Origin of the sequence: Flexivirga endophytica (assembly GCF_014640635.1) — a bacterium.
Lineage (GTDB): Bacteria > Actinomycetota > Actinomycetes > Actinomycetales > Dermatophilaceae > Flexivirga > Flexivirga endophytica.
In genome coordinates this window covers 286,293-740,423 of the sequence record NZ_BMHI01000002.1, presented here as the reverse complement: position 1 = coordinate 740,423, position 454,131 = coordinate 286,293, and the positions used below count along the sequence as shown (strand labels likewise).

Annotated in this window: 430 protein-coding genes, 6 tRNA genes, 1 other RNA gene and 1 riboswitch (1 of these 438 cut by a window edge); of the genes, 194 read left to right on the top strand and 243 right to left on the bottom strand. The window is 67.9% G+C overall.

Annotated elements, in window-relative coordinates:
• Positions 1 to 428: the 3' end of a non-homologous end-joining DNA ligase gene (gene ligD / locus IEX71_RS08510; RefSeq protein WP_188836512.1), read on the top strand. 484 nt of this gene lie to the left of the window's left edge; only the last 428 of its 912 coding nucleotides appear in the window; the start codon falls outside the window, past its left edge; the stop codon is at positions 426 to 428.
• Positions 429 to 517: 89 nt separating this feature from the next.
• Here the strand turns inward: ligD (IEX71_RS08510) and IEX71_RS08505 are convergent, their stop codons facing one another.
• From IEX71_RS08505 to IEX71_RS08480, 6 genes are all read right to left on the bottom strand, one after another.
• Positions 518 to 844 carry a histone-like nucleoid-structuring protein Lsr2 gene (locus IEX71_RS08505; protein ID WP_188836511.1) on the bottom strand — a complete coding sequence of 109 codons (327 nt, stop codon included), beginning with the start codon at positions 842 to 844 and terminating at the stop codon, positions 518 to 520.
• Between the two features lie 130 nt (positions 845 to 974).
• Positions 975 to 1,154, bottom strand: coding sequence for a hypothetical protein (locus tag IEX71_RS08500; RefSeq protein ID WP_229749578.1), 180 nt, complete (start codon positions 1,152 to 1,154; stop codon positions 975 to 977).
• An 81-nt stretch (positions 1,155 to 1,235) separates the two neighbouring features.
• Complete coding sequence (locus IEX71_RS08495; protein ID WP_229749577.1) at positions 1,236 to 1,742, bottom strand: methylated-DNA--[protein]-cysteine S-methyltransferase; 507 nt, start codon at positions 1,740 to 1,742, stop codon at positions 1,236 to 1,238.
• Entirely contained in the window at positions 1,739 to 3,256 is a 1,518-nt protein-coding gene (locus IEX71_RS08490; protein WP_188836510.1) for an AlkA N-terminal domain-containing protein, read from the bottom strand. The genes IEX71_RS08495 and IEX71_RS08490 overlap by 4 nt, the downstream gene beginning before the upstream one ends.
• Positions 3,257 to 3,357: 101 nt before the next feature.
• A complete protein-coding gene (gene panC / locus IEX71_RS08485) occupies positions 3,358 to 4,230 on the bottom strand; it encodes a pantoate--beta-alanine ligase (RefSeq protein ID WP_188836509.1) in 873 nt (290 codons plus the stop codon).
• Positions 4,227 to 5,117 (bottom strand): Rossmann-like and DUF2520 domain-containing protein, encoded by an 891-nt coding sequence (locus IEX71_RS08480; RefSeq protein WP_188836508.1) that lies wholly within the window; start codon positions 5,115 to 5,117, stop codon positions 4,227 to 4,229. Before IEX71_RS08480 ends, panC begins: the two co-directional genes overlap by 4 nt.
• A 98-nt stretch (positions 5,118 to 5,215) precedes the next feature.
• Here IEX71_RS08480 and IEX71_RS08475 point away from each other — a divergent pair, with 98 nt between their 5' ends.
• Entirely contained in the window at positions 5,216 to 6,166 is a 951-nt protein-coding gene (locus tag IEX71_RS08475) for an SAM-dependent methyltransferase (protein WP_229749576.1), read from the top strand.
• Positions 6,167 to 6,175: 9 nt separating this feature from the next.
• On the opposite strand, the gene IEX71_RS08470 is transcribed toward IEX71_RS08475, so the two are convergent.
• Entirely contained in the window at positions 6,176 to 7,024 is an 849-nt protein-coding gene (locus IEX71_RS08470; protein ID WP_188836507.1) for a DUF8017 domain-containing protein, read from the bottom strand.
• A 57-nt stretch (positions 7,025 to 7,081) separates the two neighbouring features.
• Between IEX71_RS08470 and IEX71_RS08465 the strand changes: the two genes are divergently transcribed.
• Positions 7,082 to 7,486 carry a hypothetical protein gene (locus tag IEX71_RS08465; RefSeq protein WP_188836506.1) on the top strand — a complete coding sequence of 135 codons (405 nt, stop codon included), beginning with the start codon at positions 7,082 to 7,084 and terminating at the stop codon, positions 7,484 to 7,486.
• Between the two features lie 56 nt (positions 7,487 to 7,542).
• On the opposite strand, the gene IEX71_RS08460 is transcribed toward IEX71_RS08465, so the two are convergent.
• Together IEX71_RS08460 and IEX71_RS08455 are read right to left on the bottom strand one after the other, a co-directional pair.
• The gene (locus tag IEX71_RS08460; RefSeq protein WP_188836505.1) at positions 7,543 to 8,595 is read right to left on the bottom strand and encodes a DUF8017 domain-containing protein; all 1,053 of its coding nucleotides are present in this window, start codon (positions 8,593 to 8,595) and stop codon (positions 7,543 to 7,545) included.
• Positions 8,592 to 9,164 carry a CGNR zinc finger domain-containing protein gene (locus IEX71_RS08455; RefSeq protein WP_188836504.1) on the bottom strand — a complete coding sequence of 191 codons (573 nt, stop codon included), beginning with the start codon at positions 9,162 to 9,164 and terminating at the stop codon, positions 8,592 to 8,594. Before IEX71_RS08455 ends, IEX71_RS08460 begins: the two co-directional genes overlap by 4 nt.
• Positions 9,165 to 9,265: 101 nt before the next feature.
• On the opposite strand from IEX71_RS08455, the gene IEX71_RS08450 reads away from it, so the two are divergent.
• Positions 9,266 to 10,243, top strand: coding sequence for an EamA family transporter (locus tag IEX71_RS08450; protein WP_188836503.1), 978 nt, complete (start codon positions 9,266 to 9,268; stop codon positions 10,241 to 10,243).
• 26 nt (positions 10,244 to 10,269) lie between these two features.
• A complete protein-coding gene (locus tag IEX71_RS08445) occupies positions 10,270 to 11,430 on the top strand; it encodes an NADH-quinone oxidoreductase subunit D (protein ID WP_188836502.1) in 1,161 nt (386 codons plus the stop codon).
• Between the two features lie 9 nt (positions 11,431 to 11,439).
• Here IEX71_RS08445 and IEX71_RS08440 read toward each other — a convergent pair whose 3' ends face one another.
• Positions 11,440 to 12,186: a sugar isomerase domain-containing protein gene (locus tag IEX71_RS08440; protein ID WP_188836501.1), complete on the bottom strand. Its 747-nt coding sequence runs from the start codon at positions 12,184 to 12,186 to the stop codon at positions 11,440 to 11,442.
• Between the two features lie 180 nt (positions 12,187 to 12,366).
• Here IEX71_RS08440 and IEX71_RS08435 point away from each other — a divergent pair, with 180 nt between their 5' ends.
• A complete protein-coding gene (locus IEX71_RS08435; protein ID WP_188836500.1) occupies positions 12,367 to 13,218 on the top strand; it encodes a DUF6801 domain-containing protein in 852 nt (283 codons plus the stop codon).
• Positions 13,219 to 13,248: 30 nt separating this feature from the next.
• On the opposite strand, the gene IEX71_RS08430 is transcribed toward IEX71_RS08435, so the two are convergent.
• Positions 13,249 to 14,838, bottom strand: coding sequence for a class I adenylate-forming enzyme family protein (locus tag IEX71_RS08430; protein ID WP_229749575.1), 1,590 nt, complete (start codon positions 14,836 to 14,838; stop codon positions 13,249 to 13,251).
• Positions 14,839 to 14,951: 113 nt separating this feature from the next.
• On the opposite strand from IEX71_RS08430, the gene IEX71_RS08425 reads away from it, so the two are divergent.
• From IEX71_RS08425 to IEX71_RS08390, 8 genes are all read left to right on the top strand, one after another.
• On the top strand, positions 14,952 to 15,596 hold the full coding sequence (locus IEX71_RS08425) for a TetR/AcrR family transcriptional regulator (RefSeq protein ID WP_229749574.1): 645 nt from the start codon (positions 14,952 to 14,954) through the stop codon (positions 15,594 to 15,596).
• Positions 15,593 to 16,399 carry a TIGR03084 family metal-binding protein gene (locus IEX71_RS08420; RefSeq protein WP_188836498.1) on the top strand — a complete coding sequence of 269 codons (807 nt, stop codon included), beginning with the start codon at positions 15,593 to 15,595 and terminating at the stop codon, positions 16,397 to 16,399. Before IEX71_RS08425 ends, IEX71_RS08420 begins: the two co-directional genes overlap by 4 nt.
• On the top strand, positions 16,396 to 18,156 hold the full coding sequence (locus tag IEX71_RS08415) for an acyclic terpene utilization AtuA family protein (protein WP_188836497.1): 1,761 nt from the start codon (positions 16,396 to 16,398) through the stop codon (positions 18,154 to 18,156). Before IEX71_RS08420 ends, IEX71_RS08415 begins: the two co-directional genes overlap by 4 nt.
• Positions 18,153 to 19,313 carry an acyl-CoA dehydrogenase family protein gene (locus IEX71_RS08410; protein ID WP_188836496.1) on the top strand — a complete coding sequence of 387 codons (1,161 nt, stop codon included), beginning with the start codon at positions 18,153 to 18,155 and terminating at the stop codon, positions 19,311 to 19,313. Before IEX71_RS08415 ends, IEX71_RS08410 begins: the two co-directional genes overlap by 4 nt.
• Positions 19,310 to 20,908 (top strand): acyl-CoA carboxylase subunit beta, encoded by a 1,599-nt coding sequence (locus IEX71_RS08405; protein ID WP_188836495.1) that lies wholly within the window; start codon positions 19,310 to 19,312, stop codon positions 20,906 to 20,908. The genes IEX71_RS08410 and IEX71_RS08405 overlap by 4 nt, the downstream gene beginning before the upstream one ends.
• Entirely contained in the window at positions 20,905 to 22,860 is a 1,956-nt protein-coding gene (locus tag IEX71_RS08400) for an acetyl/propionyl/methylcrotonyl-CoA carboxylase subunit alpha (RefSeq protein WP_229749573.1), read from the top strand. Before IEX71_RS08405 ends, IEX71_RS08400 begins: the two co-directional genes overlap by 4 nt.
• A 15-nt stretch (positions 22,861 to 22,875) precedes the next feature.
• Positions 22,876 to 24,054 (top strand): acyl-CoA dehydrogenase family protein, encoded by a 1,179-nt coding sequence (locus IEX71_RS08395; RefSeq protein ID WP_188836494.1) that lies wholly within the window; start codon positions 22,876 to 22,878, stop codon positions 24,052 to 24,054.
• A gap of 170 nt (positions 24,055 to 24,224) precedes the next feature.
• Positions 24,225 to 25,127: a DUF6801 domain-containing protein gene (locus IEX71_RS08390; RefSeq protein ID WP_188836493.1), complete on the top strand. Its 903-nt coding sequence runs from the start codon at positions 24,225 to 24,227 to the stop codon at positions 25,125 to 25,127.
• 81 nt (positions 25,128 to 25,208) lie between these two features.
• Here IEX71_RS08390 and IEX71_RS08385 read toward each other — a convergent pair whose 3' ends face one another.
• Positions 25,209 to 26,039, bottom strand: a complete 831-nt coding sequence (locus tag IEX71_RS08385) for a sigma-70 family RNA polymerase sigma factor (RefSeq protein WP_188836492.1) — start codon at positions 26,037 to 26,039, stop codon at positions 25,209 to 25,211.
• Positions 26,040 to 26,151: 112 nt separating this feature from the next.
• Here IEX71_RS08385 and IEX71_RS08380 point away from each other — a divergent pair, with 112 nt between their 5' ends.
• Positions 26,152 to 26,481, top strand: a complete 330-nt coding sequence (locus IEX71_RS08380; protein ID WP_188836491.1) for a VOC family protein — start codon at positions 26,152 to 26,154, stop codon at positions 26,479 to 26,481.
• Positions 26,482 to 26,653: 172 nt separating this feature from the next.
• On the opposite strand, the gene IEX71_RS08375 is transcribed toward IEX71_RS08380, so the two are convergent.
• The 11 genes from IEX71_RS08375 to dacB all read right to left on the bottom strand — a co-directional run bounded on the left by IEX71_RS08375 (position 26,654) and on the right by dacB (position 37,648).
• Complete coding sequence (locus IEX71_RS08375) at positions 26,654 to 27,664, bottom strand: GNAT family N-acetyltransferase (RefSeq protein WP_229749572.1); 1,011 nt, start codon at positions 27,662 to 27,664, stop codon at positions 26,654 to 26,656.
• Between the two features lie 27 nt (positions 27,665 to 27,691).
• Positions 27,692 to 28,177: a DUF3180 domain-containing protein gene (locus IEX71_RS08370; RefSeq protein ID WP_188836490.1), complete on the bottom strand. Its 486-nt coding sequence runs from the start codon at positions 28,175 to 28,177 to the stop codon at positions 27,692 to 27,694.
• Positions 28,174 to 29,067, bottom strand: a complete 894-nt coding sequence (folK, locus tag IEX71_RS08365) for a 2-amino-4-hydroxy-6-hydroxymethyldihydropteridine diphosphokinase (protein ID WP_188836489.1) — start codon at positions 29,065 to 29,067, stop codon at positions 28,174 to 28,176. Before folK ends, IEX71_RS08370 begins: the two co-directional genes overlap by 4 nt.
• Entirely contained in the window at positions 29,060 to 30,001 is a 942-nt protein-coding gene (gene folP, locus IEX71_RS08360) for a dihydropteroate synthase (RefSeq protein ID WP_229749571.1), read from the bottom strand. Before folP ends, folK begins: the two co-directional genes overlap by 8 nt.
• Positions 30,001 to 30,588 carry a GTP cyclohydrolase I FolE gene (gene folE / locus IEX71_RS08355; protein ID WP_188836488.1) on the bottom strand — a complete coding sequence of 196 codons (588 nt, stop codon included), beginning with the start codon at positions 30,586 to 30,588 and terminating at the stop codon, positions 30,001 to 30,003. The genes folP and folE overlap by 1 nt, the downstream gene beginning before the upstream one ends.
• On the bottom strand, positions 30,566 to 32,599 hold the full coding sequence (gene ftsH, locus IEX71_RS08350; RefSeq protein WP_188836610.1) for an ATP-dependent zinc metalloprotease FtsH: 2,034 nt from the start codon (positions 32,597 to 32,599) through the stop codon (positions 30,566 to 30,568). Before ftsH ends, folE begins: the two co-directional genes overlap by 23 nt.
• Before the next feature lie 184 nt (positions 32,600 to 32,783).
• Positions 32,784 to 33,335, bottom strand: coding sequence for a hypoxanthine phosphoribosyltransferase (gene hpt / locus IEX71_RS08345; RefSeq protein ID WP_188836487.1), 552 nt, complete (start codon positions 33,333 to 33,335; stop codon positions 32,784 to 32,786).
• 4 nt (positions 33,336 to 33,339) lie between these two features.
• Positions 33,340 to 34,332, bottom strand: coding sequence for a tRNA lysidine(34) synthetase TilS (tilS, locus tag IEX71_RS08340; protein WP_188836486.1), 993 nt, complete (start codon positions 34,330 to 34,332; stop codon positions 33,340 to 33,342).
• Between the two features lie 10 nt (positions 34,333 to 34,342).
• On the bottom strand, positions 34,343 to 35,386 hold the full coding sequence (locus IEX71_RS08335) for an Rv3626c family coenzyme F420 biosynthesis-associated protein (protein WP_188836485.1): 1,044 nt from the start codon (positions 35,384 to 35,386) through the stop codon (positions 34,343 to 34,345).
• A 15-nt stretch (positions 35,387 to 35,401) separates the two neighbouring features.
• Positions 35,402 to 36,148 carry a class I SAM-dependent methyltransferase gene (locus tag IEX71_RS08330; RefSeq protein ID WP_188836484.1) on the bottom strand — a complete coding sequence of 249 codons (747 nt, stop codon included), beginning with the start codon at positions 36,146 to 36,148 and terminating at the stop codon, positions 35,402 to 35,404.
• Between the two features lie 75 nt (positions 36,149 to 36,223).
• Positions 36,224 to 37,648 (bottom strand): D-alanyl-D-alanine carboxypeptidase/D-alanyl-D-alanine endopeptidase, encoded by a 1,425-nt coding sequence (dacB, locus tag IEX71_RS08325; protein ID WP_188836483.1) that lies wholly within the window; start codon positions 37,646 to 37,648, stop codon positions 36,224 to 36,226.
• 187 nt (positions 37,649 to 37,835) lie between these two features.
• On the opposite strand from dacB, the gene IEX71_RS08320 reads away from it, so the two are divergent.
• Complete coding sequence (locus IEX71_RS08320; RefSeq protein ID WP_188836482.1) at positions 37,836 to 38,360, top strand: inorganic diphosphatase; 525 nt, start codon at positions 37,836 to 37,838, stop codon at positions 38,358 to 38,360.
• A gap of 113 nt (positions 38,361 to 38,473) precedes the next feature.
• On the opposite strand, the gene IEX71_RS08315 is transcribed toward IEX71_RS08320, so the two are convergent.
• Together IEX71_RS08315 and IEX71_RS08310 are read right to left on the bottom strand one after the other, a co-directional pair.
• Positions 38,474 to 39,853 carry an MFS transporter gene (locus IEX71_RS08315; protein WP_188836481.1) on the bottom strand — a complete coding sequence of 460 codons (1,380 nt, stop codon included), beginning with the start codon at positions 39,851 to 39,853 and terminating at the stop codon, positions 38,474 to 38,476.
• Positions 39,850 to 40,473: a GntR family transcriptional regulator gene (locus tag IEX71_RS08310; RefSeq protein WP_188836480.1), complete on the bottom strand. Its 624-nt coding sequence runs from the start codon at positions 40,471 to 40,473 to the stop codon at positions 39,850 to 39,852. The genes IEX71_RS08315 and IEX71_RS08310 overlap by 4 nt, the downstream gene beginning before the upstream one ends.
• Before the next feature lie 108 nt (positions 40,474 to 40,581).
• Between IEX71_RS08310 and IEX71_RS08305 the strand changes: the two genes are divergently transcribed.
• Entirely contained in the window at positions 40,582 to 41,433 is an 852-nt protein-coding gene (locus IEX71_RS08305; RefSeq protein WP_188836479.1) for an alpha/beta fold hydrolase, read from the top strand.
• Positions 41,434 to 41,515: 82 nt separating this feature from the next.
• Positions 41,516 to 42,766: a hypothetical protein gene (locus tag IEX71_RS08300; RefSeq protein WP_188836478.1), complete on the top strand. Its 1,251-nt coding sequence runs from the start codon at positions 41,516 to 41,518 to the stop codon at positions 42,764 to 42,766.
• 12 nt (positions 42,767 to 42,778) lie between these two features.
• On the opposite strand, the gene IEX71_RS08295 is transcribed toward IEX71_RS08300, so the two are convergent.
• Genes IEX71_RS08295 through IEX71_RS08285 form a run of 3 tightly spaced genes read right to left on the bottom strand, consistent with a single transcriptional unit; the run spans position 42,779 to position 44,708 of the window.
• Complete coding sequence (locus tag IEX71_RS08295) at positions 42,779 to 43,888, bottom strand: serine hydrolase domain-containing protein (RefSeq protein WP_188836477.1); 1,110 nt, start codon at positions 43,886 to 43,888, stop codon at positions 42,779 to 42,781.
• On the bottom strand, positions 43,860 to 44,087 hold the full coding sequence (locus IEX71_RS08290; RefSeq protein WP_188836476.1) for a hypothetical protein: 228 nt from the start codon (positions 44,085 to 44,087) through the stop codon (positions 43,860 to 43,862). Before IEX71_RS08290 ends, IEX71_RS08295 begins: the two co-directional genes overlap by 29 nt.
• Positions 44,088 to 44,132: 45 nt before the next feature.
• Entirely contained in the window at positions 44,133 to 44,708 is a 576-nt protein-coding gene (locus IEX71_RS08285) for a hypothetical protein (protein ID WP_188836475.1), read from the bottom strand.
• A 60-nt stretch (positions 44,709 to 44,768) separates the two neighbouring features.
• Between IEX71_RS08285 and IEX71_RS08280 the strand changes: the two genes are divergently transcribed.
• Positions 44,769 to 45,383 (top strand): CGNR zinc finger domain-containing protein, encoded by a 615-nt coding sequence (locus tag IEX71_RS08280; protein ID WP_188836474.1) that lies wholly within the window; start codon positions 44,769 to 44,771, stop codon positions 45,381 to 45,383.
• Between the two features lie 108 nt (positions 45,384 to 45,491).
• Here IEX71_RS08280 and IEX71_RS08275 read toward each other — a convergent pair whose 3' ends face one another.
• The 3 genes from IEX71_RS08275 to IEX71_RS08265 form a co-directional block, all read right to left on the bottom strand.
• Entirely contained in the window at positions 45,492 to 45,920 is a 429-nt protein-coding gene (locus tag IEX71_RS08275) for a DUF6069 family protein (RefSeq protein ID WP_188836473.1), read from the bottom strand.
• A gap of 159 nt (positions 45,921 to 46,079) precedes the next feature.
• A complete protein-coding gene (locus tag IEX71_RS08270; protein ID WP_188836472.1) occupies positions 46,080 to 47,006 on the bottom strand; it encodes a pseudouridine-5'-phosphate glycosidase in 927 nt (308 codons plus the stop codon).
• Positions 47,003 to 47,911 (bottom strand): carbohydrate kinase family protein, encoded by a 909-nt coding sequence (locus IEX71_RS08265; protein ID WP_188836471.1) that lies wholly within the window; start codon positions 47,909 to 47,911, stop codon positions 47,003 to 47,005. Before IEX71_RS08265 ends, IEX71_RS08270 begins: the two co-directional genes overlap by 4 nt.
• A gap of 249 nt (positions 47,912 to 48,160) precedes the next feature.
• Between IEX71_RS08265 and IEX71_RS08260 the strand changes: the two genes are divergently transcribed.
• Complete coding sequence (locus IEX71_RS08260) at positions 48,161 to 50,503, top strand: bifunctional metallophosphatase/5'-nucleotidase (protein WP_188836470.1); 2,343 nt, start codon at positions 48,161 to 48,163, stop codon at positions 50,501 to 50,503.
• 60 nt (positions 50,504 to 50,563) lie between these two features.
• Here the strand turns inward: IEX71_RS08260 and IEX71_RS08255 are convergent, their stop codons facing one another.
• The 3 genes from IEX71_RS08255 to IEX71_RS08245 form a co-directional block, all read right to left on the bottom strand.
• Entirely contained in the window at positions 50,564 to 51,577 is a 1,014-nt protein-coding gene (locus IEX71_RS08255) for a PDR/VanB family oxidoreductase (RefSeq protein ID WP_188836469.1), read from the bottom strand.
• Positions 51,574 to 52,725, bottom strand: a complete 1,152-nt coding sequence (locus IEX71_RS08250) for an aromatic ring-hydroxylating dioxygenase subunit alpha (RefSeq protein WP_188836468.1) — start codon at positions 52,723 to 52,725, stop codon at positions 51,574 to 51,576. Before IEX71_RS08250 ends, IEX71_RS08255 begins: the two co-directional genes overlap by 4 nt.
• Positions 52,726 to 52,792: 67 nt before the next feature.
• Positions 52,793 to 53,521, bottom strand: coding sequence for an IclR family transcriptional regulator (locus tag IEX71_RS08245; RefSeq protein ID WP_188836467.1), 729 nt, complete (start codon positions 53,519 to 53,521; stop codon positions 52,793 to 52,795).
• Positions 53,522 to 53,639: 118 nt separating this feature from the next.
• Between IEX71_RS08245 and IEX71_RS08240 the strand changes: the two genes are divergently transcribed.
• Positions 53,640 to 54,362, top strand: a complete 723-nt coding sequence (locus IEX71_RS08240; protein ID WP_188836466.1) for a Type 1 glutamine amidotransferase-like domain-containing protein — start codon at positions 53,640 to 53,642, stop codon at positions 54,360 to 54,362.
• 46 nt (positions 54,363 to 54,408) lie between these two features.
• Here the strand turns inward: IEX71_RS08240 and IEX71_RS08235 are convergent, their stop codons facing one another.
• The 6 genes from IEX71_RS08235 to IEX71_RS08210 form a co-directional block, all read right to left on the bottom strand.
• Positions 54,409 to 55,419 (bottom strand): sugar phosphate isomerase/epimerase family protein, encoded by a 1,011-nt coding sequence (locus IEX71_RS08235; RefSeq protein ID WP_188836465.1) that lies wholly within the window; start codon positions 55,417 to 55,419, stop codon positions 54,409 to 54,411.
• 131 nt (positions 55,420 to 55,550) lie between these two features.
• Positions 55,551 to 56,669 carry a sugar phosphate isomerase/epimerase family protein gene (locus IEX71_RS08230; RefSeq protein ID WP_188836464.1) on the bottom strand — a complete coding sequence of 373 codons (1,119 nt, stop codon included), beginning with the start codon at positions 56,667 to 56,669 and terminating at the stop codon, positions 55,551 to 55,553.
• A gap of 94 nt (positions 56,670 to 56,763) precedes the next feature.
• Entirely contained in the window at positions 56,764 to 57,987 is a 1,224-nt protein-coding gene (locus tag IEX71_RS08225) for a Gfo/Idh/MocA family protein (protein ID WP_188836463.1), read from the bottom strand.
• Positions 57,988 to 58,066: 79 nt separating this feature from the next.
• A complete protein-coding gene (locus IEX71_RS08220; RefSeq protein WP_188836609.1) occupies positions 58,067 to 59,083 on the bottom strand; it encodes a substrate-binding domain-containing protein in 1,017 nt (338 codons plus the stop codon).
• Positions 59,084 to 59,238: 155 nt separating this feature from the next.
• Complete coding sequence (locus tag IEX71_RS08215; protein ID WP_188836462.1) at positions 59,239 to 60,294, bottom strand: ABC transporter permease; 1,056 nt, start codon at positions 60,292 to 60,294, stop codon at positions 59,239 to 59,241.
• 64 nt (positions 60,295 to 60,358) lie between these two features.
• Complete coding sequence (locus IEX71_RS08210; RefSeq protein ID WP_188836461.1) at positions 60,359 to 61,840, bottom strand: sugar ABC transporter ATP-binding protein; 1,482 nt, start codon at positions 61,838 to 61,840, stop codon at positions 60,359 to 60,361.
• Between the two features lie 152 nt (positions 61,841 to 61,992).
• On the opposite strand from IEX71_RS08210, the gene IEX71_RS08205 reads away from it, so the two are divergent.
• The 3 genes from IEX71_RS08205 to IEX71_RS08195 all read left to right on the top strand — a co-directional run bounded on the left by IEX71_RS08205 (position 61,993) and on the right by IEX71_RS08195 (position 64,204).
• On the top strand, positions 61,993 to 63,222 hold the full coding sequence (locus IEX71_RS08205; protein ID WP_188836460.1) for an ROK family transcriptional regulator: 1,230 nt from the start codon (positions 61,993 to 61,995) through the stop codon (positions 63,220 to 63,222).
• Positions 63,223 to 63,316: 94 nt separating this feature from the next.
• Positions 63,317 to 63,724, top strand: coding sequence for a YkvA family protein (locus IEX71_RS08200; protein WP_188836459.1), 408 nt, complete (start codon positions 63,317 to 63,319; stop codon positions 63,722 to 63,724).
• A 60-nt stretch (positions 63,725 to 63,784) separates the two neighbouring features.
• A complete protein-coding gene (locus IEX71_RS08195) occupies positions 63,785 to 64,204 on the top strand; it encodes a HEAT repeat domain-containing protein (protein WP_188836458.1) in 420 nt (139 codons plus the stop codon).
• Between the two features lie 22 nt (positions 64,205 to 64,226).
• On the opposite strand, the gene IEX71_RS08190 is transcribed toward IEX71_RS08195, so the two are convergent.
• Complete coding sequence (locus tag IEX71_RS08190; protein WP_188836457.1) at positions 64,227 to 64,643, bottom strand: VOC family protein; 417 nt, start codon at positions 64,641 to 64,643, stop codon at positions 64,227 to 64,229.
• Between the two features lie 113 nt (positions 64,644 to 64,756).
• On the opposite strand from IEX71_RS08190, the gene IEX71_RS08185 reads away from it, so the two are divergent.
• The 5 genes from IEX71_RS08185 (at position 64,757) to IEX71_RS08165 (ending at position 68,117) form a co-directional block, all read left to right on the top strand.
• Positions 64,757 to 65,152, top strand: coding sequence for a helix-turn-helix domain-containing protein (locus tag IEX71_RS08185; RefSeq protein WP_188836456.1), 396 nt, complete (start codon positions 64,757 to 64,759; stop codon positions 65,150 to 65,152).
• 74 nt (positions 65,153 to 65,226) lie between these two features.
• The gene (locus IEX71_RS08180; RefSeq protein WP_188836455.1) at positions 65,227 to 65,673 is read left to right on the top strand and encodes an OsmC family protein; all 447 of its coding nucleotides are present in this window, start codon (positions 65,227 to 65,229) and stop codon (positions 65,671 to 65,673) included.
• Positions 65,674 to 66,042, top strand: coding sequence for an amino acid-binding protein (locus IEX71_RS08175; RefSeq protein ID WP_188836454.1), 369 nt, complete (start codon positions 65,674 to 65,676; stop codon positions 66,040 to 66,042).
• 406 nt (positions 66,043 to 66,448) lie between these two features.
• Positions 66,449 to 66,658, top strand: a complete 210-nt coding sequence (locus IEX71_RS08170; protein WP_188836453.1) for a 4-oxalocrotonate tautomerase family protein — start codon at positions 66,449 to 66,451, stop codon at positions 66,656 to 66,658.
• Positions 66,659 to 66,944: 286 nt separating this feature from the next.
• On the top strand, positions 66,945 to 68,117 hold the full coding sequence (locus tag IEX71_RS08165) for a N(5)-(carboxyethyl)ornithine synthase (RefSeq protein WP_188836452.1): 1,173 nt from the start codon (positions 66,945 to 66,947) through the stop codon (positions 68,115 to 68,117).
• A 23-nt stretch (positions 68,118 to 68,140) separates the two neighbouring features.
• Here IEX71_RS08165 and IEX71_RS08160 read toward each other — a convergent pair whose 3' ends face one another.
• Complete coding sequence (locus IEX71_RS08160) at positions 68,141 to 69,094, bottom strand: zinc-binding dehydrogenase (RefSeq protein ID WP_188836451.1); 954 nt, start codon at positions 69,092 to 69,094, stop codon at positions 68,141 to 68,143.
• 80 nt (positions 69,095 to 69,174) lie between these two features.
• Between IEX71_RS08160 and IEX71_RS08155 the strand changes: the two genes are divergently transcribed.
• Positions 69,175 to 69,795, top strand: a complete 621-nt coding sequence (locus IEX71_RS08155) for a TetR/AcrR family transcriptional regulator (RefSeq protein WP_188836450.1) — start codon at positions 69,175 to 69,177, stop codon at positions 69,793 to 69,795.
• Positions 69,796 to 69,830: 35 nt separating this feature from the next.
• Here IEX71_RS08155 and IEX71_RS08150 read toward each other — a convergent pair.
• The 3 genes from IEX71_RS08150 to IEX71_RS08140 form a co-directional block, all read right to left on the bottom strand.
• Positions 69,831 to 69,903 (bottom strand) — tRNA-Thr (locus IEX71_RS08150).
• Positions 69,904 to 70,047: 144 nt separating this feature from the next.
• Positions 70,048 to 70,947, bottom strand: coding sequence for an alpha/beta hydrolase (locus IEX71_RS08145; protein WP_188836449.1), 900 nt, complete (start codon positions 70,945 to 70,947; stop codon positions 70,048 to 70,050).
• A 1-nt stretch (position 70,948) separates the two neighbouring features.
• Positions 70,949 to 72,523 carry an alpha/beta hydrolase gene (locus tag IEX71_RS08140; RefSeq protein WP_229749569.1) on the bottom strand — a complete coding sequence of 525 codons (1,575 nt, stop codon included), beginning with the start codon at positions 72,521 to 72,523 and terminating at the stop codon, positions 70,949 to 70,951.
• A 169-nt stretch (positions 72,524 to 72,692) separates the two neighbouring features.
• Here IEX71_RS08140 and IEX71_RS08135 point away from each other — a divergent pair, with 169 nt between their 5' ends.
• Both IEX71_RS08135 and IEX71_RS08130 read left to right on the top strand, forming a co-directional pair.
• Positions 72,693 to 73,541, top strand: a complete 849-nt coding sequence (locus IEX71_RS08135) for a hypothetical protein (protein WP_188836447.1) — start codon at positions 72,693 to 72,695, stop codon at positions 73,539 to 73,541.
• Between the two features lie 61 nt (positions 73,542 to 73,602).
• The gene (locus IEX71_RS08130; RefSeq protein WP_188836446.1) at positions 73,603 to 74,109 is read left to right on the top strand and encodes a GNAT family N-acetyltransferase; all 507 of its coding nucleotides are present in this window, start codon (positions 73,603 to 73,605) and stop codon (positions 74,107 to 74,109) included.
• 4 nt (positions 74,110 to 74,113) lie between these two features.
• On the opposite strand, the gene IEX71_RS08125 is transcribed toward IEX71_RS08130, so the two are convergent.
• Both IEX71_RS08125 and tmk read right to left on the bottom strand, forming a co-directional pair.
• Positions 74,114 to 75,274 carry a DNA polymerase III subunit delta' gene (locus IEX71_RS08125; protein WP_188836445.1) on the bottom strand — a complete coding sequence of 387 codons (1,161 nt, stop codon included), beginning with the start codon at positions 75,272 to 75,274 and terminating at the stop codon, positions 74,114 to 74,116.
• Positions 75,271 to 75,864, bottom strand: coding sequence for a dTMP kinase (tmk, locus tag IEX71_RS08120; protein WP_308420964.1), 594 nt, complete (start codon positions 75,862 to 75,864; stop codon positions 75,271 to 75,273). The genes IEX71_RS08125 and tmk overlap by 4 nt, the downstream gene beginning before the upstream one ends.
• Before the next feature lie 87 nt (positions 75,865 to 75,951).
• Between tmk and IEX71_RS08115 the strand changes: the two genes are divergently transcribed.
• Positions 75,952 to 77,307, top strand: coding sequence for a serine hydrolase domain-containing protein (locus IEX71_RS08115; protein ID WP_188836444.1), 1,356 nt, complete (start codon positions 75,952 to 75,954; stop codon positions 77,305 to 77,307).
• Positions 77,308 to 77,377: 70 nt separating this feature from the next.
• On the opposite strand, the gene IEX71_RS08110 is transcribed toward IEX71_RS08115, so the two are convergent.
• The 3 genes from IEX71_RS08110 to topA all read right to left on the bottom strand — a co-directional run bounded on the left by IEX71_RS08110 (position 77,378) and on the right by topA (position 82,072).
• Positions 77,378 to 78,091, bottom strand: a complete 714-nt coding sequence (locus tag IEX71_RS08110) for a hypothetical protein (RefSeq protein ID WP_188836443.1) — start codon at positions 78,089 to 78,091, stop codon at positions 77,378 to 77,380.
• Positions 78,092 to 78,355: 264 nt separating this feature from the next.
• Positions 78,356 to 79,081, bottom strand: a complete 726-nt coding sequence (locus IEX71_RS08105) for a hypothetical protein (protein WP_188836442.1) — start codon at positions 79,079 to 79,081, stop codon at positions 78,356 to 78,358.
• 126 nt (positions 79,082 to 79,207) lie between these two features.
• Entirely contained in the window at positions 79,208 to 82,072 is a 2,865-nt protein-coding gene (topA, locus tag IEX71_RS08100; RefSeq protein WP_188836441.1) for a type I DNA topoisomerase, read from the bottom strand.
• Between the two features lie 171 nt (positions 82,073 to 82,243).
• Between topA and IEX71_RS08095 the strand changes: the two genes are divergently transcribed.
• Positions 82,244 to 83,035 carry a dioxygenase family protein gene (locus IEX71_RS08095; RefSeq protein ID WP_188836440.1) on the top strand — a complete coding sequence of 264 codons (792 nt, stop codon included), beginning with the start codon at positions 82,244 to 82,246 and terminating at the stop codon, positions 83,033 to 83,035.
• Positions 83,036 to 83,140: 105 nt separating this feature from the next.
• Here the strand turns inward: IEX71_RS08095 and IEX71_RS08090 are convergent, their stop codons facing one another.
• The 4 genes from IEX71_RS08090 to IEX71_RS08075 form a co-directional block, all read right to left on the bottom strand.
• Entirely contained in the window at positions 83,141 to 84,079 is a 939-nt protein-coding gene (locus IEX71_RS08090; RefSeq protein WP_188836439.1) for an LLM class F420-dependent oxidoreductase, read from the bottom strand.
• Positions 84,080 to 84,108: 29 nt separating this feature from the next.
• The gene (locus IEX71_RS08085) at positions 84,109 to 84,507 is read right to left on the bottom strand and encodes a PaaI family thioesterase (RefSeq protein WP_188836438.1); all 399 of its coding nucleotides are present in this window, start codon (positions 84,505 to 84,507) and stop codon (positions 84,109 to 84,111) included.
• 5 nt (positions 84,508 to 84,512) lie between these two features.
• A complete protein-coding gene (locus IEX71_RS08080; protein WP_188836437.1) occupies positions 84,513 to 86,021 on the bottom strand; it encodes a DUF7059 domain-containing protein in 1,509 nt (502 codons plus the stop codon).
• 189 nt (positions 86,022 to 86,210) lie between these two features.
• Positions 86,211 to 86,579: an STAS domain-containing protein gene (locus IEX71_RS08075; protein WP_373284587.1), complete on the bottom strand. Its 369-nt coding sequence runs from the start codon at positions 86,577 to 86,579 to the stop codon at positions 86,211 to 86,213.
• Positions 86,580 to 86,743: 164 nt separating this feature from the next.
• Here IEX71_RS08075 and sftH point away from each other — a divergent pair, with 164 nt between their 5' ends.
• From sftH to IEX71_RS08060, 3 genes are all read left to right on the top strand, one after another.
• Positions 86,744 to 89,134, top strand: coding sequence for a DEAD/DEAH box helicase (gene sftH, locus IEX71_RS08070; protein WP_188836436.1), 2,391 nt, complete (start codon positions 86,744 to 86,746; stop codon positions 89,132 to 89,134).
• A 67-nt stretch (positions 89,135 to 89,201) separates the two neighbouring features.
• Entirely contained in the window at positions 89,202 to 89,996 is a 795-nt protein-coding gene (locus tag IEX71_RS08065; protein WP_188836435.1) for a GNAT family N-acetyltransferase, read from the top strand.
• Positions 89,997 to 90,191: 195 nt separating this feature from the next.
• Entirely contained in the window at positions 90,192 to 91,649 is a 1,458-nt protein-coding gene (locus IEX71_RS08060) for a hypothetical protein (RefSeq protein ID WP_188836434.1), read from the top strand.
• A gap of 62 nt (positions 91,650 to 91,711) precedes the next feature.
• Here the strand turns inward: IEX71_RS08060 and IEX71_RS08055 are convergent, their stop codons facing one another.
• The 13 genes from IEX71_RS08055 to IEX71_RS07995 form a co-directional block, all read right to left on the bottom strand.
• Positions 91,712 to 92,101, bottom strand: coding sequence for an Rv3654c family TadE-like protein (locus IEX71_RS08055; RefSeq protein WP_188836433.1), 390 nt, complete (start codon positions 92,099 to 92,101; stop codon positions 91,712 to 91,714).
• Positions 92,098 to 92,436 carry a TadE family type IV pilus minor pilin gene (locus tag IEX71_RS08050; protein ID WP_229749568.1) on the bottom strand — a complete coding sequence of 113 codons (339 nt, stop codon included), beginning with the start codon at positions 92,434 to 92,436 and terminating at the stop codon, positions 92,098 to 92,100. The genes IEX71_RS08055 and IEX71_RS08050 overlap by 4 nt, the downstream gene beginning before the upstream one ends.
• Before the next feature lie 77 nt (positions 92,437 to 92,513).
• Entirely contained in the window at positions 92,514 to 92,741 is a 228-nt protein-coding gene (locus tag IEX71_RS08045; RefSeq protein ID WP_188836431.1) for a DUF4244 domain-containing protein, read from the bottom strand.
• Between the two features lie 140 nt (positions 92,742 to 92,881).
• A complete protein-coding gene (locus IEX71_RS08040) occupies positions 92,882 to 93,457 on the bottom strand; it encodes a type II secretion system F family protein (RefSeq protein WP_188836430.1) in 576 nt (191 codons plus the stop codon).
• A complete protein-coding gene (locus IEX71_RS08035; RefSeq protein WP_188836429.1) occupies positions 93,454 to 94,149 on the bottom strand; it encodes a type II secretion system F family protein in 696 nt (231 codons plus the stop codon). Before IEX71_RS08035 ends, IEX71_RS08040 begins: the two co-directional genes overlap by 4 nt.
• Entirely contained in the window at positions 94,146 to 95,345 is a 1,200-nt protein-coding gene (locus IEX71_RS08030; protein ID WP_229749567.1) for a TadA family conjugal transfer-associated ATPase, read from the bottom strand. Before IEX71_RS08030 ends, IEX71_RS08035 begins: the two co-directional genes overlap by 4 nt.
• Positions 95,342 to 96,046 carry a CpaE-like family protein gene (locus IEX71_RS08025; RefSeq protein WP_188836428.1) on the bottom strand — a complete coding sequence of 235 codons (705 nt, stop codon included), beginning with the start codon at positions 96,044 to 96,046 and terminating at the stop codon, positions 95,342 to 95,344. Before IEX71_RS08025 ends, IEX71_RS08030 begins: the two co-directional genes overlap by 4 nt.
• 798 nt (positions 96,047 to 96,844) lie before the next feature.
• A complete protein-coding gene (locus IEX71_RS08020; protein WP_188836427.1) occupies positions 96,845 to 97,681 on the bottom strand; it encodes a Fic family protein in 837 nt (278 codons plus the stop codon).
• 146 nt (positions 97,682 to 97,827) lie between these two features.
• On the bottom strand, positions 97,828 to 98,310 hold the full coding sequence (locus tag IEX71_RS08015; protein ID WP_188836426.1) for an SRPBCC family protein: 483 nt from the start codon (positions 98,308 to 98,310) through the stop codon (positions 97,828 to 97,830).
• A complete protein-coding gene (locus IEX71_RS08010; protein WP_188836425.1) occupies positions 98,307 to 98,624 on the bottom strand; it encodes an ArsR/SmtB family transcription factor in 318 nt (105 codons plus the stop codon). Before IEX71_RS08010 ends, IEX71_RS08015 begins: the two co-directional genes overlap by 4 nt.
• 33 nt (positions 98,625 to 98,657) lie before the next feature.
• A complete protein-coding gene (locus IEX71_RS08005) occupies positions 98,658 to 99,266 on the bottom strand; it encodes a hypothetical protein (protein WP_188836424.1) in 609 nt (202 codons plus the stop codon).
• Positions 99,267 to 99,269: 3 nt separating this feature from the next.
• The gene (locus IEX71_RS08000; protein ID WP_229749566.1) at positions 99,270 to 99,581 is read right to left on the bottom strand and encodes a YrdB family protein; all 312 of its coding nucleotides are present in this window, start codon (positions 99,579 to 99,581) and stop codon (positions 99,270 to 99,272) included.
• A 59-nt stretch (positions 99,582 to 99,640) separates the two neighbouring features.
• The gene (locus IEX71_RS07995) at positions 99,641 to 100,078 is read right to left on the bottom strand and encodes a nitroreductase family deazaflavin-dependent oxidoreductase (protein ID WP_188836422.1); all 438 of its coding nucleotides are present in this window, start codon (positions 100,076 to 100,078) and stop codon (positions 99,641 to 99,643) included.
• 319 nt (positions 100,079 to 100,397) lie between these two features.
• Here IEX71_RS07995 and IEX71_RS07990 point away from each other — a divergent pair, with 319 nt between their 5' ends.
• From IEX71_RS07990 to IEX71_RS07980, 3 genes are all read left to right on the top strand, one after another.
• Positions 100,398 to 101,105 carry a TetR/AcrR family transcriptional regulator gene (locus IEX71_RS07990; RefSeq protein WP_229749565.1) on the top strand — a complete coding sequence of 236 codons (708 nt, stop codon included), beginning with the start codon at positions 100,398 to 100,400 and terminating at the stop codon, positions 101,103 to 101,105.
• 161 nt (positions 101,106 to 101,266) lie between these two features.
• Positions 101,267 to 102,562, top strand: coding sequence for a Na+/H+ antiporter NhaA (gene nhaA / locus IEX71_RS07985; RefSeq protein ID WP_188836420.1), 1,296 nt, complete (start codon positions 101,267 to 101,269; stop codon positions 102,560 to 102,562).
• Between the two features lie 136 nt (positions 102,563 to 102,698).
• Positions 102,699 to 103,100 (top strand): phage holin family protein, encoded by a 402-nt coding sequence (locus IEX71_RS07980; RefSeq protein ID WP_188836419.1) that lies wholly within the window; start codon positions 102,699 to 102,701, stop codon positions 103,098 to 103,100.
• A 120-nt stretch (positions 103,101 to 103,220) separates the two neighbouring features.
• Here the strand turns inward: IEX71_RS07980 and IEX71_RS07975 are convergent, their stop codons facing one another.
• The 3 genes from IEX71_RS07975 to IEX71_RS07965 are packed head-to-tail and all read right to left on the bottom strand — an operon-like array spanning position 103,221 to position 106,742.
• Positions 103,221 to 103,874, bottom strand: coding sequence for an NUDIX hydrolase (locus IEX71_RS07975; RefSeq protein WP_229749564.1), 654 nt, complete (start codon positions 103,872 to 103,874; stop codon positions 103,221 to 103,223).
• Positions 103,871 to 104,632 carry an endonuclease III gene (gene nth / locus IEX71_RS07970; protein WP_268235940.1) on the bottom strand — a complete coding sequence of 254 codons (762 nt, stop codon included), beginning with the start codon at positions 104,630 to 104,632 and terminating at the stop codon, positions 103,871 to 103,873. Before nth ends, IEX71_RS07975 begins: the two co-directional genes overlap by 4 nt.
• 37 nt (positions 104,633 to 104,669) lie before the next feature.
• Entirely contained in the window at positions 104,670 to 106,742 is a 2,073-nt protein-coding gene (locus IEX71_RS07965; RefSeq protein WP_188836418.1) for an acyltransferase family protein, read from the bottom strand.
• 204 nt (positions 106,743 to 106,946) lie between these two features.
• On the opposite strand from IEX71_RS07965, the gene IEX71_RS07960 reads away from it, so the two are divergent.
• A complete protein-coding gene (locus tag IEX71_RS07960) occupies positions 106,947 to 107,624 on the top strand; it encodes a Crp/Fnr family transcriptional regulator (protein WP_188836417.1) in 678 nt (225 codons plus the stop codon).
• A 161-nt stretch (positions 107,625 to 107,785) separates the two neighbouring features.
• Entirely contained in the window at positions 107,786 to 108,715 is a 930-nt protein-coding gene (locus tag IEX71_RS07955) for a PP2C family protein-serine/threonine phosphatase (RefSeq protein ID WP_188836416.1), read from the top strand.
• Positions 108,716 to 108,842: 127 nt separating this feature from the next.
• Here the strand turns inward: IEX71_RS07955 and IEX71_RS07950 are convergent, their stop codons facing one another.
• The gene (locus IEX71_RS07950; protein WP_229749563.1) at positions 108,843 to 109,631 is read right to left on the bottom strand and encodes an MBL fold metallo-hydrolase; all 789 of its coding nucleotides are present in this window, start codon (positions 109,629 to 109,631) and stop codon (positions 108,843 to 108,845) included.
• 199 nt (positions 109,632 to 109,830) lie between these two features.
• Here IEX71_RS07950 and IEX71_RS07945 point away from each other — a divergent pair, with 199 nt between their 5' ends.
• Entirely contained in the window at positions 109,831 to 110,679 is an 849-nt protein-coding gene (locus IEX71_RS07945) for a lysozyme (protein ID WP_229749562.1), read from the top strand.
• A gap of 260 nt (positions 110,680 to 110,939) precedes the next feature.
• Positions 110,940 to 111,767: a lysozyme gene (locus IEX71_RS07940; protein WP_188836415.1), complete on the top strand. Its 828-nt coding sequence runs from the start codon at positions 110,940 to 110,942 to the stop codon at positions 111,765 to 111,767.
• A 166-nt stretch (positions 111,768 to 111,933) separates the two neighbouring features.
• Here IEX71_RS07940 and IEX71_RS07935 read toward each other — a convergent pair whose 3' ends face one another.
• The 4 genes from IEX71_RS07935 to IEX71_RS07920 all read right to left on the bottom strand — a co-directional run bounded on the left by IEX71_RS07935 (position 111,934) and on the right by IEX71_RS07920 (position 114,770).
• Positions 111,934 to 112,773 (bottom strand): NUDIX hydrolase, encoded by an 840-nt coding sequence (locus tag IEX71_RS07935; RefSeq protein WP_188836414.1) that lies wholly within the window; start codon positions 112,771 to 112,773, stop codon positions 111,934 to 111,936.
• A gap of 11 nt (positions 112,774 to 112,784) precedes the next feature.
• Positions 112,785 to 113,246 (bottom strand): RidA family protein, encoded by a 462-nt coding sequence (locus IEX71_RS07930; RefSeq protein WP_188836413.1) that lies wholly within the window; start codon positions 113,244 to 113,246, stop codon positions 112,785 to 112,787.
• A gap of 3 nt (positions 113,247 to 113,249) precedes the next feature.
• The gene (gene sp36, locus IEX71_RS07925; protein WP_188836412.1) at positions 113,250 to 113,408 is read right to left on the bottom strand and encodes a Sp36 family protein; all 159 of its coding nucleotides are present in this window, start codon (positions 113,406 to 113,408) and stop codon (positions 113,250 to 113,252) included.
• Between the two features lie 78 nt (positions 113,409 to 113,486).
• On the bottom strand, positions 113,487 to 114,770 hold the full coding sequence (locus IEX71_RS07920) for an NAD(P)/FAD-dependent oxidoreductase (RefSeq protein ID WP_188836411.1): 1,284 nt from the start codon (positions 114,768 to 114,770) through the stop codon (positions 113,487 to 113,489).
• Between the two features lie 262 nt (positions 114,771 to 115,032).
• Between IEX71_RS07920 and IEX71_RS07915 the strand changes: the two genes are divergently transcribed.
• Complete coding sequence (locus tag IEX71_RS07915; protein WP_188836410.1) at positions 115,033 to 115,755, top strand: alpha/beta hydrolase family protein; 723 nt, start codon at positions 115,033 to 115,035, stop codon at positions 115,753 to 115,755.
• Here the strand turns inward: IEX71_RS07915 and IEX71_RS07910 are convergent.
• The 7 genes from IEX71_RS07910 to IEX71_RS07880 form a co-directional block, all read right to left on the bottom strand.
• Positions 115,691 to 116,851 (bottom strand): MFS transporter, encoded by a 1,161-nt coding sequence (locus tag IEX71_RS07910; RefSeq protein ID WP_229749598.1) that lies wholly within the window; start codon positions 116,849 to 116,851, stop codon positions 115,691 to 115,693. The two genes, IEX71_RS07915 and IEX71_RS07910, sit on opposite strands and share 65 nt — an antisense overlap.
• Before the next feature lie 80 nt (positions 116,852 to 116,931).
• A complete protein-coding gene (locus IEX71_RS07905) occupies positions 116,932 to 117,570 on the bottom strand; it encodes a DedA family protein (RefSeq protein WP_188836409.1) in 639 nt (212 codons plus the stop codon).
• Positions 117,567 to 118,400 (bottom strand): ABC transporter permease, encoded by an 834-nt coding sequence (locus IEX71_RS07900; protein WP_188836408.1) that lies wholly within the window; start codon positions 118,398 to 118,400, stop codon positions 117,567 to 117,569. Before IEX71_RS07900 ends, IEX71_RS07905 begins: the two co-directional genes overlap by 4 nt.
• Positions 118,400 to 119,239, bottom strand: coding sequence for an ABC transporter ATP-binding protein (locus IEX71_RS07895; protein WP_188836407.1), 840 nt, complete (start codon positions 119,237 to 119,239; stop codon positions 118,400 to 118,402). Before IEX71_RS07895 ends, IEX71_RS07900 begins: the two co-directional genes overlap by 1 nt.
• Entirely contained in the window at positions 119,236 to 120,045 is an 810-nt protein-coding gene (locus IEX71_RS07890; protein WP_188836406.1) for an alpha/beta hydrolase, read from the bottom strand. The genes IEX71_RS07895 and IEX71_RS07890 overlap by 4 nt, the downstream gene beginning before the upstream one ends.
• Before the next feature lie 73 nt (positions 120,046 to 120,118).
• Complete coding sequence (locus IEX71_RS07885; protein ID WP_188836405.1) at positions 120,119 to 120,790, bottom strand: response regulator; 672 nt, start codon at positions 120,788 to 120,790, stop codon at positions 120,119 to 120,121.
• On the bottom strand, positions 120,787 to 122,004 hold the full coding sequence (locus tag IEX71_RS07880; RefSeq protein ID WP_188836404.1) for a sensor histidine kinase: 1,218 nt from the start codon (positions 122,002 to 122,004) through the stop codon (positions 120,787 to 120,789). The genes IEX71_RS07885 and IEX71_RS07880 overlap by 4 nt, the downstream gene beginning before the upstream one ends.
• A 114-nt stretch (positions 122,005 to 122,118) precedes the next feature.
• Here IEX71_RS07880 and bagA point away from each other — a divergent pair, with 114 nt between their 5' ends.
• Positions 122,119 to 123,129, top strand: coding sequence for an ATPase BagA (bagA, locus tag IEX71_RS07875; protein WP_188836403.1), 1,011 nt, complete (start codon positions 122,119 to 122,121; stop codon positions 123,127 to 123,129).
• On the top strand, positions 123,126 to 124,295 hold the full coding sequence (gene bagB / locus IEX71_RS07870) for an ArsA family ATPase (RefSeq protein ID WP_188836402.1): 1,170 nt from the start codon (positions 123,126 to 123,128) through the stop codon (positions 124,293 to 124,295). Before bagA ends, bagB begins: the two co-directional genes overlap by 4 nt.
• Positions 124,296 to 124,340: 45 nt before the next feature.
• On the opposite strand, the gene IEX71_RS07865 is transcribed toward bagB, so the two are convergent.
• Positions 124,341 to 124,655, bottom strand: coding sequence for a WhiB family transcriptional regulator (locus tag IEX71_RS07865; RefSeq protein WP_188836401.1), 315 nt, complete (start codon positions 124,653 to 124,655; stop codon positions 124,341 to 124,343).
• Between the two features lie 219 nt (positions 124,656 to 124,874).
• Here IEX71_RS07865 and IEX71_RS07860 point away from each other — a divergent pair, with 219 nt between their 5' ends.
• Entirely contained in the window at positions 124,875 to 127,238 is a 2,364-nt protein-coding gene (locus tag IEX71_RS07860) for a transglycosylase domain-containing protein (RefSeq protein ID WP_188836400.1), read from the top strand.
• 153 nt (positions 127,239 to 127,391) lie between these two features.
• Here the strand turns inward: IEX71_RS07860 and IEX71_RS07855 are convergent, their stop codons facing one another.
• Complete coding sequence (locus IEX71_RS07855) at positions 127,392 to 127,844, bottom strand: GatB/YqeY domain-containing protein (protein ID WP_188836399.1); 453 nt, start codon at positions 127,842 to 127,844, stop codon at positions 127,392 to 127,394.
• 97 nt (positions 127,845 to 127,941) lie between these two features.
• Here IEX71_RS07855 and IEX71_RS07850 point away from each other — a divergent pair, with 97 nt between their 5' ends.
• The 3 genes from IEX71_RS07850 to IEX71_RS07840 all read left to right on the top strand — a co-directional run bounded on the left by IEX71_RS07850 (position 127,942) and on the right by IEX71_RS07840 (position 129,837).
• Positions 127,942 to 128,880 carry a metallophosphoesterase gene (locus tag IEX71_RS07850; protein WP_188836398.1) on the top strand — a complete coding sequence of 313 codons (939 nt, stop codon included), beginning with the start codon at positions 127,942 to 127,944 and terminating at the stop codon, positions 128,878 to 128,880.
• Positions 128,877 to 129,614, top strand: a complete 738-nt coding sequence (locus IEX71_RS07845) for a fructosamine kinase family protein (RefSeq protein ID WP_188836397.1) — start codon at positions 128,877 to 128,879, stop codon at positions 129,612 to 129,614. Before IEX71_RS07850 ends, IEX71_RS07845 begins: the two co-directional genes overlap by 4 nt.
• A 149-nt stretch (positions 129,615 to 129,763) precedes the next feature.
• Positions 129,764 to 129,837 (top strand) — tRNA-Pro (locus tag IEX71_RS07840).
• Positions 129,838 to 130,547: 710 nt separating this feature from the next.
• Here IEX71_RS07840 and IEX71_RS07835 read toward each other — a convergent pair.
• The gene (locus IEX71_RS07835; protein WP_188836396.1) at positions 130,548 to 130,748 is read right to left on the bottom strand and encodes a hypothetical protein; all 201 of its coding nucleotides are present in this window, start codon (positions 130,746 to 130,748) and stop codon (positions 130,548 to 130,550) included.
• Between the two features lie 266 nt (positions 130,749 to 131,014).
• Between IEX71_RS07835 and IEX71_RS07830 the strand changes: the two genes are divergently transcribed.
• The gene (locus IEX71_RS07830; protein WP_188836395.1) at positions 131,015 to 131,266 is read left to right on the top strand and encodes a helix-turn-helix domain-containing protein; all 252 of its coding nucleotides are present in this window, start codon (positions 131,015 to 131,017) and stop codon (positions 131,264 to 131,266) included.
• A gap of 220 nt (positions 131,267 to 131,486) precedes the next feature.
• Here the strand turns inward: IEX71_RS07830 and IEX71_RS07825 are convergent, their stop codons facing one another.
• On the bottom strand, positions 131,487 to 132,098 hold the full coding sequence (locus IEX71_RS07825; protein ID WP_188836394.1) for an immunity protein Imm33 domain-containing protein: 612 nt from the start codon (positions 132,096 to 132,098) through the stop codon (positions 131,487 to 131,489).
• Between the two features lie 1,313 nt (positions 132,099 to 133,411).
• On the opposite strand from IEX71_RS07825, the gene IEX71_RS07820 reads away from it, so the two are divergent.
• Positions 133,412 to 133,606: a helix-turn-helix domain-containing protein gene (locus IEX71_RS07820; protein WP_188836393.1), complete on the top strand. Its 195-nt coding sequence runs from the start codon at positions 133,412 to 133,414 to the stop codon at positions 133,604 to 133,606.
• Positions 133,607 to 133,674: 68 nt separating this feature from the next.
• On the opposite strand, the gene IEX71_RS07815 is transcribed toward IEX71_RS07820, so the two are convergent.
• Positions 133,675 to 134,352 (bottom strand): DUF8453 domain-containing protein, encoded by a 678-nt coding sequence (locus tag IEX71_RS07815; protein WP_188836392.1) that lies wholly within the window; start codon positions 134,350 to 134,352, stop codon positions 133,675 to 133,677.
• Between the two features lie 149 nt (positions 134,353 to 134,501).
• On the opposite strand from IEX71_RS07815, the gene IEX71_RS07810 reads away from it, so the two are divergent.
• From IEX71_RS07810 to IEX71_RS07770, 9 genes are all read left to right on the top strand, one after another.
• Complete coding sequence (locus tag IEX71_RS07810) at positions 134,502 to 137,267, top strand: type I restriction endonuclease subunit R (protein ID WP_188836391.1); 2,766 nt, start codon at positions 134,502 to 134,504, stop codon at positions 137,265 to 137,267.
• Positions 137,264 to 138,541, top strand: coding sequence for a restriction endonuclease subunit S (locus tag IEX71_RS07805; protein WP_188836390.1), 1,278 nt, complete (start codon positions 137,264 to 137,266; stop codon positions 138,539 to 138,541). Before IEX71_RS07810 ends, IEX71_RS07805 begins: the two co-directional genes overlap by 4 nt.
• Positions 138,534 to 139,295 carry a DUF3800 domain-containing protein gene (locus IEX71_RS07800; RefSeq protein ID WP_188836389.1) on the top strand — a complete coding sequence of 254 codons (762 nt, stop codon included), beginning with the start codon at positions 138,534 to 138,536 and terminating at the stop codon, positions 139,293 to 139,295. The genes IEX71_RS07805 and IEX71_RS07800 overlap by 8 nt, the downstream gene beginning before the upstream one ends.
• A gap of 210 nt (positions 139,296 to 139,505) precedes the next feature.
• Positions 139,506 to 140,171, top strand: coding sequence for a hypothetical protein (locus tag IEX71_RS07795; protein ID WP_188836388.1), 666 nt, complete (start codon positions 139,506 to 139,508; stop codon positions 140,169 to 140,171).
• Positions 140,172 to 140,361: 190 nt separating this feature from the next.
• The gene (locus IEX71_RS22490) at positions 140,362 to 140,553 is read left to right on the top strand and encodes a hypothetical protein (RefSeq protein WP_229749561.1); all 192 of its coding nucleotides are present in this window, start codon (positions 140,362 to 140,364) and stop codon (positions 140,551 to 140,553) included.
• A 102-nt stretch (positions 140,554 to 140,655) separates the two neighbouring features.
• Positions 140,656 to 141,507, top strand: coding sequence for a hypothetical protein (locus IEX71_RS07785; protein WP_188836386.1), 852 nt, complete (start codon positions 140,656 to 140,658; stop codon positions 141,505 to 141,507).
• Positions 141,500 to 141,931: a PIN domain-containing protein gene (locus IEX71_RS07780; protein ID WP_188836385.1), complete on the top strand. Its 432-nt coding sequence runs from the start codon at positions 141,500 to 141,502 to the stop codon at positions 141,929 to 141,931. The genes IEX71_RS07785 and IEX71_RS07780 overlap by 8 nt, the downstream gene beginning before the upstream one ends.
• Positions 141,924 to 143,402 carry a type I restriction-modification system subunit M gene (locus IEX71_RS07775; RefSeq protein ID WP_188836384.1) on the top strand — a complete coding sequence of 493 codons (1,479 nt, stop codon included), beginning with the start codon at positions 141,924 to 141,926 and terminating at the stop codon, positions 143,400 to 143,402. The genes IEX71_RS07780 and IEX71_RS07775 overlap by 8 nt, the downstream gene beginning before the upstream one ends.
• A gap of 245 nt (positions 143,403 to 143,647) precedes the next feature.
• Positions 143,648 to 143,881 carry a helix-turn-helix transcriptional regulator gene (locus IEX71_RS07770; RefSeq protein ID WP_188836383.1) on the top strand — a complete coding sequence of 78 codons (234 nt, stop codon included), beginning with the start codon at positions 143,648 to 143,650 and terminating at the stop codon, positions 143,879 to 143,881.
• 1 nt (position 143,882) lies between these two features.
• On the opposite strand, the gene IEX71_RS07765 is transcribed toward IEX71_RS07770, so the two are convergent.
• Positions 143,883 to 145,130 (bottom strand): IS256 family transposase, encoded by a 1,248-nt coding sequence (locus tag IEX71_RS07765; RefSeq protein ID WP_188836382.1) that lies wholly within the window; start codon positions 145,128 to 145,130, stop codon positions 143,883 to 143,885.
• A gap of 776 nt (positions 145,131 to 145,906) precedes the next feature.
• On the opposite strand from IEX71_RS07765, the gene IEX71_RS07760 reads away from it, so the two are divergent.
• Both IEX71_RS07760 and IEX71_RS07755 read left to right on the top strand, forming a co-directional pair.
• Positions 145,907 to 147,805, top strand: a complete 1,899-nt coding sequence (locus IEX71_RS07760) for an ATP-dependent nuclease (RefSeq protein WP_188836381.1) — start codon at positions 145,907 to 145,909, stop codon at positions 147,803 to 147,805.
• Positions 147,762 to 149,357, top strand: coding sequence for a UvrD-helicase domain-containing protein (locus IEX71_RS07755; protein ID WP_188836380.1), 1,596 nt, complete (start codon positions 147,762 to 147,764; stop codon positions 149,355 to 149,357). The genes IEX71_RS07760 and IEX71_RS07755 overlap by 44 nt, the downstream gene beginning before the upstream one ends.
• A gap of 2 nt (positions 149,358 to 149,359) precedes the next feature.
• On the opposite strand, the gene IEX71_RS07750 is transcribed toward IEX71_RS07755, so the two are convergent.
• The 3 genes from IEX71_RS07750 to IEX71_RS07740 all read right to left on the bottom strand — a co-directional run bounded on the left by IEX71_RS07750 (position 149,360) and on the right by IEX71_RS07740 (position 152,632).
• Positions 149,360 to 150,472: a tyrosine-type recombinase/integrase gene (locus IEX71_RS07750; protein WP_188836600.1), complete on the bottom strand. Its 1,113-nt coding sequence runs from the start codon at positions 150,470 to 150,472 to the stop codon at positions 149,360 to 149,362.
• 402 nt (positions 150,473 to 150,874) lie between these two features.
• On the bottom strand, positions 150,875 to 152,260 hold the full coding sequence (locus tag IEX71_RS07745; RefSeq protein ID WP_188836379.1) for an acetate and sugar kinases/Hsc70/actin family protein: 1,386 nt from the start codon (positions 152,258 to 152,260) through the stop codon (positions 150,875 to 150,877).
• Between the two features lie 69 nt (positions 152,261 to 152,329).
• Positions 152,330 to 152,632 (bottom strand): hypothetical protein, encoded by a 303-nt coding sequence (locus tag IEX71_RS07740; protein ID WP_188836378.1) that lies wholly within the window; start codon positions 152,630 to 152,632, stop codon positions 152,330 to 152,332.
• 973 nt (positions 152,633 to 153,605) lie between these two features.
• Here IEX71_RS07740 and IEX71_RS07735 point away from each other — a divergent pair.
• Entirely contained in the window at positions 153,606 to 154,109 is a 504-nt protein-coding gene (locus tag IEX71_RS07735) for an OsmC family protein (protein WP_188836377.1), read from the top strand.
• 3 nt (positions 154,110 to 154,112) lie between these two features.
• Here the strand turns inward: IEX71_RS07735 and IEX71_RS07730 are convergent, their stop codons facing one another.
• A complete protein-coding gene (locus IEX71_RS07730; RefSeq protein ID WP_229749559.1) occupies positions 154,113 to 154,538 on the bottom strand; it encodes a PNPOx family protein in 426 nt (141 codons plus the stop codon).
• A 76-nt stretch (positions 154,539 to 154,614) separates the two neighbouring features.
• Here IEX71_RS07730 and IEX71_RS07725 point away from each other — a divergent pair, with 76 nt between their 5' ends.
• Positions 154,615 to 155,214 carry a hemerythrin domain-containing protein gene (locus IEX71_RS07725; protein ID WP_188836376.1) on the top strand — a complete coding sequence of 200 codons (600 nt, stop codon included), beginning with the start codon at positions 154,615 to 154,617 and terminating at the stop codon, positions 155,212 to 155,214.
• Positions 155,211 to 155,921 carry a polyamine aminopropyltransferase gene (locus IEX71_RS07720; RefSeq protein ID WP_188836375.1) on the top strand — a complete coding sequence of 237 codons (711 nt, stop codon included), beginning with the start codon at positions 155,211 to 155,213 and terminating at the stop codon, positions 155,919 to 155,921. The genes IEX71_RS07725 and IEX71_RS07720 overlap by 4 nt, the downstream gene beginning before the upstream one ends.
• 22 nt (positions 155,922 to 155,943) lie before the next feature.
• On the opposite strand, the gene IEX71_RS07715 is transcribed toward IEX71_RS07720, so the two are convergent.
• The 4 genes from IEX71_RS07715 to IEX71_RS07700 all read right to left on the bottom strand — a co-directional run bounded on the left by IEX71_RS07715 (position 155,944) and on the right by IEX71_RS07700 (position 161,668).
• Positions 155,944 to 156,549: a TetR/AcrR family transcriptional regulator gene (locus IEX71_RS07715; protein WP_188836374.1), complete on the bottom strand. Its 606-nt coding sequence runs from the start codon at positions 156,547 to 156,549 to the stop codon at positions 155,944 to 155,946.
• 833 nt (positions 156,550 to 157,382) lie between these two features.
• Positions 157,383 to 158,981: a threonine/serine exporter family protein gene (locus tag IEX71_RS22485; protein WP_229749596.1), complete on the bottom strand. Its 1,599-nt coding sequence runs from the start codon at positions 158,979 to 158,981 to the stop codon at positions 157,383 to 157,385.
• 33 nt (positions 158,982 to 159,014) lie between these two features.
• Complete coding sequence (locus IEX71_RS07705) at positions 159,015 to 161,105, bottom strand: chloride channel protein (protein ID WP_188836373.1); 2,091 nt, start codon at positions 161,103 to 161,105, stop codon at positions 159,015 to 159,017.
• Positions 161,102 to 161,668, bottom strand: coding sequence for a MarR family transcriptional regulator (locus tag IEX71_RS07700; protein WP_188836372.1), 567 nt, complete (start codon positions 161,666 to 161,668; stop codon positions 161,102 to 161,104). The genes IEX71_RS07705 and IEX71_RS07700 overlap by 4 nt, the downstream gene beginning before the upstream one ends.
• Positions 161,669 to 161,897: 229 nt before the next feature.
• On the opposite strand from IEX71_RS07700, the gene IEX71_RS07695 reads away from it, so the two are divergent.
• The 3 genes from IEX71_RS07695 (at position 161,898) to IEX71_RS07685 (ending at position 163,611) form a co-directional block, all read left to right on the top strand.
• Positions 161,898 to 162,536: an SCO family protein gene (locus IEX71_RS07695; RefSeq protein ID WP_188836371.1), complete on the top strand. Its 639-nt coding sequence runs from the start codon at positions 161,898 to 161,900 to the stop codon at positions 162,534 to 162,536.
• Positions 162,537 to 162,770: 234 nt separating this feature from the next.
• Positions 162,771 to 163,175 carry a VOC family protein gene (locus IEX71_RS07690; protein WP_188836370.1) on the top strand — a complete coding sequence of 135 codons (405 nt, stop codon included), beginning with the start codon at positions 162,771 to 162,773 and terminating at the stop codon, positions 163,173 to 163,175.
• Between the two features lie 196 nt (positions 163,176 to 163,371).
• The gene (locus IEX71_RS07685; protein WP_188836369.1) at positions 163,372 to 163,611 is read left to right on the top strand and encodes a hypothetical protein; all 240 of its coding nucleotides are present in this window, start codon (positions 163,372 to 163,374) and stop codon (positions 163,609 to 163,611) included.
• An 18-nt stretch (positions 163,612 to 163,629) separates the two neighbouring features.
• Here IEX71_RS07685 and IEX71_RS07680 read toward each other — a convergent pair whose 3' ends face one another.
• Positions 163,630 to 165,078, bottom strand: coding sequence for an MFS transporter (locus IEX71_RS07680; protein ID WP_188836368.1), 1,449 nt, complete (start codon positions 165,076 to 165,078; stop codon positions 163,630 to 163,632).
• A 34-nt stretch (positions 165,079 to 165,112) separates the two neighbouring features.
• Positions 165,113 to 166,363, bottom strand: a complete 1,251-nt coding sequence (locus IEX71_RS07675) for a M20 metallopeptidase family protein (RefSeq protein ID WP_188836367.1) — start codon at positions 166,361 to 166,363, stop codon at positions 165,113 to 165,115.
• Between the two features lie 128 nt (positions 166,364 to 166,491).
• Here IEX71_RS07675 and IEX71_RS07670 point away from each other — a divergent pair, with 128 nt between their 5' ends.
• Positions 166,492 to 167,520: an Lrp/AsnC family transcriptional regulator gene (locus tag IEX71_RS07670; RefSeq protein WP_188836366.1), complete on the top strand. Its 1,029-nt coding sequence runs from the start codon at positions 166,492 to 166,494 to the stop codon at positions 167,518 to 167,520.
• 6 nt (positions 167,521 to 167,526) lie between these two features.
• Here IEX71_RS07670 and IEX71_RS07665 read toward each other — a convergent pair whose 3' ends face one another.
• Complete coding sequence (locus IEX71_RS07665) at positions 167,527 to 168,183, bottom strand: TetR/AcrR family transcriptional regulator (RefSeq protein ID WP_188836365.1); 657 nt, start codon at positions 168,181 to 168,183, stop codon at positions 167,527 to 167,529.
• Between the two features lie 123 nt (positions 168,184 to 168,306).
• On the opposite strand from IEX71_RS07665, the gene IEX71_RS07660 reads away from it, so the two are divergent.
• The 6 genes from IEX71_RS07660 (at position 168,307) to cuyB (ending at position 175,760) form a co-directional block, all read left to right on the top strand.
• The gene (locus tag IEX71_RS07660; protein ID WP_188836364.1) at positions 168,307 to 170,511 is read left to right on the top strand and encodes an MMPL family transporter; all 2,205 of its coding nucleotides are present in this window, start codon (positions 168,307 to 168,309) and stop codon (positions 170,509 to 170,511) included.
• A 116-nt stretch (positions 170,512 to 170,627) separates the two neighbouring features.
• The gene (locus tag IEX71_RS07655; protein ID WP_188836363.1) at positions 170,628 to 172,061 is read left to right on the top strand and encodes a DUF2786 domain-containing protein; all 1,434 of its coding nucleotides are present in this window, start codon (positions 170,628 to 170,630) and stop codon (positions 172,059 to 172,061) included.
• A gap of 116 nt (positions 172,062 to 172,177) precedes the next feature.
• Complete coding sequence (locus IEX71_RS07650) at positions 172,178 to 173,095, top strand: phospholipid scramblase-related protein (protein WP_188836362.1); 918 nt, start codon at positions 172,178 to 172,180, stop codon at positions 173,093 to 173,095.
• Between the two features lie 5 nt (positions 173,096 to 173,100).
• Complete coding sequence (locus IEX71_RS07645) at positions 173,101 to 173,829, top strand: type 1 glutamine amidotransferase (protein WP_188836361.1); 729 nt, start codon at positions 173,101 to 173,103, stop codon at positions 173,827 to 173,829.
• 148 nt (positions 173,830 to 173,977) lie between these two features.
• Positions 173,978 to 174,985 carry a D-cysteate sulfo-lyase gene (gene cuyA / locus IEX71_RS07640; RefSeq protein ID WP_188836360.1) on the top strand — a complete coding sequence of 336 codons (1,008 nt, stop codon included), beginning with the start codon at positions 173,978 to 173,980 and terminating at the stop codon, positions 174,983 to 174,985.
• On the top strand, positions 174,975 to 175,760 hold the full coding sequence (gene cuyB, locus IEX71_RS07635) for a cysteate racemase (RefSeq protein WP_229749558.1): 786 nt from the start codon (positions 174,975 to 174,977) through the stop codon (positions 175,758 to 175,760). The genes cuyA and cuyB overlap by 11 nt, the downstream gene beginning before the upstream one ends.
• Before the next feature lie 6 nt (positions 175,761 to 175,766).
• On the opposite strand, the gene IEX71_RS07630 is transcribed toward cuyB, so the two are convergent.
• The 7 genes from IEX71_RS07630 to IEX71_RS07600 form a co-directional block, all read right to left on the bottom strand.
• Positions 175,767 to 176,651: a LysR family transcriptional regulator gene (locus IEX71_RS07630; protein WP_188836359.1), complete on the bottom strand. Its 885-nt coding sequence runs from the start codon at positions 176,649 to 176,651 to the stop codon at positions 175,767 to 175,769.
• A gap of 84 nt (positions 176,652 to 176,735) precedes the next feature.
• Complete coding sequence (locus IEX71_RS07625; protein ID WP_188836358.1) at positions 176,736 to 177,578, bottom strand: M55 family metallopeptidase; 843 nt, start codon at positions 177,576 to 177,578, stop codon at positions 176,736 to 176,738.
• Positions 177,579 to 177,626: 48 nt separating this feature from the next.
• On the bottom strand, positions 177,627 to 178,634 hold the full coding sequence (locus tag IEX71_RS07620; protein WP_188836357.1) for an ABC transporter ATP-binding protein: 1,008 nt from the start codon (positions 178,632 to 178,634) through the stop codon (positions 177,627 to 177,629).
• Entirely contained in the window at positions 178,631 to 179,662 is a 1,032-nt protein-coding gene (locus IEX71_RS07615; RefSeq protein WP_229749557.1) for an ABC transporter ATP-binding protein, read from the bottom strand. The genes IEX71_RS07620 and IEX71_RS07615 overlap by 4 nt, the downstream gene beginning before the upstream one ends.
• A gap of 2 nt (positions 179,663 to 179,664) precedes the next feature.
• Positions 179,665 to 180,555: an ABC transporter permease gene (locus tag IEX71_RS07610; protein WP_188836355.1), complete on the bottom strand. Its 891-nt coding sequence runs from the start codon at positions 180,553 to 180,555 to the stop codon at positions 179,665 to 179,667.
• The gene (locus tag IEX71_RS07605) at positions 180,552 to 181,511 is read right to left on the bottom strand and encodes an ABC transporter permease (RefSeq protein ID WP_188836354.1); all 960 of its coding nucleotides are present in this window, start codon (positions 181,509 to 181,511) and stop codon (positions 180,552 to 180,554) included. Before IEX71_RS07605 ends, IEX71_RS07610 begins: the two co-directional genes overlap by 4 nt.
• Positions 181,512 to 181,548: 37 nt before the next feature.
• Positions 181,549 to 183,111, bottom strand: a complete 1,563-nt coding sequence (locus tag IEX71_RS07600) for an ABC transporter substrate-binding protein (protein WP_188836353.1) — start codon at positions 183,109 to 183,111, stop codon at positions 181,549 to 181,551.
• A 199-nt stretch (positions 183,112 to 183,310) separates the two neighbouring features.
• Here IEX71_RS07600 and IEX71_RS07595 point away from each other — a divergent pair, with 199 nt between their 5' ends.
• Entirely contained in the window at positions 183,311 to 184,045 is a 735-nt protein-coding gene (locus IEX71_RS07595; protein ID WP_188836352.1) for a helix-turn-helix transcriptional regulator, read from the top strand.
• Positions 184,042 to 185,220, top strand: a complete 1,179-nt coding sequence (locus IEX71_RS07590) for a MalY/PatB family protein (protein WP_229749556.1) — start codon at positions 184,042 to 184,044, stop codon at positions 185,218 to 185,220. The genes IEX71_RS07595 and IEX71_RS07590 overlap by 4 nt, the downstream gene beginning before the upstream one ends.
• Before the next feature lie 27 nt (positions 185,221 to 185,247).
• Here IEX71_RS07590 and IEX71_RS07585 read toward each other — a convergent pair whose 3' ends face one another.
• Positions 185,248 to 185,664, bottom strand: coding sequence for a hypothetical protein (locus IEX71_RS07585; RefSeq protein WP_188836351.1), 417 nt, complete (start codon positions 185,662 to 185,664; stop codon positions 185,248 to 185,250).
• A 110-nt stretch (positions 185,665 to 185,774) separates the two neighbouring features.
• On the opposite strand from IEX71_RS07585, the gene IEX71_RS07580 reads away from it, so the two are divergent.
• Complete coding sequence (locus tag IEX71_RS07580) at positions 185,775 to 186,638, top strand: transporter substrate-binding domain-containing protein (protein WP_188836350.1); 864 nt, start codon at positions 185,775 to 185,777, stop codon at positions 186,636 to 186,638.
• A gap of 18 nt (positions 186,639 to 186,656) precedes the next feature.
• Here IEX71_RS07580 and IEX71_RS07575 read toward each other — a convergent pair whose 3' ends face one another.
• Together IEX71_RS07575 and IEX71_RS07570 are read right to left on the bottom strand one after the other, a co-directional pair.
• Positions 186,657 to 187,490, bottom strand: coding sequence for a DUF899 family protein (locus IEX71_RS07575; RefSeq protein WP_188836349.1), 834 nt, complete (start codon positions 187,488 to 187,490; stop codon positions 186,657 to 186,659).
• The gene (locus IEX71_RS07570) at positions 187,487 to 188,164 is read right to left on the bottom strand and encodes a Sua5/YciO/YrdC/YwlC family protein (RefSeq protein ID WP_188836348.1); all 678 of its coding nucleotides are present in this window, start codon (positions 188,162 to 188,164) and stop codon (positions 187,487 to 187,489) included. Before IEX71_RS07570 ends, IEX71_RS07575 begins: the two co-directional genes overlap by 4 nt.
• 96 nt (positions 188,165 to 188,260) lie before the next feature.
• Between IEX71_RS07570 and IEX71_RS07565 the strand changes: the two genes are divergently transcribed.
• The 4 genes from IEX71_RS07565 (at position 188,261) to IEX71_RS07550 (ending at position 191,268) form a co-directional block, all read left to right on the top strand.
• Complete coding sequence (locus IEX71_RS07565; RefSeq protein ID WP_188836347.1) at positions 188,261 to 189,214, top strand: LysR family transcriptional regulator; 954 nt, start codon at positions 188,261 to 188,263, stop codon at positions 189,212 to 189,214.
• 63 nt (positions 189,215 to 189,277) lie between these two features.
• A complete protein-coding gene (locus IEX71_RS07560; RefSeq protein ID WP_188836346.1) occupies positions 189,278 to 189,850 on the top strand; it encodes a hypothetical protein in 573 nt (190 codons plus the stop codon).
• Between the two features lie 78 nt (positions 189,851 to 189,928).
• On the top strand, positions 189,929 to 190,735 hold the full coding sequence (locus tag IEX71_RS07555) for an ArsR/SmtB family transcription factor (protein WP_188836345.1): 807 nt from the start codon (positions 189,929 to 189,931) through the stop codon (positions 190,733 to 190,735).
• Positions 190,732 to 191,268, top strand: a complete 537-nt coding sequence (locus IEX71_RS07550; RefSeq protein ID WP_188836344.1) for a maleylpyruvate isomerase family mycothiol-dependent enzyme — start codon at positions 190,732 to 190,734, stop codon at positions 191,266 to 191,268. The genes IEX71_RS07555 and IEX71_RS07550 overlap by 4 nt, the downstream gene beginning before the upstream one ends.
• 28 nt (positions 191,269 to 191,296) lie before the next feature.
• On the opposite strand, the gene IEX71_RS07545 is transcribed toward IEX71_RS07550, so the two are convergent.
• A complete protein-coding gene (locus tag IEX71_RS07545) occupies positions 191,297 to 192,589 on the bottom strand; it encodes an ArsB/NhaD family transporter (protein ID WP_188836343.1) in 1,293 nt (430 codons plus the stop codon).
• A 73-nt stretch (positions 192,590 to 192,662) separates the two neighbouring features.
• On the bottom strand, positions 192,663 to 193,502 hold the full coding sequence (locus IEX71_RS22480) for a CBS domain-containing protein (protein WP_229749555.1): 840 nt from the start codon (positions 193,500 to 193,502) through the stop codon (positions 192,663 to 192,665).
• Positions 193,503 to 193,697: 195 nt separating this feature from the next.
• Here IEX71_RS22480 and IEX71_RS07535 point away from each other — a divergent pair, with 195 nt between their 5' ends.
• Together IEX71_RS07535 and IEX71_RS07530 are read left to right on the top strand one after the other, a co-directional pair.
• Positions 193,698 to 194,708 (top strand): sensor histidine kinase, encoded by a 1,011-nt coding sequence (locus IEX71_RS07535; protein WP_229749554.1) that lies wholly within the window; start codon positions 193,698 to 193,700, stop codon positions 194,706 to 194,708.
• The gene (locus IEX71_RS07530) at positions 194,705 to 195,370 is read left to right on the top strand and encodes a response regulator (protein ID WP_188836342.1); all 666 of its coding nucleotides are present in this window, start codon (positions 194,705 to 194,707) and stop codon (positions 195,368 to 195,370) included. The genes IEX71_RS07535 and IEX71_RS07530 overlap by 4 nt, the downstream gene beginning before the upstream one ends.
• A 37-nt stretch (positions 195,371 to 195,407) precedes the next feature.
• On the opposite strand, the gene IEX71_RS07525 is transcribed toward IEX71_RS07530, so the two are convergent.
• Entirely contained in the window at positions 195,408 to 197,246 is a 1,839-nt protein-coding gene (locus IEX71_RS07525; protein ID WP_188836341.1) for a chloride channel protein, read from the bottom strand.
• A gap of 108 nt (positions 197,247 to 197,354) precedes the next feature.
• Between IEX71_RS07525 and IEX71_RS07520 the strand changes: the two genes are divergently transcribed.
• From IEX71_RS07520 to IEX71_RS07500, 5 genes are all read left to right on the top strand, one after another.
• Positions 197,355 to 197,765 (top strand): MarR family winged helix-turn-helix transcriptional regulator, encoded by a 411-nt coding sequence (locus IEX71_RS07520; RefSeq protein WP_229749553.1) that lies wholly within the window; start codon positions 197,355 to 197,357, stop codon positions 197,763 to 197,765.
• Positions 197,766 to 197,863: 98 nt separating this feature from the next.
• Complete coding sequence (locus IEX71_RS07515) at positions 197,864 to 198,370, top strand: carboxymuconolactone decarboxylase family protein (protein ID WP_188836340.1); 507 nt, start codon at positions 197,864 to 197,866, stop codon at positions 198,368 to 198,370.
• Positions 198,367 to 198,723 (top strand): GNAT family N-acetyltransferase, encoded by a 357-nt coding sequence (locus IEX71_RS07510; RefSeq protein WP_188836339.1) that lies wholly within the window; start codon positions 198,367 to 198,369, stop codon positions 198,721 to 198,723. The genes IEX71_RS07515 and IEX71_RS07510 overlap by 4 nt, the downstream gene beginning before the upstream one ends.
• A gap of 175 nt (positions 198,724 to 198,898) precedes the next feature.
• Positions 198,899 to 199,813, top strand: coding sequence for a D-alanyl-D-alanine carboxypeptidase family protein (locus tag IEX71_RS07505; RefSeq protein WP_188836338.1), 915 nt, complete (start codon positions 198,899 to 198,901; stop codon positions 199,811 to 199,813).
• A 193-nt stretch (positions 199,814 to 200,006) separates the two neighbouring features.
• Positions 200,007 to 201,686 carry an HAD family acid phosphatase gene (locus tag IEX71_RS07500; protein ID WP_229749552.1) on the top strand — a complete coding sequence of 560 codons (1,680 nt, stop codon included), beginning with the start codon at positions 200,007 to 200,009 and terminating at the stop codon, positions 201,684 to 201,686.
• A 157-nt stretch (positions 201,687 to 201,843) separates the two neighbouring features.
• Here the strand turns inward: IEX71_RS07500 and IEX71_RS07495 are convergent, their stop codons facing one another.
• On the bottom strand, positions 201,844 to 202,521 hold the full coding sequence (locus IEX71_RS07495) for a DUF6891 domain-containing protein (RefSeq protein WP_188836337.1): 678 nt from the start codon (positions 202,519 to 202,521) through the stop codon (positions 201,844 to 201,846).
• 97 nt (positions 202,522 to 202,618) lie between these two features.
• On the opposite strand from IEX71_RS07495, the gene IEX71_RS07490 reads away from it, so the two are divergent.
• Positions 202,619 to 203,779: a calcium:cation antiporter gene (locus IEX71_RS07490; protein ID WP_229749551.1), complete on the top strand. Its 1,161-nt coding sequence runs from the start codon at positions 202,619 to 202,621 to the stop codon at positions 203,777 to 203,779.
• Positions 203,780 to 203,845: 66 nt separating this feature from the next.
• Here IEX71_RS07490 and IEX71_RS07485 read toward each other — a convergent pair whose 3' ends face one another.
• The 6 genes from IEX71_RS07485 to IEX71_RS07460 all read right to left on the bottom strand — a co-directional run bounded on the left by IEX71_RS07485 (position 203,846) and on the right by IEX71_RS07460 (position 211,065).
• A complete protein-coding gene (locus tag IEX71_RS07485; RefSeq protein WP_373284590.1) occupies positions 203,846 to 204,904 on the bottom strand; it encodes a magnesium and cobalt transport protein CorA in 1,059 nt (352 codons plus the stop codon).
• A 236-nt stretch (positions 204,905 to 205,140) separates the two neighbouring features.
• Entirely contained in the window at positions 205,141 to 206,553 is a 1,413-nt protein-coding gene (locus IEX71_RS07480) for a class II fumarate hydratase (RefSeq protein ID WP_188836336.1), read from the bottom strand.
• 91 nt (positions 206,554 to 206,644) lie between these two features.
• Entirely contained in the window at positions 206,645 to 209,023 is a 2,379-nt protein-coding gene (locus IEX71_RS07475; RefSeq protein ID WP_188836335.1) for a glycoside hydrolase family 65 protein, read from the bottom strand.
• Between the two features lie 4 nt (positions 209,024 to 209,027).
• Complete coding sequence (locus IEX71_RS07470) at positions 209,028 to 209,759, bottom strand: beta-phosphoglucomutase family hydrolase (protein ID WP_188836334.1); 732 nt, start codon at positions 209,757 to 209,759, stop codon at positions 209,028 to 209,030.
• 198 nt (positions 209,760 to 209,957) lie between these two features.
• Positions 209,958 to 210,782: a Clp protease N-terminal domain-containing protein gene (locus IEX71_RS07465; protein ID WP_229749550.1), complete on the bottom strand. Its 825-nt coding sequence runs from the start codon at positions 210,780 to 210,782 to the stop codon at positions 209,958 to 209,960.
• Positions 210,783 to 210,861: 79 nt separating this feature from the next.
• The gene (locus IEX71_RS07460; protein WP_188836332.1) at positions 210,862 to 211,065 is read right to left on the bottom strand and encodes a helix-turn-helix domain-containing protein; all 204 of its coding nucleotides are present in this window, start codon (positions 211,063 to 211,065) and stop codon (positions 210,862 to 210,864) included.
• 172 nt (positions 211,066 to 211,237) lie between these two features.
• Between IEX71_RS07460 and IEX71_RS07455 the strand changes: the two genes are divergently transcribed.
• Positions 211,238 to 212,368, top strand: coding sequence for a serine hydrolase domain-containing protein (locus IEX71_RS07455; RefSeq protein ID WP_188836331.1), 1,131 nt, complete (start codon positions 211,238 to 211,240; stop codon positions 212,366 to 212,368).
• A gap of 51 nt (positions 212,369 to 212,419) precedes the next feature.
• Positions 212,420 to 213,256 (top strand): aldo/keto reductase, encoded by an 837-nt coding sequence (locus IEX71_RS07450; RefSeq protein ID WP_188836330.1) that lies wholly within the window; start codon positions 212,420 to 212,422, stop codon positions 213,254 to 213,256.
• Positions 213,257 to 213,396: 140 nt separating this feature from the next.
• Here the strand turns inward: IEX71_RS07450 and IEX71_RS07445 are convergent, their stop codons facing one another.
• The 4 genes from IEX71_RS07445 to IEX71_RS07430 are packed head-to-tail and all read right to left on the bottom strand — an operon-like array spanning position 213,397 to position 217,932.
• A complete protein-coding gene (locus IEX71_RS07445) occupies positions 213,397 to 214,263 on the bottom strand; it encodes an ECF transporter S component (protein ID WP_188836329.1) in 867 nt (288 codons plus the stop codon).
• Positions 214,260 to 215,855 carry an ABC transporter ATP-binding protein gene (locus tag IEX71_RS07440; RefSeq protein WP_188836328.1) on the bottom strand — a complete coding sequence of 532 codons (1,596 nt, stop codon included), beginning with the start codon at positions 215,853 to 215,855 and terminating at the stop codon, positions 214,260 to 214,262. Before IEX71_RS07440 ends, IEX71_RS07445 begins: the two co-directional genes overlap by 4 nt.
• A complete protein-coding gene (locus IEX71_RS07435) occupies positions 215,852 to 216,943 on the bottom strand; it encodes a CbiQ family ECF transporter T component (RefSeq protein ID WP_229749549.1) in 1,092 nt (363 codons plus the stop codon). The genes IEX71_RS07440 and IEX71_RS07435 overlap by 4 nt, the downstream gene beginning before the upstream one ends.
• Positions 216,944 to 216,948: 5 nt before the next feature.
• Complete coding sequence (locus IEX71_RS07430; RefSeq protein WP_188836326.1) at positions 216,949 to 217,932, bottom strand: hypothetical protein; 984 nt, start codon at positions 217,930 to 217,932, stop codon at positions 216,949 to 216,951.
• Positions 217,933 to 218,019: 87 nt separating this feature from the next.
• A riboswitch (cobalamin riboswitch) is annotated at positions 218,020 to 218,150 on the bottom strand.
• Between the two features lie 76 nt (positions 218,151 to 218,226).
• Between IEX71_RS07430 and IEX71_RS07425 the strand changes: the two genes are divergently transcribed.
• The 3 genes from IEX71_RS07425 to IEX71_RS07415 all read left to right on the top strand — a co-directional run bounded on the left by IEX71_RS07425 (position 218,227) and on the right by IEX71_RS07415 (position 220,542).
• Positions 218,227 to 218,868, top strand: coding sequence for a nucleoside/nucleotide kinase family protein (locus tag IEX71_RS07425; RefSeq protein WP_188836325.1), 642 nt, complete (start codon positions 218,227 to 218,229; stop codon positions 218,866 to 218,868).
• A gap of 287 nt (positions 218,869 to 219,155) precedes the next feature.
• Positions 219,156 to 219,671 carry an RNA polymerase sigma factor gene (locus IEX71_RS07420; protein ID WP_188836324.1) on the top strand — a complete coding sequence of 172 codons (516 nt, stop codon included), beginning with the start codon at positions 219,156 to 219,158 and terminating at the stop codon, positions 219,669 to 219,671.
• Positions 219,658 to 220,542: a hypothetical protein gene (locus IEX71_RS07415; protein WP_188836323.1), complete on the top strand. Its 885-nt coding sequence runs from the start codon at positions 219,658 to 219,660 to the stop codon at positions 220,540 to 220,542. The genes IEX71_RS07420 and IEX71_RS07415 overlap by 14 nt, the downstream gene beginning before the upstream one ends.
• Positions 220,543 to 220,572: 30 nt before the next feature.
• On the opposite strand, the gene IEX71_RS07410 is transcribed toward IEX71_RS07415, so the two are convergent.
• The 3 genes from IEX71_RS07410 to IEX71_RS07400 all read right to left on the bottom strand — a co-directional run bounded on the left by IEX71_RS07410 (position 220,573) and on the right by IEX71_RS07400 (position 223,572).
• Positions 220,573 to 221,100: a GNAT family N-acetyltransferase gene (locus IEX71_RS07410; RefSeq protein WP_188836322.1), complete on the bottom strand. Its 528-nt coding sequence runs from the start codon at positions 221,098 to 221,100 to the stop codon at positions 220,573 to 220,575.
• Positions 221,101 to 221,389: 289 nt separating this feature from the next.
• Positions 221,390 to 221,863 carry a hypothetical protein gene (locus IEX71_RS07405; RefSeq protein ID WP_188836321.1) on the bottom strand — a complete coding sequence of 158 codons (474 nt, stop codon included), beginning with the start codon at positions 221,861 to 221,863 and terminating at the stop codon, positions 221,390 to 221,392.
• Positions 221,864 to 222,219: 356 nt separating this feature from the next.
• Complete coding sequence (locus IEX71_RS07400) at positions 222,220 to 223,572, bottom strand: HNH endonuclease signature motif containing protein (RefSeq protein WP_188836320.1); 1,353 nt, start codon at positions 223,570 to 223,572, stop codon at positions 222,220 to 222,222.
• Between the two features lie 329 nt (positions 223,573 to 223,901).
• On the opposite strand from IEX71_RS07400, the gene IEX71_RS07395 reads away from it, so the two are divergent.
• Complete coding sequence (locus IEX71_RS07395) at positions 223,902 to 224,423, top strand: GNAT family N-acetyltransferase (RefSeq protein WP_229749548.1); 522 nt, start codon at positions 223,902 to 223,904, stop codon at positions 224,421 to 224,423.
• A 17-nt stretch (positions 224,424 to 224,440) separates the two neighbouring features.
• Here the strand turns inward: IEX71_RS07395 and glpK (IEX71_RS07390) are convergent, their stop codons facing one another.
• Both glpK (IEX71_RS07390) and IEX71_RS07385 read right to left on the bottom strand, forming a co-directional pair.
• Positions 224,441 to 225,952: a glycerol kinase GlpK gene (glpK, locus tag IEX71_RS07390; RefSeq protein WP_188836319.1), complete on the bottom strand. Its 1,512-nt coding sequence runs from the start codon at positions 225,950 to 225,952 to the stop codon at positions 224,441 to 224,443.
• A 92-nt stretch (positions 225,953 to 226,044) separates the two neighbouring features.
• Positions 226,045 to 226,818 carry an IclR family transcriptional regulator gene (locus IEX71_RS07385; RefSeq protein ID WP_188836318.1) on the bottom strand — a complete coding sequence of 258 codons (774 nt, stop codon included), beginning with the start codon at positions 226,816 to 226,818 and terminating at the stop codon, positions 226,045 to 226,047.
• A 180-nt stretch (positions 226,819 to 226,998) separates the two neighbouring features.
• On the opposite strand from IEX71_RS07385, the gene IEX71_RS07380 reads away from it, so the two are divergent.
• The 3 genes from IEX71_RS07380 (at position 226,999) to IEX71_RS07370 (ending at position 231,421) form a co-directional block, all read left to right on the top strand.
• Positions 226,999 to 227,961: an MIP/aquaporin family protein gene (locus IEX71_RS07380; protein ID WP_188836317.1), complete on the top strand. Its 963-nt coding sequence runs from the start codon at positions 226,999 to 227,001 to the stop codon at positions 227,959 to 227,961.
• A 78-nt stretch (positions 227,962 to 228,039) separates the two neighbouring features.
• Positions 228,040 to 229,557, top strand: a complete 1,518-nt coding sequence (glpK, locus tag IEX71_RS07375) for a glycerol kinase GlpK (RefSeq protein ID WP_188836316.1) — start codon at positions 228,040 to 228,042, stop codon at positions 229,555 to 229,557.
• Between the two features lie 136 nt (positions 229,558 to 229,693).
• A complete protein-coding gene (locus tag IEX71_RS07370) occupies positions 229,694 to 231,421 on the top strand; it encodes a glycerol-3-phosphate dehydrogenase/oxidase (RefSeq protein WP_188836315.1) in 1,728 nt (575 codons plus the stop codon).
• Between the two features lie 133 nt (positions 231,422 to 231,554).
• On the opposite strand, the gene IEX71_RS07365 is transcribed toward IEX71_RS07370, so the two are convergent.
• Positions 231,555 to 232,697, bottom strand: coding sequence for a PQQ-dependent sugar dehydrogenase (locus tag IEX71_RS07365; protein WP_188836314.1), 1,143 nt, complete (start codon positions 232,695 to 232,697; stop codon positions 231,555 to 231,557).
• 150 nt (positions 232,698 to 232,847) lie between these two features.
• Between IEX71_RS07365 and IEX71_RS07360 the strand changes: the two genes are divergently transcribed.
• Genes IEX71_RS07360 through IEX71_RS07345 form a run of 4 tightly spaced genes read left to right on the top strand, consistent with a single transcriptional unit; the run spans position 232,848 to position 236,139 of the window.
• Positions 232,848 to 233,570 (top strand): response regulator transcription factor, encoded by a 723-nt coding sequence (locus IEX71_RS07360; RefSeq protein ID WP_308420959.1) that lies wholly within the window; start codon positions 232,848 to 232,850, stop codon positions 233,568 to 233,570.
• A 31-nt stretch (positions 233,571 to 233,601) separates the two neighbouring features.
• Positions 233,602 to 235,173: a sensor histidine kinase gene (locus tag IEX71_RS07355; RefSeq protein ID WP_229749547.1), complete on the top strand. Its 1,572-nt coding sequence runs from the start codon at positions 233,602 to 233,604 to the stop codon at positions 235,171 to 235,173.
• The gene (locus tag IEX71_RS07350) at positions 235,170 to 235,601 is read left to right on the top strand and encodes a GtrA family protein (protein WP_188836313.1); all 432 of its coding nucleotides are present in this window, start codon (positions 235,170 to 235,172) and stop codon (positions 235,599 to 235,601) included. The genes IEX71_RS07355 and IEX71_RS07350 overlap by 4 nt, the downstream gene beginning before the upstream one ends.
• 10 nt (positions 235,602 to 235,611) lie before the next feature.
• On the top strand, positions 235,612 to 236,139 hold the full coding sequence (locus IEX71_RS07345; protein WP_188836312.1) for a hypothetical protein: 528 nt from the start codon (positions 235,612 to 235,614) through the stop codon (positions 236,137 to 236,139).
• A 169-nt stretch (positions 236,140 to 236,308) separates the two neighbouring features.
• Here IEX71_RS07345 and IEX71_RS07340 read toward each other — a convergent pair.
• Positions 236,309 to 236,399 (bottom strand) — tRNA-Ser (locus IEX71_RS07340).
• Between the two features lie 205 nt (positions 236,400 to 236,604).
• Here IEX71_RS07340 and IEX71_RS07335 point away from each other — a divergent pair.
• Positions 236,605 to 238,245 carry an LCP family protein gene (locus IEX71_RS07335; protein WP_188836311.1) on the top strand — a complete coding sequence of 547 codons (1,641 nt, stop codon included), beginning with the start codon at positions 236,605 to 236,607 and terminating at the stop codon, positions 238,243 to 238,245.
• A 72-nt stretch (positions 238,246 to 238,317) separates the two neighbouring features.
• Positions 238,318 to 240,228 carry a penicillin-binding transpeptidase domain-containing protein gene (locus tag IEX71_RS07330; protein ID WP_188836310.1) on the top strand — a complete coding sequence of 637 codons (1,911 nt, stop codon included), beginning with the start codon at positions 238,318 to 238,320 and terminating at the stop codon, positions 240,226 to 240,228.
• Between the two features lie 462 nt (positions 240,229 to 240,690).
• Here the strand turns inward: IEX71_RS07330 and IEX71_RS07325 are convergent, their stop codons facing one another.
• Positions 240,691 to 240,894: a cold-shock protein gene (locus tag IEX71_RS07325; protein ID WP_123272091.1), complete on the bottom strand. Its 204-nt coding sequence runs from the start codon at positions 240,892 to 240,894 to the stop codon at positions 240,691 to 240,693.
• A 240-nt stretch (positions 240,895 to 241,134) separates the two neighbouring features.
• Positions 241,135 to 242,208 (bottom strand): hypothetical protein, encoded by a 1,074-nt coding sequence (locus IEX71_RS07320; RefSeq protein WP_188836309.1) that lies wholly within the window; start codon positions 242,206 to 242,208, stop codon positions 241,135 to 241,137.
• Between the two features lie 183 nt (positions 242,209 to 242,391).
• On the opposite strand from IEX71_RS07320, the gene IEX71_RS07315 reads away from it, so the two are divergent.
• Positions 242,392 to 242,799 carry a cupin domain-containing protein gene (locus IEX71_RS07315; RefSeq protein WP_188836308.1) on the top strand — a complete coding sequence of 136 codons (408 nt, stop codon included), beginning with the start codon at positions 242,392 to 242,394 and terminating at the stop codon, positions 242,797 to 242,799.
• Between the two features lie 8 nt (positions 242,800 to 242,807).
• Here the strand turns inward: IEX71_RS07315 and IEX71_RS07310 are convergent, their stop codons facing one another.
• The 6 genes from IEX71_RS07310 to IEX71_RS07285 form a co-directional block, all read right to left on the bottom strand.
• Complete coding sequence (locus IEX71_RS07310; protein ID WP_229749546.1) at positions 242,808 to 243,563, bottom strand: IclR family transcriptional regulator; 756 nt, start codon at positions 243,561 to 243,563, stop codon at positions 242,808 to 242,810.
• 50 nt (positions 243,564 to 243,613) lie between these two features.
• On the bottom strand, positions 243,614 to 244,099 hold the full coding sequence (locus IEX71_RS07305; protein WP_188836306.1) for a nucleoside deaminase: 486 nt from the start codon (positions 244,097 to 244,099) through the stop codon (positions 243,614 to 243,616).
• A 53-nt stretch (positions 244,100 to 244,152) separates the two neighbouring features.
• Positions 244,153 to 245,406: an aminopeptidase P family protein gene (locus tag IEX71_RS07300; RefSeq protein WP_188836305.1), complete on the bottom strand. Its 1,254-nt coding sequence runs from the start codon at positions 245,404 to 245,406 to the stop codon at positions 244,153 to 244,155.
• A 17-nt stretch (positions 245,407 to 245,423) separates the two neighbouring features.
• Entirely contained in the window at positions 245,424 to 246,371 is a 948-nt protein-coding gene (locus IEX71_RS07295; RefSeq protein ID WP_188836304.1) for a polysaccharide deacetylase family protein, read from the bottom strand.
• Positions 246,368 to 247,906 carry a purine-cytosine permease family protein gene (locus IEX71_RS07290; RefSeq protein ID WP_188836303.1) on the bottom strand — a complete coding sequence of 513 codons (1,539 nt, stop codon included), beginning with the start codon at positions 247,904 to 247,906 and terminating at the stop codon, positions 246,368 to 246,370. Before IEX71_RS07290 ends, IEX71_RS07295 begins: the two co-directional genes overlap by 4 nt.
• A 258-nt stretch (positions 247,907 to 248,164) precedes the next feature.
• On the bottom strand, positions 248,165 to 248,839 hold the full coding sequence (locus tag IEX71_RS07285) for a GntR family transcriptional regulator (RefSeq protein WP_229749545.1): 675 nt from the start codon (positions 248,837 to 248,839) through the stop codon (positions 248,165 to 248,167).
• Positions 248,840 to 248,983: 144 nt separating this feature from the next.
• On the opposite strand from IEX71_RS07285, the gene glyA reads away from it, so the two are divergent.
• Genes glyA through purU form a run of 7 tightly spaced genes read left to right on the top strand, consistent with a single transcriptional unit; the run spans position 248,984 to position 257,619 of the window.
• On the top strand, positions 248,984 to 250,264 hold the full coding sequence (glyA, locus tag IEX71_RS07280) for a serine hydroxymethyltransferase (RefSeq protein ID WP_188836585.1): 1,281 nt from the start codon (positions 248,984 to 248,986) through the stop codon (positions 250,262 to 250,264).
• A 2-nt stretch (positions 250,265 to 250,266) separates the two neighbouring features.
• Positions 250,267 to 251,505 (top strand): sarcosine oxidase subunit beta family protein, encoded by a 1,239-nt coding sequence (locus IEX71_RS07275; RefSeq protein ID WP_188836302.1) that lies wholly within the window; start codon positions 250,267 to 250,269, stop codon positions 251,503 to 251,505.
• A gap of 11 nt (positions 251,506 to 251,516) precedes the next feature.
• Positions 251,517 to 251,810, top strand: a complete 294-nt coding sequence (locus IEX71_RS07270; RefSeq protein ID WP_188836301.1) for a sarcosine oxidase subunit delta — start codon at positions 251,517 to 251,519, stop codon at positions 251,808 to 251,810.
• Positions 251,810 to 254,713: a 2Fe-2S iron-sulfur cluster-binding protein gene (locus tag IEX71_RS07265; protein WP_188836300.1), complete on the top strand. Its 2,904-nt coding sequence runs from the start codon at positions 251,810 to 251,812 to the stop codon at positions 254,711 to 254,713. Before IEX71_RS07270 ends, IEX71_RS07265 begins: the two co-directional genes overlap by 1 nt.
• Entirely contained in the window at positions 254,706 to 255,314 is a 609-nt protein-coding gene (locus IEX71_RS07260; RefSeq protein ID WP_188836299.1) for a sarcosine oxidase subunit gamma, read from the top strand. Before IEX71_RS07265 ends, IEX71_RS07260 begins: the two co-directional genes overlap by 8 nt.
• Positions 255,314 to 256,705 (top strand): L-serine ammonia-lyase, encoded by a 1,392-nt coding sequence (locus IEX71_RS07255; protein WP_188836298.1) that lies wholly within the window; start codon positions 255,314 to 255,316, stop codon positions 256,703 to 256,705. The genes IEX71_RS07260 and IEX71_RS07255 overlap by 1 nt, the downstream gene beginning before the upstream one ends.
• A 41-nt stretch (positions 256,706 to 256,746) precedes the next feature.
• On the top strand, positions 256,747 to 257,619 hold the full coding sequence (gene purU / locus IEX71_RS07250; RefSeq protein WP_188836297.1) for a formyltetrahydrofolate deformylase: 873 nt from the start codon (positions 256,747 to 256,749) through the stop codon (positions 257,617 to 257,619).
• Between the two features lie 4 nt (positions 257,620 to 257,623).
• Here the strand turns inward: purU and IEX71_RS07245 are convergent, their stop codons facing one another.
• The gene (locus IEX71_RS07245) at positions 257,624 to 259,339 is read right to left on the bottom strand and encodes an AMP-binding protein (RefSeq protein ID WP_188836296.1); all 1,716 of its coding nucleotides are present in this window, start codon (positions 259,337 to 259,339) and stop codon (positions 257,624 to 257,626) included.
• An 85-nt stretch (positions 259,340 to 259,424) separates the two neighbouring features.
• Here IEX71_RS07245 and IEX71_RS07240 point away from each other — a divergent pair, with 85 nt between their 5' ends.
• Positions 259,425 to 260,129: a helical backbone metal receptor gene (locus IEX71_RS07240; RefSeq protein WP_188836295.1), complete on the top strand. Its 705-nt coding sequence runs from the start codon at positions 259,425 to 259,427 to the stop codon at positions 260,127 to 260,129.
• A gap of 63 nt (positions 260,130 to 260,192) precedes the next feature.
• On the opposite strand, the gene IEX71_RS07235 is transcribed toward IEX71_RS07240, so the two are convergent.
• Positions 260,193 to 260,747 (bottom strand): Lrp/AsnC family transcriptional regulator, encoded by a 555-nt coding sequence (locus tag IEX71_RS07235; RefSeq protein WP_229749543.1) that lies wholly within the window; start codon positions 260,745 to 260,747, stop codon positions 260,193 to 260,195.
• A 38-nt stretch (positions 260,748 to 260,785) separates the two neighbouring features.
• Here IEX71_RS07235 and IEX71_RS07230 point away from each other — a divergent pair, with 38 nt between their 5' ends.
• A complete protein-coding gene (locus IEX71_RS07230) occupies positions 260,786 to 261,964 on the top strand; it encodes a trans-sulfuration enzyme family protein (protein ID WP_188836294.1) in 1,179 nt (392 codons plus the stop codon).
• 212 nt (positions 261,965 to 262,176) lie between these two features.
• Here the strand turns inward: IEX71_RS07230 and icmF are convergent, their stop codons facing one another.
• Together icmF and IEX71_RS07220 are read right to left on the bottom strand one after the other, a co-directional pair.
• Entirely contained in the window at positions 262,177 to 265,407 is a 3,231-nt protein-coding gene (gene icmF / locus IEX71_RS07225; protein ID WP_188836293.1) for a fused isobutyryl-CoA mutase/GTPase IcmF, read from the bottom strand.
• Positions 265,408 to 265,581: 174 nt separating this feature from the next.
• Entirely contained in the window at positions 265,582 to 266,076 is a 495-nt protein-coding gene (locus IEX71_RS07220; RefSeq protein ID WP_188836292.1) for a winged helix DNA-binding protein, read from the bottom strand.
• 47 nt (positions 266,077 to 266,123) lie between these two features.
• On the opposite strand from IEX71_RS07220, the gene IEX71_RS07215 reads away from it, so the two are divergent.
• Entirely contained in the window at positions 266,124 to 267,599 is a 1,476-nt protein-coding gene (locus IEX71_RS07215; protein ID WP_188836291.1) for an MFS transporter, read from the top strand.
• A 3-nt stretch (positions 267,600 to 267,602) separates the two neighbouring features.
• On the opposite strand, the gene selB is transcribed toward IEX71_RS07215, so the two are convergent.
• From selB to IEX71_RS07200, 3 genes are all read right to left on the bottom strand, one after another.
• The gene (selB, locus tag IEX71_RS07210) at positions 267,603 to 269,402 is read right to left on the bottom strand and encodes a selenocysteine-specific translation elongation factor (protein WP_188836290.1); all 1,800 of its coding nucleotides are present in this window, start codon (positions 269,400 to 269,402) and stop codon (positions 267,603 to 267,605) included.
• A 1-nt stretch (position 269,403) separates the two neighbouring features.
• On the bottom strand, positions 269,404 to 270,705 hold the full coding sequence (gene selA, locus IEX71_RS07205) for an L-seryl-tRNA(Sec) selenium transferase (protein WP_188836289.1): 1,302 nt from the start codon (positions 270,703 to 270,705) through the stop codon (positions 269,404 to 269,406).
• A gap of 31 nt (positions 270,706 to 270,736) precedes the next feature.
• Positions 270,737 to 270,832: transfer RNA gene (locus IEX71_RS07200), tRNA-Sec, on the bottom strand.
• Between the two features lie 38 nt (positions 270,833 to 270,870).
• Here IEX71_RS07200 and selD point away from each other — a divergent pair.
• Positions 270,871 to 271,860: a selenide, water dikinase SelD gene (gene selD / locus IEX71_RS07195; RefSeq protein WP_188836288.1), complete on the top strand. Its 990-nt coding sequence runs from the start codon at positions 270,871 to 270,873 to the stop codon at positions 271,858 to 271,860.
• A gap of 221 nt (positions 271,861 to 272,081) precedes the next feature.
• On the opposite strand, the gene nrfD is transcribed toward selD, so the two are convergent.
• The 7 genes from nrfD to IEX71_RS07155 all read right to left on the bottom strand — a co-directional run bounded on the left by nrfD (position 272,082) and on the right by IEX71_RS07155 (position 282,085).
• Complete coding sequence (nrfD, locus tag IEX71_RS07190; RefSeq protein ID WP_188836287.1) at positions 272,082 to 273,173, bottom strand: NrfD/PsrC family molybdoenzyme membrane anchor subunit; 1,092 nt, start codon at positions 273,171 to 273,173, stop codon at positions 272,082 to 272,084.
• Positions 273,170 to 274,231 (bottom strand): 4Fe-4S dicluster domain-containing protein, encoded by a 1,062-nt coding sequence (locus IEX71_RS07185; RefSeq protein WP_188836286.1) that lies wholly within the window; start codon positions 274,229 to 274,231, stop codon positions 273,170 to 273,172. Before IEX71_RS07185 ends, nrfD begins: the two co-directional genes overlap by 4 nt.
• On the bottom strand, positions 274,224 to 277,493 hold the full coding sequence (gene fdh / locus IEX71_RS07180; RefSeq protein WP_229749541.1) for a formate dehydrogenase: 3,270 nt from the start codon (positions 277,491 to 277,493) through the stop codon (positions 274,224 to 274,226). The genes IEX71_RS07185 and fdh overlap by 8 nt, the downstream gene beginning before the upstream one ends.
• A 64-nt stretch (positions 277,494 to 277,557) precedes the next feature.
• A complete protein-coding gene (locus IEX71_RS07170) occupies positions 277,558 to 278,925 on the bottom strand; it encodes a condensation domain-containing protein (RefSeq protein ID WP_188836284.1) in 1,368 nt (455 codons plus the stop codon).
• Between the two features lie 9 nt (positions 278,926 to 278,934).
• Positions 278,935 to 280,305 carry a hypothetical protein gene (locus IEX71_RS07165; protein WP_188836283.1) on the bottom strand — a complete coding sequence of 457 codons (1,371 nt, stop codon included), beginning with the start codon at positions 280,303 to 280,305 and terminating at the stop codon, positions 278,935 to 278,937.
• The gene (locus IEX71_RS07160) at positions 280,302 to 281,126 is read right to left on the bottom strand and encodes an ABC transporter permease (RefSeq protein WP_188836282.1); all 825 of its coding nucleotides are present in this window, start codon (positions 281,124 to 281,126) and stop codon (positions 280,302 to 280,304) included. Before IEX71_RS07160 ends, IEX71_RS07165 begins: the two co-directional genes overlap by 4 nt.
• Positions 281,123 to 282,085, bottom strand: coding sequence for an ATP-binding cassette domain-containing protein (locus IEX71_RS07155; RefSeq protein WP_229749540.1), 963 nt, complete (start codon positions 282,083 to 282,085; stop codon positions 281,123 to 281,125). Before IEX71_RS07155 ends, IEX71_RS07160 begins: the two co-directional genes overlap by 4 nt.
• Positions 282,086 to 282,210: 125 nt before the next feature.
• Between IEX71_RS07155 and IEX71_RS07150 the strand changes: the two genes are divergently transcribed.
• From IEX71_RS07150 to IEX71_RS07140, 3 genes are all read left to right on the top strand, one after another.
• Complete coding sequence (locus IEX71_RS07150) at positions 282,211 to 283,476, top strand: glycosyltransferase (protein ID WP_188836280.1); 1,266 nt, start codon at positions 282,211 to 282,213, stop codon at positions 283,474 to 283,476.
• A 103-nt stretch (positions 283,477 to 283,579) separates the two neighbouring features.
• Positions 283,580 to 284,962, top strand: a complete 1,383-nt coding sequence (locus tag IEX71_RS07145; RefSeq protein WP_188836279.1) for a condensation domain-containing protein — start codon at positions 283,580 to 283,582, stop codon at positions 284,960 to 284,962.
• The gene (locus IEX71_RS07140; RefSeq protein ID WP_188836278.1) at positions 284,962 to 286,302 is read left to right on the top strand and encodes a condensation domain-containing protein; all 1,341 of its coding nucleotides are present in this window, start codon (positions 284,962 to 284,964) and stop codon (positions 286,300 to 286,302) included. Before IEX71_RS07145 ends, IEX71_RS07140 begins: the two co-directional genes overlap by 1 nt.
• 16 nt (positions 286,303 to 286,318) lie before the next feature.
• Here IEX71_RS07140 and IEX71_RS07135 read toward each other — a convergent pair whose 3' ends face one another.
• The 3 genes from IEX71_RS07135 to IEX71_RS07125 form a co-directional block, all read right to left on the bottom strand.
• The gene (locus tag IEX71_RS07135) at positions 286,319 to 287,794 is read right to left on the bottom strand and encodes a condensation domain-containing protein (RefSeq protein ID WP_188836277.1); all 1,476 of its coding nucleotides are present in this window, start codon (positions 287,792 to 287,794) and stop codon (positions 286,319 to 286,321) included.
• A 67-nt stretch (positions 287,795 to 287,861) separates the two neighbouring features.
• Complete coding sequence (locus IEX71_RS07130; protein ID WP_188836276.1) at positions 287,862 to 288,635, bottom strand: LmeA family phospholipid-binding protein; 774 nt, start codon at positions 288,633 to 288,635, stop codon at positions 287,862 to 287,864.
• A gap of 77 nt (positions 288,636 to 288,712) precedes the next feature.
• Entirely contained in the window at positions 288,713 to 289,765 is a 1,053-nt protein-coding gene (locus IEX71_RS07125) for an LLM class flavin-dependent oxidoreductase (RefSeq protein ID WP_188836275.1), read from the bottom strand.
• Between the two features lie 116 nt (positions 289,766 to 289,881).
• On the opposite strand from IEX71_RS07125, the gene IEX71_RS07120 reads away from it, so the two are divergent.
• Both IEX71_RS07120 and IEX71_RS07115 read left to right on the top strand, forming a co-directional pair.
• On the top strand, positions 289,882 to 291,402 hold the full coding sequence (locus IEX71_RS07120) for a purine-cytosine permease family protein (protein ID WP_188836274.1): 1,521 nt from the start codon (positions 289,882 to 289,884) through the stop codon (positions 291,400 to 291,402).
• Between the two features lie 4 nt (positions 291,403 to 291,406).
• Entirely contained in the window at positions 291,407 to 291,952 is a 546-nt protein-coding gene (locus IEX71_RS07115) for a cysteine hydrolase family protein (protein ID WP_188836273.1), read from the top strand.
• 408 nt (positions 291,953 to 292,360) lie between these two features.
• On the opposite strand, the gene IEX71_RS07110 is transcribed toward IEX71_RS07115, so the two are convergent.
• The 9 genes from IEX71_RS07110 to IEX71_RS07070 all read right to left on the bottom strand — a co-directional run bounded on the left by IEX71_RS07110 (position 292,361) and on the right by IEX71_RS07070 (position 302,726).
• The gene (locus IEX71_RS07110; protein WP_188836272.1) at positions 292,361 to 292,627 is read right to left on the bottom strand and encodes a hypothetical protein; all 267 of its coding nucleotides are present in this window, start codon (positions 292,625 to 292,627) and stop codon (positions 292,361 to 292,363) included.
• Between the two features lie 167 nt (positions 292,628 to 292,794).
• On the bottom strand, positions 292,795 to 294,126 hold the full coding sequence (locus tag IEX71_RS07105) for an alpha-hydroxy-acid oxidizing protein (protein ID WP_229749539.1): 1,332 nt from the start codon (positions 294,124 to 294,126) through the stop codon (positions 292,795 to 292,797).
• Positions 294,127 to 295,656, bottom strand: a complete 1,530-nt coding sequence (locus IEX71_RS07100) for an AMP-binding protein (protein WP_188836271.1) — start codon at positions 295,654 to 295,656, stop codon at positions 294,127 to 294,129.
• A gap of 76 nt (positions 295,657 to 295,732) precedes the next feature.
• Positions 295,733 to 296,701, bottom strand: coding sequence for a DUF2332 family protein (locus IEX71_RS07095; protein WP_188836270.1), 969 nt, complete (start codon positions 296,699 to 296,701; stop codon positions 295,733 to 295,735).
• A gap of 112 nt (positions 296,702 to 296,813) precedes the next feature.
• Positions 296,814 to 297,593 carry an amino acid ABC transporter ATP-binding protein gene (locus IEX71_RS07090; protein ID WP_188836269.1) on the bottom strand — a complete coding sequence of 260 codons (780 nt, stop codon included), beginning with the start codon at positions 297,591 to 297,593 and terminating at the stop codon, positions 296,814 to 296,816.
• Positions 297,594 to 297,684: 91 nt separating this feature from the next.
• On the bottom strand, positions 297,685 to 299,148 hold the full coding sequence (locus IEX71_RS22725) for an ABC transporter substrate-binding protein/permease (protein ID WP_308420958.1): 1,464 nt from the start codon (positions 299,146 to 299,148) through the stop codon (positions 297,685 to 297,687).
• A 111-nt stretch (positions 299,149 to 299,259) separates the two neighbouring features.
• On the bottom strand, positions 299,260 to 300,321 hold the full coding sequence (locus IEX71_RS07080) for an aspartate-semialdehyde dehydrogenase (protein ID WP_188836268.1): 1,062 nt from the start codon (positions 300,319 to 300,321) through the stop codon (positions 299,260 to 299,262).
• Between the two features lie 78 nt (positions 300,322 to 300,399).
• Complete coding sequence (locus IEX71_RS07075) at positions 300,400 to 301,461, bottom strand: aspartate-semialdehyde dehydrogenase (protein WP_188836267.1); 1,062 nt, start codon at positions 301,459 to 301,461, stop codon at positions 300,400 to 300,402.
• Positions 301,458 to 302,726 carry an aspartate kinase gene (locus tag IEX71_RS07070; protein ID WP_188836266.1) on the bottom strand — a complete coding sequence of 423 codons (1,269 nt, stop codon included), beginning with the start codon at positions 302,724 to 302,726 and terminating at the stop codon, positions 301,458 to 301,460. The genes IEX71_RS07075 and IEX71_RS07070 overlap by 4 nt, the downstream gene beginning before the upstream one ends.
• 214 nt (positions 302,727 to 302,940) lie before the next feature.
• Here IEX71_RS07070 and IEX71_RS07065 point away from each other — a divergent pair, with 214 nt between their 5' ends.
• Positions 302,941 to 303,858: a phosphatase PAP2 family protein gene (locus tag IEX71_RS07065; protein WP_188836265.1), complete on the top strand. Its 918-nt coding sequence runs from the start codon at positions 302,941 to 302,943 to the stop codon at positions 303,856 to 303,858.
• Positions 303,859 to 303,983: 125 nt separating this feature from the next.
• Here the strand turns inward: IEX71_RS07065 and IEX71_RS07060 are convergent, their stop codons facing one another.
• The 3 genes from IEX71_RS07060 to IEX71_RS07050 form a co-directional block, all read right to left on the bottom strand.
• Positions 303,984 to 304,559, bottom strand: coding sequence for a DUF5063 domain-containing protein (locus tag IEX71_RS07060; RefSeq protein ID WP_188836264.1), 576 nt, complete (start codon positions 304,557 to 304,559; stop codon positions 303,984 to 303,986).
• A complete protein-coding gene (gene recR / locus IEX71_RS07055; protein ID WP_188836263.1) occupies positions 304,552 to 305,151 on the bottom strand; it encodes a recombination mediator RecR in 600 nt (199 codons plus the stop codon). Before recR ends, IEX71_RS07060 begins: the two co-directional genes overlap by 8 nt.
• A gap of 162 nt (positions 305,152 to 305,313) precedes the next feature.
• Positions 305,314 to 305,910: a hypothetical protein gene (locus IEX71_RS07050; RefSeq protein WP_188836262.1), complete on the bottom strand. Its 597-nt coding sequence runs from the start codon at positions 305,908 to 305,910 to the stop codon at positions 305,314 to 305,316.
• A 127-nt stretch (positions 305,911 to 306,037) separates the two neighbouring features.
• Here IEX71_RS07050 and IEX71_RS07045 point away from each other — a divergent pair, with 127 nt between their 5' ends.
• A complete protein-coding gene (locus tag IEX71_RS07045; RefSeq protein WP_188836261.1) occupies positions 306,038 to 306,691 on the top strand; it encodes a hypothetical protein in 654 nt (217 codons plus the stop codon).
• Between the two features lie 9 nt (positions 306,692 to 306,700).
• Here the strand turns inward: IEX71_RS07045 and IEX71_RS07040 are convergent, their stop codons facing one another.
• The 5 genes from IEX71_RS07040 to IEX71_RS07020 form a co-directional block, all read right to left on the bottom strand.
• Complete coding sequence (locus IEX71_RS07040) at positions 306,701 to 307,378, bottom strand: lysophospholipid acyltransferase family protein (protein WP_188836260.1); 678 nt, start codon at positions 307,376 to 307,378, stop codon at positions 306,701 to 306,703.
• A gap of 40 nt (positions 307,379 to 307,418) precedes the next feature.
• Positions 307,419 to 309,734, bottom strand: coding sequence for a DNA polymerase III subunit gamma and tau (locus IEX71_RS07035; RefSeq protein WP_188836259.1), 2,316 nt, complete (start codon positions 309,732 to 309,734; stop codon positions 307,419 to 307,421).
• 58 nt (positions 309,735 to 309,792) lie between these two features.
• Positions 309,793 to 310,467 (bottom strand): response regulator, encoded by a 675-nt coding sequence (locus IEX71_RS07030; RefSeq protein WP_229749538.1) that lies wholly within the window; start codon positions 310,465 to 310,467, stop codon positions 309,793 to 309,795.
• Positions 310,464 to 312,494: a sensor histidine kinase gene (locus tag IEX71_RS07025; protein WP_188836258.1), complete on the bottom strand. Its 2,031-nt coding sequence runs from the start codon at positions 312,492 to 312,494 to the stop codon at positions 310,464 to 310,466. Before IEX71_RS07025 ends, IEX71_RS07030 begins: the two co-directional genes overlap by 4 nt.
• Before the next feature lie 167 nt (positions 312,495 to 312,661).
• Positions 312,662 to 313,525, bottom strand: a complete 864-nt coding sequence (locus IEX71_RS07020) for a hypothetical protein (RefSeq protein WP_188836257.1) — start codon at positions 313,523 to 313,525, stop codon at positions 312,662 to 312,664.
• 238 nt (positions 313,526 to 313,763) lie between these two features.
• Here IEX71_RS07020 and IEX71_RS07015 point away from each other — a divergent pair, with 238 nt between their 5' ends.
• A complete protein-coding gene (locus IEX71_RS07015; protein WP_188836256.1) occupies positions 313,764 to 315,377 on the top strand; it encodes a glycosyltransferase family protein in 1,614 nt (537 codons plus the stop codon).
• A 204-nt stretch (positions 315,378 to 315,581) separates the two neighbouring features.
• Here the strand turns inward: IEX71_RS07015 and ffs are convergent.
• Positions 315,582 to 315,678, bottom strand: an RNA gene (gene ffs, locus IEX71_RS07010) — signal recognition particle sRNA small type.
• Positions 315,679 to 315,775: 97 nt separating this feature from the next.
• Between ffs and IEX71_RS07005 the strand changes: the two genes are divergently transcribed.
• From IEX71_RS07005 to IEX71_RS06985, 5 genes are all read left to right on the top strand, one after another.
• A tRNA-Ser gene (locus tag IEX71_RS07005) sits at positions 315,776 to 315,863 on the top strand.
• 183 nt (positions 315,864 to 316,046) lie between these two features.
• Positions 316,047 to 317,678: a purple acid phosphatase family protein gene (locus IEX71_RS07000; RefSeq protein ID WP_229749537.1), complete on the top strand. Its 1,632-nt coding sequence runs from the start codon at positions 316,047 to 316,049 to the stop codon at positions 317,676 to 317,678.
• Positions 317,679 to 317,777: 99 nt separating this feature from the next.
• Positions 317,778 to 318,164 (top strand): YciI family protein, encoded by a 387-nt coding sequence (locus IEX71_RS06995; protein WP_188836255.1) that lies wholly within the window; start codon positions 317,778 to 317,780, stop codon positions 318,162 to 318,164.
• Between the two features lie 18 nt (positions 318,165 to 318,182).
• Positions 318,183 to 319,415 carry an RNA polymerase sigma factor gene (locus IEX71_RS06990; protein ID WP_188836254.1) on the top strand — a complete coding sequence of 411 codons (1,233 nt, stop codon included), beginning with the start codon at positions 318,183 to 318,185 and terminating at the stop codon, positions 319,413 to 319,415.
• Between the two features lie 140 nt (positions 319,416 to 319,555).
• Positions 319,556 to 320,356 carry a LytR C-terminal domain-containing protein gene (locus IEX71_RS06985; RefSeq protein WP_188836253.1) on the top strand — a complete coding sequence of 267 codons (801 nt, stop codon included), beginning with the start codon at positions 319,556 to 319,558 and terminating at the stop codon, positions 320,354 to 320,356.
• A gap of 3 nt (positions 320,357 to 320,359) precedes the next feature.
• Here the strand turns inward: IEX71_RS06985 and IEX71_RS06980 are convergent, their stop codons facing one another.
• Positions 320,360 to 321,919 carry a helicase HerA-like domain-containing protein gene (locus IEX71_RS06980; protein WP_188836252.1) on the bottom strand — a complete coding sequence of 520 codons (1,560 nt, stop codon included), beginning with the start codon at positions 321,917 to 321,919 and terminating at the stop codon, positions 320,360 to 320,362.
• A 71-nt stretch (positions 321,920 to 321,990) separates the two neighbouring features.
• Between IEX71_RS06980 and IEX71_RS06975 the strand changes: the two genes are divergently transcribed.
• The 4 genes from IEX71_RS06975 to IEX71_RS06960 all read left to right on the top strand — a co-directional run bounded on the left by IEX71_RS06975 (position 321,991) and on the right by IEX71_RS06960 (position 323,671).
• Positions 321,991 to 322,284 (top strand): type II toxin-antitoxin system VapB family antitoxin, encoded by a 294-nt coding sequence (locus IEX71_RS06975; RefSeq protein WP_188836251.1) that lies wholly within the window; start codon positions 321,991 to 321,993, stop codon positions 322,282 to 322,284.
• The gene (locus IEX71_RS06970) at positions 322,281 to 322,808 is read left to right on the top strand and encodes a LytR C-terminal domain-containing protein (RefSeq protein WP_188836250.1); all 528 of its coding nucleotides are present in this window, start codon (positions 322,281 to 322,283) and stop codon (positions 322,806 to 322,808) included. Before IEX71_RS06975 ends, IEX71_RS06970 begins: the two co-directional genes overlap by 4 nt.
• A 54-nt stretch (positions 322,809 to 322,862) precedes the next feature.
• Positions 322,863 to 322,952, top strand: a tRNA-Ser gene (locus tag IEX71_RS06965).
• 350 nt (positions 322,953 to 323,302) lie between these two features.
• Positions 323,303 to 323,671, top strand: a complete 369-nt coding sequence (locus tag IEX71_RS06960; RefSeq protein ID WP_188836249.1) for a thiol-disulfide oxidoreductase DCC family protein — start codon at positions 323,303 to 323,305, stop codon at positions 323,669 to 323,671.
• A 44-nt stretch (positions 323,672 to 323,715) separates the two neighbouring features.
• On the opposite strand, the gene IEX71_RS06955 is transcribed toward IEX71_RS06960, so the two are convergent.
• The 3 genes from IEX71_RS06955 to IEX71_RS06945 form a co-directional block, all read right to left on the bottom strand.
• Positions 323,716 to 324,186, bottom strand: a complete 471-nt coding sequence (locus IEX71_RS06955) for a DUF4232 domain-containing protein (RefSeq protein WP_188836248.1) — start codon at positions 324,184 to 324,186, stop codon at positions 323,716 to 323,718.
• Positions 324,155 to 324,499 carry a hypothetical protein gene (locus tag IEX71_RS06950; protein ID WP_188836247.1) on the bottom strand — a complete coding sequence of 115 codons (345 nt, stop codon included), beginning with the start codon at positions 324,497 to 324,499 and terminating at the stop codon, positions 324,155 to 324,157. Before IEX71_RS06950 ends, IEX71_RS06955 begins: the two co-directional genes overlap by 32 nt.
• Before the next feature lie 72 nt (positions 324,500 to 324,571).
• The gene (locus tag IEX71_RS06945; protein ID WP_188836246.1) at positions 324,572 to 325,096 is read right to left on the bottom strand and encodes a mycothiol transferase; all 525 of its coding nucleotides are present in this window, start codon (positions 325,094 to 325,096) and stop codon (positions 324,572 to 324,574) included.
• Positions 325,097 to 325,225: 129 nt separating this feature from the next.
• On the opposite strand from IEX71_RS06945, the gene IEX71_RS06940 reads away from it, so the two are divergent.
• On the top strand, positions 325,226 to 326,224 hold the full coding sequence (locus tag IEX71_RS06940) for a family 43 glycosylhydrolase (RefSeq protein WP_188836245.1): 999 nt from the start codon (positions 325,226 to 325,228) through the stop codon (positions 326,222 to 326,224).
• 31 nt (positions 326,225 to 326,255) lie between these two features.
• Positions 326,256 to 327,071, top strand: coding sequence for a glycerophosphodiester phosphodiesterase (locus IEX71_RS06935; RefSeq protein WP_188836244.1), 816 nt, complete (start codon positions 326,256 to 326,258; stop codon positions 327,069 to 327,071).
• Between the two features lie 3 nt (positions 327,072 to 327,074).
• On the opposite strand, the gene IEX71_RS06930 is transcribed toward IEX71_RS06935, so the two are convergent.
• Positions 327,075 to 328,094 (bottom strand): SAM-dependent methyltransferase, encoded by a 1,020-nt coding sequence (locus IEX71_RS06930; RefSeq protein WP_229749536.1) that lies wholly within the window; start codon positions 328,092 to 328,094, stop codon positions 327,075 to 327,077.
• A 270-nt stretch (positions 328,095 to 328,364) separates the two neighbouring features.
• Here IEX71_RS06930 and IEX71_RS06925 point away from each other — a divergent pair, with 270 nt between their 5' ends.
• Positions 328,365 to 330,506, top strand: coding sequence for an MMPL family transporter (locus IEX71_RS06925; protein WP_188836243.1), 2,142 nt, complete (start codon positions 328,365 to 328,367; stop codon positions 330,504 to 330,506).
• 113 nt (positions 330,507 to 330,619) lie between these two features.
• On the opposite strand, the gene IEX71_RS06920 is transcribed toward IEX71_RS06925, so the two are convergent.
• Entirely contained in the window at positions 330,620 to 331,918 is a 1,299-nt protein-coding gene (locus IEX71_RS06920) for an MFS transporter (protein WP_229749535.1), read from the bottom strand.
• A 139-nt stretch (positions 331,919 to 332,057) separates the two neighbouring features.
• Between IEX71_RS06920 and IEX71_RS06915 the strand changes: the two genes are divergently transcribed.
• A complete protein-coding gene (locus IEX71_RS06915) occupies positions 332,058 to 333,494 on the top strand; it encodes a protein kinase domain-containing protein (RefSeq protein WP_188836242.1) in 1,437 nt (478 codons plus the stop codon).
• A 32-nt stretch (positions 333,495 to 333,526) separates the two neighbouring features.
• The gene (locus tag IEX71_RS06910) at positions 333,527 to 334,357 is read left to right on the top strand and encodes a thioesterase family protein (protein WP_188836241.1); all 831 of its coding nucleotides are present in this window, start codon (positions 333,527 to 333,529) and stop codon (positions 334,355 to 334,357) included.
• Here IEX71_RS06910 and IEX71_RS06905 read toward each other — a convergent pair.
• Positions 334,277 to 335,374: a phosphatase PAP2 family protein gene (locus IEX71_RS06905; RefSeq protein WP_188836240.1), complete on the bottom strand. Its 1,098-nt coding sequence runs from the start codon at positions 335,372 to 335,374 to the stop codon at positions 334,277 to 334,279. The two genes, IEX71_RS06910 and IEX71_RS06905, sit on opposite strands and share 81 nt — an antisense overlap.
• A gap of 214 nt (positions 335,375 to 335,588) precedes the next feature.
• Between IEX71_RS06905 and IEX71_RS06900 the strand changes: the two genes are divergently transcribed.
• Both IEX71_RS06900 and IEX71_RS06895 read left to right on the top strand, forming a co-directional pair.
• Positions 335,589 to 335,915 (top strand): DUF4235 domain-containing protein, encoded by a 327-nt coding sequence (locus IEX71_RS06900; RefSeq protein WP_188836239.1) that lies wholly within the window; start codon positions 335,589 to 335,591, stop codon positions 335,913 to 335,915.
• A 57-nt stretch (positions 335,916 to 335,972) separates the two neighbouring features.
• Complete coding sequence (locus tag IEX71_RS06895; protein WP_188836238.1) at positions 335,973 to 336,356, top strand: ankyrin repeat domain-containing protein; 384 nt, start codon at positions 335,973 to 335,975, stop codon at positions 336,354 to 336,356.
• A gap of 4 nt (positions 336,357 to 336,360) precedes the next feature.
• Here IEX71_RS06895 and IEX71_RS06890 read toward each other — a convergent pair whose 3' ends face one another.
• Positions 336,361 to 336,879, bottom strand: coding sequence for an Lrp/AsnC family transcriptional regulator (locus IEX71_RS06890; protein WP_188836237.1), 519 nt, complete (start codon positions 336,877 to 336,879; stop codon positions 336,361 to 336,363).
• A gap of 78 nt (positions 336,880 to 336,957) precedes the next feature.
• Here IEX71_RS06890 and IEX71_RS06885 point away from each other — a divergent pair, with 78 nt between their 5' ends.
• The 7 genes from IEX71_RS06885 (at position 336,958) to IEX71_RS06855 (ending at position 343,385) form a co-directional block, all read left to right on the top strand.
• Positions 336,958 to 338,073, top strand: coding sequence for a thiamine pyrophosphate-dependent enzyme (locus IEX71_RS06885; protein ID WP_229749534.1), 1,116 nt, complete (start codon positions 336,958 to 336,960; stop codon positions 338,071 to 338,073).
• Positions 338,070 to 339,083 carry an alpha-ketoacid dehydrogenase subunit beta gene (locus IEX71_RS06880; RefSeq protein ID WP_188836236.1) on the top strand — a complete coding sequence of 338 codons (1,014 nt, stop codon included), beginning with the start codon at positions 338,070 to 338,072 and terminating at the stop codon, positions 339,081 to 339,083. Before IEX71_RS06885 ends, IEX71_RS06880 begins: the two co-directional genes overlap by 4 nt.
• The gene (locus IEX71_RS06875; RefSeq protein WP_188836235.1) at positions 339,076 to 340,401 is read left to right on the top strand and encodes a dihydrolipoamide acetyltransferase family protein; all 1,326 of its coding nucleotides are present in this window, start codon (positions 339,076 to 339,078) and stop codon (positions 340,399 to 340,401) included. Before IEX71_RS06880 ends, IEX71_RS06875 begins: the two co-directional genes overlap by 8 nt.
• Positions 340,402 to 340,488: 87 nt before the next feature.
• The gene (locus IEX71_RS06870; protein ID WP_188836234.1) at positions 340,489 to 340,797 is read left to right on the top strand and encodes a DUF4333 domain-containing protein; all 309 of its coding nucleotides are present in this window, start codon (positions 340,489 to 340,491) and stop codon (positions 340,795 to 340,797) included.
• Positions 340,794 to 341,771 carry a magnesium transporter CorA family protein gene (locus tag IEX71_RS06865; RefSeq protein ID WP_188836233.1) on the top strand — a complete coding sequence of 326 codons (978 nt, stop codon included), beginning with the start codon at positions 340,794 to 340,796 and terminating at the stop codon, positions 341,769 to 341,771. Before IEX71_RS06870 ends, IEX71_RS06865 begins: the two co-directional genes overlap by 4 nt.
• 60 nt (positions 341,772 to 341,831) lie before the next feature.
• Entirely contained in the window at positions 341,832 to 342,575 is a 744-nt protein-coding gene (locus IEX71_RS06860; RefSeq protein ID WP_188836232.1) for a hypothetical protein, read from the top strand.
• Between the two features lie 66 nt (positions 342,576 to 342,641).
• Positions 342,642 to 343,385, top strand: a complete 744-nt coding sequence (locus IEX71_RS06855) for a hypothetical protein (RefSeq protein ID WP_188836231.1) — start codon at positions 342,642 to 342,644, stop codon at positions 343,383 to 343,385.
• A gap of 7 nt (positions 343,386 to 343,392) precedes the next feature.
• On the opposite strand, the gene hutI is transcribed toward IEX71_RS06855, so the two are convergent.
• The 6 genes from hutI to hutH form a co-directional block, all read right to left on the bottom strand.
• Positions 343,393 to 344,574, bottom strand: a complete 1,182-nt coding sequence (gene hutI / locus IEX71_RS06850; RefSeq protein WP_188836230.1) for an imidazolonepropionase — start codon at positions 344,572 to 344,574, stop codon at positions 343,393 to 343,395.
• A complete protein-coding gene (locus IEX71_RS06845; RefSeq protein WP_188836229.1) occupies positions 344,574 to 345,899 on the bottom strand; it encodes a formimidoylglutamate deiminase in 1,326 nt (441 codons plus the stop codon). The genes hutI and IEX71_RS06845 overlap by 1 nt, the downstream gene beginning before the upstream one ends.
• A 31-nt stretch (positions 345,900 to 345,930) precedes the next feature.
• Positions 345,931 to 347,112, bottom strand: a complete 1,182-nt coding sequence (locus IEX71_RS06840; protein ID WP_229749533.1) for an allantoate amidohydrolase — start codon at positions 347,110 to 347,112, stop codon at positions 345,931 to 345,933.
• Positions 347,113 to 347,204: 92 nt separating this feature from the next.
• A complete protein-coding gene (locus IEX71_RS06835; protein WP_229749593.1) occupies positions 347,205 to 348,629 on the bottom strand; it encodes a purine-cytosine permease family protein in 1,425 nt (474 codons plus the stop codon).
• Between the two features lie 5 nt (positions 348,630 to 348,634).
• On the bottom strand, positions 348,635 to 350,290 hold the full coding sequence (hutU, locus tag IEX71_RS06830) for a urocanate hydratase (protein WP_188836226.1): 1,656 nt from the start codon (positions 350,288 to 350,290) through the stop codon (positions 348,635 to 348,637).
• A 108-nt stretch (positions 350,291 to 350,398) separates the two neighbouring features.
• Positions 350,399 to 351,940: a histidine ammonia-lyase gene (hutH, locus tag IEX71_RS06825; protein WP_373284578.1), complete on the bottom strand. Its 1,542-nt coding sequence runs from the start codon at positions 351,938 to 351,940 to the stop codon at positions 350,399 to 350,401.
• Between the two features lie 81 nt (positions 351,941 to 352,021).
• On the opposite strand from hutH, the gene IEX71_RS06820 reads away from it, so the two are divergent.
• Positions 352,022 to 352,798 (top strand): IclR family transcriptional regulator, encoded by a 777-nt coding sequence (locus tag IEX71_RS06820; RefSeq protein ID WP_188836224.1) that lies wholly within the window; start codon positions 352,022 to 352,024, stop codon positions 352,796 to 352,798.
• Positions 352,799 to 352,811: 13 nt separating this feature from the next.
• Here IEX71_RS06820 and IEX71_RS06815 read toward each other — a convergent pair whose 3' ends face one another.
• Positions 352,812 to 353,921, bottom strand: a complete 1,110-nt coding sequence (locus tag IEX71_RS06815; RefSeq protein ID WP_229749532.1) for a flavin-containing monooxygenase — start codon at positions 353,919 to 353,921, stop codon at positions 352,812 to 352,814.
• 105 nt (positions 353,922 to 354,026) lie between these two features.
• Here IEX71_RS06815 and IEX71_RS06810 point away from each other — a divergent pair, with 105 nt between their 5' ends.
• The 4 genes from IEX71_RS06810 to IEX71_RS06795 all read left to right on the top strand — a co-directional run bounded on the left by IEX71_RS06810 (position 354,027) and on the right by IEX71_RS06795 (position 357,463).
• On the top strand, positions 354,027 to 354,668 hold the full coding sequence (locus IEX71_RS06810; protein ID WP_188836223.1) for a class I SAM-dependent methyltransferase: 642 nt from the start codon (positions 354,027 to 354,029) through the stop codon (positions 354,666 to 354,668).
• Positions 354,669 to 354,682: 14 nt separating this feature from the next.
• A complete protein-coding gene (locus IEX71_RS06805) occupies positions 354,683 to 355,651 on the top strand; it encodes an NAD(P)H-quinone oxidoreductase (protein ID WP_188836222.1) in 969 nt (322 codons plus the stop codon).
• Positions 355,652 to 355,718: 67 nt separating this feature from the next.
• Positions 355,719 to 356,285 carry a bacterial proteasome activator family protein gene (locus IEX71_RS06800; RefSeq protein WP_229749531.1) on the top strand — a complete coding sequence of 189 codons (567 nt, stop codon included), beginning with the start codon at positions 355,719 to 355,721 and terminating at the stop codon, positions 356,283 to 356,285.
• 80 nt (positions 356,286 to 356,365) lie between these two features.
• Complete coding sequence (locus IEX71_RS06795) at positions 356,366 to 357,463, top strand: glycosyltransferase 87 family protein (protein ID WP_188836221.1); 1,098 nt, start codon at positions 356,366 to 356,368, stop codon at positions 357,461 to 357,463.
• A gap of 14 nt (positions 357,464 to 357,477) precedes the next feature.
• On the opposite strand, the gene IEX71_RS06790 is transcribed toward IEX71_RS06795, so the two are convergent.
• Complete coding sequence (locus tag IEX71_RS06790) at positions 357,478 to 358,233, bottom strand: class I SAM-dependent methyltransferase (protein ID WP_188836220.1); 756 nt, start codon at positions 358,231 to 358,233, stop codon at positions 357,478 to 357,480.
• A gap of 224 nt (positions 358,234 to 358,457) precedes the next feature.
• Between IEX71_RS06790 and IEX71_RS06785 the strand changes: the two genes are divergently transcribed.
• Positions 358,458 to 358,607: a GPGG-motif small membrane protein gene (locus IEX71_RS06785; RefSeq protein WP_188836219.1), complete on the top strand. Its 150-nt coding sequence runs from the start codon at positions 358,458 to 358,460 to the stop codon at positions 358,605 to 358,607.
• Positions 358,608 to 358,729: 122 nt separating this feature from the next.
• Here the strand turns inward: IEX71_RS06785 and IEX71_RS06780 are convergent, their stop codons facing one another.
• Together IEX71_RS06780 and IEX71_RS06775 are read right to left on the bottom strand one after the other, a co-directional pair.
• Entirely contained in the window at positions 358,730 to 359,230 is a 501-nt protein-coding gene (locus tag IEX71_RS06780) for an NUDIX hydrolase (RefSeq protein WP_188836218.1), read from the bottom strand.
• Entirely contained in the window at positions 359,230 to 360,897 is a 1,668-nt protein-coding gene (locus IEX71_RS06775; RefSeq protein ID WP_188836217.1) for an FAD-binding dehydrogenase, read from the bottom strand. The genes IEX71_RS06780 and IEX71_RS06775 overlap by 1 nt, the downstream gene beginning before the upstream one ends.
• A 104-nt stretch (positions 360,898 to 361,001) precedes the next feature.
• Between IEX71_RS06775 and IEX71_RS06770 the strand changes: the two genes are divergently transcribed.
• Positions 361,002 to 361,871, top strand: coding sequence for a hypothetical protein (locus IEX71_RS06770; RefSeq protein WP_188836216.1), 870 nt, complete (start codon positions 361,002 to 361,004; stop codon positions 361,869 to 361,871).
• Here the strand turns inward: IEX71_RS06770 and IEX71_RS06765 are convergent.
• From IEX71_RS06765 to IEX71_RS06750, 4 genes are all read right to left on the bottom strand, one after another.
• Positions 361,858 to 362,469, bottom strand: coding sequence for a hypothetical protein (locus IEX71_RS06765; RefSeq protein WP_188836215.1), 612 nt, complete (start codon positions 362,467 to 362,469; stop codon positions 361,858 to 361,860). The genes IEX71_RS06770 and IEX71_RS06765 overlap by 14 nt on opposite strands.
• A gap of 120 nt (positions 362,470 to 362,589) precedes the next feature.
• On the bottom strand, positions 362,590 to 363,525 hold the full coding sequence (locus tag IEX71_RS06760) for an alpha/beta fold hydrolase (protein ID WP_188836214.1): 936 nt from the start codon (positions 363,523 to 363,525) through the stop codon (positions 362,590 to 362,592).
• Between the two features lie 71 nt (positions 363,526 to 363,596).
• Positions 363,597 to 364,001 carry a VOC family protein gene (locus IEX71_RS06755; protein WP_188836213.1) on the bottom strand — a complete coding sequence of 135 codons (405 nt, stop codon included), beginning with the start codon at positions 363,999 to 364,001 and terminating at the stop codon, positions 363,597 to 363,599.
• Between the two features lie 76 nt (positions 364,002 to 364,077).
• Entirely contained in the window at positions 364,078 to 365,349 is a 1,272-nt protein-coding gene (locus tag IEX71_RS06750) for a PucR family transcriptional regulator (protein WP_229749530.1), read from the bottom strand.
• A 95-nt stretch (positions 365,350 to 365,444) separates the two neighbouring features.
• Here IEX71_RS06750 and IEX71_RS06745 point away from each other — a divergent pair, with 95 nt between their 5' ends.
• The 3 genes from IEX71_RS06745 (at position 365,445) to IEX71_RS06735 (ending at position 368,135) form a co-directional block, all read left to right on the top strand.
• Positions 365,445 to 366,500: a ferredoxin reductase gene (locus IEX71_RS06745; RefSeq protein WP_188836212.1), complete on the top strand. Its 1,056-nt coding sequence runs from the start codon at positions 365,445 to 365,447 to the stop codon at positions 366,498 to 366,500.
• Positions 366,501 to 366,518: 18 nt separating this feature from the next.
• The gene (locus IEX71_RS06740) at positions 366,519 to 367,781 is read left to right on the top strand and encodes a fatty acid desaturase family protein (protein ID WP_373284576.1); all 1,263 of its coding nucleotides are present in this window, start codon (positions 366,519 to 366,521) and stop codon (positions 367,779 to 367,781) included.
• 81 nt (positions 367,782 to 367,862) lie between these two features.
• A complete protein-coding gene (locus IEX71_RS06735) occupies positions 367,863 to 368,135 on the top strand; it encodes a hypothetical protein (protein ID WP_188836211.1) in 273 nt (90 codons plus the stop codon).
• Positions 368,136 to 368,160: 25 nt separating this feature from the next.
• Here IEX71_RS06735 and IEX71_RS06730 read toward each other — a convergent pair whose 3' ends face one another.
• A complete protein-coding gene (locus IEX71_RS06730; RefSeq protein ID WP_188836210.1) occupies positions 368,161 to 368,580 on the bottom strand; it encodes a hypothetical protein in 420 nt (139 codons plus the stop codon).
• Between the two features lie 228 nt (positions 368,581 to 368,808).
• On the opposite strand from IEX71_RS06730, the gene IEX71_RS06725 reads away from it, so the two are divergent.
• Positions 368,809 to 369,552, top strand: a complete 744-nt coding sequence (locus IEX71_RS06725) for a histidine phosphatase family protein (RefSeq protein WP_188836209.1) — start codon at positions 368,809 to 368,811, stop codon at positions 369,550 to 369,552.
• 211 nt (positions 369,553 to 369,763) lie between these two features.
• Here IEX71_RS06725 and IEX71_RS06720 read toward each other — a convergent pair whose 3' ends face one another.
• Positions 369,764 to 371,557 (bottom strand): long-chain-acyl-CoA synthetase, encoded by a 1,794-nt coding sequence (locus IEX71_RS06720; RefSeq protein WP_188836208.1) that lies wholly within the window; start codon positions 371,555 to 371,557, stop codon positions 369,764 to 369,766.
• A gap of 211 nt (positions 371,558 to 371,768) precedes the next feature.
• On the opposite strand from IEX71_RS06720, the gene IEX71_RS06715 reads away from it, so the two are divergent.
• Positions 371,769 to 373,346 carry an ABC-F family ATP-binding cassette domain-containing protein gene (locus tag IEX71_RS06715; RefSeq protein ID WP_188836207.1) on the top strand — a complete coding sequence of 526 codons (1,578 nt, stop codon included), beginning with the start codon at positions 371,769 to 371,771 and terminating at the stop codon, positions 373,344 to 373,346.
• A 91-nt stretch (positions 373,347 to 373,437) separates the two neighbouring features.
• Here the strand turns inward: IEX71_RS06715 and IEX71_RS06710 are convergent, their stop codons facing one another.
• On the bottom strand, positions 373,438 to 373,713 hold the full coding sequence (locus tag IEX71_RS06710; protein WP_188836206.1) for a GlsB/YeaQ/YmgE family stress response membrane protein: 276 nt from the start codon (positions 373,711 to 373,713) through the stop codon (positions 373,438 to 373,440).
• Between the two features lie 150 nt (positions 373,714 to 373,863).
• On the opposite strand from IEX71_RS06710, the gene IEX71_RS06705 reads away from it, so the two are divergent.
• The 3 genes from IEX71_RS06705 to ligD (IEX71_RS06695) all read left to right on the top strand — a co-directional run bounded on the left by IEX71_RS06705 (position 373,864) and on the right by ligD (IEX71_RS06695) (position 376,223).
• Positions 373,864 to 374,574, top strand: a complete 711-nt coding sequence (locus tag IEX71_RS06705) for a LuxR C-terminal-related transcriptional regulator (RefSeq protein ID WP_188836205.1) — start codon at positions 373,864 to 373,866, stop codon at positions 374,572 to 374,574.
• 50 nt (positions 374,575 to 374,624) lie between these two features.
• The gene (locus IEX71_RS06700; RefSeq protein WP_188836204.1) at positions 374,625 to 375,146 is read left to right on the top strand and encodes a gamma carbonic anhydrase family protein; all 522 of its coding nucleotides are present in this window, start codon (positions 374,625 to 374,627) and stop codon (positions 375,144 to 375,146) included.
• 105 nt (positions 375,147 to 375,251) lie between these two features.
• Complete coding sequence (gene ligD / locus IEX71_RS06695; RefSeq protein WP_188836203.1) at positions 375,252 to 376,223, top strand: non-homologous end-joining DNA ligase; 972 nt, start codon at positions 375,252 to 375,254, stop codon at positions 376,221 to 376,223.
• Between the two features lie 58 nt (positions 376,224 to 376,281).
• Here the strand turns inward: ligD (IEX71_RS06695) and IEX71_RS06690 are convergent, their stop codons facing one another.
• Both IEX71_RS06690 and IEX71_RS06685 read right to left on the bottom strand, forming a co-directional pair.
• Positions 376,282 to 377,166 carry a dolichyl-phosphate beta-glucosyltransferase gene (locus IEX71_RS06690; protein WP_188836202.1) on the bottom strand — a complete coding sequence of 295 codons (885 nt, stop codon included), beginning with the start codon at positions 377,164 to 377,166 and terminating at the stop codon, positions 376,282 to 376,284.
• 14 nt (positions 377,167 to 377,180) lie between these two features.
• Entirely contained in the window at positions 377,181 to 379,238 is a 2,058-nt protein-coding gene (locus IEX71_RS06685; protein ID WP_188836201.1) for an ArnT family glycosyltransferase, read from the bottom strand.
• Positions 379,239 to 379,421: 183 nt separating this feature from the next.
• Here IEX71_RS06685 and IEX71_RS06680 point away from each other — a divergent pair, with 183 nt between their 5' ends.
• A complete protein-coding gene (locus IEX71_RS06680; protein ID WP_188836200.1) occupies positions 379,422 to 379,778 on the top strand; it encodes a hypothetical protein in 357 nt (118 codons plus the stop codon).
• Here IEX71_RS06680 and IEX71_RS06675 read toward each other — a convergent pair whose 3' ends face one another.
• Positions 379,779 to 380,345, bottom strand: a complete 567-nt coding sequence (locus IEX71_RS06675) for a TetR/AcrR family transcriptional regulator (RefSeq protein WP_188836199.1) — start codon at positions 380,343 to 380,345, stop codon at positions 379,779 to 379,781.
• A gap of 114 nt (positions 380,346 to 380,459) precedes the next feature.
• On the opposite strand from IEX71_RS06675, the gene IEX71_RS06670 reads away from it, so the two are divergent.
• Entirely contained in the window at positions 380,460 to 381,356 is an 897-nt protein-coding gene (locus IEX71_RS06670; RefSeq protein WP_188836198.1) for an SDR family oxidoreductase, read from the top strand.
• Positions 381,357 to 381,361: 5 nt separating this feature from the next.
• On the opposite strand, the gene IEX71_RS06665 is transcribed toward IEX71_RS06670, so the two are convergent.
• The 3 genes from IEX71_RS06665 to IEX71_RS06655 are packed head-to-tail and all read right to left on the bottom strand — an operon-like array spanning position 381,362 to position 386,196.
• Positions 381,362 to 382,024 carry an NAD(P)H-binding protein gene (locus IEX71_RS06665; RefSeq protein WP_188836571.1) on the bottom strand — a complete coding sequence of 221 codons (663 nt, stop codon included), beginning with the start codon at positions 382,022 to 382,024 and terminating at the stop codon, positions 381,362 to 381,364.
• Between the two features lie 8 nt (positions 382,025 to 382,032).
• On the bottom strand, positions 382,033 to 382,920 hold the full coding sequence (locus tag IEX71_RS06660) for an SDR family NAD(P)-dependent oxidoreductase (protein ID WP_188836197.1): 888 nt from the start codon (positions 382,918 to 382,920) through the stop codon (positions 382,033 to 382,035).
• Positions 382,921 to 382,959: 39 nt separating this feature from the next.
• The gene (locus tag IEX71_RS06655; protein ID WP_188836196.1) at positions 382,960 to 386,196 is read right to left on the bottom strand and encodes a DEAD/DEAH box helicase; all 3,237 of its coding nucleotides are present in this window, start codon (positions 386,194 to 386,196) and stop codon (positions 382,960 to 382,962) included.
• 248 nt (positions 386,197 to 386,444) lie between these two features.
• On the opposite strand from IEX71_RS06655, the gene IEX71_RS06650 reads away from it, so the two are divergent.
• The gene (locus IEX71_RS06650; RefSeq protein WP_188836195.1) at positions 386,445 to 386,924 is read left to right on the top strand and encodes a hypothetical protein; all 480 of its coding nucleotides are present in this window, start codon (positions 386,445 to 386,447) and stop codon (positions 386,922 to 386,924) included.
• 340 nt (positions 386,925 to 387,264) lie between these two features.
• Here IEX71_RS06650 and IEX71_RS06645 read toward each other — a convergent pair whose 3' ends face one another.
• Complete coding sequence (locus IEX71_RS06645; protein WP_188836194.1) at positions 387,265 to 389,304, bottom strand: NAD(+) synthase; 2,040 nt, start codon at positions 389,302 to 389,304, stop codon at positions 387,265 to 387,267.
• 90 nt (positions 389,305 to 389,394) lie between these two features.
• Between IEX71_RS06645 and IEX71_RS06640 the strand changes: the two genes are divergently transcribed.
• Both IEX71_RS06640 and IEX71_RS06635 read left to right on the top strand, forming a co-directional pair.
• A complete protein-coding gene (locus IEX71_RS06640) occupies positions 389,395 to 390,585 on the top strand; it encodes an MFS transporter (RefSeq protein WP_188836193.1) in 1,191 nt (396 codons plus the stop codon).
• 10 nt (positions 390,586 to 390,595) lie between these two features.
• On the top strand, positions 390,596 to 391,414 hold the full coding sequence (locus tag IEX71_RS06635) for an alpha/beta fold hydrolase (protein ID WP_188836192.1): 819 nt from the start codon (positions 390,596 to 390,598) through the stop codon (positions 391,412 to 391,414).
• 106 nt (positions 391,415 to 391,520) lie between these two features.
• Here the strand turns inward: IEX71_RS06635 and IEX71_RS06630 are convergent, their stop codons facing one another.
• From IEX71_RS06630 to IEX71_RS06615, 4 genes are all read right to left on the bottom strand, one after another.
• Positions 391,521 to 392,663, bottom strand: coding sequence for an NAD(P)/FAD-dependent oxidoreductase (locus IEX71_RS06630; protein WP_188836191.1), 1,143 nt, complete (start codon positions 392,661 to 392,663; stop codon positions 391,521 to 391,523).
• Positions 392,664 to 392,818: 155 nt separating this feature from the next.
• Positions 392,819 to 393,610 (bottom strand): crotonase/enoyl-CoA hydratase family protein, encoded by a 792-nt coding sequence (locus tag IEX71_RS06625; RefSeq protein ID WP_188836190.1) that lies wholly within the window; start codon positions 393,608 to 393,610, stop codon positions 392,819 to 392,821.
• Between the two features lie 21 nt (positions 393,611 to 393,631).
• Positions 393,632 to 394,852, bottom strand: a complete 1,221-nt coding sequence (locus IEX71_RS06620) for a low temperature requirement protein A (protein WP_188836189.1) — start codon at positions 394,850 to 394,852, stop codon at positions 393,632 to 393,634.
• Positions 394,853 to 394,925: 73 nt separating this feature from the next.
• On the bottom strand, positions 394,926 to 395,384 hold the full coding sequence (locus IEX71_RS06615; protein ID WP_188836188.1) for a cysteine dioxygenase: 459 nt from the start codon (positions 395,382 to 395,384) through the stop codon (positions 394,926 to 394,928).
• Between the two features lie 356 nt (positions 395,385 to 395,740).
• On the opposite strand from IEX71_RS06615, the gene trxA reads away from it, so the two are divergent.
• Complete coding sequence (gene trxA, locus IEX71_RS06610; protein WP_188836187.1) at positions 395,741 to 396,157, top strand: thioredoxin; 417 nt, start codon at positions 395,741 to 395,743, stop codon at positions 396,155 to 396,157.
• A gap of 92 nt (positions 396,158 to 396,249) precedes the next feature.
• Here the strand turns inward: trxA and IEX71_RS06605 are convergent, their stop codons facing one another.
• Entirely contained in the window at positions 396,250 to 396,735 is a 486-nt protein-coding gene (locus tag IEX71_RS06605; protein ID WP_229749529.1) for a DUF2599 domain-containing protein, read from the bottom strand.
• 88 nt (positions 396,736 to 396,823) lie between these two features.
• Complete coding sequence (locus IEX71_RS06600) at positions 396,824 to 398,893, bottom strand: M4 family metallopeptidase (RefSeq protein ID WP_229749528.1); 2,070 nt, start codon at positions 398,891 to 398,893, stop codon at positions 396,824 to 396,826.
• A gap of 354 nt (positions 398,894 to 399,247) precedes the next feature.
• Here IEX71_RS06600 and IEX71_RS06595 point away from each other — a divergent pair, with 354 nt between their 5' ends.
• A complete protein-coding gene (locus IEX71_RS06595) occupies positions 399,248 to 400,258 on the top strand; it encodes a PaaX family transcriptional regulator (protein WP_188836186.1) in 1,011 nt (336 codons plus the stop codon).
• 17 nt (positions 400,259 to 400,275) lie between these two features.
• Here the strand turns inward: IEX71_RS06595 and IEX71_RS06590 are convergent, their stop codons facing one another.
• Genes IEX71_RS06590 through IEX71_RS06545 form a run of 10 tightly spaced genes read right to left on the bottom strand, consistent with a single transcriptional unit; the run spans position 400,276 to position 412,783 of the window.
• On the bottom strand, positions 400,276 to 401,511 hold the full coding sequence (locus IEX71_RS06590) for a 2-hydroxyacyl-CoA dehydratase family protein (protein ID WP_188836185.1): 1,236 nt from the start codon (positions 401,509 to 401,511) through the stop codon (positions 400,276 to 400,278).
• Positions 401,508 to 402,593: a 2-hydroxyacyl-CoA dehydratase family protein gene (locus tag IEX71_RS06585; RefSeq protein ID WP_188836184.1), complete on the bottom strand. Its 1,086-nt coding sequence runs from the start codon at positions 402,591 to 402,593 to the stop codon at positions 401,508 to 401,510. Before IEX71_RS06585 ends, IEX71_RS06590 begins: the two co-directional genes overlap by 4 nt.
• Positions 402,590 to 403,831 (bottom strand): CaiB/BaiF CoA transferase family protein, encoded by a 1,242-nt coding sequence (locus IEX71_RS06580; protein ID WP_188836183.1) that lies wholly within the window; start codon positions 403,829 to 403,831, stop codon positions 402,590 to 402,592. Before IEX71_RS06580 ends, IEX71_RS06585 begins: the two co-directional genes overlap by 4 nt.
• Positions 403,828 to 404,958 carry a CapA family protein gene (locus tag IEX71_RS06575; RefSeq protein ID WP_229749592.1) on the bottom strand — a complete coding sequence of 377 codons (1,131 nt, stop codon included), beginning with the start codon at positions 404,956 to 404,958 and terminating at the stop codon, positions 403,828 to 403,830. Before IEX71_RS06575 ends, IEX71_RS06580 begins: the two co-directional genes overlap by 4 nt.
• Entirely contained in the window at positions 404,958 to 405,800 is an 843-nt protein-coding gene (locus IEX71_RS06570) for an alpha/beta fold hydrolase (protein ID WP_229749591.1), read from the bottom strand. The genes IEX71_RS06575 and IEX71_RS06570 overlap by 1 nt, the downstream gene beginning before the upstream one ends.
• A gap of 1 nt (position 405,801) precedes the next feature.
• Positions 405,802 to 407,256 (bottom strand): alpha/beta hydrolase domain-containing protein, encoded by a 1,455-nt coding sequence (locus tag IEX71_RS06565; protein WP_188836180.1) that lies wholly within the window; start codon positions 407,254 to 407,256, stop codon positions 405,802 to 405,804.
• Positions 407,253 to 408,287 (bottom strand): oligopeptide/dipeptide ABC transporter ATP-binding protein, encoded by a 1,035-nt coding sequence (locus IEX71_RS06560; protein ID WP_188836179.1) that lies wholly within the window; start codon positions 408,285 to 408,287, stop codon positions 407,253 to 407,255. The genes IEX71_RS06565 and IEX71_RS06560 overlap by 4 nt, the downstream gene beginning before the upstream one ends.
• Complete coding sequence (locus IEX71_RS06555) at positions 408,284 to 410,218, bottom strand: dipeptide/oligopeptide/nickel ABC transporter permease/ATP-binding protein (protein ID WP_188836178.1); 1,935 nt, start codon at positions 410,216 to 410,218, stop codon at positions 408,284 to 408,286. Before IEX71_RS06555 ends, IEX71_RS06560 begins: the two co-directional genes overlap by 4 nt.
• The gene (locus tag IEX71_RS06550) at positions 410,215 to 411,156 is read right to left on the bottom strand and encodes an ABC transporter permease (RefSeq protein WP_188836177.1); all 942 of its coding nucleotides are present in this window, start codon (positions 411,154 to 411,156) and stop codon (positions 410,215 to 410,217) included. The genes IEX71_RS06555 and IEX71_RS06550 overlap by 4 nt, the downstream gene beginning before the upstream one ends.
• A gap of 37 nt (positions 411,157 to 411,193) precedes the next feature.
• Positions 411,194 to 412,783, bottom strand: coding sequence for an ABC transporter substrate-binding protein (locus IEX71_RS06545; RefSeq protein ID WP_188836176.1), 1,590 nt, complete (start codon positions 412,781 to 412,783; stop codon positions 411,194 to 411,196).
• Positions 412,784 to 412,987: 204 nt separating this feature from the next.
• On the opposite strand from IEX71_RS06545, the gene IEX71_RS06540 reads away from it, so the two are divergent.
• Positions 412,988 to 413,902 carry a PaaX family transcriptional regulator gene (locus tag IEX71_RS06540; RefSeq protein ID WP_188836175.1) on the top strand — a complete coding sequence of 305 codons (915 nt, stop codon included), beginning with the start codon at positions 412,988 to 412,990 and terminating at the stop codon, positions 413,900 to 413,902.
• A 32-nt stretch (positions 413,903 to 413,934) separates the two neighbouring features.
• On the opposite strand, the gene IEX71_RS06535 is transcribed toward IEX71_RS06540, so the two are convergent.
• From IEX71_RS06535 to IEX71_RS06495, 9 genes are all read right to left on the bottom strand, one after another.
• Positions 413,935 to 414,552 carry a class I SAM-dependent methyltransferase gene (locus IEX71_RS06535; protein ID WP_229749527.1) on the bottom strand — a complete coding sequence of 206 codons (618 nt, stop codon included), beginning with the start codon at positions 414,550 to 414,552 and terminating at the stop codon, positions 413,935 to 413,937.
• Positions 414,552 to 415,652, bottom strand: a complete 1,101-nt coding sequence (locus IEX71_RS06530) for a prenyltransferase/squalene oxidase repeat-containing protein (RefSeq protein WP_188836174.1) — start codon at positions 415,650 to 415,652, stop codon at positions 414,552 to 414,554. The genes IEX71_RS06535 and IEX71_RS06530 overlap by 1 nt, the downstream gene beginning before the upstream one ends.
• Positions 415,652 to 416,377, bottom strand: a complete 726-nt coding sequence (locus tag IEX71_RS06525; protein ID WP_188836173.1) for a class I SAM-dependent methyltransferase — start codon at positions 416,375 to 416,377, stop codon at positions 415,652 to 415,654. Before IEX71_RS06525 ends, IEX71_RS06530 begins: the two co-directional genes overlap by 1 nt.
• A complete protein-coding gene (locus IEX71_RS06520) occupies positions 416,374 to 417,654 on the bottom strand; it encodes a glycosyltransferase family 4 protein (RefSeq protein WP_188836172.1) in 1,281 nt (426 codons plus the stop codon). The genes IEX71_RS06525 and IEX71_RS06520 overlap by 4 nt, the downstream gene beginning before the upstream one ends.
• Entirely contained in the window at positions 417,651 to 419,159 is a 1,509-nt protein-coding gene (locus IEX71_RS06515; protein WP_308420956.1) for a flavin-containing monooxygenase, read from the bottom strand. Before IEX71_RS06515 ends, IEX71_RS06520 begins: the two co-directional genes overlap by 4 nt.
• Before the next feature lie 120 nt (positions 419,160 to 419,279).
• Complete coding sequence (locus tag IEX71_RS06510; protein ID WP_188836171.1) at positions 419,280 to 419,936, bottom strand: LutC/YkgG family protein; 657 nt, start codon at positions 419,934 to 419,936, stop codon at positions 419,280 to 419,282.
• The gene (locus tag IEX71_RS06505) at positions 419,933 to 421,489 is read right to left on the bottom strand and encodes a lactate utilization protein B (protein WP_188836170.1); all 1,557 of its coding nucleotides are present in this window, start codon (positions 421,487 to 421,489) and stop codon (positions 419,933 to 419,935) included. Before IEX71_RS06505 ends, IEX71_RS06510 begins: the two co-directional genes overlap by 4 nt.
• On the bottom strand, positions 421,486 to 422,238 hold the full coding sequence (locus IEX71_RS06500; protein ID WP_268235930.1) for a (Fe-S)-binding protein: 753 nt from the start codon (positions 422,236 to 422,238) through the stop codon (positions 421,486 to 421,488). Before IEX71_RS06500 ends, IEX71_RS06505 begins: the two co-directional genes overlap by 4 nt.
• Positions 422,235 to 423,953, bottom strand: coding sequence for an L-lactate permease (locus IEX71_RS06495; RefSeq protein ID WP_188836169.1), 1,719 nt, complete (start codon positions 423,951 to 423,953; stop codon positions 422,235 to 422,237). Before IEX71_RS06495 ends, IEX71_RS06500 begins: the two co-directional genes overlap by 4 nt.
• A gap of 127 nt (positions 423,954 to 424,080) precedes the next feature.
• Between IEX71_RS06495 and IEX71_RS06490 the strand changes: the two genes are divergently transcribed.
• Both IEX71_RS06490 and IEX71_RS06485 read left to right on the top strand, forming a co-directional pair.
• Complete coding sequence (locus IEX71_RS06490; protein ID WP_229749526.1) at positions 424,081 to 424,809, top strand: FadR/GntR family transcriptional regulator; 729 nt, start codon at positions 424,081 to 424,083, stop codon at positions 424,807 to 424,809.
• Between the two features lie 54 nt (positions 424,810 to 424,863).
• Complete coding sequence (locus IEX71_RS06485) at positions 424,864 to 426,021, top strand: geranylgeranyl reductase family protein (protein ID WP_188836168.1); 1,158 nt, start codon at positions 424,864 to 424,866, stop codon at positions 426,019 to 426,021.
• A 1-nt stretch (position 426,022) separates the two neighbouring features.
• Here the strand turns inward: IEX71_RS06485 and IEX71_RS06480 are convergent, their stop codons facing one another.
• On the bottom strand, positions 426,023 to 426,550 hold the full coding sequence (locus IEX71_RS06480) for a DUF4190 domain-containing protein (RefSeq protein ID WP_188836167.1): 528 nt from the start codon (positions 426,548 to 426,550) through the stop codon (positions 426,023 to 426,025).
• 150 nt (positions 426,551 to 426,700) lie between these two features.
• Between IEX71_RS06480 and IEX71_RS06475 the strand changes: the two genes are divergently transcribed.
• Positions 426,701 to 427,405 (top strand): class I SAM-dependent methyltransferase, encoded by a 705-nt coding sequence (locus IEX71_RS06475; RefSeq protein ID WP_188836166.1) that lies wholly within the window; start codon positions 426,701 to 426,703, stop codon positions 427,403 to 427,405.
• Here IEX71_RS06475 and IEX71_RS06470 read toward each other — a convergent pair.
• Positions 427,402 to 428,793 (bottom strand): glucose-6-phosphate dehydrogenase, encoded by a 1,392-nt coding sequence (locus IEX71_RS06470; protein WP_188836165.1) that lies wholly within the window; start codon positions 428,791 to 428,793, stop codon positions 427,402 to 427,404. The genes IEX71_RS06475 and IEX71_RS06470 overlap by 4 nt on opposite strands.
• Before the next feature lie 235 nt (positions 428,794 to 429,028).
• On the opposite strand from IEX71_RS06470, the gene IEX71_RS06465 reads away from it, so the two are divergent.
• Positions 429,029 to 429,418: a rhodanese-like domain-containing protein gene (locus IEX71_RS06465; RefSeq protein ID WP_229749525.1), complete on the top strand. Its 390-nt coding sequence runs from the start codon at positions 429,029 to 429,031 to the stop codon at positions 429,416 to 429,418.
• Here IEX71_RS06465 and IEX71_RS06460 read toward each other — a convergent pair.
• From IEX71_RS06460 to IEX71_RS06440, 5 genes are all read right to left on the bottom strand, one after another.
• On the bottom strand, positions 429,408 to 429,893 hold the full coding sequence (locus IEX71_RS06460) for an OsmC family protein (protein ID WP_188836164.1): 486 nt from the start codon (positions 429,891 to 429,893) through the stop codon (positions 429,408 to 429,410). The genes IEX71_RS06465 and IEX71_RS06460 overlap by 11 nt on opposite strands.
• A gap of 318 nt (positions 429,894 to 430,211) precedes the next feature.
• Positions 430,212 to 431,606: a tryptophan-rich sensory protein gene (locus tag IEX71_RS06455; RefSeq protein ID WP_188836163.1), complete on the bottom strand. Its 1,395-nt coding sequence runs from the start codon at positions 431,604 to 431,606 to the stop codon at positions 430,212 to 430,214.
• Between the two features lie 3 nt (positions 431,607 to 431,609).
• Positions 431,610 to 432,344 carry a CPBP family intramembrane glutamic endopeptidase gene (locus IEX71_RS06450; protein WP_188836162.1) on the bottom strand — a complete coding sequence of 245 codons (735 nt, stop codon included), beginning with the start codon at positions 432,342 to 432,344 and terminating at the stop codon, positions 431,610 to 431,612.
• Between the two features lie 79 nt (positions 432,345 to 432,423).
• A complete protein-coding gene (locus tag IEX71_RS06445) occupies positions 432,424 to 432,861 on the bottom strand; it encodes an SRPBCC family protein (protein WP_188836161.1) in 438 nt (145 codons plus the stop codon).
• A 37-nt stretch (positions 432,862 to 432,898) separates the two neighbouring features.
• Positions 432,899 to 433,792 (bottom strand): MerR family transcriptional regulator, encoded by an 894-nt coding sequence (locus IEX71_RS06440; RefSeq protein ID WP_188836160.1) that lies wholly within the window; start codon positions 433,790 to 433,792, stop codon positions 432,899 to 432,901.
• A 223-nt stretch (positions 433,793 to 434,015) separates the two neighbouring features.
• Here IEX71_RS06440 and IEX71_RS06435 point away from each other — a divergent pair, with 223 nt between their 5' ends.
• The 13 genes from IEX71_RS06435 to IEX71_RS06380 all read left to right on the top strand — a co-directional run bounded on the left by IEX71_RS06435 (position 434,016) and on the right by IEX71_RS06380 (position 444,466).
• Positions 434,016 to 434,231, top strand: coding sequence for a hypothetical protein (locus IEX71_RS06435; RefSeq protein ID WP_188836159.1), 216 nt, complete (start codon positions 434,016 to 434,018; stop codon positions 434,229 to 434,231).
• Positions 434,231 to 435,655 carry a cryptochrome/photolyase family protein gene (locus IEX71_RS06430; RefSeq protein WP_188836158.1) on the top strand — a complete coding sequence of 475 codons (1,425 nt, stop codon included), beginning with the start codon at positions 434,231 to 434,233 and terminating at the stop codon, positions 435,653 to 435,655. Before IEX71_RS06435 ends, IEX71_RS06430 begins: the two co-directional genes overlap by 1 nt.
• Positions 435,652 to 435,951: a hypothetical protein gene (locus tag IEX71_RS06425; protein WP_188836157.1), complete on the top strand. Its 300-nt coding sequence runs from the start codon at positions 435,652 to 435,654 to the stop codon at positions 435,949 to 435,951. The genes IEX71_RS06430 and IEX71_RS06425 overlap by 4 nt, the downstream gene beginning before the upstream one ends.
• Positions 435,948 to 436,391: a pyridoxamine 5'-phosphate oxidase family protein gene (locus IEX71_RS06420; RefSeq protein ID WP_188836156.1), complete on the top strand. Its 444-nt coding sequence runs from the start codon at positions 435,948 to 435,950 to the stop codon at positions 436,389 to 436,391. The genes IEX71_RS06425 and IEX71_RS06420 overlap by 4 nt, the downstream gene beginning before the upstream one ends.
• Positions 436,391 to 436,855, top strand: a complete 465-nt coding sequence (locus tag IEX71_RS06415) for a hypothetical protein (RefSeq protein WP_188836155.1) — start codon at positions 436,391 to 436,393, stop codon at positions 436,853 to 436,855. The genes IEX71_RS06420 and IEX71_RS06415 overlap by 1 nt, the downstream gene beginning before the upstream one ends.
• Positions 436,856 to 436,892: 37 nt before the next feature.
• On the top strand, positions 436,893 to 437,987 hold the full coding sequence (locus IEX71_RS06410) for a polyprenyl synthetase family protein (protein WP_188836154.1): 1,095 nt from the start codon (positions 436,893 to 436,895) through the stop codon (positions 437,985 to 437,987).
• 25 nt (positions 437,988 to 438,012) lie between these two features.
• The gene (locus tag IEX71_RS22465; protein ID WP_229749524.1) at positions 438,013 to 438,933 is read left to right on the top strand and encodes a phytoene/squalene synthase family protein; all 921 of its coding nucleotides are present in this window, start codon (positions 438,013 to 438,015) and stop codon (positions 438,931 to 438,933) included.
• The gene (gene crtI, locus IEX71_RS06405) at positions 438,930 to 440,588 is read left to right on the top strand and encodes a phytoene desaturase family protein (RefSeq protein ID WP_229749523.1); all 1,659 of its coding nucleotides are present in this window, start codon (positions 438,930 to 438,932) and stop codon (positions 440,586 to 440,588) included. The genes IEX71_RS22465 and crtI overlap by 4 nt, the downstream gene beginning before the upstream one ends.
• Positions 440,585 to 440,941: a lycopene cyclase domain-containing protein gene (locus IEX71_RS06400; RefSeq protein ID WP_229749522.1), complete on the top strand. Its 357-nt coding sequence runs from the start codon at positions 440,585 to 440,587 to the stop codon at positions 440,939 to 440,941. The genes crtI and IEX71_RS06400 overlap by 4 nt, the downstream gene beginning before the upstream one ends.
• On the top strand, positions 440,938 to 441,279 hold the full coding sequence (locus IEX71_RS06395; protein WP_188836152.1) for a lycopene cyclase domain-containing protein: 342 nt from the start codon (positions 440,938 to 440,940) through the stop codon (positions 441,277 to 441,279). The genes IEX71_RS06400 and IEX71_RS06395 overlap by 4 nt, the downstream gene beginning before the upstream one ends.
• Positions 441,276 to 442,637, top strand: a complete 1,362-nt coding sequence (locus IEX71_RS06390) for a cytochrome P450 (RefSeq protein ID WP_188836151.1) — start codon at positions 441,276 to 441,278, stop codon at positions 442,635 to 442,637. The genes IEX71_RS06395 and IEX71_RS06390 overlap by 4 nt, the downstream gene beginning before the upstream one ends.
• Positions 442,604 to 443,764, top strand: coding sequence for a glycosyltransferase family 2 protein (locus IEX71_RS06385; RefSeq protein ID WP_188836150.1), 1,161 nt, complete (start codon positions 442,604 to 442,606; stop codon positions 443,762 to 443,764). Before IEX71_RS06390 ends, IEX71_RS06385 begins: the two co-directional genes overlap by 34 nt.
• A gap of 174 nt (positions 443,765 to 443,938) precedes the next feature.
• A complete protein-coding gene (locus tag IEX71_RS06380) occupies positions 443,939 to 444,466 on the top strand; it encodes a glycosyl-4,4'-diaponeurosporenoate acyltransferase CrtO family protein (protein ID WP_188836149.1) in 528 nt (175 codons plus the stop codon).
• A gap of 32 nt (positions 444,467 to 444,498) precedes the next feature.
• Here IEX71_RS06380 and IEX71_RS06375 read toward each other — a convergent pair whose 3' ends face one another.
• Complete coding sequence (locus tag IEX71_RS06375; RefSeq protein WP_188836148.1) at positions 444,499 to 446,616, bottom strand: MMPL family transporter; 2,118 nt, start codon at positions 446,614 to 446,616, stop codon at positions 444,499 to 444,501.
• Positions 446,617 to 446,795: 179 nt separating this feature from the next.
• Between IEX71_RS06375 and IEX71_RS06370 the strand changes: the two genes are divergently transcribed.
• Positions 446,796 to 447,776 (top strand): ArsR/SmtB family transcription factor, encoded by a 981-nt coding sequence (locus tag IEX71_RS06370; protein ID WP_188836147.1) that lies wholly within the window; start codon positions 446,796 to 446,798, stop codon positions 447,774 to 447,776.
• A gap of 9 nt (positions 447,777 to 447,785) precedes the next feature.
• Here IEX71_RS06370 and IEX71_RS06365 read toward each other — a convergent pair whose 3' ends face one another.
• From IEX71_RS06365 to IEX71_RS06355, 3 genes are all read right to left on the bottom strand, one after another.
• Complete coding sequence (locus IEX71_RS06365) at positions 447,786 to 448,604, bottom strand: alpha/beta fold hydrolase (RefSeq protein ID WP_188836146.1); 819 nt, start codon at positions 448,602 to 448,604, stop codon at positions 447,786 to 447,788.
• 165 nt (positions 448,605 to 448,769) lie between these two features.
• Complete coding sequence (locus IEX71_RS06360) at positions 448,770 to 449,291, bottom strand: 8-oxo-dGTP diphosphatase (protein ID WP_188836145.1); 522 nt, start codon at positions 449,289 to 449,291, stop codon at positions 448,770 to 448,772.
• Positions 449,292 to 449,364: 73 nt separating this feature from the next.
• On the bottom strand, positions 449,365 to 450,108 hold the full coding sequence (locus tag IEX71_RS06355) for a hypothetical protein (RefSeq protein ID WP_188836144.1): 744 nt from the start codon (positions 450,106 to 450,108) through the stop codon (positions 449,365 to 449,367).
• Between the two features lie 153 nt (positions 450,109 to 450,261).
• Between IEX71_RS06355 and IEX71_RS06350 the strand changes: the two genes are divergently transcribed.
• On the top strand, positions 450,262 to 451,284 hold the full coding sequence (locus IEX71_RS06350; protein ID WP_188836562.1) for an ATP-dependent 6-phosphofructokinase: 1,023 nt from the start codon (positions 450,262 to 450,264) through the stop codon (positions 451,282 to 451,284).
• A gap of 37 nt (positions 451,285 to 451,321) precedes the next feature.
• Here IEX71_RS06350 and IEX71_RS06345 read toward each other — a convergent pair whose 3' ends face one another.
• Positions 451,322 to 451,906, bottom strand: a complete 585-nt coding sequence (locus IEX71_RS06345) for a TetR/AcrR family transcriptional regulator (protein WP_188836143.1) — start codon at positions 451,904 to 451,906, stop codon at positions 451,322 to 451,324.
• A 145-nt stretch (positions 451,907 to 452,051) separates the two neighbouring features.
• Between IEX71_RS06345 and IEX71_RS06340 the strand changes: the two genes are divergently transcribed.
• Entirely contained in the window at positions 452,052 to 452,465 is a 414-nt protein-coding gene (locus IEX71_RS06340; RefSeq protein ID WP_188836142.1) for a VOC family protein, read from the top strand.
• 132 nt (positions 452,466 to 452,597) lie between these two features.
• Entirely contained in the window at positions 452,598 to 453,035 is a 438-nt protein-coding gene (locus IEX71_RS06335; protein WP_188836141.1) for a YdeI/OmpD-associated family protein, read from the top strand.
• 478 nt (positions 453,036 to 453,513) lie between these two features.
• Here the strand turns inward: IEX71_RS06335 and IEX71_RS06330 are convergent, their stop codons facing one another.
• On the bottom strand, positions 453,514 to 453,975 hold the full coding sequence (locus IEX71_RS06330; protein ID WP_188836140.1) for a DinB family protein: 462 nt from the start codon (positions 453,973 to 453,975) through the stop codon (positions 453,514 to 453,516).
• Between the last annotated feature and the right edge of the window lie 156 nt (positions 453,976 to 454,131).

Here is a 454,131-nt window from a genome sequence, read left to right as displayed (position 1 = left end):
GTGACCGGCTGGCCGACATCGGGCTCGACCGCTGCGTGCCGGTCACGTCCGGCAGCAAGGGCATGCAGGTGTATGCCGCTCTGGACGGCAGCCAGACCAGCGATGCGGTGCGGGACGGGGCACGCGAACTGGCGCAACAGCTGACCCGGGAACACCCCGACCTGGTCGTGTGGAAGATGACGAAGTCCAAGCGTCCCGGAAAAGTGCTGCTGGATTGGTCGCAGAACACCGCTGCGAAGACGACGATCGCGCCCTATTCATTGCGCGGAAAGGATCGACCGACGGCGGCCGCTCCGCGCACCTGGGAGGAGATCGAACGTGGCGCACAGGATGCCGACAGCTTGCGGCAATTACTGTTGGACGAAGTGGTGGAAAGGCTGCAGAAGCAGGGCGACTTGTTCGGCGACGGACTCACCCATTCGGACTAGAGGTCAGCGGTCCGCAAGTCACAGTGGACAAGAAACGCCGTTCGGCGTGCGAAAGAACACGCGCCGAATGGCGTCAATGTGACTGCAGGTCAGGCGTTGGCCCGCGCGTAGGCCTCCTGGACCTCAGCCGAAACGCGACCACGGTCGCTCACCTTGAAGCCGTTTTTCCGGCCCCACTCGCGAACCTTGTTGAGGTCGGTGCGGCCGGCGGAGCGGGTCGGTGCGACACCGCGACCACGGCCACGAACCGGCCGGGCGTGGCCGGTCCACTTGGCGAAGTCGTCCCGCAACTGAGCAGCATTCGCTGCGGATAGGTCGATCTCGTAGGACTTGCCGTCAAGTGCGAAATTGACGGTCTCGCTCGCCTCGGACCCGTCCAGGTCGTCCTCGAGCAGAATCTGTACACGCTGCGCCATCGCGATTTTCTCCTAGCAGGGGATATCGAAAAGATCGAATGAAACGCTAACACAATGCGCAACGTGTGAGTCGCATTAAATTCGGCGACATCTTTTGCGGCCGGCGATGCTTTCGCGGGGCCGCCCCGGGTCACTTCTGCTGATCGGAGGATTTCGGTGCAGCGGCGCCGGCAGCAGCAGCTTCGTCGCGTTCCCACTGGGCGTGCGCAATTCGCTCGCGTCGATCGGCTTCCATCATGTGCTTGAGGATCACATAGAGCAGATAGAGCAACCCGATCGACGGGATCAGGGTCGCGATGTATGGCCACACGCCGTCAATGGTACGGCTACGAGCTGGGTGCTCTCACCCCCGCTTCGACGCCCGCAATGAAGCGGTCTTCGTCCGGTCGTCTCAGAACAGGACGCCGTCCGGCGTCCCGGATTCGTGCGCGAGCAACCAACGCTTGCGTTCGATACCTCCGCCGTACCCGGTCATGCTGCCGTTGGCTCCGATCACCCGATGGCACGGAATCACGATCGAGATCGGATTGCGGCCGTTCGCCAGCCCGACCGCGCGGCTGGCCGTCGGGCTGCCGATGTGCTGCGCGAGCTCGCCGTAACTCCACGTGCGGCCGAACGGTATGTCGCACAGGGCCCGCCATACGCGCTGCTGGAATTCGGTGCCCTTCGGATGCAGCGGTAGGTCGAACTCCGTGCGGTCGCCGGCGAAATACTCGGTCAGCTGTCGGGCCGCTTCGTCGAGCAATGGGTCGCTGTCCACGCGTTCGCCGTAGGTCTCCGGGTCGGGTGCATGCAGATGGATCTCCATGTAGACGGCGATGATGTCCCCGCCTTCGGCGATGACGGTGATCGGGCCGATCGGGGTGGGGTCCACGATCATATGCCGCTTGTCGCTCATCCGGCGCTCCTCGTCTGCTCGTGGGTGGCCTGCTCAGGAAGCTGGTTGATCTCGTGCGGAACGCTGCCCCAGAGATGTTGTACGGCGTAGGCGCGCCACGGCCGCCAGGGCGCGGCGGTGTCCAGTTGGGCCCGACCGGCGTCGGGCAGGCCGAGCGCGGACATCGCCTGACGCACCCCCAGGTCGGTGGCGAGGAACGCGTCGGGGTCGCCCAGAGCTCGCATCGCGACGCCCTCCACGGTCCACGGACCGATACCGGGCAGCGCGAGCAACTCCTGCCGGGTGCGCGCCCAGTCCGCGCTGGTCGAGACGTCGATCCGTCCTTCTGCCAGTGCGGTTGCCAACGCCCGCAAGGTGTTTCGCCGGCTCTGCGGCATCGCCAGAGTCTCGTCGGCAGCGGTTGCGATCGCTACGGCGTCGGGGAACGTCGCCGTCAGACCGCCGTCCGGGTCGTCGATCGGTTCGCCATACGCCTCGACGAGCCGGGCGGCGTGCGTGCGTGCGGCCCGCGTGGAGATCTGCTGGCCGATGACCAGTCGGAGTGCGAACTCGACCCCGTCGACCGTGCGCGGAACGCGGCGGCCGGGAGCGGCTGCCACCAACGGCGCCAGCACCTCGTCGGTCGCGAGGTGCGCGTCGATCGCTTCCGGGTCGGCGTCCAGATCCAGCAGCCAGCGGCTGCGGCTGATCGCGACGGGTAGGTCGGTGAGGTCGCGCAGCCAGACACGTGCCGCGACGAACCCGTCGTCCGGCCGGAGGGCGATCACCGCCGGCCCGTGCGGGAGTTGCATGGTGCGCCGGTAGGCACCGTCGCGCCACTCCTCCACACCCGGGACAGCGGTGGCGACCAGATGCCCGAAGAGGTTGCCCACCTCCAGCGGGCGGCGGAAGGGCAGCCGCAGTTGCAGGTGATGCCAGGCTGCACCGGTTGGGCTCGCTCCACCCGCGAGAACCTTTGTCCTGGAACGTAACTCGCGCGGTGCCATCGCGAAGACAGCGCGCACCGTGTCGTTGAAGGATCGGATGCTGCCGAAACCAGAAGCGTGCGCGACCTGGGTCAGCGGCAGGTTCGTCGTCTCGATGAGCACCCGAGCGGTCTGTGCCCGCTGTGCCCGGGCCAGCGCGAGCGGGGAGGCTCCCAGCTCGGCTCGGACCTGCCGCTCGACCTGGCGGGTGCTGTAGCCCAGTCGCCGGCTCAGCCCGTCGACGCCTTCCCTGTCGACGACGCCGTCGGCGATGAGGCGCATGGCGCGTGCCACGAGGTCCGCGCGGACGTTCCACTCGGGTGAGCCGGGGCTGGCATCGGGCCGGCACCGCTTACATGCACGGAATCCGCTCGCCTGCGCGGCGGCGGCGCTCGGATAGAACGTGATGTTGCGTGCCTTGGGCGGCGTCGCCGGACAACTCGGCCGGCAGTAGATACCTGTCGTGCGCACACCCGTGACGAACCACCCGTCGAACCGGGCATCACGAGACCGCACGGCCGTCATACAGGTCTGCGGGTCGGTGAGCATGCCTTCAGTCTGCTCCCGAGCACCGACAATGACTAGCAGGAATGCGACACGTCGGTTTCCTGCCACTGCGCATCCGGGATGCTGCCCTGACAGCCGTCCGCTCAGTCGGCGGTCGGCCCGATCTCCAGGGGTTGGTTGTCGATCAGCCGGGTGGTGCCGACCTTCGCCGCGACCGCCAGGAGCGCCGGGCCGCGATACCACTCGGGCACCTGCTCCAGGGTCTCCGGATGCACCAGCACCAGGTAGTCGACCTGCGCGAGCGGCTCCCGGACCAGGACGTCGCGGGCAGCACGGCGTACGGCGGCGGGCCCGTTGATCACCTGGTCGGCCCCTGCCCGCAGTGCCCGCGAAAGGCTCAGTGCCACTTCACGATCCGAGGGACTCAAGTAGGTGTTGCGGCTGCTCAGCGCGAGCCCGTCGGCTTCACGGACGGTAGGCACCGCGATCACTTCCACCGGGAAGTCCAGGTCGCGCGCCATCCGCCGGATCAGCAACAACTGCTGGGCATCCTTCTGCCCGTAGAATGCGAAGTCGGGCCGTACGAGGTGCATCAGCTTGGCCACGACGGTGAGGACCCCGTCGAAGTGGCCCGGGCGCGAGGCACCTTCGAGGACCTCGCCCAGTTTGCCGGCCGAGACCCGGACACCGGGTTCGCCGCCCGGATAGACGACATCCGGCGTCGGCGCGAAGACCACGGAGACACCTTCGCGCGCGCAGAGTCGCAGATCGTCCTCCAGCGTCTGCGGATAGCGCGACAGGTCCTCCCCTGCCGCGAACTGCAACGGGTTGAGGAAGATCGTCACGATGACGTGATCCGCGGACTTCTTTGCCGTGCGGACGAGTTCGGCGTGTCCCTCGTGCAACGCACCCATGGTCATCACGGTGGCGACCGTGCCCTGCAACGACTTCCGCGCCGGGAGCAGGTCTTCTCGGGTGTGGGCGACCACCGGTTGCGAGGTCGTTGGGGTGGTCATTTCTCCTCTTTCGTGGTGAGCAGATCGAGCAGCGGCTGCACGGATTCGGCGGGCAACGCACGTCGTGCTGCCGCGCGTTCAGTGGTGGCCGATGCGAGCGCCCGGTAGGCACGCCGGATGTCCGCCGGTTGCCTCTCCAGCGCCTCGAGGTGTGCCGCGACCGTGCCGACGTCACCCCGCACCACGGGACCGGTCAGTGCCCGGTCGCCCCGCTGCAGGGTGTTCTCCAGCGCCGCTTCCAGCAGCGGACGAAGCAGCCGCGCGGAGTCGTCGATGCCGATGCTGCGCAGCAACTGGCCGGACTGCGCGACGATGGTCGTCAGGTGGTTCGCGGCGTGCGAGAGCGCTGCGTGGTAGGTCGCCCTGTCCTCGTCGGCCAGCCGGAACGGTTCGCCTCCGAGATCGAGGGCGAGGGCGTCCGCGAGCAGGTCGGCTCCCATCGAGGCCGTCACTGCGATCGGCGTGCCGACGATGCGATCGACGTCGCTCGGTGTCCCGGTGAAGGTCATCACCGGGTGCAGCACGACCGCGTCGCCGCCTGCGTCGACGACGGGTTGCAGGACGTCCAGCCCCCGGAATCCGCTGGTGTGCACCGCCAGTCGGCCGCCGGCCCAGGCATCGTGCGCGGCCAGTCCCGTGACCAACGGACCGATGGCGTCGTCCGGCACGGTCAACAGGACCACGTCGGAGGCAGCCACGACATCCGGGACGTCGCGGACGGGGACACCGGGAAGCAAGGTCGCCGCACGGTCGCGCGAAGCATCACTGACCGCACTCACCGCCACCACCTCGTGCCCGGCGGCGCGCAGCGCTGCTCCGAGCACGGACCCCACCCGGCCGGCGCCGACGACGCCCACCCGCAAGGTGGGGCGTTCGAGCCCGGTCATCGCGAACCACACCGCTGTTTCACCCGGACGACGCTAGCCGAACCGCTCCGACCGCGTCGCGCACGGTCCATCCGGTCGCGGTGATTAGGCTGCGACGCGTGGCATGGCAATCGTGGCGGTCGGCATGGCAGGACGCCCTCTACCGCTCCGACGGCTTCTACCGGCAGGAGCCGGGACCGGCCGGGCACTTCGCCACCTCCGCACAAGGCATCCCCGGCGGCGGGCGCCTGTTGGCCAGGGCCCTCGTCATACTCGCAGAACGGGCGCGGTGCACTCGGCTGGTCGACGTCGGGGCCGGACGCGGTGAGCTCCTCCTCGAAATCGCCTACGCCGCACCCGAATTGGAGTTGACAGGCGTCGACGTCGTCGATCGCCCGGCCGATCTGCCCGGGACGGTCGACTGGCTGATCTCTCCCGGCGGTGCCGAGTTTCCCGACGAGTTGCGCGACCTGCAGGAGACCTTGGTCATCGCACACGAATGGCTCGACGTCGTGCCGTGCACGGTCGCGCAGCACGACGGCACCGTATGGCGAACCGTCGAAGTTGACCCCTCGGGCGCCGAGCGTCTCGCCGCCCCGCTGGATGACACGGAAATGCAGTGGTTGCAAGTCAATTGGCCGCCCAACGCCGGCGACGGCGATCGCGTCGAGATCGGCACGACGCGCGACTCGGCGTGCCGGGACCTGCGCGCCCGTCTCGACAGCGGCCTGTTCGTGATCGTCGACTACGGCCACCTCGCGGCGGACCGTCCGCCATACGGCACGCTCACCGGATACCGCGACGGCGTCCAGTGCCCACCGCTACCCGACGGCTCCACCGACATCACCGCGCACGTGGCCATGGACACGCTCGGGGTGGACGAATTAGTGCGCCAACGCGAGCTTTTCGACCGACTCGGGCTACGGCCCGGAGCGCCCGCCATTGACCTGGCGAGGGAGGACCCACCGGCATACCTCCGGGCGCTGGCGGAGCGCGGCAGCTATGGGCAGCTCACCGCGTCCGGCGGCCTCGGCGACTTCTGGTGGGCGATCAGCGCAGTCGATGGTTGACGCGCGGCGTCAGTTGCTCGGCCGGAAGGTCGAGATGATCTCGTCCAACGTCTTCGTCGGCAGCTCCTTGGAACCATCGACGGACCGGACGGACACCAGCTGGTAGGACTTGCCGCCGGAGGAGAACGTCACCGTCCGGATCTCGATGTCCTTGTCCTTGTCGCAGCCGTTCGCCTCACCGATCGCGGTGGTGATCGTGTATTGCAGCGCGGGGATGGTGCCCTGGTTCACCTTGACCGACTTGGGTTCGGACAGCTTGCCCTGTTTGGCCTTCGAGCCGTCCTTCTTGGTCGCGATCACATCGGCGAAGCGCTGCGCGACGTCCGGACCGGCGTCCGAGGGGTCGCGCTTGCCGACATTGACCAGACCGAGCCAGGCGGACTCGTCATCCTTGTCGGACGAGCAGTAGCCCACCCCGAACTGCGCCGGCGCCTTGGCGACAACGCGTTCTTTGCCGGACGGGTCGGCATAACCGAAGAGCGTGTCACTGCTGAGGAGCTTCCAGTCGGCGGTCTTCGGCACGTCGAACACGCCGCGACCATCCGTCGCCTGCTGCGCCTGCCAACCGTCCTTCAACGCTCGCGCACCCTCGGCGAGGGTCGGGTTGACCCACGTCGTCGCCTTCACCGGCGGCAGCGCGCTGGTGGAACTCGGGCCTCCCGCCTCGGTCGGGGAGTCGTCACCGCGGGTGACCGCGAAGATCGCCACGGCTGCCACGATCAGCACGAGCGCAGCGGCCAACCCGATCAGGACCTTGCCGCGACCGCCTCCGTCGCCGCCCTGCTTCGACGGGATCTGGACGCCCTCGCCCGACGCCGCGGAGAACCGGTCGTAGTAGGAGCTCTGCGGGTTGTTCATCGTCGGGCCGACATTGGGTCCGGTCTGTCCCGTCGACCACGACGGCGGCTGTGCGTCGTGACCGCCGCCGGCCCACGGTGGTTGGCCACCGCTCGCCCACGGCTGTTGTCCGCCGCCCCACTGCTGCTGGCCGCCGGTGTCAGCGCCCTGACCCGGTTGGTTCTGCCCGCCGGTGTTGCCGCCCGGCTGACCCTGACCGCCCGGTTGGTTCTGTCCCCCGGGTTGGTTCTGTGCCCCGGGCTGACCCTGACCGCCGGGTTGACCCTGTCCGCCCGTCCACGGCCCAGCGGCATCGTGCTGCGGCCGGCCTCCGGGGTGACCCGGGAGTCGCTGGCCGCCGGACTGCCCCGCCAACGGCTGACCTCCGGTCCACTGACCGCCCTGCTGCGGCGGCTGTCCCTGGCCGTCCTGGGGGTCCGGCTGTTGCGGCCACTGGCCATTCCCTTGATCACTCACGGCTGAAAGGCTACCTATCGCGTAGTTGGGTCGTCATTCGCCGGCACCGTCTGGCGGGCGGCTCAGTTGTCCGGTCGGAACGTCGAGATGATCTCGTCCACCCGACTGGTCGGCAGGGTGTCCGCTACCCCGAGCAACCGCACCACCACCAGTTGGTAGGCGCGTTCCGGCGTCTTGAAGTTGACGGTCCTGACCTCGTACTTCTTGCCCTTGTTGCAACTGTTCGGGTCACCGGCCTGCGCGGTCGTCGTGTACTGCACTGCGGGGATGGTGCCCTGGTCGACCTTGACCTTCTTGGCGGCCGACACCTTGCCGGGCTTGACGTCCTTGCCACCCTTCAGCGAGGTCCCGATGCCCTTGGCGAGCTTCTGCGCCTCCGACGCCCCCACCTGCTCCGGGTCGGACTTCTTGATGTCGCGCACCCCCACCCAGGCGGCCGGCTCCTCCTTGTCGGCCTTGCAGAATCCGACCTTGTACTGCGAGATCCCTCCGGCCGCGGTGATGATCTCGTTCTCTTTCTTGCCGGGGTAGTAGATGACGTAGCTGTTGGACTCGACCTTCCAGTCCTTCTCCTTCGGCACGTCATACTGACCGCCGAGTTTGACCGAACTCTGCGTCTGCCAGCCGTCCTTGACCGGCCGGGCGCCGACGCCGAGTGTCGGGTTGACCCAGGTCGTGGCCTTCACCGGTTGCAGCGCTTGGGTAGAGCTGGAGCCGGTCGCCTGCTTCGGTGAATCGTCGCCGCGTGTGAACGCGAAGATCGCCACCGCGGCGACGATGAGCACCAGCGCCGCAGCCAGTCCGATCAGGACCTTGCCACGACCGCCGCCGCTGCCACCACTGCGTTGTGGCCCGGTGATGCCCTCGCCGGACGCTGCCGAGAAGCGGTCGTAGTAGGAGCTCTGCGGGTTGTTCATCGTCGGGCCGACGTTGGGCCCGGTCTCCTGCGTCGACGGTTGGCCCGTCGACCATGACGGCGGTTGCGCGTCCTGTCCGGCGGTCGCCCACGGCTGCTGACGTCCGCTCCAGCGCTGTTGCCCGGCCCACTGGTCGCCGGTCTGCCCCTGCCGATCGCCGGCGCCCTCAGGCGGCCGTCCGTCCCCTTGGTCGCTCACGGCTGCAGGGTACCGTCCGACGGCACGGAAGCGCCCGATGTGAGACGGGCGCGGTATGCCGCGACATTGAGCCGGTTACCGCAGCCCGAGTCGCAATAGCGCTTGGATCTGTTGCGGGACAGGTCGATCAGCAGACCGTCACAGTCGGGGGCGGCGCAGTGTCGCAACCGGCTCAGCTCGCCGGCACGCACCAGGTCGACCATCGCCATCGCGACCTCCACCACCCAGCGCGACGCCAGCGGAGCGTCTGTCGGAGTGGCGTGCAGATGCCAGTCCCAGTCGCCGTGTCTCACCAGCTGCGGCAGCGCCGACTCCCGGCGCAGCAAGGTATTGACGCGGTCCACCACGAGCGACTCGTCGTCGGTCCACAACGCACGGATCTCCGGCCGAATCGCGCGGACGGCGGCCCGCTCGACGGCGTCTCCGACGACCGGCCCGCTCCACTCCCAGCTGTGCACGAAGCTCAGGTATGACGCCCGCTCCAGCAACGGGTCCGGGTCGTCGAGCTCGGTGTTGACCAGCGCTGCGCCGTCGGTCAGCGCCACTTCCGTGTCATGAGCAAAAAGCATGTTGACTCCTGTCTGCGGCACACCATACGATCGGCTGGTTGTCATGGGCAACTTGTCCTTTTGCTCATTACGTCTCTTTCGACCCGTTCAGGAGCACCACTGTGACCACCGACGCGCTGACGGCACGAGGCGTTCCCGTCGACCTGGAGGCCCCGGTCGACGTCCGACGCGTCGGCCCGGGCGTCGGCACCGTCGGTCTGGCGCTCGTGTCGGCCGCGGCGTTCAGCACTTCAGGCAGTTTCGCGACCGCCCTGTTGAAGGCCGGGTGGTCCCCCGGCGCCGCCGTGACGGCGCGCATCGGCCTGGCTGCGGCAGTGCTCATGCCGCCGACCGTCTGGTCGTTGTGGGGCAAATGGCACATCGTCCGCCACAAGATCCTGCCCATCCTGATCTACGGCCTCACCGGCATCGCGGGCTGTCAGCTGGCCTTCTTCTACGCCGTGCAGCATCTGTCGGTCGGTGTCGCGCTGATGCTCGAATACCTCTCACCGGTGCTGCTCGTCCTCGGCTTCTGGGCCTGGAACCGTCGGCGTCCCGCGACCCCGACGATCATCGGGACGGTGGTCTGCATCGGCGGCCTCGCCCTGGTGCTCAACGTCTTCGGCGACGCCCACCTCTCGCTGACCGGCGTGCTGTGGGGCCTCGGCGCCGCGCTCGGTTCGGCCGGCTACTTCGTCATCGCCGGCCGCGCCGACGACGACCTGCCCCCACTGGCGTTGTCCGGCGTCGGTATGGCGGTCGGCGCCGTCTTCCTCGGCGTGCTCGGCGTGATCGGCGTGCTGCCGATGCAGGCGACGACCGACGAGACCACGTTCGCCGGGCGACAGCTGCCCTTCTGGGTGCCGCTGGTGGCCCTGGCCGTCATCGCGACGGCGTTCGCCTACCTGACCGGCGTCGTCGCCGCCCGTGGCCTGGGGCAGACCGTCGCGTCGTTCGTCGCACTGTCCGAGGTGATGTTCTCGGTCTTCTTCGCGTGGCTGTTCCTGGGGCAGATGCCTCTCGTCATACAACTGCTGGGTGGTTTGCTGATCGTCGGGGGCGTGGTCCTGGTGCGACTCGGCGAGCTGCGACGCCTCTGAGCGACGGCTTTGGCAGACTGGCACGCATGCCAGAACGCGAGCTCACCGTCGGAGTCGGCGCCGGAGGTCTCGCGACCGCCGACATGGTGCTCAACATCGGCCCGCAACACCCGGCGACGCATGGCGTGCTCCGGCTGCGAATCACCCTTGACGGAGAGCGCATCAAGTCGGCCGAGCCGATCGTCGGCTACATGCACCGCGGTGCGGAGAAGCTCTTCGAGGTGCGGGACTACCGGCAGATCATGGTGCTGGCCAACCGGCACGACTGGCTGTCCGCCTTCAGCAACGAGATCGGCGTGGCGCTGATCGCCGAGCGAATGCTCGGCATGGACGTGCCCGAGCGCGCGACCTGGACCCGCACGCTGCTGGCCGAGCTCAACCGGGTGCTCAACCACCTGATGTTCCTGGGTTCCTACCCGCTCGAGCTCGGTGCGATCACGCCGATCTTCTACTCCTTCCGCGAGCGCGAGGAGCTGCAGGCGGTCATGGAGGAGATCTCCGGCGGGCGGATGCACTACATGTTCGGCCGGGTCGGTGGCCTGCGGGACGACCTGCCGGTCGGCTGGCTCGGTCGGGTCAGCGAGGCGATCGCCGCCGTACGACGCCGCATGCCTGACCTGGAGAGCCTGCTGATCGGCAACGAGATCCTGCACGCGCGCACCCGTGGCGTCGGCGTGATCGACGCGAAAACCGTTGCGGCATACGGACTCTCGGGTCCGATCGCCCGGGCGTCCGGCGTCGACCTCGACCTGCGCCGCGATCAGCCCTACCTCAACTACGCCGAGCTGTTCGCTCCCGGCGGGCCCGGTCGCGTGGTCACCCGCACCGAGGGTGACTCGCTGGCCCGCCTGGAGGTGCTTCTCGAGCAGGTGCACGTCTCGCTCGACATCGCGCAGGCCTGTGTCGACCGGCTCGGGTCCCTGCCCGCCGGACCGGTCAACGTGAAGCTTCCCAAGGTGCTCAAGGTGCCCGAGGGCACCGACTATCTCGCGACCGAGAACCCCCTCGGCTTCAACGGCTACTACCTGGTGTCCCGTGGCGAGAAGACTCCGTGGCGGCTGAAGCTGCGGTCGGCGTCGTTCAACAACATTCAGGTGCTCAGCGAGCTGCTGCCCGGCAACCTGCTCGCCGACATGGTCGCGATCCTGGGCTCGATGTTCTTCGTCGTGGGCGACATCGACAAGTAGTCGGGGCCCTCACGACCCACGGATGAGGCGGTCGCCATAGACGTCCTCGAGCTTCTGGTTGCGCTCGTGACCGCCGGGGACGTTGGCGGAGATGTAGACCGGCGGCTCGCCGCCCTCGGCCAGCTTCTCGATGGTGCCGATGGTGAGCAACTGCGCGATGAACGCGGCCGTCAGTGACGAGACCGCGCCGCAGCCGTTGCCGGCGACCTCCATCGTCGAATCACCGTATGGCGCAAGGTTGTCGATCACCACGTCGGCGATCTCGGAGAGGCGTTTTCCGCTCGGGTGCTTCGGCTCGACGGCGGCAGTGTGCTCCAGGCTCGTCACGGCGATGACCGGGTAGCCGTGCTCCTTCGCTTGCAGGGCGAACCCGACGATGGAGCCGTTGACCCCGGAGTTCGACGCGATGACGATGACATCCTTCGGCTGTGCCGGCACGAGCGCCCACAGCTTCTCGGCGATCTGCGGATCACGCTCGAGCAGGCTGCTGCCGAGCAGCGAGCGATCCTCGCCGCCACGCAGGACGAGGTCCCGCAGCGCGATCTTGTTCGTGGGGATCAGACCGCCGGCCCGCCCGGCGACCTCCATCGCGAAAGCCTCGGAGTGACCGGTGCCGAAGACGTGCACGATCCCGCCGGCCGCAATCGAGTCGGCGAGCAGGGCGATCGCCGGGTCCAGTCCGCCGCCTTCCGCGAGCGCCGCGATGCGCTCCAGCCGTGTGGTGGTCTCTCCCAGGAAGGTGGCGGCGTGGCTCATCGAGTGGCTCCAGAAAGTGGTGTCGACAATGCCCCGGACGGGACCTTGTGATCGTACGGCGGGAGGACGGCCGCGCAGCCGCCCGGTCGGGATTCGCCGATCCGGTTGCAGCACCTCCCCAAACGGGTCAAGGTGGTCCCTGACCCGCGCGCGCGGGTCGCCAGCCAGCGAGGAGTCACGATGAGCGGATCGACCGGCCACGGGCAGGCAACACGCAGACGGATCGCAGCTCCTCGGGTGCTGACCACGTGCGGTGCACTGGGCGTGGCAGCCGGCTTGTCGATCGCGGGTGTCGCTCTCACCAGCAGCCCCGCACACGCCGCGACCACTACCAAACTTGCCTACAACTGTAAGGCTCCGGCGATCAACCTGACGTTCACCGACGCATGGTCGGTCACCGTCCAGACCGATTACCCCGCGAGCGTTTCGACCGGCGACGCACTGCACACGTCATACCTCAACGCACAGGTGACCGCGGGCGACGACGCCGCGACACAGTTCCGCGCGATCGGAGTGGGCTCCTGGTCCGGCTCGGTCAAACTCTCGTATGCCGTCGCCGGCGCGGTCGCCACGCCCGGCGACCGGTCGAGCACGCTGACCGTCGACACCACGACGCTGCCGGCGACAGGCCCGATCACCACTGATGCCAACGGAACTGCGGCTGACGAGAAGGCTGCGGCCACGGCCGGCACGGCGACGGTCACCGCAGGCAGCCTCACGGCGACGCTGACCACGGACTCCGGTGTGCCGGTCGAGCTGGACTGCGCGCTCGCCGACGGCCAGGACGCCACGATCGCCGGCGTCGCCGTGACCGGCGCATCGGCGAGCTCGAGCACCAGCCCGACGAGCACTCCCACGAGCACACCGACCGGCACCGCGACCTCGCCGACCACGGGACCCCCGATCATCACCGACGGTGATTCCTCGGGCGGCAATGCCACCGGCGCGCTCATCGGCGCCGGAATCGCGGCTGCGGGCGTGACGTTGTTCGGTGTCGGCTCGGCCCGCCGATTGCGCACCAAGCGCAGCTGAGCGGCGGCTGAGCCGACCTGACCGGCCGCCTCAGCCGCGCAGTTCGACCTTGCGGATCTTCCCCGTCGCGGTCTTCGGGAGCGCATCCACGAGCTCGATCGTCTTGGGCACCTTGAAGCCGGCGAGGTGTTCGCGGCAGTGGGCGCGCAGCTCATCGCGCGTGGCCGTCGTGTCCGCACCGAGCACCACGTATGCCGTCACGGCCTCACCCCACCGTTCGTCAGGGCGGCCCACCACCGCGCACTCGGCAACAGCCTCGTGCGCCAACAGGATTCGCTCGACCTCGACCGAAGAGACGTTCTCCCCGCCCGTCTTCACCATGTCCTTGCTGCGGTCGGTGAACCACACGACCCCGTCCTCGTCGAGGTAGCCGATGTCGCCACCGTGGAACCAGCCGCCGGCCAGCGACTCGGCGTTGGCTTCCGGGTTGTGCCAGTAGCCGTCCATGAGTTGCGGTGTGCGGTAGACGATCTCGCCCTCCTGACCACGCTCCAACAGTCTCGCGTCGGGTCCCATCACCTGCACCTCGGTGGTGGCGACGGCGGGACCCCAGGAGTCGTCCTTCGTGCCCTGATGGCCGACCCACTGCATCTGTGACGCCGGGGTCGTCTCGGTCTGCCCCGAGCCGAGGATGAACGCAGCCTGAGGGAACCTGGCCCGCAGCGCGGCCAGCAGGTCCGCGGGCATCGGCGCCATCGCGTAACAGCCGGACACCAGGCGGCCGGTGTCCGCCTGACCCAGCGCCGGCTGCTGCAGCAGCGCTCCCCACATGGCCGGCAGCATCGTCAGGTGCGTCACCGGGTGGTCGACGAAGTTCTGGGCGACCGCGGCCGGGTCGAAACCGCGGTGCAGGAGCACCGTCATACCTGTCACCAACGAGGACAACAGGATCGCGTCGAGCGCCGTGACGTGGAACATCGGCAGCACGAGCGGCATGACCGACTCATCGACGTCCGCGCGCAGCCCGAAGGCGAGCGCGGAGGACAGTGCTCCGAGTTGCACTGCGACGTGACTGGTCAGCACACCCTTGGGCGCCGAGGTCGTCCCCGACGTATAGAGGCAGTGCAGCACGTCGCGGTCCTCGACGATCACCTCGAGCCGTGAATCATCTACTGCGATCAGGCTCTCCCACGGCGCGGCGGGGACGTCGCCGACGGTCGCGGGGGCGGCGCCGACGACGCGAACGTCCCGGACGCCGGTGCCGCGCACCGCGGCCTCCGCCAGTGCCAGCAGCGGCTGCTCGGTCACCAGGACGGAGGCCCCGCTGTCGTCGAGCTGAAAGGTGAGCTCGGCCGGCATCAGGGCGACGTTGAGCGGCACGACGATGGCACCGAGCTTCGCGCAACCGAAGAAGGTGACGACGAACTCCCAGCGGTTCTGCAGAGCGAGGGCGACCCGGTCGCCGCGCTGCACCCCGAGGTCACGCAATCCACGGCCCACCGCGTTGGCCAGCGACTCCAGCTCGCGGTAGCTGATGCGGGTCGGTCCGTCGATCAGCGCCATCCGATCCCCGTAGACGACCGCATTGCGCGACGACTGATCGCCGACGCAGACCCGATGGGTGAGGTTGGCCGTGAGTTCATCGACCCCGGACAGATCGGCACGCATGGGCTCGGTCATCGTCTCGCCTTCCGATCGACGTGCGGTGCGACCCATCGTGCCGCGTGGCGTCACCGAAAACAAGATACAAACAGCCTTGACTGTTTGTATGTCGATCGGAGATGCTGACGCTCGTGACCACCGCTCCACAACGGACTCCGCAACGGACTCCGCAACCCGAACGCACCCGGGCGATGCGCACGCGGCTGATGCAGGCGACCATCGACTGCCTGATCGAGCGCGGCTGGGCCGGCACGACGACGACGCTGGTGTCCGAGGTCGCCGGAGTCTCTCGCGGCGCGCAGCTGCACCACTTCCACACCAAGCACGAGCTGGTCGTGGCATCGCTGGAGCACCTCAGCGAGCAGATGACGGCCGAGCTGCAACGCCGCCACGACCAGGCGACGCGCGGCAAACAGCGCAGCACCCGCAGCGTGCTGACCATGCTGGCCGACTACTACACCTCGGACCTGTTCGTCGCGTCCCTCGAGCTGTGGGTGGCAGCGCGCACCGATGAGCCGCTGCGCGAGATCGTCCGACCGATGGAACGCCGCTGGGGTCGCGAGGAGCACGAGCTGGCGGTCGCGATGCTCGCTGCCGACGACTCGGACCGCCCGACACGCGCGCTGGTGCAGGCCACTTTGGACATGCTGCGCGGTTTCGGCCTGGCCAACACCCTCAGCGACGACACCCGCAGGCGTAACGCCATCCTCGCCGAGTGGTCCACCATCTTCGACGCCACGGCACGGCGCACCACCACGATCGGACGGTCCCGATGAACCTGGAAACGCTGCTGACCGACCTGGCGGCGGAGTCAGCGAGCCTCCGGTCGATGGTCGGCACGGCCGGCCCCGACGCACTGCTTCTGTCGACCCCCGCGACCGGATGGACGGTCGCACACCAGCTCGCCCATCTCACCTGGACCGACGAGATGTCCACCAGCGCCATCGCTTCCGTGGTCCCGTCCGTCGAAGGTCCGTATGACTGGGACCAGGTCCTGACCGACGCAGTGGCAGCCCCCTCGAGTTTCGTCGACGACGGCGCGGCCGCGCTGGCGGCTGCCGAGCCGACCGAGCTGATCACCCGGTGGGACAGCGGTCGCGCAGCGCTCCTGGCAGCCTTGCGAGCGACCCCTTCGGACGTGCGCATCCCGTGGTATGGACCTTCGATGAAGGCCACCTCGATGGTCACCGCCCGCATCATGGAGACGTGGGCGCACGGTCTGGACGTCGCCGCCGCCCTGGGGGTCGAACCCACGCGCACCGACCGGATCAGGCACGTGTGTCACATCGGGGTCGCCACCCGCAGTTTCGTGTATGCCGGCCGCGGTCTGCCGACACCCGACGAGCCGGTCCGGGTCACGTTGACCGCGCCCAGTGGTGCGACGTGGAGCTGGGGCGAAGAGGGCGCCATACACGAAATCAGCGGTGCCGCCTGGGAATTCGCCCAAGTCGCGGTGCGCCGGCTGCACCCTGACGACACGTCGCTGGTGGCCACACCAGGTCCGGCCCGGGAGTGGCTGAACATCATCCAGGCGTTCGCCGGGCCACCCGGCGCCGACCCGAAGCCCCGGCGCTCATGAGCGCGGTACGCATCGCAAACGCGTCCGGCTTCTACGGTGACCGGCTGGCGGCGATGCGCGAGCAACTCGTCGGCGGCGACGTCGACTACGTCACCGGCGACTACCTTGCCGAGCTCACCATGCTGATCCTCGGGCGTGACCAGCTGAAGGACCCGTCGCTCGGCTACGCCAAGACGTTCCTGCGGCAGCTGCAGGACTGTCTCGGCCTCGCCGTCGAACGCGGCGTCCGGATCGTCAGCAACGCCGGGGGGCTGAACCCCGCCGGCCTGGCCGCTCGGATCGAGCAACTCGCACAGGACGTCGGCCTCCAGGTGTCCGTCGCCTACGTCGACGGCGACGACCTACGTTCTGTTGCAACAGAGTTCGGCTTCGGGAACGCACTCACTGCGAACGCCTATCTCGGTGCGTTCGGGATCGCCGAGGCGCTACGCCGCGAGGCCGACATCGTCGTCACCGGCCGTGTGACCGACGCATCGCTCACGGTGGGTCCGGCGATCGCAGCGCACGGCTGGGGCCGTGACGACCTCGACGAATTGGCTGGCGCGCTCGTCGCCGGCCATGTCATCGAGTGCGGGGCGCAGGCGACCGGTGGCAACTTCAGCGGCTTCGACGAGCTGGTCCCCGGCGTCCGTGCCGGGTTCCCGATCGCCGAGGTCGCCGCTGACGGCAGCAGCGTCATCACCAAGCACCCGGGCACCGGGGGTGCGGTCACCGTCGACACCGTCACCGCGCAGCTCGTCTACGAGATCGGCTCACCGGCATACCTCAACCCGGACGTGGTCGCCCGCCTCGACACGGCCCGGATCAGCCCGGTCGACGAAGACCGGGTGCGGATCGATGGCGTCCGTGGCGGCGCCCCGCCGCCCACCACGAAGGTGTGTCTCAATCACCTTGGTGGCTATCGCAACTCGGCCGACTTCGTGCTGACCGGCCTCGATATCGAGCGCAAGGCCGAGCTGCTGCGCAAGCAGCTGACGGCCGCGCTGTCCTCGGACCCACCGCAGGCCGTCACCTGGCGACTGGACCAGGTGGCGTCCCAGGACCCCCAGACGCAATGGGCGGCCACGTCGCTGCTGCGCTGCCACGTACGCGATGAACGCGAGGCACCGGTCGGCCGGGCGTTCAGCAGCGCGGCGGTCGAGCTCGCGCTGGCGTCATACCCGGGCTTCACCACGACCGCACCTCCGTCCCGTGCGACGCCGTTCGGGATCTACCGGGCGGCGTATGCCGAGCAGAGCCGGGTGCCGCACCGCGTGCACATCGACGGCGACACGGTCGACATTCCGGCGCCCCCCCGGACAGCGCCGGCCGGACCTCCTGCTCCGGCAATGACTCCTGCGACCATCGACGGCCCGACGCGGAGGGCCCCGCTCGGTTCGGTCGCCTACGCACGTAGCGGCGACAAGGGCGGCGACGCGAACGTCGGCGTGTGGATCCCGGCCGAGCACCCAGCGCGGGATCGCGCCTTCGCCTGGGTAGTAGGACTGCTGACTCCCGCCCGGCTGCGTGAATTGCTGCCCGAGACAGCGGATCTCGACATCGAGGTATGGCCGCTGCCGAACCTGTACGCCGTCAATGTCGTCACCCACGGGTTGCTCGGCGACGGCGTCGCGGCGTCCACCCGGTTCGATCCGCAGGCGAAGGCACTGGGCGAGTGGCTACGCGCGCGAGTGGTCGACATACCCGAGGAACTCCTCGCACCCCACGAAGTTCTCCGCTCCTCCGTCGCTCCGATACTTCGCGAGGACCCCGCATGACCGACCGGTGGAACACCCCCGAACGCAAGGACCTGCGCTGCGCGGTCATCGAGTTCACCCGCCGCGAGCTGGCGCCCCAGCTTTCGGAGTGGGAGGACGCGGGCTCGGTGCCGCGCGGGATGCACCGGCGGATGGCGGACGCGGGCTACCTCGGGATCGGCTTCGACCCCGCTGTCGGTGGTGCCGGCGGCGACCTCGTCGACAGCTCGATCGTGACCGAATCCGTCATCGCCGCAGGCGGATCCAGCGGTCTCGTCGCAACTCTGTTCACGCACGGCATAGCGTTGCCACACATCATCGCCGCGGGCGAACCGGCGCTGATCGACCGCTACGTCCGGCCGACACTCGCCGGCGAACTCATCGGCTCGCTGGCGGTCACCGAGCCGGCAGGTGGCTCCGACGTCGCCGCTGTGACGACCCGGGCGATCAGGGACGACGGCCACTACCTGCTGACCGGCTCGAAGATGTTCATCACCAGCGCCACCCGTGCCGACTTCATCACCACCCTGGTGCGCACCGGCGGCGACGGCCACGACGGGCTGAGCCTGCTGGTCGTCGACCGCGACTCCCCCGGCTTCGAGGTGTCCCGTCCGTTGCGGAAGATGGGCTGGCAGTGCTCCGACACCGCTGAGCTGTCGTTCGACAGGACGCCGGTCCCGGTCGGCAATCTGGTTGGCGCCGAGGGTGACGGATTCGTCGCTGTGATGCAGCAATTCGTGCACGAGCGACTCAACCTCGCCGTGCACGGCTACGCCGTCGCCGACCGCGCGCTGACACTCGCCGCGGACTACGCCCGAGATCGCTCCACCTTCGGGCGACCGCTCATCGACCGGCAACTCATCCGACACAAGCTGGTCACCATGCACCGGCGGGTCGCCGAGACGCGCGCCTTCACCCGATCGGTGATCGAACGCGTGGCGGACGGCGACGAGGCCATCGCCGACGCATGCCTCGCGAAGAACTCCGCCGTCGCGGCGTGCTCCTACGTCGTGGACGAAGCCGTGCAGATCTTCGGTGGCGCCGGCTACTTGCGCGAGTCGGAGGTTGAGCGGCACTACCGCGACGCGCGCATCCTCGGCATCGGCGGCGGGACCACGGAGATCCTCGACGACCTCGCCGCACGGCTGCTCGGCTACACGACAGGAGGCATCAAGTGACAACACTCAGAACCGCACTCGACGCGAGTTCCCCGCCATACCAGGACAATCGCGCAGCGATGCTGGCACGAGTCGACGACCTGGCCGACGAGCAGGCCAAGGCCTTGGCCGGCGGCGGGGAGAAGTATGTCGAGCGCCACCACAGACGTGGCAAGCTCCTCGCCCGCGAACGCATCGAATTACTCATCGACCAGGACAGCGCCTTCCTCGAGCTCTCGACACTCGCCGGCTGGGGCACCGACTTCCCGGTCGGCGCCAACCTGGTCACCGGGATCGGCGTGATCGAGGGCACCGAGTGCATGATCGTCGCGAACGATCCGACCAGCCGTGGTGGCGCCTCGAATCCGTCCTCGTTGAAGAAGAGCGCACGCGCCGCACAGATCGCGGCGGAGAACCACCTCCCGACGGTCAATCTGGTCGAGTCCGGCGGCGCGGACCTGCCGACCCAGAAGGAGATCTTCATCCCCGGCGGTGGCGGCTTCCGGAACCTCACCCGGGCGAGCGCCGGCCGGCGGCCGACGATCTCGCTGGTCTTCGGCAACTCGACCGCCGGCGGCGCCTACATCCCCGGCATGAGCGACTACACCGTCATGGTCCGCGGCGGTGCCAAGGTCTTCCTCGCCGGCCCCCCACTGGTGAAGATGGCCACCGGCGAGGAGTCAGACGACGAGACCCTCGGCGGCGCCGAGATGCACGCGCGCACCTCGGGATTGGCTGACTACCTCGCCGAGGATGAGCACGACGCCATCCGCCTCGGGCGCTCGATCGTGCGACGACTCGGCCACCGGAAGCAGGGACTCACTCCCCCGTCCACCTACGCCGACCCGTTGTATGACGCCGAGGAGCTCCTCGGCCTGGTGCCCACCGACCCGAAGGCGCCGTTCGACCCGAGGGAAGTGATCGGCCGGATCGTGGACGGCTCGGACTTCGACGAGTTCAAACCGCTCTACGGGTCGAGTCTGGTCACCGGGTGGGCCCAGTTGCACGGAAACCCGATCGGCATTCTGGCCAACGCACAGGGCGTCCTCTTCAGCGAGGAAGCACAGAAGGCCGCGCAGTTCATCCAGCTCGCCAACCAGATCGACACTCCACTGCTCTTCCTGCACAACACGACCGGCTACATGGTCGGCGCGGAGTACGAGCAGCGCGGCATCATCAAACACGGGGCGCAGATGATCAACGCGGTGTCAAACTCGACGGTGCCGCACCTCAGCGTGGTCATCGGATCGTCATACGGTGCAGGCAATTACGGCATGAGCGGGCGCGCATACGATCCACGCTTCATGTTCAGCTGGGTCAACGCCCGCTCCGCTGTCATGGGCGCCGCGCAGCTGGCCGGCGTGATCTCGATCGTCTCGCGAGCGTCCGCCGAGAAGAAGGGCGTGCCCTTCGACGAAGCGGCCGACGAGCAGATGCGGGAGCTGGTGGAAGCCCAGATCGACGCCGAGTCAACGGCATACGCGATCTCCGGGATGCTGTATGACGACGGCGTGATCGACCCACGGGACACCCGCACGGTGCTCGGCATCTGCCTGTCGGTGATCAACAATCTCCCGATCCGCGGAGCAGAGGGTTACGGAGTGTTTCGACTGTGACCGCCTCCACGACCATCAGGCGCCTGCTCGTCGCCAACCGCGGCGAGATCGCCCGGCGCATCTTCCGGACGTGTCGGACGCTCGGCATCGAAACCGTTGCGGTCCATTCGGATCCGGACACCGACGGGTTGCACGTGCGCGACGCCGACTTCGCCGTGCGGCTACCCGGAGCGGCAGCGTCGGAGACCTACCTGCAGGTCGACGCCATCGTCGCGGCCGCCACACAGAGCGGGTGCGATGCGGTCCACCCGGGCTACGGGTTCCTGTCCGAGAACGCCGACTTCGCGGCGGCTGTGATCGCAGCCGGCCTCACCTGGGTCGGCCCACGCCCGGAGACGATCGCCGCGATGGGATCGAAGATGGAAGCCAAGGCGATCATGCGATCCGCCGGAGTGCCGACACTCGACGTGGATCCCAACTCGGCCGACGCGGACGCCTTTCCGTTGCTGGTCAAGGCATCCGCCGGTGGCGGCGGGCGCGGGATGCGGGTCGTCCGATCGGCCGACCGACTCGAGACGGAGCTCGCCGCCGCGCGCGCCGAAGCGCACTCGACGTTCGGGGACGAGACCGTCTTCGTCGAGCCCTACCTACCCACCGCCCGACACGTGGAGGTTCAGGTCGTCGCGGACCAGCACGGCACCTGCTGGATCGTCGGCGACCGGGACTGCTCGATCCAGCGACGGCACCAGAAGGTGGTCGAAGAAGCCCCCGCGCCCCACCTGACCGACGCCGTGCGCGATCGACTACACGACGCAGCACGGTCGGCGGTCCGGGCGGTCGACTACGTCGGCGCCGGCACCGTCGAGTTCCTGGTGCACGGCGACGATGTCTTCTTCCTCGAGATGAACACCAGATTGCAGGTCGAGCACCCTGTCACCGAGTGCGTGACCGGTGTCGACCTGGTCGCGGAGCAGTTGCTGGTCGCGGAGGGCCACCCTCTCGCGGAGCGTGACTTCACACCACACGGCCACTCCGTCGAGGTGCGCCTGTATGCCGAGGACCCCGCACGAGACTGGGCGCCACAGGACGGCGAGATCGCCGAATTCAGCTTTAAGGCAACGTATTTCGATCGCCCGACCAACTTCGGGGTCCGGGTGGACTCCGCCGTGGGAGCAGGCTCCACGGTCGGCATCCACTACGACCCGATGCTCGCCAAGATCATCGCCTGGGCTCCCGACCGGACCAGCGCATGCCGCATGCTGGCCGACGCCCTCCGCCGTTGCCGCATCCACGGGATCGCCACCAATGCGCGGCTGCTGCGGGCCATCCTGCGAGATCCCGACTTCCTGGCCGCCAGGATGCACACCTCGCTGCTCGACGAGCGGCTCGCGGGCTGGCTGCAGTCCGGCCGGCCCGACCTGACCGGGGCGGCCGGTGCCGCGGCACTGGCGGACGCAGCCGCCGCATCGTCCGAAGGCGTTGTGCAGCAAAGGATCCCGACTGCGTGGCGCAATGCGCCATCCGCGGATCGCACACGGCGATATCGCGCCGGATCCGAGGAGATCGAGGTCGGCTATCGGTCCGTCCGCGGCAGGCTGCAGCTGGCCGCCGGCGAGCTCGAGACGATCCGCGTCACGCCGGACGAGGTGCTCCTCCGGTCCGGCAATGTCACGTCGAGCTACCGGGTGTCACGCCGCGGCACAACGACTTTCGTGGACGGCCCGGACGGCGGCACCGACCTGGAGCAGGTGCCCCGCTTCACCGCACCGGAGTCGGATGTCGCCGGGTCCCTGCTCGCGCCGATGCCGGGCGTGGTGACGGCTGTCGACGTCGACACCGGCGCCGTAGTGAGCGCCGGCCAGCAACTCTTGGTCCTGGAGGCGATGAAGATGCAGCACACGATCACCGCACCCGCCGATGGCGTCGTCGGCTCGCTCTCCGTCGCCGTCGGCGACCAGGTCGCTGCAGGCACCGTGCTGGCAGTGATCGACGAATCATCCTCCGAACACTGAACATTGGAGTAGCACATGCCCGACAAGGAGATCGCCTTCACCGAGTCGCCGGAGCGGCAGGCACTACGCACGTCGGTCGCAGCGTTCGCGGAGAAGTACGGCGAGGACTACTGGCTGCAGTGTGCCCACGACGGGCGCAAGACCGATGAGCTGTGGGCCGACGCCGGCCGGCAGGGTTATCTGGGCGTCGCCATACCCGAGGAGTACGGCGGTGGCGGCGGCGGCATCGGCGACCTCGCCGCCGTTGCCGAGGAGCTACAGGCCGCCGGCTGTCCGCTGCTGCTGATGGTCGTCTCACCGGCCATCTGCGGGTCGATCATCGCGCAGTTCGGCACCACCGAGCAGAAGGATCGCTGGCTCCCGGGCTTCGCGGACGGCACGCGCAAGATGGGCTTCGCGATCACCGAGGCGGATGCCGGCTCCAACTCGCACAACATCAGGACCACCGCGGTCCGGGACGAGTCCTCCGGTGAGTGGATCCTCAAGGGTGGCAAGGTCTTCATCTCCGGTGTCGACGAGGTTTCCGATGTCCTGGTCGTCGCTCGCACGGCGCACAACAAGACCGGCAAGCTGCGGCCGGCATTGTTCGTCATACCGACCGATTCCCAAGGCTTCAGCTTCACCAAGATCGACATCGGGATCGTCGGCCCGGAGAAGCAGTTCGTCGTGCACCTCGATGACGTACGGCTCCCCGAGGACGCACTGGTCGGCGAAGCGGACGCCGGCATCGAGCAACTCTTCGCCGGACTGAATCCCGAGCGGATCATGGCTGCCTCGTCAGCCACCGGTATGGCGCGCTGCGCCATCGCCAAGGCGGTGGCCTACACCAAGCAACGCGAGGTCTGGGGCGCGCCGATCGCGACCCACCAGGCGGTGTCGCACCCACTCGCACAGTCGTATGTCGAGACCGAGCTCGCCCGGCTGATGACACAGCGTGCGGCCGCACTCTACGAGGCCGGGGAGCTCATGCTGGCCGGCGAGGCGGCGAACATGGCGAAGTACGCCGCGGGAGAGGCTGCCTGCAACGCCGTCGACCGTGCGGTCCAGGCGCACGGTGGCAACGGGCTCGCCGAGGAGTACGGCCTCGTGCACCTGATCGGCAATTCGCGGCTGACCCGCATCGCTCCGGTGAGCCGGGAGATGGCGCTCAATTTCGTCGCGCAATTCGGTCTCGGCCTACCGAAGTCCTACTGACACCGCCCAAGCACGGGCGCGCCATACACCCGTCCAAAACAAGTTGGTCGATCCTGCGGAAAAGCTGGGTGAGCCGCGTCACGTGCGGTTATTCTGACGATGCTTACCTGCCAGTAAGTTAGCGCGCCCGGGGTCAATGTTGTCCCGAGGCTCACCCACACGGAGGACACATGGCACGCATCAAGCGCCCCGGAACGTCCCGGCGCACCCTCGCCGGCCTCGGCACCGTCGGCATCGTTGCCGGCACCATCGCTTTCACCGCCGGAGTCGGCGCGTCCGACGCAAGCGCGGCGACCATCAGCCTGAAGTACGACTGCACCGCGAGCGCGTTCGGCGCTTCCCTGCCGCAGGGCGAATGGACGGCGGCCGTCACCGTCGACCTGCCGCAGTCAGCGAACGTCGGCGACAAGATCCCGGCTCCGGCCGTCACTGCGAAGGTCACGACGTCGACCACGGCCGGAGACACGATGCGTTCGCTGCAGGTGACCAAGATCAACGGCACCAGCGATGCTGCCTACACCTTCGGCAGCCAGCAGGCGACGTCCAAGCTGACCATCGGTGACACCCCGATCCCCACGAGCGGCGCGATCACCACCACCGCGTCCGGCTCCGGCGAAGCGGCCACCGCGCCGAGCACCCCGCAGGACGTCAAGGTCAACATCGGTGACTTCACCGGCACCCTGAACGCCTACACCGCAAGCAGCGGCGACTCACCGGCGCTAACCCTGGGCCTGACGTGCACGTTGGTCAAGGGCCAGAACACCCAGATCGGTGTCGTCCACGTCGTCGACCCGAACGCTCCGACCAGCGAGCCGACCAGCCCGACCTCGACCCCGACGGACACGGGTACGCCGACGTCGACTCCCACCGACACGGGCACCAGCACCGCGACATCCACCGGCACCGCGACCGGCACTGACACCGGCACGACCACCGGTCCGCCGATCATCACCGACGGCGGTTCGACCGATGGTGGCGTCAACGGTGGTGTCGTCGGCGGAGCAGCCGTCGCCGCCATGGGCGTCGGAGCGCTCGGCGTCGGCCTGCGTCGCCGCCTCAGCAGCCGTCACTGAGTCCAGCTCACGCACGACGAAAGGTGCCGTCTCCCCTCTGGGAGGCGGCACCTTTCGTATGGCGCAACGGGCCCGCGCCGGTCAGCGCTTCCGGACCGTCGCCAGCACCTGCGGGTCCGCGCGGAGATCGACACGGTGGACCAGCCCGTCCTCGATGACGAAGTCGAACGCGACCTTGTAGTCGCCGCGGTGCAGCCAGGCGAGCCCGGGACGTTCGCCGATGAAGACGGGAAACGCCGTCTTCACCCCGCCATTGAGCAACTGCGAGACCTGTGCGCGGCCGACCAATCGTGGTGTGCCCATCGCCACGGCAGCCGAATCGGCACCTGCCATGACGACGTCCGGTGCGAGCAGCCCGAGCAACGTGTCGAGGTCGCCGCCCTTGGCGGCGTGCAGAAAGGCGTCCACGACCGCGGTGTAATCGGGTCGTTCGGGCCGCGCCTCGTCGCGATCGTGGTCCGCGAGTTTGTTGCGTGCCCGGGACGCCAGCTTGCGCGCAGCCACCGGGGAGGTCCCGAGGATGGTGGCGACGGTCGGGAAGTCGACCGCGAAACTGTCGTGCAGCACGAACGCCACGCGTTCGGACGGGGACAGCCGGTCGAGTACGACGGTCAGTGCGCTGCCCACTGAGTCGGCGAGCACGACATCGTCCGCCGGGTCGGGGGACGTCTCGTCGAGATCGAGATCCTCCTCCGGCTCCGGGAGCTTGCTGCGCAGCCGATCCAGGCACAACCGCGTCGTCACCGTCGTCAACCAGCCCGGCAGGTTGTCGATCCGAGCATCGTTGCGCGCCAATCGGAGCCACGCGTTCTGTACGGCGTCCTCGGCCTCCGCATGATCGCCCAACAGGCGCTCGGCCATCCGAGCCAGCCGCGGACGCTCCGCCTCGAAGGCGGCGGTCTGGTCATCCATCCGGCAAGTTCATCACACCCGGTGGGCCCACCGGTCACACTTTTGGCGGGTCGCTCGTCATACGGGTGAGCGCAACAAGCGCAGCCACCACGAACCCGCAAGGAGCAACTCCATGGGCAACTTCCACATCGTCCTGCTGCCGACCAACGACCTCGCGGCCTCCCGCGAGCTGTACACCAAGCTGCTCGGCAGCCAGCCGACGGCGGACTCGGACTACTACGTCGGTTTCGAGGTGGACGGTCAGCACATCGGGCTGGTCCCCGGCGCCGCGACCGTCATGCCGCAGCTGCAGGTCGACGACATGGACTCGGCGACCCGACTGATCACCGAAGCCGGCGGCACTGTCGTCGACGCCCCGAAGGAGGTCGGTGGCGGCCGCCGGGTCGCCGTCGTCCGGGACGCGTCCGGTGCGCAATTCGGCCTCACCCACGACGCGGCCTGACCGCAACCTCACCGACCGGACAGGATATGCATCGACAGGACAGGCAATTCGCGGCCCGAACGCCCGAATTGCCTGTCCTGTCGGCGTGTCTCCTGTCCTCTCGGCATAAGGGGACAGGCCGAGCGCGCGAGCCGTTGCCCCGACCGTGTCGCGAGGAGTCGAGCAAGAAGACTCAGTGCAGGTCGCGGTGCCAGCTCTGCGTCTTGTATGACGTCGCCCAGCCCATCGAGGTGTAGAGCCCGTCCGCACCGGTCGGTGAGTCGGCATCCACTTCCAGCCCGACCCGATTGCAGCCGGTGTCCAACGCGTCCCTGATCACGGTGCGTAGCAGGGCCTTGGCGACTCCCCTGCCGCGCGACCGTCGGTGCACGCCGATGTAGTCGATGTAGCTGCCCGGTGCGCCGCTGCTGTCCGGGGGCAGCACGGTGCCCACCACGGCGCCGCCGGGCAGCCACCGGCCGTCGCTCTCGACCTCGGCCAACCACCAGTGGTTCCAACGGTGTCCGGGGTCCTCGCGCAACCGCTGCACGAACTCCGGGAAGCTCTCCCGGTAGGAGTTGAAGTGGTCCGCGAAGGACTCCTCCAGGACCAGGTGCACCGCCTGCAGGTCCGCGGCGACCGGCGTGCCGTCGTCGTGCAGCCCGATCCGACGCACCGCCACGCCCTCGCGCGGCACCGGCAGGTCGGCATCCGCTGCTGTCACCGGCCGGCTCATCTGCAGCCAGGTGCGTGCAAGTCCGAATCCGGCCTCGCTGAGCCAGCGCTGCTGGCGACGGTCCTCGGCATACGCACCCGAGTCGAGCTGCGTCACCTTCAGGCCACGCACCCGCATCATCGTGCGGGCCTCGGCGCTCGCCCAGTCGAAGAGGCTCGCGGCCAGGTCGTCGGGCGCCTCCGGCCGGACTGCGACCTCGACGACGGTGCGACCGGCTGCCCGGTCATGCACCACCGTCCACGCGACGGCCGCGCCGTCGGCGTCCCGCACCAACGTCTGCCGCCGCGTCCACGAGCCCACTCCGGCGACATTGGAGGCGACCATGTCGGGGTCGACCGAACTGCTGCCGTGTGCGGCGGCTTGGTGTGCCGCGAGCAACTCGATGATCTCGGGGACGTCCGGCACGTCGGGCACGCTCGCGACGAAGCCGCCGGGGACGTCGGGCATGGGCAGGATCGGTTCACTCACGGCATACAGTCAAGCGCACCGGCTCATTCAGGCTCGTAGGCTCCCGCCCTCGGGCGGGTCGTCGTCCTGGTCCTTCGGGATCCGACACCAGCTCTGCACCACGAGTCCGACGACCACCGCACCGATCGAGGCCACGCACAGCACGATGGCCTGGATCATCCGGCTGAGCGCGCTGCTGGCGTCGAGCCGACCGAGCTCGATCAGTGCGAACGCCCCGAACCACCCGGCGAAGATCGCCCCCGCCAGCACCGCGGCTTGAGCCGCCACCAGCGCCCGGCGCGCCTTCTGCGGCGACGGCGGGCGTACAGAGGTCCCCTGCAGGTAGGAACGCACCTCCCAGCCGGCCGCGAGGACCGCGATCGACAACAGCACCATCGTGACCAGCAGGAACCACGACATGTGCGGCAACCCGTGTCCGTGCGCCGTGGTCCAGCGCAGCACGCCGTAACAGAGCAGGAGTATGACGACACCGACCCCCGCCGCATGCCGCCAGGTGATGCCCGAATCCGTCATTGCGGAGCCCACTGCGGGCCGACGTGTATGCCGGAGGTGTCCGCCGCACGCAGCAGCTCCGCGACGGGCACGACCTTGCGTCCGACGCGCAGGCGGGCCTGCGGGTCCGCCGCCAGCCACGGAGCGAGCACGAACGCGCGCGCGTGTGCGCGCGGGTGCGGCAGCGTCAGCTTGCCACTGTCGAAGCGCAGGTCGGTGTCGGCAGCGGGGTCACCGACCTGGATCAGGTCGAGGTCCAACGTGCGTGCGCCCCAACGGATCTCGCGCGTCCGGCCACGGCCGGCCTCGATCTCGTGTAGACGGTCCAACAACGTCCAGGGCGACAGCCGGGTGCTGCCGACCGCGACGGCGTTGAGGTAGTCGGGTTGCTCCGGACCGCCGACCGGGTCGGTCTCGAAGAGCCCACTCACCTCGATCAGGTCCAGCCCCTCCACACGACCCAGGGCACGTATGGCGGAGGCGAGCGTCGCCACGCGGTCACCGAGGTTGGCACCCAGCGCGATCACCACCGGCCGGTGCTGCTCGCGTCGGATCGTCACGGCCGGGCCGGTGAGCCCGATGGACGAGAAGTCCACTCCCGCAGGCGCATCCGGCTTGTGCACGGTCACCTCGACCGCCTCGGCCGCAGGGCGCGCGAGCACCGAGGCGGCGATCTGCTCGGCCAGCGACTCGATCAGGTCGACCGGCGGCTGCAGCAGGATCCGCTCGGCGTCCTGCGCGACGTCGGCGTAGCTGATCGTCTGCTCCAGGTCATCGGTCGATCCGGCGAGCGACAGGTCGCACTCGATCGTGATGTCGACGAAGAACCGTTGCGGCTCGCGCTTCTCGTGCGCGAGGACGCCGTGTGGCGTCGTCACCGCGAGCTGGGTCAGGGTTATGCGGTCAGTCATCATGCACCCACGAGACGCCGGAACGTGGACTCGGGGTCCCCGCGAAGTATCGGGGGTGCGAAGCGGCGGAGAACTTCGTGGGGTGAGCCTTCCTGATGTGTGACACGACGTCGCACGCAGCGAACGTCGAGCGCACGTCGTGCACCCGGATTGCCCAGACATCGGCCTGCGCCAGCACCACCGACACCGCAGCTGTCGCGAAGTCGCGTTGCTCGGCCGGCACCGGACCGCCCGTGCGGCTCCCGACCCGCGCCAGGAAGGACTTGCGCGAGGCGCCGACCAGCACCGGCAGCTGCATCTGCTGGAACGCCGAAAGGTGTTGCAACAGAACCCAGTTCTGCTCGCCGGTCTTGGCGAAGCCGAGGCCGGGGTCGATGACGATCTGCTCTCGCGAGACGCCTGCATCGAGCGCCGCGCCGACCTGGTCGGCCAGCTCCCGGCAGACATCGGCGGTGACGTCGTCGTAGACGGCACGGGTCTGCATGTCGTGACTGTGCCCGCGCCAGTGCATCACCACGAAGCCGGCACCGGTCCGCGCCGCGACGGAGGTCATCTCGGGGTCGGCCAGCCCGCCGCTCACGTCGTTGATGATCCGCGCGCCGGACTGCACCGCCGCCTCCGCCACCGACGCTCGCATGGTGTCCACGGAGATCCAGACGCCGGCGTCAGCCAGCCCCTCGACGACGGGTATGACCCGACCGAGTTCCTCGGGCACCGTGGGCCGCTGCGCACCCGGACGGGTCGACTCGCCACCGATGTCGATGATGTCCGCGCCCTGCGCGATCAACTCGTGCCCGTGTGCGACGGCGGCTCCGGCATCGAAGTAGCGTCCGCCGTCGGAGAAGGAGTCGGGGGTCACGTTGACGACCCCCATGACCAGTGGTCGGTCGGCGGGACGCTGCGGCAACACGGAAGTCAGTGCAGCCGCGGCCATCAGCGCCGGCTCTGCGCGTTGATCAGACTCATCGCCTCGGCCCGCGTGGCGGCATTGGTCAGCTGCCCACGCACGGCAGAGGTGATCGTCATGGCTCCGGGTTTGCGCACGCCTCGCATCGACATACACAGATGCTCGCACTCGACGACGACCAGCACACCCTGGGCGTGCAGGTGATCGATGAGGGCGTCGGCGATCTCGGTGGTCAGTCGCTCCTGCACCTGCGGGCGCTTGGCGAAGACGTCGACCAGCCGGGCGATCTTGGACAGTCCCGTGACCCGACCGTCGGCTGCCGGGATGTAGCCCACATGCGCGACGCCGTGGAACGGCACCAGGTGGTGCTCGCAGGTCGAATAGACCTCGATGTCGCGGACGATGACCAGCTCGGAGTGATCTACGGCGAAGGTGCGGTTGAGCGCATCCTTCGGTGACAGCCACATCCCCGAGAACGTCTCGGCGTAGGAGCGCGCGACACGATCAGGTGTGTCCTTCAGGCCTTCGCGGTCCGGATCCTCGCCGAGTGCGAGCAGCAGCTCGCGAACCGCGGCCGCTGCTCGCTCGAGGTCAATCCTGGGTGGGGTCGACATACCCGCCGTCCGGCACCTCGACGACCGCCTCAGGCGGATGGACCTGACCGGCCTGCTGCCGGTCCTCCTTCTCCAGGTCGACGCCCTTGGCAACCGCCTCACGCTCGGCCGGGGTCAGCACCGGCGGCCGATCGCTGACGTTGCGTCGGTCGCTGGACAGCCACACCTTGCGCTTCGGGCGCTTCTTGATGTCCTTGAAGACGACCTCGAGCTGGTGCACGTTGAGTGTTTCCTTCTCGAGCAGCTCCAGCACCAGGCTGTCGAGCAGGTCGCGGTTGTCGTTGAGAGCGTGCCAGGCCTCGTCGTGCGCGGCCTCGATCAGCCGGCGCACCTCCTCGTCGACGACACCGGCGAGCTCCTCGGAGTAGTCGCGCTCGTGGCCCATGTCGCGTCCGAGGAAGACCTCGGAATTGCCCGAGCCGAGCTTGATCGCGCCGACCCGCTCGCTCATGCCGAACTGCGTGACCATCTTGCGGGCCAGGCCGGTGGCCTTCTCGATGTCGTTGGCCGCACCGGTGCTCGGGTCGTGGAAGACGATCTCCTCCGCGACGCGACCGCCGAGCGCATAGGCCAACTGGTCGAGCAACTCGTTGCGGGTCGTGGAGTATTTGTCGTCGACCGGCAGCACCATCGTGTAACCGAGCGCACGCCCACGCGGCAGGATCGTGATCTTGTTGACCGGGTCGGTGTGGTTGAGCGCCGACGCGACCAGGGCGTGGCCGCCCTCGTGGTATGCCGTGATCTTGCGCTCCTTGGCGCTCATCACGCGGGTCTTCTTCTGCGGGCCTGCCATGACCCGGTCGATCGCCTCGTCGAGCGCACGGTTGTCGATGACCTGCGCGTTGGAGCGCGCGGTCAGCAGTGCGGCCTCGTTGAGCACGTTGGCCAGATCGGCACCGGAGAAGCCCGGGGTGCGACGCGCGACCTGCAGCAGGTCGATGTCATTGGCCATCGGCTTGCCCTTGGAGTGCACCTGCAGGATGTGGTGCCGGCCGCCCATGTCGGGAGCCTCCACCGCGATCTGCCGGTCGAAGCGGCCAGGACGCAGGAGCGCCGGGTCGAGGATGTCGGGGCGGTTGGTGGCTGCGATCAGAATGACGTTGGTCTTGACGTCGAAACCGTCCATCTCGACCAGCAACTGGTTGAGGGTCTGCTCGCGCTCGTCGTGCCCGCCGCCCAGGCCGGCGCCGCGATGGCGGCCGACGGCGTCGATCTCGTCGACGAAGATGATCGCCGGTGCATTGGCCTTGGCCTGCTCGAAGAGGTCACGGACCCGACTGGCGCCGACACCGACGAACATCTCGACGAAGTCGGAGCCGGAGATGGAGTAGAACGGGACGCCGGCCTCGCCTGCGACGGCTCGCGCCAGCAGGGTCTTACCGGTGCCGGGCGGGCCGTAGAGCAGCACGCCCTTGGGGATCTTGGCGCCCACGTCGAGGAACTTCTTCGGCGCCGCGAGGAAATCCTTGATCTCCTCGAGCTCTTCCACCGCCTCGTCCGCACCGGCGACGTCGGCGAAGGTCACCTTGGGCATGTCCTTGGTGGCCAGCTTGGCCTTGGACTTGCCGAACTGCATGACCCGCGAGCCGCCACCCTGCATCTGGGTCATCAGGAACCAGAAGATCAGGATGAAGAGGATGAACGGCGCCATACTGATCAGGATCGACAGCCAGACGCTCTGCTTCTCCGGGTCGTCGGTGTAGCCGCCGGACGGCGGATTCTTCTCGAGCAGCTCGACCAGCTGGTCACCGCGCGGGTCGACATAGTTGGCCTCGACCTTGGTCAGGCCCTTCTTGTCCCCGACCGTGGTCGGGTCCTTCAGGGTCAACTTGATCGAGTCGGGGGTCAGTGTGGCCGTGTCGACCTGCTTGCTCGAGATGAGTTTCTCGGCCTGCGAGGTGTCGACGCTCTGATAACCGCCGACGTTGCCGACTGCGAGCCAGAGCACGCCGATCAGCACGACGAGGATGACCCAGAGCCCAGGGCTGCGAAGAACGCGCTTGAAGTTCATGTACCTGCGGGGCGTGCCCCGATCCTCCTGCTTGAGTTGGGCCGAGCCCATGACAGACCAGTAGACGGTACACCGCAGGTAATGGGGCTGCTGCAGGTGTCCTGGCTGGATCAACGTGCGGACGGCGAGTGATGTTCCGTAACAGTCGACACAGATGTAGATGCGACCCGCTCGCGGATCCGTCCTATGAGTACACGTGGGGGGCGAGAGTGCCGATGTCGCGCAGGTTGCGGTAGCGCTCGTCGTAGTCCAGGCCGTAACCGACGACGAATTCGTTCGGTATGTCGAAGCCGACGTACTTGCAGTCGATGTCGACCTTGGCCGCCTCCGGCTTGCGCAACAGCGTGCAGATCTCCAGCGACGCCGGCTCCCGCGAGGTGAGGTTGGCGCGGATCCAGTTGAGGGTCAGGCCCGAGTCGATGATGTCCTCGACGATCAGCACGTGCCGCCCGGAGATGTCGGTGTCCAGGTCCTTGAGGATGCGCACCACGCCGCTGGACTTGGTGCCCGAGCCGTATGACGACACCGCCATCCAGTCCATCGGAGCCGACCCGGGCAGCGCCCGCATCAGGTCGGCCATCACCAGGATGGCGCCCTTCAGGACACCGACCAGAAGCACGTCCTTGTCGTGGTAGTCGCGCCAGATCTCGGTCGCGAGCTCGTCGAGCCGCGCGTGGATCTGTTCCTCGGTCAGGAGGACGTGGTCCAGGTCATTGCCCATATGGCTGGAATCCATGGGCCTATTGAACCTGACGCCGCTCGACCACGATCAGCCCGGCACCGCGTCGGACCTGCAGGCTCCCTGGGATGTGGATCGGTTGCTGCCCGTGCCACCGGGTCACCAGCGCGTCGACGGCGTCGATGTGCACCTTCCCGAGCGAAGCCGCCGGGGAGCCTGCCCGGCGCAGCAGCTCGCGCCATACACGAGTGCGGAGGGGTGTGGCGATCGCAGCGAGTTCGTCGACCGGCCAAGGGGATTCGCCGAGCTCGGTCGCCAACCGGGTCGCGCTGTCGTCGAGGTGGGTGAGGTCGTCGCGGATGAGCTCCGCGGTGCGGGTCAGCCCTGCGACCACACCCGGACCGATGTCGGCCTCCAGGTCGGCGAGCGCCTTGCGCACCCGCACCCGCAGGTAGCGCGGGTCGTCGTTGTGCGGGTCGTGCCAGGGTTCCAGCCGCAGCGCGGCGCAGGCCGCGTGGGTCTCGTCGCGCGTCACGTCCAGCAGCGGCCGCAGCCACCGCACCCCCACTCCGGACGCTCGCGCCATACCGGTGAGCGCCCGCGGTCCGGACCCGCGCGCCAGGGCCAGCAGCACCGTCTCCGCCTGATCGTCGCTGGTGTGTCCGAGCAACACGGCACCCGCGTCGTAGGACGCCGCCGCCTCCGCGAGGGCGGCATACCGGGCGTCCCGGGCGGCAGCCTCCGGGCCGTCACCGGTGCCCGCGACGTCGACGGTGCGGACGGCAGCCTGATCGATCCCGAGGTCGCGACACTGCTCGAGAGCGCGCAGCGCGACGTCGCCCGACCCCTCCTGCAACTGGTGGTCGACGACGACGGCGACCGTCGTGAGCCGCTGCTTCGGCGCCTCGAACGCGACCGCGGCGGCGAGCGCGAGTGAGTCCGGACCGCCGGAACAGGCCGTCACGACCGTGCTTCCGGGGGGCAGTGCCGCCTCGGACAGCGCCGCGCGCACACCACGCCGGCAGGCGGCGACCGCGGGATGCGGGCCGGTCATGGCCAGTCGCTCATCCGTGAACGCGCGCGACCCAGGTCGCCGGTGCGTAGATCTCGTCGGCGGTCGGCAGGTTCTCCGGACCGGCCCAGACCGCGTTGAAGCCGTCGATGCCGACTTTCTCCTGGACCGCCCGGCAGAACGCCGCCCCGTCGCGGTATTGGCGCATCTTCGCCTCCAGGCCCAGCAGCCGGCGGATGATCCGGTCCGGGCCGACGGTGCCCTTGCGACGGGCGTCGAACTTGCGGCGGATCTCCTCGACGGACGGCACGATCTGCGGCCCGACATCATCCATCACCACGTCGGCATGGCCCTCCAAAAGCGACATGATGGCGGTCACGTTGGCCAGCTCGGCACGTTGCTCGGGACTGCCGACGAGATCGGTGAGGCCGCCGCTGCCCTCCTTGAGGATGCCCGGGAGCGCCTTCGCTGCGGCCTGCAGCCGCTCCTGGAGCATCTCCGGGCGCGGCACCATGTCGACGGCCAGCGTGCGGATCCGGTCGATGAGGTGCTCGCGCAACCACGGCACGGCGGTGAACTGCACCCGGTGCGTCTCCTCGTGCAGGCACACCCAGAGGCGGAAGTCCGACGGGTCCACCCCCAACTGGCGCTCGGCGGCGACGATGTTGGGTGCGACCAGCAGCAGGCTGGGTTGGCCGTCCGGTGCGAGGTCGAACTGTCCGAGGACCTTGCTCGCGACGAAGCCCATCAGCGCGCCGGTCTCGGTGCCGGTGACACGTGCGCCGACGGCGCGGGCGCGCGGGCCGGCCTTGCGACGCGCAGTGAGCTCGTCGACGACCGGTGTGAGCAGCGCTGCCATCGACTCCACGTTGACGTCGATCCAGGCCCCACGGTCCACGACGTGCACGGGCGAGTTCGCTCCGGCGGCCGCATCGAGGCGCGCGGTGTCCGCGACCGGTTGCAGCGCTCGGTGTGCGGCGTCGCGCAGTTCCGCCACGACGTCCGCGGCTTCGGTCGGGGTCGTGGACGGGCCGTCGGACACCCAGCGGCGTCCGGTGCGCTTGGCCAGGGCCCAGTCGACATACACCTCAGACATGGAGTCGAGCGTATGTCAGGCCGAGCGCCGGAAGACCAGGTGCGCGAGCTGTCCGAGCCAGCGGTAGGGGTCCATCGCGCCCAATCGCTCCTCTACGGCGAGGAGAGCGTCGAGGTCGGCAGGGTCCGTCGGCGGCGCCGCGTCGACCTCTTGCAGGTCGAGGGCGATGCGTATGCCGTACCACTGCTCGAGCGTCAGGCCGGCGGTCGCCGCGGCCGCGACGAGGCGGTCGAACGAATCGGCACGGGCCGCGGCGCCGATCTCATTGGTGTAGTGCACGTCCTCGCCGGAGGCCTGCGCCCGATCCCACTGCTCGAACGCCGCGAGCGCCGCGGTCCAGTCCTGGCGGCGGGCCGGGCGCCATACGGCGGAGACGTCGAGCCGCACCGCGACGGAGAGTATGCCGCCCGGCGCGACCCGGCCGGCGGCTTCGGTGAGAGCCGTCGTGCCCGACGGGAGGTACATCAGCACACCGAGCGCCAGCACGGTGTCGAACGTGCGATCGGCGAGCTCCCCCAGAGCCCCGAAACCCGCTGATGACACCGTGATCCGCTCGCGGACCTGTGGTGGCTGTTGGGCGAGCCGTTCCTGCAGCACCTCCCTCATGTGCACGTCGGGCTCGGCGGCGACGACCTCGTGACCGAGCTCAGCCAGCTCCAGGGTCTTGCGCCCCTGGCCGGCGCCGATGTCCAGCACGGAGCCAGGTGGATCCGGCAGGTGCCTCCGCAGCTGACGCCGCACCAGTTCCTGTCGCAACTGCACCCTGAGCTGCGCCTCGGAGTCGAGCCATTGTTGCCGTGATCCCGGAAAGCTGTTGTCAGACAAGGCGATCGGCCGTCACTTCGAGCAGCCGCACTTCTGCAGGTCGGCGACGAAGTCGTCGATCGCGGCGCGGGTGCCGTAGGGGCCCCAGGACTTCGCAGCGTTGCTGATGACGGCGAAGACGAGCACCCGGTGGTCGGCGGTGATGACCGTCCCCGCGAGCGACGCGACGTCGGTGAGCGACCCGGTCTTGGCGCGGACGTCGCCGGCTGCGGAGTTGTTCGAGGGCTGGAGGAAGCGGTTGTCGAGGGTGCCGTTGTAGCCGCCGACACTCAGCCGGGTCAGCACCTCGCCGAACGACTTGTTCTTGCCGGTGGTGCCGGACAGGAGCACATCGGCCAGCACCCGCGGCGGGATCGTCGTACCCGAGGACAGGCCGCAGACGTCGGCGAGCTTCACGCCCTTCATATCGAACCCGGCGTCCTTCAGCTTCTTCTCGACGAACGCCGTGACCTCGGCGGTGGAACCGCCCACTCCCTCGTGGAACGCCGCCTGCCGCGCGAGCGACTCGATCATCGCGTTGTCACTGGTCTGCAACGCGTTGCCGAGGACGTCCAGCAGCGGGGCGGACTCGACGTGACCGAGCACGGTCGCGTCCTTGCCCGCCGTCGTCGAAGCTCCGGCCTTGGCGGTGATGCCGTGCTTGCTCAGCGCCTTGACGAACGCCTGCTGGGTCGAGGCGACCGGGTCCTTCGGTGTGGGGCGGGCCGGGTCGGTCGCGCGCTCGGTCGACAGGCCGAGCTGCGCGATCCGCGCGGTGTAACCGGCTGCGACCACATCGGGATCCCAGTGCTTGGCGGTCAGCGGCCCCGGTGCGTATGACGTGTCGACGCCGACCGTGACCGAGGTCGTGCCCCTCTTCTTGAGCGACGTGGCCACCTGCGCCGCCAGATCGGCGAGTCCGGCGTGGCCGTTGACGTGCTCGGGATCTCCCTTGCCCGGGTTGAGCGCAGTGTCCCCTCCTGCGACCAGGACGATCCGGTCGTCGGAGGCGCCGTTGACCACCTTCGTCGTCAACGGCTTGTTGAGGTCGAGGGTGTTGGCTACGACCCACGCACTGAGCAGCTTGGTGACGGATGCCGGTGTCATTGCTGAGTTTTCGTGCTTCTGCAGCAGGACCTGGCCGGTCTTGGCGTCGGCCACGACCACACCGAGCTTCTTGGCGAGATCGGGCTTCTTCAGGGCGGCCGCGACCTTCGCCTGCACCTTCGCGGGGACCTGCTCCGGGCCTTCCGCCGCGGCCAGCGGTGACGCGGTCGTAGGTGTCGGTGGTGCCACGGACGGCCCGACGCTGGTCTTACCTGGCTCCGGAACCGCCGGACGAGCCGCGGCCGAGCGGGTGAGCGGGCCAGGGACGACGTCATACACATCGAGCGTCTCGTAGCCGATCGCCAGCACGACGACAGCGGCAGCCGCCGTGGCCGCGAACCGCTTACTCATGAACCCGCTACACCCCTCGCACGACAGCGCGCCCGTCGGTGCGCCAAACTAGGCGTCAGTCAAGCACAACGACCCCGGAGGCTTATTCTGCGTCGGCAAGGGCGTCAGCAAGCTGCCGCCATGCCAACGCTGCCCAAGCTCGCTGTGCTTGTTCAGAATAAACTTCCAGGCGAAGGGACAAGGCGTAATGGAGTTCGACGTCACCATCGAGGTGCCGCAGGGCAGCCGCAACAAATACGAGGTCGACCACGAGACCGGGCGAGTTCGCCTGGACCGTCGGTTGTTCACCTCGATGCAGTACCCCACCGACTACGGCTACATCGAGCACACGCTCGGTGAGGACGGCGACCCGCTGGACGCCATGCTGCTCCTGACCGAGTCGGTCATCCCGGGTGCCATCGTCGAGGCCCGTCCGGTCGGCGTCTTCAAGATGGTCGACGAGGCCGGTGGCGACGACAAGATCCTGACGGTCATCGCCGGGGACCCGCGCTGGGACCACATCCAGGACGTGAGTGACGTGGGCAGCTTCCTGCTGGACGAGATCAAGCACTTCTTCGAGACCTACAAGGTGCTCGAGCCGGGCAAGAGCGTCGAGGAGGGCTCGCACTGGGCGGGCCGCGACGAGGCCGAGAAGATCGTCGCCGACGCGCTGCAGCGCGCCAAGGACCAGGGCGTCGACACCGCACGCTGGGTCTCCCCCAACAAGCACTGACTGACCCTTCTTGCCGAGAGGCAGTAGCACGCCGAGAGGCTCAGAAAATCCGGCCGTCCTGGCCTGTTTTCCTGAGCCTCTCGATGCGTATGTGAGTCTCTCGGCGAAGGGGGTCAGCGTGCCGTGGGTGCTCCGGTCCGCACACCGACCTTCAGGTGGTCGTAGTCGTCCGAGGCGTGCACGAGGCGACGGGTGCGTCGACGCAGCCGCACGATCTGCACGATCCCGAACGCCCACATGACGTACTGGAACGACATGGCCACCCGGAACGCGTGCATGTCGTAGTGCTCCGCGCCACCCGGGGCGACCCGGTCGAGGATGACGCCGATGACGAACACCGACAGCAGCGTCGCGGTGAACCCGCCGACGTTGACGATGCCGGAGGCGGAGCCGATCCGGTGCGTCGGGTTGAACGTGCGGGCCAGGTCGAAGCCGATCATCGAACCCGGGCCACCGATCGCGGTGACGACCACGAGCAGGAGCAGCACCGGCAGCGGCGCCTGACCGGGCCACAGCAGCACGACCGCCCACATCACCATGATCGCGGTGACGGTGCCGAGCACGAGGGTCGAGCGGTTGTAGGGGTAGCGCGCAGTGAACGCGCCGAAGAGCGGACTGGCGGTGACGGTCGCGAGCACCATGATCTCCAGCAACAGGCTCGCGGTGCCGGTCGAGAGGCCCTCGCCCTTGGTCAGGAACGGGAAGCCCCACATCAGGCTGAAGACCGTCGCGCTGAACTGCGACGTGAAGTGGCACCACAGCCCGAGCCGGGTCCCCGGCTCACGCCACGCGCTGGAGACCGCCCGCGCCACGGCGCGCAGCTTTATCTCGGTCCGCTCCTTGGTCTTGTATGGCGAATCGCGCACGACCAGGATCAGCGCGGCACCGAGGACGACGCCGACCGACGACGCGAGCAAGTAGGACTTTGTCCAGCCCATACCGTGCAACGCGACCGACAGCGGACCGGCCGCCGCGATGGCGCCGAACTGGCCGAAGACACCGACGAGTTGCGTCATGATCGGTGAGCGCGCCGGCGGGAACCACAGCGCGACGACGCGCAGCAGGGACACGAAGACCATGGCGTCGCCCATACCGACGAAAACCCTTGCCAGCACACCCAATGCGAAGGTATCTGCGAAGGCGAAGCCGGCCTGCGCGATGGTCATCGTCGTCACACCGCAGATCAGCAGCACCTTGGAGCCGAACCGGTCCAACAGGGCGCCGACCGGCACCTGCATCGCGGCATACACGAACAGCTGCACCATGACGAACGTCGCGAGTTGTGCCGAGCTGATGTGGAATCGCTCGGCGGCCATCACCCCGGCGACACCCAACGACGTGCGGTGGAAGATCGCCAGGATGTAGACGAGCAGCGCGACGACGAAGACGCTCCATGCCCGGCGACCTCCGAGCGGCCACTCGGTGGAGGGGGATTCGACGACACCGGGCAGGTGGTGTTCCCGGTCCTCGGCGTTGGCGGGTGGCGGCGTCATCGGCTCGTCACCAGGCTCGTCGCGTGCGCGACATGCTCGCGGCAGGCGCGCACGAAGGCGGCCCGGGTGCCGGTCTCCAGCAGCTGCACGAGTTCCTTGTGTTGCTTGACCGAGGACGCCATACGGGACTTGTCGGCTCGCATGCTGCCCGCGACGATCACGATCTGCCGGTCTCGCAGGTGGCGGTATTGCCTTGCGATGACTGAGTTTCCGGCTGCTTCGACGATGACTTCGTGGAAGGCACGGTCGGCTACGCTGAAGGCGCCGATGTCGTCGGCCTTCAGCGCGGCGCACATCTGATCGAGTTTCTCGTGCAGGGTCGGCACCGTGTCGGCTCGCCGCGGCCAGACCTGGCCGGCGGCCCATTCCTCGATAAGCCCACGCGCCTCGAACGTCTCGCGTGCTTCCCGGGGCGTGGCCGCAACGACGAGCGCCCCCTTCTTGGGGAAGAGCTCAACCATCCCTTCAGCCTGCAGCCGCAGGAGCGCCTCGCGCACCGGCGTCCGGGAGACGCCGACCTCATCGGCGAGCTGCCCCTCGGTCAGGAAGGTGCTCGGAGCCAGGGCGCCGGAGAGGATGCCCTGCTTGACGAATTCGTATGCCTTGTCACTTGCACTCATGTTGCATCCACGATAGATACAACACGTCACTCGTGTCATATCCACTCTCAACGTTCGGACGTGAGATCGCTCTCCCGGTGACCCCGGCGACTGGACTACCGTCACTGCATGGACACCTACACCCGCGACGGACTGACCTTCGACGTGACCGACTCCGGCGCGCAGGACGCCCCGGTCATCGTGCTGCTGCACGGTTTTCCCCAGGACCGGCAGGCGTGGGAGAAGGTCGCGCCCCAGCTGGTCGAGGCGGGCTACCGCGTGCTCGCGCCGGACCAGCGCGGTTACTCCCCCGGTGCCACGCCGAGGAGCCGCACGGCATACCCGTTGTCGGAGCTGGCACGGGACGTCATCGCGCTGATCGACGCCGCCGGGGCACCGACGGCGCACGTCGTCGGACACGACTGGGGTGGTGCGGTGATCTGGCAGTTGGCGCAGGCGCATCCCAACCGCATCGCGTCGGCGACCACCCTGTCGACACCGCACCCCGAAGCGCTGATGTGGGCGATGCGGCACAGCAATCAGTGGCGCAAGAGCAGCTACATGGCATTCTTCCAACTGCCCTGGATCGCCGAGCGCGGAGTCCTGCGGCAGCTACCGGAGATGTACGTCAAGACCGGTATGTCGCCCGAGGATGCCCAGAAGTATGCCGATCGCTTCGCCACGCCGAGGTCGTTGAGCGGCCCGCTGGGCTGGTATCGCTCGATGCTCGCGGGGCAACTCCGTGCCGCACTGCCCTCCCGCAAGCAGGCCAGTGGGCCGCGGCGCGCACGGAAGGTCACTGTGCCGATGAGTTACGTATGGGGGTCGCGCGACTTCGCCCTCGGCCGCGAGGCCGCCGAGAAGTCAGCCGAATTCGTCTCCGGGCCTTACGAATTCGTCGAGGTGAAGGGCGCTGGGCACTGGTTGCCCGAGGTCAACGCCGACGAGGTGGTCGAGGCGGTTCTGCGTCGCGTGCGGTGAGCTGAATGACGCACCGCGCCCTTGTGGCGCAGCTCCGGCTCTGCTAGGCCTGAGTCCGCCGACGAACTCGAGGGAGCACCACATGGCGGATCTACACCGACCAAGCCGCCTGAGCCGAGCGCTCGCCGTGGCTGCCGCGGCAGCCACGGCGACGGGAGTGAGCGTGCTGCCGCCGGCCGCGGCCAGTGCCACACACGGCGACGCGTTCCCACCGAAGGCGAACTCCGCCTGGGTCTACGACTCGGCAGAACCGGGAACCTGGGTCGACGCGATCACGGCATACAACGCCGTGGCCGGAGCCGGCCATGCGCTCAACCAGGTCTACAGCTACGGCACCGACATGGAGATGTACTGCCCCGACAACGACGGCACCCGCTGCGCCGCCGATGATCTCTACTCGTTCTACACCGAGGCCGGCGGTGGTCCGGCGAGAACGGCGGCCTACCACGACGCGTTCGCCGCCACGTCGGACTCGTTCACAATCTCGCCGATCATCGACGGCCGCACCGACGCCAATGGCTATCTACAGGGCTTCAACGAGTTGAGCCCGAGCCTCGCCGCCGGGTTCGCCGACAAGGTCGCGGCCCAGGTGTGCGCCGACCCGCACGTCGATGGCATCCAGTTCGATCTCGAGCCGTTCGATGTCTCCACCAAGAACGGCCAGTACTACTTCTATCTGCAACTGGCGAAGAACTTCGCCGGTCGGCACACCAGCGGCACCGCGGACGACCCGTACGGCTGCGTCGACGCCGACCATCCTCAGGGCCGGTTCTACTCGGTCTTCACCTTCGCGGCGGCAATCCGGCCCGGCACCGAGTCGGCCGCCAACGTCCGCGACATCCTCGCGACGTACCGCAACGGCTACTTGATGGATTCGCTCTACGACCTCAGCGATGCGCCGGCGGGCACCCTCAACAGTCTCGTCAACTACACGTCGGCGGCCCGGCGGGAAGCCGGCAACGCCAAGCAGTGGGCCAATCGGTTGCACATCCGCTACGGATTCGGCATCCCGGCTTCGGCGTCCGCCCACGAGTTCACGACATGCACGGCCGGGCCGAATGCCATCGACAACTGCGAGCCCGACGCGACCGGCGCGACCGGCCATCCGATGCTCAGCTACACCCGAGCAGCCGTCGCAGCGATCCGGGCGACCGGTGCGGTACACGACCCGCGCTATATCGGCACCGCCATCTGGGACTTCGGCGACGACGTGTCCTGGAACGGGCTGAGCTTCGCGCCGGTCCCCGCGTCGGGCGATGTCCTCGATTACCTCGCAACCAGCCTGCCCGGGTCACAGAATCCGGGTGTGGCCCAGGGTCCGAACGGGGACTGAGCGGCCGTGCGGTCAACCCAATGACCGCGCCAGCCCGGTGGCCCACCGCGCTCGGAGCGCGTTGATCGACGTCTCCGGGCGGTGCGGGTGCACCGCGTTCGTCAGGAGTATGGCGCTGGCGCCGCTCGTCAGGTCCGCGACCAGCGAGGTGCCGGTGAAGCCGGTGTGCCCGATGGTCCGCGGGCCACTCAGCTCGCCCATGTAGCGCGGCTGGTCGATCTCGAACCCGATACCGTGCGAGTCGTCCGGAAGATCCGGGTTGAGATTGGTCGTCATCGCAATCACGCTGTCCGCACTCAGGATTCGCGGGTCGTCGCCGGTGAAGACCTGCGCGAAGCGCAGCAGATCGGCCGCCGTGGAGAAGACACCGGCGTGGCCCGCGACGCCGCCGAGCGACCAGGCGTTCTCGTCGTGCACCTCGCCGCGGACCAGGCCGCGACCGGCGTCCTCTTCGATCTCGGTGGCGGCGAAGCGATCGCGTGCCACGTGACCCAGCTGGGTGGCGAACCCGGTGTCGTGCATTCCGAGCGGTCCGGTGATGCCGTCCCCGACGAGCACGTCGAGGGGCGCACCGCCCAGCCGCTCCAGGATGACGCCGAGGGCGATGAGGTTGAGATCGCTGTAGACGAATTCCGCCCCCGGCGGCGACGTCGGTGGATTGGTCAGCGCCGCATCGATGCGGTCCTCTCGGGTTGGCCAGTCGCGCCAGAGCGGCAGCCACCACTCCAATCCGCTGGTGTGCGTGAGCAACTGGCGCACCGCGATGGCCCCTTTGCCGCCCTGCGCGAAGTCGGGCAGGTAACTTGCGACCGGAGCATCCAGGTCGAGCATGCCTGACTCGACCTGCTGCATCGCCACCGTGGCCGTGAAGAGTTTGGTCAGCGATGCGACGTCGAAGACGGTGTCCACGCGCATCGGGACGCGTTCTTCCACCGGCAGCGGAGCGCCGGTGTCGTCATACAACACGGCGAAGCCGGTGGCATGCGCCGTGAGGACGTGCTCACCGACGGCGAGCAGTCCGACTGCGCCCGCGACCAGCGGTGCGCCAGGAGCGACAGGAGTGGTGCGTGCGGCTTCCAGCGCCGCGATGGCCTCAGCGACCGGCGTTACGGCGCCGCTCACGCTCCTCGTCCTTCTTGATCAGCAGGGGCAGCTGCGGTGCTTCCTTCGGACCGCCACGGCGCTTGTCGCGTTGCTTGCCGACCCAGATGATCAGCGCGAAGAGCGCGATCATGAAGATGCAGATCCCGAAGAAGGTGACGCCCATCCCGATGGGGTGCCCGTTGTTCTGGTCGAGCTTCGTGGACAGGGAGGCGATCACCCCTCCATTGTGCACCGGCGGACGCGCGGGCCGACCACGCGCCCCTCACCGCAGGGCGGCGCAGATGTCGGTCTCCGGGCCGCGCCGCACCGTCAGGGTGCGCTCGGTGTTGTCGGCGTTGAAGCGGAGCACGTGATAACCGTCCATCACGTAGTAGCTCGCGGGCATGCCCCTGGACGCACCGATAGGCATGCCGATCCCGACCGGTCCGTGGGTCCGATAGACGTGCCAGTTGCCGGTCGGGTAGTCGCTCTCGAGGGCGTCACCGCCCATGTCGTAGTTCTTGGCCTTGCCAGTGGTGAGGTTCTCGGCACGAACGGTGAGTGGCCCCGTGTAGTAGGTGTCCTTCGGCTTCCCGTTGTCCCAGCGCGACAGCACCTTGCTGCGGACGTCCTCACTGATCGAGTCCAGCTCGAGGTCGAACGTCCGGCAGTAACGGGCCGCCGGCAGGGTGTTGTCGCCCTGTGGCGCCGGCTCCCACCCCTCGTTCACCCAGTGCCAGCCCGGGGTTCCGTCGTTCGCTCGCGGCGCCGCCACGGCCGGCGCCGCCTGCGCCGTACCCACAGCGAGCACTGCTGCTCCGATCGTTGCCGCCACTCCGTGTGACATCCGCATCGCCATACCCCTAACCATTAGATTTACATAACCGGTTATATCGATAAAAATGGTTAGATGGTTCACATGTCAACCCCTTGGCGCATCGAGGTCGACGGCATCTCCTTGCCCAAACCGCTCAGCGGCCACCCCGCCCTGGAGTTGTGCAACACGCGCGCCGGCTGGGACGGGCCGCCGGACCCTCGTGGCGAGTACCTGCGGACGTATGACGCGCTCGCGCTGCTCGCGACCACCACCGGCGTCATCTCCGCCGAGTCGGGCGACGCGTTGCGCCGGTATGCGGGGCGAGACCCTGGCTCCGCGGAGCGCGTGCTGGAGCGCACCCGGTCGCTCCGGGCCGATCTCTACGCCGCGCTGACCGGCACTCCGAGCGCGGCGGGCAGACGACGGCTCGCCGACGCGATCAGCACAGCGCACACCCGGCGGCGTTTCGTCGTCGATGTCGACAGCGCACGGTGGGAGTTCACCGGGCACGGCACGCTCAAGGACCCGCTCGACGCGCTCCTCATCGAAGCGGGTCGTCTGCTGGCCGACGAGCGGCGGGAGCTCGTGACGGCCTGCCCCGGCGAGGACTGCGGGTGGCTCTTCCTCAACACGTCGCGCCGGCGCCGCTGGTGCCAGATGGCGGTCTGCGGCAACCGCGCCAAGCAAGCCGCGTTCGCGAACCGGCAGCGCGACTGACCGGCCCGGCCGCTGGACCCCGCCGAGCCCCTGTACAACGATCGCTCGCCGAAAGGTCAATGGATGTCGTGAGAGCCGAAGCTCACGACATCCATTGACCTTCCGCGCTCACGACGCTTGGCGCAGGCGGGCCTCGAGCCCGGGGATGACGACCGCGGCGACCGCGATGTGACTGCAGATCAGAGCGACTCGGGACGCCGCGTCGATGTCCGGCGTCAAGAGGTCAGGAATGAACGAGAGAACAACCAGTGCAAAAGTCATGCGCAGGAATACGCCAACCGGACGTCGCGAGTATCGACGACAAGCCGCAGCGAGCACGACGCCGAGGAGGGAGAAGATGAACGCGAGCTGGGCGAACGCGAACAACGGAATCGCCTCACCGGCGACTTCGAGGGGAGCCCCGGCCGCGCGTGCCGCCCCGGCGACCAAAGACGCGGCAATCGCCCCGCCGGCGGACAGCGCCACGCCGGGCCACCACAGCGCCGGGCGAGTCGGGACAACGCGTGACTGCTCGTGGACGGTGAGTACTTCAGACATGTCATTCAACCTTCAGTCGGTGAGGCGGTCCATACCGTCTCTTGACATGACGACGAACGGGATCCACCGAATACGACAGTTGGCATCCCACTCTTTCGGCCCGGCCGGTCAACCCAGTGAGCGTCGCCGAGGCCTCCCGCAACCGTGCGTACGCCCTAGTCAGCCCGCAACGTCTGCATAGGCCTTCGCGAGTTGCGCACCGAGCAGCGCGTTGTTCTTGACCAGTGCGATGTTGGCGGTCAGCGACGCACCGTCGGTCAGCTCCACCACGCGGCCGAGCAGGTATGGCGTGGTGTCCTTGCCGGTGATGCCCCGCTCGTCCATGTCGGCGAGCGCCTGCGTGATGATGCCGGAGATCTCGTCGGCCGGGATCTCCTCCGCTGCCGGGATCGGGTTGGCGATGTCGAAGCCAGCGGTGATCCCCAGGTCCCACTGGGTAGCCATGATCGCGGCGAGCTCCTCGGGGCTGTCGGCGCGCATCGGCACCTCGTGCCCACTGGATCGTGAGTAGAACGAAGGGAATTCGTCGGTCTGGTAGCCGACGACCGGGATCGACAACGTCTCCAACGCCTCCAGCGTCAGGCCGATGTCGAGGATCGACTTCACGCCGGCCGAGATGACCGCCACCGGGGTACGGGACAGCTCGGTCAGGTCCGCGGAGAGGTCCATCGAGTCGGCGGCGCCACGGTGCACACCGCCGAGGCCGCCGGTGGCGAAGACGCGGATGCCGGCCAGCGACGCGAGCCGCATCGTCGCCGCCACCGTGGTCGCCCCGTGGATGCCTTTGGCGATGACGTAGGCAAGGTCGCGCACGCTTGCCTTGGTGACGGATTCGCCTGCCTTGCCGAGCATTTCGAGGTTCTCGTCGGTCAGCCCGATGCGCGGGACGCCGTCGAGGACGGCAATCGTCGCGGGGACGACTCCCTCGGCGCGGATGAGCGCCTCGACCTCTCGCGCCATCGTCACGTTGGCGGGGTAGGGCATGCCGTGGCTGATGATCGTGCTCTCCAGAGCGACGACCGGTCTCCCGGCGGCGAGCGCGTCGCGCACCTCGTCGGTCAGCTGCAAACGGGGATGCGGATTCATTCTTGCTCCTTCAGGACCTGCTCGATGAGTGCCGGAGACAGGTCCGGCCGGACAGTGTGCTCACTGGTGATGGTCAGGTATGCCGCCGCGGCTCCGTGCTTGGCCGCGGTGACGTCGTCGTGTCCGGTGATCAGTGCGTGCACGTATGCCGCCGCCATCGCGTCACCGGCGCCGGTCACGTTGCGGACGTCTGCGGTGATCGCCGCCACGTGGGTCTTTGCTTCGGCGGTGAAAAGTGTTGACCCGCTTGCGCCTTCACGCACCCAGACCCGGCCGACGCCGAGGTCGTGCAGTGCTGCGACACCACCTGCGAGGTCATCCTCGCCGGTGAGCGTCACGAGCTCGGTGCGTGTCGGGGTGATCGTGTGGACCGGACCGGCCTTGAGCACTCGCGCCACTCGGTCCGCCTTCGGCACCGACACCGGGTCGATGACGACCGGGACCCGGCTCGCGGCCGCCAGGCGGCATACGTGTTCCAGGACTTCTGCCGACAGGTTCGCGTCGAGCACGACATACGCCGCGGTCGCGATCACCTGCTCGGGCACGTGCTCGGCGCGCAATGACTCCGCCGCCTTCATATCCGACACGGCGCCGACCAGCTCGCCGGTCCCGTCGAGCATCGCCAGATAGCTGCCACTCGGCATGTTCAGCGTGACGGAGTGGGTGAGATCCACTGATGCTGCTGCGGTTTCGGCATACAGTCGCTCGCCGAAAGTGTCATTTCCGAACGCGGCGATCAGCGTCGTGGGGACGGCGAGCCGGCCGAGGTTCGCGGCGATGTTGCGGCCCACTCCCCCAGCGCTCGAATAGGTCCGGCCCGGGTTGCTCGTGCCGGCCGTGAAGCTCCCGGTCGACTGCGCGACGACGTCGACGTTCGCACCGCCCACCACCAGCACCGTTGCCATCCGCACATCCTGCCAGGCAGCCACCACGCGGGCTCACCCGCTCGGGCGCCGACGACGCCCCTGGGAACGGCAGCCGTCCACCGGACGAAGACCCGGACCGGGTTGCTGCATTTCGCGGTTCTCCCAGGCTTCCTTGAACTACTCTTCCGAGTTCTGGCGGGAAGTCGTGATAGGAGCGGCGCCGTCGGCCAACTGGACAGCACCCGCCGATCCACATCGGCACAACCATCGGCAGAAGAGAGTGGCGGCATGACCAAGAGAGCATTCCGACTGGGGACGGCGGTGGTCGGCGCCCTGACGATGGCCACCGGTATGACGCTCGCCGCGCCGAGCCACGCGCAGGCTGCAGCCGGTGACACCGAGGTGCAAGTCCTGGGCATCAACGACTTCCACGGGCGCATCCAGGCCAATGGCCAGGAAGCCGGCGCGGCCGTGCTCGCCGGTGCCGTGAACCAGCTGCGCACCCAGCAGCCCAACACCGTCTTCGCGGCCGCGGGTGACCTCATCGGCGCCTCGACGTTCGAATCGTTCATCGCGCACGACAAGCCGACGATCGACGCTTTGAACGCTTCCGGCCTCGAGGTGTCCGCGGTGGGCAACCACGAGTTCGACCAGGGGTATGACGACCTGGTCAACCGCGTGATGGCGCCGTATGACGCCACGACCAACCCGTATGGCGGCGCACAGTGGAAGTACCTGGGTGCCAACGTGAAGTTCAAGGACAGCGGCAACCCGGCGCTGGACCCGACCTGGGTCAAGGACCTGAACGGCGTCAAGGTCGGCTTCGTCGGAGCAGTCACCGAGCACCTGCCCGAGCTCGTCTCCCCCGGCGGCATCGCGAACATCTCGGTCACCGACATCGCGAGCGCGGTCAACAAGGAAGCCGACGCGCTGAAGTCGAGTGGTGACGCCGACATCGTGGTGATGCTGGTCCACGAGGGCGCTCCGAACACCGACTGTGCATCGGTCACCGACCCGGCCAACGACTTCGGCAAGGTCGTCACCGGCCTCGATGACAACGTGGATGCGGTTGTCTCCGGGCACACACACCTGACCTACAACTGCATGGTCGACGTTCCCGCCTGGGCCGGCCGGCCGGTGACCCAGCGACCGGTGGTCTCCGCCGGTCAGTACGGCTACAACCTCGACCAGCTGAACTTCACCGTCTCCTCCGCCGGTCAGGTGACCGGCGTCGAGTCCAACACGCTCGCGCTGACCAAGGAGGTCGACGATCCGAACTCGGACGACCCGACCAAGAAGATCTGGGTTCCCAACTACGCGGCCGACGGCACTGTCGGCAAGATCGTCGACACCGCGGTCGCCAACGCCGACGTGCTCGGCAAGAAGCCGCTGGGCAACATCGCGGGGCCGTTCAACCGGGCGAAGGACTCTTCCTCCGCCGAGAACCGGGGCGGCGAGTCGACGCTCGGCAACCTGGTCGCCGAGGCTCAGCGCTGGGCGACCGAGTCCTCGACGACCGGTTCGGCACAGATCGCCCTCATGAACCCTGGGGGGCTGCGAGCCGACATGGTGGGCAACAACGAAGCGGGTTATCCCACGGTCCTGACCTACAAGCAGGCTGCGACCGTGCAGCCGTTCGCCAACACGCTGGTCAACATGACACTCACCGGGGCCCAGATCAAGAAGGTCCTCGAGCAGCAGTGGCAGCCGGCCGGTGCGTCCCGGCCGTTCCTGCGGCTGGGCATCTCCCAGGGCTTCACCTACACCTACGACCCGGCTGGTGCGGCGGGCGATCGCATCCGGCAGATGTGGCTGAACGGCGAGCCGATCACCGACAGCGCGACCTACTCGGTGACGGTCAACTCGTTCCTGGCGACCGGTGGTGACAACTTCGCGGAGCTCGCCAACGGTGCGAACAAGAAGGACACCGGCCAGACCGACTTGCAAGGCATGGTCGACTACATGGCCGCCAAGGCTGCTGATTCCGCTCTGCCGGTTGACAACTCGCAACGTTCGGTGGGCGTCCACTTCCCCGACGGCGCCCCCGCGGCATACCAGGCGGGTGGCACGGTCGCCTTCGACCTGTCGTCCCTGTCCATGTCGACCGGCACCGCGAAGGACAGCTCGGTCACGGTCAAGCTCGGCGACACGTCGCTCGGCTCCTTCCCGGTGGACAACACCGTCGGCACCGTCAAGGACGACGAGACCGGCAAGGCGAGCGTGAGTGTCACCCTGCCGGCGGGTACGCCGGCCGGCACCGCGGCACTCACCGTCACCGGTGACACGACCGGCACGACCACCCAGGTGAATGTGCCGGTGGAGTCCGCCCCGGAGAGCTCCGCGACGGTCACACTCGAGGCCACGAGCACCGTGCAACACCAGGGCAAGCGCAACGGCACCAAGCTGACCGCTCGGGTCGCGCTCGAGCAGGGCATGGCCAAGAAGTCGCCGGTCGAGTTCTACGACAACGGCGCCCTGGTCGCCACAGTCACCACGAACGGTGCCGGCAAGGCCGACTACCGGCTGCCCAAGAACGCGGCGATCGGTGAGCACAGCATCACCGCTCGCTACACGGACGCGGACGGCGGTATGGCGACCTCCGACCCGGTGGTGATCACGGTCGTCGAGTGATTGGACCGCGAGATGCCCCAGCCCCGGCAGCCACACCGCCGGGGCTGGGGCATCGTCCGTTCACAGGGTCCGCACGCTCACCCGGCCCGAGCCGGCGCCGCCGGCTGCCACCCGCGCGACACACATGCAGGCGCGGTCCGCGGCCAGCTGCTGGCGCTCACTGAAGAAGACGTCGCGCGGGTCGAGCTCCCCGACGAGGTCGTTGACGGCCATCGCGCACAGCCCGCATTCGCCCTTCCGGCAGTCCCACATCAGGTCGGCGCCCGCCTCGACGAGTGCGTCCAGCATCGTCTGGTCGGCGGCGACGGTCGCGGTGATCCCCTGCTCGGGCAACTCCACCTCGAAAGGCTCCGCGTCATACCACCCGCTGTTGCCGAAGGTCTCGAATCGCAAGTCGACAGGCGACAGTTCGGCCGCGGACCAGGCACGGCGCACCGCGTCCATCAGCCGCACCGGACCGCACATCACCAGCTCCTGCCGGCCGGACTGTGCGGCGACCTCGGCGACCAGTGCGGCTGCGTCGAGCTGGCTGCCCTCGTCGTCCACGAAGGTCGTGAGGCGTTCGCCGTGCTCCTCCCGCAGGAGGTCGAGGTAGGCCATGTCGTCGCGCGAGCGCCCGGCATACACGATCCGGTATGGCGCGCCGTGGCGCCGCAAGGCCCGCGCCACGCTGACCAGCGCAGTCACTCCGATGCCACCGGCGAGCAGCAGATATCCGTCAGCGCCGAAGCTCAGCGGGAAGTCCTGCAACGGACGGGTCGCCCCGATCGTGTCTCCGACCCGCAGGCCGTGCAGGTATGCCGAGCCGCCGCGACTGTTGGCTGCGCGCTGGACGGTGACGGTGAGGTGCTTGCCCAGGTCGTCCGACTCGACGATCGAGTAGGAGCGGACGTCCGAGGTGTTGTCGGAGCCCTTGTCCGGCAACGGGATTCGCATGTCGATGTGCGTCCCGGGCTCCGCCGGGCGGCCCGATGCGACGGGGCGCTCGAGGGTGATGCGCCGCGCACGTGTGGACACCGGCCGGCTCTCCACGACGGTGCAGGTGCGCCAGTCGTGGGCGGCGGCATTCGTCACGACGGCACCTCTTGACCGACCAGGGCTCGCGCGTCGTCGGGGGCGCCGGACGGCACGTCGTCCAACCGGCCCTCGGCCGCCAGCATCCGGTCGAGGATGCGGCGCACCCACATGCCACCGGCGTCGATGTTGAGGCTGTAGAAGGCGTAGTCGGGGTTGGCGTCGATCGCGTCCTGCTGCGCCTGCAGCATGATCTCGTCCTCGCGGAAGACTCCTTGAACTCCGTCGCGCAGCTCGGTGGTGATCTTCTGGCTGTCCAGGCAGTAGTTGCGGGTGAAGGCCCAGAAGTAGTGGGACGTCCGCTCGGTCTCGGGGGTGATCGTGTTCATCACGTAGCCGTTGACACCGTGGCTGCGGTCACCCTCCGGTGCACCGGTGCCGGTCGGCGCGACGCCGACGTCGATGCAGATCGTGCTCGGCGCGTAGTAGTGGATGATCTGCCAGCGGTCGACACGGCCGCTGAAGTCCGGGAAGCGATCGCGAATGTTCTTGGCCCAGAACGGTGCCGGCTCGACATCGATCATCCAGCGGGTGACCGTGACGTGATTGTCGCTCTCCAGCCGGGTGGTGAACTCCGACTGGCTCAGCTCGTCCTGTCCGAGGCTGGAGCCGTGCACGAACTCCTCGTGGGTGAGGTCCATCAGGTTGTCCAGGATGAGCTGGTAGTTGCACTTGGCGTCGATGGTGAGTCCGTCGCCCGCCCAGGCCGGGTCGTCCATCTGGTGCATGTCGGGGATGAGGTCGGGGTCGGCGGCCGCCGGGTCGCCCGGCCACACCCAGACGAAGCGGTAACGGTCGACCGCCGGGAACGACGGCACCGACGCACTGGGGTTGAGGGTCTCCTGGGCCGGCAGCCGGGTGCAGCGCCCGGCCGGGTTGTAGCGCAGCCCGTGGTAGGGGCACTGGACCTCGTCCGCGCCGACCAGTTTGCCCATGGACAGCGGCGCCAACCGATGCCAGCACGCGTCGGCCAGGGCGACCGGACGTCCCGACTCGGTCCGGTAGATCGCCATCGGTCGGCCGGCGACGGTGCGCGCGAGGATTCCCTTGTGGGTGACCTCGTGGTCCCACGCCACGGCATACCAGGCGTCGAGCGGATGCGGGAAGATCTTGGCGTTCACGCGGTCCCGGAGGGTTTCGTTCGTCATGAGGAGCAGCGTGCTGCGGGCCACGTGACCCACGCCATACGACTTGCACTCAGTGCAAGAGGATCGGTCAGAGAGCCCTGGAGATGGCGCGCGCAGCGGTCTGCACAGCGGGCGCGAGCTGGGCCGGCCGTGCCGAGTCCAGCGCGACGACCAGCGACACCGCCGCCACCACGTGGCCCTTGGCGTCGGTGACCGGCGCCGCCACCGACAGCGCGTCGTCGGTCACCGCGCCCGCGCTGACGGCATATCCCTGCTTGCGCACCTCGGCGAGCACGCGGCGCAGCCGGGCGGGGTCGGTGATCGTGGCCTTCGTGTATGACGTCAGGCCCGCGTCGATCACGTCGTCCAGCACGCCGGCGGGTGCGTGTGCCAGCAGCACGAGACCGACGCCGGTGGCGTGCAGTGCGAACCGACCGCCAACCCGGGTCAGCACGGCCACCGAGTGCCGGCCGGTGATCCGCTCCACGAACACCACCTCGGTGCCCTCGCGGATGGCCAGCTGAACGTTCTCCCGCGTGACGAGATAGAGATCCTCGAGGAACGGTAGGGCAGCCTCACGCAACGGGGTGCTGCGCGGCGCGAGGGAACCGACCTCCCACAGCCACAAGCCGATTCGCAAGTGCCCGGCCGGTGTCCGCTCCAACGCACCCCAGGCAACCAGCTCGGCGACCCGGCGGGACGCGGTCGACAGGGTGAGACCGGACCGGGCCGCGAGCTCGGTCAGCGACAACTCGCGGTGCGACTCGTCGAAGGCGCCGACGATGCCCAGCAGCTTCGCAGCGACCGAACCTGCCATCCGTGGACCTTCCGACGTCGGTGCGGCACGACCAAGCGGTGGTGTCCGCCATTCCCTGAGCATCGTCCCACCCGAAACGCGCTCGTCCCCGACGATCGGATGAACTAACGTCTCGAGCATGCCCGTCGAACGCACCATCCTTGCGACCTCCGGTGGTGTCCGCCGTGGTGAACGCACCTTCTTCGAATTCAGCGAATTGACCGATTTTGCGGTCGAACTTGCCGGCGTCACCGGTCGGGCGCCACGCCTGTGCACGGTCTCGACCGCCGTCGGGGACAACCCGTTCGTCCTGCACGCCCTGTCCGAGGCGGCGAAAATCGCCGGGTACGACCACACCCACCTGCAGCTCTTCGAGATGCCGAACGTCGCCGACCAGGCCGAGCACCTGCTCGCGCAGGACGTCGTCTGGGTGATGGGCGGCTCGGTCGCCAACCTGTTGGCCGTATGGCGCGTGCACGGCCTCGACGACGCGATGCGCGCCGCATGGGAGGCCGGCGTGGTACTCACCGGTGTCAGCGCCGGATCGATCTGCTGGCACAGCGGCGGGACGACCGACTCCTTCGGCGCGGACCTGCAGCCGATCACCAACGGCCTCGGTCTCCTGCCCTACGGCAACGGCGTGCACTACGACGGCGAGGCTCGCCGTCGCCCGTTGATGCAGCGCCTGGTCGCGGACGGCGCGCTGCCGGAGTCCTACTGCACCGACGACGGTGCCGGGATCCTTTACCGCGGCACCGAATTCGCCGAAGCGGTGTCCGAACTCGACGGCGCGGGCGCCTACCACTTGGTGCGTGACAGCGACGTTGCAGTGGAGACCGCGCTGCCGATCCGCCGACTCTGACCGAACCGGCCCGGGCGCCTCCGCGGCGTCCGGCGCCTGGCCGTGTTCAGTCGCGCGTGCTGCTGAACGCGGCGTCGAACGATGCCGTGGGCCGTTCGAAGTTCAGCCGCCGCACGTAGTCCAGCGACTCGGGCGCTCCTTGGAGCCGATCCATCCCTGCGTCCTCCCACTCGATCGAGATGGGGCCGTCATACCCGATCGCGTTGAGCGTGCGGAAGCAGTGCTCCCACGGCACGTCGCCGCGTCCGGTGGACACGAAGTCCCAGCCGCGCCGAGGGTCTCCCCACGGCAGGTGGGAGGACAGCCGACCGTTGCGCCCGTTGCCGATCCGCTTGCGCGCGTCCTTGCAGTCGACGTGGTAGATGCGGTCCCTGAACTCCCAGATGAAGTCGGCCGGGTCGAGGTCCTGCCACACCATGTGGCTCGGGTCCCAGTTCAGCCCGAACGCCGGACGGTGACCGATGGCCTCCAGCGTCGCGTGCGTGGTCCAGTAGTCGTAGGCGATCTCGCTCGGATGTACCTCGTGCGCGAACCGGACGCCGACCTCGTCGAAGACGTCGAGGATCGGGTTCCACCGTCGGGCGAAGTCCGCGTAACCCTCCTGGATCACCTCGTCGGACACCGGCGGGAACATCGCGACGTACTTCCAGATGGCCGAACCGGTGAAGCCGATCACGGTGTCGACACCCAGTAGCGCGGCGGCACGGGCGGTGTCGGCCATCCGCTGCGCAGCGCGCTGGCGAACTCCTTCCGGGTCGCCGTCACCCCACACTGCCGGCGGCAGAATGTCCTTGTGCCGCAAGTCGATCGGGTCGTCGCACACCGCCTGCCCGACGAGGTGGTTGGAGATGGCCCACACCTTCAGGTTGTGCTTGTCGAGGATCTCGCGACGTGACGCGATGTAGTCCGGCTCGCTGAGGGCGCGGTCGACCTCGAAGTGGTCACCCCAGCAGGCGATCTCCAGCCCGTCGTAGCCCCAGTCGCCGGCGAGACGGCACAGCTCCTCGAACGGCAGGTCGGCCCATTGCCCGGTGAACAGCGTGATCGGTCGAGTCATCGTGCGTCTCCTTCGGTGAATCCTGTTGTTTCATGCGGTTGTTCCCGGTCGCGATGCGGGTATGGCGGTGCCACCGGCCTCCGCCTGGGTGGTGGAAGACCCTCGGCGAGGGCCGGTGGCGCCGGGACGTGTCAGCCGCGCAGGGCGGCGAGGTTGTCGTAGCTGACCTTGGCGAACTCCAAGGACTGTCCGGGCGACGCGCCGCTGGGCGCGTTGTCCTGCTCGTACATCGGGTTGTGCCAGCCGCCGGCACCGACCCGTCGAAAGAACGTCGAGTAGTCGATGTCGCCCGTGCCGAACGGTGTCATGACATAGCCGTCGGCCTTGGTGGTGTCGATCGCACCGTCCTTGGCGTGGAAGAGCGGGAATCGCTTGGACTGCTTGGCGACCACGGCCGCCGGGTCGAAGATCGACGTGACCGTCGATCCGTCGGCGGCCGTGTATGCCTTGTGCTTGTACTGCGCGACGTGCGCCCAGTAGATGTCCATTTCGAGGTGCACGTATTTCGGATCCGTGTTGGCCAGGAAGTGTTCGAGACGGCGGATGCCCGACGAGCGCGTCGGACGCCCCTGGTCATCGAGCGGTCCGCTGTCCAGCAGGAAGCTGTAGGCGACGTCGTGGTTGTGGGTGTAGAGCTTCAACCCGTGCTTGCGCCACGCGCGTTCGCCGAAGACGTTCCAACGCGCAGCAGCCGCGTCCCAGTCCGCCACGTATGCCGAGCCGGTCGGGTCGCCGCCGGTGCCGATGTGCGACATACCGAGGATGTTGGCCACCTCGCACGCGGCATCGAACGACGCAAGCGTTGCGTCGGTGACCGTCGACGGCACCGACCCGTGGTTGCCCTCGGCCTCGATTCCGTTGTCGTCCAGCCACTTTCGCAGCAGGCGAGCGCCATCCAGGGTGTTGAGGTTCCCACCCGGCGCGTTCGCATGCTGACCGTAACCGGCGAATTCGAGCTGGGTGTATCCGATTCGGCCGAGCTCTTCGATGACCGCCTTGAATCCGGACGCGTAGGGCGAGGTGTTCGGGTCGCGCGAGGTCGCGTCGCGGACGGTGTAGAGAATGATCCCCCGCTTGGACTTCGGGACCAGGACACCGCCGGCATTGCCGACTGCGTCAGCGCGTGCACCCGGCGCGGCCACGGCGGTGAGCGCCACCGCCGCCATTCCGGTGGAAGCCGCCATGAACTGTCGACGGCTGAGACCGAGACCCTTGGCGAGTTTCAGCGGCTGGACTTCGTTGTCATGCATGGTTACTGCTCCTTGGAGATTGACGGAGGCGGTCCTTGCGGGGTGGTGGTGCACAACTCCTTCCGGCGAACGACGTGACGAGAGATCCGAGGGGTCAGCGGACGCCTGCCTGCGCCGAGACGTCGGCGATCGAGGACCACGATCCAGAGCGCCCGGCACTGTCCTCGACGGCTGACAGGACCCGCTGCACCTGGAGCCCGTCGGCGAAACCTGGGCGTGGTGCCGTGCCCTCGGCGAGTGCCGTGAGGAAGTCGACCGCTTGATGGGTGAAGCTGTGCTCGTAGCCGAGCACGTGTCCCGGCGGCCACCACGCGGCGACATACGGATGGGTCTCCTCGGTCACGAGGACCCGGGTGAAACCGGCATCGCGCGTCGGAGCATCTGCGTCATATACGTGCAGGACGTTCATGTCCTCGAAGTCGAACGCGACCGATCCCCGAGTTCCGTTGACCTCCAGTCGGATCGCGTTCTTCCGGCCGGTCGCGAAGCGGGTGGCTTCGAAGACCGCGAGAGCGCCCCCGGTCAGTTGGGAGACGAAGATCGCCGCGTCGTCGACGGTCACAGGGCCGAGCTGCGTGGCACTGTCGCCGGCCGCCGTACCACCGAGGGAGGTCACCGATGGCGTGCCGCCGAGCGGCCGTTCACGTACGAAGGTCTCGGTGCGTGCGGCGACACCGACCAACTGCTCCCCCGTGACGAACTGTGCGAGATCGACTATGTGCGCGCCGATGTCGCCCAGTGCTCCTGAGCCCGCACGCTCCTTCTGCAGGCGCCAGGTCAGCGGCGACGTGGGATCGGTGAGCCAGTCCTGCAGGTAGTGCCCGCGCACGTGCAGGATGCGGCCGAGCCGGCCTTCCGCCACGAGGTTCCGTGCGTAGGCGATCGCCGGGACCCGACGATAGGTGAACCCCACCATCGACTGGATCCCCTGAGCCTGTGCGGTATTCGCGGCCTCCACCATCAGCTCCGCCTCGGCCACCGAGTTGGCCAGCGGCTTCTCGCAGAGCACATGCTTGCCCGCCTGCAACGCCGCGGTTGCGATCTCGGCGTGCGTGTCACCCGGCGTGCAGATGTCGATGACGTCGATGTCGTCCCGGTCGAGCAATCGTCGCCAGTCCGTCTCGACACTCTCCCAGCCGAAGCGACGGGCGGTCTCGGCGGCTGCCGCCTCGTTGCGCCCGGCCACCGCCGCGAGGTGCGGTGTCGCCGGAGCGTCGAAGAAGCTACGTGCGTTGCGCCAGGCCTGTGAGTGCGCGCGTCCCATGAAGGCGTAGCCGACCATGCCGATGCCGAATGTGGGCGTGCTGGGTGTGCTCATTGACGTCCTCCCGAACGTGATTGAAGCCGCTGGTGATTCAGGGCGGGCGCCCGCGATCATCACGCAGGCGCCCGCGCCGTCATGACTCGAATGCGAGCGGCAGGTACTGGTCGACGTTCTTCTTGGTCACGACTGGTGCGTTCAGCACGATGCGCCGGGGAACCTCGACCTGGGCCAGGTCACTGATGCCCTTGCCCTGCGCGATGAGCCGCGCGACCTTGATGCCGTCGGCCGCCTGGGTCGGCGGATAGAGGACGGTCGCCTCCATCTTCCCTTCCTTGATCAGCCGCATCGCATTCGCGGATCCGGCGCCGCCGATGAAGGCCATCTCGTGCCGGTTCGCCTGGTCGAGCGCGGCCATGACGCCGACGCCCTGGTCGTCGTCGTGATTCCACAGGATGTCGATCTTCGGTGCTGCCTGGACCAGGTTGGACGCCTGCTTCTCCCCCGACTCGACCGTGAATTCGGCCGATACCCGGTTGTCCACCCGCTGGCCGCACTTCTTCAGCGCATCCTTGAATCCCTTGCTGCGGTCCTGCGTCAGCGGCAGTGAGTCGATGCCGGCGATCTCCGCGATCACCGGGTTGGACAACTTCTTCTGCTTCACCAGCTGGCACGCGTAGGTCCCTGCCGACACGCCCATCCCGTAGTTGTCGCCCAGGATGGTGGTGCGGGCCGCGAACGGGTTGGAGAACTCCCGGTCGACGTTGATCACCGGTATGCCGGCGTTCATCGCCTTGGTGGCGACCTCGGTCAGCGCTGCGCCATCGGTCGGCAGCAGCACGATCGCGTCCACCTTGTCGTTGATGAAGGTCTCGATCTGGCTGATCTGGAGGGAAGCGTCGTTGGTGCCCTCGGCCACCTTGAGCTCGACGTCCGGATACTTCTTCGCCGCGTCCTTGGCCGCCTTGTTGATGGCGCCGAGCCAGCCGTGGTCGGCGGCCGGACCGGAGAAGCCGATGGTGACCTTCTTGCCTGCTGCGTCGTTGTTGCTTCCCGCCTTCTTCGGAGCGGACTTCGAACCCGCGGGCGAGTTGTTCTCCGGGTCGTTCCCGGTGCATCCCGAGGCGCCGAGGACTGTGCCGACAGCGACCATGACGATCGCAATCCGCTTGGCAGTGCGAGGAATTGATGAAGACACGGTGACTCCTAGTTGCGCGGTGGTGACGGGTGGTGACGGGGTACTTCCGGGTTGGTGACGAGACGGAGAGTGCGTAGACGCGAGCGGCCGCTGTGTGCGACGCGGCGCGATCAGGTCGATCCGGTGCGAGCGACCCGTTGTTGGAGCAGGACCGCGGCGACGATGATGGCTCCCTTGGCCACCGCCTGCGTCGAAGTGTCGAGGTTGTTGAGCGTGAAGACGTTGGTCAGCGTGGTGAAGATCAGCACGCCGAGCACCGTGCCGACGAGCGTCGCCCGGCCACCCGAGAGCAGCGTGCCGCCGATGACGACCGCCGCGATCGCATCGAGCTCGTAGAGCGTGCCGTGTGTGGAGGTGCCGGTCGTCGTACGCGCCATGAGCATGACGGCGGCGATGCCGCATGCCAGACCGAGCAGGATGTAGAGGTACATCGTGTGTCGCTGCACCCGTATGCCGGCCAGCCGTGCGGCTTCCGGGTTGCCCCCGATGGCGAGTGTCCGGCGGCCGAATGTCGTGCGGTTGAGCAGGACCCAGCCGGCCGCGGCGACCGCTGCGAACATGATCACCAGCACCGGGACCCCCGCGACGCTGCCACCGAAGAAGTCGACGAAGCCTCGCTCCCGGATGATCTGGGTGCGACGCTTGGCGATGATCTCGGCGAGTCCGCGAGCCGCCGCCAGCATGGCGAGCGTCGCGATGAACGGGGCTATTCGCCCGTAGGCGATCAGCACACCGTTGACCAGACCGCAGCCGGCTCCCACTGCGAGCGCCACGAACACCATGACCGACCAGTGGTAGTCCGCGGCCATGGTCTGCGTCGCGATGGTCGTGGCCCAGACCGAACAGAGCGCGACGATGGCCCCGACGGACAGGTCGATGCCCTCACCGGCGATGACGAACGTCATACCGACACTCACGACGCCGATCACCGAGCCGAGCCGCAGGATCGTCAGCGCATTGTCCGTGCTGGCGAATCGCTCTCCGCCAGTGAGGATTCCGACGATGATGAGCAGCACCAGCGCGAGGACGAGTCCGAGGTTCCGCCCCGCCGGCCCACTGAGGAAGTCGACAAGGCCGCCGCGGCGCGCGGCCGATTCCTCCGGTGCCGTCTCGGTCTCGGCGTCGTCCGCCTTCGGCGTCTCGGCCTTCGTCAGATCGAAACTCATGGCGTCGCCCTCCTGTGTCGGGCCGCGCCATACGTCTGAGTCCTCGTTCGCTCGCTGCGCTCACTCATGCGGCATCTCCCTTCAAGATGATGTCGAGCACCGCGTGCTCGTCGAGTTCGTCGGCCGGACCCTCGTGACGGATGGTGCGATCGGCGATGACCAGGACACGGTCGGAAAGGCCCAGCACCTCGGGGATCTCGCTGGACACCACGACGACGGCGACGCCCTGGTCGGTGAGTTCCCGAATCAGGCCGTAGATCTCCGAGCGAGCGCCGACATCGACGCCGCGCGTCGGTTCGTCGAGCAGCAGCACCTTGCAGCCACGTAGCAGCCATCGCGCGAGGACGACCTTCTGCTGGTTGCCGCCCGACAGGGTGCGCGACTCGCGATGCGCCCCGCGCGGTCGCACGTCGAGGGAGTCCAGCAGCGCCTCGGCGGCACGTGTCTCACCGTGCCGGTCCAACAGCCCGGCCCGGGAGAACTTGGCCAGGCTGGCCAGCGAGATGTTGGCCGCCAGCGACGCCTGCAGGACCAGTGCCTGGCTCTTGCGTTCCTCCGGGCAGAGGCCGATGCCGGCCGCGACCGCTGCCGGGACGGAGCCCGGCCGGACGGTGCGGCCGTCGACAGTCACCGTGCCGCTCGTCGCGCGGGTGGCACCGAAGATCGCCTCGACGATCTCGGTCCGGCCCGATCCCACGAGGCCGGCGAGGCCGACAACCTCGCCCGGCCGGACCTGGAAGCTGATGTCGGCGAATTCACCTTTCTGAGAAAGATTTTCGATCCGGAGCATCGGCTCGGCGCCCGCTACCGGCGAGCGGCGCGGGAAGACGTATTCGATGGAGCGTCCGGTCATCAGCCGGATGAGGTCCTGGGTCGACGTCGTCTTGGCGTCCATCGCGGTGCTGACGGTCTTGCCGTCCTTGAGGACGGTCACCCGATCACCGATCTCCCGGATCTCCTCGAGCCGGTGGGAGATGTAAATGACCGCCACGTCCCGTGCGGTGATCTCACGGATGACTGCGAAGAACTGCTCGACCTCGCCGGCGTCCAGCACCGCGGACGGCTCGTCCATGATGATCAGCCGGGCGTCTCGGGACAGTGCTCGCGCCATACTCACGATCTGCTGCGCCGCGGCCGACAACGCACCGACCTCGGTCGTCGGCGTGATCTCCGGATGCCCGAGCTCGGCGAGCAGGCCGGCGGCCGCCCGTCGCGCGGTTGCCCGCTGGGAGAAGCCGGCACGGCTGGGCTCATGCCCCAGGAAGATGTTCTCGGCCACGGTGAGGCCATCGACGAGATCGAGTTCCTGGTACATCGTGGCGATGCCGAGGTCCATGGCCGCCTGCGGGTCGGGCAGGCCGACCGCTTCGCCGCGCCACTCGACCGTGCCTTCGTCCGCCCGGTGCACACCGGCGAGCACCTTGATGAGGGTGCTCTTGCCGGCACCGTTCTGCCCGAGCAGGCAGTGCACCTCTCCCTGCTCGACCGTCAGGTCCACTCCGCCCAGCGCGACGACACCCGGGAATCGCTTGACCACATCGGTCATCCGCAACAGAGGGTGACCGGCTCCTGCAGACCGTCGAGGTGACATGAGTCACACCGTTGCCCACTTCTGTCAGCTCGTCAAGCAAAAGTTCTATTTCACTCGGAATAAGTCGCATAAGTGACATACCGAAGTCCGGTGTGTTTCACTCAGGCGTGAGTTCGTCAGAGTCGTCGCCGGAGTCGTCCTCGCCGACCCTCGCAGTCACCGGGGCCGGCGAGTTGTTGCAACTGCTGCGCGACGAGACGCCCCGCACCCGCGCGGAACTCGCCAAGTTGACCGGCCTGGCGCGGTCGACGGTGGGTGCCCGCGTCGATGCGCTGCTCGCGACCGGATTGCTCGCGCCGAGCGGGGAGGCGGCGAGCACGGGCGGGCGGCCACCCGTGCAGTTCGCTTTCAATCCACAAGCACGTGTCGTGGTGGGTGCGGACCTGGGCGCGACCCACGGCCGGGTCGCACTGACCGATCTGGGCGGCAAGCCGATCGGCGAGGTCGCCGAGGATGTGGACATCAGCGCGGGACCGGACCTCGTGCTCGACTGGTTGACCTCGAGGACGCAGCGACTGCTCGACGATGCCGGCAGGGACGCTTCCCAACTCATCGGGATCGGGATCGGCCTGCCCGGTCCGGTCGAGCATTCCACCGGACGACCGATGCGCCCGCCGATCATGCCGGGGTGGGACCGCTACGACGTGCCCGCGCACATCCGCCGCCACTTCGACGTCCCGGTCCTGGTCGACAACGACGTCAACATCATGGCGCTCGGCGAGCACGCGACCGCGCATCCAGGCGTCGAGCACCTGCTCTTCGTCAAGGTGGCGACCGGGATCGGCGCCGGCATCATCAACGGTGGTGTGCTCCATCGCGGTGCCGTCGGCGCGGCCGGCGACCTCGGGCACGTTGCGACCCCACATGCAGCTGATGTTCTGTGCACCTGCGGCAACCGCGGATGCCTCGAGGCGGTCGCCAGCGGTAGCGCGATCTCCAAGCAGCTCAAGGAGATCGGCCTCGATGCCGCCACCAGCACCGACATCGTCGAGCTCGCCCGCGGCGGCAACGGCCCCGCCGCGGACGCCATCCGGCGGGCCGGCCGCACCATCGGCGAGGTGCTGGCGACCTGCGTCAGCCTGCTCAACCCGTCGGTCATCGTCATCGGCGGCTCGCTCGGTCTGGCCGAGGGCAACCTCATCGCCGGCGTGCGCGAAGTGGTCTACGGCCGATCGCTGCCCCTCGCGACGGGGGCGCTGCAGATCGTGCCCGCTGCGACCGGCGAGCAGGCCGGCGTCATCGGCGCCGCGACCATGGTGATCCAGCACGCGCTCACCGCCGACCGCGTCGACCTCGCCGTCGCGCGCCGGTCCGCCTCGTCGGCCTCCGCCTCCTGAGTCCGTCACGTCGGCGCCGGCCCGACGACTGTGATCGGCCACTCGTCGCGCGAACCGGCCGACATACACCGAAAGCCGCTACAGTCCTGACGTCGTGAGCTCAGAGACCCAACCCGCGCTGGACAAGCTGCTGGCGTCCGCGCCCTTCCAGCGGTGCCGTCATGAGGCAGCCCGCACGGCGAACGACCCCACGGCCCTGACCAGCCTGCTGGACCGCGTCGCCGCTCACGAGTTCGGCATCGGCCAGTTGCCGGACACTCGCGGTGGTATCGACATCGACATCGCCTGTGCGGTGGTCGATGCGCACATCGCCGAGTTGAATGCCGGCGACGGCACCAGCGCTATCGCGGACGCCCGCTGCCGCCTGGTGATCGCCGCGCTGCACTACTTGGTCGACAAGAACGACGTCATACCCGACGACCTGCCGGAGGGGCACGTCGACGACGTCGCGGTGCTGCGCTGGGCCACCCACGTCGCGCGCGGCGAGGCGCCGGCGGAGTAGCCGGCCTCCAACTGCCCCGGACGCGTCACTTGTCGGCACCCGGTGCCACACTCGATCGTCATGGGTGGAACGACGCCGCGAGCGCGGATCACCGCTGCCGTCGCACGCGATGGTCAGCACGAGTTCGTGATGCGCTGCGTCGGCCTGTTGGGCGGCGAGATGGACCCCGCACTGATGGAAGTGATCGGCGGCGACGGCGCGGCATACGTCGTCAGCGGCCACGAGGGCGGACCGGACGGCTACTGGCCGCGGACCTGGGCACTGCGCGCGCTGCTCCACGTCTGGGATCCGGCGGCCGAGCCCGCGGTGCTGGCCGCGTCCTCGGACGACCACTGGCGGGTCCGCGAGATGGCCGCCAAGGTGATCGCCGCCCGTATGACGTCCTCGACCGCTGCCCCTGCTGCGCTGGAGCAGCTTGCCGCCGACGACAGCACTCGGGTGCGCGCGGCCGCCGAGCGTGCCCGGGCGAAACTCGGCTGACGCCAGCGCTTTCCGACGCCCGTCAGGGCAGGTCGCTGTGCACGTCCCCGATCCGGATGTTGTTGCCGAACGGGTCACGGATCGCGAAGTCCCGCCCGTAGGGCTGCTCGACGATCTCCTGGGTGAAGTCGACGCCGGCATCCTTCAAGCGGGCGAAGGCGCCGTCCACGTCGTCGGTGTCGAACGCCAGCCAGCCACCGCCGGCGCCCTTGGCAACCAACTCCCGCACCTGCGTGGCAGTGGCTTCGTCCATGCCCGGAGGGCCGGGCTTCTCCAGCATGATCACCTTCGGGTCGCCCGGGACGCGGACGGTCAGCCAGCGCATCGGTCCGAAGTCGAGATCCTGGTCGACCTCGAGGCCGAGGACGTCGGTGTAGAACGTCTTCGCCTCGTCCTGGTCGAGGACGAAGATCGACGAGATGTTGTTCCGCTTCAGCATGGCCCTGCTCCTTGATCTGGTTGGTGGTGCCGTTCGATCGATTTCGACTGTATGGCGCAGTCCGGCCGCGATACTTCTCCGAAAGTGCGGGCTTCGCGCCATACGATGTCGCGGTGGAGCCCCAGGAGGACCGGAACCGTCGCCTGCTGCGGGCCCGGGACGCCATCGACGTCCACTACCGGGAAGAGCTCGACGTGCCGCGGATCGCCCGCATCGCGTTGATGGGCCGGGCGCACTTCATCCGGGAGTTCAAGGTGGCATTCGGTGAGACGCCGCACCGGTATCTCCAGCGGCGACGGGTGGAGCGCGCCATGTACCTCTTGCGCTGGACCGACCAGAGCGTCACGTCCGTGTGCATGGAAGTCGGTTTCAGCAGCCTCGGCACGTTCACCCGGACCTTCACCGAGATCGTCGGCGAGTCACCCCGCGCCTACCGCGCGGGTGCGGAGCGCCCGGACGGTTTCGTTCCCGGCTCGTTCACGATGCGGTGGACGCGCCCGTCGGGCTGAACGGCAGCTCGGTATCCCCTCGCACCGATGACGATTCGGCGAGCGCCGAAGCCTTCGCGTCATACGGTGCCGGTATGACGACCCACCTGTATGACGCCGCCCTGACCTGGACCGGGTCCACCAGCGACTACCGCTCCTACACCCGAAGCCATCAGGTCACCGCGAACAACAGCACGTTGAAACTAAGCGCGGACAAGGCTTTTCGCGGGGATCCGACGCAACTGAATCCCGAAGCCCTGCTCGTGGCCGCCGCGAGCTCGTGCCAGCTGCTCAGCTTTCTGGCGGTCGCGGCACAGGCGAAGGTCGACGTGATCAGCTACGAGGACGACGCCGAAGGCGCCATGCCCGACGAGCAGCACCCCGTCCGGATCTCGCGGATCGTCCTCAACCCGCACATCCGGGTACGAGGCACCGAGCCCGACGTGGTCCACGAGCTGCTGCACAAGGCTCACGACCAGTGCTACATCGCCAACTCACTCACCACCGACATCCGGCTCGAGCCGACCATCGAGGTGGTCTGAGTGTTCGACGTCGAGATCCCGGCGCCGGACGGCGCGACCTCACTTTTGCGCATCGGAAACACGCTGGGTGCCGCAGGTGTCGGCCTGGAAGGTGGTGGCATGTGGTCCGGCGCCGCGCACTACCTGGTGTCCGATGGCGAGGTTGCCGTAAAAGCGTTGCGTGACAACGGATTCCACGAAGTAGCCGTCACTCCGGTCGCGGTCGTCGAGCTCGGTGCCGATGTGCCGGGCGCTCTGGCAGGGATGATGGGCGAGCTGGTCGACGCCGGCGTGGTGCTGCACGGGCAGTACAGCGACCACGACAACCGCAAGGTGTTGCTCGTCGACGACGTCGACGCGGCATACGACGTGCTCGGGAAGCCGGTATGACGACGAAAATGCCCTCGTCGCAGGGCCGTGTCGCCTTCGCCAGGACTCGGTAACCATCTCCGGTGTGGTTCACGCAGACACTCCGAACCAGGGACCCCTGGTCCCCCGATAACCGGTCTCTGCCCGTGCCGCCGCCGATCGCGCAGCCTGTTTCCGTAAACATTGCTCAGCGAGTCCCTCCGGCTACAAATGGCGGAGACGTCGGTGGCGGTCACCGAGCTGGTGGCCGCCGTCCGTGCGCACCGGGTTGCTGCAGGAGGGAACGACAAGGTCGTTGCCTCGGCCGCCGACCGGGTACGCGATGAGTTCTACCACCGCATCGGTATGGCCGAACCACCTTCCGGCCCCGGCCAGTGCCTGATCCGGATGACCACACATAGCAGAACCCACCAAAGGAGCATTCACCGTGCCGTTCGCCAATTTCAAGGTACCCGCCGACACCATCAGCGACGAGGACAAGAAGAAGATCATCGCCCGCACCACCGACCTGTACGCCGAGATCTACGGGGAGAGGGCGCGCCCGACCACCGTCGTCCTCGTCGAAGAGGTCCCCGACGGCGGCTGGGGTGTCGCCGGCAACGTGCTGACCGCCGACCTCCTCAACGGCGACGCATAGCACCCGCGCCCCCGGCCCGGATGATCAAGCGCGGACCTACCCGTGATTGCGCTTGGTCGTCCGGCGGCAGCAATTGCCACTGACGAGAGCAGCGCGTGGCAGAGGTCGGGGCAGGCACGGCGTACGGTGGAACTACGGAGCCATCAAGGCTTCCGACTATGGGAGTGACCATGAGCGACAAGTCGCCGAGACAGAACATGTCCAAGAAGTCCTCCAAGACCATCAAGGAGAAGCGCGCCGAGAAGCGCGCCAAGAACACCACCGACAACAAACTCTTGAAGGACATGTGACGACCGTTGCCGCGGCGTCCACGCTGGGCGTCGTCGGCACGTCCGCCAAGGAGAACGAGCATCGCCTGCCGCTCCATCCTGCGCACCTGGATCGGATAGACCCGGCGATCCGTGCCCGGATGACCCTCGAGCACGGCTACGGCGAACGGTTCGGCTTCAGCGATGCAGAACTCTCGCAGCAGGTCGCCGGCTTCGCCTCGCACGCAGAGGTGATCGCGACCTCGGACGTGCTGCTGCTGCCCAAACCCCAGCACGCCGATGTCGCTGCCATGAGGGACGGCGCCGTCCTGTGGGGCTGGCCGCACTGTGTCCAGGACGTCGAGATGACGCAGCTGGCGATCGACAAGAAGTTGACGCTGATCGCCTTCGAGGCCATGAACCACTGGACGGTCGACGGCTACATGGGCGTGCACGTCTTCCACGGCAACAACGAACTGGCGGGCTACAGCTCAGTGCTGCACGCGCTGGCGTTGACCGGCTCGACCGGCGTCTACGGCCGCAGACTCACCGCAGCGGTCATCGGCTTCGGCGCCACAGCCCGGGGCGCGGTCACCGCGCTCAGTGCACACGGCGTCCACGACGTCCACGTCCTCACCAATCGTGGTGTGGCAGCAGTGGGTTCACCGATCCACTCGGTGAAGATCATGCAGTTCGACCACGACCCGAAGGCTCCCTACCTCAGCCACGTCATCACCGACCGAGGGCGCAAGCCGCTGGCGCCGTTCCTCGCCGACCACGACATCATCGTCAACTGCACGCTGCAGGACCCGAACCACCCGCTCACCTACCTCACGGAGGAGGACCTGCCACAACTGACGCGCGGCACGCTGATCGTCGACGTCTCCTGCGACGAAGGGATGGGGTTCAGCTGGGCACGGCCCACCGGATTCGACGAGCCGATGTTCACCGTGGGCGACCACGTGGCCTACTACGCGGTCGATCACAGCCCGTCCTACCTGTGGCAGTCGGCGACGTGGGAGAACAGCGAGGCGCTGCTGCCCTTCCTGGAGACCGTGATGGCCGGACCTGCGTCATGGGACGCCGACGAGACCATCAGTCGCGCGATAGAGATCCGTGACGGCCGGATCGTCAACCCGGCGATCGTGCAGTTCCAGGACCGTTCGTCGGCAGCGCCATACGCTGTTCGGCCGCCGCTGGCGGTCAGCTGATCCCCCTGCTCGTACCACGAGCCTCAAACGACCAGGACGACTCGTCCGAAGACGGTGCCGGCATCCATCGCGCGGTGCGCATCCGCGGCTTCGGCGAGTGGCATGACCTGCTGCACCACCGGTGTGAGGTCACCGCGCGCCCCAGCTGCCAACAACGCCGCACGAGCATCATTGCGATCGACCGTCGGCACGGTGTTCAGGCTGAATGTCGAGAAGGTGCGCGACGCCTGGAACGTCTCCACGAGGCGCATGCCGAAGTCCGCGGGCGGGTAGCCGGCGACCGCCCCGACCAGGACCAGCCGGCCGTTGGGTGCCAGCTTGTCGAGGAAGAGCGGCAAATCGGCACCGCCGACGATGTCGACGATGACGTCGTACTCGTCGGCCGCGGACTCCCCCGCGCCCGCGCGATCCAGCACGTGAGTCGCTCCGAGTTCCCGCAGCCGACGCCCGCGCTCGGCCGATGACGTCGTCACCGCAACGACGCTCGCCCCGCCGTGGACGGCGAGTTCGACCGTCGCGATGCCGAGGCTGCCGGCGGCTCCCCGGACGAGCACCCGATCGCCGGCGGTGAAGTGCGCATGTGCGAGCGCGAAGTGCGCGACAGTCGCCGCGCTGCCCAGGGCGACAGCGTCGACCGGAGACAGGCCGTCCGGCACTGCGGTCAGGTCATCGACGTGTGCGACAACTCGCTCGGCATACCCGCCACTGACACCGACGAATGCCCAGACCCGGCGTCCGATCCAGGTCGGATCGACACCAGGACCGACCGAGACGACTTCGCCCGCCACCTCGCTGCCGGGGATGAGACCCGGTGCGAAGCCACCGATGGTCCCTCGCCGGATCACGGCGTCCACACCGCCGACCCCGATCGCCGCCACCGCGATCTCGACCTGCTCGGCACCCGGGACGGGGGCCGGCGCCTCCTCCACGACCATCCCGTCGGCGTCTCCGAACTTGCGGATGACCACTGCCTGCATTCGTCTCAACTCCTCGTCGTTTGGTGCGATACCGTGCGAAGTTAACGGACGCATGCGTCCACTTGATCGGAGTGAGAGCAATGTGCGCACAACTGTCTCCGTTACGCGCCGACGCGCAGGACAACCGGGACCGGATCGTCGAGGCGGCGCAGGAGCTGTTCTCGCGGGACGGTCTCGACGTCGGCATGCGGCAGGTCGCCCGACGTGCCGGTGTTGGCCCGGCGACGCTCTACCGGCGGTTCCCGACGAAGGAGGCCCTCGTCGACGAGGTCTTCGCGGGCGAGCTGCACCGGTGCCGCGGGATCGTCGAGGAAGGCAGCGAGGTCGAAAACGCCTGGGAGGGATTCAGATTGATCGTCCGGCGGCTGATCGCGATCAACTCGCAGAGCAGAGGCCTGGTCGATGCGCTCACAGTGACCGGGTCGATGGGTGACCTCATCACGGCGCATCGCCGGGAGCTGTTGGGAATGATCGGCACGGTCGCGAAGCGCGCCCAGGGCACCGGTCGCTTGCGCGGCGACTTCACCATCGACGACCTGATCATGCTGTTGGCCGCCGGGCGCACCATCGCCACCTACCCGGAGGCCCGACGTGCTCGCGCGGCCGAGCGCTACGCGACACTGGCGCTCGACGCCCTCGCCGCACCATCGCCGGAGACGCCGCCGTCCCGCCATCCGGTCCCGGACCCCGCAGGGCAATGAAAATGCCCCCGACCGGAGTCGAGGGCATTGGCCGGAGCCGCCTAACGGAATCGAACCGTTGACCTATTCATTACGAGTGAATCGCTCTACCGACTGAGCTAAGGCGGCATGGCCTTCAGCGTGCGCCGAAGGCCGCGACGAGTATACGCAGGGGAGTGCCCGGACACCGAATCGGCGGCCCGTGCCGAGTTGCGTCGTGCCGATCGCGCTCCATACAGCGCGATCGGCACGGCCGAAATCGCCGGGCTTGACCTAGTCGGCGTCCTCGTCAGCCAGCAGTTCGGCGATGGCGTCGGTCACCACGCGGGCACCGCGCTCGCCGAGGGTGATCGTGAAGTGGTTGACGCCACTGACCTCGCGCCAGGTGAAATTCGGTCGCCCGGTCTCCCATTCGTCGAGTTGGTTCGGCGCGTAGAGGCCGTCCTCCTGGCCGAGCAGGCCACGCGGTGCACGCAGGAAGACCGCCGGAGCGGTCACCGCCCGCCACGCCAGGTCGGTCGGGCCGCCGACGAACATCTGCGGGTAGTCCTGGCTGATCAGAGCAGCCGCCACCGAACTCCGGTATGGCGGACCCTCCCGCGCCAGGTCGTAGTCGACGTAGTCCGACGCGGCGGAATTCCATTGCCCGACGAACGCGGGATGCTGCTTCCAGAAAGCCTGGTAGTCCTCGCGATCGGCGAACTCGAGCGACAGCCGCTCGACCGACGGTCCGAGCACCGCCTGCATCAGCGCCGGCAGGTCACCGTCCTTCGGCAGCTCGAACGGCACACCCCCGTCCACCAGCAGCAGACTCCCGACCGCGTCCGGGTGCTCACCGGCCAGCGTCGTGACGACGAAACCACCCATCGAGTGACCGACCGCCACGTCGCACCGCCCGTCGGCCAACTCCTGCAGCACCGCCAGACAGTCGGTGGCGTGCTGCGACATGCCCGATGGCCCGGGCAGGCCTGCGGAACGACCACGGCCGCGCAGGTCCGGGGCCAGGATCATCGTCCCCGGCGCGACCGCGTCACCGATCAACACCCACGCCCGGTGCGACGACGTGATGCCGTGCACCGCCAGGATGACCCGCTCGACCGGGCCGTCACCCTGCCAGCGCCCGACCCGCAGCGAGCCTCCGTGGACCGCGACGTCGACGCTCGAATAGTCCATGTCAGCAGGCCTTTCCGGCTGCTGGCACCGTGCCCTTCACCAGGTAGTCGTCGACGACGCCGTCCACGCACGACGAACCCATCTTGTATGCCGTGTGCCCGTCGCCGTCGTAGGTCAGCAGGTGCCCGTTGTCCAGCTCCTTGGCCAACCGCTGCGCCCACTCGTATGGCGTCGCCGGGTCACGCGTCGTGCCGACCACCAGGATCGGGCCGGAACCCTTGGCTGTGACCCGCTCCGGTTTGCCGGTCGCCTTGACCGGCCACTCGCCGCACGCGAGGCCGCCCCATGCCAGCATCGGGCCCCAAGTGGGCGCCGCCTTGGCGAAGGTCTTGGCGTCGTCACGGTAGGTCTCCAGGTCCGAAGAGCCGCCCCGATCAAGGCAATTCACCGCGTTGATCACCTGCATGATGTTGCCGCTGTAGCTGCCGTCGCTGCTGCGCTCGGCATACTGATCGGCGAGCGCCATCAGCTTGTTGCCGTTGCCGTTGAGTGCGGACCGGAACGCGTCGGTGAGCGTCGGCCAGGAACCCTTGTCGTACATCGCCTGGGCGATGCCCATGGTCGCCCAGCCCTCGGTGAGCTTGTGGACATCACCCTCACCGGTCACCTTCAACGGCTTGGCGTCGACCTGCTTCAGGAACGAGCGGATGCGCGCCATACCGTCGTCGACGTTGGCGCCGAGCGGACACGAGCCGCTCGCAACACAGTCGCGTACGTAGGACCGGGTCGCCTGCTCGAAGCCCTTGGCCTGGCCGAGTCCCATCTGGGTGCCGGTGATGTCCGGCGGCACGACGCCGTCCAGCACGAACCGGCCGACGTGTTTGGGGAAGAGATCCGCGTAGGTCGAGCCGATGAACGTCCCGTAGGACTTGCCGAGGTAGTTGAGCTTGTCGTCACCGAGAGCGGCACGCAGCACGTCCATGTCCTTGGCAACCTCGACGGTCGAGACGTGCTTGATGAGGTTGCCGGTCTTGGCGACGCAGGCATCGCCGAACGCACGACTGTCCTTGGCCGCCTGCTGCTGCTCGGCGGCGTCGTCCGGCGTCGGGTCTGCGGCGAGATATCTGTCCATCTGCGCGTCGCCGTAGCAGGTGATCGGCGCGGAGCGCTGCACGCCGCGAGGGTCGAAACCCACCACGTCGTATGACGATCGGACGTCCTTGCTGACGACGTACCCGGAGGCGGCGGCCGCGGCGTAGTCGACGCCGGAACCTCCGGGACCACCGGGATTGACCACCAGCGAGCCCTTCTTGTCGCCCGTGGCCGGCACCTTGTCGATCGCCAGCTTGATGGTCGGCCCGCCGGGTTTGGCGTAGTCGACGGGGACGGTGAGGTCGGCGCACTTCGCGTCACCGCAGTCGGTCCACTTCAGCTGCTGGTCGTAGAACTTCGACAGATCGGCGGGTGCCGCGTCCGCGGCGGACGCCTTCCCGGCAGCCGCACCGGACTGCGCAGAGCCCTGCGACGATGCGGCGGCCGACGGCGCACCGCCACCGGATCCACTGCTGCACCCTGCCACGGCCAGCCCGAGGACCGTGACGCCCACCAAACCCGCCAGGGACCGTCGACGCACCATGTGGCTCATTCTGTGTTGGCAAGCGCGTCAGCAAGGCGCCGCCTTGCAAACGCTGCCCAAGCTCGCTGTGCTCGTTCAGAATGAACTTCCATGCGCTGCACGTTACGTCATACGAACTGACCGGTGGCGTGGACTTGCTCGTCACCTCTGAGCCGATCACCACGTGGCCATGCCTCTCGCTGCAAGGACTGCTCTGCTGGACCGCGGCAGCCGCGTCATGTGGCGCACGCTGGGTCGCCCGGTCGATCTCGACGGCGAGCACGCGTGGCTCGCCGCGCCGATGCACTCCGGGTCACGGGTGGCCGACGGCTGGGTGGCGGATGCCGCCGCCGCGCTCGGCGGCCGGACGGAGAGCGATGGCGAGGGCGGCTTGCTGGCGGACCTGGCAGCGCTGGACGGCCCGGGGTTCTCGGCGAGGTCGATCGACCCGATGATCCGCCGCTTCTACGAGCAGACCAGCGGCTGGCGGATGGAGGTCTGGGCCCAGTGGAATCCGCTGCTGCAGCCCGGCGGCGAGTTCATCAGCCGGGCGTTCGGCACTCGGGTGCAGCAACTCGCCATACCCACGCGACCGCTGGACGTTGCACACGGCATGGACAGCACGGTGGTCCGCATCCTCGACGGCGACGGAGAGCAGCACGCGGCTGCCTGGTTGCGCACCCTGCGCGAGTCGGGTGACTACGTTTACAGCGGTTGCTACTCCGTGCGGTCGCTGCCCGGCAGCGACCGGCCGAGCGTGCACGTTGCCTTTCCGCTGGAGTCGGGCAACGTGCAGGTCTTCCTCCGCCCACGGGCACTGCCCGGCGGTGGGCTCGAACTCGTTTCTGCCCCAGGGAAATTCGGCCAGGACGGTGCGTATGTCGTGGTGCGTGAGCGCGGCACGCACGCATCCCGAGCACCCATCCACGAGACGTTCCGGCTGTACGTCGACGACGAACAGGTGCTGCGCACCGACCACGTCCTGCAGCTGGGACGGATGACCGCCGTGCGGCTGCACTACAAGCTCACTCCACAGTGACCCGCCGACCGAGGCCCGGAAATCGGTTGCCGAGACCGACCGGCTCGTGGACGCTCGTCGGATGACAGAAGGGACCGAGCAACTGCGCCTCGAACTGCTTGCCATGCGGCACGCCGCGCCGTTGGAAGCGTTCGAGCGTGCGAACCGCGCGTTCTTCGCGGCGCGGATCGGTGACCGGGGCGATGACTTCTTCAGCCGATTCCATCTGCACCTCGCCGAGCGCGTGGCGGAGAACGCCTCCGGCCGCTCGCTGCTCTGCGTGGTCGTCGACGCCGCCGGCGAAATCGTCGCGCGGGTCAATCTGATCGACATCGACCAGCCGGAGCCGACCGAGCTCGGCTACCGGGTCGCCGAGGCGGCGCAGGGGCGAGGCATCGCGACCTGGGGCGTCACCAGTGCGCTCGACCTGGCGGCCGGCCGTGGTGTGCCTCGCGTGCACGCGAAGGTCGCCACGACGAATCCCGCATCGCGGCGGGTCCTGCAGCACTGCGGCTTCGCGCTGGTCGGGCCGACCGATCCGCCGACCGGATCGTCGAAGACGTTCCTGAGCTACGGCCGCGACCTGTGAGCGCTCAGCCGGGGATGCTCGCCGGCGCCCGCAAGCCGATCGTCATCGCCTCGAGCGCCAGCAACGGCGGCACGTTGGCCTCGATGCGCTCGCGCGCAGTCGCGATCATGTCCATCGCCACCAGCAGCTGCTCGCTGGTCCTGCCGTCGGCCAGTCGTTGCACCTCGTCGGCGAGGTCGGCGTTGATCAGCGGCACGGTGTTGCCGGCCTGCAGCACGAGGGCGTCACGGTAGATCGACAGCAGGTCGACCAGCGACCGGTCGATCACGTCGCGACCGAAGCGGGTCGCGCGCGTCTTCTGTTCCTTCTCCAGCGCGGAGATCTGCGAGCGCACGTGCGGCGGTTGCGTGCGGGCGCTTGGGTCGGCGCCGAGTTGCGCCATCAGACGTTCCTTCTCAGCGGCGTCGCGTTCGGCGGACGACGCCGACGACTCCTCGCCTGCGATCGCGGCCAGGTCGCCGGCGGCGGTCATCGCGTCCCCGAGGTTGTTTATCCGGCCGGCGAGCAGGAGTGTCTTGCGACGGCGTTCCCGGGCCGACTCGTCGGTGGCCAGGCGGCGGGCGAGGCCGACGTGGGACTGCGCGGCGCGGGCGGCATACGTCGCGACCTGCGGATCGATGCCGTCCCGCTCACTGAGCAGCTTCGCGACGGCTTCCACCGGAGGCGTGCGCAGCCGGACATGCCGTGATCGGGAGCGGATGGTGATGATGACGTCCTCGAGCGAGGGCGCGCACAGCAACCAGACGGTGCGCTCGACCGGCTCCTCGAGCGACTTCAGCAACGCGTCCGCCGCGCGCTCGGTCAGCCGGTCGGCGTCCTCGATGATGATCACCCGGTAGCGCCCGATGCTCGGGCGTCGCTGCGCGAGTCCGGCGAGCTCGCGAGCGTCCTTGACCTGGATCGACAGCCCCTCGGTCGCCATGACCGTGACGTCGGCGTGACTGCGGTCGAGCACGGTCCGGCACTCGTGGCACTCCCCGCACCCGCCGCGTGGACACTCCAGCGCGGCCGCGAACGCCCGAGCGGCAGTGGACCGGCCGGACCCGGGTGGCCCGGTCAACAGCCACGCGTGGGTCATCCGAGCCGGGTCCGCGACGGCCGCCTGCAGGGTGGCGACCGGCTGCTCCTGCCCGATCACGTCCTTCCACACACCCGACGAGGTCACGACCGGATCACCCGCTCGGCCACGATCGCGGCGATCTCCTCGCGCGGCAGCCCGGCGTCGACGACGAGGTAACGCCCCGAATCGGCAGCGGCGAGTTGCAGGTAGTGCTCACGGACGCGTGCGTGGAAGTCGTCCTCCTCGGACTCCAGCCGGTCGTGCACGTCGCCCCGGCGACTGCGGCCGTCCGCCGGGGTGACGTCGAGCAGCACCGTCAGGTCGGGCAGCAGATCCTGGGTGGCCCAGAGCGAAAGCCGCTTGATCTCAATGGGATCCAGCTCGCGGCCGGCGCCCTGATAGGCAACCGACGAGTCGATGTAGCGGTCCTGCAGGACCACGGCGCCACGCTCCAACGCGGGCCGGACCACGGTCGCGACGTGGTGCGCGCGGTCTGCGGCGAACAGCAGCGCCTCCGCCCGGGGAGCCACCTCGTCACCGTGCAGCAACAGCTGCCGGATGCCGACCCCGAGGTCGGTGCCGCCGGGCTCGTGGGTGACGACCACGTCCTGGCCGCCGTCGACGAGTTGCGCGCGCAACAACTCGATCTGGGTCGTCTTGCCCGCGCCGTCGCCGCCCTCGAACGCTATGAACACAATCCCGGAGCCTAGTCTGCGACGCCCACAGCACGGCGCCAGCCGGGTCCCGACGTGACGCAGGTCGCACCCCCTTAGGTTGGTGGTATGACGGAAAACCCTTCACCCCTGCGCGAATCGACAGCCCGTGTCCTGACCGGCAAAGCGATCGAGGCGCAGCGGGCCAGCCGCACGCCCGCTCTGGTCGCGGGAGTCGCCCGCCGCGGACAGCTGGTCTGGTCCGAGGCCGTCGGTCGGGCCGACCTGACCGACCCGAGCATTCCCCTCGGAGCCGACACGCAGTTCCTGGTCGCTTCCAACACCAAGACCTTCACCGCGGTGCTCATCATGCAGCTGCGGGATGAGGGAAAGCTGTCCCTCGACGACACCGTCGACCAACTGGTCCCGGGCACGACGCATGCCCAGGTGACGATCCGCGAGATGCTCGCCCACGTCAGTGGCATGCAGCGCGAGCCGGTCGGCGACGTGTGGGACACCCTGGAGTTCCCCGACCGCGACGGACTCATCTCAGGATGGAACGAAGCGGAGCGGGTGCTGCGCCCGCACAACCGCTGGCACTACTCCAACCTGTGTTACGCCCTCCTCGGAGAGGTCGTGGCACGCCACGACGGCGGTAGCTGGGAGGAGTCACTGCAGCGTCGTCTGCTTGATCCCCTGGAGCTGCGCCGCACCACCTTGACCCGTGTGGCGCCATACGTCGGGCTCTACTACGTGCCGCCGTTCACCGACGTCCCGGTCGAGGAGCCGGTGCTGGCCAAGAACACCACGGCCTCTGCCGGTGCACTGGCCAGCACGCTGTCCGACATGGTCCGGTGGCACGGATTCCTGCTGGACCCGGACGAGGAGATCCTCTCCCCCGACACCGTCGAGGAGATGCGCCAGCCACAGATCGCCGCCGACCCGCAGTGGAACACCGCATGGGGGCTCGGCCTGGAGCTGGAGCGGCGCGACGGGCGCATCTGGTTCGGGCACACCGGTGGGATGCCGGGCGGCATCACCGGCTTCTTCTCCGAGCCGGAGTCCGGCACGACGGGCGCGGTCCTGATGAACAACTCGGTCTCCAAGGACCCGGCGGGCACCGCGATCAAATTCGGTGAGTATGTCGTCACCAACGACCCGGAGCTGCCCGAGCCCTGGACCCCTGGCACGGCCGAACCGGATGAACTCAAGCCGCTTGTCGGACAATGGTTCTCAGAGGGAGCCGAGTTCACCCTTGCCATCAAGGATGGCAAGCTGACCGCCCGGCTCGCCGCCGCCCCGGCCTCCGCACCGGTCTCGGTCTTCGAGCCCGAGAGCGACGACGTCTACCGCACGGTGAGCGGTCGGGAGCGTGGCGAGCGACTCGTCATACATCGCCGTGACGATGGCTCGGTGCGCCAATTCAACTGGGCCACCTACCGATTCACGCGCGCGCCGCTGGGCTTCGGTCAGCCGACCCCCTGACGCCGGCGCGACACCGCAAAAGTGCCCCGGCGGACTTGCTCTGCCGGGGCACTTCGCTGACCTGGTCAGGTCACTTGTTCCAGGTGATGTTGTGCTTGTAGTCGTTGAAGACGACGGAATCCACCGTCGCGCCGGGCACCTGGAACATGTAGCAGCTGTTGCCCGACTCGCCCGCCGCCAGTTTCGTGCTGTCGCTGTCACAGGCCGCGGTGTGGCCGTAGACCCGCTTGGCACCCTTGACCGAGGCATCGATCTTCGGGTGGAAGAACAACCCGTTGACCGAGTTCGTACCGAAGTAGGTCGAGTTCGCCTTGATGGCGGTCACATCGAACTTCAGGTAGTAGACCGTCCCGTTCGCCTTCTTGAGGGTGGTCTCGCTGTAGACCGAATCTGGTGCCACTTCAAGGGATTTCGGCGTCAGGCGGTAAGTGTCGTCCGAGTCCTCGATCACCGCGGGCTGACCGATCTTCAAGGTGGCGTTCGCGTCGGTGACCGAGGTCGGGCCGTCGGCGGATCCGCTCGTCCCGGTCGACGATTCCGACGACTCCGTCGACGACTCGGACGACGTCTCGCTCGACTCCGACTCGGGTGACGTGGTGCTGGACTCCCCCTCGGCGGACTCTTCGCTGGGAGGCGGCTCCGCCTGGGTGCTCTGGGCGGTCGAGGTGGCTGCGCCGGTCGGTGTGTCGACGGCTGCGCTGTCGTTGTTGCACGCCGCCAGACTCAGGGCACCCGCGATGGCGACCGCACCGACCACGGTGCGACGGAAGATGGTGGTGGACATGAACTTTCCCTTCGTTGTTCGCGTTTGTCGATCAGGCTTGTGACGGCACGCGACAACGGAGGGTTCCGATCGGAAACAGCTTTTCTGAGAGTTTCCTGCATGTCACACGAAAGACGGCCACCCCGCAGGGGGATGGCCGCCTTCAGCGTGCACGCGCGGTCGGCGTCATACCGGCCGCTGAAGTTCATTCTGACTAAGCACAGGAGGCCTGAAATACGTTGGCGTTGCATGTCGCAACGCCAACGCACAGGAAGCCTCAGTGGGTCACTTGGACCAGACGATCTCCGTCTCGTAGGTGTCCCACATGACCTTGGTGGGGGTCGGGCCCGTCACCTGGTAGTAGTAGCACGCAGAGGCGCTCTTGCCGACCGCGATCTCGTCATAGGACGCCTTGTCGCAACCACCCGGCAGGTTGTCGTAGGGGTTCCCGCCGGCGCGGCCCTTCTCCGAGGAGTCGAAGACCGGCTTGAGGAAGAACTGGTTGGGAGCGGTGGCCCGGAAGCCGTACTTCGCGCCGCCGAGGTTGGTCACGTCGAACTTGACGTAGTACATCTTGCCGTTGGTCTCGTTGAGGTTGGCCGCCGCGTATGCCGCCTTCGGCGCTGCCTCTATCGACTTGACCTTCAGCTTGTACTTGCCGTCCGAGTCGTCGTCGATGACCGCGGCCTGGCCGAACTTGAGCTTGGTGCCGTCGGGCGTCACCTTCGACGTGTCCTTCGAGCCACCCGCTGCCGCCGCCGACGACGACGAGGTCTCGCTCGGCGAGGACGTCTCGGACGTGGTGCTGCTGGTCGTCGTCGACTCCTCGGCCGTCGGCGCCTCCGAGCTGGTCGGCGGAGCCTCGCTCGTCGGAGCGTCCGACGTGGCGGCCGGAGTCGAACCGGATGGCGTGCTCACACTCGCGGTGTCGTTGTTGCACGCCGCGAGTCCCAATGCACCCGCGATGGCAACGGCACCAACCATGGTGCGGCGAAACATGTTGCTGGACATGACTTTCCTCCGTTGTGTCCTTGCTGAAATTCGAACCTGTGACGGTGGTGATCCCCTGTAGGTTCCGGGGCATCGTACAAGTTCTGGAGGAAATCTCGATCCGGCCGCCCGTATGGCGAGCCGGGATCAGTCCGTCGACTTGGCCGCTGAAGCCTTCTTCCCAGCCGACTTCTTGGCCGTCTTCTTGGCCGTCTTCTTGGCCGCGGTCTTCTTCGTGGTCGCCTTCTTGGTCGTCTTCTTCGCCGCGCGCTTGCGGGTCGTCGGACCCTTGGCGCGCTTCTCGGCGAGCAGCTCGAAACCACGCTCCGGCGTGATCGATGCCGGGTCGTCGCCACGCCGCAGCGTCGCGTTGGTCTCCCCGTCGGTGACGTAGGGGCCGAACCGGCCGTCCTTGATCACCACGGGTTTGGTCGACACCGGGTCGTTGCCGAGCTCCTTCAACGGCGGCTGCGCGGCCCGGCCACGCCGCTTGGGTTCGGCGTAGATGGCCAGCGCCTCTTCGAGCGTGATGTCGAAGAGCTGCTGCTCGCTGGTGAGCGACCGGGAGTCGGTGCCCTTCTTCAGGTAGGGACCGTAGCGGCCGTTCTGTGCGGTGATCTCGACCTGCTTGGCCTCGTCACCTTCACCCTCGGTGACGGCGCCGACGACCCGGGGCAGGCTCAGCAGCTTCAGCGCGGTGTCCAGCTCGATCGTGGCCAGATCCATGTCCTTGAACAGGCTCGCGGTCCGCGGCTTCGGGCCGGTCGTCTTCTTGGCTCGCTTGGGCTTGGCACCCTCTGCCGGCGCGGGCGGCTCGGGCGGGGCAGGCAGCACCTCGGTGACGTAGGGGCCGTAGCGCCCGGCCCGGGCGACGATGTCGTGACCGGTGGCAGGGTCCTGGCCGAGCACGCGGCCGTCGTCGTCAGCTGACACGAGCAACTCGCGCGCCTTCTCCGGGGTCATCTCGTCGGGTGCGATGTCGTCGTTGATGGTCGCGCGACGCGGCTTCGGAGCCTCCGCCGAATCCGACGTGACCTCACCGGTCTTCGGGTCGACGCCCTCGGGGACGACCTCTTCGACATACGGGCCGTAGCGTCCGACACGCACGACGACGCCGTCGCCGATCTCGATGGTGGAGATGCCGCGAGCGTCGATCTCGGGCAGGTGCTCGACCATCTCCTGCAGGCCCTCGGTGCCGTCCGGGCCGTTGGTCGGCAGGCCGGGCGTGCGGTCGTTGCCGTCGCCGAAGTAGAAGCGGGTCAGCCAATCGACCCGGCCGACGTCGCCTGCGGCGATGCGGTCCAGACCCTCCTCCATGGACGCGGTGAAGTCGTAGTCGACCAGCGACGGGAAATGGACCTCGAGCAACCGGATCACGGCGAACGCGGTCCAGGTCGGGATCAGCGCGGTGCCGCGCTTGTTGACGTAACCACGATCCTGGATGGTGCCGACGATCGAGGCGTATGTCGACGGGCGACCGATGCCCATCTCCTCCATCGCCTTGACCAGGGTGGCCTCGGTGTAACGCGGCGGCGGGCTGGTCTGGTGGCCCTCGGCCTCAGCGCGCAACACGTCCAGCGCGACGCCCTCGCTCAGTTTCGGCAGGCGCGTGCCGGTGTCGTCGCCCTTGGCGTTGCGCTCGACGTCGCGGCCCTCCTCGTATGCCGCCATGAAGCCGCGGAAGGTGATCACGGTCCCGGAGGCGCTGAACTCCGACATCTTGGCGACGCCCGAGTCCGCAATCGGGACAGTGAGTTTCACGGTGGCGGTGCTGCCACGCGCGTCCGCCATCTGCGATGCGACGGTGCGCTTCCAGATCAGCTCGTAGAGCGCGAACTCCTCGCCACGCAGCTCTCCGGCGACCTGCGCCGGCGTGCGGAAGGTGTCACCGGCCGGGCGGATCGCCTCGTGCGCCTCCTGGGCGTTCTTGACCTTGCCCTGGTAGCGACGCGGCTGATCGGGCACGTAGTCGGCGCCATACAGATCACGGGCCTGGTTGCGAGCGGCACGGATCGCCGACTCCGACAACGTGATCGAGTCGGTACGCATGTAGGTGATGTAGCCGTTCTCGTACAGCCGCTGCGCGACGCTCATCGCGGCCTTGCTGCTCATCCGCAGCTTGCGACCGGCTTCCTGCTGCAGGGTGCTGGTCGTGAAGGGTGCGCTCGGACGCCGCGTGTAGGGCTTCTCCTGCACCGAGCTGACCGTCGCGGCGCCCGCGGAGACGTGCTCGGCGATGGCGTTGGCCTGCGGCGCGTCGAGATGGAACACCTTGTCGTTCTTGAGGTTTCCGCGGTCGTCGAAGTCACGGCCGGTGGCGACGCGGGCACCGTCCAGTGCGGTGAGCTTCGCTGTGAAGGCCTGCGAGGTGCTGTTGCTCGGTGCGAACTCGCCCTCGACGTCCCAGTAGGAGGCGGCGCGGAACGCCATACGCTCGCGTTCGCGCTCGACCACCATGCGCGTGGTGACAGACTGCACGCGGCCGGCGGACAGGCCGCGGCGGATCTTGCGCCACAGCACCGGGCTGACCTCGTAGCCGTAGAGGCGGTCCAGGACCCGGCGGGTCTCTTGCGCGTCGACCAGGTTGTCGTCCAGGTCGCGAGTGCTGTTGGCAGCGTGCTGGATCGCTTCCTTGGTGATCTCGTGGAAGACCATCCGCTTGACCGGCACCTTGGGCTTGAGCACCTCGAGCAGGTGCCACGCGATGGCTTCGCCCTCGCGGTCCTCATCCGTGGCGAGGTAGAGCTCGTCGCTGTCCTTGAGCAGTCGCTTGAGCTCGGCGACCTTCTTCTTCTTGGCCGATGCGACCACGTAATAGGGGTCGAAGCCCTCATCGACGTTGACGGCGAACTTGCCGTAGGGGCCCTTCTTCATCTCGACCGGCAGCTCGGACGGGTTCGGCAGGTCCCGGATGTGTCCGACGCTCGCGTCGACGACGTAGTCGTCCCCGAGGTAGCCGCCGATCTTCTTGGCCTTGGCGGGTGACTCCACGATGACCAGCTTGCGCGCCACAGTTCTTCTCGCTTCCTGTCCGACGTGCAGTGGATTCGTCACTGCTTCGACGTGCGAACGGGGCTGAGTCTAAGCACGTTCCCCGGAGCGCACCCACCGCGGTCGGCCCACCTGCTCACTTATTGCGGGGAATAGTTGAAAGTTAAATTTGTTTACGTCATCATGGGATCCATGACCACAGACCGCCAGCCCGTCCTCTTCCTCAGCCACGGCGCCCCGCCGCTCGCCGACGACGCGCGCTGGACGGCCGAGCTCGGCACATGGGGCAAGGAGCTGCCGAGACCGAAGCGCATCCTGATGGTCTCCGCGCACTGGGAATCGGCACCGATCGCGGTCAGCTCGACAACCGGCGCGTCGCTGCTCTACGACTTCTGGGGCTTCCCGCAGAAGTACTACGACGTCCGGTATGACGCCCCCGTCGCGCCCGACCTGGCCGACGACGTCGCCAAGTTGATCTCGACTCCGGGACAGTCGCTCGTGCGCGACGAGAGTCGCGGGTTGGACCACGGCGCCTACGTCCCCCTCAACGAGATGTTCCCCGAGGCGGACGTGCCGGTGCTGCAGTTGTCGATGCCGACGCTCGATCCGCAGGAGCTCTACGCGCTGGGCCGCAAGCTCGCGCCGTTGCGCGACGACGGCACGCTGATCGTCGGCTCGGGTTTCACGACCCACAACCTCAGCTGCATGCAGCCGAGCCCGGACGCGGCGCCGCAGTCGGTGATGTCCGAGTTCGACCACTGGGCAGCCGAGACGATGGCGAAGGGCGACCTCGACGCGCTGATGGACTTCGGCCACACCGCGCCGGCCGCCCAGCTGGCACACCCGCGCACCGAGCACTGGGCACCGCTGTATGTCGCGCTCGGCGCCGCAGCCGCCGACGGTTCGGACTCACACACCGTCATCGACGGCTTCTGGCACGGCCTGTCCAAGCGCTCGTGGCAGCTGGATTCGACCGCCGCCTGACCCCGCCCACCACCCCGTTGCCGAGTGACGGCTTCTTCGCCGAGTGACGGTCCTATAGCGCCGTCGCTCGCCGAAGAAGCCGTCACTCGCGGAAGGTGGGGGCGATCAGAGGACGTGCGGCATGACCTCGCCGGCGATCAGGTCCAGGTGCTCCAGGTCCTGTATGTCGAGCAGCTGCAAATAGACGATCTCAGCTCCTGCATCCGCCAGCGCGCCGAGCCGGTCGACCGCTTCGGCCGGCGTGCCGGCCACGCCGTTCTCCCGCAGCTCAGATTTGTCCCGGCCGATGGCTCCGGCTCGGCGCTCCAGCTCGGTCTCGGTGCTGCCGACACAGACCACCTGCGCAGCGGAGTAGGTCATCGAATCCGCTGCCCTGCCAACCTTTTCGACGGCTGCGCGCACGCGCCCGAACTGAGTCGCCGTGTCCCCGATCGAGGCGAACGGCATGTTGAACTCGTCGGCATACCGCGCCGCCAACGCCGGCGTGCGCTTCTTGCCGTGCCCGCCGACCAAGACGGGGACACCGCCGCGAATCCCGTTGCGTTGCAACGGTTTCGGGAGGGCCGGACTGTCGGCGAGCTGGTAGTGGTTGCCGTCATACGAGAAACGACCGGTCGCCGACCAGAGCCCGGTGATGATCTCCAGTTGCTCCTCGAGGCGGTCGAAGCGTTCCTTCGTCCCCGGGAACGGAATGCCGTATGCCGCGTGCTCCCGGTCGAACCATCCCGCGCCCAGTCCGAGCTCGACCCGCCCGCCGGACATGGCGTCGACATTCGCGACCTCGATCGCGAGGACCCCGGGCAGCCGGAAGGTCGCGCTCGTCACGAGCGTGCCAAGGCGGATCGCCCGAGTCTCGCGGGCGATGCCGGCCAGCGTGATCCACGCGTCGCTCGGCCCCGGCAGCCCGTCACCGTCGCCCATCGCGAGATAGTGGTCGGAGCGGAAGAACGCCCCGAAGCCGAGGGCCTCCGCTCGCTGTGCGACGGCGACCAGGTCGTCATACGAGGCGCCCTGCTGGGGCTCGGTGAAGATGCGCAACTTCATGGGAGGAGCGTATGTCGCACCGCTGCGTGCTAACCGACGAGGCGGACTCTGCCCTGCGCGACCGCGCAGACGTCATCGGCGGATGACACCTGCACCGCGCAGATCGCGGTCCGGCCGGCCACCTCGACGACCGTGGCGCGCGCCCGGACCGGCCCGGCCGACACCGGACGCAAGTAGTCGAGGTTGACGCTGCCGGTGAGCACAGACGGCCCGAGCACGAGGCCGCCGGCGAAGGTCAGCGCGTTGTCGGCGAGGTAGGCGATCACTCCGCCGTGCAGGAACCCGTGCTGCTGACGCAACTCGTCACGCAGATCCAGCTGCAGCGTCACTGCTCGCTCATCGGCGTCGACCTCGGTCAGCTCCGTGCCCAGCAGCCGGCTGAACGGCTGCGCCTGCAGGACTGCTCGGCCTTCTTCGATCGTGAACATGCCTGTCAGTTCTCCTTGTTCGTCGTCAGCAGGCCGTCGGCCACCAGGTCGCGTATGACGGGAAGCGCCCCCCGCACCAGCTCATCGTCCGGCACCTCCAGCAGCGACGCGATCGCGGCGAGCGCCTGTCCGGTGGACAACTCGCCGTCACAGACCGACACGAACGCCGCCATCGCGGTGTCGACCTTGAACGCCCGACGCAGGCCGCCGCCCTGCCGGATCACGATGACCGACGGGTCCTCGGCGCCCGGGCGGCCATGCCGTTCCTCGGTCACATCCGCGGCGACGGTCAGGTGCGAGTCCAGCAGCCCCTGCTCGCCCGCTTCGGCCAGCCAGGTCCGGGCTCGAAGGCCCGCATCGATCGCCGGGCCCATCGGCGACTGCACGGGGCCGGTGACCTCGATCAGTTCCCTCCAGGGGCGCCGACGGCGCTCCGGCAGCTGGACGGTGACCACGCCGAAGCCGACCTCGGCGATGCCGCGCTGCTCGAAGTCGCGTAGCCAGGCGGCATACAACTGCTCGAATCCCTCTGCGCCGGAACGCAATCCACCATCTCCGGACCAGAGCTCGGCATACTCCGCGGGGTCCTGGGTATCTCGTTGTACGACCCAGGCGTCCAGGCCGGTGCGGTCGAACCACGCACCGACGACGTCGCGCCAGTCCTTCCCCTCGGGCACCTCCCAGTTGGCCAGCAGTTGTGCGACGCCACCGGGGTTCAGTCGGTTCGGGAGCTCTCGGATGAGGGATCGCACGATGCCGTCGCCGACCTTGCCACCATCGCGGTATTCGTAGGTCGGCACGCCCTCGGCGCGCGGCGTGATGACGAAGGGCGGGTTGCTCACGATCAGGTCGAAGGTCTCGCCGCCGACGGGTCTGAAGAGGCTTCCCCGTCGCAGGTCCCAGTCGCAGCCGTTGAGTGCGGCGTTCCAGGAGGCGATCTCGAGTGCCCGGGCAGAGGTGTCGGTCGCCACGATGTGTTCGGCGTGGCCGGTCAGGTGCAGCGCCTGCACGCCGCAGCCGGTCCCGAGGTCGAGCGCTCGAGCGACCCGCCGCCGCGGGGTCCAGGACGCGAGCGTCGTCGACGCACCACCGATGCCGAGCACGTGGTCGACCGGCAACGGCTCTCCGGTCATCACCTCGGACAGGTCGGAGACGACCCACCACTGGTGGTCGTCGTCGCCATACGGACGCAGGTCGTATGCCGCCCGCACACGCGACCCGTCGACGCTGACCATGCCGGCCGCCCGTAGCCGGGCGGTGTCCCAACCGGGCAGGGCACGGTCGAGTTGCCGCACGCCGACGGGCAGGCCGAGAGCGAAGAGCCGCACCAGGGTCGCAACCGGTGACGCGTCGTCGCGGGTGGCGAGGTCCGCCGGCAGGCGCTGCTCGCGGTGCAAGGCCTGTGCTGCGACCGGGCCGAGGCATTCGGTGATCCCGTCGAGCGTGAAGCGGGCGGCGATCAGTGCGCGTCGCAGGGCTGCGGGATCGTCGGCGAGCGGCGCGGTGTTCGGCATACGGCCATCTTCGCCCAACGGCGGGTTCGGCATACGGAGATCCCGGCGCGCCACCCCACCGAGAGGCTCAGAAAACCAGCTCTGCAACCGTCGATTTTCTGAGCCTGTCAAGGTGTTTCTGAGCCTCTCCGCGAGGGGTGTGCTCGGTTCGGGGTTGCCCTCGGTGCGGGGTCGCCACGGGTCTCGCAGTCAGGCGGTGCCGGAGGCTCCGTCGGCGTTGTCCGCGGCCACCGCGGCAGCGACCGACGGGTGGATGTTGAAGACACGGTCCAGTCCGGTGATGCGGAAGTTGCGCAGCAGCCGCTCGGACTCGATGACGAGCGCGAGGTCGCCACCGCCGAGGCGCTGCTGCTTCAGCCGCCCGACGAGCACGCCCAGACCGGTGGAATCCAGGAACGGCACATTGCTCAGGTCGACCAGAACCTTCTCCGCGGGGTCGGTGATGAGCCGTGCGAGCGCGTCCCGCAGCCGTGCGGCCGCTGAGACGTCCACGTCACCGACCAGTCGTATGACGGTGAAGTCACCCTCGTCGCTACCGCTGATGTCCAGGTCGGTCACGAAGCTACCTTTCGGGGTCGAACTGCCGTTGACGTTCATTCTGAACAGGGCCTGCAACCGCAACGCCAACGCGTAGCAAGCCTCGTTGTCGGGCGACAGTCTTTCATCGGCCGCCCCGGCCGGTCCCACGGATGTCGGAGATCGGACCTACCGTTGAACACGGAATGACCGACATCGCGCCCGTGACCGGCCCTCCGCGAGGACGACCGGAGATCGATGCTGCCCCGGCATCCGCCGATTTCGACGCTCGGGGCGCCCTCGCCGCACTCGCGGGTGCGGGCACCGGCGAACTCGTCCATACCCGCGAGCTGCCCGGGCGCGCCGCGGTCGACGCGGCGTGGCCCGACTGGGTCAATCCGCAGGTCGCCGCCGCCGTTCGAGGCACCGGGATCGATCGGCTCTGGTCCCACCAGCGGGAAGCGGCCGACCTCGCGTGGTCGGGACAGCACGTGGTGCTGTCGACCGGCACCGCGTCGGGCAAGAGCCTCGGCTATCTGCTGCCGATGCTGTCCGCGGTCGCCGACGGGTCCTCCGCACCCACCGGCCGTGGCGCGACCGCGCTCTACCTCGCACCGACCAAGGCCCTCGCGGCGGACCAGGAAGCCCGCATCCGCGGTTTCGCCATACCCGATGTGCGGGCGGCGACCCTCGACGGTGACACCCCGCTCGACGAGCGCCGCTGGATCCGCGACCACGCCGCGTTGCTGCTGACCAATCCCGATCTGTTGCACCACACCTTGCTGCCCGGGCACGAGCGGTGGGCGTCGTTCTTCCGTGCGCTGCGTTATGTCGTGATCGACGAATGTCACGTCTACCGTGGGGTTTTCGGCTCACATGTAGCAGGCGTCATCCGCCGGTTGCGGCGGATCGCGGCGCGCTATCACGCCGACCCGACCTTCGTGCTCGCATCGGCCACCGTCGCGACGCCCGGGCTGCACGCGGGCGAGCTCACCGGTCTGCCGGTGCAGGAGGTCACCGAGGACGGCTCGCCGCGCGCGCCGATGCTCGTCGGCCTCTGGCAGCCCGGGAGCAAACCGGGCGCGGATGCGGCCCAGCGCAGCGCGGTCGCCGAGTCCGCGGACTTGATGAGTGCGTTGATCGACCGTGGCGTGCAGACCTTGACCTTCGCGCGGTCACGGGTCGGCGTCGAGGTCGTCGCCGAGATGGTGCGATCCCATGCGGGTCGAGTAGAGGCGGGGGAGCGCAGCGGAGGAGGCTCGTATCGAGACCAGGTGAGGCCCGTTGCGGCATACCGGGGCGGCTACCTGCCGGAGGAACGCCGAGAGCTCGAAAATGACCTGCGCACAGGGAAGTTGCGCGGACTCGCCGCTACCTCCGCGCTCGAGCTCGGCATCGACGTCAGCGGGTTGGACGCGGTGCTGCTCGCCGGCTGGCCCGGCACGCTGGCCTCGCTGTGGCAACGCGCAGGTCGAGCCGGCCGCAGCGGCCGCACCTCGCTGGTCGTCCTGATCGCCGAGGACGACCCGCTGGACTCCTTCCTGGTGCACCATCCGGAGGCGATCTTCGACCGGCCTGTCGAGGCCGCGACCCTGGACCCGGCGAACCCGTTCGTGCTCGCGCCGCACGTCGCCGCCGCAGCGCACGAGTTGCCGGTGACCGAGGCCGACGCCGCGCTCTTCGGTCCGTCACTGCCCGGGATCCTGCAGTCGCTGGTTACCGGCGGCATCCTGCGGCGCCGGCCACGCGGCTGGTTCTGGGCGCGCGACGACCGGCCGGCCGATCACTTCTCGCTGCGCGGCGGTGGCGAGGACGACGTCCGGATCGTCGAGACGCGGACGGCGCGCGTGCTCGGCACCGTCGACGCGGCTCGGGCGCATGCGGCCGTACACACGGGCGCGGTCTACCTGCACCAGGGCCAGTCGCATGTGGTCACCGAGCTCGACCTGGCGGCCACCACCGCGCACGTCGTCGTCGGCGACCCCGGCTGGTCGACCTTCGCCCAGTCGGTGTCGTCATTCGACATACAACGTGTGGAGCGCGAGATGCGTTGGGGCAGCGTGGTTTTGCACTTCGGGACGATCCGGGTCCGCACGCAGGTGACGTCGTTCCAGCGCATGCTGCCCTCGGGTGTGGTCATCGGCCAACATCCGTTGGACCTGCCCGAGCACGAGCTGGTGACACGGGGCGTGTGGTGGACGATCGCCGAGGACGACCTGCTGGCCGAAGGGCTGACCGCCGATGAGCTGCCCGGCTCGTTGCATGCCGCCGAGCACGCGTCGATCGCGATGCTGCCGCTGGTCGCACAGTCCGACCGGTGGGACGTCGGCGGCGTCTCGACGGCATTGCATCCTGACACCGGCCTGCCGACCGTCGTGGTCTACGACGGATATCCGGGCGGTGCCGGGTTCGCACAGCGCGCGTATGGCGAAGCCGCCACCTGGTTGCTCGCGACGCGGGCCGCCATCGACGCGTGCCCGTGCCGCGACGGCTGCCCGACGTGCGTGCAGTCGCCGAAGTGCGGCAACGGCAACAACCTACTCGACAAGGCCGGCGCGATCGTCGTGCTCGACCGAGTGCTTCGCGACCACCGCTGAGCCCGACCGCGAAGGGCCGCTAATTCGGTTGCCGCGAAGTGCTCTGCCGGGCAGGGTCTCGCATGTGATGGACGATGCGAGCCTGCTTGCGGCATACGACGACCAACTGCGCACCGACGCCGAGATGCGGTCGATGGCCGACGTCGAGCGTCACGGCCCGTTGCTGTGGGGCAGGTTCCACAGCGGACGCGGGTTCGTCAGCTACCGCACCCTCGGAACACCGACCGATGCCGAACTCGAGCAGCTCATCGTCGAAACCGTCGAGCACTACGCCGCCGACCCGTCGGTGACGGCGTTCGAGTGGAAGACGCGGGGGCACGACGGCGTGCCGGCGCTCGCCGAGCTGTTGCGCAAGCACCGCTTCGTGGCCGAGGAGGTCGAGTCGGTGATGGTCGGCGAAGCCACCTCCATTGCGACCGATGTGCCAGTGCCGGAGGGCGTTTCGCTGCACACCGTGACCAGCGCGGAGGACGTTCGAGCGATGCTCACGATGCAGGCAAGTGTCTTCGACGACCCGGAGACCGTGTCCGAACGTCTCGAGTCCACGCTGGATCGGATCAACGACCCGGACACTCCCGGGGTCGAGCTGTGGGTGGCCGAGGCCGAGGGCCGGGTCATCAGCGCCGGACGCATCGAGCCCGTCCCGGGCACGGATTTCGCCGGCATCTGGGGTGGCGCGACGCTGCCGGAATGGCGCGGTCGTGGCATCTATCGGGCGCTGACCGCCAAACGTGCACAGACGGCGCTGCGCGCCGGCAAGACGCTGATCAACTCCGACTCCACGGAGTTCTCCCGGCCGATCCTCGAGCGCTCCGGGTTCCGGCGGGTCACGACCACCACGCCATACATCTGGCAGCGCTGACCCACCGCAGCGGCCGTCGGACGCGTGACGCCGCCGCGACGACAGGTGTTGCGGAAGTCCGCTCCTGCTGCAAGATATCCGCACCGCCCACGCTCGCCGGGCAGGATACGCCACATGGTCTGGGAAGTTGCGAGCAGGCGGGGCCGCATTGCGCGGGGCCCGGTGGCGTCCGGTCGGTGGCACACGTTCGAGGACATGAACGCGGTCACCGGCTGGTTGTTGTGGTCACACCGGATGGCGTCGGAATACGGCGGTATGACGGGCCGGGAGTTCGCCGCCGCCGCGCGCGAACGCGGCATACCGCTGTCCGAGACGGAGGTGTCCCGCACCGAGAACGGCGAGAACGACGTCGCCGTCTCGGCGATCGGCAAGTACGAACGCATGTTGTGGATGCCACCCGGAACGCTCAGTGCGCCACTGCGGTCGGCCGCGCGTGAGGCGCCGCATGCCCGCGGTGCCGAGAAGTTGGCCACCTTGCGGTCGGTGCCGAAGTCCTTGTCGGCCCGCCAGGACGTCGTCGACGACTTCTACCGGCGGTACCTCGATGACGAGCAGTTCACCGGGAGCGACTGGCTGACGCTCATCGACGCGATCACGTATGGCGAACCGTCGCTCCTGCCGGATGCGTTGGCAGCACAGTGGATCCGCACACTTCTCGACGAATGCATGCGTGCGGTGAATCCCGCCTATTTCCCCCGGTTCGAGGCACTGTCCACCGTTGCCGAACACGACCACTACGCCACCCACTTGTTGGCGGCGACCCGGGATCTGACGTCGGTGCAGGGTGCGTCCGGCGCGATGGAGGCGTGGAGCGTGGTGGGTGACATCCGGGCACCGGAAGTCATCGACCTGTTGCTCGCCGAGTTGCCCTCTGTGCCCGCCGAGCGCTTCTTCTTCCACGCCGCCGCGCTGAACACGCCCATCCACCGCGGCCGGCTCAGCCACGCGCAGCAACAGATCGTCGCGGATCACCTGGCCGACCGACTGTCGACGTGGTCGTTGAAGTCCTACGAGCCCATCGCCGCACTGGCCGCCGAACTTCCCGAGGCGCTCGGCGAGCCGATCCTGCGACGTATCGACACCGACGTGCATCCACTGTCCCGGCTGACCGGGCGTCGGGCGCGACACGACGTCAGCGCGGAGGTGTCGGCCTACACACACGCCGCCATGTCTCGTACCTGGCCCGATCATCCGACCGGCAGCGTGCTGCCCGAGCTGCTCCGACTGATCGTCAACAGTGAACGCTTCGGCATCCGGCACCACGCGGCGACGCTCATCTACTGCAGCCCCTTCGCGGCTGCGATCTGCGCCGAGGCGGCCGAGATCTGCACCACCGGCCGCGACCCGATCACCCGCCAGTTGGCGACCTACCTCATGTCAAGGCTCGCGACTCCGGACAACGACGAGGCGCTGCGGCTGCTGCTGAAGAACAAAGCGAGTACGAGCCTCGTCATCAACACACTCACCGCCATGGCGCACGCGGGTGTCCTCACCGAGTGGGACGACCTGAAGCCCTTCCTGCAGGACGCCGCCTGCCGCTACACGGGCATCTACGCCGCCGGGATCACCCACCACCCCGACCTCTACAGCGACGAAGCGACCGGTGACCAGGCAACCTGGTGGCGGGAGAAGCGCGGCGGCGTCTGGGTCTAGTGCGCTTCTTTCTGTTCACTGCGCCAGCTCGCGAGGTCACCGGGATGGGTCACCGGGATGGGTCACCGGGATGGGTCACCGGGATCCGGACCTGCCCTGGCGCGTGCCCGTGCCGAACCCAGCCCGGGCCAACTCGCCGGGGTAGCGACGCGCACTGTGATGTCATCACCGGCCACCGCGCACCCGACCAGCGAACCGCCATTGCGCGCGGCGACGGCCGCGGCGACATCACACGGTGCTCGGGTGTCGGCGCTGACGAGTACCTGCGCGCCGGCGAGTGCCGCGAGGTCGGCCGCGGCCCGCGCTCGGTGACTGGCATGGACCGCGGACAACAGGGTGAGCGCGCCCGTCAGGCACAGCAGCACGACGCCGATCGCCATCACCACCAGCACGGTCGCAGACCCGCGCTCCCGGCCGGCACCGGCAACCCGGCAGGCCACGCAGCGCCTCATGACACCGGCTCCGCACTCTCCACCGGTGTCGTGACCACCGATCGCAACGGCGCACCACCCACCAGCCAACCGAACGGCCCCGGCACCGGTGCGGTCACCGTCACCGTGACCTCCTCACCCCCGCCGGCGACCAGCACGGTGCTGCCCGAGGGGCCTGCGCGAGCACCGACCTGCCGCACCGCTGCGGCGCTGTCCCCACGGGCAGCGGCCCGTGCCGCGACGCGTGCCGCGTCGACGCAACGCACCTGATTGATACCGATCATCACCGCGTTGACGGCGACCAGCAGCACGAAGATCAGTGCGGGGATGGTGGCCGCGAGCTCGGCAGTGACCATGCCACCGTCACCGGATCGCCGATGTCGCCGACATGACCACCGGCTCCCTCGCCGCCCTCGCGGCCACCTGCCCGGCATCAGGACGCGACGCTCAGCGCGGACTGGATGATGCCGGTCAGCGCGGTCTTGACCGCTCCGGACTTCACGACCGCCATCAGCACGACGGCGAAAGCCACCGCCGCGAGCGTGCCGACCGCGTATTCGGCGGTCGTCATACCTGCCTCACGACGCTCGGCCGGAGTGGTCGCCAGTTGTAACCACCGGGCGTGCAGCCGAGCACCCAGCCGGATTGTCCTGCGTGACATGTTGTGTCTCCTTCTGTTGATGAATTGCTCTCTGCGAGAGCGATTTCCGCGCCGCAAGCGGCGTGGGTCGGGTGGTCGCTCACTACGGCGTTCCGTGAATCGTGGGAGCGAGCGACGAGGACGGGCCGATGCCTTCGGGCTCATGCACTGCCTGCCATCAGGTCAGCCGCGAGTGCCGCGATCACCGGCACGACCGTCAGCAGCGCGAATGCCGGCAGGAAGCACAGGCCGAGCGGTATGACGACAAGCACCGACAGTCGTCCGGTGGCTTCCTCGATCCGACGCTGCTCCGCCCGTCTCATGTCGGCGGCGGCCCGCTTGAGCAGGCCCGCGGGCGGGACGCCCGCCATGCCGGCGAGGGACACGGCCTGCCCGGCAGGTCGCCAGATGACCGGCAATCCGTCCCAAGCACGCGCTTCCGAGACGCCCCAGCGCAATGCGGCGACCACCTGACGCAGCTGGCCCGCGACGACCGGGCCGCTACGCTCGGCGACCACTTCGACCGCCGTCACCAAGGGGACTCCGCTGCCAAGTGCGAGCGCCATCAGTTCCAGAGCTCCCGCGACACTCAGCGCGTCCTCTCGCGCTGCCGGATCGGTCGGTGATCGTTTCGCGGAGCTCGTCGTGGCTCGCATCGCGGTGAGGTCGCGGGCGGCGCGGGGTGGCCACACGAGCGGGATGACGGCCACCAGCAGGATCGCTGCCAGGACACTCATGCCAGCACTGCCGGTGCCGTCGCGCGTCGGATCATCCATCGGGTCAGCCACCGTCCGGCACCGACGAATCCGGCCCCCAGCACGAGCACGGTGCCGCCCAACGGCCCGGCATACAGACGCCAGGGCGGCACGCCGATCACCATCGCGATGCCGACACCCAGCACCGGCAGCAGCGTCAGCAACTGCATCGTGGCTCGTGGTCCCGCTGTCGCCGCCGCGATGCGGCGCTCCAGGTCGAGCTGCTCGCGCATCATCGCGGTCGCGGCACTGAGCGCATCACCGATGGCACAGCCGAGTTGCTCCGAGAGCGCCCACGCCCGAGCCACCTCGCCGAGTGCGGCCAGGTCGTTCCGGGTCCGCAGGCCTGCCCACAGTGGTGCCAGCTCGGCCCCGGCAGCGGCCTGCCGGGCCAAGGACTGCAGGTCGTCCCGCAGGGCCGCGTCCGACACCGTCGACGCCGTCAGCAACGCGGACGTCGCCACCGCCGTTGCCGGCGTCACCCCGGCCGCTATGGCCGGAGCGATGCCTTCGACCATGGTCGTCAGCGCGTCGAGGTCCGCGGTCTTCGCCTTGTGTCCGTAGCTCCGTGGCCGCAACGAGGGCAGCGACCACCGGCGGCGCACGACGGGGCCGGGCCGACCCGGCCAGCAGAGGACGGCGGCCGCGGTGCAGAAAGCGGCGAGGAGGATCATGCCGGCCCGCCCATCGCGGGCACCGTGGGTGCTGGCCGGCCGCGCTCGCGCTGGTCGAGCACCGCAGCCAGGTCGGGCCAGCCAGCCACCTGCCGCAGTCGCTCACCGTCGTGCCGCATCGCCGGAACAACCTGCAACCGGTCCCCCGCCCAGCCGATGACGCCGATCTCGGAGACCACCCGGGCGGCGGCATCCCGGCGCACGTGTATGACGACCTTGACCGCGGACGCCAACTGCGAGCGCACCGCACCGCCGGACATCGCCGCGAGCGCACCGAGCGCCTCGAACCGGCTCAGCACATCGGTGCTCGTATTGGCGTGCACGGTGCCGCAGCCGCCTTCGTGACCGGTGTTGAGGGCGCTCAGCAGCTCACGCACCTCGGCGCCGCGCACCTCACCGACCACCAGCCGGTCCGGCCGCATCCGCAACGACTGCCGCACCAGCGTCGAGAGGTTGATCTCGCCCTGCCCCTCGACGTTGGGGGCCCGGCTCTCCAGCCGGACGACGTGCGGATGGTCGATCTGCAGCTCGCGGACGTCCTCCACCACGACAATGCGCTCCTCGGCGGCCACTTCCGCGAGCATCGAGGCGAGCAGCGTCGTCTTCCCGGAGCCGGTCCCGCCGCTGATCACGAAGGCGACCCGAGCCGCGATGATGCGTCGCAACACGGTCAGGCCCTCCGGGCAACATGTGCCGGTCTCTGCCAGCTGGGTCAGCGCCGGTGGCTCCCGGCGCGGGATGCGCAGACTGATGTGTGCGGCACCCTCGACCAGCGGTGGCAGCAACGCGTGCAGTCGCACGCCACCGGGCAGCAGTCCGTCGACGAACGGTGAGGTCTCGTCCAGCCGGCGCCCTGCCCGGGTGGCGAGCCGAACTGCCAGCCGACGCACCGCCGCTGCGTCGCCGAGCACGACCGGTGCGCGTTCGAGACCGGACCCGCGGTCGATCCACACGCCGGCCACGCCGTTGACCAGCACGTCCGTCACGCCGGCGACGGTGAGCAACGGCTCCAGCGGACCGGCCCCGAAGACGTCCGCGTGCAGCCGTCCCTTGAGGGTCTGCACACTGCGCTGGCCGAGCACCGCGGCGTCCAGAGCCGCGAGCCGCTCAACGCTCTCGTCGGTCGGCGAGCGGCCATCGCGGATCTGTGCCCACATCGCATCGCCGACCGCTGCGCCGCTCTTCGGTGAAGTCATGCCGCGACGTCCTCACCCAGCAGGAGGTCGCGCAGGAGCGTGTCGCACTCACCGACATACGCGGACCTTGCCCGTGACCCGGCGGGCACGCCGCGCTCGGCGTCGATCGCCAGCCGCCGGTCAGTGGGCAGCACGGCCGCGAGCTGCATGCCGAGCGCGGCGGCTGCTTCCCGTGCGGACGGGGCGCCGGCACCGCGGACCACGAGACTCGGCAGTCGCTCGATGCGTTGCGCCGTCGCACCGGCCGCGGCGAGCCCACTGGCCGTCCCACGCGCGACCAGGACCAACTCGTCGTGGCCGGCCACAGTCGCCCGTGTCGCCCGGTGGCGTCCGACGTCGATCAGGACCAGGTCGTGGGCGTCGCGCAGCCCCTCGAGCGTGCGATCGAACAACTCGTCCGGAACCGTGCACCACTGGCGCCCGAAGGACAGCACACCCGGCCGGGTGTCCCGCCCCGGCAGCCGCTCGGCGAGTCGCGCGCCGTCCAGTGGACCGTCCGAGCCGAGCAGATCCTCCCAGCGCACTCCCGGCCCGGTCTCGATGCCGAAGGCGACATCGAGGCCACCGCCGCACGGGTCGGCATCCACGGCACAGACCCGCCGACCGGCAGCCTGTGCTCGCATCGCCAGTGCCACCAGCAATGTCGTCGCGCCGGCACCCGTGCCGCCGCCGATCACCGCGACCGTCTTCGCCTCTGTCATGGACTGATCGTGGAATCCTCGGAACCCGAATCGAAGTGGCGACGTCGCTACTTGTGGATGCCGGCCGACCACTTGACGGGGTGTGGATGAGGGGACCGGATGGTCGGTCGGTCGGCATTCGCAGCGGGCTTCGTGCTGCGGGATCCATCCCGGACATATGAAGACCCCCGCCGGGGGGGTAGGCGGGGGTCTTCAGTTGCAACCGGGCCCCTGGGGGGGTAGGAGCCCGTTGCGGCGCTGCGACCTGGAAGGGAGCGCTTCGTCTTCAAGTGTGAGTGGCCGTCAGCCGCAAAACAATGGCCGCCGACGTTCCCATAAGAAATCCTTACCTTCCCCAGAAGGACAGGTGTCGAGTAAGGATGAGCCGGTCTTCGCCCCCACTGGCCGACCGCCGCAAAATCGCTTGTTTTCAGTGGCCGACTCGGTCGCACTTCCCGCGGGGTGCGCCACTTGGCGAAGTTTCGGCATACCGCCGACATGCGGCGCCGTCGACGGCGATTTGCACCGCACAGAGTGATGGCCCCGCCACTTGCGTGGCGGGGCCATCAACCGCTTTCTACCTCCGGTTACCAGGCGTGCATCCTCAGGTTTGTCGCCGGGGCACAAGGCCCCGGACGAGCGGTCCATAACGTGGACTGTCTCCGCGTGGGTGCCGGTTTCGATAACGGTGCTTCGTCGGATTCCCATCCGTCGTTCGTGACTAAAGGTCTACTCCGATCGGGCCCGGCATACAAGACTTGTATCTGCGCCGTGTCGGGCGGACAATCCGCCCTCTGCCCAGCGCCCGGCACGGGCCGCTCAGCGTTGGGTGAGCCGGCCGGCCAGGACCGCGTCCGCGATCGCTGTGCCCTCCGCGGCGCCCGCCACGATCGACTCGGCGTAGTGCCGCAACCACAGTGCGACACCGTCCGGGCTTCCGCCGCTGTATGCCGCAAGTGCCCCCTGATACGCGACAGCGCCCTGGCGCGAGTAGCCGGCTTCGCTGACCACCGCACCGGTCGGATCGACACCGAGCACCAGCAGCAGCAGACGCTCCAAAGCCCTTGCCACCAAAGCGTTTCCGTGGACGAAGGGCCGAGCGGATGCAATTTCCGCGTGCGCGATCGCGGCGACCAGGATGCCCGGCTCCTCCTTCGCGCGGGTGATCAGTTCGACGACGCCACGCAGCCGCGCGCCTGCGGCCGCCGCGTCCGGCGCCGCGCCGAGGTCGCGCAACTCGGCAGCGGTCTCGCCGGGCAGCCGTGGCCGGCCCAGCTCCTCCGGTGCGGCCAGGTCGGCAGCGGCAGCGGTGTGTAACCGCGCCAAGGCCTGCGCCGGAGCCGTCAACACCACCGACGTCAACTGCTCCGTGACGCTGGTCGCCTGGATCGCCCCGTGCAGCACCTGCTCCTCCGGACCGTCGTGGCCCAACGGCGTCGCACCTCGTATGACGTCGCGCACCAGGTCCACCGAGAACTCGGCGCCCTCCAGGAACGCACTGGCTCGCGCACCGCGGACGCGCGACTCGGCGGCGACCTCGGACACGCGGCGACGAAGAGCACCGTGCCAGCGCAGCTGGGTGCAGGCCTCCCGTGCAGCGTCGATCGCGTCGGCGACTCCCGGCAACGCGGTCAGACCGGTCAACGCAGCTGTCATCGGGTGGTGCTCGCTCTCCTGGGTGCCGGAATCAGAGCCGAGGCCGGCGCGAAGGCGGCCCGGCCCGGCTGGACCCGTCGAGGATAGGCGCCCACCACCCGGGCGGCGTATGCCGCCGGGCCATCGGTCTAGCGGGAGCCTGCCGGTCAGCCGCGTGCCGAGGTCGCGACGAGGTCGGCATACCGCTGCAGATAGAGCGGCCAGCCGTTGGCACCGCCGAGGGAGTCCGGGAGGCTCTCCCATCCGGGCCCGTGCCGGTCGAGCTTGAAATGGCGCAGCTCGACCTGCGTGGCGTCCGCCCCGTCGGAGGTGAAGCGCACCTCCACCTCGCTCGCGTTCTCCCGGTCCTGCACGCGCCAGTCCGGACCGATGAGCCACGCGAAGCGCAGCAGTGTCGGCGACTCGACGGCCAGCACCTCGCCCCAGGCACATTGCTCGCCGTTCTCTGCCTCGTCGAAGATGCGACCGCCGGGCCGCACCTCCATCACGGTCCGCGCCACCGGCGACCGCATCAGGTTGTGCTCACGGGGTTTGATCAGATCGAACTGCTCGGTGAAGACGCGGAACGCCTCCGCGACGGGCAGTGGCACCGTCACGGTGCGCAGCACCTCGGGTGTTGTCGTGGTCATGACCGGGTTCCTTTCGTTTCTCCCGCTTGCTCGCCGAATCGGGCGAGCGTCCGTGACCAGAAGGCGTCCAACTGGTCACGTAGTGCCTCCACCGCGACAGGGTTGAGGCGATAGACGCGGCGCGTGCCAGAGGCCTGCTCGGCCACGAGTCCCGCATCCTTGAGCACCTTGAGGTGCTGAGAGACGGCCGGCCGACTGATCGGCAGGGCGGTCGCCAGGTCAACCACTGCTCGAGGCTCATCCGCGAGCGCCTCCACAATGGCGCGACGGCTCGGATCGGCCAGCACGGCCCAGGCATCTTGGTAAGTCGTCACGAACGGTAAGTTGCCACTTACCGTTGGTGCTTGTCAACCCTCGGTCGGCGCCGGTTCGCCCGTGTCGACGGCGTCGGCCACGATCTCGGCACTGATCGGCATCCGCCAGCGGCCGACCCCACTGGATCCGGTCAGCGCGTTGAGTAGGCCCGAGAGCTTCCACGAGATGCCGATCGACATCACCATCAGGAATACCGCAAGCGGGATCTCGACGAGCACCGCGGACGCCACGGACAGGTGCAGGTCGTCGGCGTCGGAGGTGGTGATGTCGAACCACACGTCGACCAGCAGCAGCACCCCGGTGGCGAACGACGTGAGCACCACCAACATCCGCCGCTTCCACGCGAAAAACGCTGTCAATCCGAGCAATACGATCAACAGCACATCGAAGCCGACCCAGGTCAACGCCCAGGCGTTGGCGACATACTGGTCGGGCAGGCTCACCGCGAGGTATGCCGTCCACGGGACCAGTAGCGCGGCAGCGACGGCGGTCACCGTCAGCGCGACGGCGCGTCGGCGCCGCACGCGGCGCTCGGCATCGAGCAGCGCCCGGTCGACGACCGCACCGCGACGGAGCCGACGGATCAATGCCAGCCGCGCCGCGACATCCAGACCGTCGATCTCCCCATCCGTGAGCGGCATGCGTCAAGTCAAGCGCATCATCGTGACGGTTGCCGTGTTGATCACCACCAGCACTGCGAAACAAGTGGCGAGCAACACGGGAACCATCGCGTATGCCGCCAGCACGCTCCCACCGAGGACGAGCGCCTTGACCGCGATCGCGGCGACAGGCACGTCGAAGGTCGCCCTGGGCGCCGCGAACAGACTCCACAGCAGGACCGCTGCCCCGATCACCACGACCAGAGCCGCCGAGCGGGCAAGCACCGCTCCGGGCGCCATGCGCCAGGCCCATGCGCCGAGCAGCACCAGCGCACAGATTTCGACAAAGAACGCCACGACGTCGTGAACCCCGACGGTCGCCGATCGCCTTGCTCCGGCGCCTGCCGGCCCGCGCTTCATTTCCGGACCAGTCGGAAGACCGGGTGGGCCGGGATGACGGCGGCGATCTCGTCGTCCGTCGACTTCGCGGTCACCCCCTCGGGGAAGAACCGGCCGACCTCCCAGGCCCACTTCTTCAGGTAGACCCGCATGACCGGCACGGCGCTCGCACCCTGCAGCTCCTGCACGGTGTAGCTGTCCTGCGACCTCCCCGAACGGAGCACGACCTGAGGCGTATGGCGCACGTTGCGCACCCACTGCGTCTGACCGCGGGGCGCGACGAGATAAAGCCCGCCGTCGAACCGGACCGGATTGACCGGGGTGCTGTGCGGCTGACCGGACTTCCGGCCCGTCACCACGAGCTCCTTCGCACCGAATGCACTGATCCCGAAACGGGACAGGCGCTTCACGATCGCGTTCGTGATGCGGGTGAAGAGGTCGAGTTCGGAAACCATGGCGACACCTTTCGAGGTAGTTACGAGAGCAGTGCTCTCACAATTAGGAAAGCATGTCCGCGCACCGATTGCAAGAGCAGTGCTCTCTCTTGCGTCTGGCGCTCACAGTTGTCACGATGGGCCCATGAGCGAGCGACCAGTAGCGCGGGCAGATGGGGACGCCCGACGGAGGAGGGGGTGCCCATGAGCGAGCGGAGCGAGCGACCAGTAGCGCGGGCAGATGGGGACGCCCGACGGAGGAGGGGGTGCCCATGAGCGAGCGGAGCGAGCGACCAGTAGCGCGGGCAGATGGGGACGCCCGACGGAGGAGGGGGTGCCCATGAGCCCGACCCCTCGCGAACGTGCACGCGTCGACACCATGGAGCGGATCCTCACCTCCGGGCGGCAGCAGCTCGCCGAGCACGGCGCGGCCGCACTGTCCCTGCGTGCCGTCGCACGGGACCTGGGCATGGTGTCCTCGGCCGTCTACCGCTACGTCGCCTCCCGGGACGACCTGCTGACGGCGCTCATCATCGGGGGCTATCGGGACCTGGCCGAGGTCGCCGAGGAGGCGACCACCGGCCGTGCAGCGCCCGGCCGCCGTTTCGTCGCACTCTGCGAAGCGATCTACTCCTGGGCACGCGAGCACCCGCACCAGTACGCCCTGTTGTTCGGGTCTCCGGTCCCCGGTTATCGCGCGCCCGGCGGCACCGTCACCGATGCCGCGCGCACACCGGCTGTCGCCATACAACTCATCGAAGAGGCCTGGCAATCAGGCGAACTCGCCGTCGACGCCCCGATGCCACCAGCCGGACCGGCCGTGCGCCGCCAGGCCAAGGAGCTCGGCGCCGCCCTCGATTCCGCGCTGCCCGAGACCGTGCTGATCCGCTTCGCGGCCGCGTGGACGCAGGTCTTCGGCGTCATCAGTTTCGACCTCTTCGGCCAGTTCGTGGGCAGCTTCGAGCCCGGCGACCACATCTGCACGTTCACCTTCCGCACCGCGGCCCACACCATCGGATTCTCGGGCCAGATCCCGTCCGCCCGCTGACGACCCAACCCGCGATTGACGCTCGAAACAGCGATTGACTCCCCTGCTGCGCCGTCAATGACCGTTTCGACCGTCAACGGTGATCGGTAGACTGGACTGCGGTGTGCCGGGAAGTCTGGTCGGCGTAGTAATACCCGACCCCGCACACCGAAAGGCCCTGTATGACGATCCGGCCCATCCGACGTGTCTTCACCCGAGGCGATTGGCCCGAAGCCCGCCGCGTCGCCGCATTGCTGCGTCAGGAGACCGTCGGGGGCGCGCTGCTCCTCTTCGCCGCGCTCGCCGCCCTGGTCTGGGCCAACAGCCCGTGGCGCGACAGTTACCACGATCTGGTCGCGGCGATGATCGGGCCGGATGTGCTGCACCTGCAGCTGAGCCTCGCGCACTGGACGTCCGACGGGTTGCTGGCGATCTTCTTCTTCCTCGCCGGTCTCGAGCTCAAACACGAATTCACCCATGGCGCCCTACGCGATCCCGGCAAGGCCGCCGTGCCGATCGTCGCCGCCTGCTGCGGTGTCGCCATCCCCGCCATCCTGTATGCCGCCTGCCAGGCCCTCGGAGCCGGCGCGCTCGAGGGGTGGGCCATCCCGACCGCGACCGACATCGCCTTCGCCCTTGCGGTGCTCGCGGTGATCGGCACCCACCTACCGTCGGCGCTGCGGTCGTTCCTGCTCACGCTCGCCGTGGTGGACGACCTGATCGCGATCACGATCATCGCGCTGTTCTACACCTCGTCGATCAGCCCGGTGTGGCTCGCGGTCGCGTTGGTCGCCTTGGCGGGGTTCGGACTGACCATGCGCGGCAACCGCAACCCGTTGCTACTGCTCACTCTCGGGCTGATCGCCTGGCTCGCGGTGCTCAACTCCGGGGTGCACGCGACCGTTGCCGGGGTGGCCCTCGGGCTGCTGGTGCCGGTGTCACCGCGGGGTGACGAGCGCTCGTCGCTCGGCAGTCGCATCGACAGCAGGCTGCGGCCGTTCTCCGCCGCGGTCTGTGTCCCGCTGTTCGCCTTCTGCGCGGCCGGCGTGACGGTCGTCGGGGGCGGGCTGGGCGACGCGCTGCGCGATCCGGTGACCATCGGAGTCGTCGTCGGCCTGGTGCTCGGCAAGACGGTCGGCGTCTTCGGGGGCACGGCACTCATGGTCCGGCTGACCCGGGCACAGCTGGACGACGATCTCGAGTGGTCCGACGTCTTCGGCCTCAGCCTGCTGGCCGGGGTGGGCTTCACCGTGTCGCTGTTGATCGGCGAGCTGGCGTTCGGCAGCGGCTCGGCCGCGGACGAGCACGTCAAGCTCGGGATCCTGGCCGGTTCGCTGCTGGCGGCCATCCTCGCCAGCGTGGTGCTGCGGTCGCGCAACGCGACATACCGGCGTATCCAACAGCAGGAATCGCTCGACGAGGACGGCGACGGCGTGCCCGATTGTTACGCCGAGGACGGCCCGCAGACCGCCTCGTGAGGTCGGCTCCCGGCGTCGCCCGATGCCCGGCCTTTCTGCAGAACGCCCCGTAGTCGCTAAGGTACCGGTGAGTTCGATGTGCTTATTCTGGCTACGACAGGCTGAGCGAACCGACAACCACCACGAGGAGTAATCGATGGCCCAGACCACCAAGGGCACGGAGCGCACTCTCGGCCAGTTGGTCGCCGACGCTTCCACCGACCTGAAGTCGATCATCAAGGATGAGATCGCGCTGGCGAAGGTCGAGGTCAAGGCCGACGTCGCCAAGGGCGGCAAGGGTGCGGGCCTGCTGGCCGGCGCCGGACTCTTCGCCCTCTACATGCTCGGTTTCCTACTGCTCGCACTCGCCTGGGGGCTGCACGCAGCCGGCCTGTCGGTGTGGCTGGGCATGCTGATCACCGCCGGCGTGCTGCTGGTCATCACACTGATCCTGGCGCTCCTCGGCATCAGCGCGCTGAAAAAGGTCAAGGGCAAACCGGCGCGCACCATCGACAACGCGCAGCGCACTGTCGCCGCAGTGAAGCCGCCGAAGGTCTGACAAGCACGGTCGCTCTCCCGCTGAGCGGCACACCGCCGTATTGAGCGGCATACCGATCCCACCCGGATCCGTATGCCGCTCAATCCGTCTGTATGCCGCTCGATCGGTGGGCGCGCCGGCTCAGCCACCCTGCAGGTAACGGCTGGGCACCGGTCGCTGGTCGGACCGGTCCCAGGGCTGCTCCAACCCGGCGAGCCGCAGCGTCGCGTCGAGCAGGATCGCGGTGAATCCCCAGACATAGAGGCCGTCGACCTCGAACGCCGGCGCCACGAACTCCCGCCCGGGCACGATCGCGCTGAAGCGGTTGGCCGGGTCCACCAGGCTCGCCAGCGACACCCGCTCCACGCGTGCCACCTCCGCGGTGTCGACGACACCGATCGGCGACGGCCGCTCCCACCAGGCGGCGATCGGAGTCACCCGGAAACCGGTGACACTCAACGGCAATGCGGGCAGCACCCCGACGACGCGCACGCCCTCGCGGTCCAGACCGATCTCCTCGTGCGCCTCGCGCAGCGCCGTGTCGGCGAACGACACGTCACCCGGGTCGACCCGGCCGCCGGGGAACGACACCTGCCCCGCGTGCTTGCGCAGGCTCGTCGACCGCTCGGTCAGCACGACGTCCTGACCGCCCGACTCGTCCTGGCCGAAGAGCATCAGCACCGCTGACGCGCGACCGGTCGCCTCGGGCAGTCCGGTGACCATCGGCGCCTCATGAGCGCGTTGCTCCAGGGTGCGCAGCCAGGCCGGCTCAGGCGCCGACACCAAGTCGGTCACAGCACGGCGGCCGGCTCGGGCACGCCCTCGGGGCGCTCGGCGCCGGGCGCGAGCTCGAACTTCAGCAGCTTGCGCGCCTTGTCGGGGTCGGTCTCCCCCGCACCGTATGACGGGCACCAGCGCGCGATCGGACAGACTCCACAGGCCGGACGCTTGGCGTGGCAGATGCGTCGGCCCTCGAAGATCAGCACGTGGCTGAGCTGGGTCCACTCCTTGCGCGGGAACATCTCGCCGATGGCGTGCTCGACCTTGACCGGGTCCTCCAGGTCGGTCCAGCCGGCCCGGCGCACGACCCGGCCGAAGTGCGTGTCGACGGTGAGCCCGGGCAGCCCGAAGGCGTCGCCCAGCACCACGAACGCGGTCTTGCGGCCGACTCCGGGAAGGGTCACCAGATCCTCCAGCCGGGGCGGCACCTGACCGTCGAACCGCTCCACCAGCGCCTGGCCCAGCGTCATCACGGACTTCGCCTTCGCGCGGTAGAAGCCGGTCGGGCGCAGCAACTCCTCCAGCTCCTCGCGGTCGGCGGCGGCATACGCCGCGGCGTCCGGGTAACGGGCGAACAGCGTGGGCGTCACCTTGTTGACGCCCACGTCGGTGGTCTGCGCGGACAGGATGGTCGCGACCAGCAGCTCGAGCGGAGTGCGGAAATCGAGCTCGCAGTGCGCGTGCGGGAACTGCTCCCGCAGCGCGCGGAACATCTTGCGGGCCCGACGCGTGCGAGCGAGGTCGGACTCGGCCGAGACGTCGATGGGCTTCACGACATACGACCTTAGATGAGCGGGCCGACAGGCGATTTCAGTGTCGGCCGGTCACAGCCCGGGCGACCAGGTGGGCGTACGCCTGACCACCACTGGCCGTCAGGTGTATCCCGTCACTCCACAACCAGCTGCTCCGGTCGGTGACCGCGGCGTTCCAGTCCATCAACCGGGTGTTGCCGTAGTCCGGCACGACCGAGCGCAGCAGCGCGACGTCGTGGGACTCCCACTCCCGTGGCGTGTGCGGTGTCGCAACGATGACCCGGCGCGCGCCCCGCAGCGCGTCGAGCGCCTGGCGTAGCTGGGACTCGGGGATCAGGCCGTTGTCACCCGTGTGCAGCAACACCACCTTCCCGTCCAATGCGCCGGAGCGGGCGTCGCCGTTCAGCTCCGGGAGCAGATCCCAGGCCTGCTCGCCCTCCACGGCATGGTTTGCCACCGAGGCGAACTCGCCGGTCAGCTCGGGGACTGCGCCGAGGGGCACCGAATCGCCATACACGGCAAGGGAAATGCTGCGCAACTGGTCGGCGTCACGTGGTGGCGGCGGGACCGCCTGCCGGGTCGTGGGGAGCGGTGTCGCCGTCGGGCGTGGGGTCTGCCCGGCCGCCTCGGTGGTGTGCGTGGCGCTCGCGTGCTCCGTCCCGGCCGAGCTGTGCGGGACGCCCGACCGCGTCGGGGCCGGGCCGGCGGCCGTGGTGCCCGAGGCGCCCGGTGCACACCGCGCGCCGGCTGGTGCGTTCGTCGGCAGCCGAGAGGTTCCGTCCGCCCTGGTCGTGCACTGCACGTAGACGGCGCCGGCGGCATACGCGCTCTGGTGCGGTGCGGCGATGCCCGCGGGTGCGCAGATGGCCGCCACGAGAACCAGTCCGAACGCTTGCGCCAGCGCCGAACCCCGTGCCGGTCCGACCCGCCACTCGCGCAGGCGATGCCACAGCGCAGGCCAGCCGTTGCGGCGGACGGGGGATTCGATCAGCCGGTAGGTCGCCTCGGTCAGCGCCAGAGTGAGGGCGACGCGCAGCAGGAACACCTGCCAGTCGGGCCACGGCAGGTCCAGGCCCGGACGCGTCATACACGCGATCGGCCAGTGCCAGAGGTAGATCGAGTAGGAGCGGCGCCCGATCGCCCGCAGCAGCGGGACTCCGAGCACGCGCTCGAGCGGGCCGTGCTGGACCGCAACGGCGATGACGACCGCGACCAGCACGCTGAACAGCAGGAAGCCGAATCGATAGAGCCGGGTGGAGTATTCGGCGGCCTCGGACAACAGGGCGAGCACTGCCGCCAGCGCCGCGAAGCCGACCGCGGTGGACCAGCGGTCCGCGTGCCGCGGCGTTGTATGGCGCCTCTCACCGAGCCCGTCCCCTCCCCGAGCGATCGCGAGCGTCGAACCGACCAGCAGGCCGATCGCGTGCGAGTCACTGCCGAAGTACCACCGGGACGGGTCGCCGAGCTGCGGCACCTGGGCCAGCGCACTGCCGACACCCATCACCAGCGCGCTGACCGCGGTGAGGCCGACCGTGACCAGCAGCAGCACGCCCTTGCGAGCCCAGCGCTTGTGCACCACCAGCGTCACCAGCAGGACGACGACCGGCCAGACGAGGTAGAACTGCTCCTCCACCGCGAGCGACCACAGGTGCTGCAGCAGCGGTGGCCGGCCGGTGGCGACGAAGTAGGACCGGTGGTGGAAGACGTACCACCAGTTGGAGGTGTATGTCGCCGCAGCGCTCAGATCACCCCGGTATTCGGGCAGTTGCACGCGATCCCCGACCGCGACCACTGCCGTGGTCACCGCCAGCATCGCACCCAGCGACGGGAAGAGCCGTCGAGCACGGGCGGCCCAGAACGTGCGGAACGACGCGGCTCCGACGGGGGCGCCATACACCCATCGGGTCATCAGCTGTCCGGTGATGAGGTAGCCGCTGAGCACGAAGAACAGGTCGACACCGAGGAATCCGCCCGCGGAGTGCGGCACGCCGAAGTGGTAGAGCAGCACCCCGATGACCGCGACCGCCCGGAGGCCGTCGAGCGCGGGCAAGTGCACCGCCCGCAACGATCGGTGGGTGGCACCCACGCCCGCCCCGACCGGCGTTGCCGTCCTGCCCGTCGTCTCCGCCACGCTGCTCCGCACCCCGCCGTCTGTCCATGACGGCCGCCCGGCGGCCCTCACTCGCATTGACGCCGTAGCCAGGTGTGCGGTTGGTCGAAGGCCCCTGGCCGGATCCCCTCGAGCGCCCTGCACGGGCGGTGGAACAACAGGAATCCGGCGAGACCACGTGTGAGCTGCACAACAGGAAGCACGCGTCGTGGCAGACTGCACATCGTGGATACCGAGGCTGTGCGCAAAGCACCACTGTTCGCTGCTCTCGACGACGACGCCGCGGAGGCGTTGCTGTCGACGATGACCCGCACCAAGATCGCGCGTGGGCAAGAACTGTTCCATGAGGGGGAGCAAGGCGACTCGCTCTACGTGATCACCGCCGGCAAGGTGAAGCTCGGCCGCCGCTCGGCGGACGGCCGGGAGAACCTCCTGGCGATCCTGGGAGAGGGCGAGATGCTCGGCGAGCTGAGCCTTTTCGACCCGGGCCCGCGCACCGCGACGGCGAGTGCGATCGCCGACACCGAGCTCGTCGGCCTGTCACACCCGGACATGACCGACTACCTCGGCACCCGCCCCGAGATCGCGATGACGATGCTGTCGGCGCTGGCCGCCCGACTGCGCCGCACCAACGAAGCGCTCGGCGACCTGGTCTTCACCGACGTGCCGGGCCGCGTCGCCAAGGCGTTGCTGGACCTGTCCCGTCGCTTCGGCCAGCCCTCCGACGAGGGCACGCTGGTCGCCCACGACCTCACCCAGGAGGAGCTCGCCCAGTTGGTAGGCGCCTCCCGTGAGACGGTCAACAAGGCGCTGGCCGACTTCTCCTCCCGCGGCTGGATCAAGCTCGAGGCCCGTGCCGTCACCCTGATGGACACCGAGCGCCTGCAGCGCCGCGCGCGCTGACCTCGGCCGACGTGGCGTCGCCGCAGCACCGATGATCGGCGAGTCCGGCGACCCGGCATCTCCGACCCGGCATACTGTGCTCGCGGCCCGGAACCGCGCGGTCGTCGGCGTCGTCTGCGTGACATCACTGCGACAGCTGTAGACGGACGAAAGGCACGGGAGTGGACGAGAGCCAGGCATCGGACGCGGTCGGCGACTCGACCAAGGACCCTGTCGGCGCCCCGGGCAACGACTCCGGCAACGGCTCGGTGACTGACAGCACCGACCCGCGCAATCACGTTTTGCTGTCACCACATCCGTGGGTCGCGGGCGAGTCCGACATCGGCCGGCGCCACCACCGCAACGAGGACTCGATCGCCCTCGCGGCATCCACCGAGGTCGGCGCTCGCGCGGTGCTGGTGGCCTGTGACGGCGTGTCCACCTCGACCGATTCACACCTGGCCTCGCAGGCCGCGGCGATCGCCGCCATGGAGCGGCTCTCCCAGCCGATGCCCCGTCACGACGTCCCCGACGAGACCTGGCTGGACACCGCCGCACAGGCCTTCGCCGAAGCGGCCGAGGCCGGCAGTGCGGCCGCCGCTGCGACCGGCGCGGACGCGGAAGACCCGGCGCCGCCGTCGTGCACCTTGGCCGCCGCGGTCGTGGAAGACAACCTGGTCGTCGGCGGCAACGTCGGCGACAGCCGGGTCTACTGGATCCCGGCCGCCGCACCGGAGCGCGCCGTACAACTCGGCGAGGACGACTCGATGGCCAGCGCGCTGATGCGGCGAGGCGTGCCACGCGACAACGCCGAGAACGCCCCCAACGCACATGCGATCACCCGATGGCTCGGTCGCAACGCACCCCAGGACCTGCGACCCCGTATGGCGCACCTGGTCGCCCGCGAGCCGGGCTGGGTGATCGTCTGCACCGACGGACTCTGGAACTACTGCTCCGAGCCGGCCGACCTGTGGGACCTCGTGCAGCGCGTCCGCTCCTCGCACGGCGACTCCGCCACTGCGATCGCCGACGGGCTGGTCGAATTCGCCAATGCTTCCGGCGGGCACGACAACATCAGCGTGGTGCTGGCCGCGCTCTCCCCCGACGCCTGAGCGGTCCGCGAGCCGCCCCGTCCCGACATACCGACCGTCGGCCCTTCGGGACAGCTTCTCGCCCAACCCCGTCCCGACATACCGACCGTCGGCCCTTCGGGACAGCTTCTCGCCCACCAGAGTCGCGTCATACGGCCAGATAGGCCAACTGTGCCTCGACGCTCGCCTTCGCGGCGGGCCACACATTGCGCGGGACGTCGGCATAGACGCGCTCGACGACCGCCTGCGCGACGTCGGGAGCGTCCACGTCACCTGCTGCGAGCGCCGCACGGACCTGGTCCAGTCGCTCGAGCCGGTGTTGTCGGTATGCCGCGATGATGGCCCCGGCGTCGGTATGCGTAGGCCCGTGGGCCGGCGCCAGCGCGGTCGGACGCTCGGTCGCCACCGCGTGCAGCCGGTCCAGCGAGGCGAGGTAGGGACCGAGCGCGCCGTCGGGGTGTGCGACGACGGTGGTGCCGCGGCCGAGCACGGTGTCACCGGTGACCAGCACATCGGCATCCGGCAGGTGGAACGACACCGAGTCGGCAGTGTGCCCCGGGGTGGCCAGGACGCGAATCCGCAATGACTCCAGGTCGATCCGCTCCTCGTCGACGAGGGTCCTCCCGTATCCACCGCCGCGGACCGGCGCGTCGACCAATTGGCCCCATCGCTCCAGCGACTCGGTGTGGTCGTGGTGCCAGTGCGTGATGAGCGTGAGCACGACACGGGCGCCATGCTCTTCGACATACCGCAAAACCGCCTGCAGGTGGCCTTCGTGCAACGGCCCCGGATCGACCACGACGGCACAGTCGTCACCAGGGACGTGCAACACCCAGGTGTTGGTGCCGTCCAGAGTCATCGGGCCGGGGTTGGGCGCCAGCACCGCATGCGCGTGGTCGCCGAGTGATCCGCCGCGCCATACCGCTTCAGTCGTCACGGCACGCCACGTTAGTGCAGCGGCACGCATTTCCACCGCTGAGATCATCGTTGTCAGAGCGACTCGCGGATTTGTCAAAGTCTTACCCAACGTTGGTAACGCATATACCTCCTGTGAATACCGTGAATGGTGTTGTAGCTGAGGTTTCCCCTGACCGCAGTTCCCCCGAACCATTTCGTAGCTGCAGAAGGACCCCGACATGAAGAAATCCGTGTCCACCGCGTGCGCGACCATCGCTGCGCTCGCCCTGACCGTCGCCGTGGCGCCCGCGCATGCCACGACCACCGACAACCAGCGTGAACGGCCGACCAAGGCCGCCCAGCAGGCCGGCATCCACCAGATGGGCGATGCGTATGCCGGCTGGAGGAGCCACACCGACGCCGGTCGCGCGTCCGCCGCACTGACTCGCACCTCTCCGACACTCACCGCCACCAAGACGCTCGGCATCGACGTCTCGGCATACCAGGGCAACGTCAACTGGTCGTCCCAGTGGGGCGCCGGTGTGCGGTGGGCCTACACCAAGGCCACCGAAGGCACCTACTACACGAACGCCTACTTCGCGCAGCAGTACAACGGCAGCTACAACGTAGGCATGATCCGCGGCGCCTACCACTTCGCGAACCCCGGATACTCGTCCGCGACCTCGCAGGCCGACTACTTCGTGTCGCACGGTGGCGGCTGGTCACGGGACGGCAAGACGCTGCCGGGGATGCTCGACATCGAGTACAACCCCTACGGCTCGACCTGTTACGGATACTCGAAGTCCGGGATGGTCACCTGGATCAAGACGTGGCTGAACGAATACAAGCGGCTGACCGGTCGCGATGCGCCGATCTACACGACCACCGACTGGTGGAGCACCTGCACCGGCAACTCCACGGCGTTCAACCAGACGAATCCGCTGTGGATCGCGCGTTACGCCTCGAGCCCCGGCACCCTGCCCGGCGGCTGGCCCTACTACACGATGTGGCAGTACACCTCTTCGCCCATCGACAAGAACCTCTTCAACGGTGACATCACCCGGGTGCGGGCGCTGGCCTACGGCTGACGTTCCTGAGCCACCCACCCTCTCGCCGAGAGAACACGAAACACCCTGACAGGACACGGAAAGCGGGTCGATCCGGCCCGCTCTTCGTGTCCTGTCGGCACGTTCGGTGTCCGGTCGGTGAACACTGCCGCGGCTGGCGAAGTCTTTACTGCAGAGCGGTAATCATTTTACGAACTATCAATATTGTGGAAATTCCTTGACAAGGCGCGTGGCGCCGTTCTGCTCCGGAGCGGCGAGCGCGAACCCCTGGAGGAAGTCATATGAGGAAGTCCCTGGTCACCGCTGCCTGCCTGTCCGGCGCGGTCGCATTCACCATCGTCGCGAGTCCGGCGCACGCCATACCCACCGACCACGGGCCGACCGCGGCCGCCACCCGCGCCGGCATCGTCAAGCCGGGTGAGGCGTATGCCGGCTGGAAGGCGACCGGGACTCAGCCGCTGACCCGGTCGGTGACGCCGACGCTGGCATCGGGCCAGACACTCGGCATCGACGTGTCCAGCCACCAGGGGAACGTCAGCTGGAGCTCGCAGTGGGGCGCCGGTGTGCGGTGGGCCTACTCCAAGGCGACCGAGGGCACCAGCTACACGAACCCGTACTTCCCCCAGCAGTACAACGGCTCCTACAACGTCGGGATGATCCGCGGCGCCTACCACTTCGCGCTCCCGGACACCTCGACCGGCGCGGCGCAGGCGGACCACTTCGCCGCGCACGGCGGCGGCTGGTCCAAGGACGGCAAGACGCTGCCCGGCATGCTGGACATGGAGTACAACCCGTATGGCGCGACCTGCTACGGCAAGTCCGCCTCGTCGATGGTCAGCTGGATCAAGTCCTTCCTGGCCGAGTACAAGGCCAAGACCGGCCGGGACGCGGTGATCTACACCAACTACGACTGGTGGAGCCGCTGCACCGGCAATTCGACAGCGTTCAACCAGACGAATCCGCTGTGGGTGGCGCGTTATTCGTCCTCCCCGGGCACGCTGCCCGGCGGCTGGCCCTATTACACGATCTGGCAGTACACCTCGTCGCCGATCGACAAGGACTGGTTCAACGGCGACATCACCCGGGTGAAGGCGCTGGCCAACGGCTGACGCGTCTTACCGGCGTCGAGCAGTCGGAGCACCGGCGGAGGAGCATCGACGCCCGCGCGATCGAGCGGACAGGAAACACGGTGACCGGATAGGAAATTCGTATCGGATCGGCCGAAATTTCCTGTCCGGTCGGTGTTTTGCTGTCCGCTCGGTATGGCGGGGCGGGTCAGTCGTTCAGGTGGGCGCGCAACAGCATCCGCTCGCCGTCCTGCACCGGCGCCGGCATCACCGCGTGCAGGCCCGCCCGGCTGACCGTCGCGGGTGCGAGGTCCGGCCAGCGCGAGACCCGGTCGAGCTGCACCAGCGTGGGCGGCAGCATCCGCGCCGTGCCGTCGAGGGCCTCCGCGAGCGCGTCGGCCGGGCGGCGCCATACGGCTTCGGCGGCCTCGGTGGTGCGGCCGTCGGCGACCTGTCGCACAGGCAGTCGCGCGGAGAAGAACCACGTGTCGTAGCGACGCGGCTCCATCTCCGGAGTGATCCAATGGTCTTGCAGCGCAAGCAGATCCGAGCGCAGCACCAGACCGCGCCGCTCCAGCAGCGCCCCGAACGACAGCGCCCGGTCGAGCACCGCCGCCCGGTCGGCCTGCCAGTCCTCAGCAGTGACGTCGAGCACGACCTCTCCGGCGGACGGACCGGCCAACAGCACGCCGCACTCCTCGAAGACCTCACGGACGGCAGCGATGACGACCGCCTGCGCGGTTGCCTCGGGTATGGCGAGGAGGCGGCCCCAGTCGGACGGAGACGGCCCGGCCCACGGGACGTCGACGGACTCGTCGCGGGTGTCGACGCCGCCTCCGGGGAACACCCACATCGACGGCGCGAACTTCATCGACGACACCCGGCGCTGCAGGAAAACCTCTACAGCAGAGTCGGATTCGCGCAACAGCAGGACGGTGGACGCCAACCGCGCCGGGGCGATCGCTCGCTCCGGCGCGGGTGTGGCGAGCCAGTTGAGTGCGTTGTCGCGCAGCGTCGGCGGCAGTTCGAGCTCGTGCGTCGACGGCATACGGGAAGGTCCTAGCGGACCGAGACGGTGATCTCGACCTCGACGGGTGCGTCCATCGGCAGGGCCGCGACGCCGACCGCGGAGCGGGCGTGCGCGCCGGCGTCGCAGAAGGCCTTCGCCAGCAGTTCGCTCGCGCCGTTGATGACGGCCGGCTGACCGGTGAAGCTCGGGTCGCTCGCGACGAAGCCGACGACCTTGACGACACGGCTGACCTTGTCGAGGTCGCCGACCTGCGACTTGACCGCGGCGATCGCGTTGAGCGCGCAGGTCTGCGCCAGCTTGGCGGCGTCCTCCGGGCTCACCTCGGCCCCGACCTTGCCGGTCGCGCCGAGTTTGCCGTCGACCACGGGCAGCTGCCCGGAGGTGTAGACCAGATCGCCGTCCTGCACCACCGGCACGTATGCCGCGACGGGCGCAGCGACCTCGGGAACACTCAGGCCGAGCTCGGCGAGGCGATCTTCAACTGCGGACATCTGTCACTGCTCCTTCGGACGCTTCAGGTAGGCAACGAGGCTGTTGCCGTCGGGGCCCGGCACCACTTGCACGAGCTCCCAGCCGTCCTCACCCCATTGGTCGAGGATCTGCTTGGTGGCGTGGACGATCAGCGGCACAGTGGCGTATTCCCAGGTGGTCATGCGGTCACCCTATTCCCGTGCCGAGCCGGTAAGGCGACGGGCCGGACCAACCTGACCGCACGACCAGCGCAGGACTCATCATCGGGTCGGGTCGAAGGGGATGAGTTCCGGCGGGGTGACGCCGGTGACCATCTGCTCCGCCAGCAACTGACCGGACAGCGGACCGAGGGTGATGCCCCACATGCCGTGACCGCCGTTGGAGTAGACGCGCGGCACCTTCGTCGGACCGACCAACGGCAACCCGTCGACACTGACCGGACGGCCACCGACCCACTCGTCCTGCCGGTCGTCCCAGTCGACGCCGGACAACAACGGCTTGCCACCCTTGACGATCGCCTCGACGCGCTCCTGGTGCAGCGGTTCCTCGGTGCCACCGAATTCCATCGTGCCGCCGACCCGCAACCGGTCACCCAGCGGCGTGCACGCGATCCGCTCGAACGGGAAGTAGACCGGGCACGGCACCGGACGATTGGCCGGGTCGGTCACCGACACCGAGAAGCTGTAACCACGCCCGGCACGCACCGGAGTCTTCACACCGCAGTCCTTGGCCAATTCGGGCAGCCACGCACCGGTCGCGATGACGACCGCATCCCCGGAGATCGGGTCACCGCTGACCATCTCGACGGTCACTCCCCCGGGACCGTGTCGCAGGGCACGCGCGTTGGAGCCGATCACGATCTTGCCGCCACGCGCACCGACCGCGTCGGCGAGGGCGTGGACGTATTCGGGCGGGTTGATGTAGCGCTGACCACCCAACCGGATCGCCTTCTCCACATCCGCGCTGACGATCGGCAACTCCGACCGCAAGGTGGCGTTGTCGACCTCGGTGGCCTCCAGATCCAGGCCCGCCGCGCGGATCAACTCGATCTCGTGCTCCAGCCCGGCGGCATCCTTCGCGTGCCGGAAGGCCGCCATGATCGGCGCCTCGTGCGACTTCGCCTGCACACCGTGGTCCTCCAGGAACTGGAAGGCCTCGATCGCCCGGCGATTGACCGGCACGAACTTGTCCATCGTGCGCTTCCACTGCCCCGGAGTGCAGCGCCGTGCGAAGCCCAACAGGAACGCCGCCAGCTTGGGGTCCGGCTTCATCGGGATGTAGAGCGGCGAGTCCGGATCGAGCAGCGCCTTGAGGCCGTACTTGATCACCGAGGGGTCCGACAGCGGCACACACAGGCCGGGCGACACCCAGCCGGCGTTGCCCCAGGAACTGCCCGCGGCGACGCCCGATCGCTCGACGACCGTCACCTCGACACCACGCTCCTGAAGGTGCCACGCGGTCGACAGGCCGACGATGCCGGCACCGACGATCACAACACGTGGGGTGCCCTGTCCCTTGGCGGGCCGAAGTGGTTCGAGCGCCATTGGCGAATCCTCTTTCCGGGGTGACATTGTTACCGCGCTTCGGACGGTAGCAATGCTTCGGTTTCGAAGATTCACCGGTGCGCAACTCGCCAGTAGGGTCGATCGCGCCCCGGATCCTCAGCGGTCGCCGTCAGCCCACTGCGTCATACAACTCGCGGGCTCGCTCGACGGACGGCATGTGCTGCTCGGCCCATTCCTTGCAGCGGCCCGAGCCGGGGTGCGAGGTCGCGTGTTGCTCCTGCCGTGACCTACTGTCCGAGGCATGTCCGTGCTGACCGCTCCCGCCCCGCCGCCCGACCGCACCGTCGCGTATGGCGACTCACCTGATCAGGTGTACGACGTGCGCCGGCCGGTCGGGACGGCGCGGGGCGTGACGGTGCTCGTCATACATGGCGGGTTCTGGCGGCCGACATACGACCGGGAGCATGCGGGTCAACAGTCGAAGGCGTTGACAACGCACGGTTTTGACGTTGCCACGATCGAATACCGGCGGATCCCCGGCGACTGGCCGACGATGGCGGCGGACGTGCTCGCCGCGATCAACGCCGTCGCCGCCGACCCGGAGCTGCCCGACGACATCGTGCTGCTCGGGCACTCCGCGGGCGGCCACCTGGCGACCTGGGCGGCATACCAGTCGGTGCCGGTCGTCGGCGTCGTCTCACTCGCCGGCTGCGTCGATCTCCACCTGACCCGGGACCTCGGGTTGGGCGACGGCGCCGCGGAAGCACTGATGGGCTCCGCCCCCGAGGATGTATGGCGCGCAGCCGACCCCTCGATGCTCGGGCGGCCGCCGGTGTCGGTGCGACTGGTCCACGGCGCTGCCGATGACAGGGTGCCGGTGGAAGTCTCGGAGAGCTACCAGGCCGCGGCGGACGCCGGCACCCCGCTGCATGTGCTGGCCGGTTGCGGTCACCACGAGCTCATCGACCCGGCGACCCCGCAGTTCGCGCAGACGGTCGCCGCGATCGAGGCCGTCCTTTCCTGACGACCGCTGTGGCGATGGCGGTGAAGGGCATCGTCGCCACCAGCAGCACGAACGGCACCGACCACCAGTGCGCGAGACCGCCCATCAGCGCGAAGCTGGTGATCGCGCCGAGCTCGGCCGACACACCGGCCACCGAGGTGACCGTCGCACGCGCGGAGCCGGTGATTTGATGCTGCAGTCGATTTTCTTGTGCGACATACAGATTCGTGATGATCCCGTAGGCGACTGCGATCAGTACGACCGCGGCCAGAGCGGCCGACGCCGCATGGGCCAGCGCCGCCACCGCACCCGCGGCGAAGGCGGCCCCGGCGAGCACGGTCAACTGTGCGACCGCGCGACGGCCGGGCAGCGTGCGCCGACTCGCAGCCCAGGTGCCCAACCCTTGCGCGACAGCGACGACGGCCACCGCCACTGCGACCCATCCCGGAGTCAGACCGGCATCGGCGAAGAAGAGTGCGAAGTATTCGTCGAAGCCGACCAGTGCCACGGTCGCGGTGATCGCCAGGACGGTGCGCCGCAGCGCCGGAGTCCGCGCGACCTCGCTCACGCCGGTGCGCAGATGCTGCAGGTAGCGGCGTTCGGCGACGGCCTCCCTGCGCGGCGGCGCCGGTAACACCGCGGTCGTCGCCAGGTGCACGGCCGCGACCGCGAGGCTCGCGATCGCGACGGCGCGGTAGCCGCCGAGCGCGACCAACGGACCCGCCGCGAGCATGCCGAACGAGATCGACGCCACCCCTGCGGTCTCCGCCCGGGTCCGCACCATGTCGTATGACGACTCCTGCCCGGCGGAGGCCAGTTCGTCATACAGCAACGCCTCGAAGGTGCCCGACATCAGCGAGGAGGAGACACCCCAGAGCACGAAACCGAGCAGGAAGCCGCCGTAACTGGGCAGCAGCAGCCAACTGCCGAAACATCCCAGGTAGAGGACCGCCGAGAGCTGCAACAGGAGGCGGCGGCTGACGGTGTCGGCGAGCGCACCCGACGGCACCTCGCAGAGGAAGCTCGTCAGTGACCACAGCACGAAGAGCGTGCCCTGCGCTGTGGCGTCGACGCCGTGGGCGGCGAAGTAGAGCGGACTGACGGCGAAGAACGCGATGCACTCGCGGCTCGCCCGGTAGGCGGCCGCCCGGATCGTCAGGGAGGTGACTCAATGTCGATACATGGCAACACGTTACGTCACACCCTGGCTACGCGCGACGCATCGATCAGGGCGACCGGCAGCGGACGGGTGTGTCTGCCGGCCCGGGCCCGGATTGCGCGTCGCGCGGGCCTGCGGCCACGCCTGCCCCGCACCCAGCGCACGGCCTGGCTGAGCACCGCCATGGTGACCAGCGACACCGCCGCGACGGCGATCGGGCCGGCTCCGGTGAGTGCGCCGACCGTGGCGCCGATGCCCAGCAGGTATGTCGCCCACAGCGTCGAGCCGAGCGCGCTGGCCAACAGGAAGCGTGGCATCGCCAGCCGGCTCGCACCGGCGAGGAACGTGATCGCGACCCGCCAGCCGGGCAGCATCCGCGCCGACACGATCAGCGGCACACCCTGGCGGTCGAGGGCCGAGCCGGTCCGTTGGAGCAACCGCGCGACCCATGGCCGCCGCTGCCACGCGAACCGCGTGGTGCCGAGGTGCCGCCCCAGCAGGTAGGTGATGGCGTCACCGAGGAAGGCAGCGACCGCGGCCAGCAGTCCGAGTCCGACGAGCGCCGGCCACCCGGCGGCCGCGGCCGCCGACGCGTGCGCCAACACCACGGCTTCGCTGGGCACCAGTGGCACGAGTCCGTCCGCCACGACCATCAGGAACAACACGACGAGGCTCATCGCGCGATCCTCCGTATGCGAGCGAGCGCCAGCGGCATACAGACCGCGGTGATCGCCAGGGGCCAGGCGACGGCGAGCGCCGTCGCGTGCTCGGCCACCCAGGACGTCGCCGGGCCGGCGGGATTTCCGAAGAGGTTCCGCGTGGCGATCACGGTGGCGGACAACGGGTTCCAGCTCGCCGGACCGGACAGCCAGGTCGGCATCAGGTCGGTCGGTATGACGGTGTCGGCCACCATCGCCAGCGGGAACAGCAGCGAGAAATACTTCATCGCCGCCTCCGGTCCGCTGACCGGCAGGCCGAGCAGGATGCCGATCCAGGAGAACGCCATCCGCAGCAGCGCCAGCAGGCCGAAGGCCGCGAGCAGTGCGACGACGCCGCCGTGCCACTGCCAGCCGAGGAGCGTCCCCAACGCCATCACGATGGCGAGTTCGACTGCGGCAGTGAGCAGGTCGGCCACGGAGCGTCCGGCCAGCACCGCCGCGGGCGTCATGGGTAACGAGCGCATTCGGTCCAGCACTCCACCTCGTATGTCGGAGGCAACCGAGATGGTGGTGTTGCCGATCCCGAACGCCATGGTGAGAGCGAAGAGTCCGGGCAGCAGGAACTCGCGGTACTCGCCGCCGGGCACGGTCATCGCCGCACCCAGCGCGTCACCGAAGACGAAGCCGAACATCGCGACCGCCATCACCGGGATCAGCAGGGTGCCCAGCAGTTCGTCCGGGCGATGCACGAGACGCACCAGATGACGGCGGGCGACGACCCAGGTGTCGGCAGCGAACCACGCGAATCGACTTGGCGCTGTGCGTGATTCGGTAGCGAGCGCGGTCATTACGCCACCCCCCGCATGCCGTCTCGGGGTCCCCGCGAAGTATCGGGGGAGCGCAGTGGAGGAGAACTTCGTGGGGTGAGCAGGGCCGGCCGGCCGGTGAGGTCGAGGAACGCATCGTCCAGGCTGCCGCCCACCCGAGCCTTGAGTTCGGCCGGCGACCCCTCGGCCACGATCCGTCCGTGGTTCATCACCGAGATCCGGTCACACAGCCGGTCCGCCTCTTCCAGGTACTGGGTCGTGAGCAGCACGGTCGTGCCCCCTGCCGCGAGTTCACGCACCGCCTCCCACACCTCGTTCCGGCTGCGGGGGTCCAGCCCGGTGCTCGGTTCGTCGAGGAAGAGCACGCGGGCGCTGCGGATCATGCTGACCGCGAGATCGAGCCGGCGCCGCATGCCGCCGGAGTAGTGCCGCACGGGGCGGTCGGCGGCGGCTTCGAGGTCGAACCGCTCCAGCAGCTCCGCTGCCCGCAGCCGCGCCGCCCGGGCCCGCAGGTGATGCAGCCGCGCGAACATCACCAGGTTCTGTCTGCCGGTCAGCACCTCGTCCACCGCGGCGTACTGTCCGGCCATCCCGATCCGGGCGCGCACGCCGGCGGGGTCGCTCGCCACGTCGCAGCCGGCGACCTCCGCGCGGCCCGAGTCGAAGCGTTGCAGCGTTGCGAGGATCCGTACGGCGGTCGTCTTGCCCGCCCCGTTCGGACCGAGCAGGCCGTGCACGGTGCCGGGCGCGACGGCCAGGTCGAGTCCGTCGAGCACCACGCCGCGGCGCGGGTAGCTCTTGCGCAGTCCTTCGCACCGGACCGCCGGCCGGGTGTTGGCCGTGCTCGTCCGGGTGTTCATGCCGTCACCTCAACGAGTCGGCGGTTGGACGGTGCGGGCTCGCCGGTCGCGACGGTTGCGCCGGCCGGTGTCACCGCGTCATACCGACCCACCGCGATGCGGGCGAGGTTGCGCAGCGACTCACTGTGCTCGGTGTAGTAGCCGCAGTGCCCGGTGATGTCGCCGGTCCCGAACCGCGTCGCGTGTATGGCGGGGTGCAGCGGCGGGCGACCCAGGCCGAGCCGGCCGATCCGGCCGTGCGGGAAGAACCGGATCCAGTCGGACTCGGCCTGCGCGGCCCACAGGCGCGTGCCGGAGCCGAGCTGATCTCGGCGCCATACGCCCATGCCGGCGCTGCCGAGGGCGACGCAGTCGTCGGCCCGAGCGATCGGGAGGGCGAGACCGCAGACCGCACTGCCGTAGCTGTGCCCGATCAGCGTCAGGTGCGCCGAGCGGGGCAGGTAGTGCGTGAGCCGGGCCAGGTCGTCGGCGCCCTCGCGGGCAGCGGGGTTGAAGAACGCGGCCGCCATACCGGCCGGTGTGCGGTAGCCGACCCAGACGACCACGGCCACGTGCTGGTCGGGCGCTGCTACCTGCATGGCGCGCAGCACCACCGCACCGCGGGCACGCGGGCTGACGGGGCCGCGGTCGGTGAAGTAGTTGCCGAGGTGGTGGCCGTTGCCCGGCACCACGACGGCGATGTGGTCGGCCATCGCGACATCGCCGAACGCCTCGACGATGCGGTGCCCGCCGGGCGGATCACAGGCGAGCAGGGTGTGCTCGTCGACGTCGTGCAGTCGGTAGTCAAGTGTTCGTGAAGTCCTCATGCCGGCAAGGTAGGAAGCAGGTTTGCCCGACTTCGTCACACTCCGGAGTGATTTCGAGGCCCGTACCCCGGTACTACTCGCCGGCGGTCACCAGGCCCGACTCGTAGGCGAACACCACCGCCTGGGCCCGGTCACGCAGGTCGAGCTTGGTGAAGATGCGGCTCACGTGGGTCTTGACGGTCTGCTCGGCCACGAAGAGCGCCTGCGCGATCTCGGCGTTCGAGTTGCCGCGCGCGACCAGGGTCAGCACCTCGGTCTCCCGCTCGGTCAGCGCGCTGAGTCGCAGCGCCGGCTTGCCCCGCCCGGCGGGGCGGCGCTGGGCGAACTCGGCGATGAGCCGGCGGGTCACCGACGGCGCGAGTAGCGCGTCCCCGGCAGCCACGACGCGCACCGCCGCGATGAGGTCGGCCGGCGGGGCGTCCTTGAGCAGGAAGCCGCTCGCCCCGGCCCGCAGCGCCTCGTAGACGTAGTCGTCCACGTCGAAGGTGGTCAGCATCAGCACCCGGGTGCGATCCGCCAGCCCCGGTGAGCCCAGGATCCGGCGGGTCGCCTCGAGGCCGTCCAGCTTCGGCATCCGCACGTCCATCAGCACCACGTCGGGATGGGTCCGGCGGGACAACGCGACACCCTCCTCGCCGTCGGGCGCCTGGCCGACCACGTCGATCCCGTCCTGCGCGTCCAGCAGCGCGGCGAATCCCGCACGCACCATGGCCTGGTCGTCAACGATGATGACGCGCGTCGTCACGTGAGTTCCTTTGCAGTCAGTGGAAGTTCAGCTCTTACCCGAAAGCCGCCGTCGGGCAACGCTCCGGCCTCCAGGGTGCCACCGACGAGCCGCACACGTTCACGCATACCGACCAGACCGTGGCCCGTGTCGCCCTCCTCCAGTGGGGACTCGGGTGGCTCCGGCGACGGTTCGTTGGCCACCACGACGAGAAGTTGCCCGTCATCCGCCGACACAGTCACCTGTGTCGCAGCACCCGGGGCGTGCCGCACCACGTTGGCGAGCGCCTCCTGCACGATGCGGTATGCCGACAGGCCGATCGCATCCGACACCTCGGCCTCGCCTGTGGCGACCTCCACCGGCACGCCCGCACGGACCGTGGCCTCCACGAGGTGCGCGATGTCGCCGAGGCCCGGCTGCGGCGCGAGCTCGCCCCCCGCGTCCTCGTTGCGCAGCACCCCGAGCAGCCGCCGCATCTCGGCCAGCGACTCGCGAGCGGTCGACGCGATGGAGGTGAACTCGCCCTGCACCTCGGGCGTCAGGTCGTGCAGGCGGTATGCCGCGGTGTCTGCCTGCACGGTGATCATCGACATGTGGTGCGCCACGACGTCGTGCAGTTCCCGCGCGATCCGGGCGCGTTCCTCCAGCAGAGTGCGCCGGCCGCGTTCGGCCTCGCTGATCGTCTCCTGCTCGGCGAGGCGCCGCTGGGCGTCATACCGCTCGCGGAGCGCGGCACCCAGCACGAGTGCGACACCGGTGAGCACGATGACGGTCGCGCTGGTGTTGCTGGTGCTGTCCGGCGCGAGGAAGGTCAGACCGATGCCGGCGACGATGTGGGCCGCCCAGACCAGCAGCAGTGTCCGGCGGGACTCGCGCAGGCCGATGGCCAGGCAGAGCAGCACGAGTCCGACGATCTCCATCGCCGGGAACGGCCACGCGTAGCCGGCGGTGTCCGCGGTCAGCAGCGCGAGCGCACCGACGACGTCCGCGGCGAAGACGATGCACCAGGCCTGCAGCGGGCGGGTCACCGCGAGCAGCAGCGGCACCGTTTGAATGACGGAGAGGGCGCCGGCGATCCCGGCGTTGAGTCCGTAGTCGGCGTTCAGCACTCCGAGCGTGACCGGCATCAAGGTGATGAAGTAGACGAACGCGACCGCCCAAGGCAGCGCCCGCACCCACCGACGCGACGCCCCGGCGAGCAGCGCGTCCGGGCGGCTCTGCTCGACCGACGTCATGGCCATCAGCGTAAGTGAGCAGGACCTGCCGGGCGTCCCGCTGAAGTATCACGCCCGGCGTCACTCCCTGGTATGACGACGAGGCGCCCCCGCTGTCCGGCTACCGTGAACCCCATGACCTCCGGCGACTGGGATGGCGTGCGCCTGCACGTAGTGACGGGTAAGGGCGGCACCGGCAAGACGACCGTTGCCGCCGCGCTCGCGATGGCGCTGGCCACCGACGGCAAGCGGGTGCTGCTGGTTGAGGTCGAGGGCCGCCAGGGCATCAGCGGCGTCTTCGACGTGCCGCGACTGGGCGACGACGAGGTGCAGGTAGCGACCGGGCCGGGTGGCGGGCAGGTGGTGGGCCTGGCGGTCGACCCGAAGGCCGCCCTGCTCGAATACCTGCAGATGTTCTACAAGCTCGGCATGGCCGGCGGCATGCTCGAGCGCTTCGGCGTGATCGACTTCGCCACCACCGTTGCTCCCGGGCTGCGGGACGTGCTGCTGATCGGCAAGGTCTACGAGGCCGTCCGTCGCCGGCCGAGTCGTCGTGGCACCCGCAGCGACAAGTTGTATGACGCCGTCGTGCTCGACGCACCGCCGACCGGCCGGGTGGGACAGTTCCTCGGCGTCAACCACGCCATGTCCGGGCTGGCCAAGATGGGCCCGGTCAAGAACCAGGCCGACTCGATCACCGCGATGTTGCAGTCGTCGCAGACCGTCGTACACCTGGTGACGTTGCTGGAGGAGATGCCCGTGCAGGAGACCGTCGAGGCGGCGGCCGAGCTGCGCGGCCTGTCGCTCCCGCTCGGCGCGGTGATCGTCAACCAGGAGGTCACTCCCCCGGTCGGCGAACGCACCCTCGAGCTGCTCGCCGCGGACGACTTCGACACCGAGCCCCTCGCGACCGACCTGACTTCGCTCGGTCTGCGGGTCGGACCGCGGATGGTGCGCGGGCTGACCCAGACCGGCGTCGACCTGACCCAACGGTTGGCCCTGCAGGACCGCGAGCGGGCGGCTCTGGCGGAGCTCGACCTGCCGACATACCACCTGCCGCTGGTGCCCGGCGGCATGGACGGCGGCGGGCTGCTGGAGCTGACCGCGACGCTGACGAAGCAGCTGACCGAAGGAGCGGGCGTATGACGACGCAGCCACCTCTGCTCGACATCGACGAGCTGCTGCACGACCGGTCCGTCAGCACCATCGTGTGCTGCGGCTCCGGCGGTGTGGGCAAGACGACGACGGCGGCCGCGATCGCCATCCGGGCTGCTGAGCAGGGCCGCACGGTGGCGGTGCTGACGATCGACCCGGCCAAGCGGCTCGCGCAGGCGCTCGGCCTGGCACACCTGGACAACGAGCCGGCGCCGGTGGAGGCGATCGACGACTCGGCCGGCGGCTCGCTCGACGCGATGATGCTGGACATGAAGCGCACGTTCGACGAGCTGGTGCTGCGTCACTCTGCTCCGGACAAGGCGCAGCAGATCCTGGAAAACCCGTTCTACCAAGCGGTCTCGAGCTCGTTCGCGGGCACGCAGGAATACATGGCGATGGAGCGTCTCGGCCAGTTGCACGCCGAGCAGGCGGGCGACGACGCCCGCTGGGACCTCATCGTGGTCGACACTCCACCATCGCGATCGGCGCTGGACTTCCTCGACGCGCCGAAGCGGCTCGGGTCGTTCCTGGACGGCAAGTTCATCCGGCTGCTGATGTCTCCGGCGAAGGCCGGCGGCCGGGCCTATCTGAAGGTCATGTCGGTCGGTGTCAACACGATGACCGCGGTGATGTCGAAGGTGCTCGGTGGACAGTTGCTACGCGACGCGCAGACCTTCGTGGCGGCGCTGGACTCGATGTTCGGTGGGTTCCGCGAGCGCGCCGACCAGACCTACGCGCTGCTGAGTGACGCTGCGACGGCGTTCGTGGTGGTGGCGACGCCGGAGCGGGACGCGTTGCGGGAGGCGTCGTTCTTCGCCGGGCGTCTCGCGTCGGAACGTATGCCGCTGGCGGGTCTCGTGGTCAATCGCGTCGAGCACACCCACGTGCCGTCACTGCGCGAGGGGCGGGCCGAGGCCGCCGCGGACGAGGCCGACGAGTTGGACACCCGCGCAGGCTCCGGCTGGCAGCCGGCGGACACCGCGGCTCTGCTGCGGCTGCACTCCGAACGGGCGGCGCAGGCGGGACGTCAGGAGGCGGCGATCGGCCGGTTCACCGCGGCGCATCCGACGATCCCGCAGGTGGTCGTGGCGGCGTCGGCGCAGGACGTCAACGACGTGGAACAACTGCGCGACATCGGCGCACAACTCGCCGACTAGCTCTCTGCTTCGACTCCTCGCGGGCCAGTCGCCTCGCAGGAAAATTCAGTCGGCGGACTTTGCTTCGTCGGCGCGGGCCAGCTTGAACAGCTGCGCCCACGAGGGCACATCGGGCCGGCGACGCAGCAGGGCACGACGCTCGCGTTCGGTCATGCCACCCCACACGCCGTACTCGGTGCGGTTGTCCAGTGCATCAGCCAGGCATTCGGCGACAACCGGACACCGCTGGCAGATCACTTTGGCGGACTGCTGGGCAGCCCCCTTGGCGAAGAGCTCATCGGGTGAGGCTCCCGTGCGGCATACAGCTCGCGCCGCCCAGTTGTCGTCCCAGGTCGCCTTCTCGGGCATCACAGCAGTCATGTTCTCGCTCTCGGCCTTCCCCGCCCATGGATCTGTTGTTCACGCCCCCCGCGTGTGTCTTGGGTCACGGTATTGACCCAGAGCGCACAACGCCAGATCCTCGGGGAACTATTTCTAAATAGTCCTTTCGCACTATACGTGCGGCCCCATCGATTCGTCTATCATGCGCCCGCCCGTCGGAAGTGGGCGATGACAGTTTCGCCCGTTACGCTGCCCCGCATGCGTGTTGCTTCTCGTCTCAGCGCCGTCTTCAGCCTGCTCGGAGCGTTCGTCGCCACGGCCGTGGCGATGGGGCTGATCGTCGCGTGCCTCTTCCTGCCGGCGATCGGTGCTGCCGGTCAGGCCACCAACGGCGGCGTGAAGCTCTTCAACGACATGCCGGGCTCGTTCGCGATGAACCCGCTCGCGCAGCAGTCGCGGATCCTCGCGTCGGACGGTTCGGTGCTCGCAACGCCGTTCAACCAGAACCGCATCGTCGTGCCGTTCAGCAAGATCTCCACCAACATGAAGCACGCGCAGGTCGCGATCGAGGACGAGCGGTTCTACGAGCACGGCGCACTCGACTCCAAGGGTCTCTTCCGCGCCATCGGCTCCAACGTCTTCAGCAACGGCACGCAGGGTGCATCGACGCTGACGCAGCAATACGTCAAGATCGCGATCCAGAATGAAGCGATCAACAGTGGCAACACCGCCAAGGCGAAGAAGGCCGTCAGCCGCACCGGCATGGAGGGCTACGTCCGCAAGCTGCAGCAGCTGAAATACGCGGTGTCGCTGGAGCAGAAATACACCAAGGACCAGATCCTCGACGGTTACCTCAACCTCGTCTACTACGGCGGTCAGGCGTATGGCGTGGAGGCCGCTGCTCGGCAGTACTTCGGCATACACGCCTCCGAGCTGAACCTGCCGCAGTCGGCGCTGCTGGCGGGCATCGTCAACGAGCCGGGCAACCTCGACCCGTTCACCAACGCCAAGGGCGCCACCGAGCGCCGCAACGTCGTGCTCGGGAAGATGTACCAGCAGAAGATGATCACCCGCGAGCAGATGATCAAGGCGCAGAACACCAAGATCGGCCTCAACCCGCACCCGGTGAAGTCCAACAGTTGCGCCAACTCCAAGTACGCCTACTTCTGCTACTACGTGATCAGCTGGCTGCAGACCCAGCCGGCCCTCGGCAAGACGCCCAAGGAGCGGATGGCGACCCTCGAGAGCGGCGGCCTGACGATCCAGACGAGCTTCAACCCGAAGATGGCCAACATCATCGACAAGCAGATCCGCGCCAAGGTGCCGCAGGGCAACAAGGAGGGCATCGACTCCGCGGGCGTCATCGTGCAACCCGGCACCGGCCTCGTGCTGGCCAGCGGCCAGAACACCAAGTACTCCAATACCGAGGGCAAGGGCACCAGCGCTTCGGACTTCACCGTGTCCGGTCGCGGTTACGCCTACGGTTCGACCGCGAAGATCTTCGCCGTCATCACCGCCCTCGAGAACGGCTGGTCCCCGGAGAAGAAGATCCAGGTGCCGGTCTACAACGCCGAGTCGAAGGCGGGTGCGCCGGCGCACGCGTTCACCCACGACGACTTCCCAGGCCGGTGCGGCCTCGGCCGCGGCGAGAAGTGGGTGCTCCCGAACGACAAGCCCTACCCGCAGGCGGGCCAGGACTGGTCGATCACCGACGCCACCGCCCAGTCGGTCAACACCATCTTCGCGACCATGGTGAGCAAGCTCGGTGCCTGCAACGTCATGAAGACGACGACGAAGTTCGGAGTCAAGGACGGATACGGCAGCACCATCTCCAGCAGCCCGGCGTCGATCACACTCGGCACCTCGAACGTCACGCCGGTCGACCTGGCCAATGCCTACGCGACCGTGGCGTCGGGTGGCATGTACTGCCCGCCGCATCCGGTGGTGTCGATCAAGGACGGCAGCGGCAAGAAACTGAACCTGTCCGGCACCAAGTGCAAGCGGATCATCAGCAAGAAGGTCGCAGCACAGACCTCGAAGATCTTCGAGTCGGTACTGACCGACCCGAAGGGCACCACCCACGGCGACATCCTGCTCGCCGGTGACCGCCAGGCCGCCGGTAAGACCGGTACCGAAGACGGTTCGGCGAACATCTGGTTCGTCGGCTACACCCCGCAGATCGCGACCGCGGTCTGGGTGGGCCACCACGGGACCCCGGAGTACATGAAGGACGTCACCCTGGCGGGCCACTACTACAAGGGCTATGTGTTCGCCGGCGACCTTGCTGCGCCGATCTGGAAGAACATCATGGACGGCGCCCTGAAGGGTCAGCCGATCAAGCACTTCATGAAGCCCGACGGCACCACACCGAAGGACTCGCCGTCGCCCAAGACGAGCGAGAAGACCACGACGTCGAACCCGCCGACCTACTACCCGCCGCCGGCGACATCCACGACGCAGGCATACACCCCGCCCGCAACGACGACGCGCACCTATGTGCCGCCGTCGACCACCACGACGCAGCCGCCGAAGACGACGCAGCCACCTGCGCCGACGACCACGCAGCCGCCTACGAAGACGGGACCGCCCAAGCACACCGGTCCACCACCGAAAACCAAGTAGGACCACGAAGGCCTTCGCCCGTCATACGGGCGAAGGCCTTCGTCGTGGTGAGCCGTAGCGCGGCAACCGCGATCGACGCTCGCCACCGCCGGCTAGCGGTGGCCGAGCGTCGTCCTGAGGAGCCCGCGAGGGACGAGCCCCTCGAGGTCCCGCTCAGCCCTGCAACGCCTGCTTCACCGCAGCAGCGACACGTCCACCATCGGCGCGCCCGGCGACCTTGGGCTGCACGGCCTTCATCACCTGACCCATACCGGCCATGCCCTGCGCGCCGGTCTCGCTGATCGCGTCGGCGACCAGAGCGGACAGGTCCTCGTCGCTGAGCTGCTTGGGGAGGTACTCCTCCAGCACCGCGAGCTCGGCCCGCTCCTGGTCCGCGAGCTCGGTGCGACCTGCGCCGTCATACGCCTCGGCAGCCTCTCGGCGCTTCTTGGCCTCCTTGGCGATGACCTGCTGTACCTCGTCGTCGGAGAGTTCCTTGGCTTCCTTGCCGGCGACCTCGGCGTTGGTGACCGCGGCCATCGCCATCCGCAGCGTCGAAGTGCGGACCTGGTCGCGGGCGCGGAGGGCGGCGGTCATGTCATCGCGAAGGCTCTGCTTGCTCGTCATACGGCTCAGTGTCCCATCGGCCGGCCGGTCGTCCACTGCGACGTGAACCGATCGCTCACGGGACACCGCTGCCGCAACCCGCATAATTGGCACTCTCATGCATGCACTCACCAAGACGTCGACCGCCATCGCCGGCACCGGCCTCGGCACGCTCGCGTGGGCGTCGCTGGTCGAGCGACACCTCTACATCCTGCGCCGTTTCACCGTGCCGGTGCTGGCCCCAGGCGCGCGCCCGCTGCGCGTGCTGCAGGTCAGCGACTTGCACCTGGTGCCGCGGCAGGAGCGCCGGATCGATTGGGTGCGCGGGCTGGCGGCGCTGGAGCCGGACTTCGTGGTCAACACCGGCGACAACTGCTCGGACCTGCACGCCGTTCCGTCGGTGCTGCACGCGATGGAGCCGCTGATGGACTTCCCCGGCGCGTTCGTGCTCGGGTCCAACGACTACTACGCACCGATGCCCAAGAACCCGCTGAAGTATGTCGGCCTCGGCCAGCCTCATCCCAAGGGACCGGAGATGCGCACGCCGAACCTGCCGGTGCAGGACCTCGTCGACGGCTTCATCGGCGGCGGATGGACCGATCTGGACAATGTGCGTACGACGCTCGAAATCGCCCACCAGCCCGTCGAATTCGTCGGTGTTAACGACCCGCACATCGAGTTGGACGACTACGCCTCGGTGGCGGGGCCGGCAGCATCGGACGTGGCCGCAACTGTCGGCGTGGTGCACGCGCCATACGTGCGAGTGCTGGATCCGATGACCGCGGACGGTGCCGGGCTGGTGCTGGCCGGGCACACCCACGGTGGTCAGGTGTGCGTGCCGTTCTACGGAGCGCTGACCACCAACTGCGACCTGGACAACGCTCGTGCCAAAGGAGTTTCGCGCTGGTGGCCGGGTGCGTCGGGGCATCGGGACGCGGATGGCCCGGACGATGCGGCTTGGCTGCACGTGTCGGCCGGGCTGGGCCACAACAAGTACAACCCGGTGCGACTCGCCTGCCGACCGGAGGCGACCCTGCTGACGCTCGTCGCACGATGACATTCGTCAAGCACGCCGCATCCGAGCGGGCAGCCTCCTGGGAAGCCGCCGGCCTCGAGTGGTTGCGTGCGGCCGGTGGCACGTCGGTCGTCGAGGTGACCTCAGTCGAATCCAACAGTCTTGTGCTGCAACAGCTTTCGTCGACCTCACCATCGACCGCGGCGGCCGAGGACTTCGGGCGTTCGCTCGCAGCGACGCACTCCGCAGGCGCTTCGGCGTATGGCGTCGGACCGGACGGATGGCAGGGCGACGGATACCAGGGGCCGGCTGACGACCTGTTGCCCCTGCCGTTGCGGCCCTACGACTCGTGGGGCGCGATGTATGCCGACCTGCGGGTGGTTCCGCTGCTCGAGCGGGCGACAGCGCTGCGCAGCGAGGCGGAGCAGCTGTTGAGGCGCCTCCGGGGCGGCGATTTCGACGGATCCTGCGCAGCTCCGGCGCGGCTGCACGGCGACCTGTGGTCCGGGAACGTCGTCTGGACCGCGGACGGCGCTGCCCTCATCGATCCGGCTGCACACGGCGGTCACCCGGAGTCCGATCTCGCGGCGCTGGCCCTCTTCGGCGCACCGCACCTGGAGCGGATCGTTGCGTCATACGAGGAAGTTGCGCCGTTGGGCGACGGCTGGCGCGAGCGCGTCCCGCTGATGCAACTGCACCTCGTCCTGCTGCACGCCGTGCTCTTCGGCGGCGGGTATGTCGAGCAGACCCGCCGGATCCTGCACCGTTACCGCTGACCTTCGTTGAGCGCCCGCCGGCCGCCGGATGCCTGACGGTCAGGTCACGCATCCCGCGTTCCCGTCCTGACCCGATTGGGCGAAACACCTGGACTACTTGTATCGTTGCATCTCGCCGCGCGTATCCATCGGGTGCACGCGGCATGCCACGGGGTGTGGCGCAGCTTGGTAGCGCGCGTCGTTCGGGACGACGAGGTCGCAGGTTCAAATCCTGTCACCCCGACTCGTTGGCAAACCGGCTCTGACCTGCGGAAACGTGGTCGGAGCCGGTTTCTTTTATGTCCCAATGGGCATAACTGAGGCACAACGGCACCGATCGCGGACAGGTTTAACCCCCGCGAGGCGGCAACCTCCGGGGGTCTGACGACAGCAGTTCAGAGGTGCTGACGTGGCTTCAAGAGTAGCCGCCACCGCTCCGCCCGCCAAGGGCGTCGAGCTCCGGCAGGACGTGCGCCCTGTCGCCTCATGTCGCTACCTGTCTCGCCCTGCCGTGGACGAGACGGGTGGTAGTCGATCGACGACGGTCTGACTTCGTTCCGACGGCAACACCGAGGCATCGCGCCCGCTGCCGTTCGCGCCGCCGCTTTCTGCGGCCGCGCAGTTTCCCTCCCCTACAAGAACGTCTGCGCCCGTACGGATCGAAACGGGTGGGCCGACCAGTCCTCGGTGCCGTCCCGGGTCAGAGCCGGAAGTGCACCCTGCCCGAGTTCGGTGGCGTCACGCGGTCCAAGGCAGACCCGGGCGCGGACGACTGACCCTCGTACGGCGTCCCGAACACATCCCGGTCCCGGGGGCAAGCGAGTCATACCCGCAGCCCGTCCCCGGCCAAGCCATACGCGACCACGCGACCGACGCGGTCTCCGGGGACCCACAACCCTGCGCGGGTTGGGGTCCCCCTACCTTCACCCCGCTCCCGTGCTCCCTCTGCGGTCCCTATTCACCGACTCGGCGCAGCACGCCGAGCAGCATCGCCATCTTGGCTCGGCTCAGCGTCGGCGACCGACGCAGTTCGAGGCACTCCTCGAAGTGATCGAGCAGGAGCGCCTCGTCGTACGTCTCCAGCTCGACATCTTGGACAGCACGCAGAATCACCTCCACCTCAACGAGTTTCGGCGTGTACGGCCCGACCTTCATCCGACGCTCCACCTTCCGAACGACGAAGCCCAGATCGATGACCCGATCGTCGTCGTCCCAGCGACAAGGCGCGCACACCCACTTCCCTCCGCCTCGCTTTGCGGGCAACTTGAATATCCGTTCCCCCGCCAGCGTGGCCGCACCGCACAACGAACACGCACCGTTGAACTGCGCCTCGATTCCGTATCGCACGATCCGCTCCATGAACACGACTATGCACTATTAGTGGGGCAGACATTGATGCCCAACTCGCGTGACATCAATGCGTGCCGACGCGACGCGATCAGGTAGACCCTGAGCAGCAGGAACGCTGGGCTGAGTCGCGTAGGCGGGTCGGCGCGAACGTCCGTCGGCTACGCCTGGAGCGCGGCCTGACGCAGGAGGCCCTGGCGCTCGAGTCTGGCCTGAGCCGGAACCAGCTGATCGAGCTCGAGCACGGACGGCGCGGGGTGCTGTTCGAGCGGCTCGACGACCTGGCTCTCGTACTCCGGGTCAGCGTGGCCACGCTCGTGCAGTAGTCGCCACACGGCGCGGTCTCTGACCTATGCCGGCCGCGATGGGACGGTTGGGTCGATGCTCAGCATCTGCATGTGTTGTCTGGTACGGCGCGCGCTGGACAGCTGGGCCCTTTGCTGGTCTTTTATCCTTCTGATCCCGATCACGGCATGACGCACTGACTCGCCTCGTCCTCGCGCCCCGGTCACGGGGTGAGCCGTCGGCTCAACGAGTCTCGGCTGCCTAGCCCGGTGCGCCTTGAACGTACGTCTCGCTGTCGTCATTCCAAAACCATTCGCCGTTTTGCGGGTCAGTCTGGAGAACAGGCTTCAGGTCTGGCCATCGATCAAGCAGGAACCCAAGGTCCTGAAGCAGGACGTTGTCCGGGTTGTTGATCTCATCATCAGACTCGTCGCCGACCATGGCGCGCCATCCGGAATCACGCTCGTTGTCGGGATCTTCGCGATAGAGGTATCGCGGACGCAGGTCCAAATCCTGACATCGCCGGCTCACGAATGCCTTCTTCCCGAGCAACGGCCAGTCGCCAGGCGTCGCGATGACGTGCTGGGGGCCGAAATCGACCCGATCGCCGAGACCGACCGTTGTGATTGCGCGAGGCGTGTTCACGAGCGCTCCGACGTATCCACCGTCGCTGACCCCGAGCACCTGAACCCACATGCGTTCGGCACCAGGGTCGCTCGGCTCCGGATTGGTGACCTCGAATAGCAGCTTGGCGTAATCACCAGGCCGCAACGCCTCCCGCTCGGCGCGTGGAGGGATGAAGAAGCTACGGGGCGCTTCCGCGTGACGGGTCTCCCCATCAGCAAGTCGATACGAGACGATCCGATCGGGCACGTCGCCATCGTCCACCATCGACGGCCTTAGCCGCGCATCGCGGTGTGCCCGTGATGCGACGACCACGGTGCGCGATCGAGTTCGGACTCCCACCACGACTCGTTCCTGGCACGTGCCAACGAGGCAGGCCGCGCACCTCTCCATGATCGAGGAACTCGAAGCCACACACAGCTCTTGCATTCTCGGCGCGTGCGCATTTCGCTGATGCGTATCAGTCACCTGGGGCAGGCCTTCGCACTCCCCCACCATCGGTCCGTACGAGGTCGGCCAACGAAACGACGTCGGCCCGCACCGACGCCCACTTAGCTCCGGAGAATTTGCCCATCTCTTGGAGCCCGGTGAGGGCGCGGATGACGGTAGCGACCGCCACCGGATCCGCGAGAACGGCAGCGGTCAATGCCCGTCGATCCAACGTGTCGACATCGTTGCGGTCCTGACTCGACGTTCCCTCCGGCCGCTGAGCCGCGTCGGTAGGGCGCTTACCGGACCCTCCATCAGCGCCGCGGCGTGGTTGCTTCGGGACGTCGATCATGCGGATCTCGACGGCCGCTTCGCGGGCGCCGCGGCGTACCACCGCTGCCTCATTTCGGCACCGCGTCGAGCACCACACTGGCCGCCGACCGCGTCCGGTATAGACCACCGGGCCGCCACACCGCGGACATACGGCAGCCGACTCGTCGCTCATTTCGATCCTCCGTGACGTGGTCCAGCAGCCTGTCTCAGGTCCGCTCTAGTAGGTCGTCGGCGAGGCCATCGATGTCGCGTGCTGCCTCGATCCGGCGACTCGGTCCAGCCTGTTCTTCGCCAGGTGGCTGTTCCCAACCAACCATCATTTCGCATCATCGAAACGCACGCACGCCGACAATGCAAGAGGTGTGTCGTACATCGACGTGCGCGTTTCCTGGAGGAGGTACGACGAGGGTGATGCCTGCACTGTCCTCGTTGGCCAGTGCGTGGTCGGAGCGTCGTCGTCGGATCGGGGTTCTCGGTGCGGTGGCGGCTCGAGCGGCAGCAAGAATTAAAAGAACTAAAAACCGCTAAAGCCGCGGCGCAAGTACGTCACGGCCGACGCAGGGACCGACGACGCCGCGGGCCGACAGCATCCAAGCAAGACAATCCCAGGTGTGGGATCAGTCCACGAACAGGGTGCGACGCCTCGGTGACGAGCTCGCGTCGTGCGCTCAGTGCTCACATCCCGCGCCCGGACGCTCGACGCACAGCCCTGCGGCGTTTTCGGCTTCCGGAACATCTACCCGCCGCTCGTGACCGCCAGGGACCCGACCTGCCCTTAGGGCTGCAGAAAGGAGATCCACATGCCTACTTCTGCCAGTGCCCGTCGCCACTTCGAGTCTCTGTCCGATGCAGCTGAACGAACCGGTTTGAGTGTTCGGACTTTGCGTCGCCGTATCGCCGCCGGTCACCTGCCCGCCTACCGCAGCGGCCCCCGCATCCTCCGAGTCGACCCAGCCGACGTCGACCGGCTGATGGTGCGAGTCCCAACCGTCTGATTGTTCGAAGGGGGCCGTCGATCTCGACCGACGGTTCGCGCCAATTTGGCGCCATCTGGCTAACGAGGTCACTCGAGCTCGGTGGGCTCAGCGTCTCTTCGGGACTGCGCTTCCGCAGCGCGAGCGTGACGCTCGACGGATCCGGCAATTTTCTTCAGAACAGGCTCAAGCAACGCGACGCCCACGGCTCGCGCGCTTTGCTGGCGCAGATCTTCCAGGGCGACTGTGTACTCAACGGCTTCAAGAGGGCCGCTCGGACCCTCACCAACGACGGTGATTGTCAGTTCTGGAACCGGTGGCCCATCAGAGCCCTGGAAGAACTCATGTGCGACGCCGAGACCCCAACTGAACGTGCGATGAGGAGCAATGGAGCCGAAACCAGCCGCCAGTCGCTCATCCACGCGACGCGCCCTCTGCTTCATCCGCTCCGGAACGATCTGTTCCAACGGCGGATCAATGATCACCCGAACGGCGGTCGCGACCGTCGGCCCCGAGTTGCCAACAACAAGCGTCAGAATCTGGCCGTCATCCCTTGGTCGAACATCAGCCCAGACGTATGGCTGAAGAGCTGCCTCCTGAGCACGTACAGAGTTCTCAAGTTGACGTTGAGAGATGGCCCGGGATGCCTCTGCGGCTTCAGCCGACCGTTCGGACGCACGCGCGCTGCGAGACCCGAGCCGGTAGGACACCATGAGCGCCACAAGAGCGATGCCGGCGGAGAAGATCGAGATCGCAACGGGAAGCATGCCCGGACCATAACCACGTAGGCCGACATCCAACCGCTGCACGTCTGGCTGCACACTCGGAGATCAATCTGAGATTGTCCATATGGTCGTTGGCGGAATGGCGTGAGATCGCAAACGTTGCGGATAGTCCGCAGTAACCTGCGAGCATCATGAATGCGCCATCAGGGGACGAGGCTCGGCTTGCTGCCGAGGCACGGGCGCGTGTGCTCATTGACCGGCAGTTGACCGACGCCGGCTGGGCGGTCCAGGACAAGAAGGCGCTCAACCTCTTCGCGGCGCAGGGCGTTGCGTGCCGCGAAGTCACCATGAAGTCCGGGCACGGCCGCGCGGACTACCTGCTGTATGTCGACCAGCGCGTCGTCGGTGTCATCGAGGCGAAGCCGCAGGGCACGACACTGAGCGGGGTCGAGTGGCAGTCGGCGATGTATGCCGAGGGCCTCCCGTCCGACATACGACTCAAGGCACTCACCAAGGACGGCCGGCTGCCGTTCATCTTCGAGGCGAGCGGCACCGAAACCCACTTCACCAACGGCTATGACCCGGACGCACGATCGCGACAGCTGTTCGCGTTCCCGCAGCCGGCGACGCTCGCCCGCATCATCCGCGATGCCGAAGCCGACGAGGATTCACCGACCTGGCGCGCGAAGGTACGCCACCTCCCCGAGCTCGACACGACGAGCCTGCGGCCAGCGCAGATCACCGCGATCAACGGCGTGGAGCACTCGCTCGCCGCGCAGCAGTTCGACCGTTCGCTGGTGCAGATGGCGACCGGTGCCGGCAAGACCTACACCGCCGTCACGCTCGCCTACCGACTGCTGAAGTTCGGCGGCTTCAAGCGCATCCTCTTCCTCGTCGACCGCAACAACCTCGCCGAGCAGTCGATCGCCGAGTTCCAGAACTACCGCACTCCCGGCGACGGCCGACGGTTCACCGAGATCTACAACGTCGACAAGCTCACCCGCGCCGGCATGCTCGACAGCAGCAACGTCGTCATCTCGACCATCCAGCGCGTTTACAAGGCGCTGCAGGGCGACGAGGTCACCGCCGACGATGACCCGGGTCTGGACGATTTCGTGCCCGACTCCCCCGTCACCGTCGCCTACAGCTCGCAGCTGCCGCCTGAGACATTCGACCTGGTCGTCGTCGACGAGGCGCACCGCTCGATCTACGGCGTATGGCGCAGCGTCCTCGAGTACTTCGACGCCCACGTCGTCGGTCTGACCGCCACTCCCGGCAAACAGACCTTCGCGTTCTTCCGGCAGAACCTGGTCTCCGAGTACACCTACCCGCAGTCGGTCGCCGACCGCGTGAACGTCGACTTCGACCTCTACCGGATCCGCACCGAGATCTCCGAGCGCGGCAACTCGATCGACGCCGGCACGATCGTGCCCAAGGTCGACCGCCGCACCCGCAAGCAACGGCTCGAAGCGTTGGAGGAGGACCTCGAGTACACCAACAAGCAGCTCGACCGCGCGGTCACCGCCAAGTCGCAGATCCGGTTGGTGCTGGAGACTTTTCGCGACCGGCTCTTCACCGAGATCTTCCCCGGACGCTCCACCGTGCCCAAGACGCTGATCTTCGCCAAGGACGACGCACACGCAGAAGAGATCGTCACCACGGTGCGCGAGGTCTTCGGCAAGGGCAACGACTTCGCCGCCAAGATCACCTACAACGCCCGCGACCCGAAGGGGCAGCTACAGGCCTTCCGCACCTCCCCCAGTCTGCGCATCGCGGTGACCGTCGACATGATCGCCACCGGCACCGACGTGAAGCCGCTGGAGTGCGTCTTCTTCATGCGCGACGTGCGGTCGGCGCAGTACTTCGAGCAGATGAAGGGCCGCGGTGCCCGCACCATTACCCCGGCCGACTTCCAGTCCGTCACCCCGGACGCGCCGGGCAAGGACCGGTTCGTGATCGTCGACGCAGTCGGTGTCACCGAGCACGACTTCGTCGACCCACCGCTGAACCGTGAGAAGGGCGTCTCGCTCAAGAAGCTGCTCGACAAGGCGGCCACACTGTCTCTCACAGAGGACGAAACGGCGACTCTCGCATCACGATTGGCCAAGTTGGAGCTCGACCTCAACCCCGCCGAACGAGAGGAACTCGACGACGTCGCGGGTATGCCGGTCCGCGACATCGTCCGCGGTTTGGTCGACGCGGTCGATCCCGACACCCAAGCCAAAGCCGCCGCCGGACAAGCAGATCCGGAGGCCGCGATCCAGCGCCTGCTCGACGATGCGACGCGACCGCTCGCCGCCAACCCAGAACTCCGCGGCCGCATCCTCGAGCTGCGCGCCACTCACGACCGGATCATCGACGAGGTCAACGCCGACACACTGATCGACGCGAGCGGCGTGGTCGATACCGGCCGAGCCAGGTCGGTCGTCGAGTCCTGGCAGGCTTACCTCAACGAGCACCGAGACGAAATCACCGCCATCCAACTCCTCGGCGAAGCCCGCGTGCGACGCATCAACTTCGCCGACATCCAGGAGCTCGCCGACCGGATCAGCCGGCCTCCGCACAACTGGACCACGGACCTCATCTGGCACGCCTACGAGACGTTGTATGTCGACAAGGTCCGCCACAGCGACCGGCACACCCTCACCGACCTGGTCTCGCTGCTGCGCTATACCGTCGGGGTCGATGACGAGCTGGTGCCGTATGCCGACCGAGTGCGCGAACGGTATGCCGCCTGGCTCGTCCAGCAAGCGCAGTCGGGCACGAATTTCACTGAGACACAAAGGTGGTGGCTGGACCGGATGGTCGAAGTGATCGCAAACTCCGCCGGCATCACCGCCGAAGACCTCGACGAAGCACCCTTCACTGAGCGCGGCGGTGTGGACGGAGCGCTGCGTGATCTTGGCGACCAAGCGGCCGACCTGTTGGAGAACCTCAACGCGGAGCTCACCGCGTGAGCACGCTGCCCAACGGTTGGCGAACCGTCACACCTCACCAAATTGCTGGTGAAGACAAGACTCGACTCGTCATCGGACCGTTTGGTAGCAACCTCAAGACGTCGGACTACCGGAGCAGCGGGGTTCCACTCGTCTTCGTGCGAGACATCCGCGCTCGGGACTTCGAGAACGTTCGCGCATTTGTCGATCCGGAGAAGGCACAAGAGTTGGCTGCCCACCTTGTCCGCCCGGGTGACGTTCTCATCACCAAGATGGGCGAGCCGCCAGGGGATTCGACAGTCTACTCAGGCACCGAGCCTGCGGTGATTACGGCCGACTGCATTCGCCTGCGGCCGATTGACGACTTCGACGCGAAATTCGTCGCTTATGCCATTCAAGCGCCACCCCTCAAGCAGCAGATCGAGCGCATCACAAGCGGAGTTGCGCAGCGCAAGGTCAGCTTGGCTCGCTTCAGGTCCGGCTTGACCATCCCGATTCCGCATCTGCACGAGCAGCGGCGGATCGTCGAGATCCTCGAAGAACACCTCTCCCACCTCGACGCAGCGGACGCTGGCCTCTCCAATGCATTGGCCCGTCTCGACGCCTTGCGTGCGTCGCTCCTCAGTTCGGCGCGACAAGGAGCAATGACGCCGCTGCGAGAGGTATCAACAATTCAAGGTGGTATCCAAAAGCAACCTCGTCGGGCGCCGCGGGAGAACTCGTACCCGTTCTTGCGTGTCGCCAACGTCACTGCGAAGGGCCTCGACCTGACAGACGTCCATCGGATCGAGTTGTTCGGCGACGAACTCACGAAGTTGCGACTTGCCCGTGGAGACTTGCTGGTCGTCGAAGGAAACGGCAGCGCGAGTCAGATAGGCCGAGCAGCACTCTGGGACGGCTCTATCGAGGATTGCGTCCACCAGAACCACCTGATCCGCGTTCGTGTGACCGGCGATCTTCTGCCGGAATACCTTGAAGCTGTGTGGAACTCACCAGAGACACGCGCCGAGCTCACTGCCGTCGCCAGCTCCAGCAGCGGACTCCACACGCTGAGCGTTACCAAGTTGAAGCGAATCTCGATCCCGATTCCCGAGCGAGCAGAGCAGCAGTCCATCGTCGCGACGCTGGCGGACGACCGCGCTGCGCGCAAACGACTGGTCAACGAGGTGCAGGTGGCTCGCACGAAACTGTCTGGCCTGCGTCGCGCTGTCCTCGCCGGGGCGTTCAGCGGGACGCTGACCGGTCGCCATACCGACGACGAAGTGATCGAAGGAATGGCGACCGCACATGGCTGACCATCGCCTCTGGGCCTATATCGACGAGACCGGAGACCGTGGCATCGGGCCAAGGTCAAGTCCGATCTTCGGGATGGCAGCCGTCATAGCGGACACATCGGGGGCGGCAAACCTTCGCGCTGCCGTCAACCAACTGCGAGCAGATTTCAAGGTTCCAGACGGTCGAGTCATGTCGTGGAAAGAGCATACGAAGAACCATGACCGACGCCGCCACGCCGCTTCGGCGTTGGCAACGATCAAGGGCATCAAGGTTTGCTACGTCTACGCGCAGAAGAGTGCCCTGGACCCGACCTCGTACGTGCGCGACATCGCGCTGTTCTATAACTACGTCGCGATGAAGACCTATACGTCCATCCTGTGGGCCGCGCGCAACTGGAAGGGCAATGACTGCCAACTCTGGACTCGGTTCGGCCACGTCCGCGCCCACGACCACCGCCCAACGAAGCGCTACCTCGAGCGAATGGCGCGCCAGAACCCCAGACTCCCCGACGATATCGAGCAAGGGTTGCGGTGGGTCGGTGCTGGCGACTACGTCGAGAGCCAGGCAGCCGACTTGTTCGGCGGTTTCCTGAAGGCCGCGCTGTGGCCGAGCGGTGAATTCGATCTGGTCGAACCGGCCTATCTCCGGACGATCTGGCCGCTGATCCGGAACAGCGATTCCTGCGCGGTACCACTCGGGCTCATGTCGATGCCGGAAAACAAAATCGTCACAACACACGACTGGTTCCCATGTGCCAACTGCCCACAACGCTGAAAGTCGGCCCGCCGAGTGCCTCCGGGGGCCGATCCACTGAAGGAGGGCGGTGGCAGCACCGCTGGCGATCCCCGGCAAGCACTCCGCGAGCCGACGACAACAGTGTGCCGCACGACGGTGACAATCATCAATTCAACTCGCTCAGCCGGTCGTGCAACGGCCGCGTCGAATGGGACTCAGCCGAACGCTCCTTCGGAGTGCGGGAGAGCCGTGGAGTCGAGTGACAACGGGCTGATCGACGCCGCCCGGGTTCTTCAAAGCCTCGCGGCGAAACGGCCAACGTTCCACTCAGAGGCCGACTTCCAGTTTGCTTTTGCGTGGGAGGCGAAGCTGGGATCGCCAGATCTTGAAGTGCGCCTCGAGACTCATCCGGAGCCCGCTGTCCGACTCGACCTTGAGCTGCTCGATTCCCGATCTGGCATCGGCGTGGCCATCGAGATGAAGTACATGACCCGGTTTTGGTCAGGACGCCACGGTTCGGAGACGTTTTCTCTCAAGAACCACGGCGCGTCGGACCTGCGTGGTTACGACATCGTCAAGGACATCGTCCGGGTCGAGCGTTTCGTCGCGGCACGGCCCAGCTGGTCCGGACTCGTCATCGTTCTCACCAACGAGGCAAGCTACTGGCGGCCACGCACTCACGGGAGAGCCACCAACGCTGACGCATTCCGAATCAGCGAAGGCACACTACTCGCTGGACAACGAGGCTGGGGGCCGCGTACCGGCGGCACGGCCAAGGGTCACGAGGCACCCCTGCAGCTTGCGGGCGAGTACGCACTGGAGTGGACCGACTACTCGCGGCTCGACTCAAGCCGGGCCGGGACGTTCCGGTCGCTCACCATCGAGATAGGAGGAACAAGTGCCGTGGGGACGTGAAGAATCCGAGTGGTCGGAGTTGCTCCACGCGACTGCACAGTTCCTCGCGGAGCAAGCACGTCTCCGACGGACAACGTCGTACACCGAACTCAATGCGGTGCTCCAACAGCGGACTGGCGCACATGGTTTCGACTTCGACAGTGATCAGGGCCGTGCAGCAATGGGAGCGTTGCTCGGAGAGGTGGCGACGGTGAAGCTGCCTGAGGTGGGCGCGCTCGTCTCATCGATTGTTGTCTACCTTCGTGAGAACGACGCCGGCACCGGCTTCTTCAGACTTGCCAGCTCGCTCGGGCTGTTGACCCCAAGACCGTCCGGCGACCAGCGGCTCGACTTCTGGGCGAATCAGGTGAAGGCAACGTATGACTACTACGCCTCGCGCTGAGCGCGAGAACTGGCCGCTCGCGACATACTGACTGGAGGGACACACTGTCGGCAGCCAGACGTACCGTAGGCATTCAGAAAGAAATTCGAGGTGGTGAGAGGCATGACGACACGCGAGATCGAGTTCCGCTTGATCGACCACCAGAGCGCGGACGGTGAGTTGCTCGCAGTCGATGCCCTCGGCATCATCAGCTCGTTCAAGGACATCACTTACCGCCTGACCCGTTCGGTTGCCGCGCGATCCGGTCTTGGCAGGACCGACGCGGTGCTCGAGCGTCTCGCGACCGTGCGGGTCGGCCTCAGAAACGGCAGCACGCGGGTTGTCTTCGTTGTCGGTGACCAGGACGCGATCATCGACCCGGTCTCCGAGCAGGTCGATGCGACATTCTGGGCAATCGTCGAAGGAATGAACAACAACGAGAGACCGCCGAACGTGTCTGACACTGTTGCGGATTCGGTGGACAAGCTTGTGATCGCCCTGGAGCGGGCGGCACCCCAGGTCGAAGTAACGCTTCCAGGGCATGGTCCGCGCACCCTTCATACCAAGATGTTGCGCCGGGACCCGTGGCAGCGGCAGGGTGGCGAGGAAGCAGGCGAGGTGTCAGTCCACGGCGTGCTGGAGATGGTCGACCTGCACACCGCGCGCTTCCGCTTGCGCGACGCCGCCGGGAACGCGATCGACCTGCTCGGAGTCGCGGCACCTGACGAAGCGGCTCGCCTTGTCGGCACACGGGTCGTGGCGACGGGCGTCCTCGCCGTGGGCCAGGGCACGCAGCACCACCGCATGGAAGAAGCGCAGATCACACCGCAGGAGTCACTCGAGAGCCGACTCGGCCTCCAACCCCCACCCGGTCCCGATGAGCTCCGGCAGCGCGCACTGAACACGCCGGTGCCAGCCGCCGTCGACATCTCAGACGAAGAACTCGACGACTTCCTGGCGGAAATTCGTGCCTGATGACCTCGTCCTGGTCGACACGGATGTGTGGAGCCGCGCGATCTTCAGCAGCCGCACTCCCGATCCGAGAGTCGCGTCCTGGCGCCGACTGCTCCTCGGAAAGCAACCGCTGATTGCGGCTCAGACCGAAGGTGAAGTTCGGTTCGGCGCTTTGGTGAAGCAGTGGGGCACAACTCGGATGACTGACTTGGAGTCCCACCTCGCGAGGACACCGACGGTTCCGGTGACCGCTGAAGTCATCCAGTCGTTCGCAACCGTCCGCGCGGCCTGTAGGCAAGCGGGCCACGCACTCGCGGACAAAATCCACATGGGCGATGCATGGATCGCCGCCACCGCCCACGCTCACGACATACCGCTACTGAGTGGCGACGACATCTACCGCGGGGTCGACGGACTCCGGCTACTGAAGGATGAAAATGAGTGACTCCCGCCGCCTCGTCGACAAGATGTGGTCCTACTGCGATGTGCTGCGCGACGACGGCGTCGGCGTCATCGAATACACCGAGCAGCTGACCTACTTGTTGTTCCTGAAGATGGCTCATGAGCGTGCGACGCGGAGGCTCGCCCCGGAGCGGATCGTGCCCGAAAAATATTCGTGGCAGCGGCTGCTCGACGCACAGGGCGACAACCTTGAGGTCGTCTACACCCAGATCCTCGTCGGCCTCGCCCGCGAACCCGGCCTGATCGGCACGATCTTCCGCAAGGCACAGAACCGCATCCAGGACCCGGCAAAACTGCGCCGCCTCATCGTCGACCTGATCGACAAGGAGCAGTGGTCGCAGTCCGGGACCGACATCAAGGGCGACGCGTACGAGGAGTTGCTGTCCCGGGGTGCGTCGGACAAGGGTTCCGGAGCAGGCCAGTACTTCACGCCGCGCGCCCTCATCCAGGGGATCGTCGACGCCATCCGCCCAACGGTCGCCGACAGTGTGGTCGATCCCGCATGCGGCACCGGCGGTTTCCTGCTCGTCGCTCATCAGAATGCCGAACAGGGTGCGGCATCCATGACACCCAAGCAGCGTGATCACCTGCGCGACACCTTCGCCGCCGGTTATGAACTCGTCGATGGCACTGCGCGTCTCGCGTCGATGAATCTGCTGCTCCATGGCATGGGCAAGTCCAACGGCCCGTCCTTGATCGAGGTCAAGGACTCGTTGATCGCCGACCCGGGCGATCGCTGGTCCGTGGTGTTGTCGAATCCGCCGTTCGGGCGCAAGTCGTCGCTGACGATGGTCGGTGCCGACGGGCGCGAGGCACGCGAGGACCGGGAGATCGAACGCCAGGACTTCGTCGCGACCACCAGCAACAAGCAGCTCAACTTCGTGCAGCACATCATGACGATCCTCGACACCAACGGTCGCGCCGCGGTTGTCCTGCCTGACAACGTGCTCTTCGAGGGCGGCGCCGGCGAGACGATCCGCCGCAAGCTGCTGAACGACTTCGACCTGCACACCATGCTCCGCCTGCCGACCGGCATCTTCTACGCGAACGGCGTCAAGGCGAACGTGCTGTTCTTCGACAAGAAGGTCGCGAGGCCGGGCCAGCCGTGGACGGAACGACTGTGGGTCTACGACCTGCGCACCAACAAGCACTTCACGCTCAAGCAGAACCCGCTCCGCCGGGCCGACCTCGACGAGTTCGTCGCGTCATACAAAGGCGGAAACCGAAGCGAGAGAACCGAGTCCGAGCGCTGGAAGTCGTTTACGTATGACGAGATTTTCGCCCGCGACAAGGCCAACCTCGACATCACCTGGCTCAAGGACGACTCGCTCGAAGACCTCGACAGCCTCCCCTCGCCCGACGTCATCGCCCGCGAGATCGTCGAGGACCTGACGGCCGCACTTGCCGAGTTCGAAGCAGTAGCAACAGCTCTGGAGGAACAGCTGCGCGGCTAGTTGTCCTGCCCTCAGCGATCCGCCTGATCCAATCAGGCACCGGTTGCCCGCTCTTCGCGCTGGCCGTGATGTAGACCCGTGCCGCGGCGACCTTGTTCGCGAGGGATACGGCTGCGTGGCGTGGCGTGAGCACCGGCCTCGAAGGTGAGGGGCCATCCATGCGTCCTCCTGGCGGTCGAAATCCACTCCATGATCTTCGTTCCCGAGCATGACCGCCAGAGTCGCGATCTGACCTTTGGGGAAGTATGACGAACACTCCCAAGTCCCGCCGCCAGTTCGAGTCGCTCGACGACGCGGCCGAGCGCACCGGCCTCAGCATCCGTACTCTCCGCCGACGAATCGCCGCCGGGCAGTTGCCCGCATACCGCAGTGGACCCCGCGTCCTGCGTGTGGATCCCGCCGATGTCGACCGCCAGATGGAGCCCGTCCGGTCAAGTCCCTGTGAGTGGTGTAGCGGGCTGCGTTCTCCTTGTTGGTGATTCAGGCGGTGAGTTCGGGTAGTTGATCAGCTCCGATCTCGGGATCGTTGCCGGGCGCGATGGTGATGCGGCATCGGGCCAGGACGTCGAGGCCGAGGTAGCGGCGGCCTTCGGCCCATTCGTCGGTTTGCTCGGCGAGCACCGCCCCAACAAGGCGGACGATCGCAGCTCGGTTAGGGAAGATGCCCACGGAGTCGGTGCGGCGGCGGATCTCTCGGTTGAGCCGCTCGGTGGGGTTGTTGGACCAGATCTGGGTCCACACGTCTTTGGGGAACGCGGTGAACGCCAGGATGTCGGCGCGAGCGGCGTCGAGGTGGGCGTGCACGTCGGGCAGCTTCGACTCGACGTAGTCCAGGAGGCGGTCGAACTGGGCGTGCACGCTGGCCGCGTCGGGTTGGTCGTACACGCTGTGCAGCATCGCTTTGACCGCCGGCCACATGTTCTTGGGTGTCACCGACATCAGATTCGCGGCGTAATGGGTGCGGCAGCGTTGCCAGGACGCACCGGGCAGGTTCGCCGCGATCGCTTCCACCAAACCCTGGTGGGCGTCGGAAGTGACTAGCCGGACCCCGGTCAGGCCGCGGGCGACCAGGTCGGCGAAGAACTCGTTCCACGCCGGCCCGGTCTCTGAGGTGGCTACCCGCAGGCCGAGGACTTCACGGTGGCCGTCGCCGTTGACACCGGTCGCCAGCAGCACGACGGCGTTGATGACGCGGCCGCCTTCGCGGACCTTCATCGTCAACGCGTCGGCGGTCACGAACGTGAACGGTCCGGCCTCCCCCAGGGGTCGGTGCCGGAACTCCTCCACGATCTGATCCAAGTCCGTCGCCATCCGCGACACCTGCGATTTGGACAACGAGTCGATGCCCAATGTTTTGACGAGTTTGTCCATCCGGCGGGTGGACACACCGGCGAGGTAGCAGTCGGCAACGACGGTGATCAGCGCGGACTCGGTGCGTTTGCGGCGCTCCAGCAGCCACTCGGGGAAGTAGCTGCCCGTGCGCAGCTTCGGGACCGCGACATCGATCGTGCCGACCCGGGTGTTCAGGCCGCGGCGCCGGTACCCGTTACGTTGCGCCGTACGGTCCGGCGACGGACGCCCGTACTCGGCCCCCACGACCGCGTCAGCGTCCGCGGACAACAACGCGTTGATCATCGTTTGCAGCAGGCTGCGCATCAGATCAGGACTGGCTTCGGACAAGGCTTCACCGAGCAGGCCGGCAGGGTCGACAATGTGTGGTGCGGTCATCGTGATGACTCCATTCGAGAGTGCTGTGAGAGGTTCACTCGAAGGATCACGCGGTGGCCGCACCACGTCCACTACCAGGACGATCACGGCGACCGCGCTACACCACTATGCGGGACTCAACTGCCCGTCCCCACCGCCTAACGGCGCGGCAGGGTTGATCTCGATTGATAGTCAGCATCCCGTGCATAGCAGGGCCGTACGGTCTCATTCGAGACCGAAGACATCCAGCTCGCACGGGCTGCGACTCCGCATACGCGGGAGCCTCAACGACCGGTCCGCTACACCTGACCGTAGCTTGTAGAAATAAGGACTCCATGACTGGAAACGGGTCTGATGATCGTCGGCCTGGCTACAGGTGGACACGCATTACCACTGTATGTTCCGCCAAACAACAGGCGTGCCGCTAGACCGCGGGGGCGGTGGCTTCAGCGTCTCGTCGACCCGCCCCCACCGGAGGTATGAGTTCGCAAACGTTCTGAATCGGTCGCAGTAACATGCGAAGACTATGAATGCGCAACACCGCGGACAATACTCGGTTCGCCGCCAAGGACCGTTAATCCAGCACTCCGCGAAATCGTCACCTGCGACACGGATCCGGCGCAGGTCGACCCGGCACGCGTCGCGGTACCCGACGACGTAGGACGGGCGCTGGTCACAATCGTTGAACGTCACCACGAGAGGAGTTGGACATGCACCTGAGCCGACTGCGAGTCGCAGGGTATCGCGGCAGCGTAGGCGGAACGCTAGACGCTTCAATACCCGGAAGGTTCTCGGTATTGATCGGCGCAAACGGTTCTGGCAAGACGACGCTCAGCGAAGCCGCGTACCTGAGCCATAAGAGGGTATTTCCGCACGTGTCACGACCGATCGCGGCGACACTTGGCTATATGGACCGGCAGATCTCGGTCGAGTACTCGTTCGCCGATGACGACGACGCTGAAGGCCTCCTGGGGCAACGCATTCAGGCGCAAAGCGGCGTTGCCACCCCCGGAAACATCGCGGCCACCTGGGACCGTGCGCTTCACCGCGACATGGGGCGCGTTCGTGCTGAAACGATCGGGCTGAGCTCCGATGTAGAGGACGCGATCCGCCTGATCTATCTGCCTGCATGGCGAAACCCAATCGACGAGCTCGCTCGGCGAGAGACTCGAATCCTGGTGGAGCTCTTGCGCGCCCAGCAGCAGAACTTAGGCCGTGGCCGCGACCTGACCACGCTACGAGCTCGCGCGTCCGCGCTCTTAGATGCTCTTGCCCAGGACGGCATCCTTTCCTCACTAGAAGCGCGGGTTCGCATGCACCTACACGCGTTGTCGTCCGGGGTGAGTAAGAACTGGCCATACATCCGGGGTCAGGTCATCGATGACCGATACCTCGCGCGCGTACTGGAACTGATGCTGGCGACATTCGAGGGTCGAGAAAACGCGCTGCCTCTGGAAGCGGTCGGGCTCGGGTACGTAAACCTCCTCCACATCGCCGTCGTACTAGCCGCGATCCCCGACCTCACCCGCGCGGCTGCCGACACCTTCGTCGACGGCAGTGCAAAGTTGTCTTCGGACCCGCACCCACCTAACGGGCAGTCGACGCACGACGACGTAACCATCGAGCTCGACGATGCCGATGCTCGGATTGAGCAGGCCATCGCCGAGTCAGACAGTGCCGAGGACTCATTCTTCCCGGATGATGCATTTCACGTCACTGTGATCGTCGAGGAGCCGGAGGCCCACCTCCACCCGCAGCTACAACACTCACTAGTGCGGTACCTCAAACGCGAGGTCGAACAACGACCCGAACTACAGGTCATCTTGACGTCCCATGCCAGCGACATCATCTCATCCTGCGACCCGGAGGAACTCGTCGTCGTTCGCCGAAGCAAGTCAGACGAACACGTCGCTCGCAGCGTCAAGGACATACCGATGACGAACCGCGACGAAGTGCTCCGTAAGGCACGGCTGCACCTCGACGCAAGTCGATCTTCTGCATTGTTCGCCGAACGGCTTCTGCTCGTTGAAGGCGTCACCGAAGCAGCATTGGTCCGAGAACTTGGTTGGGTTTGGGCCAATGACGACCTGGACCGCCGAGCCTTCATCGACGCTCTGAGCATCGTCGCGATGGGCACCAAGGTTGGACCCTGGGCTGTCCGGCTGCTGGCGACCGCCGACCACGAACTATGCGCGCGCCTTGCTGTACTGCGTGACAGCGATATGCCATTCGAGGACTCCCCAATACAGCCCTCGTGGGCCGCAGCACACGATCCAGAGGTGGTTCGGGTCGAGCACAGCCACCCGACGCTCGAACCTGAGCTCACCAGGAGCAATGCGAAGTTAGTCGCTGGAGCGCTCGACGCTATGAATCTCACCTACACAGATCCCCTGACCCCCGAACAAGTCGCTGGACTCTTCTCCTCCGCCAGGAAGGCTAAGGCGGCCACGGACACCACACCAGCTGCAACTGCGGTCCCTGCAGGACCCGCTGCGGGACGCAAAGGCGAATTTGCGCTGGAATTCGCCGGTCTCGTGAAGGCCGCACGCACCGCTGGAGACCAGGTCCGTGTCCCTGAGCCACTGAACTCTTTGTTTGACTTCCTCTACAGCGGTTTGCAACCGACTCCAGAGCCAGCATCTGGCCCGCTGGATGACGGCCAAGCCGGAGAAGACGATGACGAGCTACTCACCTGAACACACGCCTGCCGCTCCTGGTCCAGATCCAACTTCAGGCGATGGACCCGGAGGTCTGACAGAAGAACAGCGGCTGGCCGTGGGTGCGCGAGTTCGTCGGCTCAATATCGAGGCGGGCCCCGGTACCGGCAAGACGACGGTGTCAGCGCGCCGGTTCGGCGTCGAACGGTTCGCCCGGGAGTATCGCGGCGATCCCCGAGCAGTCGTCGCGGTGAGCTTCACGCGCGCAGCCACCCACACGTTGGTGCGCCGCATCAGGCGCCTTTGGGGCTCCCACGCCATCCGATGGCCCCACCGCGTCGTTACCCTCGACACGGTGATGGTCGAGCTACTCCACGACCTGCTGCTGACAAAGCTTGTTGTGTGGCCGGGCGGACACACAACACTCGTCGTGGAAGATAGCTGGGCTTCCTACGGCACCAGAGTCCGGACGTTTGCCCAATACAAGCTAACGATATCCGGGGCCGAGGTCCAGATCGGGAGTGCCCGGCTTCACGCCGCTGCCTACACGGTGAACCCCAGCCGTTGCGCAAGTCTCATCCGGCAGGGCATATGCACTCACTCGGACGTGCGCCAGGTTCTCGCTTTGGCACTCCGTAGAGTCGAAGTTCGCGAGTACGCGCGAAAGCGATTCGCTTCGAGGTTTCGATCATTCATCGTTGACGAGGTGTACGACGCCAACGATCTTGATATCGACTTCATCGAACTCGCTGTCGACGGAGGGGTAAGCGTAACCCTCGTGGGGGACGACTGGCAGGCGCTCTACGTGTTCCGGGGCGCACGCCCCGAAGTCGTACCAGAACTGCTCAGTCGCCAAGGCTTTCGATCCCTCACGCTGACGCGTTCGTTTCGTTGGCGTTCCGAGGAACAGGCACAGCTCGCAGACGACCTGCGCGGCGGAATCGGAGTCACTCTTCCTGTTGTGCTTAGTGCCGACGTGCCGTGCCTCGATGTCGTCCTCTCACTCCGGTGGGCACCACTTTGGAATCTCGGTCCTGGGGTGCTGCCAATCGGATTCCAGTCGTTCAAGGGCGGCCCTGAGGAGGCCGCTGCGATTCTCGTCCTCAATCATGTGACGACGAGCATCTTCGGAACTGAGGCGACGTATGTTAAAGATGCTGTCACGTCCCTATCGATCGACGATGAAGACTTCTTTGTTAAAGCCAAGCCCCGGCTTCAGCAAATCGTGGACGTGCTAAGTTCGGACGGAACGGCAACGGCGAAACAGCAGAACGTGAAGACTGCCTATTCGCACTTGGGCGAGCTCCTCGCCGAGTTTTCACCACGAACCCTAAGGCCGGTCCGTGCCAACCACACCAACCGTCTGAGGGACATTCAGGCGCGTCTCTTGCATCCCGTGAGACCCGTCCCTGGTTTGACGGCTCACCAAGCGAAAGGAGCCGAGTGGAACTACGTCGGAGTCTGCCTGGCCGACGCGGAACGGGCGCTACTCCATCGAGGCCTGCACGTTGAGGGCGACAGCGACCGGAAACTGTACGTTGCCTGCACTCGCGCTTGCTTCAGCACGGCCGAGGTGGTCGTCTCATCGTGAACTCAATAGCCCGCCAGCTCTGACAGCTTCGCAGCGATCTCGGCGTCGCGGCCGCGGGCGACGTGCTGGTAGCGCATCGCCGCCTCGGCGGTGAGGTGCCCAAGCCGGTCCATCGTTTCCTTCGGCGTTGCGCCGGCCAGTGCGGCAAGCACAGCGCCGGTGTGGCGAAGATCGTGGATGCGCATATCGGGCCGGCCTGCGGCCTCCCGGGCCTTGAGCCAGTGGCGGCGGACGGTGTTGGAGTGGATCTGGCGGGTGTTGTCACCGACAGCCGGAAAGAGCAGCGCGTCGGTGCTTCGCCCGACGAAGCGCACAAGATGGGCGCTCACCACCTCGCCGATGTGGGGTGGCATCGACACGGAGCGTTGCTGGCCGTTCTTGGGCGTGCCGACGACCGGGGTGCTGTGATCCCAGGTGACGGCTCGCCGCACGTGGATGAGCCCCGCCTTAACGTCGACGTCCCCTCGACGCAGCTCTGCAAGCTCACCAAAACGAAGCCCGCACCACGCCGCGATGAGCACGAATGCCCAGTATCGGTGAGGCATTTCGTTCATCAGCGTCACGATCTCCTCCGGCGAAGCAGGGTCGATCGGGCGCTGCCGCTTGGCGATGCCGGCACTCCGGATCGTGCACGGGTTCTTGGCCAAGATGTCGTCTCGGACCGCCTCGTTCAGGATCGCGCGGAGCAGGGAGTACACGTGAGCGCGTTGAGTCGGTCGTGTCTGATCGAGCCCCGTGTACCAAGTGCGCACGACGGGCAGCGTGATGTCCCGCAGCGACATCTCCGCGAACGCCGGCAGGATGAAGCGATCCAACTGCCGCCGGTAGAGCGCACGCGTTCGCTGCTTGAGTTCGCGCTGCGCGAGCCAGGCTTCGGCGTACGGCCCGAATGCCTCGGTGGCCCGACGCACCTTCGCGCGCCTAGATCTCGCCGGCGACCACTCGTCGTTCTGGATGAGCCGGCGCTCGGCGGCGAGCCAGCCCTCGGCGTCGGACTTCGTCTGGAACGTCGACGGCGCACGGTGGAAGCCTTGGTCCGGACCCATGTAGTAGGCCTGGTAGCGACCGTTGGCCCGCTTTCGAATCGTCCCGAAGTCCCGCTTTGCCCGCGTCATACGGCGCCGCTCGCGGACACGTCGGGACATAATCCGGGCATAATTTGAGGTTCGTCGTGTCCTCTTGTGCCCATTACTCTCACGCGCTAGAGTCTACATCGCTGCAGGTCAGACGCCTGTGGTGCAGATCAGAGTGTTAGCCGAAGGCGGCGAGTGAACAGTTCAAATCCTGTCACCCCGACATAACGAAACCGCCGACTTGTCGGCGGTTTTCGTATGTCGGGAGACATGATGCTGGGAGCGCGTGCACGGTCCGACGAAGGAGGAGCGTCACGCGCGGCTCCTGTCACCACAACAAAATCATCCGCCGCCTTGCTGGGGGCGGATCTTTATCGGTGGACATGACGCCGGCGTGACCCCGACCAGGGGGCCACGCCGACGATTGCGCGAGATCGCGTCGGGCTACGCGCTGGCCTTCGCCCGCCGACGAGCGCTCCGCTCGCCGGCAGGCTCGCGTGCGGCGAGCTGCTCGACGTGCCGTGCCGCGATGTAGAGACCCTCACGGTTGAGGTGCCGCGAATACCGCGCATCCAGATACAGGACGGGGATGTCGCCGGCGACCTGCTGAAGGGCCGGCCGCAGCAGATGCTTGATCGGGCCCGACCCGCCGCCATAGACATAGACGACCTCGGTGGTCGCGCCGGCCTGGGCCACGACGTCCGCGAACCGGCTGGCGATCTCGGCCACCAGGTAACGGGCCTCGTCCTCAACGAAGCCGTTCGCCCTGCTGTACCGGCTGCGCTGCAGCACGGACGGACGCTGCTGCAGGAAGTCGGCCAGTTGCTTTCGGCTCGTGAATGCCAGCTGCTTGTCGGCCTCGCTCATGCGCTCCATCGCGTTCATCAGCGCTGTGCCGTATCCCTGCTCGAGCGTTACGGCCGCCTCGGCGTTGAACCGCCCATCGGTGAAGACGGGGAAGTTGACGGTGCCCTCGCCGACGTCGACGCCGATCGTGTTGCGCACACTGACCAGGTCGGCAGCGGTGACGCCTTCCGGCAGGGTGGCTGGATCGCTCGCCCGCAGGTCGTCCAGCAGTGCCTGCGCCAGCGGCTCACCTTTGTCGGTGATCGCAAACTGTGCCGACGCGCCTTCGGCGAGAACCTGTACGTCGATGAAACGCAGTCGCACCGTGACGGGGGTGCTGAAGTTCTTGATCGTCACTGAATGGACGACGGGCTTCTGGCCGCCGTGTACTCCCGCGAACTCGGCGGCGAACGTGTGGCGTCGCTGCACGTATTCGCTGATGGGCAGCGCCAGGCCGGCTCGCACGTCAACCTGCAGTTCGTGGTTGGGCAGCCTGCCGTGCGCGGCGACATAGTCGCGCAGCGCCTTCGCGGCAAAGACCCCCAGCACGAGCACCGCGCTCAGCTCCTGGTCGGCCTTCGAGCGCTTACCGAGCACCTCGAATTCGGTGAACTTGCTGCCACGCACCGACAGTGCCGACCGACCGAAGATCCTCCGGTCGGTGTGTCCGACCAGGGGGCTGGCCAGTGAGCAGTCCAGCCGGTTGTAGAAGTCGTCGGTGTCACCGGCTCCGGCCCCGCTGATCTCCGCGACGACGTCGGAGTCGGCAAGCGGCACCTTCGGAGTGGACCTGCTCGTCGAGACCACCGCCGACGGAAGGTCGATCTCGTCGAAGACGGCTTCGCCACCGACTTCGCCACGGATGACGCCCTTGACGTAGCCGTTTCCGACGTCGATGCCGCCGATCAGTGTCATCCCGTCGGCCGTGCCCACGCTGCTCGTGGTGGCCGCGTCCTTCGTGCTGCCGGGGCTGTGTTTCGCCATTCCTGATTCGTCCTTCTTCTTGGTTTGAATATGTTCGAGGAACGCCGGTCGGCACACCGGCTCAGATCGTCACTGCCGCGTACTGCTCATGATCTCGTCGATCGAATACTGCTTCTGAGGCTCCGGCACCTGCGCAGGCGCGTCCTTCCTCTTCGCACCCGCTCGCGAACCGCGGCGGGACTCACCCGTGTCCGACTCGTGGTCGTCACGTGAGTCCCGGGCCGGTGGGGCGGCGGCCTCACCGGGCTGAGGCGCCGTCGGAGTCGTATTCGTGGGTTCGGCCACCGGCCGGCCACGACGCGGCAACTGATCGACCGGCCGGGTCAGCACGTCCGTGTAGCCGTCGCGTTCGATGGCCGCGCGCACCAGCATGCGCAGCGATATCGAAGGGCTTTCCTGCACCTCGAGCCATCGCAAGACCGACGTGTCGGACGCCGGCACCGTGATTCGCAGGCGATGCGGCGGATCACTCCGCGAACGCGCGCTCATCCGGCGACCATCCACCGGGTCGTGGCGCCGGCCCCGCGGAGCCTCGCGCACACGTCGACATCACATGCCATGAAGTCGGGTTCCTCTCTGTGTTTCTCACGTTCACCATGTGCTCACACGTCACGGGCGACCCCAGCAGCCGTGCAACAAATGATCCGGAGAAGCCCAAGTAGGACCCACTGTCGATACTGCAGGAGGTCGCCCAAGTCCTATTCATATCGGATTTGCCGCGCGTGGGGTGCTTTTGGGTCCACTGGTGGCCTCAATGTGACCAAACCCGGCCCCGAACTCGATTTGCGGGCGGTTTTCGGGAAGTGAGCCCCGGTTTCGCGGCGTCCGGAGCCACCTCAATCCCCCTTGGTGCGAGCGCGCTCCAAGTGTGGCCTCGATGAGACCAGACTGGCACCTGAGTTGGACCTGATTGTGGCCAAGCATGTCCGTACATTCACCGCCGTGGCGCGTCCTTCACGCCCGCGATCAGTTGTCCGACACTCCATCCATGCCGCCCAATGTGCTTCTGGGGCAACACTTCTCGGTCGCGCAGACGTCCATTCCTCGTCACGGCCCTGTCACGGGTGATCGCACTCGCGAACGGGATTCGCCCGGAGCAAATCATTCGGTAATTGATGACGAGATCGTGCCGACTGTGGGCAGTCCATGGCGTTGCGCGCCATGGATCAACACCACACGACGACACAAGTTCCCAATCTTGTTTATTGCCAAGTTGATTGAGGTAGCTACGCCATACTTCTGAGCATTGGCGCCGGCCGTTCTTCCGGCGTGCCGGCGACCGGATCATCGATCGACTTCCCTACCGGTGCGCAGCCCGGAAACCTCTTCGCAGCAGAATGGACCCATGGATGCGCACGAACTTCGGGCCGCACAAGCCCCACTCAAGGAGCGCTACAAGCAGTCCGGCGCCGACGCCGCCACACCCGTCACCGCGACCGGTGACGGCAGTGGTCCGGCACCGACCTTCTCGGTGCGCCAAACCGGTGCGGTCACCCGGGCCGGGTTGCACGCGGCGACCGGCGGCGACGGATCGGATGCCTGCTCCGGCGACATGCTGCTGGAGGCGGTGCTCGCCTGCGCCGGCGTGACGCTACGCGCCGTGGCACTCGCGTCCGGCGTCGAGCTGCGCTCCGTCGAGGGCCGGGCGGAGGCCACCTTCGACGCACGCGGCACCCTCGGCGTCGACCGATCGGTGCCTGTCGGCATACAAGATCTGGCACTCGAGTTCGTCGCCGACACCGACGCGACCGACCAACAACTCGAACGACTGGGGAAGATGGCGGAGCGTTACTGCGTCGTCGGCCAGTCACTCGCCGAGCCGCCGGCCATCAGGGTGCGTCGCGCGTAGCGGTCACCGGCTCTGAGCGTCCCACCCAGTCACCCCGACGACCTGCAACACCAGCAGCCGAGCGAACGGCCGGTCGCGGTACTGCACGTAGGTCGCCGCCAACAGTTCGGCGAGCGAGTCGGTCAACGCGGCGCCGGTGTCGTCGCACCACCGTAGCTCGGCGCGGACCCACCACAGCCGCGACCAGTCGTCGCGATCCCACCGCTCGACGAGCAACGCCGCCCGAGGGTCGGCGTGCAGATTGCGCTCTCGCTGCAGCGGATTCGCCGACTTGGGCTTGATCGTGTCCACCGGTATGCCGACGTGGTCGCCGGTCATCGCGTAGACCACCGGCACCGCGTCCACCCCTCGTCGTGGGTGCACGGTGCTCAGAACGCCATGACTGTCCGTGGCCAGTCGCTCGCGTGCATCAGCAGACGTGAGTCTCACCGACCTCACGGTACGTGGCGACGGCCGGCTGCCGGGGCACCGTTCGTCATACCCACGAGCGGGGTAGCTTCGGGCCATGGACATCACCGAGATCATCCAGCAGCAGCACGACGAGCAGCGCCGTGGTTTCGCGATGCTCGAGGAGTGGCCACGCGACGACACCGACGGCCTGGCCGCGATGTGGCGCCGGCTCGCCATACTGCTGGAAAATCACGCCGAGGCCGAGGAACGCTACTTCTATCCGGAGCTGCTCAAGCTCGGCACCGGTGCTGCGGACGCACCGGACGCCGCCGAGGAGACCGACGACGCGATCGGCGACCACAACAACATTCGTATGGCGATCCGCAAGGCCGACCGCGCCAAGACCGGCACCGAGGAGTGGTGGACCGCCGTCACCGACTGCAACGTCTACAACAGCCGGCACATGGGCGAGGAGGAGCGCCAGGATCTGGCTGACTTCCGGCAGCAGGCCAGCCTGCAACTGCGCCACGACATCGCCATACAGTTCTTGCGCTTCGAGGCGATCAACGCAGCGGCCGGGATCAAGCCGATCGACAAGGACCCGGACGAATACGTCGACGACAACCAGCAGCACGGCGGCAAGGTCGCCGCGGCCAAGAAGTCGCCCGGTCCGACGCGCCATTCGAAGACGGCCAGCGAAGACGCGTCCGAGTGAGCACGCGTTTCGAAGAGCTCGCCTGGAGCGAGACACCGCGCGGCACGATCAGCCTGCGCCGTCGGCTGGAGCCGACGCTCAAGGTGGACGTCTATGAGGTGAAGCTCGACGAGGAGTTCCTCATGTCGAGCCTGTTCACGGTCGCCGAGGTAGAGCTCGCGCGACTCGGTCTCGCGCAGACTCAGGGCACCGATCTGGACATCGTCGTCGGTGGGCTCGGACTTGGTTACACCGCGCGAGCTGCGTTGGAAGATGAGCGAATTCGCTCGATGATCGTTGTCGACGCGATGCCCCAAGTGATCGACTGGCACGAGCGACAGCTGCTACCCGGCGCCGCGGAGCTCGTGCAGGATCCGCGCACCCGGCTGGTGCTCGACAACTTCTTCGCAATGGCAGCCTCCGATGCGGGCTTCGATCCGGACGCGCCCGGCCGCCGCTTCGACGCCATACTCTTGGACATCGACCACACGCCGCGCCATGTGTTGCACCCGGATCATGCCGCGTTCTACACGGCCGACGGGCTGCGCCAACTCACACAACACTTGAAGCCCGGTGGCGTCTTCGCGCTCTGGTCCGACGACCCGCCCGACGACGATTTCAACGCACTGTTGAGCGAGGTCTTCGAGTCGTCGGACGCGCACGTCGTGACGTTCGCGAACTTCCTGACCGGCGGCGAATCGGCCAACACCGTGTATGTCGCGCGCTGACCACGTTCGCGCGAGCGATGCGTCAGGCGGTCGACCTCGCAGGCCCGTCGGGCCGTAGCCCCGCGAGGTAGATCTCGGTCAGCCACTCCTCCTGACCGGGTTCCTTCGGCCCGCCCACGGGCAACGGTCGCGTCAGGGCCGCCAGACCGAGCATGAACCGGGTCGCGGTCACGTCAGCACGCAACGCGCCACCCTCCTTCGCTGCCTCGAGAGGACCGGACAGCGCGTCGAAGACCGCCGAACGCACTTGGTCGATCTCTTCCTCGAGGGCTTCGTTCGCGTCGGGCCGGTCGGCGATGATCTCGCTCGCCGCGGTCATGATCCCCGGGATGGTCGCCCCCGGCCGGAACGCCGCGAGCGCACGCACCAGCGCCGGCCAGCCGATTGCGGGATCCGTTGCCACCATGTCCCGGTGTCGCTCGATGAGGCCTACCACCTCGTCCCGCACGTTCACCGCGACCGCACGAATCAGGTCCTCCCGCAACGGAAAACGCCGATAGAGGGTGGCGATGCCGACCCCGGCCCCCTCAGCGACCGCGCTGAGCGGCACATCGCCGCCGCGTTCGGCGATCAGTCGACGCGCGGCGCTGACGATCGCCCGATGGTTCGCCGCGGCATCTGCTCTCATCCTCGATCCCTTCGATCTGCCCGCCGATTGCCTCGTTCTAAGTGAAGTATTACACTCCTTTTAACCGGAGTAAAATCATCCACTTAGGAGAAATCATGTCCTCAGGCGACGAGCACGGCAAAGGCCCTGCACTGCAACGCCCGGCACTGCAACGCCCGGCACTGACGATGTCCGCCCGGCTGGTCGGTGTCGTCGTCGGCCTCGCGGCGGCGGTGTCGGTCATGCTGCTGGCCTTCGCGCTGCCGAGCTCACATTCCGGAGCGCACGACCTGCCGTTGGCGGTGTCCGGTCCGAGTGCGAGCGTGCAGCAGCTGACCGCCGCACTCGACAAGGCCCATCCGGGCGCCTTCGAGGTCACCACGTACTCCGACGGCGCCGCCGTCTCCGACGCCATCGAGAGCCGCGACGCCATCGGCGGCATCTCCGTGACATCGCAGGGCGTGACCATTCGGACCGCGTCGGCGGCGGGTGCGCCATACGGACCGTTGCTGCACACGGTCGGCGCCGCACTGCAGGAGCAGAACCGGACCCCTGTCACGTATGCCGATGTCGTCCCCTACACCCAGGACGACCCGACGGGAGCCAGCTTCTCGGCGCTCGGGCTGCCGCTGGCCTTCGGTGGAATGATCTCGGCGGTGGTGCTGTCGACCCTGTTCCGCGACCGGATCGTGCTCCGTGTCGTCGGGAGCATCTCGTTCGCCATCCTCGCCGGGCTCAGTGTGACCGCGATCCTGCAGTTCTGGATCGGCAGCGTCGACGGCTCCTACTGGCTCACTGCCGCAAGCCTCAGCCTCGGCGTCGCGGCGATCTCGCTGACCGTGCTCGGTCTCGAGTCATTGCTCGGGTATGCCGGTCTGGGCGTCGGCGCTGTGCTGATGATGTTCGTCTCGAACCCGTTGTCCGGCATCTCCACCGGATCGGCGTGGCTGCCCGATCCATGGGGGACCGTCGGGCAGCTGCTGCCGATCGGTGCGGCGGGCGACCTGGTCCGCTCGACCGCCTTCTTCGATGGTGCTGCTGGCGCGGGATCGACTGCGGTGCTTGGCAGTTGGGTGATTCTCGGCCTGGGCCTGATGGCACTCTCCCGATGGCGCAGGCGTGCGGAGCAGCCGTCGAGCGTCCACCGCGAGCTGCAGCCGGTCGCGTAGTGCCCGACTCACTCCCCCGCCGGCCAGTCGACGGCGGTGCTGACCGTTGGCAGCGAACGAGCCGAGTGGTCGGCCGCACGCGCGATGATGGAGCCGATCAGCGTGCCCACAGCGATGGCGAGGAACGCTGAAAGTGCAGTCAGCAGACCTGCTCGTGCCGCTGCCGAATTCCACCTGCGAAGCGTTGAGCAGTCCGAACGAACCGGGCGCGACGATCAGGAACGCCGGCACGTAGGTGACGCGCCAGATCGGCGCTCCGGGCAACCAGGAGACAACGATCGCAGCGATCATCGCCGCGAGCGCGCCGGCGAAGCCGCCGATCTCCGGGTTGTAGATGTTCTGCAGGGGCACCTGAGTGCCGCCGGCTGCCACCATCACGACAGCGATCGCCACTGCGTGCTCGACGGGTGTGAAGAAGTGGATCATCAGGCCCAGCACACAGATCACCAGCCCGAGGACGGCGGCCCACCACGCCGGGTGCGTCCCGGTGCCGTTGGTCAGTGTGCTCACCGGTGTCGCAGTCAGCGCCGCCGCAGCCACCACCCCGGAGACGAAGAGCGCTATCTGCACTCCTCCGGAGACCAGTCGGGAGGTCCCGGCTGCTGCAGCCCCGGAGGCGATCTCGGTCAGTCCGATGACGATGGCGCTGCCCGGCAGCAGCACCGCGATGGCGGCGACGACGAGCCGCAACGGTCCGTCGACCCACCCTGCGTGGAAGGCGCCCAGCACCATCAGCGACGTGATGAATGCGGAGGCGACCGGCAGCAGCCGCGCCAGCGAACCCCACTGTCGGGTGAGCATCGTCAGGGTTGCGACGGCCAGCGAACAGGCAGCAACCACAAGCAGATTGACGATCGACGGTTGCAGGAGCAGACAGAGGCCGATGCCGATCGGTATGCCGCCCATGTCACCCACCCACCGCGGCCAGCGCGGCGGGGTCGCGCGGATCTCGTGCAGCCGCTGCAGCGCTGCCGGGACCGCTAGGCCGTGCGCCCGCAGGGCCGAGATGACGACCAGCACCTCGGAGGTCTGGTCCAGTCGCACCGCGCCGTCGACCGGCGCGAAGCTGACGCTGTCCATCGGCTCGAGACCGACGAAGAGGCCCGTCGGCAACGCGGCGACGGTGATGTCGGGGCAGCCGATCACCGGGCTGAGTGCCCGCAGCTCGTCCTCCACGTCGCTCGACGCGGCACCGCCGCCGAGCAACGCGGCGCCGACCTCGAGGAGCAGTCGCTTCCGCTCGTCGCCCTCGCCCGGGGCGTATGGCGCCGGCCCACTCGTCATACTCACGACGCGATTCTTCTCAATCCGCCGCGGTCAGTGTGTGCCCGGGTCGGCGGCGGTGGTGCGCTGGGCGGTGACCGCGTCCCCGTCGAAGAGCGGGCGTATGGCGTCCTGCTGGTCCGGCCGTACCAGGACGGTGACCAGGTCCCCGACTTCCAGATGCACCGCACCCAGCCCCAGGAGCATCGAGTCCGAGCGGCGCACCGCAATGACGATCACGCCGTCCGGCAGCACCTGCTCGTCGAGCCGGTGCCCGATCAAGGGCGAGCCCACTCCGACCTGAACATCCTGGATGCCCGCGCTGGAGGCGACTCGCGACATACGCCGGGCGTCCGAGCGGAGCACACGGTGGTAGGCCCGGACGATGTCGCTGAACGCGACGATGCCGTGCACCTGCCGCTGGTCGTCGAGCACGGTGAGCCAGTGCACGGTCGCCGGGAGCGCGTCGATCGCCTGGTCGAGCGTCGCTGATATGTCCGTCGACGGTGCGGTCGCGTCCACCTGTCGCCGTAGCGTGCCGTCGGGGTCCTTGCCTGCGGGCCCGACCAGGTCCGCCAGCGCCACCGTGCCGAGGAAGCGCTGCCGGGAGTCGACCACGGGCGCACCTGGAATGCCTTCTGTCGACAGGAGTTTCACGGCATCAGCCAGGTCATCGTCCTCGTGCAGCACCAGCCGTGGGACGGCCATCGCCTCCGACGCCGGCACCCGCCCGAGGAGCGGCAGCCCTTGTTTGAGACGCGCTGCAGCGGCTTCGTCCCGGTTGGCCAGCTGCGATCGGTAGATCGTCCGGTCGAAGTGCCGCACGATCAGGTAGGCGAGCCCGACCGCGATCATCGCCGGAGCGATGATGGTGAGGTTGCCGGTCATCTCCGCGACCATCAGCATGATCGCCAGCGGGGCCCGCGCGATGCCGCCGAAGCAGGCCATCATCCCGACGATCACGAAGGGCGCGGGGCTGTGCGGCACGCCGGGCGCGAAGGTTTCCAGCACCCGCCATACGGCCGCCCCGGTGAAGGCGCCGATCACCATGCCGGGGCCGAAAATGCCTCCCGAGCCTCCGGATCCGATCGACAGGGCGGTCGCCACGATCTTGGCCAACGGCAGCGCCAGGATGATCCACAGCGGTATGCCGAGCAGCCCATCTCGGGTCAGCGATATCTGCACCCATCCGTAACCGGTGCCCAGCACCTGCGGGATGGCCAGTGCGATCAGACCGACCAGCAGCCCACCGATGGCCGGCTTGACGATGGTGCTGCCGGGCAATCGCTTCACAGTGTCAGCGAACCCGTAGAACGTTGTGCTGTAAGCCAATCCGACCAGACCGGCAACGATGCCGATCACGGCGAACCAGACCAATTGGAGGGGCTGGTCGAAGTGGTATCCGGCAGCGGCATACCCGAACATCGGCGAGAAGCCCTCGGCGAACCCGAAGACCGTGTAGGCGACGACCGAGGTGACCAGGCCGGGCACGAGCGCTTCGACCTCGAAGTCGTCCTTGTAGACGATGTCGGCTGCCAGCACGGCGCCGCCGAGCGGTGCGCCGAAGATGGCGCCGATGCCCGAACCGATGCCGACCGACACCGCGATGCGGCCGTCCTCGGCGGTGAGGTCCAGCGTGCGCGCGAGCAGCGAGCCGAAGCCGGCAGAGATCTGGGCCGTCGGCCCCTCTCGCCCGCCGGATCCGCCGGATCCGATGGTCAGCGCCGAGGTCACCATCTTGACCACCACTGCGCGCGCCCGGATCATCCGCGGATTGCGGTGCACCGCATCGATCGCCGCGTCGGTGCCGTGCCCCTCCGCCTCCGGCGCGAGGTTGGTGACCAGCAGTCCGGACAGCAGCCCGCCGAGCGCCACCACCAGCGGGATAGCCCACCAGCGGGTGAAGTGACCGTCGCCGCGGGCGCCGCCTTCCACGGCGGCGGCCGGCACGGTGTAACCGCCGATGCCCTCCAGCAGCAGATGTCCGGCGGCCTGTAGGGCCAGGTAGAACGCGATGGCGCCGAGTCCGGCTATGACACCGATGACCGCACCGAGCACGACCCACTTCTGCAGGTAGCTCGCTCGTCGGACCCACCCGCCGGCTGCGGCGCCGACCGAACGCAGTTGTGTCTGAACGACGGTCATCGAGTGCGCTGCTCCTTGCCGTCCGTCGAGGAGTGCAGCCGCCGCGAGGCGCGGGTGCGATCGCTGCCGTGCGCTGCCTGCACCAGGGCGCCGAGCGAGGTCGCAAGATCGGCCTGCGCCTCCGGTGAGATGCTCTTGATCAGTCGGTTGATCTCCCGCTTCCGTCGCCGGGTGCTCTGTGCGATCAGAGCGCGGCCCTCGGCGCGCAGGGTGAGCGTCATCTGACGGCGGTTCGCGCTGTCCACGGTCCGGTCGACGAGCGCTTTGGCGACGAGCCGGTCACACATACGGGTCGCGGTCGAGGGCACCACACCGAGCGCCTCGGCCAACTCGGCAACCGTCATCGACCCGTGTATGTCGATCAGCACCAGCGCGCGGAACTGCGGCAGCGTGACTTCCGGCTCGAGGTTCGCCAACGCGCCGGCGGCGACCGCGACGAAGACCCGGTTCGCAGCAAGAACCGCATCGACGACGTCCGCCTGACCGGCCAGCATGCTTGCGGTCTCATCGTCGGCGAGCTCCGCGACGATGGACTCGGTCAGGGTGGTCGGGTCGTCAGCCATGCTGGAGAGCATAGAGCAACTGTTGCAGTATGCACGAAACATTGACCCCCAGCCGATGATCAGCCAGCCGTGTGACCATCGCTCAATGCATCGATTGCATACAGCACTGATCGGATCCGTCATCGTGCTCAGCCTCGCTGGGTGCTCCTCCGGATCAACACACGATCCGGTGAGCGCGGGCACCCCGTCAGCATCGTCGTCCTCGTCACTGGGCCGCATTGGTACGCCGATGAATTCATCGATCCCGAAGTCGGTCCGCGACCTCTCGTTCACCGCGAGCGACGGCAAACAGGTCAGCCTTGCCGACCTCACCGGTCGCATCGTCGTGCTTTCGGACGTGATGACGTTGTGCCAGGAGACCTGCCCGATCGACACCGCGACGGTGGTGCAGACAGCTCGCGCCGAGGAGCACCCCGCATCCGGGAAGTCACCGGTGTTCATTTCGCTGACCGTCGACCCGGGCAGGGACGGCACTGCGCAGTTGAGCGCTTACCGCCACCTCTTCACCGGTCCGCCGTCGAATTGGCAAGCCTGGACCGGTAGTTCGAAGAACGTCAACGCACTCTGGGACTACTTCGGCGTATGGCGCAAACGGGTCGCCAACGGTCCCGGCCCCGCTCCGCGCAACTGGCGCACCGGGGCGCCGCTGACCTACGACGTCCAGCATTCTGACGAGGTGTTCTTCCTCGATGCGTCCGGTCGCGAGCGATTCGTGCTGGAAGGCACGCCATACGCACCGGGCGGGACGGTGCCCAAGACCCTGCGCGACTTCATGAACGACGAGGGCAGGAAAAACCTGCGCTCGCCGAAATCGACCGCCTGGACCGAGGCACAGGCCGAGACCGTGTTGCGTTGGCTGCGCCGATGACCGATGGCCGGTCCGCCGCACGAACTTCTTCAGCTGCCGAATCGCGTCGTTCCTACTGCACAACCTGCGCTGAGCGCGTTCCAGTGCGTCACCCTCCGAGAGGGCAGCGGATGTCGCGAGACTTCAACTCTCGCAGCATCTATCGACCATTCGACGATCACGGTTTCTGTTGCCGGCACCCGGCCAGGGGCGCTCCCCCGGATCTCCGGACGAGCTGCCGCTACCGTGCACCGCATGACGAACCCGGTCCACCACATCGAGCTCTGGACGACCGACCTGCAACGCACCGGTGCTTCGTTCGACTGGCTGCTCACACGCATCGGCTGGCACGAGGACGTCGACGCCGCCTGGCCCGAGGGTCGCGTATGGCGCTGCGCCGGTGCGCCATACATCGTGCTGGAGCAGTCACCCGCGGTGAACGGTCCACACGACCGGATGCGCGCCGGCCTCAACCATCTCGCCCTGCGAGCCCCTGACCGCGGCACCCTCGACCGCCTACGCGAAGACTGCCAGGTCAATGGTTGGCACGAACTCTTCGCCGATCGGTACCCCCACGCTGGCGGCCGCCAGCACACCGCGCTGTTCATCGAGAACGACGAAGGCTTCGAGTGCGAGATCGTCGTCGACACACCGGACTGAGCCGCGCCGTGAGACAGATCCGGCTCGGCGTAACGCGTGAGGGCAGCGCCATACCCGCGGTGGCCTGGCTGCCTGAAACACCTGCGCCCGTCGCGGCGCCCGCTACGGCATACCGACGTGTGCGGCGCTCGGATCACGGCTCCGCGTCGCTGTGTTCGGGAAGTTCGGACTCCACTGCGGCGGAGGCATGCAGCGCATGGCAGCCGACAACCTCATCCGCGACTCGGCCGACGCCATCACCGCCCCGGCTCTGCTGCACGTGCCGTGGGACGACGAGGTCTTCCCCAGGGCCGGACAGTTCGAGCTCTTCGAACTGATCCGTTCACCCGAGAAGGTGCTCCACGCACGACCCGGTCTCCACGGATCGAACCACCCCGAGGATGAGGCGCTCTGGTGCCAGTTCCTGGCACACCACCTGTCCGGCACCGGGACCTGAGCCGGTCCGGAGTCACCTTCAGCCAGCCGTCGGGGCCTTCTTGGCACGACCACTGATCACGAAGCCGATCGCGACCACCGCTGCAATGGCACAGGATCCGCCCATCACCAGCCAGCTCATCCGGTAGCCGTGCTCGGTCGCCAGCCCGTGGACCTTGGAAGCGTTCGCCGAGAGTATGGCGCCCAACACTGCCGAGCCGACCGCCGGACCGAGGCTGATCGACAACTCGTAGATGCCCTCCCCCATCGAGACTTCCCACTCACGCAGACCGCCGACGACCAGTGTGCGGGTCGAGCTCTCGATGAAGCCCATTCCACCGACAGCGATCGCGGTGAGCACGACGACGACGCCCAAGCTGTTGTGCCAGAAGACCAGACCCAGGTAGCCGACGGCCGCCATCACGGCGCCGATCATCATCACGGTCCGGAAGCCGATCCGGTTGCCCAGCCAGGCCGTCGACAGGACTCCGAGGAACATCGCAAAGAAGGTGACCGCGAGCCAGATGCTGATCCCGAACGGCGACAGGCTCAGGCCGTAGCCGAGAACCTTGCTCGGCGCAGCCATGAAGGTCGACCCGACGACCTGACCACCGAGAACCGCCAGGTACGTGCAGAATCCGACTATGTAGATCGGCACGAAGTGCGGCTTGAAGAGCCAGCGCAGATCGGCCAGCGGCTGGTCGATGCGCAATTCCACCATCGTCCAGGCGATGAGTATGGCGATACCGAGCACGAGACTGCCGAGCACTCTGCCCGATGTCCATCCCCAGTCCGAGCCCTCGGAGATCCCGAGCAGCAGGAACGCGAATCCGGCGCCCAGCATGAGCGCACCCACCCAGTCGACACGCAGGTCGGTGCGACGTTCGACCTTCTCGCCACGCACCAGCAACAGGCCCGCGAGTGCGACGATGGTGCCGACCGCCGGGAGCCACAGGGCCCACGTCGGCCCGTCGGTGTAGCGAGTGATGAATCCGACTGCCACCAAACCGAATACGACACCGAAGATCAGGATCGAGGTCAGGTAACTGATCGCACGTTTCGTGTCGTCGTCGCCGTATCGATCACGCACCAGGCCGAACATCAACGGCAGGTATGCCGGGAACATGCCCTGCAGCACACGGCCCATCACCAGCACCGAGAAACTCGGAGCCACCGCGATCAGCACCGATCCCGTTGCAACGACAGCGACTTGGATCCGCAGTATCTTCCGATGCCCGTAGACGTCACCGAGCTTGCAGAAGACGGGCGTCGAGATCGCGCTGGCGAGCGTGAAGCCGGTCAACGACCAGGAGAGGGTGCCGATGCCGACACCGAATTTCTCTGCCAGCGAGGCGTACACAGGCGAGAAGTAGATCTGCAGGACACCACTGAAGAGCTCGACCAACACCAGCGGTCCGAGGAAGACCGCCAGTGGCTGCCGGGTCACAGGACGTGGTTTCGAGGTCGGTGCATCAAGTGCTTGAGTCATGACGCTTTCCTGACTTGTCAGCTCGGAGAAGGGATTACGCGGTCGCGACCGCGTCGGCAGTGCGAGGTGTCGTGGACTCGGCCGCGAGCGAGGCGAGGCGAGTGGTGGCGAGCTCGGCATACAGTGCGGCACCGTCGGCGAGCACGCCGTCGTCGAAGATCGCTTGCGGGGAGTGGTTGAACGCAGCAGCCTTCGGATCGGCGCCAGGGGTGACGGCACCGAGACCGATGAACGTGCCAGGGACACGATCGAGCACGTGCGAGAAGTCTTCCGACCCCGAGACAGGTGTCGCCAGGCGAGTCATCCGCTCCTCGCCGAGCAGCCCGCGAATCACCTGCTCGGCGCGTTCGGTCTCGCTGAGATCCGTGACCGTGCGCGGGTATTCGGTGCGGTACGCGACCTCGACCTCGAGCCCGTGGGCCGACGCAATACCTTGCAACAGGCGAGGAATGGACCGCTGCAGTTGCGCGCGGTTCTCCTCGGAGAAGGTACGCACGGTCGCCTCGAAGCGGGCGCTGTCGGGTATGACGTTGCGCTTGGTGCCGGCTTGCAGCACGCCGACTGTGAGCACCGCCGGGTCGAACATGTCCAGTTGCCGCGTGACCATGACCTGCAGTGCGGTGACCATCTCCGCCGCCGTGGTGACCGGGTCCTTGGCGTGGTGCGGTGCAGAGCCGTGCCCTCCGGCGCCGTGGACAACGACCTCCAGTCCGTCGGAGGCACTCATCATGACGCCGGGCTTGGTGAGCAGTTGACCGTGCGGCGCCATACCGGAGAACACGTGCATCGCGTATGCCGCATCGACCGTGCGACCGGCGGCCTCGAGGACGCCCTCGCGCAACATGACCGATGCTCCGTCGCACCCTTCCTCGCCGGGTTGGAACATCAACACGACATCGCCGGGCAACTGGTCGACGCGGTCGGCGAGCAGCCGCGCTGCACCGGTCAGCATGGACGTGTGCAGGTCGTGGCCGCACGCGTGCATCGCCCCATCGACCCGTGAGGTGAAGTCGACCCCGGTCTGCTCCTGGACCGGAAGCGCATCCATGTCGGCGCGCAGCAACACGGCGGGGCGCTCGGCACCAGGTGCCCCACCACGCCCGCGCAACACCGCCGTCACCGAGGTCGTCTCCCGGCCGGTGCTGATCTCCAGTGGCAACGCGTCGAGCTCGCGCAGCACCTTCTCCTGCGTGCGGGGTAGTTCCAGTCCGATCTCCGGCTCCTGGTGGAGGGCATGCCGGAAACGGATCAGCTCGACGCTCAGGTCGTGGGGCTGCAGTGGCATCGGATCTCCTCATCGGTTGCGAACGGGCGATGTCGATTCTGAGGTGACCCGCATCACAGACGCTCAAATCCCTGAAACCGGTCAGTAGCCTCGGCCTGCATCCAGTTTTCATGCTTCAATCCCGTGGTATGGCGAGTGATCATGATCTTCCCAGCGAGGAAGATCTCGCGCTGATCAACGCACTCCAGATCGCACCTCGCGCCCGCTGGTCCGATCTGGCGCACGTGCTGGACGCACACCCGACCTCGCTGGCCAGCAGGTGGGAGCGGCTCAACACCGCCGGGATCGCGTGGATCACCGGGCACCTCGTCGGGGACCCGCAGGAGATGTCGCTCTCCTTCCTCGAGGTGGACTGCGACATGCGCCGTCGGGAGGCGATCTCGGCTGCCCTGACCGAGGTGCCGCAGATTGCGACGGTGGAGCACTCCGCGAGCGACCGCACCCTGTTGCTGACGGTGTTGACCGCGTCGTTCCAAGAGTTGAGCGAGATCGTCATCGAGCAACTCACGGCACTCCCAGGCGTGCTCGGCTACCGCGCGGCCATGTCCACCCGGCTGCATCAGGGCGGTTACGCGTGGCGCCTGGGGGTGCTCAACGCCGATCAACGGGCACAGGTCCAACTCCTGGCGCACCCGACCGGCGGACCCGCGTCCCACCTACCACCGAGCCACCTCGCCCTGCTCCCGCAGCTCGCGACGAACGGAAGGGTGACGGCCGCCGAGATGGCGCGGAAACTGCACCGCACCCCGGCGACGGTGCAGCGTCAGCTCAACAAGGTGATCACGGCCAATGTCTTGTCGTTCCGGTGCGAGATCGCTCAGCGCTACAGCGGATTCCCCATCAGCTGTCAATGGTCTGCGCGCGTGCCTGCGGATGCGCACGACAGCGCGGCACGAGCCCTTGCCGCGATGCCACAGGTGCGGCTCGCTGCATCGACCACCGGCGAAGCCAACTTCGTGATCATCATGTGGCTACGTTCCGTCGCCGAGGTGATGGACGTGGAACTTGCTCTGACACAACGGATTCCGGGGATCGAGCTACTGCGCAACACCATCATCCTGCGTGCGACGAAACGCGTCGGGTGGCTGCTCAATCCGGACACCACCAGTCAGGGACCTGCGCGGCATCCGCCGGCGGTCACCGACTTCGCGCGCTGACGTCGGTCAGCCGTCCACCGGCTTCAGCTTTGCCAGCGAGTCGAAGACCCGCTCGACGATGTCGGCCGGGAACGGGTAGTTCGGGGTCGCGACGCGCAGGTGAGCGAGCCCGTGTATGCCGACCCAGACCGCGGCTGAATCCGCAACAGGGTCCGTGCTGGCGACGTCTCCCGACGCGACGCAGTCGCTCATCGCGTCGATGAGGACCTGCATGGTGCCGGCGCCCAGGGTGAGCATCTCGTCGTGCGTCAACGAAACGGCCTCCAGGTCCGGCACCCAGAGGCCGCCGAACATGGTGCGGTAGCGACCCGGGTATTCCTGCGCGTAATCCAGGTACGCATGACAGATCGCCAGCAGGCGGTCACGCGGTGCGTCCCCGGCCGCGGCGACCGCGGCCAGCAGCGCTTCTTTCAGGCGGCCGAACTCCTGCGCCACGACGGCGAACATGATCGCCGGCTGATCGGCGAAGTGCGGGTAGATCGACGGCGCGGCGATGCCGACACGGCGGGCGACGGACCGCAGCGTGATGGTGCGCTCGTCGCCGGACTCGTCCAGCAACTCGGTCGCCGCCCGGACGATCTCGTCACGCAACCGGCCCCCTTCGCCGCGCGGATTGCGCCTGCGCCCGCGCGCGGACGTCGTCTTCTCAGCCGGTGCGTTCATGGCCGTCACCTTACAGCGGGAAGCTTACGCAGATGAAATCTTCGCTTCGTATGTTTACGCGCGTTAGATGATGTGCTAGAACAGTTGTTACCTTACATGCGTAACTCTACGGGAGAGCCCCTCATGAACACTTCCTTCGGTCGCCGACTGGTCGACTCCGCACGCGTTGTGCTGATCCTGTCCGCGCTGGCGACGATCGCCGCCGCAGTCTTCGGGCTCAGCGTCTTCGCCAACCTCGGGACGCAGGGTTACGCCAACCCGGCGTCCGACTCGGCCCGCGCCACCGCACTCGTGGATCAGGAGTTCGGCGGGAGCCCGGACCTGGTCTTCCTCGTGCACGCGAAGACCGGCACGGTCGACGCACCCGCGGCGACGGCGTCCGGCAAGAAGCTCGCCCACGAGCTCGCGGACGACCCGTCACTGACGGACGTCACGTCATACTTCGACACCCACGCGCCGACGCTGCACTCCCGGGACGGCACGGACGCGCTGATCCTCGCCCAGGTCGACGGCCCGGACTCCACCCGGGACGACCGGATCAACACCATCCTCGACAAGTACAACGACAGCAGCGACGGCGTCACGTCGGTGCTGGTCGGCGGCCCGGACGGCACCGACATCGGACGCCAGACCACCGCGGACGTCGCACTCGCCGAGAGCATCGCAATCCCGCTGGTGCTGATCCTGCTGGTGCTGGTCTTCGGGTCCGCCGTCGCAGCACTCCTGCCCCTGCTGGTGGCGCTGGTCTCGATCATCGGCTCGTTCGCCATACTCAACGGGATCACGCAGTTCACCGACGTCAGCATCTTCGCCATCAACATGGTCACCGCGCTCGGGCTCGGCCTCGGCGTCGACTACGCGCTGCTGTTCGTGAGCCGCTACCGCGAAGAGTTGAAAACCGGTGCAGCGCCACGTGATGCGGTCCTGACAACGCTCGGCACCGCCGGGCGCACGATCGCCTTCAGTGCGGTCACCGTGCTGGCCGCACTGTCCGCGATGCTGGTGTTCCCGCCGTACTTCCTGAAGTCCTTCGCGTATGCCGGCATTGCCGTGGTCGCCGTTGCCGCGTTCGCGGCGCTCGTCATACTTCCGTGCGCGCTGGTCCTGCTCGGAGCCAAGGTCAACTCCGGCAAGGTGCCGTGGATCGGCAAGGAACGCGCGGCGGCCGGCCCATCGCGCTGGGGGCGGCTGACCCAGGGCGTCATGCGTCGGCCGCTGCTGGTCCTGGTGCCGACGCTCGTCGTGCTCGGCGTCATCGCCGCACCGCTGGTGGGCATCACCTCCGGCAACCCCGACGACCGGGTCCTGTCGTCGTCGGCGCCCGCACACCGGGTCGGCGACGCGCTCCGCACCGGCTTCAGCAGCGACGCGTCGTCGGCCGTGGACGTCGTCGTCACCGACACCGACTCCCCTGCTGACGTCCAAGGGCTCGCCCAGCGGGTCAGTCGGATCGACGGCGTCTCGCGGGTCGACACCGCGACCGGCTCCTGGGACTCCGGACGATCCGCCGCAGCGGCACCGGGCTCCGACCGGTTTAGCCGGCCCGATGCGCAACGCATGACGGCCACGATCACGATGGATCCGGCCTCGGAAGCCGCGAAGGACGTGGTGCAGCAGATCCGGTCGATCCGCGCACCGGCCGGCAGTGAAGTCCTCGTCGCCGGCCCGACCGCGGTGCTGATCGACAACACCGCCGCGATCACGGACAACCTCTGGCTCGCAGCGTTGATCATCGTCGTCATCACGATGATCCTGTTGTTCCTCTTCACCGGCAGCATCGTGCATCCGATCCGCGCGATCCTGAGCAACGTCGTCACGTTGAGCGCCACGTTCGGCGTCATGGTCTGGATGTTCCAGGACGGTCATCTCGCGTCGGTGTTCGGCTTCACGCCGACCCCGGTCAACTACTCGATGCTGGTGCTCAGCGCCTGCGTCGCATTCGGGTTGAGCATGGACTACGAGGTCTTCCTGCTCGGTCGCATCAAGGAGGCCCGTGACGCGGGAGCGTCGTCCGATGCCGCCGTCGTGACCGGTGTGTCCAAGACGGGCCGGATCATCACCTCGTGCGCGGCGCTGCTCGCGGTGAGCTTCTTCGCCTTCGCGACCGGCAACGTCAGTCTGATCCAGATGTTCGGGCTTGCAACGGGTTTGGCGATCCTGATCGATGCGACCATCGTGCGGATCGTCCTGGTGCCGGCAGTCATGAAATTGCTGGGTGACCGTGCCTGGTACGCACCGCCGGCGCTGCGCCGCCTGCACAACAGGTTCGGGATCAGCGAGGGCGCCACTGTCGACGCCGAGCCTCGGCCCGTGCCTGTCAACGCCTGACCCACCGTGTCGATCGGGTCCGGCCGCGGCGACATACGCCGTGGTCGGGCCCCTGTCGGTGGTTCGTGCGAGGCTGATTTTCAGTCGGACACGCGATCGGTATTTGGGGGAACGCAATGGGAGTGCACAATCAACAACGCCGCGCCGCCAAGGCCAAGGAACGCCGCCGGCGTCGGACGTCATCGGCACACGAGAGCGGAGGCAGCGTCTTCGGGTCATGGCCCGATCCGGGACTGCTACACACCGGCGACGGCGAGCCGCCGATGACCGAGGGCGAGCACAACGCGCACGACCTGACCGACGCGATCGTCATGCTGTCCGCGCTCAACAAACCGCGCGCGGAGATCTCAATACGACGGCTGATCGCCCGGTGTGTCACACCTGCTCAGCAGGCGGCGGTCACGCGCCGGCTGAGCCAGGTGCTCGTGGCTCGCATCGCTGACGCCTGGTCGGGAGGCTGGCGCCCACTCGACCTGCACAACTTCGTCGGCCGCGAGCTCGACAGTGCCGCCCAGGCGATCGCGGGCGACGCCATGGCGACCCAGCTCGCGACGTATGCCGCCACGACGCTCGCCGAGTCATGGCCGCAGCAGCTGCGCACCATCGAGGCCAGTCGTTGGTGGCCGAGCAACCAGGACCTGCTCACCGCCCGCTCCGACGCGGACGGCTTCGAACCCACACTGCGTAAAGCACTCGCGGTCGTGGCACTGCTGTCGATGCTCCCGGTGATCGAACGCCTCGATCCCCTCCCGGGCACCGCGCAGCCGCGTCGGCCGGGTCGCGACCGCACCGACGTCGACCCACGCCTGCTCGAGCGCGTGCGCCGGCTGCTGGCCCAGGCCGAGTCGACTCCTTATGAAGCCGAGGCCGACACGTTCACCGCTGCGGCCCAGTCCCTCATGACCAGGCACAGCCTCGACGCCGCGATGCTCGCCGCATCGGACGAGCGGCGCACCGACGCAGCGACCCCGACGCGCGTCTGGGTGGAGCGACCCTACGAGCAGGAGAAGGTGCGACTGCTCCACGCCGTCGCCGACGCCAACCGATGCCGCACGGTCTGGAGCTCGGGCCTCGGCTTCGCGACCGTCGTCGGACACACGGCCGACCTCGCGGCGGTCGAGGCGATCTTCACCTCGCTGCTGTTGCAGGCCACCCGCGCGATGGTCGGCGAAGGGCGCCGGGGAGGCGGCTCGTCCGGGTCCCGCACTCGCAGCTTCCGCCGGTCGTTCCTCACCGCGTATGCCGCGCGCATCGGCGACCGCCTACGTGCGGCGACCGACGCCGAGACGGAGTCCGCGATCGACGAGCACGAGATCGTCGCAGATCCGGGCGCTTGCGGCGGCCGCTCGCGGGCGCTGGTTCGCGTCCTCGCCGAGCGATCTGCCGAGGTCGATGCCAAGGTCGACGAGCTGTTCCCGGTGCTCGTCTCCAAGCCGGCCCAGTTCACTCCCGACCCGCGCGGCTGGGAAGCCGGCAGGAGGGCGGCCGACTCGGCGAGCCTGTCCCGTGCCACGTCCTCGTTGCCCCGCCGGTGCGCGGGAGACGAGTGACCGCCGGTTCGGTCGCGCATGGAACCTGGACAACGGGGTCGCCCTCCAATCGCCGGCGGGGGCAACTCCGACCAACCGACCTCGTCACCCATCGCACCAATGACAGGATGTTCCCCATGACGACGAACCCACCCGCTGCTTGGCATCCGGACCCCGCCGGCTCCAACCGACTGCGCTGGTGGGATGGCCAGCAGTGGACCGAGCACTACCAGCCGATGCCTGCGCCGCAGCAGCAACAACCGCCCCAGCAGCCGGGCTCGACCTACCCGCAGCAGGGCCAGCAGGCCGGCTACCCGCAGCAGCAGGCCCAGCAGCCGAACGGGCCCCAACAGGGCCAGCCGCAGTCCGCGCGCGGCGAATACTCCAATTTGACCCAGGGGTATGGCGACCAGAGTTTCGGTGGTGCCGTCAACGGACCCGTCGGGCACACGGTGGCGGGCGACCGCAACGTCTTCACCGAGTCCACCATCGTGGTCAGTCAGAAGCGGAAGCTGATCGAGCTGACCAATGAATACATGGTCTACGGCCAGGATGGCGCCGAGATCGGTGCCGTGGTCCAGGTCGGGCAGAGCGCCGCGAAGAAGGCGCTGCGTTTCGTCAGCAACGTCGACCAGTTCCTGACCCACCGCCTCGAGATCCGCGACACGCACGGCAGGCCGCTGCTGCTGCTGACCCGCCCGGGGAAGGTCTTCAAGTCGACCATCATCGTCGAGCAGCCCGGTGGCGGCGAGATCGGTCGACTCGTCCAGCAGAACGTCTTCGGCAAGATCCGTTTCGGCCTGCAGGTCGGCGGCAAGGACGTCGGCACCCTCAACGCGGAGAACTGGCGCGCCTGGAACTTCGCACTGCTGGACGCGGACGGCGTCGAGGTCGGTCGCATCACCAAGACCTGGGAAGGTCTACTCACCACGATGTTCACCACTGCCGACAACTACGTCGTGCACATCCGTCCCGACCTGCCGGATCCGTTGCGGTCATTGGCGATTGCGGCCGCACTGACCGTTGACACCGCCCTGAAGCAGGACGACCGCTGAGCACCGTGCCCACTGTGCTGGTCATCCAGCCCGGTGACGACGACCCGCTCGGCAGGTTCGACGGCTGGCTTGAGGATCGTGGCGTCGCCATACAGACGATCCGGCCGTATGACGACGATGCCGTGCCCGACCAGTTGACGACGGACGGCCTGATCGTGCTCGGCGGCGACATGAGTTCCAATGACGACGCGTCATACCCCTGGCTGGAGGACATTCGCGTGCTGTTGCGCGACGCCGCCCGCCAGGAGGCGCCGACACTCGGGATCTGCCTGGGTGGGCAATTGCTCGCGCAGGCACTCGGCGGCAGCGTCGTCCGCGGCGGCACCGGCGTGGAGGCCGGGCTCGTCACCGCGAGCGCGACCGATGAAGCGCCGAATGACCTGCTGTTCAACGGAATCGGGCCGGACTACCCGGTGGCCTCCATGCACGGCGACGTGATCGAGGCCCTGCCCGAGGGTGCAGTTCTGCTCGGCACGGGGGCGACCTATCCGCACCAGGCGTTCCGTGCGGCACCGAACGCCTGGGGTGTGCAGTTCCACCCGGAGATCTCGCCGGCGACGTATGCCGAGTGGGCCGGCGCTTTTCACAGCACTGACGCCGACGAGCGGACGCGTGTCGCGCGCGGCATCGACGACCTCGCGGCGGCAGACCCGGCGGTGCTCGAGACCTCGGCGCTGCTCGCCGAGCGCTTCGCCGGCCTGGTCACTGACCGGAGCAGCCAAGCCGGGGCGTGAACCCGGCCGCCGTGCGCGTGACCCACTCGAGTGACGGAAGTATGCGTCACATGCATGAGTGCGTCGGACTGGGCATTGGACGTATGCGTTCCGCTGCCGTTTGCTGGAGACACGAAGTCGTCGACGCTCGGTAAGGAAGAGATCCCACATGGTTCAGCTCGCACGATTCCCACGACATTCGCTCGGCCACTTCCCCACGCCGCTCGAGCGGATGGAGCGGGTCGAGGAGCATCTCCGCAAGCGGTTCCCGCAGGTGCCCAACCTCTGGATCAAGCGCGACGACTGCACGGGTCTGGCGACCGGGGGCAACAAGACCCGCAAGCTGGAGTTCCTGGTCGGCGACGCCCTCGAGCGCGGCGCCGACACGTTGATCACTCCGGGCGCGGTGCAGTCCAACCACACCCGTCAGACGGCGGCCGCAGCAGCCGCCGTCGGCATGGACTGCAAGCTCGTTCTCGAGCGCCGGCAGGTACGGGACGAGGACTACGAGCAATCGGGCAATGTTCTCCTGGAGAAGATCCTCGGTGCGCAGATCATCGACCGCTTGCCTGCAGGAGCGGATCTCGCAGGCGCCATGGACGAGATCGCCGACGCCGTCGAGCGGGACGGTGGCAACCCCTATGTGATCCCAGGCGGCGGGTCCAACCCGGTCGGCGCACTCGGGTATGTCGCCTGCGCCGAAGAGCTCGAATCTGCTGATATCGCTGTCGATTGGGTGGTCCACACCACCGGGAGCTGCGGGACCCAGGCGGGTCTGGTTGCCGGGTTCGCCGCTTTCCACAGCCGGGCGAAGGTGCTCGGCATCTCCAATCGGCGCGACGAGACCGCGCAGCTCGACGCGGTGAAATCACTGACGGTGCAGACGGCCGCACATCTCGGCACGAGTGACACCATCGACGATGGCGACATACGCGTCGACGACCGGTGGGTCGGTGGCGGCTACGGCGTGCCGACCGACGAGATGCTCTCCGCCATACATCTGCTGGCCAGACTCGAGGGCATAGTGCTCGACCCCGTCTACACCGGTAAGGGCTTCGCCGGCCTGCTCGGCAACATCGCTGCAGGTACGTTCGCCGAGGACGAGAATGTCGTCTTCCTCCACACTGGTGGCGTGGCGGGGCTCTTCGGCTACCGGTCGGTGTTCGATGGCGACTGACACGGCCGTGATGGCCGCGGACCGGAACGAGGAGAGCATGACGGTGTCGGCTCAGCAGTCGGACCAGCACGGCGGGCGGCCACTCGTCGGCATACTCGGTGGCATGGGCCCGGCGGCGACGGCCGACTTCTATCGCAAGCTGATCGAGCGCACGCCTGCGACTCGTGACCAGGACCATCTGCGTGTGGTCATCTGGGCCGACCCGACGGTGCCGGGCCGCGCACGGGGCGGCCGCGGCGCCGACCCCTATCCGGCGCTGCTCGAAGGGGCCCAGAACCTGCGCACTCTTGGAGCATCCATGGTCGCGATGCCGTGCAACTCGGCGCATGCCTACCTGGACCGGCTCGTGCAGGACACCGGGTTGCATTTTGTCGACATGGTGCGCGAGACGACCCGTTGGGTGGCGGATCTGGATCCGCCGGAGAACGATGCCGTCGGCGTCCTCGGTGCCCGACAGTTGATCCGCAGCGGCCTTTACCAGCAAGGCCTGGCCGAGCACGGGATCGAGACCGTGGTGGCCGACGGTGAGGAACAGGCGGCGCTGGATCTGGCGATCCGATATGTGAAGGGCGGCTACTTCGGCGCCGCCTCCCGGCTGGCCACTGACGTCGCGAACGCCTTCGTCGACCGAGGCCTCACCCGGATCCTGTTGGCGTGCACCGAGCTACCCATCGCAATGAGCGCCACCCTTGCGACAGGCGACCCACGCTTCGTCGACCCCACGGATGTGCTGGCACGCGCTGTCGTTCGCCAGTGCTGTCCCGCTCGCCAGTAGATCGCCCTAGTGCCGGGCACCCTCCCAAACCAGGGCTGCCTGCGAACTCAGGTGATGCCGACGCCTGCGATACAGGCGGATCTCCAGCGCTGCCGTCCACGACGGGTCTCCGATCCTGCAGATGGCGCCCGCCGCCTCGGCGGGTGCCGCGGCCAGGCCGGGCAGCCAACCGACGCCCATGCCGGCCACCACGAGACCGGCTAGGGCAGCGGTGAGATCCGATTGCGCCACTGGACGCAGCTGCAGGGGCAGGCTCCCGATGACGTTCTCGGTGACGCGCCCCAGGAACGCACCCGGCCCGTGCGTCACAAACGGCGCCGGCGCCCCCTCTGTCCCCGGGAGGCTGAAGGCGGGTGCCCCCTCAGAGGTCTTCGCGTATGGCGCGATCCGGTCCTCGGCGACGGCGATCCATTCGAGATCGCCCTGGTCCACTCCCATCGGATGTGCCGGATCGGCATACGCCAGAACCAGATCGCAGCCGCCGTGCAACAACGCGTCGAACGCCTCGAGGGTGTTTGACGGCAGCAACGTACAGGTGACATCCCCGCCGGTGACACCGGTCCACCAGGTCGCGAAGTAGTACATGGCGAGGGTGTGACTGACCGAGATGCGCACCGCGTTGCGCGGACTGAGCTGCCGGCCACGAACGTCGTCACGCAACTCCGCCAACCCGGCGACCGAGCTGCGCGCGAACGAGGCGACATCCGTGCCGACACGTGTCAGGGTGACCGGAAACGTCGTTCGGTCGACCAGGTCCGCGCCGAACCATTGCTCCAGTGAACGGATTCGGCGGCTGAACGCCGGTTGGCTGACGTGTTGTGCTTCGGCTGCTCGAGTGAAACTGCCGTGCTCGACCAGTGCCAGCAGGCTCTCGAGCCAGGCGGTGTCCATCACAACGCTCCTCGTCGCCGACGATGCCACAGGCTATCCCGGCGACGTCCGGACCGCGGGGCGAACGAGCACGCCTGCGCGACGTCAGACGCCGCTCACCGCGGCGACCAGTTGGTTCACGGCCATGAAGGACTCGTAGATCTCGAGCAGACTCTCGCTGTCACTCTCGATCCGGACGGACCGTTCCCCCGTGCGCGACACCCCACGTGCGAGCGCCGCCCAGCGGGCCTGGTCGGCCTGCCGCACCTCCAGATCCAAGCGCGCGGGTTGGCCGATCGGCGGCACCGACGGCCAGCCTGCCGCCACCCGTTGCATCGCGGTCCGTGCACCGAGCCGGATCTGTCGGCACGACTCCGCGGGGTGCAGGTTGTTGGCACAGAAACGCGTGATGCTCTCCTTGGTCACCACCCGCTCCGCCTCGGGTGCGAAGGGCCGGGTGTCTTCCTGCGTGGCGACATCACCGGTGACCAGCACGATCGGGACCCCGTGGTGCTGCGCGACGAGTGCGTTGATTCCGCTCTCCCCGACGAGCTCACCGTTCAACCGAGCAGCCGTGTAGACCTCGGGATTGTAGGAATGACTGAGCACGGATGCCCTCCCGGAGATCGCACCGTGGTACGCCACGAAGAAGATGGCGTCGAAGCGGTCGTCCAGGCCCTCCATCATGTGCAGTGGCTTGTGCCGACCGGCGATGTAGCGTGCGCCGCCACTGATCGCCCTCGGGTCGAGGTTCGACATCCTTCCGTGCGAGTCATTGAGCACGACCTCGGTCGCCCCGCCCTCGAGCGCGCCGTCGATAGCCGCGTTGACCTCGTCCTGCAGCAACGCACGGCCAAGTGCGTATGGCGCCCCACTGCCGACGCGGCACTGGTCCCAATCGACGATGCCGGCGACGCCTTCCATGTCGAACGAAATCCAAACTCTCATGCGGTGCTCCCTGTTGCTGATGTGCTGGCGGACGTATGTGTATGGCGCTCAGGGCGATTCGGGCAGATCGCTCGCCCGCAGGCAGGCGCTGAGATGTACCCGTCCGGCGCTTTCGGACAACGGTCGGAGCGACGGATCGAGCTCGCGGCACTGCGCTTCGGCGAACGGACATCGCGGGTGGTAGCGACACCCTGTGGGCAGGTCGTACGGGCTGGGTGGCTCGCCTTCCGGGACAAGGTCCGCAGCACCCGACGTGTCACCCATCCGCGGAATCGACGCGATCAGCGCACGTGTGTAGGGATGCCGAGGGTTGGCAAAGATCTCGTCGGTCCCGGCGACCTCGACGATCCGCCCGAGGTACATGACGGCGACGCGCTGACACAGGTGCTGCACCACCGCGAGGTTGTGTGCAATGAACAGGATCGTGAGTCCCAACTCGTCACGCAACGAGGCGAACAGCTCCAGGATGGTGGCCTGCACCGAGACGTCCAGTGCCGACACCGGCTCGTCGGCGATGAGCACGTCGGGACGGACAGCCAGCGCTCGGGCGATGGCGATGCGCTGTCGTTGGCCGCCCGAGAACTGGCCGGGGTAGGCGTCCAATGCGTCCTCGTCGAGCCCCACCAGGGACACCAGGCGGAGGCACTCCTTGCGCACCTCGCTGCGCGGGACGATGTCGTGCACCCGCAACAACTCCGAGAGCATCGCCCGCACCGTCAGTCGCGGGTTGAGCGACGAGTACGGGTCCTGGAAGACCATCTGGATCCGCCGGGACAACTCCTTGTCCCGCCTTGCCGGTATGGCGCTCCCGTCCTGGACGACCTGCCCACGAGTCGCCGGGAGGCTTCCGACGAGGATGTTGGCCAAGGTCGACTTGCCGGAGCCCGATTCGCCGACGAGCGCGAGGATCTCGCCCCGTCTCAGCTCGAGGTCGACGCCGTCCAGCGCCGTCAACAGGGTGCGCTGCTGCTGGCGGAAGAGCCGCTGCAGCAGGGGCGCACTCACGTCATACGTCTTGGCGACGTCGTCGACCTCGAGGACTGGTGCGTCCGTCATGCCGATATCTCCGATCCGCTCGCTTCGGCCCGGAAACAGGCGACCGTCCGGTGATCCGTTGATGTGGTGAGAATCGGTGCTGCCGAGTCACATTCAGCGACTGCACGCGAGCAGCGCGGCGCGAAGGCGCACCCTGGCGGACGGTTCGCGATGCTCGGCGGAAGTCCGGGGATCGGCACCAGCGCGCGACCGGGCTGGTCGAAGTCGGGTGCGGAGTCGAGCAAGCCGCGCGTGTAGGGGTGTCGTGGGTTCGCCAGCACCTCGCTCGTGCGACCTGACTCGACGATCCGGCCGGCATACATGACCGCGAGATCGGAACAGGTCTTGTTCACCACCGCGAGGTCGTGGGTGACGAAGACCAGTGCGGCGCCCACTTCCGCACACAACGATTCGAGCATGTCGAGCACCTGGTGCTGCACCGTGACGTCGAGTGCGGTCGTCGGCTCGTCGCACAGCAGCAGCTTGGGCCGGCACGCGAGCGCCATCGCGATCATCACTCGCTGCCGAAGGCCTCCGGACAGCTCGTGCGGGTAGGCACGGACCCGCCGCACCGGGTCGGGGATGCCGGTGTGACCCATCATCTCCAATGCGAGCGCGCGGCCCTCCTTCTTGCTCAGGCCCAGATGCCGCCGGGGCCCCTCGGCGATCTGATCGCCCACAGGGCGAACGGGATTCAGCGCCGTCATCGGCTCCTGGAAGATCATCGCGATCTCCGGACCCATCAGGCCACGGCGCACTGACGGCTTCGCGGTCACCAGATCGGTGCCGCGATAGCGGATGCTCCCCGAGAGGACCTCCGTGCCGCCGGGCAACAGGCCGGCGATGGCACGCAACGTCATCGACTTGCCGGAGCCGGACTCGCCCACGATGCCGAACCGCGTCCTCGGGTCGACGTCGAACGAGACCCCGTCGACGATCGTCGTCTCTGTCCTGCCGCGTCGCAGTCCGACCCGCAGGTCGTTGATCTCGAGCAGCAACGTCCGGTCGCTCGGATCCGGTTCGAGGACATGCAGATCCGTCTCGGTCATGATCATCGCCTTTGCTCGGGACTCATCAGGTCTGCCAGTCCGTCTCCGAGCCACGACACCCCGAGGCTCGTGACCACCACGACAAGGCCGGGAATCGTTGCTTGTAACCAGTGAGTGGTGAGGAACTCCTGGCCGTCGAGGATCATGCTTCCCCACTCCGCGGTCGGCGGCGTGACACCGATCCCGAGATAGCCCAGGGTGACGATCGCCAGGATGTCCATGACGATGTCGCTCATCGCATAGATGACCGCTTGGGACAACACGTTCGGGGTGATGTGGCGGAAGAGGATCCGCCGGTCGGACAGCCCGCCGAGCCGCGCACCGGTGACGTAGTCGTGCTCCTTGACCACGAGCACCTCGCCGCGCACGATCTTGGCGTAGGCGACCCAGGACACGATCGCGATCGCCAGGTAGATGCTGGTCTCGCCCGCGCCGAGCACGAAGACCAAGGTGATCACCATGACCAGGAACGGGAACGCGAAGAACACGTCCACGACGCGCATCACGACGGCGTCGAACCAACCGCCGAAGTAGCCGGCGAGCGCACCGATGACCGACCCGATCACGAACGGGATGAGGACGGCGAGGAAGCCGATCCGCAGGTCGACGCGAGCGCCCCAGATGAGTCGAGACAGCACGTCGCGGCCGTAACGATCGGTGCCCAGCCAGTGAGCCGAACTGGGATCCTGCAAGGCGTCCGGCAGGTTCTGCTTGATCGGGTCGTATGGCGCGAGCACCGGCGCCAGCACCGCCACGAGGACCAGTGCACCGACGACGACGATGCCGGCCATCAGCGACGGGTTCCGGTACCACGCCCGCAGGGAGCGCGCCGACCGACGCCTCGCCCGGCGGCGCCCTACGAACCGCGACTTGACCTCCGCCGCGGCGGTCATACCCGAACTCCCGTCCCAAGGCTGACTCGCGGATCCATCACGACGTACAGGACGTCGGTCAAGATGCTGGCGACCGTCACGAGCAAGGCGACCACGAGGGTGACCGCTTGGATGCTCGGGAAGTCACGAGCGTAGATCGCGTCGAGCATCACCGACCCCAGGCCGGGTATGGCGAAGACCTTCTCGATGACGATGGAGCCGCCCACCAGGTTGGCCAGGTGGACGCCGACGATCGACACCGTGGGGATCCCCGAATTGCGCAGGACGTGCCGGCGGAAGAGTGGTAGCCCGGACAGCCCCTTGGAGCGCGCGGTGGCCACGTAGTCCGATCCGAGCACCGTGATCGTCGAAGACCGAAGGCTACGAATCGTCGTGGGAGACAATGCAATTGCGAGCGTGAGGGCTGGCAGCAGCAGGTAGTACAAGTGCTGCAACGGCGTGTCGCCATAACCTCCGACGGGGAACCATCGCAGACGAACTCCGAACAGCAGGATCAGCATGATGCCGACCCAGAATTGCGGCATGCCCTGACCGACCATGTTCAAGGCCCGGACTATCAGGTCGGGAGTCCTGTTCGGCTTCATGGCGGCCAGTCCCGCGAGCGGGACACTGATGACGATGTTGAGCAGCAACGCCAGCGCGACCAGTGTCAGAGTGACGGGCACGGCCTGCAGGACGACGTCGGTCACCGGTCGTTGGTAGGTGAAGCTGGTGCCGAGGTCTCCGTGCACGATGTTGCTCAGAAAGTGCACGTATTGCTGCCAGATCGGCTGGTCCAGCCCGAGCTGATCGCGCAGTGCGGACACGCTCTCCGGGGTCGCCTTGTCGCCCAGGATGGCCAGCGCCGGATCGCCCGGCAGCAGATGCGACATGAAGAAGACGATGAGTGTCACGCCGAGGACCACGGGGACCGCCTGCACCAGGCGGGCCGGGACGAAGATCAGGCGATGCAACACGGGTGTCTCCCTTCCGGTGTGCCGACGTCCATGGCATTCACTTCGCGAGGTAGACGTTCTCGAGGTGGTAGTTGCCCAGCGGCGTTACGTGGAAACCCTTGACCTTGTTGCTGATCGCGTCGCCATACGGCGAGTAGTAGAGGTAGGCGAGGAAGCTGTCCTGACCGGTGAGCCGCTGCAACTTCGCGTAGAGCTGCTCACGCTTGGCCGGATCGCTCTCCTTGCGAGCCTGCTTGTTGAGCGCGATCGCCTGCGGATTGTTGTAGCCGGTGAAGTCCGACTTCGCGCCGCCGGCGGGGTCGACGGCGAACGTCGTCCACTGGTCGGGGTCCGGGATGTCCATCGTCCAGCCGGTCAGCGCCATGTCGTATTTCAGGTTCTGCTGCTGCTGGCGTGCCGTCTGTGCCTCGAGTTGGTTGATCTTCACCTTGATCCCCAGAGGCTTGAGCTCGGACTGGATGATCTGCGCCACTGCGAGCGCCTCGCCGTTGCCCGCTCGCACCAACAGCGATGTCGAGAAGCCGTTGGGCTTGGACGATTTCGACAGCTCCGCCTTCGCCTTCGACAGGTCGTATGACGGTGACGGCGCGTCCTTGTCGTAGTAGGGCGTGCCCGGCGCGAGCAACGAGTTGGCCGGCTTGCCGTGCCCGAAGAGGACTGCCTTGACCAGCGCCTTGCGGTCTATCGCGTGAGCGATTGCCCGCCGAACATGCACGTCCGAGAATGGTTTTCGGGTGAGATTGAAGGCCAGGTTACTGCTCTGGGTGGACTCGAACTTCTTGGCGGTGATGCCCGGTGAGGACTTCAACGAGTCGAAGCTCGACCAGTCGGGAGCCTCGTCGATCTGGATCTGGTTGCCCTGCAGTTGCAACTTGCGAGTGTTGGCGTCGGAGACGACGTTCCACTGCACGCTGTCCAGATAGGGCTTGCCCTGCTGCCAGTACTTCTCGTTCCGGACGAGCTTGAGATGGCGCCCCTTCTTCCATTCGCCCAGGAGGAAGGGACCGGTGCCGACCGGATCCTGGTAGAACTTCTCGGCCGTCCTGCCGCCGTACTGGTCCGGCACGATCTCGTTGCTGAACATCGACAGGACGGAGAGGAACGGCGCGAACTTGTACTTGAGGCTGAATTTCACCGTGTGCGCGTCGACGACCGTGACCTGTTTGATCGGGTCGTTGATGTATCCCCATCCCGTCTCGGCGGTCTTGGTGGACTGATCGATGGAGAACTTCACGTCCTTCGCCGTCAGCGGCGTGCCGTCGGAGAATGTCACCCCGGTCCGTAGCTTGACGGTGTAGACCAGCTTGTCGGCCGACACCGAGTAGCTCTTGGCGAGCCACGGCTCGACACTCTTGCCATCTTCACTGACCATGAAGAGCGGCTCCAGGATCTGCTCGGTCGTGAAGATCGAGAAGTTGTCGTGCACGGTCGTGGTGTTGAAGGTGGTTGCATCAGCGGACCGCGCGATCACGAGGGACCCACCACGCGTCGGCTTGGCACCTCCTTCGCTCGTCGACGTGGCGCCGCTCGCGCATCCGCCGACCAGAGCTGCGCCCGAAAGCACCGCGACCACTGCGCCGAAGCGACGTCGATTGCCCATCTGTTCCTACTTCCTCACGTCACCGCTCGCGGGACGCCTTTAATGCCACGGTTGATCTCTTCAACTCTGTGTTGAACGGAACCGTAGACCTAGAGGCGCAATAGGTCAACGGCTAGTTGAATTATTCTGAGTGTGTCAGGATGGAGGCGTGGATTCACAGCAAGAGCAACCAGCAAAACTTCAACGTGCTGTTGAGTCAGTGCCACATCGCACGGTGGACGGCGAGCGCGTCCTTGGTCTGTTGTGTCAGCTTGTGGAGCCGATCGGCCGGTCCCTTCCCTCGTCGATCGAGGTGGTCCTGCACGACCTGAGTCTGCTGCCCAATTCCATCGTGGCGATCCACGGAGACGTCACGGGTCGCAGCGTCGGAGATCCCGCGACGGATGTGCTGCTGGATCTGATCGCCCGCGAGGACCGGGGCCCTGCGATCGGCTACGTCAGCACGCTTCCCGACGGACGCTCGATCCGCTCGACCACCATGCTCGTGCGCGACGTCTCCGGCCAGCAGGTCGCGGCGCTCTGCCTCAACGCCGACCTGGCTGTCTGGACCTCGGTGCAGGGCATCGTCGACGCGATGCTGGGCAGCGCACAGCAGCAGGTCGAGCGACCCCGGCAGTCGGCCGCCGTCACCGAATGGCGCGAGCTGGACGCGTCCCGGACAGAAGTCTTCGCCAAGAGCGTCGACGAACTGGCCGACCATCTCATCCGAGCCGCACTCGCCCGGCGAGGCGTACCCGTCGAGTTGATGCACAAGCGCCACAAACTCGAGGTGGTCCGCGACTTGCGGGGCCGGGGACTCTTCCACATCAAGGACGCCGTCGACATGGTCGCGACGGCTTTGGACGTGACCCGATACACCGTTTACAACTACCTGAACGAACTCAAGGACGACGAAGCCGGATCCGGGCCCGGCGCAGAGAGCGAGAACCGGTGAACGCACGCATTTCGTTCGACGAGATCACGCCCACGCAGTTGCGCCGCGGCGGCGGCCCGAAGTGGTCGTTGGGCGACGACGTCATCGGCGCCCAGGTGGCCGAGATGGACTTCGGCACCGCACCCAGGGTCACCGACGCACTCCGAGCATCCATCGCTTCCGGACGACTCGGTTACCCCGGCAGCGAACTGCAGGCCTCGACGGCATCGGTCACCGCACGCTGGTACGCGGACTCCTACGGGTGGGCGGTCGCGCCGGAGTACGTCCAGCCGGTCGGAGACGTGATCACGACGCTGAAGGTCGCGATCGAGCACTACTCGACGGCCGGCTCGGCCGTCATCGTGCCGACTCCGACCTACATGAAATTCCTCACCGTGCCGCGCGCCATGGGTCGCCGCATCATCGAGGTGCCGCTACTCGAAGACGGTGGCCGTTATGCCATGGACCTTGAAGCACTGGCCGCCGCGTTCACCGGCGGCGGCGGAATCCTTTTGCTGTGCAACCCGTTCAATCCGACCGGCACGGTCTTCGGCCGAGCCGAACTCCTGGCGATCAGCGAAGTCGTCGCCGAGCACGACGGCCGGGTCTTCGCCGATGAGGTGCACGCGCCACTGGTGTATGACGACGCGCAGCACGTGCCGTACGCGTCGGTCTCCCCCACATCCGCCGAGCACACGGTCACCGGGACCTCCGCGGCGAAGGCCTGGAATCTCGCCGGCCTCAAGTGTGCGCAAGTACTCTTCAGCAACGCGGCGGACGCGGCGCGGTGGCCGGAGATCGCGCCGGTGCACGGACACGGAGCAAGCACACTCGGCCTGGTCGCGACCACTGCGGCGTATGACGAGGGCCGCTCGTGGCTGGACGACGTTCAGCACTACCTCGACGGCAACCGGAAACTTCTCGCCGAACTCGTGGCCGAGCACCTGCCAGGCGTGCGCTACACCCCTCCGGACGGGACCTACGTCGGGTGGCTCGACCTTCGCGCGCTCGATCTCGGTGACGACGTTGCGGAGTTCTTCCGGCACCGCGCCGGCGTTGCCCTGACCGACGGGCGCACCTGCGGTGCCAACGGTCGGGGACACGCTCGGTTGATCTTCGCCACTCCCCGGCCCGTCCTGCGCGAGGTCGTCGAGCGCATGGGCCGAGCGGTGACGAGGTCGACGGACGTGGCCTGAATTCGAGCTCGGCCCGAGCCCGACCTGTCAGGAGGTACCGCTGGCCGACTGCGCCAGGGCGCCGACCGTGGCCAGCGTGAGCAGCGCACCCAGGGCGATCATCACGATGCTGATCACGAGATTCGGTGGCTTCTTGGCCGACAGGTCAGGTTTGCCGCTCATCGGCTGTGGCGCATACGGATTCGGCTGCGGATAGCCGGCACCTTGCACGCCATACGGCGCCGGCGGTTGGTAACCGGCACCTTGCACGCCATACGGCGCCGGCGGTTGGTAACCGGCGGAGGGTCCGTACTGCCGCTGTTTCCGTATTGCGGAGCGTCGCATCAGCCGTCGGGTGCCGAAGACGATCAGCAGGATGCCACCGATCAGAAAGACCGCGAAAGCGCCGAAGTATCCGACGAGTTCGCCCGGTTGCATGGTCGAGATCTCGCTGTCCGCAATCATGCGGTCATGCTCGCACGGACTCTGTGCGCCGACGAAAATGGCGTGTCGCCCAACGAGACCGGCGTCGCCGAACCACCTGCGAGCTCACGCGCTCTGGTAGGCCTTGGGAGATGCTTCGACGCTCACTCCTCGCCGGCGCCGCGTTGGCTATCGCACTGACCTCCTGCAGCAGCGGGTCCGGTCACTCCCCCGGTGCCTCGTCGGACGGCAACCACTCGGCTGGCCGGGCCGCCGATGCACAACCAGCCGTCCGCACATCCCGCTTGGACCGCGTGAAGTCCACCAAGAAGTTGCGGGTCTGCACCACGGGCGACTACCGGCCGTTCACGTATGTCGATCCGAAGACGAAGAAGCGCAGTGGGATCGACGTCGACATGGCCGAGAGTCTCGCGAAATCGCTCGGCGCGCGTATCTCCTGGGTGCCGACATCCTGGAAGGACCTGATGCCGGACTTCCTCGCCGGGTGCGACATCGCGATGGGCGGTGTGTCGATCTCCACCGATCGTGCGCAGCAGGCGTCCTTCACCGATCCGGTGCTGACCGAGGGCAAGACGCCGATCACGTTGTGCAGCAAGGTGTCGAAGTACGACACGGTCGCAGAGATCAACAAGACCGGTGTGCGGGCCATCACGCCCGAGGGCGGCACCAACGAGGCGTTCGCTCGAGCGAACTACCCAAAGGCGAAGATCGTGGTCTGGGGTGACAACAACACGATCTTCGACCAGATCGTCAAGGGCAAGGTCGACGTGATGACGACCGATGCCAGCGAAACGGTCTGGGTCGCCAAGACACACCCGAAACTGTGCGCCGTGCATCCGATGAAGCCCTTCAACTACAGCCAGAAGGCCTACCTGCTGCCACGCGGGGACGATGACTGGCAGGAATATGTCAACACCTGGCTCAACATCGCCAAGCACGACGGCACGTGGACCGCGGCGACGAAGCCGTGGTTCGGGGATACCACGCTCCGCTGAGCGGTGCTCTCGCACCGCTCAGTGGCACGAGTGCGATCCGGGCGCCGACGCCTCCGGCACGCCCAGGTCATCGGATCGCCGGGCTTGTACCCGCGGCCACTGCACGATCGGACGGCCGCCGGGCCACTCCGTCACCGGTGTCCAGTCCGGCGCGCCGTCCTCAGTGCGCGCGTTCGTGCGGTGCTGCGGCCACCCGGTGGGTGAGTCCTCCCACGGCTCCTGCCGTCCGTATGCCGTGAGGTCCATCAACGCGTACGCGTTGTCCAAGACCTCCACACCACGGCGTTTGGTCCAGTAGGTCTCGAACACCCGGTCGCCGTCGCGCAGGTAACAGATCAGGTGGAAGAGACCGGCCTCCCGGTCGCCGAGGAGTGCGTCGAGGGACGGCTGCGCGGAGTACCACTGCAATTCCCATCCCATGAAGTCCCGGTAGGCCAGGCTCGCGTCATACGACTGTTGCGCGTCTGCCGGGCCGCAGGCGACGTTGCGCCCCTGGCAGAAGACGGCATACGTGATGTCCCGAGAGTGCAGCGGCGACAGCTCCCGGATCTGGCTGGTGTAGAAGCTGCACCCTTCGCATTGCTCGGCTGCGGGCCGGCCGGGATTCCACATGAAGTAGTACGCGATCAGCATCCGCCTGCCCTCGAAGGTGTCGCGCAGGGTCAGCGGTCCCTCAGGACCCAACAGCGTCAGCCCCGGATCCACCTCGACCATCGGAAGACGCCGCCGGGCGGCGGCGATCGCGTCGCCCTCGTGGGTGTGTGCCTTCTCGCGTCGTCGGACTTCGTCGAGTCGGCCTTCGAATGTCGCCCGGTCGACGACATCGGGTGCGGGAGTTGGGTTCTCGGTCATGGTGTCGTTCCCTTCGGAGCCGGTCGCAGCCCGACCGTTCTGGCCAGTTCCTTGATGAAGTCGTGCGCCGGCGCTCCGCACACTTGGTCCTGAGCACCGCTGCGGTGCAATGAGATTCGGCCGGTTGCGTCCAGACTCACCATCGTGCTGGACCAACGCGGATCGCTGTCGTCGGTTTCGGTGTCCGCTTCCGCCAGGACGCAGTCCGCGCCGAACATCGCCATGGCCGCTGCCGCGCTCGTCACCGCGGGTTCGCCGGTCACGTTCGCGCTGCTGCCGTAGAGACGAGGGAAGCGCTGCCACAGCCAGTCAAGTGCCGGCCAGTAGCCGTTGAACACAGCGAGCCGGCCGTCCAGCAGTGCGGGTGCCATCCATCGCGGAGGAGGCACGGTGCCACCGACCGGCAGGAGCACCGTCAGCCGCATCCGCAGCAACTGGACCACGGAGCGCAGCGCGCCCGGCGGCAGGTCCACGGCAGGCTCGAGTTCGCGCCACTGGGACCGGTCGTGCACGGAGACCGCAACGTTCTGCTCCGCCGGTCGCCGCTTGAGCTCATTGATCGCGCGCGCCGTGGTCGCCACCACGCCATACGCCATCGGAGCGGGGTTCGCCACGATCACCGCCTGTCCCCCTCCGACTGTGTCGCAGATGCGTGCGCGCGAATCCCCTTCCATACCAACACCGTAGGACGCGCCGTCGACCGATAGGAAAGACTTCTTCCCGATGAATCGAGAGGCGCTCGCTATGGACCCGGCGTAACCTCACGGGTTATGGAGCCCGAGACGCGGCTACTTCGATACTTCCTCGCAGTGGCGGACGAGCTGAACTTCACCAGGGCGGCGAAGCGGCTGCATATCGCCCAACCCACGCTGAGCGCCCAGATCCGACAGCTCGAGTCACAACTGGGCGTGGCGCTGCTGCGGCGCAACACCCGAGCGGTGTCGCTGACCGAGGCCGGCCGAACGCTGGCCGACGAGGGTGCCATGGGACTCGCAGCGATGCAGCACGCGTGGGAGACCGCCCGACAGGTCGGACGCGGGGAGGCCGGCACCCTCCGGCTGGCCTACCCGCTGAGCGCAGCGCGCGACACCGCACCACGACTGATCCATGCCGTGCACGAAACTCACCCGGGCATCTCTGTCACCACCGAGGTGGTGCCGACTCCGACGGTGCTCCGCTCGGTGCGTGACGGTCGCGCCGACGTGGGACTCGCCCGGGAGGCGCGACCGCTGAAAGGCGTGCAGCTCCAACCGTTGCGGCGTGATCCGATCGGGGTTCTGGTCGCCACCACCCATCCGCTCGCCGCGCAGGAGACCGTCGGCCTCGCGGCGGTCGCGAGCCGCCCACTCGCTCTGCACCCGCGCACCGCCAATCCCGCCCATCACGATTTCGTTCTCAGCCTGTTCACCGATCGCGGCCTGCAACCCGAGTTGCTCGAGAGGGACATCGCCTTCGATTTCAACCACGAGTTCATTGCAGACGGTGCCGCCACGGCGCTCATCGGACGGTCTTCCGCGCACGGACTTCCGGCGGGTATCCGATGGATCCCGTTGGACGAATCCGTAACGGTCACAGTGATGCTCGTGCTTCCGATGGTTGATCGGCCCCCGACCTCCCGGACCTTCGAGCAGCTCGCGATCGCTCACGCACGCGAACATCACTGGGTGCACGGAGAGCCCACCGAGTCGCGGCGGGCAACGGAGCCGGGGTCGACCCAGGGTTGATCAGGGACGTCTTCCGGGTGGTCCCCGATGTTCGCCCACGTGCGCCGGGTCGACCCTGGGGGGATGAGCCAATCGCGTTCTCCCACCATCGAATCGACGCGCATACCAGCACTGTGCGTGCCGGCGCTGCTTCTCGCCTATGGGATCCTGCGCTTCGTCGACCGCATCGGCGGCACCGATGAGTCGGGACCGCTCTGGGTCGCCGGGCACCTGTGCTTCCTCGGAGCGATCGTCGGGGTCGCGGTGCTCGACGTGCTGCTGTGGCGGAGCCTCGGACAGAGCCTGGTGACCGACACGGCGGACGTCCTCGGGCTGGCCGGGTCCGCCGCCTTCGTCTGGGTGATCGTCGGTGACATCTCCCCGTCGATCCACTCGGAGCTACCAGTGCCCGGCCCGGTCACGGCGCTCGGCCCGCCGGCCTTCCTGCTCGGCATCTTCATGCTGCTCGGCGTCGCCGCCCTTCGTGCGCAATTTCCCTGGCCCCATTGGATTCTCGTCGTGGTCGGCTTCTCTTGCGTCGCCGCTTCCCTGGCGCTTCTGCCGCTGGCAGCGGTCCTGTTGCTCGTCGGGTTCGAGCCGCTGCGCAGCCACCAGCGACTGATCGGCGAGCGTCCGACGGTCGACCACCGCCGCTGACACGGAGCCGCGTCGGGTCAGGGAGATCGTCGATCGGCGCTGTTGACATATGCAGGTGATTACCTGCATATTGATCACATGATCGATGCAGCGCAGGACGCGGTGTTCAAGGCACTGGCGGATCAGACCCGCCGGACGCTGCTGGACCGCCTGCGCCACACCGACGGGCAGACGCTCAGTGAGCTCTGCGCCGACACAGGTATGGCGCGCCAGTCGGCGACCCAGCACCTCGACCTGCTCGTCAAGGCCGGACTCGTGACCGTCGTACGCCGCGGCCGCGAGCGCCTGCACTACCTCAACCCAGCGCCGATCCACGAGCTCCAGGAACGCTGGATCTCCACCTTCGACCAACCTCGACTGGACGCGCTCAGCGCCGTCCGACACCACGCAGAGGATCTCGCCATGAGTGAAAGCACAACAACGACAACCGTTCCGACCTACGTTTACGTCACCTACATCCGCGCCTCCGCTGACCAGGTCTGGCACGCGCTGACCGACGCCGACCTGACGGCCGCCTACTGGGACCACCGAAACGTCTCCGACTGGCAAGCAGGGTCGACGTGGGAGCACCAGCGCCTCGACGGCTCGGGCAACGACATCATCGGGCGAGTGCTCGAGGCCGAGCCACCGCGCCGTCTGGTGATCACCTTCGAGGACCCGGAGGGCGAGCAACTCGAGCAGCCGTCGACGGTGACGTTCGAGCTGGAACCCGGCGCGGAGCTCGTGCGGCTCACCGTCACCCATGAGCACCTGCCGTCGATGGGCATGTATGGCGGGATCTCGCGCGGTTGGCCGGCGGTGCTGGCCAACATGAAGTCGCTGGTCGAGACGGGCAATGCGCTTCCGGTCGAGGTGTGGTCGCTGATGCCCGCGGAGCGGTCATGAGCACCGCACCCGAGCTCGCACTGGCCGAGCGGGCCATCGCCCACCTCGACCGGGTCCTCGGCTCGCTGACGCCCGCCGATCTTGATCGCCAGTCCCCGTGTCCCGATTGGAAGGTCCGCGATGTCCTGGCCCACGTCGCCGGCACCGCGTCGGCGTTGGCCGATTTCGCCCGGACCGGGCTCCGGGAGTTGCCCGAGGAGGCGCTCCCGCTTGACGACCCGATCAACAACACCCAGCAAGCGATCCGCGAGACGCGAGACGCCCTCGCCGAGCAGTCCGAGCACACGAAGTCTGCCGCGGGCGACGTGGCGGTCGAGTTCACCACGCACGCATGGGATCTCGACCCGGAGATCGACATACCCGAGGACTTGGCGGCCGACGTCCGTGCATTCGTCTCGCCCCTGGTCACCGACGACCTCCGTCAGCAGTTCTTCGCGCCGGAAGCACCACTTGCCACCGACGCGAGCGCCGGCGACCGGTTGCTGGCCTTTCTCGGCCGTGACCCTGCGCAGATCCGACGTCGCGAGTTGTAGGAGTTACGGGCACGGCCCCCGTCCGTCGTCAGGCGAGGACGAAATACCGGAGCGACACGTAGATCCACGCCAGCGTGGTGGTCACCGCAGTCACCACGATGCCGTAGCGGGTGAACTGCCAGAAGCTGATCCGGTGCCCGTTGCGTGCGGCGAGTCCGATGGCGACAACGTTGGCGCTGGCGGCGACCGCCGTCCCATTGCCACCGAAGTCCGCGCCGAGTGCGAACGCCCACCACAACGACCGTCCTGTCTGTTGATCGGGAGCGTCGGCCGCGAGTCCTTCGACGACCGGGGCCATCGTGGCGACATACGGGATGTTGTCGAAGAACGCCCCGAGGATGCTGGACCCGAAGAGCAGCGCAGTCGCGGCAAGGTAGTAGTTGTCGCCGACCGCGCTCGTGACCCAGTCACCGAAGATGTCGATCACCCCGGTGTGCGTCAGTCCGGCGACCATCACGAACAGACCCATGAAGAACACCAGCGTCGGCCACTCGACCTCGCCGAGCGCCTCCTGTGGATCGACCCGGGTCACCAGCAGCATGACTCCGGCGCCCAGCAGAGCGACGACCGCCGGGTCGAGCTGCAACGCACCGTGCAGGGTGAAACCGACGACGACGACAGCGAACACGGCCAGAGCCCGCCGCAGCAGCCTCGGATCGGTGATCGCCCGCCGCTCATTGAGCAGCATCACTTCGGCCACTCGCTCGGGGTGGTAGCGGAATTCGGAGCGGAAGAGCACGCGGGTCCCGAGCACGAAGACCACGAAGATCACCACGACCGCCGGCGCCATGTGCACCAGGAAGTCGGTGAACGTCAGGCCGGCGCGGCTGCCGATGATGATGTTGGGCGGGTCGCCGATCAGGGTGGCGGCACCGCCGATGTTCGAGGCGAGCACCTCGGCGATCAGGTAGGGACGCGCCGACACCGACAACCGGTCGCACACCACCACCGTCACCGGCGCCACGAGCATGATCGTCGTGACGTTGTCCAGGAAGGGCGACGCGATCGCGGTGATGACCATGAGCATCACCATCAGCCGATACGGCCGGCCTCCGGACTTCTTCGCCGCCCAGATCGCGAGGAAGTCGAACAGCCCGGTCTGTTTGATGATGCCGACGATGACCATCATCCCGAGCAGCAGGAAGATGACATTCCAGTCGATGCCGGAGTGCTCGGAGAAGAAGACCTCACTGCCCGGGATCAGCTTGAGTCCCGCCATCGCGCCGGAGGCGATGAGGACGACAGCGACCTTGTCCGCCTTCTCGGTGGCGATGAAGAAGAACGCGACCAGGAAGATCGCCAGCGCCAGCGCCGCTGTCATCGGATGCACCTCGTCGGGCCGGGCGGATTGTTCACGAGGTGGCCTCCTTCACCCGGGGGCGGGTGCGCTGGGTCTATGGCGTTCGGGTGCGGTCCTGATCCATCGGGTCGTCCCCGGCGTTCACGGCGATGCTGGTGATCAGCCGTTCGAGCGTGATCGCTCCGTAGAGCGAGCCGTCGTCCTCGACGACCGCTATGACGGGGCTGCGCAGCCGGGCCATCAGGGCGGCCACCTCGAGCAGGGTCGCGTCCTTGCGGACCATGACCGGCGGACGGAGGGGGCCAGGCAGACAGTCCGCGATCGCCCGGTTCCCTTCGCTGAACCAGAACCGGTCCGCGTGTGATTCGTCGACCGTGCGCACCAGCGCCGGGTCGTCCTGATAGGAGTCCGGCACCATGAGTCGCAGCACCTGGCTGCCCGGGAGCACCGTGACCGGGCGGGACTCGTCGTCCACCACGATCAGGCCCGGGATCCGACTGACCGCCATCAGCCGGACCGCACGAAGCACCTGGTCGGCCACGGTCACCGTCGGCACGTGGGCGGCGATGTCTCCAGCCTGCATAACTTCCGTTCCCGTCATACCGCGCGTTCGCGTGAGCAACCCGACAGCTCCGGTGGTCTGGTCCGTCATCATCCGTGAGGCCTCCGCCCGTCCGTCGCTGTCCGTCGATCTCCAGGATTCCCGACCGGCGGGGTTCGCGATATCCGTGCTGACACCCATATCCGCCCGGTGCTCCCCGCCATCTCCGGCTCCCTGGCGACCCGGCCGCCGCGGCGCCTCGACAGCGGACAGGCCGACCAGGACGAGACCGGCAGCGATCACCAGGCCGTGACCGAGCGCCATACCGACGACGGCCAGCACGAGCCCGGTCAGCAGCACCCCTTGCAGGCATCTGCGCGGTGTCATCGTCATCGCCACCTCCCCCGCTCGGGCTCGGCATCTCCCCCACCACGATGCCGTCGCCGGACCCCGACCACCATCCGTGCTGACCACCAACTCCGCGGCCTGAACCCTGCAGTCGCCCGGTGTCCGCACGGATGGACGTGGGTGCGTCCCCCGTGTCAGGCTCACGGCACCCACTGCTCTCGCGGTGCAGACGGTTCTACGGTGCGGAGGCTCACGGTGTCGCTGTTCTGGCGGATCTACCTGCTCAACGCCGTCGTGCTGGTCGTGGCCACCATCAGCCTGGTGTTCGGGCCGGTGAGTGTCTCCACTCAGCCGGTCTTCGCCGAGATCATCGTCCTCGTCATCGGGCTGGCAGCGCTGCTCGCACTCGACGGCTTCCTTTTCCGGATCGGACTGGCGCCGTTGCGCCGGTTGAGCCGTGCCATGACCTCGGTCGATCTGCTGCGACCGGTGTCCCGGCCGGTCGCTGCCGGGGGCGGCGATGTCGGTGAGGTCATCCGCACGTTCAACGCCATGATCGACCGACTCGAATCCGAACGCGGCCGGAGCGCGGCACGCGCCCTGTCGGCCCAGGAGAGCGAGCGCCGCCGGATCGCGCAGGAGTTGCACGACGAGATCGGCCAAACGCTGACCGCCGTACTGCTCGACCTCAAACGGGTCTCCGACCACGCTCCCCGACAGGTCGCCTCGGAGCTGCGCGAGGTGCAGGAGACCACGCGCAGCAGTCTCGATGAGATCCGGCGGATCGCGCACCGGCTCCGTCCCGGGGTGCTGACCGAGCTCGGGGTCCGCAGTGCTCTGCGAGTGCTCGCGAGCGACACGGCCGAGCGTGCGGCGCTGCAGGTCGACTACACCTGCGACCCGGACCTGCCGGAGCTCGATGCCGAGACCGAACTCGTCGTCTATCGCGTCGCACAGGAGGCGTTGACCAACATCACCCGACACGCACGCGCCGAGCGGGTGATGGTGTCACTGGATCGGGCGCCGCACCGGCTGGAGTTGCTGGTCAGGGACGACGGGGTCGGTATGGCGGGGGCCGACGAAGGCGCAGGACTCCAAGGGATGCGCGAGCGCGCGCTGCTGATCGGCGCCCGGCTCACCCTCGACACGCCGCCTTCCGGTCGTGGCACCGACATACGCCTGGACATTCCTCTCGCGTCGGCCCATCCCGCCGCAGCCGACACCCGCTCAGTGACCCAGGAGTCGCCATGACCTTCGATGCTCGGACGCCCGCGAAAGTGCTGCTCGCCGACGACCACGCACTGGTGCGCCGGGGAGTGCGCCTGATCATCGACAACGAACCGGACCTGACGGTGGTCGCCGAGGCCGGTGACGGCGCCGAAGCGATCGAGCAGGCACGCGCCCACCAGCCGGACCTCGCCATCCTGGACATCTCCATGCCCCGGATGACCGGCCTCCAAGCGGCCAGGGAGCTCTCCCGCCAGACCCCGAACCTGCCGATCCTCATCCTGACGATGCACGACAACGAGGAATTCTTCTTCGAGGCGCTCAAGGTCGGTGCCGCGGGATACGTCCTGAAGTCCGTCGCGGACCGCGACCTGATCGAAGGCTGCCGTGCTGCGCTGCGCGGCCGGCCCTTCCTCTACCACGGGGCGGTGAGCGCCCTCATCCGCAACTACCTCGGCCAGGTCGCGAGGGGCGAGGACCCGACCGGCTCACCGATCACGCCACGAGAGGAAGAGATCCTCAAGCTCGTCGCGGAGGGCCGCTCCAGCAAGGAGATCGCCGACCTGCTCGTGATCAGCCCCAAGACGGTCGAACGGCATCGCGCCAACCTGCTGGCCAAGCTCGGACTGCGGGACCGGGTCGAACTCACCCGCTACGCGATCCGCACGGGGCTCATCCAGGCGTGACCAGTCGACGGGTGCGGCGACAACCCGCCGCGCGGCCTCACTGGGTCCGGCCGAACCACCCCGGACGTGCGACGCGCAGGCGCAGCACTCGCTCGGACTCGCGTGCCTCACGCACGTCACGCACCCGGCCCTCGAGCAGCATGGTGAGCGAGACGAGGCCGACCAGCCGGGTGGAGTCCTCCCGGTCGACGACCGGCATCTTGTCAACAGCGTTGGCAGCCATGGCATTCGCCGTCTCACGCAGGGTCTGGTCGGCGTGTGTGACGATCGGCGCCGTGATGCACAGCTCCTGCAGCGAGGTGTCACCACCATGCTCGTGCACCGCCGTCTCCAGCTGGGTGCGGGTCACCACGCCGACGAGCGTGTCGCTGCCCTCGATCACGGGGTAGAGCATCTGGCGGCGCGTCTCGACATTGTCCGGTTCGACACCGGAGATGACCTCCAGTGCCTCGGCCGCCGTCAGGTCGCTCTCGTAGCTGAGGATGTCGCGCGACATCACCTCGCCGACGAAGTAGATCTCGAGGGGGTCCACGTCATACTCGCGAGTCAGGTGGTAACCGCGGCGCGCGATCTTCTCGGTCAACACCGACCGCTTGAGCATCAGACTGGAGAGCGCGAAAGCCGTTGAGGCACCTATGATCAACGGCAGTATGGCGTCGAAGCGACCAGTCAGCTCCATCGCGAAGATGACACCGGTGAACGGCGACCGCATGACACCGCCGAGCACGCCCGCGAGCGCGACCAGCGCCCAGAACCCGGGGCCGACGTGCGGGAAGATGTTCGACTCCAGGGCGCCGAGTGCACCGCCGATCATGAACATCGGTGCGAGCACACCGCCGGAGGTGCCCGACCCGAGCGAGAGCGACCAGATGAGCGTCTTGACGATCAGGATGCCGACCACGAGGTCCATGCCGATGCTGCCGTCGAGCTCGGCCTCGATGATGTTGTAGCCGACACCGAGCGACTCCGGCACGATCATTCCGCCGATGCCGATGATCACGCCGCCGATGGCCGGCCACCACATCCAGTGCACGGGCAGCTTGCGGAAGCCGTCCTCCGCGGCGTAGACGAGCATCGTCGCGACGATCGCGAGAAGTCCGGCGACGATGCCGGTGACAACGCACAACAGCTCGGCGACCGGCGTGATGTGCAGCGCGCCCTTGACGGGGAAGAGCACGCCGTCGCCCAGCAACGGGTGCCGGATCACGGTCGCGACACAGACGGCAGCCGCGACCGGCACGTAACTGCGCGGGCGCCATTCGAACAGCAGCAACTCGACGGCGAGCATGATCGCCGCGAACGGCGTGTTGAAGGTCGCCGCCATACCGGCCGCGGCACCTGCGACCAGCAGGGTCTTGCGCTCGTCGGCAGTCAACCGCAGGAACTGCGCGAACAGCGAACCGATGGCGCCACCGGTCATGATGATCGGGCCCTCAGCGCCGAACGGGCCACCGGTGCCGATGGCGATCGCCGAGGAGATCGGCTTGAGTATGGCGACTCGCGGCTGCACCTTGCTGCCGCCCAGCAGGATCGCCTCGATCGCCTCCGGCATGCCGTGCCCGCGGATCTTCTCCGAGCCGTAGCGCGCCATGAACCCGATCACCAGACCACCGACGATCGGCGCGAGCAGCACGATGTACCAGTGGTCGTGGCCGCCGCCAGGCGCCACCAGTCGAGTGTCGATGCGTTGGTAGAACACGGCATTGGTGATCAGCCCGATGAGGCGCAGCAGCGCCCAGGCCACGACGGCGGCGACCGCGCCGACCGGCAGGGCCAGCGCGGCGATGATCAGCAGCCGCGGCGTCGCACGGAAGTCGCCGAGATGGTGGACATCGCGTGGCACGTCGTTCGGTGCGATGGGCTGGGTCGTGCTCATGGAGAAGGGTTCACTCGCTGTCGTCGTGGCTTTATATCGTGACACGACTATGTCGTGCGACGACATAATATAGGGTTGCCCGAAACCACGACGGAAGGGTCTCAATCCGTGGCCACGCGCATCACCGACGCCGACTACACGCGCCTGCTGCGGCTGCGCACCCGCCTGCGCAAGTTCGAGCACTGGAGCGCAGCGCAGGCCGCGGCAATGGGACTGACCTCCAGCCAGCACCAGCTGTTGCTCGCCATCCGAGGGCACGACGACAAGGAAGCCCCGACCATCGGCGATGTCGCCGACTACCTGTTGGTGCGGCACAACACCGCGGTCGAGCTGGCGAACCGCACGCAGGAGTTGGGGCTCATCGACCGGGTGCGCGACGGCGCCGACCACCGCGTGGTGCGACTGGCCCTGACCGACGAAGGTCGCAAGCGGCTCAACGCGCTGTCCGCAGACCACATCGAGGAACTCGCCCGGCTGGCCGAGGTCGTCGACGAGCTCTTCGACACGTTGCACACCTGACGAGCCACCCGCAGGCTCGGGAATTACCGGCAGAGCCGAAGCGCTGTTGACTCTGCCGGCGCTGCCGCGTCCGGCGCCCCGCGAGACGAGGAGCCCCGATGCGTCCGTTCCTGGACAAGGCCGCGCCCGATGTATGGCGCGCCGCGCAGGCCTACTCCGCGGCCGTCGTCGAGGCCGCCGAAGAGCGAGGGCTGGAGACCACCGCCACCGAGTTGGTCAAGGTCCGCGCCTCGCAGCTCAACGGCTGCGCGTTCTGCCTGGACCTGCATTCCCGCCAGGCCCGTCACGCCGGGGTCCCGCAGCAGAAGCTGGACCTGCTGCCGGCATGGCGTGAAGGCGCCGCCTTCACCAGTCGCGAGCGCGCCGTGCTCGCGATCGCGGAGGCCGCCACCCGCCTGCCGCTGACCGAGGACTCGAGGGCCGAGATCGACGCCGCCAGAGCCGAATTGGGTGAGGATGTGTTCGTCGCCGCGGAGTGGGTGGCCGTGGCGATCAATGCGTTCAACCGGATCTCGATCCTCAGCGAACATCCCGTCCAGCCCCGCGATGCCGACGGTCGGCTGATCCGTGAACGACCGACACCATCACCCGAGGAGAAGAAATGACCGACGAACGCTTCGACGTGCAGCACCTCCCCGATAAGTCCCGTTACGTCCTGCTCGACCGCGGCGAGGACGGCACACACGACGACGAGATCGGCGTCGAGCAGTACGTCGACATGACGGACGCTGCCGAGCGCGTGTTGTTCCACACCGTGGTGTCGGAGGAGTACTCCGGCCAGGGTCTCGCCTCGACACTGGTGCGCGCCGCCGTCGAAGACGTCATCGCCTCCGGCCGCGAGATCGTGCCGGTCTGCCCGTATGTCGCCGCCTGGTTGCCCAAGCACCCCGAATACGCCGAGCACGTGGTGCAGCCGACGGCCGAGCACCTCGCGGCGGTGCGCGCAGCCACCCGATAGGCCGGCCTCCCGGTGGGTGTCCGCCCATGAACCATCCGACGTCGAGCGGCGCACCCGGCGGGTGCGCCGCTCGAGAAATTTCAGGACACGCCCGCGATCCACCGACGCAGAATCGCATCTCCCTGCCCCCGGTTCTGCTGGAATAGGTCCAGTGATCGCGAGGGAGGGAGCGACCATGACGACCGCATCAGCCGGGTCGGCGGCCATCGACATCGAAGCCGCCGGAAGCACGCGCTACGTCGCACCCGACATCGACAGCCTCAACGTCCGGATGGGGCCGAGCACGGCATACCCCGCAGTCGGCCTTCTGGCGCCCGGCGCCCAAGTCATCGGCATCCCGTATGCCGGATGGCTGCAGATCACCGACGGACCACTGGTCGGCGGCTGCGTCAGCACTGATTACCTGACGACCGACCGACCGCGCGCCGCCCCGCCGGTCCCGTGCCCGCACATCGTCGGCCGCGTCACCAGCGACAACCAGTTCGCCAACATCCGCTCCGGTCCTGGATTCAGCCACCCGGTCGTCGGGCGTTACGCACACCACGAGCAGGTCACCGGCCGGCTGGTCGACCACGGCCCGTGGGTGGAGACCGAGCGCGGCTACGTCAACGGCGGCACGATCGCGGTCCACGCCACCAACCCGAGCAGCCTCAACGGCCGCCTCCCGGAGCATCTGCTGGCTCCGATCCCGTTGTGTTACAACGCAGTTGCGTACTTCGAGCCGGCATACACCCCCGATACGCCGCGCTATCTGAACGGCGCCGCCCTGGCCGCGTTGCACCGCCTGCAGCACGCCTTCCACCGGCGCTTCGGGCACTTCGCGACCATCGACCTCACCTACCGCTCGTATGCCGAGCAGGAGTACTGGTACGACAAGTTCGGCAGCCCCCGCGCGGCGGTGCCGGGCACGTCCAACCACGGCTACGGTCTCGCGATCGACTTCGAGGAGGGCGAGGAGCCGGGTCTTTACTCCTGGGGCGCGCCCGGCAACCACTGGTTGCTCACCCACCAGCAGGCCTTCGGCTTCCACAACCCGTATGCGCCCACGCTGCAGGAGGGTGAGGACTACCACTTCAATTTCGTCGGCTGAGCTGTGTTTTTTGCTCCGACTCCTCGCGGAACTGGGGTGGCGCCGCCGAACGAGTTCGGCAGCGCCACCCCCAGTTCCGGTCGTCGTCTCCGTGTCTGTCCTCGTTCCGTTCTGCCGAGTTCGGCCCACCGGTCGCCGTGCGGCAGTAACGTCGGTGGGCCCCGTCATCCAGCCACGACTTCGGAGATGAAACATGCATCGTCGTGCAGCAACGATCGCCGCGATCACCATCGCAGCAGCAGCACCCGCGTTCACCCTCGCACCGAGTGCCAGCGCCGACTCAGGACACCACTCCCCCTCGACCCGGGTGGCCCAGCAGCACTCGGTGAAATCGCTGAAGTCGTGGGCGGACCACCAGCTGACGCCACGCACGCACTTCACGATGGCGGCCGACGGGTCCAGCGGACAGACGGTGGGCGGTGCCGGCATACCCAACATCGACTCGGTGAAGTCCACCATCCGCACCTACTACAACGCCGACTCCAAGGGCATCGCGAGCAAGACGTCCTCGCCGTACATCTCCGAGATGAACACGATCGTCGCCAAGGAGACCAAGAAACTGAAGGGGCTCTACCAGCAGAGCCTGCGCGACGGCAAGAAGCCGGCCGTCGTCTTCGACGCCGACGACACGACGCTGATGACCTATGACATGGAAGACGGCGCCATGCACTTCAACTTCGATCCTGCGCTGCAGGACGTATGGGTGCAGGGCCAGAAGTTCCCGGCCACTCCCGCGATGGTCACCTTCGTCAAGGCCGCTCAGGACGCCGGATTCACCGTCTTCGGTCTGACCGGACGCAACGACGACCAGAAGGCCGCCACCGTCGGCAACCTGAAGAAGGTCGGCTACACCGGCTTCACCTCCGACCGCTTCTACACGAAGTGGACCGGCAAGGGCGACAGCCAGCAGCCGTCATACATCACCTGCGCGACCGCGAAGTGCACGACCGTGGAGTACAAGGCCGGCACCCGCAAGCACATCGAGTCGATGGGTTACGACATCGCGCTCAACGTCGGCGACCAGTTCTCCGACCTGCAGGGTGGGTATGCCGATCACACTCTGAAGCTGCCCAACCCGACCTACTACCTGCCGTCCCCCGACCTGCCCGGCATGAACGAGCCGCGACTGGCACCGCGCACGCACTTCACGATGAAGGCGGACGGCTCCAGCGGGAAAACTGAAGGCGGAGAAGGCATTCCGAACATCGACTCGGTGAAGTCGACGATCCGCACCTACTACAACGCGGACTCCAAGGGCATCGCGAACAAGGTCACCTCGCCATACATCAGTGAGATGACCCGGCTGACCTCGAGCATCACGCCGGCGCTCTCCGCCGCCTGCACCCTCGGCAGCGTCTTCGGCGCCAAGCCGGCCATCGTGCTCGACGCCGACGACACGACCCTCATGACCTATGACATGGAGAACGGCGCGATGAAGTTCAACTACGACCCGGCACTGCAGGACGTGTGGGTGCAGGGGCAGAAGTTCCCGGCCACCCCCGGCATGGTCGACCTGGTCAACGCCGCGCAGAAGTCCGGCTGCACGCTGATCGGCCTGACCGGCCGCAACGACAACCAGAAGGCCGCGACGATGGGCAACCTCGCCAAGGTCGGCTACACCGGATTCACCGTGCCGAACTACTACACGAAGTGGACCGGCAGTGGCGATAGCCAGCAGCCGCCATACATCACCTGCGCGACTGCCAAGTGCACGACGATCGAGTACAAGTCGCAGACCCGCGCACACGTCGAGACCGCATCCGGTGGCGGCTACACCGTCATCGCCAACTTCGGTGACCAGTTCAGCGACCTGATCGGCGGGCACGCCATCGTGCCGGTCAAGCTGCCGAACCCGACCTACTACCTGCCGTAGGCGGGACCGCGCCGCCCCGCTCTCGCCGAGAGGACACTCGTTCACCCAGAGGACAGGCGATTCGACCCATTTCGGGGTTGTTTTGCCTGTCCTCTCGGTCGTTGCCTGTCCTGTCGGCGAAAGGGGTATGCCGACCCCGGTCGGACACCAACCAAGATCAGGCGGTCGGCAGTGGCTTGCGCCAGTGCAGGTCGACGATCTGGATTCGCGCGCTCGTGGTGCCGTCCCACTCGACGCGTAAGCCGGCCGCGCGCAACTCCTCGGCGACATCTGTCGCGACGGCGAGCTCGGTGGCGTCGGACCGATCGAACGCGCCGAACGCCAGCCAGAGCCGCGCGGGCTCGTCGCCGAGCCCCTCGGCATCCTGCGCGTGGAAGAACGTGTAGCCGCGCCAGGCACTCGGATCGTCCACCTCGTCGCGGATCTCGCCGTGCCCGCAGTGCTGGCAGCACGCGAAGTTCATCCGAGCCACGATCCCGCGGTCGGCGAGCGATGCGAAGACGCCTGCGACCTTGTCGTGGTCGCCCGGACCGGACCATGTGGCCTGCTCGGCGAGGCGCTCGGACCACGCCTGATCCGCGATCGCGTCGACGCTCACCCGGTCCGGCGCGAGCGTGTCGTAGGTGTCACGCAGCGCCTCGCGTACGCCCGCCTGATCATGGAAGCCGGAGCTGACGACATCGCGAGCGAATCGCAGCGCTTCATCCACTTCTTCGGGCCAATGGCCCGCGCGGTCGTCCCGCTCCTGCGGGGTCAACCGGTCGAAATCCCAACCCCCGTCGTCGACCTGCTGCATCGGCTGCTGCGGAGCCTTCTTCTTGCGTCGACCGAACATCGCATCCCCTCCTCGAGCGTGCAGATCGTGCTCGCAGCCTAACCAGCGGTCAGCCCGGCATACGATCCATGACCCACCGGCACGAGACAATGCGGTCGTGAATCCGACTCGACTGCGCACCGCACTGGCCCGTTGGACCGTCTGGGCTCCCATCCTGGCGTTGCTGCCACTGCCGTTCACCTTCGGCAAGCACATCGGCCCCGCCTGGATCGTGATCGTCGCGGCGTTGCTCGGTGCCTCGGTGCTGGCGGCGGTGCACCACGCGGAGGTGGTCGCGCACAAGGTCGGCGAACCCTTCGGGTCATTGGTGCTGGCGATCGCGGTGACGGTCATCGAGGTCGCGCTCATCGTGACCCTGATGCTCAGCGGTGGGTCCGATGCCAACACCCTCGCCCGCGACACCGTCTTCTCTGCGGCGATGCTGACCTGCAACGGCATCGTCGGCGCCTCACTCCTCGCCGGCGCGATGCGCCACCACACCGTCACGTTCAATGCCGAAGGCACCGGAGCCGCACTGGCCTGCGTGCTCACCCTGGCGACCATGTGCCTGGTGCTGCCCAACTTCACCTCCAGCGTGCAGGGCCCGGAGTTCTCCGGGTCACAGCTGGCGTTCGCAGCGATCGCATCGCTCGCGCTCTACGGCCTCTTCGTCGTCACGCAGACAGTGCGGCACCGCGACTTCTTCCTACCGGTCGACCGGGCGGACTATCGCCCGCTGGCCCGGGGCAACGGGTACACAACCGCCACGCGGGACGATCTGGCAACCCAGGAGTCAGAGGGCGAGCACGCCGAACCACCGACCAAGCGGGCCGCGCTGCAGAGCCTGGTGCTGCTGCTCGTCGCGCTCATCGCCGTCGTCGGGCTGGCGAAGGTCGAGTCGAAGCCAATTGAGGACGGCGTGCGCGGGCTCGGTCTGCCGCACTCCTTCGTCGGCGTCATCATCGCGTTGCTGGTGCTCGCGCCGGAGACGCTGGCGGCCGTCAACGCGGCCCGGCGCGACCGCGTGCAGATCAGCCTCAACCTCGGCTACGGCTCGGCAATGGCATCGATCGGCCTGACCATCCCGGTCATCGCGATCGCGTCCATCTGGTTGCCCACGGACCTGCACCTCGGGCTGGGTCACACGCAGATCGTGTTGCTCGGTCTCACTGCGGCAGTCGGTATCCTCACCGTCGTGCCGGGACGTGCCACGCGCCTGCAGGGCGGCATACATCTGATCCTGACTGCGGCGTTCATCTTCCTTGCCGCGAATCCCTAGGTGCACCAGCGGGTTTCGATACGCACTCCTCCGCTGCGCTCCCTCGAGCTACTCAACCAGCGCTGGTCAGAGCCACTTTCGCTTGCGGAAGACCACGAACAGCAGGCAGCAGACGACCAGCATGAGCACGACCGCGAAGGGATAGCCGAACGCCCAGTGCAGCTCGGGCATCTCGTCGAAGTTCATGCCGTAGATGCCGCTGATGAGCGACGGCGCGAAGAGGATCGCCGCCCACGCGGAGATCTTCTTGACCTCGTCGCTCTGCTCCATGCCCGCCTCCGCGAGCCGGCGCATCTCTTCGTTCTGGGTCTGCGCGACCAGAGTCGCGTTGAGCGTGAGTATGTCAGCGAGATTGGCCCGGAATCCGTCCACCCGCTCCACGACGCTGGTGGCGTGGTCGGCGACGTCGCGCAGATTGCGCTGCAGTTCCTCGTCGGTGCCGTATTTGTCGAAGCCTGCCTCCAGGCCTTTCATGATCTGCAGCAGCGGCTTGGTCGCCCGCTGCAGCTCGGCGACCTCGCGGGAGAGCTCGTAGATGCGTCGCGACACTGCGGGATCGGACTCGAAGACCTGGTTCTCGATCTCGTCGATGTCGTTCTCCAAGCCCGCCACCACCGGCGCGTAGCGGTCCACGACGAAGTCGATCATCGCATAGAGCACCGCTTCGGGACCGCGGGCCAGCAGCTCCGGGTCCGACTCCAGCCGCTCGCGCACCGCGGCCAGCTTCGGCCGGTCGGAATGGCGGACCGTGAGCACGAAGTCCGGCCCGATGAAGAGGTGCAACTCGCCGATCTGCACGGTCTCGGAGGCGTCCAGGTAGATCGCCGGGCGCAGCACCACGAAGAGCGTCTCGTCATACCGCTCCAGCTTCGGACGCTGGTGCGCGACGATCGCGTCCTCGACGGCGAGCGGGTGGAGGTTGAAGACCTCCGCCATGTCGTTGATCTGGGTCTCGGTCGGGTGGAACAAACCGATCCAGGCCATCGGCTTGTCGGGACCGTGCAACCGGTGCATCGCCTCTCGCAGCGACTTCGGCGCCTCGACCCGGTGACCGTTGCAGTAGACCGCCTTCTCGACGACCGACTGCTCGACGGGCACCTCCTCCTCGGCACGCCGCGGCTGCAGGATGCGCTCGGGCGCGTCGTCGCGCGACGACGCGCCACCCCGAGCAGGCAGCGCCGCCGCCGTCCGGAAAGCGCGGTTCCTCCAGCTGGGCACGATCAGAGCCTAATGCCGCCCCACCCACCGAGCGGATAGCAAACACACTCACCGGACAGGAAATATGAGCGCCGTCGGCCGGATTTCCTATCCGCTCAGTGCTCTTCCTGTCCGCTCAGCGATAGGGGTGCGGGCGGGGCGGGTCAATCGTGGGGGTGCGCCATCGCGAGGACGTCCAGCACCCGGTCGAGGTCGGCCTCACTGATCGTGCCGCTCTTCACGTGGCCGCGCTCGACCACCACCTCGCGGATCGTCTTGCCCTCCTTGAGGGATTGCTTGGCGATGGCGGAGGCTTCGTCATACCCGACGTAGTGGTTGAGCGGAGTGACGATCGACGGCGAAGACTCGGCGAACTCCCGGCAGCGCTCGACGTTCGCCTCGATCCCGTCGATGCAGCGGTCGGCGAAAACCTCGCTGACGTTCGCCAGGATCTCGATCGACTGCAGCAGGTTGTCGGCGATCACCGGCAGCATCACGTTGAGCTCGAAGTTGCCGGCCGCACCGCCCCAGGCGACCGCTGCGTCGTTGCCGACCACTTGTGCGGCGACCTGGCAAACCGCCTCTGCCAGCACGGGATTGACCTTCCCGGGCATGATCGAGCTGCCGGGCTGCAGATCCGGGAGGAAGATCTCGGTCAGGCCGGTGCGCGGCCCGGAACCCATCCAGCGGATGTCGTTGGCGATCTTGGTCATGCTCACCGCGATCGTGCGCAGCACGCCGGACAGCTCGACCAGCGCGTCCCGGGCGCCTTGCGCCTCGAAGTGGTCTGCGGCCTCGGCCAGCGGCAGGCCCATGTCGTCAGCGAGTCTCGAAATCACCTCTGCGGCAAGGCCTTCGGGTGCGTTGATGCCGGTCCCCACGGCGGTGCCGCCCAATGGCAGCGCACCGACCCGCGGCAGCGCCGTCTCCAACCGGGCGATCCCTTGGCGGACCTGTGCGGCATACCCGCCGAACTCCTGGCCGAGCGTCACTGGGGTGGCGTCCATCAGGTGGGTGCGACCGGACTTCACGACGTCCGCGAACTCGACCGACTTCCGCTCCAGTGCTTCGGCGAGATGCTGCAGCGACGGGATCAGCTTGCGCACCACCGCGCGCGTCGCCGCGATGTGTATGGCGGCAGGGAACTGATCGTTGGAGGAGAACGGGTCGTTGACGTCGTCGTTGGGGTGGACCGGCTCGCCGAGCGCCTCCTGCGCGAGCGAGGCGATCACCTCGTTGGCGTTCATGTTTGAAGACGTGCCCGAACCCGTCTGGAAGACATCGATCGGGAACTCGTCGTCCCATCCTCCGCGCGCCACCTCCGCGGCCGCGTCATGAATGGCCCGCGCTTTGCGCTCGTCGAGCATGCCGCGCTCGCTCCGGACCGCCGCCGAGCAACCCTTGATCGAGGCCAGTGCTCCGATCAGCTCGCGCTCGATGTGCTTCCCGGAGATCGGGAAGTTTTCCACCGCGCGCTGGGTCTGCGCACGCCATTTGGCATCGATCGGAACCTCGACGTCGCCCATCGAGTCGTGTTCGGTGCGCGTCGCAGCGGCGGAATCACCTTGTGCTGTCATTGTTTTCGGCTCCCGTCAGTGACGTCGGCCGAGGCGTTGGTCAGCCGACTTCGGCTTACCACCCAGTCTGCCACTCATGCACAGCCGTCCCTCAGCCACCCGACCCAGCCCGCATCGGCGCGCGGCCCACCGGCTGCTCCGGTCGCGGCGTCAACGGCTTGGGAGTCTTCGTCGCCCGGGACGTCGGCTTACCGGACCGCAGGGTGAACTTGCGGCCGTAGTGCTTGATGGTGGTGTGCGCGTCCGGCCCGTCCTCGAGTTGGTAGATCGTCCGGTCGTGCGTCACCTCGACACGGATCTTGCAGCCCTGCCACCGAATGGTGAACGCCAGGCGTTCGATGCCCTCGGGCAGTGCCGGTGCGAAGCTGAGTTGCCCGTGGTGATCACGCATGCCGCCGAAGCCGCACACCAACGCCAGCCACGCTCCTGCCAGAGAGGCGACGTGGACGCCGTCCTTGGTGTTGTGTTCCAGATCGTGCAGGTCCATCAGCGCTGCCTCGGTGGCGTAGTCGTGCGCCAGATCCACGTGCCCGACCTCCGCTGCCAGGACCGCCTGCGTGCACGCCGACAACGACGAGTCCCGTGTGGTGAGCGGCTCGTAGTACGCGAAGGCCCGCGCCTTCTGCTCCGCGGTGAATTCGTCGCCGCACCAGTGCATTGCGAGGATCAGGTCGGCTTGTTTGATGACCTGGCGAGGGTAGATGTCGACATACGGATAGTGCAGCAGCAACGGGTAAGACTTGCTGTCGTGTGTCTCCTGGAAGTCCCACACCCGGTGCTGGGTGAAGTCGGCGTCCTGCATGTGCACGTCGCGCTCGGAGTCGTAGGGAACCGTGATCGTCTCGACGGCGGTCCACCACTCGGCGCGCTCCGCCTCGGTGACCTTCAGTTCCTTGGCGGCCTTCGGCCAGCGTTCGGCTGCCTCCGCGGCATACCGCAGGTTTCGTGCCGCCATCAGATTGGTGTAGACGTTGTCGTCGACGATCGCGCTGTATTCGTCCGGCCCGGTGACGCCGTCGATGTGGAAACGGCCATCGGTGCCGAGGTAGCCGATATCAGCCCAGAGTCGCGCGGTGCGCACCAGCAGCGGCAACGCGATCTCCTGGTCGAACTCCTCGTCCTGGGTCCAGTGGACGTAACGCGCCGCTGCCACCGCGATGTCCGCGTTGACGTGGAAGGCTGCAGTGCCGGCGGGCCAGTACGCGGAACACTCCTGGCCACGAATCGTGCGCCAGGGGAAGGCGATTCCCTCGAGTTTCAGCGTATTTGCGCGTTCTTCGGCGAGATCGGCGATCGACAGCCGCCAACTCAGAGCATCACGTGCGGCTTGTGGCGCCGTGGCGGTCAGCACCGGCAGGACATACATCTCACTGTCCCAGAAACAGTGCCCGTCATACCCGGGTCCGGTCAGACCCTTTGCGGCTATGGCGCGACCTTCCGACCGGGCACCGGCCTGCAGGACGTGCCAGAGGCCGAAGCGGACCGCCTGCTGGATCACCGGATCACCGTCGACCTCGACGTCGGCACCGTCCCAGAACTCGTCCAGGTAGCTGCGCTGCTCAGCGACCAGGCTGTCCCACCCGGTGTGCCGGACCGCCGACAGTGCCGCGTCGACCTGGTCCCGCAGCGCGGGCAGGGTTCGCTGCGAACTCCAGCCGTAGGCAACGAATTTCGTGATGCCGACGGAATCGCCCGGCTGCAGCTCGGTGCCGACCGTGGTTCGCGTCCAGTCCGGTTGCACATAGGTGTTGCTGTGGAGGTCGTTGCCGTCCTCGCTGTGAATCTCGTGATCGCACGCCACAGCTACTCGCAACTTGCTCCGTCGGGTCCGGTGGATCATCGAGGAGCGGTTGCCGCTGCTGGTGGCTTCCTCAGGCTTCAGCGGGTCCTTGAGCGCGGCTGCGACCCGGGGATCCTTGGAGGTGGAAGCGAGTTTCTCGTTGGCGACCATCTCCGACTGCATCACGATGCGAACCGGCTTGTTGACCGCTTCCACCGAGTAGCGGATCGCGAGAATCGCTCGCTGGGTGAACGACACCAACCGGGTCGACCGGATGTGCACCTGCGTGCCGGCAGTGGTCTCCCAGATCAGATCCCGGTGCAGGAGCCCTTCGCGCATGTCGAGGGAACGCTCCTGGTGGCGCACCACGCCGTACCGCAGGTCCAGCGGCTGGTCGTCGACCAGCAGCCGAATGATCTTGCCGTCCGTGACATTGACGATCGTCTGGCCCTCTTCGGGGTAGCCGTAGCCAGCCTCGGCATACGGCAGCGGACGCTCCTCGTAGAACGAGTTGAGGTAAGTGCCGAGGAGACCGTTCGGGGTCGATTCGTCGTAATTGCCACGCACACCGATGTGGCCGTTCGCCAGCGCGAACACCGACTCGGACTGCGCGAGATTGCCCGGGTGGACTCCGAGTTCGCGGACTCGCCACGGCTCGACGGTGAACTCGCTCTTGAGGTTGTCGGTCATCGCCTCAGCCTTTCTGAATGAGTTCGGAGAGGTCTTGTACGACGAGGTCGGCGCCGTTCCGCTTCAGCTCGTCAGCGTGCCCGACGCGGTCCACTCCGACGACGAAGCCGAAGTTGCCCGCGCGGCCGGCCGCGACCCCGGACGTCGCGTCCTCGAAGACGACTGCCTGATCCGGCGACGCACCAGCGAGTTTCGCGCCGGCCAGGAAGGAGTCCGGTGCCGGCTTGCCCTTGATGTGTTGCTCGGCGAGTGTGACCCCGTCGATCCGGCCTTCGATGTACCGGTCGAGACCGGTTACCTGTAACACCATCTGTGTGTTGGCGCTCGAGGACACCACGATGCGACGAAGTCCCTTCTCCTGCGCGAGCTGCAGATAGCGCCGGCTACCCTCGTAGACCTCCACACCGTTGCGTTCGATCTCTGCCTGCAGCCTGGTGTTCTTCCGATTGCCCAGTCCCCAGACGGTTTCGGCATCGCCACCGTCGTCCGGTGAGCCGTCGGGCAGCTGTATGTCACGCGACGCCAGGAAGTCACGCACACCGTCCTGCCGCGGTTTCCCGTCGACGTACTTGTTGTAGTCGCCCTCGGTGAACGGCTGAAATCCCTTGCCGTCCTTGGCCTCCAGGTACTCGTCGAACATCTGCTTCCACGCCTTGCGGTGCACGCTCGCAGTGTCGGTGATGACTCCGTCGAGGTCGAAGAGGCAGGTGGTGATCGAGTCGGGCAGTCCAAGCATCGAACGTTCCTTTGTCACGTCGGCAGTGGTGCGTCGCGGTCCAACCACCCCAGCCGCACCGCTGATTCGGCGCGCCCGGGGCTCCCCGCAGGTTAGACCCGGAACGGCCGTCGTCAAGGACGTTCGTGCGGGGTTTCCGAAGACACGTGAAGACCCGGCGCCGCGCGCGATGCGCGGAGCCGGGTCTCGAGGTGGAAGTCAGGCGGTCGCGCGACCCGCCAACGCGTCGACCGCCGCGCGCAGCGCGTCGGGGTTGTCGGCGGCGTCGATCACCGCGTCGACGGCGGGGTCACCGCTGCCGAGAATCGCTGCGAGCACGACGCCAGCACTGAGTCCTCGCTCGTGATCGCAGGACGCCGACTGTGCCGCCCTCAGCTCACCGCGCAACCCGCGCAGCAGGCGCCGCATGCTCGGTGTCACCTGCTCGAAGCGGCGACTGCGGGGACCACGACGGCCGCGGCCACCCGGGCCGAATCCGGCGAATCCGCCACCGAATTCATCGCGGAGCGTCTCGGCATCAGGCCCCCAAGGACCCCGGCCCCAGGGTCCGCCGTGGTGCGGTCCGGGGCCCCGGTGTTCACCGCGGTCATGCCGATCGTCCCGCCGGTCTTCCCGGCGCTCGCCACGCGCGCCGCCGTCCGGTCCACGCTCGCGCCGGCCACGCCCGCGACGCTGGCCCCACCGCTCGGTGATGTCCTCACCGAAGGTGTCACGGACGGCGTCACGCACCTTGTCGAGGTCGGTGCCGATGGCCTTCAATGCCTCCCGGTCCTCGTCCAGGTTGTCCGTCGCCTCGTCCGGCGCATCGCTGTCATCGTCGTTACGGCGGTCGTCGTGCTTCTCTGCCACCACACGCCGCGCCCAGTCGTACGTGACGCCTTGTTCGGCGAGCAGCTCGTATGCCGTACCTCGCACGTTGGACAGCAGCCCGAGCAGGAGGTGGTCCGGCCCGAGCAACTCGTGGCCCAGCTCTCCTCGCTCCTCGACCGCTTGCATCATCGCTATCCGTATCTCAGAACCCATTGATCGAAACATTGTGTCTCCCTGAAGTTTGTTGTCTCCCAGCGTGTTTCGCTGGACATGCACCGCGGTGAGCAGTCGCTCACGAGTGCTTCTGATGAACGGCCTGTCGACTGACCTGCAGGACATCGGCGATGGCCTGCCAGCTCCAGCCGCGCTCCCGGGCGTTGCGCACCTGCACGTCCTCCAACCGGTCGGCGAGGACTCGGAGCGCGCGCACCGCGGCGAGACCCTGCGCGGGGTTCGTGCTCGCGGCCGCTTCGGTGAGCTTCATGTCGTCGTTCATGTGTCAATGAAACCTGACATCCTGAAGTATGTCAAGAAAACCTGACAACACGGTGTCTCTGCCGAGTGACGGCTCTCTCGCTGAGCGACGGTCCGATCCGACCGTCGCTCAGCGAAGAAGCCGTCATTCGGCGTGGGGTCCGAGGTGGGTCAGCACCGCATAACCTCGGTGCATGCCGCTTCCCGGAGCCACCCGAGCCGTCGACCGCGCCATCGCCGACCGGCGCATCGCCGGAGCAGTCGTGCTGGTCTCCCGGGACGGTGAGCTGGTCCACGAGCAGGCTGCCGGGATGGCCGACCTCGAGTCCCAGACTCCGATGACCCCGACCACGGTCTTCCGGCTCGCGTCGGTGACCAAGCCCGTCACTGCCGTGGCCACGATGCACCTCGTCGAGCAGGGTGCCCTGGATCTGACGAGCCCGATCACACACTGGTTGCCTGACTTCCGCCCGACGCTGGCCGACGGCTCGGAGCCGGACGTCACGGTCGATCACCTGCTCACCCACACCGCCGGCCTCGCCTACCGCAAGGCAGAGCCACCCGGCAGCGACTACGACCGATTGGAGGTGTCCGACGGACTCGACCGGACCGACCTGACCCTTGCCGAGAACCTCGCCCGCATCGGACGCACCACCCTGCGCGCCCTCCCGGGCACCGAATTCCGTTATTCCCTCGCGTATGACGTGCTCGGCGCGCTCATCGCGGCGGCCACCGGCACCACGCTGCAGCGCGCCTTCCATGAGCTCATCAGTGAACCGCTGCGTCTGCACAGCCTCGGGTTCTCTGTGGGCGAGCGGACCCCGGTCGCCACGGCATACAGCGACGGCCTGATCCCCATCACCGATGAGCCGATCCCCAATGGCATCAACGTGTCTCGCTACTCCCCCGAGCGCATCTTCGATCCGACCCAGTGGCCGTCGGGTGGCACCGGCGCGGCGGCCCACGCGCACGACATACGGAGCATCCTGGACACCGTCGCACTCGGCGGCGGCACCCTCCTGCGCTCGTCGACCGTCGCCGAGATGTATGCCGGACGGATCAGCCAAGAGTTGACGCCGACGGTCCGCGAGTCCTTCGGCCGCGGCTGGGCTGTCACGTCACCCGACACCAGCCCGCTGCTCGGGCTACCGGTGCATGCGGTGCACTGGGGTGGTGTCTACGGCCATTCCTGGTCGATCGATCCGGCGACCCGCACCGTCGTCGTCGCACTGACCAACACCACGCCGGAGGGTATGGCGGGGGCCTTCCCGACCGATGTCGCACGAGCCGCACACGTCGACCTCGCCGAAGGCCGCCTCGACTGAGCTGGTCGACGCACTCGATCTCGCCACTTGGTCGCGCGTAGCGTGGTCTCGATGAGCACTCCGACATACGCACTCAATGACGGCACGACCCTTCCGGCGATCGGGTTCGGCACCTATCCGCTCAAGGGTGAGGACGGCACGGCCGCGATCACGGGCGCACTCGACGCCGGCTACCGGCTGCTCGACACCGCGGTCAACTACGAGAACGAAGCCGAGGTGGGCGAAGCGCTGCGCCGCTCCGAGGTGCCACGCGGCGAGGTGCGTATCCAGACCAAGATCCCTGGCCGTCACCACGGGTATGACGACGCGCTCGCCTCCATCCGAACATCCCTCGAGACCCTCGGCGTCGACAGGATCGATGTGCAGCTCATCCACTGGCCCAACCCGAGCGTCGGCAAGTTCGTCGAAGCGTGGAAGGCACTGGTGACGGCACAGCAGGACGGCCTGGTCACCACCATCGGCGTCTCCAACTTCACCGCGGAGCACCTGGACCGGATCATCGCCGAGACCGGGGTGACACCCGCCGTCAACCAGATCGAGCTGCACCCCTATTTCCCGCAGGTCGACATGCGAAAGACCAACGCCGACCTGGGGATCCGCACCGAGGCGTGGAGCCCGATGGGCAAGCGACAGGCGCCCTTCGACGCGGCGCCGGTGGCCGACGCCGCGCGCGCCCACGAAGTGACTCCGGCACAGGTCATCCTGCGTTGGCACCACCAGCTCGGTTCACTCCCGTTGCCCAAGTCCGGCACACCGGAGCGTCAGGGAGCCAACCTCGACATCTTCGGCTTCGAATTGTCCGATGCTGAGATGGCGGCCATCACCGGCCTCGGCCGACGGGACGGGCGCCTCTTCGGCGGCGACCCGAACACCCACGAAGAAATGTGAACACCGCGCGCCAATCCGCCGGCCCCACTCGCCGAGAGGACAGCAAATGATCGAGGGGACAGGCAAAAACAGCTCAGACCGCCTGATTTCCCTGTCCCCTCAGTGTGTTTCCCATCCCCTCGGCGAATGGGGCCGAGGGCTCAATCCGCGCTGCGCACCAGGTCGTATGACGCCCGCCGTGCCGCACGCCGCAGCACCACCAACACCGGCCGCCCCAGCACGGCGATGGCGACCGCGTTGGTGATGGCCCGGCCGGTGTCCCACCCGCCGGTCGAGGTGACCAGCGTGTAGACCCCGAAGCGGTGCAGGTTCTCCAGCAGCGAATACGCCGAGGAATAGGCAAGATTCGCGTGCCCGGAGATGTCCGCCCCAGCGAGGAACGGCCAGCTGTAGAGGTTCATCAGCGCACCGAAGAGGTATGCCGAGACGATGCCGTAGCCGATGAGCATGACGATCTCGCGCGTCCCCCGCACGCGACGGGGCAACAGCCCGGCGCCCATCCCGATCCACGCCGAGCACAGCATCTGAAAGGGCAACCACGGCCCGACGCCCGCGGTGATCAGTGCCGACGCGAAGAGCGAGGTGCAGCCGAGCACGAAGCCGAAGCCGGGGCCGAAGACCCGGCCGGCCAGGATCAGCAGGAAGAAGACCGTCTCGATCCCGCCGGTCCCGCCGCCGGTCGGTCGCAGTGCGGCGTCCACCGCCGAGAGCACACCGAGCATCGCCAGCGCCTTGGAATCCATTCCGCCGTCGGCGAATTCGGCGAGTATGACGAAAACCAGCAGCGGCAGAGTGACCGCGAAGATGATCGGGGCATCCGTGACATGCGCGGACCCGGACGCGTCGTGATGGGTGAGCAACGGCCAGCAGAACATCGCGAGACCGGCGATGCTGATCAGGACCAGCATCACGGCGGACCGAGCACGCAGCGGGACCGCGTGGCCACCCAGCGTTGTCACCAGGTCCTGTCCGTCGCCCGCGGTGCGCGCTGCCGTCAGCGACTTCATCCGAGCTCCCTCGAGTCGCCCAGCGCACGAGCGACGTCCCGCACCGTCAGGAACTCCTGTGGTGCCAGCACTTTGGCGACCTGTGGCGCGAAGATCGGCGACGACGCCACCACGTCAGCGGTTGGCCCGTCCGCGATCACATCACCGTCGGCGAGCACGACGACCCGGTCCGCGAGACCCGCGACGAACTCCACGTCGTGCGTCGCCACGAGCACCGCGTGCCCGTCGCGGGCCAGCGTGTCCAACTGCTGCGTCAGCAACGCCTTGGCCGTGTAGTCGAGTCCTCGGGTCGGCTCGTCCAGCAGCAACACACGCGGCCGGCCGGCCAGTTGGATCGCGAGCACCAGCGAAAGACGCTGTCCTTCGGACAGGTCACGCGGATGCTGTCCGTCGTCGATGCCCGGCGCCAGATGGTCGAGCAGGGCGCGAGCCTCCGGCCCGGCCGCAGCACACTCCTCACCTACACTTTCCAGATAGAGGAGGTCCGCGGCCGTCTGCGGCACGAGTCCGATCTGCGGTCCACTGGTGCTCCCCCGCTTCGCGTCGCCCGACGTCTCGACCCCATCGACCAGCACGGAGCCGGCGCTGCGCGGACCACTGCCCTGCAGCGACCACAACAGCGAGGACTTGCCGGAGCCGTTGCGGCCCATCAGCGCGGTGACCGTCCCTGCGGCCAACTGCAGGGTGACGTCGCGCACGGCGACCCGCTCGCGATATTGCACCGTGACGCCTTTCGCCCGGAGCGCCACGTCACCCGCCGGCCGCGCCCGAGGCGACGGATCAGCCAGGCGCCCGCGCAGCGGACGTGCTGCCCGCCGTGCGTCTCGCACCGACAGTGGCAATGGCGTCCAGGAGCACAACCGGCCCAGCTCGACCACCGGCGGAGCGACCGGCGCATCGATCATCATCGTCGCCGGATCACCACTGCGCACGACACCGCCGCCAGGCATGGCGATCACCGAATCGGCATACTGGACAGCCCTTTCCAGCCGGTGCTCGGCCATCACGACCGTCGTGCCGAGGTCGTGCACGAGGCGGGTTATCGCCGCGAGCACCTCCTCCGCAGACCCCGGATCGAGCGCCGACGTCGGTTCGTCCAGCACGAGCACCCTGGGCGCGGTCACCAGCGCGGAACCGATGGCGACCCGCTGCTGCTGCCCACCGGAGAGCGTCGCCAACGACCGCCCACGCAGCGCCGCGATGCCGAGCAGGTCCAGCGTCTCCTCGACCCGCTTGCGCATGGTCGCCGGTGCGACGCCCAATTGCTCCATGCCGTAGGCGAGTTCGTCCTCCACGGTGTCCGCGACGAAGCCTGCGACGGGGTCCTGGCCGACTCGGCCGACCACGTCGGCCATCTCCCGGGGCGGGTGGTCGCGGGTGTCCATGCCGGCGACGACGACGTTGCCGGACAGGCGGCCGCCCGTGAAGTGCGGCACGAGCCCGTTGATGGCACCGAGTAAGGTCGACTTGCCGACGCCGGTGCGACCTATGACGAGCGCGAGCTCGCCCTCCTCGATGTGCAGGTCGACGTGTGCCAACTCGGGCGGTCGATCGTCGGCATACCGGATCGACAGGTCACGCAGCTCGATCACGCGGGCACCTCCTCGTCGAGACCCTGTATGGCGCTGGGCGGCGACACCACTGCCGCCAGCAGGCCGATCACCGCGGCCATCAACGGAAGCAGGTCCACGACCGGCCAGGTCGCCGGTGTCGTCGACGGGTTCAGATGTGCCGGAGCGTACTGCCCTGCGAGGATCATCAGCCCACCCGCCGCCAGACCACTGGCAGCGACCGCGCACGCCGTCACGCCGAACGGATCCACCCGGTAGCGGGTCACGGTGCGCTCCCGTGCGGAGAACGCGAGCCCGACGGCGGCGAGCGCGACGCCGAGCACGAACGCCGGCCAGCGGAACGCCGCCGGCGCGCGGTCGTCGAGCACACCGAAGACACCGATGCAGACTGCGATCAGCCCGGCGACGGTGAGCACGCCGAGGATCCGGCGCGTGCGCACCGGGGTCGGCCCGCGCCGGCCGTAACCACGCGAATCCATCGCAGCAGCAAGGAGAAGCGAGCGGTCCAGTGCATCGGCGAGCACCGGCACGATCATCCGTCGCACGACGTGCCACTTCCGGCCGCCGCTGTCCGGCCGCAGCCGTTGCGCCCGGCGCACCCGCCCGATGCTGTCGGCGATCTGCGGGAAGACCGACACCGCGACGACCACGACCGTGCCGATGTCGTAGAGGGCGATGGGCACGACCTTCAGCAGTCGCTTCGGGTTGGCCAGCGAGTTGGCCGCGCCGATGCAGATGATCATCGCGGCGAGCCGAAGGCCGTCATACAGACCGTCGAGCACGTCCGACAGGTGAATGGGACCGAGCAACGAAACACCGGCTGCCCAGTCCGGCAACGGGATTCGCGGCAGGTCGAGCAGCACGGTTCCGCTGCCCGACGCACCGAGGAAACACCGGAACGCGACACGCACCACGACGATGAATGCCCCGAGCAGGAGGTAGACCCGCAGCGACCGGGCCCACGGTGCATCGCCGCGCCGCAGCACCACGACGAAGCACGCGACACCGATCAGCAACAACAACAGCAGCGGGTCGGTCGTGAACGACGCCGCCACCGCCAGCCCGATCGCCCACAACCACCAGGCGACCGGGTGGACGGGAGCGGGCAAGCGTCTCACTCGAGGTTGCGCCGTCGGATGATCGCGACGACCCCGCCGCCGATGGCGAGCGCCGCCAGCACGCCGCCGCCCACGACGGTGGTGGCGTTGATGCTGGAGGACTTCTTCTTCGAGTCCTTGATCAGGTCGTCACTGTTGCTGAGCGGTTGTCCGCCGGCATCGACGGCAGCGCCGCTCGACGCACTGGTGGATCCGCTCGACGCACCCGCCGAACTCGAGCTGCTGTGCGACGACTTGGACGCACTCGCGGACTTCGACGCGGACCTGCTCGCCTTCGCGGCCTTCGCCTTGGCTTCGGCCTTCCTCTCGGCGGCCGTCGACGTCGTCGACTTCGGCTGGGAGCCGGCGGACGTGCCGCCGTCGTGCTTGGACGGCGCCGGGTCGTGCCTCGGCGCGGTCGTCGTCGTATGGCGCGGAGGCGCCGGTGGCTGGGTCGTCGTGGTGGTGGGTTTCGGTGCGGTCGGACGGGACGGCGCTGCGCCGGGTGCGACGTTCGAGCCGCCCTCGCTGAACGACCACCCCTCGAATCCGCCCGGTATGACGTGGCTGTTCGACAGACCCTCCTGGCTGTAGCCCCAGGACCCACCGTTGGAGGCCTGCCAGTAGCTCCAGTAGGCCTTGCCGGGCGGCATGCGGACGCACTGCTCGTGGTAGCCGCCGGGCAGGTCCTGCGTCGCCGTCGGCTTGCCGTAGATCCGGCATGCCACGGACAGTCCCCCGTCGCGCGTGCCCTCCACCGGGATCCCCGCTGCCTGCAGGGCCTGGAGTCCGGTCGCGCCACTGCCGACCGGCGAGCAACGGATCGCGACACCACCACCGAGGTTGCGGAAGTCCACCACGACGGTGACCCCCGAGCTGGTTTTGCAGTATCCGTTGTAGCCGGCCGCCTGCGCGGGCGCGGCGGATCCGACATACGCGAACGTCGTTGCCGAGGAGGCGAGCGCGACGGCAGTTGCCGATCGCACCAGGCGGCTGGCCATGCGGGCGATGTCCTTTCGTATCAGGACTCGTGTCGCGACTTCCCGCGTGCGACACGATCTCGCCCGCGACTGCAGTCCTCGACAGTCGATCCGGTGACGGGCGGCGCAGGTATTCCGACTCGTGGCCGACCGGCCACTCACGGCTGCGGGACAGCGTCGGATTTGCACCGACTTCCCCTGCGCGCACCTGGACGCCCGACACGGGCGTCAGCCCAAAACGGTAGCACCGCCGGACGGCGCTCCGGAACGAGCACAGGCTTGTATGGCGCGCTCCGATGCCGCAGAGTCTCGCGGGTGACCTCCGATCGCACGCTCTCCGCCGCCACCGCCGTCGCGGCACTCACTGAGCCGGCCCGACGGGGCGACCGCGTCGTCGTCGGGCTCACCGGACCACCGGCCACGGGCAAGTCCACGGCCGCCGAGGTGCTCGCCGCCGGCTGCCGTGAGCGCGGCCTGCGCACGGTCGTGGTGCCGATGGACGGCTTCCATCTCGCCCAGGCGGTGCTCGACGAACGCGGCTGGGCGCCGGTCAAGGGTGCGCCGCACACCTTCGACGCCGCGGGGTACGTCGAGTTGCTCGCCCGGATCCGCCGCGAGCGCGACCGCACGGTGTGGGCGCCGTCCTTCGACCGGTCGCTGGAGGAGCCGATCGCCGGAGCGATCGAGGTGTCCCCGGCCGCGCAGGTCGTGCTGACCGAGGGCAACTACCTGCTGCTGCCGGACGAGCCGTGGTGCGAGTTGCCCGGTCTGCTGGACGCGATCTGGTATGTCGAAACCCCCGACGAGCTCCGCCGCGACCGGCTGATCGCGCGGCACCGCAGCTACGGCCGCAGCCTCGCCGAAGCATCGGAACGCGCGCTGGGTTCCGACGAGCGCAATGCCGAGGTGGTGCGGTCGACGCGGGACCGCGCTGACGCCATACTCCTGCTGCCGTGAGGCCATCACCGGTGTGACCGACCGCACGGCGTCGCCGCGCCATACCGAGCAACCTCGAGGGGGTTCACACGTCTTCCCACCGTGAGGTGCAACGCGAGAACCGACGCCCGGCGGCCGGTATCCGGCCCGTCGCGGTGCGGCGTTCCCTCCTGCAGCGATGAATCGTTAAGGTCTGGGCGAGGGGTTGAGGTGTCGTGACACTCACTGCACCCTCCGTGTATGCCGAGAGGCCGTATCGCTTGGGAGGTCGGATCCATGACCCTGGATCGACTCCTGCGCACGATGCGATGACGGCGGACCCACCGGTCGACCTGGCCGAGCTCTACCGCACGCACCACCTGCAGATGGTGCGTCTCGCCCGGCTGCTCGTCGACGACACGGCGAGCGCCGAGGACGTCGTGCAGGAAGCCTTCCTGGGCATGCACCGTAACCGCGGAGCGTTGCGCGACTCGCGGGCGGCCGTCGGCTACCTGCGGCAGGCGGTCGTCAACCAGTCGCGCTCGATGCTGCGCAGGCGGCGCACGGTCCGCGCGCATCTGAAGGTCGCCGAGCCGGAGATCGCACCACCTGCCGACAGCGAGGTGATCCTCGCCGAGGAGCACCAGGAGGTGTTGCGGGCGGTCGACCAGTTACCACCGCGACAGCGTGAGGTGCTGGTGCTGCGCTACTGGTCGGAGATGTCCGAGGCGGAGATCGCCGACGCGCTCGGCATCAGCAAGGGAACCGTGAAATCACAAGCAAGTCGCGCGATGGCGACACTGGCCAAGATCATGCAAGGAGGCGAAACCGATGGATCCGTCTGAGCAGCACGACAACACCGACGACCTCGAGCGTCGCCTGCGTGCGGCCTTCACCGCGAAGGCTCTGCAGATCTCCGACGCCGACCTCGACCACGACCGCGAGGACGAGGTGGCGGCCGCGCTGAGCAGCCAGCACCGGCGCCACCCGGGGACTCGTTGGTTCGCCGGCATCGGTGCCGCAGCTGCGGCTGCTGCGATCGTCGGGGTGACCTTCATCGGTTTGCACGGCGACGGTCAACGGCAGGTCGTCAACGGCCTGCCACCTGCCAGCACGACGGCGTCCTCGAGCACGTCACCGAGCGGCGCCACGACGAGCAGCCCGTCCTCCTCGTCCGGGGGGCTGGTGACGCCGTTGCGCCACCCGGCCTATCAGAGCAAGGGGCCGACCACGACGTTGCCGACGTCCGGCGATTCGACCGCGTCGTCGGCACCGAGGTCCGAGACAACGACCCCTCCCGAAGCGACCCGCACCGCGATGTCCGGTGGCTCGAGCACGATGTCGACTCCGTCGAGCTCAGCGGACTCGTCGATGTCGATCGCCGCTCATCAACCGCCCGCGATGCCGAGCGGCCTGCCCCAGTCCAAGGCGCTGGATGACCGTGAGTATGTCGGCGCCGTGCCGCTGGACGACCCGTCCGGTGGCGCGAAGCGGATGCTGTCGATGCCGTCGAAGACCTCGTGGCAGCGCACCGCGGAGAGCGGCAACAGCCTGACCGTCCGACTCACCTATCTGCCGACCGACATCGAGGCCTACTGGCGGCAGACGTTGCCGAGCCAGGGCTGGGTCGCCGACGGCGCCGGCTGGAAGTACCCGGGCACCTCGTATGCCGTCAGCCCGATCACCGACAAGGGCAGCTTCACCGTCACCTGGTGATCGTGTTCCGGTTCACCGTCCGGTGCGGCTTCACCCCAGTCCGGTGAACGGCTCGGGGTAGACGACATCGCCGCGCAGGGTCGGGTCGTTCGGGTCGTATGCCGTGAGCAGCCGGACCTGGGCCGCGGTGGGCGGCGCCCAGTCGGCGAGCGGCAGCGTCAGTCCGTGGTCGCCCGCGTAGGCGAATCCCCTTGCGCCGTAATAGGTCGGGCTTCCTTCAAGGACGATGAGCGGCTCGTGGGCTGCATCGGCAACAGAGGTGGCAGCTTCGATGAGGGCCGTGCCGATGCCGCGCCGTTGGTGATCGGGAGCGACCGCGAGTGGCGACAGCATGACGATCGGCCGGTCCTGATCGTTGCTGCGAATCCAGCAACCGTCGACCATGACGTGACCCACGATGTCGTCGCCCTCGACGGCTACGAACGACATGGCCGGCCGATAGCAGGCGTCGTCGCGGATCGCGCGGACGAGATCTGCCTCCATCTGCTTCCCGAACGCCGCCCGTACGAGTGCGTCGATCGCGTCGAAGTCAACGGGTTGCTCCAGGCGAATCTTCACCCGGGCAGTCGAGCACAGTCGTCGTATGCCGCGCGATCGATTTACGCACGATGCCGCTCGCACGCGGAACCCCAGCGGCACCGACGGTGGCAGTAGAGATGCCGGACATCACCCCCGATGACCGATCCGCTAATGGGTCGATTCCCAGCGAATCTCGCCGTCTACGACAACTTCAGTTGGCGGCATGCCCAGCATGCTGCGACATCGTCGAGATCTTCCTCGGCCGTCACACTCACCAACTGACCAGGACGTATCGCATTTGCTCCTCATTGGAGACGAGCGCCAAGACTCACCTGGCAGATGTGTCAATCTCGCCCGCCCACAGGACGAGCGTCATTTCTTGCGTCTCAAACATGAGACTCACCCCCACAGTCTGGTTCACCTCATCGCGTACCGGGGTCGCGCGCATCAGCGGCTCTCCGACGCAGCCCACGAACGGCACCTCGCCGGTTGCGTCTCGCAACACCCACCGCCCTGCATCGTCGTAGAGATACTGGCTCATCCAGCCTTGATCATCGGCATCGGTGATTGAGCAGGACAAGGTCCAGTCGCTTGCCCCGTCCAGATGTAGGTCCAGGTCGGACTCGAACCGCATGTGCACCGAGCCAGCCGATGGTGTCCGGAACGAGCCGTCCGTCGACTGCCACGCGAAACGGTCGACGGACTGCAGGCGAGACCCGATCAACTCGTCAAACATGGGTGCAGCCTGCCAGAACATCACCGGACCGCGCCGATGAACGATGTCGGCCGAGACAGTACGCAAGTGCTCCTTAATGTGTCGCGCGACGGCGTTCGTAGCTCTACCGTTTGTGCCGAGCCCGCCCAAGGCGCGTCTACCCGGTAAGGGTGCGTCCTGCCCGCCGCGCGGAGAGGGTGGCTGCCCGTTCGAGCCGGGCCGGGTCCGGGGAACTCACGTCTCGGCGGGAGATGTCGGGGTTCCCACACAAGTCTGTCCGGGTGCCGGTCCCGGAGGTGACTCCTCTCACGCAACCCATACGTGAGTTCACTGCATTCGCCGCCGCTCGATTCCGACTTCGAACGAAGCCCGAATCGTCGGTGGCGCTCGCTGAGATCCCATCGACGGCGATGTCGAGACTCACCGATACGACCAAGTGGGACTCAGGCCACTGCGGTGTGGTGGCCGGGCATCTGCCCGGGTGTGAGGTCCCAGCGCACGCCGTCGGGCTCGACCGTCGCGGTGTAGCCCTGTCGGTGCACGGTCTGGTGGTGTCGGCAGCACAGCAGTGTCGCGTTGGTCAGGGAGGTTTCGCCTCCGGCCCACCAGGGTCTGACGTGGTGGATTTCGCAGAATCCTGGTGGCCGGTCGCAGCCGGGGAAGGTGCATCCGCCATCTCGCAGGATGACTGCCGCGCGGATCGCTTTGGTGGCCAGGCGTTCTCGCCGCCCCACATCCAGGGGTTGGCTGGGGCCGCCGAGCACGACCGGGATCAGGTCCGCCGAACAGGCGAACCGTCGGGCGGCGCCGGCGTCGACGAGGTCGCCGGTGGGGGTGGTGGCGCCGTGCCCGGCGAGCAGTTCTTGCAGTCCCATGGTGAGTAACACGGTGGCCGCACTTGCCTGGGTGCCTTCCCCGGTCGCTGCGCGTGCGCCGGCACCGACGAGGTCCATCAACGCGTCCAGGCGGCGTTTGCCCGGCGACCGCTCATCCCGGACCTGCTCACCAGCGCCTGTGGATGGGCCAGGACACTCGGGTGCATTGTCGGCGCCAAGGCCGAATGCCGCACCCGTACCGCCAGCACCGCTCGATCCCGAGGGCGCATGGGGCCTCGATACGCCGGCTCCCCCGCTACGCTCCTCCGCCGCTACTCGACCCGCATCCGGTCGGGGTGCGGAATTGGCGTTGATCGCTTCCTTCAGAATCGCGGCGTTCGCCGGCGACAACTCCGCCACCAGGCGCGTCATCCCCGTCGCGGTGGTCGACCAGGACAAGGATTCGGTCCGTTCGAGTTTCTCGTCATCCTTGGAGAGTTCGTCCGGGGCGAATCTGTCGATGATCCGCCGAGTCAGTTTCGTCAGACCATCACACCCGAGCGCGGGATCGATCTGCAGGAACCAGCCCAACACCTCGTCACGTTCCGCGGTCGGGATCACCGGCCCGACTTTGTCCGCCTGGGCCAACGCGGTCCGCGCGGACTCCACCGAACATGACCCCTCCAGCAACGCAGTCGTGATCACCGTGTTCTTGCGGTGCTGGCACGCATCGGCAACGGACGCCATCGCCCGGACCGTCCGCGGCTCCAAACGCGTCCCGCCGGTCAGCCGCCCGGCGATCCACTGGCCGGTGGTGGCCGCATCCGACCTCGTGACCGCGCCGCGGTCGACCGCGTCCGCAGCCACGATCGTGCCCACCTGCGACGACCGACCCTGCAACCGCAACAGGACCGACATCAACTCGGCCTCCTGGTCCTCGCCGAGCTGGTGCAAAGCCGCCGGGATTTCGTCCAACAACACGGCCACTGCCTGTACCGCAGCGAGTAGTTCCGGTCCCCGACCCGGCTCCGCAGCAGGGGCACCATCCAGGAGCGAATGCCTAATGCTCATGACGTGAACCCCCTTCCCCTGTAAGCATTTTCGCTACTCTCAGGATACCGGAAGGGGTAGTCAACGGCTAGTGTTTCATCGAACTCATTTCCGCTAATTGGATAGCGCGGCGACTCCGGAGCGGCGCCGAGGTCAGCCGCACAGGACCACCCAACGCAACATCACGACCCCGCCCGCGAAGAACGATTCAGACCGAAATACACACCGGATCAGAACGACGATGTGATCGAATGCCGCCCATGGGCGCGAAGACAACCATCCGGAGGCCGACAGCCGCCGAGATCGGCGAGCTCCCCGCGCTGGAAGTCGAAAGCTACCTTTCCTATGCAGACATCGGAATGAGCGAGGTTGCCGTGGGAAACGAACCCGACGTTGGCTTCCTCAGCGATGCGTTCTACGCGGACAACATCCGAATTGCCCTGTGCGACACGGATATTGCTGGTTTTATCGAATACCGGACTCTCGACGAGACGCTCTACATCGCCGGGGTGAACGTGAGGCCGCGCTTCCTGGGGCACCGCATTGGCGCCCTACTCCTCGAGGCAGCAGCCGAATTGGCGACGGCACGCGGCCTACATCGACTGTCGCTCACGACGTTCCAGGACGTTCCGTGGAATGCGCCTTATTACGAGCGTCTCGGCTGGCGAACCCTCGCCGAGGAAGAGACGTCGGCCGGACTTCTGGCTATTCGCGCTCGCCAACGCGACGCGGGTTACGAACGGTGGCCGCGCACGACCATGGTCAAGGACCTCAGCAGCTGACCGGACTAATCGAGGCGTCACCCGGCCGCGACACTGCCGTCTCCCAGTGTCCGCCCGACCGCCGAGCGCCACGCCGCGCGCTGGGACTCCCGCACCTGCGGCGACATCTGCGGGTCCCACTGACCGGCCCGGTGCCAGTTGCGGCGCAACACCTTGATGTCCGACCAGTAGCCGACCGCGAGCCCGGCGAGGTATGCCGCCCCGAGACTGACGGTCTCGCTCATCGTCGGCCGCACCACTGACACGTCGAGCACGTCCGCGACCATCTGCATCATCAGGTGGTTGGCCGTCATACCGCCGTCTGCGCGTAGGGATTTCAGCGGCACACCGGCGTCCGCGGCCATCGCTTCCACGACATCATTAGTCTGCCACGCACACGACTCGAGCACGGCACGTGCCAGGTGACCGGCGGTGACGAAACTGGTCAGCCCGGAGATCACACCGCGAGCGCCCGAGGACCAGTACGGCGAGAAGAGCCCGGTGAATGCCGGCACGACAACGCACCCACCGCTGTCGTCGACCGTGCGCGCGAGTGTTTCAATCTCGGGTGCGCTGCGGATCAGACCCAGCCCGTCGCGCACCCACTGGACAAGCCCGCCCGCCACGGCGATCGACCCTTCGAGCGCGTAAGCCTTTGTGCCGTCAGCCAATTGGTAGGCGACCGTAGGCAGCATGCCGTGCGTGGACGTCACGATCTCGTCGCCAGTGTTCATCAGCAAGAAGGCGCCGGTGCCGTAGGTGCACTTGACTTCGCCTGCCTCGAAACAGGTCTGCCCGAAGAGTGCACTCTGCTGGTCCCCGACCGCCGCAGCGACCGGCACACCTGCGAGCGAGCCTGTCGCCGTCCCGACGATCGTCGACGACGGCACGATCTTCGGCAGGATCGCCCGAGGAACGTCGAAGAACTCGAGCAACTCCGAATCCCAGTGCAGACTCTCGAGATTCATCAGCAACGTACGGCTCGCATTGGTCACGTCCGTGACGTGTATGCCGCCGTCCGGGCCACCGGTAAGGTTCCAGATCAGCCATGTCTCCATGGTGCCCAGCAGCAGGTCACCGCGATGCGCGCGCTCCCGCAACTCCGGCCGGCTGTCCATCAACCAGGACAACCGCACCGCAGTGAAGTATGACGCCGGCGGGATGCCGGCCCGTTGCCGGAAGAAGTCGGCACCGGGGTCGTCCAGCAGGTGGTCGGCGACCGACCGGGTGCGCGTGTCCTGCCAGACGATCGCCGGGCAGACCGGTCGACCGGTCGTCCTCTCCCACAGCACGAACGTCTCCCGCTGGTTCGCGACACCCACCGCGGCAACGTCGGCGACCGAGATCCCGAGGTCGGCGAGCGCCTCGGGTATGACGTGCCGCGTGTTGTGCCAGATCTCCGCCGCGTCGTGTTCGACCCAGCCGGGCTGAGGGAAGATCTGCCGGTGCTCGCGCTGACCCATGCCGGCCAACCGGCCGTGCTGGTCGAAGATCATCGCCCGGGTCGAGGTGGTGCCCTGGTCGATGCTGAGGACGTAACGCGCGGCCATCTGTGAACCTCCTCGAAATGTCTGTTACCGAAAGTCGGGGTCCCCGCGAAGTATTCGGAGGAACGTAGTGGGGGAGAAACTTCGTGGGGTGGCTACCACCGTTTCGACATGAGAGCGTGACTCGTGCCCCGGGCTGCCTCGTCCAGGGTCCTCAGGACGTCCTTGCGCGCGCTGCGTGCGGGGGTCAACACCTGCTCGGTCGAGCCGCGCACGCCGAGCGAGGCCACGACCGTGCCCCCGTGACTCCGTACGGGGACCGCGACGCCCGCTCCGTCGGTGCCGGAGCCGCCGGTGTCGACGGCGTAGCCACGGGATCGGGTCAACGTCACGTCGTCGCGCAGCCGGTCACCGCTCTTGGCTGAGCGCTCGGCACGAAGCAGGCTGTCGAGCACCTGCCCGCCGATCGGGCTGAGGGCGAGCAGCATCTTCCCCTCCGCGGTCGCCGCGAGGTCCACCTCGTCGCCGATCTCCACTCGCTGCGGTGCGGGCGATGCGCTGAAGACGTGATGGGCTGTCAGCCCGGACGTGATCTCGGTGGGCTCCGTCTCAGGCAACACCACAAGGCGTGCGGCCAGCCGGGTCCGAGCCGCCAGGCCGTCGACCCAGTTCGTTGCACGCGACCGCATCTCGTTGATGTCCATGGGTTTTGAGCGATCGCCCAGGACCTCCGCCGCAAGCAGGTAGGCACCGCTCGCCGGGTCCTGCTCGACGAAGCCGACCTCGACGAGCGTCCGCAGTATGCCGTGCACCGTGCTCTTGCTGAGCCCCAGCGCACCGGACAGATCGCCCAGCACCCGGCCGTGACCGGCGGCGAGCAGACGCAGGATCGCGGCCGCCCGTTCGACGGATTGCACGCGTCCCGGCATACGGCGAAGCGTAGGTCCGGATGCGCCATTCGACAATGTCGAACGGTTAGGACACCCGACCAGTCCGGACGGATCTACCTTGAGGCCACGCAGGTGATTTGTGACGCAGTTCACACCGTCGGAAGGCAGGCACATCATGAGACGAACAGGTTCACGACTCCTCTCCGAGGCGGCTGAGCGATGAGCGCCATCACCGCCCCGATGAAACGCGGGTGGGGACTCAAGCAGATGGGCGGGATGTGGGGTGAGTGCGCCGCCGAGTTCCTCGGCACCTGCGTGCTGATCCTCTTCGGAGACGGCGTCGTCGCGATGGCGGTCGCCGCGCTGCCCGGATCGGGCCGCGCCCAGAGCGCCACCACGATCTTCCTCGCCTCCGGCGACTGGTTGCTGATCACCTGGGGCTGGGCGTTCGCGGTCTGCTTCGGCGTCTACATCGCCGGCGGTGTCACGGGCGCGCACCTGAACCCGGCGGTCACCCTGGCGTTCGCCGTACGCCGCAAGTTCCCCTGGCGCAAGGTGCTGCCCTACTCGCTCAGCCAGATCGTCGGGGCGTTCGTCGGCGCCGCGCTGGTCTGGTGGAACTATCACGACTCGATCAACGCCTACGACCATGCGGCCGGGAAAGCCGGGGCGGATCTGGTCAACGGACACACCAACGCGACGTTCTCGATCTTCGCGACCTTCCCGTCCCCGGCGTTCAACGGATCGATGTGGGGTCCGTTGCTCGACCAGATCATCGGCACCGCGTTGCTGCTGCTGTGCATCGCCGCGCTGGTCGACGCCCGCAACACCATCGTCAAGGCCAACCTCGGCCCACTGCTGATCGGCTTCGCCGTCGCGGCCATCGGCATGAGCTTCGGCGCCAACGCCGGTTACGCGATCAACCCCGCGCGTGACCTCGGCCCGCGCATCCTCGCCTACTTCGCCGGATTCGGTGAGCTGGCACTACCCGGAACCGTCCACGGGCCAGGCGGTTTCAGCGGCTACATGTGGGTGCCCATAGTCGGACCACTGATCGGTGGTGTCGTCGGCATCGTGATCTACGACGTCGTGATCGGCAGGGCGTTGGACGCCCGCGCCGCACTCGGCGCGCCGGAGGAAGCGCCGGAACAGGTTCCGCCGATCGACGACGACATCGACTGAGTCCGACGGCGGATCGGGCGCAAGCCTGATCCGCCACCCTGAACACAAAGCAACAGCAACACTTCTGTAGGAGAAAACATGCCGGACTTCGTAGGCGCCCTGGACCAGGGCACGACCAGCACCCGCTTCATGATCTTCGATCACGGGGGCAACGAGATAGCCAAGCGGCAGCTCGAGCACGAGCAGATCATGCCGCAGGCGGGCTGGGTCGAGCACAGCCCGCTGGAGATCATCGACCGGACCCGCACCGTGATGGGCAGCGCGCTCGCCAACGCCAATCTGCACGCCAGCGATCTGGACTCGATCGGGATCACCAACCAGCGCGAGACCACCGTCGTCTGGGACAAGAAGACGGGGCGTCCCTACTACAACGCGATCGTCTGGCAGGACACGCGCACCGACAAGATCGCCTCCGCCCTCGAACGTGAGGGCAAGGGCGACGTGATCCGGCAGAAGGCGGGAATCCCGCCGGCCACGTACTTCTCGGCCGGCAAGATCAAGTGGATGCTCGACAACGTCGACGGGCTCCGTGCGGCAGCCGAGCGCGGGGACGCGATCTTCGGCAACACCGACAGCTGGGTGTTGTGGAACCTCACCGGTGGCACTGACGGCGGCGTGCACGTCACCGACGTCACCAACGCCAGCCGCACCATGTTGATGAACCTCGAAACCCTCGACTGGGACGACGAACTGCTGGGGTTCTTCGACATACCGCGCTCGATGTTGCCGGAGATCCGGCCCAGCTCGGACCCGAACTTCTACGGGACGACGCTGCGCAGCGGCCCGATCGGCGGCGAGGTGCCGCTCGCCGGAGACCTCGGCGATCAGCAGGCGGCCACGGTCGGCCAGGTGTGCTTCGCACCCGGTGAGGCGAAGAACACCTACGGCACCGGCAACTTCCTGCTGATGAACACCGGGGAGGAGATCGTCCGCAGCAAGAGCGGGCTGCTCACCACACCGGCGTACAAGTTCGGCGACAGTCCTGCTGTCTACGCACTCGAGGGTTCGATCGCGGTGACCGGTAGTGCCGTGCAGTGGTTGCGCGACCAGCTCGGCATCATCTCTGGTGCGGCCGAGACCGAGCAGCTCGCTCGGCAGGTGAAGGACACCGGCGGCATGTACTTCGTGCCGGCGTTCTCCGGGCTCTTCGCGCCCTATTGGCGCTCGGACGCGCGCGGCGCGATCGTCGGTATGTCGCGCTTCAACACCAACGCGCATCTCGCCCGGGCGACGCTCGAATCCATTTGCTACCAGAGCAAGGACGTCGCTGACGCCATGGAGAAGGACTCCGGCGTGAAGCTGGACGTGCTCAAGGTCGACGGCGGCGTCACCGCCAACAGCCTGTGCATGCAGCTGCAGGCCGACATCCTCGGTGTCTCCGTGTCCCGGCCGGTCGTCGCGGAGACGACCGCGTTGGGCGCGGCATACGCCGCGGGCCTGGCGACCGGGTTCTGGAACAACACCGACGAGCTGCGCGCCAACTGGAACGAGGACCAGCGCTGGGAGCCCGAGTGGAACGACGAGCAGCGCTCCACCGGGTATGCCGGCTGGCAGAAGGCCGTCGAGCGCACACTCGACTGGGTCGACGTCGAGTGAGATCACCTTCGACCCGGCATCTCGCGGTCGGTTCGTGCATCCACCCGCACGAACCGGCCGCGAGTTGTCCGCGTCACATACCTACAGTGGAGAACACCGGTCGTCGTCAGGCGGCCGGCGGCCAGGAGGAATTTTCATGGTGATGCAGCCCAACAGCGCCCGACTCGGGCCCGAAGAGCGCGTGCAGGCGTGGAAAGACCTGCAGGAGCGCGAATTCGACGTACTCGTCATCGGCGGAGGCGTGACCGGCTCCGGCGCCGCACTCGACGCCGCGACCCGCGGACTACGCACCGCACTGGTCGAGTCCCGAGACTTCGCCAGTGGCACCTCGTCCCGCAGCAGCAAGCTCTTCCACGGCGGGCTGCGCTACCTCGAGCAGATGAATTTCGGCCTCGTCGCCGAAGCGCTGCGCGAGCGTGAACTCATGCTGACCACCATCGCGCCGCACCTGGTGCACCCGGTCTCGTTCCTCTACCCCCTGTCCCACCGCGGCTGGGAACGCCCTTATGTCGCAACGGGTTTGGCCATGTACGACCAGATGGGCGGCGCTCGCTCGGTGCCTCGCCAGAAGCACCTCACCCGCGGCGGTGCGCTGAAGCTCTTCCCCAGCCTGAAGTCCGACTCACTGGTCGGCGCGGTCCGCTACTACGACGCGCAGGCAGACGACGCTCGGCACACGATGACGGTCGCGCGCACCGCTGCCCACTACGGCGCCGTGGTCCGCAGCTCGACCGAAGTCGTGGAGATCGTGCGGGAGGCCGACCGGGTGATCGGTGCCGTGGTCCGTGACGTCGAGACCGACGAGCGGGTGACGGTGCGCGCGAAGGTTGTGGTCAACGCCACTGGTGTCTGGACCGACGACGTGCAGCGCATGAGCGGCGGCCGCGGGCGTTTCCGGGTGCGCGCCTCCAAGGGCGTGCACATCCTGGTCCCCCGCGACCGGATCGCCGGCGAGGTCGGCCTGATCCTGCGCACCGAGAAGTCGGTCCTGTTCGTCATACCGTGGGGCCAGCAGTGGCTGATCGGCACGACCGACACCGACTGGACCCTCGACCTGGCACACCCGGCAGCCACGGCTTCGGACATTGAATACCTTCTGGAGCATGCGAATTCGGTGCTTTCGACGCCGATCACCAAGGACGACATCCTGGGCGTGTATGCCGGTCTCCGTCCGCTGCTCGCCGGGGAGAGCGAGGACACCAGCCAGTTGTCCCGTGAGCACGCCGTCGCTCGGCCCCAGCCGGGGCTGGTGGCGATCGCGGGCGGGAAATACACGACCTACCGCGTGATGGCCAAGGACGCGATCGACATCGCCGGCAAGGACCTCGGCGAGATCAAGGAGTCGGTCACCGACCGTGTGCCACTGGTCGGAGCCGACGGGTATGCCGCGATGCTCAACCTCACCCGGGAGCTGTCCGAGCAGACCGGTCTGCCGCCGTGGCGGATCGAACATCTGCTCAACCGCTACGGATCCAAGCTCGACGAACTCCTCGCACTCACTGCGGAGGACGAGACGCTGCTGGAGCCGGTGAAGTCAGCGGAGACCTACCTGCGGGTGGAGCTCAAGTACGCGGTGACCCACGAGGGTGCGCTGCACCTGGCCGACGTACTCGCCCGACGTACCCGTATGTCGATCGAGACCAAGCACCGCGGCGTCGATGCGGCCGAAGAGGCAGCCGACATCATGGCGCCGCTGCTGGGTTGGACCGAGGAGCAGAAGCGCACCGAGATCGAGACCTACCGCGAGCGCGTCGCCGCCGAACGTGCCTCGCAGGAGCTCGACACCGACTCGGAGAGTGACGCGGCGCGCCTGCGTGCGCCGGAGATGCGGCAGGGCCTGCGGCGCGTCACCGCGACCAAGTAGCGGCACCCGCTGGTCGAGTAGCGACGAAGGAGCGTATCGAGACCCGGGCGACGCAACGCGCCCGACGGACTGGCTACTGTCGCGAGTTGTTCGCCGTTCCCACCGGAATCGGACGTATAACTCGCGACAGTAGCTACTTGTCCGTGCTGAGCGATGTGGGATCCACCCGCAGGATCCGGTCGTCCCCGGGCCGGGGGTCGCCGCGAGTGTCGGTGTTGTTGGTCAGCACCCACAACGATCTGTCGGGTGCCACGACGACATCCCGGAGGCGCCCGTAGGTTCGCACGAAGTGCTGCGTGGACGCCGACGGGTGCGAGACCGGCACGGTGATCAGCCGCTGCCCGCCGAGTGCCGCTATGTAGATGGTGTCGCCGAGGACCGCCATACCGCTCGGACTGGCCTCGGACGTCGGCCACTGCTGCACCGGGTTGCGATAACTGGTGGACCCCGTGCCGCGAGGAACGAGCGACGTATCGAAGTCCGTCTTCGCACGACCCTCGCGCACCGGCCAGCCGTAGTTTCCTCCGCGGACTATGACGTTGAGCTCGTCCCAGGTGTTCTCGCCGAACTCCACCGCGAACATCGTGCGGTCGGCGGCCCAGGCCATCCCCTGCACGTTGCGGTGCCCCATCGACCACACCGGGCTCCTGACGAACGGGTTGTCGCCCGGCACTCCCCCATCGGGCTCGAGCCGAAGTATCTTGCCCGCCAAACTGCTTCTGTCCTGGGCCAATTCACGTTGAGTGCTGTCACCGGTCGAGACGTAGAGCTTGCCGTCCGGGCCGAACTCGACCCGCCCGCCGTTGTGCACCACACCGGCCGGTATGCCGTCGAGGATCTGCTGCCGCCCGGTGAGGCGCACGGCACCTTCGCGCTTCGCGCAGCGATAGCGGACCACCCGGTTGGTGTCGTCGTCGCCGGTGTAATAGACCGCCAGCCAGCCGTCGTGCACCGCCATACCGAGCAGACCGCCCTCGCCGCCGTGCTTGACTCCCGGCACCGTGAGGACCTCGCGCAGCTTGCCACCGGAGAGCTGACGGATGCGGGCATCGTCGCGCTGGCTGATCAGCGGCGCGCCGTCGACCCACACCACGGACCAGGGCGCCTTGAGGCCCGTGACGACGTCGGCCACACCGGAGCGCGACGTCGACCCCTGTGAGGCGCTTGCCGAATCAGTAGGATTTCCAGCGCTGTCCGCGGTGCAGGCACTCGTCGCAGCCACCAGAGAGGTCGCTCCGAGCACGCCCAGGACGGCGCGCCGACTCGGTTCTGTCATTCCGTGCACAGCCGCCACCTCCGGTCACCGGGCCGTGGCCCCAGCCTAAACAGACCGCCCGGCGGCGGGTTTTCGTCATACAGGGCACGCACAGGGTGGACATAGACTTGGGCATGGCCGCACACAGTGACCGGCGAGAGGGTGACCATCATGAGCGAGAAATCTGGCCTGAAGCGACCTGACGGCTCCCCCGTACGCGTCCTCGTCGTCGACGACGAGAGCAATCTGACCGAGCTCCTCTCGATGGCGCTGCGCTACGAAGGCTGGGACATCAAGAGCGCGGGCACCGGGTCGAGTGCAGTGCGCACCGCCAAGGAGTTCCGGCCCGACGCGGTCGTGCTCGACATGATGCTGCCGGACTTCGACGGCATGGAGGTGCTGCGCCGACTGCGCGACGAGGACCCGACACTGCCGGTGCTCTTCCTCACCGCCCGCGACGCCGTCGAGGACCGCATCGCGGGACTGACCGCCGGTGGCGACGACTACGTGACCAAGCCGTTCTCCCTGGAGGAGGTCGTGGCTCGGGTGCGCGCATTGTTGCGGCGATCAGTGGCGATGACCGAAGACTCCTCCTCGACGCTGGTCGTCGGCGACCTGCGGCTCGACGAGGACAGCCACGAAGTGTTTCGTGGCGAGGATGAGATCACCCTGACGGCAACGGAGTTCGAGCTGCTGCGTTATCTCATGCGCAACCCCAAGCGGGTGCTGTCCAAGGCACAGATCCTGGACCGGGTGTGGCACTACGACTTCGGCGGCCAGGCCAACGTCGTCGAGCTCTACATCTCTTACCTCCGCAAGAAGATCGACGCCGGCCGCAGCCCGATGATCCACACCATGCGCGGTGCCGGCTACGTCCTGAAACCCGCCAGTTGAGCAGGGCTCGACTGCTGATCCGTCTCCCGCGATGACCACCACCGCATCATCCTGGCAACCCAGTCGCTGGACGCTGCGCACCAAGCTCGTCGCGTGGATGCTGCTGCTGTTCGTCATCGTGACGCTGGCGGTCGGCTCGCTCGCTGTATGGCGGCTGAATCAGACACTCACCTCCAGCATCGACACCCAGTTGCAGAACGCCCGCGCCGTCATACAAGGCAGCAACCCGGACCAGGGCGGTGGCCAGGACATCGGGCTGGGCGGCGGCAATTCGTTGCAGATGGATGTCGACGCGAACGGCGACGTCCTCTACCACCGCGATTACCAGACCCAGGAGCCCGTGGAGAACGCCACGGTCAACTCGCTCGGAGGCAGCACCCAGCTCACCAAAGCCCAGCAACGCAAGCTGTTGTCCGCGGGTCTGGGCAGCACACCGAAGGCCGTCGATCTCGGCAGGCTCGGCACCTACCAGCTGATTGCAGTCAGACACGCACAGTCAGTCCGATCCCTGTCCGACAACACCGTGCATCGGGAGGACGTCACCACCGTCATCGGACTGCCGTTGGACGACAACACCGACACCGTTCGCAAGACCGCGCTCTCGATCGGTCTCTTCAGCGGTGCCGGCGTCATCCTGATCGCGGTGGCCGCCACCGTCGTCATCCAGCGCAACCTCGAACCGTTGCGCCGGGTCGCAGCGACCGCGGCGCGCGTGTCCAAGCTGCCGCTCTCCTCCGGCGAAGTGGTCATGCCCGAGCGCGTCGAGCCGCGGGACACCGACGAGCGCACGGAGGTCGGGCAGGTCGGCGCGTCGCTGAACGACATGCTCGACCACATCTACAACGCGCTGACCGCACGCCAGGCGAGCGAGATGCAGGTTCGGCAGTTCGTCGCCGACGCCTCCCACGAGTTGCGCACTCCCTTGGCCTCCATCCGCGGGTATGCCGAGCTCTCCCGCCGCGAGACCCAGCCGGTGCCGCAGGGCGTCACACATGCACTCGGCCGCATCGAGTCCGAAGCGGGTCGGATGACGACCCTCGTCGAGGACCTGCTGCTGCTCGCCCGACTCGATTCCGGACGCCCGCTCGACTTCGCGCCGGTCGAATTGCCGATCGTCGCGATCGAGACCATCAGCGATGCCCGGGCGGCCGGCCCGGACCACGTGTGGGGCCTGGACCTGCCCGAGGAAGGCATCGAGATCGAGGCCGACGAGGCCAGGATCCGGCAGATCCTGATCAACCTGCTCGGCAACGCCCGCAAGCACACGCCGGCGGGCACGCAGGTCGTCGTGTCGGTGCATGCGCAGGGCGACGGTGTGCTGATCCAGGTCCGCGACAACGGACCCGGCATCGCGCCGGAGCTGGTCCCGCGGATCTTCGAGCGATTCATCCGTGGCGACGTCGCTCGCACCCGTACCGAGGGATCGACCGGGCTCGGCCTGTCGATCGTGTCCGCGGTCGTCTCCGCACACCACGGCAGAGTCGACGTCAGCTCGCGACCGGGCGAGACGGTCTTCTCCATCTGGTTGCCGCGTCGGCAGCCCGTCCCGGGACCGAAGGTTCCGAACCCGGCAGCACCGCACGACCCGCGAGTGCCGGTATGACGGAGGCGTCCCGCCATACGCATCTGAAACATCAACTCGGCAGTTTCGCGGTGATCGGTGTCGCAAGCACTGTCGCCAACGTCGTGCTCTTCTACCTGCTCAACCTGACGATGAACGCGCAGGTGGCCAACGCTCTCGCGCTGGTCATCACCACGGTCGTCAACACCGCCGCGAACCGCCACTTCACCTTCGGGGCGCGTTCGAAAGAGGGAGCCGGCCGTGCTCAGCTGCAGGGTCTTGTCCTCTGGCTGATCATGTGGTCAGCCACGGCGCTTGCACTCTTCCTGCTGCTGCAGGCAAACCCGCATGCTTCGCACACCGCGCAGTCGGTGGTGCAGTTGGCGGGCAACGTGGTCGCGACCGTTATCCGCTTCGTCATGCTGCGTCGCTGGTTCGCGCCGAAACCTGCTCTCGCGGTCCAGGAGTAGCGTCGTTCGTATGGCGCTGGCAACGTTCGACTTTCCAGCATTCGCTGCCGCTTTCGACGGTGAGCGGACCTCGCATGACCTCGGATGGTACGACTTGGCCGACGCGTTGTGGGCGCAATCCGACCTGCTCAACGCGCAGCGGCCACAGGACCATCCGATGTGCGGCGGTGCGATCGGGCGACTACCCGCACGCGGCGAAACCTCCTGTCAATACGCGCTTTTCCTGCTCCGCTGGCTGGACCGGCCACCGGAGGACTTCCTCGCCGGCGAGGTCGTGGATGTCGGCAAGGTCCGGCTCCCGAAGGCCGGACCGGACCAGAGGCTGCGCTTCGACCTGCCCGCGCTGCACGGTGCAATCAACGACGAGCGACGCGCGAGGGAGATGACCTGGGCACAGCTGGCCGATGTCATCGGCTGCACGCCGGTCCGCCTGACCAACCTGCGCACCGCAAAGCAGGCGGACCTCGCACTCGTGATGCGGGTGTTGCAGTGGCTCGCCCGCCCGTCGTCGGATTTCATTCACGCCGCTGACTGGTGACACCGCCCGAGGCGGCCGCCGCGGTCGGGTCGGCAGAGGGATCCGTCGCGCTCGAGCCGCCTCGTTCCTCGGCGGCTTGAGCGCTCCTCCCAAATCCCACGTTCTCGATGTCGAAACGAGTAGAGGGCACAGTGCGCGTTCGCGCACTGTGCCCTCTACTCGTTCGACGCGGAGGCGGAGGGATTTGAACCCTCGATGGGGTTTTATCCCCAAACCCGCTTAGCAGGCGGGCGCCATAGACCAGACTAGGCGACGCCTCCAGTGCCTCACTGTGTGAAGCGTGGCAAGGCTACCCAAGGGATGGCCCCGAGTTCAAAACGGGTGCCCCTGACCGACAACCGAGCGCAAAGCTTCGGCGTCTACTGTGACGGGGCTTCGATTTGTGATCGGCACGATTCGTCGGTCAGACTCGTTCATCCACAATGATCACGGAACGGTAACGAGCACCCAGGTGAAGGCAGGCGAATGACGGGCAACGTCGGGGGCGTCGGTGGACGACGCCATGTACCGGACCATGACCCGGACGAGACCATCATCGCCACCCGGCGAGAGCTCGTACGGCGTCAGGCTGCGGCGCGCCCCGGTGCCCGATCGCGTCAGGAAGTGCGCACCGCTCGCGCGCGGGACGTCCGGCGAGCACTCGGTCTGACCGCGCTGTCGGTGCTGTTGCCCGGCCTCGGGCTGCTGTGGACCAAGCGCAAGATGATCGGCCTGGCCATGGTCGGCGTCACCGTCATCGGCGCGATCTGCCTGGGCATCATCGTCTCCAGCGGCGGCCTCATCCACGGCACCGCACAGTTGCTCACCAAGAAGGGTCTGGTGCTGCTGCTCTTCTGCACGATCGGCGGTGGCCTGCTCTGGATCGCCGGCATCGTGCTGACCGCGCTGACGACCACCGGCAGGCGCTGGCCGGACCAGACCCGCTGGATGCACCGCATCTTCGCCACCATCATGTGTCTGGTGGTGGCCGCACCGGCCGCGTATGCCGCCCACGACGTGTGGATCACCCGCAACGCGTTCAACAACATCTTCCACGACCGCTACACCACCAACACCGACGCCGCGACCCCCGGCGGTGGAAGCGACCCCTGGGCCGACGTGCCACGCGTCAACATCCTGCTCTTCGGCTCCGACGCCGGAGCCGACCGCATCAAGCAGCGCCCCGACTCGCTGATCGTCGCCAGCGTCGACACCAAGACGGGTGACACCGTGCTGGTGAGCGTGCCGCGCAACATGGGTCACGCACCCATCCCCAAGAGCGACCCGCTGCACAAGCTCTACCCGGACGGCTTCACCAAGCTTCCCGGTCAGACCGACAACGCCGCCGGTCTGATGGAGAGCATCTGGCAGGCCGGGGACGACCACAAGGACCTCTTCCCGAAGGACGACCCGCAGCCCGGCTTGACCGCCACCCGTGACGCCGTCACCGGCATCACCGGCCTGAAGATCGACTACACCGCCACCATCGACCTCAAGGGCTTCGAGCAACTGGTCAACGCCATGGGTGGCGTCTACGTCAACGTCAAGGCCGATCCGAATTCGAACACCGACCCGAAGCTGGGCATCCCGATCGGCGGACGGATCATCAACGGCGTGATCCAGCCCGGCTCGATCACCGGCTACATCAAGCCGGGCTACCAGAAGCTCAACGGCCACGACGCGCTGTGGTACTCCCGCAGCCGAGTCGCCAGCGGCGATGACGAGCGGATGCGTCGCCAGCGCTGCATGATCAACAGCCTGGTCTCGCAGGTGAATCCGTTCCAGATGGTCAAGAAGTTCCCGAGCATCATGCAGGTGGCGTCCGACAACATCCGCATCGACATCAGCCAGGACGACCTGCCGGCCTTCGCGACGCTCGCCCAGAAGATGAAGAGCGGCAACATGCGGTCGGTCAACATCTCCAACCCGCAGAGCAATAACAATCCCGACTACGCCAAGATCCACGCGCTGGTGAAGAAGGCGGTCACGGCCAAGCACAACAAGAAGGCGCCGACGCCGAAGAAGAGCACGCAGTCGGCGAGCTCGAGCTCGTCCCCCACGACGCCGTCCAGCAGCTCGAGCAGCACGACGGCGAACGCCATCAGCAACACCGCCGACTCCTGCTGAGCCACGTCGTATGACGAAAGCCAGCCAGTCCCGCCGCGCGGCCACGTCGTGGCGATGGGGTTGGATGGTGCCATGAGTTCACGCACAGTGCTGGGAGTCACCGCGGGAGCCCTCATCATCGCGGGCGGGGCCGGCGGTTACATGTATTGGCAGCAGGCCGACAGTGTGAACAAGCAGGACTCGGCCGCGAAGTCCGCAGCGACGGACTTCGCGCACGACTGGTCGGCACGCCAGCTCGGGGCGGCGACATACGTCGGCACCACCGGCGAAGCAGCCGCCGCCAACTTCGCCACGGCCACCGCGGCTCTCGGCAAGGGTCCGATCAAGATCGATGTGACGAAGTTCAACCGCGACGGTGACACCGCTACCGCGACGCTGCACGTCGCGTGGTCCCTCGCCGACAAGCGGACCTTCAGCTGGGACGATCCGATCGAGTTGGCCAAGCAGGGCCAGACCTGGGGCGTCAAGGTCGACTCCTCGTCGTCGCTGTGGCACCCGAAGCTGCAGGCATCCGACGCGTTCGTGGTCCACGAGGAGGCCGGCCTGCGCGGTGAGATCCGCAGCACCGACGGCAGCGCGATCATGATCAATCGCAAGGTCTACGACATCTCGATCGATCCGACCAAGGCCACCGACGCATCGATCGGCCAACTGCAGAATGTCCTGAACATCACCGGCCTGGTCGACAAGCTGCACAAGGCCAAGAAGGCCGGCTCGCAGGCGCAGATCCCGGTGATCACCTACCGCCAGGACGATTACATCATCTATCAGAACGGCGTCGAGGGCCTGACCGGCGTCGTCGTGAACAGCCGCAAACAGCCGCTCGCCGAGAGCCGCACCTTCGCGCAGCCACTGCTCGGCGGCGTCGGACCGGTCACCGCCGAGATGATCAAGAAGCACCCGAACGAATATCACGCGGGCCAGATCGCCGGGCTGTCCGGACTGCAGGCGCAATACGACAAGACACTGCGCTCCACACCCGGCTTCACGATAACGCCGCGTTCCGACACCTCCGACGTGCTCTTCGGCAGCAAGGCCAAGAAGGGCAGCAACGTCACCGTCACGCTCGACCCCCGGGTACAGAACGCCGCCGAGAAGGCTCTGGAGTCGCAGAAGGGCAAGCCGGCCGCGATCGTCGCCGTCAACGTCAAGACTGGCGGCGTGAGCGCAGTGGCCAACTCACCGACATACGGCATCAATCGGGCGCTGACCGGCCGCTACGCGCCGGGTTCGCAGATGAAGATCGCGACGACCTATGCGCTGCTGACGCACGGCTTCGACCCCGACACGGTCGTGCCGTGCCCGAAGACGGTGACCGTCTACGGCTACCGGATCGGCAATTTCGAGGGCGAGACGGCGGGGCACCCGAAGTTCACCGAGGACTTCACCAAGTCGTGCAACACGGCGTTCGTGAAGGCGACCTCGGATTTCAGCGACACCGAGTTGCAGCAGGCTGCGCACGCACTCGGGTTCGGCGCCGGCTGGGCCAAGCAGGTCGGCGTCAACGGTGTGTTCGACGGCAACGTCCCGACCGCGAACGGCCCCACAGACAAAGCGGTTTCGGTCTTCGGTCAGGGCCGCGTGCAGGGTTCACCCCTCGCGGTCGCGGTGATGTCCGGGTCGGTCGCACGTGGCTCGATGATCGCGCCGACGCTCGTGACGTCACCGTCGCCAGGCGACGCGGCGAAAGCAAAACCGTTGAACCAGAAGGCGATCAAGGAGTTGCGCACGCTGATGCGCAAGACCGTGACGACGGGCACCGCGAAGGCGGTCAAGAAGGTCCCGGGTGGTCCCGTCTACGCCAAGACCGGCACGTCCGAGTGGGCCGAGGGCGGCAAGACCGGCGTCAACGGCTGGTTGACCGGCTGGCAGGGCAACACCGCGTTCTGCGTGCTCGTCGAGGACGTGCCCAAGGGCAAGAGCGGCGGCGACACCGCCGCACCCGTGGCCGCGAAGTTCCTCAAAACCCTCGCGAACAGCTGACATTCGCTGATCGCGTGAGCCCGGGCGCGTGCACGAGCCTCCCCAGTGTCGACATACGACCGACGCCCAGGGGCCTCCGCGTGCACGACTCTCCCCGGTGTCGAGATCGGTACGCTCCCGGCCGGTCAGACCGGTCATAGCTCCCCACTGGGGAGAGACATGACCGGTCCCGGGCCCATCCGCGTGCACGAGCCTCCCCGGTGTCGAGATCGGTACGCTCCCGGCCGGTCAGACCGGTCATAGCTCCCCACTGGGGAGAGATATGACCGGTCCCGGGCCCATCCGCGTGCACGACTCTCCCCGGTGTCGACGTACGACCGACGCCGAGCTGCCCGGGCGAGGGCTTCGTGGGATGACAGAACGCCCCGGCGAGCGCTGGCCGCGCTGCCGGGGCGTTGTGCTGGTCGGTTCGGCGCCCGACCATGGATGCTGCTAACTCATACTGCTAAATCAAGGGGTCGATCAGACCGGAACGACGTTGGCCGCCTGGGGGCCCTTGTCACCCTGGGTGATCTCGAACTCGACGCGCTGTGCCTCGTCGAGGCTGCGGTAACCCTGAGACTGGATCGCGGTGAAGTGGACGAAAACGTCCGGGCCGCCACCATCCTGAGCGATGAAGCCAAAGCCCTTCTCAGCGTTGAACCACTTGACGGTTCCCTGTGCCATTGGGGGTAACTCTCAATCTATTGTTCTTTTCGCATGACCGCGCACTTTACGTGGCCACCCGACCGCCGAGGCATGCCCCCAATGCGTGAACCGCCGCTCACAAACTCGGCGCCCAACAGTGAGTCGGGCGCCGCACCACGAGGAACTGCAACAGCAGTCGAAGATCGACGGTAGCACGGGCGGAGTGGCCGCAAGGTGTCCAGGAGTTGACCGATCTCAACGGCTGAACGGCCTACTCGTTCAACGTGCTTTGGGGGCCGCTTCCTGCCACCCACGCCGCGCGCCGGAAGCCACTCCACGCAGTCGTCGCTTGGCCGCCGCGCGGTATCGCTCCGCCGTCGTCGGGCCCACTCGAGCAGGCTGCGGCCCAGCCGCCGGCGCCGGCGCCGCGGCCGGTGCAGCAGCCGGTGCGGGCGTGACCGGTGCCGACTTCTTGCCCGGTCGACCGGCGATCACGAAGTCGCCGGTGCCCTTCGCCGGATAGGGGTATGGCGCCCACTCCTTGAAGAGTCCCGCCCGCTCGTCGTCCTTGACCTCCGCGGGCATGTCCCGAACGGTGAAGCCGGCCTCCTGCAACTCCTCCAGGATCTCCGGCGTGAACGGGTTGGCCCGCCAGCCGTTGACCATGTAGGTGCGCGTGCGCAGGTAGTCCAGGTAGCGACGCCCGTGCTTGTCGTCGGCACCCAGGTGCGCGAAGACCGCCATACGCTCCTCGTGCTCGGGTGCGATCTCGTCCGCCGGGAAGGCGTTCCACTCGTGCGGCTCCGGGAAGCGCGCGGTCGGGTCCTTCAGCAGCGTGCCGGCGCCGGAGTGCGTCATCCGCATGCTCCACACCAGCAGGTCGCGCGGGCTGTTCTTGAGATAGAGCGTCTGACCACTGGACAGGTCGCAGATGTCGTGCGCGCCGATCTTGAGGTTCAGGCCGCCGGTGTGTTCGGTGTGGTCCTGCAGGTAGATGCCGAACCGCAGCTGCGTGTAGCGGCTGTCCCAGTCGGGCGCGGCGGCGTCGAGCCGGTCGGTGTTGTCCTTGTGCCAGACACGGATCTTGCCGTTGATGGTCGCGGAGCTGTCACCGCCATACAGGATCTCCTCGGTGCCCAACAGCTTGCGGGCGACCGAGATCATCCGCCCGTCCGTGAGCGTATGCCGCAACGGCCCGCTGGTCAGGTCCCCACCCTTGCTGTGCTGCTTGTGGTGGCGCGCCTCCGCGCGCATCTGTTCCACTTCGGCGTCGCTGTACGCGTCCGGAAGTATGGCGTAGCCGTCCCTCCAGAACTTCTCGACATCCAGCTCAGCCAATGCCTTCTCGAACATGCCCTTCCCTCCATCGACGGATCTCCTCGCGCGTGCGCGGCAGACTCCGCCACGTGCTCCGTCGATCTGTTCATGGTGAGTTGGGCCACACGTAACGCCCCGGCGAATGTCGCGCGACGGCCTGGCAAACTCCCGGCGTCGGACAGCCTTGGGCCGGCTCCTGCGGCCGGATACGCTGCCGTGATGCTGGAGCGAGAGGGTGCCTACGCGTTCCCACATGCACTGCACGGCGGTTCGGGAGAGATCACTGTGCAGTGGCACGCCTTCGAGCAACTGCGGCTTCCCGTCGCGGTGCAGACCTGGCGGTTGCCGCCGGGCGCGTCCGAGGGATTGCATACGCACGATCCGACGTCGGACCCGCTCGAGGAGCTCTACCTGGTGATCGCCGGGACCGGGCGCATGCGGGTGGACGACGACGTGCACGACATCCGACCGGGCGACTGCGTCGTCGCCGCGGCCGGCACCGAGCACGACCTCACCAACACCGGCGACGACGAGTTGCGCGTCCTGGTCGTGTGGGGCAGCCCGGGCGAGGCGGACTGGTCGTCGTTCGGAACCGCGGCGAAAGCCCGGCAGGTGCGAGAGGCCTGACGGCCCGGTCAGGCCGTGCGCTGCTCCGGCGTGCCACCCAGCGCGCGCGTGAGCTCGTCCGCAGCACCCCGACACGCATCACACAACGCCGAAAGGCGTTCTGTGTCAACGCGATAACGCGGCACGGCGATCAGGATCGCTGCGATCAACCGACCGCGATGGTCACGCACCGTCGCGGCCACGCCGACCTCGTCGGGTGTCGTGTCGCCGTTGTTGACGGCGATCCCGTCCCTGTCGGCCCTGACCAGTCGCTGGTATGCCGCTCGGCTGCGCGACGCCGCGGCGAAGAACGCCTCGCGTTCCCCCTCTGGCAGCGCGGCCAGCCGCACCCGCACCGACGCGTCCTGGACCGTGCTGAAGCGGGTGCCGAGCTCGGTGGCGTGCTTGATCGGATTGGCGGACGGCACCTGCTCGACGATGACTGCGTCGAACCCGTCCCAGATCACCAGTGAACTGGTCTCCCCGGTGCGCTCGGTCAGCCCCGTCAGGACCGGCAACGCCGCGCGCCGTACGTCGAGGTTCGCCAGCAGGGAGCCCGCCACGCTCAGCAGGCCGAGTCCGAGCCGGAACTTCTTGGACAGCGGATCCTGCTCGACCAGGTCCTCCGCCTCGAGCGTCGTCATCATCCGCGACACCGAAGACTTGTGCAGACCGATCTCCTCGGCGATCTCGACGACGCCGAGCACCGGACGCTCCGGGCTGAAACAGCGCAGGACCGCCATGGCGGTGGCGACCGGCGACGATCCACGTGGTGTCGTCGTCATCGATTGCCCCCTCCCATCCGTGTCTCGCACCGTGTGAACTTCCATGGATGCTACTTCGCGCCCGGACCCTCGTGCAGCGTGCCGATGTCCTCGGCCCACACCAGCGGGAAGCGTTCTTGGAACTGCGTCATCAGGCCGGCGCACCGGTCGTCGTCGAGAACCAGCACCGTGACGCCACGACTGCGCAACCAGTCGAGTTCGCCTGGGAACGTGCGACTCTCACCGGCCACCACCTCGCGGATACCGAACTGCACGATCGCGCCGGAGCACATGGCGCACGGCGCGAGGGTGGTGTGCAGGATCGTGCCGTCATACGAGCCGATCCGTCCGGCCTGCCGCAGGCAGTCGATCTCGCCGTGCGCCGTGGGGTCGCCGTGTTGCACGCGCTGATTGTGGCCGGTCGCGAGCAGCTGACCGCCCCGCTCGAGCGCGGAACCGATCGGCACACCGCCGTCGGCGAGCGACGCCGAGGCGGCGTCGACCGCCGCCTCGAACGCCGCACGCGAGTAGCGCTCCCGTAGTTCGTTCTCATCCATGGTGATTCGTCCTCCCCGTGCCGATGATCCGTGCCGATGATCGGCGCGGTGCCTCAGATGCTGATGATGTTCCGCTCCGGGCCGAACGGGAACTTGGTGATGTTCTCGGCACCGTCGTCGCCGACGACCAGGATGTCGTGCTCACGGTAACCACCTGCGCCGGGCTCGCCGTCCGGAACGGTGATCATCGGCTCCATCGACACGACCATGCCGGGCTCGAGCACCGTGTCGATGTCCTCACGCAACTCGAGGCCCGCCTCGCGGCCGTAGTAGTGGGACAGCACACCGAAGGAGTGGCCGTAGCCGAAGGTGCGGTTGGGCAGCAGCCCGTGGCTCACGTAGATCTTGTTGAGCTCGGCTGCGATATCCTTGCAGACGGCGCCCGGCTTGATCAGCTCCAGGCCGGCCCGGTGCACCTCGACGTTGACGTTCCACAGCTCGAGCGAACGGGCATCCGGCTCACCGAGGAAGAGCGTGCGCTCCAGCGCGGTGTAGTAACCGGAGGACATCGGGAAGCAGTTCAGCGACAGTATGTCGCCCTCTTCCAGCTGGCGTGTCGTCGGCCAGTTGTGGGCGCCGTCGGTGTTGATGCCGGACTGGAACCACACCCAGGTGTCGCGAATCTCGCTGTTGGGGAACGTTTTCGCGATCTCGTGGACCATGGCTTCGGTGCCGGCGAGCGCGACTTCGTACTCGGTGGCGCCGACCTTGATCGCCTGCCGGATCGCCTCACCGCCGAGGTCGCCGATACGAGCGCCGTGCTTGATGACCTCGATCTCCTCCGGGGACTTGATCATCCGCTGGCGCATGGCGGCCTGCGACACGTCGACCAGTTCGGCGCCGTCGAGTGCGGCGGCCAGCCGCTGCCGCAGTATCAGCGGGAGCTGGTCGTCCTCGACGCCGACGCGCTTGGCGGTGACCCCGCGCTGTTTGAGGGCCTGCTGGATCGCGAAGTAGTAGTTGTCCCGGTTCCAGTCGGTGTAGACGATGTTCTCGCCATACGACCGACGCCACGGCATACCGGCGTCGATGTTGGCCGTGATCGTCACCGTGTCGGCGGCGGTGACGACCATCGCGTAAGAGCGACCGAAGTAGGTGAAGAGGAAGTCGCTGTAGTACTTGATCGAGTGGTATGACGTCAGCACGACCGCGTCGAGCTGCAGGTCGGCCATGATCGACCGCAGGCCGTCGATGCGACGCTCGAGTTCGGCGTCGCTGAAGGTGAGCGGCACCTTCGAGCCGTTGTGCAGCACCTTCAGTCGCTCGAGGTCGGCGACGCTGGTGGCAGGGGAAGTAGTGGTGGTCATGAGGTTGCTCCTTCGTGCTAGAGGTTGTCGTGCAGGTGACCGAGCGGGTGTCCGTCACCGCCCTGGCCGGGCTGTGGACCCGGGTCCGGGATCCGATGGTGGATTCGTATGTCGGACAAGGTGTTTGCGGTGTGTTCCGCGATCTGCTGAAGCGTCGCGAACCACACACCGTCGAGAGAGGTGATGTGGTCGACGAGCTCGGACAGGGCGCTGAGTCGCGTCGGGCGCCCGGAGATGAACGGGTGGTTCGTGAGAACGAAGCAGTTGCCGGCCGTGGCCGCCACGCTCGCCTCGTCGGACCACATCTGCAACGCCTTGCGCGGTGACTCGATGAGACCGCTGCCGGTCCACTCCGGGTAGAACGCGAACTGCTCCCAGTCATCCAGGGCCCAGTCGACGGGGATCTCGACGAGGTCGCGCGCGACGCCGTCACCGGAGGTGAAGCGGTAGGGCACGTCGCCGTCCAACAGACTTGAGTCATAAGCGAATCCACGCTCGAGCAGCATGTCGGTCGTGCGGTAGTTGTATTCCCACCACGGTGCCCGGTAACCGACCGGCCGGACACCGACGCGGTCCAGGCTCTCCAGCCCGCGGTCCAGCATCTCGGCCTCCTGCGCGTCGGTGAGCGACGTCGTCTTCTCGTGCATCCAGCCGTGGTGCGCCACCTCGTGCCCGCCGGCGACGATCGCCCGCACCATGTCCGGGTAGAGGTCGGCGGTGTAGCCGGGCACGAAGAACGTCGCTCGTATGTCGTGGTGCTCGAGCATCGCCAGCAGCTTCGGAACCGCCACGGAGGGTCCGTAGCTCTGGTGGGTCATCAGCGACATACGACGGTGGAAGGTGGCATCGAAGGCGAGTGCGCCCGCCTCCGCGTCCACGTCGAAGGTCAACGAAGCAGCGAACTTCTTCCCGTCGGGCCACGGGAACCCGGACGGCGGATGGAACGGCTGCCGTGTGTCACTCATGCACTCACCTCGGCCGGCTTGTCACGCAGAACCGCGTCGTCCTCGCAGGTGTGCAGCTCGGCAATCGCCTCCTGGTCCGCGATGTCGCTGCGCAGACCCAGCGGAATGCCGTCGTGGATCCGGCTCCTGAAGCGCCGGTAGCCGGTGAGGAAGTAGATCGTCCCGGACGTCAACGTGCCTGCGAGCCACGAGAAGTCGGCCCCGCCGAGAGCGCGGGCGGCCGGCCCTTGCAGGGCCGGTATGCCGCCATACATGAACATCCAGGTCATGAACAGACCGCAGAGGAACGCGATGATCGCGTACTTGTTGACCGCCTTGAGATGCGTGTCCTTGGGGTCGCGGAAGAGGTAGTCGAAGTTGCGGTGCTTGCGCTCGAAGATGAAGTAGTGGACTGCCATGATGCCGCCCCAGGTGGCAACCCAGCCGGCGATCGCGACGAGCCAGGTGTCGACGACGGTGGCGAAGTCACCGGCGAACATGAAGCCGATCACCGCGCACATCGACAGGGCACCGACCAGCAGCGACAACTTGCGCCGCGAGACCTGGATGTCCAGCGCCTGGCTGGCGACACTGAACGTGTACATGTTGATGATGTTGGTCGCGATCGGTCCGTGGATGACCAGCAGGATGATCGGGATCGCCATGGTGCCGAAGCTGCCCGCGATCAGCTGACCCGGGTCCGCCTTGGGGTTGGTGGTGGCCAGCGACGCGCCCAACGCACCGAGCCAGACCACCGGGATGAACTGTCCGGAGACGCTGGCGAAGTAGAGCCTGCGACGCGGGACGCTCCGGCTGACGAAACGCGAGTAGTCGGGGGCGTAGGTGAACCAGCCGATCCCCCAGCCGATGCCGATCGCGGTCATGATTGCCGACATGGTTGCGAGGCGCTCGGTGCCGTGCAGGCCCGCTCCCTGGTAGGCCCAGTTGACGTCGACCTTGGTCCAGGCGAGCACCGTCATGATCGTCAGCACCACCATCGTCGGCGGCATCGACCAGCGCTCGAACGCGGCGATGGCTCGGTAGCCGAGGAAGCAGATGATGACCTGCACGATCATGATCAGCGCGGCGACCGCGATGCGGGCACCGTAGTTGTGCGCGTCCGGGTCCACCCAGCCGAGCAGCCCGAAGAGGCTCATCACCAGGTCGAGGATGATCCAGGTGTTCACCGCCGCCCAGCCGATCGCAACGATCGCCTGTATGGCGGCCGGCAGATACGCACCTTTGCGCCCGAACGCGCCGCGCGACAGCAGCATGCCGGTCGCGCCGGAGCGCTGCCCGAGCAGCACGAAGAAGCCGAAGCCGAACATTCCGATCAGGTTGCCGACGACGAGCACGACCATCGTGTCCCTGAAACTGAGGCCCAGTTGCACGCCGAGCGCGCCGAGGATCCAGTTGATCGGTGCGACGTTGGCGCCGAGCCAGATCCAGAACTGACCGGAGACCTTGGTGGTCCGCTTCGACTCGGGGATCGGCTGTAGTACGTCTTCGACGTCGGCTGTCTGCGCCTCGTCGGGTGATGCTTCAGTGGTTTGCATTCCGGTTTCTTTCTGGGGGAAGGGATTCCGGGATTTGGCCTGATGCCAGATGTGTGGGTTCTGACGCACCCGGCGGATGTCGCCGACCGGCGCGCCATACCTCGCGAAGCGTTGATCGTTGCGTTCATTGCAACTTGGTTGCACCGAAATTAGAGGCGATTCAGCTCCCCGTCAAGTGCTACTGGTAGGTAGCTTTCGGACACTCCTGCAGATGGCCCGCGAACGACCGGTACGAAGAAGTCGGGGCGCCGCGCTGACTCAGAGGACGGTACGGATCCGGACTTCGAAGGCCTGCATGTGCTCCAGCATCAGCCGCTCCGCGCGTTCGCTGCCACCCCCGCGGACCGCTTCGAGCAACTCGATGTGCTCCACGATGTGCGACCCGACGTCGGCCAGGCGCGGTGCGGCCACCGACCAGATCCGGGTCGCGAGATTGCCATAACGCACCAGGGCCGTCTCCAGGTGAGCGTTGTGCGTGGCCCGGTAGATCGCGCGGTGCACCTGCAGGTCCCACTCCATGTGGTCGCGCGCGGAGGTGTCGGCCGGCAGCGCAGCCAGACCGTCGCGCAGCTTCTCCAGGTGTCGCCGATCCTCCGCGTCGGCGCGCACGGCACCCAGTCCGGCGGCGAGCGGCTCCAGGACCCGGCGGATCTCGGAGATCTCCGACAGGGCCGTGATGTCGACGGGGGTGGCGAAGGTGCCGCGCCGGGAGTAGGTGACCACCAGATGGTCGGACTCCAGCCGCTTGAACGCCTCGCGCAACGGCGTGCGGCCGACCGCCAACTCTGCAGAGAGCGACTGCTCGCTCAGCGGCGCGCCGGGCTCGATGTCGAGCAGCACCAGTCGCTCCTTGAGCGCCTCGTAGGCGACCTCGGTCAGCGATCCATTGGTCCGCGCTTGCTGGGGCTCGTGATGGGGCACGGACCGCATCATGGCAGCACCTCCGACGGGTTGACAGGCGACGAGCAGGGGCTTAGCTTACCCGACAACTGATATATCAGACTCGCTCAAGACGTACGGAAGGAAATCGCCGTGATCTCACCAAGCCCCACGATCAGCGACGCATCAGCAGCCGGTATGGCGCCAGGCGGTTTCAATTCCGCTCTCTCTCAAGCAGATCCGGAAGTCGCGGCGGCCATCGGACAAGAGCTGCTCCGTCAGCAGAACACCCTGGAGATGATCGCGTCGGAGAACTTCGCGCCGGTCGCTGCGTTGCAGGCGCAAGGCAGCGTGCTCACCAACAAGTACGCCGAGGGCTACCCCGGCCGGCGCTACTACGGGGGATGCGAGCACGTCGACGTCATCGAGAGCCTGGCGATCGAGCGGGTGAAGAGCCTCTTCGGAGCGGCATACGCCAACGTCCAGCCGCACTCCGGCGCCCAGGCCAACACCGCGGTCTACTTCGCGTTGCTGCAGCCGGGCGACTCCATCCTCGGGCTGGACCTCGCACACGGCGGCCACCTGACGCACGGGATGCGGATCAACTACAGCGGCAAGATGTTCGACGTCGCGGCATACCACGTGGACGACAACGGCCGGGTCGACATGGACGAGGTCGCCCGGCTCGCCCGCGAGCACCGACCGAAGATGATCGTGGCCGGCTGGTCGGCATACCCACGCATCCTCGACTTCGCGGCGTTCCGGGCGATCGCGGACGAGGTCGGCGCCCTGCTCATGGTCGACATGGCGCACTTCGCCGGACTGGTCGCCGCCGGCCTGCACCCGAACCCGGTGCCTTTCGCGGACGTCACCACCAGCACCACGCACAAGACCCTCGGCGGCCCGCGCGGCGGCATCATCCTGACGGGCGACGCCGCGATCGCCAAGAAGATCAACTCGGCGGTCTTCCCCGGCATGCAGGGCGGGCCACTGGAGCACGTGATCGCTGCCAAGGCAGTGGCTTTCCGCGCAGCCGCGACGGCCGACTTCGCCGACCGTCAGGCACGGACCCTGTCAGGTGCACGCCTACTGGCCGACCGACTCCTCCAGGACGACGCGGCACAGCACGGCATCCGCGTCCTGTCCGGAGGCACCGACGTGCACCTGGTGCTGGTCGACCTGCGAGATGCAGCTCTCGACGGCAAACAGGCCGAGGACCGACTGCACAGCATCGGAATCACGGTGAACCGCAACGCGATTCCCAATGACCCGCGTCCACCGATGGTTACCTCCGGCCTGCGCATCGGCACTCCGGCCCTGGCGACCCGCGGCTTCGGCGACGCGGAGTTCACCGAGGTCGCGGACATCATCGCGGCAACGCTGACCGCCGACGACATCGACGCCGTCGCGGACGACCTGCGTGCCCGCGTCGCGGCGCTGACCGCCCGCTTCCCGCTCTACCCCGACCTGGAGGCCTGAAAATGACCACTGCACAAGGTTCAGGGCAGCGCGCGCTGCCACCACACCCGTCCTTCCTGTGGCGCAACCCGGACCCACGGAACTCCTACGACGTCGTCATCGTCGGAGGTGGCGGGCACGGACTGGCCACCGCCTACTACCTCGCAAAGGTGCATGGCATCACCAATGTCGCTGTCCTCGAACGCGGTTGGCTGGCCGGCGGCAACATGGCACGCAACACGACGATCATCCGCAGCAACTACCTGTGGGACGAGTCCGCAGCCATCTATGAGAAGTCATTGAAGCTGTGGGAGGGCCTGGAGGACGAGCTCGGCTACGACATCTTCTTCTCCCAGCGCGGGGTGCTCAACCTCGCGCACACGTTGCAGGACCAGCGTGACTCCGTACGCCGAGTGGAGGCGAACCGCCTCAACGGCGTCGACGCCGAATACATCTCGCCGGAGCAGGTCAAGGAAGTCTGCCCGATCATCAACATCAGCCAGGACATTCGCTACCCGGTCATGGGCGCGACCTACCAGCCGCGCGCCGGCATCGCCAAGCACGACTGGGTCGCATGGGGCTATGCGCGACGTGCCAGCGAGCTGGGTGTCGACCTGATCCAGAACTGCGAGGTCACCGGCTTCGACATGGACGGCGACCGCGTCGTCGGCGTTCGGACAACACGCGGCAACATCAAGGCCGGACGTGTGGCGCTGGCCGCCGCCGGGCACACGTCCACGCTGACCGAGCTGGCCGGTTTCCGGGTGCCGATCCAGTCGCACCCGCTGCAGGCCCTGGTCTCCGAGCTGCACGAGATGATCCACCCGACCGTGGTGATGTCGAACCACGTGCACGTCTACGTCTCGCAGGCGCACAAGGGCGAGCTCGTGATGGGCGCCGGCGTCGACTCCTACAACGGCTACGGACAACGCGGCTCGTTCCACGTCATCGAGCATCAGATGTCGGCGGCGGTGGAGCTCTTCCCGGCGTTCTCCCGCGCGCACCTGCTGCGCACCTGGGGCGGCATCGTCGACGTCACCCTCGACGCCTCACCGATCATGGGACTCACGCCCGTCGATGGCATGTACGTCGACTGCGGTTGGGGCACAGGTGGATTCAAGGCCGTGCCGGGTGCTGGCTTCGCCTTCGCACACACCATCGCCAACAACGAGCCGCACGAGCTCAACCGTCCCTACTCCCTCGAGCGCTTCGTCACCGGAGAGCTCATCGACGAGCACGGCGCAGCCGCCGTCGCACACTGACAGGACCCGACATGTTGATGATCGAATGCCCACACTGCGGGGTGCGTCCCGAGGGCGAGTTCACGTATGGCGGACAGGCACATGTCCCCTACCCGGAGGACCCGCAAGCCCTCACCGACGAGGAGTGGGCGCAGTACCTCTTCTACCGCGACAACCCCAAGGGCACCTTCCGAGAGCGCTGGGTGCACAGCGCAGGCTGCCGCAAGTGGTTCAACGCGATCCGTGACACCCGCACCTACGACATCACCTCGACCTACCTCGGCGCGGCACCGGCCGAGGCGAACAGCACGCAAGGAGCGCAGTAATGGGCAGCCCACATCGTCTCGCGTCCGGCGGCATTGTCGACCGCGGCACATCCCGCACCTTCACCATCGACGGCCGCTCGTTTGAAGGCGTCGCCGGTGACACGGTTACCTCCGCCGCGCTGGCGAACGGCGTTCTGCAGGTGGGTGATTCGATCTACCGTGGCCGACCCCGCGGCGTCATGACCAGCGGCGTCGAGGAGCCGAACGCCTTCGTCCGCATCAACGGTGAGTATGGCGAGTCGATGCAGCCGGCAACGATCACCGAGCTCGTCGACGGGTCGGAACTGACCTGGGAGGACGGCATCGGCACCCTCGACCAGTCGGTCGACCCCGCGGAGTACGACCACATGCACGTGCACACCGATGTCGCCGTGATCGGTGCCGGTCCGGCCGGACTGGCCGCGGCACGCGCCGCAGCCGCGACCGGGGTGCGGGTGATGCTCTTCGAGCAGGACTTCGCGCTCGGCGGCAGCCTGCTCGGCCGGCCGAACGAGGTCGTCGAAGGCATCCCGGCCGGTGCCTGGATCGAGGATGTGACTGCGCAGCTCGAACAGGCCATCAACTGTCGGATCCTCAAGCGCACCAGCGTGTTCGGCAGCTACGACAGCAACTACCTGATCGCGCTCGAGAAGCGCGTCGAAGCGCCGGGCACGGACGGCGTCTCGCGCCAGCGCGTCTGGCACATCAACGCGGGGCGCGTCGTGCTGGCCACCGGCGCGTTCGAGCGCACGCTCGTCTTCGCGGGCAACGACCTTCCCGGCGTCATGCTGGCGTCCGCGGCACAGAACTATCTCGGCCGCTACGGAGTCCTGGCTGGCGAGCAGGTCGTCGTATTCACGACCAACGACTCGGCATACGGTGTCGCGGCCGACCTGGCGGCGGCCGGTGCGTCGGTGAGTCTCGTGGACAGCCGAGCGTCGGCCGGTGTCGACGACCCGGCATCCGTCGACGTCCATCACGGCAGCGTCGCGGTGGAAGCCATCGGCAGCGACCGGGTGGTCGGCGTGCGCATCGCACCGAGGGACGGCGACATACAGCAGACACAACAACTTCCGTGCGACCTGCTGGCCGTCTCCGGTGGCTGGTCGGCCAACGTGAACCTGCACTCGCAACGTCAAGGTGCGCTGCACTGGGACGACGACCTACTCGGCTTCGTGCCGTCCGGCGCGGTCCGGGACCAGTCGCTCGCCGGCTCGGTGACAGGCACCTACTGGACCGACGGCGCCGTCGCCGAGGGCATCGCTGCCGGTTCCGCGCAGCCGGATCCGACGACGGCCCAGGAGCGTCGGACCGGTTCGGGCACTACCGACGGCTTGTGGCTGATCCCCTCTCCTGCAGGCGATTTCGACACTCACTTCGTCGACCTGCAACGTGACGAGACCGCCGCCGGTGTCGTCCGCGCGGTGCGAGCCGGGATGCGCTCGGTCGAGCACGTCAAGCGCTACACCTCGATCAGCACCGGCCTGGACCAGGGCAAGATCGGTGGTGTTCTCACGATCGGGCTGCTGAGCCAGTTGCTCGGCGAGCACGACATGGCCTCCATGCCGGCCGGGCAGCCCGGTCAGGACGGCGCCGAAGGAGGCGCGACCGACCGGTCACCGTCACCCGGCGCCATCGGCACGACCACGTTCCGCGCCCCGTTCACACCCGTGGCGTTCGCCGCGCTGGCCGGTCGGGCTCGCGGTGAGCTCTACGACCCGGCCCGGGTGACGCCGGCGCAAGCGCGGCACGTGGCCCGCGGCGCGGAGTTCGAGGACGTGGGGCAGTGGAAACGGCCATGGTTCTACCCGCAATCGGGTGAGGACATGAACGCGGCGGTGGCCCGCGAATGCCGTGCAGCACGAACCAATGTCGCCTACATGGACGGTTCGACGCTGGGCAAGATCGAGATCCGCGGCAAGGACGCCCCGACGTTCCTCAACCGGATCTACACCAACGCCTTCGCCAAGCTTTCGGTCGGGAAGCAGCGGTACGGCGTCATGTGCGGTCCGGACGGGATGGTCCTCGACGACGGCGTCTCCTTCCGGCTGGCGGAGGACCGCTACCTGATGACCACGACCACGGGTGGCGCCGCAAAAGTCCTGGAATGGCTCGAGGAGTGGCACCAGACCGAGTGGCCGGAGCTCGACGTGTTCTTCACGTCGGTCACGGAACAGTGGTCCACCACGGTCGTCGCCGGCCCGCGGTCGCGCGACGTCATACACAAGATCGCGCCAGACCTCGACGTGTCGAAGGAAGGCTTCGAGTTCATGTCCTTCCACGACACGGTGCTCGCCAGCGGCATACCGGCACGCATCGCCCGGGTGACCTTCTCGGGTGAGCTGGCCTTCGAGGTCAACGTCAGTGGTTGGTATGGCGAGGCGGTGTGGGACGACATCACGCACGCCGGAGCGGAGTTCGGCATCACGCCGTATGGCACCGAGACCATGCACGTGCTGCGCGCGGAGAAGGCCTTCCCGATCGTGGGACAGGACACCGACGGCACGGTCACTCCGCAGGACCTCGGGATGGACTGGGTCGTCGCCAAGAAGAAGAAGGACTTCATCGGCATGCGGTCCTACGCACGCGCCGGGCACGTCGAGGAGGGCCGCAAGCAACTGGTCAGCCTCTTCCCCACCGACCCCGAGCTGCGCCTGCCGGAGGGCAGTCAGCTCGTAACGACGGACAATACACCGGCCGACCCGCTGGACGGCATTGCGCCACAACCGATTCCGATGATCGGGCACGTGACGTCCAGCTATCGCAGCGAGGCCTTGGACCGGACGTTCGCGCTCGCCCTCGTCCGGGACGGTCGGACCCGGATCGGCGAAGAGGTGATGGCCTCGTTCGAAGGCAGGTTCTACCCGGTGCAGATCGCCGAGGCAGTCGTCTATGACAAGGAAGGAGCACGTCGCGATGGTTGAGCGCACTGCGGTGCTGGAGCGCCGACGCAGTCCCCTGCAGCGGATGGCACGGGAGCTGGAGACCGGAAGCAGCGCGAATGCGGCGCTGCGGGAGGTCCCGTTCCTCGCGCAGATCGGCCTGCGCGTCGTAGCGGACACCCCATCGGCCGCGGCGCTCGAGGCGGCACTGTCCGGTCCCCTGCCGGAGGGTGTCGGCGACGTCACCGGGCTGCCGGGCGACCGACACGTCCTGTGGCTGGCGCCGGACGAATTCCTTTTGATCACACCGGACGAGGCGGACGGCGGCGACGACCCGGTGCGCATCACCGACGAACTGACCGCTGCGCTCGGCGAGTTGCCGGGGCAGGTCGTCGACCTGTCCGCGAATCGCACCACGCTCGAGTTGCGCGGCCCCCGCGCGCAGGAGGTGCTCGACAAGTCGTGCCGCCTCGACCTCGATCCGGTCGCGTTCCCCGTCGGATCCGCGCTGGTCACCCTGCTGGGCACGGTCGGTGTCGTCCTGTGGCGGGTCACCCCGGACACCTGGCGGATCATGCCGCGCTCATCGTTCGCGACGCACACCGCCCAGTGGCTGCTGGACGGCATGCGCGAGTTCGTCTGATGGCACTCTCCGCGCTCGACCTCTTCTCGATCGGGATCGGGCCGTCGTCCTCGCACACGGTGGGCCCGATGCGCGCCGCGGCGCGGTTCGTCGACGGTCTGCGCCGAGTCTCGTCACTCGGGCAGGTGCGGCGGGTGACAGTGCAGCTCTTCGGCTCGCTGGCCGCCACCGGCGTGGGTCACGGCACCGACCGCGCGGTGGTGCTCGGCCTGACCGGAGCGGACCCGGAGACGGTCGATGTGGCAGCGGCTTTCTCGCAGTTCGACGAGATCTGCGACACGCGGCGGCTGCTGCTCGGCGGCGAGCACGCGATCGACTTCGACGCCGGCGGCGATGTGGAGTTCCACCGCAAGCCGCTACCCCGACACCCGAACGGCATGCGCTTCACAGCATATGGCGCCTCGGGCGCGACGTTGGCGGAGGCCGAAAGCTATTCGGTCGGAGGCGGATTCGTCGTCGACAGGGATGCCGGTGACGGGCTTGGTACCGATGATGTCGCGGTTCAGCACCCGTTCACCCGCGCCGCGGAGCTGCTGGCGCAGTGCTCGGTGACAGGTGGCTCCATCGCCGACGTGATGCTCGCCAACGAGGCGGCGTTCCGACCCGAGTCCGAGACGCGTGAGCAGCTGTTGCGGATCTGGGCGGTCATGCAGGAGTGCGTCGAGAACGGTTGCACTCGTGAGGAGAAGTTCCTGCCCGGGCGATTGCGGGTGCGCCGCCGCGCCCCGGAGTTGCGCCGCGACCTGCGCGCTGACGAGGCGGACGAACGGGCCCGCACCGGAACGATGAGCGACCCGCTGTGGGCGATGGAGTGGGTGAATCTCTACGCGCTGGCGGTCAACGAGGAGAACGCGTCCGGTGGCCGGGTCGTGACCGCACCGACCAATGGCGCGGCGGGCATCGTGCCGGCAGTGCTGCACTACTTCACCCGGTTCGTGCACGGCGCCGACGACGACGCGGTCGTCACGTTCCTGCTGACCGCTGCCGCGATCGGCATTCTCTTCAAGGAACGGGCGTCGATCTCCGGCGCGGAGGTCGGCTGCCAGGGCGAGGTGGGTTCCGCCTGCTCGATGGCTGCTGCCGGCCTGTGCGCCGTGCTCGGCGGGACACCCGTGCAGGTGGAGAACGCTGCGGAGATCGGCATCGAGCACAATCTCGGGCTCACCTGCGACCCCGTCGGCGGCCTGGTGCAAGTGCCGTGCATCGAGCGCAACGCGATCGCCTCGGTCAAGGCGATCAACGCGGCGCGGCTGGCGCTGCACGGCGACGGCGACCATCGGGTCGGATTGGATGCCGCCATACGCACCATGCGGCAGACCGGCCGCGACATGAAGAGCAAGTACAAGGAGACCAGCCGCGGCGGTCTCGCGGTGAACGTGGTTGAGTGCTGAGTGCACCTGCTGAGCATGCCCCGGAGACAAGGAGATTCGCAATGAGCGCAAACAACGGTGAGCACCGCTACGTGCTGACCCTGGACGGCGCCGAGCGTCCGGGACTGCTGCACGCGGTCACCGGCTTCCTCGTCGACAACCGGGCCGACATACGGGAGATCAAGCAGTTCGACGACCAGCTCGCCGGTCGTTATGTATGTCGGGTCGACTTCGTGGTGCCCGATGACGGCGACCCGGGCATCGAGTCCATGGAGCGCTCCCTCGACGGTCTGCGTAGCGAGTGGCAGCTCACCGCCGGGTTGCGACGGGCGAGCGACAAGCAGCGGGTGCTGGTGATGGTGTCGAAGTTCGCGCATTGCCTCAACGACCTGCTCTTCCGCGCGCACGTCGAGGACCTGCCGATCGAGATCGTGGCAGTGGTCTCCAACCATCCGGACCACGAGGATCTGGTGCGATGGCATCACGTGCCGTTCCACCACGTGCCGGTGACGGCCGCGACGAAGCCGGAGGCCGAAGCGCGACTGCTGCAACTGGTCGACGAGCTCGACATCGACCTCGTGGTGCTCGCGCGCTACATGCAGATCCTCTCCGACACCCTGGCGCGCAACCTGAGCGGCCGCGCGATCAACATCCACCACTCGTTCCTGCCGAGCTTCAAGGGTGCCAAGCCCTACCACCAGGCGTACGAACGCGGCGTGAAAACCGTTGGCGCGACGGCACATTACGTCACCGGAGACCTCGATGAGGGGCCGATCATCTCCCAGCAGGTGCAGGAGGTCGACCACTCGTTCGCGCCGGCCGACCTCGTCGCCGCCGGACGCGACACCGAGTGCAAGGCGCTCTCGAACGCCGTCCGATGGCACTGCGAGGGAAGGGTTTTCGTGCAGGGTCGCCGGACCGTCGTGCTGCGCTGACCAATCAGCCCTTCAACTCGGGGAAGTCGTCATCGCGCCATTCGGGCACAGGACGGTTCCCGGCGATCTCCTCCTCGCGTCCGCGCAGCTCGACGCGGCGGATCTTGCCGGAGATCGTCTTGGGCAGCTCGTAGAACTCCACCCGCCGCACCCGCTGGTATGGCGCCAGGTGCTCCCTCGCGTATTTCAGGATCTCGAACGCCGTCTGCTCCGTCGGCTCGTGACCGGGCGCGAGCGCGATGTAGGCCTTCGGCACGGCGAGTCGCACCGGGTCCGGTGCCGGCACGATCGCGGCCTCGGCGACCGCCGGATGCTCGATCAGCACCGACTCCAACTCGAACGGGCTGATCTTGTAGTCGGACGCCTTGAACACGTCGTCGGTGCGACCGATGTAGGTGTAGTAACCCTCGCTGTCCCGGGAGGCGACGTCGCCGGTGTGGTAAACACCGTGCGCCATGACCAGGTCGTTGCGCTCCGGGTCCGCCTGGTAGCCCGTCATCAGACCGACCGGGTGCTGGCCCAGGTCGAGACAGATCTCGCCCTCGTCGGCATCGGCCGGCAGCAGCTCACCCGTGACGGGATCGGCGAGCCCGGACGGGACACCAGGCAGCGGACGGCCCATCGATCCCGCCTTGACCGCCGAGCCGGGGGTGTTCGCGATCTGCACACTGGTTTCGGTCTGCCCGTAGCCATCCCGGATCGTCAGCCCCCAGGACTTCTCGATCTGCCGGATCACCTCTGGATTCAACGGTTCTCCGGCGCCCACCACCTCGCGGAGGGCATCCGGTTTCGTGCCGAGATCCGCCTTGATGAGCATCCGCCATACGGTCGGGGGCGCGCAGAAGCTGGTGACCCCTTCGGTCCGCATCTGCTCCAACAGCGCTGCCGCGTCAAAGCGCGTGTAGTTGTAGAGGAAGATCGTCGCCTCGCCGATCCACGGCGCGAAGAAGTTGGACCACGCGTGCTTCGCCCAGCCGGGCGAGGACACGTTGAGGTGCACGTCGCCGGGGCGCAGGCCGATCCAGTACATCGTCGACAGGTGCCCGACCGGGTAGGAGACCTGCGTGTGCTCGACGAGCTTCGGCTTGGAGGTCGTGCCGGAAGTGAAGTAGAGCAACAGCCGGTCCTGCGGCGTGGTGCCCGGGTGCTCGATCGCGTGCCACTCGGTGTCGAAGGCGTCGGCGAAGTCCTGCCAGCCGTCGACCGACCCCACGCTGAGCCGGAGGTAGTCGCCGGCGACCCCGTCGAACTTTCCGATGTCGGTCGCGTTGCAGATGACGGCCTTGGCGGTGGTGCGCTCGAGGCGGTCGGTCAGTTCCTTGGGCCCGGCGGCCGTCGTCGTCGGCACGATGACCGCGCCCAGCTTCATCACGCCGAGCATGGTCTCCCAAAGCTCGACCTGGTTGTTCAGCATGATGATGACCGCGTCGCCCTTGCCGACTCCCAGTCCGCTCAGCCAGCTCGCGACCTGGTCCGAGCGGCGGGACATCTCCTGGAAGGAGCGGCTGGTGCGTGAGCCGTCCTGCTCGACGATGACCAGCGCCGGGCGGTCGTTGCCGGCCGCTACGGCGTCGAACCAATCGACGGCCCAGCAGAACCGGTCGCCCAGGTCCGGCCAGCGGAACCCCGCGACTGCCTCGTCGTAGTCGTCGTGGTGCTGCAGCAGGAAGTCCCGCGCCGCCCGGTATGCCGTGGTTGCCGTCGAGTCCATGTTCGTCATCATGGCACCGCCCCTTGCGGGGCGAATAGCGGATCCGAGGAACGAGGATGGGCGCATCGATACCCCGGATGAAAGGATCGTCACAATGTCCGCGCAACGTGTCGTATCCCTGGTGCCATCGATCACCGAGGCGTTGGCCACGTCCCGGCCCGATGCACTCGTCGGCGCGACCGACTGGTGCACGCACCCGGCCGGCCTCGACGTGACACGCGTGCGCGGCACCAAGAACCCCAACCTCGAGGTCATCCGGTCGTTGCAGCCCGACGTCGTCGTGGCCAACAAGGAGGAGAACCGCGAGCTCGACGTCCGGCGACTGCGCGACTCCGGCCTACAGGTGTGGGTCAGCGAGATCGAAACGGTGCCAGCTGCTTTCGCAGCGTATGACGAACTCTTCGACCAGGTTCTGGAGTGGGAACGCCCGGCGTGGCTGGAGGAGGCGCGCCGACTCTGGTCCGGCGACGTGCCACCCGCCCGGGCACGCGTCGCCATCCCGATCTGGCGCGACCCGTGGATGGTCGTGGGGTCACGCACCTTCACCGGAGACCTACTGCGGCGTGTGGGTTTCGACAATGTGTACGCCGACGCCGAAGGTCGCTATCCGAAGGCCGACGTGGCGGCGATCGACAGCAGCGGGGCGGACGTCATACTCCTGCCGGACGAGCCGTACGTCTTCACCGCCGACGACGGCCCGGAGGCGTTCCGCACGCCGACGCGGCTGGTCAGTGGCCGGTTGACCACCTGGTACGGCCCGTCCATGATCGAAGCCCACCACCACTTGCTGGCCGAGTAGGTCACCCATGCGGGTCGAGTGCCGCCGCGGAACAAGGCGGTGTATCGAGATCCCGCAAGCACGTCACCCCGCAAAGATGCCCGCTCCTGGCATCACACTGAACACGAGTTGCGTCTCGGTGTGCCGGACGCCTGGGTGCACATTGATGTGCTCGAGCACCAGGTCCCGCAACTGCTCTGGACTGGTCACCGCGACGTGCAGCAGGTAGTCGTTCTCCCCCGCGACGTGGAACACCGTCAGCACCCCCGGTATGGCGGTGAGCGTGTCGTGGAATCGCAGCACGTGATCCCTGTTGTGGCTGACCAACCGCACCGCGATCACCGCCTGGATCGGACGACCGAGCGCCGCGAGATTCATCTGCGTCGTGAAGCCGGTGATGACGCCGCGGTCCCGCAACAGTTGCATGCGTTTGGCACACGTCGACTCGGCGACCCCGACCCGCTTGGCCAGCGCAGCACCGGTCACCCGGGCATTCGCGGCGAGCTCGGCGAGCAGCGCCAGGTCCACTGCGTCCAGCCCGTTCAGGGACGGAGGATTCTTCGACTCCGCACTCATCGGCGCCCCGCGTTCATCGGACTCTTTCCCACCTTCTTCATTGTGCCGCAGCTTCTTCGCCATACGAGCCGAATCGCACTGGATCCTTCTACCGTGCGCGTATGACGACACCGCCGCTGCAACTGGATTCGATCGCGACGCACGCCGGACGGGAGGGCCTGGCCGAGCAGGGCGTGCACGTCCCGTCGATCGACCTGTCAACCACCAACCCGGTCCCCGACCTGGATGCGAGCGGGCTCTCCTACGAGACGATGGCCGGCGGCGGTCGCCCGGTGCCGGGTGGCGGCAGTGTCTACGCCCGGCTGTGGAATCCGACGGTTGCCCGGTTCGAGGACGGCCTGGCCGCACTGGAAGGCACCGCCGAGGCAGTCGCGTTCTCTTCCGGTATGGCGGCGATGACGGCCGTCATACTCGCGGCCAAGAGCGAACACAGCGGCCGGCATGTCGTCGCCGTACGTCCCCTTTATGGCGGCACGGATCACCTGCTCGGTTCGCCGTTGCTGGACGTCGAGACGACCTATTGCGCACCGTCGGAGGTCGCGGACGCGGTGCGGCCGGACACCTGCCTGGTTGTGGTGGAGACACCGGCCAACCCGACCCTGGAGCTCGTCGACATCGCGGCCATCACGGCGGCAGCCGGTTCGGCGCCGGTCGTGGTGGACAACACCTTCGCCACCCCGGTGCTGCAGAACCCTGCTCGGTTCGGCGCGGCGCTGGTGCTGCACAGTGCGACGAAATTCATTGGTGGCCATGGCGATGCGATCGCCGGAGTCGTGGCGACCAGCACGCCGTGGGCGGAGGCGCTGCGACGCGTGCGCGCCATCACCGGCAGCCTGTTGCACCCGATGGGCGGCTATCTGCTGCACCGTGGCCTGGCCACGCTGCCGCTGCGGGTGCGCGCCGGCCAGGCCTCCGCAGACAAGCTGGTCGGCTGGGCGAGCGACCACCCCGCGATCTCGCAGGTGCTCTACCCGGGCCTGCCCGAATGCGACCCAGCCGGTCTCGTCGGACGCCAGATGCGTGGCCCCGGAGCGATGTTCGCGCTGCGGCTCACTGGTGGGTATGCCGCCGCCGCGCACCTCGTGAGCTCGGTCCGACTCTTCGAGCACGCAGTCTCGCTCGGCGGCGTGACATCGCTGATCTCGCATCCGGCGTCGCTCACCCACCGGCCGGTGCCGGCCGACGCCCGCCCGGACGCCGGCGTCGTACGCCTCTCGATCGGCCTGGAGGACGTCGAGGACCTGCGGGCCGACCTCGAGCAGGCCCTGCGCGCCCGCTGACCCCCGCGACTCCTTCCGCCGACCCCCGCCGAGAGGACAGGCGACGCATCGAGAGGACAGGCGATTCCGGCGCTTCTTGCCCGAATCGCCTGTCCTCTCGATCCACGGGTGTCCTGTCGGCGAGGAAGTGGCGGGTGTTCTGTCGGCGAGGAAGTGGCGGGTGTCCTGTCGGCGAGGAAGTGGCGGGTGTCGGACGTTCCGGGGGGCGGGCCTCAGACGTTGCGGCGGTACTGCCCGCCGACCTCGAAGAACGCCTCGGTGACCTGACCGAGCGAGCAGACGCGGGCTGCGTCCATCAGCACCGCGAAGACGTTGTCGCCGTTGGTCGCCGCCGCACGCAGGCGCGTCAACGCCTCCTGCGCCTCGTCACGGTGCTCCTGCTGGAACGCGCCGACACGAGTCAGCTGCGACTCCTTCTCGTGCTCCGACGCGCGGGCGAGCTCGACCTTCTGCGGCACCTCGCCCTCATGCGGGTTGCGGAAGGTGTTGACGCCGACGATCGGCAGCGAGCCGTCGTGCTTGCGGTGCTCGTAGAGCATCGACTCGTCCTGGATCTTGCCCCGCTGGTAGCCGGTCTCCATCGCACCGAGGACACCACCACGCTCGGCGATGCGGTCGAACTCCAGCAGCACTGCCTCTTCCACCAGGTCGGTCAACTCGTCGATGACGAACGAGCCCTGCAGCGGGTTCTCGTTCATCGCCAGGCCCCACTCCCGGTTGATGATCAGCTGTATGGCGAGCGCCCTGCGCACCGACTCCTCCGACGGGGTCGTGACAGCTTCGTCAAAAGCGTTGGTGTGCAGCGAATTCGCGTTGTCATAGATCGCGATCAGCGCCTGCAGCGTGGTGCGTATGTCGTTGAAGTTCATCTCCTGCGCATGCAGCGACCGCCCGGAAGTCTGCACGTGGTACTTCAACTTCTGGCTGCGCGGGTTGGCACCGTACTTGTCCCGCATCGCGACCGCCCAGATGCGCCGGGCGACGCGACCGATGACGGAATACTCCGGGTCCATACCGTTGGAGAAGAAGAACGACAGGTTCGGCGCGAAGTCGTCGATGTCCATGCCACGCGCGAGGTAGGCCTCGACGTAGGTGAAGCCGTTGGCCAGGGTGAAGGCCAGCTGGCTCAGCGGGTTCGCTCCGGCCTCGGCGATGTGATAGCCGCTGATCGACACCGAGTAGAAATTGCGAACCTCGTTGGCGATGAACCATTCCTGGATGTCGGCCATCATCCGCAACGAGAACTCGGTGGAGAACAGGCAGGTGTTCTGACCCTGGTCCTCCTTGAGGATGTCGGCCTGCACCGTGCCGCGGACCGTCGCCAGTGCCCGGGCTCGGACCTGTTGTGCTTCCTCGACATTCGGCTGCCGATCCTGCTCCTCGGCGAACTTCGCCAACTCTTGGTCGATGACCGTGTTGAGGAAGAACGCCAGGATGGTCGGCGCCGGACCGTTGATCGTCATCGACACGCTGGTCGACGGCGACGTCAGGTCGAAGCCGTCATACAGGACCTTCATGTCATCCAACGTGGCGACGGAAACGCCTGAGGTGCCGACCTTCCCGTAGATGTCGGGGCGCAGGTCGGGGTCGCGACCGTAGAGCGTGACCGAGTCGAACGCCGTCGACAGTCGCGTCGCCGGCTGGCCCTCGGACAGCAGCTTGAAGCGGCGATTGGTGCGGAACGGATCGCCCTCACCGGCGAACATCCGCGCTGGGTCCTCATTGTCCCGCTTGAACGGGAAAACGCCTGCAGTGTAAGGGAAATAGCCCGGCAGGTTCTCCCGTCGCAGGAAGGAGAGCAGCTCACCGTGATCCTGGTAGCGCGGCAGCGAGACGCGACGGATCTTGTTGCCGGACAACGACTCCCGTGCGAGCGTCGTGTGGATCTCCTTGTCGCGGATCGTCACGACCTGCTCGTCGCCGCTGTAGGACTCGACAACCTTCGGCCAGTCGGTCAGCAGCCGGGCGACCGAGCCGGGGAGCGCCTCACCGGCCTCGTCGATCAGGGCGTTCAACGCCTCGGGGGCCTTGTCCGCCAACGCATCCCGCGCAGTCGTCAGGTGCTGCACACGACGGGCCGCGTCGACATACTGCTCGGTGTCGGCGTGGTAGCCGCGCACCGTCTCGCTGATCTCCGCCAGATAGCGCACACGCTGCGGCGGCACGACCTGTCGCAGCACGGACGAGTGCCGGACCGACACCGGCTCGAGGGCACCCTGCGCCAGTTCGAGGCCCTTGGCGCCGAGCTCGGTGATCAGCTCCTGGTAGAGCGCGGTGACACCGTCGTCGTTGAAGGTCGCGGCCGACGTGCCGAAGACCGGCATGTCCTCGGGCTTCTGGCCGAACGCCTCGCGGTTGCGCACCATCTGCCGGCCGACGTCGCGCAACGCGTCCATCGCGCCACGGCGCTCGAACTTGTTGATCGCGACGACGTCGGCGAAGTCGAGCATGTCGATCTTCTCGAGCTGGCTCTGCGCACCGAACTCGGGTGTCATGACGTAGAGGTTGACGTCGGCGAAGTCGATGATCGCCGCGTCGCCCTGGCCGATGCCCGGGGTCTCGACGATGATCAGGTCGTATGCCGCTGCGCGCAGCACCGTGAGGACCTCGGCGAGCTCCTCGGGCACTTCGCGACCACCGCGTGTGGCGAGCGAACGGAAGAAGATGCGTTCGCCATCAAGGGAATTCATCCGGATGCGGTCGCCGAGCAGCGCACCGCCGCCACGCCGACGCGTCGGGTCGATCGCCACGCACGCGACGCGGAGCTTGTCCTGCTGATCCATCCGGAAGCGGCGCACCAGCTCGTCCGTCAGGCTGGACTTGCCGGACCCGCCGGTGCCGGTGATGCCCAGCACGGGCGTATGGCGGTCGTCGGCCGCGGAGCGCAGGTCGTCCAACAGCACGCTGTCGAGCGCACCCTGCTCGGCGCCGCTGATGGTGCGCGCCACGGCTGCGCGGTCACCGGAGATGACGGCGTGTGCGTCCGGGCGGGACACGTCATACACATTGAAGTCGCAGTCCTTGATGACCTGGTTGATCATCCCGACCAGACCGAGCCGCTGGCCGTCCTGCGGGCTGAAGATCGTGACGCCGGACGTGCGCAGTCGGTCGATCTCCTCGGGCACGATGACACCGCCGCCGCCGCCGACGACCTTGATGTGGTCGGCGCCGGCATCGCGGAGCAACTGGGTGAGGTATTCGAAGTATTCGACGTGCCCGCCCTGGTAGGAGCTGACCGCGATGCCCTGCGCGTCCTCCTCGATCGCCGCGTCGACGACCTCTTGGACGCTGCGGTTGTGGCCGAGGTGAACGACTTCCGCGCCCTGGCTCTGCATGATCCGCCGCATGATGTTGATCGATGCGTCGTGCCCGTCGAACAGGCTGGACGCAGTGACGATGCGGACCGGGTTCTCCGGAACATGCAGCGCGGGTGCCTCGGACATGGTGTCTCCACTCATCGAGACTCGATCCGGGGTGGTGTTGCGACTCGCGAGCTCGTGCCACCCACCTCGGTTCGAGTCTCCTGTGCTTGTTTGAGAATCGGGCTCGCCATACTCACCACCAATACTAGGACGTCCAAGTATCTGCGTCGAATCGTTCCCTTGTGAGGCAGAGAGTCAGTGGTCGCGGGCGTGTGGCATGGCCGCGCGGTAAGCCTCGACGAACGTCGCCAGCGACACCAGGAACTGCTCGGCCTCGTCGCCCAGCGCCTGCAACGCTGTGCCCATGAGCCCCATCAACGCTTCGACGTCGGACTCATAGCGCCGGCGGCCCTGCGAGGTCGCGCTCAGCACCGCGGCCCCGGACTCAGCGGCGTCCCGCCGTAGGTGCCCCGCCCGCAATGCCGCGTTGACCTGCCGGTTGACCGTCGACTGCTCCAGGCTCAACTCGGTCGAGATGTCCCGCTGGGTGCGCGGCCGACCGTCGGACAGCAACCACAACAACCGCAGGTCGGCGGCAGCCAAGCTGGTCTGCGCCTCCATCACCCGGCGGTCGACGTCGAAGGAGTGCAGGATCGCGGCCGCCCGGCGTTCGGGCGCCAGGGTGTGGTCGCGAGCGAGTGATCGCAGCTCAGTCGTGACGCCGCGCTCACTGGCCACCGAATCCGTCATACCGGCATTTTGACAGATGCACATGCATGCATGCACCATACATATTGATGAAGACCACGAACCCCTCGAAGACACCGGCTGACGCACCAGCCCCCACGGCGGTCAAGCCACAACTGATCATCGCCGTGCTCTGCTTCGGCGCGCTGTCCGCGGCGCTCATGCAGACCCTCGTGCTGCCGATCCAGATCGAGCTCCCCCGGCTGCTGCACGCCGCTGCGAGCGACACCTCATGGGTCGTCACCGCCACGCTGCTCGGCGGCGGCGTCGCCATGCCCGTTGCCGGACGGCTCGGCGACATCATCGGCAAACAGCGCGTGCTCGTCGGGTCGTCGGTCATCCTGGTGATCGGCTCGATCGTGTGCGCGCTGTCGACCAGCGTGTGGCCGATGATCGGCGGCCGCTTCCTGCAAGGCATCGCGATGGGATTCATCCCGGTCGCGATCAGCATGGTCCGCGAGGTGGTGCCGGCGCACATGGCGTCGACCGCGATCGCGACGTTGAGCGCCACCATGGGCGTCGGCGGCGCGATCGGCCTGCCGCTGGCCGCCTGGATCGCGCAGGACTACAACTGGCACGCGCTCTTCTGGGTGTCCGCCGGACTCGCGGCACTCATGGTCGTCGCCACGACCTTCCTCGTCCCGAACGTCTCGGACGGCCACCCGGCCTCCATCGACGTCGTCGGCGCGATCAGCCTGGCGATCGGGCTCATCGCGACGCTCGTCGGCATCTCCAAGGGCAACGAGTGGGGCTGGGCCTCGACGAACACCCTGCTCTGCGTGGTCGGCGGTCTCCTCGTGCTCGTGCTCTTCGGCCGTTACGAACTGCGCCAGCAGGACCCACTGGTCGACCTGCGCACCACCGCACGCCGCCCGGTGCTCCTGACCAACATCGCCGCCATGCTCATCGGGTTCGGGATGATGGCCCAGTCCATCGTGGTGCCGCAGCTGCTCGAGATGCCGAAGGCGACCGGCTACGGCCTCGGCCAATCGATCCTGGAGGCCGGCCTCTGGATGGCTCCCGGCGGGCTGATGATGATGTTCCTCGCCCCGGTGTCGAGCAAGTTGATGACGACGGTCGGCGCGCGAATCACCCTGGCGATCGGCGCAGGTGTGATCGGCGCCGGTTACCTGGTCGCGCTGTTCATGATGAGCGCGCCGTGGCAGTTGCTCGTGGCGAGCTGCATCAGCATGGCCGGCGTCGGCATCGGGTATGCCGCCATGCCGACCCTCATCCTGGAGAACGTGCCGCCGGCCGAGGCCGGTTCCGGTGTCGGCATCAACACGGTGATGCGGTCCATCGGCACCACCGTTGCCGGTGCGGTGATGGCCAGCCTGCTGACAAGCCGGACCATCACCCTGAAGCCGGGCACACCCGCCATACCGTCCTCGGATGCGTTCAAGCTGTGCTTCCTCGTCGGTGCCGTCGCGGCGCTGGTCGGTGGGGCCATCGCGCTGACCATCTCGGGGCGTCGGCCCAAGCGTGCTGAGCCCGCGCGCGACGACCTCGCCCTCGCGGAGGCCTGAGCCTCATCCGTCAGGGCCGGCCCGCACCACGGTGCGGTGTCCGGCGTCGATGCGTCTGGTCCAGCCGCGCGCGTCCAAGTGCTCCAGCAGCGGTATGGCGACTCGGCGCGTCGTGCCGAGCGCCTTCCGTGCCGAACTGGTGGTAAAAACCTCTGGCAACTTGGCCAATTCGCGCATCGCCAGCGCAGGCGCACTTGGCAGCAGCACGACGCCGTCCGGCAACCGAATCAGTCGTCCGACCCGTTCGGCCGCTGCCAGCTCCTGCTTCCCGAGGCCGAGCGCGGACAGCTCGTCCGCTTCCGGTGCGGCGAAGGGCGACTCGCGCAGCCGGTGTTCCACAGTCGCGATCGCGTCCTCCGCCGGGCCGAGCTGTGTGTCGGTCGCCGCGGAACGTATGGCGCCCCCCTGCTGAGTCATGCCGACAGCGGCTGCCACGATCTTCAACAGGCTCGGATCCGGCAGGTCGAGGGCATCAACCGCAGCTCCCCGAGAAAGCCCTGCGGACAACGGGTTTCGCTCTTGGTCCGCTGCCACGGCGGTGCGGAGTGTGTCCTTCCAGCGTTGCAACGCAGCATTGTCGATCCACCACGACCCATGCACGACCACGCCGTCGGGAGCAGTCGCTGGCAGCGAGATCCCCAACCGGGCGAGACGCTCGGCACGGACCGCACCCCGGCGGGCGACCTCCACCTGCACGTCGCCTGTCGCGGGCAGGATGGCCAACTGCTGCGCGCGCCGGGTCCCCGCACCTCGTCGTCGCAGCTCCGGCGGATCGACGTCCAGCACAGAGACACCGGCGACTGACCGGGATCCGTTGTCCCGCACAATTATTCGATCGCCGAGTGCGACCGGGATGTCACGTGCGAGCGTCAGCCGGGCCGTCGCGTCGTCGAACGGCCGAAGTCGTGCGGATGCCGTCAGGGTGCCGACGTGGACGGTGATGTGTTCCGGCAGCGCGGACAACTCCGGCCCACTCTCCCGGCGGACGTCGAGCACCCGCGTGACCTGCCACCGGCCCGGCGTCATCAGCGCATCACCCCGATGGATCGCCACGGCGTCGATGCCGCGCAGATTCACCGCGACCCGACTGATCGAACCGACCTCGTCCGCGGTCTCCCCATGTTGCTGGAGACCACGCACGGCGACGGTGACCTCACCGCGAGCACCGAGCATCGTCAGCTGATCACCGGTGCTCAGCGTCCCTGCAGGCAATGTCCCGGTGACGACGGTGCCGGCACCCTTGACGGAGAACGCCCGGTCGATCCAGAACCGGATCCGGCTCTCCTGCATAGGTTTCGGACTCTCGGCAAGGACCTTGTCAAGCGCGCTGACGAGTGCGTCCATCCCGAGGCCCGTCTCCGCCGACACCGGGATGACAGGTGCATCGCGCAATCCGGTGTCTGCGAGCTCGCGACGGATCCCGTCCGTCACGCCGCCGACGCGCTCCGGCGCCAGGTCGACGCGACTGATCACCACGACGCCTCGCTCGATCCCGAGCGCTCGTACGGCATCCCGGTGCTCTGCCGACTGCGCCCGCCAACCCTCGTCCGCAGCGACGACGAAACAGACCATCGGCGCGGGGCCGAGCCCTGCGAGCATGTTGCCCAGGAAACGTTCATGACCGGGCACGTCCACGAATGCGACGTCTGCGCCGGACGGGGTTGTCATCCAAGCGAATCCGAGATCGATCGTCAGACCGCGCCGCTTCTCCTCGTCCCAGCGGTCGGGGTCGATCCCGGTCAGTCCGCGAACCAGCGTGCTCTTGCCGTGGTCGACGTGGCCGGCGGTGGCGACGACATACATGTCAGTGCGCCAGTGCGGCCTGCACGGCTGCAGTGAGGGGCCCGTCCTCGGACTCGGGTACGCACCGCGGGTCGACCAAGCAGGCCCCGCCATGGACGCGGGGAAGCACCGCAGGATCACCGAGTCGCAGTGCCGCCGCGGTGTTTTCGGGCAGCGAGACGGCCCACCCCGGCAGAGGGACACCGGGGGCGCCGCCACCTCCGACGCGGCCGTCGTGGGGCACGACCTCTCCCCCGACCGCGGCGGCGAGCGCGTCGGCCCGCGCGCGCAAGCGGTCGGGATCCGCGTGCAGCGCCGTTGCGGTCGGTGTCGCCGGGCCGGTCAAGGTGGCCTCCAGCGCGGCGAGGGCGACCTTGTCCGCACGGACCGCCCGGGCGAGCGGGTGTGTCGCCATACGGTCGACGATCGCCTTGCGCCCCAAGGCGATTCCCGCTTGCGGCCCGCCGAGGAGCTTGTCGCCACTCGCGGTGACGACGTCCGCTCCCGCGCCCAGCGCGGAGGTTGCGTCCGGCTCGTCGGGCAGCAGTGGGTCCGGCGCGAGCAGGCCGCTGCCGAGGTCGACGATCAACGGCACCTCGTGTTGCGTTGCCAGATCATGCAATTCATCGATGGCGGCCGCCGATGTGAAGCCGTCGACCCGGAAGTTGCTCGGATGCACCTTGAGGATCGCGCCGGTGTCCGGCCCGATCGCCGACGCGTAGTCCTTCAGGTGGGTGCGGTTGGTGGTGCCGACCTCACGCAGTCGGGCTCCGGTCGAGGCGATCAGGTCCGGGAGTCGGAAGCCGGCGCCGATCTCGATGAGTTCGCCTCTGCTGACGATGATTTCACGTCCCTGTGCCAGTGCGGTGGTGGCGAGGACGAGCGCAGCGGCGCCGTTGTTGACGACCAGCGCCTCCTCGGCGTCCGGGCATCCGGCGAGCAGCGCGGCGCGTGCCGCGACGCCGCGCTTCGACCGCGTGCCTGTCGCGAGGTCGAGCTCGACGTCGACATACCCGGCGGCCGCCTGGACGGCGTCGACCGCTGCCGCTGACAGCGGTGCCCGCCCGAGGTTGGTGTGTATGACGACCCCGGTCGCGTTGATGACGGGTCGCAGCCGGGTGGCCCGGCCGGCCTGCAGTGACTGGGCCAGTACGTCGGGCACCTGCTCCGGCTCGATCTCACCGTGGCGTGCCCGCTCCTGCGCGGCGATCACCAGACGGCGGACGGTGTCCGCTCCCAGCCGAGCGGACGCGTCGACGACCGCAGGCGAGGCGAGCAGGGTGTCGGTGCGCGGGATGCGGCTGCGCGGGTCCTGCGAGGACATCGGCACCTCCGTGGAGCAGGGGATATAGCTGTGGCGGAGACGGACGGGAATCGAACCCGCCAGACCGAGATGCTCGGCCTCACCGGTTTTGAAGACCGGGGGGCCCACCAGGAACCCTGACGCCTCCACGCGCCAACTTACCCGGGCCGTCGTAGGGTCGAAGACATGACCGCCATGGAGCAGCTCCGACTCACCGGCTACGCACACGGCGGCGGGTGCGCCTGCAAGATCCCCGCCGGCGAGCTCGAGGACGCGGTGCGTGGCCTCACCGGCCAGGCCGGACCGGACGTCCTCGTGGGCGTCGACGACGGCGACGACGCCGCAGCAGTGCGCGTGCGCGACGACCTCGCGATCCTGTCCACTGCCGACTTCTTCACACCGGTCGTCGACGACGCATACGACTGGGGCCGCATCGCCGCGGCGAACGCGCTGTCCGACATCTACGCGATGGGTGGTCGCCCGGTCGTCGCGATCAACCTGGTCGGCTGGCCGCGCGAGGTGCTGCCGATGGAGCTGATGACGGAGGTCCTGCGCGGCGGTCTCGACGTCGGCAAGCAAGCCGAGTGTCCCGTCATCGGCGGACACACGATCGACGACCCGGAGCCCAAATACGGTATGGCGGTCACCGGCGTCGCGCATCCGGACCGCTTGCTGCGCAACGACGCCGGTGTCGCCGGTATGCCGCTGACCCTCACCAAGCCGATCGGAGTCGGGCTCCTCAACAACCGGCACAAGCAGACCGGCGAAGTGTTCGAGGCCGCGATCGCATCGATGACCGCTCTCAACGACACGGCTGCGGCGGCGACCCTCTCCGCCGGGGCGACCACGGCGACGGACGTCACCGGGTTCGGGTTGCTGGGACATCTGCACAAGCTGTGTCGCGCGTCCGGGATCGGTGCTGTGCTCGACCGGTCCGCGGTGCCGGCCGTCGACGGGGCGCTCGACGCGCTGGCAGGTGGTTACGTCTCGGGCGGGTCCCGCCGGAACTTGGACTGGGTGCGTCCGCACCTGCGCACCGGGTCCTCGATCACCGAGGACGACCTGCTCTTCCTCGCCGACGCCCAGACGTCGGGCGGGTTGCTCGTCGTCGGCGAGGTCCCCGGCTATCCGGTCATCGGCCACACCGTCGCCGGCTCCGGCATCCAAGTCCGCTGAGCCTCCCCGGCCTGCCGACCAGACTCCTCCTCGACCTCCTCGACCTCCTCGACCTCCTCGACCTCCTCGACCTCCTCGACCTCCTCGAGAGAACCCTCCTTGCCGAGAGGACACCCGTTCACCGAGAGGACACCCGTTTGATGCCCTCACATGGCGAAATCCGCTGTCCTCTCGATCATTGCCTGTCCTGTCGGCATGAAGAAGGCGGGCGGGCGAACGACTTACCCAGCGGTGGTGATGGAGTCGTCGGTGATGCCGGCGGCGCGGCGCTTCGCGAGCCGATTGCGTTGCGGGACAACGGTGTAACGTGGATCTTTGGCCGACTCGATGCCTGCCTCGAGTATGCCGAACCGCGTGCACGCCGAGGCGCCCAGCAGCGCGACGCCGGAAGCAGCTGCCAACGCACGGTTTCCGCCCAGCAGCAGCGCACCGAGACCACCCGCGGCAGCGAGGCGCTCACTCCAGCGCAGCAGTCGCCCCGGCCGTCCCTGGTGCAGTGGCTCCGCCGCGACCGGATCCATCCGGCTCTCCATGTATCGGGTCGCTGCCAGGTCACCCACGACACCCATCACGGCGAGCGCGCGCGCCGGGCCGGTCTCGCGTGTCGGCGTGGTCACCATCGCCAGACCACCCGCAGCAAGACTGGCCGAACTCGCGAAGACCACGGGCAGGTCGCGGTGTGCGGCGTTCCAGGTCGGGTTCGCCGTGTCCGAGAGCAGCACCGCGGTGTAGACCGCCAGCGGAGCAGCGAAGACTGCCGCGACGCCACCTGCCACCGGCTCGACCTTGGCGAGGGCGCGGCGCATCGGCCCGAGCGGAAGCCGGCTTCCGGTCAGCCGGTCGACGTCGGCCATCGCGGCAACCCCCATGCCACCGCTGTATGCGGTGAGGATCCACGACCCCAGGCTCATCGGTGAGGTGAGCTTGATCGTGCGCAGCATGTTGTAGAAGCGGTCGGGCCTGCCGAGGTCCTTGACCAGGGCAGCGCCGCCGACACTCACCGCCACCATGGCACCGAGGCGGGCGTTGCGGCACAACAACTTTCGGCCGGTCAGCTGTGCACCGTAGGCGAGCAGGCCGGATCCACCTGCAACGCCACCGAGAAAGAGGTAGGCGGCGATCTCCGGCCCCCAGGGTGGCGGCTTGACGATGGCCCGGCCGTAGTAGGAGGTGAACTCCACGTCCGGCACCATCAGCATCTCTGCCGAGCCGTCGGTGCGTCCGGGGCGCCTCTTGCGTCGCAGCTTGCCGAACCGTCGTCCCCGGCGCTCGGGCTCCGGCGGGCGGAATTGATCGAAGTCCGAAACCGTCACCGGCCGCCTCCGAGGAAGGCGACGGCCGCGCCGGCGAGCATCCCTGCTGCGGCGAGACCCGCGCGGCGGAACATCACCGGGAGATCTGCAGTGGGCACCCGTGGGTCCGGAGGGAGGCCGTAGGTCTCGGGCTCGTCCAGCAACAGGAACATCGCACCTGTCCCACCGACCCCGTCGAGCTCGTTGGCGCCATACAGGCGGGCTTCGGTGAGTCCCTCCTCGTGCAACTGATGGACCCGATCACGCGCAGTCTCAACGAGATCCGGATGATCGCCGAATTTGATCGAGGTCGTCGGGCACGTCTTGGCACAGGCCGGTGTCTCGCCGTCGACCAGCCGGTCGTAGCAGAGGGTGCACTTCTGCGCGACGCCGCGCTTGGGCACGTCGGGCTGCTCACCCTTCTTCTCCCCACTGCGCGTCGTGGGTGCAGCGGTGCCGTCGCTACGCCGCTCGATCACTCCGAACGGGCATCCCGCCACGCAGGTGCCGCAGCCGTTGCAGACGTCGTCCTGCACGACCACCGAGCCGAACTCCGTGCGGAAGAGCGCGCCGGTCGGGCACACGTCCAAGCAGCCGGCGTGCGTGCAGTGCTTGCAGACGTCGGACGCCATCAGCCAGCGGAACTCGGGAGTGTCCGGGGGCGTGACGTCCTGGTCTCGATACGCGGCTCGTCCCTCACCGCTACTCGACCCGCTTGGACGGACGGCCGGCATGCCGAGGTCGACCAGCTTGCGGCCGGATTCGCGTGCCTGCTCGATGCGTTCGCGGTCCTGCTCGATGAAGGCGACATGTCGCCAGGTGCTCGCGCCGAGCGACTGGGTGTTGTCGTAGGACCAGCCGGTCAGCTCGAGATCACCGTCCCGAGGGTTGTGGTTCCATTCCTTGCACGCGACCTCGCACGCCTTGCAGCCGATGCAGATCGAGGTGTCGGTGAAGAAGCCCTTGCGCACCTGCCCACTCGGCCAGTGCGCATCGGCCGCAGGGTCGGTCGGTCCGGAGAACTGGTGTGAGGCCCCTCGCGCATAGTTCGTCACGGACTGGGCAGCTTGGCTACTCATCGTCGACATCCTCCTCGCGCACGTCGGTGACCCGCTGGTTGTCAGTGTGCACCGTCACCCCCGCACGTTCGTTGTATGACGCCAACAGCGCGTCAGCGGCTCGACCTCTCGGGCGGCGACCGGCAATCACATCACAGGACGCGACCTTCGACTCCTGGATCTGCACGTTCGGATCCAGCGTCACACCGATCAGATCGTTCGCCGAATCACCAGTGACCAGAGCGTGGTTGCCCACACCCCAGTGGTAGGGAAGCCCGACCTGGTGCACTATCCGGCCGCCGACGGTCAGCGGCTTCATCCGCTCGGTGACGAGGACACGAGCCTCGATGACGGCCCGTGGCGACACGATCGTGGCCCAACCCTCGTTGACCAGACCACGCTCCGCAGCCAGTTGCGGCGACACCTCGCAGAACATCTCCGGCTGCAACTCGGAAAGGTAGGGCAGCCAGCGGCTCATACCTCCGGCCGTGTGGTGCTCGGTGAGCCGGTAGGTGGTGAAGACGAAGGGGTAGATCCCCGCTCCCGGCGTGCCGGCACTGGGCGCGGACAGATTGTCCTGCCGCGGATAGATCAACCGGGCGGGACTCTGCTGCTGCGGGTAGAGCCCGTTGCGCACCGGTGACTCCTGCGCCTCGTAGTGCGTGGGCAGGGGGCCGTCGACCAGACCCTTCGGTGCGAAGAGCCAGCCCTTGCCGTCGGACTGCATGATGAACGGGTCGTCCCCGGCCAGCGCGGCCGGCCCACCGACAGCCGGGTCGGGGCGACTGTGCGGGGCGCGATCGACCGGGAAGTCCGGCACGTCGTCGCCGACCCACTTCTGCTCGCTCTCGTCCCACCACACGTACTTCTTGCGATCGCTCCACGGCTTGCCGTCGGGGTCCGCGGACGCGCGGTTGTAGAGGATCCGCCGGTCTGACGGCCATGCCCAGCCCCACTGCGACTGGCTCACGCCCGGGCCGCCGTGCGGAGTACGCCGCGCGGCCTTGTTCTGGTCGTCCGCGAACACTCCGGTGTAGATCCAGCATCCGGATGAGGTGGACCCGTCGGCCGCGAGTTCGGTGTAGCTGGAGAGCAATTCGCGTTCACCGGTGTCCGTGGTGCGGTATCCGTTGATCTCGCGCAGCACCGACTCCGGGTCCGGGTTGCCCTCGTCGTCGACCGGGTAGTCCCACGTCATGTCGAGCAGCGGGCGGTCCCGCTCATCGTCGGACGCGGCGACGAGCCCCCGGATGCGACGGCCGAGTTCGAAGAAGAAGTCCATCTCGCTCTGGCACTGACCTGGCGGCTGCACCGCCTGGTGTCGCCACTGCAGCATCCGCTGTGTCTGGGTGAACGAGCCGGCCTTCTCGACGTGGGTCGCGGCCGGCATGAAGAAGACCTCGGTCTCGATGTCCTCGGTGCGCACTTCGCCCGACTCCACCTCCGGTGAGTCTTTCCACCAGGTGGCACTCTCGATCAGGCTGAGGTCACGCACCACCATCCACTTCAGGTGCCGCATCCCTTCGCGCTGCAGCTTGCCGTTGGCCGATCCGACCGCGGGGTTCTGGCCGAGCACGAAGTATCCCTCGACCTCGTCCGCCAGCATGCTCATGGCCGTTTCGTAGGTGCCGTGGGCGCCCGTCATACGGGGCAATCTGTCGAAGTACCAGTCATTCTCAGCGGTGGCGGCATCCCCGAAATAGGCCTTCATCAGGCTCACGAAGTAGGAGTCGGAGTTGGCCCAGAAGCCCTTCTGCTGCTTGGTGCCCACCGATGCGAGGTAGTCCTGCAGGTTGTCGTGGTTGCCGGCCATCGGCATCGGCAGATAGCCCGGCAGCAGGTTGAAAAGCGTTGGTATGTCCGTGGATCCCTGAATGCTGGCATGTCCGCGCAGTGCCATGATGCCGCCGCCCGGCCGACCCACGTTGCCCAGCAACAACTGCAGCACCGCAGCGGTGCGGATGAACTGCGCACCCAGCGTGTGCTGTGTCCAGCCCGTCGCATAGGCGAAGCAGGTCGTGCGCTCCCGACCGGAGTTCTCGGTCACCGCGCGCGCCAGGTAGTCGAAGTCGGCGGGCGAGATGCCGCACACCTCCTGCACCATCTCCGGCGTGTAACGCGAGTAGTGCCGCTTCAGGATCTGGAAGACGGTCCGCGGGTGCTGCAGGGTCTCGTCCCGCTCCACCTCCGCGTGCTGCAGCGGCGGACCACCGCTGCCCAGCGCGTCGCCCGGTGCGCCGCCCTGATGCGGCTGGTGCTCGTCCGGATGAGCGTGGGCGTAGGCCCATGACGACGAGTCGTATGTGCCTGTCTCCGGGTCGAATCCAGAGAAGAGCCCGCCGAGGTCCTCGGTGTCCTGAAAGTCCTCACCGACCAGCGTCGCGGCGTTCGTGTAGGCCACGACGTAGTCCTTGAACCACAGCTCGTTGCTGAGGACATGGTTGATCAGTGCGCCGAGCAGCGCCACGTCCGAACCGGCCCGGATCGCGACGTGCTTGTCAGCGACCGCAGATGTCCGGGTGAACCGTGGGTCGACGTGAATCACCTTGGCACCGCGTGCTTTTGCCTCAGCAACCCACTGGAAGCCGACCGGGTGCGCCTCGGCCATGTTGCCGCCCTGCAGGACGATGCAGTCCGCGTTGGCCATGTCTTGGAGCGTTTGGGTGGCGCCGCCGCGCCCGAAGGAGGATCCCAGACTGGGAACCGTGGCGGAGTGTCAAATACGTGCCTGGTTCTCGATCTGTATGGCGCCCGCCGCCGTGAAGAGCTTCTTGATCAGGTAGTTCTCTTCGTTGTCCAGGGTCGCGCCGCCCAGGGACGCGATGCCCATGGTGCGCCGTAGGATCCGACCTTCGTCGTCGGTCTCCTGCCAGGTGTTGCGGCGGCTGCGGACGAAGCGCTCGGCGATCATGTCGATCGCGGTGTCCCGATCCAGCTTCTGCCACTCGGTCGCGCGCGGCGCCCGGTAGAGCACGTCGTACTGCCGTCCGGGAGCGTTGACGAGTTGCTCACTGGCAGCGCCCTTGGGACACAACCGGCCGCGAGACACCGGCGAGTCCGGGTCGCCCTCGATCTGGACGACCTTCTCGTCCTTGACGTAGACCCGCTGTCCGCAGCCGACCGCGCAGTAGGGGCAGATGCTCTGGACGACACGATCCGCGGTGGCGTTGCGCGACTGCGTGGCGCGGGTCTTCGCCGACGCCACGGCGGGGCCGCGCCCGAGGTGGTCCCCGGAGCGCAACTGCCGGAAGACCGGCCACTCCAACGCGCTGAATCGACCCACGGGACAACCCTAGCGCCGAGGTCAACGGGCAGGCGTCGTTCCCCACCGAGTCTTCAGCGACCGCCTACCAGACCTGCAGCGGCTCCACGTCCCAGCAGCCCAGTTCCTCTGTCACCAGCGCCGCGAGTCGCTCCCGGTCCGGTATGCGATCGGGAGCGAGCGCTTCCACGGTCAGGGTCATCCGGTCGCCGAATTCCTGCAGCCAGGTCGTCACTCCGCCGCCCGCGGCCCGCAGCAGGTCAGTTGTGATGTTGCGATGCACCCCGCGACACATCATCGACAGAGCCGTCGGACCGCCGAGACTGCCGCCCGGGACCGTCATACGACCGACGTTCGACACCGACACCAGGGATGCCGGCATACCTTCGACGATCTTGCGTATGACGGGGCGGGGCAGCACGCGCGCGACGGGTTGGAGCCGGTCGAGCACCGATGTCCGGGTCGGATCGGCGGCCCGCGTCAGCTCCGCCTTGGTCGCAGCACGGACCCCGCGCAGGTCGGCGTGGCGATCAGTCGTCACCCGCACCGGCACCGACGCGCCACCGAGCATGTTCGAGCGGTAGTCGCCCTCGTCACGCCGGCGGACCGGCATCGCGACGAGTACTGTGTCGCCCTCCTGCGCGAGTCCGGCCGCGACCGCCAGGCTCGCGGAGACCATCAGCAGCAGGCTGTTCGAGGTGCCGCCACGGGCGTCCGCCGCGACCCGCCAGGCGTCGGCGGACAAGTCGACCGCCACGAATGGCGGGACGTATGACGAGGTCGGATCTGCCCGCAACGATCGGTCGGACCGGTCCGCCGTCGTCGGGGCATCGGGTGTCGACGGGGTTTTCCGCCCGCGCAACGCACGCACCGCGTCGACCAGACCGCGGCCGGCCGCAACATACTGATGGGCCGCGTCCCGGAGGTCGTCACGCAACCGCACGGCGTACGAGCCCGGCCGCTCGTCCGGCACCTGGGGCAGTCGGATGCCGGTCACCGCGGCGTCGACCGCCTGCACGATCAGGCCGCCGTCGCCGATCGTATGGCGGGTGACGAGCGACACGAGCTGGCCGCCACCGCTGACCGGCGTCGCCGACAGCCACCAGCTCGGCCCACGCACCGGGTCGACGGGTATCTGCAACTGCTCGTCGCACCAGGCCATCAGGCCCTCCGGAGGGACCGGCTCGGCAGCGATGCTCAGCCGGTCACTGGCCGGGGCCGGCACCCAGCGGCGCCGAGCTCCGGGCACACGCGACTCGACCACGAGCCGGCTCAACGGTCCCTGGTGCAGACCGTCATGGATCGAACGGAGCGCTTCGGCCGACAGTGGCTCAGGGAGCCACCAGGTGTGCTGCGAAGCAACGGGGACCCCGAGCAGGTCCTCGCTGAGGAAGTAGGCGTCGTCCCCGAAGGTGAAGCGGTTGTCATAGGTGACGGTGGGGTCATGTGCCATGAGTGGACCTCACCAGAACCTTGGTGTCAGAGACCATTTCGCTGCTTCGTCGGCAATCGCACGCTGCACCGAGACGCTGTCGGGCCAGCGGTCGGGGTCCATGCTGAGGGTGCTGAGCACGGCGTTGCCTCCGGAGAACGCCAGCCAGGTCGTCAGGCCACCGCGTGCGGTGCGCAACTGCTCGACAGTCGCGTGTTGCACCGACATCCGTGCGCTTACCGCACCGGCGTCGGGACCCCCGAGCGTGGCGACCGGATCGGGCACCTCGCCGAGATTGGAGCAGGTCAACACTGCCGCCGGTTGTCGAAGAGCCATGGAACGCAACAGCTTCCGTGGCATCAGCCGGATCGTCGGGGTCAGCAGCCGCAGCAGATCCTCCTGATCGCGGTCCGGGTCCGTGGCGTCCTGGAAGGCCTCGCGGGCGGCGTTCCGCAGCGGCCGGAGGTCGTCATACCGCGTGGGCCCGGTGTCGGCCGTCATGGTCGCTCCGATCGTCGCGACGGCCCTGCGATCGCCCGGTCTCCGCACCGCGACCGGGATCGACACGGGGATCCGGTCGACCGCGTCGATCCGTCCGGACGCCTCCAGCAGCCCGATCCCGAACGCGGTGAGCAACGAATTCGCCGATCCCCCACGGAGTTCCGCCGCTCCCCGCCACTCGGATGCGGGGAATTCGGCGACCGCGAATGCCGCAGGCTCGGCATCGGGCAAAGGTCGGGTGTCGGGCCGCTCCGGCTGGCCGGGGCGCGGTGGCCGCGCATCAGCGCTGCTGTCTCTGCGCTTGCGCAGGGCCATCCGGACCGCTCGAACCGGACCGGCCACCGCAGCCGTCGCCTGCCGTGCACCATCGCGCAGGTCGTCCGACCTGCTCGGTCTCGGCGCCTGGTCGTGGGGCAACCGGCCGATGTCGTCGCCGGTGACCGCAGCCTCGAATGCTGCGAACACGCCGGACCCGTCGGAGATCGTGTGCGGCGCGGTGAATACCACCGCGTGGCCACCTTCACGCATCGGTGCGGCCGAAACGGTCCACGGCACACCGCTGTCGGATCGGAACGATCGCCGAACATCGTGGTCGGCCCACGCGATCAGCTCCGCACGATCGATGTCGTCGTCGATGCGCAGGACGGGTGCCGAGAACGGTGCCGCAGTCCAGCTGGCGCGCGCGAAGGGAGCACCGGCCCGGTGCAGTCGACGGGTCAACGGCCCGTCGCGGAGCCGGTCCACGACTGTTTCCAGTCGGCCCGCATCCAGGGGTGTGTCGAACCGCCAGATCAGCTGGTTGATGACCGGCAGGTCCAGCACCTGCTCGGCCAACACGAACGCTTCTTCCGGTGGGCAGAGGCGGTTGTCGTCGGGGACTGCATTCACGCGGTTACTCACGTCTTCCGGATGTAGGCACGGACCGCGATGGGCGCCATGACCAGCATGATCAGGGTCGCGCCGACGAGCGACCAGAGGATGTCCACCCCGAGGGTGCCCTCGTTGGCGAGTTGCCGCACGGCCGTGACCAAGTGCGAGACGGGGTTGATGTCGGCCAACCATTTGATCCATGACGGCATGTGCGCGGTCGGCACCAGCGCGTTGGATACGAAGGTCATCGGCATCAGCACGAACATCGAAGCGCCTTGCACCGCGGGCGCACTCGGCATACGGACGCCGAGGAACGCGAAGACCCAACTGAGTGCGAACGCCGTGTAGATGACCAGTAGGCAGCCCAGCAGCAAACCTGGCCAGCTGTCCGGGCGGTAGCCCATCACGAGTCCGACCACGACCACCATCACCGCTGCGACGACGTACCGGACGACGTCGGCGGTGAGCGCACCGATCAGGGGTGCGATCCGGGCGATCGGCATCGAGCGGAACCGGTCGAAGACGCCCCGATCGACGTCGTCGCACAACTGGACCCCGGTGTTCACGGTTGCGGTCACCGCGACCTGCACCAGGACACCAGGAACGAGATCAGGCAGGTAGTTGCCCACGCTGCCGGCGATGGCCCCGCCGAAGATCCCGGCGAACATCGCTGTCAGGACGACCGGCAATGCCACGACGTCGAAGAGCAGGAAGGGGTTGTGCCGGACCTTCAGCAGACCACGCGCGGCCAGCGTGAGCGAGGCTGCGGCAGTGCCGGAGACAGTTGGCCTTCGGCTGGGTAGATGCCGCTGTCGGTACTGCGTGCGTGTCTGAGCGGTGGCCTCCGTCATACGGTGTCCTCGCGGTTCCCGGTGAGTTGGAAGAAGACCTCGTCGAGGGTCGGCTTGTGCACCCCGACGTCGTCAACTTCGATTCCCTTGTCCCGCAACCCGATCAGCACGTCCGTCACGAGGGACGCGTCGTTGACGGGAACCGCCAGCGATCCGTCGCTGTCGATCTCGACCTGGTGACCGGCCAACTGCTCCATGACTGACCCCGCCGTCGCCCGCTCGGCGCCGTCGCGCAGCACGAGTCGCAAAGTGCCCGTGCCTACCGATGACTTCAGGTGGTCCGCGGATCCCTCCGCGACGACCCGCCCATGATCGATGACCACGATGTTGTCCGCGAGCTGGTCGGCCTCTTCGAGGTATTGCGTCGTCAGGACCACCGTGGATCCACCGTCCACCAGTCGCCGCACGGTCGCCCACATCTGCTGCCGCGTGCGAGGGTCGAGTCCGGTGGTGGGTTCGTCGAGAAAGATCAGTGGTGGCTCCGCAATCAGACTGGTCGCCAGATCGAGACGCCGGCGCATACCGCCCGAGAAATTCTTCAGCGCACGGTCGGCCGCATCGCTCAACGCGAACTCCTCGAGCAGCTCGTCACATCGTCGCCGAGCACCGGCACGCGTGTAGCGCAGCAGTCGCGCGAAGATCAGCAGATTTTCGCGTGCTGTCAATTCTTCGTCGACAGAGGCGTATTGGCCCGTGACGCCGATCACTTCACGTACCGCGTGCGGGTCCCGCCGAACGTCGTGCCCGAAGATGCCGGCGGTGCCGCTGGTGGCCGGCAGCAGGGTCGCCAGCACCCGCACGATGGTGGTCTTCCCGGCGCCGTTCGGGCCGAGCAGGCCCAGCACCGACCCGGTCGGCACGGTGAAGCTGACACCGTCGACGGCGACGAATTCGCCGAACCGAACGGTCAGATCTCGCACGTCGACCGCCGGGCCGCGGTCGACGGGAGTGGGTGTCATGGCCGCCATGGTGCCGCATCGGACACCTGGAGAGCATCTTCGGAGCGGCCCGTGCGACGAGAATCACCTTTCCCACCGCTCGCGATCCTTATGCACTTGCAGACATTCGTGATTCGCTACACGGCATGCGAATCCTCATGCCGTTCCTCGGCAGTCGCGGAGATGTGCAGCCGGGTGTCGCACTCGCGCTCGAGCTCCGCCGCCGCGGGCACGACGTTCGGCTCGGGGTTCCTCCGAACCTCGTCGATTTCGCTCGACGTGCCGGGATCGAACCGCTCACGACCGGACCCGATTCTGCTGCACTGCTGGAGTCGGATCTGGTCCAACACCGCATCAAGTCGCCGAACCCACGCACTCGCTGGCGCGGCCTGTCCGAGCTCGGAACCTTCGGCTGGACCGAGCTCGCGCTGGCCCTCGACGGGGTGGCAGCTGAATCCGACCTGATCGTCACCTGTTTCCTCGGTCAGGAGGTCGCTCGGGCACTGGCCGACAAGCACCGGATCGCGCAGGTGGCCATGCACTACTACCCGATCAGGCGCTCCGAATCTGTTCACCTGCTTCCGGATCCGCCGGTCGCAGCGGATCCGGTCCACCACCTCGCCTGGTGGCTCGCGGACCGGTCGTGGCGGCTGATGACCCGACGCGGCGAGGACGCCATGCGTGCACGCATCGGCCTCGGTCCGTCGCGGACCTCGGTCGCGCAACGCATGACGAACACCGGATCACTCGAGGTGCAGGCCATCGACCCCGTCCTGTTCCCGGAACTGGGTGATGAATGGGGTGTACGGCGACCGCTCGTCGGCTTCCTCGACCTGTCCCCCGAGACGCGTGCTGCGCTCGACGGAGCGAACGACCAGAGCGAGCTGGACACCTGGTTGGACGAAGGTCGCTGCATCTACTGGGGATTCGGCAGTATGCCGGTCGCCTCCCCCGACGACATGCTGGCCATGGTGCGGGACGTGTCACGGCGACTGGGTTGTCGAGCACTGGTCGCCGCAGGCTGGTCGACGTTCGCCGATGCCGCGGACGACTACCTCCGTATCGTGCCTGCCGTCGATCATCATCGGGTCCTGCCGCGCTGCGTCGCCGCGGTTCATCACGGTGGTGCGGGCACCACCGCCGCAGCACTGCGTGCCGGCATACCGTCGCTGATCACCTGGTTCAACGCCGACCAGCCCCTCTGGGGCCGACGCCTGGAGGCACTCCGGGTCGGGAGCTACCGGAGATTCCGCGACCTGACCGCCGATGAGTGCGTCACGGCACTCACTACGCTCCTCACGGACCCGACGCGAGACCGGGCCCGCACGCTGGCCGGACGACTGACCAGCCCGGCAGCAGCCGTGGGACACGCCGCTGATCTGATTGAACTGCAGAGCTTTACCCACTCTTGAACCAATGTTGCCCACACTGGTTACGGTGCCGTAACCTTCGGCGCCGGCCCACATCATCCTGTCCTCTCGTATCGCGCTGCCCGGCGCGAAAGGAGCCCGCGAAGTGGAATACACCGAACTCGCCGACTACCAGGTTTACGCTGGTTCGGTCGCGTTCTGGCGAGCGACGTCCACGACACCCAGTACCGACGCGGCTGACGAACGACCGCTGTCGCCGCAGCACGAGAAGCATGTGCAGCAGGCTGGCAACCCTACCGAACCGTCATGGATCGGAACGGTTTTCGAGATCAATCGACCGTTCGATGCCGACGCTGTCCGACGCACCCTGCTCGCCTGGCACGCGAAGCATGAGTCGTTCCGCACGATGGTGACCCGCGACGAAAGTGGTCTGCACCGCGTCACCTACCGCCCGGAGAGCCTCGAACTGACCGCGCGGGACGCCGGCACGCACGATTCGGTGGAGCGCGTCTACGACGTCGTCTCACGCTTCTTCGACCACACCGTTCGCGCCGACACGTGGCCCCACCTGGTTGCTGCCACCATCGTGCCGACCAACCAGGACGACGGGCCGAGGTTCCTCCTCGCGTTCGCAGCCGACCACTCGGTGATGGACGCGTACTCCCAGCTCATCGCCGTCTCCGAGCTCGATCAGCTGTATGCCGCCGCACTCGGCGGCGAGCAGCTCGTCACCGAACCTGCCCCGAGTTACGTCGATTTCAGCGTCGCGGAACGAACGCGGGCGGCCGTCGCCGATCACGGGCACGAGACCACCCGTCGATGGGAGCGCTTCCTCGATCCGGAGGAGCCGAGGTTCCCGGCATTCCCACTGCCGAACGACGCGGCACGCGACCTGACCCTCCCCCAACGCAGTATCTCGCGCTGGCTGGCACCGGCCGAGGTCAGTGACACGATCCACGAACACGCACGCTCTTTGGGTCACGGCATGCAGTCAGCGGTGCTGGTCGCTCTCGCCACCGCCATGCAACACGCGACCGGCACCGACGAGGCCCTGAGACTCGTCATGCCGATGCACACCCGTACCCCCGAATACACAACATCCATGGGTTGGTTCGTCGGCATCAGCCCTCTCGTGCTGGACCTGGCCGGCGTCACCGACCTGGGGCAGCAGCTGGACCGCGCAGAGTCCGCCTCCGCCCATGTCCGCGCCGATGCGCAGATCCCTTTCGCATCGATCGCCGACCTGCTCGGCATCGCATCCGCACCGCGCTTCGTGGTCTCCTACGTCGACGTCCGGCACCTGCCCGGCGCGGCTCAGTTCGACGCAGCGCGTGCACGTGCGCTACGCAGCATCCGTTACTCCGACGACGAGTTCTACTTCTGGGTGGTGCGCGCGCGGGGCGGGCTCAACGTGTCGGTGCGACACCCCAACAATCCGACCGCCACCCTGAGCGTGGAGCGCTACCTCAGCGAATTCACCACGGTGCTGCGGCAACTCGCGCGGCAACCGGTCCAACTGACTGCCTGATGCGGCTCACGACGGCCGCTCGACTGCAACCACCACGCGGACGGCTGGTGCTGTGCACGCCGACCCCGACCGCGCCGCCACGGGCGGTCCTCGACGCGCCACCGTCGTTCAACCAGGTCAATCACGCCACCGCCCGCAGGGACAGCGGTGGCTGGCTCTGCCTGACCCTGGAGCTGCCCGAGCACGTTGATCGGTCGGCCCTGCCAACAGCGCTGCTCGGTCTGCTGTCCCGTCACGAAGCCCTACGGACCATGGTCGATCTCACCGACGGGACACCGACGACGATCGACTTCGGCGCTGAATTCAGCTGCACCCTCAGCGAATCCGATCTGCCCGACGACGCCGCGGAGCGCCGAACCCGGCTGATGGCTGTGATCGACACCGCCACGCACTCGCTGACCGGCCCGACCATCTGCTGCGCAGCCATCGAAGGTCGCGATCGGACCCAGATCGTGCTCGCCGTCGACCATGGCGTCACCGACGCCGTCTCGATGCCGTTGCTCGGCCGCGACTTCGTCCAGCTGTATGGCGCCGCCTCCGGCGGGACCGACCGCGACCGCACGACGGCCCACCTGCCAGCGGTCGGCTCCTTCCTGGACGCCTGCCGGGCGGAAGCCGCTGACACTACCGACCCTGACGACCCGCGGGTGGCCGAATGGCACGAGTTCTTCCGGCGCAATTCCGGTGGCCTGCCACGGTTCCCGCTACCCGAGGACGCCCGCCACGGCCGGGGCGAGGCTGCCGTGGAAATACGCCATACCCTGACCGCGGCGCAGGCCGCCGCGGTGGAGCAGTGGGGCCGCGCCCACGACGCCCGGCTGCCGGCTTGCCTGCTTACGGTCTGCGCGCGTGCCGCCCATCGACAGGACCTGTGCGACGAGTTCGCCACGCTCCTGCCGGTGGGCACCCGGGACCGTGCGGAGTGGCGGGAGGCGGTCGGCTGGTTCGTGAGCAACGGTCCGGTCGTCGTCCCCGGTCATCTGCCGCTCGAGGATGCTGTGGCCGCAGCGCAGCAGCAGGTCGAGCGAGCCCGGCACCTCGCTGCGATGCGCCTGAGCGACGTGATCGCGTCATACCCACCGGGATTCACGCACACCGGTGACGTCGGGATGGTGTCGTTCGTCGACTACCGGCGGGTGCCGGGCCACGAGCTGCACGACGCCCTGCGGATGACCCAGGCCAGCCCGGACGCGCCGACCACCGACGTGCAGCTGTGGTGGGTTCGTGACGACTCCGGCCTGGCGCTGCGCTGCCGGCTGCCCGACACGGGCGCAGCTCGGCGCATCGTCGGCCGCTGGCTGGACGAGGTCGAGGGCAGCCTGCGACAGCTCGCCGACTGAGGAGCGACTGGTGAGTTCAGCTCGTCGCCGGAACCGCGGATCCCATTGCCGCTCGAGCGGTTTCGATGCCGACCAGCTCACCGGACGCCACCGCGCGGATGAGCTCGGTGATGGCCCGGAAGTAGTGGTCGATGCTCGCGGCAGCTGTTGCGTTGTCGGGATAGCTCATCAGCGCATAGGTCCGGTCGGTGCGCCGGTTGAGCCACATCGACACGTCGCCGGTCGTGCCGGGCCCGCCGAGCGCGTGGGCGTCGTCGACACCTGGCAGCTCCGCGCCGGGCAGGCGACGCATGTCGAGGTAGGACACCATCGGCGGCACGGCGGTCGCGCCGACCTTCACCCCACCGAACTTCGCGGCGTAGTCGACGATCGCGCGCGCCGGGACGTCGGTCGCGGCCTTGGAGCGATTCATCGACTTCTGCGCCCTGCCGACCAGGTCGTCGAATCCGGCACGTCGAGGAACCCGGAACGCGACCGGCACCAGATTGATGAACCAACCCTGTGCCATCGCGTACTGCGGCTCGGAACGCGTAGCGACCGTGTTGAGCACGAAATAGCTCGACCGGCCCGTCAGCGCGACGTCGATCAGCGCGAGGATGCCGAACAGGCCCGCGCTCGCGCCACCACCGTGTGCCTTGCAGCGCTGCTCGAACGCCTGCATGGTGGCAGCGTCGGCGAGAGTGCGGTTCGTCCGCGTGGACGGCCCCGTCTCGCCGGGTTCGAGGCCGATGTCGAGCGACGTGCTGGGCAGCTTGTTGCGGACCGACAGCAGCGCCCGTGCCCAGGTTCGAACGGCCGGCGTACGCCAGGTCAGGCGCTCGGAACGAGCGCGCTCCACCTCGCTGAAGTCGACGTAGCTGCCGACCTCCGCAGGCTCGGCACCTTCGCCGTGCGCCTCGAGCTGATAGATCCGGAAGATGTCGTCCACAGCAAGAGTGATCGAGACGCCGTCGGTGAAGGAGTGGTCCACGCCGTAGTAGACGCTGAATCCGTCCGCACCGTGGTCGATCGCGCCGGCCGCGAACGACGGCCATTCCAACGGACTCGTGCCGGCCGCGAAACGTTCGGTGATCGCCGCTCGAGCCGCCTCGGTGTCCGCCGCGACGCCGGCGTCGACCAGCTCCAGCTCGACGTCATCGGCCTCGAGCGCCCGGCGGGTGAACGTCGTGCTGTCGTCGATCTGTGCGTCGTCGGGGATCTCGAACCAGCTGAGCAGAGCCCCGTGCCGGGTCACGAAACGTTGCATCGTGCGTCGCAGCGCGTCGCGGTCGAGCGGTTGCGGGATGTGGAAGGAGAACGCCAGCCAGGGCGACCACGGCACGCCCTTCGCGCGCCGATCGGCCGCCGTTCGGATGTGCGACTCCTGCAACAGCGACGGTCGCGCAGTGAGGGCAGCAGCCGAACGAGTGGCATCCAGTGTCTGCTCAGTGGGCCGGATCTCGAGTACTTCGCCGGGGCGCGGGTGCCACGACTCGATAGATGTCATCTCCATAGCGGCCGCCAGTGTGACACGCTCGTCGGGCTCAATGTTCGTTGCACCTCAATGGTTTTCACCACATTCACCCTCCTGCACAACTCAGCGGCTGCTTGCCCTCCGGCAGCGTGGTCGGTTCGCCACGGAAGCTGGTCTCCAGCCCGGCGTCGGTGACCTGCACGGCTGTGGCGCGAAGCCCGAGTGGCAACTCCTCGAGCCGGTTGGCGCCACCCCCACGGAGCAGCTTCTGCGCTTGCGCGGCAGGCACGGGGCGTCCGGCGAACGACGCCGACACGACCGTGAAGTCGAGCTTCCCGTCGGTCACCTTCGGCCGCACCTGCACACGAGCCAAACCGCCCAGGCCGGTCAGTCGCACCGTGTCCGATCCGGACCGGGTCGTCGCCGTCACGCCATCCGCCTTGCCGGAGCCGGCGAGCAGGTCGTTGAGCGACTTCCCGGTCAGCGTCAGCGTCAGCTCCGAGGCCCCGATCCGACCACCGGACGGCGACGTCGAGACGTCGTGGACCTTCGCGTCCAGTGAGACATCGCGCACCTGGCAGACCGTCGCCTTCCGGGCGTTCAGCGACACCTGATCGATCGTGCCGCGCCCGAGGTCGAGCAGCGCGGGCGAGGATCCGATACCGACGTCCACACGTGAGGTGTGCAGACCGTTCGCCATCGCATCCGAGACCTTGCTGCGCAATTGATGCCGGGCGAATACTTCGGCGCCGACCACCAACGCCACCACCACGAAGGCGGCGACGATCCCGATCAACCAGGGGCGTCGCGTGCCACCCGTCGTCGGCGCCTGGCCTGGAACTGGCGCGGGTCGTGCGAGGCCGGGCGACTGCTCGGTCATCGGTGATCACTCCGGTTTCCCGTGGCGGGCAGGGCACCGATCACTGTACCTACCGGATGGTAACCATCACATCGGGCTCACTCGGCCGGTTCGTCCCCCTGCACCGGGCCTTCGGTGTTCGCGCGCCAGCCCAGCGCCGGCGCGACGTGTTGCGCGAACGCCCGGAGCACGTGCAGGTTGTAGTCCACGCCGAGTTGGTTCGGGATCGTCAGCATGACGGTGTCCGCGGCCATCACGGCGGCGTCGGCGCGTAGCTGCTCGATGAGCCGATCGGGTTCGTCGGCATACGTCTTGCCGAACGTCGACCGGAACCCGTCGATGACGCCAACTTGGTCGCTGTCGCGGGCGCCGCCGAAGTATGCCGCGTCGCGCTCGTCGACGATCGGGAAGATGCTGCGGGACACCGACACGCGTGGCCGTCCGGTGTGACCTGCTGCGACATACGCCGTCCGGAAGCGCTCGATCTGCTCGGCCTGCAGGTCGGCGAAGGATGCGCCGTTGGCCTCTGTGAGCAGCGTCGACGACATCATGTTCAGGCCGAGTTCGCCTGTCCATTCGGCTGTTTCGCGTGAGCCGGACCCCCACCAGATGCGATCCCGCAGACCGTCGGAGCGTGGTTCGATGCGCAACCGGGTGCCGGGCATCGCACGCTGCGGGTCGGCGGCCACCATTCCCTCACCACCGATCGCGTCGAGGAAGGTCGCGAACTTCGCTCGTGCGATGTCGCCGCCCCGCGGGTCCTGCGCACCGGTGTAGCCGAACGCCTCGTAGCCGCGCTGCGCGGTCTCGGGTGAGCCACGGGAGATGCCGATGGCGATCCGCTGGTCGGCGAGCAGATCGAGGGCGCCGAGCTCCTCCGCCAGCTGCAGCGGGTTCTCGTAGCGCATGTCGATGACCCCGGTGCCGACCTCGATGTGCTGCGTGCGGGCCGCGATCGCGGACAGCAACGGAATCGGGGAGGACAGCTGCCGCTCGAAGTGGTGGACGCGGAAGTAGGCGCCGTTCACGCCTATCTCGTCCGCGCCGACCGCGATGTCCACCGACTGCTTCAGCACGCTGGCTGCGTCGGGCGTCCGCGACCCCGGCACCCGTGCGTAATGACCGAAACTGAGGAACCCGAATGCTTTCATACAAATTTGAACAAACACGCGGCGTCGGCTGTTCCCGCTCGCCATACACGCTGCGAACCGCCGAACGCGGCGGAAAACCGAGTCCCTCGCAGCCGCTGATCTGCCATGCTCTCGCAATGAACGAAACCCAGCAGGACGTGCGGCGTCTCGGTGTGGAAACGACGGGGATCGAGATCATTGAGGAGGCCGAGCGGACGGCGCAGCCGCGCGACCTCTTCTGGCCGTGGTTCGCCGCGAACGTGTCGGTCTTCGGCATCTCCTACGCCGCGTTCGTGCTCGGCTTCGGCATCTCGTTCTGGCAGTCGGTCGTGGTGGTCCTGATCGGTGTCATCGCGAGTTTCGCCCTGTGCGGGATCATCGCGCTGGCCGGCAAGCGCGGCTCGGCGCCGACGATGATCCTGTCCCGCGCGGCATTCGGCGTGACCGGCCAGAAGGTCCCCGGCGTGATCAGCTGGCTGACGTCGATCGGCTGGGAGACCTTTTTGACCATCAACGCGACGCTCGCCACCGCGACCGTCATGCACCAACTCGGTTGGGGCGGCGGGACCACCACCAAGATCATCGCCTGCATCGTGGTGGCCGCGCTCGTGGTGCTCGCGTCCGTCGCGGGCTACCACATCATCATGCGGATGCAGTCCTGGCTGACCTGGATCACCGGCATCATCACCATCGTCTTCATGATCGTCGCCGCCTCACACATCGATTGGTCGAAGGTGACCGCGATGCCGTCCGGGAGCTGGCAGCAGACCATCGGCGCCCTGGTCATGGTGATGACCGGCTTCGGACTGGGCTGGATCAACATCGCCGCAGACTGGTCGCGCTACCAGCGACGCGACGCCTCGGGTGGACAGATCGTCGTCTGGAACACCTTCGGTGGTGCTATCGCTCCGGTCATCCTGGTGATCTTCGGCCTGCTGCTGGCGGGGTCGGACAAGAAGGTCGCGAGCGGCATCCTGGCCAACCCGATCGGCGCGCTGGCAGAGATCCTGCCGACGTGGTTCCTCGTGCCGTTCCTGATCGCCGCGATCCTGTCGCTGGTCAGCGGAGCGGTGCTCGGCATCTACTCCTCGGGGCTCACCCTGCTCTCCCTCGGCGTCCGCATCCCACGCCCCACGGCGGCACTGGTCGACGGCGTGATCCTCACTCTCGGAACGATTTACGTCGTCTTCGTCGCGGAGAGCTTCGCCAGCCCGTTCCAATCGTTCCTCATCACGCTGGGTGTGCCGCTCGCCTCGTGGGCGGGCATCATGATCGCCGACATCGCACTGCGGAAGCGTTCGTATGCCGAGGAGGATCTCTTCGATCCGGCCGGCCGCTACGGTGCTTGGGACTGGACCTCGATCGGCATCCTCGTCATCACGTCGCTGATCGGTTGGGGCCTGGTGGTCAACAACTACGCACAGGACGCGTCCTGGAACAACTGGCAGGGTTATCTGCTGCACCCGCTGGGCCTCGGCACGTATGACGCGAAAACCGCTTCGTGGAGCGGTAACTGGGCTTATGCGAACCTCGGTGTGATAGCCGCGCTGGTGTTGTCGTTCTTGGCGGCATACATCCTGAGACGCCAGAAGGTGGCGATGCAGGAGACCGGACCGATTGCTGAGCCCGACGCCGCGCCCGCCGTCACGAAGGCCTGATCCGGTGACAGCACAGGCGGATTCGCCCGTCGACAACTGGCTCGTCGTCATCGACGCGCAGCTGATCTTCGCCGATCCGCAGACGTCGCAGTGGGGTTCGCCGATGTGGGCGGACACGGTGCCCCGGATCCGCACCGCGGTTGAGTGGTATGGCGACCGCGTCGTCTTCACCCGCTTCGTCGCGGACCCGGATCCTCGCGGCTCGTGGGTGGACTACTACCGGCAGTGGCCGTTCGCCCAGGTCCCGGACTCCGATCCGCTCTACGCGGTGGTGCCGGAGTTGGCGGAGTTCACCGAACAGGTCCCCGTCATCACGGCTCCGACCTTCGGCAAGTGGCCCGCGATCGCCGAAACCGTCGGTCTGACACCGCGATTGACGCTCGCCGGCGTGTCCACGGACTGCTGCGTCCTGTCCACCGCGCTCGCTGCAGCCGATGCCGGAGCAACGATCCGCATCGCGTCAGACCTGTGCGCCGGGTCCACTTCGGCCAACCACGATCGGGCGTTGGCAGCCATCGAGCTCTACGGCCCGCAGATCACCGTCGTCTGACCTGACCTGACCTGACCCTGCCCCGGCAACCCACAACCCATCACCTGCTTGGGATGCGGTGAGCCGGTGGGCTGTCCCGGACAGCCACCGGCTCATCGCGCGTTCGATGCTCTACTGGCTTTGGGACTGGCTCTGGCTCGCGGCTCCGGTGCACTTCACCGAGTTCGAAATCGTTCCCGAGCCACCGCTGGACGTCGATATGTGCAGGGTCGTGCCCTCGCACCAAGTGGTCACCGAAGGCAGTGCCTCGGCCCGACTCGAGGCGCCGTGCATCAAGATGCCGCTCGCCGCGATGGCGAGCACGGCGAGTGCGCGTGCTGTCGTTCTCATGGTTGTTCCCTCTCTCGAAAATGTTCTCGCGGAACTGCGTTCAGCGACGAGCGCACGCCCGTCGTCGTGCGCTGAGACTCACTTCTCCGATTCGGTGTACTTCTTGGCGACTGCCTGGATCAACGCGTTCTCGGTCCCGAAGAAGGAGCCGCCGACCGATGCGGCCGTGGTCACGGTCGATCCGCCGGCGGAGGTATAGGTGTATGAGATGTTGCCGCCGTTGTAGTTGCAGCTTGTCTGGGTCCAGCTCTGTGCACCGGAGGCTTCCGCCGATGTCATCGAGGCGAGGCTCAGTCCTCCGGCGAGCAGGACAATGGCCATTCCGCCGAACAGTTTCCTACGCATGATTGTTCGTCCCTTCCCTGAGTTCAATGCACCGACACGAGTGACGCCGAGCCGGTGCTCGTGTCGACCATCGTCGGCAGGAAGAGCCAGGTATTCACGTAGCCCGAACAATCCCGAACAGTTCGGCGTCGCCGATCTGTGGAGTGCAGCGCGACCTAGCGCTCGGGTCAGCTGCTCAGGCAGTCGCGGGTGATCTCGTCGATCGATGCGACGCCGGACAGCGCCATCGTCAGGTCGAGCTCTGCGAGCAGCCGCTCCATGACGGCTTCCGCGCCCGCGGCGCCGTCCAAGGCCAGGCCGTAGAGCCATGGGCGCCCGACCAGCACAGCGGCTGCACCCAGCGCCAGTGCCTTGAAGATGTCTGCACCGCTGCGGATGCCGCTGTCGAACAGCACCGGCACCTGCCCCTCGACCGCGGGCGCGATCTCGGCAAGTGCATCCAGGGACGCCACGGCGCCGTCGATCTGGCGGCCGCCGTGGTTGGACACCACCATGCCGTCGACACCGTGGTCGAGCGCCATACGCGCGTCATCGACGGACTGGATCCCCTTGAGAACAATGGGAAGCCGGGTCCACTCCCGCAGCTTGGCCAGATCTTCCCAGGTGAGCGCCGGGCAAGGGAAGACGTCGAGGAACGTCTCAACCGCGGTCCGTGGTAGCGGTGAACGCAGGTTGTCGGCCAGCTTGCCCGGGTAATGGCGGGTGATCGAGAGCAGGGTGCGTATGGCGGCCGGAGTCGGGCGCTCTGAGGTGGTTGGTCCCGATACGGCTTCGCCCTTGGGGGCTCGGCCTACTCGACCCGCTTGTGTGTCTGGACCAGCTTTATCGCGGACCAGTTGCTGGAAGACGGGGTCGGTGAGGTACTGCGCGATCCCCTCGCCCCGGGCGAACGGGAGGTAGCCCAGGTCGAGGTCCTTGGTGCGCCACCCCAGTAGGTGCGTGTCGAGGGTGACGACGATGGCCTGTGCGCCGGCTGCTTCGGCGCGCTGCACCAACGACTTGGCCAGGTCGTCGTTGTTGCTCCAATACAGCTGGTACCACATCGGATTCGTGCCCAGCTCCGCTGCGGTGCGCTCCATCGGGACGGAACCCTGCGTGGACAGCACCATCGGCAGGCCGAGCGAGCGGGCGGCCTGCGCCACGGCGATCTCCGCATCCTTGTGCGCCATCTCCAGCACCCCGATCGGCGCGAACAGAACCGGTGCCGGCAGGTCGCGCCCGAAGAGCGTCACGTCCAAGGACCGCTCCGACACGTTGCGCAGCACGCGTGGGACGATCGGAAAGCGTTCGAACGCAGCGGTGTTCGCCCGATCGGTGCGCTGCATGCCGGCGCTGCCGGCGACATACGACCACGCCTGCGGGCTCATCTTGCGGCGGGCGGCGTCATACAGCGCGGCGGGCTCGACCGGCACCTTCGGTTTGTGCCCGTAGACGCCCGCCGCGTAGATCGCGCCCTGGACCGCGCGACCGATGCCGGACAGCTCGCGTGGGGCGGCCACTCAGTTGACCTGCCTGTCCTGGTCGGCCCAGAACGGTTGGCGCAGCTTGAATTTCTGCAGCTTGCCGGTCGCGGTGCGGGCCAGCTCGTCCCGGAACTCGATCCGCTTGGGAGCCTTGTAGCCGGCCAGCGACTCGCGGGCATGAGCGATGAGTTCCTCCTCGGTCACCTCGCCGTCGGCCACGACGAGCGCGGTCACCAGCTCGCCCCACTTATCGTCGGGTATGCCGATCACCGCCACCTCGCGCACCGAGGGATGCGACATGAGCACGTCCTCGACCTCGATCGACGAGACGTTCTCGCCACCGGAGATGATGACGTCCTTCTTCCGATCGGCGATCACGACCGCACCGTCCTCGATGTGTCCGCCGTCGCCGGTGTGGAACCAGCCGTCGGCCAGCGCGGTGGCGGTTGCCTCCGGGTTTTCCCAGTAGGCCTCGAGGTTGTGGTTGGTGCGGGACAGCACCTCGCCGGTCCCGTCGACCGCCATACGCACTCCGACCGCCGGGTAGCCGGCGCGACCCAGCTTGCGCGCCTGGTCGGTCGGTGACAGGTCGGCCCACTCCGAACGCATTCGGCTCATCGTCAGCAACGGCGCCGTCTCGGTGAGACCGTAGATCTGGATGAACTCCCAGCCGAGTTCTTCCCGCACCCGCTCGATGGTGCGGGTCGGCGGCGGCGCACCGGCGACGACGATCCGGGTGCGGTCACGCCCGGGGACCGGCCCGTCCCACTGTTGCGCACCGTCGAGCGCGGCTGCGACGACGGCTGGTGCGGCGCACATCAATGTCACTCCCTGCTCCTCGACGCGGCGCAGGATCTCGGTGCCGTCAACCTTCCGCAGCACCACGTGCCGCGCACCCATGCCGGTCACGGCGAACGGCATACCCCACCCATTGGCGTGGAACATCGGCAGCGTGTGCAGGTAGACGTCCTCGTCGGAAACCGTTGCCTGCCAACCGAAGACGGTCGCATTGAGCCAGTTGGTGCGATGGGTCAGCTGGACGCCCTTCGGTCGGGCGGTGGTCCCGGACGTGTAGTTGATCGTCGCGGTCGCGTGCTCGTCGCCCTCCCACTCCCGCGGCTCGGCGGTGGACCCGAAGATCTCGCCGTCGGACTCGCCGAGCACGAACTTGCGGTCACAGTCGACCTTGTCGAGCAGGTGCCGCAGCTCCGGGTCGACCATGAGCACTTCGGCCCCGGAGTGCTCGACGATGTATTGCACCTCGGGCACCGACAGTCGGAAATTGACCGGCACGAGGATCCGGCCATGACCACTCACGCCGTAGAAGGAGGTCAGCAGCCGCGCGCTGTTGTGCGAGACCACCGCGACGCGACCGCCCACGGGCACGCCCATGGCGTCGAGGCCGGCGGCCTGCGCCCGGGCGAGCTGGGCCATCCGGCGGTAGGTGACCGTGCCACCGTCGAAAGGCGTTGCCGGCTGGTCGGGTTCGTCGACGATCGCGACCCGGTCGCCGTAGACCGTCTCGGCACGGTCGAGGAAATCACGGACGATCAGTGGAACTTCCATGGGGCGGCCTCCTGCGCATCGATGTGCCGCCATTCTGACAACTACAGCTGTATGCCGCCAGGAAACGACCGGGTTGCTATTCGACCCGCACGGTCTCCGCGAGCAACTCACCCGCGCGATAGTGGGCCAGCCGGGTCGCACGCGCCGTCGGTGCCGCATCGCGCAGCACCGCGGCCTCACTGACCGAACGCAGGACCCCGACCGACTCGTCCGCCACCCAGATGCCTTCTGCATGTCGGGCACGCATCAGTTCGTCCATCCGCGCCCGGTCGTCCACCATGCACAGGAACGAGGACCCGAACACCACCGGCAGGCGGCCGAATCCGAACCCCTCCGCCGACACCACGTCGAAGGCGTCCCGGCGCGAGACGACGATGTCCTGCTCGTCGACCAGGCGGACGGCACGTCGCACCCGGGCCTGCGCCGCGACCTGCTCGGGCTCGAGCTGGGACAGCATGCGGTCGAGGACGCCGGCGTGACCGGGGTGCAACGGGTAAAGGTCATAACCCCGGCGGGAGGCGATGCGCTGCCCGGCCAGCAGCTCCGGCTCGAACGCATCGGCCACCAGCTCCAGCCCGGCTGCCGCGCCGACGGCGACGAGGTCGATCGTCACCGGATCGGCATAGACGTCCCGCAGGTGCTCGGTCACCAGGCGCAGCATCCGCACGCCGGACTGCGGGTCGTTGAGCGGCAATGGTCGCTCCTGCAGGCGCCGGCCGATCGGTCCGCGCCGGTCGCGCAGCAGCTCGGTCCACAGCTGGTAGGAACGCCCGTCCGGCGGCAAAGTGCCGTGCAGCACCGGGAAGTAGGCAGCGAGCGGTCTGCTCGGCCCGAGACTCCGCAACTCCTCGCTCGTCGCGCGCAACAGGCGCTGTGCCGACTGCCAGTTCGCGAAGTCCAGCCCGTATGGCGCGAAGGCCGTGAACGTCCGATCGTCCGGCCCGGCCTCCGCCGCTGCGAGCGCGCACCAGTGCCGATAGAGCGGCCCCGAGAAGACCTCGGCGGCAGCGGCGAACGCGTCGCGGCAGTCGGCAACGTCACTCATGGGGTCCCCGCGAAGTATCGGGGGAGCGAAGCGGAGGAGAACTTCGTGGGGTGTTCGCTCATGGTCCGGCCAATCTAACCTCGCCGGAGAGGCATCCTGTGGGGCCCCTGCGTCATACCTCCAGCAGACGGCGCAGGAACGCCTGCGTGCGTTCGTGCTTCGGGTGGTCCAGGACATCGCGCGGCCGGCCACGCTCCACCACCAGGCCACCGTCGATGAAGAGCACCTCGTCGGCGACATCCCGCGCGAAGCGGATCTCGTGCGTGACGAGCACCATCGTGCGACCCTCCTTCGCCAACTGTCGTATGACGTCGAGCACCTCGCCGACCAGCTCGGGGTCGAGGGCGGACGTGGGCTCGTCGAAGAGCAGCAGGTCCGGCTCGAGAGCGAGCGCCCGCGCGATCCCCACGCGTTGCTGCTGCCCGCCGGACAGCTGATAGGGGAACTTGTCGGCGTGATCGGCGAGGCCGACCTTCGCCAGCAGGGCACGCGCGTTCTCGGTCGCCTCCGCTGCGGGCACCCGCTGCACCACGATCGGCCCCTCCGTGACGTTCTGCAGGGCGGTGCGGTGCGGGAAGAGGTTGTGTCCCTGGAAGACCATGCCGCTGTGGGCCTGATACCGCCGCAGCAACGCACGGTCGGCCGACCCCAGCCGGCCACGGCGGGACGCTCGGATCTTCGCGAAATCAACTGATACGTCAGCGATCTGGACGATGCCGCTGTCCGGACGCTCGAGCGCGTTGAGACCGCGCAGCAGCGTGGTCTTGCCCGAACCGGACGGACCGACGATCGCTGTCACCGTGCCGCGGGGCACGCTGAAGGACACGTCCTTGATGACCTCGTGGTCACCGAACTTCTTGGCCAGCGAGGTGGCCTGCAGCAGATCAGTCATGCGGGGTCCTCGCGAAGTATTCGGGGGAGCAGGTCGGGGTCCCCGCGAAGTATTCGGAGGAGCGAAGCGGGGGAGAAACTTCGTGGGGTGCTCATCGAACCACGTACCTGTTCAGTCGAGTCTCGAGTCGGCCTTGGAAATGGTTGAGGATGAAGCAGATCACCCAGTAGTAGACCGCCGCGGCACAGTAGAGGGCGAAGTAGCTGTAAGTGGGCGCCGCGGCTATCTGTGCCTGGTGGAAGAGGTCGAGGGCAAGGATCATGGACGTCAACGACGTGTCCTTCACCAGCGACAGCAACGTGTTGCCCAGCGGTGGCACCGCGATCCGTGACGCCTGCGGGAGGATCACCCGTCTCAGTGACGTGCGGTAGTCCATGCCGATCGTCTCGGCTGCTTCCCATTGGCCGTCCGGCACCGAGGAGATGGCCGACCGCACGATTTCGGCGCCATACCCACCGACGTTGAGGCTCAACGCGATCGCCGCCGAGATGAAGGTCGAGAACTTGATGCCGATCTCGGGCAATCCGTAGAAGACGATCACCAGCTGCACCAGCAAGGGGGTGCCGCGGATGATCGAGATGAAGACGCGCGCGATCCAGCTGAGCACCAGCACGCTCGAGCGTCGCATCAACGCGACCAGCACGGCGATGAGCAGACCGATGAGGAAGGCCACGACGGTCAACGGGATGGTCGTCTTCAAGGTGGCCTTCAGCATCGGCCAGGCGTTGTCCTTGACGACCTGCCAGTCGCTGGTGCCGGACTTCTCGGCGGCCTTCGCACCGAAGTACTTGTCGTAGAGCTTCTGCGACGTGCCGTCCTGCCGCATCGCCCGGATCTCTTTGTCGATCGCCGGCATGTAGCTGCTGCCTCGACGGGCAGCGAACACCGATTCGCTCTTGTCGTCGGTGGTCGCGACGATCTTGACGCCCTTGGTGCCCTTGGTGTTCAGGTAGTTCTTGACGGCCAGCTTGTCGTTGACGATGGCATCGACCCGGCCCTGGGTCAGTGCGCTGATCGCCTTGTCCATCGCGTCAACCCCGACGACGGTCGCGCCGTTCTTCTTGGCGGTCGCCGCCCAGTTGCTGGTGATGTTCTCGCCGGCCCGCTTGCCCTTCAGGTCCTTCAGCGACTTGATCGACTTGTTGTCGGACGCGACGACCAGCACGCCGGTCGTGGAGATGTATGGCGAGGAGAGGTCGTACTTGGCCTTGCGCTCCGGATTCAGCGTGACCTGGTTGGCGACCAGGTCGATGCGCTTGGACTGCAGTGCCGAGAACATGGAATCCCACGGTGTCTCGACGAACTTGACCTGCACACCGAGTCGTTTACCGACCTCTTTGATGTAGTCGACGTCGTAGCCGGTGAGCTTGTCGGAGGCATCGTAATAGCTGAACGGCGGATAGACACCCTCGGTGCCGACCCTCAGTGTCTTGGGCAACCCCGACGGCTTGTCGGTCGCAGCGTGGGCGGGTGGCGCCAGGAACACACCAGCGAGCAGGAAGAGCGTGGCGAGCATCGCCGCGATGCGCGCCGTGAATAACCAAACCTTATGCACCGCAAAAGCATACGGGCCCTCAAATTGCTGCCGCGAAGTCGGGACCAACGAACTCGGGGTCCCCACGAAGTATCGGGGGAGCGAAGCGGAGGAGAACTTCGTGGGGTGAGCCTAGATGGTCAGCTCGGCGATCTGCAGCGCGTTGAGTGCCGAGCCCTTGCGCAGGTTGTCCGCGCAGATAAACAGCTCGATGGCGTTCGGGAAACCTTCGAGCCGCCGCACGCGACCGGCGAAGATCGGGTCGGCGCCGACCACGTCGACCGGCGTCGGCCAGGCGTCGTCCAGTGACGCAGCCGAATCATCAAGCACCACAACGGAGTTCGACGACTCGGTGAGCACCCTGACCGCGTCGTTGCGGTCGGTGTCGGTCGCGAAGGTCGCGTGGACCGACACCGAGTGCGTCCGAACCACCGGCACCTGTACGCAGGTCACCGCCACCGGCAGGTGCGCCACCCGCAGCAGCGAGCGCAGCTCCTCGCGCACCGTCTCCTCGGAGTCGGTAGACCCGTCGTCGGCCTCCTGGCCGACCCACGGAATCACGTTGAACGCCACCGGCGCCGGGAAGGGCGACTCCCCCAGGTCGGACAGCATCCGACGGACGTCACCCGGCGACTGGCCGACGCTCTGGTTGCCCGCCAGCTCCATCGTCTCGTCATACAGCCGCAGTGCACCGGAGACTCCGGCGTCGGTGACGGCCTGGAAAGTGGTCGCGACGACCGACGTCAACTGCCACGAACTGTGCAGCGAGTGCAGTGCGCCGACCATCATCAGCGTGGCCGCGCTCGGGCTGGCGATGATGCCCGCCGGAGGTTGCCGCGCGGCGTCCGGGTTGATCTCGGGCACCACGAGCGGCACGTCCGGTTGAGCCGTGAAATGACCGGAGTTGTCGATCACCACGGCACCAGCACCGACCGCGATCGGAGACCACTGCGCCGACACATCGGCCGGCACCGCCATGACCACGACGTCGACACCGTCGAACGACGCGGGGTTGAGCTCGCGGACGACGACGTCCTTGCCGAGGATCGAGACCCGGCGGCCGACGGAGCGACCCGATGCGATCGGCCGGATCTCGCCCCACATGTCGTCACGGGTCGGCAACAGGGACAGCAACGACAGCCCGACGACACCCGTCGCGCCGACTACCGCCAACGTGGGCTTGCCCTCGGTCATTGCGTCATCGCCCTGCCGCTATGTGGCTTGCGTTCCGCCCACGTTGCGCTCGCGGGCTCGCTGCAACTGGGGCGGATCTCAAGCCTCCTGTGCCTGTCTTGAAGAAGCTGCGATGACCTCGGCGATCTGAATCGTGTTGAGAGCAGCGCCCTTTCGCAGGTTGTCGCCCGAGACGAACAACACCAGTCCCTTGCCGTCCGGCACCGACTGGTCCTGCCGGATGCGTCCGACGTATGACGGATCCTGACCCGCCGCCTCCAACGGGGTCGGCACGTCGGTGACCACGACACCCGGCGCCACGGCGAGCACCGCACGGGCCTCGTCAGGCGTGATCGCCTTGTCGAACTCGGCGTGGATCGCCAGCGAGTGGCCCGAGAAGACCGGCACGCGCACGCAAGTGCCTGCGACGGCGAGATCGGGCAGGCCGAGGATCTTGCGCGACTCGTTGCGCAGCTTCTGCTCCTCGTCGGTCTCCTCGCTGCCGTCGCCGACGACCGAGCCGGCCATCGGCAGCACGTTGTAGGCGATCGGGGCGACATACGCACTTGCCGGGCCGAGCTCGACGGCCGAACCGTCGTGCGCCAGTCCCTCGAGGTTGCCCTCGACGCCCTGGCGGATCTGCCCGGCCAGCTCCTCCACGCCGGCGAGACCGGAGCCGGAGACCGCCTGGTAGGTCGCGACGATCAACCGGCGCAGTCCGGCCGCGTCGGTGAGCGGCTTCAGCACCGGCATCGCGGCCATCGTGGTGCAGTTGGGGTTGGCGATGATGCCCTTGGGTGGGTCGGCGATCTGCTCGGGGTTGACCTCCGAGACGACCAGCGGCACCTCGGGGTCGTTGCGCCACGCCGACGAGTTGTCGATCACCGTGACGCCGGCAGCCGCGAAGCGCGGCGCCTGCTCACGAGAGGTCGCACCGCCCGCGGAGAAGATCGCGATGTCCAGTCCGGTCGGGTCGGCGGTCGAGGCATCCTCGACCACCAATCGCTTGCCCTGCCAGTCTATCTCGCGGCCGGCGGACCGGGCCGAGGCGAAGAGCCGCAGCTCTTCGACAGGGAAGTCGCGCTCGGCGAGCAGCCGCAGCACGACGCCACCGACCTGACCGGTCGCGCCGACGACGCCAATGTTGAGTCCGTTGCTCATCGGCCGGTACCTCCGTAGACGACGGCTTCTCCGTCGGCCGAGTCCAGCCCGAACGCGGTGTGTATGGCGCGCACGGCGTCGTCCAGCAGGTCACCCTTGGTGACGACCGACACCCGGATCTCCGAGGTCGAGATCATCTCGATGTTGATGCCGGCATCGGCGAGCGCCTGGAAGAGCGTCGCGGAGACACCGGGGTGGCTGCGCATCCCGGAGCCGACGAGCGAGACCTTGCCGATCTGGTCGTCATACTGCAGCGACTCGAAGCCGAGGTCGCCCTTGGCGTCCTGCAGCGCCTGCACGGCGCGCTGACCGTCGGTCTTCGGCAGCGTGAAGGACACGTCGGTCCGGCCCGTGGCGACGGCCGAGACATTCTGGACGATCATGTCGATGTTGACCTGCTGCGCGGAGATCAGGTTGAAGATCGCCGCGGCGCTGCCCGGCGTGTCTTTGACGCCGACGACCGTGATCTTGGCCTCGCTGCGGTCATGTGCGACGCCGGCGATGATCGGGGCTTCCACGTCTTCTTCTCCTTCTGCTGGGTGGACCCAGGTGCCCTCGCGGTAGCTGAACGACGAGCGCACGTGGATCGGCAGGTTGAACCGTCGGGCGTATTCGACGCACCGCAACATCAGGACCTTGGCGCCCGACGCGGCCATCTCCTGCATCTCTTCGTTGCTGATCTGGTCGATCTTGTGTGCGCTCGGCACGATGCGCGGGTCGGCGGTGAAGATGCCGTCCACGTCCGTGTAGATCTCGCACACGTCGGCGTCGAGTGCGGCAGCGAGCGCCACCGCGGTCGTGTCGGAGCCGCCACGGCCGAGCGTGGTGATCTCCTTGGTGTTCTGGCTGACGCCCTGGAACCCGGCGACGATCACGATGTGACCGTCGGCGAGCGCCTCGGTGATGCGACCGGGCGTGACGTCGATGATGCGCGCCTTGCCGTGGACGTCGTCGGTGATGACGCCGGCCTGGGAGCCGGTGAACGACATGGCGCTGTCACCGAGGTTGGCGATCGCCATCGACACCAGCGCCATCGACATGCGTTCACCCGCGGTGAGCAACATGTCGAGCTCGCGCTCGGGAGCGGACGGCGTGACGGCATCGGCCAGCTCGAGCAGCTCATCGGTCGTGTCGCCCATCGCGGAGACCACGACGCACACCTGGTTGCCGGCCTTGCGCGTGTCCACGATGCGCCTGGCGACCCGCTTGATGCTTTCGGCGTCGGCGAGCGATGAGCCGCCATACTTCTGGACAACGAGAGGCACGGGTCGAGGTTCCCTTCACGGGTCGACGTCAATGGATGCGGAAGCTTGATTCTAACGAGCGCGGCGCCGTACCTCCCTGCCGCCCGTATGCCGGGACCTCCGGCCGCCATACGGACCCCTCACCCTGCGGCGCGCGCGACGCGCGCGCTATCACGAACACTCCGTGAACAGCCCGTGATTTCGGTGTGTGGGCGTTCAGTGCCAGACTTGTCGTGTGTCGAGTGGTTCGGGAGGGGTCAGCGACCTCACTACCAAGCAACGTCGCGCCGAGTCCGGCCCGGCGTTGCTGCCGCTCGGTTGGCGTGCCTACCGGCGACCGCACTGGTGGTTCGAGGTCGTCGTACTCATCGTCCTCGACGTGGTCTACGAGCATCTGCGCAACCTGGTGCCGACCCGCGAGGCGGAGGCGCTGGCCCGCGGCTGGGACCTCTTCGACTTCGAGCAGAGCATCGGGCTCGACATCGAGCTGACCATGAACCACTTCGTCATGCGGCACGAGTGGCTCGCCCAGATCGCCAACTACGACTACTCGTTCTTCCACCTGCCGATCACCGGCGCGGTGTTGATCTGGCTGTTCTGGATGCACCGCCGCATCTACAAGACCGCACGCACCGTGCTGGTCTTCACCACGGTCCTCGGCCTGATCGGCTTCTGGCTCTTCCCGATGGCGCCGCCCCGGTTGCTCGAGGGCAGCGGCTTCACCGACACGGTGGTCTACTTCAAGACGTTCGGCTCGTGGGGCAGCCCGGCCGTCGCCGACCACTCCAACCTGTATGCCGCCATGCCCAGCCTGCACTGTGCATGGGCCATGTGGGTCGGCCTGTCGGTGTTCTTCGTCGCACGCCACAAGCTCATCCGGATCATCGGCCTGTCCTACGGCATCTGGACCGTCTTCGTGGTGATGGCGACCGCCAACCACTTCATCTTCGACGCGTTCGCCGGCTACGCCTGTCTGGCCGTGTCGGTCCTGGCTGTGTGGCTGCTCTTCGGGCACAACCCGTGGAGTCCGGCGCTCGACAAGGAAGAGCTGCTGCGCGCCTCCCGGTCGGGCGATGACGCCATCGTCGACACCGCCGCAGGTTCGACGCCGGACGCCGGCGACGACAAGGCCCGGACCACGTCGTCGGTCTGAGCAGCTCCGCCGGCGAATAAGTCCCTACAGTCGCCACTTACTCGCGTCGATCAGCGAGCTACGGCGAATAAGTCACTACAGTCGTCACTTACTCGCGTCGCTTACTCGCCCGCCGCGTATGCCGATCAGGGGTGCAGCGCTTCGAACTCCGCGTCGGCCACCGTCTCGTCGTCCGCGTCCAGCCGAAGGTGACCCAGGATCGTCTGCACCACGCGCAACGCTGCCGACGAACGCACCGCCCACTGCGACAGGTAGCTGAACTGCCACCACCACAGCGCTTCGCTGAGCCGGCCGTGGTCGAAGTGCACCAGCCCGTGCTCGAGCGCGCCGACGATGTCGGCCAGGTCGTCGGACAGCGCGCCACGTGCCGGCTCGACCGAGGTGAGCGGGTCGACGACGTCGGCGTAGTCGTCGATGCCGTCCAGCAGGTTGGCCAGCCCCATCCGCAGCGCGTCGAGGTTGCTCTCCGGACCGGGGTCCGCCTCGAACCGCTCCTCCGGCACGACATCTTGTACGGCGCCCAGCCGCGCGCCCGCGACCTGCAGCTGCGAGAGCATCAGCAGCATCAGGGGCAGTGCGGCGTCCGGGGCGGACCCGGAGGCGAGCTGGCGCACGGACTCGCAGAACGCGCGTGCGTCCTGTGCGGTCTCCGCGGCCAGCGCACCGACCTGTAGGGCTTCGGTGTCAGGTGTCTCAGGCATCGACAACTCTCCGTCCTTCGAATGCGCGGCCGAGAGTGACCTCGTCGGCATACTCCAAGTCTCCCCCGACCGGCAGGCCCGACGCCAGACGTGTGACGCGCAAGCCCATCGTGCGCAGCAGCCGGGACAGGTAGGTCGCGGTCGCTTCACCGTTGAGGTTGGGGTTGGTGGCCAGGATGATCTCCTCGATCGGCTCCTCGCCGAGGCGACGGACCAGCTCGGTGATCTTCAGGTCGTCCGGGCCGATGCCGTCGATCGGGCTGATCGCACCGCCGAGCACGGCATACCGGCCGCGAAACTCGCGGGTCCGCTCGACGGCGACGACGTCCTTGGGTTCTTCGACCACGCAGAGAATCTTCTCGTCGCGGCGCGGGTCCTGACAGATGCGGCACAACGTGTCTTCCGCCACGTTGAAACAGCGCTCGCAGAAGCGGACCTTCTCGCGCACCGTCGTCAGCACCTCGGTCAGCCGGGTGACGTCGGCGGGGTCGGCCTGCAGCAGGTGGAAGGCGATCCGCTGCGCGGATTTCGGACCGACTCCCGGTAGCTTGCCGAGCTCGTCGATCAGGTCCTGGACCACACCTTCATACACAGTGGTCGAGCCTAATCGCCCGGCCCGACGACGCGCGCCCGCCTCGCCCACCAGCGCCACCCCATGCCGAATGACGGCTTCTTCGCCGAGTGACGGCGCGATCGGACCGTCACTCGGCGAGAGAGCCGTCACTCGGCAAACCGGGTCGGTCCGAAGGAACGGTCAGAAGTAGAACGGCGGGTCGACAGCTGGATCGTCGGCCACCAGGTCGAGGTCGGGCTCCGCGCGCAGCGCCTCGATCGCGGCTGCGCTGCCACCGATCGCCGCGAAATGCGGGTCGACATCCTGGGTCACGCACCACTCGTGGTCGGCCGGCCAGACGTATGCCGGGGTCGGCAGGTCATCCCTGCCGTGTTCATCCGGCCACTGCGGAGCGCGCCACTTCTGGAAGTCGGCGGATCCGCCTCGCAACAGGACGAACTCGCGATAGGTGAGCGACCACTTCGGGACGTCGAGTTGCGAGACGCCGGACGGCCAGCCGTCCCAGATCGCGAAGTAGAGATCGTCCGGTGTCTGCGTGTGCCCGACCAGTGTTGCAACGACTTGTTGCAGGCTCTCCTGCTCGTCCGGCAGGTCGTCCTGTGCCTCGAAGTCGTTCTCCGACATACCCGGGTATGCCGGGTCGGGGATGAACCGCAGCCGGGCATACGCCTCGAAACCCAGCGGTCCCCGAGTCACCAGCCGCCACCAGTCCTGCCGGCGCAGCTCGTCGCTGATCCACTGCGCGGCCGAGAAATCGGGTGCGAGCTGCAAGGTCACCTGGACATCTTCGCGGCGAATCGGCTTCATATACGACCGAATTCTGCGCCGGGCGTGGACCAGCGGTCGTTGCACCGTCGCCCGAACGACCGCAACTGCACTCTCGGCGGGCGTAACGTGCTTCGCCATGAACTCGCCGCGTGGTGTCCACCTCGAGAGCCCGGTCGATATGGCGACCTCGAACGGCGCGGCGGTGTGGAGCTTCGACCTCGACCTGTGGGGTGTCTGCGAGCAGGGGCCGTCCGAAGACCTCGCGATGGCCGCCTGGACGACGCATCACGGACCCGCGACCGCTGCGGAGCGCTCGGCCGGCGACGAGCAGGCGTTTCAGCGGGACTTCGTGCCGGCCTCCGATGCCGAGCTCGACCGCACGCTCGCGATCTTGACGGAACAACGGGAGCGGACGATCGGCATGCTCGACGAACTGCCTCCGCGAGTGCTCGACTTCGATGATCCGGACCGCGACCTGCCCGATTGGGCGCGCTGGCGCACCATCCGGCAAACACTCTGGCACATCTGTGACACCGAATCGCGCTACTACCTTCCACAGACCGGGCTGCAGGCCAAGGATCGGGTCGAGCGGCTTCCGGATGAACTGCGCGCATCACAGCGGCATGTGCGGTCGGTCCTCACGTCCATGCCCCGCAGCGCGCAACACCGGCCCGGCAAGGAAGTCTGGACTGCGACGAAGTTGCTCCGCCGGCTCGCGTGGCACGAGCGAGGTGAGCTGGCGGCCGTCGATTCGTTGCTGACCCGCTGGAAAGCAGCGGGTCTCGTCTGATCTCGGCCCTCAGCCCGGCGGGCGTTCGTTGTATGACGACGCGCGCTCCTGGCCGGACAGCGCGGCAATGGCGGCCATGATCTCGTCGGTCGCCCGGCGCCGCGCCTTACCGGCCGGCATCGCCCGGTATGCCTCGCCGAAGGTGAGCGGCTCTCCGAACTTCACGGTGACCTTCGCCAGCCGCGGGATGTTGGTGCCGATCGGCTGCACCTCCGGGGTGCCGAGGAGGCCGACCGGGACGACCGGCACGCCGGCCTGCATCGCCAGGTGCGCAACACCGACGCGGCCACGGTAGAGGCGGCCGTCCCGTGACCGGGTCCCCTCCGGGTAGATGCCGAATGCCTCGCCCTCGCGCAGCACCCGCAGTGCCTGGTCGAGGGAGTTGACCGCGGCCCGCGAGTCATCGCGCTCGACCGGGATCATCCCCATCGCGTTGAACCAGGTGCGCGAAGCGATCCCCTTGGGGCCTTTGCCGGTGAAGTATTCGGCCTTGGCGAGGAAGACCACTTTGCGCGGCGCGACGAGCGGTATGACGACGCTGTCGACGAACGATCGGTGGTTGCTGGCAATCAGCACGCCTCCGGACCTCGGGACGTTGTCGCGACCCTCGACATTCGGGCGCCAGATCGCTCGGAGCAACGGTGCGACCGTCATCCGCGAGAGGGGATAGAGCGGGCCTCCGGTCATCGCCGTTCCCTGCCCTGTGGCCGCCCGGTGCGCTCGTGCATCAGTCGACCTGCTCATCGATCACAGTGGCACCGAGGACCGACTGCATCACCGGCAAACCGACCTGGCCGGGGTCGTCGACGTCCTCGTCGTCCATCGACTCGGTGATCTCTTCCTTCTTGGCCTCCGCCGGCTCGTCGGATTTGACTGGTGCCGCCGGGTTTTCGGCCGTCGCCCACTCCGGAGGCGGTGCGTTGACCGAGCCCCACCCGCCACCGCTGTCGGATGCGCCGGCGGACGCGGAGAGCCCTGCCTGGGCGAGTGCCTCGGCCGCACGCGACCGGCGCGCGGGCGGCTGCGCAGCGGCCGGCTGCCGCCCGCTGCCCTGTGCATGGTCGGTCGGCGGTGCGGCATCGGCCGGTCCGCCGCTCGGTTGCTGCGGGCCGGGACGACCGGTCGGTATGTCGGCAGCTGTGCCACCGCTCTCGGAAGCAGTCGGGTTGCTCCGTGGCCCGGAGCCACCGGAAGGACCTTGGTCGCCGGGCGCGCTCGGGCCCTGACCCGGACCCTGTCCTGGGCCTGACCCCGGACCCTCGTCCGGCTCCGGCGGCAGGCTCGGCGTGGGTGCGCCGGCGTCGGCACGGGCCGTCACGCGAGCGCGGATGCCGAGGGCGTCATACAGCGCGGCGGCCACGACGTCGGGGTGCGGCGCTCGCTCGACCGCGGACGCCAGACCCGGGCTGCTGGTGCCGAGGACGAGCGTCTCGCCGTCGAAGTCGGCGACGTGCGCGTGCTGGCTGAGCAGTGCCCAGGTGACCCGCTTGCTGCGGGCGATGCGGTCGAGCACGTCGGGCCAGGCACGGCGTACGGCGTCGGTGCTCACCGCGCCCGCGGGCGGCGCGGGTGGTTCCGCTGCCGCGGCGGGTTCGGGCTGCGGTGCCTCGGGTTGCTGCTGCACGGGCTGCGCCTGCTGCTGCACGGGCTGCGATTGCGGGGTCTCGACACGGCCCTCCTGGCCACCCCCCGAAGCTTCTCCTCCGCTGCCCTGCACCCAACGAAGCTCTCCCTCGCTTCGCTCCTCCGATACTTCGTCGGGGCCTGCAGCCCCCGAGTACTCCGCGGGCACCTCGGCGTCGCTCGGCCCTACTCGACCGGCTGTGGGTTGCGACTCGCGGTGGCTCGGCCCTACTCGACCAGCATCGGCCGCGGGCGCGCCACCGATGTCCATCCGGCGCTCGAGCCGGTCCAGGCGGGCGGCATACCCCTGCTCGCCGGACACGGCCGGCAACAGCACGCGCGCACAGATCAGCTCGAGCTGCAGCCGCGGGCCGGTGGCGCCGGTCATCTCGGACAGGCCGGTGTTGACGATGTCGGCGGCGCGGGACAGCTCCCCCGGCCCGAACGATGCCGCCTGCTGGCGCATCCGGTCCAACTGGTCCTCCGGCACACCGCGCAGCACCTGCGCCGCGCCGTCCGGGACGGCGGCGATGACGATCAGGTCGCGCAGCCGCTCGAGCAGGTCCTCGATGAATCGCCTTGGGTCATGGCCGGATTCGACCACCCGGTCGATCTGCCGGAAGACCGCACCGCTGTCGTGAGCGCCGAGCGCGTCGACGGTCGCGTCCAGCAGCTCACCATCGGTGAAACCGAGGAGCGCGGCGGCTCCGGCATACGTGAGTCCTTCTTCCCCCGACCCGGCGATCAACTGGTCGAGCACCGACAACGAGTCACGCACCGACCCGCCACCCGCGCGCGTCACGAACGAGAGCACACCAGGCTCGACGGCGACGCCCTCGGCGTCGCACAACTGCTGCAGGTAATCGGTCAGCCGCGCCGGGGGCACCAGTCGGAAGGGGTAGTGATGGGTGCGCGAGCGGATGGTCCCGATGACCTTCTCCGGCTCGGTCGTCGCGAAGACGAACTTCACGTGCTCCGGCGGCTCCTCGACGATCTTCAGCAGCGCGTTGAAGCCCTGCGGCGTCACCATGTGCGCCTCGTCGATGATGTAGATCTTGTAGCGCGACTGCGCCGGACCGTATGACGCCCGCTCCCGCAGGTCACGCGCGTCGTCGACACCACCGTGACTGGCCGCGTCGATCTCGATCACGTCCACGGTGCCGGACCCGCCACGGGCCAGCGCCACACAGGACTCGCACAGCCCACACGGCGTGGGGGTCGGCCCCTGCTCGCAGTTGAGACAGCGCGCGAGGATCCGCGCCGAGGTCGTCTTCCCACAGCCGCGAGGACCGCTGAAGAGATAGGCGTGGTTGACCCGGCCGGTCCGCAGCGCCTGCATCAGCGGCTCGGTGACGTGCTCCTGGCCGATGACGTCGGCGAAGGTCTCGGGCCGATAACGACGGTAGAGCGCGGTGGTCATCCCAAAACTCTATTCGCCTTCGCCCACACGCGTGACGGTCCACTGCGCGAAGACCCGGTCAGGCCGTCGGGTGCTCGCGGCCCCCAGGGACACCGATGCCGGCCTCGCGGGCGCGAACGATTGCGGCTGCCCGGTCGGCTACCTGCAGTTTGGTGAAGACGTTGCTCACGTGATTGCGCACGGTCTTGCCCGAGATGCCCAGAGCACGCGCGATCCGGGCGTTGTCGCGGCCGCGGGCGATCAGCTCCAGCACCTCCTGCTCGCGCGCCGTCATACCCGGGAATGCGGCTGGTGCGGCAGGCGAGGCGAGCAGTTGCTGGATGTGCGCGGCGACCGTGCTGCCGACGATCACCTCACCGCGCGCAACCGACCGGATCGCTTGGGAGATGACCGCGTGGTCGGCGCCCTTGAGGAGGTAGCCGCGAGCGCCCGCCCGCATCGCGCCGAAGACGCTGGTGTCGTCGTCGAACATCGTCAGTGCCAGCACGCCGATGTGCGGGCTCGCGGTGACGATGGCCCGGGTCGCCTCGATCCCGAGCATGCCCGGCATCGCCAGATCCATGATGACCACGTCGGGCTGCAGTTCCAACGCCAGGTCGACCGCCTCCTGCCCGGACGCAGCCTCGCCGACCACCTCGATGTCCCCGGCCGCGGACAGGACGAAACGCAGCCCTTCCCGGAACATCGGGTGATCGTCCACGATCAGCACGCTGATCGGCCCGGTGTCGGTCACGACACCTCCTCGTCCCGAGCGGGACCGTCCCCCAACGGCAGCAGGGCACTGACCCGCACCCCGCCCGTGGCCGATGACCCGATCGTGCAGTCCCCACCGATCGCGGTCGCTCGCTCGATCATCGAAATGGTCCCCACGCCGTAGGGCCCGTCCGGCGGCGGGCCGACCCCGTCGTCCTCGACCACGACGCGCAGCAGCCCGGGACCCCGCGCGAGGACGACCGTCGCCGTCCCGGCACCGGAGTGGCGGGCGACGTTGCTCAGCGCCTCCGCGACGACCCGGTATGCCGTGACCTCGACCGCGGCCGGCAGTTTCCCGAGCGAGTCCGGTGTATCCACCGTCACCAGCAGGCCCGGCGACTTCGCCGCGGAGGGTATGGCGAAGGTCGTCGCGAGTTGCGCGACGGCCGCCGAGAGCCCGAGCGCGTCGAGCACCGGAGGGCGCAGTTCGTGCACCAACCGTCGGATGTCGGCCAGCACGTCACCGACCTGACCGGCCACCCGGAGCAGGACCTCCTTGACCACCTCGGGGCAGCTGTCGACCAGCGTGGCGGCGCCGTCGACCTGTAGGGCGACCGCGGCGAGCGCCGGCCCGATCCCGTCGTGGATGTCCCGGCGCAGGCGGCGCCGTTCCTCCTCTCGAGCGGAGGCGAGTTCACGCCGCAGCTGATCGACCGCCTCACGCAGGATGACCGCGTGGACCAGCGGCGCGACTTCGTCGGCGAGCTCGTGCATCTGTGCCAGCGGCTTTCCGCGCAGCGCTGCTCCCGGACGGGCGGCCACCTCCAGCCGGCCGATCTGAGTACCTCGGAAAACAATTGGTAGCCCTACGAGTTCGGCACGCGCGGTGCCGCGGGAGACGACACCGTCGGCCGTCCGGATGGCGACGTGATCGAGGCGCAGGAACGCAGCCGCGATGGCGTCGACCGCCTCGGCGAGCACCGGCTCGGCCGCCCCCGTCGATCCGACCCTCCGGCCCAGACCGGCCAGCGTGCGGTGCGGGTCGGGCCGACGACCGTAGAGCACCCGGTCGGTGGCGGACTGGATTCCGTGCCGCAACGGCCGGAACAGGAGTATGACGAGCAGGATCGCCCCCGCCACCGGCCAGACCGACGCGGATCCGACGATCGCGTCGACCACGACGGCCGAGAGCATGACGATGCCCAGGGCGACGGCGGTCAGCACGGTGCAGACGACCGAGACGTTGACAAGCACGTCGAGATCCCAGAGGTGGTGTCGCAGCACGGCATACCCGATGGTCCCGACGAAGAGCAGTAGCGCGATCGACGCGGTGTAATGCTGGATCGAACCGAGGTTGACCGTCATCTCGAAGACGACCTCGGCGGCGAGCAGGCCCGCACTTGCGGTGACCCAGCGCATCCGCTGCCGGTCCTCGACATCGGATCGGCGCCAGCGCACCAGCAGGCTGACTGCCGCGAGCAGCACGACGAGCACGGTGGCGGCCGACAAGGCAGGCCACAGCGCGTCACCGGGTATCGCGTCGATGCCCATCGGGTTGGTCAGCGGCACGTCGGGTTCGAACCGGCCCGGCTGGACGGCGGACAACACCAGGGTCGCGCCCATCACCACGACGACGAGCCTGCGCACGTGCCGCCAGCCCGATGACACGAGCCGGCCATCGGGGAAGTGCAGCAGGACGAGCGGCAAGGTGGCCAGCCCGATCTGCTGCAGCCAGCCGCTCGCCCAGGCCGCCCACTCCGGTGCCGGCAGTGAGCCGGGGTCGGTCAGCGCGGCGTAGATCGCCCACTCCCGCGATGCTCCGCACAGGCTCTGCCCGACGCCGCCGACCAGGAAGATCCAGCCGATCGGATTGCCCGGGAAGCGAGCGGTGAGCAGCGCGCCGGTCAGCCCCAGCCCGAAGCCGAGCACGGTGTTGCCGAGTCCCCAGGTGTCCACGGGGGTGCCGCGGTTGAGGACGTGCAGCCCGACGAGGACAACGAGCCCGACCGATCCGGAGACCACCAGCACCCGGCGCAGCGCCGGTAATCCCCTGCCGGACAAGAGCATTCGGCCCAGATGGTACCCACGCGGAAGTGGCGTACCACTTGGCGTCGCGGTGACGGACGATGCGGCCGTTCGGAGTGCCACACCCCATGGTGCTCCGGTCGGGTATGGCGAGGCGGACATTTCCCGAGGGCGCTCGGCACGACGGCCGCCAACCGGGGTGGGTGCGTTCAGGGGATCGTCACTTCCCCGCTCTGCGGCGGCAGCGCCGGGCCCTCCATGTCCCACGGCGACAGGTAGCCGTAATGGCCGGCCGCCAGGTCCAGAGTGACGTATGCCGTCTGGCCGGGGTTGAGCGAGTCGATCCCCGAGACCAGTGCACCACCAGACGGCTGAGTGCCCATCCCCGATGCCATTCCCACCGAGTCGGCGAAGTCGAGCAGACTGGTGCCCTGGTCGAGTCGTGCCAGCGAGAACGAATGCGGGGCCGTGCCGGTGTCGACAACGGCATACGTCCCGTGGCCGGTGAAGCCGGCGGGCAGGTTGATGCCGTCGTCGTCGACGGTGATCGTGCCGGCGGTGGCCGGCGCCTCGGTCTCGGCGGCGCCGCGGACCTGGAGGATCCGCACCATTCCCTCGGCCCAGTGCGGCGTGCCGTCCGGCTCCATCATGAAGCAGACGAGCACGTAGGCACCGGCTCGCAGGTGCGTCATCGTCACCGTCTCGCCCTGCCCCGCTGTCACCATGCCGGGCCCGCCATACGCCATGTCCGGCCCGTCGGCCAGCAGCGGGTAGGCGTTCTCCTCGCCCTGGGCCAGCGCGGCCCGGATCTTGTCGAGGGTGACGCCGGGCTTGAGCCGCGCAAACGCCATCATGTGCATCTCGTCATCGGCGTTGACCCAGCGGACGGTTGCCGTGCCTGGCCGGATGCCGCCGTGCAGGAGGTAGTTGTCGCCGGTCGAGGTGATGGTGATGCTGTTCGCGACCGGGGCGGCGGGCGCGATCGGATCTGCGCTGCTCGTGCCTGCGGTGAGGGCGATGGTCAGTCCGGCGGCGGCGAGCGCCGCCAGCGAACGTCCTGTGCGGTGAGTCATGTCGGTCTCCCTTCGAGGTCGCCGAGGGTGCGGCGATCGGGCAACGATGTGCCGCGCGGCGTCCCATCCGGAACGGTGTGCTGTCCCGTCGCGCCGGGAAAGATGTCCCGGGACATGCCTCGTGCGTTCGTGGGTGCCGACCGAAGCTGCAGGAGAGGCAGAATGGACACCGGTTGCGCGGCCCACCAGCGCGCGCAACCACAGGGACCGCAGGGGGTCGAAAGGTACCGTGGACGTCATGCTCTCGTCGCGCCGGCTGCGCTCGCCGACGGCGTTGGCAACGGCGTGCGCGGTGGTGTTCGCACTGCTCTACATCGTGTGGACACCGCAGGTCCCGGATCTCGCGGCACAGGTCGCCCGCGCCAAGGTCGCTCAGGTCGGCGGCGCCCCCGTCTGGTGGGGTGGCTGGTTCGGCGGTATCACGTTGCCCAGTTACAGCGCGTTCGTGCCGTTCTCGATGGCGACCTTCGGCATCCGCCTCACCGGCGTCGCGGCCGTCATCCTCAGTGCGTATGGCGGGGCGCTCCTCGTCGAGAAGGCACCGCGCCCCCGTGCCGGTGCGGTCGCGATCACCATCGCGCAGGCCGCCGACCTGCTCAACGGTCGCGTCACGTTCACCGTCGGTGCAGCGCTGGCCATCTGGGCACTGGTCGCGATGCGCAACCATCGTGAGAAGTCCGCCGTCGCGCTGGCCCTGTTGTCCTTCCTCGGCTCACCACTGGCCGGCTTCTTCGTCGGCATCATCGCGATCGTCGTCGCCATACTGCGCCCCGACTATCGGCGTACCGCAGGCATCTGCGCCGCGGTGCTGCTGGTCTCCGGGCTGGCGATGGCGATCCTCTTCCCGGGCACCGGCAGGATGCCGTTCCCGATCACCGATGCGGCACCGGCGATGCTCAGCTGCATCGTGGTGTTCGGCGTGTGCCAGCACAAGCTCATCCGTGCGACCGCCGCCGTCCTCGCCGTGTCGTTCCTGCCACTGCTGATCGTGCCGCTGGCGATCGGCACCAACGCGACTCGGCTGGCCTGGCTCGCGGCGGTGCCGGCGATCATCGCGTATGCCGAGATCCGCGACTCCCTCGCCTGGGTGTGCGCCCTGGTGGTCGCGATCTGGCCGGTCAGCGACCTGGTCAACCAGTTGCACCTGGCCGGTCAGCCGTCGAGCAGTTACGTCTATTACCAACCGCTCGCGGCGGCGCTGAAGACCGATCAGAAGCAGCTCGGCCAGGAGGTGATCGGCCGGCGGGTCGAGGTCGTGGACACCAAGAACCACTGGGGATCGGTCTACCTGGCGTCGTTCTCGATCGCCCGCGGCTGGGACCGGCAGGCCGACCAGGCGGACAACACGATCTTCTACAAGAAGGGCCTGCTCAACCCGGTCAGCTACCGCCAGTGGCTGGACTCGCTCGCGGTCGGTTGGGTGGCCGTGCCCAAGGCCCCGATCGACTACGCCTCCCGGGACGAGGCCGAGCTCGTGCGGGGCGGGCTGCCCTACCTGAAGCTGACCTGGAGCAACTCGGACTGGCAGCTCTACCGGGTCGTCAACCCGGCACCGTTGGCCAAGGGCGGCGACGTCCTCAAGATCGACTCGCACGGCGTCACGCTCAACGCGACTGCGGACAGACCGATCGACCTGAAGGTGCGTTATTCGGGATACATCGGCGCGGTCAATCCGCTGACCAAGCGGCCGGAGACCGCGTGCATCGTCGACAACGACGGCTGGTTGCGGGTCACCATGCCGACCAGTGGTCCGGTCCGGCTGAGCAGCGACTTCAAGCCGGTGCGGTCCAAACCGCCGGGCTGTGTGTCACCGGACGAGTCCAAGTCGCCTTCGCCATCGCCGAGCGGGTGACGGCATGAGCGAACGACATCTCTGACGCGGTTCGGGGTCCCCGCGAAGTATCGGAGCGAGGTACGAGCGGAGAACTTCGTGGGCGCTCATCCGGGGTCCCCGCGAAGTATCGGAGCGAGGTACGAGCGGAGAACTTCGTGGGCGCTCATCCGGGGTCCCCGCGAAGTATCGGAGCGAGGTACGAGCGGAGAACTTCGTGGGGTGTAAAAGAACCCCCCGCACACCTGGAAGAGCTCTCCTACCCTTGCTGCATTCCTGCCCTGGGGGAGTTCGGAGAGGTACCACCGCACGAGGGGTCCGGCGCCAACTGTAGAACACGCAGGCCCGTCATACGCAATCGAGACCGCCGCTTCGATCCCGATTCGGTGTCCGGGCGGTGAGCAGGTATTCTCCTCGGCGGAGGATTCGCATAGTGGCCTAGTGCGCACGCTTGGAAAGCGTGTTGAGTGAAAGCTCTCAGGGGTTCGAATCCCCTATCCTCCGCCAAAGCTGAGAGGGACCGTCCACGATCTTCGGACGGTCCCTCTCAGCTTTTCCGCGAGGCGCACGATTCGGGAGGAGCGCAGCGACGGTTGTCCTATCCTCCGCTCACCGCGAGGTGCTGGATGTACGCCGCGGATTCACCTGTATGCCGCGTGCCCGCAAGGCCGACTCGGCAGTCTCACCGGTGTGACTGATGACGAGAACACGACGGGTTTCCACGATGCCGCGGACGCGGCCGTTTTCGGCAGGCGACTAGGCCGCCGGCAGGTGGTCGCGGGTCTGACGACTGGCGCCGCGATGGCCGCCACCGGCTTCTTCGAGTCAGGCGCGGCGAGCGCCGAACCGGCCGACTCGACACCGCGTGTCGCGAAGCCAACCACCGCAGGGGACAGCGACACGACGCCGCCTGTCGCCGGGCTGCACACCCAATTCGGCTCCGACGCCCGCCGCGAGGTCGTCATCTCCTGGCACACCCTCCAACCGGTCCGGAAGGCCAGAGTGCTGCTCGGCACCGAGTACGGCTACCGCCGCTCGCACCCGGCCACGACGCGCAGCTACGTCGACGCCAAGTCGGACACGACGGTCTACGCGCACCACGCGAAGATCAGTGGCCTGCAAGCGGATTCGAACTACCTCTACCTGGCGACCCACGATGGCGCGACCGCCGAGGGCGGCAGCTTCCGCACCGCCCCGCACGGCCGAAAGGCCTTCAGTTTCACCAGTTTCGGCGATCAGGGCACACCGACGGTCGGCAAGCAGGTCAAGGATGCCGACGGCAAGACGATCATGGCCAACGACAATCTGGGATCGTTCGCGGCCGGTGACACGACCCTCGGCGTCGAGCAGCTCCAGCCGCTCTTCCACCTGTTCAACGGCGACCTCTGCTACGCCAACCTCGCGACCGACCGGGTCCGCACCTGGTGGGACTTCTGGGCGAACAACTCACGCAGCGCACGGCACCGGCCGTGGATGCCGTCGGCCGGCAACCACGAGAACGAGCTCGGCAACGGTCCGATCGGGTACGCGGCATACCAGACGTTCTTCGAGCTGCCGAAGACCTCCGGACAGACCGACACGACCCGCGGCCTCTGGTACTCCTTCACCGTCGGCTCGGTGCGGGTGATCTCGATCGCCAACGACGACGTCTGCTATCAGGACGGTGGCGACAGTTACGTGCGCGGCTATTCCGACGGCGCGCAGAAGCGGTGGTTGGAGTCGACACTGCGCGACGCGAGCCGTGACAAGGACATCGACTGGATCGTCATCTGCATGCACCAGGTCGCCGTCTCGACCGCGGGCCAGTTCAACGGCGCCGATCTCGGCGTCCGCGAGGAGTGGCTCCCCCTCTTCGACCGGTATGGCGTCGACCTCGTCGTGTGCGGTCACGAGCACCACTACGAACGCTCACACCCGATCCGCGGCCAGCAGGACAACGAGACCCGCACCCCATTGCCGCGGGCGACCGACACCGAGGTCGTCGACACGACGAAGGGGACTGTGCACATGGTGATCGGTGGTGGGGGCACCTCGGCCCCGTCGAACCAACTCTTCTACAACCCGCCGGCCTGCCGCGTCATCACCTCCGTCGGCTCAAAAGGCAGCAACGGCAAGCGAACTCCGACATACGTCAAGGAAGACGCGCCGTGGTCGGCCGTGCGCAACCCGGCACACTCCCACGGGTTCGCGTCGTTCGCGGTCGACCCCGGCTGGCACGGCGGCAAGACCTCGATCACCGTCACCTACTACGACGTGACCGGTGTCGGCGGGCAGCTGACCGCCTTCGAGAGCTTCCGCCTCGAGCGTCCGCGCCGCCACTGACCGCCGGGCGAACGCCACGGGTATGTCGAATTCGGTGCGATAGTTCCGACGTAGCGGTGGAGGGACGAGAGACGTCCCCCGTTGACGAGGAGAACTCGCATGAAGTTCATAGTCCTGATCCACTCGAACCCGAAGCCGTGGGCGCATCCGACGAGCGATCACACCGCCGAATACCAAGCGCTGCCTCAGCAGACGAAGGACGAGCTCGGCGCCCACTGGGACAAGGTGTTCGGCGAGGCCGATGCCAACGGCGAGGTTGTCTACGGCTGCGCGCTGGGCGACCCGACCTCCTCGCAGGTGTTCCACTACGCCGGCGCCCCGGTGCCCAGCGACGGGCCGTATGCCGAGGGCAAGGAGCACCTGGCCGGTTTCTTCGTCCTCGATGTCGAGAGCCGCGAGCGTGCCGCGGAGATCGCGGCCGCGTTCTCCTGCCCCGGTGACACGATCGAGTTGCGTCCCACCATGCAGCCCGGCTGCGAGGCCTGACCGGCCACGGTGCGGGCCGTGTCGCATACTGCCGCGGGCGTTTCCGTGCAGATCGAGGACGTATGGCGCAGGCAGGCGCCATACGTCCTGGCTGCGCTGCTGCGGGGCGGTCGGCCACTCGCAGACTGTGAGGATGCCGCCCAGGAGGCTCTCATCGCTGCGCTCCGGCAGTGGACCTCCGGCGGCATCCCACGCAACCCCCGCGGCTGGCTGATCCGGGTCGCCGGCCGCCGCCTGGTGGACATGACCCGTACCGACACTGCCCGCGCGCGGCGCGAGCTGCGCGACGCCTACACCTCCGAACAGGACCGGCCGACCGGGTGGGCCGACCGCACCACGGACCGCGACGACTCCCTGCAACTGCTCGTCTTGTGCTGCCACCCGTCCCTGAGCGCACCCGCCGCGGTCGCACTCACCCTGCGAGCGGTGGCCGGTCTCACGACCGAGCAGGTAGCTGCCGGTCTGCTGATCCCGACCACGACCGCAGCGCAACGGATCAGCCGCGCCAAGAAGAGCCTCGCCGGGGCCCGCTTCGGACCGGTGGCGCCGGCCGAACTGCCGCAACGGCTGCACGCCGTACGGCACGTGCTGCATCTGACGTTCACCGCCGGATCCTCGGCCGGCGCGGGTCCGGACCTGATCGACACCGGCCTGACGCGCAACGCGATCCGGCTCACCGATCAGCTGCACCGGGCGCTGCCACGCGACGCCGAGACGGCCGGACTGCTGGCACTCATGCTGCTGGTGGACGCGCGCACACCCGCCCGCACCGAGCAGGCAGCGCTGGTCCCGCTCGCGGACCAGGACAGGTCGCGGTGGCACCGGGACCAGATCGACCGCGCCGTCATACTCCTGGAGGACGCGCTGCCGCGTGGACCGGTCGGTCCCTTCCAACTGCAGGCGGCCATCGCCGCGGTCCATGCGACCGCGGCCACCTTCGCCGACACCGACTGGGCCGAGATCCTGCAGCTGTACCGCATGCTCCAGGACGTCGCCCCCAGTCCGGCGGTCGACCTCGGCGCGGCGATCGCGCTCAGCGAGGTCGACGGCGCCCGAGCCGGCCTCGCAGCGCTGGAACCGCTGCTGCGGCAACGTCCTCGGGATCACCGGATCATCGCCGCCCGAGCGCATCTGCTGGAGGCGATCGGGGACGCCGAGGCAGCCGAGTGCTACGCGCAGGCAGCCGCCCTGACCGACTCGATCCCCGAGCAGCACTACCTGCACACGAAGGCCGCGGCCCTTCGACGGTGACGGATCGCCGCGACGGCACCGCATTGTGACCAAACCGCCACGCGGGGGTGCGCGGGATTCACATGAGAACAACTCATACTGTGTGCCACAAGATCTATCGGTGCGCACAGGTAGGAACCATGGGGCTGACGGGGAGACGCGTGGCGGGGGCCACGGTCGCCATAGCACTGACGATGCCCGCACTCGTCGCGTGCACCACCGGGAACCACCATGACACGGCGACCGAGTCGTGCCTCAACGCACCGTCCACGCCGACGATGAAGATCGCGCTGAACACGATCCACGCCAATGTCTGGAACGCCGGCGGCAAGGCCGGCCAGGCCGCGAGCGTGGCGTCACAGCTGACCTGGCGCGGGGTGCACGTCATCGACACCGGTAACGACCCCAAGGGCGGGCAGCCGCCGAAGCATGCCGAGATCCGTTATGGCGCCAACGGCAAGCAGATCGCGCTGACGCTGGCCCAACAGATCAAGGACGCGAAGCTGGAGCAGGACGACCGCACCAACCCCAGCGTCGACGTGGTGATCGGCGAGAAGTTCGCACTCGTCCCGGTGCCGCCGCCGAAGCCGTCGAAGGTGACGGTCAACGTGCTCAACGCTTTCGTCATACCGGGCACGGCGGGCCAACTCTCCGCGCTGCTGACCAAGCGCGGTTTCCACGTCGCCAAGGTCGGCAACACCAGCGACTTCTACCCCGACCACGCCGTCATCATCCGCTACGGCACCCAGGGTGAGCCGGCTGCGCGGCGAGCAGCCCTGCAGTTCAAGGACGTCCGGATGCTCAACGATCACCGCAAGGGCACCAAGGTGGACGTGGTGATAGGCAGCAAGTGGAAGGACAGCGCCATCGTGCCGGTGGCGAAGGCGACCGTGCCGCCGAAGAGCCCGTCGCCGACGTCGTCGAAGTGCGCGACGACGCCGACGGCGTCTTCTTCTTCCTGAGGCTCAGCGCCTGCGGCGAGCGGTGCCGAAGATGCCGCGGGTGATCTCGCGGCCCAGCACGGTGCCGGCAGATCGCAACACCGACTTGAACGCCGAGGACTTCACGACCTGCTCGACCATGCCGGGCTCGTCCTTCTTCTTCGGCTCCGCCTTCTCCTTCGGCGCCGCAGCTTCCTTGCCGCTCTCGGCGTCATCGGTGGGCGCATCGGCCAGCTTCTTGTTGAGCATCTCGTATGCCGACTCGCGGTCGACGGCCTCCGAGTACTTCGGCGCGAGAGGCGATTTCGCGATGATGCCGTCCATCGTCTCGGCCGGCGACGGTGCCATCAGCGACAGCGGTGCGCGCATCCGGGTCCACGCGACCGGGGTCGGCGCACCCTTCTCGGACAGCACGGTGATGACCGCTTCGCCGGTGCCGAGCGAGGTCAGCAGCTTCTCCAGGTCGTAGCCACTGGTCGGGAAGGTCTGCACCGTGGCCCTGAGCGCCTTGGCGTCGTCCGGGGTGAACGCGCGCAGCGCGTGCTGCACGCGGTTGCCGAGCTGGGACAGCACGTCGTTGGGGACGTCCTTGGGCGTCTGGGTGACGAAGAAGATGCCGACGCCTTTGGAGCGGATCAGCTTCACGGTCTGCTCGATCGCCGTCAGGAATGCCGGAGACGCGTCGTTGAAGAGCAGGTGCGCCTCGTCGAAGAAGAAGACCAGTTTGGGTTTGTCGGCGTCGCCGACCTCGGGCAGGTCGTGGAAGAGGTCGGCCAGCAACCACATCAGGAAGGTGGAGAACAACGCCGGCTTGTCCTGCACACCGGGGACCTCGAGGCAGGTGACGACGCCCCGTCCGTCCTCGGCGACCCGGGTCAGGTCGGCGGTGTCGAACTCGGGCTCACCGAAGAACGCCTCCGCGCCCTGGTCGGAGAACGCGATCAGGTTGCGCAGTATGACGCCGGCCGTCGACGACGACAGACCACCCAGACCCTTGAGGTCCTCCTTGCCCTCGTCCGAGACGAGGAACTGGATGACGGCGGTCAGGTCCTTCAGGTCCAGCAGGCTGAGACCACGCTTGTCGGCGTAGTGGAAGACCAGGCCGAGCGAGGACTCCTGCGTGTCGTTGAGCCCGAGCACCTTGGAAAGGAGGGTGGGGCCGAACGAGGTGATGGTCGCGCGGATCGGGACGCCCTTGCCCTTGCCCCCGAGGGACAGGAACTCGGTCGGGAAGGCGGTCGCCTTCCAGTCCTGGCCGACGTCCTTGGCGCGCGCATCGATCTTCTCGCCGCCTTCGCCCGGGGACGCGATGCCCGAGACGTCACCCTTGATGTCGGCCAGGAAGACCGGGACGCCGGCGGTCGAGAGCTGCTCGGCCATCAGCTGCAGCGTCTTGGTCTTGCCGGTGCCGGTCGCGCCGGCGACCAGTCCGTGCCTGTTCATCATCGAGACCGGGAGCCGGACCGGCACGTCCGCATGGGCCGCATCGTCGATGACAGCGGCGCCGAGCTCGATCACCTCGCTGTCGAAGGAGTAGCCGTTCTTGATCTCTTCGAGCTGTCCGCTCGCCGTGGAATCCGTCACGCTGCCCGAGAATAGTCGCGCCACGCGGGTGCGCGGCAGGTTCTGGGCAACCTCGCCATTAAGCTGTCAGCGTGATCTTCAAGGCGGTGGGCGAAGGGCGCCCCTACCCGGATCACGGTCTGGTGAGTCCGAAGGACTGGCGTTCGGTGTCGCCGCGCGTCGTCCGACTGGATGAGCTGGTGACGATCAAGCGCACGCTCGACCTGGACACGTTGTTGTCGGAGGACTCGACCTTCTACGGCGACATCTTCGCGCACGTCGTGTCCTGGCAGGGGGATCTCTATCTTGAAGACGGACTGCACCGCGCGCTGCGAGCAGCACTGCAACAACGACCCGTGTTGCACGCACGGGTTCTAGCGCTGTGAGCTACGTCCGCGAAGACGGCGGCCTCGCGCAGGCGCGACGCCGCCGGCACCGCCGCGCCATCATCGTCATCCTGGTGGCTGCGGCCCTGGTGTTCGGCGCATTCCTGTATGCCGTCAACTACATGAACAAGGACGGCGTTGCCGCACCGGCGCCGTCGTCGTCGTGCGACGTCACACCGACTCCCCCGCCACAGTCCGTCTTCGTGCTGAACATCTACAACGCCTCGCGGGACAGCGGCCAGGCGAAAGACACCGGCATCGCCATGACGTCCCACGGCTTCCGCGTCGGCACCGTCAGCAACGACCCCTACAAGGAAATCCTCTCCGGCGCCGGTCAGATCCGGTTCGGTCCCAACGGCAAGAAGAACGCCACCGAATACGTCAAGAAGTACGCGCCCGACGCTCAGCTGGTCGAGGACGGCCGCACCGACGACTCGGTCGACCTGGTGCTCGGCGACGACGCGCGGACGGTCTCCTCCGCGCCCCCGACCACTGTCACCCCGCCGCCCGGCTGCCCCTCGTGACACGCCCCCAGCCCCGTTTTGGCGTCACGCGGACTGTCCGGTAGCCTCTTCGGCGGTGGCGTGTCCGAGCGGCCGAAGGTGCAACACTCGAAATGTTGTGTGGGGGCAACTCCACCGTGGGTTCAAATCCCACCGCCACCGCCAAAAAATGAGGGACCCGACAGCAGTTTCGTCGGGTCCCTCATTTTTTATTGGAGACAGCGGGATTTGGGAGGAGCGCCCGAGGCGCCGAGGAACGAGGCGGCTCGGCGCGACGGCTCCCACCGCCACCGCCAAAAAATGAGGGACCCGACAGCAGTTTCGTCGGGTCCCTCATTTTTTATTGGAGACAGCGGGATTTGGGAGGAGCGCCCGAGGCGCCGAGGAACGAGGCGGCTCGGCGCGACGGCTCCTACCGCCACTTCTTCACGAGAGTGCAAACCGTGTCGGCATACGCGACTCGGAACGACACTTCCTGCACTTTCGGTGGAGCGGTCGCGCTGTACCGTCAAGGCATGAGGCCGACCTTGTTGTATGACGCCGACTGTGGCTTCTGCACGAAGGCCGCCGGGTTCGTGCCGAGACTGCGCTTGGACATCGACGTGACTGCGTTGCAGTCGGTCGATCTCGAGGCGCTCGGGGTCTCGGCGGAGCGAGCCGTGGTCGAGATGCCGTTCGTCCACGCCGACGGTTCGGTCGTCTACGGCCACCGAGCGATCGCCGCGGTGCTGCGAACAGGCCGCGCACCGCTGCGCATGATCGGCCGGATCATCACCCTGCCGGGCGTCGACCCAGCCGCGCGACTCACCTACGGCTGGGTCGCGCGGCACCGCCATCAGTTGCCCGGCGGGACACCGTCCTGCGCGTTGCCGTCCACCGACTAGTGCAGTGAATCAGAAATAGAGCTGGTGCGGATGCGGGCAGAGCGTCATACCGTGTGGTTCGGACCCGGCAGGATCGGGCCGACCTTCAGGTAGGGGCCGGACGTCGCCGATGCGCAGACGACCTCGGGCATCGGGACGAACGCCGCCTTGTAGGAGTCCGGCGGATAGACCCGTATGCCGCGCGCGGTCACCTTGGCGCACCCGCTCTTGCGCGGCGCACTGGAGATGAAGATGCCGGCAGAGCCGATTGCGTTGGGAATCAACACGATCGGCTGATGCCCGATGATGCGGTGCGCCGGCAGCCCGATCTGATGACCGCCCCGGCCGGCGGAGCGGTAGGACACCCCGGGGGCACCGGTCAGCTTGCACGTCTTGTCGCCGATGTTGGTGAACCGCAGTGAGCGGTGAGCGCCCTGCATGTCGGCGTTGCCACCACCGACGGTGATGTGCAACTGACCGACGGTGCACAGCGGGACCGGCTTGTCACCGGCCGACGGATGGATCGACGGCTTCACCGGTGGCTTCGTCTTCGACCTCTTGGCTGCAGGCGGCGCCGTAGCCGCCCGCTTCGACGCCGAGGTCGGTGTGGCCGACGACGTGTCCGATGCGCTGCTCGCGCTGCCCGCGGTCGACGAGCTCGAAGTGCCGGAGTCGGTCCGGGTCTGGCTCGATGTCGTCGAATCCGCAACGGTGGTCAGTGATTTCGCTCCCGCGGCAGAGTCCGATCCTCCAGACCCGCAACCGGCGAGGAGGAGCGCCATACCGACGCCGGTCGCGGTGAGAGCAGAACGTATTGACGTGCGGTTCATCGTGGTCACCCCTGCTCACGGCCGATCTCTCGCCGATCGGCCTCTCACCGGTAGGACGCGCCCGACCCGACCAGGGTTGTTAAAGGGACGTTCAATGTTTGTCCAACAATCCCCGCACGTAGGAGAGCTGGCCCAGGTGTTGCGTGATGTCGCCGATCACCGACGTGATCCGCACCGCGGCGGTCACCGGCGGATCCCATCGCTCGTCGACGATGCGCTCGTAGTCGGCCGGAGTCCGTAGTGTTTGCAACACTTTCAGGGTGAGGTCATGGACGTCCGAGTAGTAGCCGACGAGCAGATCGGTGTCGGTGACGCTGAACCGCCCGACCTCGTCGCTGGTCTGGCCGTAGCCGATCGTCATGTCGTCATACGGGAGCCCGAAACGCTGGGACCAGCCACGCGTCCAGGCCTGCTCGACGTCGCCGACACCCGCCAGATGGTCGTCCTGGACACGTGCCAGGTGCCAGGCCAGCCAACCGATCGGGTTGGCGTCCGGCCCCGGCCGCCACAGCACCTGCTCGGCGGTCAGTCCGTCGAGTTGCTGCGGCAGTCCTTCGCGGACCCGGGTGAATGCGTCGGTCAGGATCTCGGTGGTCACATCTGCCGTCTCTGCCATGCCGTCCACTCAACCACTCGATCCCGACACGTGGTGCCACGCATCGCAGCGGGCTCGCAGCGGTTTCGCAGTGGACCTTCCTACCTTCTTGGACTGTCAGCAACGACAGCCCACAAGGGGGACGGTCCGATGCACACCAAGAACATCCTGCGCAGTGCCGCCGTGGTGACCGCGGCTCTTGCGGTCGCCGGCTCGGGAGTCGGCACGGTGGACGCTCATGCCGCCGGTCGCGCCAGTCACGTGTCCCAGGTCATCAGCCGCAACTTCCCGGACCCGGGGTTCGCGAAGTTCGGGTCCACCTACTACCTCTATTCGACCGGCGACGGCTTCCCGGTGGCGACGTCGACGACCCCACAGGGCAAGTACGCGGTCAAGGGCCTCAGCTCTCCGACCGGCGACTACCCGTCGACGTGGAACGGCACCGCGCCGAAATACGGCCGCCACCACTGGGCGCCGCACGTCTTCCGGGTGACCAAGGACGGCAAGCCGCTCTACGTCATGTACTTCACCGCATGGAACAAGGCGGGCGGTTACAACAACGACTGCATCGGGATCGCCACGTCGACGTCACCTACCCACGGTTTCCGGTATGCCGGAACGCGCGTGTGCAGCTCCAGCGCCTACGAGGCGATCGATCCGACGATGTATCTCGCGAAGAACGGGAAGCGGTACCTGGTCTACAAGAAGGGCCGCTACTCCGACCCACGCTTCTTCAGCATCGTCTCGGTGCCGGTCGACGCAGCCACCGGGACCAGGGTCATCGCCGGTGACCGCAAGCGACTGGCCGCGACGACGAGCTCGGAGACGATGGAGGCGCCCACCTTCGTCGCACACGGGGGCAAGGTCTGGATGTTCGTCTCCCGTGGCGCCTTCGCCGGCACCGGATATCGCACCGAGGCCTGGGCGGCGCCGACCTTCCAGGACCCCGGCGGCTTCCACTTCGTCAAGCGTATGACGATGAACAACCGCCTCGGTCAGGCGTTCATCAGTCCCGGCGGCGCCGAGCTGCTGCAGGACGGGGCCACCACCCGCATCGCGTTCCACGCCACCTTGAAGGGCACGAGCACCCGGCAGGCGTATGTCGGCGTCATCAAGTGGGACTCGTCGGGCAATCCCTATCTCTACTGATACCGGACGAGGGAATGGCAGGGTGCAACACATGGAATCCAAGCAACGGCAACGGCGTGTCCTCACTGCGGTGGTCGTGCTCTCCGCAGCGAGTGCCGGGACAGTCGTCGCGTGCGACTCCGCCGGAGCCGCAGCGACATACGGGAAGGTGTCAGCGCACCGCGGTGGCGACTACGGCATCGACAACTCGCTCAAGGCGATCAACGGTGCGCTCTCGCACGGTGTCAGGGACATCGAGGGCGACGTCTACTTCACGACCGATCAGGTCGGCGTGCTGCACCACGACGACTCGCTGCAGAACTGCCACTCGTCACGGACCATCACCGGGTCGACCTGGGCCCAGGTCAGCGCGTTGCGGTGCGCCGACGGTGCGCGACCCACCAAGCTGGCCGATGTGCTCCGGGCGTTCCTGGCGTCGTCCAACAAGAGTGCGGTCTTCCGCGTGGAGGTCAAGCATCACGGCGAGCCGGCTGCCGGACAGCGCACGGCCGCAAAGCTGCTCGTGCAGCGGCTCGCCGAGAAGAACATGACGGGTCGGGCGATCGTGCAGGACTTCGCGTGGCGCAACACCGCGGCGACCATCCACGCCGCGCATCCCGGCATCCGCGTCTCGTGCCTGGAGAAGTCGGTGTCCGCAGCGGATATCACAACGGCGAAAAGCAAGAACTGCTATGACGTTTCGTACAACGCTGCCAACTGGCACACCGGCCTGCACGCGGCCATCCACGGCAAGGGGATGCAGGTGGCGGTATGGACCGTCGACGCCAAGGCGCAGTTCACCAGGCTTCGCAGCCTGCACGCCAACGTGATCATCACCGACGTCCCGAGCCAGGCACTGCACTGGTGAGCCTCAGCGCCGGGTCGCCACCACGGTGACCTCGTGACGGTTGTGCTGCAGCTGCCGCATGAAGCTCGGATCGTATGCCGCCACAAGCACTTCCAGCGCGTCGTCGATCTGCTTCTCCGGGTTGTTGGTGCCCAACTTCAGGGTGATCACCGCCAGGCCGCCCGGCCGCAGCAGCGCAGCCGCGTCGACCATCGTGTGCGCGGTCAGCTGCGGCACCATGCGCATGTCGTTGACGATGAGATCGACGGGCTCGCCGTCATACTCCTTGACGAAGTCGCCGGCCGTCTGTCGATGATGTATGACGCCGTCGAGCGCCAGCGCCCGCTCGTCGAGTGCGGCCGGATCCACTGCGTGCACCTGCCGAAAACCCTGCGAATGCACGATTCTCGTCCACCCGCCCGGGCTGGCGCCGAGGTCCACAGCGACGTCACCGGAGGGTGCACCGACATACGAGAAGAGCTCCTCGAGCTTGAACTCGGCGCGTGACACCTGCTCCGGCACGGTCGCCAAGCGGATACGACCGCCGGGCCAGTCGCACAGTGACAGCTCGCTCGGATTGACGCCCGCAGTGATCCGGTCGGTGCCGATGCACACGCTGCCGACGATGTCGGCGCCACTGGTCACCACCCGGATTCCGTTGTCCATCAACGCTTCCAGCAACGGACGCCGCACCTTGCCCGGCGCGAACTCAGCGTCCCCGCTTTCCCAGGTGTGCAGGCTGATCGTGTCTCCGACCTCGAGCGACGCAAGCAGCACGCTGCTCGCCCAGTCGGCCAGTTCGTCCGCCGTCTCGAAACTGCCGGCGCCACGCACGGCGTCCGCGCGCGCCAGGTGGCGAACGAGCGGGATCTCACCACCCCAGCACGCATCCGCGGCCTCCTGCAGCGAGCCGGAGCCCAGGTGCACCACACCGGCGTCCGGTCCGACGCGTTGTGCCTTCGTCACATCCAGCGCAGCGCGCAACTCGGCGACGGCGAAGCGGTAGTAGTCGGGCGCGACGGAGAAGAGCACGGGTGGTTCCACCGGCTCATCGTCTCAGGACGAGCGCGCCGGCCGGGGAACGGCATCTCATACTGAAGGGGGAGAAGGATCAGCCCTTAGTCGAATGCGACAGGCCATGCGAGCGTGCATCATCGACCATGAAGTCCTCTGAACCAACACAGGAGGCTTGGGATGCGGTGGCGTTGCAGGGAGCTCGCGACCGCAACCGCCAACGCAGAATAAGCCTCATGGGCCGATTTCCGTCGTGGCCCGACTCCTTCACCCAGCTCGCGTTTCGACCCCAGGAGAGCAATGTTCGCCAGCCTCGGCCGGTATGTCGTCAAACACCCGTGGCAGATCATCGCGGGATGGATCGTCGCTGCGATCGCGATCGTCGCGTTCGCGCCCGCGCTGCCCAACAGCAGCGACGAGAGCGACTTCCTGCCCCGTCACTACGAATCCATCAAGGCCGCCGACCTGCAGCAGGAGGCGTTCCCGGCCGCGTTCACGCCGTCGATGATCGGTGTCTTCCAGCGGACCGACGACAAGCCGCTCACCGCCGCCGACCAGGCGAAGGTGAAGGGGTTCGCCGCGGACCTGAAGGCCGCGAAGATCAAGAACGTCGAGCAGGTGATCCCGGCGCCCGCGTCGCCCAAGAAGCTCGTGCAGACGCTGCTCATCAAGACACCGGAGCAGACGAACAGCAACTACAAGGAGCTCAACGACACGGCGAAGGACATCCGTGTCGAGCTGCGCAAACTCACCCGCGACACCGACATCAAGGTGGGCACCACCGGCACGATCGCACAGAGCCTCGATCAGCAGGAGGCGTCCGGCAACTCGGACGCCATCATCGGCATCGCGACCATCCTGCTGATCATCGTGCTGCTGCTGGTGATCTTCCGCAGCCCGATCATCGCCTTCCTGCCGATCGTGCTGATCGGCGTCGTCAGCCAGGTCGCCAACGGTCTGATCGGCTTCGCTGCCAAGGGTTTCGGGCTGAAGGCCGACAGCTCGATCAACCAGCTGCTGATCGTCGTCCTCTTCGGTGTCGGCACCGACTACATCCTCTTCCTGATGTTCCGCTACCGCGAGCGGCTGCGGGCGGGCGAGGATCCGAAGCAGGCCATGGTGACCGCCGTGACCCGCGTCGGCGAGGCCATCGCGTCGGCGGCCGGCGTCGTGATCATCGCGTTCCTGGCGATGGCCCTGTCGTCGCTCGGCATGCTGCGGGCCATGGGTCCGTCACTCGCGATCGCGGTCGCCGTCACCCTGGTCGCCGGCCTCACGTTGGTGCCGGCCGTCGTGTCCCTGCTGGGCACGAAGGTCTTCTGGCCGAGCAAGGCCTGGCAGAAGGAGCCCACCGGCGCTCGCTACGCATCCATCGGGCGTGCCGTCGGCAAGCGTCCTGCCGTCTTCGCAGCCGTCTCCGGTGTCATCATGCTGGTGCTCGCGATCAGCGCGCTCGGGTTCAAGCCCACGTTCGACCTGGCCGGCTCGTCGATGCCCAAGGACGCCGAATCCGTTGTCGCACTGCACGATCTGGAGCGCGACATGCCTGCCGGAGCGACGGAGCCGACCGACGTCTATGTCCAGTCGAGCTCTCGGCTCGACACGTCCGCACTGGCGGCATACAAGGCGAAGCTGGCGAAGGTCGACGGCGTCGGCCAGGTCGGCGAGGCGACGCTGTCCAAGGACGGCAGGACCGCCGACTTCTCGGTGATCCTCGCCGACAGCCCGGAGTCGGACGAGGCGCTGAACACCGTCGCCGGGCCGCTGCGGGACGTCGCGCACCAGGCGGCACCCGACGGTTCGAAGGCGTATGTCGGCGGTATCACCTCGGTCTACGTCGACATCAAATCGGCGATGAACCGCGACTACGCGCTGGTCTTCCCGGTCGCCGCGATCCTGATCATGATCGTGCTCGGTCTGCTGCTGCGCAGCCTGGTCGCGCCGTGGTACCTCATGGTGTCGGTCGGCCTGGGCTTCCTGGCGACGCTGGGCGCAACGACGTTGATCTTCCAGGGGATCCAGGGTGAGAGCGGTCTGATGTTCATGCTGCCGCTGATCATGTACATGTTCGTGGTGGCGCTCGGGACGGACTACAACATTCTGATGGTGTCGCGGTTGCGGGAGGAGGCGCAGCAGGGTCTGTCGCCGCGGGATGCGGCTGCGGTCGCCATCCGGCATGCCGGGCCGACGATCGGCGCGGCCGGGCTGATCCTCGCCGGGTCGTTCGGGTCGCTGATGCTGGCCGGCAATTCGCTGCTGTCGTCGATGGGCTTCGCGCTGTCCTGCGGCATCGTGATGGCGGCGTTCCTGATGGCGACGATCTTCACGCCGGCGCTCACCGCGCTGATCGGGCACCTCGCGTGGTGGCCAGGCCACGCCGACGAGAAGGCCCCGCCGGCTGAGTCCTCCGAGGGCGAGTTGGCATCGTCCGGAGTGAACTAACCCTCTCGCCGAGAGGACACCCGTTCGTCGAGAGGACAGGCAAAACAGGCCCGATTCGGGCGGTTTTCCCTGTCCTCCCGGCCATTGCCTGTCCTCTCGGCACAAGGGGGGTGTCAGGGTTTGGGCACGGCCGCGGACACTGTCGGACGCACCACGCGGTACCGCACGAACACGGGTATGGCGAGCGCGGCCACCACAACCAGCACGATCACCAGCACCCCACCGCCGGTCGCGGCGACCGACGTGCCGACGACCGCGGCCGCGCCACCGTGCACCACATCGGCCACCCGGGGACCACCTGCGACGACGACCGTGAAGACGCCCTGCAACCGGCCGCGCACGTCATCGTTCGCCGACTCCATCAACATCGTGGACCGGAACGCGGCCGACGCCATGTCGGCCGCACCGCCGATCACCAGCCCGGCGAGCGCGAGCAGCAGGAACACGTCCGCGCGACCGTCGGCCAGCCCGACTCCGACGCCGAACAGCACCATCGCCGCACCCCACACGACGATCGCGTTGATCACGGCCAGGCCCTGCCGCTCGACACGCGACACCCAACCGGAGAAGATGCCGCCGAGCACCGCACCGGCCGGTATGGCGGCGAAGAGCAACGCGAAGGCGAGCCCGCCGTCGGTCGGACCACCGAAGCTCTCGTGCGCGACCTCCGGGAAGAGCGCTCGCGGCATACCGAAGACCATTGCGATGATGTCGACCAGGAACGACATCAGTAGCACCTTGTGGCCGCGCAGGTAGATGAATCCGTCGATGACGGAACGCAGTCCGGCTTTCGACGTGCCGTCGTGCGTCGGCGGCATCGCAGGCAGCGTGACCACGGCCCACAGCGTCGCGAACAGGCAGATGGTGTCGGTCAGATAGAGGTATTGGAAGCCCAGCACCGGGATCAGCGCACCACCCACGAGCGGTCCTGCGATCGCACCGAACTGCATGACCGTCATGTTCAGCGAGTTCGCCGCCGGCAGTTGGGTCAGCGGGATCAGTCGCGGCAGGATCGCCGACCGGGTCGGCTGGTTCACCGCGAAGAACGCCTGCTGGACCGCGAAGAGCGTGAGGATCACCCACACGTTGTCGACGTGCATCATGGCCTGCGCCCAGAAGAGACCGCTGCACACGATCAGCCCGACGGTGGAGATCATCAGCAGCCGCCGGCGGTCCATCACGTCGGCGAGCGCCCCGCCATACAGCCCGAAGATCACCAGCGGCACCAGCCCGAAGACCCCGGTCAACCCGACGTATGCCGAGCTGTGCGTCTCGGCGTAGATCTGGGCCGGCACCGCGACCACGGTCAGCTGGGCGCCGATGACCGTGATGATGTTGGCGCTCCAGAGCCGCCGGAAGGCCGGCACCTGCAACGGTCTGGTGTCGGCGAACATGCCGCGCAGACTGCTCACTGTCTTCCTTGCTCGGGTCGAAAAGTTCGAGCACCAATGTATGCCGCCGCGGTTGACGCATGGAACGCGCGACCGTGTCGTGGACGTCGTTAGGCTGCACACCACAACGCGCGAGGAGGTCTGGGGGGTGACTCGAGGGATGCAGCGCACAGATGGCACCGAGGTCGGTGGCCGCTACGTGCTGGCCTCGCGCATCGCCGGCGGCGGCATGGGTGAGGTATGGCGCGGGACCGACTCCGTGCTGGAGCGACCGGTGGCGATCAAGCTGCTGCGGACCAACCTGACCGACGACCCGGAGTTCGTGGCTCGCTTCCGCATCGAGGCCCGCAACGCGGCCAAGCTCAGCCATGGCAACATCGCTCAGGTCTACGACTACGGCGAGGACCATGGCACGGCGTTCCTGGTGCTGGAGCTGGTGGACGGCGACCCCCTGTCCAAGGTCATCGCGCAGTCCGCCCCGATGCAGGAGGCCGACGCGGTGCACCTGCTGGTGCAGGCGGCGAACGCGTTGCACGCCGCGCACGCCAAGGGCATCGTGCACCGTGACGTGAAGCCCGCCAACATCGTCGTCGACGACGAATCCGTCGCGAAACTCACCGATTTCGGCATTGCCCGCGCCTTGGACGCGTCATCGATGACCCGTGCGGGCGAAGTGATGGGTACGCCGCAGTACCTCGCGCCGGAGGCCGCGATCGGCAAGGAGGCGACGGCCCAGTCGGACCTCTACTCGCTCGGTGTCGTCGCCTACCAGATGCTCGTGGGACACCTGCCCTTCCAGGCCGACACGGCCGTCGGCTTCGCACTGGCGCACGTCCAGCAGCCGGTGCCGACCCTCCCGGACTCGGTGTCCGAGCCACTGCGCCGAGTTGTGCACGCGACCCTGGCCAAGGACCCGGATGCTCGGCCGCACGGTGCGGTCGCGCTCGCCGAGCAGTTGCAGGCCGCGATCGGCGCGGCACCCGCGACCACGCACCGGATCGCGCCGGTCCGTGTCGCGCACCTGCCGGACGGCGGCCCGACGACACCGGTCCCGCAGACGGCGGCCGGCGCTCCGCAACGTCAAGCGATCTTCACCCTGTCCCGTGGCCAGAACGCTCCGCTGTCCGGCACGCAGCTCTCGCTGCGGGTCGAGGCCACCGACGCAGCCAGCGTCGACCTGATCGCGTGCGAGCTCGACGCCGACGGCCGCGCGTTGGGCGACGAGAGCCTGGTCTTCTTCAACAACCGCAGGTCCGCGGATGGCGTTGTGCGACTGTCGGACTCGGGTCGCATCGAGTTCGATGCGGCAGCGCTCGGCCCGGAGGTGCACGCCGTGGTCCTCGGTATGGCGGTCGACGAACCCGCGACGCTGGGCGACCTGCCGGACCTGCGCACCACCTTGTATGCCGAGGGCGCCGACCAGCGGGAGGAGTTCCACCTCCCGGCACGACTCGGCGGGGAGCGGGCCGCGGTGCTCGCCCGGATCTACCGGCGCGGCGACACCTGGAAGGTGCGCAACGTCTCGGCCGGGTGGGAGTCCGGTCTACCGGCGCTCGTCGACGCCCTCGGTCTGACCGCTGCCGCGCCCGCGGACTGACGCGGGCACCGCCGCGCCTACGCTGCTGTCCCGTGACCGACCAGAACGCCGCCAGCTCCGCCGACTCCGCCGAGACCACCGACCCACTGGCCTACTACGTCCCGGTCCGGCCGGGCGTCTACCGGCCGACGATCCACGTCCAGGGCGCTTGGCAGGAGACCGAGCAACACATGGCGCCGATCAGCGGCCTCATCGCGCACGAGCTCGCCATGCACGAGCGGCGCGACGACACCCAGATCGGCCGCATCTCGTTCGAGATTCTGGGCATGATTCCGTTGCAGGAGAGCACGATCCACGTCGAGACGATCCGCCCGGGTCGCACCATCGAGTTGCTCGAGGCGACGCTGACCATCGGCGGTCGCACCATCATCCGCGCCCGCGCGTGGCGGCTCGCGGTCTCCGACATGAGCGATGTCGCGGGCAACGAGTTGCCGGCGATGCCCGGACCGGGCGGCGACACCGAGCAGCTGGACAGCACCCTGGAGTGGCCGGGCGGCTACATCCGCTCCCTGCAGGTCGCGGCGGTCCCCGGCGGGCGCGAGGGGCGCCGTCAGGTCTGGGTCCGCACCGACTGCGATCTCATCGACGGCGTGGAGGCAGCGCCGATCGCGGCATACACGATGCTCGTCGACACGGCCAACGGCATCGCGACGCGGGTGCGTCCGACGGAGTTGATGTTCCCGAATGTCGACCTGACCCTGCATTTCGTGCGCGAGCCGGACCCGGCACTGATCGGGTTGGACACCAGCGTGACCTTCGGGCCCACCGGGCTCGGGCTCACTTCATCCGTGCTGAACGACGTCCACGGGCCGGTCGGTCGGGTCGAGCAGTGTCTCACCGTCCGCCACTTTCCAGCTCGCTAGGACGCCTTGCCCGCCGAGCTTGCGCGGCAGGTGCAACGGCCGGCGGTGCAGCACCCGCCAGGCCGCGAGCAGCACCAGCGCGTAGAACACGCCGGCGATCTCGTCGACCACGTAGTGCTCACCGGAGTAGACGAGCGTGAACGCCATCAGCGCCGGGTAGAGCAGCAGCAGCGGCCGCACCCAGCGGCGTGAGTTGAACCAGAAGAAGCCCACCACCAGCGTCGACGTCGCCATGTGCAGCGACGGCATCGCGGCCACCGGGTTGGAGCGGTTCTGGGCGTCGCCGAGCACCTGCGCAGCGCCGCGGAAGTCGAGCCAGGCCCAGCCCTGCCCGGAGATCCGCAGCACCTCCGGCCCGTCGATGTAACCCTGCTGGGACGCCAGCCACGGCGGGCTCATCGGGAAGAGGAAGTAGGTCGCGATGCCCGCCACCGCGAGTGCGACCAACAGCGCCGCCCAGGCGCGGAACATCGTGCGCTTCTTGACCCACAGCACGGCGGCGACGATCGGCGAGACCATGAAGTGGCTGATGTAGCAGAGCGTGATGAACACCGACCACCACGGCGCCTGCTGCACCGCGCCGCTGAGGTGCTCCTGCACCCACTGGTTGGGCAAGGTGCCACCGAACAACCACTTGTCGACGTCGACCGGGAAGGTGACGTGCAGCGGCATACCGACGCTGTTGTGTGCGCCCTCCTGCGGAAAGCCGCCGATGAGACCGCCGGTGAAGTGCGACGCCGCACCATAGCTGTAGTCGTAGGCGAGCAGGATCCCCTGGAACGGGAGCCAGTCGAGCATCATCCGGCCCCAGGCGCGCAGGCCCTTGCCGATGCAGGCGGCACTCAGCCCGGCGATGATCCACAAGGTGAGTCCGACGCGGTCCATCGGGACGCCCCAGGTCGCGCAGAAGGCAACGAGGACAACGGCATACAGGCCGATGACCCACCAGCGGACGATGTCCCACGACACCCGGGCGGAGAACGACGTGGGGACGTTGTTCTCCCCCGAAGCGACCATTGAACACATAGTAAACAAACGTTAAGGAAACCGTCGGTCAGTTCGGGGACATCGCAGGGACGTCGCGGGTCGGCTCGCCGTTCGGCTGATGTTCGTATGGCGCCCCGCGCGTGTGACGCCTCGCCGCAGGCGCCGCGGATGTGGCAGGCTCGGAGAAGGACAGGCGTGGCGCGGGGCAACCGCGTCGGCATACGGAACGGAGATTACGAAGCTCATGGCTGGGATCGCGTACAAAGTGCTCCTCACGGTGTCCGGCATCGCCGCGGGCAAGGCCGCGAAGAAGGCCACGACGGCAAGCTGGAAGACCGCGACCGGCGGCACGCCGCCCGTCGACAAGCACGACCCGGACTACTCCGCGATGCAGGTCGCGATCTTCGCGGTGGTCTCGTCGGCCATCGCGGGTGGCTTCCGGGCCTACGCACAGCGCAAGGCGTCGGACTACTACACCAAGACGGCCGGGCACCTGCCTCCGCCGGTCGAGAAGGCCAAGGCGAAGTCCGAGGCACAGAAGAAGGCCGACAAGAAGGTCGCCAAGGCCTGACGAGCGCTGGGTTCTCGGCGTCTTCTGCTCAGGCCGCGGGTAAGTTAGGGTCGCCTTATGAGCAACGCGAACCCGGCCGATGCGGCAACGGCGGACCACGCCGCTGCGTGCGCTGACCTCGTGCGCGGTGGCAACCTCGACGCGCTGCTCGGCAAGCTCGACGGCGGTATGCCGGTGGACCTCGCCGATGTCAGTGGCAACACCTTGCTGATGCTGGCGGCATACCACGGGCAGGCCGCTGTGGTGTCCGCGCTGCTCGAACGCGGCGCCGATGTCAACCGACTCAACGACCGCGGTCAGTCCCCCTTGGCCGGTGCGGTTTTCAAGGGTGAGGACACCATCGTGTGGTTGCTCCTGGAGGCCGGCGCGGACGTGGACGCCGGTTCACCGTCCGCCGCGGCCACCGCCGAGCTCTTCGGCCGGGGCGACCTGTTGCGCTGAGCCCTTATCGCTCCCAAGGGGCACCTGCGCCGCGGATCTCCTCGAACGACAACCAGGTTCGTGTGCCGATGATGCCGGGGATCGCCTGGATGCGCTCGAGCACCAGCGTCCGCAGCGCCTGGTTGTCCGGCGCGTGCGCGAGGACCAGCACGTCGAAGTCCGAGCCCAGCAGCGAGATCGAGTCGATGTAGTCCAACTCGGCGAGCGCGGCCGACACCGACCGCCAGGTGTTCTGCTCGATCTGCAGGGCGATGTATGCCGTCGTCTGCAAACCCGCCAGGTGCGGCACGACCCGCGCGGAGAAGCCTTCGATCACTCCGTCGTCCAGCAGTCGCTGCAGCCGTGCGTAGGTCGCCGCCCGGGAAAGGTGCAACTGCTCGGCCAGCGCACGCACCGACAGCCGTGCGTCACGCTCCAGCGCTCCGATGATCTGCAGGTCGACCTCGTCCAGTGCGCGGTGCTCCGCCGACTGTCCGGGCGAGCCTGGTCCTCGCGCGCCATTTTTGGACACTCGCTTCGCCATACGTCGAGTATGACGCCATACGTCTTGTCGTTGGGCATAGATCTGGGCAATATGCCCGGTCGGCGCGACACTGGTGTGATGGAGACCACAGCCGAGACGATGACGGCTGCGCTGCTGCCGTCGCCCAACCCGGTGCAACTGATCGACCCGACCGGCGCGGAGGTCGAGCAGTCCGGCACCCGCCGCGACTACTCGATGCCGAGCGCGGCACGGCTGCGTGCGACGTGGCACGCGATGGTCGTCGGACGCCGCTTCGACGTGCAGGCCACCGCGTTGACCAAGCAGGGCCGGCTCGCGGTCTACCCGAGCTCCCGCGGCCAGGAGGCCTGCCAGGTCGGTGCGACGCTCTCGATCGGCAGCGGCGACTGGCTCTTCCCGACCTACCGTGAGTCGATGGCCCTGGTGACCCGTGGCATCGACCCGATCGAGGTGCTCTCCCTGCTGCGCGGCGACAGCCACTGCGGCTACGACCCGATCGCGACCAAGACTGCGGCGCAGTGCACGCCGCTGTCGACGCAGCTGGTGCACGCGGCCGGCGCGGCATACGGCGAGAGGCGACGCGGCACCGATCACGTCGCGCTGGCCTTCATCGGTGATGGCGCAACGAGCGAGGGCGACTTCCACGAGGCGCTCAACTTCGCGGCCGTCTTCGAGGCGCCGGTCGTCTTCTTCGTCCAGAACAACAAATACGCCATCAGCGTCCCGCTCTCCAAGCAGACCAAGGCACCGTCGTTGGCCTACAAGGGAATTGGGTACGGCGTCCCCTCCGAGCAGGTCGACGGCAACGACCCGGCCGCGGTGCTCGCGGTCATGGACGTCGCGCTCGAGCACTGCCGCAGCGGCAAGGGGCCATTCCTCATCGAGGCACACACCTACCGCATGGACGCGCACACCAACGCCGACGATGCCACCCGCTACCGCTCCTCCGACGAGGTCACCGCGTGGCTGGAGCGCGACCCGATCGCACGGGTCGAGGCCTGGCTGCGGGCACGGGGCGAGCTCAACGACGACATGGTGGCGGCCGCGAACGCCGAGGCCGAAGCGAGGGCCGCCGACCTGCGTGAGCGGATGAATCTCGAGCCCGCTGTTGACCCGATGTCGTTGTTCGACAACGTTTTTGCGCAGCGCACACCTCAACTGGAAGAAGCGCGCGCGATGGTTCGCGCAGAGCTCGACGCGGAGGTCGGAGAATGACAGTCACAATGGGCGGCGCGCTCAACACCGCGCTGCGCGACGCGCTGACCGCAGACGACAACGTCATGGTCTTCGGCGAGGACGTCGGCACCCTCGGTGGAGTCTTCCGGATCACCGACGGTCTCACCGAAAAGTTCGGCGAGGACCGCTGCTTCGACACCCCGCTCGCCGAGGCGGGCATCGTCGGCTTCGCAATCGGTATGTGCCTCACTGGTTTTCGGCCGGTCGTCGAGATGCAGTTCGACGCGTTCGCCTACCCGGCATTCGAGCAGATCACCTCGCACGTCGCCAAGATGCGCAACCGGACCTCGGGTGCTGTCGGCCTGCCGATGGTCATCCGGGTCCCGTATGCCGGCGGCATCGGCGGTGTCGAGCACCACTGTGACTCCAGCGAGGGCTACTACGCGCACACGCCCGGGCTGAAGGTCGTCACCCCGTCCGACGCGGCCGATGCCTACAGCCTGCTGCGCGAGGCGATCGATGATCCCGACCCGGTGATCTTCATGGAGCCCAAGGCGCTCTACTGGTCCAAGCAGGACATCGAACTCCCCTGCAAACGCCCGGCTTTCGGCAAGGCGAAGGTCCGCCGAGACGGCGACGACGTCACGATCGTCACCTACGGGCCCTCCGTGCCGACCGCTCTCAAGGCTGCCGAAGCCGCCGCAGAGGAGGGCTGGAGCGTCGAGGTCATCGACCTGCGCACCATCGTGCCCTTCGACGACGAGACCGTCGTGCAGTCGGTGCGCCGTACCGGCCGTTGTGTCGTCGTCGCCGAGGCGCAGGGCTTCGCGGGCGTGTCCGGCGAAGTCGCCGCACGCGTGACCGAGCGCTGCTTCCACTCACTGGCCGCGCCGGTCGCGCGAGTGAGTGGGCTGCCGACGCCATACCCGGCGCCGATGCTGGAGCAGACCTATCTGCCTGGTGTCGAACGCATCCTGGACGCGATCTCTCGCCTGCAGTGGGACGACCAGCCCGACCTGACGTTCGCGGGAGTGGGCGCGCGTGGCTGAGCAGACCTTCAACCTGCCCGACCTCGGCGAAGGCCTGACCGAGGCCGATCTCGTCGAGTGGCTGGTCGCCGACGGCGACGAGGTCGCCATCGACCAGCACGTCGTCGTCGTCGAGACCGCCAAGGCGACCGTCGAGGTGCCCTGCCCGTATGCCGGCCGGGTGCACACCCGCCACGGCGCCGAGGGCGACACGATCGAGGTCGGATCCCCTTTGCTGACAGTCGCTTCCGGCAGCACGGAAGCAACCGGCGATGTCGAGAACGACGGCTCCGGCGCGGTGCTGGTGGGATACGGCACCACCGACGTCGGTTCCTCCGGCTCGTCCGGGCGTCGTGCCGCCCGCCGACGTCAGCACACAGGGGCCGCGACCCCACCCACCACCCCACCGCGAGTGACGGCTTCCTCGGCGAGTGACGGTCCTATTGCACCGTCACTCGGCGAAAAAGCCGTCATTCGGCATGGGGGTGGAGCGCCGAAGGTCATCTCACCGATCGTGCGTCGGCTGGCCTCCGAGCGCGGCCTCGACCTGGGGGCGGTCACGCCCGGCCCCGACGGCATCATCCGCCGCACCGACGTCGAGGCTGCGGTGGCGGGTCTCGATACGCTCCCCCGCTCCGCTCCTCCACTACTCGACCAGCGTGATGAACGTGTGCCGCTGACCGGCATCCGCAGGCTCGTCGCCGACAAGCTGACCACTTCCCGCCGCGAGATCCCGGACGCCACGACGTGGGTCGACGCGGACGCGACCGGTCTGGTCGAGGCCCGCCGGGTGATCGGCCTGGAGCGCGGCGGGCTGCTGGCGCTGCTGGGCCGTATCTGCGTCGCCGGGCTGGGCGAGTACCCGGAGCTGAACTCCTCGGTCGACACCGAGCGCCAGGAGATCGTGCGCCATGGCGCCATACACCTGGGGTTCGCGGCGGACTCTCCGCGCGGCCTCGTCGTGCCGGTCGTGCACGACGCCGACCGGCTGACGACCCGGCAGCTCGCCGAGCGCATGGTGCAACTGGTCGACGCGGCCCGCGACGGCACGCTCGCACCGGCCGACCTGACCGGTGGCACGTTCACGCTGAACAACTACGGCGTCTTCGGGGTCGACGGCAGCACACCGATCATCAACCACCCCGAAGCAGCGATGCTGGGCGTCGGCCGCGTCTTCGAGCGTCCGTGGGTGGTCGACGGCGAGCTCGCCGTGCGCAAGGTCGTCCAGCTCGGCCTGACCTTCGACCACCGTGTCTGTGACGGCGGCGTCGCGGGCGGCTTCCTGCGCTTCGTCGCCGACGCCGTCGAGCGACCCGTGCAGTTGCTCGGCGACGTATGACGAGCAGGCCGACCACGCGCGACATACCAACCGGGCGGCACAGCACGTAAACTCTCGCCCGTGATGCGCATGACAGCTGGAGGGTCCATGAAGAACTCTGTCCGCCGTGGTGCGGCCGGTCTCGCGGCGGGCGTCGCGGTCGTCGGGCTGCTGGCCGGATGCGGTGACAAGGTTGTCAAGAAGGGTGACCTGCAGTCGCAGATCAAGGAGAAGGTCAGCGCGGCGGCGACCGGCTCCAAGGTCGGCGACGTCACGTGCGACGACAACCTGAAGGCCAAGGTCAAGGCCACCACGGACTGCACCGTCGAGATCGACGGCAAGAAGCAGACTGTGACCGCGGTCGTCGACAAGGTCGACGGCGACAAGGTGAGCTACAGCATCAAGCGCAAGGGATGACCTGCGAGCGTCGGACCCGTGTCTGGCGGGCCGGTGCACTCGATCGCAGTGACGTCGCGTTCTCCGACCTGCCGGGGCTGCTGTCGCAGGACGACAGCCTGACCTGGATCGACCTGCTCGACCCCCAGCACGACGACATCCACGAACTGGCCGAGGCGATCGGCCTCGATCAGCACACCGTCGAGGATGCATTGACGGTCCACGAGCGCCCCAAGGCGGTGCGCTTCAAGTCCTACTTCTTCATCACCTGCTTCACCGTGTCCAACGCCGCCCAGGACGGCGACCTGCATCGCATGTCGGTGATCGTGCTGCCACACGCCGTGGTGACGGTGCGACTCGGCGGCAACTTCCCGATCGACGACGTCGAGTCGGCTTTCGACGACAACCCGGACCTGATCCGCCTCGGCTCGAAGGCATTGCTGCACACCATCCTGGACACGGCCGTCGACGGCTATTTCGACGTGACCACCCGGATCGACGAGCAGGTGGACGCGCTGGAGGAACGACTTTTCGCCGAGCAGCACGCCGGCCCGGCGATCGCCCGGGAAGCGTTCACCTTGCACAAGCGGATCGGCCGGATGCGCCGGGTGGCGTTGCCGATGCGGGAGGTCGTCACGATGCTCCTGCGCCGAGTCGGAGCGGACGAGGAGCAGCACGATCTGCTGCCCTTCTACGAGGATCTCTACGACCACACCATGCGCGTCGCCGAGTGGTCCGAGTCGCTGCGCGACACCCTGGAGTCGGTGCAGGACACCAACCTGGCCCTCGGCGACGCGGCTCTGAACAACATCATGAAGAAGCTGACGTCATGGGCCGCGATCATCGCGGTGCCCACCCTCGTCACCGGGTGGTACGGGCAGAACGTGCCCTACCCCGGGTTCGGCCAGCACTCGGGCTTCTGGTTCAGCACGGTGCTCATGGTGCTTCTCGTGGTGGCTCTGTATGCCGCCTTCCGCCGGAAGAACTGGCTCTGACGTCCGACCCGCGGACGAGGCCCACCGCTCCGGCCGAACGGCCCAGTAGGGTCGGGCCGCATGAACACATGGGGAGGAAGTAGGGCGGTCGCCGTGGCGGCTGCTGGGGTGCTGACCGTGGCGCTGGCCGCGTGCAACGACGGGTCTTCGGGCGCAGTCACGTCGCCGCCGTCCGGGAGCGGGTCGTCGGGATCGTCGACCACGAGTTCGGAGTCGCCGCAGTCCTCGAAGTCGCCGGAGCCCTCGGCGAGTGCGGCCTCGAGCAGCACGGCGCCGACGGGCACTGCCTCGTCAACGCTCAACGCCGCCGACATACAGGCCAAGATCGTCGCCGGGACCCCGCCCAAGGACCTGACGTGGCGCTACCCGGCTCCGCCGACGTCGTGGCAGAAGCTGAAGACGGACGACGGCACCCTGCAGTGGAAGGTCCGCAGCAAGTGCGTCGTCACGCTGTCGCAGCCGGCCGGCATCGGCACCAACAAGACGCCCACGTCGGGGCAGGTGCTCGAGCACACCGCCGAGCAGACGTCCTCGGCATTTCCCGGGACCAAGCCGAAGTATCACGACCGGACGACACGCATGGTGCCCAATGTCATCGACGGCTTCAACGGCACCGCGAAGGTGCAGATGGAGGAGTCACTGGTCGACTACGGCAAGATCCGCTCCCGTATCGTCGCCTACCGCAAGGGCGACTACGCGTTGACCGCCCAGAGCGTCTGCGGCGACGCCAATCTCTTCAAGACCGCATCGAAGACGGAGCTCGACCCGTTCATCGACAAGCTCCAGGCACACACGAAGTACTGACTCGGCGCTCGTTCGTATGACGCCGCGGCACCGCGAGCGGTGCCGCGGCCGGTAGTCTCCGGTCCCGTGAACAGCTGGGGCGGCCACCAGAGACCCGTCGTCACCGTCGGCGCCGTGGTGGCGGGTGCGCTGGGTGTGTCCGTGGCCGGATGCGCCGACCACGCGTCGAGTGGGCTGATGACTCCGACGGCCATCGCGACGACACCGAGCGCATCAGCAACGAGCGCGACTCCGACCACCGCCGTCCCGACGAGCGCGCCCTCCGGTGTGGCAACGACATCCGCAGCCGCCAACACCGCGGAGAAGGCCCGGATCAGGGCGGCATGGCGGGCCGGCAAGCCGGCCAAGGATCTCATCTGGCGCATCCCCACGGACCCGCCGTCCTGGACGAAACTCCCCAAGGAACAGGACGGCCTGCAGCAGTGGCACGTCAAGCCGGGCTGTTACGTCCGGCTGTGGCAACTCGACGGCGCCGGAGGCAAGAATCCGATGACCGCGCGGGACGTGCTCGAGGTCACTGCTGAGGCAAACTCGGCGCTCTTCCCCGGGAAGCCGAAGCCTGCCTACCGTAACCACAGCATCATCAAGATGACTGCTTTCGTCGGACACATCAACGACGTCGGCCAGGTGAAAATGGCTGCGGCGTATGTCGATTACGGCAAGGCCAGGGCTCAGGTCGTTGCCTATCGCGACGGCGATCTGGCGCTCAGCTACACCAGCTACTGCAGCACCGCGAAGTCGTTCACGAAGGTCTCGGCGTCCGACTTCAATGCGTGGCGCGGGCGGCTTGCGGAAGAGACCTACTACTGACGAACACTCACGGGAAGCGCAGAGCCGACGCGATCGGTACGCCGGGCCGATAGGCCAGGTGCAGGTATGACGGCGCGTCCAGCGTGGTGAGCTCTGCGCGCGCACCCGCTCGGATGACGCCGATGTCGTTGCGGCGCAGCGATTTGGCCGCGCCTGCAGTCGCCGCGTGCAGTGCTTCGGCGGGCGTCATACCCATGTCGCGGACCGCGACTGCGATCGCGAACGGGATCGAGCTGGAGTAGCACGTGCCCGGGTTGCAGTCGCTGGCGAGGGCCAGGCTGACACCGGCATCGATCAGCCGGCGCGCGTCCGGGTAGGGCGACTTCGTCGAGAACTCCACACCGGGCAACAACGTTGCCACCGTTGACGATCCGGCCAATGCGTCGACGTCGTCGTCGGACAGGTATGTGCAGTGGTCGACGCTTGCCGCGTCGAGTGCGACGGCCAGCTGCGCACCGGGGCCGTGGCCCAGTTGATTTCCGTGGACGCGCAGCTCCAGACCCGCTGCCGCACCGGCACGCAGCACGCGCTCGGACTCCTCACCGGTGAACGCGAAGGCGCTGTTGGGCTCGCAGAAGACATCGATCCACCGAGCGTATGGCGCGCACGCAGCCAGCATGTCTCCACAGACCAGCTCGACGTAGTCGTTGCGACCGGTGTAGCTGTCGCGAAACTCCGGCGGGACCACGTGTGCGCCGAGGAACGTTGTCTCGTCGGTGAATTCGCGGGCAATCCGCAAAGCGCGTGCTTCGTTGTGGGCATCGAGCCCGTAGCCGCTCTTGATCTCGACGACGCCGGTGCCCTGCGCGTGCATCTCCTCGACCCGACGTGCGACCAGTGCGCGCAGCTCGTCGTCGGTGGCGGCCCGGGTCGCTTTCATCGACACGGCGATGCCGCCGCCGTCATACGGCTCACCGGTCATCCGGGCCGCGAACTCCGCCGAGCGATCACCGGCGAAGACCAGGTGACTGTGGCTGTCCACGAAACACGGTATGACGGCGCGCCCGCCGAGGTCCCGTCGGTCGTCGGTGGCGGTGAGCTCTTCACGGCGGCCCACCCACTCGATGCGGCCGTCCGCGACGACGACCGAGGCGTCCGGGATCAGACCGAGCGGCGAACCGTCGCCATCGGGATGCGTTGCGTCGTTGGTGACGAGTTCGCTGATGCCGGTGATGGCAGTGGTGCTCATCAGTTCTCCCAGAGGGTGTCGATGGCTTCGGTCAACAGTCGACCGACGTCGCCGAGCCGATGCCGGCGGTCGGTGACCACCGCTTCTCCGTCACGGATCACGTCCGTGACGTCGGCGGCGGTGGCCGCCGTGAGCACGAACTCGGCCGGTATGCCTGCGGTTCGGGGTGATTCGAGGTCGACTGCAACGAGGTCCGCCTTCGCGCCCGCCTGCAGCGAGCCCGCACCGTGCCAGCCGATCGTCGCATGCGCGGAGGCTGCGGCGAGCAGTTCAGGCTGCGAGAGCCGGCCACGCTGCAGCGTGCGCAGCCGCTCGTGTGACTCGACACCGCGCACTTCCTCGAACATGTCGATCACTGCATGCTGATCGGATCCAAGGCTCAATCGCACTCCGGCGTCGAGTAATTCACGTGCCGGGCCGATGCCGTCGGCGAGGTCGCGCTCGGTCGTCGGGCAGAAGGCCGCGACGGCCCTTGCGCGACCGAGGGTTGCGATGTCGTCGGGTGTGAGGTGGGTAGCGTGCACGGCGCTGAAATTCGGGCCGACGGCACCAGCGTCGGCCAGCAGCTGCACCGGAGTCATCCCGTAGAAGGCCTGCGCCGCTTCGTTCTCCGCGGGCTGCTCGGAGACGTGCGCGTGCATCACCTGTGCGGTCTGGCCGTTCGACACGTAGTGGACGAGCTCGCGCAGTTGCTCACGCGGCACCGCCCGCACAGAGTGGATCGCGGTGCCGACCAGGTTGGTGCCGTCCGGCTGCAGGTAGGAGACGCGGCGCGCCCACGACGAGACGTCGCCGTCGCCGAAACGGCGCTGCTCCGGCGCGAGTGGTTGATGACCGTCCGCGGTCAAACCCCCTGCGAGATAACAGGTGTCGAGCAGCGTCAGTCGCACACCTGCCTCCCTGGCGGCTTGCTGCAGCGCCTCCCCCATCGCGTTCGGATCGGCGTATGGCGTGCCGTCCGGCGTGTGGTGCACGTAGTGGAACTCTCCGACACTGGTGATCCCGGACAGCGCCATCTCCGCGTAGGTCACCCTGGCCAACGCGAGGTAGTTGTCCGGGTCGAGTCGGCGCGCGGCGTCATACATGACCTCGCGCCAGGTCCAGAACGTGCCGCCGCCGGCGTGGGTGCGGCCGCGCAGCGCGCGGTGGAACGCGTGACTGTGCGTGTTCGCGAAGCCCGGGAGCACGACTCCGGGCAAGCGGTGCGCGTCGCCCTGCGACCGGCCCGCCTCGACCGCGTCGAACACGTCACCCTCGATGCGGAACAGGACGTCGCGTGCCACTCCGTCGGGCAGCAGCGCATATTCGGCCCAGTAGGTCGTCATGCGTGGTCCCCGCGAAGTGTCCGGCGGATGCTCATGAGGAGAGCTCCTCCACGACGGTCGCGAGAGCGTCGACACCACGCAGGCAGTCGTCACGCTCGGCGAACTCCTCCGGGGAGTGGGACACACCGGTCGGGTTGCGGACGAAGAGCATCGAGGTGGACACTCCTGCAGTCGCGAGCACCCCGGCGTCGTGGCCGGCACCGGTGCCGAGCATCGGTGTCTGCTCGCCGAGGATGTCGCGGAGCCGACCGGACAGGTCGTCGTCGAAGCGGGTCGTCTCGGTCCAGGACTCCTCGGAGAGGGTGCCGCCGAACCGGCGCGTAGCGTCCGCGATCGCGGAAACCGTTGTGTGCACGGCGTTCTGGTCCGAACCACGTGCATCGAGCCATAGCGTCACGTGCGACGGTATGGCGTTCACCCCGCCCGGCTCGACCGAGATCTTGCCGGTGGTGGCGACGCAGCCGTTGGTCGCAGCGGCCGATCGTGCGGCGAGCACGACCTCGGCGGCGGACATCATCGCGTCCTGCCGGTCGGCCAATGCCGTCGTCCCGGCGTGGTTCGCCGTGCCGGGCAGGTCGATCCGCCAGCGACCGTGCGGCCAGATGTCGGTGCCGATGGCCACGGCGGAGGTCGTCGGATCGAGGTCGGCCAGCGCCCGTCCCTGTTCCACGTGCAACTCGACGAACTGCCCGATGCGGCGCAGGGTGTCGGGGTCCCGCCCGATCGTGTCCGGCGTGCGGCCCGCGCGACGTAGCGCCTCGGCCATCGTGACGCCGTCCGCATCGGTGAGGCTCAGCGCGCGATCGGCGGTCATGGCTCCGGTGATCACCCGCGAGCCGGCGCAGGCCACTCCGAATCGTGCACCCTCCTCGTCACCGAAGTTGACGACGGCGATGGGACGCTCGGGCTTGAAGCCCCTCTCCCGCAACGCATCGACGGCGGCGAGTCCGGAGACGACGCCCAGGGGGCCGTCGTACGCGCCACCGTCGGGCACGGAGTCCAGGTGTGACCCGACGACGACCCCGGGTCCGTCGGTGTCCGGGTCGCCCCACCACGCCCACTGGTTGCCCATCCGGTCCTCGACCAGATCGAGCCCGCGACCGGCGCACTCGGCCGCGAACCACTCACGCAGTGTGTGGTCCTCCGCGGTCCAGGCGAAGCGCCGGTAGCCGCCGGAGGACGCACGGCCCACCGGGTCGAGGTCCGCCCACATCCGGTCGAAGCTGGCCGAAGTTCCTGCGGCACTTGGTCTCGATACACCTCCTCCGCTTCGCTCCCCCGGCACTCGACCAGCGTGTGAGTCCGTCATACGAGTTCCTCCTCCAACTCCTCGAGGTCGTCGGGCAGGATGGTCCGCTCCGGCGGCCGGCTGGTGGCACGCGCCCACGGGTAGTAGACGACCGAGGTGACGACCAGGCCGACGATCCAGGAGACGTCAGCGCCATCAAGTGATTTCGCGATCGGTCCGGTGTAAAGACTCTGCGACAGGAACGGTATCTGCACGACCACACCGATCACGTAGGTCGCCAGCCCGCACACGTTGTAGCGCCCGTAGCGACCCGTTTCGTCGTACAGCGCCGGGACGTCGACCCGCTCCTTGGAGACCAGGTAGTAGTCGACCAGATTGATCGCGCTCCACGGGATGAAGACGGTCAGCAACAACAGGACGAAGTTCTTGAAGTTGTCCAGGAAATTCGCGGAGCCGGCGAGGGCGACGACGATCGAACAGGCCAGGAAGCCGAAGACGAAGGCGATCCGGACGACCGGACGCACCGTTGCGCGACGAGTGAATGCCGTTGTGGTCGTGAGCAAGGTCATCGAACCGCCATACGCATTCAGCGTGTTGACGGTCAACTTCCCGACGACGATGACGATGTAGATCACGAACGCGATTGCGCCACCACCGGCGAGGTCACCGACGAATCCGACCTGGTTGTCCAGGAAGGTCGACTTCGGGATCGACGCGATCAGTGCTCCGAGGGTCATCGACCACATCGAGCCGATCACGCTGCCGCCGAGGGTCGCCCAGAAAGTGCTGGAAATAGTGGTGTTTCGCGGCAGATAGCGCGAGTAGTCGGCGACATACGGGCCGAAGGTCAGCTGCCAGCCGGCACCCAGGGCGATCGCCAGCAGGAACGGCGCGCCGTCGAAGTGCGGCGAGCCGAAGAGGGTGTGCGCGCTGTTCTCGTGGAAGACCCGGAAGGTGAGATACGCGAAGCCGAAGAAGCCGAGCACCGTTGCCAGACGACCCAATTTGTGGATCCAGCGGTAGCCGAACGCTGCCACGATGAAGGTCAGGACACCGAAGATGATGATCCCCACCGGCTTCGCATCGACGTGCAGGATCTTGTTGATCGCCTGCCCGGAGAGCACCGTGCCCGTGGCGGCGAAGCCGAGATACATGATCACCACGAGCACCAGCGGCAGCGCGGCGCCGAGCACGCCGAACTGCGCACGGCTGCTGATCATCTGCGGCAGACCGAGGTGCGGACCCTGCGCGGAGTGCAGCGCCATGACTGCACCACCGAGCAGGTTGCCGATCAGCAGGCCGATGATCGCCCACATCGCGTCGGCCCCGAAGACCACGGCGAGCGCCCCGTCGACGACCGCGGTGATCTGCATGTTCGCGCCGAACCACAGCGTGAACTGGTTGATCGGAGAGCCGTGCCGCTCGTTGGCGGGCACCACCTCGATGCTGCGCTTCTCCCACTGACCGCCGCCGGCCGCCACTGGCCTCAACCCTCCTGCATCGGGACGCGCACGCCGCGTTCGGCTGCCACGTCCTCGGCGCGCTCGTAGCCCGCGTCGACGTGCCGGATGACACCCATGCCCGGGTCGTTGCTCAGCACTCGCGCCAGCTTCTGCGCGGCCAGCGGCGTGCCGTCCGCCAGGGACACCTGACCCGCGTGGATGGACCGGCCGATGCCGACGCCGCCACCGTGGTGGATGGACACCCAGCTCGCACCGGAGCTGGTATTGACCAACGCGTTGAGCAGTGGCCAGTCGGCGATCGCGTCGGATCCGTCTGCCATCGCTTCGGTTTCGCGGTATGGCGAGGCGACCGACCCGCAGTCCAGGTGGTCGCGTCCGATGACGATCGGCGCGCTTACCTCTCCGCTCGCGACGAGGTCGTTGATCGCCAGGCCTGCCTTGTCACGCTCGCCGTAGCCGAGCCAGCAGATGCGGGCCGGCAAGCCCTGGAAGGCGATCTTCTCGCGGGCGCCGCGCATCCACTTCTGCAACCGGTCGTTGTCCGGGAAGAGGTCCATCACGGCCTTGTCGGTCGCGTAGATGTCCTTCGGGTCACCCGAGAGCGCCGCCCAGCGGAACGGGCCCTTGCCCTCGCAGAACAGCGGGCGGATGTATGCCGGGACGAACCCGGGGAACTCGAAGGCGCGGTCGTAGCCACCCAGTCGGGCTTCGTCGCGGATCGAGTTGCCGTAGTCGAAGACCTCGGCGCCGCCGTCCTGGAACTCCACCATCGCCTGCACGTGCTTGGCCATGGATTCGCGGGCGCGGTCGGTGAACTCCTCCGGCTTCTTGTCCGCGTAGTCGTGCCAGTCGTCCGGCGAAATGCCTTCGGGCAGATAGGAAAGCGGGTCGTGAGCGCTGGTCTGGTCGGTGACAATGTCGATCGGCACACCACGCCGCAGCAGCTCGGGGTAGATCTCGGCCGCGTTGCCGACGACACCGACCGACCAGGCACGACGGTCGTTCTTCGCGGCGACGGCCTTGTCGATCGCGTCGTCCAGGTTGTCCGCTACCTCGTCGAGGTAGCGGTGGTCGACCCGGCGGCGCAGCCGCGACTCGTCGACGTCGACGATCAGGCACGCACCGTCGTTCATCGTGACCGCGAGCGGCTGGGCGCCACCCATGCCACCGCAACCGCCGGTCAACGTCAGGGTGCCCGCGAGGGTGCCGCCGAAGCGCTTCTCGGCAACCGCCGCGAAGGTCTCGTAGGTGCCCTGCACGATGCCCTGGGTGCCGATGTAGATCCAGGAACCCGCGGTCATCTGGCCGTACATCGTCAGACCCAACTGCTCCAGGCGACGGAACTCGGGCCAATTCGCCCAGTCCGGAACGAGATTGGAGTTGGCGATCAGCACACGCGGTGCCCATTCGTGGGTCTGCATGACGCCCACCGGACGGCCGGACTGCACCAGCATCGTCTCGTCGGCCTTCAGCTTCTCCAGCGTGCGGACCATCGCGTCGAAGGACCGCCAGTCACGGGCCGCACGGCCGGTGCCGCCATACACAACGAGCTCGTCGGGGTGCTCCGCAACCTCCGGGTCGAGGTTGTTCATCAGCATGCGCATCGGGGCCTCGGCCGCCCAGGACTGTGCGGTGAGCTTGGTGCCGCGCGGGGCGCGGACGGGACGTGCACCTTCCATGATCGTCAGATCCTTTCGTTGTCAGTCAGTTCAAGCTGGTCGAGTAGCGGAGCTATTGCGGGTCGAGTAGCCGAGCCGCTAGGCGAGGCGTATCGAGACCGGACCGCCTCACCGCAACACCCCGGTGACCTTCTCCGCTGCAGCGAGGGCGCTGCCACTGCTCACGAACTCGACCGCCTGCTCGATCTCCGGGGCGAGGTAGCGGTCCGGGCCGGGGACGCCGATGTTCGGCAGTGCGTCGATGACGGCAGCTGTCGCGGGCCCGGGCCGGAGCGGCTCGCGCAGCCGGATGCCACGGGCGGCGGTGAGCAACTCGACCGCGAGCACGCGGCGCAGCCCGTCCACCGAACGGCGCAGCTTGCGTGCCGCGGACCAACCCATCGAGACGTGGTCCTCCTGCATCGCGCTCGAGGGGATCGAGTCGACAGACGCTGGGTTCGCGAGCCGCTTCAACTCGGAAACGATTGCCGCCTGGGTGTATTGGGCGATCATGTGGCCGGAGTCGACACCGGGGTCGTCGGCCAGGAAGGGCGGGAGACCGTTGCTGCGCGCCACGTCGAGGAAGCGATCGGTGCGACGCTCACTGATGCTGGCCAAATCGGCCGTCACGATGGCGAGGAAGTCCAGCACGTAGGCGACGGGTGCGCCGTGGAAGTTGCCGTTGGACTCGACGCGGCCGTCCTTGGTGACGACGGGATTGTCGACGGCTGACGCCAGCTCGGCGTCGGCGACACTCGTGGCGTGCGCGATCGTGTCGCGTGCGCCGCCGGCCACCTGCGGCGAGCAACGCAACGAGTAGGCGTCCTGGACGCGCGTGCACGCCGCGGGGTCACGGTGGCTCTCGCGGATCTCGCTGTCCTTCAACAGGTTCCGCAGGTTTGCGGCGCTGTCGCCCTGGCCGCGCTGCGGGCGCAGCTCGTGCAGGTCGGCGGCGAAGACGTCATCGGTGCCGAGCAGGCCCTCGACCGACATAGCCGCAGTGATGTCGGCGACCTTGGTCAGCGCGGTCAGGTCGGTGATCGCCAGGCAGAGCATGCCGAGCATGCCGTCGGTGCCGTTGATCAGCGCCAGGCCTTCCTTCTCGCGCAGCTCGACCGGCGTCAGGCCGGCGGCCGCGAGCGCTTCGTCGGCGGTCTGCTGCTCGCCGTCGGCGTTCCGGACCTCGCCCTCGCCCATCAGAGCAAGTGCACAGTGGGCCAGCGGCGCCAGGTCACCGGAGCAACCGAGCGAGCCGTACTCCCGGACACAGGGCGAGATGCCGGCGTTGAGCATCCCGACATACGTCTCCAGGACCTCCGGGCGGACGCCCGTGCGACCGGTCGCCAGGGTGCTGATGCGCAGCAGCATCAGTGCGCGCACCACCTCGCGCTCGACCTCGGGGCCGGAACCGGCGGCGTGCGAGCGCACCAGCGAGCGCTGCAGTTGGGCGCGCGACTCGACCGGGATGTGCTTGGTCGCCAACGCCCCGAAACCGGTGGAGACGCCGTAGTGCGGAATGGGGTCATCGGCCAGCTGCTCGATGATCGATCGGCTGCGCGCGACCTCCGCCAGTGCCTCTTCGGACACCTCCACCCGCGCTCCGTGGCGGGCGACGGCGACGACATCGGCGATGGAGAGGGCGCCGAGACCAACAACTACGGATTCGCTCATATGATCCATGCAATACCCACCTGCGATGCACTGATAGCGGCGATCGGGCCTTTCTGTCTCATATCTGAGACACTGCACCGTATGGCGAACGCCCCCGCAGCAGCCTCGGCCCTTGCACTGCTGCAGTTGCTGGCCCGGCACGCGGAGCCGATGCCGGCCGCCGCGATCGCCCGCGAGCTGCAGCTACCGCGGTCCTCGACCTACCACTTGCTGGCCGTCCTCGCGGACACCGGTTTCGTGACGCATCTGTCCGACGAACGCCGCTGGGGCCTGGGTGTCGCCGCGTTCGAGCTCGGGACGGCTTACGTCCGCCAGGCCCCGCTGCAGCGCATCGCCCGACCGGTGCTCAGCCGGTTGGTCGAGGGCACCACGCACAACGCGCACCTCGCGGTGTTGCACGGACGCGACGTGTTCTACGTGATCGAGGAGCGCGCTCCCCGGCGGCCGTCACTGGTCACCGACGTCGGCGTGCGTCTGCCGGCAGCCGTGACCGCGTCGGGGCTGGCACTGCTCGCGGCGCTGCCCGCCCAGCAGGTGCGTGCGCTCTACCCCGACCGCGAGTCGTTCGTGCAGCGCAACGGACTCGGGCCGCTGTCGCTCACTGCCCTCAACTCGGAACTCGCCCAAGTGCGCAGACGCGGGTATGCCGTCGAGACCGGCTCCGTCTCCATCGGATTCGCCTCCGTCGCGGTGGCCGCGCTGGACCACAACGGCAGTCCCGCGGCCGGCATCGCGGTGACCTATCCGGCGGAGGACCCGCCGGCGGCCGGTCCACTCGTCGCGGCCGTGCGCTCGGCAGCCGCCGACCTGAGCCGACGCCTCGGCCACCGTATCCCGCCACCGCACCCCGCCGAATGACGGCATGGAGATCTCAGGCCGCTCCGCGCGATTGCTCAGCGAGCAGGCGAAGCACCCCACGCGCGGCCCGGCGGCCGGCACGCGTCGCACCCAGCGTGGAGGCGCTCGGGCCGTATCCCACCACGAAGAGCCGAGGCTCCTTGACCAGCGACACGTCGTCGCGCGCCACGAGCAACCCGCCACCGGATTCGCGCAGCTTCAGTGGCGCGAGATGTCCCAGTGATGCGCGGAATCCGGTCGCCCAGAGGATCACGTCGACGTCCTCGTGGCTGCCGTCCGTGAAATCGACACCGTGCTCGGTGAGCCGGGCGATCCGGCCACGGCTGACGAGCGTGCCGCGGGCGATGCCGGCCTCATACTCCGGACGTCGCAGCAGACCGGTGTTGGAGACGACCGAACCCGCCGGCAGGCCGGCACGCGTCTTCGCTGCGACGCGCCGCTCCACCTCGGCGCCCCAGCGCGGGTCGACGGTGCGCTCCGTCCACTGCGGCGGGCGGCGGGTGGACCAGACGGTGGCGACGTCATACCGCTCGAGAAGCAGGAGGAACTGCACCGCGGACGCTCCGCCGCCTACGACGAGAACGCGCTTGCCGCGGAAGTCCTCGGGCGCGCGGAAATCGCGGGTGGTCAGCTGCTGCCCACCGAAACGCCCCGGATAACGAGGCACATACGGCCGGTCCCAGGTGCCGGTCGCACTGACCACGGCGTCAGTGACGTAGGCGCGTCGTGCATCGTCGTGCGCAGCCTGCACGAGCAGTCGCCCGTCGCCGGCCTCCTCGACGGAGGTCACCTTCCAGGGCCGCTGCACGCGGAGATCCTCGTGCCGTTCGTAGTCGCCGTAGTAGCGCTTGACCACCTCGCGTGCCGGCTCGGTCGGGTCGGGCCGGCCGAGCGGGAAGTCGGGCAGGTCGTGTATGCCGTGAACGTCGTCCAGGGTCAGCGCGTCCCAGCGGTGGCTCCACGCGCCACCCGGCGTGGGATTGGCGTCCAGCACGTCGAAGTCGATGCCCGGCGCGAGTCCGCCCTTGCGCAGGAAGTGCGCGGCCGACAACCCGGCCTGTCCGGCACCGATCACGACGGCTGCGCGCTGCAGCGTCGTCACGTCCGGGGCACTCATATCCATGCGAACGGCGTCGACAACGCGGTCATTCCCGCCGAGCGGGACCTCGAGACGTTCCCCCGCTTCGCGCCTTCACTCCTCGGTCACCGCTGGTGGAAGGATGCTCACGTGACGAGCACCCGTGCCGAGCGTGAAGCCGACCTGCGCACCTACTACGACAACGAGGCTCGCGATCGCCGGGCGAACCACCTCCCGGCCGACCGTCTCGAGCACCGCGACACGTTCGTCACCTTGTTGCAGCAGGAGGGGCGCTCGTCGATCGTCGAGGTCGGCACCGGCCCGGGTCGCGACTCGATCGCCTTCCGGGACTCCGGTTTCGCCATACGGGGCATCGACCTGGCACCCGCGAGCGTGGCGCTCTGTGTCGAGGCCGGGCTCGACGTCCGGACCGGCTCGGTCCTCGAACTCCCCTTCGAGACGGGCGAGTTCGAGGCGGCATACACGGCCAGCACGCTGCTGCACATCGCCGACGACGACCTCGACACGGCCATCTCCGAGTTGGTGCGCGTGGTCCGACCCGGCGCGCCCGTGGCGATCGGTGTCTGGGGCGCGGAGACGACCCGCGAACAGCACTGGGGCGACGCGTCATACGGGCCACCCCGGTTCTTCGCCCTGCGCAGCGACGACGACCTGCGCGCTGCCCTCGGCCGACACGGGATCGTCGAATCCTTCGAGACGTGGCCGGCCGAGGCCCAGAGCGACCTGCACTACCAGTGGGCGGTGCTGCGCACACAGATCGAGCGCGACTGACTAACGTCGACACCATGCGTGCGATCACCCTGCCGAGCTTCGGCGACGAGTCCGTGCTGACCCTCTCCGAGATCCCCGCACCCACGATCGGCGACGACGAGGTGCTCGTCGACGTGGCGGCCGCGGGCGTCAACCGCGCGGACCTCATGCAACGCCAAGGGTTTTATCCACCACCCGAGGGCGAGTCCGACATCCCCGGCCTCGAGGTCAGCGGCACGATCAGCGCCGTGGGCTCGGCCGTCAGCGGCTGGTCGGTCGGTGATCGGGTCTGCGCCCTGCTGGCCGGTGGCGGGTATGCCGAGCAGGTCGCGGTGCCCGTCGGGCAACTCCTGCCCGTGCCCACCGGCCTTGACCTCGTCGAGGCGGCTGCGTTGCCGGAGGTCGTGTGCACCGTCTGGTCCAACGTGTTCATGACCGCGCGGCTGCACCCGGGCGAGCTGCTGCTCGCGCACGGTGGGTCCAGCGGCATCGGGACGATGGCGATCCAGCTGGCCAAGGCGTTCGGCTCCCGGGTCGCGGTGACCGCGGGCTCCGCGGAGAAGCTGGAGCGCTGTGCGGAGCTGGGCGCCGACATACTGATCAACTACCGCGAGCAGGATTTCGTCGAAGTCGTCGCCGTCGAGGGCGGCGCCGACGTGATCCTGGACGTCGTGGGCGCGAAGTACCTCTCCCGCAACGTCGAGGCACTGGCCAAGGACGGGCGGCTGGACATCATCGGCATGCAGGGTGGCCGCAAGGCCGAGCTGGACATCGCGGCGTTGCTGGCCAAGCGCGGCTCGATCATCGCGCTCGGCCTGCGGGCGCGCGACCGCGCCGACAAGGCCAAGGTCGTGGCAAGCGTCCGCGAGCACGTCTGGCCGCTGCTGGAGAGCGGCACCGTGCGACCGATCGTGCAGGAGACGTTGCCCTTGGACCGGGCAGCTGACGCCCACCGCGCGCTCGCCGAGTCCCAGCACGTCGGCAAGCTGCTACTGACAACATGATCACCCCGATTTCCTTCGTGCAATACATCGAAGACGATGTGGACCGGCGGTTTGGCAGGATGGGCGTATGACGCCTGACGAGCCCAAGCAGGAGACCCAGGACGACCAGCAACGGATCGTCGTCGTGACCCAGGACGGTATGGGCGTGGCGAGCCCGCCCAAGAGCGATGACGACGGCGACGACACCGAGGCCAACACGACCGTCGAGGAGAACCCCGCGGATCTGGTGGAACAGCCCGCGAAGGTCATGCGGATCGGCTCGATGATCAAGCAGTTGCTCGAAGAGGTCCGCAACGCTCCGCTCGACGACGCCGGTCGCCGGCGGCTGGCCGACATCCACCAGCGGTCGATCGGGGAGCTGAAGGAAGGTCTGGCCCCTGAACTCGTCGAGGAGCTCGAGCGCATCGCCCTCCCGTTCACCGACGAGGCGCCGAGCGACGCCGAGCTGCGCATCGCCCAGGCCCAGCTGGTCGGTTGGCTCGAAGGACTCTTCCACGGCATACAGACCGCGATCGTCGCCCAGCAGATGGCGGCACAAGCACAGTTGCAGGCCATGCGACGCGGACTGCCCGCCGGGCACAGCGGCGAGGCGGGCCACGACCTGCCGACGACCCCGACCGGGCAGTACCTCTGAGCGTCGCGACACCGCCCCGACACGATCACTGGGCGGACACCCCCGCGGCCCGGTCCTGGCTCTCCGGGGTCGTAATCTTCGTGGTGGTACGCACCGTCGGTGCGTGGTGGCTGCTGTATGTCGGGGACCGCAACGGTAAGTCCCTGCACGACATGCTCGCGTCCTGGGACGGCCAGTGGATGCTGGCACTCGCCGGCCGCGGCTACGACGACATCCCGGCCCACCTGACGGACGCGCACGGCGGGCACTCCCCCGACACGGCATACGCCTTCTTCCCCGGCTACCCGATGGTCGTGCGGGCCCTCGACGCACTGCCCGGCATGAGCACGTATGCCGCAGCGATCGCGATCAGCCTGGTCGCCGGAGCGGCGGCGACCGTCGCGGCATACCGGATCGGCCGGTGGTGTGCACTGCGCAGATGGCCCGCAGACGAGGACCGTGGCGACCGCACCGGTCTCCTGATGGCCGTCCTCTTCGCCGCCACACCGATGAGCGTCGTGCTGACGATGGCCTACACCGAGGCGATCTATTGCGCATTCGCCGGCTGGGCGTTGTGGATGATCCTCGAAAAGCGTTGGATCGCAGCGGGTTTGCTCACCGTGTGCGCCGGCGCCACACGCACCACGGCTGTCGGACTGATCGCGGTGCTGCTGATCGCGGCGTTCCTGGCCCGCCGGGACGGCTGGCGGCCATGGGTGGGTGGGGCGATCGCCCCGCTCGGCTGGCTCGGCTGGATCGTGTTCGTCGGCATCCGCGTAGGCGCGCCCAACGGTTGGTTCCAGGTCCAGAGCGACGGCTGGGACACCCGCTTCGACGTCGGCCTCTCGACGCTGCGTTACCTGCGGGACACGTTGTCGCTCAACCAGACAGCGGGCGATGTCTTCACCGCCTGGGTGATCCTGGCGACCGTCTGCCTGATCGTGCTTGCGTTCGTGACCCGATTGCCCTGGCAGGTGAGCCTTTACGGCACACTCGCCGCCTCCACGGTGCTGCTGTCGACCGGCCTGATGAACTCCCGCGTGCGACTGCTGCTGCCCGCGTTCGTGCTGCTCACTCCCGTCGCGCTCGCCCTTGCACAACGCTCACGGACCACCCAGGTGACCGTCGGCGTCGCCACCACGGTCACCAGCGCGTGGTTCGGTGCTTACATGCTCGGGATCTATCCCTACGCGATCTGAAGCGCTCCAGGGCTTCACACCCGGCGGGCGAGGTGCACCGTGAGGTCGGCCAGGAGTTCGACCGTCTCGGGCAGGACGTCACGGATCGCCGCGAGCACAGCGACCCGGTCCTCGTCGGACAGCACGAGGTATGCCGAGACGGTCGACAGATAGCCGATCCAGTCGGCGGCACGCAGTGTCAACCGCTGCTCGACCACGAGCTCACGGACATCGGTGAAGCGCCGGTCCGCCACGAGTTCGGTTGCCGGCCAGTGCAATCCGTCGTCGGACAGCTCCACCGGTCCTGCCGGCGAATCATCGACCAGCCACGGCCTTTGGGCCGCCGCCACGGCTGCTGCCAGCCCCGCATCCGCCAGCTCGGGTGCGCCGCCGAAGTTCGCAAAGACGCCACCGGGCACGAGCAAGTCCGCAACCCGATCCCAACGCCCGACCGGATCGGTCCAGTGCAAGGCGGCAGCGACGAAGACCAGGTCGACCGGCTCGACCCGAGGTAGCGCCTCGAGCGTCGCGGTGATCGTCGGCACATCCGGAACCGACTGCTGCAACTGCGCGACCATCCCAGAGTCCGGCTCACTCGCTGTGACCGGAATGCCCTGTCGCACAAACACTCTGGTCGCCTTGCCGGTGCCCGCGCCGAGCTCCAGGGACGATTCGATCGGACGCCCGGCATACTCGCGAACGAGCTGGACCACCTCAGCCGGATACTCCGGTCGATACCGCTCGTATGCCGCGGCCGCGACGCCGAAGCTCTGCGACCTCTCGTTCGTCATTCGCACGACTATTGTGACCTGACCCGTCGCCGGCAACCGTTTTCTCTCGGGCGGTGCGGGGTAGGACATCGGATCGGCACGACAACAACGACATTCACTTCGTCGGCCGTGGAAGAAGCTTGAAGTGGTATGAGGTTCGTGAAAGTGTTCCTGCCTCGGTCGGAACGTGCCGACCATCATCCGCGGACGTCGCCATGTGCGGGCCCCGCCGTAAGGAGCAGATCATGACGTTTCTGTTGTGGATCGCGGCAGTCATTCTCGTGATTGCCGGGATAGTCACCCTCATCAAGGGCGGCATCATTCTGGGCATCGTGCTGATCGTCGTCGGTCTCGCCGTCGGTCCCGGCGGTTGGAGCGTCATCAAGCGGCGTTGATCGAGCGGGGCGCAGGAGAGCACCACTTGGCTTCTGACGCCTCGGACCGGACGCGGCCGCAGCACCCCACGGGTGCTGCGGCCCACGCATGTCCGCAAAACGCCCGGTGGGTGGACGACCGGTCAGTCCAACACCGACCCCGGCCGTGGCTCGTGGTGCACTGCGCGCACCGCGGCAAGCACACGCGCCGTGGCCCGGTCCACGTCGGTCCAATCGTCCAGGGGCAGCCATTCGTATGACGTCGCCTCGCTCCCGACGTCCACCACCGGCTCGCGGTCGCACGTGACCCGGAACAGCACGTCGATGTGCCGCAGTTTCGTCTCGAACGTGGTCGCGATGACGTCGCCGGCGTCGATGCGGATCCCGGTCTCCTCCATCACTTCTCGCGCGACGCTTTCCGCAGGGTGCTCGCCCTTCTCGACCAACCCACCGGGAAGGCTCACCCCACGCCGGTGACTCTGCCGCAGCGCGAGGAGCCGCCCGTCATACTCGATGAGCGCCACCGCTCCGACCGTGAAGGTCGGCGATGCGATCCGGATGAACGGCCACACGACCGGCGACGGCACCAGCCGGAAGAGGCGCAGGCCGAGCCGCCGCACCGGTCCGATCTGCTCGGAGGCCATCAACCCACCTGCGCGGCCGCCGCGCGGCCGGCCGACCGCCCGGAGAAGATGCAACCGCCCAGGAAGGTGCCCTCCAGCGAGTTGTACCCGTGCACGCCGCCACCGCCGAAACCGGCAGCCTCGCCCGCAGCGAACAGGCCCTCAATCGGCTGCCCAGCGGGGTCGAGCACCCGGGACTGCAGGTCGGTCTGCAGGCCTCCCAACGACTTTCGGGTAAGCACGTGCAGCTTGACACCGATCAGCGGACCGGCTGCCGGGTCGAGGATGCGGTGCGGTTTCGCGACCCGGATCAACCGGTCCCCGCGATAGCGCCGCGCACCGTGTATGGCGGTCAACTGCGCATCCTTGGTGAATGGGTTCGCCACCTCGCGGTCCCGCTCGACGATCTGCTGCTCCACCTTGGTGGCATCCAGCAGCGGCTCCGGGGTCAACGCGTTCATCCGGTCGACAAGAGTCGAAATATCATCTGCGACAACGAAATCCGCGCCCTTCTGTTTGAACGCCTCCACCGGTCCCGGCGCGCCCTTGCGCACCCGCGACGCGAGCAGCTTCAGGTCCTTGTTCGTGATGTCCGGGTTCTGCTCGGAGCCCGACAGCGCGAACTCCTTCTCGATGATCTTCTGGGTCACCACGAACCACGAGTGGTCGTATGGCGCCAGGTCCGGCGTCGTCCGCAGGTGCCGAAGTGTCCCGAGCGTGTCGAAACCCGGCAGGTAGGGATACGGCAACCGCCGCCCGAGCGCGTCGAACCACAGCGGCGACGGTCCGGGCAGGATGCGGATGGCGTGCTGCGGCCACACCGGGTCCCAGTTGCGGATGCCTTCCACGTAGTGCCACATGCGATCGCGATTGACGGTCCGCGCACCGGCCTGCTCGGTGATCTCGACCATCCGGCCGTCGACGTATGCCGGCACCCCGGTGATCATCTCTCGCGGCGCGGTGCCCAACCGTTGCGGCCACCACTTGCGGACCATCTCGTGGTTGCCGCCGATGCCTCCACTGCTCACGATGACGGCCTGCGCGCTCAGCTCGAAGTCGCCGACCTCGTCCCGCGATGACTCCTCGCCACGAGGAACGTTGTCCTCCTTGAGGATCCGGCCGCGCACGCCGGTCACCGCAGCGCCGTCGCGGATCAACTCGTCAACGCGGTGTCGGTGCAGGAATCGCACATGTCCGGTCTCGACCGCGGCGAGCGCGGTGTCGACGAACGGCTTGACCACGCCCGTGCCGGTGCCCCAGGTGATGTGGAAGCGCGGCACCGAGTTGCCGTGACCGTTCGCCCGGCCGTCGCCCCGCTCGGCCCAACCGACGATCCCCAGCCAGCCCATGCCGCGTTCCTTCAGCCAGGCGCGCTTCTCCCCGGCCGCGAAGTCGACATACGCACGCGCCCACTTGCTGGCCCAGCTGTCCTCGTCGTCCAGCCGGTCGAACCCGGCACTGCCCTGCCAGTCCTGCCAGGCGAGGTCGACGGAGTCCTTGATGCCCATCCGGCGCTGTTCGGGCGAGTCGACGAAGAACAGGCCACCGAAGGACCACCAGGCCTGCCCGCCGAGGTTGGCCGCGCTCTCCTGGTCGACGATGATGACCTTCTTGCCTGCGGTCACGAGCTCGCCCGCTGCGACGAGTCCGGCGAGGCCGGCCCCGACGATGATCACGTCAGCATCCATGGGTGCACCTTTCGAAGTCGAGGTCGCACCAACCTACCCGCCGGTACCGCTTCCGGGGTGCGTGAGTCGTGCGACTCGGTCGCCCGGTGCTGTTGACTTGCCTCATGGCAGCCGATTTCGACACCACTGTCGAGCAGTTGTATGCCGGGCCCCCGGATGAGTTCATCGCTCAGCGCGACGCCGCGGCCAAGCAGGCGCGAGCTGCCGGAGACAAGGAACTCGCCGACCGCATCAAGCAACTGCGTCGCCCCTCCGCAGCTGCGGCGCTGATCAACCAGTTCCGCCGCGACCCCGACAGGTCGGGCATCGACGACCTCCTCGACCTCGGCGGGCGGCTCCGCGGAGCGCAGTCCACGCTGGACGTGAAGTCGATGAAATCCCTGAGCGCCGAGCGCAATTCGCTGATCACCCGGCTGGTGCAGGACATCGTCGACTCAGCGGACGAGCCGGTCTCGGGGTCCGTGCGCGAGCAGCTCTCCGACACGTTCACCGCAGCAGTGGCCGACGCCGACGCCGGGCACGCCGTAGGCAGCGGGCGGTTGGTGAACAGCCTGCGCTACAGCGGTTTCGGAGAAGTGGACCTCAGCGACGCCGTGGCCGCTCCCCTGCCGGCCGAGTCACCCGAGGCGAGCGCACCGGACGCCGCCTCGACCGCGGCACCGTCTGCTGCTGAGCCCACGGACGACGCCACCCAGCCCACGAAGGAGGAGGCTCAGCAGGCGGCGGAACGCTCCGCCGAGCAGGAGCGACTGGCCGCGCAGCGGCGTCTCGCCGACGCCCGCACCACATTGTCAGCAGCTCGACGCGCTGAGGATGCGGCACTGAAGTCGGCCGAGCTTGCCGAGCGCGCGCTGAAGGCAGCCCGGCAGACGGCAAAACGGGCCCGCACCCGAGCCGAGGAGGCGTCGGCCGCGCGAACAGCGGCCGAGGAGTCCGTCGACGCGGCCGAAGCCGACAGCACTACTGGCTCGTGAGGACCTTCTGGCAGTAGGAACGCAGCTTCTCCGAGTCGGTGTTGTATGTCGACGGGTCGACAGTCTTGCCGGCGAAGCGGTTGGCGGCCATCGTGTCGAGGTCGCCGGCGACGGCCTTGACGCGCACGGTGAAGCTCTTCTGGCCGGCCTTCTTCTCCAGCCCGCGCAGCGTGGTGGCGGTGGTGCGGAAGTTCTTGGCGGCCGCGTCCAGCTTGCTCTTGGACTGCGAGCTCACCGCGGTGTTCCACTGGCTGATCGCGGCGTTGCTCTTGGTGTTGGCGGTCTTGCAGGCGGCGACCGGGTCCGTCTTGACCGCGGGCTTGGTGCTCTTCTTCGCGCTGCTGGACGACGACGGCTTGGACGACTTCGAGGACGAGGCCGACTTCGAGGACGAGCTCGCGCTGTTCATCACCGAACGGCTGGCGGACGGTGCGCTGCTGGAGGTCGTCGACGACGAGGTCGTCGCGGTGCTCGAGGAGGCGGGGGAGGTAGAGGCACCCGTGGAGTCGCCGCCGGAGCAGGCGCTCAGTGCGACGACACCGCATGCAGCGGCAGCGACGACGCTCAGTCGACGGGCGTGGGCCTGGGTAGTGCGCATCGCAACAGAATGCCCGGGGATTCTGTCAGTTTCCAAATCGCGTGACCCTCGTCACCGCGATCCCCTTGTTCCTCGGGTCTCGACGTTGCCCTGCGCTCAGACGTCGTTCGCTGCGATCGCTCATGCCCCGGCGGAGAGCGCCCCTCGCGCGATCGCAGCGGGGTGCGAATCGGCCCAGCGAAGGATCTCGTCGGCGACCCATTCAGGGTGGTCGAGCATCGGCGTGTGGCCCTTGTCGGCGCCCTCGACATACGTCCAGTGCGGGTGCGCAGCGGCCAGCGCGCGAGCGGTCCGCACGTGCACGAGACGATCCTGTGCGCCGTGCAACAGCAGCGTCGGCTGGATGATCCGGTGCATCTGCTGGGCGAAGCGCCCCCGCCGAAACAGTTGCCAGAGCAGCGATTTGGTCGCCGACAAGTATTGCGCGTCCGTGTTGCCGACACGGTCCGGTCGCTGGAGCGCTTCGTCCAGGTGCAGTTTGTAGAGCTCGGGGCTGATCCGGTCGAAGTCGGAGGTCACCAGCCGCATGGTGAACTCGACCTGCTTCTCCACCGGCACTCGCTTCCCCTGACCGGCGAGCATCCGCGGGCCGACAACCGGCATGGCGCTGATGCCGAACCCGACGAGCACCATCGGGTCCGGACGACCCACGGGCGTCGGCGGTATGGCGGGATCGATCAACACCGCTCCGGCGACTGCTCGCTTGTCCAGCGCGGCGAGCTGCGCTGCCAGCAACCCGCCCATCGAGTTGCCCACGACGACGGCAGGGCGGTCCTCGCAGGTGCTGAGCACGAAACGACGCAGCAACTGCAGGTTGGCCGTGACCGTCGACTGCTCGGGCGACGTCCGGGTGAGCCCGTGACCACCGAGATCGAGTGCGACGACGCGACCACGCTCGGCCAGCGACGGCATGACGTCGGCCCAATTGGCCCAGGAACCACCCAGGCCGTGCACCAGGACGAAACGCGGGCCGTCCTTGGGCCCGTCCTCCGTCACGTAATGAACGCGGACACCGTCGAGATCGACATACCGCTCACGAAGTTTCGCTGTGGTCACGGCCACCAACCTACGAGACCGGAGGCGGCCGTGGGATTTGGCGTAGGACACGATTCGGTACAGGGCCCTGCTCAACGCTCGCGTGCGCTGAGCACGCAGAATTCGTTGCCCTCCGGGTCCGCCAGGACCGTCCACGGCAGGTCTTCGGTCTGCCCGATGTCCACATGGGTCGCCCCGAGTTCGAGCAGCCGCGCGATCTCGGCGTCGCGGTCGTCGGACAGGTGCGGCGCGAGATCGATGTGCAGCCGGTTCTTCACCTGTTTCTCGTCCACGCCGACACCGAAAACGATCACCGGGCCGAGCGTGCGCCACTCGGTTGCCGACATCGGACCCGAACCGGTGGCGTGCTCGGGAGCGATCACCACCTCCTCGTCCGTGTCCAGCACCACCCGCCAGCCGAGGACGTTCGCCCACCAGCGCGCGAGTTTCTCCGGGTCGCCACAGTCGACCACCAGGCTGTCCCATCGCAGTGCCATCGCTGCTCATCTCCTCCTGGGTCATCCGATCAGTAGTTACCTTCCCGCTGTCCGACCTGTCGAACACGTCCACGCGTCAGTCGGGAGCCGGGCGATGTCCCGCCCGCAACACCAGCTCGAGCTCGAACCGACGATCGGCGTCGTCCAGGTCGTCGGCGAAGACGTCCCGCAGCTGGCCGAGCCGATAGCCGACGGTCTGCGGGTGCACGTGCAGCTCCTGGGCGATCCGGCCGCGCTCGCCGCGATGTTTCAGCCAGACCAGCAGGGTCTCGGCGAGCCGGTCACGCTGCTCGGGCCGCAGCTGCGACATGGGTTCCAGGCAGCGGGCGGCCAGGGCGGCCATCACCAGCGGGTCCGCGTGCAGCGCGATCGCGGTCAGGTTGTCGTCGACCCACCGGACACCGGCTCCGTCCCGCGCGAGTGCAGGTGATGCCGCCGCGACGGTTGCGGCCCGGTAGGACTCCTCGGCCTTGTCCCATGGGCGAACCGGCCCGACCCAGGCCGGCCGGCCACCCAACTTCGTGGCCAGCCGGTCGCGCTCGGCTGAGGACTCCGGCGCGCGTAGCAGTATGACGACCTCACCGGTGCGTCCACTGATCAACGCGTCGTCCCCCAGCGCGGCGCGCAGGCCCTCGCCGTCCTCGCTCGGCAGCACCACCGCGACCAGTCGCGCCGGGATCGGCCAGCCGGCCCGCCCGGCCAGCCGGCGAGCCTCGACCTCCGGCAGGTTGCCGGCCAGCATCCTGCGCAGCAGCGACTCGCGTCGCCGGTCGCGCTCGCCGACCTGGCGTGACTGTTCCTCAGTGAACCCTTCGATGCTGGCCGCCGAGATCTCGTCGATGTAGACGAAGATCGACTCTCCCAGCGGCAGCATCAGCCGCGGCTCGAGACCGACCCGGTCGGTGATCGCGGAGACGGCACGGAACGTCACTCGCGCACCCAGCCGGTATGCCGACAGCAGTGCCTCCAGCGAGCGACCGGTGCGAGCCTCGCCCACGCCGATCTGCCGATAGACCGCGCGGGTGTCCGGCATGAGCGCGGGCTCGTCACGGCCGGGCAGGTCGACGAACAGCCGACCGAGCGCGATCTCGACGCCGCGGCGTACGGCGGTGCCGAATTCGCCTTCCAGGGGGCGGGAGTACTCGGGCACCTCCTGGGGAATGCGAGAGACGATCTCCTCGACCACTTCCGGCAACGACTCCGAGAGCAGTTCACTGACGTCCCGGGGAAGCGCGGACCACGGCATCTCGGAGCCGATCAGGGTTCGGCGCGGGGTCGCATCCCGGCCGCGCCCCACCTCATCAGCCGATCCGTCGGCTGCCTCTCGGTCGGGGTGTCGGGTCGTCATACCAGAGCCTTTTGTGCTCGTGCGCTAAAACTGTGGTTCTCATTGTAGGCCCGGGACGGATGAATGAGCGCGCCAAGCCAATTACAGTAGGTGCCATGGGTTTGAAGTCGGTCGCGATGCGCGCTGCCTCTGTGTTCACGCATCCTGCGCCGCCACATGACTTCCTCGCGCTGATCAACCCGCTGTCCTCCGCCCGCCAGTTGCGTGGCGTGGTGACGGCGGTGCGGCCCGAGACGGCGCAGTCCACAACGATCGCGTTCCGGCCCGGCGACGGCTGGTCCTCGCACGATGCGGGCCAGTGGGCGCGCATCGGTGTGGAGATCGACGGCGTGCGCCAATGGCGCTCCTACTCGCTGTCCGCTCCGGCCGGCGGCGACCCGGAGATCACCGTCACGGCGTGCGGCAAGGTCTCGGCTCATCTGGCGCACGAGACCCATGTCGGCGACATCTTCTTCCTGGCTCCGCCGCAGGGCGAGTTCCTGCTGCCGACCGGGCCACGGCCGTTGCTGATGCTGACCGGCGGCAGCGGCATCACCCCGGTGATGTCGATGATCCGCACCTTGTTGCCCAAGCGCGCGGACGCCGACGTCGTGCTGATCCACTCTGCGCACGACCGCGAATCCGCTCTGTTCGGCGAGGAACTGGGCGACCTCGCGGACCGGCACGACGGTTTCCACGTCGTGCATCGCTACACGGCTGAGGACGGCCGCATCGACTTCGGCTCGGTGGCCGAGATCGACGCCCTGTGCCCCGACTGGCGCAGTCGCAAGACCTACGTCTGTGGCCCGGCCGCGATGCTGGACAACGCCGAGAATCTCTGGCGGGACGCGAACCTTCCCGGCAGTTTGACCGTTGAACGCTTCGAAACCGCCAAGCTCACCGAAGTCAGCGGCAACGGTGGCACGGTGATCTTCGAGAAGTCCGACCGCGAGGTCGAGGCCGACGCGAGCACCCCCCTGCTCGAGGTCGGCGAAGAAGCGGGTGTGCTGATGCCGAGTGGTTGCCGGATGGGCATCTGCCGGACCTGCCTCACTCCGCTACTGTCCGGCCAGGTGCGCGACTTGCGCACCGGCGAGATCAACGACACCGAAGGCGACCTCATCCAGACCTGCATCTCGGCTGCCGCCGGGACCTGCCACCTCGACATCTGATCAAGGACCCTGAAGCTCGTGACCCTGACGACTGAGACCACCGAGACCATCGAGACCACCACTGCGCCCAAGAAGCGCACGGGGGTGCTGCCCACGACCGGCGCGCCGCTGGTGCGGCCCGCCGAGGCCGCGCACCTCTCCGATGAGCAGGTGCACCAGCTCGGCGCCGAGCTGGACGCCATCCGGGACGAGGTCATCGCCGAACGCGGCGCCTCCGACGCGGCATACATCCGCCGGGTGATCCGCATCGCCCGCGGCCTGGACGCCGGCGGTCGCATCACCCTCGCCTTCAGCAAGAGCAAGACCGGCTGGGCGATCGGCACCGGCGCGATCGCGCTCTGCAAGGTCCTGGAGAACATGGAGATCGGGCACAACGTGCTGCACGGTCAGTGGGACTGGATGCGCGACCCCGACATCCACTCCACCACCTGGGAGTGGGACTTCGTGGCGCCGGCCCGCGGCTGGCAGCACACCCACAACGACATCCACCACACCTGGACCAACGTGCTGGGCAAGGACCGTGACGTCGGCTACAACATCCTGCGGGTCAGCGACGACCAGCCGTGGCAGCCGCGCGACATCTTCAACCCGATCGTCAACGCCGCGCTGTCGCCGCTGTTCGAGTGGGGCATCGCGTCATACGACCTCGAGTGGGACATGGTCAAGGCCAACCTGAAGACCAAGGAGGAGTTCGACTCCGACCTTGCGGCCTTGAAGAAGAAGGCGATCCGGATGGTCGCCAAGGACTACATCGCCACTCCCGCAGCCGGCCTGCTGGTCGGCAACTCCTTCAAACGCGGTTTGGCCGGCACCGTCGCCGCCAACTGCATCCGCAACGTGTGGGCGCACGCGGTCATCTTCTGCGGGCACTTCCCCGACGGTGTCGAGGTCTTCACCGAGGAGATGATCGACGGTGAGACGCGCGGTGACTGGTACATCCGCCAGATGCTCGGCTCGGCCAACCTGTCCGGCTCCAAGCTGTTCCACATCCTGACCGGCAACCTGTCGCACCAGATCGAGCACCACTGCTTCCCGGACCTGCCCTCGAACCGCTACATCGAGGTGGCTCCGAAGATGCGCGCCGTATGCCGCAAGTACGGCCTGCCCTACACCACGGGTCCGTTGCCCAAGCAGCTCTTCCAGACCTGGAAGAAGATCTGCCAGCTGGCGCTGCCGGACGAGAACAAGTGGGAGACCGTCAAGGCCGTCTACTCCCCCAACAAGGAGAAGCGCCGCCTCGCACGCCTCGCGCTGCCGAAGCCGCCGCCCCGCACCGCCTGACCGGCGACACGCTCGGGCCCCATCGGGCCGGCATAGAGCTCACACAGGTCGCCCATACGGGCGGTCGGTTGAGTGGTCCGCATGAACACCACCAGCGCTCTTCTGCGGAATGACGACTCCTCCGGATTCCTGCGTCGCGCGGGCCGAGCTGTGCTCGGCAGCGCCGCGATCCTGATCGTCGGCGCCGGCGCGACTCCGGCCGCGCAGGCCGCGACCGCGGGCTCCGCCGGTGCGCGTGCGGCCACGGCACATCACTCCGCCTCTGCGACCGGACCGGCTTCGTTGCCGGTCGAGCCGCGGGCCTCGGTGCGTCTCGTCGTCGGCGAGGACGGCAGTCTCACTCGATCGAGTTGAGCGTGACCTCGCGCGCCACAGCACGTCAAGCGCTCGCGGGATCCGTGCCCTGAGGAACGACGGTGAGCGACGCCTCGGACGGCACGGGCAGCTTCGTGCTGACCGCATACGTGGTGACCACGTAATCGCCGGCAGGCAGCGGCGGCGGCTTGCCGTCGCTGCCGCAGGCCGGCGTTCCGTTCCCACCGTCGGACGTGCAGGCGTTGTATGTCGCCTTGACCGGCACCCGATACGTCGAGGTGCCGACCCGGACCGTCATCCTCGTCGCACACCCTGCCCAAGCGGGTGTCGGTTTGTCATCCGGCCCACTCAGGAGAATTTGGAACGGTGCGCCGCACCCGATGAAATGCAGCGCGTGACCGGTGTTGTTCTGCACGATGAGCTGGGCGGTCACCGTTCCGCCGGCGCGCAGTGAACTCTCCGGCAGGCTGAGACGTGCGCTCATGCCCGGCGTTCGGTGATCGGACGAGGACGATGTCGGAGCCGAGCCCGGCGCGGCGCCGTTGCCCTGACTACCGCAGCCAGCCATGGCCAGGATTGTCGCTGCGGCTACCCCGCCGGGGTGTGCCGAAACGGACCGACACGTACCCAGCGTGCCACCCCCCCCGGAGTTCACCTCCGCCGCTCCGCTCCCCCGGCGATACTTCGCGGGGACCCCAGCTAGGTTGATGCCATGCCACGTTCGATCCTCTTGGTGCGACACGGTCAGGCGTCGTTCGGCAAGAGCGACTACGACCAGCTGAGCGACCTCGGGCGCACCCAGTCGCGACTGCTCGGCCAGTTCTTCAGCACCCGTGACTTCAGGCCGGACCGGATCGTCAGCGGCAGCCTCAACCGGCAACGCCAGACCGCCGCGGGCATCTGCGTCGCCGCGGGCTGGGTCACGCCGACCGACGTCGATCCGGCCTGGAACGAGCTGGACCACGTGCAGGTCATCAACGCGTTCAAGCCGGCATACAAGAACATGCTGGTGCTCAAGGCCGACATGGTGCGCACGCTGCGGCCACGGGCGGCGTTCGAGGACATGTTCACCCACGCGATCGCCCGGTGGGCGAGCGGCGAGCACGACGACGACTACACCGAGAGCTTCGCCGCCTTCGACACGCGGGTGCGCACGGCGATGTCAGCGCTGCTCGAGGACGAGGCGGAGTCGACGCTGGTTGTCTCCAGCGTCGGACTCATCTCGTGGATCGTCGCGCGCATCCTGGTCCGCGAGCCGTGGGACCGCGACGTGCGCGACCCGGAGCGCCCGGGGACCAACGACCTGGCGATCGAGAGCATCTGGCGGGCGACGTCGATGGCCGGTTACAACTCCGGCGTCACGCGGTTGGTCCTCGACAAGGACGGCTTGCCGCAGCTGTTGACCTACAACGAGATCGGCCACCTACCGGAAGCGAAACTCGTCACCGCCCGCTGACGGGCTCCCTCTCGCCGAGCGGGCATCCTCCCGCCGAGCAGACCCCGTCTCGCCGAGAGGACAGCTTATGTACCGAGAGGACAGGGAATTCAGCCATATTCAGGCCGAATTCCATGTCCTCTCAGTGTGTTTCCTGTCCTCTCGGCGATCTGGGCACGCGGCTCGTTGCTCGTTGCTCGTTGCTCGTTGCTACGAGATCAGTCGAGTGCGGTCAGACGCGGGGGTACTTGCCGGAGACGACGTCCTGGGCGTAGCCCTCGTAGTAGGGGACGTAGCCGCCGGCGGCGTCGGTCAGCGCGTAGACGGTGTCCTCGCCGGGTCGCTCGAAGCTCTGGTTGCGCAGCTCGATCTTGCGACTCTTGAAGGTCGACGTGTGCTCCAGGGAGTCGGTGATCCGGATGAACAACGGCATCGCGTATGACGGCAGGGATGTCGCGAGGTGCTCGAAAACTGCTGGGCCGTCGAAGGATGCACCCTCGCGGAGGACGACTGCCGCCATACCGGCCTTGCCGTCCGTGCCGGGCACCGCGACGCCGTAGACGGTGACGTCGTCCACGCTGGGCAACTCGTCGATCGCGCCCTCCACCTCGGTGGTGGCGACGTTCTCGCCCTTCCAGCGGAAGGTGTCGCCGAGCCGATCGACGAACGCGACGTGGGTGAAGCCCTGATCGCGTACCAGGTCACCGGTGTTGAACCAGACGTCGCCGTCCTTGAAACCGCCCCGCAGCAGCTTGGCCTCGGTCGCATCGTCGTCGGTGTAGCCGTCGAACGGCGCCCGGTCGGTGACCTTGGCCAGCAGCAACCCGACCTCGCCCTTCTTCACCTTGGTCAACCGGCCCTTGCCGTTGCGCACCGCGGCGCCGGTCTCGATGTCGTAGGCGACGACCTTGTAGGGCAGCGGACAGGTGCCGGCGGTCTGATCGAGGTTGTAGGCGTTGATGAACGCGATGTTGCACTCGCTGGCGCCGTAGAACTCGGCGATCCGCTCGATGTCGAAGCGGCCCTGGAAGTCGTCCCAGATGTCCGGGCGCAGCCCGTTGCCGACGATGACGCGCACCTTGTGCTGCCGGTCGACCGGCTTCTCCGGCTGGGCGAGGAGGTAACGGCACAGCTCGCCGATGTAGACGAAGGCCGTGGCGTCATACCGGATGCACTCGTCCCAGAAACGGGTGGCGGTGAACTTCGGCGCGATCGCCATCGAGGCGCCGCTGACCAGCACCGCGCCGAGCGCGACCGTGACCGCGTTGTTGTGGTAGAGCGGCAGCGGGCAGTACATCGTGTCGGTCGACTTCAGGCGGACGCCGAGGGCGCCGAGACCGCTGTAGGACTTCAGCCAGCGGAAGTGGCTCATCACCGACGCCTTCGGCATTCCGGTGGTGCCGGAGGTGAAGATGTAGAACGCCTTCTCGTGCGCGACGATCTGCTCACACGCGGCCGGGTTGTCGTCGGCCTGCGAGGCGGCTGCCTCCCGCAACTCGGTGAACGTGAGGAGCTGTTGCGAGCGGGCGGTGTCGCCCGCGGTCGCGAAGCCGTCGGTGCACGAGTCCTCTACGACGACCACGCGAGCGCCGAGAATGCCCAGGCTGTGCGCCAGCACATCGGAGCGCTGGTTGTAGTTGAGCAGACCGGAGATCGCACCGAGCTTGACCGTCGCCAGCATGACCAGGAGGTTGTCGATGCCGTTGTGCGCCATCAGGCCGACAACGTCGCCGCGATGGACGCCGCGCGACTGCAGCACGTGCGCGTAGCGGTTGACGATCGAGTTGGCCTCGCCATAGGTGAGGGTGCGGATGTTCCCGTCGTCGCCCTCACCCTTGACGAACGGCCGCTCCGGGTGACGCGCGGCGTTCTTCTGGAAGATCAGCCCGAGGGAGTTCTTGGCCGTGGGCTTGCGCAGCAGCAGACCGGGAGCCTCCCTGGCGAGCAACGGGAAGTCCGGCAGGATGCCGAGCGCCCCCTTACCAAGGTCGAGCAGGCTGACGCGCTGCCGGGTCTGTGCACTCATTCGGACTCCTTGTAGCTGTTCCCTCGGCTCCGGTCGGCTCCACGATACCCACGAGTAACCGCGCGTTCGTCTGTCCGCCAGGATTAATCCGGTTGTCCGTCGCTGCGACCCGTGTCAGAGTATCCGGACCATGAAGAGCTGAATCCGCCATCGCTCGCGCCCGTGGCAACTGCCCCGCGAGTGTTCCCACACATCGTGGAACGGAACTCTCATGTCTTTGCAGATCACTGATCTCGTGTGTTCGTATGCCGATCGGCGCGTCTTGGACGGTGTCAGCCTGTCCGTCATACCCGGTGCGACCGTGGGCCTGGTGGGCCAGAACGGCTCCGGCAAATCGACCCTGCTGGAGGTCGCCGCCGGCCGGAAGGACGCCGACGGTGGCACTGTCCACGTGCCGGACGACCTTGGTTACTACAGCCAGGACAGCGGCTTGGACCCGTCGGCCACCGTCGCCCAGGTCTTGTATGACGCTCTCGCGCCGTTGCACGAGGGCGTCGCCCGCATGGAGGCGCTCGCGGCACAACTCGACGACCGGCCGGAGTCCGCCGACGAGTACGCACGGCTGCTGGACTGGGCGATGATGCACGACGCATGGGACGCGGACCGGCGTGCCGAGGTTGCTGCCCACCGGCTCCGACTGGACGCGATCGCCAAGGGCCGAACGGTCGCGTCGATGTCCGGGGGCGAACGCTCACGGTTGGCGCTCGCCGCGCTGCTGACCCGCCGGCCGGAGGTGTTGCTGCTCGACGAGCCGACCAACCACCTCGACGACGAAGCGCTGGACTTCTTGGAGCAGGAACTGAATTCGATGGGCGGTGCCACGCTGGTGGCATCGCACGACCGGGTCTTCCTGGACCGGGTGTGCACCGCCATCGTCGATCTCGACCCGTCGCACTTCGGCACCGACGGGCGCGGCGGCCGGCTCTTCACCGGCAATTTCACCGACTATCTCGACGCGAAGCGCGCTGCCCGCGGCCGCTGGCAGGAGGAGTTCGAGGCACAGCAGGAGGAGCTCAACGCACTGCGGGCCGCCGCACGCACGACCAACACCGACATCGCGCACAATCGAGGCCCGCGCGACAACGACAAGTTCATCTACGGGTTCAAGGGCCAACGCGTGCAGGCGACGGTGAGCAGACGGCGCCGCAACGCCGAGCAACGCATTGAGCTGCTGGAACGCGAGCGCATCCCGAAACCGCCTGCGGTGATGGAGTTCTCGGGCTCGTTCGACCGGCAGCCGATCGCCAGCGTGATGGTGCGGGATATCGCGGTGTCCGGCCGGCTGCGGTGCGACCGGCTCGACGTCGCACCCGGAGAGCACCTGTTGGTGACGGGCGTGAACGGCGCCGGCAAGTCGACCCTGCTCGACGTGATCGCCGGGCGGCGCCTGCCCTCCTCCGGTGACGTCCAGGTACGTGCCCGGCAGGTCGGACTGCTGACCCAGGACGTCGCTCTCCCCGATCGGACGGCGACAGCGACCGCCCTCTTCGAGAAGGTGGATGCGCGAATCTCGTTGTCCTCACTGGGCTTGCTGCATCCGCGTGACCACGGTCGGCCGGTCGGGGAGCTCAGCCTCGGCCAGCAACGTCGGGTCGAGCTGGCGCTGTTGATCGCGCGCCAACCGGACCTGCTGCTGCTCGACGAGCCCACGAACCACCTGTCTCTCGCGCTGGTGGACGAGTTGGAGGAGGCGCTGAGCGCGAGCCCGGTCACCGTCATACTCGCCAGCCACGACCGGTGGATCCGGCGACGCTGGACCGGCCGCGCCATACATCTGCAGCCTGCGTGAGTCGTGCCGCCGCATGACACGAGCCGACCACCACACCCCTGATGCGGTGGTCGGCTCGTGACCGGGTCCGTGTCGTGTCAGACGTCGTCCGTCATCGCACGGTCCGGCGGCTGCCCATGCGCAGGTAGATCAGCAACGCGATGATCGCGCCGATGACCGAGCCGATGATGCCGGACGGCTGGAAGAAGCCGCTCTGGGAGTCCTTGTGGAAGATCAGGTAGCCGAGGAAACCGCCGATGAAGGAACCGACGATGCCCAAGACGATCGTCGCGAGGATGCCGATGTTCTGGCGTCCGGGCACGAGCAGTCGGGCGACCGCACCGGCGATGAGGCCGATGACGATCAGACTGATGATGAGACCGAGCATGGTGAGATTTCGCTTTCCAGGTGTGAGCGGACCCCGTGGTGACGCAGTCCACTGTGTTGAAGACCCCCGCCGGGCCGAGTTGGCCCGACGGACAAGGTTTTCACCGTCAATGGTGGTGTGGCACACCCCAAAGGCGGTTACTCTCCGGCAATGCCTCCACGCGTGACCGAGCCCATCCGGCTCGCCCTGATCGACGACTACGACATCGTCCTCGGTGGCCTGGCGCACATGCTCGACGACTACCGCGACCGGGTCGTCATCACCGAGATCGACACCAACCGACCCCTCGTCGAGGACGTCGACATCGCCCTCTACGACTCGTTCGCCCAGGGCGAGGCCGACACCGGCCAGATCGACCTGCTCGTGGACAGCCCGCGGGCACGGCGCGTGGTCGTCTATACGTGGAGTTTTCATCCCGAGTTGATCGCGTCGGCACGCAGGCGCGGCGTGGACGGCTACCTGTCGAAGACCCTTCCGGCAGCTGAACTCGTCGACGCGCTCGAGGCGGTGCACGCCGGGAAGGTCGTGATCAGTGACCCGCCGCCACTCGTCCACAGCGACCCGGGACTCGACTGGCCGGGACGTCTCGAGGGCCTGACCGATCGTGAGTCGGAGATCCTCGCCCTGATCACCCAGGGGCGAAGCAATGCCGACATCGCGTCGCTGACCTATCTGAGCCCGAACACGATCAAGTCGTACATCCGCAGCCTCTACCGCAAGATCGACGTGACCAGTCGGACGAAGGCGGTCCTCTGGGGCATCGCCCACGGGTTCAGGCCCGATCATCACCGCCTCGACGCATGGCGCGACGGTGACGGGACCACCGTCACGACAGACCCGGCTTCGAAGACGGAGGACTGAGCCGCTCTCGTCGCGCCGGGGATCTCACCGGGAGCGGATACGTTGGCGCGATGACGATCATCCGCATCCAGGACATGACGCCCACGGTCGACGAGTCGGCATGGGTAGCCCCCAACGCCACCGTGGTCGGTGACGTGACGCTCGGCGCCGAGGTCGGCATTTGGTATGGCGCCGTCGTCCGCGGCGACATCGAGTCGATCAGCGTCGGGGCGCGCAGCAACATCCAGGACAACTGCTCGCTGCACGCCGATCCGGGCAGCCCGCTGCGCGTCGGCGAGCGCGTGTCTGTCGGGCACAACGCCACCTTGCACGGCTGCACGGTCGGGGACGACGTCCTGATCGGCATGGGATCGCGGGTGCTCAACGGCGCTGTCATCGGGGCGGGTTCGTTGATCGCTGCCGGCGCGGTCGTGCCCGAGGGGATGCAGGTTCCGGCCGGATCACTGGTGGCCGGAGTGCCGGCCAAGGTCCGCCGCGAGCTGGCCGACGAGGAGCGTGGCGGCATCGAGCTGAATGGCGCGGCGTATGTCGACCTGGCCGGCATACACGCTGCGGGTGAGGTCGTGGACTGAGCCTCCACCAGAGCAGACGAGACCTTGTGCAACCGATGGGTTGCACAAGATGGCGTTGCGCTCGGAGCAGCAGCGGAAGGCGACGACGGGCAGTAGGTTGGCGGCATGGCAGCCAAGGGCAGCAAACCCGCCGCCGAGGTAGCAGCCGGCGAACACACGATCCGCATCTCGAACCCGGACCGCGTCTATTTCCCCGAGCGCGGCGAGACCAAGCTCGACCTGGCGCACTACTACCTGTCGGTCGCGGACGGCATCGTCCGGGCACTGCGTGACCGGCCGACCATGTTGCACCGCTACCCGACCGGCATCGGCGGGGAGAAGGTGCACCAGAAGCGAGTCCCCCGAGGTGCGCCGGATTGGTTGGAAACAGTCAATATCCACTTCCCTCGGTGGAACCGCACGGCGGACGAGTTGTGCGTGACCGAGATCGGCGCGGTGATCTGGGCGGTGCAGATGTCGACCGTGGAGTTCCATCCGTGGAACTCCCGGCGCTTCGACGTCGAGCGGCCGGACGAGTGGCGGATCGACCTCGACCCGATGCCTGATGCGGGCTTCGACCGGGTGCGACGCACCGCGCACGTCACACACGAGTTGCTCGACGAACTCGGCATCACCGGCTACCCGAAGACCTCCGGCGGATCCGGCCTGCACGTCTACGTGCGGATCGAGCCGGAGTGGGGCTTCCAGGACGTCCGTCGGGCGGCGCTGGCGTTCGCCCGGGAGGTCGAGCGGCGTATGCCGGACGATGTCACGACCACCTGGTGGCGCAAGGACCGCGACCCGAGCATGGTCTTCGTCGACTACAACCAGAACACTCGTGACCACACGATCGCCGCCGCCTATTCCGTGCGAGGCAACCCTGCGGGTACCGTGTCGACGCCGTTCACCTGGGGCGAGCTCGACGACATCGAGCCGCAGGAGTGCACCATCGCCACCGTCCCGCCGCGGTATGCCGAGCGCGGCGACCTCACCGAAGGCATCGACGACGAGGCGTTCCGGCTCGACACGTTGTTGGAGTGGGCGGAGCGAGACGAACGCGAGGGAGCCGAAGAGCCTCCCGAGCCCGAGGACACCTGACCACGCCCAACGACGATGGCGGGCCGGACTCCCCCGAGCTACCCGACCCGCCACGCCGTCACTCGGCCAGCTGTACCGCCTCCGGGACCGGCTGCTCGGCCGCCTGACCGAGTGCCTGATCGGAACGTGCCGAGTCTTCGATCCCGAGCCTTCCCAGTGCCTTTCGAAGGTTCCGGATCTCCGGGTCCCGCTCTCGACGCGAGCGGCTCAGCCGCCATACGCCACGCAGGTCGTCACGGGCCGTGCTGGTGATGTGCACTCGGCTGTCGGGGTCGTCATACCAATCGACCGGCACCTCGTGGATCCGCAGTCGGCACCGCTCCGCGAGCACCAGCACCTCGGTGTCGAAGAACCACGTCTCGTCCTCGACCAGGGGCAGCAGCTCACGGGCGACGTCGCTGCGGATCGCCTTGAACCCGCACTGCGCATCGGTGAACCCGGTCCGCAGCGACCAATGCAGGATGAAGTTGTAGCTGCGAGAGATGAATTCGCGCTTCAACCCGCGCACCACGTGAGACCCGTGTGCAAGCCGGGAGCCGATCGCCACGTCGGAGTGCCCCGACAACAACGGCGCCACCAAGGGGAAGAGCGCACCGAGATCGGTGGACAGGTCGACGTCCATGTATGCCAGCACGAGTGCGTCCGAGCCCAGCCACGCATGCTTGAGTGCGAGACCCCGCCCCTTGCGATCCATCGTGCGCACCCGGACCTCGGGCCGGGTGGAGGCGAGACGGCGCGCGACCAGCAGGGTGCCGTCCGTCGAGGCACTGTCGGCGATGGTGATGCGGAACGGGTAGGGGAACTCGTCGCGCAACCTCCGCCATACGGTCTCGACGCTCGCCTCCAGAACGTGCTGCTCGTTGTGCACCGGAATGACCATCTCCAGCACGATCTGACCGGCTGCGTACTCACCCGGAGTCTGTTGTGTCTGAATACTTTTCATTGCTCGGCTCCGTGTCAGCTGGCCGATGACGAGCTCGAGGAGCTGGTCGGCTGGGTGAGGTCATAGAAGGTCGATCCCCCGATCGTCACCTTCTTGTAGTGCGCGGTCACCCACGAGGAGATCTGCGAGCCGGAGCCGCTCGACCGGCCACCGCCGCCACCAACCCCGCCTGCGACGAAGTAGTGGATCTTGCCCGCCTTCACATAGCTCTGAAACTGCGCGAGGGTCGGCGACGGGTCGCTGCCGTTGAAACCTCCGACCGCCATCACCGGTTTGCCGGTCGCCAGCTGCAGGCCGGCCGCGTTGTTGCTGCCGATCGCCGCAGCGACCCAGGTGTAGTCACCGGCGCCGGATTCCAGCGCGCTGACGACCGCAGTGCTCGGTGTGCTCGCGTCGAGGAGACCACCCATACCGCCGCCCGCACCACGCGTGGCACCCCCCGGTGCTGCTCCGTCGCGTACAGCCGGAACGTTGCCTCGACCGCCGCCGGGAGCGCCACCACCGCCGCCCATGCCACCCATCCCGCCGGGTCCGGCGGCGGGGATGGATCCGGTGTGCGTGGAGTTCACCGTGCTCCAGGTGTATGCCGCCGGCCCGGCCAGTCCTGCTGCGATGGCGCCGGCCAGCACCAGCGGAATCGCCTTGTGGTGCAACCAGTTCAGGGCGAGGAGGAGGAACGCCGCCGCCATACCGATCGCCAGGACGGAGGCCCGCAGCCAGTCACCGTACGCAGTCACCCGGGTGAGCAGGATGAAAGACCAGGTCGCGGCTGCCGCCGTCGCGACGGACAGGGTGATCGAGCCGACGGCGTGGTGCCGGCGCTCCCAGGCCTCCGTGGCACCCATGCCGACGACCGCGGCGATCGCGGGCGCGAGGGCCACCGTGTAGTACTGGTGGAAGATGCCGGCCATGAAGGAGAACGTCAGGGCGGTCACGAGCAGCCAGCCACCCCAGACGAGGTATGCCGCTCGACGCAGGTCGGTGCGAGGACTCCTGCCGCGGAACGCGATCCCGGCACCGAGCAGGATCAGTGCACTGGGCAGCAACCAGGAGACCTGACTGCCGACCTCGGATCCGAACATGCGGGTGATGCCGGTGACGCCCCACATACCGCCGCCGCTTCCACCACCAGGTCCACCGCCGCCGCCGACTGAGCCGGTCTCGTTGCCGCTCAGCCGGCCGAAGCCGTTGTAACCGAATGTGAGGTTCCAGAACGAATTGTCCTGACTCCCACCGATGTACGGCCGAGCACTGGCCGGCACGAGCTGCACGATGAGCACCCACCAGCCACCCGCGAGAATCATCGCGCCGAGGCCTACGCCCAGCCCGAGCAGCCGACGCTTCAGCGTCGTCCGGGCCGCGACGAGATAGGCGATCCCGACGAAGGGGATGACGAGGAAGACCTGGAACGTCTTGGTCAAGAACCCGAAGCCGAGGAAGATGCCCACCAGCGCCATCCACTTGATCGAGCCCTTCTCGACTGCCCGCATCGTCCCCCAGGCTCCGAGCGTCATCAGCAGCACGAGCAGCGCGTCCGGGTTGTTGAAGCGGAACATCAACGCTGCCACCGGAGTCAGCGCGAGCACCGCGCCCGACAGGAGACCGGCCGCTGCGCCGAAGTGGCGGCGGACCATCGAGTAGACGATCCCGACGGTTGCGAGGCCCATCAGCACTTCCGGCAGCAGGATCGCGAAGGAGTTGAGTCCGAACGCCCGGACCGACAGGGCCATCACCCACAGTGCTGCCGGGGGCTTGTCGACGGTGATCGAGTTGGCGGCGTCGGACGAGCCGAAGAAGAACGCCTCCCAGTTCACCGAACCCGCTTGTGCCGCAGCGGAATAGAAGGAATTCGCCCAACCGCTGGCCGTGAGGTTGTAGAAGTAGATCACCGCCGTCGCGGCGAGGACCCCGCACATCGAGGGCCTCGCCCAGGACGGGTCGTCCGGGTGGCCGCGCCACAGACGAGTGAGCCGGCCATGGCCCGCAGACGCACCCGAGCGCATGGCATCGCCCGGGCCTTCCCTGCGGACAGCCTGATCTGAGGTCCGCAAGTGTGCGGTCGCTGAATCCATGAGATGAACCGTGGCGATCGTGCTTATGGCCATGCTGTGGGCGTCACCTGGGCGGCCCGTGAGCGTTCAGGAAGTACGCAGACTTGCCAGGTGTCCCAGCCTGGACTCAAAGACAGCCCACAGCCATCATCGGAATCGTTCTCTGCGACAACGGATCTCAGACTTCACAGGGAAGGACGCAGTATGACGCAGGAGCACCCCGATCAGCCCATGCCGGCCGACGGCGACGCCGGCGACGCAACCGCACCGGTGTTACGGCAACCACGCTGGTCCGGGAAGAAGACGGCTGTGGTGGCCGCGCTCGCGATCGGGCTCTCCTCGGCCGGCGCGATCACCGCCTCCGCGACAGTCGCCAGCGGCTCCGGCGGCGGCGTGGGTGGACGCATGGGCGGTGGCGGCATCGGCAACGCCCGCAGTTTCGAGGCCCCCGGAAACACGGACGGTGGGAACGGGACGCAGCAGCAACAAGGCGGCATGGCTCCCCCTGGTAAGGGCAGCGGTCAGGGCAGCGGTCAGCAAGCGCCCGGCGCGCCGAACTGATCAGGCGGAGACGAGCGCGGCCATCGCGTCGAGCCGCTCTCGCGCGATCTCGGACATGCTGCGCTGCTCACCTTCGGCGATCCACTGCTGGAACGACAGGTGGAAGATCGTCACGCCGGCCTCGGCCGCGAGGGTTGCAGCCGGCTCCTCGATCGCCCGCTCGCGGAACAGCTCCCCGAGACGTACCTTCAGCGCCGCGAGCTTGGCCAGCTCCCGCTCCTGGAGCGCCGGCTCGGTGCCGATGATCGACGCCCGCACCCGAGCGAACGGGCGGCGCTCGTCCGGGAAGAACCCACCGGCTCCGTCCAGCGATCGCCGGATGAGCTCGTATGCCGGAGTGCCTGCCGGCGCCTCGTCGATCGGATCGGTGAACAGATCCAGGAAGTCCTCCTGTCCGGCGAAGAGCACCTCGCGCTTGTCGGCGAAGTGCCGGAAGAAGGTGCGCTCGGTCAACTCGGCGGCATGTGCGATCTGCGCGACGGTGGTCTGCTCGAAACCGTGATCGGCGAACAACTGCAGGGCGGTCGCCTGCAGTCGCTCTCGTGCTCCGGGTTGCCATCTCGCCATACGTGCGATCTTACTGATGACAGTCACTGACACCCAGGTGTACAGTTGGTGATGTCAGTTAATGACATCACTCGCCGGCTCGGCGAGTCGCTCATCCTCAGGGAGGACCCACCCATGCGCGTATTCGTCACCGGGGCATCCGGCTGGATCGGCTCCGCAACCGTCGACGATCTGCTGGACGCCGGACATGACGTGACCGGTCTGGCGGGTTCCGACACTTCCGCCGCACGACTCGAAGCCAAGGGCGTGACGGTATTGCGCGGCGACCTCGACGACCTGGACTCCATCCGCAAGGGCGCGGACGCAGCCGAGGGCGTCATTCACCTTGCCAACAAACATGATTGGGCCAACCCTGCGGCCTCCGCTGCCGCTGAGCGCTCCGCGGTGGAGACCATCGGCGAGGCACTGTCGGGCAGCGACCGTGCCTTCGTCTTCGCGTCGGGCGTCGCCGGCCTGGTGCAAGGCCGTCCAGCCACCGAGGACGACGCCAGCCCGCACATCGGGCCCGACTCGATGCGCGGCGGCGCCGAGAACCGCGCCTTCGACTTCGTCGATCACGGAGTGAAGGCGGTTGCGGCTCGCTTCGCACCGACCGTGCACGGCACCGGCGACCACGGCTTCATCTCCTATATCGTCGCGGCCGCCCGCAAGACCGGCGTGTCCGGCTATGTGGGCGACGGCACCAACAGGTGGGCCGCAGTGCACGTGCGAGATGCCGCACGCTTGGTGCGACTCGGGCTGGAACGAGCACCGGCAGGAGCGCGGCTGCACGCAGTCGCCGAGATCGGGGTCGACACGAAAGCCATCGCTGAAGCCATCGGGACGGGCCTGGATCTGCCTGTGGTCTCGATCGATCCGGACCACGCGATCTCACACTTCGGCTTCATCGGCCGATTCTTCGGGATGGAGGGGGCCACCTCGTCCGACAAGACCCGGGCACTGCTGGGCTGGGAACCCACCGGCCCGACACTGCTGGAGGACATCAAGGCCGGCGCGTACTTCGAGGTGTAGCCCGGCTACACCTCGGCGACGGCGTCGGCTATCGGGGTCTCGCCGTTGTTGAACTGCACCATCGCACCGATCGTGTTGTCGGCCGGGATGAGCGCTGCGACGACGGCAGCCACGTCCGCACGTGAGACGGATGCCGACTCCAGGTCGTCGCCCTGCGGCCCCCTGATCTCGATGCGGCCGGTCGGCTCGCCATCGGTCAGGCTGCTCGGCGCGGCGATGGTCCACTTCAGGCCGGTGCCGCGCAGGTATTGGTCGGCGGCCGCCTTCGCCTCGGCATATGCGAAGAACGAGTTGTCTTCGGGCACACCGTGATCCGTGGATGCACCGAAGTAGGAGACCATGATGTAGCGCTCGATGCCGAGCTCAGCGGTCGCGTTCATGCTGCGGATCGCGGCATCCCGGTCGACGGAGTAGGTGCGTGCCGGGTTCCCGCCGCCGGCACCCGCGGACCAGACGACCGTGTCGACGCCCTTGAGCAGCTCCGAGAGTGCTGGGACGTCGAGTTGCTCGACGTCTGCGACGATCGGTGTCGCCCCGGTGGCGGCGACCTCGGGTGCGTGGTCCTCGTTGCGGAAGAGTGATCGGACCTGATGTCCTTGCGCGGCAAGCTGTTTCGCGAGCAGCAGAGCGATCTTGCCGTGTCCGCCAATGATGGCGATCGAACCCATATCGATGCTCATTTCTTCTTCGCGCCGAGTGCCTGCAGCTTCTCGACGATCTTCGGTGTCGGCGTCCTGCCGGTGCCGACCTGCTTGCCCGCCGCCTTCATGGCTCGATCGTAGACGGGGCGCGCGTAGCGCTTGGCGGCATACGCGATGTGCCCGTCACGATCGGTCAGGATGATGTGCTTGCCCGCCTTCATACCGGCAAACGCAACGGCGGCAACCTGATCCGCCGATCGCGGCGCCTTGTTGATCATGTCGACACCACTGGCCTCCATGTCGACGTCCTTGCCACCGAACGACGACGCCAGGTTGGTGCGGAAGAACGACGGGCAGATGACCGACACCGAGATGTTGTATGGCGCAAGCTCCGACTTCAGCGTCTCGCTGATCGCGACCACGCCCGCCTTCACCGCGTTGTATGACGCCATCGCCGGCGCATGGACCAGTCCGGCGAGTGATGCAGTGTTGACGATCTGGCCGCTCCCTTGCTGCTTCATCATCGGCACGAAGGTGTGGCAGCCGCGTGCGACACCGAGCAGGTTGATGTCGGTGATGCGGCGCCATTCGTCCATGTCCGCGACATCGATGCGCCCTCCGGCGGCGATGCCGGCGTTGTTGACCAGCAGGTCGAGTCCGCCATACGTCTGCTCGACCCAGTTGCGGGCGCCCGCCCAGTCCTCGTCACGGGACACATCGAGCTTCACGTAGTCGACACCGGACGGCAGCGAGCCTTCCGGTGCGACCTCGTGCACGTCGCCGACCAGGACCCGGGCACCGTCGGCGACCAGGAGTTTGACCAACGCCTGACCGAGTCCGGAGCAACCGCCGGTGACGAGGCAGCGGGCGGCGGCATACGACCGGGTTGGCCGTCTGGTCAGCGGGGAGGAATGGATTCGCATACCTGTCACCCTAGACATGGCTACCGGCCGGTAGGTGGATCACTCCAACAAAGCGCGGATGTCGTCCGGCGTGATCGCGCCGCCGGCACCGCCGTCACCGTCGACGACCTTCTCGAAGAGCTCGCGCTTGCGCTCCTGCAGGGCCACGACCTTCTCCTCGATGGTGCCGGCGCTGACCAGTCGATAGACCATCACCGGCTTGTCCTGCCCGATGCGGTGCGCGCGGTCGATCGCCTGCGCCTCCGTCGCGGGGTTCCACCACGGGTCGAGCACGAAGACGTAGTCGGCCTCGGTGAGGGTGAGCCCCACGCCACCGGCCTTGAGCGAGATCAGGAACGCCGGGTCGTCGCCGGCCTTGAACCCATCGATGACCTTCTGCCGGTTGCGGGTCCGGCCGTCGAGGTAGGAGCTGGACAGGCCCGCCTTGGCGAGAGCATCGCGCGCGAGCTGCAGGAACGAGGTGAACTGGCTGAAGACCAGCGCCCGGTGGCCCTCGGCCGCGAGCTCGGCGATCTGCTCGACGAGCAGGGTGATCTTCGCCGAGTCGTCGGCACGAGCGGCCGTGTCATCGACCAACCGCGGGTCGAGCGCGAGCTGCCGCAGCGTGGTGAGCGCGGCCAGGATCGCGACACGGTTGCCGTCCGGGTCGTCCAGCAGCCCGAGCACCCGCTGCCGCTCGCGCTGCAGGTGCCGGTCGTAGGTCTGCCGGTGCTTGGCGCTCAGCTCGACCGCCTGCACCTGCACCTGCTTGGGCGGCAGGTCGCTCGCCACCTGCTCCTTGGTGCGTCGCAGCATCAGCGGGCGGATCCGGCGGCGCAACTGGTCGAGCAGCTCGGGAGCCTCGCCGCGCTCGATCGGCTTGCGGTAGCGCTGCTTGAAGGCGTCCGGCCGCGGATAGAGGCCCGGAGCGGCGAGCGCCAGCATCGACCACAGGTCCATCAGTGAGTTCTCCAGCGGCGTGCCGGTGACCGCGAGCGTGAACGGTGCGCCGATGCGTTTGGCGGCCTGGAAGGTCTTGGACGTGTGGTTCTTGACCGACTGGGCCTCGTCGAGCACCAGGCCGTTCCAGGAGGTTGCGGCGAACTGCTCGGCGTCCAATCGCAGCACCGCGTATGACGTGACGACGACCTGCGCGTCACCGATGGCCTCGGCCACGGTCGTGCCACGGCGTTTGCTCGTCTCGGACAGTGCGACCACCCGCAGGTCCGGCGTGAAGCGCGCGGCTTCACCGACCCAGGTGCCGACCACCGAGCTGGGCGCGACGACGAGCACCGGCACGTCGAGCTCACCCTCCTCACGGGCGCGGGCGAGCAGGGCGAGGGTCTGCAAGGTCTTGCCCAGGCCCATGTCGTCGGCCAACACCCCGCCGAGCGCGCAGTCCCACAATGCGGCCAGCCAGGTGAAGCCCTCGACCTGGTAGGAGCGCAGCGTCGCGTGCAGGGAGTCGGGTATGGCGGGAGCGGCGAAACGGTCCAGCCCGCGCACCCGCTCCAGCTGCCGGGTCCACCGCTCGCTCTGCTGGTCGACGACCCCGAGCTGCTCGAGCTCCTCCCACAGGCCGACGTGAAAACGGTTGATCGCCAGGCCTTCTCGCTCCTTGTCGGAGATCTCCCGGGCCTCGGCGATGAGCCGCTCCAGCTGATAGAGCTCAGGCCGGTCGAGCGAGAACCACGTGCCGGACGCCAGCAGCATCGCCTCGTCCTCTCGCGCGAGCGCGGCGAAGAGCTCGGCGAAGGACACCTCCTCGCCATCGATGGTGACCGTCACGTGCAGATCGAGCCAGTCGCTCTCGTCCGAGTCGGTGGCGCCGATGGTGATCTGCGGTGCGACCGTGCTCTCCTCGAACGTCGGCAACTCGCCATCGACGACCACCTCGAGGTCGTCGGAGTCGGACAGCTCCTCCAGGCCCTCGACGAAGCGGACCGCCGGCCAGCCGCGCAGCAGGCTGTCCGACACCGGCCACCACCCGAGGCCGCCGATCAGCTCCATCAGGCCCAGCTCACGCAGCGCCGGATCGACCCGGCCGACCAGCTCGTGCTCGGCCACCCGGTCTCGTGTGCGGTCGTAGACGTCGAGCGCGACCGGCTTGGGATGCTTGCCGGCATACAGCATCGACGCGGTGATGTGGACCGCCTGCGGCTCGGGCGCGCTGACCACGAGGCGGAGTCGCAGCGGATCGGGGACCGTCAGACCGTCGCTGGCGACCAGGCGCAGCTGGCGGGTCAGGCGCGGGTAGTAGAGGTCGCGGAACTCCTCGGCGTCCTCGGCCGGCACTTCCAGCGGACCGTCCAGCAGCAGCGCTCTGGTCGCCGAGCTCAGCGACGTCTCCAGCTGCGCCAGCGTGATGCTGCCGTCGTGGCCGACGACCGCGATGCCGTGCCCCGGATCGCCGAGCACCACGGTCTCGCCCGGCACGTCGGCGAGACCGACGACACCCGCGCTGCCGAGCAGCGAACCGTCGGGTTGCTCGCCGAAGTCGGCCGACACCTGCAGCGGGTCGGGCAGCAGCCGCACCTCGTCACGGCGGTTGTATGCCGGCAACAGCTCGACACCCGCCGCAGTGCAGTCGCGCAGCGCCGACCAGATCCCGGCGGTGCAGTCGTCGAGGTAGAGCTGTGCCGGCGCCAGGGCGAACTGGTGGGTGCGGCCGGTGATCAGGTCCCGCAGCGCCGAGACGGCATCTGCCTGCGCGAGGTTGAAGCGCCGTCGGACCCGGTTGAGCGCGATCTCGTCCCACGACGAGGTCTTGGACCAATTGGTGGTCTTGGTGACGTGGGCGGGGCGGATCGCCAGCCGGGTCACCCGGCGCCGGCCGCGCAACTCCTTGGTGGCTTCGAGGCGCAGCCCGAGCCGGACGCCGTCGTCCGCGTGGTCGACCGGCGGGTCCTCCAGCTGCTCCTGGACGAAGCGGCGCCAGGCCGGCAGCTGCTGCACCGCGCCACCGAGGTGGTCACGCGCGGTCAGCAGGGTCGCGGCGACGTGTTTGCACTCGGTCGCGACGGGGCACGAGCAGCGCGAATGCCAGTCGGGCAGCCCGTCGTGGTCCTCCACGCGGGTGATCATCACGGTGTAGGGGCGGGTGCGGTTGCCCTCGACCGTGGCGAGGAGCAGCCGGCCCTGATCACCGGTGTTGATCGACTGCACGCGCTCGGAGTCGACATACAGCTCGGCACGCGCGAGGGTCAGCTCGCCCAGCCGTGCGGCAAGCTGCTCCGGCCCCACCCGGCGCACCCATTCAGCGCCGCGCAGCTGCACCGGCGACTCGCCCCTCGTCATCGGCGCAGCTCCCTGAATCTGATTGCCGGCCTTCGGCCGCGCAACTGCAACTCGGACGGGTTGATCACGATCCGACGGTAGCCGCCACGGCTGACAGTCGCGACACCCATTGAGCGCGTTGTGTATGGCGGAACCGCGCCCTCGGGGATGTGGACGGACTCTCCTCGGACCGGCGCACGCATCGGCGTTTCGGCAGCAAAGTAGGTGGTGCCCTTCACCGCAGCGGTCCCCGCACCGATACTCGACACATGCGCAGGGCACAGAACATCGTCGGACTCGGCCTGGTGATCGTTGTCCTGTGCGGGGTGTTCGGGCTGTGGTTGTGGGGCAAACCCCGCAGCACGGTGGCGGTGCCGCCCGCATCGTCCGCCCCGTCGCACGTGGTCCAGACGTTCGCGCAGGCACTCAACGATCGCGACTTCTCCGCCGCGAAGGACCTCGTCATCGGCGACCGGGTCGGCGTCGATTCCAAATGGTGGGATCTGCACGGTCCACGTGTTGAGGACCTACAGATCCTCAAGACCGGCGCGGTCACCACCGGAGCCCAGTGCGGCAGCGAGGCCGCGGTGGCGTGGAAGAAGTGCGTCCAGGTCCGCACCGAAGCGACCTTCAAGCACGTGAAGGGCGTCACCAACGCGAACAAGCCGGATCACGAGCGCTGGACCTACTACTTGGTCCGCAACACCGGTTCCGAGCGCTGGCGGATCCTGGACTGGGGCAAGGGATAACTCTGGCTCGACTCCTCGCAGCCCGGTAATAACCCGACCCAGTGTCAGCTCGCGCACGCTCCGCGGCGCCGATCCGGCCACACCTCGACACCGGGGAGACCCGTGCACACCCCGGCACGCCATACCCGGCCACACCTCGACACCGGGGAGACCCGTGCACACCCCGGCACGCCATACCCGGCCACACCTCGACACCGGGGAGGCCCGTGCACACCCCGGCACGCCATACCCGGCCACACCTCGACACCGGGGAGACCAGTGCACGCCCCGATCCGGTCGGGCCTTCGGCCAGACGAGCCGCGCGCCATACCGCGCGATGTGTATGACACGAGCGCGCCACTCAGCCGTTCGGGACGTTGGCCTCGAGGTCCCGCAGCCACGCCGCCGCGTTGCCGTCGCTGGGGGCACGCCAGTCGCCGCGCGGTGAGAGCGCACCACCGGCGACTACCTTCGGGCCGTTGGGCAGCGCGGACCGCTTGAACTGGTTCAACGCGAAACGCTTGAGGAACAGCTCCAGCCACGACCTGATCTCCGGCAGGTCGTATGACGTGCGGCGATCTTCCGGGTAGTCCGGCGGCCACTCCCCCGCCCCGGCGTCGTGCCACGCGTGCCAGGACATGAACGCGATCCGGCTCGGCCGCATGCCGTGCCGCAGCGTGTGGAAGAGGTTGAAGTCCTGCAGCGCGTAGGGCCCGATGGCGTCCTCGGTCGACTGCGGCTTCTCGTCCTCGCCGGCCGGCACCAGCTCGGGGCTGATCTCGGCATCCACGATCGTCTGCAGCGTGGCGCTGGCCGCCTCGTCAAAGTGTCCGGCACCGATGACCCAACGGATCAGGTGCTGGATCATCGTCTTCGGGACGCCGGCGTTGACGTTGTAGTGGGACATCTGGTCGCCGACGCCATACGTGCACCAGCCGAGCGCCAGCTCGGACAGGTCGCCCGTGCCGAGCACGATGCCGCCCTCCTTGTTGGCGATCCGGAAGAGGTAGTCGTAGCGCAGGCCGGCCTGGACGTTCTCGAACGTCACGTCGTAGACCGGCTCTCCATCGCCCGCCGGATGCCCCATGTCGCGCAACATCTGCGTGGCCGCGGGCCGAATGTCCAGCTCCTGGAACGAAACTCCCATCGCCTGTGCGAGGTCGGTCGCCGCGGTCTTGCTCGCGCTGCCGGTCGCGAAGCCGGGCATCGTGTAGGCGAGTATGTCGGTCCGTGGCCGCCCGAGCTCGTCCATCGCCCGCGACGCCACCAGCAGCGCGTGCGTCGAGTCGAGACCACCGGAGACCCCGATGACGATCTTCGGTCCACCGATCGCGGTGAGCCGCTGCTTCAGCGCGGTCACCTGGATCGTGTAGGCCTCGTAGCAGTCCTGCGCGAGGTGCGCGAGGTCGTCGGGGACGAACGGGAAACGCTGGATCTTGCGCTGCAGGCCGATGTCGTCCCGCGGCGGATCGAGCCGGAACGTAACCGTCCGAAAACCACTGGCCTCACGATGAGTTCGTGCGTTGTCGGCGATGGAACCGTCACGCAACCGCTCCTGCCGGATCCGGTCCAGGTCGACGTCAGCAACCGTTCGGGTCGCTTCCTGCGGGAACCGCTCACCCTGTGCCAACACTCCACCGCACTCGTGGATCATCGTCATGCCGTCCCAGGACAGGTCCGTCGTCGACTCACCGACGCCCGAGGCGGCATAGACGTATGCCGCCAGGCATCGCGAACTCTGCGCGGCCGCCAGCGCGCGGCGTTCGGCGGCGCGGCCTACGGTGATCGGGCTTCCGGAGATGTTGACCAGCACGTTCGCACCGGCGAGGGCCGCGACCGACGACGGCGGGATCGGCACCCACATGTCCTCGCAGACCTCGACGTGCAGCGCCAGCGAGGGCAGGTCCTCGGCCGCGAAGAGCAGATCAGGGCCGAACGGCACGGTGCCCCCGGCGATCGCGATCGACTCCCCACGCTGGTCGTCCCCGGGTGCGAAATAGCGCTTGTCGTAGAACTCTCGGTAGTTGGGCAGGTAGCTCTTCGGCGCCACCCCGAGCACGCGGCCGCGATGGATCGCGACCGCGCAGTTGTAGAGACGCAGACCCTTCCGCACCGGCGCGCCGACGATCACCAGCGGCAGCAGATCGGTTGTGGCAGCGGCGATCCGACCGATCGCGCGCTCGACATCCTCCAGCACCGCATCCTGCAGCACGAGGTCGTCGATCGCGTAACCGGTCAGACTCATCTCCGGGAACGCAGCGACCGCAACAGAATCCGCGTCGCACCCGTGGATCTGCTCGATGATCGTCGCGGCGTTGGTGTCCGGGTCGGCTATCGCGGTCGGGACCGTGCACGCAGCGATGCGCGCGAAGCCCTGGTCGTATGCCGAGTAGAAGTTCATACCTGCAGTCTGGCAGCACGCCATACCGGTGTGACCGGATCCTCACGACGTGGCGCTTCTCTCGCCTCGGCACGCTGTCATGCTGAACGAATGCGCATCCCCGGTTGGCTCCGAGTCGCGTTCGCGATGTTCGTCGTCGGTTGGGGCGCCAACCAGTTCACCCCGCTGCTGCTGGTTTATCGCGCGACCGATCACTACTCCCAGACGCTGGTCACGTCGATGTTCGCGGCATACGTGCTCGGCCTGGTGCCGGCGCTGCTGATCGCCGCCGAGCTCGGCGGCCGCTTCGGGCATCGCAAGGTGCTCCGACCGGTGATGGTGCTGACGATCCTCGCGTCGCTGCTACTGGCGATCGGCGACCATTCGCCCGCTCCCCTGTTCATCGGGCGGGTCCTGTACGGCGTCTGCACCGGCGCCGCGATGGCACCGGGTACGACCTGGGTGAAGGAACTGTCCGCCGATGCCCCGGTCGGGACCGGCGCCCGCCGGGCCGCGATCGCGCTGTCCGCGGGCTTCGGCGGTGGCGCGTTCCTGGTCGGGTTCATGGCGCAGTGGCTGCCGGCGCCGAAGGTGTTGCCGTATGTCGTGCACATCGCGCTCACCGTCGTCGCGGCGGTCTTGGTCTGGAACGCGCCGGTGCCCGAGCGCGCTGCTGCGGTCCGGACCCGGGCGGGGAATCCGACGCAGCGGGACGGTCGTCATTACGCCCTGAGCGGCCACTTCTGGTCGCGGATCGGGCCGATGGCGCCGTGGGTCTTCGCGTGCCCGGCGATGAGCATGGTCATCCTGCCGACGTTGATCAAGGACGAGATCTCCGGCGCCGCAGTCGCATTCACCGGTCTGCTCTGTGGCCTCACGCTCGGCACCGGTGTCCTCGTCCAGCAGCCGGCGCGCAGGTTGGAGTCGCTGCACCCCGGCCTGGTGACGGTGCTCGGCATGGCCAGCACACTGCTCGGCGTGCTGCTGACCGCCCTGACGGTCGGCCACGGCTCGGTGACGCTCGTGATCGTGGCCTCCGTCGTGCTCGGCGCGGGTTACGGACTGAACCTGGTGGGCGGCCTGAGCCGGGTCGAACACATCGCCCCGGCAGGCGAACTCGCGATGACGAATGCGGTCTTCTACTCGCTCACCTACGTCGGATTCGCCGTGCCGACAGCAGTGTCGGTGCTCGTCGACCGTTGGCCGGAGACCGACGTGCTACTCGGCCTCGCCGTCGTTGCCGTCCTCAGCCTCGGCGCCGGCGTGCTCGCGCAACGGGCTGCGCGTCCCGCGACCGTCTAGGGTGTTTCGCATGCGGGAGGAAACGCTGACCGACCCGGAAGGTCTGCTCGTCATACCTGAGAAGCATTGCGGGACAGGCGTGCTCACCATCGGCGGATCCAGTGGACGCATCAACGCCGACCGCGCCCGCCTGCTCGCGTCGCACGGAGCGCTGGCGATGTCGATCCGGTGGTTCGGCGGACCGGGACAACCGAGTGGACCACGACTGGTGCCGTTGGAGACGTTCACCGAGGCACTCGCTCGGCTGGCGCCCGAGTGCGACCGGCTGGTCATCTCCGGACTGTCGTTCGGCGCCGAAGCTGCCCTGCTCGTCGCCTCGTATGACGAAAGAGTCGACGGCTGCATCGGATTCGCGCCCAGCCCGGTCGCGTGGAGCTTCCTCGACCCGGACGGCTCACAGGTGTCGCACTGGACGCACGGCGGGCGCCCGGTCCCAAGTGTCCCGTTCGACACGACCTGGGAGCCCGACAGCGAGCCCCCGGCATACGTGGGCATTTATCGGCAAAGCATGCGGGTGGCGGACCCGGAAACCGTTGCCAACGCGACGATCGCGGTCGAACACGTCGATGACCTGCTGGTGGTTGCCGGCGGCGACGACCAGGTGTGGCCGTCGGTCGAGTTCGCCGAGCGGATCGTCAGTCGTCGGAGGGAGCACGGCCTCGAGACCACGAGTGTGACGACGCCCGATGCGGGTCATCGGACCCTGTTGCCCGGCGAAACACCCGTCACCGCAGGGATGTCCATGCGTCGCGGCGGCACCGACGACACCAACCGCGAGCTGGGCCGGCTCGCCTGGCCGGAGGTCACCCGCATCCTCCGCACTCGCTGAGCCCCCTCTCGCCGAGAGGACAGGCGACGTACCGAGAGGACAGGCGATTCCGGCCTCAACGGCCGGAATCGCCTGTCCTCTCGGTACTTGCCTGTCCTGTCGGCAATCAGTGGTTGGTCCAGTCCGTCCCGAACCACCGCTTCGCACGGCTGGCTCCGAAGTGCGCCTTGCGTTCGCGCATCTCCTGCGAGGGCGCGTCGAAGGTCCCCACCGGGGTCTCGCCACTGCGGAACGTGACCTCGACCCTGCCGATGCGGTCGTCGCCGAACTCGACGAAACACAAGCCTGTTCCGTCGTATGTCGCTTCCGGGGCCACCCTGCGATGACGCGCTATCAACCGATCCGCGACCGCTCTGGCCTGGCGTTCGGAGAAGACACCGGCCTTCGGCGTGCCGACACTGGTCACGTCCCCCACGGCATACACGTCGGGGAACTTCGTCTCCAGCGTCAGCGGGTCGACCGGGATCCAGCCATCCACGCACATCCCTGACTCCGCCACCACCGCAGGAACCCGGTGCCTCGGCACGCCCAGGAAGAGGTCGAAGGGCAGCTCACGCCCGTCCGCCAACACGGCGACGCGGCGTTCCGGGTCCAGAGTGCGCACCAGCGAGTCCGGTGACCAGGTGATGCCACGTTCTCCGAAAGCCGTGAGCAATGCCTCGGACGCTCCTGGCGACGGGGGTATCGGGCTGCCGAGCGGCATGACCAGCGAGATGTCGCTCTTGTCCCGCAGACCGCGCTCGACCAGGAAGTCGTGCAGCATCAGCACGGTCTCGCTCGGCGCGGGTGGGCACTTGAACGGCGTCGACGTCACGCCGACGATCACCCGGCCGCCAGTGAAGGAGTCCAGCACCTCAGCGGCCGCGAAAGCACCTGCGGGCGTGTAGAACTCGTGGCCTGCCTCAAGCAGTCCAGGCGTTGCCGCCGGGTCCAGATCGGCCCCTAGCGCGACGACCAGCACGTCGGCGTCGAAGCGGCCCGCATCGGTCTCGACACTCCGTCCGCCGGGGTCGATGGCGCGAATATCGGCCTTTACGAAGCGAACTCCCGGCATGACGACGTCGGCGTACGGGTGGCGCACCGCATCAGCCGTCGTGCGGCCGAACATCACATCCAACTTCGAGAAGCCCATGACGAAGTCGTCGGCCTTGTCGATCAGCACGACGTCAGCGTCGTCACCAAGCTCCTCCGACAGGCGGGTCGTCAACTCCAACCCACCAAAACCTGCACCCAGCACCAGAACTCGCATAGCTCCCTCTCCCCGGTCGGTAGGAGGCCGGCGTGACGGTCGAGTCCGGCGCAACGTCGTGAGTCGCCCCACCGTAACCGTGCGGCGGTCAGCAGCGGTCCGATATTCCGACGATCCGGACTCTCGACAGTGGGTGAGCCTCTCGGCGAAGGGGCTCAGCGGCGGTGCTCGAAGACCGGGTCCTCCCGCTTCAGGCCGGCGGTGCGCGCGATCTTGGAGTTCTTGCCGAGCAGCAGCATCGTCTGCTCCCAACGCTCGCGCGCGAAGGTCCGGCGCGGGGACGACCGCCAGGTCTTGTCGAAGAGCCGCTTGGCCGCCACCAGCGCATCCGGCGAACGGTCGGTCAGGGACTCGGCGAGCGCGCGAGCGGCGTCATACGGCTCGGCGTGCACCTGACCGACCAGGCCGAGCCGCGCAGCCTCCTCGCCGCTGATGATCTCGGCCGTCATGGTGAGCCGCTTGGCCGTCTCGATGCCGACCAGCTCCGACAGCGCGCGCACGCCCGTCATGTCGGGGATGAGACCCCACTTGCCTTCCAGGACAGACCATTTCGCATCCGGGGCGGTCACCCGCAGGTCCGCTCCGAGCGCGATCTGCAACCCGCCGCCGTAGCAGTGCCCGTGGACGGCGGCGACGACCGGCACCGGCACCCGGCGCCACGCCCAGCACGCCTCCTGGAAGACGTTGGTCCCCCGCCACGGTCGCGGCAGCATGCCCAACGGCAGTTGCTTGGGGTCGGCGGTCACCGTCTTGAAGTCGAGCCCGGCGCAGAACGAGTCACCGGTGCCGGACAGTATGACGGCCCGGATCTGCTTGTCACCACGCAGTTTTCGCGCGGCGGCGGCGAGATCGCGGAGCATCGGCAGGGTTAGGCCGTTCAGCTTGTCCGGCCGGTCCAGTCGGACGTCGGCGATTCCGCCCGCGACGGTGACATCGATGTTACTCATGAGTAGAGCGTAGTCGTGTGATCACGAACCCGCCGCGAGACGTTCCAGTTGTTCCGCTTGCCAGCGGTGCGCGCCCGCCTCGTAGGCCACGATCGTCACGAACGGCGCCGCCATCGTCAGCAGGAGACTGATCGAGATCGGGGCGCCGACCGCGGCCAGCACGATCGCGGCGACCAGCAGCGCCGCGGTGACGCCCGCGTTGATCAGGTGCAGCGGATCGACGCGGCCGATGAATGCGTCGTGCAGGGCGTAGACCCCGGCGAGGTAGATCGCGACAGGAACGGTCAGCAGCACGACCGCCGCCGTCTCCCCCAGGTGCGTGTCGCCCTCGAGGAAGAGACCGAGGATGTGCAGTCCCGCGCCCACCGCGGCGATCGCGACGAAGACCAGGATGTGGCCGTACCCGAAGAAGTAGCCGTAGGTCGGCCGATGCTTCAGGAACGTCCCGAACGGCATCATGAAATAGACCCACCACATGCCGAAGGTCAGCCCGATGCCGGCGATCACCACCGCGACGGCGTTCCAGCTCCAGTTGTCGCCGGCCTCGCCACCGAGCAGCCCCTGGGAGGACCCGATGGTGCCGACGATGCCTTCGCCCAGCGTGATGATCGCCAGCAGGCTGTAGCGCTCGGCGATGTGGTCGGGGTGCCAGGGCGTCGCGTTGGCGCCGCCCTGCGCCAGGACCGGGATCAGCAGCTCCGCCGCTCCGAGGCACACACCGATGACGGCCGTCACCACCAACGGCATCGGAACGAACCCGAAGACCACCCAACCCGCTTGCACGATGAGCATCCAACGGATGTTGCGCAGCGCGACGAGTCGGTAGTCCGGTGACTGTCGTGACGCCCGCCACCACTGCGCGGCCAGCGGGATGCGCATCACGACATACCCGATGACCATCAGCCGGGTGTCGACGTGGTGACCCTCGTCGATCGAGTGGAACATCGGCGCCAGCCCGAGCGCGAACACGACGACGCCGACCATGGTGAGCATGGTGAGGATGCGATAGAGCCAGTCGTCGGTGTCGAAGGACGACGCGAACCAGGTGAAGCTGATCCAGGCCACACAGATCGCGAACATCGCGAAGAGGAACGCCAGAACACCCTTGCCGATGTGCCCCTCCGCAGTCATCTCGGCGAAGCGCGACGCCGAGGTGCCGACGGCCACCACGAAGATCAGGTCGAAGAGCAACTCCAGTGGAGTGGACGCCCGCTCACCCTCGCGCGGGTCTCGACCTCGCATCGGGGTGAGTCGACGACGGAACCCGGACGGCGACGGAGTACTGGTCATGCAGGCATCCTGACAGGATGCGGCCCTAGGAGGCGGCGTCGATCGCGACCGGCGCGTTGTTCTCCCAGGCGTATGGCGTCATCTCGGTCAGGCCCGGCGAGTAGGCATGGACGGTCACGGCGAAGCCGTCCCCGACGTTGGTGACCTCGTGCGCCGTCTGCGGTGTGATGGTCGTCTCGTCCTCTGCGCGCAGCTCACGCCACTGCTCGGAGCCGCCCTTCCACTGTCGCTCGATCAGGTCACCCTCGACGACGACCATCGCCCCTGCGGCCGCACCGTGGTCGTGCCAGCCGGTGCTGGCGCCGGGCGGCCAGTTGACCACCCAGACCTCGAGGTGTGGAGTCTTCGTGAGCTGGTGCCGCTGACGCTCCGTGCCGTCCGGCTTGACCGCACTGACGGCGGCGCCTTCACGCGCGAAAAGCTTTGCCATACGGGCGAGTTGATCGCTGGTGAAGTCCCGGACGCCGGGTGAAGCAGTTGTCATCGAAGTCTCCGTGAAGGAATGAAGGACGCGCCTCAGTGGGGCGCTGTGGTCTGCGGCGAGCTGAGCGAAGGTCGGCTCAATAGCGGCAGACATGCCACGTCGCAATGCGTCGCCGGTCGGCGAGGCGCATGCGGAGCGTGACGTGCGAAGACATGCCACAAGGACAACATGAGGTGAGCGGGTTTGCCAAACACAATTCCCGCAGTCTTGTATGACGAGATCACTTTTCACATTTTGGACACACGGCTGCAAAGCGCCGTCCGGGGCATGGAAGGATCCACGGCCCGCGTTCGTTGTGGCAACTGACGGCGACCGACTGGCCGCCGACCGCCACCGTCGACCAAGGAGCGAGAACGATGGCCACCAAGACCCTCACGACCGACACCTTCACCCAGGAGGTCCAGTCCGACGGCATCGTGCTGGTCGACTTCTGGGCCGACTGGTGCGGTCCGTGCAAGATGTTCGCGCCGATCTTCGAGGATGCCTCGGAGAAGCACCCGGACCTGACCTTCGGCAAGGTCGACACTGACGCCGAGCCGGCCCTCGGCCAGGCACTGCAGATCACCTCGATCCCGACGCTGATGATCTTCCGCGACGGCATCCGAGTCTTCGCCCAGGCCGGCGCGCTGCCCGGACCCGAGCTCACCTCGCTGATCGACCAGGCACGCAAGTTGCCGATGGACGAGATCCGCGCGCAGATAGCCGAGGAAGAGGCCAAGCAAACGGGCGCCGAGCCGGGCGAGCAGCAGGGCGAGCACCCGGACAGGCAGTAGCGCTCCCATCGCGAGTGACGGCTCTCTCGCCGAGTGACGGTCGAATTGGACCGTCACTCGGCGAGAGAGGCCGTCATTCGGCAGGTTTGGGGTCAGACTTCGGGGCCGCCGGGGTTGCAGCGGGTGTCGTACATCTGCTGCCCGGACACGACCGGTCGCCACGGCTCGAGGTTCCAACTGGGCTTGTTGGGTGCCGCCAGTCGCGCGAACGCCCAGTGGCAGTCGAATTGCGCTCGCATGCCTCGGCTTCCGGCATCGGGCGCCTTGCGCAGCACCTCGCGCCACGCCTCGGCGCCCGCGTCGTCCGCGGTCGCCACGCGGCCGTTCGCGGTGGGATAGACCTGCAGGCTGCGACCGCTCGGCAGACTGACCCACACCACCCTGGCGATGTATGGCGGGGGCGTCGCGTTGGTCGTCGAACTACTCGGCGGCACAACGGGTTTCGTGGACGATGATGCCGCGGCCGACGTCATGACTCGCGGCGCGGCAGCCGACGACCGGGTCGGTTCGGCGTCACTCCCGCACCCGGCGACGACGCCGAGCAACAGGATCGTCATACCGACGCGGACGTAGTGCACACCGGCATTCTCGCCGACTGACGCTCGAAGCACCGAGTGACGCACTGCAGGTGCGTCACTCGGTGCTCGTTGCGTCACTCGAGCGGCGTCACTTCGCGGTGATCGAGGTGTCGTCCACGACGAAGGACGTCTGCAGGTAGGAGTCCTCGTTCATCACGAACTTCAGCGTCACCGATTTGCCGGCGTATGCCGACAGGTCGACCGACACCTGGTGCCACGTGTTGTCCGCATTGACGTTGCTGTAGGACTTCAGCACCGTGGTGGTGCCTCCACTCACAGCCTGGACCTGCATCTTGTCGTAGGCGTAGGAACGGGAGGACTCGCTGGAGTCGATCCGCACCCAGTAGGACAACGTCGCGCTGGATCCGGCCGGGATCGACACGGTCTGCGACTCGTTCTCGGATGCGGTCTGGCCGTTGCCACCGAGCCACATCTTCCAGGAACCAGTGTGCGCGGCACGCCCGCTGTTGTTGGTGATCGGGCCCGCCGTGCCGGTCCAGTCCACCGCACCGGACTCGAACCCGGGGTTCTTCAGCAGGTTGTCCCCGGTGGGCGGGTTCGGGTCGCTGCCGCCTTCGCACGAGGCCGAACCGGCCGGCACGGCAATGGCGTTGAAGGATGCCTCGACCGTCTTGCACTCCGCGCTGGAGGCGCCATACAGCTCGATGGCGGAGGTGATCGCGCCCTCGCGTGCCGCCTTGTAGTTGGAGTTGCTCGTCAGCTTGGTGGTGAGGGTCCGGAACCAGATCTTCTCCGCCTTGTCGTGTCCGATGCCGGTCACGGTGCTGCTGTTGCAGGTCGGGCTGTTGTAGCTGACGCCGTTGATCGTCTTGGCTCCCGAGCCCTCGGATGCCAAGTAGTACCAGTGGTTCAGGGGCCCGGAGGAGTAGTGCGGGTCCAGGTTGCCCAGCGTGCTGCTCCAGCAGTCCTTGCTTGCGCCGTCCTTGCTCGGCTTGTCCATGTAACGCAGCGGCGCGCCGTTGCCGAAGAGGTCGACCTTCTCCCCGATCAGGTAGTCGGGGGTGTCCGCGGTGTTGTTCGCGTACCACTCGACCGCGGTGCCGAAGATGTCCGAGTTCGCCTCGTTCAGACCGCCGGCATCGCCGTAATAGACCAGCCCGGCGGTGTTCTCGGTGACACCGTGGCTCATCTCGTGTCCGGCGACATCCAGCGCGAGCACCGGATGGGCGTTGTTGGTGCCGTCGCCGTAGCTCATCTGCTGGCCGTCCCAGAAGGCGTTCGCCATCCCGTCGGCGAAGTGCACCCGCGAGCGCGAACCGCGGCCGTCGTTCCAGATGCCGTTCCGGCCAAGCACGTTCTTGTAGTAGTCGAACGTCTTCTCCGCGCCGTACTGCGCGTCGACCGCGGCGCTCGCGCGGTCGGAGTTGCTGCCGTTGCCCCACGCGTCGTCACTGTCCAGGAAGAGGTCACCGGCAGGCCCGGTGCCGGTGTTGGGGTCACCCTGGTTGTGCACGTCGGTCGTGTAATTGCCTGCGGCGTCTGTCATTTCGTAACCGCCGCCACTGTGTGCCTTGGTCCCGATGGTCACGTCGCCGACGTAGATGCTGCGGCCGGTGCCGGTCTCGATCTCGTCGTCCACGGCGAGGACCTTGCCGTTGTGAGCGTCGACGTAAGTGTGCGTCCGGGTGGGCACCTTGTCGGCGCGGACGCCCTCGACATACACGTCGTAGGCCAGGCGAGGTGCACCCTTTCCGGCGAAGATCACCAGGGTGGAGTCCTTCTTCGATGTCTTGACCGCGTCCGTATGGCGCCTGCCGGTCGCCTTCGCCTCCGTCTGCGAGTAGGTCGGTGTCACGGAGGTGACCGCGACCTTGCCGGAGGCGTTCTTGCGGATCTTGCCGACGTGACCGCTCTTGCTCTTGGTGACGATCAAGTCACCGCCGACGACCTGCAGACCCTTGTAGGTGCGCTCGTAGTGGACGTGCGTGCTGCCGTTCTTGTCTGTGACGACGTTGCGCAGGACGAGCTTCTCGTCGCTGCCCAGACCCAACGCGTCATGGTCGGCGTTGATCGACGCCTTCGCCGTGGTTGCGTGCTGTATGGCGGAAGGGTTGCTCGCGAGCGCGGGCGGCATACTCATGCAGACTGCGGTGACGAGGGCGGCGCCCAGCGCACCACTGGTGACGGACTTCTTCACGGGGTTCTCCTTGAGAAGGGTGCTCGCACGGGGTGGTGGCGAGCACTGCGGGAGAACTTTCGCGGCACGGCGTGACGCCGTGCCAGTGCGCTGGCGAAATCATGACCGTAAGCCGGTCAAACCTTTAACGCTTCCACACCATTCACTGGTCGAAAGCTGGATCTTTCCTGTGCCTTGTCGGGCGAAGACGCCGACGCAACGACCGGGTGTGGAGCCCGGTACTTCACGCCGACGTCCGTGTGGCAGGCTGCCGGCGGCGCGCCGCCCCGTCGCCATACATCGGCCTCTAAACTTCGGTGGCCGGGGCCGACCGGATCGGCCGGGCGATTGGTCGACGAAGCGGGAGGTGGATCGGTGGCGGGGACCGAACCCGAATCCGCCAGTTTCCCGCGCCCTCGGCGCGGCCCCGAGCCGCAACGACTGCTGACCATCCTGCTCGGCGACTACTGGTATTGGCGACCCGAACCTCTGCCGTCCCGGGCACTGGTCGCGCTGCTGGCCGAATTCGAGATCACCACCGTGAGCGCTCGGGCAGCGCTGCGGCGACTCGCCGAACGCGGACTGGTGCGCCGCACCCAGATCGGCCGGACGACGTCCTATGGGGCACCGACACGATCGACCGAGGAGATCGTCACGCGGCTCAAGGAACTCTTCGCCGCCGACGACGAGGAGCCCTGGGACCGGCGATGGACCGGTGTCGCGTTCTCAGTCCCCGAGGATGACCGCGACTCACGACGCAATCTGCGGGATGACCTGCGGTTGTTGGGTTTCGGGCCGGTGTTCGACGCGCTGTGGGTGCACGCCCGGGACCGCCGACGGGAAGCAGCCGCGGTCCTCGACCGGCACCACGTGTCCACGTCGGGTGTGTTTCACACCGAGATCGAGGGTATGCCGGGAGAGGACATCGTCGCCCGGGCGTTCGACCTGGCGCCGGCCGAGCATCGCTATCGGCGCTTCATCGAGATCTATGAGCCGATCCGGCAGCGGATGCACGGGGGCGAGATCGCTCCGCGGGAGGCTCTGCGTGTGCGCACCGAGATGTCCGCCCGCTGGCGCCAGGCGGAACTCGTCGATCCCCGGCTCCCCCGCGAGCTCGCGCCCGCGGCCTGGCCCCGTGATGCGGCAAGGGATTGCTTCGTCGACATCTACGACACCCTCGGCCCGCTGGCAGCAGGACGATTCCGGCAAGTGGTCGCCGAGACCGATACCGGCCTCGCCGAACTGGCCACCTTCCACACGTTCCTGTCGGTGCGGGACCTTCCAGCGGACGGCGTACCTCCGCGCGCAGAGGAGACTGCCCATGAGCGGGCGACGCGCGACCGCAATGCGCGGGCGCTACGCCGCCCCGGCCGCGACGACAACTGACCGAAGCGGGCGAGGCATCAGAGATCGTCGTCGATCCAGGTGCCGATCCGGCGGCGTAACTCCTCGGCGTCGAGTGACCTGCTGTCGGCGTTGTCCGCATGGATCTCGAACACCGGCACGCCGGCTCGACGCAGGGCGTGCGTGGTGAACCAGGACGACCGACTGTCGGCGCTCACCAGGTGCACGACTCCGTCCACACGATGGCGGCGGGCTTGGTCGACATACCACTCGACCGACCACGGCGGTGTGTACATCTGGTCCCGGAACGCAGCGAAGCGCGCGGCGAGCGCCCGCATCGGCCGACCGCCGTACCGGGCGTAGGCATCAGCCGCCAGCGCCAGATACATGGACCAGACGAAGACCGCGCCGTGGCTCTCCTCGAATCGCCGGTAGAAGTCCATGTCGAACCACAGTCCGCGCCCGATCCACATCAACCGCCGTCGCTCGTCCGGGACGACCGCAGTGCCCGTCTCGACCAGGTCCCGCACCTCGTCGTGCAGACGGTGCGCGGCGTCGACCGCCCATTGGGTGCCGCGGTGCCACTGCGGGATCATCACCGCGGGGATCGTGTCGCTGACACGCACGGGGCAGCGCGGTGCCGTCGCGATGAGGTTCCGGGTCCGCCGGTTCCACTCAGCCTGCTCGTTGGACAACCGCATCACGGTCGCGAGCGCCTCGAGGGACACCGGCCGGCCGGTGACGGTCTCGATCAGGTCGGCCACCATCCCCAGTTCGCGCTCCAACAGGTCGAGCCGGTCGGCGCCGACAGCTTGTTCCCACTGCCACGACATCAGATCCCACCAGTTGATCGGGACCTGTTCGGCAGCGGCACTCTCCAGGACGTGCACCGGCACCCCGAGCTCGGACTGCCACAGCTGGAACATCCGGTGCAGGCTGTCGCCGGTGCGTTCGACGAGCACGAGTGACGGCTGCGGCAGACCGCCCCACGGGCGGTCGTCACCACCGGTCAGCGCCTCTGCCAGGGGAAGCGCGTTGTACTGCTGGTCGTCGTCCGGGAGCCCGCGGTCGCGCAGCGCACCGAGGTAGCGGCCGGACAACCGCTTCGCCGAGATGATCGAGGCCCACCACTGGTTCACGACATACGGCACCTCGGCGGCCCGGAAGAGTTCCTGGGGGGCATCGGCGTTCACCAGCGCCAGCGGGGCGCCACCGGCGACCTGGTCACGCAGCCCGGCGAACCATTCCTTCTGGTGGTCCAGCGCCACTCGTGCGGATTCCAGTCGGTCAGTCATACGTGCATCTCCAGCAGGTCTCGGGCCCGGTCGTCCAGGCGGAGTCCACCGAGGTCCTGACCGTGGACGAGCGCGGTCGGAACGGACAGGGTGGATGCCAACACGGGTACGTCCCAGCGCAGGCCGTCGTCACCGCGACGCACGTAGGCCAGGTGGGCAGCGACGCCCGCACCCGATGCGCCGGCGGCCAGGCGTTGGACCCGCTCGTCGACCGGGGCGGCGTTCGGGCCGCCGCGTTCGACCTGGCAGTGCAGCGCGAGCGCCGCGACGCTCGCTGCCGGTGCACCGGCCGCGGAGGATGCCTCGTCGACGGTCACGTTCCAACCGCGGTCGGCCAGCTCGTCATACAGGTGCGGCGTGTCGTGGCCGCTCCCGGTCAGCAGCAATGGCGCTCCCGACGGTTCGTACGGAGCGGCCGCGCGTGCATCCCGGAGGAGTTCGACGGCTGTCGCCGCCGGTAGCGCGGCCGCTGCGAGGCGATAGCGCAGCGCCGTCACCCCGGCGAGCCGCCCGGCTCGCTGCCGGTCGGCGACCAGCGCGAGTTCGTCGCGTAGTCGGTGTCGATCCGCGATCGTCACTGCCAGCCGCTCAGGCGTGACAGTGGTCGAGGCCAGCACCTCGAGCCGACCGGTCAGCATCCGCACCTGCTCGGTCACGTATGCCGTGGTGGTGCGTCGCCGTGCGTGCAGCACATCGACGAGCGCGATCTCGACGCCGGCCGGTTTCCGCCCGATGCGGCCCAGCTCGCGCAGCGTGTAAAACAGCTGGAGGGACGCGTCCGACTCGTGGCTGATCAGCACCAGGTCCGGAGCGATCACGCCATCCAGGAGATCGCCGAGGACTGCGACCGCCGCCGGGTCCACCGCCCCGGAGAGCAGCTCGCCCGCTTCACGCCGGTTCGTCTCGGGCCGGGCCACCAGCCGTACCGGCAGGGCGCCGACCGCGTCGACCAGCTCCAGCGGCAGGTCGTCGCCGACGTAGCCGACCAACACCCCACCGTCGTCCTGCCAGCGCCGCGCGAATCGGTAGGGGTCGTCGACGGCTTCACACAGCGTGCGGTGCGCGTCCGCGGGGCTGCTCACACGACACCGTCCGCGCGCAGCTTCTCGATGTCCTCGGTCGTGAGACCCGTGCGCTCGAGCAGGATCTGCTCAGTGTGCTCGCCGAGCCGGGGCGCCGGACGGTCCAGGGATGCGTCCATCGCAGAGAAGCTGATCGGGACGCCCGGACCGGCCACGCCGGTCGGGCCGAGCGAGGGGTGCATCAGCTCGACGACCTCCCCGCGTCCACGGACCCCGGGATCCCGTATGGCGTCGGCGGGCTCGCGGACCTCGGCGGCGGGCGCACCGCAGGACGTAAGCACGTCGACGGCCTCCCGCCGGGAGCGCGCACAGGTCCACTCCTCGAGGATCCGGTGCAGCTGGTCGGCATTGCGCACGCGTCCGTCGCGGTCCGCGAAGCGCGGGTCCTCCCCCAACTCGGGGCGCCCGATCGCGGCGAAGACGCCGGCCGTGAACCGGTCGGTCGGTGCACTGACCGAGACCCAGCCGTCGCGGGCGCGAAAGATCCCGAAGGGCGCCAGACGCGGCACCTCGTTCCCGGTGCGGGTCGCCATACCGACCTGCTCGTAGGCGTCGAACGGTTCGATCGACAGCAAGGACGTGAGGGCACCGAGCATCGAGACGTCGACCTGCTGTCCCGGGCCACCGCGCTCGACCTCGAGCACTGCGGCGAGCGTGCCGATCACCGCGAACAGCGGTGCCAGCAGGTCGCCGACCGGCAACCCGAACCTGACCGGTGCACTGTCCGGCTCACCGGCGGTGAACATGACTCCGCTGAGCGCCTGCACGATGGAGTCCATCGCCTTCGCCGTCCCACCTTGTGCGCCGAAACCGCTGATCGAGGTGTAGATGACGTCTGCATTGACTGCTCGGACGTCGTCATACCCGATGCCGAGCCGGTCGGCGGTCCCGGCCGCGTAGTTCTCCACCACGACGTCGGCGTCGCGCGCGAGCTCCAGGAAGAGTGCCCGGCCACGCGGGTCCTTGAGATTGAGGGTGATGCTCTGCTTGTTGCGGGCACGTCCCAGGAACGAGATCGACATGTCGTCCTCGTCCGATCGAGTCAGCTGTGGCCCGTCGGCGCCGACATACGGTGCGTTGTTGCGGGAGCTGTCACCGCCGACCGCCGGGTTCTCGACCTTGATCACCGTCGCGCCGAGTCCGGCGAGCAGCAGCGTCGCGTAGGGGCCGGCGAGGGCAGTGGTCAGGTCCAGGACGACCTTCCCCTCCAGCGGGCGAGTGTTCTCCGTGGCTTTCACAGCGCACCTCCCGTCGGACGGATGCCGACGTGCTGCTCGTCGATCCACTCGAAACCGGTGCTGAATCCGGCGCGCGCGGTGATGTCGCGCACGTAGTCGAGAACCTTCTCCCCGCCCGCGTCGCGGGTGAGCGGGCGCGGCGACGCGTCGTCGTCGATCCAGCACGGGATCAGTCCGGCCTCGACTCCGCCGTCGGTGAGTTGCAGGGTGGCGATCATGGTGTTCCGACTCTCCGGGTGGAAGGGATACGTGGGCATCGCGGGATCAGGCGCGAAGCCGTAGAGCTCGGTGCGCCGCCGCGCCCATGCCCGTCGTTCCTCGCTGTCACCACCTGTCGGGCTCAGCGCGCGGGTCACGGTCACGAAGTTGCCCAGGCCGTGGAAGATCGGGCGTCCACGGTGCATCTCGACGCCGCGCGTGATGTGCGCGTGGTGCGCGACCACTGCGTCCGCACCCGCGTCGATGGCGGCACGCGCGACCGGGCTCTCGTACATCGCCAGCTGCGCGGGGGTGTGGCCGATGCCTTTGTGCAACGCGACGATCACGTGGTCGTATGACGCCTGCGCTGCGGCCACGTCGTCGGCCATCGCGGCGAGGCTGTCGGGTTCGGCGAAGGTGTAGATCCGCGGCGGGCCACCCGGCGAGGCATGGTCGAGCTCGTAATGGGTGAGCACGTGGACGTAGGCGCAGCCGGGCTTCTTCGAGGTCGCCCAGCTCTCCCGCGGACCCACGCAGTTGTAACTGAGGACGGCGACCGTCCGACCGTCTCTCTCGACGACCGCCGGCGTCCGCGCCTCGGCGAGGGTCGCGCCGGAGCCGGCCGTGGCAAGTCCAGCGGCCCGGGCGTGGCGCACGGTGTCGAGCACGCCCTCCGGTCCGGCGTCCGCGACGTGATTTCCGGCGAGCGTCGCGACGTGGAAGCCGGCCCGACCCAGCGCTTGGAGCGCGTCCGGGTCGGCGGGCGGAGCCGGTACGTCGGTGCTGCTCTGGGTCGTGGTCGTCGAGTGCGGGACCTCGACATGTCCCACCACGACGTCACCGGTGTGCAGGACGGAGCGGGACTTCTCGAAGAACGAGTCCGGGTGCGGTTCGTCGAGGACGAGATCGCCGACGGCATACACGCGCATCACCGGCGGCCCTCCGCCCAGGTCGCTTCGAGCTCGGGCAACTCCGCCAGGAAGGTCCGGAACTCACGCACGACCCGCTCGGGTCGCTCCGCGGCGACGAAGTGTCCTTCGTCCTCGAAGAGCACGACTTTGGCGCGGCGCACGCACTGTGCCACCCGCAGGGTGGACTCGGCCGAGATCACACCGTCCCTCGAGCCACCGATCGCAAGGACCGGCAGGTCGATGGTGGACAGGATCGCGGCGAGTTCGTCGTTGGTGGTGGCCTCGGGGAACGGCATCCCCTGATTGACCCGGCCCTCCTCGTCGGAGTAGGCGAGGGTCCGATCCACGAGTTGCGCGATGACCTTGTCCCGCAACGCTTTTCGTATGGCGCCATCGGTCCGCCCGCCGATCAGCCGGAACTGCTCCTCGACGACCTTCGGGTCCTTGCGCCCGGCGACCATCTTCCGGCGCCCCTCCGAGGACGTCGTGTCACCACGGCGGTCGTGCGGCGTGCCGACGACCGACACCAAGGCACGCAGCCCAGCCGGCCGGCGCCGGGCCAGGTGCCAGCCGATGCCGCCGCCGTGTGAGATGCCGGTGTAGATGAAGGACTCGATGCCCAGCTGCCTCACGACGGACAGCACGTCGTCGCCCCACTGGTCCAGCCAACCCTGCTCCGGTGGTTCGGCCAGATGCGTCGATCTGCCGAAGCCGCGTGCCTGGATCGTCACGACCCGCACCCCGGGGATCTCGTCGGCGAGCACTGCCGGATAGGCACCGAAGTCCGACGCCGACGACACGACCACCGTGTCGCCGGCACCGTGGTCCTCGACCCGGACGTGTGCGTTGTCGACCTGCATGTCAGGCACTGATGTTCCTTTCGGTGTGGGCGGTGGTCCGCCACGTGGCGGCCTCGCGCTCGGCGAGGTCGGTGAGCAGTTGTCGGTCGGCGTCGGCGAGGTGCCAGTCGTCGGCGAATGCCGTCACTTCTCGGTCGTATGCCGCGAGGTAGCCCGCCGCGTCGCCATACAGCTCGGCGAGGCGGTGCGGCCGGAACGGACGTTGGTTCGCGATCAGTCCGGCGACCATTTCGGGGGTGCCCATCGGCGCCCACGGCGACGGCTCACAGAAACCCGTGGCCGGTGTGCTGTGCGGCGAATAGGTCGCGGCGGGCGCCGTGATCCACGGCGGACGAATGCCGCCGAGGACATTCCCGTCGGCATCCCGGGCCAGCTCGTTCTCGGGACGGCCGGTGAATTCGAGACGCCCACCGCGCAGCGGCGGTTCGTCGTCGCGGACCCAGCGCTCGAGCGCGGCATACGCGCCTCGCCCGACGACGTCCATCCGGGCACGGCTGGGCTGCTCCACGATGCGGCACCGCGGGACGGCGAGTCCCCGGGCGCGGCACTGCTCGTGGTTGGTGAGCAGTCCCCATGAGGCGGGGCTGTCGTGCGAGGTGCCGGCCACCTGATAGAGCCGATAACGATCACCAGCGGCGTCGCTGTCGGCCCGCGCCGCCGACGCGTGCGTCTCGCTCTCGAACTCGCTGAGCAGCTCGATGACCGGAACGTCGTGCCCGCCGATGGTGCGCCGCGGGTCGTCGGACGCGACCCGTGCTGCGTCAGCGGTCAGGGGCGGGTAACCGGACTCGCCGGCTGCGCCGGAGGAAATGCCGATCAGATAGCCGTCGACGGCGGGGCGGCCGCCGGGGAGCCGGCACCGGTCGTGGAACCCGTCCGCCAGGAAGACCCGGCAGAAGCTGCCGGTGTAGGACCAGCCGGACAGGAGAACGCGCTGCACCACAGGAGCCAGCTCGGTCAGCACACTGGTCGCTTCGCCGCGCAGTCCTGCGACGACGGAGCCGACGATGTCGAACCGGTGGCCGAAGGAGTCGATGCGCAGGCCTGCGTAGCGGAGCGGGTCGAAGTGCTCGGCGAGAACAGGCACCATCCGGTGATCCTGGGTGACACCGACCCAGGCGGCGCCGGTCCGCAGCACGTGCTGGTGAACCGTCCGCCAGGTGAGTGCCTGGTCGTAGTCGGGGTGCAACGGTTCGACGTGGACCGTTCCGTTGAACCGAGCGGGATCCGCCGGGCGACGCACGAGGACTCGCGTCACGAACCGCCCCGCCTGCCCTGCCGGCACGGCTGCTCCGTCGTCGTCCTGCCAGTCGCGGGCATCGCCGGTGACGAGGAACTCCTGCTCGACATACCCGGCGGGCTCGAGCTTCACTCCGCGTGACCCCTCCGGCAGGAAGCTCGTGCCCAGCGGAACTCCGGGGCGGCCGTCGATCGGCTCCAGGTCGGTCAGCGTCATCGGGTCTCCTTGGTCAGCAAGGTCTCGGCGGGCTCGAGCTCGGCGTGGTGGCACGCGACCGCGCGTCCGTCCGCGAGGGTCCGCAGCTGCGGGCGTTCGCGCGAGCACAGCTCGGTGGCGAGGGCGCAGCGATGAGCGAACGGGCACGAGTCGCCGAGCGGAGCACGCATCCCTGCCACCGGTGTCTCGGCGCGACGTCGCTCCCGACGCTCCCGCTGCCGCCCGGGATCCTGGACCGGCGCGGACATCACCAGCGCGCGTGTGTACGGATGTGCCGGACGAGCGTGAATGGCCGCGGAATCACCGGTCTCCATCACGCGGCCCCGATAGAGCACCAACACCTGCTGGGCGATGTGGTCGACGACGCCGAGGTCATGGCTGATGAACAGCAGACTGACACCGAGGTCGTGCTGCAACTCCAGCAGGAGGTTGAGGATCTGCGCCTGGATCGAGAGGTCGAGTGCGCTCACTGCTTCGTCGCAGATCACCAGCTCCGGGTCGAGCATCAGGGCTCGGGCGATGGAGATCCGCTGGCGCTGTCCTCCGGAGAACTGCGACGGATACCGCCCGGCGGTGCTCGCCGGCAGGCCGACCCGCTCCAGCATCTCGTGCACCCGGGCCTGCCTACCGGCCCGCCCGAGCGCCACGCCCGTGCGATGTTCCTGCGCACGCAGCGGCTCTTCGAGTGTGTAGCCGATGGTCTTGGTCGGGTTCAGCGAGCTGTACGGGTCCTGGAACACGACCTGGATCTCCTGCGGCCGGCGGCCGGACGGCAACCCGAGGAGCCCTCGATCGCCATACGTGATCGATCCGGAAGTCACCGGTGCCATGCCCAGGACCGCCTTGGCGATCGTCGACTTGCCGGAACCGGACTCCCCGACGACGCCGAGCGTCGAACCCGCGGGGACGGTGAGGGACACCCCGTCGACAGCCCGTCGCGTGCGGCGGCGACCGAGCGGGTAGTCGACGACCAGGTCCTGGACGTGCAACGCGGCGGCGTCACCGGGTCCCTTCACGTGCTGTGCAGTCATGCGCTGGTCCCTTCGAGAATGCTCGTGGCCATCAGGCATCGGCTGTCGCGTCCCTCGCCCAGGTCGACCATCGCGACGGGCTCGCGGCGACACGCCTCCGTCATGAGTGGGCAGCGCGCCGCGAACCGGCAGCCGGTGGGCCAGGTGCCCGGCGCCGGTACCTGGCCGGCGATCGCCGCGATCGGCCGGCCGCGTTCGGCGTGCTCGGGACTGGTCGCCATGAGTGCGCGGGTGTACGGATGTGACGGGTGACGGAACACGTCCTCGACGTCGGCCCGTTCGACGACCTGGCCGGCGTACATGACCGCGACGCGACTGCAGCTGTCGGCGACGACGCCCCAGTCGTGCGTCACCAGGACGATGGCCATGCCGGTCTCCTGCTGCAGCCGGCGCAGCAGATCGAGGATCTCCGCCTGGACCGTCACGTCCAGTGCGGTCGTCGGCTCGTCCGCCACCAGGAGGTCCGGGCGGCCCGCGAGCGCCAGCGCGATCGCGACGCGCTGCGCCATACCGCCGGAGATCTGGAACGGGTACTGCTTGACGATCTCCTCCGGGTCGGGCAACTCCACCAGTCGGAGGAGCTCGAGCACCCGCTCATGTGCTTCCGCTCGACCGCTGTGGTCATGTGCGCGGACCACTTCGCGCAACTGCGCCCCGACCGTGAACGACGGGTCGAGCGCAACCATCGGCTCCTGGGAGATCAGCGCGATCCGCTTGCCACGCAACGCTGCCCACCGTTTTCGCGGCAGGGCGAGCAAGTCGACGCCGTCGAAGCGGGCGCTGCCGTGAGCGACGGCGCCGTTGTTCTCCAGCAGGCCGAGGACAGCACGCGCGGTCACCGTCTTGCCGCTGCCGGACTCGCCGACCAGTCCGAGGGTCTCGCCGGGCTGCACGTCGAAGCTCACACTCGTGAGCACGTCGCGGTCCCCGGAAGGGGTGCGGAAGGTCACCGACAGCTCACGCACACTCAACAGTGCTCCTTCTTCGGGCGCACCAGTGGCGGGCTCCGGTCGACGACGCGGAGCGCGCAGGCCGGCCGAGGCCGTCGAACTCTGCGCGGTGATGTCGCGAACCGTGTCGCCGAGGATGCCGAAACACAGGACGGTGATCCCGATCAGGCCACCGGCGGGCACGAGCAGCCACGGATCGTTGCTCACCGATGATGCCGCGTCGGCGACCATGCCGCCCCAGGTCGGTGCCGGCGGCGGCGGGCCCAACGAGAGGTAGGTCAAACCGGTCTGTATGCCGAGGGCGACGGCTGCGAAGAGGGAGACCTGCACGATGATCACGCCGCGACACCGGGGCAGGATGTGCCGGAAGAGGATCTGTGGCCGCGAGAGGCCGAGCAGTTCTGCTGCCGAAACGAACAGCTCGCCGCGTACCGACAGGGCTGCCGCGCGGATCATGCGGGTCGTCCCGGCGGCGCTCAGCGCACCGAGGGTGATCATCGCGGCGCTGATGTTCCGATCGAACATCGTCAACAATGCCAGCAGGATCACGATGGTCGGCACGGACATGACGATGTCCACGACCCGGGTGATGATCCGGTCGGTCCACCCGCCGAGGTAGCCGGCGGCGATGCCGAGCGGAACCGCGACGATCACGTGGGCGACGACGCCCTCGAGCACCCCGAGGAGCGAGGAGCGGCCGCCGTACAACAGGCGACTCAGCACATCGCGGCCGAGCCCGTCGGTCCCCAACCAGTACTGTCCGCTCGGCCCCTCCAGCGCGTGCTTGAGCTCCTGGTGGAGCGGGTCGTGCGGTGCGACGACCGGCGCCAGCAGACTGGCGACGAACAGCACGACCAGGAAGCCGACGGTGAGCAGGCCGCGCGGGGTGCGCAGCAGCGAACGGACGATGCTCTGCCGTGCCGGGTCCGCCGGCGCGGCCGGTCCGTCGTGCGTCTGGGTGGTGTCCACGCCGGCAGTCATGAGACACGCACCTTCGGGTTCAACAGACCGTAGATCAGGTCGATGACGAGGTTGATCGCGATGACCGCGAGCGTGAAGCAGAGCGCCACACCGAGGATCACCGGTATGTCGTGGTCAAGGGTCGCCTGGGTCGCCAGTGAACCGAGCCCCGGCAGCACGAAGACGTTCTCGATGAACACCGTTCCGCCGAGGGCACCGATCGAGATCAAGCCGAGTGAGGTCGCCACCGGAATGGATGAGTTGCGCAGCACGTGCTTGAGCAGGACGCTGCGCTCCGGGACGCCGTTCGCCCGCAGGAACCGGATGTAGTCGCTGTCGAGCACCTCGGATGCCGAGTCACGCGTCTGCTTGGCGATCGCGGTGATGCCGTAGAGGCTCAACGCGACGACGGGCAGCGTGATCGAGGCGATCCACTCCGACGGGGAGGTCCCCAGCGGTGTATAGCCGGTCGCCGGGAGCACACCGAGCTTGACGGCGAAGATCGACACCAGGATGAGGCCGACCCAGAAGCTCGGCAGCGCGAACCCGAGCAGCGACACGACGTCGATGAGCCGGGCCAACCAGCCACCCCGCACGGCGCTCGCCATACCGAGGACAACCCCTGCCACGGCCGCCAGGACCAGGCTCGGGATCAACAGCGACATGGTGACGCCGAGGCGAGTGACCACGCTCGTCCACACCGGCGCTCCGCTGATGACCGACGACCCGAAGTTGCCGGTCACGGCATGGCCGACCCAGTGGGCATACCGCTCGAAGAACGGGTCGTTGAGGCCCATCTGCGTGTTCAGTTGGGCCACCGCGGCGGGTGTGGCGTTCTCACCGAGAATCGTCTGGGCGGCATTGCCGGGGATCAGCGACTCGAGTCCGAACACCGCGAAGGTGACGATGAACAGCAGCGGGATCGAGACGAGGAGTCGGTGACCGATCACTCGCAGCACGGCGACTCTTCTCCACTGCGACGGGGGCTGGCAGCGGTCACTTGCGAGCCCATGACAGCTCCGACGTCGGTCCCGTCGGAATCGGGTTGGGGTTGATCGTCGAGGACGTCACGTTCTTCAGGTCCGAGGCGAGGTAGTGGATGTTGAGCGTTGACATGATCGGGACCACCCAGGCGAGGTCGGCGTAGCGCGAATTCGCCTGTTCGTAGAGCTGCTCCTGTTTGGTGCCGGTCGCGGCGTTCGCCGTCGCCAGGATGTGGTCCACCTGCGTGTCCGCACTCTTGAACGGGTTGAAGAGGCCAGACGAAATCTGCGCGGAGGTTGCATAGAGCGTCGACCCGGCCGTGGGGAAGATGACAGCCGGATACTTCTTCGACTGGGAGTCCGCAGCGAACTGAGCGATGCCGGTCGACTCGACCTTGAGCTTCACGTCGATGCCGATCGCGTTCAGGGCGTTTGCGAATGCCTGGGAGTACTTCGTATTCGGGTCGATGAGCGACTGGGTCAGCACCGTCATCTTGAAGCCGTGCGGGTAGCCGGCTGCTGCGAGCAACTTCTTCGCCTTGGCCACGTCGTAGTCGTAGCCGCCGCCCTTGACATAACCGGGGATCCCGGGCAGGACGAGCTGCCCGCTGGGTGATGCGAATCGACCACCCAGCGCGGAGGCGAGGGTCTTGCGGTCGAAGGCGAGAGAGATCGCCTGCCGCACCCGCGAGTCGGCGAGCGGTTTGAGCACGGTGCCCTTGCGATCGGCCAGCATCAGGGACCAGTTGAAGAACGGCGCTGTCTGGACCGTCAGGCCGGCCTTCTTGGCCGCGGCGGCGGTCTGCGGGTCACCGGAGGCGAACTGCACCTGACCGGTCCGGGCCGCCGAGAGGACTGCGTTCGGGTCACCGATGATCCGGATCGACACGTTCTTGAAATGTTGCGCCGACGGTGCGAAGTACTTCGGGTTGCGCTTGTACGCGTAGCGGTTGCCGGAGACCGACTTGGCACCGTCATACACGTACTGTCCGGTGCCGTCGCTCGAGGTCAGCAGCGACTTGGGGTCGGCCAGCCCCTTCGGGCCGATGATGTTCCCGATCCCGAAGAACTGGGTCAGGCTCTCCGGAGCGATCGGGTACGGCTGCTTGTAGGTGATGCGGACCGTGTCGTCGTCGACGGCGGTCACGGCGTCGATCGACCCGACGTTGCCGACCAGCCCACCTCCTGCCTTGAGGAAGTACCGCATCGAGGCCACGACCGCGGCGGCGTCCAGCTTCGCGCCGTCGGTGAAGGTGACCCCGTGGCGCAGGTCGAACTCGAAGACCTTGTTGCCGGTCCCGACGTACTGCCACTTCGTCGCGAGGTCCGGCACCAACTTGCCCTCGCCGGTCTGATAGATCAGCGGATCGTAGGCCAGCGAGACGAAGGCCGCCGAGCCACCGTTGCCCGCCTTCGCCGGGTCCATACTCACCGGCGGCCCCGCGAACTGCATGGTCAGCGAATCGGACGCACCACCACCGCCACTACCACCGGCGGCGCCGCCGCCGTTCGTGCATGCCGCGAGACCTACGGCCGAGATGGCCGACGCGGCGAGGACTGCAGTCGTTCTACGCACGACGGAACGGGTTGCTGTCGAGCCCATGGTTTCTCCTCTGTGACGAGCCTCACTCGTCGAGAAATGTAGCCATATGTATGTCGTCCGTCAATGTTTGAGTTACATATACTCTGAAATCAGCACTGCCCCGCAATAGTTGATCCAGTGCCACGCCCGGTTCGTGGCCCAATCAGGTACCACTTTTTGTACCGTTCGTTACCATTCAGTACCTTGAATGCATAGGAGGACCTCATGACCGGAACGCCGGCCACACCACGGTGGCTCGACGATCAGATGGCACCCGTGCACGAGCGCTCGTCCCCGCAGCATGTCCTGGTCACCTTGCTCGGCGACTACTGGATGGACCAGGAGGGCGATCTTCCGTCGGCCGCGCTGGTCGCGCTCCTCGGGGAGTTCGGGGTGAGTTCGGCCAGCGCGCGAGCAGCACTGAATCGTCTGCTGCGACGCGGTCAGGTCGACGTGCGCAAGACCGGCCGTAAGACGTACTACCGGCTCTCCGACGACTCAGCGACCCGGATCCGCGAAGGCGGGCGACGCATCATCCGGTTCGGACAGCACTCCGAGTGGGACCGTCGCTGGTGCGTCGTGGTGTTCTCGGTCCCGGAGGACAAGCGCGACAGCCGGCACCTACTGCGCTCTCGGCTGCGATGGTTCGGCTTCGCCCCGCTGTACGACGCGGTATGGGTGTCACCGAGTGCTGATGCCGACACGGCGAACCAGGTGCTGGCCGATCTCGCAGTGACCTCTGCCACCGTGTTCACCGCGACGACGGTGGGCGGCGCTGACAGCCGTCATCCACTCGCCGCGTGGGATCTCCTCGACCTTCGGCGCACCTACGACGAGTTCACTGATCGCGCCGAGCAGATCTGCCACCGCTTGCGTGACGGACGTGTTCACCCGGCGGAGGCGTTGGTCATCCGCACCCGACTGATGGACGACTACCGCCGCTTCCCGGCCGACGACCCCGGTCTACCGGATGACGAGATGCCGGACGGATGGCCGCGCGCACGTGCCCGCGCGGCGTTCATCGCGGCATACGACGCTCTCGGCCCGTTGGCCGAGGTGCGCGTGCGGCAGATCGTCAGCCTGTTCGACGCTGAAGCCGCGGATCGAGCCCGCTACCTCGACGCAAACACGATGGCCTGACCGCGGGGCGGTCGCTCGCTGCGGCTACGCGCCTACTCGACCGGCACCGAGAGCACACGCAGCGAACCATGCTGCTCGACCTCGACGAAGCCGTCCGCGAGCGCCGACTGCACCACGTGCCAGGGAGCCTGGCCGCCGTCGGCGGGGTCCGGGAAGACGTCGTGGACCAGCAGCACTCCGCCGGGCACGAGGTGCCGGGCGAAGGCACGGTAGTCGTGCTGCGCCGTCTTCTCGGTGTGATTGCCGTCCAGGAAGAGCAGCTCGATCGGCGAATTCCACCAGCCCGCAACGACTTCGGTGCGTGCGACAACGGCCGAGCAGACATCGGCGAGCGCGTCGAGCACCGGTCGGAAGTGCGGGAGTGTGTCCAGCAGCCCCGACCGCGGGTCGACCAACGCCCGGTCGTGCCACTCCCAGCCCGGCTGGTTCTCCTCCGAGCCGTGATGGTGATCGACCGTCACCAGGCGTGCACCGCGGGCGCGGGCTGCCGAGCCGAGCAGGAGCGTCGACTTGCCGCAGTAGGTGCCGATCTCCAGCCAGGCGCCGGGGCGCGCGCGGAGCGCGACGTCATACAACGCCTCGCCCTCGTCGACCGGCATGAAACCCGTTGTGGCCGCGACGGTTTCGGCGAGCTCCGGTGGGATCGGCATCAGCCGACCGCCTCGTCACGCGCAAGGGAAGTGGCCGACTCGACGGACTCGTCCCCCGGCCAGCCGGCGTCTCGCCACAGTGCCGAGCCGGCGGTCGTCTGCGTCACCGCGTCGGCGGCCAGCAGCACTGCAGCGGCGGTCCAGGAGGTCTGCTCCCGCGGCCAGAGCACCATGTCCGGCAGGTTCCGACCGGTCCAGTAACCGCCGGTCTCCTCGTCACGGAGGGTCTGCAGATCAGCCAGCACCATCAGCGCCCGGTCGGTGTCGCCCATCGCGTCGAGTGCGGCGACCAGCTCGGCCGACTCGGCCGAGGTGACCCACGGTTGGTCGTTGACGCACTGGGCGCCGTGCCCCGAGCGGACGTAGTCGTCCCAGCCCTTCTCGATGCGATCGGTCGCCGCCCGGCCACGAACCGCACCGGCGAGCACCGGGTAGTACCAGTCCATCGAGAAGCGGGATCGGTCGGCGAAGGACTGCGGCCGCTCACGCAGTGCCGCGGCCAGCCGATTGCCCGCCCAACGCCACCGCGGGCGGTCGTGCCCGAGCGTCGCCGCGATCAGGCACGCGCACTCCAGCGACTGCAGCGCGCTGGCACTGCCGGTCAGCAGTGCGAAGTCGGCGACGCCGCCGTCGGCGCCGACGGCCCAGCCGAGCTCGCCACCCGGGTGCTGAGCGCGTATGACGAAATTGATCGCCGCCTCGACGGTCGGCCACAGGCGGGCGAGCCCGTCGGTCCGACCGGTCACCAGGTAGTAGTGCCACACGCCGACCGCGATGTAGGCGCACTGGTTGGTGTCGGCTCCCGCGTCCTCGACCTCGTCGTCCCGCACCACCATCGGCCAGGACCCGTCCCGGCGCTGGGTCGACGCCGACCACTCCAGCGCGCGCCACGCGGCGGACCAGTGACCGGCGACGGTCAGCCCCATGGCCGCCTCGACGTGGTCCCAGGGGTCGAGATGACTGCCGTCATACCAGGGGATCGAGCCGTTGGAGCGCTGCTGCCGCAAGATGAATTGCGCTGTCGCAGCACACTGTCCGGCGGTCAGCACGTTGGGCACCGCCAGCGCGCCGAGTCGCCCGACGGGTCGCTGCACCACCATCAGGCGCTGATCTCCGGCTTGGCGGCATACACCACGAAACTCTTGCCCGCGACCGGGTTGAGAGCGTTCTCGGCCGCACGCGTGACGAACGGCGCCTGCATCATGTCCCACACCAACAGCCGGTGATAGGCCTTCACCGCGGGGTTGTCGTTGTTGTCCGGACCGACCGCGCACTTCAGCCACCAGTAGGGCGCGTGCAGTGCATGCGCGTGATGTTGCTTGTATGGCGCCAGGCCCGACCGTCGCAGTTTGGCGACGAGATCGGACGCCCGGTAGATGCGGATGTGACCGCCCTCCACCTCGTGGTAGCTGTCCGACAGCTTCCAGCAGACCTTCTCCGGCCAGCTGCGCGGCACCGACACGGCGACCAGTCCGCCCGGTTTCACGACCCGGAAGAGCTCGGCGATGACCTCGTCGTCCTCGTGCACGTGCTCGAGGATCTCCGAGGCGATGACCCGGTCGAAACTGTTGTCCGGAAACGGCATCGACCGCGCGTCACCGTGCAGGACGGTCCCTGATGCACCCTCGGGCACCTCGCCCTCGAGCTCCATCGCGCCGAACATCGTCTTGATGTCGGCCAGGTCCGATTCGGACTGGTCGAAGGCGGTCACGACGGCACCGCGGCGCAGCACCTCGAAGGAGTGACGACCCTGTCCGGCGCCGACGTCCAGGACGCTCATGCCGGGTGAGACCGGGAACGCCGAGTCGAAGTCCATCGTGATCATCGTTGTTGCTCCTCAAGGTTTCGTACCTCGGCCATCGCAGGCTCACGGGTGGGCGCCGTGCGCCCGCTCGCGGCGATCACCTCGGCGTAGACATCCGCGGTCGCCCTGGCAACCGCGCGCCAACTGTAAGTGGCGACCGCACGCTCCCGACCGGCCGCACCCATCTGCGCGGCCTCGGCCGGGGACGCCAGCACCGAGGCGATCGCAGCGCCCAGGGCAGCGATGTCACCTACCGGCACCAGGCGACCGACACCGTCGGCGAGCAGGTCCGGCAGCGCGCCGACGTCGGACGCGACCACCGGTGTGCCACACGCCATCGCCTCGATCGCGGGGATCGAGAACCCTTCGTACCGCGACGGAATCACTTGCAGCGACGCCGACGCCACCAGTTGCGCGAGTTCCTCGTCGGTCAGTCCGCTGCGGAACGTCACCCGGTCGACCAGACCGGCATCGGCCAACCGCTTGCCGGTCGCCTCGCTCGGCGTACCGACGACGATCAGCTCACTCCACGCCTCGCGGGGCAGCGCGGCCAGTGCGTCGACCAGCACCGACATACCCTTCAACGGCACGTCGGCGCTGATGATCGACACGATCCGGCCCGGCACGCGCGGTGTCTCGCGTGGCCGGAAGCGATCGACGTCGACACCGACCGGCACGACGCGCATCCGGTCACGCAGCACCCCGAAGTCGGCCGCGATGTCCCGTGCGGACACCCGGGACACGGTCAGGATGTGCTTGCTGCGCCGGGCGACCCGTCGCTGCATCTGCACGAAGCCGTACCACCGGCGCTTGGTGACGCGGTCCCAGCCGGTGGCCGCCTCCAGCTCCAGCCGTCGGTCGCGACTGATCGGGTGATGGATGGTCGTCAGCAACGGCAGCCCACGACGCTCGAGCGCCAGCACGCCCGGCGCGAGGGTCTGGTTGTCGTGCAGGATGTCGAAGTCGCCCACCCGGTCCCACAGCAGCCGGGACAGGCGCATGCCGAACGTCCGCGGCTCGGGGAAGCCCGCTGTGCACATCGTCGCGAACTCGAAAACATCGACCGCAGAGCGGAATTCACGCAGTGCGGGCCGACGGAACGGGTCATCCGCGCGATAGAGGTCGAGACTCGGCACCGGCGTCAGTCGCACGCCGGCGTCCAGCCGCGGGTAGGGCTGCCCGCTGAAGACCTCGACGTCGTGGCCGAGCGCCACGAGCTCGCGGGAGAGGTTGCGCACGTAGACGCCCTGGCCGCCGGAGTGCTCCTTGCTCCTGTATGACGCGAGCGCGATCTTCACGCGACACTCGGTTCGGCGGCGGCGGTGTGCAGGTCGTCGTTCGGCGTCCGGGCCTCACCGGGGCGCACGAAGGTCATGTCGTCGGTGACGTTCGCCCGCCGCGCGTCGCGGCGGTCGGCGAAATAGTTCTGCCGGAGGAACCACGGCTTGCGGTCACCCTGCTTGGGCAGCGTCGCGATGGACCGCTGAATGTAGCCCGCCGCGAGGTCGAGCGCCGGTGACGTGGGCATTTCGGACGTGACGGTCGGGTAGCCGTAGGCGTGGCCCTTCGCCCGCACATGGTTGATGAAGCGGCAGAAGAACTTCGCCGACAGGTCGGCCCGCAGGGTCCAGGAGGCGTTGGTGTAGCCGATGCAGACGGCGGCGTTGGGCACACCCTCCAGCATCAGACCCTGGTAGATGTAGCGACCGCCGGGGTCGCACTCCTTGCCGTCGACCCGCAGCGTCGCGCCACCGGCGAGCTGCACGTTGAGGCCGGTCGCGGTGACGATGATGTCGGACGGGATCGACCGTCCCGATCCGGTGTGGATTCCGTCGGCCTCGATGTGATCGATCGTGTCGGTGACGACCTCGACGTCGTGGTGGCGGATCGCCTTGAAGAGGTCGGAGTCCGGCACCACGCACAGCCGCTCGTCCCAGGGCTTGTAGCGCGGGGTGAACGCGGCCATGTCGACGTTGCTGTCCTTGATCTGGCGGGCGACCCCGGTGCGCAGCACCTTCGTCGCCAACCCGGGCGCCCGCCGGCAGAACTCGTAGAACCCGACGGTCGTCACGGCGTTCTTCATACGCGTTGCGGCATACGCCTGCTTGCCGGGCAGCACCTTGCGCAACGTGTTGGCGATGACGTCGCGCGACGGCAGGCTGATCACGTATGTCGGGGACCGCTGGATCATCGTGACCGTCGCCCCTTGGCGGGTGAGCGCCGGCACCAGGGTCATCGCGGTGGCACCGGAGCCGATGACACTGATCTTCTTGCCGTCGACATCGAGGTCGTCGGGCCAGAACTGCGGATGTATGACGTCACCGGCGAAGTCGTCGATGCCGGCGAAGTCGGGGCGGTAGCCCTGGTCGTAGTTGTAGTAGCCGGAGCAGAGGTAGACGAAGTCGGCGGTCACGGTGAACGTGCCCTCGGGTGTCGTCACGGTGAGCGTCCAGCGCGCGTCGGTGCTGGACCAGTCGGCCTCGGTCACCTTGGTGGAATAGACGATGCGCCGGTCGATGCCGTACTTCGCGGCGGTGTCCTTCAGGTATTGCAGGATGTCGGCGCCGTCGGCGATCGACTTCTCGCCGGTCCACGGCTCGAAGGGGAAGCCGAGCGTGAACATGTCCGAGTCGGAGCGGATGCCCGGGTAACGGAACAGGTCCCAGGTGCCGCCCAGGGTCTCGCGGGCCTCGAGGATCGCGTAGTCGGCGCCGGGGCACATGGTCTGGATCCGGTATCCGGCATCGATCCCGGACAGGCCGGCGCCCACCACCAGCACGTCGTAGTGGTCCTGCAAAGGCATCGTGACTCCTCGGCTCGCCGATCGGGATGGTCGGAGATCCAAGTTACCCGCCGGTCACATGGCACGCCAGATCGGCCACTGCCGGGTTTCGGGTCGACCCCGACTGCGCCGGGTGCCGACTCAGCCGGCCACGACGATCACGTGCAGGTGCCGCGGACCGTGCACCCCCTCGATGCGATTGAGCTCGATGTCGCTCGTGGCACTGGGACCGCTGATCCAGGTCAGCGCGCGGTGCGCCTCGATCGCCGGCCGCAGCAGCCGGATGGCGCCCGGGACGTCCGGGGTCACCTGGCTCTCGCGGATCACACACACGTGCACGTCCGGCACCAGGGTCAGCGCCCGTCGCCCCTGGTCGGCGGTGTGGTCGAGCACGATCGTGCCGGTCTCGGCGATGCCGACCGATGCCGCCGTGACCACCGCGTCGCAGCGGTCGAGACCTTCGGTGCTGACATCGTCGTCGATGACGAACTCGGCCTCGGACGCGCTGAGCCAGTCCTGCTCCAGACCGGGCGGTATGACGACACGACCTGCGCCATACGCCTGCAGTGCCGCGGCGACGTGGGCGGCGAGCTGCTCCGGGCCGCACCGCTGCACGACGGCGCGGTAGTCCGCCGTCACCTCGACGAAACGCTCGACCATCGCGTCGTGCGCCGTGCTGCCCGGGGTCGGCGCGCCCGTCATACCGACCGGGCCGGCGGCCGTGTCGGCGGTGCGTGCGCCGGATCCGTCGAGGGCGTGCCGGATCCGACCCAGGATCTCCTCGCGTGCCGTGCTCATGACCGTGGTTCCTCGTGGGTCCGTCGCCACCATGACCGGAACGACTCCTTCGGGGGTGTGGGTGCGTTGCGTGCCTGGGTCCAGGCGGATGCGGGCCAGGGCAGCTGGCTGATCGACGTCCGCTTGCCGAACAGCCGGCTCGCGGCTGCGGCGCCGGCCTGCACGCCCTCCAGCCGCTTGTGGTTGCCGAAGACCCAGGACGCGGCGCGCATGCCGGCCGCCTCGGCCGACGGCACGCCGCCGCGGTGCTGGTCGACGACCTGGCTGCGCAGCTCGACCAGCATCCGCGGTATGTCGATCCGCACCGGGCACGCGTCGAAGCAGGCGCCGCACAGGCTGGAGGCATAGGGCAGCGACTCGTCGATGGGGCTCGCGGTGCCCCGCAGCTGCGGGGTGAGCACCGCGCCGATCGGTCCTGGGTAGACCGAGCCGTAGGCGTGCCCTCCCGCGCGCTCGTAGACCGGGCAGACGTTCAGGCACGCCGAGCACCGGATGCAGCGCAGCGCCTGCCTGCCGAGTTCGTCCTCCAACACCCGGGTGCGGCCGTTGTCCAACAACACGACGTGCACGTCCTGCGGGCCGTCGTCGGGCGTGGCGCCGGTCCACATCGTCGTGTAGGGGTTCATCCGCTCCCCCGTGCTGGACCGTGGCAGCAACTGCATGAAGGTGCCCAGGTCGTCCCAGGTGGGCACGACCTTCTCGATGCCGACGACACTGATCAGGGTCTCGGGCAGGGTCAGGCACATCCGGCCGTTGCCCTCCGACTCCAGCACGACCAGCGTTCCGGTATCGGCCACCGCGAAGTTCGCGCCGGAGATCGCGACCCTGGCGCGCAGGAACTTCTCCCGCAGGTGCTGCCGGGCCGCCTCGGCCAACTGTGCCGGCTCGTCCGTCATACCGTCCGGCGCCGGCCGGCCCACCTTGCCCATCTCGCGGTCGAAGATCTCGCGAATCTGACTGCGGTTGCGGTGAATTGCTGGCACCAGGATGTGCGAGGGCCGATCGTGGCCGAGCTGCACGATGAGCTCCGCGAGGTCGGTCTCCCAGGCGCTGATGCCCGCCGCCTCGAGTGCCTCGTTGAGCTCGATCTCCTGGGTGGCCATCGACTTGACCTTCACGACCTCACCCCCACCCCACGAAGTTTCTCCCCCGCTGCGCTCCTCCGAATACTTCGCGGGGGCCCCGAGGGATTCCTGGACAAGTTCGACAACGATGGAGCAGGCCTCCTCGGCGTCGCGCGCCCAGTGCACGGTCGCACCGGCCTTCTGCAGGTTGCGTTCCAACTCCTCCAGGTGCTCGTCGAGGTTGTTCAGCGCCGCGTCCTTGCTGCGCGCACCGTCGACCCGCAGCGCCTCCCAGTCGTCGACCTCGCCGACGACCTGGGCGCGCTTGTCCCGGATGGTGTGCGTCGCCATTTGCAGGTTGTGCCGCAGCACCGGGTTGCGCAGCTCGGGTGCGGCCAGCTTCGGGAACTTTGGCATGCCGAGGTATGTCGGTGTGGTGATGCCGACGGGGTTTCGCTCGGGTGCCGTGGAACGGGCAGCTTTCTTCATGCGGGATCCTCCTCGGTCGATGCCAGGATCTGGGCCAGGTGCAGGGACCGCACGCCGGCCCGCTGGCGGTCCAGCAGACCGCCGATGTGGGCCAGGCACGAGTTGTCACCGGCCACGACGACCTCGGCACCGGTCTCCCGGATGTGCCGGGCCTTGTCCGAACCCATCGCGACGGAGATGTCGGCGTTCTTCATCGCGAAGGTCCCACCGAACCCGCAGCACTCGGTCGCGCTCGGCAGCTCGACGAGGTCGATGCCGCGGACCGCGCGCAGCAACTGTTGCGGCCGGTCACCGACACGCAGCATGCGCAGCGAGTGACAGGTCGGGTGATAGGTCACCCGGTGCGGGAAGTAGGCGCCGACGTCGACGACCCCGAGCACGTCGACGAGATATTCCGACAGTTCGTGGACACGTGGCGTGAGCTGCTCGACCTCCCGGGCCAGGCCGCTGTCACCCGACCGCTCGGCGATCCACTGGTGCTGCTCGCGGACCGACCCGGTGCACGACCCGGAGGGCGCGACGACGGCGTCATACGAACCGAACACGTCGACGAACGCCCGGACCAGCGGCACCGCCTCGTCGACATACCCGGTGTTGGTGAACATCTGACCACAGCAGGTCTGCGCCATCGGGAACTCGACGGTGACGCCGAGCCGCTCCAGCAGGCTCACGGTCGCACGTGGCGTGTCCGGCCACATCGTGTCGTTGAAGCAGGTGGCGAAGAGCGCGACCCGTGGCGCGGCGGTCACGGCAGCATCCAGGACAGGACCGTCGACTGCAGGCCGACCAGCAGGCAGACGATCGCCAGCAGTCCGATGGACCAGAGGATGACCTTGCGGAAGATGTCCGACTCCCGCCCGACGAGGCCGACCGCGACGGCGGCGATCGTGAGGTTCTGCGGGCTGATCATCTTTCCGACCACACCACCCGCGGAGTTGCCCGCGACCAGCAGGGTCGGATCGATGCCGGCCTTGTGCCCGGCGGTCTGCTGCAGCGTCGCGAAGAGCGCGTTGGAGCTGGTGTCGGAGCCGGTGACCGCGGTGCCGAGCCAGCCCAGGATGGGCGACAGGAACGCGAAGGCGGCGCCGGTGCCGGCGATCCAGGTGCCGATCGTCACGGTCTGGCCGGACAGGTTCATCACGTAGGCGAGCCCGAGCACGGACGCGACGGTCAGGAACGCGAACCGGAGCTTGACCCCGGTCTCCACGAACTCACGCCCCCACTGGGCCGGTCCGACCTTGTAGACCAGCGCGACGATGACCGAGCAGATCAACAGCAGCGAGCCGGGCGAGGACAGCCAGGGCAGCGTGTAGACGGTGGTAGCGCTGACCTTGCCGGTCCCGGAGAGGACGTGGCCGTCCAGCCCGGGCCAACCGATCTTGACGTCGGTGTCGGCGAGGGCGTTCTTGATCGGGTCGATGAGCTTGGCCGCCGCGAAGACCGCGATGACCAGTAGGTAGGGCAACAGCGCCATACCGATGCGGCCGGGGGTGAGCGCCTCGGCCCGACGGTCCATCTCCTCCGCCGAGGTGAACGCGATGTCGTCGTCCGCGACAGCGGTGCCCGCATCGCCGGATCCCCCACCGACAGTTGCGAATTCGAGCTTGCGGGCCTGGGCGATCGACTCGTTGGCCTCTTCGCGCCCCTGCGGCTGCCAGAAGCGGAGCATGACGACGGCGGCGGCGAGACCGACCAGGGAGGCGATGACGTCGGTCAGCTCGACCGAGATGTAGGTCGCGGACGCCCACTGCGCCACTGCGAAGGCGGCACCGACCACGAGCGCGATGGGCCAGGTCTGGCGAACGCCGCGACGACCGTCGACCAGGAAGACGAGCATGAGCGGGACGACGAGTGCGAGCACGGGGGTCTGGTGTCCGACATACGCGCCGACGATGTTGTAGTCGATGTGCGTCAGGTTGCCGGCGGTGATGATCGGGATGCCGATGGCCCCGAACGCGACGGGCGCGGTGTTGGCCAGCAGGGCGACGGCCGCCGCACGCAACGGCGAGAAGCCGACCGCGATGAGCATGACCCCGGTGATCGCCACGGGCGCACCGAAACCGGCCAGTGCCTCCAGCAGCGCACCGAAGCAGAACGCGATGATGATCGCCTGCACCCGTGGATCGTTGGACACCAGGTGGAAGGCTGCGCGCAGGTCCTCGAACCGGCCGCTCACGACGGTGACCTGGTAGAGCACGATCGCCGCGAAGACGATCCACATGATCGGGACCAGGCCGTATGCCGCCCCTTCGGTGCCTGCCAGCAGCGCGAGATCCACCGGCATCTTGAACGCGACGATCGCCACGACGAGCGCGATCCCCAGGCCGGTCAGGCCGGCCCAATGGGCCTTCCAGCGCAGCAGTCCGAGGGTCAGGAAGATGCTCAGCAACGGCAGCGCCGCGATGATTGCGGACAGCCACAGGCTGTCCGCGACCGGCGTGATCGGTGGTTGGTAGGTCGGCATCGTGGCGGTCTCCAAACGGGCGGTGGTGCAGGGGGAGTAATGGTCTTACCATTAAGATGTGACGCAGAACATACCAGCCGATCCGCCGTTGCGTAAGCCCCTGACCGCAAGACGTAGGCTCGCGGACGTGTCCGATGACGTTGCGCCGAAGAAGGCCTGGCAGCTGGTCGTCGACTGGATCGAGCAACGCATCCTCAGCGGTGAGTTCGCGGTCGGTTCCCACCTGCCGGCCGAGCGGGACCTCGCCCAGCGCGTCGGGGTGAGCCGTCCGGCGGTGCGCGAGGCGGTGCGCACCCTGCAGGCGAACGGCGTCCTGCAATCCGCCGTCGGAGCCGGCGCGACCGGCGGTACGACCATCTCCGGGGTGCCGCATCAGGCCCTGACCCGGCTGCTGCGCCTGCACGTGGCACTCGCGAACTTCCCGACCCCCGACGTCACCGAGGTCCGGGTCGCGCTCGAGCGGCTGTCGACGAGGCTCGCCAGCACCCGGGCGACTGACGCGGACCTGGCGCGGATGCGGGACCTGCTCGAGGTCATGGACGACGACGGCCTGACGATGGCGGAGTTCAACAACCACGACACCGGCCTGCATGTGGCGATCGCCGAAGCAGCCGGCAACCGGCTGGCCAGCGACCTCACGATCGCGATCCGGGAGTCGATGCGGCTGCCGATCCTCGCCGGTCTCGATGCCCTCCCGGACTGGATCAGCACTCGCGACATCCTGCGAGCCCAGCACCACGGGATCGTCGCCGCCATCACCGCCCACGAGACCGAGGCCGCGGTCGCGCTCATCGAGGAGCACATCCGGTCGGCGTACGCGCGAATGACGAGCCTGCACGCGGACGCCGGCGGCTGACCCGCGCCGCTCGAGGACACCGCGCGACCGAACCCTCGGTTAGCATCTGCGACCGTGACATTGCGGGATCAGGCGTATGACGTGGTGGTCGTGGGGGCCGGACCGGCCGGGAGTCGGGCGGCGTATGCCGCGGCGCGGGCCGGCGCGAGGACCCTCCTGCTGGACCGGGCGGAGTTCCCGCGCTACAAGACCTGCGGCGGTGGTCTGATCGGGCCGACGCTGGCGTCGCTTCCGCCGGACGTCGAGGTGCCGGTCCAGCAGCGGATCACCCGGGCATCGTTCACGATTCACGGCCGGTCCCATGTGGAGAAGCGGGCCGAGGACCGACTGCTGAGCCTGGTGAACCGGGCCGAGTTCGACACTGCGCTGGTCACGTCCGCGACCGCTGCCGGTGCGGAGTTGCAGACCGGCGTCGCCGTGACCGGCGTGCAGGAAGCGGCTGACCTGGTCACGATCACGACCTCGGACGGCGAGGTGCGCGCCCGGGCCGTGGTGGGCGCCGACGGGTCGGCGAGCCGGGTCGGCCGGTATGCGGGCGTGGAACTGCGCCAGGTCGATCTCGGTCTGGAGGTCGAGCTGACCCCGGACGCCGCCGCCCGCACGGCATGGTCCGGCCGGGTGCACCTCGACTGGGGTCCCGTGCCCGGCTCCTACGCCTGGGTCTTCCCCAAGCAGGACGTGCTGACCGTCGGGGTCATCATGGCCAAGGGCAAACCGGCCGAGACGAAGCGTTACCTGGCCGATTTCGTGGCGCAGCAAGGGCTTTCGTCGCTACCCGTGGTGCGCGACTCCGGCCACCTGACGCGCTGCCGGACCGCGGACTCACCCCTCGGGCGCGGCCGGGTGCTGGTCGCCGGGGACGCCGCGGGGTTGCTCGAGCCCTGGACCCGCGAGGGCATCTCGTATGCCGTCCGGTCGGGCACGTTCGCCGGAGCGGCCGCGGCGCGGGTCGGCCTCGCGAGCGACTCGCCGGAGGAGGGCCTGGCGTCATACACCCGCGACGTGGAGCGCGAGCTCGGCACCGAGATGAGGGTCGGGCAGCAGACGCTGCGGGCGTTCGAGCGACACCCGCGCGCGTTCCACACGATGCTGCGTACCTCGCCGGGGTGGCGGGTCTTCACCCGGATCACCCGCGGCGACACCACGTTGGGCCGGGTGGCCGGACGCCACCGCGTCGTGCGGGTCGGCCTGGCAGCGATGAACCGCTGGTGAGTCAGGTCCCGGTCGAGGGCTCGTTCAGGCCGGCGATGATCACACCGGCGATGACGAGTATGACCAGCACGAACTGGATGGCGCCGATGACGATGCCGGCGATCGCCTGACCGCGCCCGATGTCCTGGATCTCCCGCGAGCGCTTGAGGCCCATGACTCCGAGGATGATGGCGACGATGCCGGAGAACCCACAGAACACGAAGATCCCGGCGATGCTGGTGATCATCGAGGCCAGCGCGAGCCCGTTGGTCGGGGTCGGTTGATAGGTGCTGTATGGCGCGGCCGGCATCCCGTAGCCGCCGTACGGCTGCTGGCCGTAGGGCTGCTGATAACCGTATGGCCGCTGATAGCCCTGCTGGGGATAGGGCTGCTGACCGTAGCCGTAGGGAGGCTGCCCGTACTGCGGCTGCCCGTACTGCTGCTCCTGGGAAGCCTTGTCCCGCTGTCCGGGCTGGGCGTAGGGATCGACCGCCGGATGAGCGGTCGTCTCTTGGTCATGACGTGGCACTCCTGCGTCGTGCCCCGTCATTCGCCTGACCCCTTCGGTCCTAGCTGCGCTCGCTCGTGGAAGCTCCGGTCCCGGGAGCCGTAGGCGCCATACGGATCAGACATGCGGCCATGGTAGGTGCGGGTGTGCCGTCTCCACGAATCGTCGGCGGCGGTGCGCTTCAATCGAGGGATGACCGACCAGCCCGACGATTTCGAGCGTGCCCGTGACGAGACGGTCCGCTATCACGAGGAGCTCTACGCCTCGGCCGACCTCGGCGATGCCGGGACCTGGCTGGCCAATCCGCACCCGCTGCTGACCGCGGCTCTCGCGCTGCTGCCCTCCGACCGGGCGGTGACCGCCTACGACCTGGGCGCCGGCATCGGGCGCCATACGATGCCGATGCTGGAGCGACTGCCCGCCGGCTCCACGGTGTATGCCGTAGACCTGTTGCCGTCCGCGCTCGCGCAACTCGAGACCGAGGTGCCCGCCGGCGTCTCGACGGTGTTGCACACGGTCACGGCAGATCTCGACGACTTCGATTTCGCGGCCCCTGCCGACCTGGTCTTCGCGTTCTCCGCGATCGAGCACCTGCCGCGACCGGAGGCGGTACGAAACCTGTTGCAGCGAACCAGGATTGCGACCCGGCCGGGCGGCGTCGTGGCGCTGGGGATCATCGCCGATCGTTTCGAAATCCGCGCCGACGGCACCCGGCGCCCGGCGTTGCTGGAGAGCGACCTGTCGATCGACACCGCACGCCGGCTGCTCGACGACGTCTTCGTCGACTTCACCGTCGCCGACAGCCAGCTGCACCCGGCCGAGGTCGAAGAGGAGCGCGGCGGCGAGCGCTACACGCTCGCCTCGACGCTGCTCACCTGGCTCGCCGTGTCGTCCTAACGGACGAGGGAGTCGTCGGGCAACCAACCCTTCGGGCCGGTCGAGCCGGCGGGGTACGCCTCCATCGGCACGCGGCCGGCCTTCCATGCCTTGAGCACCGGATCCATGATGCGCCAACAGGATTCGGCTGCGTCGCCGCGGACGGACAGCAGGTTGTCCCCGTCCAGGACCTCGCGCAGCACCTCGCCGTACGGGAGCATCCAGCCGGGTGCGAGTTCGGCGCGCAGCTCCTTCTGCTCCAGGTCCATCGGGCTGCCTTCGGCATTCATCGTCAGCACGAACGACACGGCGCCCGGCTTGAGGTCGATGATCAGCTTGTCGGGTGCTGCCGTGTTGTCGAAACCGTTGGGCAGGTGCGGAACCGGCCGGAAGTAGGCGATCACCTGCTTGCGCGGGGTGCCGAGCGCCTTGCCGCTGCGCAACGTGAACGGGATGCCCGCCCACCGGTTGTTGCGCACCTCTACCTGCACCTGCGCGAGCGTCTCGGTCTCGCGCGAGGGGTCGACACCCTTCTCCCGCGTGTACGCCGGGATCTTGCGACGGCCGATCTGTCCGGCGGTGTAGCGGGCACGCTTGCTGGACCTCTTCGGGCTGCCGCCCCACAGGTAGGTGGAGCGCAGCACCTGGGCCTTCTGGTCCTGCACCTCCTGGGCGGACAGGTCGGCGATCGACTCCATCGCGAAGACGCCGAGGATCTGCAACAGGTGTGACTGCAACATGTCGCGCAGGGCTCCGGCCCGATCGTAGTAGCCGGCGCGTCCTTCGAGGGCGAGGTCCTCGTCGTAGATGATCTCGACGCGCTCGATGTGCTCGGCGCTCCAGATCGGTTGCAGGATGCGGTTCGCGAAGCGCAACCCGATGAGATTGAGCACGGTGGAGCGACCCAGGAAGTGGTCGACGCGGAAGATGTGATCCTCCGGGACCAGCTTGTGCAACTGCGCGTTGAACGTGCGCGCCGACTTCTCGTCACCACCGAATGGCTTCTCCAGTGCCAGCCGAGTGTCGTCGGGAAGGTCGATGTCCTCCAGCAGTCTGCACACCTTCATCGACACGGCCGGCGGTAGCGCGAAGTAGATGACCAGTGGTCCGGAGCAGCCGGCCAGCAGGTCGGCCAGCTGCTCGGTGTCGAGCAGGTCGGTCTGCTGGTAACGGGTCTTGGCGAGCGCGGAACGCGCGGGGCGAGCAGGCACGGGGACAGTGGCGAACGACTCCTCGACCCGTTTCTTCCATTGCGTCGCAGTCAGGTCCGCGCGATCGGCACCGACGATCTGCACCTTCCGGGATGGCTCGATCTTGAGCAGGCTGCCGACACCGGGCAGCAACAACCGGTGGGTGAGGTCACCACCGGCGCCGAGGATGAGCAAGGTCACGGGAGTCTCAGCAGCCATGGCCCCGAGCATGGCATGGCCGGCCGGCTTGTTCGCGATGACTGCCCCTTCTGCGCGCCTCTTCCAGTGCGGATCCGGTGGCGGGTTGTCACGGAGCGGGACCTTGTGTAACTTAACGTTATGCAAAGCATCATCGCTGGTGATTCACGACGCTCCATGCGTCGCGCGATCACCTGTTGCCGTCTGTCGACCTGACTCCCCGCACAACTCTCGACAGACCGCACAAGGATGCTTGATGATCACCACCCACCAACCCGAAATGACCTGGCAGTCAGAGCTTTTCGCCAGCAGCACTTCGTTCGCGGCAGTCATGGAGGACAGGTCCGTGGCCGAGGGGCGGCAGCGGCTCAGCCCGCGCGCCGCCTTCCAGGAGTTGTTGTTCGAGCGAGCGCACTTGGTCGATATCCGCCCTCCGGATCAGCGCGCGATCGAGGGAGGGATCGCGCAGACGCTGCACAGCGAAGGGATCGCGAACCCCGGCCTACGCCTGATCCTGCTGTGCCAGGACGGTCACGCCTCGTCTCTTGCCGCAGATGCCTTGGCGGGCCTGGGTGTTCACCGTACGACCGCTGTCATCGGCGGTTTCGACGCGTGGCGGTCGCTCGGCCTGCCGGTCAGAGCCTGACGGTTGCCACGTCGTCGCCGTCGATCACAAAGCGCGCCACGATCGAGATCCGCGAGCGCAGCGAGTTGGCGATGAAGCACTCCTGGTGCGCGATGCGCGTCAGCCGCTCGAGCTGATCCAGACGACTACCCGGAGCGAGTGTCACCACTGGGTGCAGCGCGACATCCGTGATCGACATCGGCGAATTCCCTTCCGGCATGGTCCCTTCCGCCGCATCGACGTAGTCGATGACATCCAGCCGGGCCCGCGCTGCGACCGCGAGGAACGACAGCAACTGACAACTGCTCGCCGCCATCACGAGCAGGTGCTCGGGGTTGGCCACGGCTGGATCACCGCCGAAGTGCGGGTCCGCGGACAACTTCATCCCGGCCAGTCCTGCAGGTCCGACCCGGTGCTCACGGGAGTAGGCGTCATACCCCTCACCGGTGGAGCCTTGCCAGCTCAAAGCCACGGGGTACGAATGGTTCTCCGCCATACCCGCATCGTATGCCGGACCAACACAGCCTGCGCCCGCCGTAAATTTTTCGATCCGCCTGAGCCGCGAAGCCACAGCAGAACGGTGTGATGGTGACACGCTCAAACGCGGTGGCATCGCGGCGTCCGAGGTCGACAGCCTTGTCAGGCCGAGGTGTTCGCGCGGGATCGGACGGCAGCTCCTTCAGTCGCCCGGGACGAGCAGCAGGAGATGGTCGTGCTCGTCGCGGTGTACGACGAGAGTTTGACGATCTGTGCCGGTTCGTGACGCGCACAGCGGAGGCATCGGCGAGCGCGCCGACCGGTTCGTACCGCACAATCACCGCCGGCCATTTCGTCGCGCGATCGACCCGGTCAGCGCGGTGGCGAAGAGGCACCACCCGGCATACAGCCCGATGCCGGCTGCCTTTCCCCGGCCCGTGGCGCCCGCCCGGCGGGCCAGGTCGGCCGAACTGGCAGTGAGGACAGCGCATTCGACGGCCGCCGGCCAGGGTCGGTGGCCCCGGAAGAACAGCGCGGTCCAGCCGGCGTTGAGCACCATGTTGGCCGCCAGCGCCTGCTCCAGTTGCCGGCTCCGGGCCGGGTGGCCGGTCTCGGCGAGCTCCGCGCTGCTGCGGGCGGTGGCCACCGCCGTGGTGGCGTACAGCAGCGTCCACACGGTGGGGAACGCCGCCGGCGGCGGCTGCCAGGCGGGCTTGTCCAGCCGGCGGTACCACGGCGAATCCGGTGTGGTCAGCAGCGAACCGGCGACCGCGGCCGTGCCGACGACCGCCGACGTGCGGGCCAGCGTGCGGATCCACCGGTGCGGCTCCAGGTCGGTGACCGCCGCCCGGATCGCGTCGGCGAAGCCGGTCCGGCCCCGCGGGGGCGGCCCGATCGCGTCGAGCACGTCGTCCTCCTGGCAGATCGCGTCGTGCACCAGGCTGCCGACCAGCGGCCGGGCGATCCCCGCGGAGATCGGCGTGACGACCTCGACCCACAATCCGGCCAGCCGGGGCGTCAGCACCGGCACGCTGATGATCCGTCGTGGCCGCAGGCCGACGATCTGGGCATACCGCTGCATCATCTGCGCGTAGGTCAGCACCTCCGGGCCGCCGATGTCGAAGGTGCGATTGGTGTCGGCGGGCAGCTCCGCCGCGCCGGCCAGGTAGTGCACCACGTCCGCGACCGCGACCGGCTGGATCCGGTTGTCGACCCAGCGCGGCGCCACCATCGCCGGCAGCCGCTCGGTCAGGTGCCGCAGCATGTCGAACGATGCGGACCCGTTGCCCAGCACCACACCGGCCTGCAGCACCACGGCCGGGATCGGACCGTCCAGGAAGACCCGCCCGACCTCGACCCGGGACGCCAGGTGGTCCGAGAGCTCACCTTCGGGGTGCAGCCCGCTGAGGTAGACCACCCGGGCGATCCCGGCGTCGGCCGCCGCGTCGGCGAAGGTCTGCGCCATCGCCCGGTCGCGCCGCCGGAAGTCGCCCCGGCCGTCCATCGAGTGCAGCAGGTAGTAGGCCGTCTCGACCCCGTCCAGCGCGCGACGGCAGTCGGCCGCGCGGGACGCGTCACCCTCGACCACCTCGACCTGTCCCGACCACGACTGCCCGCTGAGTCCGGACGTATGACGGGTGAGCACGCGGACCGTGTGCCCCCGCTGCAGCAGTTCCGGAACGAGCTGTCCGCCGATGTAACCGGTCGCGCCGGTGACCAGCACGAGTGCCATGGTTCAACCTCCTGTGGGTAGGACGACGGGTAAGAGGAGCAGCATGCCCAGCGACCAGATCAGATGGGTGATGATCGGGGCGAGGATGCCGCCGGTGACACGGCGTTGCAGACCGGTCAGCAGGCCGAGCGCGGCCGCCGCGAGCACCAGCAACGGTATGCCGCTGCCGGCCGTGGCCAGAGAGTAGACCGCGGTCGAGACGAGCACGGGATATCGCCGTCCGACGGCGGCATACAGCGCCCCGCGGAAGTAGATCTCCTCCGCGACCCCGTTGGCCGCGGTGATCAGCACGATCGCCGGCAACGAGCCCAGCCGGGCGTGGTCCAGCAGCCGCACCACCGGGTCGCGCAACGCCGGCACGTGAGACACCAGCAGGCCGCCGGCCAGGAAGACGGTCAGCAGCAGCGCACCGAGCGCAAGCGACTGCACCACCGGCCGGGCCCGGTCGGATCCGGCCCGGGTGTGCGCGCGGCCCAGGTGCAGCGGACCCGAGAGCAGGCCGCCCACCGTCCAGACGACCGCCAGCACCGCCGTCGCCAGGTAGAACGAGGGGTCGCCGGCCGGGATGCGCAACGCCGCCGCGAGCAGCGCCGCGCCGACGACCAGCGTGACCAACGCGACGATCCGTCGCCGCCGGAACGCCGCGTCGGTCTCCCGGTGGTCGCGCGGCACCGGCACGACCAGCGCCGCCCGCACGAACGAGCGCACCTCCCGCACCGGGTTCACGAACACGACCATCGGCATCAACCCGAGGCCGACCGGGCGGGGTGGGCGCTCACCGGCCGCCATGGGCCTGCCGCACGCACCGGTCCCGCCATCAGCGAAGACCGTTGAGGACCGTGGTCATGCGGTCGACCGTCTTGTCGGCGACCGGTCGCATGAACAGCTGCAGCAGCGGATCGAGGACGACATGCAGCCGGCTGCGCAGGGTGATGGTGGCGGTGTAGGTGATGCGGGTGCCGCCTTCCGGCGCCGGCGCGAGCTGTATGTCGTCGCGCGAGCCGGCGGAGTCGTTGGAGCCCTCGAACACGACGCGGTTCTCGTCCAAGCGGGCCAAGACGTAAATCAGCGTCACCGGCCGGCCCAGAAAGCGGGACTCGTTGCGCCAGCGACTTCCCACCGCGATCGATCCGCTGTCGAGGCGTTCGCACCGCTGGGTGCCAGGATCCCACTTTGTTGCGTGGCTGAAATCCTGCAGGTATGTGCGCGCCACCTGCGGTTCGGCGCGGACGAAGAAACTCCTGGTGATGTTCATCGACAGTGCTCCTGGCTCTGGATGGTGGCCATCGGGATCAGCGTGCAACCTGTGGCCGTGGCGACCGGCTGCGGTGCAGGAGCGCCGCAGCGACGGTCTGTGCCGATGCCGTGAGGGACGACATCAGGGGGATCGCCCCGTCGACATGGTGAGCCTCGCTACCGCCGACGTAGACGGTTCCGATCCCGGCGCCGACCAGAGTGCGGACGGCGACGTTGGCCGGGGCGATGTCGTGGTCTCTGGCGACGCTGATCACCGCGGCGTCGGGTCGCCACACCTCGGCCAGGCGCGTCCAGCAGGACTCCGGCACATCAGAACCGACATACAGAACCTCAGTGCCCAGGCGTTGCAGGAGCAGAGCGAAGGCGAGGGCAGGGAGCTCGTGCCGGTTGGTGGCCGGTAGGCCGACCACCACGCGCGGACCGTGTGCCGGCGTCGTGTCGAACAGCGCCGACAACTTGCGCATGACCGCGGCGCTGACCAGATGCTCGGAGACGACGTCCAACTTGCCAGACTCCCAGAACCGTCCGACCTGATGCATGCTCGGCACGAGCCAGGAGTCGACGGCCGTCTCGATCGACGTGACCGCGAAAGCTTCGTCCAGGACCCGACGAAGCGCATCGTTGTCCAAGGCTGCTCCGGCACGCGCCAGCGCCGTCACGTCCTGTATGGCGGCGCCCGGAACACTGCCCAAGGACCGCGGAGATTGGCTGGCCGGTGAAGCAGCCAGACGCGCTGCTCGTCGTGGCGGGACGCCCGAGTCCACCAGAGCACGCATTCGATGAAGGATCTCGAGGTCGTGCTCGTCATATTGCCGGTATGACGACGCGGTGCGGTCGGGCTGCACGACTCCGTAGCGGTTCTCCCACGCTCGCAGTGTCACTGCGGGTACGCCGGTGAGCTCGGCGATCTCACCGATCGTGTAGGTCATACCGCAAGCTTACATTGTACGAAACCTTTTACAAGTTCGTTATTTTGTGTAATCTATTGGCATGCTTACCGGTCGAGTCAACGGCGAACGACGTCGAACCGGCATGCCGGTCGGCGAACCGCGGGTTCGCCTCTCATCACTGTCCCGGCACGGGCCAGCCCAGTCGCGCGGGCAGCGTCTCGGTGCACTGCTCACCCAATGCGCGGCCAGCGAGGTCACCGCTATGGGCGTTCTCTATGACGAGACGATCGGATGGGTCTATCCACTCGCGTGCCGCGCGGCAGAGGACACCTCGGGGGCACAGGAACTCACCCAAGCGTTCTACCTGCACCTCTGGGCCGACAGCCGACAGTTCCGACAGGACACCGACAGCGCGGTGACATGGGTGCTGCAACGGCTCGGAGAGCACCTTCGATCAGGCGCCGACGGGAGGGCGTGATGTCGAGCATTCTGTGGCTGCGGAGGGACCTGCGCCGGAGCGACCATCCGGCGCTGCAGGAGGCAGCGGCCGGCGGCCCTGTGCTGCCGGTGTTCGTCATCGAACCGCGTCTGTGGGAAGCCGCCGGGCCGGTACGACGCGGTTGGCTCGCCGCCACGGTACTGGCGACACGAGACGCCTTCGACGGGCGCCTCTTGGTGCGAGCCGGCCGGCCCGACACCGTGCTGACCGCCCTGTGCGGCGAACACGCCGTGTCCGCCGTGCACTACACACGGGAGACCACGCCCTGGGCGGTCCGGCGCGACGACCGGGTGGCCGCGACGCTGCACGAACGGGACATTGACATGGTGGCGACCGGCACGCCGTACGCCGTCGGCCCCGGCCTGGTGACCCGCGACAGCGGCCAGTCGTACAAGGTTTTCACGCCGTTCTCCCGCGCCTGGCGGTCGCACGGCTGGCCCGCGCCGGCACCCGATCCCCAGGGTCTGCAGCTGATCGACGGTGCGGACGACACCGACGCGCTCACGACTCTGAAGCAGGCGGTGCAGGACTGTCCGGTGCCGCTGCCGGACGCCGGCGAGGACGCGGCGCGGGCACGCTGGGCGGAGTTCCTGCACGACTCGATCGGTCTATATGACGAGGATCGCGACCGGCCGGATCTCGACGGCACCAGCCGGTTGTCGCCCCACCTGAAGGTCGGTGCGATCCATCCGCGGACCCTGCTGCACGACCTGAGCCGCCGCCGGAGCCGGTCGGCCGACCGCTTCCGCACCGAGCTCGCCTGGCGCGAGTTCTACGCCGACGTGCTGTGGCGGGCGCCCGAAAGTGCCTGGCACGACATGACGTCCGGTATGTCGCCCTTGTATGACGCTCCGGCCCACGCCAGACGCGACGCCGATAGGGACAGCGACGACAACGCCGAGGAACTGGTGCGCGCCTGGCAGGAGGGCCGGACCGGCTATCCGCTGGTGGACGCCGGCATGCGGCAGCTCAACGCGACGGGGTGGATGCACAACCGGGTCCGCATGGTGACGGCCAGCTTCTTCACCAAGGACCTGCACCGGTGGTGGGGTGAGGGCGCGCGCTATTTCATGGAGCACCTGATCGACGGCGATCTGGCGTCGAACAACCACGGCTGGCAGTGGGTTGCCGGCACCGGCACCGACGCCGCCCCATTCCACCGGGTCTTCAACCCGGTGCGGCAGGGTGAGCGGTTCGACCCCGACGGCGACTACGTGCGCGCATGGGTGCCGGAGTTGCGGCACCTGAACGGCGCGGACGTGCATGCGCCGTGGAAGCATCCGGAGGGCCACGCGCACGGATACCCGGCTCCGGTCGTGGATCACGACCACGAACGACGAGACGCGCTCGGTCGCTACGAGCACGTGCGGGCCTCCAAAGCCGACCGGGGGAGCCAGCGATGAGGACGCGGCCAGCTCTGATCACCGGGACGTCCTCGGGGATGGGTCTGCACGCTGCCGTCGAAATGGTCGGCGGGGTGGTCGGGCATCCGTTCGCAGGTGCCTACTGCGACGCCAAATTCGCCGTCGAGGGCTTCATGCAGTCAGTGTCGACCGTGGCCAGCGAGGACTTCGTCGTCCGCCGGCAGAAGTCCGATGCGGTACGCCGGTTCGTCACCACGCCGCTGGCGGATCTGGATGGTTCACGCGTGTGGTCCGTCACGAAGCAGTGGATCCAGCCCGACGGAGAGACCGCATGACGGAGCGATCGGCAGCGGACGCCACGACACCGCGGCGTCGAAGCACGCACCGGTTGCCCCTGGGCGACCCCGAGGTCCAGGAGTTCTGGGCTGAGCGTCATCTCGCGACCCTGACGACGCTGACATCCGACGGTCGACCGCACACGGTCCCGGTGGCACCCGTGCTCGACGCGGACAACGGGGCGCTGCGGATCCTGGCCTCGCGCCGGTCCCGGAAGGTGCGCAACGTGACCGAAGCCGGCGACGAGCCCTGGGTCTCCGTGTGCCAGGTCGACGGGCGCCGTTGGTGCACTGCAAATGGAACCGCCGAAGTACTGACTGACGACGAGTCGGTCCAGCACGCCGAGAAGGTTTACGCCGAGCGTTTCCGGGTCCCCAGGCCCAACCCGGAGCGCGTCGTCCTATTCGTCACCATCGATCACCTGATCGGGAGCCTGTGATGACCCATCCAGCCGAACGCGGCGTCGGGATCCATATCTCGCCAGAGACCGCGCACGATGACAAGGAGCACCCGATGCACGCCGATCCGTCCCCGTCCGGACGACCCACCGATCTCCCCACGGGCCGCGTCCTGGTCCTGGACGAGCGATTCGTGGCCTCTCTCGAGGATGCCCAACTGAGGCAGTACCTCAGCGTCCTGACCCGAGCAGCGTCTGGAGCGCATGAGGACGTTGACGAACTCACAAAGGTCCTGAGCGAGGAGTTCGATCGCCTGGAAATGCCGATGCCGCCGGTACAGGTCAAGATGATCGCCGAGCAGCTCTTCGGGGTACAGGACGCCAGGCTGGACATCGTCACCACGGGCGGCGATGTGCTCGCGCAGCAGGACGGCGTCAGTGGCGTGCCCGAGCGACCCGGCTCGGCGGGAGACCCCGAGCACCCGGATCGGCCGTTCATCAGTTGAGAGCCGGCGGATTCGATAGCTGCAGGGAGGCAGAGCAGTGAACCATGAACAGGGCGAGGCACCGGTCGACCGTGCGGCGCGAGCGAGTGGTTGGCGCGCCCGACTCGACGTCGAGTTGGACCGGTTTGTCGCCGACGGCCTGCGGCGCTCGACAGAAGAGAGTGCCGATACGCACGAGCTGTGGCAGCAACTGGGACGAACGGGCCGCGGCGGCGAGAAGCTGCGGTCGACACTGCTGTTCGCGGCGTACGAGTGCTGCGGCGGCGATGATGATGAGGTGGTCGCCCGCGTCGGTGCTGCAGTGGAGTTGCTGCACACCGCGTTGGTGATCCACGACGACGTCATCGATCGGGATGTCGTGCGGCGGGGATCGGCCAACGTGTCCGGGGTCTTCGCTGACACGGCACGGGTGCGTGGCGCGCGCGAGGAGGGCGCGGTCACTCTCGGCGTCGCGGCCGGCATACTCGCCGGAGACCTCGCACTGGCCCGCGCCATACACCTGGTGGCGCTGTGTGGCGCAGACGCTGCGACGACTCGTGCGCTGCTGGCGCTGGTGGAGGATGCGGTACGGGTCAGTGCCGCGGGAGAACTCGACGACGTTGCCGCCGGTGTATGCCGCGCTACGGCACCCACCCTCGAGCAGGTCCTCGCGATCGCCGAGCAGAAGACTGCGTGGTATTCGTTCCGCTTCCCGCTGCAGGCCGGGGCGGTGCTCGCCGGCGCGCCCGGAGCAACCGTCGACCAGCTCGCGGAGGTCGGTCGTCTCGCCGGCATCGGTTTCCAGCTCGCCGACGACCTCCGGGGCGTGTTCGGGGACGAATCCGACACTGGCAAGAGCGCGCTGAGCGATCTGCGCGAGGGAAAGTTCACCGCGCTGATCGCGCACGCTCGGACGACCGCTGTCTGGAACAAGATCGCGCCGCACATCGGAGACGCCTCTTTGGAGGCGAGAGCCGCGGAGACGGTGCGCGAGCTGCTCCAGTGCTGCGGATCGCGACGTTTCGTCGAAGGACTCGCCGAGCACCACCTGACGCGGGCTGAGGAAACGGCGGAGCGTATCGGCCTCGACCCGGCGCTGCTGACCGAGCTCACCCGGCACAGCCGCCGCATCATGCGGAGCACTGCCGCATGACGCACAGCACGGCGAATGGGAAGCGATGGTGAAGAAGACCCGGACGGCGCCACACGCCGACCCCTACCAGCAACGCACGTACGACGCGGTGGCGCAGGTCGCCGCCGCACGCATGATCAACGCCTACTCCTCATCGTTCGGAATGGCCGCGCGGCTCCTGCAGCAACCAGTGCGGGTTCACGTCCGCAACATCTACGCGCTGGTCCGTCTCGCCGACGAAGTCGTGGACGGACCGATCGGCGTCGGCCAGCCCCAGCGGGCCGGCGTGCTGCTCGACCGGCTGCAGGCGGACACCGAGGATGCGATCAGCACCGGTTACAGCGCGAATCTGGTTGTCCACGCGTTCGCTTCCACCGCCCGGGAATGCGGCATCCAGCCGAACCTGACATCGCCCTTCTTCCGGTCGATGCGCACCGACCTCTCGGTGCGTGAGCACGACGCGGACAGTTTCGCGAGCTACGTGTACGGCTCGGCGGAAGTGGTCGGCTTGATGTGTCTGCGGGTGTTTCTCGCACCCGTGGGCCGCGAACGCTCCTCGGTCGGAGAGCTGCTGGCCGGTCCTGCGTACGAAGAACTTGCGGCCGGAGCATGCCGGCTCGGTGCTGCGTTCCAGAAGGTGAACTTCCTGCGGGACCTGCGCGACGACTACTTCCTGCGCGGCCGCTGCTACTTCCCCGGCATCGACCCGGCGTGCCTCACCGAGGGCGACAAGCAGCGGATCCTGGACGACATCGACACCGATCTGGATCAGGCCGCCGCAGCCGTCGCCCAACTTCCGAACAGCAGCCGCCGGGCAGTGGCCGCTGCGCACGCGGTCTTCGCAGAGCTCTCACACCGGTTGCGCGTCACACCGGCCGAGCAGCTGGTGCGGCAGCGGGTCCGGGTGCCCGGACCCACCAAGCTGCGGATCGCGCTCGCGGCCGGCATACGGCAGGGGCGAGCATGACCGGCGCGCGGAAGGTCGTCGTCATCGGTGGCGGTGTCGCCGGCCTGGCATCGGCGGCCTTGCTCGCACGTGACGGTTTCGAGGTGGAACTGCACGAGAAGAACGCCACAGTCGGTGGCCGCGTCGGCAGCTGGACGAAGAACGGCTTCCACTTCGACACCGGCCCGTCGTGGTACCTGATGCCCGACGTCTTTGAGCACTACTTCGGACTCCTCGGTTCTGCTGCGGGCGACGAGCTGGCGCTCACCCGGCTGGAGCCGGCGTACCGAGCCTTCTTCGAAGGCCACGCGGAACCGATCGACGTGCGCTCCGGCACGGCTGCGGTGACGGCGCTTTTCGACGGCATCGAGCCCGGAGCGGGCCCGCGCATCGCTTCGTATCTCGAATCCGCCCGGACGACATACGAGCTGGCGGTCCGCCGCTTCCTCTATACGACGTACCGCTCGATGGTGCCGCTGGTCCGCCGCGATGTCGTCACCCGGCTCGGCCCGCTGACGCGGATGCTGGTCCAACCACTCGACCGTTTCATCGCCACGTATGTCCGGGACCGCCGACTGGAGCAGATCCTCGGCTACCCGGCCGTATTCCTCGGGACCGCGCCGTCCCGCGCGCCGAGCATCTATCACCTGATGAGCCACCTCGATCTGGTCGATGGTGTCTACTACCCGCAGGGTGGCTTCCGGGCGCTGGTCGACTCGCTGGTGACGCTCGCCGAGGCGGAGGGGGTCCGCATCCACACCTCGTCCCGCGCGACCACGATTCACACGGCCGTCCGTGCCCGTCGGTGGCGGGGCCGCGACCATCGCAGGTTCCGCGTCACCGGTGTCAGCTTTGCCGCGGGCGACGATCAGGTGACCGTCGACGCCGACGTCGTCGTCGGCGCGGCGGATCTGCACCATGTGGAGACGCGACTGCTCGGCGACGCCGCACGCAGCCGGTCCGCATCGTGGTGGTCCAGGCGCGACCCGGGCCCGGGGGCGGTGCTGGTCCTGCTCGGGGTGCGCGGGCAGGTGCCACAGTTGGCGCACCATTCGCTGTTCTTCGCCCGTGACTGGGAGAAACACTTCGCCGCCATCCACCGGTCGGAGGCGATCCCCGACCCCGCGTCGATCTACGTCAGTCGGACCACCGCCAGCGACCCGGCCATGGCACCGGACGGTCACGAGAACCTCTTCCTGCTCGTTCCGGTCGCCGCCGACCCGGCAATGGGACGCGGCGGTGTCGACGGCGCCGGCGACCGGGCAGTCGAACTCGTCGCGGATGCGGCGATCCGCCAGGTTGCCACCTGGGCGGGGGTGCCCGACCTCGCCGAGCGCATCGTCGTCCGTCGTACGATCGGCCCGCAGGACTTCGCCGACGACGTGTTTGCCTGGAGGGGTGGGGCGTTGGGACTGGCACACACCGCCCGGCAGTCCGCGTTCTTCCGCGGACGCAACAGATCACGACGGGTCGCGGGTCTGTTCTATGCCGGTCACAGCACGCTGCCCGGCATCGGCCTGCCCATGTGCCTGATCAGCGCGGAGGTCCTGCTCAAGGCGGTGCGCGGGGACGATTCCACCGGCCCGTTGCCCGCTCCGCTACCCGTGCGATCCACGGGGCGGCGGGCCGATACCGACCACGACGGACCGGCCCGGCCGAGGCGGTGGCCGCGATGAGTCTGCGACACCTCTCCTACGTGGCCATGCTGGCGTTCTGCCTGGCCGGCACCCTCCCCCTGGAATTCGGTTACCGCTTGGGAGTGCTGCACCGGCCGCTACGCCTGCTGACGACCATCGTGTTGGCGTCCGCTCCCTTCGTGGCCTGGGACGTGTGGGCCACTCATGCCGGACAGTGGCATTTCGACAGCCGGCAGGCGCTGCCGTGGCGGGTCGGCGGACTGCCGCTGGAGGAGATCGCGTTCTTCGTCGTCGTTCCGCTGGCGGCCATCCTCACCTATGAAGCCGTGCGTCACCTCACCGGCAGTCGCCATACACGCGGCAACGGGCCACGTCGGAAGGGATCGGTATGACGTACACGGTGCTCGCCGTCATCGCCGTCATCGCCTCGGTGTGTGTCGATCGTGTGATCACCCGTACCCGGCTGACCACGTCCAGGACCTGGTGGGCGGCCTACGCGATCATGCTGACCTTCCAGCTGGTGACGAATGCGTGGCTGACCGGGCGGGGCATCGTCCGCTACGACGGGGACGCGATTCTGGGGACGGCACGGATCACCTGGCTCGGGGACGGCCGGCTCTTCTGGGCGCCCGTGGAGGATGTGGGTTTCGGGTTCGCGCTGATATTGCTGACCTGTGCTGTGTGGGAAGCACTGGCGGGGCGTGGTCGCCGCCGTTGCGAGACATCGTGACCGGCTTCGCAGCACGGATCAGGCAGGGTTCGCTGGACATCGGCGCTCCGGGTCCGTCGACGCGGGAGATGATGACTGGTTTCCGCTCCATCCGGGCCGATCCGCTGGACTTCCTGTGCCGGGCACGGGAGCAATACGGCGATCTGGTCGCCTTCCCGGTTCCCGGCCCACCAGCGCTCCTGGTCAGTGACCCTACCGATGTCCGCCGGGTGCTGCAGACGTCCGCCCGGAACTGGAGTAAGGACACCGTTCAGTACCGCGCGTTGGCGAGAGTGACCGGTCCTGGCCTGCTGGCCTCGGCCGAACCGAATTGGCTGGAGCACCGCCGGCTGGTGGCACCTGCCTTCCATCATCAACGACTGCACTCCCTGGCAGCGAAGGTGGCGAACGCGGGTGATCGCGCCTTGGACGTGCACGTCGGGTGGAGTTCGAGAACGCACACCGTCGATGTGGCCGAGGTCTGTCTGCGCATCGCGCTCGACGTGGTGGGCGATGCCATCCTGTCCACCGATCTGTCCGAGCAGGCGCATCGGTTGCTCGAGGCGACCAGCGCTGCGGCCAGACTGGTGGTGCGACTCGGGCAGTCGATCCTTCCCGAGCGGATCCCGTCCGCTCTCAACCGCCGGTTGACGACGACACGCCGCAAACTGGACGTTCTCTGTTTCGAGTTGATCGAGGCACGCCGGGCCGCCGGCTCGCACGGTGACGACCTGCTCGGCCTGCTGATCGAGGGAGGTCTGTCCGACCAGGAGATCCGCGACGAACTGGTGACGATGGTCATCGCGGGGCACGAGACCGTTGCGGCGGCACTGTCCTGGACGCTGATGCTGCTCGCCGAGCACCCGTCTGCGCAGGACGGCGTGCGCAGCGAGGTCGCCCTGCTGCCGGGTTCGGTTCCGATGATGCAGACCCGGTCGGTGTTGCCGTGGACCCGGGCGGTCATCGACGAGGCGCTGCGCCTGTATCCGCCGGCTTGGGTCATCTCGCGAAGATCGCGGGCGGCCGATCTCATCGGCGGCCGGGAGGTGCCGGCCGGAACGACCGCGATCATCAGCCCCTGGGTACTGCATCGCCGCGCCGATGCGTGGAATGACCCGGAGAGGTTCCGGCCCCAGCGGTTTCGCGATGGCTCGGTGCCACGCGCCAACTACCTGCCCTTCGGTGCGGGTCCGCGGTTGTGCATCGGCCGAGATTTCGCGCTGGGTGAGATGGCCATCATCCTGAGCAGGATCGTGTCGAGGTTCCGTGTCGAGCTGCCGGCCGAGTGGAGCCGTCCGAGCCCGCAGGCGGACGTCGCGGTGCACCCCAGCGGTGGTATGCCGCTGTGTCTGACGCCGATCAGGTCACCGTTGCCGTGACCACTGTCGTTGTTCTGCTGCTCCTGTTCGTCGGTGCATCGGCCGGCGCTCGGCAACTAGCGAACCTGCGTCGCCTGGGCGACGAAGGCCGCGCCACTGATGCCGGCAGGATCGCAGTGGTAATCCCGGCCCGCAACGAAGCCGGCACCCTGCCGATATTGCTGGACTCGCTGAGCAACGGCGGCAGCGCGGTGTCGGAGGTTGTCGTGGTCGACGACGGGTCCGTCGACGGCACCGGCGAGGTCGCCGCGTCCACCGGCGCCCGCGTGCTGGCGGTCCATGAGGTGGCTGCCGGCTGGACCGGTAAGGCCTGGGCCTGTCAGGTGGGTGCGGACGCGACGCAGGCGGAACTCCTGCTCTTCCTCGACGCGGACACCGTGCTCGCTACCGGCGCCGTCGAGCGGTTGCTCGGTGCGCACCGCAGGTACGGCGGACTGGTCTCGGTGCAGCCCTACCACGAGGTGCACGCAGCCTACGAACAGTTGTCGGCCTACTTCAACGTCATGTCTCTCATGGGTAGCGGCGAGTTCGCGCCTCGGAGGACGCGCCGGCCGATGGCGTTCGGTCCGTGCCTGCTCACGTCGCGGGTGGACTACGAAAGCGCCGGCGGCCATGGGGCGGTCCGCGGCGCCATACTCGACGACGTGGAGCTGGCAACCGCCTACGCACGTGTCGGTCTTCCCGTGCGGTGCCTGACGGGTGGGGCGGAACTGCGGATGCGGATGTATCCGAACGGCCTTCGTCAGCTCGCCGAAGGCTGGACGAAGAACATCGCTTCCGGTGCCGGACAGGCTGGACCTGCTGCCCGGGCCAGTGCCGCGGCATGGATCATGTGCCACTTCGCCGTCGCTGTCGGCGTGCTCCTGACCATTGTGTCCGGTGCGACTGGACAACGTGCTTTCGTCACCGGCCCGTGGTTCGTGTGGATGATCGGCTGGGCCGCGCTGGGACTGCAGTTCAGGAGCATCCTGCGACGGGTCGGGTCCTACCGGTGGTGGACGTGGGCGGTCTTCCCGGTGCCGTTGGTGGCGTTCGGTGTGCTGTTCGCGCGTTCGGTGTTCCTGACCTACGCGCGCGGGTCCGTCCGGTGGCGGGGTCGCGACGTCGCCATGCACGCGGAAAAGTAGGGCAAGTAACACCTGAAGACCGAGCGACACTGCGAGGATCGCGCAGTCGAGCCGGTCGATCAATGACGCCGAGGGCGGCGAGAGCGCACAGGCGCTGTCGAGACGACATACTCGACGTCGTGGAATCGGCGGTAGCGCACTGCCGCCCGTAGGAGTGGGAAGGGCAGGAGACCGATGCTCAACTTCGTCATGCCGGTCCGCGTCACGATCGCAACCGACATCGCCGCCTGGGGCGTCTTCCACGCCGGCACGGGATATGCCGCTCATCGGCTGACCGGACGCTGCCTGAACCAGGACGGGTGGCTGCTGCGTCCCCGCAGGTTCGAGGACTCCGGACGGTGGTACCGCCGCCGACTGCGCATCCATGCCTGGAAGGACCGGCTACCTGAAGCCGGCGATCTCTTCGACGGAGGAATCAGCAAGGCGCGACTACCTGGTTTGACTGACGGCGGCCTCGACCTGTTCATCAGGGAGACGCGCCGCGCCGAACTCGCACACTGGGGCGCCTTGGCGTGCGGGCCGCTGTTCGCTCTCTGGAACCCTGCACTGCCCGCCAGCCTGCTCATCGGCTACGGGATCCTGGTGAATCTGCCTTTCATCGCCATACAGCGGTACAACCGGTTTCGATGTCAAGAAATCTTGTCACGGCGAAAACCAGCGGGTGAAGGCATGCGGATCGCCTGCGCACTGCAGCCCCGTTGAGGCTGCTCAGCACTGAGGACCAAGCGCGGTGATCATCGGAAGGACTTGCTGGGCCACCAAATTCGTGGGCCGATGTCTTCCGCGAGCGCCGGCACCAGCAACGACCGGACGAGAAAGGTGTCCAGCAGTACACCGAACGCGACGATGAACGCGATCTGCGCCAGGAACAGGATCGGTATGACGCTCAGCGCCGAGAACGTCGCTGCGAGAACGATGCCTGCCGAGGTGATGACACCACCAGTGGCTGCGAGTCCGTGCCGGATCCCGTCATGGGTGCCGAGCCGGAGCGCTTCCTCGCGCACCCGGGTCATGAGGAAGATGTTGTAGTCGACTCCCAACGCGACGAGGAAGACGAAGCCGAAGAGCGGGACGGACGGGTCGGCACCGGGGAAGTCGAGCACGTGGTTGAAGACCAGTGCCGAGACCCCCAGGGTCGCGGCGAAGCTGAGCACGACGGACGCGAGCAGGAGCACGGGTGCGAGCACGGAGCGCAGCACCAGCATCAGCAGGATCAGGACCACCGCGAGAACTATCGGAATGATGAGCGCGCGGTCCCGCTCGGCGGTCTGCTGCGTGTCCAGCTGTATGGCGGTCGCTCCACCCACCAGCGTGTCCGGTGCGACGGCACGAGCCGCTTCGCGAAGCTGCTGGACAGTGGCGATCGCGGCGTCACTGTCCGGTGGGTCGGTCAGCACGGCCTGGATCTCGACCCGTCCGTAAACCGTCTTGGGCGGCGTCCCCGGCCCGACCGGGCGTCCCGAGTCACCGAGCAGTTGTGCTGACGAGATCCCGTCGACCTTCCCAGCGGTTGCTACGAGTTGTTCTGCCTTGCCGGCCGAGCCGATGATCTCCACCGGACTGCCCGTGCCGCCCGGGAAGTGATCGGCTGCCACCTGCTGTCCGGTGACGGACTCGACCGTCTGCAGGAAGAGCGCACTCTGCGGAACACCGCTGGCCTTCAGCGTGGGGAGGAATGCGCAGCCCACGACGAGTAGCAGGGTCGCGCCGATCCAGAGCGGGCGCGAGCGGCGAGCGACGAGGTCTGCGACCCGACCCCACACGCCCGACCGCTCGGGGTGCTCCGACCCCAGCTTCGGCCGCTTCGGCCAGTAGGCCGCGCGCCCGAGCAGCACCAGCACAGCCGGCAGGAAGGTGAGTGCGGAGGCAAGGGCACAGGCGATGCCGATGGCGGCTACCGGCCCCAGGCTGCTCGTCGAATTCAGGTCGCTGACCAGCAGACAGATCAGCGCCAGGATGACCGTGATGCCCGAGGCCAGGATCGGCTCCAACGACTGCCGCAGGGCGATCCGCATGGCGGCGAACCGGGACGCCTCCTCGCGAAGTTCCTCCCGGAACCGGGAGGCCAGCAACAAGGCATAGTCCGTGGCGGCTCCCACGACGAGGATCAGCAGGATGCCCTGGCTCTGGCCGTTGAGGGTGAGAACACCCTGGTCGGTCAGGAAATAGACCACGCCACTGGCCAGCGACAGCGCGAACAACGCCGACAACAGGACGACGAACGGCAGGATCGGGCTGCGATAGACCACGATGAGGATGACCAGCACGACGGCGACAGCGACCAGCAGCAGCACCCCGTCGATGCCAGTGAAGGCACTGCCCAGGTCTGCCGCGAAGCCCGCCGGGCCCGTGACGTAGGCCTGCATCCCGGGCGGCAACCCGGATTCCATCCGGTCCCGGACCTGATCCACGACGGTCGCGGTCTCGTCGCCCAGCGTGCCGTCCAAGGGGACGACCACCTCGAGAGCCTTCCCGTCCTTGGACGGGATCGGGCCCACCACGCCGCGGACCACACCGTCGATGGATCGGACCGAGTCCGCCTTACGTGCAACAGCCTTCTTGTCGGCGGCCGTGATGCCGTCGCTGCGCTGATAGACGATCAGTGCCGGGTTCACCTCGCGGCCCTGGAAGTCCTTGGCCAAGGTGTTGACCTGAGTGGCTTCGGCGCTGGACGGCAGGAACGCGGCCGGGTCGTTGGTCGAGACGCTGCTCAGCTTCCCGGAGTAGGGCCCCGTGATGCCGCCGACCACCAGCCACAGGACGACCAGCACCGCGGGAAGCACCCACAGGCGGGTATGACGGCGCTCCCGCCTGACGGGACGCGTTCCTGAGCCGTCCGATGCGTCCTTCATGAGCGCCAACCCTCACTGAAATCGTCAGATCGTCCACCGCTGTCCCGGGATATCATGCCGCGTCGAGTACCCCGCTGACCGAACCTCCATCCCCGGCACCCATACGTGACAATGGGTCTCCGACACACAGTGCCACGTACCGTCGGCCACGGAGCACGACGAGAAGGAGGACACCGGCGATGATTCGCATCCGGTGCTCGACCGGTGACATCGCCGCGATCAAATTCGTCGTCGATCCCGCGTGGAACATCCTGTCCAGCATGTCCCTCTTCGTGCAGCCGTCGTCGCGCTCGCTGCACGCACCGCTGGCGACGGCACTGCGCAACCAGGACGCCCCGGGCGTCGCGACGCTGCGACGGCTGACGACGAACCCGGCCGCGCCGTCCCTGCTGGTGGTCCCGGGTTATGCGTATGACGTGGACAATTCGCCCGCCGCCGTGACCGAGCGACTGCATGACCTGGTGCGGATGATCCCGGAGCGGGACGTGCAGGGTGTCCTCGAACAGCTCCGCACGCAGGAGTCGCCGTACGGCGATCAGGAGGTGGCCGGCCTGCGCGAGATCGCGCAGCAGGCACTGGTCGACTACTTCAGCGGCGTGCTGCGGCCCTTCTGGGACCGCGCGCACGCCATCGCCCTGCGCGACCTGAACATGCGGGCCGAACGCATCGTCCGAGAGGGCATCGGCGGCGTCCTGAACGACCTCAACGATCAGATCCGTTTCGACGGTCAGGTGCTGGAGCTGCAGCACGAGTTCGACATCGACATCACCGTGCCGCCAGGCGGACTCGTTTTCACCCCAGTGGTTTTCAAGGGATCCGGCTTCATCGTGCACGGACCTGACGAGCACGACGCCCCAGACATGCCGATCGCCATCGGCTACCCGGCGTGGGGCGCGGCGACCCTGTGGTTGCAGGAGAAGGAGGAGCCGGCGTCCAGCAGCCTCGAGCAGCTGATGGGCAGCACGCGCTCACGGATCCTCGGACAGGCGACCGTGCCGGTGAGCACGACCGATCTCGCCGAGAAGCTGCACCTGCCCAAACCGACCGTGAGCGGGCACCTGAAGGTGCTCGAACGAGCCGGGCTGCTCAGTCAGTTCCGGCGCGGGCGCTTCGTCTACTACCAACTGAGCGCGGCGGGGATCGCCTTGCGCTCCAGCTGAATCCGAGCCTCAGGCCCCGGTGAGGTGCAGCAGCGGCTCGCCGGCACGATCGGCCGCCTGCACGACCGTCTGGACGATCGCACCGGCCACCAACTCGGGGTTGTCGATCATCGGCACGTGCCCGCACTCGGGCAGCGTCAGGTGCGAGACCGTCGGCAACGCCTCACGTGCTGCGGCTGCCTGCGACGGCAACAGCAGCTTGTCCTTGGTGCCCCAGGCGATCGTGACCGGCACCAGCGGGCGGCGCCGGAAGCGGGCTCGCGATGCGTGCCACGCCACCGGGAAGAAGCCGGGCGAGCTGCGCAGGTTGAGGGCGTCGTCATACGCGACGTCCGCCGGGACCCGCTCGGGGTGCTGGTAGAGCGCGCGCAGGCTGACCTTGCGCAGGAACGCCTTGTCGGAGAAGACCTTGACCACGGCGCGGGGCGCGTAGGTCGAGGCCTTCATCGCGGCGAGGTTGACCATCGCGTTGAGCAGACCGAGCGGACCCCAGAAACCCGCGGGCGAGATCGCGGTCGCCGTCCGGACCGCTCCACGAGCCGCCAACTCGAGCACGAACATGCCGCCCAGGGAGTTGCCCGCGACGTGCGGACGGTCCAGGCCGAGCTCGGCGAAGAACTCCTCCAGTTGGTCGACGTAGCTGTCGATGCGATAGCTGTGCGGCTTGTCCGGGCGGGGTGACTTGCCGAAACCGGGCAGGTCGATGGCGATGACGTCGAAGTCCTGGGCCAGCAACTCGAAGGTGTCGCCCCACGCGGACCGCTGGTGCCCGATGCCGTGGATGAGAACCAGCGGATCGCCGGAGCCTGCTCGCGTGTAACTGATCATCGTCGTGGAACCTCGCCTTGAAGTTGATCCTGAACGGGCGCGGGAGGTTTACCGCAGCACAAGCCTCTTCGTCGCCCGAGTCATGGACATCGAACGGAGCTCGAGTGTCCATGGAACCTGTCGGCAGGCCGCACCGGCGGCACCCACAGCTGACTTCCACGGTACCTACGATCGGTGGCGCGCGGGTGACTCCTGGGTAACAGGTTGGGCCAGGACCGTGAGCCGGACGTCGGCGACGACCGTGCCGGTGGCGTCATACGTGATGTCCGCGGTGATCCGCTCGCCGCGCAGCACGTGCGGCAGCCAGATCCGCGAGTCGTCCCACATCGCCGCCGTCGGCAGGCCCGCGACCGGGTGCCATTCGGGGTCCAGTTCGTCGGACGCGACGATCTCTCCGGTCCACGTGGTGCCGCGGTAGAGCGCCACGGACATGTCGGACTCCGGAGTGCTCGGGAAGTGGAAGGTGACGCGCCCTGCGTCATACAACTGGGTGGGTATGACGTGCAGGCCCGTCTCCTCGAAGGTCTCGCGCACGCCGGCCGCCAGATCGCTCTCGCCCGGCTCGACGTGTCCGCCGATGCCGACGATCCGGCCGGTGCCGAACCCGCGCCGCTTGAGCCCGAGCAGGACCTCCTGCCCGCGCGCGGTGTCCCGCAGCAGGAAGACAAGGCACATCGGTGTCGTCATCACATGAAGCATGCCCGGTCGCGCCGACCGGTCGCCGACCGCCCCGGGAGGACGGATCCGGTTGGTGCCGCTCTCAACCGGTCGGCAACAGCGCCGGCGACCAACTGTCGCGGCCCGCCCGATCCATCATGGTGACCGCCGACAAGTAGAGCTCGACGTCCCGCAGTTCGGCGCCGAATCCGCTTGCCCGGACCAGCTCCAGCGTGGGCTCCACCTCCTGGCGCCACCACCGGGCGGCCAGCTCGGCGGGCGGCAACGGGCGGCCGTCGCGCATCGCGTGTCGGTAGCCCCACGCCTCGGCACGGTCCGCCAGCCGGACCCAGTCCTCCGGTTTGTCCAACCAGAGCTCGGTGCGGATCGGGTCGGCCAGCGGGATGCGTTCCAGGAAGCGGCGTTCGGCCGCCTTGCTCGGCAGGTGCATCGCCCGGAGGCAGGCCATCGCGAACGCGACGGTGCAATACCGCACGACGCGGGCCGTCACCACCTGCCGGCCCATCGACTTCAGCACCGAGATCCGGTGGTGACCGTCCGCGACGAAGTAGAGGTTGCCGAGTTGGTAGAGGTCCACCGGTGCCGGCTCGTTGTGGCCCGCGAGGTGGTCGGCCAGCCGGTCCCGGCGCGGGCGCAGGTGAGCACTCAGCGGGCGGAAGTCGGCATCGAAGTCACGCGGCCTGGCCGCCGAGCCCACCACTTGGGCGATCGGGACGTCGGCGAGCCGCCGCTCCAGCACACCCTCGTCGCCGAGCGCGTCCAGCGCCTCGCGGAACGACATCAGCGTCGGGCGTGGGTTTCGGCCGAGGTGGGCGAGCAGTCCCATGAAGTGTGAACCCGGCCGGCCGGTGCAAGTATTCCCGGGTCCTCGGCCGGCGGGTCCGTCTCGCTGTCCGACAACATCGCTGTCCGACAACATCGTGGACAACCGCCCGCCGGACGGCACCGATCGACCACGATGGACCTTGTGACCAACGGCATGACGATCGGAATCCTGACGAGCGGCGGCGACTGCCCGGGCCTCAATGCGGTGATCCGTGGGGCGGTGATCAAGGGCGACCGGATCCACGAGGTGCCGTTCGTCGGCATACACGACGGCTGGCGTGGTCTCGTCGAGGACGACATCGTGCCGCTGCCGCGCGCCGACGTGCGCGGCATCTCGCGCGCCGGCGGCACCATCCTGGGCACGTCGCGCACCAACCCGTTCGAGCACGGCGGGGCCGAGCGCGTCCGCGAGACCATGGACAAGCACGGTATGACGGCGCTCATCGCCATCGGCGGCGAAGGCACCCTCACCGCGGCCCGTCGGCTCGCCGACGAGGGCATCCCCGTCGTGGGCGTCCCGAAGACCATCGACAACGATCTGTCCGCCACCGACTACACATTCGGTTTCGACACCGCGGTCTCGGTGGCCACCGAGTCGATCGACCGCCTGCGGACCACGGCCGAGTCACACCACCGGTGCATGGTCGTGGAGGTCATGGGCCGGCACGTCGGCTGGATCGCCTTGCACGCCGGCATCGCCGCCGGCGCGCACGCGATCCTGATCCCCGAGGTCGACGTGTCCATCGAGCAGATCTGCGGTTGGGCCGAGGACGCTCGTGACCGGCGACGCGCGCCGGTCATCGTGGTCGCCGAAGGTTTCGTCCCCTCCGGTGAGGAGCATCTGCACGCGCCACGCGGACTCGACGCGTTCGGCCGGCCACGGCTCGGCGGCATCGGCGAGCGCCTCGCGCCGGAGATTGAGGAGCGCACCGGTATCGAGACCCGCTCGGCCACCTTGGGCCACCTGCAGCGAGGTGGCGTCCCGTCGGCATACGACCGGGTGCTGGCGACGCGCTTCGGCACCGCTGCGGTCGACGCGGTCGTCGAAAAGCAGTGGGGCACCATGGTTTCGCTCATCGGCACCGACATCGAGTTGGTCGACCTGCATTCGGCGACGACCGTGCTGAAAACCGTCCCGCGCGAGCGCTGGGACGAGGCCGCGATCCTCTTCGGATAACTCTTGCCGGTCGAGTGGGCAAGCAACACTCTGAGTCTCAGGGTCGTGGGCCCAGACCGGCGAAGAGAGCTGCGAGCAACCTGTCGATGTAGTCGTGGGTCAGCGGCTGAGCCGTGATGAGGAACTGGAAGTAGATCGGCCCGGACAGGATCGACATCGCGAGCTCCAGGTCGAGGTCGGGGGAAAGTTGGCCGGCGTCGCGGGCCTTCTCCAGCCGGTCGATCGTTCGCTGGGTCTGCGGCGCGATGAATCGCTCGTTGAGTGCGGCGGAGATGGCAGCGTCCTGTTGAGCCTCACCGAGCAGAGAGCGGAAGAGCCCGTCCAGCGGAGGTCGGGCGAGCAGTTCGACCGCCGCGAGGATCTGCTCTCTCAGGTCGGCCACGATGTCGCCGGTGTCGGGGTACTCGAGGATTGTTTCGTGCGATGAGAGAACTGCATCGAGGAACAGGGCTCCCTTCGATGGCCAACGGCGATAGATCGTGTGTTTGCCTACGCCGGCGCGAGCCGCGACGGCCTCGATGCTGAGCTTGGCGAAGCCGAGCTCCTGAGCCAGTTCGAGCGTCGCGCTCCGGATCGTCTCGCTGCGGGCGTCGGTGTGCGTGTTGACCCGGTCGGCATCCATGCTCGCCAGCGTAACGGAACGGCACGTGCCGTCTTGACTTTGACCGTCTCATCATTGCACGCTAGCGACACGGCACGGTCCGTGCCGGTTGGAACAGGCGCCGCTGTGCAGTCGGAAGCTCACACCCATTCGCAAGGAGCCAGTCATGAAAGCGCACGTCAGCTCAATTCTTCTCGCCGTCCGGGACATGGACCGGGCCAAGCGGTTCTACACCGAAGGGCTCGGCTGGAAGGTCCAGAACGACTTCGGCATCTCGGTGTTCTTCGAAGCGGACGGCGCCTCCCCGGTCGGCTTCTACGGCCGCGACGGCCTGGCCGACCAAGTCGGCACGAGCCCCGAGGGCAGCGGCTTCAGCGGGCTGGTGCTGACCTACGTCGTCCGCACCGAGGAACGGGTCGACGAGATCATGGCCGAGGCGCAGAGTGCGGGCGCCACGATCCTCAACCCCGCCGGCGCTCTGCCGTGGGGCGGGTACGGCGGCACCTTCGCCGACCCGGACGGCTACATCTGGAGCGTCGGCTACAGCGAGCAGGGAACGGACCAGCCGTACGCTGAATAGTTTGAGAGTTGTCCGGGGCGGCGTGGCGCAGCCGCCCCGGACATCGGCCATCGCGCCCACTCGTCAAGGAGAAGCGCTCCTCGACCGGAGCGCGGTGACATCTGCGTGCGTCATCAAGACGGCTGGAGAAAGATGACGAAGTTTCTGACCCGTGTCGAACCACCCGAGCCCATGCGCGGGCTGCACGTCCCGCCCGAGGTGGTGGATGCGCTCGGCGGTGGCGCTCGTCCGCCCGTGATCATCACGCTCAACGGTCACTCGTGGCGAAGTCGCATCGCCATCATGCGCGGCCGCCACCTGATCGGCCTCAGTAACGCCAACCGGCAGGCCGCGGACGTCGCGATCGGCGAGGCGGTCGAGGTCGAATTGGAGCTCGACACCCAGCCACGCATCGTCGCCGAGCCAGCCGACTTCGCCACGGCTCTCGACAACAACCCAGGTGCCCGCGCCGCCTACGACGACCTTTCTGACGGCCGCAAACGACAGCACGTGCACGCCATCGAGAGCGCCAAGAAACCGGAGACACGCCAGCGACGTATCGACAAGGCCATCGACAGCCTGCAGGGCTGAGCCAAGTGACGTGTTCCAATTAGCGCTGAGCCGATGAACTGGCAGCGAGGTGCAACTGCAGGACGCCCATGGTCGCATCGAGGAGCGCGGTCGCGGACACCAGACGCAGTCCCCAACCGGTCCGCCCAGGAACTGCGAGTGCGCAGCCAGCCACCCACCCTGCGTTGGCTACGGCCGCGCTTTGCAACGCCGTCGGACTTCCCGACCGGAGGCCACCAGCGGTCATCATCGTGCCCGTCGCAGCGAGTGCACCCACGATCCACGGACGCGACCTCATGGATTCGTCGATGACTCCGACAAGCCGAGGGCTGGCTGCGACCACGACAGATGACACCAGGCACCCCACCCCGTCGAGGAACAGAACCCCGCGGGCAACTTGATTGCCGGACTTGACCATCGAGTGAGCCTCGCACCGGTCCATCACTCAAGCAACCTCGTCGGGACAGATCGGCACGCGGACGTGCCGCAAGACGTTCCGCTACCGAGACTGTGCGGCGTATAGGTCTCGGAGCAGAGCAGCTTCCGCGCCGTGGTGGATGAGTTCATCCGCAATGTGAAGCACAAACGAGCGGCGTGTCGCCGATGCGAAGGGACCTGCCGCCGGGCCAACCTCGGCATCGAAGTTGACTGAGCCATCGCTGAGGCTGCCCCGAAAGAGCTCGTAGGCGGCAGCCATTGAAGAGCAAGCGGACGCCGCGGACCGCGCAGCGCCCGCCGCGCCCTGTGCTTCAGGCACGGGAAGCCCCAGCCAGGTCCAATTTCGCGGCTCAGCAAGAAGGTCGGTGATGTGCTCAAGCCGCCAGCGAATGCTGATCTCGGCTTCGATCTCAGCAGGTCGCCATCCCCATTCTGGATCGGAAATGCCATCCATCCGTCGCTGTAAACGCTTCCAGGCTTGGTCGAAGAGATCCAGTACGTCCTCGTTCTCGGCGGTGCTCATAGTGAATATTCTGCTCGCCACTCCGATCCCGTTTCACCCTCGCCGTACGACCGCCGCGCTGCAATCCTGCTATCGCAGCTGTCGGGCCGCTGCGGCGGCGCGGACCACGGTGTCGGCGCCGCGCGAAGTGACCCCATGGCGAGCAACTGCCCCAGA

Bases quoted from the DNA above. Each gene is read 5' to 3' on its own strand.
- IEX71_RS07150 (WP_188836280.1), top strand. From the start codon at position 282,211: ATGCGAATCCTCATGCCGTTCCTCGGCAGTCGCGGAGATGTGCAGCCG.
- IEX71_RS06575 (WP_229749592.1), bottom strand. From the start codon at position 404,958: ATGCGCGTGTATGCCGTCGGCGATCTCGTCCTCGACGAACCGCACCCG.
- IEX71_RS07315 (WP_188836308.1), top strand. From the start codon at position 242,392: ATGCTGGAGCGAGAGGGTGCCTACGCGTTCCCACATGCACTGCACGGC.
- IEX71_RS07320 (WP_188836309.1), bottom strand. From the start codon at position 242,208: ATGTTCGAGAAGGCATTGGCTGAGCTGGATGTCGAGAAGTTCTGGAGG.
- glpK (WP_188836319.1), bottom strand. From the start codon at position 225,952: ATGGCCGCGCGTTACGTCCTCAGCATCGACCAGGGCACCACCTCGACC.
- IEX71_RS06860 (WP_188836232.1), top strand. From the start codon at position 341,832: ATGAACACATGGGGAGGAAGTAGGGCGGTCGCCGTGGCGGCTGCTGGG.
- IEX71_RS06545 (WP_188836176.1), bottom strand. From the start codon at position 412,783: ATGGGCTCGACAGCAACCCGTTCCGTCGTGCGTAGAACGACTGCAGTC.
- IEX71_RS06630 (WP_188836191.1), bottom strand. From the start codon at position 392,663: ATGCGAGTTCTGGTGCTGGGTGCAGGTTTTGGTGGGTTGGAGTTGACG.
- IEX71_RS06540 (WP_188836175.1), top strand. From the start codon at position 412,988: ATGACCGGAACGCCGGCCACACCACGGTGGCTCGACGATCAGATGGCA.
- IEX71_RS07735 (WP_188836377.1), top strand. From the start codon at position 153,606: ATGGATGCGCACGAACTTCGGGCCGCACAAGCCCCACTCAAGGAGCGC.
- IEX71_RS07545 (WP_188836343.1), bottom strand. From the start codon at position 192,589: ATGACAGCGGCGCTGGCGCTGGCGATCTTCCTGGTCGCGTTCTTCTTC.
- IEX71_RS07495 (WP_188836337.1), bottom strand. From the start codon at position 202,521: ATGTTCGGTCGACGCAAGAAGAAGGCTCCGCAGCAGCCGATGCAGCAG.
- IEX71_RS06945 (WP_188836246.1), bottom strand. From the start codon at position 325,096: ATGGCAGAGACGGCAGATGTGACCACCGAGATCCTGACCGACGCATTC.
- IEX71_RS08435 (WP_188836500.1), top strand. From the start codon at position 12,367: ATGAGCGGATCGACCGGCCACGGGCAGGCAACACGCAGACGGATCGCA.
- IEX71_RS08305 (WP_188836479.1), top strand. From the start codon at position 40,582: ATGGACACCTACACCCGCGACGGACTGACCTTCGACGTGACCGACTCC.
- IEX71_RS08445 (WP_188836502.1), top strand. From the start codon at position 10,270: ATGCCAGAACGCGAGCTCACCGTCGGAGTCGGCGCCGGAGGTCTCGCG.
- IEX71_RS06960 (WP_188836249.1), top strand. From the start codon at position 323,303: ATGAGGCCGACCTTGTTGTATGACGCCGACTGTGGCTTCTGCACGAAG.
- IEX71_RS08030 (WP_229749567.1), bottom strand. From the start codon at position 95,345: ATGACTTCACCGAAGAGCGGCGCAGCGGTCGGCGATGCGATGTGGGCA.
- IEX71_RS06725 (WP_188836209.1), top strand. From the start codon at position 368,809: ATGCCACGTTCGATCCTCTTGGTGCGACACGGTCAGGCGTCGTTCGGC.
- IEX71_RS07995 (WP_188836422.1), bottom strand. From the start codon at position 100,078: ATGGTTTCCGAACTCGACCTCTTCACCCGCATCACGAACGCGATCGTG.
- IEX71_RS08065 (WP_188836435.1), top strand. From the start codon at position 89,202: ATGGACGATGCGAGCCTGCTTGCGGCATACGACGACCAACTGCGCACC.
- IEX71_RS07920 (WP_188836411.1), bottom strand. From the start codon at position 114,770: ATGGCGCTCGAACCACTTCGGCCCGCCAAGGGACAGGGCACCCCACGT.
- IEX71_RS06355 (WP_188836144.1), bottom strand. From the start codon at position 450,108: ATGGGACTGCTCGCCCACCTCGGCCGAAACCCACGCCCGACGCTGATG.
- IEX71_RS06450 (WP_188836162.1), bottom strand. From the start codon at position 432,344: ATGGTCGTGTTCGTGAACCCGGTGCGGGAGGTGCGCTCGTTCGTGCGG.
- IEX71_RS06915 (WP_188836242.1), top strand. From the start codon at position 332,058: ATGCAGCGCACAGATGGCACCGAGGTCGGTGGCCGCTACGTGCTGGCC.
- IEX71_RS07455 (WP_188836331.1), top strand. From the start codon at position 211,238: ATGCCGCTTCCCGGAGCCACCCGAGCCGTCGACCGCGCCATCGCCGAC.
- IEX71_RS06885 (WP_229749534.1), top strand. From the start codon at position 336,958: ATGGAGACCACAGCCGAGACGATGACGGCTGCGCTGCTGCCGTCGCCC.
- selD (WP_188836288.1), top strand. From the start codon at position 270,871: ATGACCGCCATGGAGCAGCTCCGACTCACCGGCTACGCACACGGCGGC.
- IEX71_RS06775 (WP_188836217.1), bottom strand. From the start codon at position 360,897: ATGGATGCTGACGTGATCATCGTCGGGGCCGGCCTCGCCGGACTCGTC.
- IEX71_RS06900 (WP_188836239.1), top strand. From the start codon at position 335,589: ATGGCTGGGATCGCGTACAAAGTGCTCCTCACGGTGTCCGGCATCGCC.
- IEX71_RS06440 (WP_188836160.1), bottom strand. From the start codon at position 433,792: ATGACCTACACGATCGGTGAGATCGCCGAGCTCACCGGCGTACCCGCA.
- IEX71_RS07185 (WP_188836286.1), bottom strand. From the start codon at position 274,231: ATGAGTAGCCAAGCTGCCCAGTCCGTGACGAACTATGCGCGAGGGGCC.
- IEX71_RS07230 (WP_188836294.1), top strand. From the start codon at position 260,786: ATGACGACACCGCCGCTGCAACTGGATTCGATCGCGACGCACGCCGGA.
- IEX71_RS08250 (WP_188836468.1), bottom strand. From the start codon at position 52,725: ATGACGAACGAAACCCTCCGGGACCGCGTGAACGCCAAGATCTTCCCG.
- IEX71_RS06720 (WP_188836208.1), bottom strand. From the start codon at position 371,557: ATGAGTGCACAGACCCGGCAGCGCGTCAGCCTGCTCGACCTTGGTAAG.
- IEX71_RS06710 (WP_188836206.1), bottom strand. From the start codon at position 373,713: ATGCTCGGTCTCATCATCAGTCTGATCGTCATCGGCCTCATCGCCGGT.
- IEX71_RS06455 (WP_188836163.1), bottom strand. From the start codon at position 431,606: ATGGCACTCGTGCTGGTCACCGGCGCGACCGGTTACATCGGCGGACAG.
- hutH (WP_373284578.1), bottom strand. From the start codon at position 351,940: ATGAGCGAATCCGTAGTTGTTGGTCTCGGCGCCCTCTCCATCGCCGAT.
- IEX71_RS08040 (WP_188836430.1), bottom strand. From the start codon at position 93,457: ATGAGTGTCCTGGCAGCGATCCTGCTGGTGGCCGTCATCCCGCTCGTG.
- IEX71_RS08225 (WP_188836463.1), bottom strand. From the start codon at position 57,987: ATGAGCACACCCAGCACGCCCACATTCGGCATCGGCATGGTCGGCTAC.
- IEX71_RS06590 (WP_188836185.1), bottom strand. From the start codon at position 401,511: ATGACTGACCGACTGGAATCCGCACGAGTGGCGCTGGACCACCAGAAG.
- IEX71_RS08015 (WP_188836426.1), bottom strand. From the start codon at position 98,310: ATGACCACGACAACACCCGAGGTGCTGCGCACCGTGACGGTGCCACTG.
- IEX71_RS07365 (WP_188836314.1), bottom strand. From the start codon at position 232,697: ATGACAGAACCGAGTCGGCGCGCCGTCCTGGGCGTGCTCGGAGCGACC.
- IEX71_RS08155 (WP_188836450.1), top strand. From the start codon at position 69,175: ATGTGCGCACAACTGTCTCCGTTACGCGCCGACGCGCAGGACAACCGG.
- IEX71_RS08055 (WP_188836433.1), bottom strand. From the start codon at position 92,101: ATGAGGCGCTGCGTGGCCTGCCGGGTTGCCGGTGCCGGCCGGGAGCGC.
- IEX71_RS07945 (WP_229749562.1), top strand. From the start codon at position 109,831: ATGAAGAAATCCGTGTCCACCGCGTGCGCGACCATCGCTGCGCTCGCC.
- purU (WP_188836297.1), top strand. From the start codon at position 256,747: ATGAGCGCAAACAACGGTGAGCACCGCTACGTGCTGACCCTGGACGGC.
- IEX71_RS07360 (WP_308420959.1), top strand. From the start codon at position 232,848: ATGAGCGAGAAATCTGGCCTGAAGCGACCTGACGGCTCCCCCGTACGC.
- selB (WP_188836290.1), bottom strand. From the start codon at position 269,402: ATGTATGTCGTCGCCACCGCCGGCCACGTCGACCACGGCAAGAGCACG.
- IEX71_RS07660 (WP_188836364.1), top strand. From the start codon at position 168,307: ATGAACACTTCCTTCGGTCGCCGACTGGTCGACTCCGCACGCGTTGTG.
- IEX71_RS07745 (WP_188836379.1), bottom strand. From the start codon at position 152,260: ATGGCGAAACACAGCCCCGGCAGCACGAAGGACGCGGCCACCACGAGC.
- IEX71_RS08490 (WP_188836510.1), bottom strand. From the start codon at position 3,256: ATGCTCACCGACCCGCAGACCTGTATGACGGCCGTGCGGTCTCGTGAT.
- IEX71_RS07700 (WP_188836372.1), bottom strand. From the start codon at position 161,668: ATGGCTGACGACCCGACCACCCTGACCGAGTCCATCGTCGCGGAGCTC.
- IEX71_RS06685 (WP_188836201.1), bottom strand. From the start codon at position 379,238: ATGGATTCAGCGACCGCACACTTGCGGACCTCAGATCAGGCTGTCCGC.
- IEX71_RS07040 (WP_188836260.1), bottom strand. From the start codon at position 307,378: ATGACCGGAGGCCCGCTCTATCCCCTCTCGCGGATGACGGTCGCACCG.
- IEX71_RS08310 (WP_188836480.1), bottom strand. From the start codon at position 40,473: ATGAGTGCAAGTGACAAGGCATACGAATTCGTCAAGCAGGGCATCCTC.
- IEX71_RS07285 (WP_229749545.1), bottom strand. From the start codon at position 248,839: ATGATGCGGTCCGTGCCCCATCACGAGCCCCAGCAAGCGCGGACCAAT.
- IEX71_RS06715 (WP_188836207.1), top strand. From the start codon at position 371,769: ATGTCTTTGCAGATCACTGATCTCGTGTGTTCGTATGCCGATCGGCGC.
- IEX71_RS07610 (WP_188836355.1), bottom strand. From the start codon at position 180,555: ATGACCGCCGCGGCGGAGGTCAAGTCGCGGTTCGTAGGGCGCCGCCGG.
- IEX71_RS07675 (WP_188836367.1), bottom strand. From the start codon at position 166,363: ATGCCACTGCAGCCCCACGACCTGAGCGTCGAGCTGATCCGTTTCCGG.
- IEX71_RS08085 (WP_188836438.1), bottom strand. From the start codon at position 84,507: ATGTTCACGATCGAAGAAGGCCGAGCAGTCCTGCAGGCGCAGCCGTTC.
- IEX71_RS07935 (WP_188836414.1), bottom strand. From the start codon at position 112,773: ATGCCGTCGACGCACGAGCTCGAACTGCCGCCGACGCTGCGCGACAAC.
- folK (WP_188836489.1), bottom strand. From the start codon at position 29,067: ATGACTGACCGCATAACCCTGACCCAGCTCGCGGTGACGACGCCACAC.
- IEX71_RS06870 (WP_188836234.1), top strand. From the start codon at position 340,489: ATGAAGAACTCTGTCCGCCGTGGTGCGGCCGGTCTCGCGGCGGGCGTC.
- IEX71_RS08145 (WP_188836449.1), bottom strand. From the start codon at position 70,947: ATGGACTATTCGAGCGTCGACGTCGCGGTCCACGGAGGCTCGCTGCGG.
- IEX71_RS07330 (WP_188836310.1), top strand. From the start codon at position 238,318: ATGAGTTCACGCACAGTGCTGGGAGTCACCGCGGGAGCCCTCATCATC.
- IEX71_RS06345 (WP_188836143.1), bottom strand. From the start codon at position 451,906: ATGGATGCCGACCGGGTCAACACGCACACCGACGCCCGCAGCGAGACG.
- ligD (WP_188836203.1), top strand. From the start codon at position 375,252: ATGGCAGCCAAGGGCAGCAAACCCGCCGCCGAGGTAGCAGCCGGCGAA.
- IEX71_RS07275 (WP_188836302.1), top strand. From the start codon at position 250,267: ATGACCACTGCACAAGGTTCAGGGCAGCGCGCGCTGCCACCACACCCG.
- bagB (WP_188836402.1), top strand. From the start codon at position 123,126: ATGACGACGCAGCCACCTCTGCTCGACATCGACGAGCTGCTGCACGAC.
- IEX71_RS06665 (WP_188836571.1), bottom strand. From the start codon at position 382,024: ATGGGTTCGATCGCCATCATTGGCGGACACGGCAAGATCGCTCTGCTG.
- IEX71_RS06625 (WP_188836190.1), bottom strand. From the start codon at position 393,610: ATGAGTAACATCGATGTCACCGTCGCGGGCGGAATCGCCGACGTCCGA.
- IEX71_RS07335 (WP_188836311.1), top strand. From the start codon at position 236,605: ATGACGGGCAACGTCGGGGGCGTCGGTGGACGACGCCATGTACCGGAC.
- IEX71_RS07655 (WP_188836363.1), top strand. From the start codon at position 170,628: ATGGGAGTGCACAATCAACAACGCCGCGCCGCCAAGGCCAAGGAACGC.
- IEX71_RS07100 (WP_188836271.1), bottom strand. From the start codon at position 295,656: ATGGAAGTTCCACTGATCGTCCGTGATTTCCTCGACCGTGCCGAGACG.
- IEX71_RS06745 (WP_188836212.1), top strand. From the start codon at position 365,445: ATGGGTTTGAAGTCGGTCGCGATGCGCGCTGCCTCTGTGTTCACGCAT.
- IEX71_RS08265 (WP_188836471.1), bottom strand. From the start codon at position 47,911: ATGGCAACGGTGCTGGTGGTGGGCGGTGCGAACGTCGACGTCGTCGCG.
- IEX71_RS07415 (WP_188836323.1), top strand. From the start codon at position 219,658: ATGGATCCGTCTGAGCAGCACGACAACACCGACGACCTCGAGCGTCGC.
- IEX71_RS07620 (WP_188836357.1), bottom strand. From the start codon at position 178,634: ATGACGGACGCACCAGTCCTCGAGGTCGACGACGTCGCCAAGACGTAT.
- IEX71_RS07245 (WP_188836296.1), bottom strand. From the start codon at position 259,339: ATGACGAACATGGACTCGACGGCAACCACGGCATACCGGGCGGCGCGG.
- hpt (WP_188836487.1), bottom strand. From the start codon at position 33,335: ATGGATTCCAGCCATATGGGCAATGACCTGGACCACGTCCTCCTGACC.
- IEX71_RS07565 (WP_188836347.1), top strand. From the start codon at position 188,261: ATGGAGCCCGAGACGCGGCTACTTCGATACTTCCTCGCAGTGGCGGAC.
- IEX71_RS07775 (WP_188836384.1), top strand. From the start codon at position 141,924: ATGAGTGACTCCCGCCGCCTCGTCGACAAGATGTGGTCCTACTGCGAT.
- hutU (WP_188836226.1), bottom strand. From the start codon at position 350,290: ATGGAAGGTGCACGTCCCGTCCGCGCCCCGCGCGGCACCAAGCTCACC.
- IEX71_RS07665 (WP_188836365.1), bottom strand. From the start codon at position 168,183: ATGAACGCACCGGCTGAGAAGACGACGTCCGCGCGCGGGCGCAGGCGC.
- IEX71_RS08280 (WP_188836474.1), top strand. From the start codon at position 44,769: ATGTCAACCCCTTGGCGCATCGAGGTCGACGGCATCTCCTTGCCCAAA.
- IEX71_RS06765 (WP_188836215.1), bottom strand. From the start codon at position 362,469: ATGCGCACTACCCAGGCCCACGCCCGTCGACTGAGCGTCGTCGCTGCC.
- IEX71_RS07895 (WP_188836407.1), bottom strand. From the start codon at position 119,239: ATGAACACCCGGACGAGCACGGCCAACACCCGGCCGGCGGTCCGGTGC.
- IEX71_RS08080 (WP_188836437.1), bottom strand. From the start codon at position 86,021: ATGCCGAACACCGCGCCGCTCGCCGACGATCCCGCAGCCCTGCGACGC.
- IEX71_RS06770 (WP_188836216.1), top strand. From the start codon at position 361,002: ATGGCAGCCGATTTCGACACCACTGTCGAGCAGTTGTATGCCGGGCCC.
- IEX71_RS08335 (WP_188836485.1), bottom strand. From the start codon at position 35,386: ATGTCTGAGGTGTATGTCGACTGGGCCCTGGCCAAGCGCACCGGACGC.
- IEX71_RS08245 (WP_188836467.1), bottom strand. From the start codon at position 53,521: ATGGCAGGTTCGGTCGCTGCGAAGCTGCTGGGCATCGTCGGCGCCTTC.
- IEX71_RS08235 (WP_188836465.1), bottom strand. From the start codon at position 55,419: ATGACTCGACCGATCACGCTGTTCACCGGGCAATGGGCCGACCTGCCG.
- IEX71_RS07630 (WP_188836359.1), bottom strand. From the start codon at position 176,651: ATGGACACCGCCTGGCTCGAGAGCCTGCTGGCACTGGTCGAGCACGGC.
- crtI (WP_229749523.1), top strand. From the start codon at position 438,930: ATGACCGGCGCGCGGAAGGTCGTCGTCATCGGTGGCGGTGTCGCCGGC.
- IEX71_RS06365 (WP_188836146.1), bottom strand. From the start codon at position 448,604: ATGATCAGTTACACGCGAGCAGGCTCCGGCGATCCGCTGGTTCTCATC.
- IEX71_RS07680 (WP_188836368.1), bottom strand. From the start codon at position 165,078: ATGACTCAAGCACTTGATGCACCGACCTCGAAACCACGTCCTGTGACC.
- IEX71_RS07860 (WP_188836400.1), top strand. From the start codon at position 124,875: ATGCGTGTTGCTTCTCGTCTCAGCGCCGTCTTCAGCCTGCTCGGAGCG.
- IEX71_RS08455 (WP_188836504.1), bottom strand. From the start codon at position 9,164: ATGCTTTTTGCTCATGACACGGAAGTGGCGCTGACCGACGGCGCAGCG.
- IEX71_RS07370 (WP_188836315.1), top strand. From the start codon at position 229,694: ATGGTGATGCAGCCCAACAGCGCCCGACTCGGGCCCGAAGAGCGCGTG.
- IEX71_RS08270 (WP_188836472.1), bottom strand. From the start codon at position 47,006: ATGAATCCGCATCCCCGTTTGCAGCTGACCGACGAGGTGCGCGACGCG.
- IEX71_RS08230 (WP_188836464.1), bottom strand. From the start codon at position 56,669: ATGCATGACAACGAAGTCCAGCCGCTGAAACTCGCCAAGGGTCTCGGT.
- icmF (WP_188836293.1), bottom strand. From the start codon at position 265,407: ATGTCCGAGGCACCCGCGCTGCATGTTCCGGAGAACCCGGTCCGCATC.
- IEX71_RS07395 (WP_229749548.1), top strand. From the start codon at position 223,902: ATGGGCGCGAAGACAACCATCCGGAGGCCGACAGCCGCCGAGATCGGC.
- IEX71_RS07695 (WP_188836371.1), top strand. From the start codon at position 161,898: ATGAATTCATCGATCCCGAAGTCGGTCCGCGACCTCTCGTTCACCGCG.
- IEX71_RS07380 (WP_188836317.1), top strand. From the start codon at position 226,999: ATGAGCGCCATCACCGCCCCGATGAAACGCGGGTGGGGACTCAAGCAG.
- IEX71_RS07900 (WP_188836408.1), bottom strand. From the start codon at position 118,400: ATGACCGCGCTCGCTACCGAATCACGCACAGCGCCAAGTCGATTCGCG.
- IEX71_RS08095 (WP_188836440.1), top strand. From the start codon at position 82,244: ATGACCACAGACCGCCAGCCCGTCCTCTTCCTCAGCCACGGCGCCCCG.
- IEX71_RS06495 (WP_188836169.1), bottom strand. From the start codon at position 423,953: ATGCCGACCTACCAACCACCGATCACGCCGGTCGCGGACAGCCTGTGG.
- IEX71_RS07385 (WP_188836318.1), bottom strand. From the start codon at position 226,818: ATGCCGGGACGCGTGCAATCCGTCGAACGGGCGGCCGCGATCCTGCGT.
- ftsH (WP_188836610.1), bottom strand. From the start codon at position 32,599: ATGAACTTCAAGCGCGTTCTTCGCAGCCCTGGGCTCTGGGTCATCCTC.
- trxA (WP_188836187.1), top strand. From the start codon at position 395,741: ATGGCCACCAAGACCCTCACGACCGACACCTTCACCCAGGAGGTCCAG.
- IEX71_RS07170 (WP_188836284.1), bottom strand. From the start codon at position 278,925: ATGGCACATGACCCCACCGTCACCTATGACAACCGCTTCACCTTCGGG.
- IEX71_RS07600 (WP_188836353.1), bottom strand. From the start codon at position 183,111: ATGGGCAATCGACGTCGCTTCGGCGCAGTGGTCGCGGTGCTTTCGGGC.
- IEX71_RS07685 (WP_188836369.1), top strand. From the start codon at position 163,372: ATGGCAGCCGACAACCTCATCCGCGACTCGGCCGACGCCATCACCGCC.
- IEX71_RS07080 (WP_188836268.1), bottom strand. From the start codon at position 300,321: ATGACCGAGGGCAAGCCCACGTTGGCGGTAGTCGGCGCGACGGGTGTC.
- IEX71_RS07820 (WP_188836393.1), top strand. From the start codon at position 133,412: ATGCCTACTTCTGCCAGTGCCCGTCGCCACTTCGAGTCTCTGTCCGAT.
- IEX71_RS07450 (WP_188836330.1), top strand. From the start codon at position 212,420: ATGAGCACTCCGACATACGCACTCAATGACGGCACGACCCTTCCGGCG.
- IEX71_RS07350 (WP_188836313.1), top strand. From the start codon at position 235,170: ATGACGGAGGCGTCCCGCCATACGCATCTGAAACATCAACTCGGCAGT.
- IEX71_RS07880 (WP_188836404.1), bottom strand. From the start codon at position 122,004: ATGACGTCGGTCGAGCAGAGCCGCCCGGACGCGCTGCTCGCCGGGGCG.
- IEX71_RS08430 (WP_229749575.1), bottom strand. From the start codon at position 14,838: ATGACCGAGCCCATGCGTGCCGATCTGTCCGGGGTCGATGAACTCACG.
- IEX71_RS06640 (WP_188836193.1), top strand. From the start codon at position 389,395: ATGCGCATCCCCGGTTGGCTCCGAGTCGCGTTCGCGATGTTCGTCGTC.
- IEX71_RS08260 (WP_188836470.1), top strand. From the start codon at position 48,161: ATGACCAAGAGAGCATTCCGACTGGGGACGGCGGTGGTCGGCGCCCTG.
- IEX71_RS08415 (WP_188836497.1), top strand. From the start codon at position 16,396: ATGAGCGCGGTACGCATCGCAAACGCGTCCGGCTTCTACGGTGACCGG.
- IEX71_RS06845 (WP_188836229.1), bottom strand. From the start codon at position 345,899: ATGACGACCTACTGGGCCGAATATGCGCTGCTGCCCGACGGAGTGGCA.
- IEX71_RS08130 (WP_188836446.1), top strand. From the start codon at position 73,603: ATGACAGAAGGGACCGAGCAACTGCGCCTCGAACTGCTTGCCATGCGG.
- cuyA (WP_188836360.1), top strand. From the start codon at position 173,978: ATGGTTCAGCTCGCACGATTCCCACGACATTCGCTCGGCCACTTCCCC.
- IEX71_RS07325 (WP_123272091.1), bottom strand. From the start codon at position 240,894: ATGGCACAGGGAACCGTCAAGTGGTTCAACGCTGAGAAGGGCTTTGGC.
- IEX71_RS08285 (WP_188836475.1), bottom strand. From the start codon at position 44,708: ATGGCGATGCGGATGTCACACGGAGTGGCGGCAACGATCGGAGCAGCA.
- IEX71_RS07510 (WP_188836339.1), top strand. From the start codon at position 198,367: ATGACCGACGAACGCTTCGACGTGCAGCACCTCCCCGATAAGTCCCGT.
- IEX71_RS06700 (WP_188836204.1), top strand. From the start codon at position 374,625: ATGACGATCATCCGCATCCAGGACATGACGCCCACGGTCGACGAGTCG.
- IEX71_RS07260 (WP_188836299.1), top strand. From the start codon at position 254,706: ATGGTTGAGCGCACTGCGGTGCTGGAGCGCCGACGCAGTCCCCTGCAG.
- IEX71_RS07140 (WP_188836278.1), top strand. From the start codon at position 284,962: ATGCGGCTCACGACGGCCGCTCGACTGCAACCACCACGCGGACGGCTG.
- folP (WP_229749571.1), bottom strand. From the start codon at position 30,001: ATGGCCGCGGCTGCACTGACTTCCGTGTTGCCGCAGCGTCCCGCCGAC.
- IEX71_RS08045 (WP_188836431.1), bottom strand. From the start codon at position 92,741: ATGTCACGCAGGACAATCCGGCTGGGTGCTCGGCTGCACGCCCGGTGG.
- IEX71_RS07290 (WP_188836303.1), bottom strand. From the start codon at position 247,906: ATGCAAACCACTGAAGCATCACCCGACGAGGCGCAGACAGCCGACGTC.
- IEX71_RS07690 (WP_188836370.1), top strand. From the start codon at position 162,771: ATGACGAACCCGGTCCACCACATCGAGCTCTGGACGACCGACCTGCAA.
- IEX71_RS07155 (WP_229749540.1), bottom strand. From the start codon at position 282,085: ATGACACCCACTCCCGTCGACCGCGGCCCGGCGGTCGACGTGCGAGAT.
- IEX71_RS07525 (WP_188836341.1), bottom strand. From the start codon at position 197,246: ATGAGCACGACCCAGCCCATCGCACCGAACGACGTGCCACGCGATGTC.
- IEX71_RS07800 (WP_188836389.1), top strand. From the start codon at position 138,534: ATGGCTGACCATCGCCTCTGGGCCTATATCGACGAGACCGGAGACCGT.
- IEX71_RS06690 (WP_188836202.1), bottom strand. From the start codon at position 377,166: ATGAAAAGTATTCAGACACAACAGACTCCGGGTGAGTACGCAGCCGGT.
- IEX71_RS08060 (WP_188836434.1), top strand. From the start codon at position 90,192: ATGAACGCGGTCACCGGCTGGTTGTTGTGGTCACACCGGATGGCGTCG.
- IEX71_RS07930 (WP_188836413.1), bottom strand. From the start codon at position 113,246: ATGTCCGCAGTTGAAGATCGCCTCGCCGAGCTCGGCCTGAGTGTTCCC.
- IEX71_RS07480 (WP_188836336.1), bottom strand. From the start codon at position 206,553: ATGACAGCACAAGGTGATTCCGCCGCTGCGACGCGCACCGAACACGAC.
- IEX71_RS08385 (WP_188836492.1), bottom strand. From the start codon at position 26,039: ATGGATGACCAGACCGCCGCCTTCGAGGCGGAGCGTCCGCGGCTGGCT.
- IEX71_RS06995 (WP_188836255.1), top strand. From the start codon at position 317,778: ATGAAGTTCATAGTCCTGATCCACTCGAACCCGAAGCCGTGGGCGCAT.
- IEX71_RS06535 (WP_229749527.1), bottom strand. From the start codon at position 414,552: ATGCCGATCCCACCGGAGCTCGCCGAAACCGTCGCGGCCACAACGGGT.
- IEX71_RS06615 (WP_188836188.1), bottom strand. From the start codon at position 395,384: ATGACAACTGCTTCACCCGGCGTCCGGGACTTCACCAGCGATCAACTC.
- hutI (WP_188836230.1), bottom strand. From the start codon at position 344,574: ATGAGCACCACTGCCATCACCGGCATCAGCGAACTCGTCACCAACGAC.
- IEX71_RS06515 (WP_308420956.1), bottom strand. From the start codon at position 419,159: ATGCCTTTGCAGGACCACTACGACGTGCTGGTGGTGGGCGCCGGCCTG.
- IEX71_RS07045 (WP_188836261.1), top strand. From the start codon at position 306,038: ATGAACTCGCCGCGTGGTGTCCACCTCGAGAGCCCGGTCGATATGGCG.
- IEX71_RS06785 (WP_188836219.1), top strand. From the start codon at position 358,458: ATGACGTTTCTGTTGTGGATCGCGGCAGTCATTCTCGTGATTGCCGGG.
- IEX71_RS07470 (WP_188836334.1), bottom strand. From the start codon at position 209,759: ATGCTTGGACTGCCCGACTCGATCACCACCTGCCTCTTCGACCTCGAC.
- IEX71_RS08190 (WP_188836457.1), bottom strand. From the start codon at position 64,643: ATGCTGAAGCGGAACAACATCTCGTCGATCTTCGTCCTCGACCAGGAC.
- IEX71_RS08240 (WP_188836466.1), top strand. From the start codon at position 53,640: ATGCCCGTCGAACGCACCATCCTTGCGACCTCCGGTGGTGTCCGCCGT.
- IEX71_RS07890 (WP_188836406.1), bottom strand. From the start codon at position 120,045: ATGAGGACTTCACGAACACTTGACTACCGACTGCACGACGTCGACGAG.
- IEX71_RS06420 (WP_188836156.1), top strand. From the start codon at position 435,948: ATGACGGAGCGATCGGCAGCGGACGCCACGACACCGCGGCGTCGAAGC.
- IEX71_RS07075 (WP_188836267.1), bottom strand. From the start codon at position 301,461: ATGAGCAACGGACTCAACATTGGCGTCGTCGGCGCGACCGGTCAGGTC.
- IEX71_RS06370 (WP_188836147.1), top strand. From the start codon at position 446,796: ATGATTCGCATCCGGTGCTCGACCGGTGACATCGCCGCGATCAAATTC.
- IEX71_RS06840 (WP_229749533.1), bottom strand. From the start codon at position 347,112: ATGTGGGCGGACCTCGACCCGGTGGGCCGTGCGTCCTCCGGCGGCTAC.
- IEX71_RS07035 (WP_188836259.1), bottom strand. From the start codon at position 309,734: ATGACCACCGCGCTCTACCGTCGTTATCGGCCCGAGACCTTCGCCGAC.
- IEX71_RS06425 (WP_188836157.1), top strand. From the start codon at position 435,652: ATGAGGACGCGGCCAGCTCTGATCACCGGGACGTCCTCGGGGATGGGT.
- IEX71_RS06565 (WP_188836180.1), bottom strand. From the start codon at position 407,256: ATGACGCTGACCGACCTGGAGCCGATCGACGGCCGCCCCGGAGTTCCG.
- IEX71_RS06475 (WP_188836166.1), top strand. From the start codon at position 426,701: ATGACCGACCAGCCCGACGATTTCGAGCGTGCCCGTGACGAGACGGTC.
- IEX71_RS06880 (WP_188836236.1), top strand. From the start codon at position 338,070: ATGACAGTCACAATGGGCGGCGCGCTCAACACCGCGCTGCGCGACGCG.
- IEX71_RS07305 (WP_188836306.1), bottom strand. From the start codon at position 244,099: ATGGATGAGAACGAACTACGGGAGCGCTACTCGCGTGCGGCGTTCGAG.
- IEX71_RS08210 (WP_188836461.1), bottom strand. From the start codon at position 61,840: ATGACCGATGTGGTCAAGCGATTCCCGGGTGTCGTCGCGCTGGGCGGA.
- IEX71_RS07430 (WP_188836326.1), bottom strand. From the start codon at position 217,932: ATGGCCAGCCGCCTGGTGCGATCGGCAACTGCCGTCGCGCTCGCCTCC.
- IEX71_RS06925 (WP_188836243.1), top strand. From the start codon at position 328,365: ATGTTCGCCAGCCTCGGCCGGTATGTCGTCAAACACCCGTGGCAGATC.
- folE (WP_188836488.1), bottom strand. From the start codon at position 30,588: ATGTCGACCCCACCCAGGATTGACCTCGAGCGAGCAGCGGCCGCGGTT.
- IEX71_RS06865 (WP_188836233.1), top strand. From the start codon at position 340,794: ATGACCTGCGAGCGTCGGACCCGTGTCTGGCGGGCCGGTGCACTCGAT.
- IEX71_RS07020 (WP_188836257.1), bottom strand. From the start codon at position 313,525: ATGACTCACCGCACAGGACGTTCGCTGGCGGCGCTCGCCGCCGCCGGA.
- IEX71_RS07855 (WP_188836399.1), bottom strand. From the start codon at position 127,844: ATGACGAGCAAGCAGAGCCTTCGCGATGACATGACCGCCGCCCTCCGC.
- IEX71_RS06730 (WP_188836210.1), bottom strand. From the start codon at position 368,580: ATGAGCGCACGTCTCAGCCTGCCGGAGAGTTCACTGCGCGCCGGCGGA.
- tilS (WP_188836486.1), bottom strand. From the start codon at position 34,332: ATGACCGGCCCGCATCCCGCGGTCGCCGCCTGCCGGCGTGGTGTGCGC.
- IEX71_RS06360 (WP_188836145.1), bottom strand. From the start codon at position 449,291: ATGACGACACCGATGTGCCTTGTCTTCCTGCTGCGGGACACCGCGCGC.
- IEX71_RS06755 (WP_188836213.1), bottom strand. From the start codon at position 364,001: ATGGCACTGCGATGGGACAGCCTGGTGGTCGACTGTGGCGACCCGGAG.
- IEX71_RS08440 (WP_188836501.1), bottom strand. From the start codon at position 12,186: ATGAGCCACGCCGCCACCTTCCTGGGAGAGACCACCACACGGCTGGAG.
- IEX71_RS07625 (WP_188836358.1), bottom strand. From the start codon at position 177,578: ATGAGAGTTTGGATTTCGTTCGACATGGAAGGCGTCGCCGGCATCGTC.
- IEX71_RS07060 (WP_188836264.1), bottom strand. From the start codon at position 304,559: ATGCCTGAGACACCTGACACCGAAGCCCTACAGGTCGGTGCGCTGGCC.
- IEX71_RS06670 (WP_188836198.1), top strand. From the start codon at position 380,460: ATGCGCGTATTCGTCACCGGGGCATCCGGCTGGATCGGCTCCGCAACC.
- IEX71_RS07515 (WP_188836340.1), top strand. From the start codon at position 197,864: ATGCGTCCGTTCCTGGACAAGGCCGCGCCCGATGTATGGCGCGCCGCG.
- IEX71_RS07670 (WP_188836366.1), top strand. From the start codon at position 166,492: ATGGCGAGTGATCATGATCTTCCCAGCGAGGAAGATCTCGCGCTGATC.
- IEX71_RS08420 (WP_188836498.1), top strand. From the start codon at position 15,593: ATGAACCTGGAAACGCTGCTGACCGACCTGGCGGCGGAGTCAGCGAGC.
- IEX71_RS06780 (WP_188836218.1), bottom strand. From the start codon at position 359,230: ATGGCCTCCGAGCAGATCGGACCGGTGCGGCGGCTCGGCCTGCGCCTC.
- IEX71_RS08275 (WP_188836473.1), bottom strand. From the start codon at position 45,920: ATGTCTGAAGTACTCACCGTCCACGAGCAGTCACGCGTTGTCCCGACT.
- IEX71_RS07475 (WP_188836335.1), bottom strand. From the start codon at position 209,023: ATGACCGACAACCTCAAGAGCGAGTTCACCGTCGAGCCGTGGCGAGTC.
- IEX71_RS06470 (WP_188836165.1), bottom strand. From the start codon at position 428,793: ATGGCTGCTGAGACTCCCGTGACCTTGCTCATCCTCGGCGCCGGTGGT.
- IEX71_RS07300 (WP_188836305.1), bottom strand. From the start codon at position 245,406: ATGACCACCACTACTTCCCCTGCCACCAGCGTCGCCGACCTCGAGCGA.
- selA (WP_188836289.1), bottom strand. From the start codon at position 270,705: ATGTCCTCGCAGGACCCGCGCAGCCGCATCCCGCGCACCGACACCCTG.
- IEX71_RS07530 (WP_188836342.1), top strand. From the start codon at position 194,705: ATGACCTTCGATGCTCGGACGCCCGCGAAAGTGCTGCTCGCCGACGAC.
- IEX71_RS07120 (WP_188836274.1), top strand. From the start codon at position 289,882: ATGAACGAAACCCAGCAGGACGTGCGGCGTCTCGGTGTGGAAACGACG.
- IEX71_RS08180 (WP_188836455.1), top strand. From the start codon at position 65,227: ATGACGACCCACCTGTATGACGCCGCCCTGACCTGGACCGGGTCCACC.
- IEX71_RS08410 (WP_188836496.1), top strand. From the start codon at position 18,153: ATGACCGACCGGTGGAACACCCCCGAACGCAAGGACCTGCGCTGCGCG.
- IEX71_RS06660 (WP_188836197.1), bottom strand. From the start codon at position 382,920: ATGCGAATCCATTCCTCCCCGCTGACCAGACGGCCAACCCGGTCGTAT.
- IEX71_RS07160 (WP_188836282.1), bottom strand. From the start codon at position 281,126: ATGACGGAGGCCACCGCTCAGACACGCACGCAGTACCGACAGCGGCAT.
- IEX71_RS07270 (WP_188836301.1), top strand. From the start codon at position 251,517: ATGTTGATGATCGAATGCCCACACTGCGGGGTGCGTCCCGAGGGCGAG.
- IEX71_RS06820 (WP_188836224.1), top strand. From the start codon at position 352,022: ATGGCGAACGCCCCCGCAGCAGCCTCGGCCCTTGCACTGCTGCAGTTG.
- IEX71_RS08390 (WP_188836493.1), top strand. From the start codon at position 24,225: ATGGCACGCATCAAGCGCCCCGGAACGTCCCGGCGCACCCTCGCCGGC.
- IEX71_RS07310 (WP_229749546.1), bottom strand. From the start codon at position 243,563: ATGACGACGACACCACGTGGATCGTCGCCGGTCGCCACCGCCATGGCG.
- IEX71_RS08220 (WP_188836609.1), bottom strand. From the start codon at position 59,083: ATGGTCGCTGTCGGCACAGTCCTCGGCGCCTCGGGATGCACCGGGAAC.
- IEX71_RS07255 (WP_188836298.1), top strand. From the start codon at position 255,314: ATGGCACTCTCCGCGCTCGACCTCTTCTCGATCGGGATCGGGCCGTCG.
- IEX71_RS07135 (WP_188836277.1), bottom strand. From the start codon at position 287,794: ATGGAGATGACATCTATCGAGTCGTGGCACCCGCGCCCCGGCGAAGTA.
- IEX71_RS22485 (WP_229749596.1), bottom strand. From the start codon at position 158,981: ATGACGAGTGGGCCGGCGCCATACGCCCCGGGCGAGGGCGACGAGCGG.
- IEX71_RS07215 (WP_188836291.1), top strand. From the start codon at position 266,124: ATGAAGACCACGAACCCCTCGAAGACACCGGCTGACGCACCAGCCCCC.
- IEX71_RS07750 (WP_188836600.1), bottom strand. From the start codon at position 150,472: ATGACGCGGGCAAAGCGGGACTTCGGGACGATTCGAAAGCGGGCCAAC.
- IEX71_RS07725 (WP_188836376.1), top strand. From the start codon at position 154,615: ATGGACATCACCGAGATCATCCAGCAGCAGCACGACGAGCAGCGCCGT.
- IEX71_RS06375 (WP_188836148.1), bottom strand. From the start codon at position 446,616: ATGAAGGACGCATCGGACGGCTCAGGAACGCGTCCCGTCAGGCGGGAG.
- IEX71_RS06790 (WP_188836220.1), bottom strand. From the start codon at position 358,233: ATGACGAACGAGAGGTCGCAGAGCTTCGGCGTCGCGGCCGCGGCATAC.
- IEX71_RS08160 (WP_188836451.1), bottom strand. From the start codon at position 69,094: ATGCAGGCAGTGGTCATCCGCAAGTTCGGAGACGCCGACGGGATGGTC.
- IEX71_RS08140 (WP_229749569.1), bottom strand. From the start codon at position 72,523: ATGGTGCGTCGACGGTCCCTGGCGGGTTTGGTGGGCGTCACGGTCCTC.
- IEX71_RS07570 (WP_188836348.1), bottom strand. From the start codon at position 188,164: ATGGAAGGGGATTCGCGCGCACGCATCTGCGACACAGTCGGAGGGGGA.
- IEX71_RS06445 (WP_188836161.1), bottom strand. From the start codon at position 432,861: ATGAACATCACCAGGAGTTTCTTCGTCCGCGCCGAACCGCAGGTGGCG.
- IEX71_RS07550 (WP_188836344.1), top strand. From the start codon at position 190,732: ATGAGCACCGCACCCGAGCTCGCACTGGCCGAGCGGGCCATCGCCCAC.
- IEX71_RS07835 (WP_188836396.1), bottom strand. From the start codon at position 130,748: ATGAAGGTCGGGCCGTACACGCCGAAACTCGTTGAGGTGGAGGTGATT.
- IEX71_RS06510 (WP_188836171.1), bottom strand. From the start codon at position 419,936: ATGAGCACGGCACGCGAGGAGATCCTGGGTCGGATCCGGCACGCCCTC.
- IEX71_RS06430 (WP_188836158.1), top strand. From the start codon at position 434,231: ATGTCGAGCATTCTGTGGCTGCGGAGGGACCTGCGCCGGAGCGACCAT.
- IEX71_RS07235 (WP_229749543.1), bottom strand. From the start codon at position 260,747: ATGGCGAAGAAGCTGCGGCACAATGAAGAAGGTGGGAAAGAGTCCGAT.
- IEX71_RS06400 (WP_229749522.1), top strand. From the start codon at position 440,585: ATGAGTCTGCGACACCTCTCCTACGTGGCCATGCTGGCGTTCTGCCTG.
- IEX71_RS07420 (WP_188836324.1), top strand. From the start codon at position 219,156: ATGACGGCGGACCCACCGGTCGACCTGGCCGAGCTCTACCGCACGCAC.
- IEX71_RS08135 (WP_188836447.1), top strand. From the start codon at position 72,693: ATGCCTCTCGCTGCAAGGACTGCTCTGCTGGACCGCGGCAGCCGCGTC.
- IEX71_RS06380 (WP_188836149.1), top strand. From the start codon at position 443,939: ATGCTCAACTTCGTCATGCCGGTCCGCGTCACGATCGCAACCGACATC.
- IEX71_RS06335 (WP_188836141.1), top strand. From the start codon at position 452,598: ATGACGAAGTTTCTGACCCGTGTCGAACCACCCGAGCCCATGCGCGGG.
- IEX71_RS07740 (WP_188836378.1), bottom strand. From the start codon at position 152,632: ATGCTGGTGCGCGCGGCCATCGAACGCGACGGCTACACGGACGTGCTG.
- IEX71_RS07650 (WP_188836362.1), top strand. From the start codon at position 172,178: ATGACGACGAACCCACCCGCTGCTTGGCATCCGGACCCCGCCGGCTCC.
- IEX71_RS08380 (WP_188836491.1), top strand. From the start codon at position 26,152: ATGGGCAACTTCCACATCGTCCTGCTGCCGACCAACGACCTCGCGGCC.
- IEX71_RS08215 (WP_188836462.1), bottom strand. From the start codon at position 60,294: ATGAGTTTCGATCTGACGAAGGCCGAGACGCCGAAGGCGGACGACGCC.
- glyA (WP_188836585.1), top strand. From the start codon at position 248,984: ATGGCGCCAGGCGGTTTCAATTCCGCTCTCTCTCAAGCAGATCCGGAA.
- IEX71_RS07445 (WP_188836329.1), bottom strand. From the start codon at position 214,263: ATGAAGTCGCTGACGGCAGCGCGCACCGCGGGCGACGGACAGGACCTG.
- IEX71_RS07095 (WP_188836270.1), bottom strand. From the start codon at position 296,701: ATGAGTGACGTTGCCGACTGCCGCGACGCGTTCGCCGCTGCCGCCGAG.
- IEX71_RS07940 (WP_188836415.1), top strand. From the start codon at position 110,940: ATGAGGAAGTCCCTGGTCACCGCTGCCTGCCTGTCCGGCGCGGTCGCA.
- IEX71_RS08105 (WP_188836442.1), bottom strand. From the start codon at position 79,081: ATGTCCAGCAACATGTTTCGCCGCACCATGGTTGGTGCCGTTGCCATC.
- IEX71_RS07905 (WP_188836409.1), bottom strand. From the start codon at position 117,570: ATGAGCCTCGTCGTGTTGTTCCTGATGGTCGTGGCGGACGGACTCGTG.
- IEX71_RS06805 (WP_188836222.1), top strand. From the start codon at position 354,683: ATGCGTGCGATCACCCTGCCGAGCTTCGGCGACGAGTCCGTGCTGACC.
- IEX71_RS06890 (WP_188836237.1), bottom strand. From the start codon at position 336,879: ATGGCGAAGCGAGTGTCCAAAAATGGCGCGCGAGGACCAGGCTCGCCC.
- IEX71_RS08370 (WP_188836490.1), bottom strand. From the start codon at position 28,177: ATGACGGATTCGGGCATCACCTGGCGGCATGCGGCGGGGGTCGGTGTC.
- IEX71_RS08320 (WP_188836482.1), top strand. From the start codon at position 37,836: ATGGAGTTCGACGTCACCATCGAGGTGCCGCAGGGCAGCCGCAACAAA.
- IEX71_RS07850 (WP_188836398.1), top strand. From the start codon at position 127,942: ATGCATGCACTCACCAAGACGTCGACCGCCATCGCCGGCACCGGCCTC.
- IEX71_RS06935 (WP_188836244.1), top strand. From the start codon at position 326,256: ATGGAATCCAAGCAACGGCAACGGCGTGTCCTCACTGCGGTGGTCGTG.
- IEX71_RS08495 (WP_229749577.1), bottom strand. From the start codon at position 1,742: ATGAGCGACAAGCGGCATATGATCGTGGACCCCACCCCGATCGGCCCG.
- IEX71_RS06330 (WP_188836140.1), bottom strand. From the start codon at position 453,975: ATGAGCACCGCCGAGAACGAGGACGTACTGGATCTCTTCGACCAAGCC.
- panC (WP_188836509.1), bottom strand. From the start codon at position 4,230: ATGACCACCCCAACGACCTCGCAACCGGTGGTCGCCCACACCCGAGAA.
- IEX71_RS06465 (WP_229749525.1), top strand. From the start codon at position 429,029: ATGATCACCACCCACCAACCCGAAATGACCTGGCAGTCAGAGCTTTTC.
- IEX71_RS06560 (WP_188836179.1), bottom strand. From the start codon at position 408,287: ATGACTGCACAGCACGTGAAGGGACCCGGTGACGCCGCCGCGTTGCAC.
- IEX71_RS07355 (WP_229749547.1), top strand. From the start codon at position 233,602: ATGACCACCACCGCATCATCCTGGCAACCCAGTCGCTGGACGCTGCGC.
- IEX71_RS08395 (WP_188836494.1), top strand. From the start codon at position 22,876: ATGCCCGACAAGGAGATCGCCTTCACCGAGTCGCCGGAGCGGCAGGCA.
- sftH (WP_188836436.1), top strand. From the start codon at position 86,744: ATGACCGACATCGCGCCCGTGACCGGCCCTCCGCGAGGACGACCGGAG.
- IEX71_RS07585 (WP_188836351.1), bottom strand. From the start codon at position 185,664: ATGATTGCGGACAGCGAGATCTCGACCATGCAACCGGGCGAACTCGTC.
- IEX71_RS07980 (WP_188836419.1), top strand. From the start codon at position 102,699: ATGGCCCAGACCACCAAGGGCACGGAGCGCACTCTCGGCCAGTTGGTC.
- IEX71_RS07560 (WP_188836346.1), top strand. From the start codon at position 189,278: ATGAGCCAATCGCGTTCTCCCACCATCGAATCGACGCGCATACCAGCA.
- IEX71_RS22465 (WP_229749524.1), top strand. From the start codon at position 438,013: ATGGTGAAGAAGACCCGGACGGCGCCACACGCCGACCCCTACCAGCAA.
- IEX71_RS08505 (WP_188836511.1), bottom strand. From the start codon at position 844: ATGGCGCAGCGTGTACAGATTCTGCTCGAGGACGACCTGGACGGGTCC.
- IEX71_RS07705 (WP_188836373.1), bottom strand. From the start codon at position 161,105: ATGACCGTCGTTCAGACACAACTGCGTTCGGTCGGCGCCGCAGCCGGC.
- IEX71_RS08195 (WP_188836458.1), top strand. From the start codon at position 63,785: ATGGGTGGAACGACGCCGCGAGCGCGGATCACCGCTGCCGTCGCACGC.
- IEX71_RS07580 (WP_188836350.1), top strand. From the start codon at position 185,775: ATGCTTCGACGCTCACTCCTCGCCGGCGCCGCGTTGGCTATCGCACTG.
- IEX71_RS07110 (WP_188836272.1), bottom strand. From the start codon at position 292,627: ATGCGTAGGAAACTGTTCGGCGGAATGGCCATTGTCCTGCTCGCCGGA.
- IEX71_RS06350 (WP_188836562.1), top strand. From the start codon at position 450,262: ATGACGATCGGAATCCTGACGAGCGGCGGCGACTGCCCGGGCCTCAAT.
- sp36 (WP_188836412.1), bottom strand. From the start codon at position 113,408: ATGACCACCTGGGAATACGCCACTGTGCCGCTGATCGTCCACGCCACC.
- IEX71_RS06635 (WP_188836192.1), top strand. From the start codon at position 390,596: ATGCGGGAGGAAACGCTGACCGACCCGGAAGGTCTGCTCGTCATACCT.
- IEX71_RS07715 (WP_188836374.1), bottom strand. From the start codon at position 156,549: ATGAGAGCAGATGCCGCGGCGAACCATCGGGCGATCGTCAGCGCCGCG.
- IEX71_RS07815 (WP_188836392.1), bottom strand. From the start codon at position 134,352: ATGCTTCCCGTTGCGATCTCGATCTTCTCCGCCGGCATCGCTCTTGTG.
- IEX71_RS08020 (WP_188836427.1), bottom strand. From the start codon at position 97,681: ATGACAGCTGCGTTGACCGGTCTGACCGCGTTGCCGGGAGTCGCCGAC.
- IEX71_RS07220 (WP_188836292.1), bottom strand. From the start codon at position 266,076: ATGACGGATTCGGTGGCCAGTGAGCGCGGCGTCACGACTGAGCTGCGA.
- IEX71_RS08470 (WP_188836507.1), bottom strand. From the start codon at position 7,024: ATGAACAACCCGCAGAGCTCCTACTACGACCGGTTCTCCGCGGCGTCG.
- IEX71_RS06460 (WP_188836164.1), bottom strand. From the start codon at position 429,893: ATGGCGGAGAACCATTCGTACCCCGTGGCTTTGAGCTGGCAAGGCTCC.
- IEX71_RS06555 (WP_188836178.1), bottom strand. From the start codon at position 410,218: ATGACTGCCGGCGTGGACACCACCCAGACGCACGACGGACCGGCCGCG.
- IEX71_RS06940 (WP_188836245.1), top strand. From the start codon at position 325,226: ATGCACACCAAGAACATCCTGCGCAGTGCCGCCGTGGTGACCGCGGCT.
- IEX71_RS22480 (WP_229749555.1), bottom strand. From the start codon at position 193,502: ATGACGATGACACCGCGCAGATGCCTGCAAGGGGTGCTGCTGACCGGG.
- IEX71_RS08025 (WP_188836428.1), bottom strand. From the start codon at position 96,046: ATGACAGAGGCGAAGACGGTCGCGGTGATCGGCGGCGGCACGGGTGCC.
- IEX71_RS07015 (WP_188836256.1), top strand. From the start codon at position 313,764: ATGCTCTCGTCGCGCCGGCTGCGCTCGCCGACGGCGTTGGCAACGGCG.
- IEX71_RS07765 (WP_188836382.1), bottom strand. From the start codon at position 145,130: ATGACCGCACCACACATTGTCGACCCTGCCGGCCTGCTCGGTGAAGCC.
- IEX71_RS07865 (WP_188836401.1), bottom strand. From the start codon at position 124,655: ATGACTGCTGTGATGCCCGAGAAGGCGACCTGGGACGACAACTGGGCG.
- IEX71_RS06435 (WP_188836159.1), top strand. From the start codon at position 434,016: ATGGGCGTTCTCTATGACGAGACGATCGGATGGGTCTATCCACTCGCG.
- IEX71_RS07090 (WP_188836269.1), bottom strand. From the start codon at position 297,593: ATGACTGATCTGCTGCAGGCCACCTCGCTGGCCAAGAAGTTCGGTGAC.
- IEX71_RS07465 (WP_229749550.1), bottom strand. From the start codon at position 210,782: ATGGGTTCTGAGATACGGATAGCGATGATGCAAGCGGTCGAGGAGCGA.
- IEX71_RS07990 (WP_229749565.1), top strand. From the start codon at position 100,398: ATGAGCCCGACCCCTCGCGAACGTGCACGCGTCGACACCATGGAGCGG.
- IEX71_RS07125 (WP_188836275.1), bottom strand. From the start codon at position 289,765: ATGAAAGCATTCGGGTTCCTCAGTTTCGGTCATTACGCACGGGTGCCG.
- IEX71_RS06505 (WP_188836170.1), bottom strand. From the start codon at position 421,489: ATGAAGAAAGCTGCCCGTTCCACGGCACCCGAGCGAAACCCCGTCGGC.
- IEX71_RS06570 (WP_229749591.1), bottom strand. From the start codon at position 405,800: ATGCAGGTCGACAACGCACACGTCCGGGTCGAGGACCACGGTGCCGGC.
- IEX71_RS06905 (WP_188836240.1), bottom strand. From the start codon at position 335,374: ATGGTCGCTTCGGGGGAGAACAACGTCCCCACGTCGTTCTCCGCCCGG.
- IEX71_RS08090 (WP_188836439.1), bottom strand. From the start codon at position 84,079: ATGAAGTTGCGCATCTTCACCGAGCCCCAGCAGGGCGCCTCGTATGAC.
- IEX71_RS06750 (WP_229749530.1), bottom strand. From the start codon at position 365,349: ATGACGACCCGACACCCCGACCGAGAGGCAGCCGACGGATCGGCTGAT.
- IEX71_RS07785 (WP_188836386.1), top strand. From the start codon at position 140,656: ATGACGACACGCGAGATCGAGTTCCGCTTGATCGACCACCAGAGCGCG.
- IEX71_RS07500 (WP_229749552.1), top strand. From the start codon at position 200,007: ATGCATCGTCGTGCAGCAACGATCGCCGCGATCACCATCGCAGCAGCA.
- IEX71_RS07915 (WP_188836410.1), top strand. From the start codon at position 115,033: ATGTCCGTGCTGACCGCTCCCGCCCCGCCGCCCGACCGCACCGTCGCG.
- IEX71_RS06645 (WP_188836194.1), bottom strand. From the start codon at position 389,304: ATGAACTTCTACTCGGCATACGACCAGGGCTTCGCGCGCATCGCTGCG.
- IEX71_RS07025 (WP_188836258.1), bottom strand. From the start codon at position 312,494: ATGCTCTTGTCCGGCAGGGGATTACCGGCGCTGCGCCGGGTGCTGGTG.
- bagA (WP_188836403.1), top strand. From the start codon at position 122,119: ATGACCTCCGGCGACTGGGATGGCGTGCGCCTGCACGTAGTGACGGGT.
- IEX71_RS06650 (WP_188836195.1), top strand. From the start codon at position 386,445: ATGCGCAGGGCACAGAACATCGTCGGACTCGGCCTGGTGATCGTTGTC.
- dacB (WP_188836483.1), bottom strand. From the start codon at position 37,648: ATGAGTAAGCGGTTCGCGGCCACGGCGGCTGCCGCTGTCGTCGTGCTG.
- IEX71_RS07295 (WP_188836304.1), bottom strand. From the start codon at position 246,371: ATGAGTGACACACGGCAGCCGTTCCATCCGCCGTCCGGGTTCCCGTGG.
- IEX71_RS07130 (WP_188836276.1), bottom strand. From the start codon at position 288,635: ATGACCGAGCAGTCGCCCGGCCTCGCACGACCCGCGCCAGTTCCAGGC.
- IEX71_RS06895 (WP_188836238.1), top strand. From the start codon at position 335,973: ATGAGCAACGCGAACCCGGCCGATGCGGCAACGGCGGACCACGCCGCT.
- IEX71_RS07555 (WP_188836345.1), top strand. From the start codon at position 189,929: ATGATCGATGCAGCGCAGGACGCGGTGTTCAAGGCACTGGCGGATCAG.
- IEX71_RS08035 (WP_188836429.1), bottom strand. From the start codon at position 94,149: ATGATCCTCCTCGCCGCTTTCTGCACCGCGGCCGCCGTCCTCTGCTGG.
- IEX71_RS07505 (WP_188836338.1), top strand. From the start codon at position 198,899: ATGACGACCGCATCAGCCGGGTCGGCGGCCATCGACATCGAAGCCGCC.
- IEX71_RS07240 (WP_188836295.1), top strand. From the start codon at position 259,425: ATGTCCGCGCAACGTGTCGTATCCCTGGTGCCATCGATCACCGAGGCG.
- IEX71_RS06525 (WP_188836173.1), bottom strand. From the start codon at position 416,377: ATGATCACGATGGACTTCGACTCGGCGTTCCCGGTCTCACCCGGCATG.
- IEX71_RS07615 (WP_229749557.1), bottom strand. From the start codon at position 179,662: ATGACCGAGACGGATCTGCATGTCCTCGAACCGGATCCGAGCGACCGG.
- cuyB (WP_229749558.1), top strand. From the start codon at position 174,975: ATGGCGACTGACACGGCCGTGATGGCCGCGGACCGGAACGAGGAGAGC.
- glpK (WP_188836316.1), top strand. From the start codon at position 228,040: ATGCCGGACTTCGTAGGCGCCCTGGACCAGGGCACGACCAGCACCCGC.
- IEX71_RS07755 (WP_188836380.1), top strand. From the start codon at position 147,762: ATGACGGCCAAGCCGGAGAAGACGATGACGAGCTACTCACCTGAACAC.
- nhaA (WP_188836420.1), top strand. From the start codon at position 101,267: ATGACGATCCGGCCCATCCGACGTGTCTTCACCCGAGGCGATTGGCCC.
- IEX71_RS06620 (WP_188836189.1), bottom strand. From the start codon at position 394,852: ATGCGAGGTCGAGACCCGCGCGAGGGTGAGCGGGCGTCCACTCCACTG.
- IEX71_RS08115 (WP_188836444.1), top strand. From the start codon at position 75,952: ATGACGGAAAACCCTTCACCCCTGCGCGAATCGACAGCCCGTGTCCTG.
- IEX71_RS07460 (WP_188836332.1), bottom strand. From the start codon at position 211,065: ATGAACGACGACATGAAGCTCACCGAAGCGGCCGCGAGCACGAACCCC.
- IEX71_RS08005 (WP_188836424.1), bottom strand. From the start codon at position 99,266: ATGCCGCTCACGGATGGGGAGATCGACGGTCTGGATGTCGCGGCGCGG.
- IEX71_RS08300 (WP_188836478.1), top strand. From the start codon at position 41,516: ATGGCGGATCTACACCGACCAAGCCGCCTGAGCCGAGCGCTCGCCGTG.
- IEX71_RS07770 (WP_188836383.1), top strand. From the start codon at position 143,648: ATGACGAACACTCCCAAGTCCCGCCGCCAGTTCGAGTCGCTCGACGAC.
- IEX71_RS06800 (WP_229749531.1), top strand. From the start codon at position 355,719: ATGACGCCTGACGAGCCCAAGCAGGAGACCCAGGACGACCAGCAACGG.
- IEX71_RS08480 (WP_188836508.1), bottom strand. From the start codon at position 5,117: ATGACCGGGCTCGAACGCCCCACCTTGCGGGTGGGCGTCGTCGGCGCC.
- IEX71_RS07345 (WP_188836312.1), top strand. From the start codon at position 235,612: ATGGCGCTGGCAACGTTCGACTTTCCAGCATTCGCTGCCGCTTTCGAC.
- IEX71_RS06395 (WP_188836152.1), top strand. From the start codon at position 440,938: ATGACGTACACGGTGCTCGCCGTCATCGCCGTCATCGCCTCGGTGTGT.
- IEX71_RS08315 (WP_188836481.1), bottom strand. From the start codon at position 39,853: ATGACGCCGCCACCCGCCAACGCCGAGGACCGGGAACACCACCTGCCC.
- IEX71_RS06480 (WP_188836167.1), bottom strand. From the start codon at position 426,550: ATGACGGGGCACGACGCAGGAGTGCCACGTCATGACCAAGAGACGACC.
- IEX71_RS08050 (WP_229749568.1), bottom strand. From the start codon at position 92,436: ATGGTCACTGCCGAGCTCGCGGCCACCATCCCCGCACTGATCTTCGTG.
- IEX71_RS07845 (WP_188836397.1), top strand. From the start codon at position 128,877: ATGACATTCGTCAAGCACGCCGCATCCGAGCGGGCAGCCTCCTGGGAA.
- IEX71_RS06415 (WP_188836155.1), top strand. From the start codon at position 436,391: ATGACCCATCCAGCCGAACGCGGCGTCGGGATCCATATCTCGCCAGAG.
- IEX71_RS06655 (WP_188836196.1), bottom strand. From the start codon at position 386,196: ATGACGAGGGGCGAGTCGCCGGTGCAGCTGCGCGGCGCTGAATGGGTG.
- IEX71_RS07575 (WP_188836349.1), bottom strand. From the start codon at position 187,490: ATGACCGAGAACCCAACTCCCGCACCCGATGTCGTCGACCGGGCGACA.
- IEX71_RS06675 (WP_188836199.1), bottom strand. From the start codon at position 380,345: ATGGCGAGATGGCAACCCGGAGCACGAGAGCGACTGCAGGCGACCGCC.
- IEX71_RS06705 (WP_188836205.1), top strand. From the start codon at position 373,864: ATGCCTCCACGCGTGACCGAGCCCATCCGGCTCGCCCTGATCGACGAC.
- IEX71_RS06680 (WP_188836200.1), top strand. From the start codon at position 379,422: ATGACGCAGGAGCACCCCGATCAGCCCATGCCGGCCGACGGCGACGCC.
- IEX71_RS06815 (WP_229749532.1), bottom strand. From the start codon at position 353,921: ATGGATATGAGTGCCCCGGACGTGACGACGCTGCAGCGCGCAGCCGTC.
- IEX71_RS06735 (WP_188836211.1), top strand. From the start codon at position 367,863: ATGAACACCACCAGCGCTCTTCTGCGGAATGACGACTCCTCCGGATTC.
- IEX71_RS07810 (WP_188836391.1), top strand. From the start codon at position 134,502: ATGAATGCGCCATCAGGGGACGAGGCTCGGCTTGCTGCCGAGGCACGG.
- IEX71_RS07265 (WP_188836300.1), top strand. From the start codon at position 251,810: ATGGGCAGCCCACATCGTCTCGCGTCCGGCGGCATTGTCGACCGCGGC.
- IEX71_RS06340 (WP_188836142.1), top strand. From the start codon at position 452,052: ATGAAAGCGCACGTCAGCTCAATTCTTCTCGCCGTCCGGGACATGGAC.
- IEX71_RS06530 (WP_188836174.1), bottom strand. From the start codon at position 415,652: ATGGTGGTGCAGCGACCCGTCGGGCGACTCGGCGCGCTGGCGGTGCCC.
- IEX71_RS08110 (WP_188836443.1), bottom strand. From the start codon at position 78,091: ATGTCCACCACCATCTTCCGTCGCACCGTGGTCGGTGCGGTCGCCATC.